Origin of the sequence: Streptococcus sp. FSL R7-0248, assembly GCF_037967965.1 — a bacterium.
In the GTDB taxonomy this organism is placed as follows: domain Bacteria; phylum Bacillota; class Bacilli; order Lactobacillales; family Streptococcaceae; genus Streptococcus.
In genome coordinates this window covers 72,501-533,873 of sequence record NZ_CP150201.1, presented here as the reverse complement: position 1 = coordinate 533,873, position 461,373 = coordinate 72,501, and the positions used below count along the sequence as shown (strand labels likewise).

Annotated in this window: 420 protein-coding genes, 11 tRNA genes, 6 rRNA genes, 1 other RNA gene, 7 pseudogenes, 1 riboswitch and 2 other annotated features (2 of these 448 running past the window's edge); of the genes and pseudogenes, 66 read left to right on the top strand and 379 right to left on the bottom strand. The window is 40.5% G+C overall.

What is annotated here, in order from left to right:
* The 21 genes from mvaD to NYE32_RS02580 form a co-directional block, all read right to left on the bottom strand.
* Positions 1–177, bottom strand: partial view of a diphosphomevalonate decarboxylase gene (gene mvaD / locus NYE32_RS02680; RefSeq protein ID WP_156685459.1) — the beginning only. It extends 768 nt beyond the left edge of the window; the window shows 177 of its 945 coding nt (coding positions 1–177); the start codon lies at positions 175–177; its stop codon lies beyond the left edge, outside the window.
* Positions 159–1,037, bottom strand: coding sequence for a mevalonate kinase (gene mvk, locus NYE32_RS02675; protein ID WP_156685458.1), 879 nt, complete (start codon positions 1,035–1,037; stop codon positions 159–161). The genes mvaD and mvk overlap by 19 nt, the downstream gene beginning before the upstream one ends.
* 242 nt (positions 1,038–1,279) lie before the next feature.
* A complete protein-coding gene (locus NYE32_RS02670) occupies positions 1,280–2,596 on the bottom strand; it encodes an FAD-containing oxidoreductase (RefSeq protein WP_049545943.1) in 1,317 nt (438 codons plus the stop codon).
* A gap of 180 nt (positions 2,597–2,776) precedes the next feature.
* Positions 2,777–4,120, bottom strand: a complete 1,344-nt coding sequence (locus tag NYE32_RS02665; protein WP_002890310.1) for a HAMP domain-containing sensor histidine kinase — start codon at positions 4,118–4,120, stop codon at positions 2,777–2,779.
* The gene (locus tag NYE32_RS02660; RefSeq protein WP_037602124.1) at positions 4,092–4,766 is read right to left on the bottom strand and encodes a response regulator transcription factor; all 675 of its coding nucleotides are present in this window, start codon (positions 4,764–4,766) and stop codon (positions 4,092–4,094) included. Before NYE32_RS02660 ends, NYE32_RS02665 begins: the two co-directional genes overlap by 29 nt.
* Positions 4,767–4,868: 102 nt before the next feature.
* Positions 4,869–5,429, bottom strand: a complete 561-nt coding sequence (locus NYE32_RS02655) for a PepSY domain-containing protein (RefSeq protein WP_070847527.1) — start codon at positions 5,427–5,429, stop codon at positions 4,869–4,871.
* A gap of 170 nt (positions 5,430–5,599) precedes the next feature.
* Positions 5,600–6,400, bottom strand: coding sequence for an alpha/beta hydrolase (locus NYE32_RS02650; protein WP_156685457.1), 801 nt, complete (start codon positions 6,398–6,400; stop codon positions 5,600–5,602).
* Between the two features lie 35 nt (positions 6,401–6,435).
* Entirely contained in the window at positions 6,436–6,798 is a 363-nt protein-coding gene (locus NYE32_RS02645) for a hypothetical protein (RefSeq protein WP_156685456.1), read from the bottom strand.
* A gap of 131 nt (positions 6,799–6,929) precedes the next feature.
* Positions 6,930–8,297: an AAA family ATPase gene (locus tag NYE32_RS02640; protein WP_156685455.1), complete on the bottom strand. Its 1,368-nt coding sequence runs from the start codon at positions 8,295–8,297 to the stop codon at positions 6,930–6,932.
* A gap of 14 nt (positions 8,298–8,311) precedes the next feature.
* On the bottom strand, positions 8,312–9,346 hold the full coding sequence (locus tag NYE32_RS02635; RefSeq protein WP_156685454.1) for a hypothetical protein: 1,035 nt from the start codon (positions 9,344–9,346) through the stop codon (positions 8,312–8,314).
* Between the two features lie 4 nt (positions 9,347–9,350).
* Positions 9,351–9,992, bottom strand: coding sequence for a hypothetical protein (locus tag NYE32_RS02630; RefSeq protein WP_156685453.1), 642 nt, complete (start codon positions 9,990–9,992; stop codon positions 9,351–9,353).
* Between the two features lie 177 nt (positions 9,993–10,169).
* Positions 10,170–11,282: an alanine dehydrogenase gene (gene ald, locus NYE32_RS02625; protein ID WP_156685452.1), complete on the bottom strand. Its 1,113-nt coding sequence runs from the start codon at positions 11,280–11,282 to the stop codon at positions 10,170–10,172.
* A 460-nt stretch (positions 11,283–11,742) separates the two neighbouring features.
* Entirely contained in the window at positions 11,743–12,888 is a 1,146-nt protein-coding gene (locus NYE32_RS02620; RefSeq protein WP_107372715.1) for an amidohydrolase, read from the bottom strand.
* A 248-nt stretch (positions 12,889–13,136) separates the two neighbouring features.
* Positions 13,137–13,856 (bottom strand): pseudouridine synthase, encoded by a 720-nt coding sequence (locus tag NYE32_RS02615; protein WP_107372713.1) that lies wholly within the window; start codon positions 13,854–13,856, stop codon positions 13,137–13,139.
* Positions 13,857–13,935: 79 nt separating this feature from the next.
* Positions 13,936–14,619: a VIT family protein gene (locus NYE32_RS02610; protein WP_107372711.1), complete on the bottom strand. Its 684-nt coding sequence runs from the start codon at positions 14,617–14,619 to the stop codon at positions 13,936–13,938.
* Between the two features lie 91 nt (positions 14,620–14,710).
* Complete coding sequence (locus tag NYE32_RS02605; protein ID WP_107372710.1) at positions 14,711–15,481, bottom strand: nucleoside phosphorylase; 771 nt, start codon at positions 15,479–15,481, stop codon at positions 14,711–14,713.
* 78 nt (positions 15,482–15,559) lie between these two features.
* The gene (locus NYE32_RS02600; RefSeq protein ID WP_107372708.1) at positions 15,560–16,054 is read right to left on the bottom strand and encodes a DUF6773 family protein; all 495 of its coding nucleotides are present in this window, start codon (positions 16,052–16,054) and stop codon (positions 15,560–15,562) included.
* 13 nt (positions 16,055–16,067) lie between these two features.
* Positions 16,068–16,265, bottom strand: a complete 198-nt coding sequence (locus tag NYE32_RS02595; RefSeq protein WP_004182985.1) for a helix-turn-helix transcriptional regulator — start codon at positions 16,263–16,265, stop codon at positions 16,068–16,070.
* Positions 16,266–16,443: 178 nt separating this feature from the next.
* Positions 16,444–17,427 (bottom strand): rhodanese-related sulfurtransferase, encoded by a 984-nt coding sequence (locus NYE32_RS02590; RefSeq protein WP_107372706.1) that lies wholly within the window; start codon positions 17,425–17,427, stop codon positions 16,444–16,446.
* Between the two features lie 169 nt (positions 17,428–17,596).
* On the bottom strand, positions 17,597–17,944 hold the full coding sequence (locus tag NYE32_RS02585) for a DUF2200 domain-containing protein (protein WP_073689830.1): 348 nt from the start codon (positions 17,942–17,944) through the stop codon (positions 17,597–17,599).
* An 8-nt stretch (positions 17,945–17,952) separates the two neighbouring features.
* Entirely contained in the window at positions 17,953–18,654 is a 702-nt protein-coding gene (locus NYE32_RS02580) for a glucosamine-6-phosphate deaminase (RefSeq protein WP_156685451.1), read from the bottom strand.
* A 151-nt stretch (positions 18,655–18,805) separates the two neighbouring features.
* On the opposite strand from NYE32_RS02580, the gene queA reads away from it, so the two are divergent.
* On the top strand, positions 18,806–19,849 hold the full coding sequence (queA, locus tag NYE32_RS02575) for a tRNA preQ1(34) S-adenosylmethionine ribosyltransferase-isomerase QueA (RefSeq protein WP_107372702.1): 1,044 nt from the start codon (positions 18,806–18,808) through the stop codon (positions 19,847–19,849).
* 96 nt (positions 19,850–19,945) lie between these two features.
* Here the strand turns inward: queA and NYE32_RS02570 are convergent, their stop codons facing one another.
* The 7 genes and pseudogenes from NYE32_RS02570 to NYE32_RS02540 form a co-directional block, all read right to left on the bottom strand.
* Positions 19,946–21,733: an ABC transporter ATP-binding protein gene (locus NYE32_RS02570; protein WP_156685450.1), complete on the bottom strand. Its 1,788-nt coding sequence runs from the start codon at positions 21,731–21,733 to the stop codon at positions 19,946–19,948.
* Positions 21,734–21,745: 12 nt separating this feature from the next.
* The gene (locus NYE32_RS02565) at positions 21,746–23,482 is read right to left on the bottom strand and encodes an ABC transporter ATP-binding protein (RefSeq protein WP_110981153.1); all 1,737 of its coding nucleotides are present in this window, start codon (positions 23,480–23,482) and stop codon (positions 21,746–21,748) included.
* A 200-nt stretch (positions 23,483–23,682) separates the two neighbouring features.
* Positions 23,683–23,835: pseudogene (locus tag NYE32_RS02560) on the bottom strand (LysR family transcriptional regulator); the annotation flags it as partial.
* Positions 23,836–23,844: 9 nt separating this feature from the next.
* Positions 23,845–25,398: a BCCT family transporter gene (locus tag NYE32_RS02555; RefSeq protein ID WP_037608729.1), complete on the bottom strand. Its 1,554-nt coding sequence runs from the start codon at positions 25,396–25,398 to the stop codon at positions 23,845–23,847.
* A gap of 227 nt (positions 25,399–25,625) precedes the next feature.
* Positions 25,626–26,219, bottom strand: coding sequence for a type IV toxin-antitoxin system AbiEi family antitoxin domain-containing protein (locus NYE32_RS02550; protein ID WP_008534021.1), 594 nt, complete (start codon positions 26,217–26,219; stop codon positions 25,626–25,628).
* A gap of 57 nt (positions 26,220–26,276) precedes the next feature.
* Positions 26,277–26,486 (bottom strand): annotated as a pseudogene (locus NYE32_RS02545) (CHAP domain-containing protein); the annotation flags it as partial.
* 372 nt (positions 26,487–26,858) lie between these two features.
* Positions 26,859–27,116 (bottom strand): annotated as a pseudogene (locus tag NYE32_RS02540) (type II toxin-antitoxin system Phd/YefM family antitoxin).
* A 946-nt stretch (positions 27,117–28,062) separates the two neighbouring features.
* Between NYE32_RS02540 and NYE32_RS02535 the strand changes: the two are divergent.
* Together NYE32_RS02535 and NYE32_RS02530 are read left to right on the top strand one after the other, a co-directional pair.
* A complete protein-coding gene (locus NYE32_RS02535) occupies positions 28,063–28,806 on the top strand; it encodes a response regulator transcription factor (RefSeq protein ID WP_008534015.1) in 744 nt (247 codons plus the stop codon).
* A 9-nt stretch (positions 28,807–28,815) separates the two neighbouring features.
* The gene (locus NYE32_RS02530; RefSeq protein WP_008534014.1) at positions 28,816–30,123 is read left to right on the top strand and encodes a GHKL domain-containing protein; all 1,308 of its coding nucleotides are present in this window, start codon (positions 28,816–28,818) and stop codon (positions 30,121–30,123) included.
* 239 nt (positions 30,124–30,362) lie between these two features.
* Here NYE32_RS02530 and NYE32_RS02525 read toward each other — a convergent pair whose 3' ends face one another.
* The 19 genes from NYE32_RS02525 to NYE32_RS02435 all read right to left on the bottom strand — a co-directional run bounded on the left by NYE32_RS02525 (position 30,363) and on the right by NYE32_RS02435 (position 51,695).
* On the bottom strand, positions 30,363–30,929 hold the full coding sequence (locus tag NYE32_RS02525; RefSeq protein ID WP_008534013.1) for a hypothetical protein: 567 nt from the start codon (positions 30,927–30,929) through the stop codon (positions 30,363–30,365).
* 798 nt (positions 30,930–31,727) lie between these two features.
* Entirely contained in the window at positions 31,728–32,096 is a 369-nt protein-coding gene (gene rplL, locus NYE32_RS02520) for a 50S ribosomal protein L7/L12 (RefSeq protein ID WP_004183006.1), read from the bottom strand.
* A gap of 74 nt (positions 32,097–32,170) precedes the next feature.
* Complete coding sequence (gene rplJ / locus NYE32_RS02515; RefSeq protein ID WP_003095623.1) at positions 32,171–32,674, bottom strand: 50S ribosomal protein L10; 504 nt, start codon at positions 32,672–32,674, stop codon at positions 32,171–32,173.
* Between the two features lie 31 nt (positions 32,675–32,705).
* Positions 32,706–32,842, bottom strand: a sequence feature (ribosomal protein L10 leader region).
* A 122-nt stretch (positions 32,843–32,964) separates the two neighbouring features.
* Complete coding sequence (locus tag NYE32_RS02510; RefSeq protein WP_156685449.1) at positions 32,965–34,173, bottom strand: ABC transporter permease; 1,209 nt, start codon at positions 34,171–34,173, stop codon at positions 32,965–32,967.
* 9 nt (positions 34,174–34,182) lie between these two features.
* The gene (locus NYE32_RS02505) at positions 34,183–34,869 is read right to left on the bottom strand and encodes an ABC transporter ATP-binding protein (protein WP_207185728.1); all 687 of its coding nucleotides are present in this window, start codon (positions 34,867–34,869) and stop codon (positions 34,183–34,185) included.
* Between the two features lie 10 nt (positions 34,870–34,879).
* Entirely contained in the window at positions 34,880–36,133 is a 1,254-nt protein-coding gene (locus NYE32_RS02500) for an efflux RND transporter periplasmic adaptor subunit (protein ID WP_156685448.1), read from the bottom strand.
* A gap of 63 nt (positions 36,134–36,196) precedes the next feature.
* Positions 36,197–36,952: a class I SAM-dependent methyltransferase gene (locus tag NYE32_RS02495; protein ID WP_155212883.1), complete on the bottom strand. Its 756-nt coding sequence runs from the start codon at positions 36,950–36,952 to the stop codon at positions 36,197–36,199.
* Between the two features lie 367 nt (positions 36,953–37,319).
* A complete protein-coding gene (gene carB, locus NYE32_RS02490) occupies positions 37,320–40,499 on the bottom strand; it encodes a carbamoyl-phosphate synthase large subunit (protein WP_156685447.1) in 3,180 nt (1,059 codons plus the stop codon).
* A gap of 230 nt (positions 40,500–40,729) precedes the next feature.
* Positions 40,730–41,818, bottom strand: a complete 1,089-nt coding sequence (locus tag NYE32_RS02485) for a carbamoyl phosphate synthase small subunit (protein WP_002890257.1) — start codon at positions 41,816–41,818, stop codon at positions 40,730–40,732.
* Between the two features lie 163 nt (positions 41,819–41,981).
* Positions 41,982–42,908, bottom strand: a complete 927-nt coding sequence (locus tag NYE32_RS02480) for an aspartate carbamoyltransferase catalytic subunit (RefSeq protein ID WP_002890256.1) — start codon at positions 42,906–42,908, stop codon at positions 41,982–41,984.
* 24 nt (positions 42,909–42,932) lie between these two features.
* Entirely contained in the window at positions 42,933–44,210 is a 1,278-nt protein-coding gene (locus NYE32_RS02475) for a solute carrier family 23 protein (RefSeq protein ID WP_080611516.1), read from the bottom strand.
* A 175-nt stretch (positions 44,211–44,385) separates the two neighbouring features.
* Positions 44,386–44,907, bottom strand: coding sequence for a bifunctional pyr operon transcriptional regulator/uracil phosphoribosyltransferase PyrR (gene pyrR / locus NYE32_RS02470; protein WP_002886175.1), 522 nt, complete (start codon positions 44,905–44,907; stop codon positions 44,386–44,388).
* A gap of 220 nt (positions 44,908–45,127) precedes the next feature.
* Positions 45,128–46,018 carry an RluA family pseudouridine synthase gene (locus NYE32_RS02465; RefSeq protein WP_002886027.1) on the bottom strand — a complete coding sequence of 297 codons (891 nt, stop codon included), beginning with the start codon at positions 46,016–46,018 and terminating at the stop codon, positions 45,128–45,130.
* Positions 46,002–46,463, bottom strand: a complete 462-nt coding sequence (lspA, locus tag NYE32_RS02460) for a signal peptidase II (protein WP_080611518.1) — start codon at positions 46,461–46,463, stop codon at positions 46,002–46,004. Before lspA ends, NYE32_RS02465 begins: the two co-directional genes overlap by 17 nt.
* An 8-nt stretch (positions 46,464–46,471) precedes the next feature.
* Positions 46,472–47,377: a LysR family transcriptional regulator gene (locus NYE32_RS02455; RefSeq protein WP_002886225.1), complete on the bottom strand. Its 906-nt coding sequence runs from the start codon at positions 47,375–47,377 to the stop codon at positions 46,472–46,474.
* Positions 47,378–47,493: 116 nt separating this feature from the next.
* Complete coding sequence (locus tag NYE32_RS02450) at positions 47,494–48,732, bottom strand: CD20-like domain-containing protein (RefSeq protein ID WP_156685446.1); 1,239 nt, start codon at positions 48,730–48,732, stop codon at positions 47,494–47,496.
* A gap of 217 nt (positions 48,733–48,949) precedes the next feature.
* On the bottom strand, positions 48,950–49,279 hold the full coding sequence (locus NYE32_RS02445) for a hypothetical protein (RefSeq protein ID WP_073687486.1): 330 nt from the start codon (positions 49,277–49,279) through the stop codon (positions 48,950–48,952).
* A gap of 77 nt (positions 49,280–49,356) precedes the next feature.
* Entirely contained in the window at positions 49,357–49,824 is a 468-nt protein-coding gene (locus NYE32_RS02440; RefSeq protein WP_073687485.1) for a helix-turn-helix domain-containing protein, read from the bottom strand.
* 497 nt (positions 49,825–50,321) lie between these two features.
* The gene (locus tag NYE32_RS02435; protein ID WP_156685445.1) at positions 50,322–51,695 is read right to left on the bottom strand and encodes a hypothetical protein; all 1,374 of its coding nucleotides are present in this window, start codon (positions 51,693–51,695) and stop codon (positions 50,322–50,324) included.
* A gap of 288 nt (positions 51,696–51,983) precedes the next feature.
* On the opposite strand from NYE32_RS02435, the gene NYE32_RS02430 reads away from it, so the two are divergent.
* Positions 51,984–52,742: a peptidylprolyl isomerase gene (locus NYE32_RS02430; RefSeq protein ID WP_002886160.1), complete on the top strand. Its 759-nt coding sequence runs from the start codon at positions 51,984–51,986 to the stop codon at positions 52,740–52,742.
* A 35-nt stretch (positions 52,743–52,777) separates the two neighbouring features.
* Here NYE32_RS02430 and NYE32_RS02425 read toward each other — a convergent pair whose 3' ends face one another.
* Positions 52,778–54,679 (bottom strand): beta-glucoside-specific PTS transporter subunit IIABC, encoded by a 1,902-nt coding sequence (locus NYE32_RS02425; RefSeq protein ID WP_156685444.1) that lies wholly within the window; start codon positions 54,677–54,679, stop codon positions 52,778–52,780.
* A 306-nt stretch (positions 54,680–54,985) separates the two neighbouring features.
* Between NYE32_RS02425 and NYE32_RS02420 the strand changes: the two genes are divergently transcribed.
* Complete coding sequence (locus NYE32_RS02420; protein ID WP_013990993.1) at positions 54,986–55,621, top strand: hypothetical protein; 636 nt, start codon at positions 54,986–54,988, stop codon at positions 55,619–55,621.
* 69 nt (positions 55,622–55,690) lie between these two features.
* On the opposite strand, the gene NYE32_RS02415 is transcribed toward NYE32_RS02420, so the two are convergent.
* From NYE32_RS02415 to NYE32_RS02375, 9 genes and pseudogenes are all read right to left on the bottom strand, one after another.
* Positions 55,691–57,082, bottom strand: a complete 1,392-nt coding sequence (locus tag NYE32_RS02415) for an amino acid permease (protein WP_156685443.1) — start codon at positions 57,080–57,082, stop codon at positions 55,691–55,693.
* A 167-nt stretch (positions 57,083–57,249) separates the two neighbouring features.
* Complete coding sequence (locus tag NYE32_RS02410) at positions 57,250–57,507, bottom strand: DUF896 family protein (RefSeq protein WP_002886085.1); 258 nt, start codon at positions 57,505–57,507, stop codon at positions 57,250–57,252.
* Positions 57,508–57,540: 33 nt separating this feature from the next.
* Positions 57,541–59,577, bottom strand: coding sequence for a glycine--tRNA ligase subunit beta (gene glyS, locus NYE32_RS02405; protein WP_156685442.1), 2,037 nt, complete (start codon positions 59,575–59,577; stop codon positions 57,541–57,543).
* Between the two features lie 281 nt (positions 59,578–59,858).
* On the bottom strand, positions 59,859–60,776 hold the full coding sequence (glyQ, locus tag NYE32_RS02400; RefSeq protein ID WP_002886077.1) for a glycine--tRNA ligase subunit alpha: 918 nt from the start codon (positions 60,774–60,776) through the stop codon (positions 59,859–59,861).
* Between the two features lie 35 nt (positions 60,777–60,811).
* Positions 60,812–61,182 (bottom strand): annotated as a pseudogene (locus NYE32_RS02395) (GFA family protein).
* Positions 61,183–61,453: 271 nt separating this feature from the next.
* Complete coding sequence (locus NYE32_RS02390; RefSeq protein ID WP_156685441.1) at positions 61,454–62,698, bottom strand: hypothetical protein; 1,245 nt, start codon at positions 62,696–62,698, stop codon at positions 61,454–61,456.
* Positions 62,699–62,803: 105 nt separating this feature from the next.
* The gene (nagA, locus tag NYE32_RS02385; RefSeq protein WP_156685440.1) at positions 62,804–63,952 is read right to left on the bottom strand and encodes an N-acetylglucosamine-6-phosphate deacetylase; all 1,149 of its coding nucleotides are present in this window, start codon (positions 63,950–63,952) and stop codon (positions 62,804–62,806) included.
* 84 nt (positions 63,953–64,036) lie between these two features.
* Positions 64,037–65,668 carry a Na/Pi cotransporter family protein gene (locus tag NYE32_RS02380; RefSeq protein WP_073687481.1) on the bottom strand — a complete coding sequence of 544 codons (1,632 nt, stop codon included), beginning with the start codon at positions 65,666–65,668 and terminating at the stop codon, positions 64,037–64,039.
* A gap of 136 nt (positions 65,669–65,804) precedes the next feature.
* Entirely contained in the window at positions 65,805–66,881 is a 1,077-nt protein-coding gene (locus tag NYE32_RS02375) for an SH3 domain-containing protein (protein WP_060971869.1), read from the bottom strand.
* A 225-nt stretch (positions 66,882–67,106) separates the two neighbouring features.
* Between NYE32_RS02375 and NYE32_RS02370 the strand changes: the two genes are divergently transcribed.
* A complete protein-coding gene (locus NYE32_RS02370) occupies positions 67,107–67,616 on the top strand; it encodes a YgjV family protein (RefSeq protein ID WP_060971870.1) in 510 nt (169 codons plus the stop codon).
* Positions 67,617–67,633: 17 nt separating this feature from the next.
* Here NYE32_RS02370 and NYE32_RS02365 read toward each other — a convergent pair whose 3' ends face one another.
* The 10 genes and pseudogenes from NYE32_RS02365 to NYE32_RS02320 form a co-directional block, all read right to left on the bottom strand.
* Complete coding sequence (locus NYE32_RS02365) at positions 67,634–68,443, bottom strand: Cof-type HAD-IIB family hydrolase (RefSeq protein WP_155198060.1); 810 nt, start codon at positions 68,441–68,443, stop codon at positions 67,634–67,636.
* 164 nt (positions 68,444–68,607) lie between these two features.
* Complete coding sequence (locus tag NYE32_RS02360) at positions 68,608–69,186, bottom strand: HD domain-containing protein (RefSeq protein WP_156685439.1); 579 nt, start codon at positions 69,184–69,186, stop codon at positions 68,608–68,610.
* Between the two features lie 16 nt (positions 69,187–69,202).
* Positions 69,203–69,859, bottom strand: coding sequence for a glucosaminidase domain-containing protein (locus tag NYE32_RS02355; protein ID WP_107372647.1), 657 nt, complete (start codon positions 69,857–69,859; stop codon positions 69,203–69,205).
* A 129-nt stretch (positions 69,860–69,988) separates the two neighbouring features.
* A pseudogene (locus NYE32_RS02350) lies at positions 69,989–70,186 on the bottom strand (ammonia permease); the annotation flags it as partial.
* Between the two features lie 198 nt (positions 70,187–70,384).
* Entirely contained in the window at positions 70,385–71,251 is an 867-nt protein-coding gene (rsmI, locus tag NYE32_RS02345) for a 16S rRNA (cytidine(1402)-2'-O)-methyltransferase (protein WP_002890224.1), read from the bottom strand.
* Between the two features lie 2 nt (positions 71,252–71,253).
* A complete protein-coding gene (yabA, locus tag NYE32_RS02340; RefSeq protein ID WP_002887582.1) occupies positions 71,254–71,574 on the bottom strand; it encodes a DNA replication initiation control protein YabA in 321 nt (106 codons plus the stop codon).
* Positions 71,561–72,367, bottom strand: a complete 807-nt coding sequence (ricT, locus tag NYE32_RS02335) for a regulatory iron-sulfur-containing complex subunit RicT (protein WP_060971874.1) — start codon at positions 72,365–72,367, stop codon at positions 71,561–71,563. Before ricT ends, yabA begins: the two co-directional genes overlap by 14 nt.
* Positions 72,364–73,239 carry a DNA polymerase III subunit delta' gene (locus NYE32_RS02330; protein ID WP_060971875.1) on the bottom strand — a complete coding sequence of 292 codons (876 nt, stop codon included), beginning with the start codon at positions 73,237–73,239 and terminating at the stop codon, positions 72,364–72,366. Before NYE32_RS02330 ends, ricT begins: the two co-directional genes overlap by 4 nt.
* Before the next feature lie 8 nt (positions 73,240–73,247).
* The gene (gene tmk, locus NYE32_RS02325; protein ID WP_064524810.1) at positions 73,248–73,877 is read right to left on the bottom strand and encodes a dTMP kinase; all 630 of its coding nucleotides are present in this window, start codon (positions 73,875–73,877) and stop codon (positions 73,248–73,250) included.
* A gap of 144 nt (positions 73,878–74,021) precedes the next feature.
* A tRNA-Thr gene (locus tag NYE32_RS02320) sits at positions 74,022–74,094 on the bottom strand.
* A 208-nt stretch (positions 74,095–74,302) separates the two neighbouring features.
* On the opposite strand from NYE32_RS02320, the pseudogene NYE32_RS02315 reads away from it, so the two are divergent.
* Positions 74,303–75,552: pseudogene (locus NYE32_RS02315) on the top strand (ISL3 family transposase).
* A gap of 53 nt (positions 75,553–75,605) precedes the next feature.
* Here the strand turns inward: NYE32_RS02315 and tkt are convergent.
* From tkt to NYE32_RS02205, 22 genes are all read right to left on the bottom strand, one after another.
* Positions 75,606–77,591 carry a transketolase gene (gene tkt, locus NYE32_RS02310; protein ID WP_038675476.1) on the bottom strand — a complete coding sequence of 662 codons (1,986 nt, stop codon included), beginning with the start codon at positions 77,589–77,591 and terminating at the stop codon, positions 75,606–75,608.
* Between the two features lie 256 nt (positions 77,592–77,847).
* Complete coding sequence (gene tpiA, locus NYE32_RS02305; RefSeq protein ID WP_002890214.1) at positions 77,848–78,606, bottom strand: triose-phosphate isomerase; 759 nt, start codon at positions 78,604–78,606, stop codon at positions 77,848–77,850.
* A gap of 253 nt (positions 78,607–78,859) precedes the next feature.
* Positions 78,860–80,056: an elongation factor Tu gene (gene tuf / locus NYE32_RS02300; RefSeq protein WP_002890213.1), complete on the bottom strand. Its 1,197-nt coding sequence runs from the start codon at positions 80,054–80,056 to the stop codon at positions 78,860–78,862.
* Between the two features lie 236 nt (positions 80,057–80,292).
* The gene (locus tag NYE32_RS02295; RefSeq protein WP_037599630.1) at positions 80,293–81,573 is read right to left on the bottom strand and encodes an FtsW/RodA/SpoVE family cell cycle protein; all 1,281 of its coding nucleotides are present in this window, start codon (positions 81,571–81,573) and stop codon (positions 80,293–80,295) included.
* A gap of 259 nt (positions 81,574–81,832) precedes the next feature.
* Positions 81,833–82,249, bottom strand: a complete 417-nt coding sequence (locus tag NYE32_RS02290; RefSeq protein ID WP_002890211.1) for a F0F1 ATP synthase subunit epsilon — start codon at positions 82,247–82,249, stop codon at positions 81,833–81,835.
* A gap of 12 nt (positions 82,250–82,261) precedes the next feature.
* Positions 82,262–83,668, bottom strand: coding sequence for a F0F1 ATP synthase subunit beta (atpD, locus tag NYE32_RS02285; protein ID WP_002890209.1), 1,407 nt, complete (start codon positions 83,666–83,668; stop codon positions 82,262–82,264).
* Positions 83,669–83,744: 76 nt separating this feature from the next.
* Positions 83,745–84,623: a F0F1 ATP synthase subunit gamma gene (locus NYE32_RS02280; RefSeq protein ID WP_002890208.1), complete on the bottom strand. Its 879-nt coding sequence runs from the start codon at positions 84,621–84,623 to the stop codon at positions 83,745–83,747.
* Between the two features lie 18 nt (positions 84,624–84,641).
* Positions 84,642–86,147 carry a F0F1 ATP synthase subunit alpha gene (gene atpA / locus NYE32_RS02275; RefSeq protein ID WP_037601955.1) on the bottom strand — a complete coding sequence of 502 codons (1,506 nt, stop codon included), beginning with the start codon at positions 86,145–86,147 and terminating at the stop codon, positions 84,642–84,644.
* A gap of 15 nt (positions 86,148–86,162) precedes the next feature.
* A complete protein-coding gene (locus tag NYE32_RS02270) occupies positions 86,163–86,699 on the bottom strand; it encodes a F0F1 ATP synthase subunit delta (RefSeq protein ID WP_037601953.1) in 537 nt (178 codons plus the stop codon).
* Positions 86,699–87,196 (bottom strand): F0F1 ATP synthase subunit B, encoded by a 498-nt coding sequence (atpF, locus tag NYE32_RS02265; protein WP_014634008.1) that lies wholly within the window; start codon positions 87,194–87,196, stop codon positions 86,699–86,701. Before atpF ends, NYE32_RS02270 begins: the two co-directional genes overlap by 1 nt.
* A gap of 20 nt (positions 87,197–87,216) precedes the next feature.
* On the bottom strand, positions 87,217–87,924 hold the full coding sequence (gene atpB / locus NYE32_RS02260) for a F0F1 ATP synthase subunit A (protein ID WP_037601951.1): 708 nt from the start codon (positions 87,922–87,924) through the stop codon (positions 87,217–87,219).
* Between the two features lie 32 nt (positions 87,925–87,956).
* Positions 87,957–88,154, bottom strand: a complete 198-nt coding sequence (locus tag NYE32_RS02255; protein ID WP_002890193.1) for a F0F1 ATP synthase subunit C — start codon at positions 88,152–88,154, stop codon at positions 87,957–87,959.
* A gap of 448 nt (positions 88,155–88,602) precedes the next feature.
* Positions 88,603–91,254 carry a valine--tRNA ligase gene (locus tag NYE32_RS02250; protein WP_156685150.1) on the bottom strand — a complete coding sequence of 884 codons (2,652 nt, stop codon included), beginning with the start codon at positions 91,252–91,254 and terminating at the stop codon, positions 88,603–88,605.
* A 13-nt stretch (positions 91,255–91,267) separates the two neighbouring features.
* Positions 91,268–91,447 carry a hypothetical protein gene (locus tag NYE32_RS02245; RefSeq protein ID WP_002885940.1) on the bottom strand — a complete coding sequence of 60 codons (180 nt, stop codon included), beginning with the start codon at positions 91,445–91,447 and terminating at the stop codon, positions 91,268–91,270.
* 1 nt (position 91,448) lies between these two features.
* Complete coding sequence (locus NYE32_RS02240; RefSeq protein WP_002885992.1) at positions 91,449–91,814, bottom strand: hypothetical protein; 366 nt, start codon at positions 91,812–91,814, stop codon at positions 91,449–91,451.
* A 63-nt stretch (positions 91,815–91,877) separates the two neighbouring features.
* Positions 91,878–92,438, bottom strand: a complete 561-nt coding sequence (locus NYE32_RS02235; protein WP_156685151.1) for a GNAT family protein — start codon at positions 92,436–92,438, stop codon at positions 91,878–91,880.
* Positions 92,425–93,003: a flavin reductase family protein gene (locus tag NYE32_RS02230; protein WP_156685152.1), complete on the bottom strand. Its 579-nt coding sequence runs from the start codon at positions 93,001–93,003 to the stop codon at positions 92,425–92,427. Before NYE32_RS02230 ends, NYE32_RS02235 begins: the two co-directional genes overlap by 14 nt.
* Before the next feature lie 408 nt (positions 93,004–93,411).
* Entirely contained in the window at positions 93,412–93,615 is a 204-nt protein-coding gene (locus NYE32_RS02225) for a hypothetical protein (protein ID WP_002886082.1), read from the bottom strand.
* A 135-nt stretch (positions 93,616–93,750) separates the two neighbouring features.
* Positions 93,751–94,368, bottom strand: a complete 618-nt coding sequence (locus NYE32_RS02220; protein ID WP_156685153.1) for a PepSY domain-containing protein — start codon at positions 94,366–94,368, stop codon at positions 93,751–93,753.
* A 112-nt stretch (positions 94,369–94,480) separates the two neighbouring features.
* Positions 94,481–95,365: an EamA family transporter RarD gene (gene rarD, locus NYE32_RS02215; protein WP_156685154.1), complete on the bottom strand. Its 885-nt coding sequence runs from the start codon at positions 95,363–95,365 to the stop codon at positions 94,481–94,483.
* A complete protein-coding gene (gene thrB / locus NYE32_RS02210) occupies positions 95,358–96,218 on the bottom strand; it encodes a homoserine kinase (protein ID WP_156685155.1) in 861 nt (286 codons plus the stop codon). Before thrB ends, rarD begins: the two co-directional genes overlap by 8 nt.
* 83 nt (positions 96,219–96,301) lie before the next feature.
* Positions 96,302–97,588, bottom strand: a complete 1,287-nt coding sequence (locus NYE32_RS02205) for a homoserine dehydrogenase (protein ID WP_156685156.1) — start codon at positions 97,586–97,588, stop codon at positions 96,302–96,304.
* A 174-nt stretch (positions 97,589–97,762) separates the two neighbouring features.
* Between NYE32_RS02205 and NYE32_RS02200 the strand changes: the two genes are divergently transcribed.
* Positions 97,763–98,641 carry a polysaccharide deacetylase family protein gene (locus NYE32_RS02200; RefSeq protein ID WP_059749088.1) on the top strand — a complete coding sequence of 293 codons (879 nt, stop codon included), beginning with the start codon at positions 97,763–97,765 and terminating at the stop codon, positions 98,639–98,641.
* Between the two features lie 40 nt (positions 98,642–98,681).
* On the opposite strand, the gene NYE32_RS02195 is transcribed toward NYE32_RS02200, so the two are convergent.
* The 25 genes and pseudogenes from NYE32_RS02195 to NYE32_RS02075 form a co-directional block, all read right to left on the bottom strand.
* Positions 98,682–99,812 carry an acetylornithine transaminase gene (locus tag NYE32_RS02195; RefSeq protein WP_107372619.1) on the bottom strand — a complete coding sequence of 377 codons (1,131 nt, stop codon included), beginning with the start codon at positions 99,810–99,812 and terminating at the stop codon, positions 98,682–98,684.
* A 3-nt stretch (positions 99,813–99,815) separates the two neighbouring features.
* Positions 99,816–100,553 (bottom strand): acetylglutamate kinase, encoded by a 738-nt coding sequence (gene argB, locus NYE32_RS02190; protein ID WP_156685157.1) that lies wholly within the window; start codon positions 100,551–100,553, stop codon positions 99,816–99,818.
* A gap of 26 nt (positions 100,554–100,579) precedes the next feature.
* A complete protein-coding gene (gene argJ / locus NYE32_RS02185; RefSeq protein WP_155198045.1) occupies positions 100,580–101,773 on the bottom strand; it encodes a bifunctional glutamate N-acetyltransferase/amino-acid acetyltransferase ArgJ in 1,194 nt (397 codons plus the stop codon).
* A 28-nt stretch (positions 101,774–101,801) separates the two neighbouring features.
* Entirely contained in the window at positions 101,802–102,824 is a 1,023-nt protein-coding gene (gene argC / locus NYE32_RS02180; protein ID WP_156685158.1) for an N-acetyl-gamma-glutamyl-phosphate reductase, read from the bottom strand.
* Positions 102,825–102,951: 127 nt separating this feature from the next.
* Positions 102,952–104,132, bottom strand: a pseudogene (locus NYE32_RS02175) (pyridoxal phosphate-dependent aminotransferase).
* 9 nt (positions 104,133–104,141) lie between these two features.
* Positions 104,142–104,924, bottom strand: a complete 783-nt coding sequence (locus NYE32_RS02170; protein ID WP_110981043.1) for a carbon-nitrogen family hydrolase — start codon at positions 104,922–104,924, stop codon at positions 104,142–104,144.
* A 131-nt stretch (positions 104,925–105,055) separates the two neighbouring features.
* The gene (ldcB, locus tag NYE32_RS02165; protein WP_156685159.1) at positions 105,056–109,129 is read right to left on the bottom strand and encodes an LD-carboxypeptidase LdcB/DacB; all 4,074 of its coding nucleotides are present in this window, start codon (positions 109,127–109,129) and stop codon (positions 105,056–105,058) included.
* 274 nt (positions 109,130–109,403) lie between these two features.
* Positions 109,404–110,057, bottom strand: a complete 654-nt coding sequence (locus tag NYE32_RS02160; protein ID WP_037600446.1) for a DUF6287 domain-containing protein — start codon at positions 110,055–110,057, stop codon at positions 109,404–109,406.
* Positions 110,058–110,154: 97 nt separating this feature from the next.
* Positions 110,155–111,474: a GHKL domain-containing protein gene (locus NYE32_RS02155; RefSeq protein WP_156685160.1), complete on the bottom strand. Its 1,320-nt coding sequence runs from the start codon at positions 111,472–111,474 to the stop codon at positions 110,155–110,157.
* Entirely contained in the window at positions 111,471–112,205 is a 735-nt protein-coding gene (locus NYE32_RS02150) for a response regulator transcription factor (protein WP_037600451.1), read from the bottom strand. Before NYE32_RS02150 ends, NYE32_RS02155 begins: the two co-directional genes overlap by 4 nt.
* Before the next feature lie 249 nt (positions 112,206–112,454).
* Positions 112,455–113,120, bottom strand: coding sequence for a DUF6287 domain-containing protein (locus NYE32_RS02145; protein WP_037600454.1), 666 nt, complete (start codon positions 113,118–113,120; stop codon positions 112,455–112,457).
* A gap of 135 nt (positions 113,121–113,255) precedes the next feature.
* The gene (locus tag NYE32_RS02140) at positions 113,256–114,008 is read right to left on the bottom strand and encodes a response regulator transcription factor (protein WP_037600457.1); all 753 of its coding nucleotides are present in this window, start codon (positions 114,006–114,008) and stop codon (positions 113,256–113,258) included.
* Positions 114,009–114,209: 201 nt separating this feature from the next.
* Positions 114,210–116,792, bottom strand: coding sequence for an SH3 domain-containing protein (locus tag NYE32_RS02135; protein ID WP_037600459.1), 2,583 nt, complete (start codon positions 116,790–116,792; stop codon positions 114,210–114,212).
* A gap of 276 nt (positions 116,793–117,068) precedes the next feature.
* Positions 117,069–117,236: a hypothetical protein gene (locus tag NYE32_RS02130; RefSeq protein ID WP_257962522.1), complete on the bottom strand. Its 168-nt coding sequence runs from the start codon at positions 117,234–117,236 to the stop codon at positions 117,069–117,071.
* 196 nt (positions 117,237–117,432) lie between these two features.
* A complete protein-coding gene (locus NYE32_RS02125) occupies positions 117,433–118,125 on the bottom strand; it encodes a DUF6287 domain-containing protein (RefSeq protein ID WP_037600465.1) in 693 nt (230 codons plus the stop codon).
* A gap of 138 nt (positions 118,126–118,263) precedes the next feature.
* Complete coding sequence (locus NYE32_RS02120) at positions 118,264–119,187, bottom strand: XRE family transcriptional regulator (protein WP_037600468.1); 924 nt, start codon at positions 119,185–119,187, stop codon at positions 118,264–118,266.
* Between the two features lie 177 nt (positions 119,188–119,364).
* The gene (gene alaS / locus NYE32_RS02115) at positions 119,365–121,983 is read right to left on the bottom strand and encodes an alanine--tRNA ligase (protein WP_339157063.1); all 2,619 of its coding nucleotides are present in this window, start codon (positions 121,981–121,983) and stop codon (positions 119,365–119,367) included.
* A 24-nt stretch (positions 121,984–122,007) separates the two neighbouring features.
* Positions 122,008–122,493: an LURP-one-related family protein gene (locus tag NYE32_RS02110; RefSeq protein WP_339157062.1), complete on the bottom strand. Its 486-nt coding sequence runs from the start codon at positions 122,491–122,493 to the stop codon at positions 122,008–122,010.
* A 131-nt stretch (positions 122,494–122,624) separates the two neighbouring features.
* Complete coding sequence (locus NYE32_RS02105) at positions 122,625–122,762, bottom strand: hypothetical protein (protein ID WP_339157061.1); 138 nt, start codon at positions 122,760–122,762, stop codon at positions 122,625–122,627.
* Between the two features lie 68 nt (positions 122,763–122,830).
* The gene (locus tag NYE32_RS02100) at positions 122,831–123,973 is read right to left on the bottom strand and encodes a peptidyl-prolyl cis-trans isomerase (RefSeq protein WP_198463436.1); all 1,143 of its coding nucleotides are present in this window, start codon (positions 123,971–123,973) and stop codon (positions 122,831–122,833) included.
* Positions 123,974–124,034: 61 nt separating this feature from the next.
* A complete protein-coding gene (locus NYE32_RS02095) occupies positions 124,035–124,742 on the bottom strand; it encodes an O-methyltransferase (RefSeq protein ID WP_339157060.1) in 708 nt (235 codons plus the stop codon).
* 71 nt (positions 124,743–124,813) lie between these two features.
* Positions 124,814–126,034, bottom strand: a complete 1,221-nt coding sequence (locus NYE32_RS02090) for an OFA family MFS transporter (protein ID WP_156685162.1) — start codon at positions 126,032–126,034, stop codon at positions 124,814–124,816.
* A 211-nt stretch (positions 126,035–126,245) separates the two neighbouring features.
* Complete coding sequence (gene pepF, locus NYE32_RS02085) at positions 126,246–128,051, bottom strand: oligoendopeptidase F (protein WP_156685163.1); 1,806 nt, start codon at positions 128,049–128,051, stop codon at positions 126,246–126,248.
* Between the two features lie 10 nt (positions 128,052–128,061).
* The gene (locus NYE32_RS02080; RefSeq protein ID WP_118188936.1) at positions 128,062–129,021 is read right to left on the bottom strand and encodes a competence protein CoiA family protein; all 960 of its coding nucleotides are present in this window, start codon (positions 129,019–129,021) and stop codon (positions 128,062–128,064) included.
* Positions 129,022–130,322: 1,301 nt separating this feature from the next.
* Positions 130,323–132,260, bottom strand: a complete 1,938-nt coding sequence (locus NYE32_RS02075; RefSeq protein WP_118188937.1) for a GbpC/Spa domain-containing protein — start codon at positions 132,258–132,260, stop codon at positions 130,323–130,325.
* Between the two features lie 411 nt (positions 132,261–132,671).
* Here NYE32_RS02075 and NYE32_RS02070 point away from each other — a divergent pair, with 411 nt between their 5' ends.
* From NYE32_RS02070 to NYE32_RS02060, 3 genes are all read left to right on the top strand, one after another.
* The gene (locus NYE32_RS02070; protein ID WP_037612002.1) at positions 132,672–133,412 is read left to right on the top strand and encodes a CPBP family intramembrane glutamic endopeptidase; all 741 of its coding nucleotides are present in this window, start codon (positions 132,672–132,674) and stop codon (positions 133,410–133,412) included.
* Between the two features lie 238 nt (positions 133,413–133,650).
* Complete coding sequence (locus tag NYE32_RS02065) at positions 133,651–134,547, top strand: LysR family transcriptional regulator (protein ID WP_002885507.1); 897 nt, start codon at positions 133,651–133,653, stop codon at positions 134,545–134,547.
* 10 nt (positions 134,548–134,557) lie between these two features.
* Positions 134,558–135,403 (top strand): aldo/keto reductase, encoded by an 846-nt coding sequence (locus tag NYE32_RS02060; RefSeq protein ID WP_048676306.1) that lies wholly within the window; start codon positions 134,558–134,560, stop codon positions 135,401–135,403.
* A 202-nt stretch (positions 135,404–135,605) separates the two neighbouring features.
* On the opposite strand, the gene metG is transcribed toward NYE32_RS02060, so the two are convergent.
* The 20 genes from metG to gdhA form a co-directional block, all read right to left on the bottom strand.
* Positions 135,606–137,609 carry a methionine--tRNA ligase gene (metG, locus tag NYE32_RS02055; protein WP_048676309.1) on the bottom strand — a complete coding sequence of 668 codons (2,004 nt, stop codon included), beginning with the start codon at positions 137,607–137,609 and terminating at the stop codon, positions 135,606–135,608.
* Between the two features lie 109 nt (positions 137,610–137,718).
* On the bottom strand, positions 137,719–138,597 hold the full coding sequence (locus NYE32_RS02050) for a hypothetical protein (RefSeq protein WP_156685164.1): 879 nt from the start codon (positions 138,595–138,597) through the stop codon (positions 137,719–137,721).
* 130 nt (positions 138,598–138,727) lie between these two features.
* Positions 138,728–139,816, bottom strand: coding sequence for a hypothetical protein (locus NYE32_RS02045; RefSeq protein ID WP_002885565.1), 1,089 nt, complete (start codon positions 139,814–139,816; stop codon positions 138,728–138,730).
* Between the two features lie 152 nt (positions 139,817–139,968).
* The gene (locus NYE32_RS02040; protein ID WP_048790164.1) at positions 139,969–140,667 is read right to left on the bottom strand and encodes a hypothetical protein; all 699 of its coding nucleotides are present in this window, start codon (positions 140,665–140,667) and stop codon (positions 139,969–139,971) included.
* A 126-nt stretch (positions 140,668–140,793) separates the two neighbouring features.
* Positions 140,794–141,858 (bottom strand): PhoH family protein, encoded by a 1,065-nt coding sequence (locus tag NYE32_RS02035; protein ID WP_048676322.1) that lies wholly within the window; start codon positions 141,856–141,858, stop codon positions 140,794–140,796.
* A gap of 79 nt (positions 141,859–141,937) precedes the next feature.
* Positions 141,938–143,215, bottom strand: a complete 1,278-nt coding sequence (locus NYE32_RS02030; RefSeq protein WP_156685165.1) for a LysM domain-containing protein — start codon at positions 143,213–143,215, stop codon at positions 141,938–141,940.
* 239 nt (positions 143,216–143,454) lie between these two features.
* Positions 143,455–143,670, bottom strand: a complete 216-nt coding sequence (locus NYE32_RS02025) for a YozE family protein (protein ID WP_002885591.1) — start codon at positions 143,668–143,670, stop codon at positions 143,455–143,457.
* Between the two features lie 8 nt (positions 143,671–143,678).
* A complete protein-coding gene (gene cvfB, locus NYE32_RS02020; RefSeq protein ID WP_156685166.1) occupies positions 143,679–144,536 on the bottom strand; it encodes an RNA-binding virulence regulatory protein CvfB in 858 nt (285 codons plus the stop codon).
* A 90-nt stretch (positions 144,537–144,626) separates the two neighbouring features.
* The gene (gene frr / locus NYE32_RS02015) at positions 144,627–145,184 is read right to left on the bottom strand and encodes a ribosome recycling factor (protein WP_002885567.1); all 558 of its coding nucleotides are present in this window, start codon (positions 145,182–145,184) and stop codon (positions 144,627–144,629) included.
* 14 nt (positions 145,185–145,198) lie between these two features.
* Positions 145,199–145,936: a UMP kinase gene (gene pyrH / locus NYE32_RS02010; RefSeq protein WP_002885551.1), complete on the bottom strand. Its 738-nt coding sequence runs from the start codon at positions 145,934–145,936 to the stop codon at positions 145,199–145,201.
* A 236-nt stretch (positions 145,937–146,172) separates the two neighbouring features.
* A complete protein-coding gene (locus NYE32_RS02005; RefSeq protein WP_156685167.1) occupies positions 146,173–147,396 on the bottom strand; it encodes a HAMP domain-containing sensor histidine kinase in 1,224 nt (407 codons plus the stop codon).
* A 13-nt stretch (positions 147,397–147,409) separates the two neighbouring features.
* Positions 147,410–148,087, bottom strand: a complete 678-nt coding sequence (locus NYE32_RS02000) for a response regulator transcription factor (RefSeq protein WP_037601879.1) — start codon at positions 148,085–148,087, stop codon at positions 147,410–147,412.
* A 1-nt stretch (position 148,088) separates the two neighbouring features.
* The gene (locus tag NYE32_RS01995) at positions 148,089–148,712 is read right to left on the bottom strand and encodes a GTP pyrophosphokinase family protein (protein ID WP_070438408.1); all 624 of its coding nucleotides are present in this window, start codon (positions 148,710–148,712) and stop codon (positions 148,089–148,091) included.
* 147 nt (positions 148,713–148,859) lie between these two features.
* On the bottom strand, positions 148,860–149,483 hold the full coding sequence (locus tag NYE32_RS01990) for a GNAT family N-acetyltransferase (protein ID WP_048790159.1): 624 nt from the start codon (positions 149,481–149,483) through the stop codon (positions 148,860–148,862).
* Positions 149,484–149,590: 107 nt separating this feature from the next.
* Positions 149,591–151,369: an ABC transporter ATP-binding protein gene (locus tag NYE32_RS01985; protein WP_070438405.1), complete on the bottom strand. Its 1,779-nt coding sequence runs from the start codon at positions 151,367–151,369 to the stop codon at positions 149,591–149,593.
* Complete coding sequence (locus NYE32_RS01980) at positions 151,359–153,173, bottom strand: ABC transporter ATP-binding protein (protein ID WP_151404517.1); 1,815 nt, start codon at positions 153,171–153,173, stop codon at positions 151,359–151,361. The genes NYE32_RS01985 and NYE32_RS01980 overlap by 11 nt, the downstream gene beginning before the upstream one ends.
* Positions 153,174–153,176: 3 nt before the next feature.
* Positions 153,177–153,620: a MarR family transcriptional regulator gene (locus NYE32_RS01975; RefSeq protein WP_002885568.1), complete on the bottom strand. Its 444-nt coding sequence runs from the start codon at positions 153,618–153,620 to the stop codon at positions 153,177–153,179.
* A 185-nt stretch (positions 153,621–153,805) separates the two neighbouring features.
* A complete protein-coding gene (locus NYE32_RS01970; RefSeq protein WP_038675386.1) occupies positions 153,806–154,216 on the bottom strand; it encodes a peptide deformylase in 411 nt (136 codons plus the stop codon).
* Positions 154,217–154,373: 157 nt separating this feature from the next.
* Positions 154,374–156,017, bottom strand: a complete 1,644-nt coding sequence (locus NYE32_RS01965; RefSeq protein WP_038676959.1) for a membrane protein — start codon at positions 156,015–156,017, stop codon at positions 154,374–154,376.
* 178 nt (positions 156,018–156,195) lie between these two features.
* Entirely contained in the window at positions 156,196–157,548 is a 1,353-nt protein-coding gene (gdhA, locus tag NYE32_RS01960) for an NADP-specific glutamate dehydrogenase (RefSeq protein ID WP_156685168.1), read from the bottom strand.
* A 356-nt stretch (positions 157,549–157,904) separates the two neighbouring features.
* Here gdhA and NYE32_RS01955 point away from each other — a divergent pair, with 356 nt between their 5' ends.
* The 3 genes from NYE32_RS01955 to NYE32_RS01945 all read left to right on the top strand — a co-directional run bounded on the left by NYE32_RS01955 (position 157,905) and on the right by NYE32_RS01945 (position 160,401).
* The gene (locus NYE32_RS01955; protein ID WP_022496251.1) at positions 157,905–159,011 is read left to right on the top strand and encodes an AAA family ATPase; all 1,107 of its coding nucleotides are present in this window, start codon (positions 157,905–157,907) and stop codon (positions 159,009–159,011) included.
* A 56-nt stretch (positions 159,012–159,067) separates the two neighbouring features.
* Positions 159,068–159,829: an NUDIX hydrolase gene (locus NYE32_RS01950; protein ID WP_022496252.1), complete on the top strand. Its 762-nt coding sequence runs from the start codon at positions 159,068–159,070 to the stop codon at positions 159,827–159,829.
* Between the two features lie 68 nt (positions 159,830–159,897).
* Positions 159,898–160,401, top strand: coding sequence for a DUF308 domain-containing protein (locus tag NYE32_RS01945; RefSeq protein WP_037612024.1), 504 nt, complete (start codon positions 159,898–159,900; stop codon positions 160,399–160,401).
* Positions 160,402–160,479: 78 nt separating this feature from the next.
* Here the strand turns inward: NYE32_RS01945 and NYE32_RS01940 are convergent, their stop codons facing one another.
* The 13 genes from NYE32_RS01940 to NYE32_RS01880 form a co-directional block, all read right to left on the bottom strand.
* On the bottom strand, positions 160,480–162,360 hold the full coding sequence (locus NYE32_RS01940) for an ABC-F family ATP-binding cassette domain-containing protein (RefSeq protein WP_070850517.1): 1,881 nt from the start codon (positions 162,358–162,360) through the stop codon (positions 160,480–160,482).
* Between the two features lie 83 nt (positions 162,361–162,443).
* Positions 162,444–163,646, bottom strand: coding sequence for a CCA tRNA nucleotidyltransferase (locus NYE32_RS01935; protein WP_156685169.1), 1,203 nt, complete (start codon positions 163,644–163,646; stop codon positions 162,444–162,446).
* Positions 163,643–164,410: a 4-hydroxy-tetrahydrodipicolinate reductase gene (gene dapB / locus NYE32_RS01930; protein WP_037601855.1), complete on the bottom strand. Its 768-nt coding sequence runs from the start codon at positions 164,408–164,410 to the stop codon at positions 163,643–163,645. Before dapB ends, NYE32_RS01935 begins: the two co-directional genes overlap by 4 nt.
* 60 nt (positions 164,411–164,470) lie before the next feature.
* On the bottom strand, positions 164,471–165,313 hold the full coding sequence (locus NYE32_RS01925) for a DegV family protein (RefSeq protein WP_156685170.1): 843 nt from the start codon (positions 165,311–165,313) through the stop codon (positions 164,471–164,473).
* Position 165,314: 1 nt separating this feature from the next.
* Positions 165,315–165,689, bottom strand: a complete 375-nt coding sequence (locus NYE32_RS01920) for a DUF1149 family protein (RefSeq protein ID WP_002885550.1) — start codon at positions 165,687–165,689, stop codon at positions 165,315–165,317.
* Between the two features lie 199 nt (positions 165,690–165,888).
* The gene (locus tag NYE32_RS01915) at positions 165,889–166,584 is read right to left on the bottom strand and encodes a GNAT family protein (protein WP_156685171.1); all 696 of its coding nucleotides are present in this window, start codon (positions 166,582–166,584) and stop codon (positions 165,889–165,891) included.
* 57 nt (positions 166,585–166,641) lie between these two features.
* Entirely contained in the window at positions 166,642–166,932 is a 291-nt protein-coding gene (gene rpmA, locus NYE32_RS01910; protein ID WP_002885483.1) for a 50S ribosomal protein L27, read from the bottom strand.
* Between the two features lie 35 nt (positions 166,933–166,967).
* Complete coding sequence (gene rplU / locus NYE32_RS01905; protein ID WP_002885597.1) at positions 166,968–167,282, bottom strand: 50S ribosomal protein L21; 315 nt, start codon at positions 167,280–167,282, stop codon at positions 166,968–166,970.
* A gap of 40 nt (positions 167,283–167,322) precedes the next feature.
* Positions 167,323–167,397 (bottom strand) — a sequence feature (ribosomal protein L21 leader region).
* Between the two features lie 112 nt (positions 167,398–167,509).
* Entirely contained in the window at positions 167,510–168,046 is a 537-nt protein-coding gene (locus NYE32_RS01900; protein ID WP_110981073.1) for a GNAT family N-acetyltransferase, read from the bottom strand.
* 4 nt (positions 168,047–168,050) lie between these two features.
* On the bottom strand, positions 168,051–169,370 hold the full coding sequence (gene gtfB / locus NYE32_RS01895) for an accessory Sec system glycosylation chaperone GtfB (protein ID WP_156685172.1): 1,320 nt from the start codon (positions 169,368–169,370) through the stop codon (positions 168,051–168,053).
* Positions 169,363–170,874 (bottom strand): accessory Sec system glycosyltransferase GtfA, encoded by a 1,512-nt coding sequence (gene gtfA, locus NYE32_RS01890; protein ID WP_118188954.1) that lies wholly within the window; start codon positions 170,872–170,874, stop codon positions 169,363–169,365. Before gtfA ends, gtfB begins: the two co-directional genes overlap by 8 nt.
* Positions 170,875–170,979: 105 nt before the next feature.
* Positions 170,980–172,203 (bottom strand): tRNA uracil 4-sulfurtransferase ThiI, encoded by a 1,224-nt coding sequence (gene thiI / locus NYE32_RS01885; RefSeq protein WP_155212829.1) that lies wholly within the window; start codon positions 172,201–172,203, stop codon positions 170,980–170,982.
* 54 nt (positions 172,204–172,257) lie between these two features.
* Entirely contained in the window at positions 172,258–173,403 is a 1,146-nt protein-coding gene (locus tag NYE32_RS01880; protein ID WP_037612032.1) for a cysteine desulfurase family protein, read from the bottom strand.
* A gap of 108 nt (positions 173,404–173,511) precedes the next feature.
* Between NYE32_RS01880 and NYE32_RS01875 the strand changes: the two genes are divergently transcribed.
* Both NYE32_RS01875 and NYE32_RS01870 read left to right on the top strand, forming a co-directional pair.
* Entirely contained in the window at positions 173,512–173,973 is a 462-nt protein-coding gene (locus tag NYE32_RS01875) for a DUF6556 family protein (protein WP_022496261.1), read from the top strand.
* A 44-nt stretch (positions 173,974–174,017) separates the two neighbouring features.
* Positions 174,018–175,274: a folylpolyglutamate synthase/dihydrofolate synthase family protein gene (locus tag NYE32_RS01870; RefSeq protein WP_156685173.1), complete on the top strand. Its 1,257-nt coding sequence runs from the start codon at positions 174,018–174,020 to the stop codon at positions 175,272–175,274.
* 212 nt (positions 175,275–175,486) lie between these two features.
* On the opposite strand, the gene gorA is transcribed toward NYE32_RS01870, so the two are convergent.
* The 5 genes from gorA to NYE32_RS01845 form a co-directional block, all read right to left on the bottom strand.
* Positions 175,487–176,839: a glutathione-disulfide reductase gene (gene gorA, locus NYE32_RS01865; protein WP_156685174.1), complete on the bottom strand. Its 1,353-nt coding sequence runs from the start codon at positions 176,837–176,839 to the stop codon at positions 175,487–175,489.
* A gap of 147 nt (positions 176,840–176,986) precedes the next feature.
* Positions 176,987–178,963 carry a fructose-specific PTS transporter subunit EIIC gene (locus tag NYE32_RS01860; RefSeq protein WP_002885474.1) on the bottom strand — a complete coding sequence of 659 codons (1,977 nt, stop codon included), beginning with the start codon at positions 178,961–178,963 and terminating at the stop codon, positions 176,987–176,989.
* Positions 178,960–179,871 carry a 1-phosphofructokinase gene (gene pfkB, locus NYE32_RS01855; RefSeq protein ID WP_002885581.1) on the bottom strand — a complete coding sequence of 304 codons (912 nt, stop codon included), beginning with the start codon at positions 179,869–179,871 and terminating at the stop codon, positions 178,960–178,962. The genes NYE32_RS01860 and pfkB overlap by 4 nt, the downstream gene beginning before the upstream one ends.
* Positions 179,868–180,614, bottom strand: coding sequence for a DeoR/GlpR family DNA-binding transcription regulator (locus NYE32_RS01850; protein WP_021144647.1), 747 nt, complete (start codon positions 180,612–180,614; stop codon positions 179,868–179,870). The genes pfkB and NYE32_RS01850 overlap by 4 nt, the downstream gene beginning before the upstream one ends.
* A gap of 211 nt (positions 180,615–180,825) precedes the next feature.
* Complete coding sequence (locus tag NYE32_RS01845) at positions 180,826–182,433, bottom strand: ribonuclease Y (protein ID WP_002885478.1); 1,608 nt, start codon at positions 182,431–182,433, stop codon at positions 180,826–180,828.
* A gap of 143 nt (positions 182,434–182,576) precedes the next feature.
* Between NYE32_RS01845 and NYE32_RS01840 the strand changes: the two genes are divergently transcribed.
* The gene (locus NYE32_RS01840; protein WP_002885585.1) at positions 182,577–183,059 is read left to right on the top strand and encodes an S-ribosylhomocysteine lyase; all 483 of its coding nucleotides are present in this window, start codon (positions 182,577–182,579) and stop codon (positions 183,057–183,059) included.
* A 28-nt stretch (positions 183,060–183,087) separates the two neighbouring features.
* Here NYE32_RS01840 and NYE32_RS01835 read toward each other — a convergent pair whose 3' ends face one another.
* The 14 genes from NYE32_RS01835 to NYE32_RS01770 all read right to left on the bottom strand — a co-directional run bounded on the left by NYE32_RS01835 (position 183,088) and on the right by NYE32_RS01770 (position 194,626).
* Entirely contained in the window at positions 183,088–183,858 is a 771-nt protein-coding gene (locus NYE32_RS01835; protein ID WP_014633561.1) for an acetyl-CoA carboxylase carboxyl transferase subunit alpha, read from the bottom strand.
* Positions 183,855–184,721, bottom strand: a complete 867-nt coding sequence (gene accD / locus NYE32_RS01830) for an acetyl-CoA carboxylase, carboxyltransferase subunit beta (RefSeq protein ID WP_002886660.1) — start codon at positions 184,719–184,721, stop codon at positions 183,855–183,857. The genes NYE32_RS01835 and accD overlap by 4 nt, the downstream gene beginning before the upstream one ends.
* A gap of 5 nt (positions 184,722–184,726) precedes the next feature.
* Entirely contained in the window at positions 184,727–186,097 is a 1,371-nt protein-coding gene (locus NYE32_RS01825) for an acetyl-CoA carboxylase biotin carboxylase subunit (protein WP_156246377.1), read from the bottom strand.
* A gap of 118 nt (positions 186,098–186,215) precedes the next feature.
* Positions 186,216–186,641, bottom strand: a complete 426-nt coding sequence (gene fabZ / locus NYE32_RS01820) for a 3-hydroxyacyl-ACP dehydratase FabZ (protein ID WP_002885470.1) — start codon at positions 186,639–186,641, stop codon at positions 186,216–186,218.
* Entirely contained in the window at positions 186,638–187,132 is a 495-nt protein-coding gene (gene accB / locus NYE32_RS01815) for an acetyl-CoA carboxylase biotin carboxyl carrier protein (protein WP_002885548.1), read from the bottom strand. The genes fabZ and accB overlap by 4 nt, the downstream gene beginning before the upstream one ends.
* Before the next feature lie 3 nt (positions 187,133–187,135).
* Entirely contained in the window at positions 187,136–188,368 is a 1,233-nt protein-coding gene (fabF, locus tag NYE32_RS01810; RefSeq protein WP_002885574.1) for a beta-ketoacyl-ACP synthase II, read from the bottom strand.
* Between the two features lie 61 nt (positions 188,369–188,429).
* Complete coding sequence (fabG, locus tag NYE32_RS01805; RefSeq protein ID WP_002885572.1) at positions 188,430–189,164, bottom strand: 3-oxoacyl-[acyl-carrier-protein] reductase; 735 nt, start codon at positions 189,162–189,164, stop codon at positions 188,430–188,432.
* Positions 189,165–189,176: 12 nt separating this feature from the next.
* Entirely contained in the window at positions 189,177–190,097 is a 921-nt protein-coding gene (fabD, locus tag NYE32_RS01800; RefSeq protein ID WP_014633940.1) for an ACP S-malonyltransferase, read from the bottom strand.
* A gap of 22 nt (positions 190,098–190,119) precedes the next feature.
* Positions 190,120–191,085 carry an enoyl-[acyl-carrier-protein] reductase FabK gene (gene fabK / locus NYE32_RS01795; RefSeq protein WP_155212824.1) on the bottom strand — a complete coding sequence of 322 codons (966 nt, stop codon included), beginning with the start codon at positions 191,083–191,085 and terminating at the stop codon, positions 190,120–190,122.
* Positions 191,086–191,191: 106 nt separating this feature from the next.
* Positions 191,192–191,416 carry an acyl carrier protein gene (locus tag NYE32_RS01790; RefSeq protein ID WP_002885495.1) on the bottom strand — a complete coding sequence of 75 codons (225 nt, stop codon included), beginning with the start codon at positions 191,414–191,416 and terminating at the stop codon, positions 191,192–191,194.
* 63 nt (positions 191,417–191,479) lie between these two features.
* On the bottom strand, positions 191,480–192,442 hold the full coding sequence (locus NYE32_RS01785; protein ID WP_084915004.1) for a beta-ketoacyl-ACP synthase III: 963 nt from the start codon (positions 192,440–192,442) through the stop codon (positions 191,480–191,482).
* Positions 192,442–192,876 (bottom strand): MarR family transcriptional regulator, encoded by a 435-nt coding sequence (locus NYE32_RS01780; RefSeq protein ID WP_002885562.1) that lies wholly within the window; start codon positions 192,874–192,876, stop codon positions 192,442–192,444. Before NYE32_RS01780 ends, NYE32_RS01785 begins: the two co-directional genes overlap by 1 nt.
* Before the next feature lie 104 nt (positions 192,877–192,980).
* Positions 192,981–193,772, bottom strand: a complete 792-nt coding sequence (locus tag NYE32_RS01775; protein WP_037601410.1) for an enoyl-CoA hydratase — start codon at positions 193,770–193,772, stop codon at positions 192,981–192,983.
* A gap of 215 nt (positions 193,773–193,987) precedes the next feature.
* Entirely contained in the window at positions 193,988–194,626 is a 639-nt protein-coding gene (locus NYE32_RS01770; RefSeq protein ID WP_002886650.1) for an HAD family phosphatase, read from the bottom strand.
* Positions 194,627–194,755: 129 nt separating this feature from the next.
* On the opposite strand from NYE32_RS01770, the gene NYE32_RS01765 reads away from it, so the two are divergent.
* A complete protein-coding gene (locus tag NYE32_RS01765; protein ID WP_107372567.1) occupies positions 194,756–196,114 on the top strand; it encodes an aspartate kinase in 1,359 nt (452 codons plus the stop codon).
* A gap of 149 nt (positions 196,115–196,263) precedes the next feature.
* On the opposite strand, the gene asnA is transcribed toward NYE32_RS01765, so the two are convergent.
* Together asnA and rlmD are read right to left on the bottom strand one after the other, a co-directional pair.
* Positions 196,264–197,256 (bottom strand): aspartate--ammonia ligase, encoded by a 993-nt coding sequence (gene asnA, locus NYE32_RS01760; protein ID WP_014633569.1) that lies wholly within the window; start codon positions 197,254–197,256, stop codon positions 196,264–196,266.
* Between the two features lie 109 nt (positions 197,257–197,365).
* Positions 197,366–198,721: a 23S rRNA (uracil(1939)-C(5))-methyltransferase RlmD gene (rlmD, locus tag NYE32_RS01755; RefSeq protein ID WP_156685176.1), complete on the bottom strand. Its 1,356-nt coding sequence runs from the start codon at positions 198,719–198,721 to the stop codon at positions 197,366–197,368.
* A gap of 34 nt (positions 198,722–198,755) precedes the next feature.
* On the opposite strand from rlmD, the gene recX reads away from it, so the two are divergent.
* A complete protein-coding gene (gene recX, locus NYE32_RS01750) occupies positions 198,756–199,532 on the top strand; it encodes a recombination regulator RecX (protein ID WP_156685177.1) in 777 nt (258 codons plus the stop codon).
* A gap of 70 nt (positions 199,533–199,602) precedes the next feature.
* A complete protein-coding gene (locus tag NYE32_RS01745; protein WP_002886644.1) occupies positions 199,603–200,136 on the top strand; it encodes a DUF402 domain-containing protein in 534 nt (177 codons plus the stop codon).
* A gap of 29 nt (positions 200,137–200,165) precedes the next feature.
* Here NYE32_RS01745 and NYE32_RS01740 read toward each other — a convergent pair whose 3' ends face one another.
* The 15 genes from NYE32_RS01740 to NYE32_RS01670 form a co-directional block, all read right to left on the bottom strand.
* Positions 200,166–200,825, bottom strand: coding sequence for a DUF1803 domain-containing protein (locus tag NYE32_RS01740; protein WP_084915015.1), 660 nt, complete (start codon positions 200,823–200,825; stop codon positions 200,166–200,168).
* 54 nt (positions 200,826–200,879) lie between these two features.
* Entirely contained in the window at positions 200,880–201,812 is a 933-nt protein-coding gene (locus tag NYE32_RS01735) for a manganese-dependent inorganic pyrophosphatase (RefSeq protein ID WP_014633932.1), read from the bottom strand.
* A gap of 88 nt (positions 201,813–201,900) precedes the next feature.
* Positions 201,901–201,972: transfer RNA gene (locus NYE32_RS01730), tRNA-Glu, on the bottom strand.
* 7 nt (positions 201,973–201,979) lie between these two features.
* Positions 201,980–202,052, bottom strand: a tRNA-Thr gene (locus NYE32_RS01725).
* A gap of 12 nt (positions 202,053–202,064) precedes the next feature.
* Positions 202,065–202,146 (bottom strand) — tRNA-Leu (locus tag NYE32_RS01720).
* Positions 202,147–202,151: 5 nt separating this feature from the next.
* A tRNA-Lys gene (locus NYE32_RS01715) sits at positions 202,152–202,224 on the bottom strand.
* A gap of 19 nt (positions 202,225–202,243) precedes the next feature.
* Positions 202,244–202,316: transfer RNA gene (locus tag NYE32_RS01710), tRNA-Asp, on the bottom strand.
* Positions 202,317–202,318: 2 nt separating this feature from the next.
* Positions 202,319–202,391: transfer RNA gene (locus NYE32_RS01705), tRNA-Val, on the bottom strand.
* Positions 202,392–202,396: 5 nt separating this feature from the next.
* Positions 202,397–202,512, bottom strand: a 5S ribosomal RNA gene (rrf, locus tag NYE32_RS01700).
* Between the two features lie 83 nt (positions 202,513–202,595).
* Positions 202,596–205,495 (bottom strand): 23S ribosomal RNA (locus NYE32_RS01695).
* 146 nt (positions 205,496–205,641) lie between these two features.
* Positions 205,642–205,714, bottom strand: a tRNA-Ala gene (locus NYE32_RS01690).
* 54 nt (positions 205,715–205,768) lie between these two features.
* Positions 205,769–207,316, bottom strand: a 16S ribosomal RNA gene (locus NYE32_RS01685).
* Together the 16S, 23S and 5S rRNA genes with 7 tRNA genes alongside form the textbook arrangement of a ribosomal RNA operon.
* A gap of 419 nt (positions 207,317–207,735) precedes the next feature.
* Positions 207,736–208,284, bottom strand: a complete 549-nt coding sequence (gene raiA, locus NYE32_RS01680) for a ribosome-associated translation inhibitor RaiA (protein ID WP_002883786.1) — start codon at positions 208,282–208,284, stop codon at positions 207,736–207,738.
* A gap of 78 nt (positions 208,285–208,362) precedes the next feature.
* Positions 208,363–209,025 carry a ComF family protein gene (locus NYE32_RS01675; protein ID WP_156685196.1) on the bottom strand — a complete coding sequence of 221 codons (663 nt, stop codon included), beginning with the start codon at positions 209,023–209,025 and terminating at the stop codon, positions 208,363–208,365.
* Positions 209,006–210,325: a DEAD/DEAH box helicase gene (locus NYE32_RS01670; protein ID WP_156685195.1), complete on the bottom strand. Its 1,320-nt coding sequence runs from the start codon at positions 210,323–210,325 to the stop codon at positions 209,006–209,008. Before NYE32_RS01670 ends, NYE32_RS01675 begins: the two co-directional genes overlap by 20 nt.
* Positions 210,326–210,379: 54 nt before the next feature.
* Between NYE32_RS01670 and NYE32_RS01665 the strand changes: the two genes are divergently transcribed.
* A complete protein-coding gene (locus tag NYE32_RS01665; RefSeq protein WP_061652496.1) occupies positions 210,380–211,006 on the top strand; it encodes a YigZ family protein in 627 nt (208 codons plus the stop codon).
* A 101-nt stretch (positions 211,007–211,107) separates the two neighbouring features.
* A complete protein-coding gene (cysK, locus tag NYE32_RS01660; protein WP_061652497.1) occupies positions 211,108–212,034 on the top strand; it encodes a cysteine synthase A in 927 nt (308 codons plus the stop codon).
* Positions 212,035–212,182: 148 nt separating this feature from the next.
* Here the strand turns inward: cysK and NYE32_RS01655 are convergent, their stop codons facing one another.
* From NYE32_RS01655 to NYE32_RS01605, 11 genes are all read right to left on the bottom strand, one after another.
* Positions 212,183–212,842: a CBS and ACT domain-containing protein gene (locus NYE32_RS01655; RefSeq protein ID WP_037600377.1), complete on the bottom strand. Its 660-nt coding sequence runs from the start codon at positions 212,840–212,842 to the stop codon at positions 212,183–212,185.
* Positions 212,843–212,976: 134 nt separating this feature from the next.
* Positions 212,977–213,687: an ABC transporter ATP-binding protein gene (locus NYE32_RS01650; protein ID WP_002883761.1), complete on the bottom strand. Its 711-nt coding sequence runs from the start codon at positions 213,685–213,687 to the stop codon at positions 212,977–212,979.
* On the bottom strand, positions 213,687–214,451 hold the full coding sequence (locus NYE32_RS01645; protein WP_021143582.1) for an ABC transporter ATP-binding protein: 765 nt from the start codon (positions 214,449–214,451) through the stop codon (positions 213,687–213,689). Before NYE32_RS01645 ends, NYE32_RS01650 begins: the two co-directional genes overlap by 1 nt.
* Before the next feature lie 2 nt (positions 214,452–214,453).
* Complete coding sequence (locus tag NYE32_RS01640) at positions 214,454–215,404, bottom strand: branched-chain amino acid ABC transporter permease (RefSeq protein ID WP_002883720.1); 951 nt, start codon at positions 215,402–215,404, stop codon at positions 214,454–214,456.
* Between the two features lie 3 nt (positions 215,405–215,407).
* A complete protein-coding gene (locus tag NYE32_RS01635) occupies positions 215,408–216,292 on the bottom strand; it encodes a branched-chain amino acid ABC transporter permease (protein ID WP_002890014.1) in 885 nt (294 codons plus the stop codon).
* Positions 216,293–216,335: 43 nt separating this feature from the next.
* Positions 216,336–217,511 carry an ABC transporter substrate-binding protein gene (locus tag NYE32_RS01630; protein WP_110980894.1) on the bottom strand — a complete coding sequence of 392 codons (1,176 nt, stop codon included), beginning with the start codon at positions 217,509–217,511 and terminating at the stop codon, positions 216,336–216,338.
* 154 nt (positions 217,512–217,665) lie between these two features.
* On the bottom strand, positions 217,666–217,947 hold the full coding sequence (locus NYE32_RS01625) for a DUF2129 domain-containing protein (protein ID WP_110980895.1): 282 nt from the start codon (positions 217,945–217,947) through the stop codon (positions 217,666–217,668).
* A complete protein-coding gene (locus NYE32_RS01620) occupies positions 217,940–218,389 on the bottom strand; it encodes a YlbF family regulator (RefSeq protein WP_110980896.1) in 450 nt (149 codons plus the stop codon). The genes NYE32_RS01625 and NYE32_RS01620 overlap by 8 nt, the downstream gene beginning before the upstream one ends.
* An 85-nt stretch (positions 218,390–218,474) precedes the next feature.
* Positions 218,475–219,065, bottom strand: coding sequence for an ATP-dependent Clp protease proteolytic subunit (locus NYE32_RS01615; RefSeq protein ID WP_002883818.1), 591 nt, complete (start codon positions 219,063–219,065; stop codon positions 218,475–218,477).
* Between the two features lie 173 nt (positions 219,066–219,238).
* Complete coding sequence (gene upp / locus NYE32_RS01610) at positions 219,239–219,868, bottom strand: uracil phosphoribosyltransferase (RefSeq protein ID WP_002883819.1); 630 nt, start codon at positions 219,866–219,868, stop codon at positions 219,239–219,241.
* Between the two features lie 89 nt (positions 219,869–219,957).
* Positions 219,958–222,873, bottom strand: a complete 2,916-nt coding sequence (locus NYE32_RS01605) for a glycoside hydrolase family 68 protein (RefSeq protein WP_037599043.1) — start codon at positions 222,871–222,873, stop codon at positions 219,958–219,960.
* Positions 222,874–223,033: 160 nt separating this feature from the next.
* Between NYE32_RS01605 and NYE32_RS01600 the strand changes: the two genes are divergently transcribed.
* The gene (locus tag NYE32_RS01600; protein WP_037599042.1) at positions 223,034–224,755 is read left to right on the top strand and encodes a glycoside hydrolase family 32 protein; all 1,722 of its coding nucleotides are present in this window, start codon (positions 223,034–223,036) and stop codon (positions 224,753–224,755) included.
* A 35-nt stretch (positions 224,756–224,790) separates the two neighbouring features.
* On the opposite strand, the gene NYE32_RS01595 is transcribed toward NYE32_RS01600, so the two are convergent.
* The 4 genes from NYE32_RS01595 to NYE32_RS01580 all read right to left on the bottom strand — a co-directional run bounded on the left by NYE32_RS01595 (position 224,791) and on the right by NYE32_RS01580 (position 231,881).
* The gene (locus NYE32_RS01595; protein WP_021151464.1) at positions 224,791–225,954 is read right to left on the bottom strand and encodes a MalY/PatB family protein; all 1,164 of its coding nucleotides are present in this window, start codon (positions 225,952–225,954) and stop codon (positions 224,791–224,793) included.
* A gap of 10 nt (positions 225,955–225,964) precedes the next feature.
* Positions 225,965–227,059, bottom strand: a complete 1,095-nt coding sequence (locus tag NYE32_RS01590; RefSeq protein ID WP_037599041.1) for a cystathionine gamma-synthase — start codon at positions 227,057–227,059, stop codon at positions 225,965–225,967.
* 293 nt (positions 227,060–227,352) lie between these two features.
* Positions 227,353–230,133, bottom strand: coding sequence for a cation-transporting P-type ATPase (locus NYE32_RS01585; protein ID WP_037599040.1), 2,781 nt, complete (start codon positions 230,131–230,133; stop codon positions 227,353–227,355).
* Between the two features lie 116 nt (positions 230,134–230,249).
* Positions 230,250–231,881, bottom strand: a complete 1,632-nt coding sequence (locus tag NYE32_RS01580) for a polysaccharide biosynthesis protein (protein WP_014633916.1) — start codon at positions 231,879–231,881, stop codon at positions 230,250–230,252.
* Positions 231,882–231,975: 94 nt separating this feature from the next.
* Here NYE32_RS01580 and NYE32_RS01575 point away from each other — a divergent pair, with 94 nt between their 5' ends.
* Positions 231,976–233,421 carry a UDP-N-acetylmuramoyl-L-alanyl-D-glutamate--L-lysine ligase gene (locus NYE32_RS01575; protein ID WP_021143575.1) on the top strand — a complete coding sequence of 482 codons (1,446 nt, stop codon included), beginning with the start codon at positions 231,976–231,978 and terminating at the stop codon, positions 233,419–233,421.
* Positions 233,422–233,483: 62 nt separating this feature from the next.
* Here the strand turns inward: NYE32_RS01575 and NYE32_RS01570 are convergent, their stop codons facing one another.
* From NYE32_RS01570 to NYE32_RS01515, 12 genes are all read right to left on the bottom strand, one after another.
* Entirely contained in the window at positions 233,484–234,716 is a 1,233-nt protein-coding gene (locus NYE32_RS01570; RefSeq protein ID WP_037599039.1) for a peptidoglycan bridge formation glycyltransferase FemA/FemB family protein, read from the bottom strand.
* A gap of 293 nt (positions 234,717–235,009) precedes the next feature.
* The gene (locus NYE32_RS01565; RefSeq protein ID WP_014633913.1) at positions 235,010–235,573 is read right to left on the bottom strand and encodes a TIGR00730 family Rossman fold protein; all 564 of its coding nucleotides are present in this window, start codon (positions 235,571–235,573) and stop codon (positions 235,010–235,012) included.
* Between the two features lie 64 nt (positions 235,574–235,637).
* Entirely contained in the window at positions 235,638–235,991 is a 354-nt protein-coding gene (gene rbfA, locus NYE32_RS01560) for a 30S ribosome-binding factor RbfA (protein WP_002883798.1), read from the bottom strand.
* Between the two features lie 95 nt (positions 235,992–236,086).
* A complete protein-coding gene (gene infB, locus NYE32_RS01555; protein ID WP_156685193.1) occupies positions 236,087–238,921 on the bottom strand; it encodes a translation initiation factor IF-2 in 2,835 nt (944 codons plus the stop codon).
* Between the two features lie 18 nt (positions 238,922–238,939).
* On the bottom strand, positions 238,940–239,242 hold the full coding sequence (locus NYE32_RS01550; RefSeq protein ID WP_002883776.1) for a YlxQ-related RNA-binding protein: 303 nt from the start codon (positions 239,240–239,242) through the stop codon (positions 238,940–238,942).
* Entirely contained in the window at positions 239,235–239,531 is a 297-nt protein-coding gene (locus NYE32_RS01545) for a YlxR family protein (protein ID WP_156685192.1), read from the bottom strand. Before NYE32_RS01545 ends, NYE32_RS01550 begins: the two co-directional genes overlap by 8 nt.
* A gap of 20 nt (positions 239,532–239,551) precedes the next feature.
* On the bottom strand, positions 239,552–240,751 hold the full coding sequence (gene nusA, locus NYE32_RS01540; protein ID WP_073949276.1) for a transcription termination factor NusA: 1,200 nt from the start codon (positions 240,749–240,751) through the stop codon (positions 239,552–239,554).
* Between the two features lie 65 nt (positions 240,752–240,816).
* The gene (gene rimP / locus NYE32_RS01535; protein WP_002883745.1) at positions 240,817–241,290 is read right to left on the bottom strand and encodes a ribosome maturation factor RimP; all 474 of its coding nucleotides are present in this window, start codon (positions 241,288–241,290) and stop codon (positions 240,817–240,819) included.
* A 152-nt stretch (positions 241,291–241,442) separates the two neighbouring features.
* Positions 241,443–242,696, bottom strand: coding sequence for an LCP family protein (locus NYE32_RS01530; protein WP_073949278.1), 1,254 nt, complete (start codon positions 242,694–242,696; stop codon positions 241,443–241,445).
* 8 nt (positions 242,697–242,704) lie between these two features.
* Entirely contained in the window at positions 242,705–243,226 is a 522-nt protein-coding gene (locus NYE32_RS01525; RefSeq protein ID WP_156685191.1) for a GNAT family N-acetyltransferase, read from the bottom strand.
* Positions 243,219–243,662, bottom strand: coding sequence for a tRNA (adenosine(37)-N6)-threonylcarbamoyltransferase complex ATPase subunit type 1 TsaE (gene tsaE / locus NYE32_RS01520; protein WP_002889989.1), 444 nt, complete (start codon positions 243,660–243,662; stop codon positions 243,219–243,221). The genes NYE32_RS01525 and tsaE overlap by 8 nt, the downstream gene beginning before the upstream one ends.
* A 273-nt stretch (positions 243,663–243,935) precedes the next feature.
* Positions 243,936–245,357 (bottom strand): NCS2 family permease, encoded by a 1,422-nt coding sequence (locus tag NYE32_RS01515; RefSeq protein ID WP_002883789.1) that lies wholly within the window; start codon positions 245,355–245,357, stop codon positions 243,936–243,938.
* A gap of 208 nt (positions 245,358–245,565) precedes the next feature.
* Here NYE32_RS01515 and NYE32_RS01510 point away from each other — a divergent pair, with 208 nt between their 5' ends.
* Positions 245,566–246,378: a Cof-type HAD-IIB family hydrolase gene (locus tag NYE32_RS01510; RefSeq protein ID WP_014633589.1), complete on the top strand. Its 813-nt coding sequence runs from the start codon at positions 245,566–245,568 to the stop codon at positions 246,376–246,378.
* A gap of 44 nt (positions 246,379–246,422) precedes the next feature.
* Here the strand turns inward: NYE32_RS01510 and NYE32_RS01505 are convergent, their stop codons facing one another.
* Complete coding sequence (locus NYE32_RS01505) at positions 246,423–247,154, bottom strand: cyclase family protein (protein WP_156685190.1); 732 nt, start codon at positions 247,152–247,154, stop codon at positions 246,423–246,425.
* Between the two features lie 378 nt (positions 247,155–247,532).
* On the opposite strand from NYE32_RS01505, the gene NYE32_RS01500 reads away from it, so the two are divergent.
* The 9 genes from NYE32_RS01500 (at position 247,533) to serS (ending at position 255,694) form a co-directional block, all read left to right on the top strand.
* Positions 247,533–248,540 (top strand): PTS sugar transporter subunit IIB, encoded by a 1,008-nt coding sequence (locus NYE32_RS01500; RefSeq protein WP_002889985.1) that lies wholly within the window; start codon positions 247,533–247,535, stop codon positions 248,538–248,540.
* Positions 248,541–248,557: 17 nt separating this feature from the next.
* Positions 248,558–249,358 carry a PTS mannose/fructose/sorbose transporter subunit IIC gene (locus NYE32_RS01495; RefSeq protein WP_002886606.1) on the top strand — a complete coding sequence of 267 codons (801 nt, stop codon included), beginning with the start codon at positions 248,558–248,560 and terminating at the stop codon, positions 249,356–249,358.
* Positions 249,359–249,373: 15 nt separating this feature from the next.
* Positions 249,374–250,288: a PTS system mannose/fructose/sorbose family transporter subunit IID gene (locus NYE32_RS01490; RefSeq protein WP_014633903.1), complete on the top strand. Its 915-nt coding sequence runs from the start codon at positions 249,374–249,376 to the stop codon at positions 250,286–250,288.
* Between the two features lie 12 nt (positions 250,289–250,300).
* The gene (locus tag NYE32_RS01485; RefSeq protein ID WP_014633902.1) at positions 250,301–250,687 is read left to right on the top strand and encodes a DUF956 family protein; all 387 of its coding nucleotides are present in this window, start codon (positions 250,301–250,303) and stop codon (positions 250,685–250,687) included.
* A 265-nt stretch (positions 250,688–250,952) separates the two neighbouring features.
* Positions 250,953–251,945, top strand: a complete 993-nt coding sequence (locus NYE32_RS01480; protein WP_002883770.1) for a PTS sugar transporter subunit IIB — start codon at positions 250,953–250,955, stop codon at positions 251,943–251,945.
* Between the two features lie 67 nt (positions 251,946–252,012).
* Entirely contained in the window at positions 252,013–252,828 is an 816-nt protein-coding gene (locus tag NYE32_RS01475) for a PTS mannose/fructose/sorbose transporter subunit IIC (protein ID WP_048790689.1), read from the top strand.
* A 14-nt stretch (positions 252,829–252,842) separates the two neighbouring features.
* Positions 252,843–253,754 (top strand): PTS system mannose/fructose/sorbose family transporter subunit IID, encoded by a 912-nt coding sequence (locus NYE32_RS01470; protein ID WP_002883717.1) that lies wholly within the window; start codon positions 252,843–252,845, stop codon positions 253,752–253,754.
* A gap of 78 nt (positions 253,755–253,832) precedes the next feature.
* Positions 253,833–254,207: a DUF956 family protein gene (locus tag NYE32_RS01465; RefSeq protein ID WP_002883765.1), complete on the top strand. Its 375-nt coding sequence runs from the start codon at positions 253,833–253,835 to the stop codon at positions 254,205–254,207.
* A 209-nt stretch (positions 254,208–254,416) separates the two neighbouring features.
* Positions 254,417–255,694, top strand: coding sequence for a serine--tRNA ligase (serS, locus tag NYE32_RS01460; protein ID WP_037599027.1), 1,278 nt, complete (start codon positions 254,417–254,419; stop codon positions 255,692–255,694).
* A gap of 34 nt (positions 255,695–255,728) precedes the next feature.
* Here serS and NYE32_RS01455 read toward each other — a convergent pair whose 3' ends face one another.
* The 8 genes from NYE32_RS01455 to NYE32_RS01420 form a co-directional block, all read right to left on the bottom strand.
* Positions 255,729–256,358, bottom strand: coding sequence for a hypothetical protein (locus NYE32_RS01455; RefSeq protein WP_037599025.1), 630 nt, complete (start codon positions 256,356–256,358; stop codon positions 255,729–255,731).
* Between the two features lie 63 nt (positions 256,359–256,421).
* A complete protein-coding gene (gene der, locus NYE32_RS01450; protein ID WP_002886596.1) occupies positions 256,422–257,732 on the bottom strand; it encodes a ribosome biogenesis GTPase Der in 1,311 nt (436 codons plus the stop codon).
* Between the two features lie 104 nt (positions 257,733–257,836).
* Positions 257,837–258,739, bottom strand: coding sequence for a primosomal protein DnaI (gene dnaI, locus NYE32_RS01445; RefSeq protein WP_037599023.1), 903 nt, complete (start codon positions 258,737–258,739; stop codon positions 257,837–257,839).
* A gap of 3 nt (positions 258,740–258,742) precedes the next feature.
* The gene (locus NYE32_RS01440; RefSeq protein ID WP_037599021.1) at positions 258,743–259,918 is read right to left on the bottom strand and encodes a DnaD domain protein; all 1,176 of its coding nucleotides are present in this window, start codon (positions 259,916–259,918) and stop codon (positions 258,743–258,745) included.
* Entirely contained in the window at positions 259,915–260,394 is a 480-nt protein-coding gene (gene nrdR, locus NYE32_RS01435; RefSeq protein WP_002883820.1) for a transcriptional regulator NrdR, read from the bottom strand. Before nrdR ends, NYE32_RS01440 begins: the two co-directional genes overlap by 4 nt.
* 121 nt (positions 260,395–260,515) lie before the next feature.
* A complete protein-coding gene (locus NYE32_RS01430) occupies positions 260,516–262,045 on the bottom strand; it encodes a HAMP domain-containing histidine kinase (RefSeq protein ID WP_073949294.1) in 1,530 nt (509 codons plus the stop codon).
* On the bottom strand, positions 262,042–262,731 hold the full coding sequence (locus tag NYE32_RS01425) for a response regulator transcription factor (protein ID WP_002883757.1): 690 nt from the start codon (positions 262,729–262,731) through the stop codon (positions 262,042–262,044). The genes NYE32_RS01430 and NYE32_RS01425 overlap by 4 nt, the downstream gene beginning before the upstream one ends.
* Positions 262,732–262,886: 155 nt before the next feature.
* The gene (locus NYE32_RS01420) at positions 262,887–263,423 is read right to left on the bottom strand and encodes a YceD family protein (protein WP_037599019.1); all 537 of its coding nucleotides are present in this window, start codon (positions 263,421–263,423) and stop codon (positions 262,887–262,889) included.
* A gap of 298 nt (positions 263,424–263,721) precedes the next feature.
* Between NYE32_RS01420 and rsmG the strand changes: the two genes are divergently transcribed.
* From rsmG to NYE32_RS01405, 3 genes are all read left to right on the top strand, one after another.
* Positions 263,722–264,435, top strand: coding sequence for a 16S rRNA (guanine(527)-N(7))-methyltransferase RsmG (rsmG, locus tag NYE32_RS01415; RefSeq protein ID WP_037599017.1), 714 nt, complete (start codon positions 263,722–263,724; stop codon positions 264,433–264,435).
* 68 nt (positions 264,436–264,503) lie between these two features.
* Positions 264,504–265,868: a potassium transporter TrkG gene (locus NYE32_RS01410; protein WP_082160342.1), complete on the top strand. Its 1,365-nt coding sequence runs from the start codon at positions 264,504–264,506 to the stop codon at positions 265,866–265,868.
* 39 nt (positions 265,869–265,907) lie between these two features.
* Complete coding sequence (locus tag NYE32_RS01405; protein WP_002889958.1) at positions 265,908–266,579, top strand: TrkA family potassium uptake protein; 672 nt, start codon at positions 265,908–265,910, stop codon at positions 266,577–266,579.
* A gap of 88 nt (positions 266,580–266,667) precedes the next feature.
* Here NYE32_RS01405 and NYE32_RS01400 read toward each other — a convergent pair whose 3' ends face one another.
* The 21 genes from NYE32_RS01400 to NYE32_RS01300 form a co-directional block, all read right to left on the bottom strand.
* Positions 266,668–267,498 carry an energy-coupling factor transporter transmembrane component T gene (locus NYE32_RS01400; protein WP_037599013.1) on the bottom strand — a complete coding sequence of 277 codons (831 nt, stop codon included), beginning with the start codon at positions 267,496–267,498 and terminating at the stop codon, positions 266,668–266,670.
* Positions 267,491–269,167 carry a DUF3744 domain-containing protein gene (locus NYE32_RS01395; RefSeq protein WP_037599011.1) on the bottom strand — a complete coding sequence of 559 codons (1,677 nt, stop codon included), beginning with the start codon at positions 269,165–269,167 and terminating at the stop codon, positions 267,491–267,493. Before NYE32_RS01395 ends, NYE32_RS01400 begins: the two co-directional genes overlap by 8 nt.
* 65 nt (positions 269,168–269,232) lie before the next feature.
* On the bottom strand, positions 269,233–269,778 hold the full coding sequence (locus NYE32_RS01390; protein ID WP_002889953.1) for an ECF-type riboflavin transporter substrate-binding protein: 546 nt from the start codon (positions 269,776–269,778) through the stop codon (positions 269,233–269,235).
* A 9-nt stretch (positions 269,779–269,787) separates the two neighbouring features.
* Positions 269,788–270,636 (bottom strand): S-adenosyl-l-methionine hydroxide adenosyltransferase family protein, encoded by an 849-nt coding sequence (locus tag NYE32_RS01385; protein ID WP_037599009.1) that lies wholly within the window; start codon positions 270,634–270,636, stop codon positions 269,788–269,790.
* Positions 270,637–270,786: 150 nt separating this feature from the next.
* Positions 270,787–271,995 (bottom strand): serine/threonine transporter SstT, encoded by a 1,209-nt coding sequence (sstT, locus tag NYE32_RS01380; protein WP_156685189.1) that lies wholly within the window; start codon positions 271,993–271,995, stop codon positions 270,787–270,789.
* A 122-nt stretch (positions 271,996–272,117) separates the two neighbouring features.
* Entirely contained in the window at positions 272,118–272,810 is a 693-nt protein-coding gene (locus tag NYE32_RS01375; protein ID WP_002883771.1) for a methionine ABC transporter permease, read from the bottom strand.
* A complete protein-coding gene (locus tag NYE32_RS01370) occupies positions 272,810–273,877 on the bottom strand; it encodes a methionine ABC transporter ATP-binding protein (RefSeq protein WP_156685188.1) in 1,068 nt (355 codons plus the stop codon). The genes NYE32_RS01375 and NYE32_RS01370 overlap by 1 nt, the downstream gene beginning before the upstream one ends.
* Positions 273,870–275,243 (bottom strand): M20/M25/M40 family metallo-hydrolase, encoded by a 1,374-nt coding sequence (locus tag NYE32_RS01365; RefSeq protein WP_156685187.1) that lies wholly within the window; start codon positions 275,241–275,243, stop codon positions 273,870–273,872. The genes NYE32_RS01370 and NYE32_RS01365 overlap by 8 nt, the downstream gene beginning before the upstream one ends.
* A 60-nt stretch (positions 275,244–275,303) precedes the next feature.
* Positions 275,304–276,206, bottom strand: a complete 903-nt coding sequence (locus NYE32_RS01360; protein WP_014633605.1) for a MetQ/NlpA family ABC transporter substrate-binding protein — start codon at positions 276,204–276,206, stop codon at positions 275,304–275,306.
* Positions 276,207–276,366: 160 nt separating this feature from the next.
* Positions 276,367–277,215, bottom strand: a complete 849-nt coding sequence (locus NYE32_RS01355) for an amino acid ABC transporter substrate-binding protein (RefSeq protein WP_014633606.1) — start codon at positions 277,213–277,215, stop codon at positions 276,367–276,369.
* A gap of 164 nt (positions 277,216–277,379) precedes the next feature.
* Positions 277,380–278,096: an ABC transporter ATP-binding protein gene (locus NYE32_RS01350; protein ID WP_014633885.1), complete on the bottom strand. Its 717-nt coding sequence runs from the start codon at positions 278,094–278,096 to the stop codon at positions 277,380–277,382.
* 1 nt (position 278,097) lies between these two features.
* Entirely contained in the window at positions 278,098–278,877 is a 780-nt protein-coding gene (locus tag NYE32_RS01345) for an energy-coupling factor transporter transmembrane component T (RefSeq protein WP_014633608.1), read from the bottom strand.
* On the bottom strand, positions 278,874–279,851 hold the full coding sequence (gene cbiM, locus NYE32_RS01340) for a cobalt transporter CbiM (RefSeq protein ID WP_013990045.1): 978 nt from the start codon (positions 279,849–279,851) through the stop codon (positions 278,874–278,876). The genes NYE32_RS01345 and cbiM overlap by 4 nt, the downstream gene beginning before the upstream one ends.
* 3 nt (positions 279,852–279,854) lie before the next feature.
* Positions 279,855–280,694 (bottom strand): urease accessory protein UreD, encoded by an 840-nt coding sequence (locus NYE32_RS01335; protein WP_037599000.1) that lies wholly within the window; start codon positions 280,692–280,694, stop codon positions 279,855–279,857.
* A 1-nt stretch (position 280,695) separates the two neighbouring features.
* Complete coding sequence (gene ureG, locus NYE32_RS01330) at positions 280,696–281,310, bottom strand: urease accessory protein UreG (RefSeq protein ID WP_002889928.1); 615 nt, start codon at positions 281,308–281,310, stop codon at positions 280,696–280,698.
* A gap of 29 nt (positions 281,311–281,339) precedes the next feature.
* Complete coding sequence (locus NYE32_RS01325; RefSeq protein WP_002886562.1) at positions 281,340–282,053, bottom strand: urease accessory protein UreF; 714 nt, start codon at positions 282,051–282,053, stop codon at positions 281,340–281,342.
* Positions 282,043–282,495, bottom strand: a complete 453-nt coding sequence (gene ureE, locus NYE32_RS01320; RefSeq protein WP_002949549.1) for an urease accessory protein UreE — start codon at positions 282,493–282,495, stop codon at positions 282,043–282,045. The genes NYE32_RS01325 and ureE overlap by 11 nt, the downstream gene beginning before the upstream one ends.
* A gap of 140 nt (positions 282,496–282,635) precedes the next feature.
* Complete coding sequence (gene ureC / locus NYE32_RS01315; RefSeq protein WP_002886560.1) at positions 282,636–284,354, bottom strand: urease subunit alpha; 1,719 nt, start codon at positions 284,352–284,354, stop codon at positions 282,636–282,638.
* 15 nt (positions 284,355–284,369) lie between these two features.
* Complete coding sequence (locus NYE32_RS01310) at positions 284,370–284,681, bottom strand: urease subunit beta (protein ID WP_002886559.1); 312 nt, start codon at positions 284,679–284,681, stop codon at positions 284,370–284,372.
* 11 nt (positions 284,682–284,692) lie between these two features.
* Positions 284,693–284,995, bottom strand: coding sequence for an urease subunit gamma (locus NYE32_RS01305; protein ID WP_002886558.1), 303 nt, complete (start codon positions 284,993–284,995; stop codon positions 284,693–284,695).
* A gap of 24 nt (positions 284,996–285,019) precedes the next feature.
* A complete protein-coding gene (locus tag NYE32_RS01300; protein WP_002886548.1) occupies positions 285,020–285,535 on the bottom strand; it encodes an AmiS/UreI family transporter in 516 nt (171 codons plus the stop codon).
* A gap of 406 nt (positions 285,536–285,941) precedes the next feature.
* On the opposite strand from NYE32_RS01300, the gene NYE32_RS01295 reads away from it, so the two are divergent.
* Positions 285,942–287,333, top strand: a complete 1,392-nt coding sequence (locus NYE32_RS01295; RefSeq protein ID WP_037598995.1) for a DUF4153 domain-containing protein — start codon at positions 285,942–285,944, stop codon at positions 287,331–287,333.
* 50 nt (positions 287,334–287,383) lie between these two features.
* On the opposite strand, the gene NYE32_RS01290 is transcribed toward NYE32_RS01295, so the two are convergent.
* From NYE32_RS01290 to NYE32_RS01265, 6 genes are all read right to left on the bottom strand, one after another.
* Entirely contained in the window at positions 287,384–287,716 is a 333-nt protein-coding gene (locus NYE32_RS01290) for a DUF805 domain-containing protein (RefSeq protein ID WP_002886546.1), read from the bottom strand.
* Between the two features lie 110 nt (positions 287,717–287,826).
* On the bottom strand, positions 287,827–289,923 hold the full coding sequence (locus NYE32_RS01285; RefSeq protein WP_037598988.1) for a peptide cleavage/export ABC transporter: 2,097 nt from the start codon (positions 289,921–289,923) through the stop codon (positions 287,827–287,829).
* Positions 289,924–290,097: 174 nt separating this feature from the next.
* A complete protein-coding gene (locus NYE32_RS01280; RefSeq protein WP_037598985.1) occupies positions 290,098–290,997 on the bottom strand; it encodes a helix-turn-helix transcriptional regulator in 900 nt (299 codons plus the stop codon).
* Positions 290,998–291,175: 178 nt separating this feature from the next.
* Positions 291,176–291,826 (bottom strand): phosphatase PAP2 family protein, encoded by a 651-nt coding sequence (locus tag NYE32_RS01275; RefSeq protein WP_037598982.1) that lies wholly within the window; start codon positions 291,824–291,826, stop codon positions 291,176–291,178.
* Positions 291,827–291,828: 2 nt separating this feature from the next.
* Positions 291,829–292,386, bottom strand: a complete 558-nt coding sequence (locus tag NYE32_RS01270; protein WP_037598980.1) for an ECF transporter S component — start codon at positions 292,384–292,386, stop codon at positions 291,829–291,831.
* An 81-nt stretch (positions 292,387–292,467) separates the two neighbouring features.
* Positions 292,468–292,590, bottom strand: a riboswitch (FMN riboswitch).
* 106 nt (positions 292,591–292,696) lie between these two features.
* A complete protein-coding gene (locus NYE32_RS01265; protein WP_002886541.1) occupies positions 292,697–293,206 on the bottom strand; it encodes a tRNA (cytidine(34)-2'-O)-methyltransferase in 510 nt (169 codons plus the stop codon).
* A 277-nt stretch (positions 293,207–293,483) separates the two neighbouring features.
* Between NYE32_RS01265 and trkA the strand changes: the two genes are divergently transcribed.
* On the top strand, positions 293,484–294,833 hold the full coding sequence (gene trkA, locus NYE32_RS01260) for a Trk system potassium transporter TrkA (protein WP_037598979.1): 1,350 nt from the start codon (positions 293,484–293,486) through the stop codon (positions 294,831–294,833).
* A gap of 6 nt (positions 294,834–294,839) precedes the next feature.
* The gene (locus NYE32_RS01255) at positions 294,840–296,279 is read left to right on the top strand and encodes a TrkH family potassium uptake protein (RefSeq protein WP_037598977.1); all 1,440 of its coding nucleotides are present in this window, start codon (positions 294,840–294,842) and stop codon (positions 296,277–296,279) included.
* Positions 296,280–296,301: 22 nt separating this feature from the next.
* On the opposite strand, the gene yidD is transcribed toward NYE32_RS01255, so the two are convergent.
* The 10 genes from yidD to NYE32_RS01205 all read right to left on the bottom strand — a co-directional run bounded on the left by yidD (position 296,302) and on the right by NYE32_RS01205 (position 302,449).
* On the bottom strand, positions 296,302–296,550 hold the full coding sequence (gene yidD, locus NYE32_RS01250; protein WP_002886534.1) for a membrane protein insertion efficiency factor YidD: 249 nt from the start codon (positions 296,548–296,550) through the stop codon (positions 296,302–296,304).
* Complete coding sequence (locus NYE32_RS01245; RefSeq protein WP_002883686.1) at positions 296,550–297,275, bottom strand: pseudouridine synthase; 726 nt, start codon at positions 297,273–297,275, stop codon at positions 296,550–296,552. Before NYE32_RS01245 ends, yidD begins: the two co-directional genes overlap by 1 nt.
* A gap of 92 nt (positions 297,276–297,367) precedes the next feature.
* Positions 297,368–297,949, bottom strand: a complete 582-nt coding sequence (scpB, locus tag NYE32_RS01240; protein ID WP_037598975.1) for an SMC-Scp complex subunit ScpB — start codon at positions 297,947–297,949, stop codon at positions 297,368–297,370.
* A complete protein-coding gene (locus NYE32_RS01235) occupies positions 297,942–298,655 on the bottom strand; it encodes a segregation/condensation protein A (protein WP_037598974.1) in 714 nt (237 codons plus the stop codon). The genes scpB and NYE32_RS01235 overlap by 8 nt, the downstream gene beginning before the upstream one ends.
* A complete protein-coding gene (xerD, locus tag NYE32_RS01230) occupies positions 298,655–299,416 on the bottom strand; it encodes a site-specific tyrosine recombinase XerD (protein WP_037598973.1) in 762 nt (253 codons plus the stop codon). Before xerD ends, NYE32_RS01235 begins: the two co-directional genes overlap by 1 nt.
* Entirely contained in the window at positions 299,370–299,852 is a 483-nt protein-coding gene (gene cbpB, locus NYE32_RS01225) for a cyclic-di-AMP-binding protein CbpB (protein ID WP_002883680.1), read from the bottom strand. The genes xerD and cbpB overlap by 47 nt, the downstream gene beginning before the upstream one ends.
* Positions 299,849–300,370, bottom strand: coding sequence for a metallophosphoesterase (locus NYE32_RS01220; protein ID WP_037598971.1), 522 nt, complete (start codon positions 300,368–300,370; stop codon positions 299,849–299,851). The genes cbpB and NYE32_RS01220 overlap by 4 nt, the downstream gene beginning before the upstream one ends.
* Positions 300,352–301,326, bottom strand: a complete 975-nt coding sequence (locus NYE32_RS01215; protein ID WP_037598970.1) for a nucleoside-triphosphate diphosphatase — start codon at positions 301,324–301,326, stop codon at positions 300,352–300,354. Before NYE32_RS01215 ends, NYE32_RS01220 begins: the two co-directional genes overlap by 19 nt.
* Positions 301,319–302,134 (bottom strand): glutamate racemase, encoded by an 816-nt coding sequence (gene racE, locus NYE32_RS01210; protein ID WP_037598968.1) that lies wholly within the window; start codon positions 302,132–302,134, stop codon positions 301,319–301,321. The genes NYE32_RS01215 and racE overlap by 8 nt, the downstream gene beginning before the upstream one ends.
* 63 nt (positions 302,135–302,197) lie before the next feature.
* Complete coding sequence (locus NYE32_RS01205) at positions 302,198–302,449, bottom strand: YneF family protein (protein ID WP_002883695.1); 252 nt, start codon at positions 302,447–302,449, stop codon at positions 302,198–302,200.
* Positions 302,450–302,694: 245 nt separating this feature from the next.
* Between NYE32_RS01205 and NYE32_RS01200 the strand changes: the two genes are divergently transcribed.
* Positions 302,695–303,237 (top strand): TetR/AcrR family transcriptional regulator, encoded by a 543-nt coding sequence (locus NYE32_RS01200; protein WP_037598967.1) that lies wholly within the window; start codon positions 302,695–302,697, stop codon positions 303,235–303,237.
* Between the two features lie 32 nt (positions 303,238–303,269).
* On the opposite strand, the gene NYE32_RS01195 is transcribed toward NYE32_RS01200, so the two are convergent.
* Positions 303,270–304,523 (bottom strand): diaminopimelate decarboxylase, encoded by a 1,254-nt coding sequence (locus NYE32_RS01195; RefSeq protein WP_037598966.1) that lies wholly within the window; start codon positions 304,521–304,523, stop codon positions 303,270–303,272.
* A gap of 137 nt (positions 304,524–304,660) precedes the next feature.
* On the opposite strand from NYE32_RS01195, the gene NYE32_RS01190 reads away from it, so the two are divergent.
* Entirely contained in the window at positions 304,661–305,797 is a 1,137-nt protein-coding gene (locus tag NYE32_RS01190; protein WP_051411988.1) for a DUF5105 domain-containing protein, read from the top strand.
* Positions 305,798–305,834: 37 nt separating this feature from the next.
* On the opposite strand, the gene NYE32_RS01185 is transcribed toward NYE32_RS01190, so the two are convergent.
* The 3 genes from NYE32_RS01185 to NYE32_RS01175 all read right to left on the bottom strand — a co-directional run bounded on the left by NYE32_RS01185 (position 305,835) and on the right by NYE32_RS01175 (position 307,890).
* The gene (locus NYE32_RS01185; protein ID WP_037598964.1) at positions 305,835–306,524 is read right to left on the bottom strand and encodes a Bax inhibitor-1/YccA family protein; all 690 of its coding nucleotides are present in this window, start codon (positions 306,522–306,524) and stop codon (positions 305,835–305,837) included.
* 23 nt (positions 306,525–306,547) lie between these two features.
* Positions 306,548–307,051, bottom strand: coding sequence for an HD domain-containing protein (locus tag NYE32_RS01180; protein ID WP_002883682.1), 504 nt, complete (start codon positions 307,049–307,051; stop codon positions 306,548–306,550).
* A gap of 101 nt (positions 307,052–307,152) precedes the next feature.
* On the bottom strand, positions 307,153–307,890 hold the full coding sequence (locus NYE32_RS01175; RefSeq protein ID WP_037598963.1) for an RNA methyltransferase: 738 nt from the start codon (positions 307,888–307,890) through the stop codon (positions 307,153–307,155).
* Positions 307,891–307,992: 102 nt separating this feature from the next.
* Between NYE32_RS01175 and NYE32_RS01170 the strand changes: the two genes are divergently transcribed.
* Positions 307,993–308,271 (top strand): acylphosphatase, encoded by a 279-nt coding sequence (locus NYE32_RS01170; protein ID WP_037597401.1) that lies wholly within the window; start codon positions 307,993–307,995, stop codon positions 308,269–308,271.
* Positions 308,272–308,357: 86 nt separating this feature from the next.
* Positions 308,358–309,275, top strand: coding sequence for a membrane protein insertase YidC (gene yidC, locus NYE32_RS01165; protein WP_037598962.1), 918 nt, complete (start codon positions 308,358–308,360; stop codon positions 309,273–309,275).
* 167 nt (positions 309,276–309,442) lie between these two features.
* Here yidC and greA read toward each other — a convergent pair whose 3' ends face one another.
* From greA to NYE32_RS01110, 11 genes are all read right to left on the bottom strand, one after another.
* On the bottom strand, positions 309,443–309,925 hold the full coding sequence (greA, locus tag NYE32_RS01160) for a transcription elongation factor GreA (protein WP_002883697.1): 483 nt from the start codon (positions 309,923–309,925) through the stop codon (positions 309,443–309,445).
* Positions 309,926–310,009: 84 nt separating this feature from the next.
* Positions 310,010–311,986 carry an endolytic transglycosylase MltG gene (mltG, locus tag NYE32_RS01155; protein WP_037598960.1) on the bottom strand — a complete coding sequence of 659 codons (1,977 nt, stop codon included), beginning with the start codon at positions 311,984–311,986 and terminating at the stop codon, positions 310,010–310,012.
* Between the two features lie 96 nt (positions 311,987–312,082).
* The gene (locus NYE32_RS01150) at positions 312,083–312,577 is read right to left on the bottom strand and encodes a GNAT family N-acetyltransferase (RefSeq protein WP_037598959.1); all 495 of its coding nucleotides are present in this window, start codon (positions 312,575–312,577) and stop codon (positions 312,083–312,085) included.
* Between the two features lie 59 nt (positions 312,578–312,636).
* Positions 312,637–313,965, bottom strand: coding sequence for a UDP-N-acetylmuramate--L-alanine ligase (murC, locus tag NYE32_RS01145; protein ID WP_002889872.1), 1,329 nt, complete (start codon positions 313,963–313,965; stop codon positions 312,637–312,639).
* A gap of 26 nt (positions 313,966–313,991) precedes the next feature.
* Positions 313,992–314,708, bottom strand: coding sequence for a hypothetical protein (locus tag NYE32_RS01140; protein WP_037598958.1), 717 nt, complete (start codon positions 314,706–314,708; stop codon positions 313,992–313,994).
* A 155-nt stretch (positions 314,709–314,863) separates the two neighbouring features.
* On the bottom strand, positions 314,864–317,959 hold the full coding sequence (locus NYE32_RS01135) for a DEAD/DEAH box helicase (RefSeq protein ID WP_037598957.1): 3,096 nt from the start codon (positions 317,957–317,959) through the stop codon (positions 314,864–314,866).
* A gap of 105 nt (positions 317,960–318,064) precedes the next feature.
* Positions 318,065–320,056, bottom strand: a complete 1,992-nt coding sequence (locus NYE32_RS01130; protein WP_339157059.1) for a cell division site-positioning protein MapZ family protein — start codon at positions 320,054–320,056, stop codon at positions 318,065–318,067.
* Between the two features lie 2 nt (positions 320,057–320,058).
* Positions 320,059–321,225, bottom strand: a complete 1,167-nt coding sequence (locus tag NYE32_RS01125) for a class I SAM-dependent RNA methyltransferase (protein WP_107373295.1) — start codon at positions 321,223–321,225, stop codon at positions 320,059–320,061.
* A 142-nt stretch (positions 321,226–321,367) separates the two neighbouring features.
* Positions 321,368–321,735: RNase P RNA component class B (rnpB, locus tag NYE32_RS01120), an RNA gene on the bottom strand.
* 15 nt (positions 321,736–321,750) lie between these two features.
* Positions 321,751–322,083: a cell division regulator GpsB gene (gene gpsB, locus NYE32_RS01115; RefSeq protein ID WP_021143525.1), complete on the bottom strand. Its 333-nt coding sequence runs from the start codon at positions 322,081–322,083 to the stop codon at positions 321,751–321,753.
* A 108-nt stretch (positions 322,084–322,191) separates the two neighbouring features.
* Positions 322,192–322,707: a DUF1273 domain-containing protein gene (locus NYE32_RS01110; protein ID WP_021143524.1), complete on the bottom strand. Its 516-nt coding sequence runs from the start codon at positions 322,705–322,707 to the stop codon at positions 322,192–322,194.
* Between the two features lie 76 nt (positions 322,708–322,783).
* Between NYE32_RS01110 and recU the strand changes: the two genes are divergently transcribed.
* Together recU and pbp1a are read left to right on the top strand one after the other, a co-directional pair.
* The gene (gene recU, locus NYE32_RS01105; RefSeq protein WP_021143523.1) at positions 322,784–323,380 is read left to right on the top strand and encodes a Holliday junction resolvase RecU; all 597 of its coding nucleotides are present in this window, start codon (positions 322,784–322,786) and stop codon (positions 323,378–323,380) included.
* Positions 323,380–325,671, top strand: coding sequence for a penicillin-binding protein PBP1A (gene pbp1a / locus NYE32_RS01100; RefSeq protein WP_339157058.1), 2,292 nt, complete (start codon positions 323,380–323,382; stop codon positions 325,669–325,671). Before recU ends, pbp1a begins: the two co-directional genes overlap by 1 nt.
* Positions 325,672–325,777: 106 nt before the next feature.
* Here the strand turns inward: pbp1a and pepC are convergent, their stop codons facing one another.
* From pepC to leuS, 12 genes are all read right to left on the bottom strand, one after another.
* Positions 325,778–327,115 (bottom strand): aminopeptidase C, encoded by a 1,338-nt coding sequence (gene pepC, locus NYE32_RS01095; RefSeq protein WP_339157057.1) that lies wholly within the window; start codon positions 327,113–327,115, stop codon positions 325,778–325,780.
* Positions 327,116–327,216: 101 nt separating this feature from the next.
* Positions 327,217–327,660, bottom strand: coding sequence for a DUF805 domain-containing protein (locus NYE32_RS01090; protein WP_339157056.1), 444 nt, complete (start codon positions 327,658–327,660; stop codon positions 327,217–327,219).
* 15 nt (positions 327,661–327,675) lie between these two features.
* Complete coding sequence (gene nadE, locus NYE32_RS01085) at positions 327,676–328,497, bottom strand: ammonia-dependent NAD(+) synthetase (RefSeq protein WP_339157055.1); 822 nt, start codon at positions 328,495–328,497, stop codon at positions 327,676–327,678.
* A gap of 11 nt (positions 328,498–328,508) precedes the next feature.
* Entirely contained in the window at positions 328,509–329,963 is a 1,455-nt protein-coding gene (locus NYE32_RS01080; RefSeq protein ID WP_073689388.1) for a nicotinate phosphoribosyltransferase, read from the bottom strand.
* A gap of 183 nt (positions 329,964–330,146) precedes the next feature.
* A complete protein-coding gene (locus NYE32_RS01075) occupies positions 330,147–331,448 on the bottom strand; it encodes an FtsX-like permease family protein (RefSeq protein WP_339157054.1) in 1,302 nt (433 codons plus the stop codon).
* A complete protein-coding gene (locus tag NYE32_RS01070) occupies positions 331,417–332,100 on the bottom strand; it encodes an ABC transporter ATP-binding protein (RefSeq protein ID WP_201709549.1) in 684 nt (227 codons plus the stop codon). The genes NYE32_RS01075 and NYE32_RS01070 overlap by 32 nt, the downstream gene beginning before the upstream one ends.
* A gap of 211 nt (positions 332,101–332,311) precedes the next feature.
* Positions 332,312–333,022, bottom strand: coding sequence for a MerR family transcriptional regulator (locus NYE32_RS01065; RefSeq protein ID WP_195968960.1), 711 nt, complete (start codon positions 333,020–333,022; stop codon positions 332,312–332,314).
* Between the two features lie 81 nt (positions 333,023–333,103).
* The gene (locus tag NYE32_RS01060; RefSeq protein ID WP_037598941.1) at positions 333,104–333,535 is read right to left on the bottom strand and encodes a DUF3021 domain-containing protein; all 432 of its coding nucleotides are present in this window, start codon (positions 333,533–333,535) and stop codon (positions 333,104–333,106) included.
* Between the two features lie 9 nt (positions 333,536–333,544).
* Positions 333,545–334,000: a LytTR family DNA-binding domain-containing protein gene (locus NYE32_RS01055; RefSeq protein WP_002886486.1), complete on the bottom strand. Its 456-nt coding sequence runs from the start codon at positions 333,998–334,000 to the stop codon at positions 333,545–333,547.
* An 18-nt stretch (positions 334,001–334,018) separates the two neighbouring features.
* The gene (locus NYE32_RS01050; RefSeq protein ID WP_037598940.1) at positions 334,019–334,861 is read right to left on the bottom strand and encodes an ABC transporter permease; all 843 of its coding nucleotides are present in this window, start codon (positions 334,859–334,861) and stop codon (positions 334,019–334,021) included.
* On the bottom strand, positions 334,861–335,727 hold the full coding sequence (locus NYE32_RS01045; RefSeq protein WP_037598939.1) for an ABC transporter ATP-binding protein: 867 nt from the start codon (positions 335,725–335,727) through the stop codon (positions 334,861–334,863). Before NYE32_RS01045 ends, NYE32_RS01050 begins: the two co-directional genes overlap by 1 nt.
* A 248-nt stretch (positions 335,728–335,975) precedes the next feature.
* Positions 335,976–338,477, bottom strand: a complete 2,502-nt coding sequence (leuS, locus tag NYE32_RS01040) for a leucine--tRNA ligase (RefSeq protein WP_156685186.1) — start codon at positions 338,475–338,477, stop codon at positions 335,976–335,978.
* Positions 338,478–338,649: 172 nt separating this feature from the next.
* On the opposite strand from leuS, the gene NYE32_RS01035 reads away from it, so the two are divergent.
* Positions 338,650–339,417 carry a DeoR/GlpR family DNA-binding transcription regulator gene (locus NYE32_RS01035; RefSeq protein ID WP_156685185.1) on the top strand — a complete coding sequence of 256 codons (768 nt, stop codon included), beginning with the start codon at positions 338,650–338,652 and terminating at the stop codon, positions 339,415–339,417.
* Positions 339,410–340,219 carry a Cof-type HAD-IIB family hydrolase gene (locus NYE32_RS01030; RefSeq protein ID WP_155213048.1) on the top strand — a complete coding sequence of 270 codons (810 nt, stop codon included), beginning with the start codon at positions 339,410–339,412 and terminating at the stop codon, positions 340,217–340,219. The genes NYE32_RS01035 and NYE32_RS01030 overlap by 8 nt, the downstream gene beginning before the upstream one ends.
* A 131-nt stretch (positions 340,220–340,350) precedes the next feature.
* On the opposite strand, the gene NYE32_RS01025 is transcribed toward NYE32_RS01030, so the two are convergent.
* From NYE32_RS01025 to pbp2a, 5 genes are all read right to left on the bottom strand, one after another.
* Entirely contained in the window at positions 340,351–340,839 is a 489-nt protein-coding gene (locus NYE32_RS01025; protein ID WP_155213049.1) for a phosphatase PAP2 family protein, read from the bottom strand.
* 125 nt (positions 340,840–340,964) lie between these two features.
* The gene (nusG, locus tag NYE32_RS01020; RefSeq protein ID WP_002883644.1) at positions 340,965–341,504 is read right to left on the bottom strand and encodes a transcription termination/antitermination protein NusG; all 540 of its coding nucleotides are present in this window, start codon (positions 341,502–341,504) and stop codon (positions 340,965–340,967) included.
* A 200-nt stretch (positions 341,505–341,704) separates the two neighbouring features.
* The gene (gene secE / locus NYE32_RS01015) at positions 341,705–341,881 is read right to left on the bottom strand and encodes a preprotein translocase subunit SecE (protein WP_002883656.1); all 177 of its coding nucleotides are present in this window, start codon (positions 341,879–341,881) and stop codon (positions 341,705–341,707) included.
* Positions 341,882–341,889: 8 nt separating this feature from the next.
* Positions 341,890–342,042, bottom strand: a complete 153-nt coding sequence (gene rpmG / locus NYE32_RS01010; protein WP_081051369.1) for a 50S ribosomal protein L33 — start codon at positions 342,040–342,042, stop codon at positions 341,890–341,892.
* A 48-nt stretch (positions 342,043–342,090) separates the two neighbouring features.
* On the bottom strand, positions 342,091–344,418 hold the full coding sequence (gene pbp2a / locus NYE32_RS01005; protein WP_156685184.1) for a penicillin-binding protein PBP2A: 2,328 nt from the start codon (positions 344,416–344,418) through the stop codon (positions 342,091–342,093).
* A 65-nt stretch (positions 344,419–344,483) separates the two neighbouring features.
* Between pbp2a and NYE32_RS01000 the strand changes: the two genes are divergently transcribed.
* From NYE32_RS01000 to NYE32_RS00985, 4 genes are all read left to right on the top strand, one after another.
* Entirely contained in the window at positions 344,484–345,353 is an 870-nt protein-coding gene (locus tag NYE32_RS01000) for an RluA family pseudouridine synthase (RefSeq protein WP_156685183.1), read from the top strand.
* A gap of 184 nt (positions 345,354–345,537) precedes the next feature.
* The gene (locus NYE32_RS00995; protein WP_002889819.1) at positions 345,538–345,870 is read left to right on the top strand and encodes a TM2 domain-containing protein; all 333 of its coding nucleotides are present in this window, start codon (positions 345,538–345,540) and stop codon (positions 345,868–345,870) included.
* Complete coding sequence (locus NYE32_RS00990; RefSeq protein WP_003098092.1) at positions 345,870–346,175, top strand: DUF2752 domain-containing protein; 306 nt, start codon at positions 345,870–345,872, stop codon at positions 346,173–346,175. The genes NYE32_RS00995 and NYE32_RS00990 overlap by 1 nt, the downstream gene beginning before the upstream one ends.
* 101 nt (positions 346,176–346,276) lie before the next feature.
* Positions 346,277–346,981: a superinfection immunity protein gene (locus NYE32_RS00985; RefSeq protein ID WP_037598933.1), complete on the top strand. Its 705-nt coding sequence runs from the start codon at positions 346,277–346,279 to the stop codon at positions 346,979–346,981.
* Positions 346,982–347,064: 83 nt separating this feature from the next.
* Here the strand turns inward: NYE32_RS00985 and groL are convergent, their stop codons facing one another.
* From groL to mecA, 29 genes are all read right to left on the bottom strand, one after another.
* The gene (gene groL, locus NYE32_RS00980; protein WP_339157053.1) at positions 347,065–348,684 is read right to left on the bottom strand and encodes a chaperonin GroEL; all 1,620 of its coding nucleotides are present in this window, start codon (positions 348,682–348,684) and stop codon (positions 347,065–347,067) included.
* A gap of 44 nt (positions 348,685–348,728) precedes the next feature.
* Positions 348,729–349,016 (bottom strand): co-chaperone GroES, encoded by a 288-nt coding sequence (groES, locus tag NYE32_RS00975; protein ID WP_002883604.1) that lies wholly within the window; start codon positions 349,014–349,016, stop codon positions 348,729–348,731.
* Positions 349,017–349,181: 165 nt separating this feature from the next.
* Complete coding sequence (locus tag NYE32_RS00970) at positions 349,182–349,985, bottom strand: ATP-binding cassette domain-containing protein (protein ID WP_002889814.1); 804 nt, start codon at positions 349,983–349,985, stop codon at positions 349,182–349,184.
* Positions 349,985–351,925 carry an ABC transporter substrate binding protein gene (locus tag NYE32_RS00965; protein ID WP_084915090.1) on the bottom strand — a complete coding sequence of 647 codons (1,941 nt, stop codon included), beginning with the start codon at positions 351,923–351,925 and terminating at the stop codon, positions 349,985–349,987. The genes NYE32_RS00970 and NYE32_RS00965 overlap by 1 nt, the downstream gene beginning before the upstream one ends.
* A 606-nt stretch (positions 351,926–352,531) precedes the next feature.
* A complete protein-coding gene (locus NYE32_RS00960; RefSeq protein WP_134954484.1) occupies positions 352,532–354,394 on the bottom strand; it encodes a proline--tRNA ligase in 1,863 nt (620 codons plus the stop codon).
* A gap of 70 nt (positions 354,395–354,464) precedes the next feature.
* Positions 354,465–355,727: an RIP metalloprotease RseP gene (gene rseP / locus NYE32_RS00955; RefSeq protein ID WP_037598930.1), complete on the bottom strand. Its 1,263-nt coding sequence runs from the start codon at positions 355,725–355,727 to the stop codon at positions 354,465–354,467.
* Positions 355,728–355,743: 16 nt separating this feature from the next.
* Positions 355,744–356,538: a phosphatidate cytidylyltransferase gene (locus NYE32_RS00950; RefSeq protein WP_037598929.1), complete on the bottom strand. Its 795-nt coding sequence runs from the start codon at positions 356,536–356,538 to the stop codon at positions 355,744–355,746.
* Positions 356,539–356,550: 12 nt separating this feature from the next.
* On the bottom strand, positions 356,551–357,300 hold the full coding sequence (locus tag NYE32_RS00945; protein WP_037598927.1) for an isoprenyl transferase: 750 nt from the start codon (positions 357,298–357,300) through the stop codon (positions 356,551–356,553).
* A gap of 128 nt (positions 357,301–357,428) precedes the next feature.
* The gene (locus NYE32_RS00940; RefSeq protein WP_022496558.1) at positions 357,429–357,767 is read right to left on the bottom strand and encodes a preprotein translocase subunit YajC; all 339 of its coding nucleotides are present in this window, start codon (positions 357,765–357,767) and stop codon (positions 357,429–357,431) included.
* Between the two features lie 125 nt (positions 357,768–357,892).
* On the bottom strand, positions 357,893–358,609 hold the full coding sequence (locus NYE32_RS00935) for a YebC/PmpR family DNA-binding transcriptional regulator (protein ID WP_002883635.1): 717 nt from the start codon (positions 358,607–358,609) through the stop codon (positions 357,893–357,895).
* A 155-nt stretch (positions 358,610–358,764) separates the two neighbouring features.
* Positions 358,765–360,342 (bottom strand): ABC transporter ATP-binding protein, encoded by a 1,578-nt coding sequence (locus NYE32_RS00930; RefSeq protein WP_339157052.1) that lies wholly within the window; start codon positions 360,340–360,342, stop codon positions 358,765–358,767.
* A 152-nt stretch (positions 360,343–360,494) separates the two neighbouring features.
* Positions 360,495–361,367, bottom strand: a complete 873-nt coding sequence (locus NYE32_RS00925; protein ID WP_339157051.1) for a helix-turn-helix domain-containing protein — start codon at positions 361,365–361,367, stop codon at positions 360,495–360,497.
* Positions 361,368–361,558: 191 nt separating this feature from the next.
* Positions 361,559–362,908 carry a glucose-6-phosphate isomerase gene (locus NYE32_RS00920; protein WP_002883580.1) on the bottom strand — a complete coding sequence of 450 codons (1,350 nt, stop codon included), beginning with the start codon at positions 362,906–362,908 and terminating at the stop codon, positions 361,559–361,561.
* A gap of 103 nt (positions 362,909–363,011) precedes the next feature.
* A complete protein-coding gene (locus tag NYE32_RS00915; protein ID WP_201709566.1) occupies positions 363,012–363,827 on the bottom strand; it encodes an endonuclease/exonuclease/phosphatase family protein in 816 nt (271 codons plus the stop codon).
* Between the two features lie 97 nt (positions 363,828–363,924).
* On the bottom strand, positions 363,925–366,111 hold the full coding sequence (locus NYE32_RS00910) for a PTS transporter subunit IIBC (protein ID WP_339157050.1): 2,187 nt from the start codon (positions 366,109–366,111) through the stop codon (positions 363,925–363,927).
* Between the two features lie 153 nt (positions 366,112–366,264).
* On the bottom strand, positions 366,265–367,203 hold the full coding sequence (locus NYE32_RS00905) for an AEC family transporter (protein ID WP_339157049.1): 939 nt from the start codon (positions 367,201–367,203) through the stop codon (positions 366,265–366,267).
* 163 nt (positions 367,204–367,366) lie between these two features.
* Positions 367,367–368,179 carry a metal ABC transporter permease gene (locus NYE32_RS00900; protein WP_037598920.1) on the bottom strand — a complete coding sequence of 271 codons (813 nt, stop codon included), beginning with the start codon at positions 368,177–368,179 and terminating at the stop codon, positions 367,367–367,369.
* A complete protein-coding gene (locus NYE32_RS00895; protein ID WP_014633656.1) occupies positions 368,172–368,879 on the bottom strand; it encodes a metal ABC transporter ATP-binding protein in 708 nt (235 codons plus the stop codon). Before NYE32_RS00895 ends, NYE32_RS00900 begins: the two co-directional genes overlap by 8 nt.
* A 1-nt stretch (position 368,880) precedes the next feature.
* Positions 368,881–369,324 (bottom strand): zinc-dependent MarR family transcriptional regulator, encoded by a 444-nt coding sequence (locus NYE32_RS00890; protein WP_080611595.1) that lies wholly within the window; start codon positions 369,322–369,324, stop codon positions 368,881–368,883.
* A gap of 164 nt (positions 369,325–369,488) precedes the next feature.
* Complete coding sequence (gene dusB, locus NYE32_RS00885) at positions 369,489–370,466, bottom strand: tRNA dihydrouridine synthase DusB (protein ID WP_002883588.1); 978 nt, start codon at positions 370,464–370,466, stop codon at positions 369,489–369,491.
* The gene (hslO, locus tag NYE32_RS00880) at positions 370,459–371,325 is read right to left on the bottom strand and encodes an Hsp33 family molecular chaperone HslO (protein ID WP_037600144.1); all 867 of its coding nucleotides are present in this window, start codon (positions 371,323–371,325) and stop codon (positions 370,459–370,461) included. The genes dusB and hslO overlap by 8 nt, the downstream gene beginning before the upstream one ends.
* 80 nt (positions 371,326–371,405) lie before the next feature.
* Positions 371,406–371,765 (bottom strand): hypothetical protein, encoded by a 360-nt coding sequence (locus NYE32_RS00875; protein ID WP_013989977.1) that lies wholly within the window; start codon positions 371,763–371,765, stop codon positions 371,406–371,408.
* Positions 371,766–371,938: 173 nt separating this feature from the next.
* On the bottom strand, positions 371,939–373,357 hold the full coding sequence (sufB, locus tag NYE32_RS00870) for a Fe-S cluster assembly protein SufB (protein ID WP_002883666.1): 1,419 nt from the start codon (positions 373,355–373,357) through the stop codon (positions 371,939–371,941).
* A gap of 79 nt (positions 373,358–373,436) precedes the next feature.
* The gene (gene sufU / locus NYE32_RS00865; protein WP_070576230.1) at positions 373,437–373,868 is read right to left on the bottom strand and encodes a Fe-S cluster assembly sulfur transfer protein SufU; all 432 of its coding nucleotides are present in this window, start codon (positions 373,866–373,868) and stop codon (positions 373,437–373,439) included.
* Positions 373,855–375,087 (bottom strand): cysteine desulfurase, encoded by a 1,233-nt coding sequence (locus NYE32_RS00860; protein WP_339157048.1) that lies wholly within the window; start codon positions 375,085–375,087, stop codon positions 373,855–373,857. The genes sufU and NYE32_RS00860 overlap by 14 nt, the downstream gene beginning before the upstream one ends.
* Positions 375,088–375,140: 53 nt before the next feature.
* Positions 375,141–376,403, bottom strand: coding sequence for a Fe-S cluster assembly protein SufD (gene sufD, locus NYE32_RS00855; protein WP_013989976.1), 1,263 nt, complete (start codon positions 376,401–376,403; stop codon positions 375,141–375,143).
* A 36-nt stretch (positions 376,404–376,439) separates the two neighbouring features.
* Positions 376,440–377,210 (bottom strand): Fe-S cluster assembly ATPase SufC, encoded by a 771-nt coding sequence (gene sufC / locus NYE32_RS00850; RefSeq protein ID WP_002883600.1) that lies wholly within the window; start codon positions 377,208–377,210, stop codon positions 376,440–376,442.
* 161 nt (positions 377,211–377,371) lie between these two features.
* Positions 377,372–378,529 carry an MraY family glycosyltransferase gene (locus NYE32_RS00845; RefSeq protein WP_037598909.1) on the bottom strand — a complete coding sequence of 386 codons (1,158 nt, stop codon included), beginning with the start codon at positions 378,527–378,529 and terminating at the stop codon, positions 377,372–377,374.
* 3 nt (positions 378,530–378,532) lie between these two features.
* Positions 378,533–379,282, bottom strand: coding sequence for an adaptor protein MecA (gene mecA, locus NYE32_RS00840; RefSeq protein ID WP_070576236.1), 750 nt, complete (start codon positions 379,280–379,282; stop codon positions 378,533–378,535).
* Positions 379,283–379,488: 206 nt separating this feature from the next.
* On the opposite strand from mecA, the gene NYE32_RS00835 reads away from it, so the two are divergent.
* Positions 379,489–379,860 carry a DUF3021 family protein gene (locus NYE32_RS00835; RefSeq protein WP_060973232.1) on the top strand — a complete coding sequence of 124 codons (372 nt, stop codon included), beginning with the start codon at positions 379,489–379,491 and terminating at the stop codon, positions 379,858–379,860.
* A 59-nt stretch (positions 379,861–379,919) separates the two neighbouring features.
* Here the strand turns inward: NYE32_RS00835 and NYE32_RS00830 are convergent, their stop codons facing one another.
* The gene (locus tag NYE32_RS00830) at positions 379,920–380,774 is read right to left on the bottom strand and encodes an undecaprenyl-diphosphate phosphatase (protein ID WP_002883622.1); all 855 of its coding nucleotides are present in this window, start codon (positions 380,772–380,774) and stop codon (positions 379,920–379,922) included.
* A gap of 205 nt (positions 380,775–380,979) precedes the next feature.
* Between NYE32_RS00830 and NYE32_RS00825 the strand changes: the two genes are divergently transcribed.
* Together NYE32_RS00825 and NYE32_RS00820 are read left to right on the top strand one after the other, a co-directional pair.
* A complete protein-coding gene (locus NYE32_RS00825; protein WP_339157047.1) occupies positions 380,980–382,527 on the top strand; it encodes an ABC transporter substrate-binding protein/permease in 1,548 nt (515 codons plus the stop codon).
* Positions 382,527–383,267, top strand: coding sequence for an amino acid ABC transporter ATP-binding protein (locus NYE32_RS00820; RefSeq protein WP_002886432.1), 741 nt, complete (start codon positions 382,527–382,529; stop codon positions 383,265–383,267). The genes NYE32_RS00825 and NYE32_RS00820 overlap by 1 nt, the downstream gene beginning before the upstream one ends.
* 87 nt (positions 383,268–383,354) lie before the next feature.
* Here NYE32_RS00820 and NYE32_RS00815 read toward each other — a convergent pair whose 3' ends face one another.
* Complete coding sequence (locus tag NYE32_RS00815; RefSeq protein ID WP_227071935.1) at positions 383,355–385,922, bottom strand: SEC10/PgrA surface exclusion domain-containing protein; 2,568 nt, start codon at positions 385,920–385,922, stop codon at positions 383,355–383,357.
* A 298-nt stretch (positions 385,923–386,220) separates the two neighbouring features.
* Between NYE32_RS00815 and NYE32_RS00810 the strand changes: the two genes are divergently transcribed.
* Positions 386,221–386,811, top strand: a complete 591-nt coding sequence (locus tag NYE32_RS00810) for a VanZ family protein (RefSeq protein ID WP_002889749.1) — start codon at positions 386,221–386,223, stop codon at positions 386,809–386,811.
* A gap of 217 nt (positions 386,812–387,028) precedes the next feature.
* Here the strand turns inward: NYE32_RS00810 and rpsO are convergent, their stop codons facing one another.
* Both rpsO and NYE32_RS00800 read right to left on the bottom strand, forming a co-directional pair.
* Positions 387,029–387,298, bottom strand: a complete 270-nt coding sequence (gene rpsO, locus NYE32_RS00805; RefSeq protein WP_008535715.1) for a 30S ribosomal protein S15 — start codon at positions 387,296–387,298, stop codon at positions 387,029–387,031.
* Positions 387,299–387,439: 141 nt separating this feature from the next.
* On the bottom strand, positions 387,440–388,603 hold the full coding sequence (locus NYE32_RS00800; RefSeq protein ID WP_048673981.1) for an MFS transporter: 1,164 nt from the start codon (positions 388,601–388,603) through the stop codon (positions 387,440–387,442).
* A gap of 107 nt (positions 388,604–388,710) precedes the next feature.
* Here NYE32_RS00800 and NYE32_RS00795 point away from each other — a divergent pair, with 107 nt between their 5' ends.
* Both NYE32_RS00795 and def read left to right on the top strand, forming a co-directional pair.
* The gene (locus NYE32_RS00795; RefSeq protein ID WP_002889746.1) at positions 388,711–389,349 is read left to right on the top strand and encodes a cyclic nucleotide-binding domain-containing protein; all 639 of its coding nucleotides are present in this window, start codon (positions 388,711–388,713) and stop codon (positions 389,347–389,349) included.
* A 93-nt stretch (positions 389,350–389,442) separates the two neighbouring features.
* Complete coding sequence (gene def / locus NYE32_RS00790) at positions 389,443–390,057, top strand: peptide deformylase (protein ID WP_339157046.1); 615 nt, start codon at positions 389,443–389,445, stop codon at positions 390,055–390,057.
* A gap of 125 nt (positions 390,058–390,182) precedes the next feature.
* Here def and ilvA read toward each other — a convergent pair whose 3' ends face one another.
* From ilvA to NYE32_RS00770, 4 genes are all read right to left on the bottom strand, one after another.
* Positions 390,183–391,433 (bottom strand): threonine ammonia-lyase IlvA, encoded by a 1,251-nt coding sequence (gene ilvA / locus NYE32_RS00785; protein WP_002889741.1) that lies wholly within the window; start codon positions 391,431–391,433, stop codon positions 390,183–390,185.
* Between the two features lie 109 nt (positions 391,434–391,542).
* Positions 391,543–395,088: a glycoside hydrolase family 66 protein gene (locus NYE32_RS00780; RefSeq protein WP_339157045.1), complete on the bottom strand. Its 3,546-nt coding sequence runs from the start codon at positions 395,086–395,088 to the stop codon at positions 391,543–391,545.
* 381 nt (positions 395,089–395,469) lie between these two features.
* Positions 395,470–395,913 carry a D-aminoacyl-tRNA deacylase gene (gene dtd, locus NYE32_RS00775; RefSeq protein ID WP_339157044.1) on the bottom strand — a complete coding sequence of 148 codons (444 nt, stop codon included), beginning with the start codon at positions 395,911–395,913 and terminating at the stop codon, positions 395,470–395,472.
* Between the two features lie 12 nt (positions 395,914–395,925).
* On the bottom strand, positions 395,926–398,145 hold the full coding sequence (locus tag NYE32_RS00770; RefSeq protein WP_145517016.1) for a bifunctional (p)ppGpp synthetase/guanosine-3',5'-bis(diphosphate) 3'-pyrophosphohydrolase: 2,220 nt from the start codon (positions 398,143–398,145) through the stop codon (positions 395,926–395,928).
* Between the two features lie 167 nt (positions 398,146–398,312).
* Between NYE32_RS00770 and nrdI the strand changes: the two genes are divergently transcribed.
* A complete protein-coding gene (nrdI, locus tag NYE32_RS00765; protein WP_073949410.1) occupies positions 398,313–398,771 on the top strand; it encodes a class Ib ribonucleoside-diphosphate reductase assembly flavoprotein NrdI in 459 nt (152 codons plus the stop codon).
* Between the two features lie 41 nt (positions 398,772–398,812).
* On the opposite strand, the gene NYE32_RS00760 is transcribed toward nrdI, so the two are convergent.
* The 8 genes from NYE32_RS00760 to tig all read right to left on the bottom strand — a co-directional run bounded on the left by NYE32_RS00760 (position 398,813) and on the right by tig (position 408,117).
* Complete coding sequence (locus NYE32_RS00760) at positions 398,813–401,353, bottom strand: bifunctional 2',3'-cyclic-nucleotide 2'-phosphodiesterase/3'-nucleotidase (RefSeq protein WP_339157043.1); 2,541 nt, start codon at positions 401,351–401,353, stop codon at positions 398,813–398,815.
* Positions 401,354–401,518: 165 nt separating this feature from the next.
* A complete protein-coding gene (locus NYE32_RS00755; protein WP_060972341.1) occupies positions 401,519–402,262 on the bottom strand; it encodes a 16S rRNA (uracil(1498)-N(3))-methyltransferase in 744 nt (247 codons plus the stop codon).
* On the bottom strand, positions 402,263–403,216 hold the full coding sequence (gene prmA, locus NYE32_RS00750) for a 50S ribosomal protein L11 methyltransferase (RefSeq protein WP_048673993.1): 954 nt from the start codon (positions 403,214–403,216) through the stop codon (positions 402,263–402,265).
* Positions 403,217–403,663: an NUDIX hydrolase gene (locus tag NYE32_RS00745; protein WP_037604207.1), complete on the bottom strand. Its 447-nt coding sequence runs from the start codon at positions 403,661–403,663 to the stop codon at positions 403,217–403,219.
* A 15-nt stretch (positions 403,664–403,678) separates the two neighbouring features.
* Positions 403,679–404,149, bottom strand: coding sequence for a DUF3013 family protein (locus NYE32_RS00740; protein WP_037598883.1), 471 nt, complete (start codon positions 404,147–404,149; stop codon positions 403,679–403,681).
* A 94-nt stretch (positions 404,150–404,243) separates the two neighbouring features.
* The gene (locus NYE32_RS00735) at positions 404,244–405,848 is read right to left on the bottom strand and encodes a CTP synthase (RefSeq protein ID WP_002889723.1); all 1,605 of its coding nucleotides are present in this window, start codon (positions 405,846–405,848) and stop codon (positions 404,244–404,246) included.
* Positions 405,849–406,100: 252 nt separating this feature from the next.
* The gene (gene rpoE, locus NYE32_RS00730) at positions 406,101–406,676 is read right to left on the bottom strand and encodes a DNA-directed RNA polymerase subunit delta (protein WP_002885605.1); all 576 of its coding nucleotides are present in this window, start codon (positions 406,674–406,676) and stop codon (positions 406,101–406,103) included.
* Between the two features lie 157 nt (positions 406,677–406,833).
* Positions 406,834–408,117: a trigger factor gene (gene tig / locus NYE32_RS00725; RefSeq protein ID WP_339157042.1), complete on the bottom strand. Its 1,284-nt coding sequence runs from the start codon at positions 408,115–408,117 to the stop codon at positions 406,834–406,836.
* A gap of 142 nt (positions 408,118–408,259) precedes the next feature.
* Between tig and NYE32_RS00720 the strand changes: the two genes are divergently transcribed.
* Positions 408,260–409,102, top strand: a complete 843-nt coding sequence (locus tag NYE32_RS00720; protein WP_175057371.1) for a mechanosensitive ion channel family protein — start codon at positions 408,260–408,262, stop codon at positions 409,100–409,102.
* A gap of 112 nt (positions 409,103–409,214) precedes the next feature.
* On the opposite strand, the gene NYE32_RS00715 is transcribed toward NYE32_RS00720, so the two are convergent.
* The 37 genes from NYE32_RS00715 to pnp all read right to left on the bottom strand — a co-directional run bounded on the left by NYE32_RS00715 (position 409,215) and on the right by pnp (position 443,759).
* Positions 409,215–409,712 (bottom strand): sigma-70 family RNA polymerase sigma factor, encoded by a 498-nt coding sequence (locus tag NYE32_RS00715; RefSeq protein WP_175057370.1) that lies wholly within the window; start codon positions 409,710–409,712, stop codon positions 409,215–409,217.
* Between the two features lie 532 nt (positions 409,713–410,244).
* Positions 410,245–410,318 (bottom strand) — tRNA-Asn (locus NYE32_RS00710).
* 5 nt (positions 410,319–410,323) lie between these two features.
* Positions 410,324–410,439: ribosomal RNA gene (gene rrf, locus NYE32_RS00705) — 5S ribosomal RNA — on the bottom strand.
* Between the two features lie 83 nt (positions 410,440–410,522).
* A 23S ribosomal RNA gene (locus NYE32_RS00700) occupies positions 410,523–413,422 on the bottom strand.
* Positions 413,423–413,568: 146 nt separating this feature from the next.
* A tRNA-Ala gene (locus NYE32_RS00695) sits at positions 413,569–413,641 on the bottom strand.
* Between the two features lie 54 nt (positions 413,642–413,695).
* A 16S ribosomal RNA gene (locus NYE32_RS00690) occupies positions 413,696–415,243 on the bottom strand.
* Positions 415,244–415,622: 379 nt separating this feature from the next.
* Complete coding sequence (locus tag NYE32_RS00685; RefSeq protein ID WP_339157041.1) at positions 415,623–416,096, bottom strand: ECF transporter S component; 474 nt, start codon at positions 416,094–416,096, stop codon at positions 415,623–415,625.
* The gene (locus NYE32_RS00680; RefSeq protein ID WP_339157040.1) at positions 416,086–416,847 is read right to left on the bottom strand and encodes a bifunctional hydroxymethylpyrimidine kinase/phosphomethylpyrimidine kinase; all 762 of its coding nucleotides are present in this window, start codon (positions 416,845–416,847) and stop codon (positions 416,086–416,088) included. Before NYE32_RS00680 ends, NYE32_RS00685 begins: the two co-directional genes overlap by 11 nt.
* On the bottom strand, positions 416,840–417,586 hold the full coding sequence (gene truA, locus NYE32_RS00675; RefSeq protein WP_339157039.1) for a tRNA pseudouridine(38-40) synthase TruA: 747 nt from the start codon (positions 417,584–417,586) through the stop codon (positions 416,840–416,842). The genes NYE32_RS00680 and truA overlap by 8 nt, the downstream gene beginning before the upstream one ends.
* A 106-nt stretch (positions 417,587–417,692) precedes the next feature.
* Positions 417,693–418,826, bottom strand: a complete 1,134-nt coding sequence (dnaJ, locus tag NYE32_RS00670) for a molecular chaperone DnaJ (protein ID WP_155214101.1) — start codon at positions 418,824–418,826, stop codon at positions 417,693–417,695.
* Between the two features lie 233 nt (positions 418,827–419,059).
* On the bottom strand, positions 419,060–419,278 hold the full coding sequence (locus tag NYE32_RS00665) for a hypothetical protein (protein WP_014633690.1): 219 nt from the start codon (positions 419,276–419,278) through the stop codon (positions 419,060–419,062).
* Positions 419,279–419,421: 143 nt separating this feature from the next.
* Complete coding sequence (gene dnaK / locus NYE32_RS00660; protein WP_002886397.1) at positions 419,422–421,245, bottom strand: molecular chaperone DnaK; 1,824 nt, start codon at positions 421,243–421,245, stop codon at positions 419,422–419,424.
* 84 nt (positions 421,246–421,329) lie between these two features.
* Complete coding sequence (gene grpE, locus NYE32_RS00655) at positions 421,330–421,854, bottom strand: nucleotide exchange factor GrpE (RefSeq protein WP_037598025.1); 525 nt, start codon at positions 421,852–421,854, stop codon at positions 421,330–421,332.
* Positions 421,855–421,892: 38 nt separating this feature from the next.
* Positions 421,893–422,927: a heat-inducible transcriptional repressor HrcA gene (hrcA, locus tag NYE32_RS00650; protein WP_104020589.1), complete on the bottom strand. Its 1,035-nt coding sequence runs from the start codon at positions 422,925–422,927 to the stop codon at positions 421,893–421,895.
* A gap of 190 nt (positions 422,928–423,117) precedes the next feature.
* On the bottom strand, positions 423,118–423,702 hold the full coding sequence (locus NYE32_RS00645; RefSeq protein WP_201710021.1) for a glucosaminidase domain-containing protein: 585 nt from the start codon (positions 423,700–423,702) through the stop codon (positions 423,118–423,120).
* Positions 423,699–424,496 carry a M15 family metallopeptidase gene (locus NYE32_RS00640; protein WP_201710020.1) on the bottom strand — a complete coding sequence of 266 codons (798 nt, stop codon included), beginning with the start codon at positions 424,494–424,496 and terminating at the stop codon, positions 423,699–423,701. The genes NYE32_RS00645 and NYE32_RS00640 overlap by 4 nt, the downstream gene beginning before the upstream one ends.
* Positions 424,483–425,187 carry a histidine phosphatase family protein gene (locus tag NYE32_RS00635; RefSeq protein ID WP_201710019.1) on the bottom strand — a complete coding sequence of 235 codons (705 nt, stop codon included), beginning with the start codon at positions 425,185–425,187 and terminating at the stop codon, positions 424,483–424,485. Before NYE32_RS00635 ends, NYE32_RS00640 begins: the two co-directional genes overlap by 14 nt.
* A 115-nt stretch (positions 425,188–425,302) precedes the next feature.
* Positions 425,303–426,640, bottom strand: coding sequence for a PFL family protein (locus NYE32_RS00630; RefSeq protein ID WP_339157038.1), 1,338 nt, complete (start codon positions 426,638–426,640; stop codon positions 425,303–425,305).
* A 17-nt stretch (positions 426,641–426,657) separates the two neighbouring features.
* The gene (locus NYE32_RS00625) at positions 426,658–426,924 is read right to left on the bottom strand and encodes an ACT domain-containing protein (RefSeq protein ID WP_002889695.1); all 267 of its coding nucleotides are present in this window, start codon (positions 426,922–426,924) and stop codon (positions 426,658–426,660) included.
* A 321-nt stretch (positions 426,925–427,245) separates the two neighbouring features.
* A complete protein-coding gene (locus tag NYE32_RS00620; RefSeq protein ID WP_060973120.1) occupies positions 427,246–428,463 on the bottom strand; it encodes a CapA family protein in 1,218 nt (405 codons plus the stop codon).
* Between the two features lie 165 nt (positions 428,464–428,628).
* The gene (gene srtB / locus NYE32_RS00615; RefSeq protein ID WP_002889691.1) at positions 428,629–429,465 is read right to left on the bottom strand and encodes a class B sortase, LPKTxAVK-specific; all 837 of its coding nucleotides are present in this window, start codon (positions 429,463–429,465) and stop codon (positions 428,629–428,631) included.
* Between the two features lie 86 nt (positions 429,466–429,551).
* On the bottom strand, positions 429,552–429,965 hold the full coding sequence (locus NYE32_RS00610) for an LPKTxAVK-anchored surface protein (protein ID WP_002889684.1): 414 nt from the start codon (positions 429,963–429,965) through the stop codon (positions 429,552–429,554).
* 691 nt (positions 429,966–430,656) lie between these two features.
* Positions 430,657–430,866 carry a helix-turn-helix transcriptional regulator gene (locus NYE32_RS00605; protein ID WP_002886384.1) on the bottom strand — a complete coding sequence of 70 codons (210 nt, stop codon included), beginning with the start codon at positions 430,864–430,866 and terminating at the stop codon, positions 430,657–430,659.
* A gap of 3 nt (positions 430,867–430,869) precedes the next feature.
* Positions 430,870–431,451, bottom strand: coding sequence for a hypothetical protein (locus tag NYE32_RS00600; protein ID WP_195436069.1), 582 nt, complete (start codon positions 431,449–431,451; stop codon positions 430,870–430,872).
* Between the two features lie 391 nt (positions 431,452–431,842).
* Positions 431,843–432,235: a 30S ribosomal protein S9 gene (gene rpsI / locus NYE32_RS00595; protein WP_002888293.1), complete on the bottom strand. Its 393-nt coding sequence runs from the start codon at positions 432,233–432,235 to the stop codon at positions 431,843–431,845.
* Positions 432,236–432,262: 27 nt separating this feature from the next.
* Positions 432,263–432,709, bottom strand: a complete 447-nt coding sequence (rplM, locus tag NYE32_RS00590; RefSeq protein WP_002886374.1) for a 50S ribosomal protein L13 — start codon at positions 432,707–432,709, stop codon at positions 432,263–432,265.
* A 250-nt stretch (positions 432,710–432,959) separates the two neighbouring features.
* On the bottom strand, positions 432,960–433,160 hold the full coding sequence (locus NYE32_RS00585) for a helix-turn-helix transcriptional regulator (RefSeq protein ID WP_002886373.1): 201 nt from the start codon (positions 433,158–433,160) through the stop codon (positions 432,960–432,962).
* A 9-nt stretch (positions 433,161–433,169) separates the two neighbouring features.
* Positions 433,170–433,667: a hypothetical protein gene (locus NYE32_RS00580; protein ID WP_260319155.1), complete on the bottom strand. Its 498-nt coding sequence runs from the start codon at positions 433,665–433,667 to the stop codon at positions 433,170–433,172.
* 124 nt (positions 433,668–433,791) lie between these two features.
* Positions 433,792–434,652, bottom strand: coding sequence for a DegV family protein (locus NYE32_RS00575; RefSeq protein WP_339157037.1), 861 nt, complete (start codon positions 434,650–434,652; stop codon positions 433,792–433,794).
* Positions 434,653–434,660: 8 nt separating this feature from the next.
* Positions 434,661–435,176 (bottom strand): NYN domain-containing protein, encoded by a 516-nt coding sequence (locus NYE32_RS00570; RefSeq protein WP_060973211.1) that lies wholly within the window; start codon positions 435,174–435,176, stop codon positions 434,661–434,663.
* 2 nt (positions 435,177–435,178) lie between these two features.
* Positions 435,179–435,922, bottom strand: coding sequence for a 23S rRNA (guanosine(2251)-2'-O)-methyltransferase RlmB (gene rlmB, locus NYE32_RS00565; protein ID WP_002886369.1), 744 nt, complete (start codon positions 435,920–435,922; stop codon positions 435,179–435,181).
* A 47-nt stretch (positions 435,923–435,969) separates the two neighbouring features.
* Positions 435,970–437,646 carry a hypothetical protein gene (locus tag NYE32_RS00560; RefSeq protein ID WP_195436086.1) on the bottom strand — a complete coding sequence of 559 codons (1,677 nt, stop codon included), beginning with the start codon at positions 437,644–437,646 and terminating at the stop codon, positions 435,970–435,972.
* A gap of 288 nt (positions 437,647–437,934) precedes the next feature.
* Complete coding sequence (locus NYE32_RS00555) at positions 437,935–438,336, bottom strand: Mini-ribonuclease 3 (protein ID WP_002886359.1); 402 nt, start codon at positions 438,334–438,336, stop codon at positions 437,935–437,937.
* Positions 438,329–439,672 (bottom strand): cysteine--tRNA ligase, encoded by a 1,344-nt coding sequence (gene cysS, locus NYE32_RS00550; protein WP_173018066.1) that lies wholly within the window; start codon positions 439,670–439,672, stop codon positions 438,329–438,331. Before cysS ends, NYE32_RS00555 begins: the two co-directional genes overlap by 8 nt.
* A gap of 376 nt (positions 439,673–440,048) precedes the next feature.
* Entirely contained in the window at positions 440,049–440,669 is a 621-nt protein-coding gene (cysE, locus tag NYE32_RS00545; protein WP_014633706.1) for a serine O-acetyltransferase, read from the bottom strand.
* 85 nt (positions 440,670–440,754) lie between these two features.
* Complete coding sequence (locus NYE32_RS00540; RefSeq protein ID WP_037599748.1) at positions 440,755–441,525, bottom strand: SseB family protein; 771 nt, start codon at positions 441,523–441,525, stop codon at positions 440,755–440,757.
* The gene (gene pnp / locus NYE32_RS00535; RefSeq protein ID WP_037599750.1) at positions 441,522–443,759 is read right to left on the bottom strand and encodes a polyribonucleotide nucleotidyltransferase; all 2,238 of its coding nucleotides are present in this window, start codon (positions 443,757–443,759) and stop codon (positions 441,522–441,524) included. Before pnp ends, NYE32_RS00540 begins: the two co-directional genes overlap by 4 nt.
* 209 nt (positions 443,760–443,968) lie before the next feature.
* Here pnp and pbp3 (NYE32_RS00530) point away from each other — a divergent pair, with 209 nt between their 5' ends.
* Both pbp3 (NYE32_RS00530) and pbp3 (NYE32_RS00525) read left to right on the top strand, forming a co-directional pair.
* On the top strand, positions 443,969–445,216 hold the full coding sequence (gene pbp3 / locus NYE32_RS00530) for a D-alanyl-D-alanine carboxypeptidase PBP3 (RefSeq protein WP_037599752.1): 1,248 nt from the start codon (positions 443,969–443,971) through the stop codon (positions 445,214–445,216).
* A 144-nt stretch (positions 445,217–445,360) separates the two neighbouring features.
* Positions 445,361–446,617, top strand: a complete 1,257-nt coding sequence (gene pbp3, locus NYE32_RS00525; protein ID WP_037599754.1) for a D-alanyl-D-alanine carboxypeptidase PBP3 — start codon at positions 445,361–445,363, stop codon at positions 446,615–446,617.
* A 127-nt stretch (positions 446,618–446,744) separates the two neighbouring features.
* Here pbp3 (NYE32_RS00525) and NYE32_RS00520 read toward each other — a convergent pair whose 3' ends face one another.
* The gene (locus NYE32_RS00520; protein ID WP_037599755.1) at positions 446,745–449,195 is read right to left on the bottom strand and encodes an ATP-dependent Clp protease ATP-binding subunit; all 2,451 of its coding nucleotides are present in this window, start codon (positions 449,193–449,195) and stop codon (positions 446,745–446,747) included.
* Positions 449,196–449,651, bottom strand: a complete 456-nt coding sequence (locus tag NYE32_RS00515) for a CtsR family transcriptional regulator (RefSeq protein ID WP_002889615.1) — start codon at positions 449,649–449,651, stop codon at positions 449,196–449,198.
* 301 nt (positions 449,652–449,952) lie between these two features.
* Here NYE32_RS00515 and NYE32_RS00510 point away from each other — a divergent pair, with 301 nt between their 5' ends.
* Positions 449,953–450,423, top strand: coding sequence for a small multi-drug export protein (locus NYE32_RS00510; protein WP_004182164.1), 471 nt, complete (start codon positions 449,953–449,955; stop codon positions 450,421–450,423).
* 108 nt (positions 450,424–450,531) lie between these two features.
* On the opposite strand, the gene tsf is transcribed toward NYE32_RS00510, so the two are convergent.
* Together tsf and rpsB are read right to left on the bottom strand one after the other, a co-directional pair.
* Complete coding sequence (gene tsf / locus NYE32_RS00505; RefSeq protein WP_002886343.1) at positions 450,532–451,572, bottom strand: translation elongation factor Ts; 1,041 nt, start codon at positions 451,570–451,572, stop codon at positions 450,532–450,534.
* 110 nt (positions 451,573–451,682) lie between these two features.
* Positions 451,683–452,450: a 30S ribosomal protein S2 gene (rpsB, locus tag NYE32_RS00500; protein ID WP_002886342.1), complete on the bottom strand. Its 768-nt coding sequence runs from the start codon at positions 452,448–452,450 to the stop codon at positions 451,683–451,685.
* Positions 452,451–452,722: 272 nt separating this feature from the next.
* Between rpsB and ahpC the strand changes: the two genes are divergently transcribed.
* The 3 genes from ahpC (at position 452,723) to NYE32_RS00485 (ending at position 455,078) form a co-directional block, all read left to right on the top strand.
* The gene (gene ahpC, locus NYE32_RS00495; RefSeq protein ID WP_002886340.1) at positions 452,723–453,283 is read left to right on the top strand and encodes an alkyl hydroperoxide reductase subunit C; all 561 of its coding nucleotides are present in this window, start codon (positions 452,723–452,725) and stop codon (positions 453,281–453,283) included.
* A 16-nt stretch (positions 453,284–453,299) separates the two neighbouring features.
* Positions 453,300–454,832, top strand: a complete 1,533-nt coding sequence (gene ahpF / locus NYE32_RS00490) for an alkyl hydroperoxide reductase subunit F (protein ID WP_156685485.1) — start codon at positions 453,300–453,302, stop codon at positions 454,830–454,832.
* A 175-nt stretch (positions 454,833–455,007) separates the two neighbouring features.
* Positions 455,008–455,078 (top strand) — tRNA-Cys (locus NYE32_RS00485).
* 87 nt (positions 455,079–455,165) lie between these two features.
* Here NYE32_RS00485 and NYE32_RS00480 read toward each other — a convergent pair.
* The 5 genes from NYE32_RS00480 to NYE32_RS00460 all read right to left on the bottom strand — a co-directional run.
* Complete coding sequence (locus tag NYE32_RS00480) at positions 455,166–455,711, bottom strand: NADPH-dependent FMN reductase (RefSeq protein ID WP_037599762.1); 546 nt, start codon at positions 455,709–455,711, stop codon at positions 455,166–455,168.
* Positions 455,712–455,798: 87 nt separating this feature from the next.
* The gene (locus tag NYE32_RS00475; RefSeq protein WP_002886332.1) at positions 455,799–456,227 is read right to left on the bottom strand and encodes a MarR family transcriptional regulator; all 429 of its coding nucleotides are present in this window, start codon (positions 456,225–456,227) and stop codon (positions 455,799–455,801) included.
* Positions 456,228–456,359: 132 nt separating this feature from the next.
* Positions 456,360–456,590 carry a GlsB/YeaQ/YmgE family stress response membrane protein gene (locus NYE32_RS00470; RefSeq protein WP_002886331.1) on the bottom strand — a complete coding sequence of 77 codons (231 nt, stop codon included), beginning with the start codon at positions 456,588–456,590 and terminating at the stop codon, positions 456,360–456,362.
* A 19-nt stretch (positions 456,591–456,609) separates the two neighbouring features.
* Entirely contained in the window at positions 456,610–457,851 is a 1,242-nt protein-coding gene (locus NYE32_RS00465) for an aminopeptidase (RefSeq protein ID WP_037599765.1), read from the bottom strand.
* 163 nt (positions 457,852–458,014) lie between these two features.
* Positions 458,015–461,373: the 3' portion of a PolC-type DNA polymerase III gene (locus tag NYE32_RS00460; protein WP_156685484.1), read on the bottom strand. It continues 1,036 nt past the right edge of the window; only the last 3,359 of its 4,395 coding nucleotides appear in the window; its start codon lies off the right edge, out of view; its stop codon occupies positions 458,015–458,017.

The window sequence follows — 461,373 nt, the reverse complement described above, 5'->3', positions numbered from 1 at the left end:
GACATCACCAGTCGCATCCTCAGGCAGAAAAGATAACTTGGTTTCCGTATACATATTTTCCAAAGTCAGTGAGATACTACTGGTTGAAGGAATCATACGCTCCGCATCTGCCTTACCCCAGTATTTGACAATAGCAATATTTGCGTACGATTTGACGCTTACAGGCTTTCTATCCACGTGTTTACGGCTCCTTTTTCTTGAAGTTTTTTAGCAATCGTTCGGGCTTGGTCTTTAGTACTTGTCAGGGCAATAATGCAACCACCCAGTCCTCCGCCTGACATCTTGGCTCCCAGTGCCCCATGCTCCAGAGCAGTTGCTACTAGAAGATCCGACAAATCACAAGACACCCCTAAAGATTTAAGGTGATTATGGGCTTGAGACATGAGCTGACCAAGAAGCTTTTGATCCTTGGCTTTGAGGGCCCGTTCTGCCTTCTGACTTAATTCGCCCAGTTGGTTGAGATCTGACAAGGCATCTAAACCAATGGCCTCAACCTTTTCCACGGCCTCACGGGTATTTCCATAGATACCCGTATCAGCAATGACCAGATAGGCACCTAAATTGACCTCGATTTCCTTGAAACCGATATTACGCGTAAAGCTAATGGCTTTGTCACTCAAGCAGGTCTTTGCATCTAAACCACTAGGTTTACTATGGGCAATGGTCTCCGCCTGATGAACTAGCATTTCCAAGGTCTCCTGGCTAAGCTCCTGATCAAAATAATCAAAGACCGCTCGAATTGCCGCAATGGCTACAGCCGCAGACGACCCCATGCCACGCTTTTCAGGGACACTAGACTTAATAGCATAGCTGATAGGCTGATTCTTGATTTCCAGATAATTAAGCGCTGAAAAAATCGCCGTCGTCAAGGGATCTTGAGCCTTGAGCGTCAAAGGAGTCTCAGCCGCCTGAATCTGACAGACAACCTCAATATCCTTAAGAGGGAGGGCAAGGGCAGGATGACCATAAACGACCGAGTGCTCCCCCATCAAAATAATCTTACTGTGAGCCTTGCCCACTCCTACTTTCTTAGTCATAAATTACACACACTCACAGACGAATTTGCAGGCGAGTGTCTTTCTAGATTTTTCATACAGATTCTAGTGGTGACTCAAGGTCAATCAAGCATTCAAAGGAGACAAAGAGCACCAATCTAAAAAATTTTCTTACAGCACTTCTATCTTATCATCAAAGCGCAAAAAAAGCGACATCTAACCTAGAGTGTCGCTTTGTATTAGAGATATGTTTTCAAAAAAAGAGCCTCTCGGCTCTTTTCATTTTAAATCGCAAACAAATCATTTAGGTTCTCAGCCATAGTTGGGTGAGTAAAGATTTGTTTAGCCAAATCTGTATATGGAATATGATGATTCATCGCTAGGGTAATTAGATTGATAATTTCATGAGATTCTTGACCAAAGAGGGTCACTCCCAAGATTTCCTTAGTTTCAGGATTTACCACAGCTTTAAAGGCACCACGCAAATCGCCATTAACATGACCACGAGGCATACCTGCCACTGGCATTTCTTTAACTGCTACTGGCAAACCTTGTTCCTTGGCTTGATCTTCAGTAAGGCCAACCTGTGCCAAAGGTGGGTTGAGGAACATGGCAGTTGGAACTGCTCCACGTGTTTCAAGGTTATAGCTGCCATCACCAGTTAGGTAATTAAAGACAATACGGAAATCGTCTAGTGAGATATAGGTAAATTGAAGACCACCATTAACATCACCAACTGCAAAGACACCAGGAACACTTGTTTCCAAATGTTTATTGACCTGGATACCACCGCGCTCAGTCAAGGCGATATCAGTATTTTCCAAGTGAAGAGGTTCGATATTAGGCTTGCGTCCTGTCGCATAGAGGAGTGCATCAAAACGGAACTCGCCTTTGTCAGTAACAACGACAACTTCATCACCGTCATTTTTCACTTCGGAAGTTTTAACACCTTGCTCAAAGACAATGCCGTCCTCTTCCATGTATTCCTTGGCCAACTTAGCAATAGATGGCTCCACACGTGGCAAGAAGCTAGTCGCTGCATCCAAGACAGTCACTTGACTTCCCAAACGGTTATAAAGGCCAGCAAATTCAAGACCGATATTACCACCACCTAAGACACCTAAACGTTTTGGTAAGGCTTTAAGGGTTTGAATACCAGTTGAATCGTAAACATGCTTAGTTGTTGTCAAGCCAGGAATAGGCAAGACATTAGACACGGCACCTGTATTGATGACAATAGTCTCAGCTGTTAGCTCTTGGCGGTCATCACCAGCCACTACTTCAATAACCTTATTTGACACAAAATGTGCCTCTGCATCAATGACATCAACGCCATTGTCTGCCAACATTTTATAATTCTTAGCATTAAGACGACCAGTCACTGCACCACGTTCTTTCATGGTATCGTCAAATGACCAGCCCTTCTCAGCCGCAACAATCATAGTCTTAGTTGGGATACAAGCAATATTAATGCAAGTACCACCATACATCGCTTTACTGCGCTCGATGACAGCAACTTTCTTACCAGCTGCATTCATCTTAGCAGCCAGAGTTTTACCGGCTTTACCGAAACCGATAACAATCAAATCATAGTTTAACATTTCTGTATCCTCCTATCTATTGCCATTCTATCATTTAATTTTTCAGACTGCACATATCTGATCCGTAAATCAAAAAGGGGAAGTTTAGTAACCTCCCCCTAGTTCAATATAGAAGCTAAACTGTAAGACTTTAAAATAGTCTAGCTAGAAATAACTACTTTTTAGACTCACCCCATTTTCCTAATCACATAGAGGGAAACGAATCATAAAGCTACTCCCAACATCTTCTTTAGACTGAATATCAAGTTCTGCCCGGTGTAACTCTGCAATATCTTTGACAAAGGATAAACCTAACCCAACACCACTATTGAGCGATTTGTTTCGAGAATCTTCGACCTGATAAAAACGGTCCCAGATTTTATTGAGCTGGTCTTCTGAGATACCAATACCATCATCTGCCACTTTTAAAAGAGCCTGATTGTCCACCCTTTCAAGAGTAATGGAAATACTAGTACGAGTAAATTTCATAGCATTACTCAGCAGATTATCTAGCATTCGGATGACAAGTAACTTCTCACCCTTTATCCATAAATTGGGTTCAATAGCTACTTTAAAATCAATAGCTGATTCTGCCCACTTTCTTTCTTGTGCCTGGCAATATTCTGATATCAGGCTTGACAACGATAATCTTTCTAAATCATTCCAATTAAGCTTCTGAGTTTTAGACAACTCCAAAATTTGCTCCGTCATATTTTTCATTAATTTCGCCTGACGGTTTATGATAGTATGGGATTCTTTGGATTCTTCCAGACTATCAGCATATTTCGAACCAAACTCACTTTCAGACAAGATGACAGAAAGTGGTGTTCTAAGTTCATGAGAAACATTTTGATTAAACCGCTTTTCTTTCTCAAAAGTCGACTGGACCGATGATATCATGTCATTAAAAACTTTGGTCAATCGTGTCGTTTCAACATAAGACAGCTTATAAGAAGAGGAAACACGTTTAGTGTAGTCTCTACTTTCTGTAATCTCTTCCGCCATCTGAGTCACATCTTTAATTGGCACAAATGCACGTTTTAAAATTCGACGTCCTACCCATGCCATACCAAGAATTGAAATGGGAGCAAGAATAGCTATCGAAATTAAAAACAAGGTTAATTCCTTACTCAGTCCAGATGCGGTTCGCACACCACGAATCCACTTTCCTTTCTTGGCATTATAAACATCGTAATAATAATAGTTCATTTGTGAACTGCTATAGGTAGATAATTTACCAGACTTAAAGGAAGCATTCGCATCAAAATCACTTGGGAGTGCCCCTTTTTCAAACTCCTTATTTTGATTGTAGAGTGCAAAATAGATACCATCATCAAAGGATTCAAAATCATCAAGATCCGTAGACAATTCTACCGTTTCTTGTTCCAACTCACTTCGTGATTCATAGTCAGACCAAGTTCCTGATATGATAAAAGAGGCTACAAACATGACAATGAATAGTAAGGAGACAAACACTGTATACCAAAGTGTTACCTTCGAAATTATAGAGGGTTGTTTAGTCTGATTCTTCATTTTTGAAAACATAGCCCATGCCCCTCTTTGTCTGAATAATTGACGGATTCCCCAATTTCTTTCGAATATTCTTGACTAGCACATCAATGATATTCGATTCTCCCACATAATCAAAATCCCAAATATGCTCTCTAATTTGCTCCCGACTTAAAACAATATTCGGGTGTCTAACCAGGCATTCAAGAAGTTCAAATTCCTTAGAGGTTAAGTCAATCAGCTGGCCATTTTGAGTCAACGTTTTTTTCACAAAATCTAGACAATAGTCTCCAAAAACCACACTACTGGTTAGATTTTCCCTATTATCTCTTCGAAGCATGACACGAATTCTAGCTAACAATTCATCGAATTCAAAAGGTTTTACGAGATAGTCATCTGCACCAGCATCCAAACCCGTCACCTTGTCTTCTAGTGTATCTTTTGCCGTTAACAACAAAATCGGTGTCTTAATATGATGATTTCTCAAGTAGGACAATACCCCCAAACCATCTAATTTAGGCATCATAATATCTGAAATAATCACATCATACTGTGAAACTTTGATGTAGTCCAATGCCTCTTGACCATCATACGCCGAATCAACACTGTATTTTTGTGTTTTTAATAATTTCACTATGCTCCGGTTTAAGTCAACTTCATCTTCAATTACTAATATTTTCATAGATATCTACTCTCACTCTCTTATCCCATATTATATCATGTTCGTATGAAAAATCTCGGCTAGTAAAGGACTAGTCGAGATTTAGATTTTTAATAACTAAAATTAATCTTTGTCTGTTTCAATCTCTTCTTCTACAATTTGGCCTGTATTAGCATCAAGTTCAAGATCAATCTCTTTCTTGCCCTCAGTTAGACTAACGTCATAGACAAGTGTATTATTCTCAACATCTAATTGCAATTTTTCAATAGTAGCCTTAGGATATTTAGATTTAACCTGACTTTCAGCACCAGCTAAATCAATCTTATAACTAGCATTAATCAATTGCTTATCATCCTTATCCTTGGTCAAGTCTTTCGTTTTAGACTTCAAGACATCCCCTGTCTGGCCATCAATTTTGTATTCTTTCTCATTTTGACCATCAAGTATTGTAATCTCAAAAACAGTTTTTCTAGACTTATTCTCTTGCTCATAACCAATTACCTGACCACTTTTCGATTCATTGAGGGCTTTTTCTTTGGCCTGTTCCACCGTCAAACTTGATTGGGTAGTTGACCCAGTACTTTTAGTAGCTTTAGTAGTATTAGCAAACACTACTACTGAACTACATGCGAGACCAAGTGATGCAAGTGTAATAACTGTTTTTTGTTTAATTGTTTTTTTCATGATATATTCCAACTTTCTTTTTGATTAACTTATCAAGTTCTTCTTGATGATTTTATTTTAGCTAAGAAAGATGAACCTAAAATGAATAAACAACTTTTTTACTACTTTTCTTGATTTTTCTTTGGAGTGAGTATCTGGTCTAGCTTTATCTATTCCCCTAAGTCCACTACCTAAGCATTCTTCCGCAAAAATTCTAATATCATTTTATTAAATTGCTTACTTTCAATAAAGGCCGCGTGTCCTAGTTTGTCAAATTCGTAATAGGAAGCATTTGGAATGCTATTTGCAAGTTCCCTTGCACCATCCACTCCCAGAACCAAATCTTTTTTAGCTCCCAAGACAAGAGTCGGGCAGGTGATTTTATCAAGGGACTTATGGCAATCAAACTCAAGAATTGACTTGGCTAAACGGACAAATCGTTCTTGTTTTTCAACACTCACAGTCTTCAAGAATAGTTTATTAATCACATATAATTTCTTTAACATGGGAGACGAAAATGTTTTACACATTGAATCCTTATTGAGCTTAGCCATCTCACCATTTTCTGCCATCTCAATCCAGCCTCCGATAGTCTCTCTACTGATATTATTATTTCGAGAGAATGTCAGAGCTAACACCAGACTAGTCACCTTTTGAGGATACTTAATAGCAAACAGCTGAGCAATCATACCACCTTGTGACATGCCTATGATGGAGGCATTAGCAATATGTAATTCTTGCAAAGAATGATAGAGGTCATCAGCCATATTCTCAATTGAAACACCTTCTTCGATATGGTCTTTTCTATCAAAAATATAGACCTTATACTCCTTAGCGTATCGATAAAATAACGAGTAAATGGCAAGGTCAGACATATCACTTAAGCCTTGCAAACTTAATCCCGTAATGATAACGAGAACCTTATCTCCTCGACCAAAAGTGACATAGTCAACGCCCTGGTCTGACAAATGATTTCTGTGAATACTAAACATTATCTAAATTCTTTCATTGCAAAATTTAAGTATTATCATGCGTCCTGGGCATTATTTGATGCCATGATGATAATACTTACCAAGACAACAAAGGTAACTTGCCAAAGAATGAAGGCCATGAAATCCCCACCTTTAAAAATAAGCAGGTCACAAAGTAAAATAGCCAACAGCACAGCATTTTTTCTAAAAAGTTGGTCACAGTTTTTCCAAAAAGTCTCAAAAGAAATATTGGCTCCTATCTTACGAACAAACTTCACATGATAAATAATCTCAACCAGGGATGCCACAGCTACTGTAGTTAGCAGTTCGGTCAAAGAGACATCCATACGAAAACCAAAATAAAGAACGACAAGCTGAGAGAAAACAATTGCTGTGAAAACGCGAATATGGTTGGCCATTGTAAAGCCTCCTTAATACAAAAAAAATTCTGTGTACTCATAAAACTTCTGAATCAAAGAAAGTCATAATGGTATTAATCAGTAATAATCAATTTCAAATGGTGTAAACATTAATATGTATAATTTATTGTTTAACTAATATCAAGATCCGAGGAAACAATTTCTCCTAACTCATCATTGCTAATCGTTTCCAAATCTCCCAATCTATTAGCCTGATTAACAATACTACGTTCAAATAAATTTCTTATCTCTCGAGCATTAGCAAAATTCTCTGTTTTTTCAGAACATATAGTACTTAAAAATACCCCTAAATTTCTTTTCGCATCCTCTGATAACCTTAAGCCATACTTATGACAAAACAAATTGAAGATGTCTAATAATTCTTCTTCAGTATAATCCTCAAATAAAATACTCTTATTAAATCTAGATTTCAGCCCAGGATTGGATAATAAAAATGCCTCCATTTGTTTAGTATAGCCAGCAACAATAACAACAAAATCATCTCTTTTATCTTCCATTGCTTTTAGAAGAGTATCAATAGCTTCCTGACCAAAATCAGATTCACCTTTTGCTAAGGAATAAGCTTCATCAATAAACAGGACCCCACCCATAGCTTCATCGATTTTTTCTTGAGTTTTAATGGCTGTTTGTCCAACATAGCCTGCAACCAGACCAGAACGATCAACCTCAATAAGTTGACCTTTTTCTAACACACCCAATTGTTTATAAATCTTCGCAATCAGTCTGGCTACTGTCGTCTTTCCTGTTCCTGGATTTCCTAAGAAGACCAGATGGTTAGAAGTCTTAGGTGTACTTAACCCTCTTTCTTTTCGAATCTTATTGACTTTCAATAGATTTATCAAAGACGAAATTTCTTTCTTTACACTCATAAGTCCAATTAAAGAGTCGAGTTCTTTTTGAAGATCTTCTAATGATTGCTCTGATTCCATATCCTCAGAAGACACTCTAGTTAAAGAAATATCCGGAGTAATTCCTTCGGTATCCTTTATGTAATTTTGATTTTTCGAGGAATCTAACTTTTCTTGTTTTTTAAGTTTTTTAGCATCTTCTTTATAATCATTTACAATTGCCAAATATTTAAGAAATTTATTCTTATCAATATGATTCCTATCTAAATTGTTTGAAATATAATATTTTCCAATTTCAGCAATGACTGTCACATACAAGGATGACAAGGTAATTCCCTTATTGCTGAATACTTTCATATCAAGTAAAGATAAAATTTTAAAAGATTCCGGTAATTCATTATTACATGCTTTTGGGAGAAGGGGATTGTATTTTGTGTCGAGATACATCAATTTAAAGAATGAAATCCTATCTTTAGATTCATCTTTTGAAATATAATCTATAAACGTTAATATATCCACGATAACCAATTCATCTATAGATTTTATACTGACATCTCCAGAGGAATGTTTCTTGATGCTATTACAGGCTATCAGAAGATTGTTTACCGCATTTTTAATATCAATATTCATAAATAAAATCCTAATTATAATAATTCAATTTGCTTATGTATTTCATTATATACTCTTGACGTCTCCTCGGTTTGCCTATCTTCAAAAGCTTCTTCTAAAGCATTTTCCAGATCCTGTTTTAATTCGTTAATATTAAACTCTCGAAGATTATTTAGAATAGTACTGTCCTTAATTGCCATAATTAACTCTTGGTTGTCTTCAATTTCTTGTTTTTGACAAATAACTTGATTAAATAATTCGTGACAATAAATATCTACACCTAGAGTATAAAAACCTACTTCAAAAAAAGCATAATCCTGAAGCCTCTCTATAAACTCAGGTAACAATAGATTACTATAAATGCCCATCCATTTAGAGTGAGACGAATGCCATGCATCACCTTCGGATAAGATTTCCCTATTATTAAGATAATAAAGTTCATCAAAATACTTAATTGATGTTGTAAACATTGATAAAAGTGAAAAAATTGAAAGTATGGTTTCTTGCTTATCTATAACTATATCTTTTTTAAAACTATCATACAGAAGGTTTAAAACATTATATATATTATCAACCAAAACTCTCATTTTGTCTTCAGAATAAGGTTTTTGTCTTTTTCTACAATCAAGCATATCCGTGTATTCTGAAAGTACCTTACCAAATTCAAAATTTGTATTAACGTTATTACCCTGTTTCATTGTATCTTGGAGTTGATTAAATTGCTTTGTAATATCAACACTTATTCTGTCAAGTTTCTCATACAGAATAGCAAATCCAGCAGCAGTGGTAGCTAGTGTTAAACCATTAAGAATCAAACTAAGATTTTGTAATTTAGCAACACTCTGAATTAATTGTAAGTTATTCTGAAGTACATTATTGTTCTGAGCAACTAAATTGATAATCTTTTCTGCAGTCTTTTTTGCTTCACTCTGTTCAATCCCATTTAATACAACCTTCTGAAATGCCTTGAACTTACTATTTCTGCCACGCATTACAATTTCCATAATATTGTCATTATTTATGAAAGGTTGTAACTGCTCAATCGTTTCTATATTTAAAATATCATCCATAGTACTATTCTCCATCTATATTCCGATTAATAATTTCGAATAAAACTATTATCGCTATGACACGGCTACACATTTCAAATGAAAATTCTTTATTTTGACCGAATAATACATTCTTTTTCTCAAAAATATTTTTAGTGTTTTTAGGGGTCTTAGATTTTTTCATTGACTGAAGAAGTTTACTAGAAGTTAGACTAGAAATAGAATAATCAAAATTAGTGATAGTATCATTTTGATTAATTATCTCAGCATAGAGACAAAACATAATTCGGGAATAATCCCTTAGTCTACTATAATTGATATCATTTTGTTTTTTGAACTCAATTATTTTATTATAATATTTTCTTGCTCTAGGGATATCCTCGGTATCAGTATTCTTTTTCCTAGGACTTTTTTCTATATATTTTGAAACTTTATCATCTAGAAATTGCATATATTTTTGTAGTAGAGTAGGAAAATCCTTGTTGTTTCTTAACTCTACTTTCTCGAAGTAATCATAAAGTTTTTCAGCAAAAATAACCTGAGTAACTTCAGAATCATCAAGAAAATTAAATCCGAAAAATTCTCTAAAGAAATAAGTTTTTAATTCAAAAAAACTATCACTATCAAGAGATAGAATTGTGTTTTTGAGTAATTCTTTTTTATCCATTATATGTCCATTCTTTTCATAAACTTTTCTACAATATGAAAGCCAATTTGATATCATCATTATACCACGAAAGCACTATCATTAATGACAGGAAAAAATTAGCTTTGCTCATTATATACAAAAGAAGTCACACCAACTTATGGTGCGACTCCTCTTTGTTTATGCTAAATAATCTATTTATGCCAATTCATCAATTGATGTATACTCTCTGTCTAAGCCCTTTGCAACCGGTTTGCTAGTAATATGACCTTGGTAGGTTGTAACCCCTTGACGCAGACCTTCGTCGTCGTTAATGGCTTTTCTGAATCCTTTTCCTGCAAGGGCTTCGATATAAGGCAAAGTGACATTGGTAAGGGCAATAGTTGATGTACGTGCTACAGCTCCTGGGATATTGGCAACGGCATAGTGAAGAACACCATGTGTTTCATATACGGGCTCATCGTGAGTGGTCACGCGATCCGCAGTTTCAACAACCCCACCTTGGTCAACGGCAACGTCAACAATAACAGAACCTGGACGCATTTGTTTAACCATATGGTCAGTAACGAGTTTCGGCGCTTTTGCACCTGGGATAAGAACAGCACCGATAACCACGTCAGCATCACGAACACTCGCTTCAATATTGAGCGGATTTGACATAAGTGTTTGAATTTGGCTACCAAAGACTTCCTCAAGGACAGACAAACGTTTGGCACTGATATCAAGAATAGTCACTTGAGCCCCAAGTCCAAGTGCGATACGGGCTGCATGTGTCCCTACGACACCACCACCGATAATAGTCACTTTCCCTTTAGGAACACCAGGTACCCCACCTAGGAGAACACCAGAGCCACCCTCTTGTTTGGTCAAGAAGTGAGCACCGATTTGAACGGCCATACGTCCTGCGACTTCACTCATTGGTACCAAAAGTGGTAGGTGACCTTCTTGGCTACGTACTGTTTCATAGGCCACACCTGTTGTCTTAGCATTGACCATGGCATCTGCCAATTCTGGCGCTGCTGCCATGTGCAAGTAGGTAAAGAGTAAAAGATCCTCACGAAGGAAGCCATATTCTTCAGCAAGTGGCTCCTTAACTTTAACAACAAGTTCTGCTGCCCATGCTTCTGCAGCAGTTGCAACGATTTTAGCACCTTGATTGGCATAATCTGCATCCGCAAAACCAGAGCCAAGGCCTGCATTTGTTTCGATTAACACGACATGTCCCTTAGCCACAAGACTTTGGACACCAGCAGGCGTTAGAGCCACACGGTTCTCGTTATTTTTGATTTCTTTTGGAATACCAATTAACATACGTTTCTCCTTATTCGGAAGTTATAAGGTCAACCATCAAAAAGATGACTTGACCACTCCCTATCTATTTTTGAAATGATAACGCTTTCATTTTATCTAAAAAACTCAAAAATAGCAAGTGAAAAATCTTCCCTCCCTTTCTAAGTCCTGAAATCTTGCTTCTAAAATACGACAAAAGAACCCAACCAATCGGCTGGGTTCTTAAGTGTAAACTAAATGATCAAAAGATTTTTTCTCCTTAAGCACTCCTCCTTTTCAATATCAAAAGTAGTACCAATTTAAAGTCCTTAAGCTTTATTCAAAACTCTTAACAAAATAATCAAAGAGTCCTTGGTCTTTTAAGAGCTTATGTCCCAAGAGAAACTCAGGATGCCACTGAACACCTATAAATGGGGCGTCAGTGAAGCTCTCAACTCCCTAACAAGTTTTTCATTACTGGTAATACCGATTAAGGGAATGGTCATTTGCCTTTCTCCTTAAAATAGTCAAGTAGGAAAAGGGCGTTTTCCACATAGTAATTCACAGCTACTGGCAAGGCCTCATCTTTCACAAGGAAATCATCATGGTGCCAGTCTGGTGCATTTTCTTCACCATTTGAGCCAACAAAGGCAAAGACTCCTGGTATTTCCTTTTGATAGGCCGCAAAGTCTTCGCCCCCTGTTGATGGCAAGGTTTCAATCACTTCAGCAAAGGCCTTAGAATTTTCAAAGATGAGAGGTGTGAGCGTCTGGTCATTGTAGGTCACGTAAGGCGAATTGCCCCAAGTAATGTTAACTTGAGCACCGAACTGGTCTGCTGTCGCCTGAACGACCTTTTCAAAACGAGCAATGACATCTTCACGAACCTTAGGCTCAAAGGTACGAATCGTTCCTTCGAAAAAGCCTGCTGCTGGAAGAACATTCCAAGTATTTCCAACTTCGATATGAGTAACCGACAATACTGCTGATTCAAAGGGCGATACCGTACGAGCCACAATCTGCTGTAAGTTGTTGATGATAGTCGTAGTAACCAAGACCGTATCTACACCCAAATCAGGACGGGCTGCATGGGAAGAAACTCCCTTAACATCAACCCTAAACTGCTCCACACCAGCCATGATAGCCCCCGAACGAAGACCAATCTGACCAGGTTTCAAGTGAGGATTATTGTGATAACCGATGATAGCTGACACACCATCAAGACCGCCCGCTTCAATGACCTGATAGGCCCCTTGGAAATTCTCCTCGGCTGGTTGGAAAATCAATCGAACGGTCCCCTTAAGCTCTGCTTCTCTTTCTTTTAAAAGCTGAGCAGCTCCAAGCAGAGAGGTCTGGTGAAAGTCATGACCACAAGCATGCATAGCCCCATTATCGCTGGCATAAGGAAGTCCTGTCTTTTCCTTAATCGGTAGGGCATCAATATCAGCACGCAAAGCAATAATCGGATGACCTGACCCAATCTCAGCGATGAGTCCCGTCTTCAGGGGATAATTTAAAGGCTCAATACCTAGATTTCTCAAATAGCCTTTCAAAAAGACTGTCGTCTCGTGCTCCTCCTCAGAAACCTCTGGATGTTGGTGAATCTGATGACGTGTCTTTGCTAAATGATTATAAAATGCTTCTGTCATAATGAACCTCCCTCTCTGATTAGACTTGGTCATTGCTCCTGACTTACTTCAGTTCTCAATCGAATTGATACCATCATACCACCAGAAACCAGACTTGAGAAATTAAAAAAACTTATGGAATGCCATAAGTTTCACTTATACCCCTAGAAAAGACCGTCGTTATGGGCCTTACAGTATTAAGGGTCATGATAGAGGGAACCTATCATGAGATTGAAAGTTCCTATCGCACTTTAAGCCACATAGGGCTGCTAGCCAAGATAAGTACGTAAGATTGCTTTTTCCGCTTCCGTTAACGCTCGGTAGGATCCTACTGCTAACCCTTCATCAAGCTTAAACTCTCCAAAAGAAATACGCTTAAGATAGGTCACCTTGACGCCATAAGCCAAAAACATCTTTTTCACTTGATGAAACTTACCTTCTGAAATCGTAATTCTAGCACAGCTCTTGTCACTCGCAGAATTTAGAATTTCTAGCTGAGCTGGTTTACAAACAGTACCATCCTCAAAGACAACACCTGACTCAAAAAATTCAGGTGCATCAGGTCCAAGAACATCATTGACCTCAACATAATAAGTCTTAGCCACATGATAGCGGGGGTGAAGCATGGCAAAGCCCAGAGGCCCATTGTTAGTAATCAGCACCAAACCCTCCGTATCTCTATCCAATCGACCCACAGGATAGAGACCGTCTCTCTTATCTTCAGGCTTTATCAAATCAATGACTGTCTGGTGTTCCTTGTCCTTTCGAGCTGACACTACACCTGCTGGCTTATTCATGAGATAGTAAACTTCTGGCGTATGCTCCAGTTCCTTACCAGAAACCGTGATAGTTTGAAGACTAGCATCCACATTAAGATTATCTCGATCCGCCAAGATACCATCCACATACACCTGACGACTACGAATGAGCTTCTTAACCTGATTGCGGGAACCATAGCCTGCCTGTCCTAATAATTTATCTAAACGCATAACCCTATTGTACCACGGATAAGCTTGGTCTAGCAGACTAAAAAAGCCTACCTAAAAGGTAGACTTATACTACTAACAATTACACATTCACATGGAAGATATGCCCAACCAAGAAGGTCACAAGCATGGTCAAGAGTCCTACTGTCAAATTACGCAACATAGCTTGTTTAATAGGTGCTTTTCCGAGCTTGGCACTAATATAGCCAGTCAAGAGCAAAGTCAGTGCAACCACGACCACTGTTACAGGAATACGGTAAGGCTCTGGGAAAAGCATGATAGCTAGTGCTGGTGGCAAGGAACCAACCGAAAAAGCAAAGAAACTAGATACGGCAGCATGCCATGGATTGGTAATTTCATCCAAGTCCACTCCATATTTTTCCTCAACCAAGACCTTAATAGGATTTTTACTGAAGGCTTGATTGACCTTGACTTCGGCTGCTGTTTCGCAATCCCCCTGACTGAGGAAGGTTCGGTACAAACTCTCTCTAGCTGCTTCAGGTGAGCGATCCAGGAGAGCTTGTTCCTTAGCGATGGCAGCTTCTTCGGTATCTTTTTGCGTTGAGACACTGACATATTCGCCACCTGCCATCGAAAAGGCACCGGCAAAAATGGCTGACAAGGCAGAAATCAAAATAAACCAGATGTTTGATGTCGCACTAGCCACACCGATAACCACTCCCGCAATGGAAATGATTCCATCATTGGCACCTAAAACACCAGCTCTCAAAATATTTAAACGCTCTGCAAAATTCTTATCTTCCAATTTATTCACTCCTTATTTAGAATCATTCTAAAAAATATTATAGCAGTTATTTAGAATAATTACAAATAAGAAGGTTGAAAAGTAGGATTTTTTAAGGTTTACTCCAGTCACACGCAAACTCCAAAGCTAATAAAGCTACCTTGTCCTTTTCATCCAAATCTGCATGATTCATCAAGTTACGGGCATCCCAATTACCTTCAGAAAGGTGGTCTGCAGCATAGAAGAAATGACAGATTTCAACACCTCTAAACTTTGCTAAAGCTGCAACTGCAGAACACTCCATATCCACACAAATGGCTCCTGCTGCCTTTCGAGCTTTGAGTTTACCATTCGTCTCACGGTAAATGCCATCAGTTGTCCAAACTTTGCCTTCCTTATGAGAAATCTGACGTTCATTGAGATAGGAACGAAAACGGTCTAAAACACCCACATTTACCGCAATCTCATCGCTGGCTTCCACATAGTGAAAACTCGTCCCTTCATCTCTAAGGGCATGACTAGGAATAATAATAGAAGTCTCTTTAATATCTTCATCAAGAACACCACAAGTCCCAAAGAGTACAAGTTTATCAGCTCCCAAGGCAAAAATATCCTCTAAAATAGCCACACAGGCAGAGGCGCCTACAGGTGCATTAAAAAGAGCCAACTCCTGCTCAGCAATAACAAGCTTATAAATCGGAATAGCCACATTCGCCATGGACGTCTCATAGATAAGTTCATGGGGAAACATCTCAAGCATTCGTTGAAAGGTCGAACGAGAAAAACAGGACACAGCTATTTTAGGAAACCCCTCAAGAGGCTCATTCAAGTCCTCGGGATTGATAATCGCTTGTCTATTCGCATCAAATTCAGTTAGTAGCATACGTGACCTCCTTAATTTTAGGACCCATTATAACATAAAAAAATCAGACCAAACAGAACAGTCTGATTCTATCACTATTTATTCTTCATTCTCCAAATCGTCCAGCTGTTTTTCGAGACGTCTTCTCTCATATCTTCCCAATGCAACGATAGACCAATTCATAAAGAAAACAACGGGAGCATATATGATATAAGTAATTGGCCAAACCATGAGATATCTAGGATCCAAGGGATTATTATGATAGACATCATGGTTGTACCGATAGTTAGCTGACATTATCATAAGGGTGATAAGCCCAGTCACTAGTAAACAACCTAGGACTGTCATACCAGAACCCCCAAAAGTGTTAACACTAAGTCGTTCAGATCTATAAATAGACCAAATCCATGCTATCAACATTGGAAAGGCCAAGTAATTAGAGGTGATGGCACCCCTATTAAAGAAGGAGCTATAGACCAAGCATACAAGCGTCCCTGCAATCATTATGTAATAACATTCAGCAGCAACCTTATTATTTAGAGCTTTCTCGCGTTCATCTGTAACCTTATTATTAACCAGTTTGAATTTCATCATCTTTACTTCCTTCCTAATTCTCCCAAAACAGTTGATCCAAGGTCCTGTCCAGTGTCTTGCAAATGGCAATGCATAAGGCTAGGCTGGGATTGTACTTTCCAGCTTCAATCAAACCTATGGTTTGTCTTGTTGCACCTACAGCTTCTGCCAAGTCACCCTGGGTCATATCATGCTCTGCTCGAGCTGCTTTTAAACGTAAATTCTTTGCCACATGCCCCCTCCTTTACATCATATCTGATATTATCGTCGAAATTGATTAGGTTCACCAGCTATTTTCATCTTAATTATACACTATATATTTCTAATTGCAATATATATATGTCATTATTTTAGAAATAAATTGCAAAATAAAAAGCCGAGATTGCTCTCAGCTTCTTCTCTATTTAAACTTAGGCTGGTGTTACATCCAAACTCTCACCAATAGCCGCAAGGCGTTCGACAACTTCTTCTTGGCTCAAACCATTTTCAGAGACATAACGGTTTCGTGGGTGAACACGACATTCGTGTGAGCAGCCACGGAGGTATTTGTCTTCATTTTCCTCTGAAGCAAGGATACGACGGTTACAGAATGGGTTACCACAGTTAACATAGCGTTCGCATGGCGTGCCATCGAACCAATCTTTACCGACAACGACAGGGTCTACATGGTTGATATCCACAGCAATACGCTCGTCAAAAACATACATCTTACCATCCCAAAGCTCCCCTTGAACCTCTTGGTCTTTTCCGTAAGTTGCGATACCACCGTGCAATTGACCAACATCTTTGTAGCCTTCACGGACCATCCAACCTGAGAATTTCTCACAGCGGACACCACCAGTACAGTACACAACCACGCGCTTATCCATGAACTCTTCTTTATGGTCGCGGACCCATTGTGGCAATTCACGGAAGTTGCGAATGTCTGGACGAATGGCTCCACGGAAGTGACCAAGGTCATACTCATAGTCGTTACGTGTATCGAGGACAACAGTGTCCTCATCTAAAAGAGCATCTTTAAACTCTTTTGGTGACAAGTAAGCACCTGTAGTTTCAAGTGGATTAATGTCGCTGTCAAAGTTGTCATCCTCTAAACCAAGGTGGACGATTTCCTTCTTGTAACGAACAAACATCTTCTTGAAGGCTTGCTCTTCTTCCTCATCAATCTTGAACCAGAGATCCTCCATCCCTGGAAGGCTGTGAACGTAGTCCATGTATTTTTGAGTGGTTTCATAGTCACCAGAAACCGTTCCATTGATTCCCTCGTCAGCGACCAAGATACGTCCTTTCAAACCGATTGACTTACAGAAAGCCAAGTGATCAGCCGCAAATTGCTCAGCATTTTCGATGGGAAGGTATTTATAATAAAGCAATACTCGAATAGGTTTTGCCATTGTATGTCCTCTTTCTTTATGAAATATCTATATCTGTTGTTTGATAGTCAAAGTCAACTTAACTATTATAGCGCTATCAAAGAGGACTAGGCAATTGATTTGTTTGGAGGAGAATTGTCACAAAAGAAAAAGGCTGAGTACCAGATGCCTCAACCTGAGTTTAAATAACTTAACTTCTTATTACCTTTTCCATAGGTCTCCCCTTAGCCAGCTCATCTACTAGCTTATCCAGATAGCGAATATCTTGCATAAGAGGTTCTTTAATTTCAGTCAACTTAACCCCACAGATGGATCCCGTAATCAGATGACGCTTAGGATTGAGGGCAGGAGCTTGACGAAAGAAATCTCCGTAACTAACTTCAGATGATAGAGCCTCCTCAATAGCCGTTGACGAATAGTCGGTCAACCACGTAGTTACCTGATCCACCTCTGCTCGACTCCTGTCTTTCCGCTCTGCCTTGGCCACTAGCATAGGATAGACCTTTGAAAAGCACATGTCGTAAATTTTGTAACTCATGTTTTCTCCTACAATTTCGCAGCAGCAGCCTCATCTAAGATAAGAGTCACATCTGGATGATGTTGCAAGACACTGGCCGGTACTTCCTCTGTTACTGGACCCTTGACCATCTTGAAAATGGCATCTGCCTTCTTGTCACCATAGGCAAACAAAATAATCTTCTTGGCAGCCATAATGGAAGCAATCCCCATTGAAATAGCCTTTGTAGGAACTTGGTCACGACTGGCAAAGAAACGGCTATTGGCTTCAATGGTGCTGTCCGTCAAGTCGACCACATGAGTTTGACTATCAAAAGGCGTACCTGGCTCATTAAAGCCAATATGTCCATTACTTCCGATTCCTAGGATTTGCAGGTCAATGGCATGTTGTGCCAAGACGTCATCGTAATCCTTGGCCGCCTGTTCTAAATCTTCAGCCATGCCGTCAGGTAAGAAGCTCTCTTTAAATGGCTTAGCATCAAAGAGTTGAGCCTTCATAAAGGCATGGTAGCTCTGCTCATGGTCTGGTGCTAATCCAACGTATTCATCTAAATTGACGCTGTAAAGTTCCGAAAAATCCACGTCACTCTCAACCATCTCTTGGTAAAGGGCGATAGGTGAACTACCTGTCGCCAATCCCAATGTCTGAGCACCCGCTGCAAGGCTCTCTTTAAGAAGATCAAAGGCAACTTGGCCTCCCTCAACTTGATTTTTTACTAAAATCTTTTTCATTCTATTCACCTCGATATTGGTATATACCATTTTTCTTTATTATCTCTTTTTTTAACCTTTTTGTCAAGCGCTTTCACTCAATAAGTTTAATGACGGTCGCCCTATATCGTGCTATAATAAAAAGGCTGAAAATTTTTAAACGAGGAAAGAAATGAATACAAACGATTTTGATTTTGAACTACCAGAGGAACTGATTGCCCAAACCCCATTGGAACAACGTGACGCCTCTAAACTCTTGGTCATTGATCCTGTAACCAAGGAAATGACTGATACCCACTTCGACCACATCATTGACCAGCTTAACCCTGGCGATGCCTTGGTCATGAACAATACGCGCGTGCTTCCTGCCCGCCTCTACGGTGAAAAGCCTGATACCCACGGTCACGTGGAATTTCTCCTTTTGAAAAATACCCAAGGGGATCAATGGGAAGTTTTAGCCAAACCAGCCAAACGCCTTAAGGTAGGTGCTAAGGTCAGTTTTGGTGATGGACGCTTGACTGCCACTGTCACTGAGGAACTAGATCACGGTGGACGAATCGTAGAATTTAACTACGACGGTATCTTCCTTGAGGTTTTGGAAAGCTTGGGTGAGATGCCATTGCCACCTTATATCCATGAAAAATTGGAAGACCGCGACCGTTACCAAACAGTCTATGCCAAGGAAAATGGCTCTGCCGCTGCTCCAACAGCTGGCCTCCATTTCACTCCTGAGTTACTTCAAAAGATTGAAGCTAAAGGCGTAAAATTGGTCTACCTCACCCTTCACGTTGGACTGGGAACCTTCCGACCTGTTTCTGTCGATAATGTCGACGAACATGAGATGCACTCAGAATTTTACACCCTCAACCAAGACGCTGCCGATACACTCAATAGTGTCAAAGCCGCTGGAGGACGCATCATTGCAGTTGGAACAACCTCTATCCGAACACTAGAAACAATCGGAAATAAATACGATGGTCAACTCCAAGCCGACTCAGGCTGGACCAATATCTTTATCAAACCAGGCTACCAATTCACAGTCGTAGATGCCTTTTCAACCAACTTCCACCTTCCAAAATCAACCTTGGTGATGTTGGTTTCAGCCTTTGCTGGCCGTGAATTCGTCCTTGATGCCTATAAACACGCCGTCCAAGAACGCTACCGCTTCTTCAGTTTCGGAGATGCCATGTTCGTCACACGACGTGCTGAGAAATAATATTGATTTTGAGACTTGCCTCTATAGGAGAAGTCTCTTTTATTGATCTCCACATTCAGAAAAAATCCACCAGTTATGAACTGATGGATTTTTTGTTTATTTCTCTGCAAACTGGCTATTATACAAATCGTAATAGAAGCCTTTATCTGCAAGAAGGGATTCATGGTTCCCTTGTTCGAGGATTTCTCCATCTTTAAGGACTAAAATCTTGTCTGCTTCTTGGATAGTTGATAAACGGTGAGCGATGACAAAGCTTGTTCGACCCTGCATGAGAGTCTTCATAGCCTTTTGAATCAAGAGTTCCAGACGAGTATCAACCGACGAGGTTGCCTCGTCCAAAATCAAAATTTTCGGATCAGCCAAAAGCGCACGCGCAATGGTCAAAAGTTGCTTTTGTCCCAGTGAAATGTTACTTGATTCCTGGTTCATTTCCATGTTGTAACCACCAGGCAGCGTACGGATAAAGTGGTCCACATTGGCAGCCTTAGCGGCTTCAACAATTTCTTCATCAGTTGCCTCAAGATTACCAAAGCGAAGATTTTCCTTGATAGTTCCTTCAAAGAGCCAAGCATCCTGAAGCACCATACCAAACTGTTTACGATAATCCTGACGTGATAAGTTACGAATATCATGACCATCAACCGAGATAGAACCAGCCGTCACATCATAGAAACGCATGAGAAGATTGATAATCGTTGATTTTCCGGCACCAGTTGGGCCGACAATAGCGACCATTTCGCCAGGATTGACTTCAAGATTAAAGTCACGAATCAAAGGTTTATCAGCCACATACTGGAAGTCTACATGCTTAAAGCTAACCTGACCGGTCAAATCTCCTTCAAGCACTTCAGTAGCATCATTGGCCTCGTCTGGTTCATCCATCAGTTGGAAAATACGGTCCAAAGAAGACTTAGCACTCTGCAATTGTCCAGCCAACTGAGTCAAGTTCTGAATAGGTTGATTAATCTGCCAAACGTACTGAACAAAGGCCTGCATATTACCAATCGTCAAGCGACCAGCCAAAACTTGCAAACCACCTAGAACAGCGACAATGAGATAGGTCAAGTCAGATAAACCATTAAGTACAGGCATCATGAGGCCTGAAATGAAATTGGCCTTAAAACCTACCTTCTGAAGGTCTTCCGTAATCTCTTTAAAGTCGTCTAAAGATCTATCCTCACGGCCAAAAAGTTTAAGCACATTGAAACCAGTCAGATTTTCCTGAACAAAACCATTAAGAGTACCTAGGGCATCAGCCTGCTGCTTAAAGTAAGGTTGAGACTTACTCATGATAAAACGGGCACCAAAGAAAGTAATGGGAATAGTGATAACAACCACAGCTCCCAATTGAAGATTAAGGTAAAGCACTGTTCCAATAACTAAGACTAGAGTAAAGACGGCATTAACAATCTGCAAGAATGACTGCTGCAAGGCATTAGATACTGTCTCAACATCACTAGTAAAGCGGCCCAAGAGGTCCCCAAACTGGTGCTTATCAAAGTATGACACTGAGATACGATTGATTTTATCGGTCATCTCATTTCGCATATCTTGAACCGTTGCTTGCACAGCATTGGTCATGAAATAGTTGGAATAGTAGGCAGCCAACTCATAAATAAGACCACGCAAGAGATAAACAACCAGAACCAAACCAACATAGGATACATTGATATGGGCGCCTTCTACCCCCTTAATGATATCCAGCGTATTTTTGGTCAGCTCTGTAATAGCTAAACCAATGACTACGGGTTCAATGACACTCATGATGACACTAACAATTTTCAAGAAAATGGCTAGGTAAAGTGGGAAACGATAAGCCTGCAAGTATGACCAAAGACGGCCAAAACTTGAGGAATGATTTGTTTTCTTTTTATTATTCTTCATTTTGACCTCCTTCTAGTCTTCCGTAAGACTCTTTTGATTCAATTGTGAATTAGCAATTTCACGGTAAATGTCATTGCTTTCCATAAGCTCTTCATGACGGCCACGACCAACGATTTCACCTTCATCCAAAACAATGATTTGATCAGCATTCATGATAGTTCCCACACGTTGGGCTACAATCAGGACTGTTGCATCTTGAGTCACTTCTTTTAGACGACGGCGCAAGGTCGCATCAGTCTTGTAGTCCAAGGCAGAGAAGGAATCATCAAAGATATAAAGATCAGGACGTTTAACCACCGCACGTGCAATTGACAAACGCTGCTTCTGTCCACCAGAAAGGTTGCTACCACCCTCAGCCAAGTGAGAATCATAGCGTTCTTCCTTACTTTCGATAAATTCCTTGGCTTGAGCCACATCAGTAGCTTGATTCAATTCTTCATGACTGGCATTTTCCTTACCATAACGGATATTTTCACCGATAGTCCCTGTAAAGAGTAGGGCTTTTTGTGGAATAAAGCCAATCTTACGACGAAGAGCCTTAAGATTGTAGTCACGGACATCTACACCATCAACAAGAATGCGTCCAAGTGTTACATCATAAAAGCGTGGAATTAACTGTACAAGTGATGATTTTCCTGAACCCGTAGACCCAATAAAGGCAATGGTTTCACCAGGTTTTGCCTTGAAAGAAATATTGTGTAAGACAGGACTTTCAGTTTCACCAGGATAGGCAAAGGTCACATTGTCAAATTCCAAATATCCCTTAGTCTCGGTTTCTGTCACGCCATCTTCATTTGGATTGATAGAAATCGGCATGTCCATAATTTCCTGCAGACGTTCACTAGATACCGCTGTACGAGGATACATGGTAAAGAGATTGGCTAGGAAAAGGAAGGACAATAGTGCATGGAAGCTGTACTCAATAAAGGCAACCAAGTCACCGATAGCCAAACTTCCAGAGCCTAATGGCTCAAGGGCAAACCAAACAATTGCCACAATCATGGCTATGATGATTTGCACAAAAAGTGGCTCGGTCAAACCAGTCAATTTGAAAAGCTTGTTTGAATTATCCGCATAGACAGCATTTTCAGAAGCGAACTTCTTCTCTTGAAAATCTTCTCTAGCGAAAGCACGTATGACACGAAGTCCAGTCAGATTTTCACGAGCATACTGGTTAATCTTGTCGAGAGTTGCCTGTTGCTTTTCAGAAAGCGGACGCGTTTTTACCGCCACATACCAGACAACTACGGCTAGGAAAGGTAAGGAGATTGCCACAATCCAAGCCAAAGATGGACTTGTCGTCAAAATCAAAAAGACACTGGAAACCATCATCAAAGGAGTGATAACCCCTAGCTTAAGAACCTGATCCGCAAACTGCATAAGCACAAAAGCATCTGATGTAATACGAGTCACCAAAGAGGATACCCCAATCTGCTCATACTCGTGGTGGGAATACTCCTGAAGCTTAGCATAAATGTCATTACGCATAACTTGCACCATAGTAGTGGTCAACTTACCAACCGCATAGGACAGAAGTATACGACCAACAATCCCAGTCAAAACTACACCAAACATGACCCAAGCATAAGCGTAAAGCTTATCAACATCACCACGGTTTATTCCCTCATCAATCATTCTGGCAAGAACCGTCGGCAAACCCAAGTTAGCAATAACAAATAAAATGGCTGCCGTAAAATTCATTGCTAGCCACTTAGGATAACGTCTGAGATAAGACCAAATATAAGCCATAAATTTCTCCTTTTCTTTTTAGCATTTACCATGCCTTTAAGATTTTTATAGTTATTTACAACCACTAAAGCCGTAAAAGACACAGAAAAAGGGCGTGACAAGCACGCACATCACCTACATTCTAACAAATGAAAATATTAAAAGCAATAGAAAAAACCAGAGCTGATGCCCTGGTTTTCTTTATTAAGCGACTTGATATGTTCACGGATAAAAAGAAGTTCACCAAGTTCCTGCTCCAAATCTTTTAACTGACGACTGAGTGTCGGCTAAGTAATCATCAGCTTCTCAGCTGCCTTGGAGATACTCCCCTCCTCAGCAATAGTAATAAAATAACGAAGCACTCTTAACTCCATGCCATCCTCCTAATTTTCCTCATAAGATTTAAACGGTTGATTCTTCTCAGGATATCGGTCTGGTGTAATGGCGAGTCCCATTTGCTCTTTTTCGTGATATAACTCTTTCATAAGCGACCACATCATCAACACTAGTACTATGGAAAATGGAAAAGCGACAATAATGAGCGTGTTTTGTAAAGCTGTCAATCCACCAGAAAACATGAGTGCAATAGCAATCAAGGCCAGCATGACACCCCAAATCACCTTTTTATGATTACTTGGATTTAGATTGCCATCTTCAGACAACATGGCCAAAACATAGGTGGCAGAATCCGCCGAGGTCACAAAGAAGGTTAAAACTAAAGTAATCGCCAGGACTGAAAGGACACTTCCCAGAGGATATTCATTAAAAGAGGCAAAAAGAATTTCTTCTGTGGCAAAACGTATCAAATCAACCCCCGAATCTTGTAGTGAAGTAGATAAGGTACCAAAAGCAGAAAACCAGATAAAACTAAGGACTGTTGGTGCCAAAAGCACTACTGTCAAAAATTCGCGAATAGTCCGACCTTTTGAGATACGGGCAATAAAGACGCCCACAAAAGGTGACCAGGAAATCCACCATGCCCAGTAAAAAATGGTCCATTGGTTAATCCAAGCCCGCTTGGTCTCATCAAAAGCCGCCGCCCGAAAACTCATACGGAAGAAGTTTTGAAAATAAAGGCCGATAGAGTCTGTCATGGTGTCAAATATCTTAACCGTTGGCCCCAAAACTATGACTCCAGCAAGCAAGACAACAGCTAAAATCAAGTTTGTATTAGATAGGATTTTAACACCCTTTCCTAAACCTGATAAGGCAGAAATAAGAAAAAGAATTGTCGCAATGATGATAATGATGACTTGCACAAGACTATTATTAGGAATACCAAAGACATAGGAGAGACCACCATTGATTTGTGAGGCACCGAAGCCGAGCGTTGTCGCTACCCCAATCACTGTCGCAATAATGGTGATGGTATCGATAATGGTTGCTATTGGTCCGTCCGCATATTTTCCAAAAAGAGGCTTAAAGACGACTGAGAGCTGATATTTCTCCCGTTTACGAAAGCCAAAATAAGCCAAAGACAATCCCACCAGGGCATAGACCGCCCAAGCATGAAATCCCCAGTGAAAAAAAGTAAAACGAAAAGCATCTGCGAGAGCATCCGCACTGCCTATTTCTGCATTGGGCGTCGAGATAGCAAAGTGACTCAAAGGCTCTGCTGCCCCATAAAAGACCAGCCCAATCCCCATTCCAGCAGAAAACATCATGGCAATCCATGACGTCGTCGAATGCTCTGGCCGACTCGTGGGATTACCCAAGCGAATCTGCCCTATCGGACTTACAATTAAAAAGACACAAAAAATTAAAATCCCCGTAACCAATAACAAGTAAAACCAGCCAACACTAGTTGTTAAGAGATTTTTTAAGTAAAAACTAATATTTTGAAACTGCTGGGGAACAAAGAGCCCTAACAAGACTAAAATAAATATGATGACGAGTGAAAGCTGAAAAACTTTTGTTATTTTAGAATACTTCACCATTTTACCTCCTTATGTGTTCTTAGTTATAGAAAGTTTTTGAGAAAACTTAAAATTCTATATGGTTTCATTGTAACACAATTGTTTAATTTATACGTATAACAACCGAATACATCCAACATATTCGCACCGTATTCTTCAAATATTTGACTAATCTTTTGAGAAAGAGATCCCTTTTTCTTTTGCAATATTCTTGATTTTAGCTTTGAAACTATTAGCATTTGAAAATTTCACGACAAGACCTCCACATATGATTGTAGTTTTTCGGTTACTTTAAATAGTTGTGAATAGTGATACAACTTGGCATAATCAACAGCTCCTTTTTTAAAGTAAGCTTGAAAAGCTGGAGCAATAACTTGAATATCGACATGATAAGCTGTTCTCAAACACTCCACTAATGTTCGTTCCATATCATATACTGAGATAAACTGTCCAGCCTGTCGCTCCAGTCTAATAATACCGATTTCATGATACTTTCTAGCGACAATTGACTTGACACCAGCTTCTTTCATTGGCCTCGTATTTGTCCCGAAAGGAAAAGTCATCACAGGCTCAAATGGAATGGTAAGGGACAGACCATGTAACCAAAGTGCTGTTTCTAAGGAATAAATTCCTTTTGGAAAACGGTACTGTAAACTAAAATAGTCATCGATATAGGTATCTGGCAGATGATAGATACCTCTTTCAATTGATTCCACTTTCCCTTTTGAGACTAATTGATTCAGTTGTTGATAAGAAAAGTTAAGCTCTTCCATATCACGAAAAGTTATTACTCCATGATTATTTTTAATATAATTATAAACGGGTTTCTCTAACAAATCCATATCACCACCTCCAAAACAATATGCTAACAAATCAAGTCATTGTTAGCATATCCTTTTTTATTTCGTCGTATACGCAAAACTCAAGTTACTATCCACTCCAGATAATTTACGGAAGGTATAGTTTGGATTGCCATTGTAATTGGTTTCGGAGATAAGGAATGAGCCATTTGGGTAGAGTTTTTCGACGAAAGCCACATGTCCGTATTCTGCTGGTGTGCCATGTCCTCCTCCCGCAAAGGAAATAATAGCTCCTGCTTGTGGACTTGTCGCCAAAATCAAAAAGACACTGGAAACCATCATCAATCATTCTGGCAAGAACCGTCGGCAAACCCAAGTTAGCAATAACAAATAAAATGGCCGCCGTAAAATTCATTGCTAGCCACTTAGGATAACGTCTGAGATAAGACCAAATATAAGCCATAAATTTCTCCTTTTCTTTTTAGCATTTACCATGCCTTTAAGATTTTTATAGTTATTTACAACCACTAAAGCCGTAAAAGACACAGAAAAAGGGCGTGACAAGCACGCACATTACCTACATTCTAACAAATGAAAATATTAAAAGTAATAGAAAAAACCAGAGCTTATGCCCTAGTTTTCTATCTATTTTGCTATCACTAAATTATCTGTTTTATCGCTTCATTTAGCTAATTCCTTGAAGGCATCTAAATGACGAGACAAAACAGAGTTAGCCACATCGTCGACTGTGACCTGCTCTGCAACTTCTGTCTCACCTTATTCATTTTTAATTAAGGTGTCATATTCTACCAATACATACTTGGGCTTATTATTTTTTAGAATCACTGCAGTCCCCTTGCTGTCGACCATACGAGCAACTTTAGAAAAATTTTGGTTAGCTTCAGAAATGGGAACTAAATTTTCAAGATTAATCTGCATCATAATCCCCTCCCTAGATTTATCATAGCATTTTTTAGAGAAAACCAGTAAATAGGATATATTTGTCCTAGAAAGCGATTCTAAGACAATTAAAGTACATCCTTGTTTCAAAAGTTTGCAGATTTGAACTTCGTTTTGTTATAACATACATAAATAAACATTTGTTACGATAAAACATCGAAAAAACTATTTAATAGGTGATAAAAAATAACCTCCAATACATATTACATGTACATGGAGGTTAGTGCACCTTTTCGATATTAAAAAAATAATCTAGATAATCACTGATTTCATTAGAGGTATTCGCTAATGACTTTTTGATATCAATGACACCTAATAGTTCGAGATGTTCATTAAATATTTTGTTATAATCAATATTCGCTGTCAATAAAATAATTTGTGCATAAACGTTACTCCTCCTAATTTTTTTAACTTTTTTCCATAATTACAATTCTTTGTAAATGTGATAAAATAAAGAGTGTTAGTTGCTGTAGTAATCCTTATAGAATTAAAATGATTGTTAACTTTAACTTTTAACTTATATTTTTTAATATACTTTTTAACAGTTATCAACAACCAAAAGTGCCTCACAATATTGAACATACTTCACCTCCAATTCCTATTTTTATTATAGCTTGGTTATACCATTTAATTTGTCATATATCATAAACGGTTCATTTTTTGTCATTTACAGTAAAAGTATACCGATATAATAGTTTCTAGAACTGTTACGATATACCGGTTTTATGACTACTATCATTACTTAAAAGTTTACATACTTATATGTGTACTGCATGTTAGGTAAAATTATCTGTATTTGTAAAGAAACATGGATTTTTATTTAGACGTCCTAAAAAAACAAAACAAATATATTTTCATACTGGAAAAAGACTTCAATGTCTTTTACTACAGTACTAAATTTTTTATCGAATGGAGAGTACACTAATTGTTAAATATTTTTATTTTAGAAGACGAATTTTTACAACAAACACGAATAGAGACCGTTATTAAGGATGTTATTGCAAAAAAATCTCTAAAATGTAAAGGACCTGAGATTTTTGGAAAACCTAGCCAGCTACTTGATGAAATTACCGAAAGAGGTTCTCATCAACTTTTCTTTTTAGATATTGAAATTAAAGGAGAAGAAAAAAAGGGGCTAGACATTGCAAAAGAAATTCGGAAAAAAGACCCTAATGCAACAATTGTTTTTGTAACAACACATTCAGAATTTATGCCAGTCACTTTTAAATATAGAGTTGCTGCACTAGATTTTATTGATAAAGCTTTAGATGATGAAGATTTTTATGAACGTGTTCATTTAGCAATTGAATATACCATGGATAAAATGGGTGCCACTATTGCCCAAGATTCATTTACTTTTGAAACAGCTACGGCCCATGTTCAAGTGCCTTTTAACAATATCTTATTTTTTGAGACATCTCCAACAATACATAAAGTTATTTTGCATACTAAAGAAGAACGCATGGAGTTCTACGCCAGTATTTCAGAAGTTGAACGAGCTGATGACCGCCTATTTCGATGCCATCGTTCATTTATCGTTAATCCTGAAAATATCGTTAGGATCAATAAGGAAGAAAAAATGGTCATGTTTGAAAATAATAATGAATGTCCCATTTCGCGTACGAAATATAAGGGCCTCCTAGAAAAAGTTAAATCTCTGAAAAGCTAAGGTGTTTCTATGGATATAGTTATAAATTTATTGCTGTTCTATTCTAAGATATTAGTAGCATTGTTACTGTTTCAACAGGTTAGTAACCAACCAATCAAACCTTTGTGGTGTATTATTGGTCCATTTTTGTATGTTCTACTCCTCATCATATGTCCTCCTGTTGGGTACTTTGCTTTCTTTTTTATCTTTATTGCTTATAACATATATCAAAATAAGTATGGTAGTAAAACACTTGATATTTTTTATGGCTTGTACCCCGTTATCGTTGAAAGCTTGCTAGGTAGAATGTTAGGATTCTACGTTTTCCCTCTACTAGGAGTCTCAGTCTTCAATGAAATCAAACTAAGTTGGTTTGATATCTTAATTGAATTACTGGTTTTCCCTCTTCATTTACTCATAGTAAAATCTCTTAGGTTAGATTTTAACGAAATAAAAGAAGGTTTCAAGCGTTACTATTTCAGGTATTTATTATTACTGATCAACATCTCTATGTTTGTATATATGCTCTTAGTTTCTATACTTGTTATTTATAGAGACAAATTAGCTGATGCAGATAATTGGAGAGGACATATTAATAACTTTTATATTGTTCTGTTTTTTGTAATGCTACTCTATCTCAATGCAATTTCAAAAGAAAAACTAGAAAAGGAAATAATTGATCAAAAAGATACTCAATTAAATGAACTATCTATTTACAGCCATCATGTTGAATCACTTTATGAGGAAATTAGAAGTTTCCGTCATGACTACATTAATATTTTGACCAGTCTAAAATTAGGAATTGATAATCAAGATATCGAAGCTATTAAAACTGTATACAATGGTGTCCTAAGAGATAGTGGAAACCAATTCTATGATAGTAAGTTTGATATTGCTAAACTTAGTAATATTAAGAATGATGCTATCAAAAGTATTCTTTCCGCTAAATTACTTGAGGCACAAAATAGAGGTATTTCAATTTCTGTTGAGATTGAAGAACCTGTTAGTAATTTTAGGATAGAATTACTAGATTTCATAACTGTTCTTTCTGTCCTTTGTGATAATGCTATCGAAGCTACGATTGAAGCTATAAGTCCAAGAATGACTGTTGCTTTCATGAATAATGATGATTCGTTGGTACTTATCGTTGAAAATAGTATAAAATCAGAAAAAGTGGATGTTAATCATATTTTTGATAGGGGGTACTCTAGTAAAGGGGAAGGAAGAGGTCTTGGGTTACATAATGTAAATAGCATATTGGAAAAATACCCTAAATCTACGATTACCACTCGTAGTGCAAATCATCTCTTTTCTCAAACTATCAGATTTTGTAAGTAATTCTCTACTTTTAACTTTAACCTCTTTAATCGACTTAGGTTTTGTATTTGAATAGTCTGTTTCTAGTATTTTTTGCTACATAGCTTAATAATTTTTGGGACCACTAGCATAGCTAGTGGTTTTCGTAAGACCAAAATAAGACAGTAACTTCAGAATAGTTACTGTCTTTTTTATTTCATGTTTTTCTTAAAGCCTTGATAGACTTGAAAAGTGGTTTATAAAGACTTCTTAATCATTTATCAATGCCCTACATCTGAATATGAAATATAATAACGTTCCCCATCTTTGACAAAACTATACCAGTTTCCATCAGGTAAAATTTCATATTTATCCCAATCAACATCACCTGCAGGCATTTTAGAAACAACCTCACTGTCTTTATCTGGTGCAGCATATACAGGGGTTTCCTCATCAAGTGTCAATGTTCCAGAAGTAGCTGTCCAAGCACCTCGACCACCTTCAACTCCTCCAACTTGAGAAGCTGGTGTTGTTGCTTCAGCCACTTGCCCACCATCTGTGGTACCTGCTTGAGCTTGTTCTTGAGAAGAAGCTTTAGGTACTACTGCTGAAGCCTGGTTGTCATTTTCTTTACTTGAAACTGCTGAAGATGATGATTGAGCTGCTTTCTTATCCTTCTTAACAGCTTTACTTGAGCTTGAAGATGATTTCTTAACCGTCCTGACTGAGCTACTACTTGAGCTAACACGTGCCGACTCATGACTATTAAACTTATTCACTAAAAAGACAGCGAGGATAACTACAATAAGAGCTGATAGGATACCAATGAGTTTAGTTGTTGTTTTCATGATTGACGTTCCTTTTCTTATGATTTACAAGATTAGTATAATATAAAGACAACTAAAGTTTCATTGAAGTCATAAACAGTAGTTTTTTTGTCATAAAAGGACAACATTTTCTATTTTTAGCGTCTGTTTTAAATGATGGTCTTTATAATATTATTCGTCATGATACAGAATTAAATGAAAAACTTGCACAACACGAACGAGATTACTTAGAGGGTGAAAGACGTGATCCACCTCCTACACAACTATTTGGATATGATGCTAAAACTGATAATGAATCAGATTTTCATTGTGAAGAATTGACTATTGAAAATGAAAATTTATAAAAAGGTTAGTTCTCGTATTTTTTTCTACGACTAATATCAAACATAATATATTTAGAAAAATTGAAAATAAGGAGATAATAAATGATGAATCATGTCAATTCCCAAATAAAAAATAGGAGAAGAAATACAGTTATTGCAAGAGGAAAAATCATAAATATAGAACATAATTAGGATTACTCTTACTTAAAATTATTTATTCGAAATAGCGCTGGACTAAGACATACCTACTTAACATTTAGATATGACCCAAAATATTTTATATTAGTAAAAACCAATATGTAATAATTACAGCACATATTAAAAATAAACAAAACCAGTCTAAAATAGAAAAACAAAAAACTGCCAAAGAATTTTTGGCAGGATTTTTGGCAGGAAACCAAATCAATTTATCAGTTTCTAACAATCGCTTATCGTAAAAAAAAACCAGAGCTTATACCCTGGTTTTCTTTATTAAGCGACTTGAGTCGTTACCTTATTATTTAAGAGTAACTGAAGCTCCAGCTTCTTCAAGTTTAGCTTTGATTTCTTCAGCTTCAGCTGCAGCAACACCTTCTTTAATAACTGATGGTGCACCGTCAACGATAGCTTTAGCTTCTTTAAGACCTTCGCCTGTGATTTCACGTACAACTTTGATAACGCCAACTTTCTTGTCGCCTGCAGATGTCAATTCAACGTCGAATGAATCTTTAGCAGCACCAGCGTCAGCAGCACCAGCTGCAGCAGCAGCTACAGGAGCAGCAGCAGTTACGCCAAACTCTTCTTCGATAGCTTTTACAAGGTCGTTCAATTCAAGGATTGAAGCTTCTTTAATTTCAGCAATAATGTTTTCAATGTTCAATGCCATTGTGATTTCCTCCAAATGTGTTTTTTAATATAGTGTTTTAAACGTAGCTTAGGCTACGAGTTGTGAAGATGGGCTTATGCAGCACCGTCTTCTTTGCTTTCTGCAACCGCTTTGACAGCGTATGCAACGTTGCGCACTGGCGCTTGAAGTACAGAAAGGAGCATAGAAAGCATACCTTCTTTGTTTGGAAGTGATGCAAGAGCGTTGATTTCTTCGACTGAAGTGAACGCGCCGTCAACAACACCACCTTTGATTTCAAGAGCTTCTGCGTCTTTAGCAAATTCGCTAATAACTTTTGCTGGTGCGATAACATCTTCGTTTGAGAATGCTACTGCAGATGGACCAACAAAAAGTTCTTTAAGGTCTTCAAGACCTGCTTCTTCAGCTGCACGGCTCAAGATAGAGTTTTTGATAACTTTAAATTCAACGCCTGATTCACGAAGATTACGACGAAGAACTGTATCTTGGTCAACTGTAAGTCCACGAGAGTCAACAACAACGATAGATGCTGCTGCTTTCATTTTCTCAGCGACGATAGCAACCTGTTCAGCTTTCTTAGCAATAATAGCTTCACTCATTAGTAGTTTTACCTCCGTTTTTATTTTTGGGCTAGGCACAAAAAAATCGTACCTAAACCTAGACACGAAAGTACAATACGTTACAAAAAAATAGTTACGTTTTGTGCCTCGGTTGGATGTTTACGAGTCTTGCTCCCCAACTGTCTTAGGTCAGTTTTTTCAAACCTTATTTATAATATCATGACCTAAATCAGACGTCAAGAAAAAAATGCAATTTTTTTATTTTTTTCTCTATCTTTTTTCGAAGACCATAAAACCTCTCAAAATCTAAAGATTTCAAGAGGTTATTTCTAATCATACCTAAGGGCTTCGATAGGATCGAGTTTCGAAGCTTTATTAGCCGGTAGGAGACCAAAGATAATCCCTACAGCTGCTGAGAAGGCTATGCTTCCCATGGCTACACCAAGAGAAACCGTCGCTTTAAGGTCCATGGCATTCCCAATTGGACCAACGACTAGGGCTGCAAAGCCTAGCCCAATCAAACCTCCCAGAATAGTCAGAACCATCGACTCAATCAAAAACTGGGTCAAGATTTTACGACGTGTAGCACCTAAAGCCTTACGAAGACCAATCTCTCGTGTCCGCTCAGTTACCGAAACCAACATGATGTTCATAACACCGATTCCGCCAACTAATAATGAAATCCCAGCAATAGCTCCGACAACGGTGGTAATGGTTCCAAAGATCGTGTTCACCTGATCTAGGGTCGAACTCATATCTGCCGCCTTATATTCTCCATTGTCATCTCGGGCCAACTGGGTCAAGCGTTTAGCAGCATCCTTAGCAACGCTACTACTATTTTTCACATCGGTCACATGGAAAAAAATCTGGCCAATAGCATCAGTGTTATTTTCAGCCGCTAACTGGGTATTGGCCACAAGAGCTGTTCCAATTTCACCATAGGCACCGATTGCTGTGTCTTTATTCTTATAAACACCAATCACACGATAATCATTGTTCCCAATAGTAACCACTTGGTTAAGGGCATCCCCATTCGTCTCAAAGAGTTTTTTAGCCACCATCTGATCAATGACAATAACTCGTGAAAAGTTTTTATAATCATTGTCTTGCAAGGAACGTCCAGTCAACATTTCTAACTTTTTAGCTTTAAAGTAGCCCTGACTGGCACCTGTGATATTAACATTCTTCACGGTCTTTTTTTGGAGGTAGATAGAGGAAGTTAGGCTGTTAGTCACAAAATAACTATCAATACCAGGCGTCTGCTTAGCCACTTGCTCCAACCAAACTTCTTTAACCGGTTTGGTCGGTTGTGACAAGTCCGCATAGGCAGGATCTAGCTCCTCACCCTTGGCTTCATAGTAGACTTGAACAGTATCCTTATCACCTGTCACACTATCAGTAACACTCTGACGCATTCCATTTCCTAGCCCCATGATAAGTACTACCGCAGCAACACCAATAATGATTCCCAACATGGTCAGGAAGGACCTCATCTTGTGTGAACGGATAGAACTAAGAGCAAATTTCCAATTTTCCATTCTTACCTCCTAGTCAATCCGAACGCTATCAGTCGTGTCCTGAGTGATTTCACCATCACGAATGACAATCTTACGTCGGGCATAGTCCGCAATCTCTGGCTCATGAGTAACCATGATGATAGTCTTTCCTTCACGGTTCAGCTGGGTTAAGAACTCCATAATCTGCATCCCTGTCTTGGTATCAAGGGCACCCGTAGGCTCATCCGCCAAAATGATTGCCGGATCGTTAGACAGTGCACGCGCAATAGCAACCCTCTGCTTCTGTCCACCAGACAGCTCCGATGGTAGGTGATGGCTACGGTCTGACAAGCCAACTTTTTCCAAGAATTGTTGTGCCCTTTGCTTACGTTCACGTGGAGATTTCCCTGCATAAATCAAAGGAAGCTCTACGTTCTTTTGGGCGCTTAACTTTGGCAAGAGAAAAAACTGTTGAAAGATAAAGCCAATCTGGTCATTTCTTACCTTGGCCAGGCGATTTTCAGAGAGATCAGCCACATCCTCGCCTTCGAGTTGATAGGAACCTGTAGTCGGTTGATCAAGGAGTCCGATAATATTCATAAGGGTTGATTTCCCTGATCCAGAAGGGCCCATGATTGCCACGAAGTCCCCTTCTTCTACCGATAAGTCAATCCCCTTAAGGACCTGCAAGGACTCTTGACCATTTTTGAAAGACTTGGTGATACTCTTTAAAACCATAAGTGCTGGCTTAGTCACTAGACCTCACCTCTTCTCCACTAGTGTCTTTTGATTGTTTGCTATCAGCATCCGTCACATCTTTTAGGGTTTCGCCATCCTTAAAGGATTTATCTGCCTTGGTGATAACTTTTTGACCTTCTTTAAGTCCTGAAGCAATTTCCTGTTGCTTGGCATCCGCATTGCCAAGTTTGACCTTGACTTGCTTGATTTTCTGAGTTTCATCATCGTAAACCCAGACATAGTTGTCAGAGCCTTTCTTGGTCACAGCAGTTACAGGAACCAACAAGGCATCATCATCTTTGGTCACTTCAAGAGATACATTAAAACCTTGTTTCAGTTTTCCGATAGGACTAGTCAATTGAACCTTGTATTCATACTGAGAACCTGATTGACCTGAGTTGCCAGATGTCCCCGTTGACTGGTTAGCATTTTGCTTAGGATAATTGGAAACATAGCTGACCTTCCCTGTCCAAGTTTGATCAGGGTATACTTTGGAAGTAATCTTGACCTTTTGCCCCACTGAAATATTTGGAATGTCATATTCTGTTAAGGTCCCTTGAATCTCAAATTGGCCTTCACTTGTCACATGAACTAGGGTTTGGCTCTCTTTTGAAGCAGGGTCCACAGAGTCCGCGACTTCTACGACTGTCCCATTAGCATCTGAAACAATGACTGTTTGGTTGAGAACATCTTGTGCCTTTTCTAGCTCTGATGCTGCATTGGCAATGGCATCATTATAATCTTGCAAGGTTTGGTAATTACTTGCCTCGGTTTGCTGACGCTGTTGAGGACTAACGGTAGTTGTCGAATCATCCTCATCCGAATCACTACTTGTTTGTGCTGAAGCCGCAGGAGCCGTCCCATACTGTTGGAAATAATTACGGTCACGAACTGCCTTATTGTAGGCACGACTAGCCGTATCATAAGCCGCTTGGGCTGAGGTGCTGTCGTATTGGACCAGTTGCTGACCGACGCTAACTTCCTCACCCACAGAGACTGTCACAGTGGCATTGCGTCCAATGGTATTGTCAAAATAAACATACTGTTCCGACTGAGCCTTCACCATACCAGTCAGAAGGGTCGACGAGGCCAGCTGCCCCTTAGTTACCTTACTTGCTGTAGGGGACTCAGAAGCCTTATCATTCTTGCCACCACCTGAAAAAAGGTTAAAGCCTAGGACCAAAAGGACAAGGAAGCCAATTCCTCCAATGATCCAAACTCTTTTTTTATTTTTAAATAACTTTGGACTGATTTTCTTTCGCATATGTCTCTCTTTTCTTTTTGTATCACATGGATGAAACAATTGTAATACTTTTAACTTTCAGTGTCAATGGCCTTCGCTTACATCCATGACACCATAATGCAGCTTTTGATTGGGCCGAACCTGGCGTTCAAAACCAAGTTCTTCAAAAACAGTATCTCGAAAATGTGCCTTGATGATAATTTTTTCCCGCGCAACACGTTTAGTTTCTTTTAGCCATTCTTCTGTCAGACGGCTACCATTGGCCAGAGGCTTGATAGCCTCTAGATTTTCCGATTCCTTGATGATCTCTGAAAACATCGGATCGGCATAGATGATATCAAAGGAATTGTCAGCTTGAACCTTCAAAAAAGACAAGCTATCGCTCTTAATAGCTTTAATAGAACGCATGGCCTTTTCAAGCTGCTTATCATCCGTCTGATAAGAGGCAAGACCACGAGAAACCACCTGAAAAATCACATCTTGACTCTCAAGGGCAGTCACCTGATTTCCCGCTGCTGCCATCACTAGGCTATCAGAAGCCAGACCCATAGTCGTGTCAAGAATAGCCTTGGGAGACTTACCTAAAAGACTGACTAAAGCGTCATGGGGAGCCTTAATCCTGAGAGCAGCCGTATCTGGATGGAAGGTCAACTCACTAGCATCCGCATTAACAAAAGACAATCTGTCTTTATATAGGAGATAGAAAGGTCCAAAGCGCTCTAAACATTTTGCCAAGGACAACTTGCGACGAGGCTGATAATCAGCTCCTAACTCGTGAGCTAGTTCTTGGGCACGTGCAATCAAGGTCTCGTTTTCCCGTAAAGATGTCGTAATAATCATGTTTCTAGTATAGCAGAATTTAAGTAGTCTAAACCATGGTCTTAGATTTCATTTTTAACTTTCTAGCTTACATTTGTGTAAGAAAACTCCTCAGCAAGGCTGAGATTCAGAACATAATTAAACTATTTTTAAATATGAAATAGATTTTGCGTACCTAGTCAGCTTAGACCGAGACTTTTGGCAGTGATGAAAACGCCTGAAGCAATTAGTCTCAGGCGTTCGGAAGTTTTGAGACGTTCGGCTCAAAACTTAGTCATGGAACTTCGAAGAAGATCGCTGACGTCCATCATCACTCAAAAAAAGTCTCAAAAGAAAACTGTGTCTTAAATAAAAAAAGTCCCAGCAAGGCTGAGACTCTGTTTTAAAATTAGATAGCTTCTGTTGTAAAGCTACGGCTTTCAAGCACACGCACCATGGCATCTGCTGTATCAAGCGCTGTGAAGAGTGGGATTCCTGCTTCAATAGCAGAGCTACGAATTGCTGCTCCATCTTCGTCATAAGTACGTTTGTTACCAACCGTATTGATAATAGCTTGCGCTTTACCTGTACGAACAAGGGCTGGAATGTCGTTGTCGTCATTTTCACCTAATTTGTTAACAAGCGTTGCGTGAACTCCATGTTCATTCAAGAACTTAGCTGTTCCTTCAGTGGCGTAGATACCGTAACCGATAGCATCGAAACGACGAGCCAAATCAAGGGCTTCTTCTTTCGTATCATCATGAATAGTAAAGATGACATTACCAAAGGTTGGCAAGTGGAGGTAAGAAGCTTCAAAGGCTTTATAGAGGGCTTTTTCAAGAGTCGTATCTGTACCCATAACTTCACCAGTTGATTTCATTTCAGGTCCAAGGAGACTATCTACCTTAGCCAATTTTGTGAATGAGAAGACTGGTGCTTTAACATGGACATGCTTGCTTTCTGGGTAAAGACCATCTTTGTAACCTTGCTCAGCCAATGATTTACCAAGAATCAAGTTTGTAGCAACTTGTGCCATTGGGATATCAGTCACTTTAGACAAGAATGGTACCGTACGGCTGGCACGCGGGTTAACCTCGATAACATAGACAGTTTCGTCCTTAATAACGAACTGAATGTTCATCATACCAATACAGTTAAGACCGATAGCCAAGCGTTTAGTGTAATCAGCAATAGTCTCTTGGATTTTCTTAGAGAGAGTTTGTGGAGGGTAAACTGCCATTGAGTCCCCTGAGTGAACCCCTGCACGTTCGATGTGTTCCATAATACCTGGAATCAAGACATCCTTACCATCAGAGATGGCATCCACTTCACACTCACGTCCAATGATATAGCTATCAACAAGGACTGGGTGGTCTGGACTTGCCTTAACGGCTGTACGCATGTAAGAACGAAGGTCATCTTCATTTTCAACGATTTCCATGGCACGTCCACCCAAAACGTATGATGGACGAACAAGAACTGGGAAGCCAATCTTACGAGCTGCTTCAACCGCTTCTTCTTCATTTGTCGCTGTTTGTCCTGGTGGTTGTGGGATATCGAGGTCTTTAAGGGCTTGTTCAAAAAGGTCACGGTCTTCGGCACGGTCAAGGTCAGCAACCTGTGTTCCCAAGATTTTCACACCAGCTTTAGACAATGGCTCTGCCAAGTTGATGGCTGTTTGACCACCAAACTGAACCACGACACCCTTAGGTTGTTCCAATTCGATAACGTTCATCACGTCTTCGAAGGTCAATGGTTCGAAGTAAAGTTTATCTGAAACTGAGAAGTCTGTTGAAACCGTCTCAGGGTTAGAGTTCATGATGATGGCTTCGTAACCTGCAGCCTGGATAGCTTTCACAGAGTGAACTGTCGCATAGTCGAATTCAACCCCTTGTCCGATACGGATAGGTCCTGAACCAAGAACGATGACAGATTCTTTATCAGATTTGATTGATTCATTTTCCCACTCGTAAGTTGAGTAGAAATACGGTGTTGATGACTCGAACTCAGCCGCACAGGTATCAACCATCTTGTAAACAGGAACAATGTTATTTTCCAAACGTGTCGCACGAACTTGGTCAGCTGTTTGATTCCAAAGATCAGCAATCTTACGATCAGAGAAACCGTTACGTTTAGCTTCTTTCAAAACATCAATATCGCCTACGTGAGTAGCCAATTCTTGTTCCAATTCGAAGATATGGAGCAATTTGTCGAGGAAGAAGATATCAATCTTAGTCAACTCTGACAATTCTTCAATAGTATAACCACGACGGATGGCTTCAGAAAGGTAGAAGAGACGGTCGTCTTGAGCTTTGACAATCTTTTCAACCAAGGCGTCGTCTGTGACGTCCGCAAGCTCAGGCATCTCATTGTGGTAAACACCGATTTCAAGTGAACGGCAGGCTTTAAGAAGTGACTCTTCGATGTTACGACCGATAGCCATAACTTCACCAGTTGCTTTCATTTGAGTACCAAGACGACGTTCCCCGTGTTCAAATTTATCAAATGGGAAACGCGGAATCTTAGCAACCACATAGTCAAGAGCTGGCTCAAACATAGCGTAAGTTGTACCAGTGACTGGGTTAATCATTTCATCAAGTGTCAAACCAACAGCAATCTTGGCTGCCAATTTGGCGATTGGGTAACCAGTTGCTTTTGAGGCAAGGGCTGATGAACGAGACACACGTGGGTTTACTTCGATAACATAGTACTTGAAGCTATTAGGGTCAAGAGCCAACTGTACGTTACAACCACCCTCAATTTTAAGGGCACGAATAATCTTCAAGCTGGCATCACGAAGCATTTGGTTTTCAATATCTGACAAGGTTTGCGTTGGAGCAAATACAATTGAGTCCCCTGTGTGGATACCAACTGGGTCAAAGTTTTCCATGTTACACACCACAAGAGCATTGTCTGCGGCATCACGCATAACTTCGTATTCGATTTCTTTGAAACCAGCGATAGAACGTTCAATCAAACATTGGGTTACTGGTGACAATTTCAATCCATTTTCAGCGATTTCACGAAGTTCTTCTTCGTTGGCACACATACCACCACCAGTACCACCAAGGGTAAAGGCTGGACGAACGATAACTGGGTAGCCAATTTCTGTCGCAAAGGCAACTGCTTCTTCAACCGTATTTACAATCTCTGATTCTGGAATTGGTTGTTCCAAATCTTCCATCAATTGTTTGAAGAGGTCACGGTCTTCAGCTTGGTCAATGGCAGACAATTTTGTTCCCAAAAGCTCTACTCCAAGCTCATCAAGAATGCCAGCTTTTGACAATTCCATTGCCATGTTCAAACCAGTTTGTCCACCAAGTGTTGGCAAGAGGGCATCAGGACGCTCTTTACGAAGAATACGTGTGACAAACTCAAGCGTAATTGGTTCAATGTAAACTTTGTCTGCGATTTCTTTATCAGTCATGATAGTCGCAGGGTTAGAGTTAACAAGAACAACACTGTAGCCTTCTTCTTTCAAGGCCAAGCAGGCTTGCGTACCAGCGTAGTCAAACTCAGCAGCCTGACCAATGATGATAGGACCAGACCCGATAACCATAATTTTTTTAATATCAGAACGTTTAGGCATAATTTATGATACAAAGCCCGTTAAGGACCCAGTGAAAATAGGAAACGTGACGACGACGCCTAAGCGTCTAGTCACCGTTTATCTTTTTCACACAGTCCTTAGGGCGTGTTCACTTCCGTGAACCTGTATCTTCTCCTTTCTATTTGACAACTCTCTGGTTGTCATTAAATAAGGTAGTAGACTGGGGCGAACAAGAGTCACACCCCACTATAGTCACTAGACAGTTGCAATTAACGACGTGCTTTTTCAGCTTGGAAAGCATCAATCAATTCCAAGAACTCATCGAAGAGATAGCTCGCATCGTGTGGACCAGGTGCTGCATCTGGGTGGAATTGCACTGAGAATGCAGGGAAGTCACGGTGACGAACACCTTCAACTGACTTATCGTTAATTTCTTCGTGTGTTACCATGAGGCAATCTGGAAGTGTCTCACGGTCAATGGCATAACCATGGTTTTGGCTGGTGAAATCAACACGACCAGTCGCAATTTCACGAACCGCATGGTTAAATCCACGGTGACCAAACTTCATCTTGTAGGCCTTGGCACCATTCGCCAAACTAAACAACTGGTGACCCATACAAATGCCAAAAATTGGAATTTTGCCTTGAATGCCACGAATCATATCAAGTGCATACGGTACATCTTCAGGGTTACCTGGACCGTTTGACAACATCACACCATCTGGATTAAGATGGAGAATTTCTTCAGCAGTGATATCATGTGGCACAACAGTCACGTTACAGTCACGTTTTGAAAACTCACGCAAGATAGAGTGCTTGAGACCAAAGTCAACCAAAACGATATTTTTACCAACACCTGGTGCTGGGTAGGCTGTCTTAGTTGATACCTGCTCAATATTGTTGGTTGGCAAAACAGTCGCACGCAATTGATCTTGCAAGTGCTCGATACTGTCACCAGGATTAGCCAAAGTCGCTTTCATGGTACCGTGTTGACGGATAATCTTAGTCAAGGCACGTGTATCAATACCAGAGATACCAGGGATGTTTTTTGCTTTCAAAAACTCATCCAAGGTCATTTGGTTACGCCAGTTGCTGGCACGACGGCTAGCCTCTGACACAACAACACCCTTGGTCGTTGGCTTAATTGACTCATAGTCGTCACGGTTAACGCCGTAGTTACCAACAAGTGGATAAGTAAAAGTCAAAATTTGACCATTGTAAGACTGGTCTGTGATAGATTCTTGATAACCTGTCATACCAGTATTAAAGACGATTTCACCCGTCACATCCACATCAGCACCGAAGGCCTGACCTTCAAAAATAGTGCCGTCTTCCAAAATAAGTAAACGTTTTGCCATTATAGTAAATTGTTCCTTTCACTAAGATACAAAGGGCGTTAAACATCTGAATGAAAATCAAATCTAACGAAGAAGCTCTAGCCTCTAGGAAGATTTGTCTCTTTTCAAAGATTTAGCCCATGTTCTTTTTCGTCTGATTCTCTCAGGAATCGGTTAACGTAGTTTACGCTTTGCCATTTAAAATAGCTTCAATAATTGCCATACGGACAAAGACCCCGTTTTGCATCTGAGCAACGATACGAGCCTTAGGCGCCTCAACCAGGCTATCAGCAATCTCCACATCACGATTAACCGGAGCAGGATGCATGATAATCGCCTGATCAGCTAACTTGGCATAACGTTCTTCAGTCAAACCATAGAGAGCATGGTAGTCTTCTTTTGAAAATCCTTTATCGTCACCATGACGTTCGTGCTGAACACGAAGCAACATGAGCACATCCAAGTCCTCAATGACGTCGTCAATAGCTACATGCTGACCATAGACATCGAACTCATTCGAGTACCACTCTGCAGGACCAGCAAAATAAAGCTGAGCACCCAAACGCTTGAGAATCTGCATATTGGACTTAGCGACACGCGAATGCGTAATGTCACCTGCAATACAAATCTTAAGATTTTCAAAGGTTCCGAACTCTTCGTAAATGGTCATCAAGTCAAGCAAACACTGACTTGGGTGTTGCCCTGAACCATCACCACCATTGACAATAGAGGTCTGGATGGTCCTACTATCAATCAACTGCTTGTAGTAATCGACTTCCGAGTGGCGAACCACACAGATGTCTACGCCCAAGGCAGACATGGTCAAAATCGTGTCATAGAGGGTCTCACCCTTATTTACCGAGCTAGTTCCAGCATCGAACTCAATCACATCCAAGCCTAGTTTTTTCTCGGCCACCTCGAAGGACTTGTGTGTTCGTGTTGAATTTTCAAAAAAGAGATTGGCAGCGAAATACTGTCGATCCAGCTGAAAATCAGCTCTGCCATTTTTAAAATCTCCACCTCGACGAATCAGGCCCAAGACCTCTTCATTCGTGAGGGTTTCCATGGTCACCAAATGTTTCAGTGACACTTTTCCATCTGCAATCGCCATAGTTTTTCCTTTTAAATTGATTGACTAATCTTTGCTACCTTTTTTAGGATCTGGCAAAATTTGATAAAGCAAGATACCAAGAATGGTTGAACTTGCCACACCCGTGATTTGAAGACCACCGAGGTCAATCATCAAACCACCGATACCAGATACCAAGATAACACTAGCAATCAAGAGATTCTTTTTATTATCAAAATCAATCTTATGTTCAACTAAAATTTTCAAACCGCTAGCAGCGATAACCCCAAAGAGAGCAATAGATAATCCCCCTAATACAGGAGTTGGAATAGAATGCAAGAGTGCTGATAGCTTACCAATAAAGCTCATCAAGACCGCAATCACTGCTGCGCCCGCAATAACGTAAACTGAGTAGACCTTACTGAGGGCCATAACCCCAATATTTTCACCATAAGAAGTTACCGGAGGAGCTCCAAAGAATCCAGCGATAATCTGTGCCAAACCATCACCAGTAAGGGTACGGTCAAGACCTGGATCTTTAAAGTAATCACGCTCAGTCAAACTGTTTAGAACCATGACGTGACCAAAGTGTTCAGTCATCGTCACAAAGGCAATCGGAGCCATGGTCAAAATCGCACTTGGATAGAGCCTGAAGCTATAATCCACAAATGGAATGTCAAAGTTTGGAACCTGGATCCAATGTGCCGCTGCTACCTCTGAGAAATTGATAAAGCTATGTCCTGTCAGCAAACCAAGAACCGCTGAGAAAATATAGCCCACAATTAAACCAAGTAAAATTGGGATAACACCGATAATCTTCTTGCCATACATGTTAAAGAGGATAACCGCAAAGAGGGTCACCATCGAAATCAAGAGAGCATAGATACTATAGCTTTTATTTAAAGTTGTTGCATCATTGACTGCATTAGCCGCAAGGTTCAAACCAATCACCATGATAATAGGGCCAACCACAATTGGTGGAAGGACCTTATCAATCCAGTCTTTACCCGCATACTTAACAATCAGAGCCACAAGCAAGTAAACCAAACCACCAGCCATGGCACCTTGAGCCACTGCCGCAATGCCATCAGTCTTCATAAGTGTCTGCATAGCCGCAATATAGGCAAAACTAGACCCCATGTAAGCTGGAATTTTGTACTTGGTCACCGTCAAGTGAGCCAAAGTTCCCAAACCAGATGAGAAAAGAGCAATAGCGGGATCAATCCCAACCAAAATCGGCACAAGCACCGTCGCACCAAACATGGCAAACAAGTGCTGGAATGACAAACCAACCAATAAACCAGGTTTTGGCATATCATTCACATCATATTTTACGTTATTCACGATATCAAAGGACTCCTTAAAATAAGATACAAAGCCCGTCTAAAGCCTAAAGCAAAAATAGGAGATATGACGACGGAGCGCCAGCTCCTAAGAATATTTATCTTTTTTGCACAAGGCTTAGGGCGTGTTCAATTAACAAGATACAAAGGGCATATTACCCTATCCGTCAGCCAACTTAGCTTGGATCGATAATGTTGACGCTATCTTTGCCATCAACTTCTGCGACCAAAACTTCGATTTCTTCTGACTCACTAGTTGGGATATTTTTACCGACATAGTCCGCACGGATTGGCAATTCACGGTGACCACGGTCAACCAAAACAGCCAAACCAACACGCGCCGGACGTCCATGGCTAACGATATTATCAATAGCTGCACGAATCGTACGACCTGTGTAGAGCACATCATCCACAAGGATAACATCTGTACCATCAATTTCAATAGGGAAAACAGATGTGTCTTGCTCAGCCTTAACATCATCACGGAAAGCCTTAGTGTCAAGCTCAATCAATGGCACATCAAGGTTTTCCAACTGTTTCAAGCGCTCTTGGATACGCTGTGCAATATAAACACCACGTGTCTTAATACCAGCCAAGACAATCTTGTCGAGATTTTTGTTACGCTCAATAATCTCATAAGTGATACGTGTAATGGCACGTTTCATGGTTACGTCATCGACGATCTCTTTTTTCTTCATAAAAAGAACCTTTCTAAATACAAAAAAATCCCCTCGAAAACAAGGAGATACACAAAAATATGAGTACAGTTCACCCGTACACTTCTCATGGCTCCTTGCCTGCCTCTCTGGACAGTGATTAAAGGACTTATTTAATTAGGTAAATTATAGCAAATTTCAGACTCTTTTACAAGAAAAAAACGGACGCCCCTCCCAAGAAAGACTATCCGTTTAATAACTATTAAGCTTCTCTCAACTTCTCCAAGGTTTCCTTGAAAATAGCAGGTTCTTCCGCTGTAAATTCGACCAATTCTCCAGTCGTAGGATGCGTGAAACCAAGGGTCTTAGCATGTAGAAATTGGCCATGGCCCTTGAGGGTCTTGCGTGGCCCGTAAAGAGGATCTCCCGCCACCGGGTGACCGATATAAGCCATGTGCACACGAATCTGGTGTGTGCGACCTGTTTCCAGCTGCAACTCTACCAAGGTATAGTTACCAAAACGTTCAAGAACGGTAAATCGTGTTACTGCAGGTTTTCCTTTAGCTGTGACTGCCTGCTTCTTGCGGTCCTTGTCTGAACGCCCAATAGGAGCCTCAATCACGCCTCGATCGTTAGGTAGATTGCCATGCACGATAGCCACATACTTACGAAGGGACTTCTTATCCTTAAGTTCAGCCGCCAAAGCATTGTGAGCCTTATCATTCTTAGCAATCATAAGGAGTCCAGACGTATCCTTGTCGATACGGTGGACAATCCCTGGACGAACCACACCATTGATAGACGAGAGGTCCTTGACATGATACATTAGGGCATTGACCAAGGTACCAGACGTATGACCAGCTGATGGATGGACAACCATGCCTTGAGGCTTGTTGACCACTGCCACATCCGCATCTTCGTAGATAATATCCAAAGGAATATCTTCGGCCTTGTATTCCAAGACCTCTTCTTCTGGCAATTCATAGGTGATGACATCACCCTCTTTAACCGCATACTTGGCCTTTGCCGACTTACCATTAACCAAGACCGTTCCAGCCTTAATCGCTTCATTAGCCTGACTACGTGACAATTCTGTCAAATCTGCCAAAGCCTTGTCCAGACGGTTTCCCGCCTCTTTAATGATGACTTCCATTTTCCTCTTTCCATAAGATTAAAATCAAGAGCAGTACGCCCACCGTTAGATAGGAGTCTGCCACGTTAAATATTGCAAAATCAATAAAATCAAGCTGAACCATATCAACCACGTAACCCAAGTGCACACGGTCAATAAAGTTACCAATACCACCTGAGATAATCAAAACCAAAGATAGCACCAACCAAAGACTCTTCTGGTAATTTTTAACCAGATAAACCAGAGCCGCACCAATCACTAGAACCGTCAAAATCACAAAGAAATATTTCTGATCCTGTAAAATCGAAAAGGCAGCACCACGGTTCTGTAGATAAGTCAAGCTGAAAAGTCCAGGGATCGCCTTGATAACTTGGTTAAGGGCAATATTTGCCACAACCCAATGTTTAACCCACTGATCCAAACCAATCAAAGCCAAGATAGTCAAAGGAATCGCAACCTTACGCATAAGTCCTCCTATGGTTTGTAAGTATCAAAGTAGTCAAACATAACATTGACAAACTTGAGAGCACAAGATGATAAGTTAATCCCCTTACGACGAACATAAACCATCTTGTTATCCAAATTATCCTCAAGCGGAATAACCGTAATCCCGTTCACACTTTGTGCATCCAAGAAACCAGATCCCGTCGCATAGGCATCTGTACGCTCCAAGATACCGTTCAAAGTTGCACGGTCTGTCACGTTAAACATCAGAGACGAATCTGACGTATCCACAAAGTTTTCAGAATAGTAAAGATACTCGTCCTTCTCCTGAGTGAAACGCACTGTAGGCAAGGCCGCCAAGTCCTCCATGACAAGACTTTCTTTTTTAGCCAGAGGATGGCCCTTACGGAGATAAATATGCGTTTTAAACGGAATCAAATCAATAGCCTCAAGCCCAAGCTTGTCCATATTTTGATGGATTCCCTTGCTATTTTGACGATTCAAATAGATAATCCCAATCTCACTGTGCCCCTTGGCTACCTCATCCAAAATCTGAATAGTCGTAGACTCAAAGATACGGAAATCCTTATAATCAGGATAGCGCTCTGAAAAAGTCGTAATCAAAGGTGGCAAAAAGTCATAGTGCTGACTAGCAATCGAAAACTGGTTGCCCTTTTCAGAAGCATTGAGATAGCGATTTTCAAAACTATCAAAACTGCGTACCACCTCAAGCGCACGCTCATAAAAGGTCATACCCTGACTGGTCAAGACAGCCCCCGTCGTTGTACGGGTGAAAATTTGGAAATTCAGCTCTTGCTCCAAATCCTTGATAGCCACCGAAAGGCTAGGCTGACTCACAAAGAGCTTGCTGGCTGCCTCACGGAAGGTTCCGCTGTTGGCAATGGCTACGACATAACGTAGTTGTTGTATGTTCATGTGTGACACTTCTTTCTTGAAAAATCAATCAATATCATTATACCAGATTTTATCCTCTTTTTGTTGATACTAAAAAGCCCAGGCACCCCTGAGCTTGAATCGCTAACAAAATAGTCTTATTCGTCTGATTTGTCTGTCAAGAAGTACTCGTTTTCACGTTTGTCATAGTCAAAAGTTAAACGAACAGCATCTACCTTTCCACTTTCTGGATTATAATCACGGTAGCTAAGACTGACTGACTGAGTGAGATCGCCTTGTTCAGTTTGTGTCATTTCATGATAAGTGAAACTAGCCTCTGGGTGTTTTTCAACAACCTCAGAAAGTCGTGTCCCCTTGAGCAAATCAGCTTGTGTACCTACAGACAACTTTTCATAGTCATCTTTTGTCCAGTTGCTATGATAGTCATCGACTTCTTTGACCTTATCATAGTCGAAGGTTGCTGAGGCAGATTTCAAAACATAGACACCGTCTTTTTGCTCGAAAGTCAAACGAACATAGTTGTTTCCATCTGTGTTTTCTTTTCTATAGGTAAGATCTAACAAATCTGGTTTATCTTCCTCGTAAGCATCACTATACTCGGCATCAGTCGCCTTACCGTGAGCATCCAAGACCTCGTCCAATGTCAAAGTACCAACCTTCAACTCCTTAAACTGATCCTCAGTCCAGTCAAACTTATAATTCTCATCGATGTACAGATAAGCTCTATCGTGACCGTCACTTTGGAACTGCTCAGCATGGTTCATGACAAATTTCACTGCTTGATAGCCTGCTCCAGCAAGCGAAGTCATGAAGAAGATGATTGACATGACTAGGGCAATAATAGAAAGTGCCTTGCGTGTCGACTTCAGACTCAAAACCAAAGTCACAATAGCTAGAATGATAAGGAAGAAAGCAAGGAAAGTAAAGACAAAACCGAAAGGAAGCGTCCAAGACAAAATGACGAATAGAATCCCCAAAACTAGGATAATAATCGGCAAAGCAATATTAACAAAAGCATTGTTCTTGGTTACTTTTGCTTTGTAATAAGGGTTTTCCAAAGGTATCTGACTTGCCTTTGGAGTTTCTTTTTCTTGCTCTTTCTCCATATTCAACTCAGGCATTGGCTTAGGAGCTTCCTCCTCTAATGCCACCTGAGCCTCTTCTGGTTGCGTATCTGCTACTGAGTCAGCTGTCACCTCTTCAGTAGCTTCAGAACTATCCACCTGCTTAGCCTCAACCTGCTCAGACACTTGGGCACTTGGTTCCTCCGAAGCAATGACAAAACCCTCTTTCTTAGCTTCCATAAACTCCTCAGGACTTGGTTTACGTCCATTGACGTCCTCAAAGTGACGCACCCATTCTTCTCTAGTTGCCATAGCTGACTCCTTTATCTCTTTTTCTTTATTTTATCATACTTTAATCTCGTCTTATGAAAATAAAATCGGATATAAGAGAGAATTTTTTGAGACTACCTTAGGTGCTTAGGTGACATGATACATTATGAGAATGGATGAAAGAAGAGAAGAAACTGCACCCAAAAGTTAGATTTTCTCTATCACACTTTTTGGGGCAGTTCACATTATGGTTTATTTATTACTCATCAGAAAACATCAATTCATCTATTTTTTCTCTATCTTCAGCAATACCCTTATATGACTCGATTGTATTACTAAGAAATTCCATACTTACCTCGCGATTTCCTTCGTATAAATATATTTGAGCACCTAATGTTTCAAGACTTTCTAGGAGGGTCCTCATTTTTATCAATTCCTCTAAATCTAGATAATTACATTCTAATAAAACTTCTCCCCTTTGAATCTTATTTTTTATCTCACCAATTGGTATACTAATAAAGTTTCTTACCAATTTACAAGCTTCAAAAATATTATTTGACATTTTTACTTTTGAGTAGATTACTGACATAACTTCATCCTTTAGAAATCTTGCACATCTATACACTTTAATATTAGTAAGAATAGTTTTTTTATATTTGTATGTATCTAGTCCTTTTTAATCTCCAAACTAAGCTTATAAAAACTATAAAGGCTATAAGAAATTGCAATAATCCCCAAGAAACCAAAGTATACATTATCCTTTAAACTCTTCATATAAATTCCAATGATTATAAAGAGAAAGGTGTTGATCAAAATGACTAATCTTTTATTTTTTATCTTGCCTATTTTAAGTATCAATAGTCTAATAATAAGTATGGACGGAGAGAATAAAACGGCAATTATTATAAGTAAAATATTTTTTCTGCTAATTAAATTAGCTTTAATGTCTTTTTGAGATTCTTTCTCAATATTCATTTCTTTAAATAATAGATCCAGTGAAACATTATCAGGCTCACTTTTTCCTAATTCCCATTTAGAAATCGTCTGACGAGTAACAAATACTTTATCTGCAAGTTCTTGCTGAGTCATACCTGTTTTAGCTCTATATTCTTTGATCAACGTGGCAATGTCCATTTTAATACCCCTGGCTTATTTTTATTCTTTTATAAAAGGCTCTGCTAACAAAATTGCTATTAATATTATATAGGGAGGATGTTTATAAATAAAATAAATTGTAACATTAAGAACACCTCCTCAGATTTGTTACTTTAAATTTATCAAGCCCCATGACTAAAAGCACGCAACGAATAGTAAAATATGCGCAACGCCCTTAGAAACTAGGATGCAACGCCACAATTCATTACGCAACGAGGAGAATATTACATGTTGAGAGTGCGAAATGGCAGTACATGAGAATCTAAAGACAGTGGTGTGATAATAGAGAAGAAATAAATAACAATTGAAGTGATAAATAAGCCAATAAATCGTTTCCAGCTTCCTTTTTGATTGAGCTTTTCTACGGTCTCCTTAGTGACAAGAGACTGACTTTGCTCAATGTATAATTTAAAAATCTCAATAGTTTTCTCCTTTTATCAAGAAAAAACAGGAAGGTCTCCCCTCCTGTTCCTTAATTAATCCTCGCCATCTGGACCTGATTTATAAGTAAGGTAGAACGTATCTTCACCTTCTTTGGTATCAAATGACAAGTAAACACTCTTGAGTTTACCATCTCCAGCATCATAGTCACTATAAGAAATACTCATTTCTTTTTTGAATTCACCTTGACGAGATGTTGAGATTGTGTATTCTGCACTTGAAGCTTTAGGGTGATCCTTAACGATATCTTCAAGTTTCGTACCATTTGATGGATCAGTGTAATCACCCTTCTTGAGAGCATCAAACTGTTCTTTTGTCCAGTCAGCTTTGTAAGAGCGATCAACTTCTACCTTATCTTGAGGGAATCTACCTGAAGCATATGACAAGATAAATGTACCGTCATATTGTTTCTTAAAGTTTAGGTAAACACTTTCACCATAGTCTTTACCAGAGTAATTCAACTTCATCTCATCGCCAGAGATTTGTGCATCAGAAGCCTTACCATAAGTCTTGATGATAGACTTAACGGTATCCTTACCTGCTTTCAACTTCTTGAACTTAGATTCATTCCAGTCAAATTTAGCATTTTTGTCAATGTAGTCGTTGACATCAGTACTGTCACCTTTTGAGTCAGATTTAGAGTCAGATTTTGAATCGCTGTCATCATCTTTTTTGTCAGAGTCATCATCGTCTTTATCAGCAACTTTTGATGTCTTGCTTGAGCTTGTGTTGTCACTAGCGTTTTGAGAGATTTGGAAAATCAAACCACCAATAGAAACAAAGAGCATGAGACCAGCAACACCTGTTGCGATGATTGAAAGCAATTTCTTGCTTGATTTAAGGCTAAAGACAAGTGAAACAACTGCCACCGCAACTGCGAGGACTGTCAAGATGATGAAGAGCCAAGCAGGACCTACAAACCATGCCAAGACTGCAAAGATTACTGAAAGTGCAATCGCAACGATTGGCAAGATAAGATTGAAAAGAGGTTTATCTGCTGAGCCAGCTGCTGCTGGATTAGGAACTGTTCCAAATCCTTGAGCTGATGAGATAGGTGCCTTTTCAAACATGCTTGAATCAAATTGTGGTGTTGGTTGTTGCACAGGTGCTTCTGAGAAAGCTTCTGCACCAAATGGTGATTCACTGCTTGCTTGTTCTGCGACGGCATCCTCAGCTGTTTCAGCTACATCTGCGATGTCATCTTGTTCTGTGACTTCTTCAGTAGCAACTGGTTCTGGAGCTACTTCTTCAGCGACAGGTTCATTAGCTGGTGCTTCTACAGATGCTGCTTGAGCAGCCAAAGCACTTGTATCAAAGTCAGCTGCTTTAGCATCCAAAAATTCTTGGGGGCTAGGCTTACGCCCGTGTACCGACTCAAAGAGTTCAGCCCATTCTGCTTTAGTTGACATAAAAATCTCCTTTTTTCAAGAAATCCAAACAAGAGGTCCCTTCGACTTGGCGAAGTTTTCTATAGTTAGAATTTAGACACCTGTCTCTGGTAAGAGCAAGTAGCATGCGTCCTTTCAAAAGTCAGACCTTGCTTTTAGCCTGAGGCAACCTTTTTCCTATATCTAGTCCCATTGTTCATTTTCTTGTTGATAATCCCATTCTACCATATTTAAAGACCTCTGTTAACCGTTTCCCAAAAGGTTTTTTTCTGCTACAATAGTAGGTATAATGCACCAAAGGAGTTATATATGAAAAACATTAAAAAGTACATTCCATTAATTATTGTACTTGTTATCGCAGGACTAGGTTTTGCCTTTCGTGAGAACATCGCACGCGCTGTTCGTGGAGATGCTTATGTTGATAATAAGATATTCACTAAACAATTAGAAAAAGCCCAAAAATCTGGAAAAGATGCCTTTCCACAGTTGTCAGACAAGGTTGGTAAGGACGAAGCTGAAGTTATCCTCCACACTTCAAAGGGTGATATCACAGTCAAGCTCTTCCCTACACTTGCTCCTAAGGCTTCTGAAAACTTCTTGAAGCATGCTAAGGACAAATACTATGATGGGCTTACCTTCCACCGTGTCATCAAGGACTTCATGATTCAAAGTGGTGACCCTAAGGGTGACGGTACTGGCGGAGAATCTATCTGGAAGAAAGGTTTCGCTGTTGAGCCTACACCATTCCTCTACAACATCCGTGGCGCACTTGCTATGGCCAATACTGGTGCTAAGAATTCAAACGGCAGCCAATTCTACATTGTTCAAAACAAGGACGATCAAAGCAAGCAACTAGGAAATGCCGGCTATCCAAAACCTATCATTGACGCCTACAAAAAAGGTGGTTACCCAGCTGGTGATACCAAATATACTGTCTTTGGACAAGTCATCAAAGGTATGGATGTCGTTGATACCATCGCTAACCTTGAAGTCGATGACAACAGTAAACCAAAAGAGAATGTAACGGTTAATTCCGTTGAAGTTGTTAAAGACTACAAATTCAAATAAACAAAAATCCGAGAAGTTGATTCTCGGATTTCTTTTTATTTAACAGCAGTGAGGAGATAGTCACCAGTGTTAACACGAGCTTCTTTAGTCGTTAAGACATCATCAAAGTCAGCTGTATTGGTCACAATAACTGGCGTGATAACTGGTAATTTAGCCTCTCGGATAGTTGCTAGGTCAAATTCTATAAGTTTTTGTCCTGCTTCTACAACTTGACCTGCTTCCACATAGGTCTTGAAGCCTTTACCAGCAAGAGAAACAGTATCCATACCAATATGAATGAGAAGCTCTGCACCATTTTCAGTTGTCAAACCAATCGCATGACCAGTAGGGAAGACTAAATTAACAGTTGCCTTAGCTGGTGCGACCACTACCCCATCAGTAGGGTCAATAGCGATACCTTTACCCATAGCTCCTGAGGCAAAGACTTGGTCAGGAACTTGGTCAAGTGGGACAACATTCCCGATAATTGGGCTCGCAATAATTTCTTGTTGAATTTCCTTAGGAGCAGGTACAGCTTCTTCAGCTTTTTCCTCAACCTTAGCTGCTCCACCACCGTATAGATTTGGTACTCGTACAAAGAGTTGGATGAGGAAGGCAAGAACACCACCCACAATGGCAATAATAATGGCAAAGATAACTTTAGAAAGGTTACCGTCTGGCCCAATAAGGCTTGGGAAGACAAAGACACCCAGACCACCTATTGAATACGTCTTAATATCTAGGGCCATCATGACAGCCCCCATAAGTCCTGAAACACCACATGAAATGTAGAATGGCGTTTTCATTGGAAGGGTTACCCCATAGATAGCAGGTTCTGTAACCCCAAAAATAGATGAAATGAAGGCTGGCATTGAGATGGTACGGACTTTTTCTTCTTTCGTTTTAAGCATGATAGCTCCCAACACACCTGTTTGCGTAAAGCATGGAAGGATAGCTGCTGAAAGAATCGTAGAACTTCCGTTTGTTGCCACATCTAGGATAGCAAGGGGAACAAGCGCCCAGTGCATTCCGAACATAACCAAGACTTGCCACGAGATACCGAGTATAAGACCAAAGACAATCGGACTAAAGTTCATGATCACTTGGAAAAGATTTGTCAATCCATCAGAGAAGGTATTAGCAACTGGTCCTACCACCAAGAATGTTAATGGTACCGTAATGAGCAATGTAAAGAAAGGTACTACAAAGACTTTAATGACATCAGGAGTAATCTTGGTAAAGAATTTTTGAATGTAAGAAGCCACCCAGATTGCCAAGATAGAAGGCATTACTGTTGAGAGGTAACCCCCTGCAGGAAGCGCAAATGGAATAACCCCTAAAACATGACCCTGACCAGCTTTCTGAAGAGCAGTCACCATCGTAGCAATATCAGGATAAACAAGTGCCGCTGCAATCGCAATAGCTGTAAACTCATTAACCTTGAAACGACGAGCAGATGTCAAGGCAATCAAGATTGGCAAGAACTGGAAGAAACCATCTCCTGCTGCATTCAAGATGACATACATAGGGCTTGTTGCAGCTGACAGGCCACAGGCTGCCATGACAGCGACTATTCCTTTGATAATCCCGGCTGCAGCCAAAGGCCCAAGGAAAGGTTGGAAAATACTTGAAACCAAAGATACAAAGCGGTCAAAGAGATTCCCTTTAGGCGCATCACCTTCATCAAGATCAAGACTACCACCCGCTGGAAGACCGCCAACCTGGAGGACCTCCGCATAAACATCAGGGACATGGTTACCGATAACCACCTGATATTGACCACCTGCCTTAACAACAGTAACAACACCGTCACGGTTCTTAAGGTAGTCATCATCTGCTTTAGATTCATCTTTTAAATCAAAGCGCAAACGTGTCACACAGTGTTTCAAGCTATTGACATTTTCCTTGCCACCAACGTGTTTGAGAATGTCCTCAGCTAATTCAGTATATTTAGCCATAAGGGCTCCTTTCTTGTCTAGGATTCTAGTTTTCTTTGAGGCTTTTTCAACGAAAAAAACCTAAATAAATACCAAGAACCAATTGGGATAAGCATACACTACTCCCATTAGTTTTTCGTATTTATCTAGGTTTTGCCTGCTGACCAGTAACAATCCTTTTGCTATGGTTCTATCTTATCAGAGTCCAAACATTTTTGCAAACCCTTACATAATTGTTTTTTGTTTTTCGAGGTAAATTCTTGACCAAGAGTATAAGTCATGATAAACTATTGTTAGTTTATAAACTAACAGAAAGAGAGTTACACGATGAAAACAAGAGCAATTATTGAATTTAAAGATACATACGCTAGCATGGAATGCCACAAGCTTGGTTACCAAACCAAGGAAACTGCCTTGGCTATTATTTCCCCTACTGGACATATTCTATCAAGTACACCGCTTTTCAGAAAGGCATATGGTTCGAACACTGCTCACATCGACCAGCTTCCTTTCAATATAGATAATCTCAGTATCACAGCAAAAGGTCTCAGTAAGAAAGCCAAAGCCAACTTGGAAGATTGGATTGCCCATACTATCATTCTTCCAATGGACTATGATAAGTACTTTACTAAGCATCAAGAACTTTTGCACCTCCTAGCAGAATCACCTATCGTTGAGTCTGTCCAAGCCTTGACTTATAAGACAGTTAAAATCCATTTTTCTGAAGCACTCAATGATGAGCATATTCGTCAACTACAAGGGTTTATTCTTGCTCAGGCAGGTATTTATAGCTATATTGGGACATCTACAGTTTCAGACCGAAATGCCTACCAGGCTCTTGAATGGGCTAAACTTGATGTTAATGGTCGTTCACACAACGATCATAAGCCTGCTATTTTTCATCGTAGCAAAGGCCTCTTAGGTGGCTTCTTTCACCACGGAAATCAAGAAAGTATTGCATAACTAATAACTGGGACACCTTGTGTCCTTTTTTGCAACAAAAAACTCACCATAAAGGTGAGCTAGATTGATTTATTTACTATGTTTCCAGTTACTATAGATACTAAATACCACAATCCAGATGGCTGCTCCAATAGCTCCGACAACTGTTGACTTTTGCAAGAAGAGACAAACAAAGACGAAGATGAAGAAAAGGATAGTCAATGGATTAAGAATCTTGTAGGCTGGCATAAGGAATCCATCTGCCATAAACTCTTGAGATTTACGGTACTTGAGATGAGCAAGCATAGTCAAGATATAGATGGCAATGTAGACCCCTGATGATGATGCGGTAATCAAAGCGAAGGCATCAGATACACCAGGCAAAACATTGATGAAGGCTGAAACACATACTACAATGGCTGAAACAATGATGGCACGTGAAGGAATACCATTACGTGACAAAGTATCTAGCTTCAATGCTTTCATGACTTTACTATTTGGTGTTTCCTTAGCAATTTGGAAGAGGTGACGACCTGTTGAGTAAAGTGTTGAATTCAATGATGACGCCGCTGCTGTCAAGACAACAAAGTTAATGAAGGCTGCTGCCCACTTGATACCAGCCATTTGGAAGACCGTTACGAACGGTGATTCATTAACTGGAAGTTTTTGCCATGGGAAGATAGCCATGAGGGCAATGAGGGCACCCACATAGAAGATGACAATACGAATCGGAATCTCCTTGATTGCCTTTGGTAAGACCTTACGTGGATTCGCTGTCTCAGAAGTTGTAATCCCTACAAATTCGATGGCTTGGTAAGCAAAGAAGACCATTTGGAAGGTCATAACAAAGCTTACCCAACCTTTAGGGAACATCTGAAAGCCGTGTGTAATATTGGAAAGGCTAGCATGTCCAGCAGGCGTTTCAAAGTTAGTTGCTACCATGAAGATACCTGTTGCGATAAGAGCAAGAATGGTGATAATCTTGATCATCCCAAACCAAAACTCAACTTCCCCGAAAATCTTAACCGCAATCAGGTTAACCGAGCTCAGGATAATCAAGAAGACAATCTGAATCTGCCAGGCAGGCCAACTTGGAAACCAGAACTGCACATAGTTCGATACAGCCGTAATTTCTGCCATCCCAAGAAATACCAGTGATACCCAGTAAGACCAACCTGAGAAGAATCCCCAACCCTTACCAAGGTATTTGGTAATAAAATTGATAAAGGTGTGTTGGTCAGGATCCATATAGAGCATCTCACCGATCGCTCGCATCATAAGATACATGAAAATACCAGTTAGTATATATACTAAGATGATTGAAGGTCCTGTTAGGGAGAGAGAACGCCCTGCCCCGAGGAAGAGACCTGTACCGATCGTACCAGCGATGGCAATCAGCTGGACGTGACGGTTTTGAAGACCACGCACCATCCCATTCTCAGTCTGGTTGTCGTCGTCTTTATGATGTTGCTTTTGCGACATTTTTTTCACTCCAATTCTATTAAGCAAGACTCATTGAGTCCTGCAATTTTTAACATAACTTATATTGTACCATTTTTGAAATAATTAGTCAATATTATACAGAATATTCAGAATTTTATACTTCAAAACAAGGGCTTGGAAAACTTCCAAACCCTTGTTACTAGTTATTATGATTCAGGATCATCAAGGCTACGACCATGCAAGCCTTTTTCACGTTGGACTTGACGTAGTTTTTCAGGTGTCACATCGTTACCTTCTTCGTCAACCACTTTAATTCCTTCGATGTGGTGACGAACTGAGCGACGATAACCCTCAATGTATTCTTCACGAAGTTTTGCTTGTTCTACCTCTTCTTCTGGTGTCAAGCCTTCTGTTTTTTTCTTTTTGGCAAGCTCATTGATACGAGCAATTTTTTCAGGTGTCATAATAAGACCTACTTTCTACCTGTCAACAGGTACTTATTTTGTATTCAATTGATTAAAGGCTGCAACAGCTTTGGCTTTAGCCACAAGACCCGAAAGAAGGGCCAAACGGTTATTTTTAACAGCCTCATCTTCTGCCATAACCATAGTATTGTCAAAGAAGGCATCGATGACTGGGCTAAGAGCGAAAAGCTGAGCCAATTTGTCACTAGCTGAACCAGTCAATTCAAGCTCTTCAATTGCTTTATAAAGGGCTTTTTCTTGATCATTTTCAAAGAGACTAGCGTCGACTGCTACTGAAGCATCTGCTTTTTCTGCCAAGTTGAAGGCACGTGAGAGTGATTCAACAGCTGCCTTGTAACTATCAGCCTTAGCAGCTTCTGAGAGGGCGTCAGCTGCTTCAAGCATATCCGCAACCACGAAGTTTGAACCAGCAAGAACGGCTTCTTTGATATCTTTTGATGTGCGTCCCATCATCTTGTCCACACGCGCTTTGATGAAGTTGATGACTTCTGCTTGATTGTCATAAGAAAGACTATCAAATGAAAGGGCGTAAAGGCTGTCGATCAACTCATCCATAGGGATGTGCCAACCAAAAGCATCCAAGATACGAACAATCCCTTGCGTTGCACGACGAAGCGCATAAGGGTCATTAGAACCTGATGGAATCAAGCCAACTGAGAAGAAGGAAAGGAGAGTATCCAATTTATCTGCAAGCGCAAGGATGGCACCAACCTTAGTCTCTGGAAGAGCTCCGTCTGCTGAATCAGGAAGGTAGTGCTCACGGATAGCTGTCGCAACCGCAGCATCCTCACCAGCAAGGAGGGCGTATTTTTCACCCATGATTCCTTGCAATTCATCGAACTCTCCGACCATACCAGTCAAGAGGTCAAATTTATAGATTTCAGCTGCACGCGCTACGGCTGCCCTTTCTTCGGCAGTCAAACCAGCTTGCTCAGCCAAGGAAGCGGCAATGACACCAGCACGGGCCATGTGTTCTGAGAGGGAACCGATTTTTTCATGGAAAGTCACGTTAGCCAATTTAGCAACCAGGTCTTCAATCTTGAGTTTTTGGTCTTCACGCCAGAAGAATTCACCATCTTCGAGACGGGCCACCAAGACTTTTTCATTTCCTCGGATAACATTTTCCAAGTGCTCGGCGTTACCGTTACGGACTGAGATGAAGTTTGGTTTCAACTTACCATCAAGGTCACGTACAACAAAGTAACGTTGGTGGGTTTCCATTGAGGTCACCAAGACTTCTTCTGGAACGTCCAAATACTTAGTATCGAAACTTCCCATAAATGCAGTTGGGTATTCGACCAAGTTCAAGACTTCATTCAAAAGTCCTTCTTCGATTTGGACTTGAACACCTTGTTCTGCTTCGATAGCTTTGATTTGCTCACGAATCATGTTTTCACGTTCTTTGCTATCCGCAATCACGTAAACAGTACGAAGGTCTTCCTCATAAGAATCCGCATTGGTAATTTCCACTTCATGTCCAAGGAAACGATGTCCGCGACTCACACGACCTGACTTGATATCCAAGAAATCAAGGTCAAGCGCTTCGTCGCCCAAAAGAACTGTCAAGGTGTGAACTGGGCGAATGTATTCAAATGTGTTGTTAGCCCAGTGCATGCTGACAGGGAAAGTCAATGAAGCAAGCACTTCTGGAACGCCAGCCAAGACTTCTTTGGCAGGTTTTCCAGCTTCATGTTTCGTCACGTAAACGTATTCTTCACCTTTGACTTCACGGAATTCGATATCGTCAACAGTCAAGCCTTTCCCACGGACAAATCCTTGCGCCGCTTTTGAGAAGTTACCTTCTGCATCCAAAGCGATTTTCTTAGAAGGGCCTTTAAAATCTTCGGTCAAATCGGATTGTTGATCAGCCAAACCAATCACACGGACTGCCAAACGGCGTGGTGTTGAGAAGGTTTGAATGCTTTCGTATGAGAGACGGTTGTTATCCAAGAAGGCTGCCATTTTTTCACCGAGTTGTTTTTCACTTGGTGTGACAACGTAGGCTGGCAACTCTTCAAGTCCAAGTTCTACTAATAAGTTTTTTGTCATGTTTTTTCCTTTACAAAATTCTTTTTTCGATAGGCGCCTTAGGTACTGGGGACGTTGCTAACTAACTTTGTGAGGCTGTATAGAAATCTGGTGTCTCCTTGACATAGATTTCCAACAGTCTCATCAAAGTGGATTTAGCTAACTGATTTTTGAACCTAACGTTTCAAAAATTCCCATATACCAGTACAGCGGTGCCTATCCCTTTAGCAAGTCTTCGACTTGCCTCTGGGTAGCCATGTGGGCTCACTAGGTTCGCCCATTTTCCATTCTTGTAACTTTGCTTATTCTTCCTCTTCTGCTAGGAGTTTTGCGCGTGTGGCTTCATCAAGAAGTGGGTAACCAAGTTTCTTACGTTCTGCAACGAAGGTTTTGGCTACGACACGGGCCAAGTTACGGATGCGGGCAATGTAACCGGCACGTTCTGTAACAGAAACAGCGCCACGAGCATCTAGCAAGTTAAAAGTATGTGAACATTTCAAAACGTAGTCATAGGCAGGGTGAACAAGACCCAATTCCAAAGCACGTCCTGCTTCTTTTTCAAATTTTTCGAAGTTTTCAAGAAGCATGTCTTGGTCAGAAACTTCAAAGCTGTATTTTGAGTGTTCGTATTCTGGTTGAAGGAAGATTTCCCCGTATTTAACGCCTGGAGCCCACTCAATATCGTAAACAGAATCTACTTCTTGGATGTAAGAAGCCAAACGTTCCAAACCATAAGTGACCTCAGAAGTTACCGGACCAGTTGCCAATCCACCAACTTGTTGGAAGTAGGTGAACTGAGTGATTTCCATACCGTCAAGCCAAACTTCCCAACCAAGACCAGCTGAACCAGTTGATGGGTTTTCCCAGTTATCTTCAACGAAACGAATATCGTGTTCCAAAGGATTGATGCCCAATTTTTCCAATGACTCAAGGTAGAGCTCTTGGATGTTTGATGGAGAAGGTTTCATAACCACTTGGAATTGGTGGTGTTGGTAAAGGCGGTTTGGGTTTTCCCCGTAACGACCATCTGCTGGACGACGAGATGGCTCTACATAAGCCGCATTCCATGGCTCAGGACCAATGGCACGAAGGAAGGTGTAAGGACTCATAGTTCCCGCACCCTTTTCATTATCATAAGCCTGCATGAGCATACACCCCTGGTCATTCCAGTATTGTTGCAAAGTAAGGATAATTTCCTGGAAGGTTAGTTTTTTAGACATTATTTACTCCTTTAATTTATATTATCTTTTTAGGTTTATTTATCAAGCAACCAAGAAAAAGCTGGATCCTGAAAAATATGACGTTTGGGAATAGTTTGTAAATTCTGATCGCATTCATCTATTGTACCTAATTTCAAAGCACAGACTTCTGGTATATTTTCTTGAATAGTGAAAATTTGACTATGACAGTTCTGGCAGTAATAACGCTGTTTTCCTGGAGAAGAACTATACGTAACAAGCTTTTCTTTTCCATGCAATACTAGATTTTTACTGCTAACTTTAGCATTAACTGTATAGGCAGACGCAGTTGCTTTCCGACAGAATGAACAGTGGAAAAAACTAATTCAGATAATTCCTCATCTAGAGTGTAAGTCACTGCTTTACATAAACAAGATCCTTTAAGCATTGTACTCCTTTCTACCTAGGCATTAGACGAATTCAAAAAGAACCGAATTTCAACACCCAAGCCTTGCGACTAGGGGCGTCAGAAACGCGGTTCCACCCTAATTTATTACTTCATTTTATCTGTTTGTCTTCAGCTATTTGCTGATAGAAAGCGCCACTGCTCATTTTGCTCTACTTGGCTTTCACTATCCCAAGCTCGCTAGAAAAACGCCATAAGCCCTTCTTTCTTGTCAGTATTATAGCAGAAATAGAGAAACTTGTAAAATAAAATTCTAATCATTCTTACTAATCCCCATTTCCTGACGAACATGTGCATGGGAGTCTTCATGGAGAATATCATTATCAAGAATTGAGGCTTCTCGAAGTTGTTCTGCCTCTTTCTTGTCTCGATGGGTCAAGTCTTGATTGGGATCATAAGCTTTCTCAACGATGGACAAGAGATGATTTCGAATTTCCTTTTCCTTACGAATCTTAGCTTTTTTGCGGTAGCTAGCAACAACTAGCACTACCAACATCAGCATTCCCAAATAACCGATAATAGGATACATAACCGCTACCAGTTGACGGAAGCCCATGAAGGAAATAGCAAAGCCAGCAAGGGCAAATGCAGCCACGAAGAACTTGAAACGTTTCTCACTACCTGCTGAAAAGCGTTTACCAAGGGCATAGTAGAGACTAAAGACGGTATTAAAAATCAAACCAAAAATCACCAAGGCGTAAAGTGTCGCAAAGATAGGATTCACTTCCTTAGCAATAGCCAACATAGGAACATCCGAGCTAGCAATTTTATCACTGTTAGCAAAGAGGATCAATGTTGTGACAAAGAAAATCACACCAACCATAAACCCTCCCCAGGCTCCGCTCTTTTCAGCTTCATTGATTTTGAGAATAGAGCCACCCATCACAAAGGCCATGGCTATGGCTGACATGACACAAACGGCGAAATAGTTAACCACAGACAGCCAAATACTCGGAAAAGGAGATTGAATGGTTTGCGACACCTTATCCATCTCAGCAAAATCCCAGTGACGTCCTAAAACATTGGTCACGAATATCATGGCAATCATAACCAAAATCATAGGGGTAAAAACTCCAATAACACCGATGATTTTTTTGAAATCTAGGAAACTCACAAAGATAGTCAGAGCTGTACAAAGGAAAGCACCTACCCAAATCGGAAAGCCGAACTGCTGGTTTAGGTTAGCCCCTGCACCTGCTGTCATCACAAAACCAAACAGGAAACAAGTGATAATCAAAGCGATATCCAAAATACGGTAAATCACAGGATGACTGATTTCTGCCAGGACTACCGAATGGTCATCTGAGCGGTAATAACTTCCCAGAACAATCATGAGTCGCCCAAAGCCAACATGCAAAATTCCTAGAACTATGACACCTATCAGTCCCCAGGCTCCAAAACTAACAAAATACTGTAAGAGGTCCTGTCCTGAAGACACCCCTGCACCAATCATTACACCGACATAGGCCAGGGCAATGCTCCAAATACGTTTTGACATATTACCTCCTGTAAAATAAAAAGTATTTCTATTTTACACTACTCTGACACCTTTGTAAAAATCAATTAAAAACAGCACCTTCATAAGAAAGTGCTACTCATACTCTTATTTTTCCCAACCTTTTCGTCCATCAATATAGGTTGCTTGTAAGTCCAAGGAGTCATCTAAGACGATAAAATCAGCTGGTAGACCTGCTTTTAGGCTTCCGCAAGTATTTTCAAGTCCAACCGATTTAGCTGGAACACTAGTTGCCATTTGTAGAGCTTGAGCAACCGTCACAAGCCCCCAGTCAACCACGTGTTTGACACCGTCTTTAAGTTGTAGGATAGATCCAGCTAGGTTACCACCTTCTTTGAGGCGGGCAGTACCATTTTCGACGATGACAGGAAGTTCACCCAGCATATAGTCGCCATCCGGACGTCCTCCCGCTGACATACAGTCTGTAATAAGGGCAACTCCTCGAGGTGTCTTTTGCTTGATAAGAACCTTACAAGCTGCAGGGACCACATGATGACCATCAGCGATCAACTCACCAATCGTTTCTGGACTATCGAAGGCTGCCCCAACCATACCAGGCTCACGATGTGTAAAACCACGCATTCCGTTGTAGACGTGAACCCAAACGGATGCCCCGGCTTCCACTGCTGCCATGGCTTCTTCATATGTGGCATTGGAATGACCTAGAGCAATAGTTACGCCTTGCTTGGTTGCTTCTTGGATAAATTCAGCCACTCCCTCACGTTCAGGGGCAAGAGCCAATTTAATCAATTTCCCTTGAGCCGCCTCCTGCCATGACTTCAATTGTTCCACACTTGGATTGCCCATGTATTTAGGATTTTGAGCCCCCTTATAGGTCTCAGTGAAATAAGGTCCTTCAAAGAAGAGCCCTTGAATTTTGGCACCAGTTTCCTTACCAACCGTACTAGCTGTTGTTTGGCAAATAACCTTCAACTCTTCAAATGGGGCTGTTAGGGCTGTCGGTAAGAAGGAGGTCACACCTGCTGAAAGCAAGGCTTGACTCATACCTAGAAGACTTTCCTCAGAATTATCCATGACATCATAACCCGCAAATCCATGAATATGAGTGTCTACAAGACCCGGAGCAATCTGATAATTACTGTAATCCAATACCTCTGCACCTTCTGGTATCTTTTCCGACCAGTCGCCGAAACGACCATCTACAACCGCTAGGTAGCCCCCTTCCTTGATTTTATTCTCAAAGTAAAAACGTTTGGCTGAAATATAATAGGTCATAGGACCACCTCTCATCATTTTTCTATATTCTTAATACGCTTTCATTATATCAAAAAAGCCGAGAAATTTTCTCGACTTTCTCTATTAAATCACACCTTCTGTAACCTTTTCAACAAGATTAATCGCATGGTCTGCGATACGTGTGTAATGTGAGAGGTAATCAACATAGTTGATACCTGCTTGCGCAGTACATTCACCATTGTTAAGACGTTTGGTATGTGTTTTACGCAATTGTTTTTCAAGTTTTTCCAATTCTTCATGACGAAGGATAACTTGACCTGCAAGTACCTTGTCATCATCTACAACCACACGAATACTATCAAGGGCGATACGGTGAGTACGGTTGTAAACATCCGCAAGCTCAGCCTTGGCAGTATCAGAGAATTCAATTCCCTTATTATGAATATGTTGTGAAAGGTTTGCACTTGCAACTGCAAGGTCACCAATACGCTCCAAGTCACGAACAGAGTCAAGCACACTTGCCAACACTTCATTTTCAGAAACGCTTAGGGATTCGTTAGAGATGTCAATCAAGTAAGTTGTCAACTCTTCGTCAATACTATTAACTGCTGTTTCATACTTCTCAACCTTATCGAAGTATTTCTCATCTCCCTTAGCAAAGAAAGCATAGGAAGCTTCCAAAGACTGGATGGCGTATGACGCCAAGTGTACCAATTCTTTCTTAGCATTACCAAGGGCAATAGCTGGTGCCTGTGTGATAAGCAAACGGTCCAAGTAGAGTGCTTCGTACTTGTTAATCTCATCTTCACCAGGAATAATCTTAGTTACAAGGTAAGCTAGAACTCCGATGAATGGGAATTGAACGATAGTATTTGCAATGTTAAAAGTACCGTGAGCAAAGGCGATGGTCATCTCAGGTGTCAATCCAAGCACAGATTTAAACCATTGAATCAAGGCTGTGAATGGTACCAAGAGAATCAAACACAAGACCGTCCCAATAACATTGAACAGGACGTGAGCCCCTGCCACACGTTTAGCTGCAATGTTTGAACCAAGAGCAGCTAGAACCGCTGTGATTGTTGTCCCGATATTATCCCCAAAGAGGATTGGAAGGGCACCTTGCAGGTCAAGCAAACCACCTGAGTAGAGACTCTGAAGAATACCGATGGTCGCTGCTGATGACTGAATCAACATAGTCAAACCAGCACCAATGATAACCCCCATGACTGGGCGATCACCCAAGGTTGCCAAGTAGTCCTTAAAGGCTGTAACTGACTTCAAAGGTTCTACCGCATCTCCCATAAGGTTAAGGGCAAAGAAAATCCCCCCAACACCAAACAAGATACGACCTAGGTTATTAAGCTTCTTATTGCTTGTGAAGAAGAGAAGCGCAGCCCCCAGGAAAATCACTGGAAGGGCATAATCTCCTAGCTTGAAACCAATCATGAAGGAAGTTACGGTTGTTCCGATGTTTGCCCCCATGACAATACCAATAGCCTGACGAAGACTCAAAAGCCCTGCCGAAACCAGACCGACGACAATAACAGTAACCCCTGAACTCGACTGAATCAAGGCCGTCATGACAATACCAATCAAAACCCCTAAAAACGGGTTGCTGGTATACTTATCGATGTAAAAACGCAACTTATCTCCGGCTGCTTGTTGAAGACCATCTCCCATGTACTTGATACTAAAGAGGAAAAGCCCCAAACCACCGAGGAAAGAAAACGCAATATCTTGCCAATTTACTGACACATTTTTGTCCTCATTATTTAAAATTTTTCGGTAAAACCGACCTTTCTATTGTATCTATTTATTAAGGAATTAACAAGACCTTTCCCCAAAATAATAGAAAGATCAGAAGAAAATCTGACCTTTCTAGATATCTCAATTAATCCACTTGAACATAACGGCGAACACCACTATAGCTGATGTAAGAAATCCAACTATGACCATCTTGAATAACCTTCATATCAAAGTTAATCTGATCACCTGCTTCTAAGTAAAATTCAACTGGAGCCTTATCACTAGGAGTATTTTTGACAGCCGTACGTTTGGTAAGCTTGTAGCTGCCAGATTCTGCTATGCCACCATCAATTGGAAGTTGATTGTCAGTAACTGTCACGTCTTTAGGTAGCGTCATATTATCTGATTCTTTTAAGTAGACCTTTGTTCCTCCAGTACTGGTTACTTGAATGGTATCTTGTTCGTAGCTTGGACCAGAAATAGCTGCTTTTTTAGAGACAAAGCTAATATCTCCAACGATACCAGAGGTGTCCCCCCTATCTCTTGAGAGGGTAGCATCATACTTACCTGAGCCCTCTTGATAATCATCTTTCGGGTGTACATAATTATGAACTGTCGCTTGGCCTTGTGCAGTTATATCTCCTACTAGGCTAGTGTTGTCAAAGACCAAACGACTGCCATCACTAGACTTCCAAGTTCCGGCAATACTATCAAACTGACCACGCGCTACCGCACTCACATCCATATCTACAGTGGTCACTTGCATATCCGTTTTAGCTTGAGCTTGGCTGCTAGATTGACTACTTGAAGCTTGACTATCACTTGAGCTCTTTGGCGCTTGGGATTGACTGGCTGAAGACTGACTCTCGTTTGAAGATTTAGGAGCCTGTGACTGACTGCTTGAGGGAACTGATGAACTATTTGAAGATGATGACTGAGTCTGACTACTGCTTGAACTTGGTGCAGAAGACTTTTTACTACTTGGTGCACTTGAAGATTCAGTATTTGAACCAGAAGACTCCTTGACTTTAGCACTAGGCTTGCTGGTCTTACCACTATCTTTATTGGATGATTTAACTCTACTTGATGAGGTCACCTGGCTACTCTTAGGCGTCTTATCTGCTGAACTCGATTCCTTATGGCTGGAACAGGCCGTCAGAAAAGCCATTGAGGAAAGGGTAACCATTGAAAGCACGATTGCTTGGGAAAATTTGTTTTTCATAATCATTTCCTCATTTCTAGTCTTTCATAAAAAGTAAAGATAGGGCCTATATTATAAGGAAACATCAGGTTCTCTCTACTTTTAAGGGAAGAATATCTTCTACACTTTTATTATATCATTTTCTAATGTAAACGCTAACATGTTAGCCTTGTAAATCCTAAAATAGAGATGAAAATATCTTGAATCCTTGTGATATAATAGAGACAAAAAATTGAAAGTTATACCATGACATTCTATCTTCTAGCACAAGTATTCTCAGCCATAGGTGCCCTATGTGTCGCCATATCCTCTTTTGCAAAATCAAAAAATAACATGCTCGTCTGGCAAATTACCGACTATATTTTTACTGCTATTGCCAACCTGCTTCTCGGAGGCTATACCGGTGCTTTAACCATTAGTATTTCCATCATACGTAATAGCCTGATGGTCAAAAAGAAGATGACCAAGACTATCTTGACCATCCTCATCATTATTCAAATCATCGTCGGAACCTATCTCAATCAACTTGGGATTATTGGTTATTTACCTATCATCTCTTCAGTTTCCTATAGCCTAGCTATTGCTGCCACACCAAACCTTCAGTGGCTTCGCTGGGTCATTATTGAAAATATGTTACTTTGGCTAATTTACGATTTGACCATTCAGGCTTACCCAGCTGCCATCACTGATGTCACTATCACACTTACTACTCTCATTGCCATTATCAGAAATCGAAAAACCTTTAGCAAACAATAAAGCTAAAGGTCTTTTTCTTATAGAGCCCAAGTACGAATGGCGTGTGCCACACCTGCCTCGTCATTTGTCAAAGTCACATACTTACACAAAGCCTTAATGCCGTCACTCGCATTACCCATGGCAACGCTTTGACCGACGAATTGAAGCATTTCAAGGTCATTGGCAGCATCGCCTAGAGCCATGATTTGATCTGGGTTAATGTCAAGCTTTTCTGCTAAATGTTTAAGCCCGCTAGCCTTTGTTGCCCCTTGTGGCATGATTTCAAAGATATAGTCTTGACTACGAACTGTACTATAGCTCTGACTAAGTCCATCTTGCACGGCATTTTGGAAGGCGTCCAAAGGTTCAGAATCAGCCATATACATGGCTTGGAAAATCACTTGACCTTCCGCAAAGATTTCTTCCAAACTCCTAGCTTTCGCTTCTGTGAAGACAGTGCTAGCATCATAAGCTACTAACTCAGGCACCTCATCGCCCACAACATAGTAAGTCTTTTCTCCAGTCAAGGTTAGAGCCACCTCTGGAAAATCTTCGCAAGCCTGCAAGAGTTCTTCCATTTCAGGGCGAGATAAACTTTCAGATTGAAGCAAGGTCCAATTTTTAGTTTCATAAGTAGAGCAACCATTGTTCATGATAATGTACTCTTCTTCACTCAGTCCTAATTTCTCAAAATGTGGAAGAATGCCTGAACGTGGGCGTCCTGTACAAAGGACAATTTTGATACCTGCCGCAGCCGCTTCTTGAATAGCCTTGATATTCTCTTCAGGAATCTCTTTTTGGCTATTTAAGAGCGTCCCGTCCATATCTATTGCTATCAATTTAATCATACTATCTAACCTTCTCTCTTTCAAGGGAGTGCAAAAATCCATCGAGGTGTGCATCTCAATTCCTAATGTAACTACCTCCATTATAACACATAAAAATCAAAAAAGACGTGCCGAATCGACACATCATGTTGTCTATAAACCATTCCGTAGGGGGCCTATTGATATTACAAATACAAGCCCTTTTCTACACTTTTCTTAACCAACTCTTCCGTCAGCTTCCATAACTCTTCAGACTCACTTTTTATAAATTTTTTCTTTTCTAATACCATGTCTGAACTAATATTATCTGGATTATAATTACATTCTGACACTTCCAAGTGATTTATTAGTGGTACCAATGCGTCAATGACTCTTGCATATCTTGCCTCAGCACTCTGCCCTTTTTCAAATTCTAGCCAAGATTTTTTCATATTCAAATATTTTTCTTCTGGAAGGATGCTCATTGTTTTTTTAATAGATTCTAGCTCTCTATCATGAGAGTGAACCTTTTTTTTATCGTCAAAAACCCAAGTATCTCCAGCATAAATCTCACCTAGATCATGAATCAGTAACATAGAAATGACCTTTTCCATATTCAATTTTTCAGGATAATAATCTTGAAAAACCATCGCAGCTATCGCACCCTGCCAGGAATGCTCAGCGCTATTTTCAAATCTTCCATCAAGGGTTCTATTAAATCTTGTTACGGACTTCAATTTCTCTATTTCTTTAATAAAATCAACTGTTTTATCTAAATCACTCATTGTCGCTCTCACCTTCCTAATAAGTGTCATAAATGGTTAACTGATATTGTTCAATGATGCTGTTCAATTTATCCCCATAGGTTGTATCTGTTGCATAAACCCCTGTTAGGGCAGCCGTTGCATCCTTATAATTCTTAGTCTTGGAACGGTGTACACCTACATAGTAGCTGCCCTCAAGGAAGTCTACGTAGTCCTGTAAAGAATTTTCCACAGAGCCATAAGAACGAAAAGCTGCATCAATATAGTAAGGATTGCCCTTACCATCATCCTCCCAGGTTGGTAGGGTTACACTTTGACCATTGTAGTCCCCCTTAATCCCAAAGAAGTTATAGGATGGCTTCTGACTCAAACTGGATTGTCCAGAGTCAGATTCCAAGATGGCCTGAGCAATCATGACAGATGCATAAAGATCGTTTCTAGCCGCCAAATAGCGGGACGTCTCGCCAATCTCGGCAATAAAAGCAACCGTCGTCTCATCCGTAGATGTCATGTTCTTTTCCATGGTCAACCTTGGAAAATTCAAACTAGCAAGGAGTCCCAATAAGGCAAATAGGCCAATAAAAATCAGACTCCACTTCTGGAAAAATTTAGGAAAGAGCAAGAAAGACTTCTTTTTCTTTTTAGTTTTCTTAGGTCTAGCTTTCGTGTTGCTTTTCTTTTTTCCTTTTGCCAATCGGTCACCCCCTCAATCATACTAACTCCTCTAAGTATATCAAAATTCACTAAAAAAGACCCAAACCAACCGGTTTAAGCCTCCATTATATTAAATGGCGTCTCCACCACGTTCACCAGTACGAATACGGATAGCACTCCAAATTGAAACAAAACCAGCTCCAGGTGTGATTGCAACTAGACCTGCTACCAAACCGGTTGAACCACCAACCAAGGATGGATGTCCTGTGACATGTTTTTCAATTGCCAACCATGAAAACATGGCTGCAGCAGCTGACACATGAGTGGTTATTAGCGCGTGAACCGCCAAACCATTGGCAGCCAAGGCTGGTGTCATCAAACAAACCATGGCAGAACAAATCAATATAAAGGCACTGCTACCTGTATCCATGAAACCACTCCAATGCATAAATTATTTTATGTCAGATAATATAACACAAAATCATGAGACAAACAAGTGTATTTACGGAATTTTTTGATAATTCTTTCTTTTCTAACATCTTGTGTTGCCACAAAAAAGAGCCTCTTAAACCCCATGAAAAAGGTTATAAAGCTCTTGTCTATTCATTTTTCGCTCTTTAGCAACGGTTTTTATAGCCTGATTAGGTTTCATTCCAGAGGCAATTAAAGCTTCTACAGCCTCTACCGGGGTAACATTTGATGTTAGATTTTCTTCCTTATCATTTTCAGAAGCTCCAGCCACAATCAGTAAACATTCACCCTTGAGAGGATTACTAGCAATATAATCTAAAACTTCTGAAATAGATCCTCGTTGGTACTCTTCATAAAGCTTGGTCAATTCTCGAACTAAAGTTACTTGACGGTTCCCATAGACCTCATGCATATTTTCAAGGGTGTCCGCCACACGGTAAGGTGACTCGTAAAAAATCTGTGTCTCAGGATAAGACAGTTTTTCCTTGAAGAAATCAATCTGCTGTCCTTTTTTACGGGGTAGGAAGCCATAAAAAATATGAGGTTGGGGTGCTAAACCACTGGCAATCAAGGCTGTAATACCAGCCGATGCTCCCGGTAAGGCCACCACTGGAATATCCTCAGCAATGGCAGCTTTGACCAAATCATGCCCAGGATCCGAAATAGAAGGCATCCCCGCATCAGAAACCTGAGCCAAAGAAAGACCTGACTTCAAGCGCTCCAGTAAATCTGGAATTTTCTCATAAGCATTGTGCTCATGAAAAGAATACTGCTTGGTTTCAATCTCAAAATGCTTGAGCAAGAGACCCGTATTGCGCGTGTCCTCCGCACAAATAAGATCCACCTCTTTCAGGATTTGCACACTACGAAAAGTCATATCCTGCAAATTCCCAATAGGTGTGGGAACCAGATAGAGGGTACCGTAGCTAGATTGCCCCTTAAAACTCTTTTGAACCTGCATGTTTAGTCTCCGTACAACAATTCTGCACAGAAGCCACAAGCTTCATTATTATCACGACGTTGGCCGTAAAAATCTGGACAAATATGGAATCCATCATCATAAATAGCCTCGAGGTTCACCTTACCATGAGACATTTTAGTCCCTGTCTCCTCTTGAACCACTTGACTCAAGTGCTCACGCAACTTGTCGTTTTCCAACTTGAGGGCCGTATTTTCATCAAGAATCCCTGAGAAGTTCGCCTTAATTGCTTCCACTTCTGCCAACATCGACATCAAATTTTGTGATAATTCCTCGAATTTATCATACAATTCACGCTTTTCCATTTAGCTGAACTTCCTCCACTCCATAAGTTAGGGGCGCACGCCCTTTTTCAAATACAACCTTAATGGTCCCTGCAATTACATCAATGGCAACGACCTGACCTGTGCCATCCTTGGTTTCAATGTCATCACCCAAGTCAGGATAACTAGCCTTGCTATCTCGGTAAAAGTCATCTTCATAACTGAGACAACACATAAGTCGACCACAGACCCCATTCATCTTACCAGAATTCAAAGATAAACTCTGATTTTTAGCCATCTTAATCGATACTGGTGGGAATTCACCCAAAAAACTAGAACAACAAAGTGCTCGGCCACAAGGTCCTAGGCCACCATAAATCTTTGATTCCTCACGACTCGAAATTTGGCGCAACTCAATACGTGTCTTAAAGTAAGAAGCCAAATCTTTGAGCAATTGACGAAAATCTACCCGTTTTTCAGCAACAAAACTGATTAGCACATAAGAGCAGTTTAGCGGAAAGACAATGTCAACCACCTTCATTTCTAGCTGATTTTGAGTAATTAAATCAGCTACTACTCCCATACTCTTTTCAGCCTTCAAAAGATTTTCATCATATCTAGCGAAATCTTTCTCTCCTGCCAATCCTTCAACCCGATTCAAATCCGCAGGCAAACTAACCTCAGGAAAATCTGTGTTTTCCATGACAACCTGGGCTAGGCGTTTATCTTTTTTCTCCAAAACGACTACAAAGTCATCTTTGGCATAATTTTTATCAGGAACAACATATTCTACTGCTCCAGTTTCTTCAAATTTTATTCCAATGACTTCTGTCATGATAATACCATATACTCCATCGCATTTTGAAAGCTGACATTAGCTAGCCACATTTTTCGTGCCTCATAAACTAAGCCTAACCATCGTCTTACTTGTGGATTTTGTATATCCTTCCCCAATTGATAAGTTAAAAAAGCCCAGACCATCTCTTGTTCCGACTTTTCACTACACTGGACAGCCAGTTTTGCAACATCCAAATAAAGCAGGTCCTGATTAGATAGCAGGGACTGTGTGAAACGCTCTACTGTATTAATCAGATCAAGAATCCTATTATCCTTAGCTAAGTCTAAAGCCTGAACATCATCTTTGGCAAAATCCGCCAACACTTTGGCTTGTGTCAACAACAAGCCTTCCTTCTGCAGTAATTCTTCCAGATAAGCCCGATTCTTAGGAAAATAAAAGAGTTGAGCTCGACTTTTAATCGTCGGTAACATACGACTATCATCAGCTGTCAAAAGAAAAATATAAATCTGACTTTGAGGTTCTTCAATAAACTTTAATAGACTATTGGCAGCATTGACATGCATCTTATCTGCATCACGAATGATAAACACCTGAGCCTGCCCCTCAAAACTCGATTGACTAAACTCTCTGGTCAACTGACGAATCGTGTCCGTCTTAATAATCTGTCCTTGTGGCTCTACTAATTTAACATCAGAAAAGTCCCCCTGTGCAATCAAGCGACAGGGACGACAATGACCACAAGGTAGACTATTCTCAGGAGTCACACAAAATCGACTCTGTGCTAGCCAAATAGCCATGTCGAGACTTCCAAAATCACCCGAAAACAAATAAGCATGACTCAAACGATTTTCCCTGATAATTTGTGAAAACTCTTCAAATAGTTTGCTTTGACTTTCAGCTAACTTCATCTTGCTCCTTATAAATAGCCTTTAATTACTTTCCAAGCGTCCTCTACAACATCTTCAAAAGCCTGTGAGGCATCGATTAGCTTGATACGTTCTGGTTCAGCCTGTGCTAAATCTAAATAACCTTGACGTACACGCTGATGCAAGTCAAGCTTCTCTAAATCCAACCGATTGACTTCACGTTCACCGCTGGCTGCAATGCGGGCCAAACCAGTCTCAGAATCCACATCAAACAATAGAGTCACATCAGGTTTATGCCCATCAGTCGCATAGGCATTTAACCAGGCAATCTCATCCTGATTCAAGCCACGACCAGTACCTTGATAAGCAACTGATGAATCAATAAAACGATCCATGATGACCATGTTGCCTTTTTCAAGCTCTGGTAAGACCTTCTCAACCAGATGTTGACGGCGAGCCGCAATATAGAGCAAGAGCTCTGTCTTAGCATCCATAGCCGTATTATCCACATCCAAAATAACCTCTCGGATTTGCTCTGCAATAGCCACTCCGCCTGGTTCACGTGTCGTCACGACTTGATCTGGATAAACCTCTCTTAAACGAGGCAAAAGAGCCTCCAAAACTGTAGTCTTTCCAGCACCGTCTGGCCCTTCAATTGAGATTAATAACCCTTTTGACATGATACTTCCTTCTGATTTTTTTCATCTTCTATTTTATCAAATTTTAGCTTAAAAGCACAATCTCAATTGAAATATAGGTTATCTAAAAGGATAAGAAAAAAGATTCCTAAAAATCTCTTTTTACTATCTTAATACTTCTGACCATGCCGATTGCAGGTTTCGAACCTGTGACCTACGCGTTACGAGTGCGTTGCTCTACCAACTGAGCTAAATCGGCTGACACAGTCATTCTAGCACTATGTCCTAAAAAGTCAAGTTCTGTATGAAATTTAGAAAAAAGAACTTGGACGAACCAAGCTCTTTCGGCTCTATAATTTCTGTAGTGGGTAAAACCACTGTAGAGATTATAGAGCTTTTTGAGTGTACACAAAAAGTCCCATAAGAACTATAATGAAAAGCGACCAAACTATCATTAGGAAGAACTTATGAGACTTATTAAGAATACCACAGAATTAATCGGAATTAAAGACCAAAATATCAAGATTTCACTTGTTTTTGAAACTAACACTCATATCGAGATTCAAGCAAAACTTGATTACCCTGCACCATCATGTCCTCATTGCCATGGAAAGATGATCAAGTACGACTTTCAAAAGCCTTCTAAAATCCCTCTTCTCGAGCAAGCGGGAACTCCAACACTACTACGTCTGAAGAAACGTCGCTTCCAGTGTAAAAATTGTAGGAGAGTCACGGTAGCTAAGACATCAATCGTTGAGAAAAACTGCCAAATCTCCAATCTAGTCCGGCAAAAGGTTGCACAACTTCTAACTGAGAAGGTATCACTAACGGATATTGCCAGAAGACTTCGTGTGTCGACATCCACTGTCTATCGTAAGCTTGACCAGTTTACTTTCAAGGAGCATTATGACAAGCTCCCAGCTGTTATGTCTTGGGATGAGTTTGGGTTCAAGAAAGGTGAACTCGCTTTTGTGGCGCAAAACTATGAGACCAACAAACTCATAACCATTCTTGATAATCGCCGTCAAACCACGATTCGAAACCACTTTTTAAAGTACCCATTGAAAGTTCGACAAAAGGTACAGTTTATTACAATGGATATGTCAGGAGCCTATATCCCACTAGCTCGCAGACTTTTCCCAAACGCCGAAATCATTATTGATCGTTTCCACATCATCCAGCACCTTGGTCGAGCCTTTTTAAAGACAAGGATTGCCATTATGAACCAGTTTGATAAGAAATCACTCCCCTACCGAGCCTTGAAAAATCACTGGCGACTCTTCCAAAAGGACAGCCGTAAGTTATCTTGTAAATCATTTCACTCGAAGACCTTTGGTCAAACCTTAAGTCCACATGAAGTCGTTAGGAAGACACTAGACTTTTCAGAAGAACTCGCTAATTATTATAACCTCTATCAGCTGTTGCTGTTTCACTTTCAAGAGAAGAGGGTAGATGAGTTTTTTGAGCTCATAGAGGAGAATATAAGCAAGGTCAATCATTACTTCAAAACTGTCTTTAGGACCTTCCTTAGACACAAACCATACATCAAAAACGCACTAGAAACACATTACTCAAATGCAAAATTGGAGGGGACCAATAAGCTTATCAAAGACATCAAACGTCTGGGCTTCGGTTTTAGAAACTTTATTAACTTTAGGAAGCGTGTTTTCATCACTCTGAACATACAAAAAGAGAAAACCTATCAGGTTCTCTCTAGATGTTAGCTTTTCGTCACCCACTACAGTTGACAAAGAGCCGCTCTTTCTTTTCTTACAATGATTTGTAAAGTTGACTTGCATTTTCAACAGTGAAACCATATTCTTTAAAGATACGGTCACCAGGTGCTGAGGCACCCCAAGTATCAATAGTAAGTGTCTTACCTGCAAGACCAACGTATTTGCCCCAACCAAAGCTAGTTCCAGCTTCGATAGCCAAACGTTTTGTCACAGCTGCTGGAAGAACTTCTTCTTTATATGCAGCATCTTGTTCATCAAAGAGATTTTGTGATGGCATTGAAACAACACGGACATGCACGCCTTCAGCTTCAAGAGCCGCTTGAGTATCAAGAGCCAATTTCACTTCAGAACCAGTCGCAATGATGATACCGTCAAGATCACCTTTAGCTTCTGAGATGATGTAAGCCCCTTTATTGACACCAGCTTCAGCATTTTCAGCTGTACCGTCAAGGACTGGCAAGTTTTGACGTGTCAAAACTAGCATTGTTGGACGTTCAGTCTCAGCCAAGGCACGTTTCCATGCAGCATTAGTTTCATTACCATCTGCAGGACGGATAACGTTAAGGTTAGGCATTGAACGCACACTTGCCAATTGTTCGATTGGTTCGTGAGTAGGTCCATCTTCACCAACTGCCACTGAGTCGTGTGTCATAACATAAGTTACTGGCAAGTTTTGAAGAGCTGCCATACGTACTGCTGGAAGCAAGTAGTTTGAGAAGACGAAGAAAGTACCACCATAAACACGAGTACCACCATGAAGAGCAATACCATTCATCGCTGCAGCCATAGCAAACTCACGTACACCAAACCAAATATTACGTCCAGCATAGTTGTCTGCTTGGAAATCAGACTCAGCCTTAACCATAGTATTGTTAGAAGCTGAAAGGTCTGCTGAACCTCCCCAGAATGAAGGAACTTGTTCAGAAATCTGTTGGATAGCTTGTTGGCTTGACACACGGCTAGCTACTGCTGAACCCAATTCATGAGCATTCAAGTCAACGTGTACAGTTTCATTTGCAAAAGCAGTCTTGTATTCAGCAGCCAATTCTGGGTAAGCAGCTTCATATTCTGCAAATTTAGTTTGCCAAGCATTTTCAGCAGCTTCACCACGGAATTTAATACCAACTTCAAAACGACGAGCGACTTCGTCTGGTACTGTAAAGGCTGGGGCATCATATCCGTAAACACCTTTAGCACGGTCGATACCCTCTTGACCAATTGGAGCACCGTGGACAGCTGATGTTCCTTGGCCTTCAGCTCCATAACCAATGATTGTCTTAACTTCAATGATAGATGGTTTATCTGTCTCTGCCTTAGCCTCTTCGATAGCCTTAGCAATAGCTTCCAAATCATTACCATCTTTAACAAGGATGTGTTGCCAACCATAAGCTTCAAACTTAGCCTTAACATCCTCAGTGAAAGCCATTGATGTTGGTCCATCAAGTGAGATATCATTTGAATCGTAAAGAAGAACCAACTTACCAAGTTTAAGATGACCAGCAAGACTAGCAGCTTCTTGAGAAACACCTTCCATCAAACAACCATCTCCATGGAGGGCATAAGTATAATGATCAACAATATCAAAACCAGGCTTGTTAAATTTAGCAGCCAAATGTGCTTCAGCCATTGCCATACCTACTGCATTAGCAATTCCTTGACCAAGAGGACCTGATGTTGCTTCAACACCATCAGTATGATTAACTTCAGGGTGACCTGGAGTCTTAGAACCCCATTGACGGAAGTTCTTCAAATCATCCATTGATACATCATAGCCTGAAAGGTGCAAGAGGCTATAAAGCAAAGCAGAACCATGACCTGCAGAAAGAACAAAACGGTCACGGTTTGTCCAGTTACGGCTAGTCTTTGGATTAACATTCATCACATGGTTCCAAAGTACATATGCCATTGGCGCTGCACCCATAGGAAGACCTGGGTGTCCAGAATTCGCGGCTTGAATGGCCTCGATCGAAAGCGAACGAATAGTGCTGACCGCCATTTGGTCAATTGCATCAAAAGTCATGATTTCTAATTCTCCTCTTCTTGGAAAAATGCGGAGCAAACAGACTATCAGTGCCTGCGCTCTAGTTATACTACTCTCATTATAGCATATTATCTGCCTCTTGGGACAATCCAATTCTATTTGTGAGCCCCTAAACCTATAAAATACAGGACCTAAAGCGTTCGTTTTTACAAACCAATAGCATTTGTCTTATCCCAAGCAATTATTAAATCTATTCATCAAAAAAAGCCGAGGGAAACCCCGACTTTATGTAAAATTATTTAACGAAGTCAAGCAATGCCAAGAAGCTTTCAGCTTCAAGTGATGCACCACCTACAAGAGCTCCGTCAACGTCTGGACAAGCCATGTATTCAGCAACGTTTTCAGGTTTAACTGATCCACCGTATTGAACACGTACTTTGTCAGCAACTTCTTGACCAAAGTCAGCAGCTACAACGTCACGAACAACTTTACACATTTTTTGTGCGTCGTCTTGTGAAGCTGATTTACCAGTACCGATAGCCCAGATTGGTTCGTATGCGATTACTGTTGAAGCTACTTGTTCTGCAGTCAATCCAGCAAGAGCAGCTGAAACTTGAGCTCCTACGAATTCTGCTGCTTTACCAGCTTCGTAAGTTTCAAGTGATTCACCACAACAGATGATTGGAAGCATACCGTTAGCAAAGATTGCTTTTGCTTTTTTGTTGATGTCTTCATCAGTTTCGTGGAAGTAGTCACGACGTTCTGAGTGACCGATAACAACGTAGTCAGTACCGATTTCTTTCAAAACTTGTGGGCTAGTTTCACCAGTGAAGGCACCAGCATTTTCAAAGTAAGTGTTTTGTGCAGCAACTTTAAGGTTTGAACCTTTAGCAGCGGCAAGTACAGCTGTCAAGTCAACTGCAGGAGCTGCGATACCAGCTTCAACAAGATCTGATGAAGGAAGTTTTGATGCTACAGCTTCAACGAATGCTTTTGCTTCTTCTGGATTTTTGTTCATTTTCCAGTTACCAGCGATAAATGGTTTACGTGACATTTCACATACCTCTTCTTTTATTTATTTACTCGTTTATTTTATCACAAATCCCTTACTATTACTAGGATTTTAGGAAAATTCCGAAAACTCGACTTGCTTTATGATTTTTTTCACTATCAAAACTTAGCTTAAGCACCTTAAACAGTTTAAAAGTATAGAATCACAAGTATTTTTTAACACCAAAAAGAGCCGAGTAACCTCGACTCTCTCAATTATTGTCTGACGAATAATTGTATTGGGAACTTAATATTAATTAAGCTTCGATTTCAGATACGATACCTGAACCAACAGTACGTCCACCTTCACGGATAGAGAATGTTGTACCTTGTTCAACGGCGATTGGGTGGATCAACTCAACGTCGATAGTCACGTTATCACCAGGCATAACCATTTCAGTACCTGCAGGAAGTTCGATTGAACCTGTTACGTCAGTTGTACGGAAGTAGAACTGTGGACGGTAGTTGTTGAAGAATGGAGTGTGACGTCCACCTTCTTCTTTAGAAAGGATGTAAACTTCACCTTTGAATTTAGTGTGTGGGTTGATTGAACCAGGTGCAGCCAATACTTGACCACGTTCGATTTCATCACGTTGGATACCACGAAGAAGGACACCGACGTTATCTCCGGCAATACCTTCGTCAAGTTGTTTACGGAACATTTCAACACCAGTAACAACTGCTTTTTGGATTTCTTCTTTAAGACCAACGATTTCAACTTCGTCATTGACACGAACAACACCACGGTCGATACGTCCTGAAGCAACAGTACCACGACCAGTAATTGAGAATACGTCTTCGACTGGAAGCAACAATGGTTTGTCAGTGTCACGTTCTGGTTCTGGAATGTATTCGTCAACAGTGTTCATCAAGTCCATGATGATGTCTTCGTATTTAGAATCACCTTCAAGAGCTTTAAGAGCTGAACCTTGGATAACTGGAATGTCATCACCTGGGAAATCGTATTCTGAAAGAAGGTCACGGATTTCCATTTCAACCAATTCAAGCAATTCTTCATCGTCAACCAAGTCAACTTTGTTCATGAAGACGATAAGGTGTTTAACACCAACCTGACGTGAAAGAAGGATGTGCTCACGAGTTTGTGGCATTGGTCCGTCAGTAGATGCTACTACAAGGATCGCACCGTCCATTTGAGCGGCACCAGTGATCATGTTTTTAACGTAGTCCGCGTGTCCTGGCGCGTCGATGTGAGCGTAGTGACGTTTTTCAGTTTCATACTCAACGTGTGCAGTGTTGATTGTGATACCGCGTTCACGTTCTTCTGGAGCAGCGTCGATTGAAGCGTAGTCTTTTGGTGTGTTAACTGCGCTAGGAAGACGACGAGCCAATACAGTTGTGATAGCAGCTGTCAAAGTAGTTTTACCGTGGTCAACGTGTCCGATTGTACCAATGTTAACGTGTGGTTTACTACGATCGTATTTTTCTTTTGCCATTTAGGAAAAGCCTCCAATAAAATATATTTTATAGATAGACAGTAGGCAATACAGTCTAACTTTACTCTACTATTCTATCAAAATGTCATAGAATTGCAAGTATTTTATATAGTTTTCAGTTTTTCTTTAGAGTAATTACAAATATTCCTTTCACTAATTCTATTTCTACTGCTCCTATTAGCTTTCACTATATTCATACTACTGACTAACACCATCTAACGAAAAAAGAAGCCGTATTAACGACTTCTTCTTAAAGGTACGATTTTTTCATCTTGATTTTCCAATTCTTGAGTCTGAGATAACTCATCCTCAATCGCTTGAACAATATTATCACGCTTTTCATTAGCAGCGATGTTCAAGACAAAGGCTATCCCAACTGAAGTCACTAAAAGAGAGTTACCTCCTTGCGAAAGGAAGGGGAAGGTAACCCCTGTTGATGGAATTAGCCCTGAGATTCCTCCGATGTTAACGAAGACCTGCATTAGCATTAAGGCACCTACACCCAATGCCATCATAGAGTTAAAAGGATTTCGTGCCTTTACTCCCACAATCATAATACGAAGAATGAGGAAAAAGAGGAGGGCCAGAATCAAGCCAGCTCCGATAAGACCTAACTCTTCAATTGCAATTGAAAACACAAAGTCTGTTGTAGCTTCTGGGAGATAACCAGTTTTTTCAATCGAATTTCCAAGTCCAAGACCGAACCAGCCCCCATTACTCATAGCATAGTAGGAATGAGATAGCTGGAGACCAGATCCAGTCAAATCCTTGAACGGATTAAAATATGCTGCGAAACGCTTGGCAACATAACCGAAGATAGGTACCTTAGCCATGGTTTGAACCCCAACCAAGGCAATTAAACCAAGGAAGGCTGATGAAATCCCTACAATGCCTGCAAATAAGGCCGTGAACCAACGGTAGCCAACACCAGAAATTGAAAACATAACTACCGTAGTCAATACAATGATAGCCGCATTACCCAAGTCAGGTTGGATAGCAACCAAACCAATCATTACAAGCAAATAAACACGCCAGTCATTAAGTTCCTTACCATTCCTAGGAATCCATCTATTCTTCGTCAAGGCTTGGTAGTCATAACGTTCTATAGCAGACTGTTTTTTTGAAAAAGTGTGTGCCAAAAACCAGACAACAATGATCTTAAGGTACTCCGCTGGTTGGAAAGACAAGGGACCAAGCACAATCCAACCATTGGCACCATTGATTTCCCTGGTGAAAAATTTGGCAATGACCAAAAGTAAAATCTCAAAGGCAATAACAACACCCAAAAGCTTATCTTTCCTGAGAAAGTTCAACTTCAGTCGGTAGATGAAAAAAATAGAGAACAAGGATACCAACCAAAAGGCTCCTTGGTTTATAACAGATGCGAAGGGATTGGCTCCCAAGGCTACTAAACGAGCACTTGTTGTTGAATACACTACTATTAAACCAACTATGGATAAGATTAAATAAGGTATCAAGATGGTGTAATCTAAAAGATGCTTCTTTTCAATTTTCATATCTTTAAAAAACTCATACTTTCTATTACGTTACTATACATTTTCTCTTAAAATATAAAGCTAACAGCTTATATTATAACACTTTGATACCTTAAACTAAAGTAAAAGCTAAATTAACCGTTTTCAGGACTGGAAATCTGATTTTTTATCTTACCTTCAGATAGGTTTTAAAATGAGCTTTCTTTGATAACTTTGCTACTTCTCATGTTTTCTTTTACGACAAATAAAAAACGGGACCAAAGTCTCGTTTTTTGTTGTCTTATTTTGTACCGACACTGATACGATTAAGTGCTCGACGGAGAGCAACCTGAGCACGTTGAACTTCATCAATACGGTCAGATTTAGTTGCTTCTTCCAAGTCACGTTCGGCACGTTGCTTGGCACGTTCGGCACGAGAAACGTCAATGTCGCGTTCACGTTCTGCTGAATCGGCAACGATAGTAATAAAATCATCTTTAACTTCGATGATACCACCGTTTACGGCAATCCAATCGACGTGACTCTCGTCATCCACACGACGAACCTTGAGTTCATCCACTTCAAGTGGCGCAATCAAGTTAATATGGCCTGGCAAGATACCAATTTGACCATCTTTAGTAACCGCGTGGATAAAGCTGGCATGGTGGTCATATTTCAGACCATCCGGAGTTACCACTTGTACGGTCATTTGTGCCATATCTTCACCTCATTAGTAGCCCATAGCTTTAGCTTTAGCTACTACATCCTCAATTGGACCTACGCTACGGAAGGCATCTTCTGGAAGATTATCATATTTACCTTCAAGGATTTCTTTAAAGCTACGAACGGTTTCAGCAACTGGAACATAAGAACCTGGTTGACCTGTAAACTGTTCAGCAACGTTAAAGTTTTGTGACAAGAAGAATTGGATACGACGAGCACGTCCAACCAATGTTTTTTCTTCGTCTGACAATTCATCCATACCAAGGATAGCGATAATATCTTGCAATTCACGGTAACGTTGAAGCACACGTTGAACTTCAGTCGCAACAGCATAGTGTTCTTCACCAACAATTTCAGGTGAAAGGGCACGTGAGCTTGATGCCAATGGGTCAACGGCTGGGTAAATACCCATTTGTGTCAACTTACGTTCAAGGTTGGTTGTAGAATCCAAGTGAGCAAATGCTGTAGCTGGCGCTGGGTCAGTATAGTCATCGGCTGGAACGTAGATGGCTTGGATTGATGTAACAGAACCTTTTTTAGTTGATGTGATACGTTCTTGCAATTGACCCATTTCAGTAGCAAGTGTAGGTTGGTAACCAACGGCTGATGGCATACGACCAAGAAGGGCAGAAACCTCAGAACCTGCTTGAGTGAAACGGAAGATGTTATCGATGAAGAGAAGCACGTCTTGACCTTCGACATCACGGAAGTATTCCGCAATTGTCAAACCAGTAAGAGCAACACGCATACGTGCTCCAGGTGGTTCGTTCATTTGACCGAAGACCATGGCTGTTTTCTCAATAACGCCAGATTCTTTCATTTCCCAGTAAAGGTCATTACCTTCACGTGTACGTTCACCAACACCTGTAAACACGGAAATACCACCGTGCTCTTGGGCAATGTTGTGAATCAACTCTTGAATAAGAACGGTTTTACCAACACCGGCACCACCAAAGAGTCCGACTTTACCACCTTTAAGGTAAGGGGCAAGCAAGTCGATAACTTTAATCCCTGTTTCAAGGATTTCAGTAGATGTTGACAATTCATCGAAAGTTGGTGCTTTTTTGTGAATTGGTTCACGCTCTGCATCTTCTGCAAAAGGTGCTTCCAAGTCAATGGTATCACCAAGGACGTTAAAGACACGTCCAAGGGTATCTTTACCAACAGGAACGCTGATTGGACGACCAGTATCCAGAACTTCTAGTCCACGAGTCAATCCATCAGTAGATTCCATGGCAATGGTACGAACCACACCTTCTCCAAGTTCAAGAGCTACTTCGAGCACGATACGTTTAGACTTTTGTTCATCAGTATAAACGACCAATGCATTGTTAATCTCAGGGAGTTTATCACCAGCTGCAAACGCTACGTCTACAACAGGACCAACAACCTGAGCAATTTTGCCTGAGCTCATTGTTTTCTCCTTATGATAGTTTTTTGGATGACAATCATCCCTTTTTCATGTGTGTCTAATTAAGACAAATCTCTAGCTATTCAAGTGCACTTGCACCACCAACAATTTCAGTAATTTCCTGAGTGATGGCAGCTTGACGCGCACGGTTATATTGGATTGTCAAATCGTTAATCACATTCTTAGCATTATCAGTGGCTGTCTGCATTGCAGTCATACCCGCTGCGTGCTCAGCTGTTTTGGCATCTACGATAGCACCGTAGATAAGACTCTCCGCATATTGTGGTAAGAGTTGATCCAAAATAGTGTCACGATCTGGTTCCAATTCAAACTTGGTCAACACATGACCTTCTGATTCATTGGGATCCAAATCAGCGATAGGAAGCATTTGTTCCACACGAACTTCGCTAGACAAACTGTTAACATGGTGGTTATAGCACACATAGAGTTCATCAAAAAGTTCATTTTGATACATTCCTACAGCTTTAGAAATGATTTTTCCGACTTGATCAAAACTAGGTTGATCTTCAAGGCCACGAAGTTCAAAAGCAACATTCATGTTACGAGCCTTGAAGAAATCTGAACCTGTTCCACCAATAGAAATGATAGCATATTCATCTTCAGAATCATGGTCACGTTTAATCATGTCCAACACAGCTTTAAGAATTGTTGAGTTATAACCTCCAACAAGTCCTTTATCTGAAGTAATGACAATGTAACCTGTCTTACGAACTGGACGTGCATCCAACATTGGATTTGACGAACCATTAATTAATTCTGAATGTAGAAGATCTGTTGTGATCTGTCTAATTTTTGAGGCATAGATTTGGAAATCTTTAGCAGCTTGCTCAGAACGTGTCAATTTTGATGCAGAAACCATTTGCATGGCTCCTGTGATCTGACTCGTTTTCTTTGTTGAAGCAATTTTTGCTTGGATTTCTCTTAGAGAGCCTGCCATATGCTGTCCTCCCTATTTCTATTTGTATTCTGACTGATCTTTGAAAGCTTGGATAGCTTCATTAAGTACAGATTCCTCAGGAATATCCTTAGTTGTACGAATAGTTTCAAAGATATCCTCATGGTGACTATCAAAGTAGTCATAGAGTGCTTCTTCAAAATCCAAGATTTGATCAACCGGAACACTATCCAAGAAACCGTGTGTCAAAGCGTAAAGGATAACAACTTGTTTCTCAACTGGAAGTGGTTTATGAAGCGGTTGTTTCAAAACTTCGATTGTACGACGACCACGGTTCAATTTCGCTTGAGTCGCAGCATCCAAATCTGAACCAAATTGCGTAAAGGCTTCAAGTTCACGATATGAAGCCAAGTCAAGACGAAGTGTACCAGCAACCTTCTTCATCGCTTTAATTTGCGCTGATCCACCTACACGTGATACGGAAGAACCCGCATCAATGGCTGGACGAATACCTGAGTTAAACAAGTTTTCTTGCAAGAAGATTTGTCCATCTGTGATTGAGATAACGTTTGTTGCGATATAAGCTGAGATATCTCCGGCTTGCGTTTGGATGATTGGCAAGGCAGTAATTGAACCACCACCAAGATCATCTGAAACTTTAGCTGAACGTTCCAAAAGACGTGAGTGGAGATAGAAGACATCCCCTGGGTAGGCTTCACGACCTGGTGGACGACGGAGAAGCAATGAAAGTTCACGGTAGGCCACGGCTTGTTTAGACAAATCATCATAAACAATCAAGACGTGTTTTCCGTTATACATGAACTCTTCAGCCATTGCAACACCAGCGTAAGGTGCGATGTAAAGCAATGGTGATGGTTGTGATGCTGAGGCAGTCACAACGATTGTGTAATCAAGAGCACCATGTTTACGGAGAGTTTCTACTTGTGTACGAACTGTTGATTCTTTTTGACCAATAGCCACATAAATACAGATCATATCTTGTCCTTTTTGGTTCAAGATAGCATCAATGGCTACTGAAGTTTTACCAGTTTGGCGGTCTCCGATGACCAACTCACGTTGACCACGTCCAATTGGAACCAAGGCATCAATGGCCTTAAGACCAGTTTGCAATGGCTCAGAAACTGATTTACGTTGCATAACACCTGGAGCAGGTGTTTCAACTGGACGGAAACCTGTTGTTTCGATGTCACCAAGACCATCAACTGGTTGCCCAAGTGGGTTTACTACACGACCAATAAGGGCTTCACCAACTGGAACTTCCATGATTTTTCCAGTACGTTTAACAATATCGCCTTCACGAATTGCTACGAAATCCCCCAAGATAATGATACCGACATCATTAGATTCAAGGTTTTGGGCCATACCATAGGCACCATTTTCAAATTCGAGCAACTCACCACTCATGGCATTATCAAGACCACGAGCACGTGCGATACCGTCACCGATATAGGTAACGACACCAGTTTCAGTGACGTCAAAGTTTGGCTGGAAGTTTTCAATTTGCTTTTTAATTAAAGCGCTAATTTCTTGTGCGTTAATTGCCAAAAGTCACACCACTTTCTATTTCAAATTCGTTTTAAAGGTTTGCAATTGACTGCGAATTGACGTGTCAACAACCTTATTTTTTGCTTTGATGACGAATCCTCCGATGAGGTCCTCATCAATTTTTTCTACTAAACGACGTGTCTTAATCTCAAATTTTTGTGAAACAATCGCCAAAAGTCGGGCTTTTTGTTCCTCAGACAAGGGACTTGCTGATGTCACTGTGACATCGTAACTATTGTCTTCTTGGTCAAAGAGCTCAAGGACCAATTTCAACACATCATAGAGAATGTTGGCACGGTCATTGAGTAAGATTACCTCAAGAAAATTGTTCATATACACTGAACAAGACTCTTGAAACAAGCTCAAACTTTCTTTTTTAGCTTCACTTGTCACATTTTCCTGCGACAAGAAGGTTTTTAGATTTGTTTCAGCAAAAACTGTTAGGATTTGCCTTACTTCTTCTTGGATTGTTGACACGGCGTCTTGTTCAAAAGCGACTTCTACCAGGCTTCTGGCATACTGCTCAACAAGAGCTTGTGTTTTCTTATCCATTAAGCATCTCCTAATTGATCAAGATAGCTATCAATCAAGTCAGATTGCGCTTTAGCATCAAGGTTTTGTTTCATAACTTTTTCCGCCAAGAGGACAGTCAAGTCTGCAACTTCACCTTTAACGCCAGCAAGTGCTTCCACACGGCTTTGGGCAATGTCTTGATTTGCTTTTTCTTTCAAGCGTTTAGCTTCATCATGTGCTTCTGCAATGATTTTTGATTCTTGAGTTTTACCAGTTTCCTTGGCCCCATCAATAATTTGAGCTGCCTCAGTGCGAGCACCTGCCAACTCATCTTGACGTTTTTGTGCCAAGCTTTCTGCTTCTTGACGAGCATTTTCAGCACTATCAATATCTGTGGCAATTTTCTTTTCACGAGCAGCAAAGATTCCTGTAATTTGATCCCATGCGAATTTACGGATGAGGTAATACAAGAGAAAAACTGAGCCGAGTGTGATAATGATATTACCAAGTGTCGTACTATTAATAAGTATTGACATTTCATTTCTCCCTTTCTTAATTATTCTTCGTTGACTTTATCACCAATATAGTTTGAACTTAGGATAATAAAGACATAGGCTTGGATAAAGCCGATAAAGGCTGAAAAGGCAACCCAGACAAGGTTCAAAGCAAAGGATACAGGTGCTGCAAAAGCAGACCAGGTCACCAATTGAAGAATCAAGCCAGTAAGTACCTCACCAGAATAAATGTTACCAAACAAACGCAAGGCCAATGAAGCAGGGTTGGTTAATTGTTCCAAAATGTTCATTGGGAGCATAGCTGGGTATGGTGAAAGGTAGCCCTTTAGATAGCCTTTAAACCCTTTTTTACGGATCCCCTCAATATGACTAATGAGGGTAATAATCAAAGAAAGAGTGATAGTAACACCGAAGTTCGATGTTGGAGAAGTCCAAAAATTGTAATGCTCACTTTTTACAGACACAAGCAAACCTAAGTTGTTTGCTGTAAAAACAAAGGTGAAAATTACAAACAAGAGCAAACTATAATTCTTCGTGAATTTCCCAAGACTTTGAGAAATGGTACTATTCACAAACTCATAGATGAACTCAAGCACATTTTGTTTTCCCTTTGGTTTAATGGTCATCTTACGACTTGACCAAAAAACCACTCCAAAAACGATAATTACTGTCAAGAGAGACATGGCAAGGACAGTCAAGTCAAAATCAATCCCAAATAATGAGACGGTTGGATTACTTGTAGTTTCCACTGCTCATCCCTCCTTCATCTTTTATTTGTCTATTAGACAATGTAGCTAAGGGCAAACAATACGAAGAAGGTACCTTCGATAAAGGCAACACCAGTAAACATCAATGTTTGAAGTTTGCTAAACATCTCAGGTTGGCGAGCTGCAGCTTTAGCGATATTGGCAACGAGGATACCCTCACCAACAGATACACCCATAACGGCCAAACCGAGGGCTAAGATAGTTAGATTCATAGTAGAATTCTCCTTTTAATTTTTTTTACCCTGTTATTTTAGTCCTATTTTCCACGAAAGTCAACGAATTGATGGTTTTTTAGACGTTTTCACTGACTTTGCCTAACGTTTTCACTAATTTTACGTAAGCGTTTACTTTTAATGAAAAACTAGTCTGCTTATTACAAAAAAAACAAGCCTAACTATGGTAGGTTAGACTTGTTTGGGAAATTTATGAAAAAAAGAAAGTTTCACTGTCTGACTCATCGTCAGAGGTGTGAGTTCTACCGAACCATGTTCAGCAATACTTATTAGAATGATTATAGTATAGCTTGGGTTGCTTAAAGAAAGCTGAAGAGGAGCGTTTATTTCTCTTTCTTCCACAATAGATCAATTTGTCTAGCCTCTTCTTTAAAACAACACTAATACAATTCATTAAAAAACACGGCATTCCGCCGTGTTTCTATGTTTATTTCACCAATTTCTTCATTTCTTCAATACGTACGACTGTCGCATCGTATTTAGCTTGGTAATCTTCTTGTTTGTCGCGTTCTTTTTGGACGACTTCTGGTTTGGCATTGGCTACGAAGCGTTCGTTAGAGAGCTTCTTACCGACCATATCCAGTTCTTTTTGCCATTTGGCTAATTCTTTTTCAAGACGAGCCAATTCTTCTTCAACATTAAGAAGGTCAGCAAGTGGCAAGTAGATTTCTGCACCTGTGATGATGCTTGACATAACCAAGTCAGGTACTTCGACATCTGCTGCAATTTCCAAGTGTTCTGGATTTGTGAAGCGTTTGATGTAGTTGACGTTATCATTGAAGAAGGCATCGAGCTTGCTGTCGCTAGTCTTAATCAAGATGGTGATCGGCTTGCTTGGAGCCACATTAACTTCTGCACGTGAGTTACGGACAGAACGAATCACGTCTTTAAGAGCTTCAACGCCAGCTGCCGCTTCTTCATTTTCAAATTCTGGACGAACCACTGGGTATTCAGCCGTCACGATAGTTCCTTCAGAGATTTGGCCGTAGATTTCTTCAGTTACGAATGGCATGATTGGGTGAAGGAGACGCAAGATTTGGTCCAAAGTGTAAAGAAGGACAGAACGAGTGATGACTTTTTCGTCCTCGTTATCGCTGTAAAGCACTTCCTTGGTCAACTCAACGTACCAATCCGCAAACTCATCCCAGATGAAGTTGTAGAGGATGTGTCCAGCCACACCGAATTCAAACTTATCAAAGTTTTCAGTGACTTTGCCGATTGTTTCGTTGAGGTTGTGGAGAATCCAACGGTCTGTGACATTACCTGCTTGACCAGCAGCGACTTTAGCTACATTTTCACGCGCCGCATCCAAGGTCAACCCTTCATTATTCATGAGAATGTAACGAGAGATGTTCCAGATCTTGTTAATGAAGTTCCAAGATGCATCCATTTTCTCGTAAGAGAAGCGCACGTCTTGACCTGGTGCAGAACCGTTTGAAAGGAACCAACGAAGGGCATCAGCACCGTATTTTTCGATAACATCCATTGGGTCAATACCGTTACCGAGGGACTTAGACATCTTGCGTCCTTGCTCGTCACGGATAAGACCGTGGATAAGGACATTCTTAAATGGTTGACGGCCAGTGAATTCCAATGATTGGAAGATCATACGAGACACCCAGAAGAAGATGATGTCATAACCTGTGACCAGTGTTGATGTTGGGAAGTAACGTTTGAAGTCTTCCGAGTCGACATCAGGCCAGCCCATAGTTGAGAATGGCCAGAGGGCAGAACTGAACCAAGTATCCAAGACATCTTCGTCTTGTTTCCAGCCATCACCTTCTGGTGCTTCTTCGCCAACGTACATTTCACCTTCAGCATTGTACCAAGCAGGGATTTGGTGACCCCACCAGAGCTGACGAGAAATTACCCAGTCGTGGACATTTTCCATCCATTGAAGGAAGGTATCGTTGAAACGAGGTGGATAGAAATCAACCTTGTCGTCTGTGTCTTGGTTAGCAATGGCATTTTTCGCCAATTGATCCATCTTAACGAACCATTGTGTCGACAAACGTGGCTCAACAGGCACACCTGTACGCTCTGAGTGACCAACTGAGTGAGTCATTTTCTCAATTTCAACAAGGGCACCGATTTCTTCCAATTTCTTAACAACAGCCTTACGTGCTTCAAAGCGGTCCATACCGTTGAATTCACCAGCCAATTCATTCATGGTACCATCATCGTTCATAACGTTGACTTGTGGCAAGTTATGACGTTGACCAACCAAGAAGTCATTAGGGTCGTGGGCAGGAGTGATTTTAACCACACCAGTACCGAATTCAGGGTCTGCGTGTTCGTCCCCAACGATTGGGATTGGCTTGTTCAAGATTGGCAAGATAACATTTTTACCAATCAAGTCTTTATAACGGTCATCATTTGGGTTAACCGCTACAGCAGTATCCCCAAACATAGTCTCAGGACGAGTTGTTGCTACTTCAAGGGCACGTGAACCATCTTCCAACATGTAGTTCATGTGGTAGAAAGCACCTTCAACATCCTTGTGAATAACCTCGATATCAGAAAGGGCTGTACGAGCTTTTGGATCCCAATTGATGATAAATTCACCACGGTAAATCCAACCTTTTTTGTAAAGCTCTACAAAAACCTTACGAACCGCTTTTGAAAGACCTTCGTCAAGGGTGAAACGCTCACGAGAGTAGTCTACAGAGAGACCCATCTTACCCCATTGTTGCTTGATAGTTGAGGCATACTCGTCTTTCCATTCCCAAACTTTAGTCAAGAAAGATTCACGACCCAGGTCATAACGAGAGATGCCCTCTTCAGCCAAACGCGCTTCAACCTTAGCTTGAGTGGCAATACCTGCGTGGTCCATACCAGGAAGCCAGAGCGTGTCGAAACCTTGCATGCGTTTTTGGCGGATGATAATATCTTGCAAAGTAGTATCCCAAGCGTGACCAAGGTGAAGTTTACCAGTTACGTTTGGTGGTGGAATAACGATTGAATAAGGCTTAGCCTTTTTATCGCCAGAAGGCTTGAAAACATCCTCATCAAGCCATTTTTGGTAACGACCAGCCTCAACCTCGGCTGGATTGTATTTAGGTGAAAGTTCTTTAGACATGTGTTTGTCCTTTCTAGCTATTTCTTTTCTTTTCTTCTATAACTTTATCAACTACCTTAGTGACTAAAGTTTCGACCATGAATTTCATTTGTTTTTTAAATTCTTCACTTTTCAGAAATTCTGTTATCAATTCTAGCATAAATTTAATAACAGCTTTTCCTCCTTTAACAGCTAAATCCCCAACATTTGCCATTTTATACTCCTTTTTTTAGCTCACGAATAATCTTTTTTAAATATTTGTTTTTTGTTGTTTTTTCCAAGAAATCATAAGCACTTTGTTTCAAATCATCTTTTTCAATTTCAGGATTAAGTTCAGCCTCAACTTTTAAAGCATGGTATAATGCTTTCGGTTTCAAATCAATACTTTTTTGAAATTCAACTAATTGTAATTTTACTTCGTTGTCAATTTTTTCCTGTAGTTGGGGTGTTATTAGATCAGCTGGTAATACTTCTTTGTACTTATTTATTCCTTCAGATAAGTTAGATTCAAAACGAACTAACTCTTTTTCCTGTTGATTTTCTACTTCCTTAATAATTAAATCCAAGCTTTCGTTTTCCATTTTGTACCTCAATACTTTATAAGTTATTTAAACTTTACAAATTTTTTTAGTGTCTATACTTAGTTATTTCTCATCCCACTCACTCTTCAGCAAGCCATATATGAAACTGTCACAACGGTTGCCTTGAGCATCTTTGCGATCCCTTATGCGAGCTTCAAGAGTGAAACCGAGTTTTTCAACGACACGTTGACTTTGGACATTGTAGCCAAAACAAGTCAATTCAATCTTGTGAAGCTCCAATTCTTTAAAAGCCAGATTAATCAAGGTACGTGCTGCTTCTGGTACATAACCTCGTCCCCAATAGTCTGGGTGCAAGGTATAGCCAATCTCAAGTACATCATCTTCGTGGCGATGGTTGAAATCAACAGATCCGATAACTTTATCAGTCCCTTTGACCACAATGCCATAGCCTGCTGGGAGATTTTCTTTTTGATTGCGCTCGGGAAGGATATGTTCTAGGTAATAGATTTCATCTTCCAAGGTCTTGACGGGTGGAAAACCAGCTGGGTAGGAGACTTCTGGACGACCGGCAAAGTCAAAGATTGCCTCTGCATCCGCCAATGTACGATTTCGTAAGACCAGACGCTCCGTTTCGATTCGTTCTGGTAATTCAGCTTTTGTCATCCTTCCTCCTCGCTTTCTTGATGAAGCTTCCCATAGGATCAACTCGATCATCTAGATAGCGATAGACACGCTTATGGCCATCACCCATAAAGTAAGTCGGTGCAAAAGAATCATTACGGAAATGTCCCTTGTCATCTAGCAAACCAGGATCAGCAAGGCGGTCTAGGATTTTAGCAAAGATATGACAGATACCATCTTCCTCAATAATTCTGTCGACCTCACAATCCAGAACGACTGGACAGGCATCCAGCATAGGTGCTTGTGTCAGTTTAGAAGGTTGGAAATCTAAGCCGAGTTTAGCAATCTTTTCACGATGACTAATAAAACCAGCCTGCTCCATCTCAAGCATTAAACTCTCATCAGGAATATTCACTGTGAACTTCTGATAATGCTTAATCTGGTCTGCCGCATTTTCCTCACTACCAACCCCGATGACCAGCCAATCTCCTAGACTATAGGAAGAACTACAAGTCGTCACATTATAGCCATGTGTCTGGTCCTGGTAACCCAAGATAAAAATGGGAAAACCATAGTACAATTTACTGGTCTCAAAAGATTGCTTCATGTCACCCTCCTTTTATAGGAACGTAGACCTCGCTTGCGCTCCGTCTGCATCGATATCTCTAAATTCACCTGTGACCTTCGGTCTTAGTTCTTTAAAAGCTATAGAAAATCCCTGCCATAACTATGACAGGGACGAATATATATCCGCGGTACCACCCAATTTTGAGTGGCAACCACTCACAGCTTTCTTGATTCAATTTGACCATCAGCAACCAGCTTTGACATTTGTGCGGATTTCTCAGTACCACCGCTTCCTGTGACAAATGGGCCTCAAAGCACCTCTGAATGGTCTTATTCTATCACATTTTTAATCTCAAGACAAATGAAATTGTGGAGAATACCGACATAGACTTGACACAACTATTCCGCTTCCAAGCGAAAATCCCTGTCTTCTGACAAGGATTCCATTTTATTTTTCTTCCTTAGCTCTTTCTTCTTTTAGCCATTTTTCATAGCTTTCAAGTAGATTGATAGCCATTTGGGTTGCCAAGGCTAGTGAGAAGGCTTCTGTACCTTCGGTTGTTTCATCTTGAACTTCCAATTTACTTTCTTCGTAAATGGCTTTGAGAGCCTTATTGCTAAGCGTGTCTTTAAATGCTTGGAATTCTTTCATGGTCAAAGCCTCCTTGATTCTACGGCAACTTTTAAAGCTACTGTTACCGTTTTCACTTTAAGTTTACACCATTTCAGAGAAATTGCAAGGATTTTCCTCAATGATAAGGAGGAGGACTTTCACTCTATCTGCGACCTACTGAGCAGGAGTGGTAGCTCCTGTGAGGTACTCAGTTGTATAAGCTACGATAGCTCCTGAATCAGCATTTACCGCGTATTTATAACGTAGACCACTAGCCGCATAATCAAAGCTGATATTGTAGACTTTACCGTCTCCTTCAGTCTTCAAGTCTGTTTTCAAGTTTGTCACAGAACCCTCAGCTAGGCCAGCATGGTTAAGAGCTGTCGTTTGTGCAGTTTCTTTGGATACTGCTGTCTCTTCCTTGCTTTCACTAGTTTGAGTCTCGTCTTTAGGTTCTTCACCTTTTTGAGCATCATCTTCATCCTTAGAGGTTGGATGATCACTCTTATGTTTCAAAATAGATCCTGACTGACCGTCAATCGTATACTCAAAATGGTTGTCTGACGTTGTGAAACTAATCTCATAACTTCCGTGAAGCCCAGAACGTGCTTTTGAAACTGTTGATTGAGAGATCTCAGAAGTTTTGACACCTGCATTTTTGTAAGCAATGTCGGCTGCATCTTGTTCTGACAAACGGTAACCTGAACCGTTAAAGATAAACAGACCTGCAGCGATGGCAACTGGGATAGCGAGCAAAAGCAGATAGCTCACTAGCTTTTTCATTTTTCGCATAAAATTCTCCGCTATTTTAATCTAATACTACTATTATATCTTAAAGTTCTAAAATTGTCAGATAAACTTGGCTCATTTTTAGGTCGACATTATAAAAAGTTCCCAATAGCTATCAGGAACTTCTACGAAATGTTACTATTTGGCCAGTTACAAAGACTAGGATGGCTATCCAGATAAAGAGGAAGCCTTTCAATTCTCCAAAGCTGACCGTCTCACCAAAAATGAGAATGGCTACGAGAAGTTGAATCGTAGGATTAAGATACTGGATGAAACCGATTAGGTTAAGTGGTGCCCTTTTGACTGCTTCCGAGAAGCAAAGTAAGGGAACAGCCGTCACTACACCTGAGATGGCTAGGAGAAACATTTCCATGATCGAATAGGAAGAAAATGATTCTGGAGAAAAGAAAATGAGATAGATGACTACAAAAGGGAGTAGCAAACCACTTTCTACTAGCATGGCTACGTCACTGGAGAGCCTAACTCCTTTTTTGATGAGACCGTAGAAACCAAAGCTCAGAGCTAGCCCCAAAGAAACCATGGGAAGTTTTCCTGTATTGACAACAAGAACTAAGACTCCTATAAAAGCTAAGACTACTGCTGCCCACATGGTTCTGCTCAGAGATTCACGAAGAAAAATAAGAGCGAACAAGATAGAAACAATAGGCATAATGTAATAGCCCAGGCTAGCCTGCGTCGCTAGCCCATGACCCACAGCATAGATATAAATCAACCAGTTAGCTGCTATGAGAAAACTAGCAAGTAGCATGCGAAGTAAGACTTTCTTATCCTGCCAAAGTTCGACTAGCTCATCTTTAAAACGGGCATTTTGCTTAGCAACCAGGGCATAAACCAACATAGTCACTACAGTAAAAACAATTCGCCATGAAAAGGTGTTATAAGCCGAAACACCTGATAAAAGCTTCCAAAAAAGGGATAAAAATCCCCATTGAATATAGGTTGCTAAACCAAAGAGTAGCCCTTGATTTTTTCTAGTCAACGACAACACCTGCTTTATCCACAGATAGGATGAAGGTTTCACCATCTAAGCCAAGACCATCTATTGCAGTTTTAAGGGCTTCAGCCTGATTATTTGGCGCCAAGGTCATAACTGTTGGGCCAGCGCCTGAAAGATAGGTCGCATAAGCACCGTATTGACCTGATAATTCCTTAATAGTCGCAAATTCTTTAACCAATTTTTGACGGTAGCGTTCATGGAACATGTCTCCTTGGATAGCACGTCCTGCCTTGACCAAATCACCTGCAAAGAGGGCAGCAATGGCAACGTTGGCAATAGATGATGCAGCTACAGCTTCTTTGTAAGACAAGTCACTTGGAAGCACCCCACGTGAATCAGACGTCTTAAGTTCATAGCTCGGGATGAAGGCTACAAAGGCACACTCTGGAAAATCTGTAACAATGCTATTAACATGTTCGTCCACATAAGAGGCCACAACAAGATTCCCAAAAATAGCTGGAGCAACATTGTCCGGGTGACCTTCAATCTTGGTCGCAATATCAAGTTTATCATCGTCTGAGAGCTTCAAGTCTGCCAATTGATTGGCCAACTCGATTCCTGCAACAATAACAGAGCTTGAAGAACCTAGCCCACGCGCCAAGGGAATATCTGATGCCATCACCAATTTATGGGGCTGCAAATCAGACTTAACTTGCAAGGCAGTTGAAATGAGGAGGTTATTTTCATCTGAAGGAATATCTCCCAATTCATGTTCGATATGCCATGCATCCGCTGGTTCAAGCACCTCGACTGTCAAATATTTAGAAACGGCAACACCCACAGAGTCAAAACCTGGACCAATATTGGCAGATGTTGCTGGAACAGTAATTTTCATAATAATACACCAAAAGGAGGAAAGCCATCAGCGACTTTTCTCCTTGAATACCTTTCTTATACGCACCAGTATGGGCTTATCAATTAGTTAGACAAAACTTTCAATGTGTTGACAACAGTGAAGTCTTCTGCTGCTTCAAGTTTTTCAGTAACAGCTTTGAGTTGTGTCTTAGACATAGCATGTGTAATCACAACGATACGAGCTGTTGTGCCATTTGCTTTTTGTTGCAAGACTTGTTCAAATGAAATATCTTCTGAGTTGAAGATTTCAGATAAGTGAAGGATTTTACCTTTTTCGTCTGGCGTATCAAGGGCAAAGTAGTAGTTGCTCTTAACATCTGCTGGATTAGCCAATGGCAAGTCACGACGGAACTCGTTGAATGGTTTCCCAACATTACCATCTGAAAGACGACGAGCAATACGGATAATATCTGCCAAAACAGATGTTGCTGTTGGTTTTTGACCAGCACCAGGACCGTAGTACATTGATTCGCCAATGCCGATAGATTCAACAAAGACTGCATTCATAACATCGTTGACGCTAGCAAGTGGGTGATTTTTTGGCAAGAATGTTGGTGATACTTCTGCAGAGATACCTGATTCTACTTCACGCACATCACCAACCAATTTGATAACATAACCCAATTCTTGAGCGACAGCTACATCATCAGTAGAGATGTTTGTAATCCCCTTGTGAGTCACATCGTCGAAATCAATTGTGGCACCAAAACCAAATTGGCTAAGGATAACAGCTTTATAAGCAGCATCAATACCTTCAACGTCGTTGGTTGGATCACTTTCAGCATAACCAAGTTCTTGGGCAGTCTTAAGAGCATCCTCATATGACCAACCTTCGTCAACCATCTTAGTCATCATAAAGTTAGATGTTCCGTTGAGCACACCGAGGATACGTGTTACCTTGTCAGATGTCAAAGAATTAGCCAAAGTACGCAAAATTGGAATACCACCAGCAACGGCAGCTTCATAGTAGAAAGCCACACCCTTATCTTGAGCAAGAGAAATCAACTCTTGGCCGTGAGTAGCAATCAAGTCTTTGTTGGCAGAAACAACGTTTTTACCTGCTTCAAGTGCTTTTGTGATAAAGGTACGAGCTGGCTCGATACGACCCATCAATTCAACAACGATTTGAATCTCATCATCGTTAAGGATTTCGTCAACATTTGTGACAAAATTGTAGTCGTTGCCTGCAGCGATAAGACGATTTTTTTCCTCGTCATCTTTAACCAAAACCTTCGCAATTTCGAGTTGGTCACGTGAGGCTGCAAGAACCTTTTCACCATTTTCCTTCAAGAGGAAAGGAATACCGCTAGCTACTGTACCAAAGCCAAGCAATCCAATTTTAATAGACATTTACGATTTCTCCTTAAAAACATACATTTTTTTAATTGTACCACATTTTTATCGGAATTGACAGAATATTGTTGCCATTTAAGAAGAGAAGTATTCTTTTTTTACTGAAAATTCTGTGCATTTTCACCCCATTTTTGTTAGAATAATAGCTAGACCTATTTGAAAGGGGATACAATGACTTCTCAAAAGAAAAAAATAACTCAAGCTAACAGAAAAAAACTGAACCTTCTTCTACTTATCCTAAACCTCGTCCTTCTTGGCTTACTGGCAGTCTTTATGCTTAACCGACCAAATCAGTCGAAAAGCAAGCAACAACAGGCTCAGACCAGTCAGTCTAAGACGACAGCTAAATGGAAAACCTATGACGATCCTGTCCAAATCCCTATCCTCATGTATCATGCGGTACACGTCATGGATCCATCTGAAGCCTCCAACGCCAACCTTATCGTTGACCCAGACCTCTTCGAGGCACAAATCAAGGCTTTGTCAAAGGCAGGATACTACTTCCTAACGCCTGAAGAAGCCTACAAAGCCTTCACTGAAAACGCCCTACCTGCTAAGAAGGTTGTCTGGCTGACCTTTGACGATGGTAACGAAGATTTCTACACCATTGCCTATCCTATTCTCAAAAAATACAAGGCTAAAGCAACCAATAATGTGATCACTGGCTTTGTTAAGAAAGGAAATGCTGGAAATCTTACCGTCAAACAGATGAAAGAAATGATGGCTCACGGTATGAGCTTCCAGTCTCATACGGTTAACCACCCCGATTTGTCAACCACTGATAAGGCGACACAAAAGGTTGAATTAACGGATTCTATTGACTTCCTTGAAAATAAACTCAATACCAAGGTCAATACCATTGCCTACCCATCAGGTCGCTATAATCAAACGACACTTGACCTAGCTAAGAAAACTTACAAGTTAGGACTAACAACCAACGAAGGGCTAGCCAGTGCCAAGGATGGTCTTCTCTCACTTAATCGTGTCCGTATTCTGCCAACAACAACAGCTAAAGGACTTCTCAGCGAGATTGATACTGACAATGAGTAAAAGAAATCACTTGATTCAAGAATCAAGTGATTTTTATGTTCTAGTCAAATATTTCTGATAGGATAGCCACACCCTTTTCAATTTCAGCATCACTTAGGGTGATTGGTGGCAAAAGACGAATCACGCTTGTCCCTGCAGTTAAGACAATTAACCCCTTATCTCGAGCCGACTGGACCAATTCTCCTAAATTGCCAGTAGTCTCAATCCCAATCATATAGCCCAAGCCACGTACAGTGGTAACCGTCTCTTTATCAGATAAAGCTGCCTGCAATTTTGCTTGTAGCTGGTTTCCATTTTCAAGGGCAGTATCTAGAAAACCTGGGACCAACATAACTTCAAGCGTAGCTTTGGCCGCCGCCATAGCCAGTTTATTTCCTCCAAAGGTAGAGCCGTGACTTCCGTAAGAGAAGGCTTCTCCAAGAGATGACTTAGCAAGCATGGCACCAACTGGCACCCCATTTGCCAAACCTTTTGCCAGAGTAAAGATATCTGGTTCAATATCGTAGTGCTCATAAGCATAAAGCTTACCAGTACGACCAAGGCCTGTCTGAACCTCATCTACAATAAGATAAATACCCATCTCCTTACAAAAGTCAGCCAAAGCCTTAACAAAGTCCTTATCAGCAGGTTGAACACCTGATTCCCCTTGAACCAACTCCAACATAATAGCCGCTGTTTCGTCACTAGCTAGGGCCTTGACACTATCTATGTCATTGAAAATAGCATAGCTAAAGTGGGGCACACCTTCACCAAAGCCTTGTTTGATTTTATCCTGACCAGTGGCAGACATGGATCCAAACGTTCGACCATGGAAGGAATTTTGAAAGGTAATGATTTCTTGTTTGCCTGATGCCTTACGAGCGATTTTTATGGCTGCTTCATTGGCCTCTGCACCACTATTACAGAAAAAGGCTAGATAGTCCTTGTCACCAATTAAAAGTCCAGCAACATCTTCTTGCAACTGATTGTGATAAAGATTAGGCTGGTGCAAAATCTTGCCTACCTGATCTGTTAGAGCCTGATTGACAGAGGGATGATAGCCCAGATTGGTTACCCCGATACCTGATGAAAAATCCAAGTAGGTCTTGCCAGTTGTATCTGTCAAATAATTGCCCTGTGCCGAAGCAAAATCAATCGCTGCCCGCTTATAGTTTGAAAATAGTTTTGTCATCTCTTACTCCTTGATTATGGTACCATCTGTCAGGTTATCACCAATAATGACCTGCTCAACACCGGCTTGAACTGTCTGAACAGCGCTTTGAATTTTAGGAATCATGCCCCCAGTTATCACGCATGACTCTATTTTTTTCTGAACGTCCACAAAATTCAGATGCTCCAAAACCTGACCATTTTCTAAAACTCCCTTGACATCTGTCATAAGGATAAGTTTTTTGGCACCTAGACTAATTGCCACAGCTCTAGCAAGGTAATCCGCATTGATATTGAGCAAATCACCCTGCTCACTGTAACCCAAACTAGGAATCAAGGGGATCTTACCTTGAGCAAGGAGTGCTACTAAGGTCTGATTGGCGATGTTTTTGACCTCACCCACAAAGCCATAAGTCTCTTGATCCAAAAAATCAGCATGAACAAGGTCTGGCAATTCATCTACAAGCTGATAGGCTGGCAAACCTGCAGTTGTCAGCTCACCTGCTAAGTTTTTCCCAACTATGTCAACCAAGGCTTCTTTAATCAAGTCCATATCTGACTGACCCGTCACACGAAGACCATTAACCTTATGAATTGGGATGTCATGTTCCTCCATGAGTTGGTTGATAGCAAAACCACCCCCATGGACGATAACAATTTTCTGACCAGCCTGCTGCCATTCTGACAGTTTAGCCAATATCTCGGGAGTTAGCTGCTTACTGGCTACTCCACCAATCTTAATTACAATATATTCAGCAGTCATCAGTTAACTCCTTTTCCTTAGATAGTCTAAGTGTGATAGAGGGCATTAATCTTAACGTAATCGTAAGAAAGATCACACCCCCATGCGGTTCCCTTTTCATGTCCAGCATGAAGATCTACCGTAATGGTCACTTCATCCTCATGCATGATGTCTTTCATTTCCTCATCATCAAAGGTCACAGGACTAGAGGCAAGCATGACTGGCAGACCGCCAAGCATAATATCAACATTGTCCACAGGAACGTCCACACCGGCATAGCCAACAGCAGCTAGAATACGCCCCCAGTTAGGATCTTCACCAAAAATGGCTGTTTTGACCAGGCTTGAACCGACAACAGATTTTGCCATCATACGAGCATCAAGGGCATTAGGGGCATTAACCACATCAACTTGGATGAGCTTATTGGCACCTTCACCGTCCTTGGCAATTTTCTTAGCCAGTTCTTGCATCACGAAATTAAGCATTTTCGAAAATTTTTCGAACTCTGGTGTACCTGGCAGAATCTCTTCATTGAGCGTGCAACCATTTGACATGACAAGAACCATATCATTAGTTGATGTATCCCCATCAACTGTAATCTGATTAAAGGTTTTTTCCACATTTTGACTCAAGGCCAATTGAAGGGTGTCACTAGAAATATTGGCATCACAAGTAATAAACCCAAGCATGGTTGCCATATTCGGGTGAATCATGCCTGAACCCTTAGCGACACCAGCCATAGTGACAACATCACGACCAAAAGTCTCCGTCACAGCAATAGTCTTAGTTGCTGTATCCGTCGTCAAAATCGCCTTGGCAAAATCATCAGCATTCCCATTGACCACCAACTTGGAAAGACCATTTTTCAGTGTATCCATTGGTAGCAACTCACCGATAACCCCTGTAGAAGCCACACCAACCAAATCTGGTTCAACACCTAGCTTTTCAGCGGTCCACTCCTGCATGGTGTAAGCATCCTCCAATCCTTGAGTCCCTGTACAAGAATTGGCTACACCTGAGTTAACAACGATGGCCTTCATTTTCCCAGCCTTTTTAACTGAGGTCTTGGTCACAATCAAAGGAGCTGCGATAACCTTATTAGTCGTGTAAACCCCTGCCACACTGGCTGGTTTTTCAGAGACAATCCAACCAAAATCCATTTTTCTCTTTTTAAATCCTGCATGTAGCCCATCTGCTGAGAATCCCAGCGGACTAGCAATTGTTCCATCTATGACTTTCATATTTTTTCTCCTAACTCTATGCTTACATCTACAAGTATGACGGTGTCAGAAGCAAACCTTCCGTCTCATCCCACCCCTGCATGAGGTTAAGATTTTGAACCGCTTGACCAGCAGCACCCTTAATCAAATTATCAATCACTGAAATAACTGTCAGAACATTGGTTTTCTCATTATAGGCAAAGCCAATATCTGTAAAATTCGATCCAATAACGTTGTGTAGTTCTGGCAAACTGTCTTGCACACGTACAAAGGGTTTATCACTATAAGCCTTTGTGAATGCTGAAGCTACATCAGCTACAGTCACGTCCTTCTTCAACTTACAATAAACCGTAGCCATGATTCCACGATTAACGGGTAAAAGCGACGTTGAAAACTGAATCTCAGGCATTTCCGGATTAAAGAACTGCAAGGTTTGAACAATCTCAGGAATATGCTGATGATGATTGAGTTTATAAGTCACGTAATTATCATGAACATTGACAAAATGACTAGACTCACTCAAAGCCTTACCCGCACCAGTTAAACCAGACTTGGCATCCACAATGACACTATCCGTCTCAATCAGACCAGTAGCAACCAAAGGAAGCAAGGCCAACTCTGTCGCTGTTGCATAGCATCCAGGATTGGCAATAAATTTCTTATCCTTCACATCTGCATATTCTGATAATACATATGTAAATTTATTCAAAACACTCTGCTTAGCAGGTGATTTTTTATACCATTCTTGATAAACATCTGCTGGCAAGCGATGATCGCCAGACAAATCAATAATAGGAAAATCAGCTAGAACAAATTCCTCTGCTAGCGAGCTAGCGACTCCTGAAGGTGTGGCAAAGAAAACCAAATCCGCCTTTTGCATAATCTTTTCCGCATCGTAAGCTTCAATTTCTAAGTCACAAACACCTGTCAGATAGGGATACACATCAGACAATCGTCGGCCCACTTCCTTGGTTGCGTGAATAGAAACAAGTTCCACTTTTTTATGATTATTCAAAATTTTAACTAACTCTAAACCACTATAACCAGTGATACCAACGATTGAAACTTCCATTTATGCACTCCTTTTGAATAAATATGTAACTAGTTTATTGTATTTTTATTCATTTGTCAAGGAAGAATTGAAATTAACATGAAAAAAACAAGCAGTCTTTTCCAACTACTTGTTTCATGATTGTTATCTAGTTATTAAATAATTGCAAGTTGGCAATACGATCGACTGCTTCGACCAGACGTTCTGGCTCTACCAAAAGCCCAATACGAACATAAGCATCTCCTGCAGGACCAAATCCTTTACCTGGTGCCACAGCAACATGGGCCTTCTCAAGCAAAAGATCCGCAAAACTCTCACTAGTGTAACCCTCTGGTATAGGCATCCAAGCATAGAAAGAACCTTTGGATGGAAAGGCCTTCCAGCCAATCTTAGCAGCTGCCTGGACAAAAGCATCTCGACGGCTATCATAAGTCGCATTCAGTTGAGCAACAGCCTCCTCAGATTTAGGATCTAAGAGGGCTGCAATCCCAGCCTCCTGCAAGGCAGGAAAGATTCCCACAAAAAGATGGTCTTGAATCAGATTTAAGGCTTCAATCATCTGGTCATTCCCAGCAGCAAAGGCCAAACGCCAACCAGCCATATTGAAGGTTTTCGAGAAAGTATAGAACTCAATGCCCACATCTTTAGCACCAGGTGTTGATAAGAAGCTAGGATTCTCATAGCCTCGATAGCCCAAAGCTCCGTAAGCTAAATCACTCACCACGCCAACTTCGTAAGTCTTAGCCCAGACAACCAACTTTTCATAAAAGGCCTTAGTCGCCACAGCACCCGTAGGATTATTTGGATAATTGATATAGATAAACTTAGCACGCCGAGCTGTCTCTTCAGGAATGGCATCCAAATCTGGCAAGAAATCATTTTCAGCCGTCAAAGGAAAGGTCTCATAGGCTACACGTCCTAACTCACTCCTGATAAATAATCAGGATATCCTGGGTCAGGTAGGAGCAGGAGGTCACCTGGATTCATCAAAGCTAGGGGTAATTCCACAAGCCCAATTTTAGCACCTCCCATGACACAAATCTCACGCTCCGCATCCAAATCGACCCCATAATGTTTCTTGTAAAAACTAGCAGCAGCTTCTTTAAAAGGACGATTGCCTCGAAACTGTGAATACTTATGGCTAGCAGGATTTTTCGCTGAGGTACAAAGCGCCTCAACAATATGGTCATAGGTTGGTTGGTCTGGATTACCCTGACCAAGATTGATAACATCTGCTCCTTCCGCCACCTTGGCATTAACCTTAGCAACCAAACCTGCAAAAAACTGTTCTGGCAATGCCTTCAATAAGTCAGATTCTTCAAATAACATAAACGCTCCTTAATGATACAAGTCCGTGCGACGATCCTCAAAAACAGGAATCTGACCTCGAACCTTATCTACCTCTTCAAGATTAATATCAGCCGTAAAAATGCCCTCTTCATGCTCCTTGGTTTGTAAGACCACATTTCCAAGTGGATCTATAACCATAGAATGTCCTGAAAAGATATCGTTGGGTCCTGCTCCAACACGATTGACAGCAACTACAAAAGCTTGATTTTCAACCGCACGCGCCTTTAACAAAATCTCCCATTGCTGCACTCGAGGTTCCGGCCACTGCGCTACCACAAAAAGTACCTTTGCCCCTTGTGCCATCTGTGTTCGCACCCATTCAGGAAAACGGATATCATAACAAATGACACTGGCAGCTATCACACCATCAAGCTCAAAAACAGACTCATTCGACCCAGCAGACATGTACTGATCCTCTGCCATAAGGCCAAAGAGATGGACCTTGCTATAGGTATTGATTAAGTCCCCAGACTTATTGTAGACATAGGTCGTGTTGTAAAATTTGCCATCTTTCTCAATAGCAACGGACCCTCCAATAATAGCTACAGCATGTTTCCTAGCAAAATGAGACAAGAGTTCTTGAGAGTCCAATCCATCCTTATCCGCAAGCCCATCAAGTTCATTTAAAGCATAGCCTGTATTCCACATTTCAGGAAGCACAATAACATCATGATTGTCATCAAGCGCCCTCTCCAACATCTCTATGACGTGTTTTTTATTTTCCACAGGCTGCCCGTGAACGACATCCATCTGTACCAACGCAATTTTCATAATAACCTCGATTCTATATTAACCATTATAGCACTCCAAAAGACGTCACAAAAATTGAAAAATTCAATCTCATGATAAAGAAAGGCTATCAAAAAAGGCTGGACATAATGTCCAACCTAATCATTATTACACTAAGCAATATCAACGTAACGACGAGCACCGCTCACTGTCATGTATGAAAGCCATGTGTGACCGTCCGCTGTCAAAACCTTATCGTAGTTAACACTCATGCCCTTGTCATAGTAGGCCAACTCTGGGCTTGAAACCTTAGCTTCTGCCTTGATTGACGCACGACCTGTGAAGGTATAACGACCTGACTCTGGGAGACTTGGTTTATCGGCTGGCTTAGCAACGGGTTTTGTTTCTGGTTTAGCTTCTGCCTTGGCTGCTGCAATATCAACATAACGACGAGCACCACTTACTGTCATGTATGAAAGCCATTGACGACCATCAGCTGTCAAAAACTTGTCGTAGTTAACGCTCATACCCTTATCATAGTAGGCCAACTCTGGGCTTGAAACCTTAGCTTCTGCCTTAATTGACGCACGACCTGTGAAGGTATAAGTGCCTGATTCTGGCAGACTTGGTTTATCCGCTGGTTTAACTTCTGGTTGACTTGCCGGCTTAGACTCTGCCCTGGCTGCTGCAATGTCAACGTAACGACGAGCACCACTTGTTGTCATGTATGAAAGCCATTGACGGCCATCGGCTGTGAGAACCTTATCGTAGTTAACGCTCATACCCTTGTCATAGTAGGCTAATTCTGGGCTTGAAACCTTAGCTTCTGCCTTAATTGACGCACGACCTGTGAAGGTATAAGTGCCTGATTCTGGAAGACTTGGTTGGTCCGCTGGTTTAGCAACCGGTTTAACTTCTGGTTTAGTTTCTGTAGCTTTAACTGTTGCAATATCAACGTAACGACGGGCACCGCTTGCTGTCATGTATGAAAGCCATTGATGACCATCGGCTGTCAAAACTTTGTCATAGTTAACACTCATGCCCTTGTCATAGTAGGCCAACTCTGGGCTTGAAACCTTAGCTTCTGCCTTGATTGACGCACGACCTGTGAAGGTATAAGTTCCTGTCGCTGGAAGGTTGATGGCACCTGTAGTGGCTGGTTTGCTTTCAGCAGGTTTGCTGCTAGTAGCATAATCGCCACCTTCGATACCAAAGTACTCTTCCAAGCTCAATCCTGAATCGTGGATGTCTTTAGCTTCTTTACCCACATAGCGGATATGCCATGCTTCTGGCATGTAGCCGGTTGAAGCTTCTTTACCTGCTTGGAAACGCACGATAAAGCCATAGTTATGTGCATTGTCTTTAAGCCATTGACTAGCTCGTGCATCCTCAAGCAAGTTACCTGATTTATCAGTCAAATCAAAGACCAAACCAGTTTGGTGTTCGCTATATCCAGGACGAGCTGAGTAACGATCTGCAGCTGCCTGACCATCACGGCTAACATAATTGTCGTAAAGAGTCTTTTGATAGTCATAAGAACGGAAACCACTGTATGAACGTCCGACATTCAAACCTTGGTTAATCATATCATCACGAAGGCGAACAAAGGCTGCCTTAGCTGTAGGATTTTCACCTGGATTATAGTCCTTAGAAAGACCATGCTTCTTATTGACAATGATAATATCATCATATTTACCACGAACACTATAGTAAGAACCGTTATTGGTCAATTTCCCTGTCACTTGAGTTTCAGTGATTTGAGGGACTGTAGCTGTAGTTTCTGTGATATAGGTTCTCTTACCATCCAACATATAGTAAAGATGCACAGAATAAGTACCCGCATCACCCTTATGGCTGGCTTTATCTACATGAACCTTATAGCTACCGTCTGATTGTTTGTCGGCATGATACCAAGTGAGGTCATCTTGGCCATTCTTATCTGACCAGATTGGAACACGGACTTCTTTAACTTCTTTGCCACCACCTGAAACATTGGTAACGACAACATCAAAGCCGTTAGACGTTTGGTTGGTAATCGTCAATTTTCCTGTTACTTGAGATTCAGGAACTGTGGCTGTAGTTTCGGTAATATAAGTTCGTTTACCATCCAACATGTAGTAAAGATGCACAGAATAAGTACCCGCATCACCCTTATGGCTAGCTGTGTCTACATGAACCTTGTAGCTACCGTCTGATTGTTTGTCGGCATGATACCAAGTAAGGTCATCTTGACCATTCTTATCTGACCAAATTGGAACACGCACTTCTTTAACTTCTTTGCCACCGCCTGAAACATTAGTTACGACAACATCAAAGCCATTAGACGTTTGGTTGCTGATGGTCAATTTCCCTGTCACTTGAGATTCAGGAACTGTGGCTGTAGTTTCGGTAATATAAGTTCGTTTACCATCTAACATATAGTAAAGATGCACAGAATAGGTACCAGCATCACCCTTATGGCTGGCTTTATCTACATGAACCTTGTAGCTTCCATCTGATTGTTTATCGGCATGATACCAAGTAAGATCATCTTGACCATTCTTATCTGACCAGATTGGAACACGGACTTCGTTAACTTCTTTGCCACCACCTGAAACATTAGTTACGACAACATCAAAGCCATTAGACGTTTGGTTGTCGATAGTCAATTTCCCTGTTACTTGAGATTCAGGGACTGTGGCTTTGGTTTCTGTGATATAGGTTCTCTTACCATTCAACATATAGTAAAGATGCACAGAATAGGTACCAGCATCGCCCTTATGGCTGGCTGTATCTACATGAACCTTGTAGCTACCGTCCGATTGTTTGTCAGCATGATACCAAGTGAGGTCGTCTTGACCATCTTTATTTGACCAAATTGGAACACGAACTTCTTGGACTGCCTTGCCACCACCTGAAACATTGGTAACGACAACATCAAAGCCATTAGAGGTTTGGTTGTTGATGGTAAGGTTACCAGAAACACGGTTTTCTTGTGGTTTAGACTCAGTAGTTTTCAAGGTCGCAATATCCACATAACGACGTGTACCACTGTAGCTAATGTAAGAAATCCATTGGTGGTTATCCGCAGTCAAGACCTTGTCATAGTTCACTTTGTAGCCTTTTTCCAAGGTATAAAGCGTTTCTGCAGAGGCCTTAGGTTCGTTTTTAACATTCAAGCTACGTGTCACATTATAAGTACCACTTGCTGGAAGTTTTTCAGCACCAGTAGTTTCTGGTTTTGCTTGATTAGTCTCTGTTGGTTTAACAGTTGGTGTTTCAGCTTTAGCAGGTGTCAAAGTCGCAATATCGGCATAATAGCGAACATAGTCATACCCAAGGTAAGAAATCCATTGGTGATTATCCGCAGTCAAAACTTTGTCATAGATAACATGGTCACCCTTACTGAAAACAAAAGTAGGTTTGAGGTCTGCTTTTGGTTCTTTCTTAATATCTGTGTCACGTGTAAAGTAGAAAGTTCCTGTCGCTGGGATGTTCAAAGCACCTGTTGTGGCTTGAGTGCCATTAGAAGGCTTACCATCCCCATTACCACTATTACCGTTACCACTACCAGCTGCCACTGGTTTCACTGGCGCATAACGACGCACGCCAGAGTATGATTTGTAGCTAATCCATTGGTAGCCGTCAGCCGTCACGACTTGATCGTAAAGGACGCTGTCTCCTGGATTTACATAAAATTCAGCCTTGGCAGACACCTTGGGTTGATTCTTAATCTCTGTACGTTCCTTGTAGACATGAGTCCCTTGACTTGGAAGGTCGCTGTCTGTAGTTGTAGCTGGTTGGCTCACCAAACTAGTATTGACAGCTGCTCTCGTTAAGGCAGATACCTCAAGGTTAGTGGCTGTTTCAGATGAAGCATTTGTGTTCCTTGTCACTTCTGAGCTGGCAGCTGTTGATTCAGAAATTTTATCAGCTGCTTGTGAGGTACTAGCACTCACTTCACTTCTAGCCTCGCTAGTAGCAGTTTCACTAGCGGTTTGGCTAGTTGTTGAGACTTGGCTAGCTTTCTCGCTTGATGCTACCCCATCGGTCGCTACACCATTGAAAATATCAGCTGCTGTCACAGCATCACTATCTGAGGTAGCACGCAAAGTGGCATCTGAAGGTGTTGAAACTTCATGATGCTCATCAGCCAAAGCTTGACCTGCAAAGACCAAACTTGCTCCTAAAAGGACTGATGCTGCCCCAAATGAATATTTACGAATGGAAAAACGTTGTTGTTCGTGTAAAAATTTTTCTCGTTTCATATCAATTATTCTCTCTATCGAATTGATGTTACTGTTTGATTGTAACACTCGGTGACAAACATTACAAGTATTTTACAGAATATTACTGAATATTTCTCACTTGTCCATTAGTATACCAAATTTATTTGACTTGTTCACACCTAAATCATAAACTGTCCAATTTTTGTCATAATCGAAAGTCGAAGCAAGCCATACTAATTTATTCGTAATTTTGTTAGAAAAAAGTTAAGAGAAATATAAAAGATCACTATTAAAATAGCAATCTTTTTTCATGTTAATTGCGATAAAATGGATAATTTTCTGCATCATCACTTTGACCAATAACAAGATGGTCTGAATCGCCATTACCAGTTCCAGGAATAGCCCAAAAAGCTGCGCTATCAATATCAGAAGCAATTGTTCCTGAAAAATTTCCATTATTTAAATGTCCAGAATAGAGATGATAAGTATAACCACTCCCATTTTGTACTGTGCCATCTGGTGAAATTGTAACAAATTCTCCTCGAGAGTTTGTCCAAGTACCAGCGATTGAACTATAATCACCTGAACTTAGTTGCTTCCCATTAAACGATGATGATGATTGTGTTTCTTCTCCTGTTTTTTCTTTTGTAGGCTCAGAAACTTCTCCTGAAGATAAGACCGTTTCATCAGTGTCTTTAGTTGCAGAATCTTTGGCAACAGAAGACTCACTAACCTCAACTGTTTCATCTTTTGTGTCTTCATTTTTTACATGCGGGTTTGAATTTTTCTTATCGTTCTTAGTAGATTTACTTGAGCTTGAAGATGACTTCTTAACCGTTTTGACTGGACTGCTACTTGTGCTAACACGAGCTGATTCATGGCTGTTAAACTTAGTCACCAGGAAGATGGCAAGAATAACTACGATAAGAGCTGCCACGATACCAATAAGTTTGCTTGTATTTTTCATGAGTGATGTTCCTTTTCTGATAATTTACTAGGTTATTATAATATATAGACAGCTAAATTTTTCATTGAAGTCATAAACGGTGGTTTTTTCGTCATAATCAAACCACATCTTCTATTTTTAGTGTCTGTTTAAAACGATAGTCTTTAGATTGTGTTGACAAAGAACAATTAGGATACTTCCCTAAAATCTCTCGAACAGTGGACAGACCTATACCACGTCCCTCTCCTTTACTTGAGCGACCAAGTTTAAAGATACCGACTGTATTGATAGATTCTGGAGCAATGGTATTTTCCACTATTACTACCTTTGTCTCTCCACTGATAAGAGCAATGTTTACTTCTTTAGTACTGCTATCCAAACTAGCCTCAATAGCATTATCCAAGAAGATGGACAGCACCGTTATGAAATCCAACAATTCCATCCTCGATACTTCAAAGACGTCGCTGACCTCAAGGTGAACGGTAATAGACTGTCCCTGTGCTTCCAAGATTTTACTAGTCAGGACACCTTTAACAGCTTCATCTTTAATATTAATCAAGTTGGCAATTTCGTACTGTTTTCCCTCAATCCGAGTCTTTGTTTTTTCAAGGATATTATCGTAGATATCGGAAATCATAGCTATATCCTTGGAGTCAATGCCATATTTGATACTAGACAAAACATTTAGGTAATCATGCCTGAAGCGACGAATATCCGTATAGAGTTGCTCGATTTGTTGACTATAATGAGCCAAATCACTAATTTGCCTATCTTTTTGGAGTAGGACTTCTTCTTTTAGTCTTTCACTGAAAGTCGCATTAATGTAAACAAGTGTCGCAAGAAAGAGTAAAGCATAGGTCACCACGAGATAAACATGCCAATCTCTTCCTCCAGGGCTCTGTTGCACAAAAAAGGTGATATATTGGAAAAGGGGAGCATAAGATAACATTGATATATCTATAAGCAATAAAAAGTACTTTGAAAATGACTTTCTAAAACCATAGTTCAGTGCTTTGAAATCTACTTTTAAGGTCTTAATGATTAACCAAAACACAGGAAAGACTAGCAACTCAATGACAAGGTTTAAATGAAAATGGTTAAGTACAATCAAATAATGTCGATTGATGACTAAGGCAATCCCATAAATAATAAGATTGTGAACAAGACTCTCTATGACGATTGGAAACAAGCCATAGAAAATATCTAATAACCTATTGCCATAACGATTTCTGTAGAGGGAATAAACAACCAAGAAGGCATGCCCTAAAACATAGGATAGGGCTGGAGAAAGCACAAACAAAAATCGGATAATCAAGGGGATGATGATATACCATCTTAGCTTTATCTTCTCGGAGGTAATGTATTGATAAATGACAATAAAGAGGATAATCTCCGCTAAAAAGTCTAGATTATCCAACAAAAAATTGATTGCTGTCATAGGCTGATTCTCTCAAGCAATTTCTTTAGTTTCAACTTTGAAACATAGCAAACGCCACCATTTTCAAAATAGACTGTCCCCGTACTTTTATCTAATTTGATGACATTTTCTGGGTTGATAAGGAAAGATTTGTGGCATTTAAACAGTCTAGGGTCACTCTTTTCAATTTGTGAGAGACTGCCATAAAACTCAATCTGCTCCTCTTTAGTATAAAGGATAACCTTATGAACGATATCCGAGGTCTCAAAGTACAAGATATCATGAAAGGGAACCTGAATAACGGTCTTAGCATTCTCAATCCGAAAAGCGTCTTCTGGATTCTGACTCTGTATCTTTTTGCAGGTTAATAAGATAATACTTTCCACACGCTTTTGAAAGTCCTCACCCTCCAAAGACTTATCAATAAAGTCTAGAGCTACCAGTTGGTATTGAAAAGTTAAGGGAAGATACTCTGAATGAGTCGTGAAGAAAACAATACTGGCATAGGGATCATTCTTGCGAATCTGCTTAGCCACTTCCAAACCTTTTTTAGTATCGTCTTTAATTTGAATGTCCAAGAAAAAGAGCTGATGAGACCCTCGCTCGGTAATAGACTCTAACAGTTGATTGGGTTTGTCAAAAACCTCAAAGTCCCCCACTTTAATATTATTTTTCTTAAGAATCGTATGAATAACCTCTTCAATACGATTTTGTTGGATAAAATGATCTTCTAAAACATAGATGTTAAGCATGGCATAACTTCCTTTAGCATAATCTTAAGAGAAATTCTAAGTTAGAGCATTTCTTTAATAAATGAACCTCTCTTATTTATTCAAAATGAGATTTATTGTTCTCTTTACTTATTTTACATTTTTATTACAAAAAAAAACAATAGTTTGTAACATTTTTTTGCTCCAATCAACCAAAAAAACACCCCACAAAGTTAGATTTTATCTGTCTAACTTTTGGGGTGCAGTTCATAAATAGCAATCTTTTTCGTACTAGTTACGATAATAAGGGACACCTTCAGCAGTTTGGTCCTGACCAATAACAAGGTAATCAGAGCCGTTACTACCTCCAGAAATCGCTCTCAATGCAGCTGAGCTTGTATCTGAGAAAACTCCTGCATAGAAAATATTATCTGAAACTCTTTGAGGCTTCAATTGAGCAGTATAACCTGTTGAGTTTTTAATAATTGTACCATCAGCATTAATTGTAACTGATTCACCATTCGCATTAGTCCAAGTTCCCACAAGAGAGCTAATATCACCATTGTCAAGGGCACCAAAGTCAAGCGATGATTGACTATTATTTGTGTTCTTCTCAGATTTAGCCTTATCTGTTCCAGCTGCAGATTCAGCCACTTGTCCACCATCTGTAGTGCCTGCTTGAGCTTGTTCTTGAGAGGAAACTTTAGGTGCTACTGCTGAGGCCTGATTGTCATTTTCTTCATTTGTGACTGCTGAAGATGATGATTGAACTGATTTCTTATCCTTCTTAACAGCCTTACTTGAGCTTGAAGATGACTTCTTAACCGTTTTGACTGGACTGCTACTTGTGCTAACACGAGCTGATTCATGGCTGTTAAATTTAGACACCAAAAAGATAGCGAGGATAACTACGATAAGGGCTAATACTAAACCAATAAGTTTACTTGTATTTTTCATGAGTGATGTCCTTTACTGATAATTTACTCGGATATTATAATACAAAAACAGCTAAATTTTTCATTGAAGTCATAAACGGTCGTTTTTTCGTCATAATCAGAAAATAACATTTAAAATAAAAATACTATATATATATCAAACTGCCATGGGTTTTGGAACAAGCATCTTAGCAACAATCTCTTTTTGTTTAGCTTTCGAAACCAAGCATGACTCTCCATTTTCAAAATAAATTACACCTAACTCTTTGTCCAATCTCACAATGTTTTCGGGATTTACAACAAATGATTTATGGCATTTATATAGTCTGCAGTCTTGTTTCACAATTTTTGACAATTGACCATAGAACTCAATCTGCTCTTCCGTTGTATGAAGAATCACCTTATGAACTGTTGGAGATGTTTCAAAATAAAGAATCTTATGAAAAGGAACTTGTATAGTTGCATTCTTTGTATCTACCGTAAAAGCACACTCTATTTGGCTCAAACCATTTTTAGAAAGTACTAATCCAATATCAGAAATAATCCTATCTTCATATTCAATATCAGGCAAATTCTTGTCAATAAAATCAAGTGCAGCTAAGCGATACTGAAAGGTTGAAGGTAGGAGTTCGGGATGTGCTGTGATGAAAACAATACTAGCATAAGGATCTCGCTCACGAATCTGTTGAGCAACCAATACTCCCCCTTCGATATCACTATCAGATCCAATATCTAGAAAAAACAGTAAATGCGAGCCCCTTTCCGTAATACGCTCTAATAATTGATTGGGTTTATCGTATAAATTGACCTTCCCAATTCTTAAAATATATATTTGTTTAGACTTGTGGATGGCATCCTCAAGACGAGCTTGTTGAAAATAATCTTCTTCTAAAACAAAAATATCTAACATGCTCAATACCTCCGTTTTATAACATTTCCTTTCAATAACTTGATGAATTAGCTACTTATAGAACGAATCCTATACTTTCATTTTGATTCTACAACTTTCTCTAATTTACGGCAAATATTTTCAAAACATATTGAACAATATATTTATTCAACTCTTGAAACTAAAAAACACCACCCTCAAAAGAGAGTGATGTTACGAATCTTAAGAAATATCCACATAGCGTCTTGCACCGCTATAGGTTACATAAGACAACCAGGTGTGGCCATCAGCTGTAAGGACCTTGTCATAGCGAACGGACATGCCTTTATCATAGTAGGCTAACTCTGGGCTTGCAACGCTTGGTTGATCCTTGATAGAGCTAGGTTTGGTAAAGGTATAGGTGCCAGTTGCCGCTAGGCTTGGACTTGCTGGTTGAGCAACTGCTGTTGCCTTAGCATCAATAGCAATGTAACGGCGGTTGCCTCCATGGCTAACATAAGAGAGCCAGGTATGACCATCTGCAGTCACCAATCTGTCATAGTTAACGGACATACCAGCATCATAGTAGGCCAACTCTGGACTTGCCACACTTGGTTCTGCTTTAATGCTAGAGCGTTCCTTGAAAGTATAGGTACCAGATGAAGGTGTACTTGGTTGGACTGGTTGTTCTACAGGTTTAGTTACACTTGTTGGTGCGATAGCAACATAGAAACGATGTCCTGAATAGCTGAGATAAGAAAGCCATGTATAGCCATCATTATTGACAACCTTGTCATAGTTGACTGACATACCAGCATCGTAGTAGCTAACATCTGGGTTGGCTACCAAAGGTTGAGTCTTAATGCCAGAACGAGCAGTAAAGGTGTATGAACCTGAAGCTGGAAGGTTGTGGCGGGTTGCATTTTGAACTGGAACAGTTGTGCTAGTGCCTCCGATACCTACCATCTTACCATCTTGGACATAGTAGAGATGGACAATATATTCGCCCGCTTCAGCCTTATGGTCAGTAACATTGATGCGAACCTTGTAGCTACCATCACTTTGTCTGTCAACTTGGTGCCATACAAGATCGTCTTGACCGTTTTGAGCTGTCCATACTGGAACACTTACGCCTTGGATAGCTTTATCACCACCAGAAACATTAGTGATATGAACATCAAAACCAAGGTTAGAGAGATTTTCAATATTGATAGTACCGCTTGGTTTGCTTTCTTGTTGAGCAAGTTTAGACACGGCTACATAACGGCGGTTGCCATTGTAGCTGAGGTAAGAAAGCCATTGGTAACCATCACCACTGACAATCTTATCGTAATTGACTGACATGCCAGCATCGTAGTAGGCCAACTCTGGACTTGCCACACGAGGTTCTGCCTTGATGCTAGAACGTTTTTTGAAGGTGTAAGTTCCTGCATCAGGAAGGCTATAGCTAGTAGTTGTATGCGTTTCTTCAACCTTGGCAGGAACTGTGTAAGTTGTGCCACCCACACCAACTAATTTACCATTAGTTTCAACATAGTAAAGATGAACATTGTAGAGGCCACGTTCATTCTTGTGGTCAGTTAGACTGACGTTAACCTTGTAGTTACCATCGTTAAGACGAGTCGCATTGTACCAGATGATGTCATCTTGTCCATTCTTTTCAGACCAGATTGGAACAGATACCCCAAGGACACCGTTTTGATCTGAAACATTACTGATAACCACACTAAAGTCACCATTATCATGGCTTTCAATAGCAATATCGCCTCTTGGTTTAGCTACAGCCTCTGCTGCAGCACCTAGATCGACGTAACGACGAGTACCATTGTATGACACATAAGAAATCCAACGGTGGTTGTCAGCAAGCAAAGATCTATCGTAGTTGACTGACATACCGGGATCAAAATTGAACTCAGTCTTAGCAGTCAAGCTAGGTTGATTCTTCACATCTGCAGGTTTAGTGAAGTAATAAGTACCACGTTCAGGGATGGTTTCATATCTAGTCGCTTCAGTGTTGCTACTAGTATTTTCGGCCTTCAAAGCTGCGATATCAGCATAGTAGCGTTCATAGTCGTAACCAATGTAAGAAATCCATTGGTGATTGTCTCTCTTCAAGACCTTGTCATAGATAACATGGTCGCCTGCACTAAAGACGAAGGTAGGTTTGATATCCATGATTGGCGCAGTACGAATTTCTGTTGTGCGACGGAAATAATAGGTACCGTTTGATGGGATATCAAGAGAACCATCAGCAGTCACTGGACCATCTACACCTGGCTGACTAGAATTAGTTAAGACAGTACGAAGACTAGTATCGACAGCTTCACGGTCAGTACCTCTAACTTCTGTTACTTCTGAAGTTGCTGAACGGTCAGTTTCACTAGCTACTTCAGAGCTAGCTACTGATGACACTTCAGAACGTGGGCTAGCCACTTCTGATCTAGAAACAGTAGCAACAGCAGATGCAGAATGAGCAACCTCTGCCGGTACTTCCAAAGAAGCAGCCTCGCTAGCCACTACACTATTAGCTTCAGAAGAGGCAACCTCACTGCTAGCAAGCTTAGGTCTTGGCGCTTCAGATCTTGAAGCTGGTTGATTGAGGACATCGGTAACAGCTTCTGAAGTTGCCTGGTCGATTTGAAGTGGTTCAGAATTATTTACAAAAACTTCATAATCCTTGCTGGTACTTGTGCTGTTGGCTTGTTCCTGAGCCAAAGCATGTCCACCAAGCATCAAGCTCGCACCAATCAAGACTGATGCAGCTCCAAAAGAATATTTACGAATTGAGTAACGTTGACGTTCCTTAACAACATATGCCTTTCTCATTTTGATCACTCTCACTTTCTAGGCTGTTTGATAAACATTGGAACCGTTTTCACATTTCTATTATACCCCTTTGAAATATTTTTTACAATTATTTCAATATTATTACTAAACTTTATTTTGTAGAAAATTGATATCTAATTCTTTCAAATAACTATAATTAAGAAAAACCCCAAGAACTACCTGAGGGCTTTTGCTACATCTAATTCCTTGACACATTAAGCAAATCTGAATAGATTAATTAATTCATTCTGAGTTGATTTGACTATAGGTATCAATCTAGTCTAACTCTGATTCATCATAGATGTATTCTTCTAAATGTTCAGTCACTGTAATCTCATCGCAGGAGCTAACATTTTGAAAGTCCTTAATGTAAACAATTTTATACTGATTTGGTAGAAGTACAGGAAAGGCAATTGGCTCACCATTCTTACACACGCGAAACATCTGAAAGCTATCTGTTACGTTACTAATAAAGACAAACGGAAACAAATGAGGACTGGGAGAATTCAAATAGTGATAGATACCCTTTAAGGTACCACTAGTACTTCTCACTTCTCCATGTTCTTTTTGAGACATTTTTAAAGCGTACTCCTTCTACTACTTGTAATTTCCTTTTCTTAAGTACCGAGGGACAATACCATTAATCTAATTTATTGTAAACATGCATTCGACCATATATCGCATCAGAACCGAAACGAATCTGTCCATTACTATCAAAGAAAATTGGGTCACTAGTTGGTCCATCATTATGAGCAAATCCTGCTACATAACCGCCATCTTGAGCAAAACCATTAAAGAGCTGACTACTTGTATCACTATAACCACTTTCAGCACCAACACGGGTTACACTACCGGATGGGGATACTGTAATTGTGTCCCCTAAGTCATTTTGATAGGTACCAGCAACACTAGAGAAATCACCATTAGCCATTGCCGTAGCATCAACCACTGTGGTAGCTGGTGTTTGTTCCGCTGAAGCAGCTGGTTGTTCTGTAGGAGTTCCTTGATTTACTCCAGCTGTTTCTTCACTAGGATTTGTTGGAGCAACTTCTTGTTGAGTAGATCCAGCAACATTTCCGGCTGATGGTTGTGAAGCCGTTTCTCCAGAGGTTGCCTTTGAGACCTCTTCTGAACTAGAAGATTTTGTCTTTTGCTCAGACTTCTTCGTTTTTTCTTTTGAAGATGGTTTTGTCGATTTCACTTTCTGACTAACCTTACTAGAGCTCGATGTTAATGTAGCTTCCTTCTTGTTATTACCACATGCACCAAGTAATAGAACGGAAGTTAAAGCGAGTGCGGTTAAAATTGTGAAACGTTTTGTAGCAGGTTTCATAATAATTCTCCTTATTACTCTATTTTAGACTGTGTCATTTTCAAAAATCTCAATGAAATAAGTTATATTCTTTAATTCTTCTTATGGGTATAATATACTGCATATTAGAAAAAAAGAACAGGACACGTATGTCCTGCTCTATTCTTTCATAGCATCTCTCATTTTCTCTGATATGATGTCAGTTAAAGAGGTGTCTCCTAGCAATCTAGCCAAGATTATCCCTTCTTGATAGGCCTTTTTAGCCTCAAAAATATCATTCTTTACAACATATAGATACTGTCCCTCTAGCATTCTCAAAATTGGTTTTTTCTGATAATCTTGAGTTTCCTCCATAATGTGATGCAGTTGATTGAATGCTACTTCCGATAAATGAAACTTTTTTCGTTCATATTCAACTATTGGAACCATTAATAAGGCATCCCTAAGTAAAAATAGATACTCCGTGGGAATACTATCATAACTATTTATAAGATTCCTACAAATGGTATAAAAGGTCCCTTCACTAAACCCATCTGACCGCATACTATCACCATCTCCTAACGAGATTTGATATAGTTCTATAAGTAGTAGATCATTGATAGTGTATACCCTTTTCTCACATAATGAAGGTAAACTCTTCTCCAATATGCTCATGCCAAATTTTTGGTGTGTCTTTGAAGTATATGAGTAAAGTTTTGACTGTAAGATATCAACGACCCTCTGTTCATCAACTGGCAAATCATCATAATAGATATCAATAATTTTACCCAGCTTTTCGTCTAGTTTCATTAGGTTATTTGGCTTATCTAAACTAGTCGCATGCATCAATTGATATTTGAGATTGAGGTATTCTACCGGCAACTTTGAGCCTATAGCCCTCTCTCCAAGCAATTCCGATAAAGATATATTCAGACGTCTTGCCAAGTGCTCTAAGGTCTCTAATTTAGGTTGAGACTTCCCTGTTTCTATACGTGTCAATTGCCGTACTGATAAAACCTCATCCCCTTCACAAAATTTTTCTTTAGTGAATCCTTGTGCTAATCTCAACTCTCTTAACCGATGACCAAAGTCTTGTCCAAACATCGCTAGCTCCCTTTTACTTGAAACTATTATAATTTTTATGATTTGTAATAGTATACCACCCAGTATTCACTATTTCAATTATGAAACGAAAATAATCATTACTTTCAATACCACTTACAAAGAAAAAAGATAGGATTTTCATCCTACCTTTTCAAGTTACTTTTATTGTATCACATCTTAGAGCTGTTCTGCTACTGCTGAAAGAAGATCTTGGATACCATTGGCATCGCTACCACCGGCCATGGCCATATCTGGTTTACCACCACCACGACCTGATACGATTGGTGCGAGAACCTTGATAACATTACCTGCGTGAACATCTTTAGACTTGCTTGCTACAAGAACATTAACTTTTTCGCCAATGTGAGCTGCAAGGACAAGGACGTCAGAGTAGTCTGCTTGTTTCCATTGGTCCGCGAAGGTACGAAGGGCACCTGCATCAGAAACTTCTACTTGGCTAGCAATGTAACGAACACCGTTAGCTTCTTTAACATCTTTGAAGACGTCACCAGCTGCAGCTGCAGCTGCCTTTTCTTTAAGCGCAGCATTTTCTTTTTGAAGGGCATGCAATTGCTCTTGAAGGCTAGCAACCTTGTTAGGCACTTCTTTCAATTGTGGTGCCTTAAGTGTTGCTGCGATTGCTTTGAGGGCATCTTCTTCTTCACGGTAAGCAAGGTAAGCTTCACGTGATGTCACTGCCAAGATACGACGTGTTCCTGAACCGATACCTTCTTCTTTGACAATCTTGAACATACCGATTTCAGCAGTGTTGGCAACGTGCGTACCACCACAAAGCTCAACAGAGTAATCACCGATTGAAACGACACGAACATTCTTACCATATTTTTCACCAAAGAGGGCCATAGCTCCCATTGATTTAGCAGTGTCAATGTCTGTTTCAATAGTTGTTACTGGAGTAGCTTTCCAGATTTCTTCGTTAACTTGTTCTTCGATAGCACGCAATTCTTCTGGAGTTACAGCCTCAAAGTGAGTGAAGTCGAAACGCAAGAATTCTTGTTCGTTAAGAGAACCGGCTTGAACAGCATGATCACCGACGATGTTATGAAGGGCAGCGTGCAAGAGGTGAGTCGCTGTGTGGTTCTTCATGACACGGTGACGACGTGTGTGGTCAATTTCAAGTTTATAGTTAGCTTCTACAACAAGTTCACCTTCAACTTCAACAGTGTGAAGGGCTTGTCCATTTGGTGCACGTTGAACATCAACCACACGTGCAACGACTGTACCAGCTGCATCTGAGATCGTACCGTGGTCTGCTACTTGTCCACCCATTTCAGCGTAGAATGGTGTTTGTTCAAAGACAAGGAGGGCTTGACCAAAGTTAACACTATCATGACGAGCATCATCAGCAACGATGACGCTCAAACGGCTTTCAGCAGTTTCCGCTTCATACAAGAACTCAGATGGTTCAGTGATGTTAGCGAGGGTTTCATTTTGCATACCCATAGAACCACCTTTGACGACGCTAGCACGCGCACGGTCTTGTTGTTCTTTCATGGCAGCTTTGAAACCTTCATGGTCAATCTTGAAGCCTTCATCTTCAGCCAACTCTTCTGTCAATTCCACTGGGAATCCATAAGTATCGTAAAGTTTAAAGATGTCTTTACCTTCAAGCGTATCTTTACCAGATTTCTTAAGGTTAGCAAGAAGCTCATCAAGCATGCTTGAACCTGCATCAATGGTACGTGCAAAGGTTTCTTCTTCACGTTTAACAATCTTCTCGATAAAGTCTTTCTTCTCAAGAACTTCTGGGTAATAGCTTTCCATGATTTGACCAACAGTTGGGACAAGTTTGTACAAGAAAGCGTCAGAAATGCCGAGACGACGACCATGCATTACGGCACGACGGAGAAGACGACGAAGGACATAACCACGACCTTCATTACCTGGAAGAGCACCATCACCGATGGCAAATGCCAATGAACGAATGTGGTCAGCAATAACCTTGAAGCTCATTGTGTCACCGTCTGGATCGTAAGTTTTACCAGACATTTTTTCGATTTCACGAATGATAGGCATGAAGAGGTCTGTTTCAAAGTTTGTTTTAGCCCCTTGCATTACGGCTACAAGACGTTCAAGACCTGCGCCCGTATCAATGTTTTTATTAGGAAGTTCCTTGTATTCTGAACGTGGAACTGCTGGGTCTGCGTTGAATTGTGACAAAACGATGTTCCAAATTTCAATATAACGATCGTTTTCAATATCTTCTTCAAGCAAACGGATACCAATATTATCAGGGTCAAAGTCTTCGCCACGGTCAAAGAAGATTTCAGTATCTGGTCCTGAAGGTCCAGCACCGATTTCCCAGAAGTTATCTTCAATTGGAATCAAATGACTTGGTTCAACACCGCAGGCAATCCAACGGTTGTATGAATCTTTATCATCTGGATAGTAAGTCATGTAAAGTTTGTCTTTTGGAAAATCAAACCACTCTGGGCTTGTCAAAAGCTCATAACCCCACTCAATAGCTTCATCACGGAAGTAGTCACCAACTGAAAAGTTACCAAGCATTTCAAACATAGTGTGGTGACGAGCTGTCTTACCAACGTTTTCGATATCGTTGGTACGGATAGCTTTTTGTGAGTTGGTAATACGTGGATTTTCAGGAATCACAGAGCCATCAAAGTATTTTTTCAAAGTGGCAACCCCTGAGTTAATCCAAAGAAGGGTTGGATCGTTAACTGGAACCAAGTTAGCTGATGGTTCAACAGCGTGACCTTTTGATTTCCAGAAATCAAGCCACATTTGACGAATTTGTGCTGAAGTAAGTTGTTTCATTGTTTCTCCTTAATCAATTGTTTCTTATTTTGAGCTATTCTCGAGCATTTCCACATAGTCAATAGCGACACATAGGGAAATGGCTAAATCGGCATAAGTATTTTCATAAACGGTAACAGTATAGGTCGATGTTAGATGGAAGAGTTCCTTTTGAATCCTAGCAACTACCTGATCTTGACTATTAAGCAGTTGAAAATCCAGGTCCCAAATATTCCCCTCTATTCGCAAGCCAAGATTATCGACATCATACTTATCACGAAGAAAGGTTAATTTTTTACGAATGTAAAAACTCGAACCATCCTGTAAATTCACCGTAAATTTGGGTAAGAGGCTAATAGGCTCCTTGGTGATATGACTAATCTCACGACCATCCTCGCCAAAAATAGTAAAGGTCTTTGGAATCTTAAAAAAGGATCCTTCTACCTGATAGGCAACTCTACCTTGATCATCCTTGATATCAAAGCGTTCACCACCCAATCGAAACTTCTGTTTGACAAAATAGGTTTTCATAAGCTACCTCCAATAATGTCATACATTCATTCAAAAAATACTAAAAGAATAAAAGACAAGGCCACTAAACGAAGGGCGACGTGAACCGCGGTACCACCTTCATTCAATGAACTTGTCATTCTTATTTGTCTTTAATTGTGAACTTTGAGTAGCAAGTAACCAGATTCATCCATGGCTCGCAGCGACCGCCATTTTTCTGTATCAGAAGCAATGATTACCAATCTCAAAGGGATAGCCAAAAATGTCATGTTGTTAGAACTTTTAGCCACTCTTCATTTTAACGTGTTTTAGGTCTTAGGTCAAGCTGATAATAGCATTATCAACTCTATCTTGTGATTTATTTGCTAGAGCTTGATGATGAACTTGATGAAGCCCCAGAGCCAGTCACATACTGGTCAAGAATTGCACTGAAGGCCTTGTCTACAACTTTAACATTGTATTTCTTAAGGACCTTAGCAATCACTGAGTTAGTGAAGTTAGTATCAGCTTTCTTACCATTGATGATAACCTTAGTCAAATCATCCTTATAGTTTTTCCAATCTGCATTTTTCTCAGATTTTGAAACAGTTTTGACGATATAGTAAGTTGCAGCACCAGTTGAGCTATTTGAAACAGTCACTACGTCAGAAACGGCATTAGCATCTTGTTTGAAGGCTGCTGTCAAAACATCTGCTGGGAAGTCTTGAGAAGCTGAGTTAACTGTCTTAGAAGCCACTTCCAAGCTGTTATCTTTAGCAACTTGTGAGAAGTCTGCTCCTTCTGCCTTAGCTTCAGAGTCTACCTTATCTGCCACTGCTTTATCAGTAGTTGAAACTACTTGTACCTCTGTATTTGGTGTGTAGTTATCATAGGCGGCCTTGTAATTTGCTTCCGTCAAATCTTTTTGTGCGGCTTGGTTAACAGCATACTCAACCAATTTTTGTGTACGGATTTGCGTACGGTATGACTCTTCTGTTTGACCATAGGCTGCAAGTACTTGTGAGAATTGATCTCCGTATTGTTCTGAAGCTTGCTTATAAGCTTTGTCTACGTCTTCTTTGCTGACTTTGCTACCATATTCTTTTTCAAGAGCCTTTTGCAAAGTTGCACTCAAAACACTTTGTTGTGTTTGGCTGCTACCTTTAAGTGAATCAAAGACATCACCGACAGTAACAGTATCACCTTTCATAGATACCAAAGTAGTTTCTTCAGTTGTTTCGTTACCTAGAGAAACATACGTAATACCTGCACCAACGAGAGCTGAAACAGCTACAAGGGCAAGACCTCCGAGGAAGCGGCCACCTGAGCTTGGTTTACCAGCATCACGTGTCTTTTTCGTTTTAGCACGTTTAGCTTTTTCTTTCGCTTTTTCACTAGCGAGGGCGATGCTTTCCTCTTCTTCTTTTTGGCGATCAAGATGCTCTTGTTCTGCGTCTTTGTCTGCTACAACCTCTTCAACAGTTTCTTCTGTCGACTCAAGGTTTTCATTTTCTTTAGCCATTCTATCTACTCCTTAAATTGTCAATATCTTTGTTATTATACCACACTTACTTAAATAATGCTTAATCTGGCAAGATAATATTTTCAGAATTTTTCCGAAGCATAAGAAGTCCGTCACTCATAGGTACCAAACTAGCAGTCAAACCAGGGTTATCTAAGGTCGCATCAAAAAGGCGATGCAAACCACGGTAAATCGTACGTTGACCACGACGAACCTCCATAATGTCTTTAGCAATATCTCCTCCTTGGAAGATATCATCAAAAACAATCACACCGCCAACCTTAAGACGTTTTAGGATTTCAGGCAGAAAGACGATATATTTAGACTTGGCTGAATCCATAAAGACAAAATCATAATCAGTGTCCAAATCTTGCAAGACTTCTGCTGCATCCCCCTCAAGCAAGGTGATTTGTTTGCGACTATCATACTTGGCCAGATTTTCCTTGGCAAAGCCAATCATTTCTTCATTACGATCAACCGTCGTAATCTGAGCATCAGGAGCGTACTCAGCCATAAGGAGGGCTGAAAAACCAATAGCTGTCCCTACCTCTAGGATTTTCTTAGGCTGCAAGGTCTGCAACAAGAACCGGAAGTAGGCAACAACCTCGTGCTGGATAATTGGAATATTTTCTTTACGAGCAAAGGCTTCCAGTTCAGCCAAATGCCCTTTATTTTCTTGAAGATGCGTTCGCATGTAGTCCACGATATCCTTGTTGACTACTGGACGACGCATGTTGTGATTTGCGTTTTTACTATATGATTTAACCATGTGTTTTATTATATAAAAAATCCCTAGCGAGTGCTAGAGATTTTTCTTATCTATAAATCAAATCGTCATCATTAAGCTACTTGACGTAACCCCCTCTTTTTCAAGAGGTAAGCAATGACCAAAGCCACCACGTAAAGAGCGATGAAAACAAGCAAGGTCATCTGGTAAGATTTTGTCAATTCGTAGGTTACGGATAAGAGCATTGGCCCCACTAAGGCCGCCATCGCCCAGGCAGTCAAAATATAACCATGAAGGGTAGCCAACTCCTTTGCCCCAAAGATATCGCTAAGGTATGGAGGAATCAAGGAGAATCCTGCCCCGTAGCAAGTCATCAGAACAGCCATCGCAACCACAAAGACAAGTGGAACTTGCAGGACAATTAGGAGGACGGCCATAACAATATTAACCACAAAGAGGAGGATAAAGGTCTTCGGACGTCCAATATAATCCGACAAGCCTGCCCAGAGAAGGCGACCAAAACCATTAAAGATTCCCATAACACCTACAACAACTGCCGCTGATTCCGCTGACATCCCAACCATATCTTGAGCCATTGGAGAAATAGCAGAGACAAGGGCTAAGCCACATGAAATATTGATAAACAAGATGAGCCATAACCAGTAGAAAGTTGACGATTTCAGGGCCTCATTAGCCGTAGCTCCCTTGCTCAAATCAGCAGCTTGACGGTTTGGACTCTTGTCAGCCAACAGTTGTGCTTCCTCTACACTTGGTCGTTTAATGAATTGTGAGACAAAAAGCATAACAACAAAATAAACGACTCCCAAGATATAAAAGGTCTGCTCAACACCACGTGCCTGAATCAGATATTGAGCAATGGGACTGGTTAACAGCGAGGCAAAGCCAAAGCCCATAATGGCAAGGCCAGTCGCAAGGCCACGCTTATCAGGAAACCACTTAATAATAGTTGAAACAGGTGTAATATAACCCACACCCAGTCCTAGACCACCAAGAATACCATAACCAAGATAAAGCATCCACAGCTCTCCCCGAGCAATGGCAAAACCTGTCAGGATGTTACCACCAGCATAAAGAACAGCCGACATGCTTCCAGTTACTCGAGGGCCAAATTTTTCAACCAGTCGTCCCATGAAGGCCGCAGAAAGACCAAGACAAAAGATAGCTAGTGAGAAGGCAAATGAAACTGAGGACTGATCCCAGCCAGTCTGGGCCATAATAGGATTACGATAGATACTCCAAGCATAGGTAGACCCCAACATGAGATGGAGTAAGACACCACACGTTGCTACAAGATAACGATTGGTTGTTTTCACAAAAACCTACTTTCTATTTCTGAACATTGTTAACTTATAAAATATAAAACGTTAGGTTTTTAGTCTATCATTAATATAAACTAGGGGCTATAAATATGCTCACCAACGTATTTCCATATCAATCAGAGCTTGTATTTTAGTAAATGTTCGTTTTTTAACATAAAAAGAATCATCCTGATTCAGAATGATTCTCTCATATGGTAACTTCTTTTTAAGAAAGGTGAACACCTTTTTCAACCAAGGCTTCCAATTCAACGAGACGGTCTTCAAAGACTTTAAAAGCTGCATCCAAGTAGTCGGTATTGGTCATATCAACACCAGCTTTCTTGATAACTTCCAAAGGATATTCTGAGCTTCCCGCCTTAAGGTAAGTAAGGTAAGCTTCTTTATCCTCCTCAGTACCGTGAACAATTTTTTCAGCCAAGTAGCTTGCTGCTGCAAACCCTGTAGCGTATTGGTAGACATAGTAATTCATGTAGAAATGCGGAATACGTTCCCACTCAAACTGAATTTCGTAGTTATCTTCAGCTTTAAGGTTATAGTATTTCTCATTGAGGTCTGCGTAAAGTTTATTCATGAAGTCGGCTGTCAAGATTTGACCAGATGCATCTGCTTCATGGATAGCATGCTCAAACTCAGCAAATTGGGTTTGACGGAAGACAGTTCCCTTGAAACCATCCAAATAGTGGTTAAGAATAGCAAAACGTGTCTTGTCATCTTTAACTTCTTTAAGAAGTGTTTCTGTCAAGATATTTTCATTAGTTGTAGACGCAATTTCCGCCAAGAAGATTGGGTAATCTCCATAAACATATGGTTGTGTCTGACGTGTGAACGTTGAATGCAAGCTGTGGCCGGTCTCGTGAACCAAGGTAAAGAGATTGTCCAGAGTGTCTTGCCAGTTCAAAAGCATGAAAGCATTTGTATCATAGGCACCACCTGAGTAGGCACCTGAGCGTTTTCCTTTGTTAGGGTGAACGTCAATCCAACGTTCCGTAAAGGCTGCATGAACCCCTTTACTATACTCTTCACCAAAGATTGCCAAGACTTCTTCTGCTTTCTTGAGGGATTCTTCATAAGTAAGAGCAGTTTCAGTCTCAGAAAGTGGTGTGTAGACGTCATACATCTTAAGCTCATCAAGTCCCAAGACCTTCTTACGCAAATCAAGGTAACGGTGCAAAAGTGGCAAATGCTTGTTCACTGATTCCAAGAGTGAGTCATAAACACTCTCTGGAATAAAGTTAGCCGCAAGTGCTGCATGACGTGCCGAATTATAGTGACGAACTTTGGCTTGGTAATTGTGAACCTTAACAACGCCTTGAAGTGTTTGTGCATAGGTATGTTGGAACTGCTCGTAAGTACCGTACATCGCTTCATAAGCACCCTTACGAATGTCACGGTCCTTAGATTCCATGAGGGTGATAAAGTTACCATGTGTCAACTCAACCACATCCCCTTGGCCATCTGATACCCATGGGAAGAGGATATCAGCATTATCCAAGACATTAAAGGTATCCGTTGGACCGTTGAAAATATCACCGGCTGCTGCCAAGAGTTCTTCCGCTTCTTGAGAAAGAACGTGGTCCTTGTTTGCCAAGAGACGTTCGAAATAGTGGTCATAAAGTCCAAGCTCTGGTTCCTCTGCTTTGAAGGCTGTTAACTTTTCAGCATCCAAGGCCATAAATTCAGGCTCAAAGTAAGCAAAGGCTTCACTCAACTGTGAATAAAGGTTTGAGGCCTTTGCTTGGTACTCTTGATACAGACCTACTGTTGTGTCTTGGTCATTTTTCATTGACGCATAGACATAGATTTTCTCCAAGCGACGCATAAGGCTCATATAAAGTTCTGTTGCCCCAAGCAAGTTCTTAGCAGAATCCAAGAGATGACCTACATAAGCACTAGCCTTCTTCAAATCCTGAACAGTGCTTTCATATTCGGTCTCCCAATCTGCATCTGTCGCAAAAATGGTCGTCAAATCCCATGTGTATTTTTCTTCTAAATGAGTACGATTGTCTGACATAATATTCTCCTTAATTGTGTCTATTCTTTTCTATTTTAGCATAAAAGGTGGGAGGGTAGAGAGTTTGTCGATAAGAAAAATGACTTTTTCGATAATATTGCTTAAAAAGCTTTTCAAAACCTTCAAGTGACTGTCCGATTTGGACAAATCCTTGCTTAGATTCGGGAAATCTCACTTGTGGAAAAAAATCCTGATCAGACAAACTCAACAAATTCATTCCCTTAAGATAAGCCTCCTCCTGCCTTCTCATCCACCTTGGATTTTTCCCCATTAATTCTCGTTGAATTACCTGTGAGACCTTCTTTCGCTGAGTTACTTGATAAGTCTCAACCTGCTCTGCTTGATAAGGAAAACGTAAAACTGTCATGAGATTTTCGGTTAACGGCCAAGCCTTAGTTAAATAATAGACTTTCCCAAAAATATCCTCATAGATAAGATACTTAAGTCTAATTTCCTCACGCTTCCAATCAAGCTCCCATAGGTGAAATCCTACCTTAGCTGTAAAATAGAGAAAGTCCCGCTGTAAACCAGTTAAACGCTGACCCAACCAAAGGTCTTCGCCTAAAAGCCAGCGCACCTCGTAACCCGCTTGATGATAAGCATGTGTCCTCTCTCTCAAACGTTGCTGGGATAAACGAGAACACTGGACTTCCAGAGCTAGGGAATCGCCAACAAATAAATCTGCAATTTGCCCCATCTCAGGCAAAACCTTTTCAATCCATACTCTTTCACCATGATTAACCAAGGATTTATATAAAGCTGACTTAAGCGATAGATGTTGGGCAGATTCATTCTCCGAGAAGAACTGACAATCTTGCAAAGACTTATGAGCAAAATGTGGACACATCACCTGACCCTGTCTCAGAAGGACAACTCCTTGGCAGCCCGGACAGCAATAAGAATCCTTACGATTCAAACTAGTTTCTAGAGCTGAAACGAGATTTCCTTTCTGATTTCTTGCAATTAACATAACTCTCTCCTTCGTGCACTCTCTTACTTATTCGTAAAAGAATTCACAAAATAAAAAAACATCTAGATTACTCTAGATGCGTCCCCCATTCAAACTGAAACTTGCTCCCTGCTGTATGGAAACTTAGGTTTATAGGTGTATTGCTTACCTTGGGATACAAGTGCCGCTCAGTCCATTTGATCTCTTTTCAAAAATCTCAATTCTTCAAGGAAAATCCCCCAATTTTCCTAGGAATCAGGATCTTGAAAACAGTTTCTATCCCACATAGCCATTAAAAATAGCTATTGTAGCATAGACAGATGCTCTCACAAACATCTGGTCAAATTCCGTCACTGAAGCATCATCCCAATATGCTTATCACCCTTTTGTTCCGCAATCCCACTAAAAACTTAATCCTTGAGTTGATAATGAGATAAAACAATTTTTAGACTTTTACAAGTTAAAGTCTTTATTTACTAACATTGAACCACCATTTCCCTAGGTGCAGTTCAATACCAACAAACGCAAAACCGTGTTGGTCCAAAATGGTTTCTAGTTAAGAGTATCTTGTGATTGATAGTCAGTCAATCTGAAGAACTTTCCCTCTAGCTTCTTTACGCAGCACGTCATACTGCTTACAAGATACTATTTCCTAGAAGAGTATTGGCTAAAAACGCCACTCTCAAAACATACCACCTATCAGTCATTAGGTTTAGTCCACCTTCTGATAGGTATATTAGCAGTTACTGCTTTATTTTCTTTCCCTCTTCGCTTTTGACGATTAGTCTCTACCAATTCTGCTGTTTTTGAATCTGTCGTTTGCTCTACACGGATTAAAAATACCGCTAGCTCCCGCTACGATGATGCTGATGTTTTAAATCGATTAATCTAATTTTTTGCTGTTTAAATCTTCTCTTTTTTAAATCATCACAATGAAACATTGGAATTTGATAACTTAGAATTCCAGATTCTAAGCTAGTCCTTTTTGACTAGGGAGTCACCCTGCCAAAAAAACAAACTCTTCCTAACACAATCTATTATACTGTATTATAATTTTTTGTCAATTAATTTATTTCATATTTTTTGAAAATAATATTTACACCCTCATTTTACACATAGTTAACTATAGAGAAAAGCTTATAATATAGGCTTTTCTTGCGATTTTGAAAAAATTAGAAAATGTATATCATTTTTTCTTTTTTCAGTCTAAATCAAGTAATTTTAGGAAATGTCAGAAAATTTCATCTTTATTGTTTCTGGTTAACTTGATTTTTCCAAACTAAAAAAACTAGGAAATTTTCCTAGCTTTTTTATGTATTATCTTAGTGTTTACGTTTGTAAGTTGAAATACCGAACAAGGCCAAAGCTGATGTCACCATAGCTGCACCTGCTGCTGCAGAAGCTGCTGTTGATTTTTCACCAGTAGATGGAAGAGCTGGAGCTTCTTCTTTTACAGGTACTGATGTTGGTGTTACAGGTTTACCTGGTGTAGGTTCTGTTGGAGTTGTTGGTACTTGAGGTTTTGGTTTCTCAGTTGTTTCTTCAACAGATACAAAGTTTTTGTGGTAAGTAACTTTTGCTGAAACAGTGTTTGGAAGAACTGGTTTGTTTGGTTCTTCTGGCAATTCAGGAACAACTACTGTTGAGTTAGTTGCGAACCAGTAAGCAGTTGGAACGTTAAGGTTATTTCCGCTTACGATGAAGTCCATTGGTTCACCCTTGAAGATTGTTGCAGCAGCACCATAGTAGGCATTCTTCGTACGAGGTGTTCCGTCTGGGTTAATCGCATCCCAACCTTCATCTGTAACTTCACCAGTTGTTGGATCCACTGTTGGGTCACTGTTAAAGCGTGAACCGTTAGCCACAAATTCGTTATCGTTTGTTGCATAAGCATAACCATCTTCATGCAAAGTGATAGATGAACCAGGAATTTGAACGTATTCATTACCATTCAAACCAACTTTTTCAATGTGGTTTCCAAGTTCAGTGTTCCAGTGGTTAAGTGATGAGATACTCAAAACTGATCCGTTCTTAGACAAATCAAGTGGTGTCACTGATGACTCAGAATCAAAGAAGTTCAAGTTCATCTTAACGTGAAGTTTTTTGTTAGTGTCGTCAGTTTGTGAACCAATGAAAAGTGTCTTAGTTGGATCGTGGTACAACTTAACAATGGCTGAACCATCTGCACTTGGTGTTTCTACCAAAGTGTAAGTTGCAACGATTTTCTTAACTGGAGTACCATTGAATGATGTTCCGTTTAGGTTGTTGTATGTTACAGTCAATGTTTGACCTGTAGCCATCTTCAACCATACATCTTCAGTGTATTCACCGTCAGCATTGATAGTGTACTGTGTACCGTTAGCTGCGCTGAAGTCACTTGGAATGTAACGAGATGTGTTGAATTGTTCAAGGATTTCATCTACTGAGTGACCTGATTGGATTGTTTTATCCAAGTAGTCAACAGAACCTGCTGAGTTTTCAACAGTCATAGTAGCATCAGATTCTGTTTTATAGATCAAGCCAGTAGCATTTTCAGCCAATCCTTTTGTCAAAAGACGAGCAGTTGTTCCACCAGTGTATTCTTTATAAGCTTTTTCCCAAGCAGCATAAGCAAGAACGTCTTGGTAGTATTTATCCAATTGTGTCTTGTAATCTGCAAGTTTTTGTTTATATTCTGAAACCGCAGTTGTCAAAGCTGTTGTTTGAACTTTATTGTCATTGTTAGCAGCTTCAACGCTAGTGTGTTTAACACCTGCTTCTTCTGTAGCTGTGAATCCCCCTGTTGCAACAACATTTGCTTTAGCAGATGTAAGAGCTGCATCAGCTTCTTCACGAGTCAATTTATTTTCAGAAACAACTGTATTTGAAGCTTCTTGAGCATCTTTAGCTGCTTGATTTTGGACAGCTTTAACATCAGCAGAATCTTTTGATGCTGCTGCAGTCGTTGTTGCAGCTTCAACAGCATTATCGAAGTCAGGATTTGAAACTTCAGCAATAGCTTTAGTTGTTGTTTTTACAGTAGTATCTGTTTCAGTAGTAGTTTTTTCTTCTGTTCCAGGTACTGTAGTAACAACTGCTGCATCACCTGTTGTTTTAACAAGGTTAGCACTTGATTCTGCAGCCGTATTTGATACGGTTGCATCAGTATCAGTAGTTGTTGTTACATCTTTAGCTTCATCCGCAGCTGCTACGCTTGTAGCCGCGAGCCCTGCAAGCAATACGCTTGAATACAATGTTGTTTTAAATGGATTGACTTTCATTTACACTTTCTCCTTCTTGGTTAACATTTTATTAACCTATTTTCTTCACCGTTTAATATACTACCGTGATTTTCAAAATTTGGCAATAGTTTTCTGAAAAAAATATTATATATTTGCTACATGTTTTTAAAATTTGACACACTTTTGTTATATTTTAATCATTTCTTTACAATAAAGAGTAATTAGTAAGGATTTTACAGAGTTTTTTACTTAATACTTTCTTATAACTGTTCATTTATTTCTCATAATAAACTGTTTCAACGATAGAATAGGCTTCCTATTAGAAGCAGGTCATCAATAACTGGCCTCTTCATAACTAAAAACACATAAAAAATACCTTCAAGACCTTGACTTTAAGCGTTTTTCGTCGTATGCTTGAAAAAAATGTTAAGAAAGTTGGGGGACTTTTCAATGACAAAAAAAGAAATGAGATTGCTGATCCTTCTTGGGATTAGTATTATTTTAGCGAACCTTGTACTTCGTTTGATTCTTAGGCCTCTGCCTGAGAATATAGCTTATCTCATTAAAACGCTTGGCCTTATGTGTGTGTACTATTTCATCGTACAGAGACGCCTCGGATTAAAGATCAAATCGACAAAAAAGATAAGTTGGTCTGAAACCCTAAGTGTTTGTTGGTTGGTTCTTTTGGCAGATTTTTTCTTTCTTTCTGCGGTTGCTTTGGGTATCAGTAAAGCACCTCACATGATAGGAACTGCCTTGATTATTGCCTTAGGAGCCGGTTTTTTTGAGGAATATTTTTTTCGTGGACTTTTCCTTAAGCTCGCCTTTCAAGATGGTATTAGATCTTCAAAACAGGTTTTAGGAGTCGTTTTCTTGTCTGCCATATTTTTTGGATTGGCCCATCTCGGAAATCTTACTCACCAGCCCTTGAACGCTACCCTGTTCCAAGTTTATTATGCAACAGCTTATGGCATATTCTTTGCTGCTATTTACCTACGTACCGGTAGCCTCTGGTGGACTATTATTCTGCACTTTTTGATTGATTTTGGCAGTGTCCTTATCTCGCAATCAACACAGGCTGCACCAGCTACAAGTATCTGGAATTTCATTTTCTGGCTACCTTTAATTGCCCTAGGACTCTTCCTTATTCGTCCTAAAAAATTGAAAGCCATTAGATATCTTAATGATTAATATTTCAAACTGCATCCCATAAGTTAGATTTTCAGTGTCTAACCTGTGGATGCAGTTTTTCATTTATCAGAACTGCTTTCTTACGACTTATCTCAATTTCCATAATTACTCCTAAAACGATTTAATCATAGAAATTTCATATCAGGTCTTCATCTATTCCTATCAGAATTTTGCTGATTTTAGACTTCTCATTTTGTTATAATATGACCTACAATCATATTTTTCAAAGGGGATGCTTATGAATTTTCAACAATGTCGCTATGTTCAGACTATCGCTGAAACAGGGTCTTTTAGTAAGGCTGCTAAAAAACTCTTTTTGACTCAGCCTAATCTCTCAGCATCCATCCGTGACTTAGAGGAAGAACTTGGTGTCCAACTCTTTGAGCGTTCCAATACAGGAGCTAAACTAACTGATGACGGTCATGATTTTCTCAAATACGCCAAACGTATTCTTGGAGAGTTAGATCTCCTAGAAGGACGTTACCGTAAATCATTCAAGAAATCATTCACTGTTGCCAGTCACCACTACGATTTCTTATCACTTCCCATGGCTCACATTGCCCAACGTTTTCGTAGTGATTATCAAGAATTTCAACTGATTGAAACAACGACTAGGAAGATTCTCAAAAGCGTTGAGAGCTTCGAAAGTGACCTGGGGATTATTTATCTAGATGAAGACAATGACCATATCCTTGAACGCAGTTTCCAACACATGGATCTGACTTTCACACCGCTTGGAGAGTTTGAGACCAAGATTTTCTTAGGTCGCCAACATCCCCTAGCTCACAAAAAATCCCTCAATCTCAAAGATTTAGAGGGATACCCACAGGTCCGCTTTCGTCAAGAAAGCTCTGGTATCCATTTTGACGAAGATCCTCTCGAGGTTCTGCCTGACCAACAAGTAATTTACAGTAATGACCGAGGCAGTGTTATGAATCTGCTCTGTGCCTCAGATAGTTACGCTTCTGGTCTCGGTATTGTTAATAGTTTCATTAAGGACCAAATTGTTTTACTTCCACTGAAGAACAGTCCAAAGCACACCTTGGGTTTTGTGACCAATAATAAACAGAAACAATCCGCAATTATTCAAGCATTTATCGAGGAAATTCAGGATAGCTTACTACCCCACCACTAAGGAGAAGAAAATGGAATTTCAAACACTTAACAATGGCATTAAAATACCCGTGCTTGGTTTTGGCGTCTGGCAAATTTTTGATCAAAAGGAATGTCAAAAAGCCGTTGAAGATGCTCTTTCTGTAGGCTATCGATTAATTGATACTGCTAGCCTTTATCGAAATGAGGAAGCCGTGGGAAGTGCTATTAAGGCATCCGGTATCCCTCGCGAGGATATTTTCCTGACTAGTAAAGCTTGGATTAGCCAGCTTGGCTATGAAGATACCAAATTAGCCCTAAAAGAAACACTTCGCAAACTAGATACTGACTATCTTGATTTATATTTGATTCATCAACCTTTTGGAGACTTACATGGTGCCTGGCGTGCTATGATTGAGCTTAAGCATGAAGAACTTATTAGAGCCATTGGTGTTTCTAACTTCTCAACAGGGCGTTTGGCGGATTTTGCCTTGCAGACACCTGTAATTCCAGCAGTCAATCAAATCGAGTTGCATCCCTATAAACAACACAAACTGATTCAGAAAGCTGATAAGGAATTTGGCACCCTAACGCAAGCCTGGGCTCCTTTCCACAGAGGAGAGGACGGTATTTTTGAGGACCCAACTCTGACTGCTATTGCTGAAAAACATGACAAGACAGTTGCTCAGGTCATCCTAAGATGGCAAACCCAACAAGGCATTTTGACCATTCCTAAAAGTACCCATATCGAACGAATGAAGGAAAACTTTAATAGCTTTGACTTCCACCTAGACCAAGCAGACCTTGACGCTATCAGTAAACTAGACCGATACCCAAATGCTTATGGACCTGATGAAAGTGTGGAACGCATTAAACATTTATTGAAATATAGTGTATAAAAAAACGAGTTCGACTGAACTCGTTTTCTTATACACTAGGTCCTCTTAAGACTTTCCTTAAGAGTAGATCATTCCGATTTTAAGGAAGCAAAACTTTCGAGCACTCAACAAAGATCTGTTTCAAGCGCTTTACTCACAACTGAAGATTAGTAAAAAACAGTTTCCCAATTCAAAAAATTGAAAAACTATTTTTTATGATATTTTACCCAATCACACTTCCGTTTGGAACAGATGGATCTACTGTCAAGACAGTGAGTTTGCCGTCATGTTCTGCGGAAAGGATCATACCTTGGCTGACATATTTCTTCATCATCTTACGTGGTTTGAGATTAGCCACGACTTGAAGTTTCTTGCCGACCAATTCTTGTTCGTTTGGATAGAATTTAGCGATACCTGAGAGGATTTGACGGTCTTCACCGTCACCAGCGTCAAGACGGAAGCGGAGCAATTTGTCTGAACCTTCGACCTTTTCTACCTCTTTAACTTCAGCGACACGGATTTCAACCTTGTCAAAGTCGTCAAATTTGATTTGGTCTTTTTCAGATTTAAGCTCAACCTCTTCTGGGTTCCATTCTTTCTCTTGAGGTTTGCCTGCGTTCATTTGAGATTGGATGTAGGCAATCTCTTCATCCATGTCCAGACGTGGGAAGATTGGAGTTCCTTTTGAAACGACTGTCACATTCTCTGGGAATCCTGAAAGTTCAATATTTTCAAGATCAAATGTTACTGGCAAGCCAAGTTGTTCCATAATAGCATTTGAAGTTGTCATCATGAATGGTTGGATGAGGTGGGCTACGACACGAAGACTAGCTGCCAAGTGTGCCATAACCGACGCCAATTGTTCCTTGTCACCATCTTCTTTGGCAAGTACCCATGGAGCTGTTTCATCAATATACTTATTGGTACGTGAAATGATATTCCAAACGGCGTCCAAGGCACGTGGGAAATCCACAGCATTCATTTGTTTGTGGAATTCTTCGATATTTTCAGCTACAACCTTAGCCAAATCAGCATCAAAGTCTGTAACGTTTTCAACATAGGCAGGTACTTGACCACCGAAATACTTGTTAATCATGGCAACTGTACGGTTGAGGAGGTTACCAAGGTCGTTAGCCAATTCATAGTTGATACGAGCTACATAGTCTTCTGGTGTGAAGGTACCATCTGAACCGACAGGAAGACTACGCATGAGGTAGTAACGGAGTGGATCAAGACCAAAACGTTCTACCAACATTTCTGGATAGATCACGTTTCCTTTAGACTTAGACATCTTACCGTCTTTCATGACGAACCAACCGTGGGCAACAAGACGTGTAGGCAATGGCAAATCAAGAGCCATAAGGATGATTGGCCAGTAGATTGAGTGGAAACGAAGGATATCCTTACCAATCATGTGGATGATTTCGTGGTTTTCATCATTTTGCCAGAACAAATCAAAGTTACCATGCTCATCCTGACCATAACCTAGTGCAGTGATATAGTTGATAAGGGCATCAATCCACACATAAACCACATGTTTTGGATCTGATGGTACTTTTACTCCCCAAGTAAAGGTTGTACGTGACACGGCCAAGTCTTCCAAGCCTGGCTCGATGAAGTTTTTAAGCATTTCATTCATACGACCATCAGGTTGGATAAATTCTGGATGTTCTTTAAAGAAGGCAGTCAAACGGTCTGCGTAGTTGCTGAGTTTAAAGAAATATGATTCTTCAGAAACCAACTCTACTTCATGTCCTGATGGAGCTACCCCACCAATGACATTACCTTGCTCATCACGGTAAACTTCTGCCAACTGACTTTCAGTGAAAAATTCTTCATCAGAAACTGAGTACCAACCTGAGTATTCACCAAGATAGATATCTCCTTGTTCCAAGAGACGCTCAAAAACTTGAGCAACAACTTTTTCATGGTAATCATCAGTCGTACGGATGAATTTATCGTATGAGATATCCAAAAGTTGCCAGAGGTCCTTAACACCAACAGCCATACCGTCCACATACTCTTGTGGTGTGATTCCTGCTTCTTCAGCCTTTTGTTGAATCTTTTGGCCATGTTCATCAAGCCCAGTAAGGTAGAAGACATCATAGTTCATCATACGTTTGTAACGTGCTAAGACGTCACAAGCAATGGTCGTATAGGCAGAACCAATATGTAATTTACCAGATGGGTAATAGATAGGTGTTGTGATGTAGAATGTTTTTGTCATTTTAATTTCCTTTCATGTGTTAACAAATGGGCTAACACTGATGATATAACATCTTATTATAGCACGTTTTGGACACTAAAAAAACCAGCTAAGCTGGTTTTAAACATTACTAGTTTTGGAAGCGCTTTTTATCAACTCTAACATCACGTTCATAGTCATAATCTAATTTCTTCACGTCATCCCCTGATAGGCGTTTGAAACTTCTTTCTTCAATAAGTTTGCCTTTCTTATTATAAGTTGTAACGATCAATCTATCACCCTTAACCTTGTATCGAACGGTTTCTTCAAGAGATTCTTTGTAGGATTTAACGTAAATCTTTTTACTTTCATCGTTATCAGCCTGAGTTCGATATTCACTTATTTTGTATTGATTATCTACTGCCTGGTCAATGACTTTCGAATATTCAGATAGTGACATGTTTGGTTTAAGCGTTCTAGACCAAGCATCTGGACGGTATGCTTCGTCAGTATCATAGTCTGTAAAGTCAACCAGATTGTTCCCGCCAGCTAAGGTATAAAAATAAAATTTAACATTGTTACCTTTGACTTTAACAAAATCATGAGCCTCTAGGCCACTTTCCTTGAAAGATTCCATACCATCAACCATTTTCTTCTTATCTTTATGGTAAAAGCGATAAGTTTCAAGTAGATAGGTTCCTTCAGGTATTTTACCGCTTTGCAGGTGCATAAATGCATAGCCACCAAATGAAAGTGCCACTAGGACAATCGCCCCCACTACAGAAGCAATAATAATTTTAGCTTTCTTAGACAAGCCTGTCTTAGCAGGAGCAACTTGTGAAACGGCTTGTGTCACTTGGTCACTCAACTGAGCTTGCTGTGGATTAACACCCTCGTCCTTAGCCTCTTGAGAAATAAATTCCCCATTAGCTTTTGCTTGTTGGATTTCTTCCTCTGTCGGCTTACGATTATTGATTGTTTCGAAATAATCTAACCACTCTTTTTCGTTCATAAAAGTCCCCTTTTTCATTGATACTTCCATTCTAACAGAAAAAAGACTCCAAGGCTATTTGATTATTTCCATATAAAGAAAAGCGATACCAGAATGGAGTTTTGGCTCTCCTTCTCGTACCACTTTACTCATTTACATCATTGGGTGATTAGATTTTATCACTAGATTTTTTACTACTTTTACTATCGTCAGAGCCTGATTTAGAACCACTACCATAGTCATCGCTATTACCATAGCCATAGTCATTACCATAACCATAGCCATAATTGTAGCCATAACCATAATCATAGTAATCCTTGAAGTCATCATATTGATCACTATAAGTCTTCAAATCTTTCTTATAATCTTTGATGGCATCCTTATAGTCATCCCAGCGCTCCTCAGCGTCTCCCTTACTCATACGTTTATAAGTAATACGTGACTGAAGCTTCCCTTTTTTATCATAAGTAGTCAGAGTGTATTCATCGCCATGCTTGACATAGGTACGTTTTTCCTTCAAGGTATCTTTATATTCTCTTGTTGTTTTTTTAACGACTTTGTCAGCTTCCTCTTTGGTATAAAACGAATAGTCTTTTCTCATCTTTTTCATGAAGTCTTTTGTGACATCTTCGACTTGATCCGCATCTAAAACTTGACTCTCTGTTCTATTCCACGGATCAAATACCTGAGGAACATCTGTCTCATAGTCCATCAAACTAACATATGATTTATTGTCACTCTCTACTAAATTGTAGGTTCTAGATTGATTATTCTTTACAACTACAAAAGACTGCAAGTCCAAACCTTCGTCCTTGTATTCATCTATGCCATCAACCATTTTATCTTTGTCTTCATCATAACGAGAGAAAGAAACTACTTCATAGGTTCCATCTACAATTTTTCCTGACTGATAACGCCATAATGAATAGCCACCAACAGAAAGTAAAATCACTGCCACAGCACCCAAGACTGACGCCAAAATAATCTTAGTTTTCTTAGACATACCTTTTTTAGCAGGTACGACTTGTTGGAAGGTTGCTGTTGTTTGTGCAAACTGAGGCTGCTGTGTCATCGTTATCACAGGTTCAGCTGGCTTAATCGGTCTTTGCTCCGTCGCCTGTCCATTTGAGCCAAAGACGTTAGGGTTAGGTCGTTCAAGGATAAACTCGCCTGCTGCTTGAGCTTGAGCTAACTCTGCGGGAGTTGGTTTGCGACCGTTGACTAATTCAAAGTACTCAATCCACTCTTGCTGGTTCATAATAATCTCCTTTTTTATTGGTCTACCGTTCTATTGTACCAAAATAAATGGTGAAATAGTATTTGACAATTATCATAAAGACTGTAAGGTTTTTTAATAAAACATTAGGCTATGATTCTTGATAGTAAAGAGGCGCTTGCACGATAAGTGGATCAGCGCCAGATGAGATAATCCCCATCATGCCTTGAATAATTATAATACTTCAAGGCATACTCATAATCCCTATCATAACCACTTTTGACCCCTTTGGCTTCCTCTGAGCTCAATCGTTTAAAAGTTCTACGCGACTCAATATGTCCATCATTAGCATAAACAGTCAGAACGAGACCATTAGGGCGCTTTTCATAAGTTCTTTTTTGCTTCAACATTTTTTTATAATCGTCTACACACCTTTGGACAGATACTTCTTTTACTCTTGAATACTCCTCTCCCTTTTTAGAAATCTTATCTATATGAGAAATCACTAGAGCTTCATATTCAGAGACTGTTAGATCCTGTTTCAAAGTCCCTGTACGTGGGTCAAAAGTCTGTGGGAGCTTTTCATCATGCTCAAATGGTGAGACAAAAGGTTCCCCATCCCCCACAAAAACATAATAAAATTGAGATTTCATATTCTCAACAACTATAAAATCCTCATATAAGCTATCATTATTCTCTCCTCGCTCAGTCCAATTTATCAATTCATTGGAATATGCCGATTTAGCCTCGTATTTTAGCATCTGATAAGTGCCGTCTGGAATATAGTTCTGTTGATACTTCCAAAATCTTCCCTCTCCTATGGCTATCAAGACTGTCGCAACAAGTCCAAGCAATACAATGATAGCAATCTTCCATTTTTTTGCTTTAGTCATGGCTCTCCCCTCCATATCAGCCTATTATTCAATACTATTTTACCAGAAATAGGGGAAAAGCTAATGACATGACTGTAAAGGAAAAAGAGGTTGAGAACACATACTCTCAAACCTCTTTTCATCAATTTACTTTTTTACATCCTCAGCACCAATTACTGGGTATTCAGTCAATCCTGATGCTGTTTCTTCTTCAAGCTTGTTTGTTTCCTCTGATTTTTCCTCAAAGTCAACCTTAGGTGCATCTTTTTCATAAGCATTAATGATATCAGCTACAACTGGGTGACGTACGACATCGCTAGCAGAGAAGTGAACAAAATCAATAGCCTTAATTCCCTTCAATTTCTCCATAGCATCGACAAGGCCTGATTTAACACGACGTGGCAAGTCAATCTGACTCATATCCCCATTGACAATCATCTTAGAATTAAAACCAAGACGGGTCAAGAACATCTTCATTTGCATGATGGTTGTATTTTGTGCCTCATCAAGGATAACAAAGGCATCCTCTAGGGTACGACCACGCATATAAGCGAGGGGTGCAATCTCAATAATTTCACGTTCCATGAGGCGGGTCGTTTGCTCCTTACCAAGAATTTGATAAAGGGCATCATAGACAGGGCGAAGGTAAGGATCCACCTTTTCCTTGAGATCACCAGGCAAGAAACCGAGGCTCTCACCCGCCTCAACCGCCGGACGTGTTAGAACAATACGTTTAACTTGACCACGTTTAAGGGCTGTAACTGCAAGGGTAACCGCTAAAAAGGTCTTCCCTGTACCAGCTGGACCAATCCCAAAGACCACATCATGACTTTTGATGCTATCAACATAAACCTTTTGCCCCAAGGTCTTCACTCGAATAGGCTTACCACTGTTGTCCTTGATAATCTCTTCTTCATATAAAGCAACAAACTTGTCAATCGAACCATCTTGAGCCATGGTTAAGGCTGCGACAACATCTGAAGTGTTGACTAGCATTCCACGCTCCACTAAAACAAGGAGGGCTTGAATGGTCAAACGGGCCAATTCAACACTTTCCTCGTCATCTCCAAGTATCTGCACACGCTCTGTTCGAGCATGAATAATAACATTGAGGTTTTCCTCGATAAGTTTTAGATGGCGCTCATTGGTCCCAAAAAGTGACAAGACATCATCTGGGTGATTTAGGGTAATTTCAACAGAATACTCTTGCAAATAGAGTTCCTCTTTCTTTCGTCTTTTTCTCCATTATATCAAAAAAATCACGCCAGGCGTGACTTTTTATTATTCTGACTTATTCATTAAATGACACGTGAACGTGGTCATAGTGGTTTTCAGTAACGCTACCACGGTCTGGCATTTGGTTCCATGTGTTAGCTGGTCCGTAGATGTTGTTTACTGGTGCGTAGAATTGTTGTCTGTAGATAACATATGAGATACCTGCATTTGAGATATTGTCTACAGCATATTGAGCGACTTGATTACCAACTTCTGAACCAACTGGTACCATAACGTCAACGGCAAGTCCTTTACCATGGTCTTGTGGATCACCTTCACGGTAACCACCGATATCAGTAAGACCGAATTGTGCTGCTACATCTTGACGGAAAGCTTCAGCTTGTGGTTGAAGGTGTGGATCCGTTGGAAGTGTATTTGTTGATGCAGGTTGTGCTGCTGGTGCTTCTGAAGCAGCTGGTGCCTCTGAAGCAGCTTCTGATGTTGCTGTTGGTTCTGCAGCTGGCTGTTCTGCTGGCGCTTCTGAAGTCGCTGGTGCTTCTGAAGACGCTTCTGATGTTGCTGCTGGTTCTGCAGCTGGTGCTTCTGCTGGAGCTTCTGAAGTCGCTGGTGCTTCTGAAGACGCTTCTGATGTTGCTGTTGGTTCTGCCGCTGGTGCTTCTTCTTTTACTTCAGGTTGTGCTGGTGTTTCAGCAGCTGGAGTAGTTTCTGCTTCAGGTGTAGCCTCTGCTGACGCAGTGACATGATCAATAGCATCAGCAACTGGTTGTTCAGTTTCTGCGTATACTGGTGCTTCTGATGCTGATGCGATAGCTTCTGTTACTTCTGAAACAGCTTGAGTTGACTCTTCTGTAACAGGTGCTTGAGTAGCTGTTGTGCTTACTGTTTCAACTGGAGCTGTCAAGTCCGCTGCAACTACAGATTGACCATTTACAGTCACTTCGTTAGTTGTCAAATTAGCTTCTGCAACTACAGGTGTAGTTGATGTTTCTGAAGCTGGAGTTTCAACTTTAACAGAGACAGCTTGATTATCAGCATTGTAAGTTGCTGTCAAGACTGTTCCAGGGTAAATCAAATCAATGTTTGTGATTTGATTGATGTTAGCCAAAACGTTCACATCAATACCCATTGCTTCAGCGATACTTCCCAAAGTATCACCGTATTGAACTGTATAAGTTTGTTGGTTATCACTTACAGCGATATCTGCTTTGATTTGATCTACTGAACGTGCTGCCCAGTTTGAAGTTTCATCAGCATGTACGTGACTTGCAGCAAAAAGTGAAAGTGCTGCGGTCGAGTAAAGAAGTGCCTTTGTTGTTTTAGATTTTGATAACATGTATAATTCATTCCTTTTTTAACAAATTTAACATATACAATAATACCACATTTTTTGTCAAAAGAGGGGTGATTTACTGCACTTTAAAGCAATTACTAACTAGTTGTAACAAGCCTAATTTATTGAAAAAAAGCTGAGATATTTGTAAAAAATTGTAACAATTCATACCAATTCAAATGGTAATTACTTTTTAAAGAAAATGCTAAAAGTCATTATGCTTATCGTAGACTTAGTCGCTATTAATGAGCCAGATAATCTTCCCAAATCTGGTCAAACTGCCCCAGATTAAAGGAAAAGCTAGCTTGATCTTCCAAGTAACGACTAACTTCTTCGAAGTCATCAGTATGCTTCGGGAAGGTTGAATCTTCAAAAGCCAAATCAGCCAAGATTGCTACTGGTTCATTGGATTTGGGATTACGCTGGGCCATCAGCCAAGTATAAAAGGATTTTCTCATGCCTTCTCCTAACCGATTAATTCTGTTCCAAACTGATCTTGTTTGATTTTTTTGGCCTTCATCAGACCACCTAAGGCTTTTTTAAATTGACCCTTAGAAATACCGAAGGTTGCCTTGATATCTGCTGGTGATGACTTGTCATTAAGCGTCATAAAGCCACCATTGCTCTCTAAATAGGTCAAAATCATCTGAGCATCATTTTCGAGCATTTCAAAAGAACGTGGTTTAAGAGAAAGATTGAGGGTACGGTCAACTTCTCTGAACCCAATCACACGCGCTTCAAGGACCTGACCTAAACGTGGCTCCGCATAACGTTCTGATGGATGGATGAAACCAAGCATGTTATTCTCTGGCAAATAAACAAAAGTTCCTGACAATTTGAGACGGTAGGCAATAGCTGGCCATTTTTGGTTTTGCATATTATCGTAAGCAGGTCCAGCCATACGTTGAAAGACCTCAGGTTCGGCAGGAAGTCCCCAAATACGGTCTTTTTTGTCAACATCGAGTTTGATGTAGAGTTTATCCCCCTTCTTAGGCCAAAGCTCTTTGAGTTCTGGCAAAACATCGAGAGAGACAACAATCTCCTTATCTGGAATTCCTACGTCTACAAAGACACCTAAATCCTTACGAACTTCAGTGACCTCTCCCCAATCATAAGAATCGCGAGTTGCCTTGATTTCCTTTTGAGTCAGACGTGATTTTTGCTTGCTATCTGTATAGGCAAAGCCTGTCACCATGTCACCAACGGCGTATTTTCCTTCTTCTTTAGACAAGGCAAAAGTCACACCGTCCTTTTGTACAAAGTAAAATTTATCATTTTCATCAGTTACTAGGGCAGTAATGATCGTTCCAAGTAATGTATTCATCTTTTTTCCTCTAAAAAGAGAGTCGGACAAGGAAGCTAACATAGTCCATGCTCTCTTGCTTCTGTCCCACTCTCCTTATTTTTCTATTAATTAAACAGTAAGGAGTTCTTTTTCCTTTTCTGCTGTCATGCTGTCAATCTTCTTAACAGCGTCATCAGTTGCTTTTTGGATATCTTTTTCCAAAGCTTTCAATTGATCTTCTGTGATTTCTTTGTCTTTTTCTTGCTTCTTAGCTTCATCCATAGCATCACGGCGGATATTACGGATAGCGATTTTAGCATTTTCGCCGACTTTTTTCACTTCTTTAGCCAACTCTTTACGTGTTTCTTCTGTAAGTGCTGGGATAACCAAGCGCACAACAGAACCATCATTAGCTGGGTTGATTCCAAGGTCAGACTCATTGATAGCACGTTCGATATCAGCAATTGAACCTTTATCAAATGGTGAAATCAAAAGGACACGTGCTTCAGGAACCGTAATTGAAGCCAATTGGTTAAGTGGTGTTGGAGCACCATAGTATTCTACAGTGATGCGGTCAAGAAGTGAGGCATTGGCACGACCTGCACGGATAGAGCCAAATTCACGGGCCAATGACTCGTGTGAGTGGGCGAAACGTTCTTTTGCTTTTTCAATAATTGCGTTTGTCATAAATTCTCTCTTTCTTACTTGTGTGATTCTGCTTTGTTAGATACAGTTGTCCCAATTTGCTCACCAAAGATAACACGTTTGATGTTTCCTGGTTCGTTCATGTTGAAGACAACAAGGTCAATGTCATTATCCATTGAAAGGGTAGAAGCTGTGGCATCCATAATTTTCAAACCACGTTTGATAACTTCCACGTGTGTCAATTCATCAAATTTGACAGCATCAGCGTTTTTACGAGGGTCGTCATTGTAGACACCATCAACGCCGTTTTTAGCCATAAGAATAGCATCAGCTTCAATTTCAGCTGCACGAAGAGCCGCTGTTGTATCTGTTGAGAAGTACGGTGAACCAATACCTGCTGCAAAGATAACAATACGACCTTTTTCAAGGTGACGAAGGGCACGGCCACGAATGTAAGGCTCTGCCACAGATTTCATATCAATCGCTGTCTGAACACGTGTATCAACACCGAGTTGTTTCAAACTATCTGCCATAACAAGGGCATTCATCGTTGTTCCAAGCATTCCAGTATAGTCCGCTTGAACACGATCCATTCCTGCTTCAGCTGCAGGTTCCCCACGCCAAAGGTTACCACCACCGATAACTAGAGCAATTTGAATACCTGAATCCGCTACCTCAGCAATTTCTTTAGCCATAGCTTGGACAGTTGGAAGATCAATCCCAACACCTCGTTCACCGGCTAGAGCTTCACCTGAAAGCTTAATGAGGACACGTTTGTATTTTGGTTCTGCCATGATTTCTCCCTATTAACTATTTTGTTTTATGATTTAATTCTTAGCTGAGATTCATCTTTCCTAAGTCGTCAATTACCATCCTTTTAAGGTGGTTAAGGGGCTTATTCGAGCAACTCCTTTTTATGATTAGGATAGGAAAATGTTTTCTTTTTTTGCAAAGAAAACACTAAATCTTCATCCTTACTATTTTATCATAAATTAGGGTTTTCACCTAGTCAAATATTTAAAAAATATCCTTACAAGATAACTGTAAAGGTGATGGTGTCATTTTTATAAGAGGCAAAGATACGCCCCTTAAATAATTTGACCATACTTTGAGCCATGGACAGGCCAATGCCAAAACCTTTGTGTTCTCTGTTATTATGGGATTCTTCAATACGATAAAAACGCTCAAAAAACTTGCTATAGTCAACAGCCTTACCTTCTTTATAGGTGTTTGACACTTCTAAACGAGCCCGTTTTCGCGTTCTTCCAATCTGACGAAGTCTTACCGTAACTGTCCCTTCTGGATCACAATACTTGTTAGCATTATCCACAAGGAGGGTTACAAGTTCAAAGAGAGACTTCTCCTCTGCCTTTACATGAATATCCGGTGTGATGTCCATGACAAAAGATTTACCGTCTCGAACGACAGGTCCCTTAAAGTCCTCTGCTGCATCCTCAGTAATATAGGAAAAATCGACATCTTGAAGAACAATATCCGGCTGCTCCTCCAGACGAGATAGGGCTACCAGAGAATTGATTAGAGTGGTCAAACGTGCCACCTGGTCATTCGTTGACTTGGTCCATTCGTTCTCTCCAGTCATGAGTTCCTGTAGCTCCGTATTGGCAGAAATAATGGCCAATGGTGTCTTTAATTCATGACTAGCATTGGTAATAAAACGTCGCTGCTTTTCGTAGTTTCGAATGAAGGGACGAATGACAATTCCTGATAAGGCACTAACAATGACAACAAAAAAGATAAAGCCAAACATTGATAAAAGGATAGAAAGATTTAACAAGGCTTGGGAAGAATTATAATAAGAGGTCGTGTCCAGAAAGACCACAAGGATCTTATTTTTGCTAACTTTACTAACCTGATAACTGAGATTAATATTTTTTTCTCTAATGGTTCCAAGAGTACTCGTCATTCGGCTAGCTGCTCGGGCATAAGTAGCGGCCTCTTCATCATTTATCAAGGAAGTATGACTGGTGTCCTGACTGACCACTTCTTCACCAGACAAGGTCACGCTGAAAAAACGAAAACTATCTGATGGAATTTCACGCCCTTGATTGGTCTCAATTTTTTTCGTTTTTCCGAAACTACCATTATTTTCTGTAAGTGTGTTGAGAACCTTACTAATTTCCTGCTCCGTCTGAAAGGACCTCACAGTATTGATGATTCCCACAGTAGAGACCAAGATAAAGAGGATAGCCAAGGAAGCAATCGTAATAAATTGAAGTCGTAAACGTCTAAACATGAGCTACTCCTCTCTAATTGGCGAGAAGGCAAAAGTCGCCTCCTTTTTCACCAAGAATGCTGATGTCAGCCTGGATGGCTTGCAATTTCTGACGCAGATAGGAAATATAGACCCAGACAATAGACTCGTCCACATCTTCCTCATCCTCCCAGATAGTCTTGAAAAGGTGCTCAGTCGTTAATTTCTTGGCAGGATTGAGCATGAAGTGGGCCAGTAACTTGGTCTCTCTGCTTGAAAGTCGAATGGCGTTCCCAGCTACCAACTCCTGCTCTTCTTGGTCCAAACGAACAGAACCAAGAGTCAAAATTTTGGCAGTGAAGCTCTCACTCACACGACGTTCTAATGAACGCAGACGAGCCAAAAGTTCTTTAAGGGAGATTGGCTTGGTCAAGTAATCGTCTGCCCCAGCATCAAGCCCGGTCACGCGATCATCAATTTCAGCCATAGCTGTCAACATAATGACATGCGTCCTGTCCCCAGAGGAGCGAATCTCTTTTAGGGCCTCAATACCTGTTTTAATGGGCATCATAATATCCATAATCATCACTTGATAGGCATTCTGTGCAGCTAGGTCTACTGCCTCTTGCCCATTGAATGCTTGATCCACCTCATAACCCTGATGCTCTAGGGCTGCCTTGTAAACTCGAGAAAGAGCCTCTTCATCCTCAGCTAGTAGAATCTTCAAAGCCATTCTAGTCCCCTCCTTCTTGAATTAAGTTACGGATGGTCTGCATGGTCAAATCGCATGAAGCTAATTCATCCGCACAGCGCTTAAGCTCACGGGTAATCATTTCTGGATTCTTGATGTCGTGCTTGTACTTCATTTGATGCTCCAAACTGGCCCAGGAATCCTGAGCAATGGTCCGAAGCTGAACCTCAACAAAATAGGTTCCTCTCTCATTTCCTAGCACATCTGGAAACTCGGTTTCTACTTCTAAAATGAGATGGTAAGAACGATAGCCATTGGGCTTAGCATTTAAAATGTAATCTTTCTCGTTATAGATAGAAACGCCAGGGATAGCCTTGATGACATCGATAGTTTTGTAAATATCATCGACAAAGCCACAAACAATTCGAATCCCAATACTGTCACGAATTTCCTTGAGAGCAGATTGGTTGGTTTCAGGTAAATTTTTCCTACGACACTTTTCACGCATAGAATCGCTTTCTTTGATTCGTGAAATAAAATGTTCATAGAGTTTAAAGCCTGTTTCCTTTTTGCTAGTAATATTAGCCGCAATAATCGGGTCTGTTATTTCTTGTAAAATCTTGGGGAGATACTGAGCATATTCCCCATAAATACTTGGAGTTGACATATAAACCTCCTCTAATAGCGTTTCCTAATTATAGCATAGTTAGGCTTAAAAATAAGGAATGAGCCAGACAAGAAGGACTCTAAGGCTAAGAAAAAAATCCAGCCGAAGCCAGATTCATTTTGCTTATCTTAATTAAATAGCACAAGGCTATTCATCAAGCGATTTGACAAAAGGCCAGTTACCTAGTTTGTGTGTTTCATAAGTCAAAGCTTTATAACCACATTGCTTGTAGCCATTTTTCTCATAGAAAGGTACATTGTAATCGCGATTGGTAATCAAACCAAGACTGTGACCTCCTGTACTACGCACAAAAGGTTCAACCCCTTCAAGCAAGAAACGACTCCCTATCCCTTTTCTTTGATAATCTGGAGTCACCGCCAACATCATCAAGTACCAGTCGTATTCTGCAGAATCTTCCAGATGTCTTTCGGACTCTTCAACAAAGTTAAAATACTTGAACAACTTGGTGATACTTATAAAACGGAAAAGCTTGGTCGCTCCGTTCTGAAGATAGTTAAGCATAGAAATCGTCTGATGCTGTAAAATGGCCGCCGCAACAATGCGACCGTCCTTTTCAGCCACCAAACATGAGTCCTGTTTAATCGCCAAACGCACCAATATTTCCTGCAAGGCTAAGACAAATTCCTTATACTGTTCAGGCTTCTTTAAATTACTGGCAATCATTGAAAGATAGGGGTAATCTTCAAAGGCATCTGCACATACTTGTGCAACTTCCTGAACTTCGTCTAGTCTTGCTTTGCGATATTGCATCATAATCTCCTAATCTGTCTGTTTTTTTCAGTATAACACAAAACGTATGACTGACAGTCATACGTTCTATGTTTTTTTGTAAAATCTTATAATTTTATAAGAAAAGTTTAGGCAACTTCTTCTGTAAATTGACTATTATAAAGATCAGCATAGAAACCATCTGCTGCCATGAGCTCATCATGATTGCCCTGTTCAATAATGTTACCATCTTTCATCACAAGGATAAGGTCAGCATTTCGAATGGTTGATAAGCGGTGGGCAATAACAAAGCAAGTACGACCTTCCATAAGCTTGTCCATGGCTTTTTGAATCAATTCTTCTGTTCGAGTGTCGACAGATGATGTCGCCTCATCCAAGATAAGGAGAGGGGCATCCTTAAGAAGCGCACGTGCAATGGTCAAGAGCTGCTTCTGTCCAACTGATAAGGTCACAGAATCATCCAAATAAGTATCATAACCCTTTGGAAGTGTGGTAATGAAGTGGTGAATACCGACGGCCTTGGCTGCAGCAATAACTTGCTCATCAGAAATATTCTCTTGGTTGTAAATCAAATTATCACGAATAGTACCTTCAAAGAGCCAAGTGTCTTGAAGCACCATTGAGAATTGGTCATGAACAGTTTCACGCTTCATGTCATTCGTATCCACACCGTCAATGGTAATACGACCTTGGTCGATGTTATAGAACTTCATAAGCAGGTTAACAATAGTCGTCTTACCAGCACCCGTCGGACCAACGATCGCAATCTTTTGACCTGGCTTAGCAAGAGCCGAAAAGTCATGAATAATAGTCTTTTCAGGAGTATAACCAAAGGAAACATGATCAAAGACAACTTGACCTTTAGTATCTGTCAATTCAGCTGTCTTAGCTGACTCGTCGTCCATATCTTTTTCTTCCAAAAATTCAAAGATACGACCAATGGCTGCAGTGGCTGATTGGAGTTGTGTAATCCCTTGTGCAATTTGAGAAAGAGGTTGTGAGAAGATGCGAACATAGGTCATGAAGGCTACCACATCACCAATAGTCAAGCTACCATCAATAACTTTGATGGCACCCACAAGACAGACCATGACATAACCAAAGTTCCCAATGAAAATCATAAGTGGCATCATAATACCTGAGATAAACTGTGATTGCCACATTGATTTATAGAGTTTATCATTAAGTCCCTTGAAAGCTTGACTACTTTCTTGAGCAGCATTGTAACTCGTTACGACTGCTTGACCCGTGTAGATTTCTTCAATATAACCATTAATATTAGCCAAATTTTCTTGTTGGCGCTTGAAAAGGGGTTGCGAGAAGCCCATGATGAAGGCTACCAGAACAAAACCTATCAAGACAGAACCAATCGCAGTGAAAGCCATAGTGACATTTGAGTAGAACATCATAATAATGGCTGCCACCAAGAGAACACTTGAAGTAATCAAGGTACCTAAGCCTTGGCTAAGCGATTGTCCCAAAAGGTCAACGTCATTGGTCACACGAGAGAGGGTATCCCCTTGAGAGTGACTGTCGAAATAATTAAGAGGGACACTGTTGATTTTCTTTTGGATAGCTGTACGGAAACGTTGTGAAAAGCGTTGTGTAACTGTCGCAACCGTAAAGCTTTGTAGGTAACCCACAATGGCTGAAATGGCATAGAGAACAGCCAAGGTCATAGCAATACTTGCTACCTTGTCCAAATCAATGCCTGGAATCGTTCCCATTTTAGTAGGTGTAATACCTTCAGTTATAGTATTGGTAATTTCTTTAAGCTTATCTGGTCCAATAACTGTAATGACCGCTGAAATAATTGCTCCAAAAATCGCAAGGACAAACGGAATTTGGAAACCTTTAATATAGGGTTTTAAGCGTTTATAGGATGATGTTTTTGGCTTATTTTCCATTTTCTAACTCCTCCTTAGACAATTGTGAATAGGCAATTTCTTGGTAAACCTCATTATTTGCCAAGAGTTCCTTGTGAGTTCCTTGACCAACGACCTTACCTTGATCAAGTACCAAGATTTGGTCTGCATCCATAATAGTAGAGATACGTTGAGCTACAATCAACTTGGTCATATCTTGTGTTTTTTCAGCCAATTCTTGACGTAACTTACGATCGGTCTTATAGTCCAAGGCTGAGAAGGAATCATCGAAAATCAAGATTTCAGGCTTACGTGCCAAGGCACGCGCAATAGCCAAACGTTGTTTCTGTCCACCTGAGAAGTTAGACCCGGCTTGGGCAACTTCTGCTTTAAGTTGACCTTCTTTATTTTCAACAAAGTCTTTTCCTTGAGCCAATTCGAGAGCTTCCCAAATCTTAGCATCATCAAGGGGACTGTTATTGCTCGTTCCCATCGTCATATTTGACGTAATATCACCTGAGAAAAGCACTGCCTTCTGTGGAATATAACCGACTATATTGTGCAAGGTTTCATGGTCATAATGTCGCACATCGACACCGTCAACCTTGATGGTTCCTTGCGTGGCATCATAAAAACGTGGGATAAGGTTGACAAGCGTTGATTTACCAGATCCAGTCGAACCAATAAAGGCCACCGTGTCACCTTTTTTAGCTTTGAAGCTAACATGCTCCAAAACAGGCTCTGAAGTTTCAGAATAACGGAAGGAAACATCATCAAATTCGACAGTACCCACTTCTTTAGGTTTTTCAGAACTATTTTCAGGATAAGAGACTGAAGATTGGGTATCTAGAACTTCATTGATACGACCAGCTGCTACAACTGCACGTGGAAGAAGGAAGAAAACAACAATCATCATCATGAATCCCATCACAACCTGCATGGCATAAGATGAATAAACCACCATGTCTGAGAAGAGATGGACCTTATTTTCCATAGCACCAGCAATCTTAGTTGGATCTGTTGGAATCTTAACATCTTCAATCAAATGTGCACCAATCCAATAAATAGCCAGTGTCAAACCACTTGATACAGCAGTCATCACGGGTGTCAGTAAGGCAAAAGAACGACCGATAAAGAGATTGTTTTGGGTCAAATCAGTATTGGCCTTTTCAAATTTATCCTCTTGATAACTTTCGGCGTTATAGGCACGCACCACACGAATTCCTGTAAGAGATTCACGCGTTACGCTATTCAGTTTATCGGTCAGAGTTTGAATCAAGCGTTGCTTAGGCATAACCATAATCAAGAGGAAAAGCATGAGAATGGCAATCACTGCCACAGCGACAAGCAAGGCAAGGAGCCAATTTCCATTTTTATCGGCAATCTTTGTAATCGCCCAAATGGCCATGATAGGTCCCTGTGTAATAACCTGTAACCCCATGGTAAGTACCATCTGCAATTGGGTAATATCATTTGTCGTACGGGTCAAAAGACTAGGAATTGAGAATTTCTTGATCTCTGCGTCCGAAAAATCTAGAACCTGATGGAAGATATCATCACGAAGGCGGGTGGTAAAACTTGCCGCTGTTCTGGCAGCTAAGAAACCAACAACTACAGAGGCCATAAAGCCTGCAAACGACATTAAAAGCATTCGCATCCCTGGAGCATCTGTATTCCAGGCAAAAATATCCGACGCTTTAGTTCCCTTAGTTGATAAGAGTGTCGTAATATCAGACATATAGTCTGGAATTTTCAAGTTTAGATAGACGTTCAAGCAAACAAAAATCACCGCTAAGACAATCATGATTAACTCTTTTGTCGTCAAACGTTTAAAAATTTTAAACATAAGTTACTCCTTATTTTTTTCTAAATTCATACGAATTTGGTGAAAGACACGAAAGGCTGTTTCAGCATCTTCTTTGGAAATACCTTCTAACAGCTGTTCATGGATGGCCTCTCGAAAATGTTTGACATCTCGAGCTTTCTTTTTACCTAAGTCTGTCAGATGAACATACTTGTAGCGTTTATCCTTGTCCGATGTCACCAACTCAACAAAACCATTTTTTTCCATTCGTTTGACCAAATTACTAGCCACTGATTTAGAAATACATAGTCTTTTTTCAATGTCTTTGATAAAGATTTCTTTATCTTGATTGTCAGACAAATACTTGACAGCAAATCCTTGAGGGCCAGCTAAATGCTCAACCCCATGGACCTTTCCTAACTCTTGCACGCGAGATTCCATAGTATTGATGAATTCTCTGAATTCACTAAAAGTATCTTTTCCATGCATCGCAAGTCCCTCCTTGAATAATTCTCATGGAAACTATTTTAGTTCTTATGAGAACTAATGTCAAGAAAAAAGTTCCTATGAGAACTAAAAAAGAGTGAGAAAAAAATTGCTTTCCGCTCTCACTCCCATAACTATGATTATTAAGGCTTTGAACTCAAAAACCTAGCCCGCTTGGGCTAGGCTATCTAAATAATAATCCCCTCTAAATGATCCAATTCATGTTGAATAATTTGGGCTGGCATACCAGAAAAACTTAACTGTTTAGGCATCCATTGTTCATCTAAATAGGCAACCTCAATCGACTCATAACGTCTGGTCGGACGACTTCCCTCTAAAGACAAGCAAGACTCCTCTGTTTGATAAGGTGAGGACTTGCTGACTAAAACAGGATTAAACATGACCAGATTGACAAAACCGATATTGACGATAATAACACGCTTTTTAACGCCAATCATATTGGCAGCCATACCCACACAGGCTTCCTTATGAAACTCCAGTGTATCACGTAAATCTTTAGCCAAATAGAGGTCTTCTTTAGTCGCTTCTGTCGATTTTTGTCCAAGGAAAAAGACATCCTTTACGATAGTTTTTATCATCTATTTACTCCCTTTTCTTATCTAAACTATGAAATCATATACACTTCTTTTATCGGAAACAAAGGTTTTCAATTTCATATTAATCACCTTGACCTATTATATCAAAAGGGCTACCATCTAGTAAAACAGACAAAAAAAGAAACCCGCAAGCTTCTTTTTAGTCATCTTTCTTCACTCTATACAAATAACCAATAAACGCCAAAAGACTAATAGTTGATACACCCATTGCCAATTTGGCAACTGGGGTATAGCCATAGGTCAAAACGACATCATGCTTACCTGGTGGTAGGACTAGATTAGTTGGATTCTTTTCCTTAGCTAAGTAAGTAGTTACTCGCTTTCCATCAATCCTCGCTTCTTGTCCTTTATAGTAGAAAACTGGTAGCGACAAGACTTTAGCTTCTTTTGACTCGTTATCTACTGTAAGTGCTAGCTCCTTTGGAGAACGGCTGATGGTTGACTTAATTTCCTGATTATCCAAGAAAAGATGTTTGTCAAAGACAAAGCCAAAGGGCACTTCTTTATTGGTGTAATCGCCATTTATATTTTTATAAGTTCCCTTAGCTAGCATTTCTCTCGTGACTTTTGTATTGCTTGGCAATATATTCTTGGCTTTAGTCATCTTATCTTGGACAGTAACAATCTGAAACATATTCAGGCAAAGACCAAACAAGACAAGTATCGTCGTTGCCTTCATAGACATATTTTCCAAGATATTAGACAAGGCTAAGCTGAAGAAAAGCAAGGCAAAACTCCATAATCTCCAAGGAAATTGTAGATTGGACACTGGACTCTCCTGTAATAACTGCCAAGGAAAACTATTCAAAGTTAAAAAAGCCAAAACAAGAGAAATAAAAAGGTAAATTCTAGCCTCCTTATCCTTCACAAAACGCTTAGCAAAGATTAGGCTTAGCACTAGACCCAGGAGATAGAGAAGATTAACTGATGGAGTCCTTAAATCGCTTTTTAGAATAAGCTCCCAGTTGTCTACCAGACTTAAAGCAGTCTTGGATAGGAGTGGTTTAAAAGTCGTTCGTAGGCTTACATACTTAAATTGCTCTATCATAGGAACAAAGAAAGCTAGCGACATACTCAGAGTGACTAAGGTGGCCTTAAGAAATCCCAGGATACGTTCTTTTTTATCACCCCATGTCCAAAAACTAGTTACCACTGCTAAGAAAATCATAAGGGAAGCCAAAAGGACCGATAAAACATGGGAATAGACTAAGCCAAGCATCCCAAGGGTCAAGACCCACCATTTCTTATAATCTCCAAATGTTATCAATCGGACACCAACGAAAACTAGAGGTAGAAAAATCATCGCCAGCGTTTCGCCAACGGCTGCCCTATAATAAGAATTGTGCAAGAAATAACCCGAAAAGAGATAAAAGGTAGCAAATATCATCACCTGTTTATCAGAATATTTCAATAAACGTAATCCGTAAAAACTAAGTAAACAGGTTACAAAGCGAACAAGAAATTGAAAACTCATCCAGGCTACAAAGACTGACTGAGTCAGCTTATAGATTATAAAAATAGGATAATAGGTCAACCAGGGATAAAAGGTATTGATTAACTGTCCAGTCCCTCCGTTAGTTGTAAAATTGATAGGACTCTTCCAGACAGTATCCAAGGATAACAGTCGGTTAATGTGAAAGACAATATCATCACCATAAAGCTTGTCCCTAAAAAAGAACATAGGCAGTATTGACACTATGCTGATCAAGAAACTTATTAGAAGGACTGTCTGATTAGTATACTTCTTTTCTTTTGCCCCACAGGGATCCTTTCCAAGACTCACGATTATTCCTCTCATATTCTAATTCATAAAAATCTACTCTAGAAAAAGATTTCTTACTAGCTCATTATACCAAAAAAGGACAAATCTCCTCTTCCTCCTAAGTCTGTCTAAACAAAAAAAGAAACCCGCAGGCTTCTTTTCTTATTTTATCGAGAGGCTATTGGTAATAGTCTATTAATTAAACGATACCTTGTGCTGACATAGCATCTGCAACTTTAAGGAATCCAGCGATGTTGGCACCCACAACAAGGTTACCTTCATGACCAAATTCTTTAGCAGCTGCTGCAGCATTTTCATAGATACCTTTCATGATATCGTAGAGTTTAGCATCAACTTCTTCGAATGTCCATTGTGTACGTCCGCTGTTTTGTGCCATTTCAAGAGCTGATACAGCAACACCACCGGCGTTAGCAGCTTTGGCAGGACCAAATGATACACCAGCTTTAAGGAAGACATCAATAGCTCCCAAAGTTGAAGGCATGTTAGCACCTTCTGAAACAGCCAATACACCATTTGCTACAAGTGTTTCTGCATCTGTTTCATCCAATTCATTTTGAGTTGCACATGGGAATGCCAAGTCAGCTTTAACTGACCAAACTGTCTTTTCACCACCAGCAGGTGTGAAGGTTGCATTTGGACGAGCTTCTGCATATTTAACGATACGTTCACGTTTAACTTCTTTGATTTCTTTCAACAAGTCAACGTCGATTCCGTCTGGATCATAAACAAAACCAGATGAGTCAGAACATGTTACTGCTTTAGCACCAAGGCTTTGCAATTTTTCAATAGCGTAGATGGCAACGTTACCAGCACCTGAAACAACTGCAGTTTTACCGTTAAAGTTTTCACCACGTGCATTAAGCATTTGTTCTGCAAAGTAAACAGCACCGTAACCAGTTGCTTCTGTACGAGCAAGTGATCCACCCCAGTTCAAACCTTTACCAGTAAGAACACCTGTGTACTCGTTACGAAGACGTTTGTATTGGCCGTAGAGGTAACCAATTTCACGTCCACCAACACCGATATCACCTGCAGGTACGTCTGTATCTGCACCAATGTGTTTGCTCAATTCAGTCATGAAGCTTTGGCAGAAACGCATGATTTCGTTATCTGATTTACCTTTAGGATCGAAGTTTGATCCACCTTTACCACCACCGATTGGTTGACCAGTCAATGAGTTTTTAAAGATTTGTTCGAAACCAAGGAATTTGATGATTGATTGGTTTACTGATGAGTGGAAACGAAGACCACCTTTGTAAGGACCAATAGCTGATGAGAATTGTACACGGAAACCACGGTTTACTTGTACTTGTCCTTTATCGTCAACCCATGGCACACGGAATGAAACGATACGTTCTGGTTCAACCAAACGTTCCAAAAGGTTTTCTTCAATATATTTAGGATATTTATCGAAGACAGGAACAAGTGAATCGAAAACTTCTTCAACTGCTTGAAGGAACTCAGCCTCATGGCCATTTTGAGCTTTCACTTTTTCAAAAACGCTAGCAACGTACTCTTTACCTGTTGTCATATCAATGTTTCCTTTCAAATAATTACCTTAGTAATTTAATTACATGAATAGTATAAATTTTCAGAATCTTCTTGTCAAGTATTTTCTGCTATTTTTTTGATTTTTATGTTAGGTTTTATGACATAGCAAGTGACCTCTCTTTTTTAAGTTAATCCTAAAATGTTATCAATTCAACAATGTAAGCGGATTCCATTTTTCTAGTTTTTCTCCAAAATTTTTTAAACTTTTTTTGAACTTTAAGGCTAAAATGTGTTGAAAATAATTTAGTAAATTTACTATTTTTACATTTACAAAGATTACCAACTATGTTATCATGAATTTAGTAATTTTACTAAATCTCAAAAAGGATCATTTTTATGAAAAGAAAACAATTATCTGGAAAGCGCATCGGCATTGTTTTTGGAACTTTCGCTCCAATGCACGTTGGACACGTTGACCTCATTACCAAGGCAAAACGCGCTAATGACAATGTGCTCGTCATCGTAAGTGGCAGCAACACACAAGAAGATCGTGGGACACGCGCAGGCCTATCACTCAATCGACGTTTCCGTTATGTTCGAGAAGTCTTCTATGATGATGAATTAGTCGTTGTGGATAAACTAGACGAAGCTGGGATGCCAGCCTATCCAGAGGGCTGGGTGCCTTGGGTTAATCGTGTCAAAGAGCTTATCGCTAAGAATACGGATGATCCTGAAAAGATTACCTTCTATGTTGGAGAGCCAGAGTATGTGACTGAGCTCAATCGCTATTACCCTCAAGCTCAGGTAGAACTCATCGAACGGTCTATTATCAATATCTCTGCTACTGAGATTCGAGACAATCCGATGGAAAATTGGCGTTTTATCACCAAGCCTTTCCGTCGCCACTTTACGCGCAAGGTCCTTGTTGTGGGCTCTGCTAGCGGTGGAAAGACTACTCTTGTTAAGGATTTGGCCCGCACTTACAATGCTCCCTGCTCTCTGGAATATGCTAGGGAATATCAAGAAAAGTATAATGTACGAGATGACGAGTTAGATACCAACGACTATATTCACCTCCTAACAGATCAATATGCCCAGACCTCTGATATCATTGACAAAGGGCAACACTCAGGACTTATCTTTGCCGATACCAATTCAACAGTCACTAAGGTCTATATTGACTACTATTTGAAAGAAAATATCTCCCAAGAAGAGTTCGACATGTTGGATCGTCTCTATCAGGTAACTCAGGCCCGTGAAAAGTGGGATTTGATTTTTGTGATTCTGCCAAAATCAAACTATGTAGATGATGGTTTCCGTGACATGACTATGGCCGATAATCAAACACGTGACTGGTTTACCAAGCATCTCTTAAACCTCCTATCACCATTCAAAGATAAAATTGTTATTTTAGGGGAAAATAGTAATAGCGACAGCTTCTTTGCGGACAACTACCACAATGCCAAAAAAGCAATCAAGGAACGTCTACACATCGAGATTTAGAAGACTGGTGTAAAGCACTCATCATTTGCACTTACAATAAATAAAGGAGGAAACCTATGACTAAAACCTTCGAAAACTCTGGTAGTGAAAAGGAATTTTTGGACATCTATAGGCGAGAGGAAGAGGATAAGTACGTTAAGCCCTCAGTGACCGTTGACTCGGTCATCTTCCGCTATTATGAAGGAAGAGTCCAAACCTTACTTATCAAGCGAAAAAACCATCCCTTCATGGGGAAATACGCCCTCAGTGGTGGCTTCGTTCAGGAGCAAGAAGATCTCAATCTAGCTGTCTGTCGCGAAGTACAGGAAGAAACATCCGTTAAACTCAATCCTGACCACATTGAGCAACTCATTACAGTGGGAACACCTTATCGGGATCCTCGAATGTGGACCATTACAGTGGCTTATCTCTGCTTTATGACCTTTAATGACATTCAAGTGGAAAAGGCTGCCGACGATGCAGCATCTACGCATTGGTTAGACATCGCCATGGTAGACGGTCGACTGCAACTTGTTGATGGTGAAAAACAACTATCACATGATGACCTCGCCTTTGACCACTGGGAAATCCTCTTAACAGCTATGAAACGTATCAAGGGACGACTCGAATACTATCCAACTATCCTTTCCATTATGCCCGAGGAAAACACCTTGACTACCTACCGTCAACTTTTTGGTACCTTTAATGAAGACTACCTCAAGATGGATTCCACAAATTTCTTGCGCCGCTTTAAACACCTCTTCCAAAAAACAGGTCGTCAGGTAGCTACGAGAACCAGAAAAGCTGCCACCTACACTTATAACATCAAGCCACTCTAAAGTAGGTCTTTGTTTGACAATTTGATACTTATTTAGTAGTATTAAGAAAAATTAATAAGAGGTAGCCTATGAAAAGTTTTACATTGATTAGTGGCATTCTCATTACACTCTTGGGTGTCTTTTTCTTCGCTAATCCTACAAACCTTCTTGCCATCGTTGGTTGGCTGTTTGCCCTAGTGATGCTGGTATCTGGTGTTTCAAGTCTCATGGTTTATTTTAAACGAGATAACGAAAACCGCTCCTTCTTCCAACTGCTTCAGAGTATCATTTCCATTGTTTTTGGGATTATTTTGCTATCAACATCAGCATGGGTGCTCTCAGGTGTAGCTGTAACCATTATCGCTTGGTGGCTTCTTGTCTCAGCCTTTACACAAGGCTTTCAAGCTCATCGCCAACGTCAATTCGGCTTCTCAGGACAACCCGCCCTGTCAATCGCCTTAATTTGTCTGGTATTTGGGCTCTTGCTCTTTAGTGCTCCGTTTTTCTCAGCCTTTCTTATTGGGCGCTTGGTAGCTTCCTTAATTATCTTTACGGGTGTTTCAGTCCTTTCCTTTTCATTCCGCTTGTGGTAAGAAGAAACCAGACACTACATAAACATAAAAAAGCCTTGCAAATGCAGGGCTTTTGTCATACTTTGATTACTAAAGAGCTTATCCCTCTAGCTCACTCAAATACTCATAGCGTTCATACTTTTCAAGTAGGGTTTCGTTAGCAGCATCCAAATCACGTTGAAGGGTAGCTAACTGTCCATAATCGCTAGCATTTTCAAGCATGGCTGCTTCAATCTCTTCGATTTTGGCTTCAAGGTCAGCAATCTCATCTTCGATGGTCGCCCACTCTTGTTTTTCAAAGTAGCTCATGCGTTTTTTGTCTTCTTTGACTTTCTCAACTTTAACGCTAGCTTGCTCTTTTTCCTTCTCGAGGAGGGCTGATTGCTCTTGTAAGAAGGCTTTTTCATCAAGGTAGTCTGTGTAGTTACCAAAAAACTCTCGAACACCACCCTCTTCAAAGGCTAGAATCTTGTTAGCTACCTTGTCCAAGAAATAGCGGTCGTGACTTACGGTAACGACAGGGCCGCCAAAACCATTAAGGAAGTTTTCCAAAACCGTCAAAGTTGCAATGTCCAAATCATTTGTCGGCTCATCCAAGAGCAGAACGTTAGGCTTTTCAATCAGAATCTTAAGTAGATAAAGACGTTTCTTTTCCCCACCAGAGAGCTTGGCAATCTGTGTCCCATGGGTAGAACGAGGGAAAAGGAATTGCTCCAAGAGCTCTGTGATACTGGTTGTCCCAACCGTTGTCTTAACTTCATCTGCAACTTCTTGCAAGTAGTTAATGACACGCTTGCTCTCATCCATATCTTTAATTTGCTGTGAGAAATAACCAATACGTACCGTCTCACCAATATCTAGGACACCAGCTGTAGGCACAAGGTCACCATTAATCAGATTGAGCAAGGTCGATTTTCCGACACCATTATCCCCAACAATACCGATACGATCACGATTTTGCATGATAAGATTGAAATCACTGAGAATTTGCTTGCCATCTTCATAAGCAAAATCGACATGCTCGAAGTTCACTACCTTCTTACCAATACGGCTGGTCTCAAAGTTAATTTCAAGATCGTCATTATTGACCGTTTGGTGAACCTCACCCTTAAGATCCTTAAAGCGATTGATACGAGCTTGTTGTTTGGTTGCACGTGCCTGTGGTTGCGTTCGCATCCATGCTAACTCCTGCTTATAGAGTTGCTTTTTCTTGTGAAGGGCTGCTGCATCTCGTTCATCTTGTTCGGCCTTTAGACGCACATAGTCTTGATAATTCCCCTGGTATTCAATCAGATTAGCCTGGTCTAACTCAAAGATACGTGTGGCTACATTGTCCAAGAAATAACGGTCGTGGGTAATAAAGAGTACCGTCTTTTTAGAAGACTTAAGAAAATTCGTCAACCAAGCAATAGTATCAATATCCAAATGGTTGGTTGGCTCATCCAAGAGCAGGAGATCTGCATCATTCAAGAGAACCTGAGCCAACTGCACACGACGACGAAGACCGCCTGAGAGATCCCCGACCTTTTGCGAGAGGTCTGACAATCCCAACTTAGACAAGACTGTCTTGACCTCGCTCTCAATGGACCAAGCATCCAGACTATCCATCTCAGCCATAACCTTCTCCAAGCGAGCTTGATTCTCCTCAGAATAATCTGACATAAGGGTTTCGTATTCACGAATCAAAGCCATCTCTCGAAGGTCTGATGACAAGACCGTATCAAGCACTGTCTTGCTATCATCAAATTCTGGTTCCTGAGTCAAATAAGCAATCTTATAGCCATTAGCCTTAGTGAAAGGTGACACATCACCATCAAAACCAATACGCTCAGAGACAACATCTAGCAGGGTTGTCTTACCTGTCCCATTGACACCAATAATCCCAATACGATCCAAATCATGGATAATGAATGAAATCTCTTTAAAAACCGTCTTATCCCCAACGGACTTGGTTAATTTTTCAACAATAAAATCTGACATTTTACTTCCTTTTTACAAATAACACCGCTACGGATCCTACGCATGCTCTGTAGCGGTGTGTCATTTTTATAACGTCCGTAGACTTATTTCATCGCTTGAACAAAGGCCATAATGGCTTCCTTGTCATTAGCTAATTGACCATCAACGATGGCATTTTCAATAGCTTTAAGTACACGTCCAAGGTCCGGACCAGGTTTGAATCCTAGCTCCTTCATCAGCGTGCCACCATTCACAACGATTTCGTGCTTATCATGGATGAGCAACTGACCATCCAAAGCGACAATACGCTCATAATCGACGTCCAAGCCCTGAGCCTGTCTCAAAGTTTCAGCCGCTTCTAAGAGCTCCTTACCATACTGATAAACATCTTGTTTAGTCACGGCTCTCTCCAAACGGAAATTGAAAATCTCAATCAAGGACTGAACTGTCTTTTGGAAATTAACAGACGTCTTCCATTTTTTAAGGAAAGAGCGCGGATTATCATGCTTGAGAGCCAAAAGAGTTGCCGCCCAAGCCTGTTCAGAACTTGTAAATCTAAAATCCTCCACATAGTCTGCCACAAAAGACTGCCATTCTTCAGCAGTTTCTTGAAAATCTGGAAGATACTGATAAGCCTTTGTCGCTAGAAGTGCCTTGATTCCTTTTTTCCAATGTGGGGCCAAAAGCAACTTATCGAACTCGATGAAACTTCGCTCAATCGAAATCTTTTCCAGAAGTGGGGCATGGCTGGTCATAGCCTGAAAAGTTTTTTCTTCGATATCAAAGTCTAAACTCGCGGCAAAACGTAGTCCTCGCATGATACGAAGGGCATCCTCGTTAAAGCGTTCCTCAGCCTTACCAACAGCCCTCAAAACACGGTTGTCCAAATCAGCAAGCCCATCGAACTTGTCAATAATCTCAGCATTTTCATTAAGAGCAAAAGCATTGACTGTAAAATCACGACGCTTGAGGTCTTCTTCCAATGAACGCACAAAGGACACGCTAGACGGACGACGGTAATCTACATAGACGTCCTCTGTTCGGAAGGTCGTCACCTCATACTCACCGCCATTTTCCAAAACCAAAACGGTCCCATGCTCAATACCGATATCCACCGTACGCTCGAAGATCTGCTTGGTCTCCTCAGGATATGAAGATGAAGCAATGTCTACATCATGAATGGGACGGTTAAGAAGGGCATCTCGTACCGAACCACCAACAAAGTAAGCCTCAAAACCCGCAGCCTTAATCTTCTCTAATATTGGTAAAGCCTTCTGAAACTCAGAAGGCAAATAACTTAATCTCATAGTAAATGTTCCAAACCATAAACAAGCTGATCACGTTTAACCACTTCTTTAATACCAAGGTTAACCCCACCCATAAAGGAAATACGGTCATAAGAATCATGACGCAAGGTCAAGCCTTCTCCTTGAGCACCAAAGATAACCTCTTGGTGAGCCACAAGTCCTGGCAAACGCACACTGTGAATACGGAAACCATCAAACTCAGCACCACGTGCTCCAGCAAGTGTTTCCACCTCATCCTCAGCACCTTGACGTTTCGTTTCGCGAACCTCACGAATAAGTTCAGCCGTTTTCACTGCTGTACCTGAAGGCGCATCCTTTTTCTTGTCATGGTGAAGCTCAATGATTTCAAGATCTGGGAAATATTTGCTAGCTTCTGCTGCAAACTTCATAAGAAGGATAGCACCAATAGCAAAGTTAGGGGCAATCAAACCACCAATAGACTTGTCTTTAGAAAGGTCTGTCAATTCCTGAATTTGTGCTTCAGTAAATCCTGTGGTACCCACAACTGGTGCAAAACCATTCTCCAAAGCAAAACGAGTATTTTCATAGGCAACAGCTGGCATAGTGAAATCCACCCAGACATCTGCGTCAAAGCCAACCAAATCCGCTTTATCTGTGAAGACAGGAACACCGTCCACTTCTTTTTCTGTCGCAAATGGGTCAAGCAAGGCAGCCAAAGTCAATTCGTCATCTCCCTTGACCATTTCAACCGCAGTTGAACCCATTCTTCCTTTAAATCCAGCAACAATAACTTTAATAGACATGTCATTTTTCCTCTCTATTGATTTTAATCATAGACAAACCCCATTCCAGATGGATAGTACTTATTTGGTAAATTTAGGTGTTATACCTAGTACTAGTGCTCCTTCACCCAAGTGTGTCGCAATTACAGCACATAAGGATACCACTGTTGAAACGCTAATTCCCTGTGCTTCTAGCTGCTTTTTAAAATCTTCAGCTTTTTCAGGAGCATTGGTGTGAAGGATACTAAGTTCCATTTCACGATTTTCCTCAGCTAGGGCAACCAAACGTTTCACAGCTTTCTTCTCTGTACGCACCTTTTCAAAAACAACGATTTTTCCTTCGTCATTAAAATTCAAAATAGGTTTGATAGACAAAAGATTTCCTAAAATCGCCGAACCATTCGACAAACGGCCACCCTTAACCAGATGATTAAGATCATCCACAAGAATATAAGCCGTCGTTTGGTCAACTTGCTCCTCAAGCTTCTTCAAAATGTTCTCAAAAGACATCCCTTGAGCTGACCAATGCAAAACGTTTCTCACCATGGTTCCCATAGGAGCTGCTGTGATTTTTGTATCAGGAAAAGCAATCTTCAACTTGGCATGGTCCTCAATCAAAAACTGACTATCGGCCCAAAAACCAGAGATTCCTGAAGAAAGGAAAAGCCCAACGACATGGGTATAACCTTTCTCCTCAAACTCCATAAGCAAGTTATCCAAGTCAGCTAGATTAGGTTGCGACGTCTTGAGCAATTCCTCAGAGTTTGCCATTTGCTCATAAAACTGATTGACATCCAAGTTTTTTCCTTCAACAAAAGGCTGCCCCTCAATGATGACCGGAATATCTAAAACATAAACATCAGCATGGCCCTGAATTTCAGCAGGGAGATTAACTGATGAGTCCGTAATAACTGCAAGAGACATCTTAGAACTCCAAATTGATACCTGGACGATCCAAGGCAATTTCAGTTACTTCATAAGTCAAACGTTGAAGCGTATCCAAGAGCGGTGCAGCCAAGGCTTCTGCTTCTTCTTGTGAGAAGTCTTTTGGTTCATTGACGATACGGTTTTGAATGTGGTCCATTTGAGAAACAATCCCTGAGATAACAAACTCATCACGGACAATCATAAATTGCAAAACAGCTACAACAGACGTATTGTTAGCTTCTTCATCTTTATTGTGCAACTGGAAAGTTACTTCAACATTTGTTTTAGGAACACCATTCTCTTTTTCCCACTCATGGTTACGAACATCATAGTGGTAACGGTTAACAAATACTTTTTCGCGAATTAAATCCATTAGTCATATTCTCCTTGATACAATTACTCTTTATTATAGCATAAATATGCTTTATTATGGGAATATTATTGACAGAAAAATGAGTATTTAGACTGATTTTGACAGTAACAATAATCACTAGAAAAGTAGGAGCTTTGATTTAGGACTAGGACTACTAAAATAAGGCTCCTTCATCAGAAGAGAGCCCTTATATTGCCAGCTAACAATCCCTCAAAGAACATTTCTGCTGTCCCTGTTCATCAAAATTCTCAGGAGACAACCAATTCTCAAATCGTTTCTTAAGTACTGGCCACTCACTGTCAATAATCGAGAACCAGTCCGTATCACGGCTACGTCCCTTATAGATAGCATGGTTACGAAAACGCCCCTCATAGGTGAACCCTAAACGCATGGCTGCATTGGCAGAAGGGCGGTTGAGACTATCACATTTCCACTCATAACGACGATAGTTAAGATCTTCAAAGACATATTCCATAAGCAGGTATTGAGCTTCTGTGGCTGCTCGAGTCTTTTGTAAGGCAGGTGCCAAAATCACTCGCCCCATCTCAACACTGCGATTTTTGGGTGTAATAGCCATGAGTGAAAAGGTTCCTAGAACTTTACCTGAAGCCTTATCCCTAATGGCAAAGAAATAAGGATTCTGGGATTGCTCATAATCCTCCAAACACTGACGTACAGCTTCTTCAGATTCAAAAGGGTCCGCATACATATAGGTCCAATCAGAAAGAATCTGATTAGTAAAGTAAAAGTCTAAAATGTCCTCATAATGCTCTGCCACTGTCAAATGTTCAACGCTACAATAACGACCTTCTAATAGAGCAACATCTGGCATTTTACCCGGACTAGCATCTGCTAGACTTGGCCCTACTTCTTGTTGGTAGTGATTTAAAGGCATAGGATTCTCCTTTTTTCATAAAGAAAAGCCTACACAAAAGTGCAGACTTTAGCTTAATTATTTAGCAACTGGGTATACAGATACTTGTTTTTTGTCGCGACCTTTACGTTCGAAACGTACAACACCTTCAACTTTAGCGAAGAGTGTATCATCACCACCACGGCCTACGTTTACACCTGGGTAGATGTGTGTACCGCGTTGACGGTAAAGGATTGATCCACCTGATACAGTTTGTCCATCAGCTGCTTTAGCACCAAGACGTTTAGCTTGTGAATCACGACCATTGGAAGTAGAACCCCCACCTTTTTTGTGGGCGAAAAGTTGCAAGTTTTCAAGAGTTTTCAACATAAGATTGTGTCCTTTCTTAGTGATTAGTCGCTAACTTACGCGTTGATAGCGTTGATAACAACTTTTGTATAAGGTTGACGGTGACCTTGTTTACGGTGGCTACCTTTTTTAGGTTTGTATTTGAAAGTAACAACTTTCTTTTGTTTACCTTGTTTTTCGATAGTTCCGACAACAGTAGCTCCCTCAACAACTGGAGTACCTACTACAGTTTTATCACCACCGACAAGAACAACTTCGTTAAAAGTTACTTCTGATCCAGCTTCAGCGTTGATTTTTTCAACGTAGATCGCTTGACCTACTTCAACTTTAACTTGTTTTCCACCAGTTTTGATGATTGCGTATGTGCTCATGATGCACCTCCTATTAAAATTTTTAATGTGTCTGAGGTTTCCCTCTGTGAAGACTCGCCTAGTACTGCGGGGACGAACCCACTTGCGAACAGTAGTCGTGCGGTTGCACAGGACGTGCATTTAGTCAACGTTACAATTCTATCATTTTTTCCCTCTAATGACAAGAGAAAAAGTTATTTTGATTATTCTTATTCTGCTCATTGAAGTTTAGCCAAGTAATGATTCCCCTAATCAACCCTTATACCATATTTTCCTAAGAAGGTCTTAGCTAGATCCTGCTCCAAATCAGCTAAACAAAGGCTCCTATCCGTTGTCAAAATTTGATAGCGTTCAGTCCCTTCGAAATAGAAGTGATTCAATAACTGATAGCCATTTCGCTCATAAAATGCCAAACGTTTTAAGCGCTGATTACGATTAGAAGCTTCCTTCTCATCCATGGGTTCAATCGTAAGCACACACGGTCGTACCCCTGCTTCTTTCTTAACTTGTGCCAAAATCTGACTGCCATATCCCTGAGATTGTTTACTTTCCTCAACTGCAAGAAAAAGTAGGTAGGCCAGGTTGTCAGTATAAATGGCATAGGTCAAGCCAACGAAGACTTCCTGATCAAAATAGGCCAAGAAAGATTGTCCTCTTTTCAAGCTGTTCCGAGACAATTGCCAGAGTGGGAGACGCTCCTCCACAGGAAAAGCCGCTTCATAAAGCGAAGCGACCTTCTTGAATGTTGGTGTCAGAGGATAAATGTTACGAACCTCTAATGTCATTTTCCTAACCAATAACCTTCTTATAATCTTCTGGTGTTGCTACATGAGCGTGCTCACGTTGGCGATCAAGCAAGTGACTAAGGAAGTCACGGTTGCCCAAGGCTTCTTTAAGCGTTTGCTTAAATTGCCCAGCATTCATTGGTGAGAAGATATTACTTGGCGCGGTATACTCAGGACCATGGCTAGTGTTCGTAAAGGCAAGGATAAGCAAGTTATTTTCAAAGGCAGCACGTGTCGCTGACAAGATTTCATTTTGATGGTTAATATCCAAGTAGAAATCAGCTTCCTTATAAAGGCGCTTAACCTGCTCTGTTGTAATATTAGGGTAAAGGCTAACATTACTATATTTAGCCAAATCCATCAAGCGACTTGACATTTCTGTGATTGCCCCAACATGATAGTGCATGGTAGGCACTTCACTGACAATACTTTCCAAATGTTCAATCTGATCTGAATTGGTCAAGATAAGCGCTTGATTTTGGAAGTTGTTCTGACGGGCAAATGGATACATGAATCCAAGGAAGGCCACGCGAGAACCCTGCTCTGGACTAACCAACTTTAGAAGATTCGTATAAGCTGTGTAATCTTGTACAACAATCTTAGTCTGACGATGGTTGCTCTCAAGAAGCAGACGCATATTCCCAGGAACTGAATCAGTGATTGGCTCTTGCCAGAAGAGAACGTCTTGACCAGAATTTGGAAGATTCATAGTTGTCAAGAAAGGTGTCGCCAGTGAGTTGTATAGAATACGACTCAAATCATAACCAGCTTCTTTAAGATAGAAGACTACAAATTCAGATTTATTTTTGAAAATGTAGACCTTGTCTTTCCAATTCAAGATAACGTCTTTAGTCAAATGGTTGATGACGATAACTTCCTTGTTGTCAGGAGTGAAATAGCTCGTAATGGTCGCTTCTTGCTTAACATTATAGGTTGTTTGTGAGAAACGGTAACCCTTGTTATTGTAGCGATCAGTCACGCGCAAGCGTCCTGACTCATCATACCAGTCCACGGCTTTAACCAGACGTTGGTGAGCAGGATGCGCATAATGAATATGACCACGTTTCTTATCAAAACGGAAGATTTCCGCATTACTATTTGTTCCTATAATTTCCCAGTAGTCAGGCACAGGTACCTGATTAAAGTAAAGTGCAGAACCTTGAACCTTGTCAAAACCAGTGAAATAAAGGTAAGGTGAGGTCACATCACTAGGCAGAAAGCCATCATCTGAAAGACAAACTGTTGTATTCACATAGCCAGCGACAATCAGTGAGTAATGGAGATCCCAACTACCCTGACTATAGTTTTCAAATAAATTAATCATGACTAGTCATCTCCTTTACTAAGTTAAGCCACTTCTGCTCGATTTCCTCTGTCAAAAAGCCTTTGGCAATATCATAAGAAACTTGATGAACATGATCCAAATCTGAGCGATTGAAGAAGGCTACAATTTTCTCTGCCAAGGCAGCCACGATAGCAGGCTCATCATCTTTTTCAAAACGAGGAATGAGGTAGCCATTTTCATTATCCTTGATAAAGGTTTGGTTCCCATAACGAACATCAAAACCAATCATACCGAGACCCGATCCCACGGCTTCTAGAAGTGTCAAGCCAAACCCTTCACTCTTAGAACCTGATAGGTAAAGTTCGTAGTCCTTGTAGACTTCTGTTAAGTCTTGGTGACCCTTGAGGTGGATATAATCCTGAGCTTGATTTTCCTCGATAATGGCCTTAAGTTTAGCTTCTTCAGCACCTGTTCCATAGATATCAAAGTTTACTTGTGGCAGACTTTCTTTAGCCTTAACGACAGCCTTGGACAACCAGTCCACGTGTTTTTCATTGGCCAAACGTGAGGCTGTGATGATTGAGAATGGTTTACGCTCTCCTTCAGGCTTTCTCAGTTTATCCACACTTCCCACAGGGATGGTTACGATATGAGGCGTAAATGGTGTGTATTTATTGAACTGGTCTAGCATAATGCTACGTTGACGTTCTGTCGCTGTGATAAAGAAATCAACCTTATCTGCATTGCTGAATTGGTACTCGTAGAAGTTATTCCATAAAATAGTCTTGTCTGTCACAGCATTTTCACTAAAGTGCTCTGCATGAACCACAACCCCAAGCTTAGCAGGTTTGGTGTTACGGAAAACAGCTTGTCCCGTACCAGTTGCACGGTCCAAGATGACGATATCTTGGTCAGTTAGACCAAGTTGAGACATGAAGTAGGCGATAAATTCATGCTTAGATGACAAAATCTTATCTGGGAAACGGAAGACACTGTCCTTACCATCAACAATTTCATCATAAGCAACACTACCATCCTCATTGAAGAAACGGCGTTGATAGAGGTGAGCCTTATTGTCTACCGGTGTGTAGTACTCCGTGAACATCTTAGTGTAGGAGTAAAAATCTTTACGGATTAAGCAACCACGCGATACTTTTTCCACACGATGAACGATATCTTCACCCTCTTTACGCAAGTAGGCTGCATAGAAGATATCTTCCTTGGCACAAAAAAGCTTAACCACTTTACCATTAATCTCACGACGCGTGATGTCATAAGGAATTTCCTTTTCCAAATCCTTGACAGTATAGGTCGTTGGAGCAATTTTTAGGTCTGTAAAATAGCTGTAGAGCCAGATGATGTCTTCATCCGCAAACCCCATGTTACGGGTCAAATCAGAAAGATTGTCCTGCAAGAACATATCCATAAAGACAAATTTGGCCTTAATACCTGTGTTTTTGAAAATTGTAGAACGATAGGCTTGGGCGTACTCAACACCACTTGATGCCCAACCAATTCCTAAATTGATGTTATAAACAGTCATGTATTTTCCTTTCTGGGTAAAAGTTCAACATCGACATTTCTTTTTCGACATACCTAACCCTAGTAGCAGCTAAGCACTACTATGTTAGTACGATATCCTCCTAGACTAGAGCAAGTCTTCGATAAGTGTATCCACTTCGTCTTGCGTCTCTTCAATAGGTGTGATTTCAGTCACCATGATTCCTGCAACCGCACGTTCAACCAAGGCGTCAACATCCATACGACGTTCATATTGTTCAACGTTTTTGATTTTTGGATTAGTCTTTGGACGGTCAGGTGCAAAGATGGTACAGCAATCCTCAAAAGGTTGAATGGAAATGTCAAAGGTATCAATTTTTTGTGCCAAATCAATGATTTCCAACTTGTCCATAGTGACAACCGGGCGAATCACTGGCGTACATGTAACAGCATTAATCGCCTGCATAGACTCCATGGTCTGACTAGCAACCTGACCAAGACTTTCACCATTGATAATCACAAGGCCTCGGCGTTCTTCACGAATACGGTCAGTAATACGCATCATAAAGCGACGTGTCAAGGTCATCAAATAAGCTTCTGGTGCTTTTTCTTTGATTTCCTCTTGAATTTCAGTAAATGGTACTTCGATGAACTGAATATTACCACCAAATTTAGTCAACTTACGGGTCAAATCTTGAGCCTTTTTAAGAGCTCCAGGACTAGTGTAAGGAGGACTTGCAAAGTGGACAGCTTCAATATCCACACCACGTTTAAGGGCAAGATAACCTGCCACTGGCGAATCAATCCCACCTGAAAGCATGAGCATTCCTTTACCAGCAGTACCTACAGGTAGACCGCCTGCTCCTTTGATTTCCTCGTGAGAAATATAAGCCGCCTCGGCACGAATTTCTACCTTAAGATTGACATCTGGTCCCTTCATCTGAGCCTTAATATCAGGCAATACATCAAAGACTGCATTTCCTAAAGTAAGATTGAGCTCGCGACTGTCGAGAACAAAGTCATGGTCACTACGTTTGGCAGTTACTTTAAAAGTGAGACCATCACGATAGAGTCCAGTCATAATGTCTTGAACAGCTTTTTTCAAAACCTCGACATCTTTTTCAAACTTGTAAACAGGACTAAAGGCTTGAATACCAAAAATTTGCTTCAAAGACTCTGCTACTGGCTCGTAGTCTGTACCATTGAGGTAGATATGTCCACGGTCTCGATCAAAAGTCACTTTAACTTCTGGATAGATGGATAGGACATCTTTAATATTATTTCTAAGTTTATTGATAAAGCGCATACGGTTCTTGCCCTTAGTAGACAATTCACCATAGCGAACCATAATTTCTGAATATGTTAGTGTCATTCCTTTTCCTTTTAAATGTGAATTTAGTTTTATTGTTTAATCGATTAAATCTTGCTATCTCACTTTTTGTGTCTTGGCGTAGACCTGCTTGAAAATCGTGAGGAACTGTTCCACCTGTCCCATATCATTGTCATCATCAAGACTGATACGAACGGCCGTTTGAGCTAACTTAGTCGGTACACCCATAGAAATAAGGGTTCCCGCTGGTTTACCCGCCTTAGATGAACATGCTGATGTCGTTGAAATGTAAATTTGATGCTCTTCAAAAGCATGGACAATAACTTCACCTCGAACACCCTTGATTCCAAAGGTCAAAATATTGGGAGCAAAACCCTCACCCTCACCTGAGAAAATAGAAATGTCCTCGTACTTAGCCAATTCGTCAAAGATAATCTTTTTCATCTTGGCAATTTTAGGAAGAGAAAATTCCTCTTTGTCAGTTACCAAGCGCAAGGCCTTGGCCATACTCGCAATGCCGGCAACATTTTCAGTCGTTGAACGAAAATCTTTTTCTTGGCCACCACCAGTTAAGAGTGGCGTAATCTTTTTCCCTGCCTTTTTGTAGACAAAACCGACACCACGAACAGCATGAAACTTGTGACCAGAAAAAGTCGCAAAATCTACACGGTCAGTTAAATAGGACGATACTGGAATCTTTCCAATAGCCTGGACAGCATCCACATGAAAAGATATGGTAGGCTCATTAACCAAGAGATCTGAGATGGCTTGAATAGGTTGAATTGATCCGATTTCATTATTAACAGCCATAACCGAAACCAAGATTGTGTCAGGGCGTAATAATCCAGCAAGAGCTTCAACATCCACAAACCCTTGCTCATTTACTGGTGCATAAGATACCTCGAAACCATGTTCTGAAAGCCATTTGGCAGATTCTTTTACCGCAGGGTGTTCAATATCAGAAACAATGATGTGATTGCCGTAAGGCTCCTTTTCGAAAGCTACACCTTTGATGACCCAGTTATCACCTTCGGTTCCTCCAGACGTAAAGAAAATCTCATCGGCTGATTTTCCAATGAGTTCCGCAACTTGCTTACGAGAAGCCTCCAAAATACGTGTCGCAGATGTTCCTAATTGGTGTAGGCTGGATGGGTTCCCAAAAATTTTAGTAGCCACTTCTTGATAGGTTCTAAGTGCCTCTGGATAAGGCACCGTCGTGGCCGAATTATCAAAATAAATCATGATTTTTCCTCGATTTTTATTTACTATTTATTATAGCATAATTTTTTTAGCAATTTTTGCGAGAAAATCATATAATAGAGAGTACGAAATATTTTTAAGGAGAGCATCATGTCTGAAAATTACTCACGCCGTAATCATTCATCAAAAGAAGAAAAAAAATCTGCCCCAAAGGTGACTGAACACGTTACAAAAGGCTTCACTGCCTTCCAAAAAGTCCTTACTGCCGTCGGGACAATTTTATCAATCATCGTGGCTTCAATCACTATCATGAATTTCACAGCCTCTAAAAATAAGGACACTTCTGATTCATCAGCCAATCAATCAACTGTAGTCATCAAAGAAGGCAATAATAAGACTCAAGAATCAAGTGCTGCCTCATCTAGTTATGGCAATGCGACTGATTCAGAAACAGAAACAAGTAGCCAAGCAGGAACTAATACCTATTCGTCATCTGCAGATACAACAACGGGTGGCAATACGACTACCTCTTCATCAGCAGCTACTGCAGACACAACATCTGGCAATGCGACTACTGGTGGTGCAACAACTGGTGACGCCGCTTCTAACTAAGACATGTAAAAGGCTAGGAAACCCTGCCTTTTTTCTATAATCCTATGAACTATACAGAAACTCTAAATTTTATCCATTCTTTCAAGGGCAATGGCCGTCGCCCTCAACTCGAACGTATGCGTTGGCTCTTGAAACAAGCTGGAGATCCCCAGTCTCACTATCCAACGGTACATATTGTCGGGACCAACGGTAAGGGGTCAACAACTAGCTACCTACAAAATATCCTAACAAAGTCAGGCTATCAGGTCGGGACTTTCACCTCCCCTTATATTACTCGCTTCAACGAACGTATTAGTATTAACGGCACAGAAATTCCTGATAAGGATTTGATTAGCCTTGTCGCGAAAGCTCAGGTTATTCTCAACGATTTAGAAGAGCACACTAATTTTGGCAGACCAACGGAATTTGAGTTGGTCACCTTACTCATGTTCCTCTACTTCGACCTTAAACAGGTTGATATGGCTATCATTGAAGCTGGAATTGGTGGACGACTTGATTCGACCAATGTTCTTTCGCCAGAGCTTGTCATCTGTACTTCGATTGGCTTTGATCACACTGAAACCTTGGGCAATAGCCTTTTGGACATTGCCAATCATAAGGCAGGCGTCATGCGAGAAAATACACCCATCTTACTTGGTCGGGTCTCTACAGAAGTTGAACATTTCTTCGACCAAAAATCACATGACCTACAAGCTCCTTTAGCCATCATTGATAGGGAAATTCAGCTGCTTCCGAAAGACAATCGAACGATCCAAATTTCTTATGACCATTGGGAAAGTCCAAATCTTAAACTTCCAATGTTAGGGCAGCATCAAGAAAACAATGCTGGGCTAGCTGTCACTGCTGCCCATCTCCTAGCTCAAACATTTTCTAAGATTACCGATAAGAGCATCCAAGAGGGGATTGAAGAGACGCATTGGCCTGGTCGTAGTGAGTGGATAGGAAATAACATTTATCTAGATGGTGCCCATAACCCTCAAGGAATTGCCAGCTTAAAGCAGGTACTAAAAGATAACTTCGCTAATCGTAGGGTACATATCCTCTTTGCAGGACTTAGACGAAAGCCTTTGGCAGACTTACTAGAGGAATTGAAAGATTATGATATAACGGTAACCAGCTTTGACTTTTTTGAGGCACTGCCCTTGGACGACTATCCCAAAGACTTCAAACGTGCAGCCGACTATAGAGACTGGTTAGCACAAGCTGAATCATCAAATTCTGATGACCTATTTGTTGTCACTGGATCTCTTTACTTTATCTCAGAAGTAAGAAACTACTTAATTAACGAAAGAAAGGCCTGAAGGCCTTTTTTTATTTAGACAGTCTATAGTTTTACACAAAGTGTAGGCTGCTATTTGAACACAAAGAAAAGTCTGAAACTCTCGGTTAACAGACTTTACTTTTCTATCTCATCGTTATAAATTCTTCTGAACCCGTTAGAAGGATAGTTTCAATTGAACCCATTCAGACACAAAGAAAAGCCTGAAACTCTCGGTTAACAGACTTCACTTTTCTATCGCATCGTTACAAATTCTTCTGAACCTGTTGGATGAATGGCAACCGTATTATCAAAATCAGCCTTAGTTGCTCCCATCTTAATAGCCACAGAGAAACCTTGAATCATCTCATCAACACCATAGCCAATACCGTGAAGACCAATGATTTTTTCATCCTCACCAAGCGTTACTAATTTCATAGTTGAAGGCTGACGATTCTCTCCAAGGGCCGTATACATTGGAGTGAAACTAGATTTATAAACCGTAATATTCTCCTCACCATATTTGGCGATTGCTTTTTCTTCAGTCAAGCCAACAGAACCAATAACTGGATGGCTAAAGACCACAGTGGCTACATCAGTGTAATCAAGCTTAGCATCAGCTTTATTGTTGAAGAGTCGCTCTGACAATTGACGTCCAGCCTTGACTGCAACTGGTGTCAAATCAAGTTTACCAGTCACATCGCCAAGGGCATAGATTCCAGGAACAGATGTATTTTCAAACTCATCCGAATAGATTGTTCCTTTTTCAGTCAATTTAACACCTGTCTTTTCAAGACCAAAACCAGAGGTGTTGGCTGCGCGTCCAATAGCCCAGATGAGGCAATCAACAGTAATCGTTTCTCCATTATCAAAACTAATGGTCAAGGAATCATCTGTATTCTTCACTACCTCTGTCGCATTAGCATGCGTATGGAGGGTTGGACCAGATTTAGCCATCTCATCAACTAAAACATCAACGATATCCTTGTCGAAGGTACGCAATGGACGATCTTTACGCACAAAGAGGTGTGTATCACTTCCAAGAGCATTGAGAACACCAGCAACCTCAACGGCGATGTAGCCAGCACCAATAACAGCTGTACGTTTTGGCACCTCATCTAGTTCAAAGAAACCATCTGAGGTAATCCCATATTCACTACCTGGGATGTTTGGATAAAGGGCGTGACCACCAGTCGCAATAAGGATATGGGGTGCTGTATAACGCTCACCCGCTACTTCAACCGTATGAGGGTCAACAAATCTTGCATACTCGTATACACGTTCAACGCCATTGCTATCAAAACCACGCTCATAAGAACCATGGATACGATCGATATAAGCCTGACGATTGGCCTTAAGCGTTGCAAAATCAAACTTATTAATTGTCACATCAAAACCATACTCGCCTGCATAACGGTGAAGGGTTTCAGCAACCTGAGCACCATACCACATGACCTTTTTAGGCACACAACCTACATTGACACAGGTACCACCGACCTCTTTTCCTTCAAAGAGAATAACCTTAGCACCATGCATGGCAGCACGATTGGCACTGGCAATACCACCAGAACCACCACCAATGACAATATAATCGTATTCTTTTACCATATTTTACCTCTTATGTTTCTTTATACAGCGTACTGGCTACTAGATAAGCCATTTCTGCCTATACTTTATCATAAAATAGGTACCCTGACAAAAATCTGCTACGACACAAAAAACAACCCCGTCACAACGAGATTGTTTTGTCATATCTTATTTATCAAGTGGTTTGCGAAGGAATCCGAAGAGGATACCTGATACCACAGCACCAATCAAGATGAAGAGAAGGTAGAGAAGGGCATTTGATGTGAGGGCAATTACGAAGATACCTCCGTGTGGTGCCATCAATTTGATTCCTGCCATACCTACAAGAGCACCTGTAAGAGCTGAACCGACGATAAAGCTTGGGATAGCGCGTGCTGGGTCAGCTGCACCAAATGGGATCGCACCTTCAGTGATGAATGAAAGTCCCATAACGATGTTTGTCAAACCAGAGTTGCGTTCTTCTTCAGTGAATTTATCTTTAAACAAGAGTGTTGCTACAAATACTGCCAACGGAGGAACCATACCAGCCGCCATAACTGCTGCCATAACAACTGAACCACCTGAAGTTACTGTTGCTGCGAGAGTACCTGTACCAAAGACATAAGCTGCTTTGTTGACTGGTCCACCCATATCCACTGCCATCATACCACCAACAAGGAGACCAAGTAATACTGCTGAGCTTCCTGACAAGCTTGACAAGAAGTTATTAAGACCAGTATTGATTGCTGCCATTGGGATATTTACTGCCAACATCAAGAAACCAGTAGCAAATACACCTAGAAGTGGCAAGAGCAAGATAGAACGGATTCCTTCAAGGGCACGTGGAATACCTGCCAAGAGTTTACGAAGAACAAGGATAACACCACCTGCAAGGAAACCACCAACAAGAGCTCCAAGGAAACCAGAAGATACGCCAGCAAGGGCAAGGGTTGCTTTACCACCTGAAGCAAATGGAACACCACCAAAGGCTGCACCACTTGAAGCAATAGCACCAGCTACGAAACCTGATACCAAACCTGGTTTTTCAGCGATAGAGTAAGCAATGTAACCTGCAAGTACTGGAAGCATGAAGCCAAAGGCAGCGCCACCAATTGCTTTGAATTGAGCAGCAATTTCATGGTAAGAACCAAGTTGTGACAATTGATCTTTAGGAACACCCATGATTTGGTCAAGCAAGAAGGCAAGCGCAATCATGATACCACCACCGATAACGAATGGAAGCATTTGTGATACCCCACTCATCAAGTGTTTATAGAAGGCACCACCAAGGCTCAATTTCTCACTTGATTCTTGAGCAGCTCCAGCATTTTCAGCGTGGAAGACTTCAGCTTTTCCATCCAAGATGTTTTGGATTAATTCTTGAGGTTGACGAATACCTGCAGCGACTGGTTTAGAAAGCAATTTTTTACCATCAAAACGTGCTGTTTCAACTGCCTTGTCTGCCGCTACGATAACACCTACAGCCTTACTGATTTCTTCAGCAGTCAATGGTGTTCCGACACCTGAAGCACCGTTAGTTTCAACACGAACATTGACTCCCATTTCTTCACCTGTTTTAATCAGTGATTCTTCAGCCATGTAAGTGTGAGCAATACCAGTTGTACAAGCTGTTACAGCTACGATAAGTGGTTTATCGCTTGAAGCTGCTTCTTTAACAGCTTGTGCTTTCTTAGCTTCCTCAGCTTGTGCTTCTTCTTCGCCAGTATTAAAAGCAGCAATCACTTCATCTGGAGAAGTCACCTTACGCAAACGATCTGCAAAACCATCTTGCATAAGGTATTTTGACAACTCAGCAAGGGCTGCCAAGTGAGTGTCATTTGCTCCCTCTGGAGCAGCAATCATAAAGAAGAGGTCTGTAGGTTGACCATCAAGTGATTCGTAATCTACACCTTTATTAGATTTAGCAAAAAGTACTGTTGCTTCTTTTACTGCAGCATTTTTACTGTGTGGCATAGCGATTCCATCACCCAAACCAGTTGATGTTTGTGCTTCACGAGCCATAATACCTGCTTTGAAAACATCAAAGTCAGTCACAACACCGTTGTCAACCAAGCTGTTAATCATTTCATCGATAGCAGCTTCTTTTGTAGTTGCTTGAAGGTCAAGCAACATTACTTTTTTGTTCAGTAAATCCTGAATTTTCATAGTTTTTCTACCTCTACTTTATTGTATGTTTCTTTAATAAATTCAATTGTCGCTAAGTCATCTGAGAAAGCCGTAGATGTTCCACATGCTACTCCCCACTTGAGAGCCTCAATTGGATCACCTGATTTAACAAACTCACCAGTGAAACCAGCAACCATTGAGTCACCCGCACCAACAGAGTTTTTTACTGTTCCCTTGATTGGTTTAGCAAAGTAAGCAGCCTCTGGAGTAACAAGAAGCGCTCCATCACCTGCCATTGAGATGATAACGTTCTGTGCACCCTTAGCAAGGATTTCACGCGCATATTTTTCAACATCAGCCAAACCATTAAGTTTGACATTGAAAATAGCTTCTAACTCATGGTTATTTGGTTTGACCAAGAGTGGTTGGTAAGCCAAGGAATCAAGCAAGGTTTGACCTTCAAAGTCACAGACAACCTGTGCACCAGTTTCACGCACTAGTGGAATCAATTTGTTATAGACCTTGTTTCCAAGATTGCTTGGTGCTGATCCAGCAAAAACAACCACATCATCAGCACTTACACTTGAAAGAACTGCTTCCAATTCAGCCAATTGATACTCATTAATGACAGGTCCTGCACCGTTAATTTCAGTTTCTTGGTCAGCCTTGATTTTAACATTTATACGTGTGTCTTGATCCACAGCTACAAACTTGGTTTTAATACCTTCTGCATCCAAACCATCTGTCACAAAACGTCCTGTAAAACCACCGATGAAGCCCGTTGCAGTATTATCAACACCTAAACGTTGCAAAATACGACTAACATTAATCCCCTTACCGCCAGCGAACTTATCATCACTCTCCATGCGGTTAACTTCACCAATCTCTACTTTGTCGATACGAACAATGAAGTCGATTGATGGATTCAGCGTTACAGTATAAATCATACTTCAATAACCCTCGTTTTCTCTTTTAATTCTTTTAGGAGTTCTTCTTCCGAAGCATTTGTAATTATGGTTACTTTCTCGACCTCGGCTACCTTAGCATAGGTAATCTGACCAAGTTTAGAGGCATCCGCTAGAATATAGGCTTTTTGCGCATTAGCTATAACCGTCCGTTTGATAACTGCCTCTTCCATGTCTGGTGTGGTGAAATAATTAGCATCAACGCCATTAGCACCAATGAAAGCACAATCAAAATTCAGTTGTCTAATTTGCTCTTGAGCAGTACTTCCAATAGACGCATCCGTTGAATGTTTAACCTTTCCTCCAACAATCCTAGTGCTAACACCGAGATCTACCAGCTTAACCGCATGATGGATAGAATTAGTCACAACCGTTACCTGACGATTGGCCAAATGTGGAATCAAAAGTTCATTTGTTGTACTAGCCTCAAGAAAGACGACATCACCTTCCTTAATCAAATCGGCAGCATAACCAGCTAACTGAGCCTTTTCTTGAACGTTTCTAATAGCTTTTTGACTATTGGCAATTTCTTCCTTTAGACCATGAATGCTTTCAGCACCGCCATGAACACGTTTAAGTTGGCCATCTGCCGCTAACTCGTCCAAGTCTCGACGAATCGTCGACTCGGAAGTATCACTTAACAAAACAGTTAGGTTTTCCAAAGTGACAAAACCATCTTGTTTCAACTGAGACAAGATAATCTGCTTACGTTCAGACTTTAGCATAATCTCTCCTTCTGTAATCGTTTACAAAAACTATTATACTAAATTTTTAATAACTGTCAACTAGAAACAGTCAAAAAAAATCAAAATATTTCATTATAAAATACTTATCTACCAAAATGACGCAATTTGATAAGAAAGTTCTTACATTTTCAAAAAGAATACCCCTTTCAGTATGAAGGGCAAAATAAAAAAGCCTTTCGGCTCTCTTATCTTATTTGGCATAGTCAACCGCACGGAATTCACGAATGACTGTAACCTTAATATTTCCTGGGTAATCCAAATTCTTCTCAATTTGTTCACGTACCTTATGAGACAAGATCGTAACTTCATCATCCGAGATTTTGTTTGGATGAACCATAATACGAATTTCACGACCAGCTTGAAGGGCGAAGCTTGTTTGAACACCGTCAAAACTTGATGCAATTTCTTCCAAATCACGAAGGCGTTTGACATAATTCTCAACCGATTCATTACGAGCCCCTGGACGAGCCGAACTCAAAGCATCTGCTGCAGCTACAATAACTGCAATAACGCTCTCAGGTTCTACATCGCCATGGTGGCTGGCAATAGCATTGACCACAACTGGATGTTCTTTGTACTTACGTGCAAACTCTGCACCAATCTCTACGTGGCTACCTTCGACTTCTTTGTCAATGGCTTTCCCCATATCGTGAAGGAATCCAGCACGACGAGCAAGGGCAACATTTTCACCCAATTCACCAGCCATGATACCTGCTAGTTTACCAACTTCAACTGAGTGACGAAGGACGTTTTGACCATACGACGTACGGAACTGCAAGCGTCCCATAATCTTAATCAAATCAGGGTGAAGATTCATAGCACCAATTTCGTAGGCTGCTTCCTCACCATATTCACGGATACGGTTATCCATTTCCTGACGACTCTTCTCAACCAACTCTTCAATACGAGCTGGATGGATGCGTCCATCCTTAATCAAGGCTTCGAGAGTCATACGTGCAATTTCACGACGAACTGGATCAAAACCAGAAAGGACAACCACTTCTGGAGTGTCATCAATAATAACGTCAATACCTGTTAGACTTTCAAGCGTACGGATGTTACGCCCCTCACGTCCAATGATACGACCTTTCATATTGTCATCTGGAAGGTGAACAGTAGTTACTGTTTGTTCAGTAACATAATCTCCAGCCAAGCGTTGCATAGCTTGAGCCAACACGTTTTTGGCTTTCTTATCAACAGTATCTTTAACCTGTGCTTCCGCATCTTTGATACGTGTTGCAATCTCATGAGTCAGATTATTCTCAGTCTCCGTTAAGATTACCTCACGCGCCTCTGCAATGGTCATCTGACCAACACGTTCAAGTTCAGCTTGCTTCTCAGCCTCTAACTGAGTCACATTCTCTTCACGCTCATTAAGATGTTTAGATTTGTCAGCAAGACTCTGCTCTTTCTTCTCGAGGGCAAGTTCTTTACTTGATAGATTTTCATCCTTACGATCAAGGCTGGTTGCACGTTCTGTTAAACGATTTTCCATTTGTTTAAGCTCTTGACGTTCAGATTTGAATTCTTTTTCAATATCTTCTCGATATTTTCTAGCTTCCTCTTTTGCTTCTAACAAGAACTCTTTACGTTGAGCCTTACTTTCGCGTTCAGCAGTCACACGCAGATGATCTGCATCATGTTCCGCCTGACTGCGAAGGTTCACAGCGTCTTGTTCTGCCTTTAGCAAGGTAGTTTCTGCTTGCTCCTTAGCTTTGCTAAGTTTAATAGAAATTGCTAAATATCCAACGACTAAACCAATGAGTGCAAAGACAACTAAAATTATCATGTTTATCATGTCTTTACCTCAACTTTTCTAAGGTTTCCATAAAGAAAACCGTCTTCTAGTGTATCATATTTACAGCGATTCCTCAAATAAATACTAGAACTTTAAACTGATTTTGTGGTATCATAACTCTATTAGAATAGGGAGGTATTACCATGCCAAAAGACGTTACTGTTGAAAGTTTTGAACTTGATCACACTATTGTAAAAGCACCTTATGTCCGTCTTATTTCAGAGGAAGTTGGACCTAAAGGAGATATCATCACAAACTTTGATATCCGTTTGATCCAACCCAATGAAAACAGTATTGATACAGGTGGTCTTCATACTATCGAACACCTACTCGCTAAACTGATCCGTCAACGTATCGATGGCCTTATTGATTGCTCACCATTTGGTTGCCGTACAGGTTTCCATATGATTATGTGGGGTAAACAAGATCCTACAGAAATTGCCAAAGTTATCAAATCTAGTCTTGAAGCTATTGCTAACGAGATTACATGGGAAGATGTTCCAGGGACTACCATTGAATCTTGTGGTAACTACAAGGATCACAGCCTTCATTCAGCTAAGGAATGGGCTAAACTTATCCTTGAACAAGGTATCTCAGACCAAGCCTTCGAACGCCATACCGTATAAAAAACATTGGGGTATATCCCAATGTTTTTTAATATTTTCTAAAACGTTGATAACGCGCTTCAAGTAAGTCTTCTGTTGATAATTGGCTTAATTCTGCCAACTCATCTACAATTGCTGTCTTAATTGCTTCAATAATTTCACTTGTAAAGTAACCACGTTCTGGGATAACCTTATCAACGATTCCCATGTTAAGCAACTCGCCTGATGTAATCTTCATCAACTCTGCCGCCTCTTCTGAACGTGAGCCATCTTTCCAGAGGATAGTTGCAAATCCTTCAGGACTCAAGATAGAATAGATGGTATTTTCAAGCATCCAAACCTTATCGGCTACTGCCAAGGCAAGTGCTCCTCCCGAACCACCTTCACCAATGATAATGGCAATAATTGGCACCTTAAGGTCGCTCATTTCCATAAGGTTACGCGCAATTGCCTCACCTTGTCCACGTTCCTCTGCCCCAACACCAGGATAAGCACCTGCAGTATTGATAAAGGTAACAACTGGACGACCAAACTTTTCAGCCTGTTTCATGAGGCGAAGAGCCTTCCGATAACCCTCTGGATGAGGTTGCCCAAAGTTACGATTGAGATTATCTTGTAGGTTTTTACCTTTTTGGATACCCACTACTGTAACGGCTTGGCCATTTAAGCGACCAATACCACCGATAACGGCACCATCGTCACGGAAATTACGATCGCCATGAAGTTCGATAAAGTCATCGAAGATTCCTTGGGCAAAGTCCAAAGCAGTTAAACGGCCTTGATCACGCGCTTCTTTTAAAATACGTGCTACGTCGCTCATTGAACACCTCCATGGAATGATAAGAGTGTGGCAATGGTATCAGCCAACTCTGTACGTTTAACAATGGCATCAACAAAACCATGTTCTTGAAGGAACTCAGCCTTTTGAAAATCATCTGGCAAAGTTTCGCGAACTGTGTTTTCAATGACACGACGACCTGCAAAACCAATCAAGGTTTGTGGCTCAGCTAAGATGATATCACCTTCCATGGCGAAACTTGCTGTAACCCCACCAGTTGTTGGATCTGTCAATACAGTCAAATACAACAAGCCAGCATTCGAATGACGTTTTACAGCAGCTGAAATCTTAGCCATTTGCATCAAACTCATGATTCCTTCTTGCATACGGGCCCCACCAGATGCTGTAAAAATAACAACTGGAAGTTTTTCCTCAATCGCATGTTCAAAGAGTTTAGTGATTTTCTCACCAACAACAGTTCCCATTGAAGCCATAATAAAGTTAGAATCCATAATGGCCAAGGCTGTTTTTTGCCCCTTGATAGTTGCAACACCAGTCACGACAGCTTCATCAAGACCAGTTTTTTCCTTAGTCGCTGCTAGTTTCTCCATATAACCTGGAAAATTCAATGGATTTTCAGTTTTAATGCCTGTAAACAGTTCTTGGAAAGATCCCTCATCAACTGTTAAATCGAGACGTTCTTTAGCGGAAATACGGAAGGTATAAGAACAATTTGGACAAATTTTAGCTTGTCCCAAGTCCTTTTGATAAATAGCTTGTTTACAACCAGGACATTTTGCAAAAAGTTCATCTGGAACTTCTGGCACTTGGTGATCAATCCCATTACGTACAGAACGGTTAGGATTGATACGGATATACTTTTCTTTTCGATCAAATAATCCCATAAACTCTATTCCTCACGATTCTGATAAGCTGGTAGGAAGGTCTCCATCAAGAAGGAAGTGTCATAATCCCCAGCGATAACGCTACGATCTGAAATCAAATCCAACTGGAAGTCAGCATTAGTCACAACACCATCGATTTCGAGCTCGTAAAGAGCACGTTGCATCTTCATGAGTGCCTCAAATCGATTTTCTCCATGAACAATGATTTTGGCAATCATTGAATCATAGTAAGGTGGAATAGTATAGCCAGGATAGACTGCACTGTCTACACGGAGACCAACACCTCCACTAGGTAGGTAGAGATTGCTAATTTTCCCTGGACTAGGTGCAAAGTTGAACTTAGGATTTTCTGCATTGATACGACACTCAATAGCATGTCCCTTGATTTCAATATCATCTTGGGTCACAGAGAGTTTTTCACCTGCGGCAATACGGATTTGTTCTTTAACAATATCCACACCACTTACAAATTCTGTAACTGGGTGCTCAACTTGAACACGGGTGTTCATTTCCATAAAGTAGAACTGACCTGTTTTCTCATCAAGAAGGAACTCGATAGTACCCGCATTTTCATAATTAACAGCCTTAGCGGCACGAACAGCCGCTGAACCAATTTCGTGACGAAGTGTCTTACCAATAGCAACTGACGGTGATTCTTCCAAAACCTTTTGGTTATTACGTTGAAGAGAGCAATCACGCTCACCTAGGTGAACAATATTACCATAGCTATCTCCCAAAATTTGAACCTCGATATGACGAGCTGGGTAAATAACTTTTTCAATATACATCGCCCCATTACCAAAGGCTGCTTTAGCTTCTTGTGACGCAGATTCGAAGGCAGGAGCTAACTCTTCTTCAGTGTTAACCTTACGAATCCCCTTACCGCCACCACCAGCAGAAGCCTTAAGCATTACTGGGTAACCAAGACGGTTGGCAACCTCTAAAGCCTCCTCAACTGTAAAGACTTCACCATCTGAACCAGGAATTACAGGGACATTAGCCTTAATCATTTCAGCACGGGCATTGATTTTATCACCCATCTTGTCCATGACTTCGCCTGAAGGACCAATAAACTTGATGTTCATTTCTTCACAGAGAGTGGCAAATTTAGAGTTTTCACTCAAGAAACCAAACCCTGGATGAATAGCTTGAGCCTCAGTCACAATAGCAGCTGATAGGACACGATTCATATTCAAATAAGAATCCGTTGATTTTGCAGGCCCGATACAAATAGCTTCATCAGCAAGCATAGTATGGAGAGAATCCTTATCCGCTTCAGAATAAATAGCAACCGTTTGGATACCCAATTCACGCGCTGCACGGATAATACGCACTGCAATTTCACCACGATTGGCAATCAATAATTTTTTAAACATAAAACAAGATAACATCAGACATTTTTTGATAGTCTGTGTTGATTTCCTTTCTATGTGATAGACCAATGTCTAAAGAAAAATCCTTTCCGACTGTCGCCAGAAGGATTTTCACAAAACATTAGCTTCCAATAGCAAAAGTCAAAGTACCTGATGCAGCAAGTTTACCATCGACTTCAGCCTTAGCTTCAACAACAGCAATTGTTCCACGACGTTTAACAAACTTAGCTGTCATAACAAGTTGGTCACCAGGAACCACTTGTTTTTTAAATTTAACCTTATCCATACCTGCGTAAAAGACTAATTTGCCCTTATTTTCAGGTTTAGACAATTCAAGAACACCAGCTGTTTGCGCAAGAGCTTCCATGATAAGAACGCCAGGCATAACTGGGTATTGAGGAAAATGTCCATTAAAGAAAGGTTCATTGATCGTTACATTTTTAATAGCTGTGATTTCGTCTTCTGAAACTTCTAGCACACGGTCAACCAAAAGCATTGGATAACGGTGTGGTAAAGCTTCACGAATAGCGTTAATATCAATTGTCATTTGATGCGTACCAATCCTTTTCCGTAGTCAACAACTTCTTCATTCGCTACCAAGATTTCAGTAATAACACCATCTTTAGGTGCTGGTACCTCATTCATAACCTTCATCGCTTCAACGATAAGAAGAGTTTGACCTTTCTTAACAGTGTCACCAACAGAAACAAAGGCTGGTTTTTCAGGTGATGGAGACAAGTAAGCCACACCGACAAGTGGACTTTCAACCACTTCTCCTTCAGCAGCTTGAGCTGGTGCAGAAGCTTCTTCAACTGGTGTTGCTGGAGTTTCAACAGCAGCAGGTGCTGCTACTGGAGCAACCGGAGCCTGAGGAGCTGGCGCAACTACTTCAACTGTAGGAGCTACTGGGGCAGCTGTTACTGAACTTGTTTGATTTTTGCTCAAGTTCAATTCTTCACCATTGTTTTTATATGAAAATTCACGCAAAGTTGATGCATCAAATTGAGCCAACAAATCTTTGATTTCAGAAATATTCATGAATTAAGCCTCCCAACGTTTAAAGGCAAGAACAGCATTGTGTCCACCAAAACCGAAAGTATTTGAAATTGCGTACTCAATATCAGCTTCTTGACCTTCACCATAAACAACATTAGCTTCGATGTAGTCAGACAATTCTTTTGTACCAGCAGTTTTCGGTACATAGCTATGACGAATAGCTTCGATTGTTGCAATAGCCTCAACCGCACCAGCAGCACCTAGCAAGTGACCTGTAAATGATTTAGTAGATGAAACTGGAACATCTTTACCAAGTACAGAAACAATGGCACCACTTTCACCTTTTTCATTGGCAGGTGTTGATGTCCCGTGAGCATTAACATAATCAACATCTTCAGGTTTGATACCAGCTTCATTGATAGCCAATTTAATTGCTTTAGCAGCACCAGAACCGTCTGGAGTTGGTGTTGTCATGTGGTAGGCATCACAGTTTGATCCGTAACCAACAATCTCAGCCAAGATGTTAGCACCACGTTTTTGAGCATGTTCCAAGCTTTCGATAACGAGAACCCCTGCACCTTCACCCATGACAAAACCATTACGGTCTTTATCAAATGGAATTGATGAACGTTCTGGATCCTCTGTTGTTGAAAGTGCTGTAAGAGCATTGAAACCACCAATACCAATCTTAGTGATTGAAGCTTCAGCACCACCAGCCAAGACAACATCATGCAAACCGAATTTAATTTCACGGAAGGCTTCACCGATTGCATCATTTGCAGAGGCACAAGCAGTCGTCACTGATTTACATACCCCTTGAGCACCAATTTTAAGAGCAATGTTACCAGCACCCATGTTTGAAAGTGCTTTAGGGATAAACATTGGTTTGATACGTTTCATCCCACGTTCGTGCATACGAATGATTTGATCTTCAAGTTCTTGAAGACCACCGATACCAGATGACACGATGACACCAACACGATCACGATCTTCTTCTTCCATGTTAAGTCCTGAATTTTCAAGAGCTTCCATAGCAGCATAAATCGCATAAAGTGAGTAAGTGTCCATACGGTTAGTATCTTTTTTCACAAAGTACTTATCGAACGGGAAATCTTGGATCTCACCAGCGTTAAAGACTGGAATTTCAGAAGCATCGAACTTCGTAATTGGTTTGATACCAATTTTACCGTCATGAAGACTGTTCCAAAATTCTTCTGGTGTATTACCGATTGGTGAGGTTACGCCGTAACCTGTAACAACAACACGATTTGTAGACATATATATTCTCCTTTTGTCGGGTGGATATTCTAGTAAATGACTTTTTGATATTGACATTCAATTATTGCATGGTCATACCACCATCAATAGCGATGGTTTGACCTGTGAGATATTCTTGACTAGCCAAGAATGCTGCAACTTCAGCCACTTCTTCTGCTTGACCAATACGTTTCATTGGCACTTGAGCAATCATAGCATCTTTCATTTTCTCTGGAATAGCGTCAGTCATATCTGATTCAATGAAACCAGGAGCGATAGCATTGACACGGACACCACGGGCCGCAACTTCACGCGCTACTGATTTAGTGAAACCAATCAAACCAGCTTTTGAAGCTGCATAGTTAGCTTGACCAATATTCCCCATAAGACCTACAACAGATGACATATTGATGATGGCACCTTGACGCGCCTTAGACATTGGTTTCAAGACAGCTTGTGTCATATTGAAGGCACCAGTCAAGTTGATTTTCAAGACACGTTCAAAATCTTCTTCAGTCATCTTCAACATCAACTTATCGTTAGTGATACCAGCATTATTAACTAGCACGTCAACACTACCAAGCTTTTCAATAGCTTCCGCAACCATACGTTTAGCATCTTCGCCATTAGAAATATCACCTGAGATACCAACAACAGTTACACCATAATCTGCAAACTGTGCAAGCAAGTCCTCAGAGATCTCAGAACGTCCATTTAGGACAACGTTGGCACCAAGACTAGCAAATTTGTGTGCCACAGCTAATCCAATTCCACGTGTTGAACCTGTTACAAAAACATTTTTATTCTTAAGTTCCATGTTTACCTCGTTTTACGCATTAAGAAGGGCATCAAGACTAGCTTGATCTTCAACATTTTGAGTTGGTAGGGTTTTATCAATTTTCTTCAAGAAACCTGACAAGACTTTTCCTGGACCAATCTCAATCACTTCATCTACACCAAATTCTTGGATAGTGGCAATCGAATCATAAAAACGTACAGGTTCCATCACCTGACGAGCCAAAAGTGCTTTGACGTCTTCTGACTTCATGATTTGAGCCTCAGTATTACCTACTAAAGGAAGCGTAAAGTCATTGAATGACACTTTCTCAAGTTCTGCTGCCAATTTTTGACTAGCTGATTCAAGTAAAGCTGTATGGAACGGTCCTGAAACATTAAGAGGAATCAGACGTTTAGCACCAGCTTCTTTAAGCAATTCCACAGCATAATCAACAGCCTCAACTTCACCACCAATAACAATTTGTGCTGGAGTATTATAGTTAGCAGGCGTTACTACACCCTTTTCAGATGCTTTTTGACAGATTTCTTCAATCAAACTTGGATCTGTATTCATGACTGCAACCATTTTCCCACTTCCAGCAGGAGCCGCTGTTTCCATGAATTCTCCACGTTTAGCAACCAAGGCTACCGCATCCTCAAATGAGAGTGCTCCAGCCGCAACTAGGGCAGAATATTCCCCCAAAGAGAGACCGGCAACAATATCAGGAGTGATACCATTTTCTGCCAAAAGGCGATAAATGGCTACTGACGTTGTCAAAATAGCTGGTTGAGTATAGCGTGTCTGATTAAGTTTTTCTTCGTTAGAATCAATCAATTCACGCAAATCATAACCTAGAATACGACTAGCCGTATCAAATGTCTCTTTGACAACGGGATAAGTCGCATACAAATCGCTCGCCATGCCCAATTTCTGAGCCCCTTGACCAGCAAATAAGAACGCACGTTTTGTCACTATCCTAATCCTTTCGACGTTTTTAGACGTTTACATCTGCCCAACGAGCAGCTTCTTCTTTAATCACCTTGGCAGCGCCTGTGTAAAGGTCTTCCAAGATTTCTGCACATGTTTCTTCTTTACGAACAAGACCTGCAATTTGTCCAGCCATAACTGAACCATATTCCACATCTCCATCAACAACCGCGTTACGAAGGGCACCTGCACCAAGCTCTTCAATTTCCTCTTGAGTCTTCTTACCAGCCAAGAAATCTTTTTCAGCTTGGTTATATTCTGTCGCCAATTTATTCTTAATCGCACGAACAGGGTGTCCAACAACTGAGGCAGAAATAACAGTATCAATATCTTTAGCCTTCAAAATCTTATCTTTGAAGTTTTGGTGTGCATTAGATTCCTTAGCAACAGCGAAACGCGTACCAACCTGAACAGCTTCTGCTCCAAGCATAAGAACAGCAGCCATACCACGTCCATCAGCAACACCACCAGCACCAATAACTGGGATAGATACCGCATCCGCAACCTGGCGAACAAGAGCCATAGTTGTCAATTTACCGATGTGACCACCAGCTTCCATACCTTCTGCGACAACAGCATCCGCTCCAAGTTTTTCCATACGTTTAGCAAGTGCTACCGATGGAATAACTGGGATTACTGTAATGCCAGCTTCGTGGAAACGCTCCATATATTTACCTGGATTTCCGGCACCTGTTGTAACAACCTTAACACCCTCTTCGATAACGAGGTCGACGATGTCATCTGCAAATGGTGACAAAAGCATGATATTAACACCGAATGGTTTGTCAGTGATTTGTTTTACTCTATCAATATTAGCTTTTACCACTTCTTTAGGGGCATTACCACCACCAATAATTCCGAGTCCACCAGCATTTGAAACGGCTCCAGCCAAGTCACCATCACCAACCCAGGCCATACCACCTTGGAAGATCGGATATTTAATTCCTAACAGTTCTGTAATACGAGATTTCATTTTTCACCTTTTTTTCGATTTTCTAATCAAATAAATAGTTTAATAATCAAAGTAATTGTATAAACAAAGGAGAATATCCCAAATAAGAATATTCTCTATGCCCTGCTTATTTAGTTTTTTCTTCTACGTAAGCAACAAGGTCACCAACAGTGTTAAGACCTTCTTCAGTTTCGATTTGGATATCGAATTCATCTTCGATTTCTGAGATAACTTGGAATACATCAAGTGAGTCAGCATCAAGTTCGTCAAAAGTAGTTTCTACTTTTACTTCTTCTGCGTCTTTCCCAAGTTCTTCAACGATGATTTCTTGTACTTTTTCAAATACTGCCATTTTAATTTCTCCTTTAAGATAAATATATTTCTTATAATCTATGCTGGTGCATAATTTATATAACTAGATTTTAACAATAAGACTGCCCCATGTCAAACCCCCACCAAAACCTGATAAAAGAATTGTTTGACCGCTGTCTAATTTTAAGGTCCCATTTGCCACGTTTTCAGAAAGCAAAATTGGGATACTTGCCGCACTGGTATTACCGTAAGACATCATGTTTGCCAAGAATTTATCACGACTGACATCGATTTTCTTAGCCATAATATCCAAAATACGAATGTTAGCTTGATGAAGCAGGAAGTAATCAGGTTCACCTTTTTCTTCAACCAAGGCCTTAATGCTCTTTGAAACTGTCTTAACGGCAAAATCAAAGATCGCTTTCCCATCCATTTGTAAATAAGGATTAGGCTGTTCTATGTCATCAGAATAAGGTGATATTACTGCAGAGGCTCCTGATTCAAGGCCTCCTTTGCTACCATCTGTATTCAAAGATTCACCAAAGAAATGTTCTTCTTCCGATTCCTCCAAAAGGACACCACCTGCACCATCACCAAAGAGAACAGCTGTTGTACGATCTGACCAGTCCAAAGTTTTAGAAAGAACTTCTGCACCAATCACTATACCTTTTTTGTAAACACCTGAACGAATCAATTTTTCTGCAGTTGCTAAAGCAAAGACAAAACCACTACATGCCGCAGTAATGTCAAAAGCAAATGCATTTACAGCTCCAACAGCTCCTTGAACAAGGGCTGCCACTGATGGCATATTGCTATCTGGAGAAATTGTTGCCACTAGGACAAAATCTAGCTCATCAGGAGATACCCCTGACTTCTCTATAAGTTGCTTAGCAACATTGATTGCTAGATCACTCGTATTCTCATTAACTGAAATGCGACGTTCTTGGATCCCTGTACGAGTACGGATCCACTCATCACTAGTATCCATAATTTTAGATAGGTCATCATTGGTCACGACCTGAGCAGGTGCATAATGGGCAACCTGACTGATTTTTGCAAATGCCATTATTTCAACTCCTCAAGAAATGCGTGGAGATTTTCCAATCCCTTGCTCATAACCTTCAATTCCTCGTCGTTAAAGCCTTCTGTAATCCTCATCACCATTGATTTATGAAAACGACGGTGAAGACGATATACCAAACGACCCTTTTTAGAGAGCGAAAGATGGACCACACGACGGTCAACTGATGAACGCGTACGGACAATATAACCTTTCTTTTCAAGTTTATTGAGAGATGTTGTTACAGTACCAAGAGTTAGCATGAGTTCTTTAGCTACTGCACTTGGTGTCGTATCTGGATGTGTACCGATCACATCAATGGTATGCATTTCCTTGAGGGAAACATCGTTAAACTTTGAATTCTTTAAACTTGCTTCTTCGATAATAACTACGTTATTAAAAATATCAACAAGATAGCCATCAATTTTGTCGTAATTCACACCAGACTCCTTTCAATAAAACTTTGACTTTCAAATTATATCAGACTCAAACTAATTTCGCAAGCCCGATTAAAAAACTTTAGTTTTTCTTTTAGAAAATGTGGCTATTTCCCTTGGAATTTAGGTCGACGACGCTCACTATAAGCACGTACCCCTTCTTTGAAGTCTTCTGTGAAAGCAAGAGATTTTTGCAAGTCAAGTTCCAACTTAGCGTAATTTTCCCATCCCGCAAATTCAGATTCCCAAACCATTTCTTTAATGGCTTTAAAGGAATTCACTGAAGAGCGGTTCAATTTTTTAATCAATTGACTCACAGTTTTTTCAAGTTTTTCTGACTCAACAACTTTGTAGGCAATTCCCCAGTCCAAGGCTTTTTCAGCTGATACTGGCTCTCCTGTCATGGTAATTTGAGTCGCACGGTTAATACCGATTGAACGTGTCAAAAGGTAGAGACCTCCAGCGTCAGGTGCCAAACCAACACCTACAAAAGCTTGGATGAATTTAGCTTTATCAGATGCAATCGTAAAGTCTGCTGCAACAGCTAAGTTAGCTGCAGCACCTGCACATGGTCCATCAACTACCATGATGACTGGCTTAGGCAATTTTTTAAGAGCAAAAGAAATTTCATTTACCTGCTCAGCAATACGAACCAAAGACTGTACATCATCTACAGCAACCGCTTTTTGCATTTGATCAAGGTCACCGCCAACAGAAAAGACTTTTCCATTAGCATTGATTACCAAGAATTTTACTGACGCATCTTGTTTAGCTTGCTCAATTGCAGCCATAATCTCATCACAAACTGGAATATTAAATCCATTTTGCACTTCTGGACGATTAAGCGTTAAAGTTGCTACTCCATCTTCAACACTATAAAGAATTGTTTCGTAAGCCATTTTTTGCATTCCTCCGATAACTAGTTCCTATATGAAAACCGTATGTTCTTTATATTTTTATCACAATTTTATTTGATGAATAGATAATTTGATTATCAAATCATTCATCGTTAATTTCTAGTATACCATAGTCCATCTAAAGGTCAACAAAAACTTAGAGTTTTTTAATTTGATACATCAAAACACCGAGTTCTACAACTAACTCGGTGTCTCTTCTATTTTAATAAATCTAAAACATCCATAAGGTTATCCAACAAGCCTTTGGCTGCACCTTGATCCATACCAAAACGATTATCTTTAATGGCCCAAACCTCAACACCTGCAGCGACTCCAGCAGCAATCCCCTTTTCGCTATCTTCGATAATCAGCGCCTGATTTGCTTCCACGTTCAAATGCTGTAATGCTGTCAGATAAATCTCTGGATTGGGTTTACTCTCTTTAAATTCTTCTCCTGAGAGAACCACATCAAAGAAACCGTTCAAATGATTTTCCTCCAAAGCTCTAAGGATATCTGCCTTTACTGAGCTAGAAGCTAAACCTATTTTCAACCCTCGAGAATTCACTTCATTCAAGACCTTGAAAACATCAGGAAAGATTAATTCTTTATAGGGTAAGGGGTTGTCTTGTTTATAGGCATTGTACTCTTCTTGTAAAGTTGGCACATCCCAGTTATCATAGTCATCTCTGAGAATATTTTCCCAAACTTGCTTGGTATTTCCACCTATAAAGAAAGACGGGGGTAAATGGTCTATTGAAATTCCCTTTTGAGCTAAGAAATTTGCACGTCGATCATAATAATATTTTTCAGTGTCAAAAAGGACACCATCCATATCAAAAATAATTGCCTCTACCACGGGATATCCTCCTTTTCTTTCCTTATTGTACCATAATCAGACTAAATCTTACTCGCTTTTAAAAACAATGTGACAAATTGTCAGAATTTTGCTATAATTGTAGAGTAATTTAAAATTTTTGGAGTAACTATGAAAGTCATCAAATTCGGTGGGAGCTCACTTGCTTCAGCCACACAATTAGAAAAAGTCTTAAACATTGTAAAATCTGACCCTGAACGTCGCTTTGTCGTAGTATCAGCCCCTGGTAAACGTAACGATGAAGATACCAAAGTCACAGACGCCTTGATTAAATACTATAAACACTACACAAAAGGTGCTGATGTCAAAGCTGACCAAGAATGGATTATTAACCGCTATCAAGCTATGGTCGATGAGCTAGGCTTCAAATCAACAGAAATGGCGAAGATTGCTAAATCTATCAACGATCTTGCCACTCTTCCTATTGAAGACAATGATTTCCTTTATGATACTTTCCTAGCTGCAGGGGAAGATAATAACGCAAAATTAATCGCAGAATATTTCCGTAATAACGGTATTGAAGCACGTTACGTTCACCCTCGCCAAGCTGGTGTTTTTGTCTCAAGCGAACCTGGAAATGCTCGTATCCTTCCAGGAGCTTATGACAAGTTGGAAGAGCTTCGTGAATCAGATGAGGTTCTTGTAATCCCCGGTTTCTTCGGTGTTACCCCTGATAATCAAATTTGTACTTTCTCACGTGGAGGCTCTGATATCACTGGTTCTATCGTTGCAGCTGGAGTTAAGGCAGATTTATATGAAAACTTCACAGATGTAGATGGTATTTTCGCAGCCCATCCTGGTGTCGTTCATGAACCACATTCAATTCCAGAGTTGACTTACAAGGAAATGCGTGAATTGGCATATGCTGGCTTCTCAGTTCTTCATGACGAAGCCCTTCTCCCTGCCTACCGTGGTAAAATTCCACTCGTTATTAAAAATACAAATAACCCAGACCACCCAGGCACACGCATTATTCTTGAACACAAGGGTGCAACTGTTCCTGTCGTTGGTATCGCAAGTGATGATAAATTCGTCAGCATCAATATGACCAAATACCTCATGAACCGTGAAGTTGGTTTTGGACGTAAGGTCCTCCAAATTTTGGAAGATTTAAACATCCGTTGGGAACATATGCCTTCTGGAATCGATGATCTCTCAATCATTATTCGAGAACGTGAACTTACCCCAATTAAAGAACAAGAAATTCTTTCATACTTGACACGTGAACTCGGTGTTGATGAAGTTGAAATTGAACATGGCCTTTCAATCCTCATGATTGTTGGTGAAAATATGAAAGACCACATCGGTGTTACAGCGACAGCGGCTAAAGCACTCTCTGAAAAACATATTAACCTAGAAATGATTTCTCAAGGTTCTAGTGAGGTTTCTGTTATGTTTGTAATTGAAACTGAGCAAGAAAAAGCAGCTGTCAGAGCTCTTTACGATGCTTTTTTCCGTAGTGGCGATTAATCTAAAAACCTATCTCCTTCAAGGGATAGGTTTTTTCTTTATGAAAAATAAGTCATCTCTCATGATATCTACTCCAATAGCAAATTCATTGATCAATTATACACAGCAATTGCTAACCAAAAAAACACTAACTTTCGTTAGTGCTTTTTTTACAAGATATTTTCGTAACTTTCACGAACGGCATCTGGCCAAACTGAAGTTTGAACCTCACCAATATGTTTCTTACGAAGCAAGAACATAGCCATACGTGACTGACCAATACCTCCACCAATTGTTAGTGGGAAAAGGCCATGTAACAAGGCTTGGTGCCAATCCAATTTCAAACGATCTTGGTCGCCAGTAATTTCAACCTGACGTTTAAGGGCATCTTCATCAACACGAATACCCATTGATGACAATTCAAAGGCATGTCCTAATTGTTCATTCCAAACCAAGATATCCCCATTCAAACCATGGTAACCATTCTCAGACTCAGTTGTCCAGTCATCATAGTCAGGTGCACGACCATCATGTGGTTTTCCATCAGGAAGAACACCACCGATACCAATCAAGAATACAGCACCATATTCCTTGGTAATAGCATCTTCACGCTCTTTGGGTGTCAAATCAGGGTACTTCTCAACAAGTTCTTCTGAATGGATGAAGGTAATTTTCTTAGGTAAAATAGCTTCAATATCGTAACGTGCTTCAACTGCTAGCTCAGTCAAACGAATAACCTTATAAATGGTTTCAACAGTTTCTTTCAAGTAAGCGATATTACGATGTCCGTCAGGAATAACTTTTTCCCAGTCCCATTGGTCAACGTAAACAGAGTGCGTTGCATCCAATGAATCTTCATCTGGACGAAGAGCCTTCATATTAACCACGAGCCCTTCACCTTCATTGAAACCAAAACGAGCCAAAGTATGGCGTTTCCATTTTGCTAATGAGTGAACAACTTCGTATGTTGCGTCAGGAATCTGAAGCACATTAACAGTTACAGGATTTTCAATACCGCTCAAATTATCCTGCATACCATCCCCGACCTTACTCAAAATAGGCCCTTGCACTTCAACGACGTCAAGTTTATCAATCAAATACTGTGTAAAAGTATTCTTCACAAAAGAAATTTCCTCTTGTTGATGAATGAAGCTCTTTTTCATACGCTCCTCCTTTAAAAAATCGATAAGCCTATTATACTCCTATTTTTCAGAAAAATAAAGAAATTTTCCAACAATTTGGAAAATTTCTTGTTTTTTATGTTAGGTTTTATCACATTTTCTTAGTCAGCTTCACAACTGCTTCTGTTCGAGCTGTATGAGGAAACATGTCTACTGACTGAATATAATTAACATCATAAACTTTAGCCAAAGAAACTAGGTCTCTAGCCAAAGTAGATACATTACATGAAACATAAACCATTTTTTCAGGAGTGTAGGCCAGTATCGTTTTAAGTAGCTTATCATCTAAACCAGTTCTAGGTGGATCCACAATAAGAGCATCTGCTCGATAGCCTTCCTTGTACCAACGAGGAATGATATCCTCAGCCTTACCCACCTCATAGTGAGCATTCTCCAACCCAAGTGATTTAGCATTCTTTCTAGCATCCTCAATAGCCTCTGGAATAATATCCATACCTTGAATACTCTTTACCTTATTTGCGAAAGCAAGTCCAATAGTACCAACCCCACAATAAGCATCAATAAGGTGTTCAGACTTACCTACATCCAAAGCTTCAACAGCCTGACCATAGAGTACCTCTGTTTGTTGAGGATTCAACTGGTAAAATGCACGAGGAGAGAGAGCAAAGTTATAGTCCAGTACCTCTTCTTGAATAGTGTCTTGCCCCCAAAGAATTTCCGTCTCTTGACCATAAATCTCGCTAGACTTCGAATAATTATAATTGACAGCAATAGTTACAATTTCTGGAAAACTTTCCGTCAATTCCTTAACCAATTTAGTGAAAGAAACTGATTTAGAGGTTACAAAAATCAACTGGACCTGATTTGAACCCAAAGCACGTCGTATCATAACAGTACGAATTCCAGCAATTTTACGCTCATTATAAATTGGGAACTTGTATTTATCTAACAAATTTGTCACCTTATTCATAATGACTTGAGTTAGCTCATCCTGAACTAGGCAATCATCAATATTAATGAGGCGATGACTCCCTTCCGCAAATAAGCCAGCTTTGACTGAACCACCAAAAGAACGGGTTTGAAATTGTAGTTTAGCTCGGTAATGTTGTGGTTGCTCCATCCCTATTGTTGGACGAATGTCATATGACTCAAAATTAGCCGGTTTAAACTTCTTCAAGGCTTGTCCTAATAAATCAGTTTTAAACTCTAATTGCTTATCATAACGAAGATGCATTAACTGGCAACCGCCACAGTCTTCATAAATACTACATGCAGGTTCGACACGAAACTTAGAAGGTTTATTAATCTTTAATAATTTCGCCTGAACAAAGTTTCTCTTGACAGAAACAACCTGACAGAACACCTCTTCACCCTTCAAAGCCCCTGGCACAAAAACTAGAGTTTTCTTATAAAAACCAATGCCTTCGCCATTGATTCCCATGCGTTTTATCTTAAGCGGGATACGCTGTTTCACTTGTAAATTCATACTACCATTCTAACATTTTGATATAATAATAACTATGAAAATCACAAAAATCGAGAAGAAAAAGAGACTTTATCTCCTTGAGATAGACAAAAAAGAGAGTCTCTACGTTACAGAAGATACCATCGTTAAATACATGTTGACAAAAGAAATGATACTGGACAAAAATCAACTTGAGGATATTAAATCCTTTTCCCAGTTCTCATATGGTAAAAACTTAGCCCTCTATTTTATTTCATTTAAACAACGTACTGAGAAAGAGGTAAAAGATTACCTTTTTAAACATGAAATAAACCCTCATATAATTCCAAAAATTATTGATAATCTAAAAAAAGATCACTGGATTGATGATTACAAACTCCTAGAAAGTCTAGCTCAACAAAATCTGAATTCAGGCGATAAAGGAGCCTATGTGCTGAAGCAAAAATGGCTTCAAAAAGGTTGTAACAAACAGATCATTGACGATGTTTTAAGTCAATTTGATTTCTCAGAAATAGCCATTAGAGTAGCTGCAAAACTGTTACGAAAATATCAGGGAAAACTACCATCTAAAGCCCTAAAAGATAAATTAACTCAAAGCCTTATCAATAAAGGTTTTTCATTTCAAGAAAGTAAACTAGCAATCGATCATCTAGAACTTGAAGCAGATGAAGAAACTGAACAAGCTCTCCTTTATAAAGAAATAGATAAGCAATATCAAAAATTTAGTAAAAAATACGACGGTTATGAACTTAAGCAGCGCTTGACACAATCTTTAGCCAGAAAAGGTTATGACTTTGATGCCATAGCATCCGCTCTAAGAGAATATTTATAGGAATTTCCCCTCTTTTCACAAAATTATGATACAATAGTGGGGATAACCCTTATTGTAGAAAGAGGACGCCATGAAATTACCAAAAGAAGGCGACTTTATCACAATTCAAAGTTATAAGCATGATGGTAGTTTGCACCGTACTTGGCGCGATACTATGGTACTAAAGACAACTGAGAATGCTGTTATTGGCGTTAACGACCACACCCTCGTTACTGAAGCAGACGGAAGACGATGGGTAACACGTGAACCTGCTATTGTTTATTTCCACAAAAAATACTGGTTTAATATTATAGCCATGATTAGGGATAACGGCATTTCCTACTACTGCAATTTAGCTAGTCCATATATTTTGGACCAAGAAGCACTAAAATATATTGACTACGACCTAGATGTCAAAGTCTTCGCTGATGGTGAAAAAAAATTGCTAGATGTAGATGAGTATGAAACACATAAAAAAGAAATGCATTACTCTCCTGATATTGACTATATCTTAAAGGAACATGTTAAAATCTTGGTAGATTGGATTAACAATGGTAAGGGGCCATTTTCACAATCTTATGTTAACATCTGGTACAAACGTTATCTTGAACTAAGGAATCGTTAAAGTTGTCATAAAAAAGACTAGTAATGATACTAGTCTTTTTTTGCACTAAAAACTAATGCTTCGGAGTCTAAATCCATATTCAAAAGATAACGCCCTTCTTCTACTTGAACAAGATACCCTAATAATTCTAAAGCATCAACAAAAATATTCCTCCTTTTTTGAAGTGCATATTCCTTCCTAACGTATTTTAAAAGAAAAGTCGTAACATGTTTCAAAAAATATTCGGGATTAACATCCCCTAATAAGTCATATAATCTATTCTGCTCTTCAGATAATGGTAGATTTTTTCTTAATTTATAAAAATAATTTGAAATCGTAAGATCATCTCTTGTTATACTCGTTTGTTCAACAATAACAACTTCATTAGTAGAATTACTTATCTCAGTAACAAATCTACGGTTTAATAGTTCTAAATAACAAGTAGAATCATCATTAATAAAAAAATGCTGTTCTAAATCAATTTTAGAAGAATCCGACACAAGACTAATTAATAAACGGTAACGTTTCTCGAATCGTTCGATATAGCCTGCTTTTACAAACTCCTCAATTAATTTATCGATATTCTTTTGAAAAGGAAACTGCCTTTTTATTGCTCTCAGGGTCACAGGCTGATTAAGATATAGATAATTCACTATTTTCATAAAAAAAGGTTGCTTACATAGTTTGTTTGGGTTAAATTGTATTATCATAAGAAGTATTATACCATTAATCAGAGCACTAAAAAAAGGCCTTATGGCCTAATTTTAAGCATTAAAGCTTTCAGTCAACTGAGGAACTACCTGTTTCTTACGAGAAACAGCTCCTTCAAGGAAAGCATGATTATTTTCTAAAACAAAATTAAAAGCAGCTTCAACCTTATCAGTATTTGAACCAAGTGCAAGAATTTCTGAATTAGAATTAAGAATATCAGTAATCATTAAGACAAAGTCAGAGTAACCATTGTTTTTAATTGAGTTATTAATAGCTTCTTCAATTTCCGCTTGACGAGAAAGAACATCAGAAATATCAACTGTATTAACTTGTGCAACACGAACTTGATTACCATTCAATTCAAATGTTTTTGCATCAATGTCAATGAGTTCTTCAGCAGATTTTGAAGAAAGATTAGTACCAGCTTTAAGCATAGCAAGACCATATTCTTCTAGATTAACACCAGCAATTTCTGCAAGTTCAGCTGCAACTGCAGGATCTGAAGCATGTGTAGTTGGAGATTTAAGAAGAAGAGTATCTGAAATCAAACCTGACAAAAGCAAACCAGCAACTTCCTTAGGAACTTCAACATTGTTTTCTTTAAACATACGAAAAACAATTGAAGATGCAGATCCAACAGGTTCCAATCGCATCATTAATGGATTAGCAGTTTCAAAGTTAGCCACACGGTGATGGTCGACTACCTCAATAACTTCAACGTCCTTAATATCTGAAATAGATTGTTGAAACTCATTATGGTCTGTAAGAATAACTTGATTAACTCCCTCCGATTGAGCAGACTCAACCACTCGTGGTGCTTCAACACCAAAATAATCAAGAACAAAAGCAGTTTCCTCGTTAGGAGTACCCAAAGCAACAGCTTCAGCATCAACACCAAGTTGACGTTTCAAATAAGCATATCCATAAGAAGACCCGATTGCATCAGAATCAGGGTTTTGATGACCAAAAACAAAAACTTTAGACATAAATTCACCTCAAAATAGTATTATAAGCTATTATAACATATAAAAAAAAGAAACAAAATAAAAAGAGTAACCTAAGTTACTCGAAATATAGTCCGTACGGGATTCGAACCCGTGTTACCGCCGTGAAAAGGCGGTGTCTTAACCCCTTGACCAACGGACCATCTTTATGCCGGCTACATGACTTGAACACGCGACCCTCTGATTACAAATCAGATGCTCTACCAACTGAGCTAAGCCGGCTAACTTTTCTAATGCGGGTGAAGGGACTTGAACCCCCACGCCGTTAAGCGCCAGATCCTAAATCTGGTGCGTCTGCCAATTCCGCCACACCCGCATATATGACCCGTACTGGGCTCGAACCAGTGACCCATTGATTAAAAGTCAATTGCTCTACCAACTGAGCTAACGAGTCTCAAATATTTCTACTTGAACGGTCCCGACGGGAATCGAACCCGCGATCTTCGCCGTGACAGGGCGACGTGATAACCGCTACACCACGGGACCTATGGGAGTTAACGGGATCGAACCGCTGACCCTCTGCTTGTAAGGCAGATGCTCTCCCAGCTGAGCTAAACTCCCTTTGTGCTAAGCGACTACCGTATCTAACAGGGGGCAACCCCCAACTACATCAGGCGTACTAGGGCTTAACTTCTGTGTTCGGCATGGGAACAGGTGTATCTCCTAGGCTATCGTCACTTAACTCTGAGTATTCTCAACTCAAAATTGAATATCTATACTGTATCAAGAAACCAAATCGTTGTCAATATGTCTCAGTTACTTTCTTTGGATAAGTCCTCGAGCTATTAGTATTAGTCCGCTACATGTGTCACCACACTTCCACTTCTAACCTATCAACCTGATCATCTCTCAGGGCTCTTACTGATATAAAATCATGGGAAATCTCATCTTGAGGTGGGCTTCACACTTAGATGCTTTCAGCGTTTATCCCTTCCCTACATAGCTACCCAGCGATGCTCTTGGCAGAACAACTGGTACACCAGCGGTAAGTCCACTCTGGTCCTCTCGTACTAGGAGCAGATCCTCTCAAATTTCCTACGCCCGCGACGGATAGGGACCGAACTGTCTCACGACGTTCTGAACCCAGCTCGCGTGCCGCTTTAATGGGCGAACAGCCCAACCCTTGGGACCGACTACAGCCCCAGGATGCGACGAGCCGACATCGAGGTGCCAAACCTCCCCGTCGATGTGAACTCTTGGGGGAGATAAGCCTGTTATCCCCAGGGTAGCTTTTATCCGTTGAGCGATGGCCCTTCCATGCGGAACCACCGGATCACTAAGCCCGACTTTCGTCCCTGCTCGAGTTGTAGCTCTCGCAGTCAAGCTCCCTTATACCTTTACACTCTGCGAATGATTTCCAACCATTCTGAGGGAACCTTTGGGCGCCTCCGTTACCTTTTAGGAGGCGACCGCCCCAGTCAAACTGCCCGTCAGACACTGTCTCCGATAGGGATAACCTATCTGGGTTAGAGTAGCCATAACACAAGGGTAGTATCCCAACAACGCCTCACTCGAAACTGGCGTCCCGAGGTCATAGGCTCCTACCTATCCTGTACATGTGGTACAGATACTCAATATCAAACTGCAGTAAAGCTCCATGGGGTCTTTCCGTCCTGTCGCGGGTAACCTGCATCTTCACAGGTACTAAAATTTCACCGAGTCTCTCGTTGAGACAGTGCCCAAATCATTACGCCTTTCGTGCGGGTCGGAACTTACCCGACAAGGAATTTCGCTACCTTAGGACCGTTATAGTTACGGCCGCCGTTTACTGGGGCTTCAATTCATACCTTCGCTTACGCTAAGCACTCCTCTTAACCTTCCAGCACCGGGCAGGCGTCACCCCCTATACATCATCTTACGATTTAGCAGAGAGCTGTGTTTTTGATAAACAGTTGCTTGGGCCTATTCACTGCGGCTGACCATAAGTCAGCGCCCCTTCTCCCGAAGTTACGGGGCCATTTTGCCGAGTTCCTTAACGAGAGTTCTCTCGCTCACCTGAGGCTACTCGCCTCGACTACCTGTGTCGGTTTGCGGTACGGGTAGAGTATAATTAACGCTAGAAGCTTTTCTCGGCAGTGTGACATCACTAACTTCGCTACTAAACTTCGCTCCCCATCACAGCTCAATGTTATAGATATAAGCATTTGACTCATATCACACCTCACTGCTTGGCCAGACACTTCCAATCGTCTGGTTTAGTTAGCCTACTGCGTCCCTCCATCACTATATACTCTAGTACAGGAATATCAACCTGTTGTCCATCGGATACACCTTTCGGTCTCTCCTTAGGTCCCGACTAACCCAGGGCGGACGAGCCTTCCCCTGGAAACCTTAGTCTTACGGTGGACAGGATTCTCACCTGTCTTTCGCTACTCATACCGGCATTCTCACTTCTATGCGCTCCAGCACTCCTCACGGTACACCTTCTTCGCACATAGAACGCTCTCCTACCATACCTATAAAGGTATCCACAGCTTCGGTAATATGTTTTAGCCCCGGTACATTTTCGGCGCAGGGTCACTCGACTAGTGAGCTATTACGCACTCTTTGAATGAATAGCTGCTTCTAAGCTAACATCCTAGTTGTCTGTGCAACCCCACATCCTTTTCCACTTAACATATATTTTGGGACCTTAGCTGGTGGTCTGGGCTGTTTCCCTTTCGACTACGGATCTTAGCACTCGCAGTCTGACTGCCGATTATATCTCGTTGGCATTCGGAGTTTATCTGAGATTGGTAATCCGGGATGGACCCCTCACCCAAACAGTGCTCTACCTCCAAGAGACTTAACATCGACGCTAGCCCTAAAGCTATTTCGGAGAGAACCAGCTATCTCCAAGTTCGTTTGGAATTTCTCCGCTACCCACAAGTCATCCAAGCACTTTTCAACGTGCCCTGGTTCGGTCCTCCAGTGAGTTTTACCTCACCTTCAACCTGCTCATGGGTAGGTCACATGGTTTCGGGTCTACGACATGATACTAATGCGCCCTATTAAGACTCGGTTTCCCTACGGCTCCGTCTCTTCAACTTAACCTCGCATCATATCGTAACTCGCCGGTTCATTCTACAAAAGGCACGCTCTCACCCATTAACGGGCTCGAACTTGTTGTAGGCACACGGTTTCAGGTTCTATTTCACTCCCCTCCCGGGGTGCTTTTCACCTTTCCCTCACGGTACTGGTTCACTATCGGTCACTAGAGAGTATTTAGGGTTGGGAGATGGTCCTCCCAGATTCCGACGAGATTTCTCGTGTCTCGCCGTACTCAGGATACTGCTAGGTATAAAGACTATTTCGAATACGAGGCTATTACTCTCTTTGGCCTACCTTCCCAGGTAGTTCTTCTATAATCTTTAAGTCCACGTTGCAGTCCTACAACCCCGAAGAGTAAACTCTTCGGTTTGCCCTCTTGCCGTTTCGCTCGCCGCTACTAAGGCAATCGCTTTTGCTTTCTCTTCCTGCAGCTACTTAGATGTTTCAGTTCACTGCGTCTTCCTCTACATTACCTTAACAGTAATGAGTGACAGGCATTACCTGCCGGGTTCCCCCATTCGGACATCTCTGGATCATTGCTCACTTACAGCTCCCCAAAGCATTTCGTCGTTAGTCACGTCCTTCATCGGCTTCTAGTGCCAAGGCATCCACCGTGCGCCCTTATTAACTTAACCTTATTTTGGTCTTTCGACCTAACTCATTAAATATTCACAGCGTTTCGGTTTATTTTCTTGTTACTATCTATATGTAATTAATTACATATGGAATTTGATATAGATATTCAATTTTCAATGGACAATACTTGAATCTTTCGATTCAATGGAGCCTAGCGGGATCGAACCGCTGACCTCCTGCGTGCAAAGCAGGCGCTCTCCCAGCTGAGCTAAGGCCCCACAAGACCTCTCAAAACTAAATAAGAAACTCAAGTACATTCCGTTTTTCCTTAGAAAGGAGGTGATCCAGCCGCACCTTCCGATACGGCTACCTTGTTACGACTTCACCCCAATCATCTATCCCACCTTAGGCGGCTGGCTCCAAAAGGTTACCTCACCGACTTCGGGTGTTACAAACTCTCGTGGTGTGACGGGCGGTGTGTACAAGGCCCGGGAACGTATTCACCGCGGCGTGCTGATCCGCGATTACTAGCGATTCCGACTTCATGTAGGCGAGTTGCAGCCTACAATCCGAACTGAGATTGGCTTTAAGAGATTAGCTTGCCGTCACCGACTCGCAACTCGTTGTACCAACCATTGTAGCACGTGTGTAGCCCAGGTCATAAGGGGCATGATGATTTGACGTCATCCCCACCTTCCTCCGGTTTATTACCGGCAGTCTCGCTAGAGTGCCCAACTGAATGATGGCAACTAACAATAGGGGTTGCGCTCGTTGCGGGACTTAACCCAACATCTCACGACACGAGCTGACGACAACCATGCACCACCTGTCACCGATGTACCGAAGTAACTTTCTATCTCTAGAAATAGCATCGGGATGTCAAGACCTGGTAAGGTTCTTCGCGTTGCTTCGAATTAAACCACATGCTCCACCGCTTGTGCGGGCCCCCGTCAATTCCTTTGAGTTTCAACCTTGCGGTCGTACTCCCCAGGCGGAGTGCTTAATGCGTTAGCTGCGGCACTGAATCCCGGAAAGGATCCAACACCTAGCACTCATCGTTTACGGCGTGGACTACCAGGGTATCTAATCCTGTTCGCTCCCCACGCTTTCGAGCCTCAGCGTCAGTTACAGACCAGAGAGCCGCTTTCGCCACCGGTGTTCCTCCATATATCTACGCATTTCACCGCTACACATGGAATTCCACTCTCCCCTTCTGCACTCAAGTTTGACAGTTTCCAAAGCGAACTATGGTTGAGCCACAGCCTTTAACTTCAGACTTATCAAACCGCCTGCGCTCGCTTTACGCCCAATAAATCCGGACAACGCTCGGGACCTACGTATTACCGCGGCTGCTGGCACGTAGTTAGCCGTCCCTTTCTGGTAAGCTACCGTCACAGTGTGAACTTTCCACTCTCACACTCGTTCTTGACTTACAACAGAGCTTTACGATCCGAAAACCTTCTTCACTCACGCGGCGTTGCTCGGTCAGGGTTGCCCCCATTGCCGAAGATTCCCTACTGCTGCCTCCCGTAGGAGTCTGGGCCGTGTCTCAGTCCCAGTGTGGCCGATCACCCTCTCAGGTCGGCTATGTATCGTCGCCTAGGTGAGCCGTTACCTCACCTACTAGCTAATACAACGCAGGTCCATCTTGTAGTGGAGCAATTGCCCCTTTCAAATAAATGACATGTGTCATCCATTGTTATGCGGTATTAGCTATCGTTTCCAATAGTTATCCCCCGCTACAAGGCAGGTTACCTACGCGTTACTCACCCGTTCGCAACTCATCCAAGAAGAGCAAGCTCCTCTCTTCAGCGTTCTACTTGCATGTATTAGGCACGCCGCCAGCGTTCGTCCTGAGCCAGGATCAAACTCTCATTAAAAATTTTAATAATTGTTCGAGCGTTAACTCATTACCGTCGTCTGACGATTTATTCTTGTAAATTGACAGGTTATAATTCTTCTATCATAACCCTGCACTTGGTTTCTTATTCAGTTCTCAAAGGTCTTTGTCTCTCTTAAGACAACTTCTATATTCTAGCAAATCTAGAATGCCTTGTCAACACTTTTTTGAAGTTTTTTTACTTCTCGTGTTGGCCATCTCTCGCGAAACAGCTTATTTATAATATCATCTCTGACCTGTCTTGTCAATAACTTTTTTAAAGTTTTGGAACCTTTTCAAGTTTGTGGCAAGTCAGTTAAGACAACTTTTATATCTTATCACCCAAATCAATGCTTGTCAATAGGGTTTTTGAAAAAAATAAAGGAAGCATGTCTCTCAACCTACTTCCCTTCTTTTTATTTATTTAGCTTCAATCAAACCGTAGTTTCCGTCTTCTCGTTTATAGAGAACATTAGTTGTATGATCTTCACTATCTGTATAGATAAAGAAGTCATGCCCCAACAACTCCATTTGAAGGATAGCTTCTTCAACATCCATTGGTTTCAACTCAATGTTTTTAGTTCTTACAACTTCAACAGCTGGTGCTTCTTCAACTTGTTCGTTATTAAAATCAGCTGAGAACACTTCTCCTGTTGGAACTTTTTCACGATGCTTACGTGCAATTTTTGTTTTGTTTTTACGGATTTGTCTTTCAATCTTATCAACCACCAGGTCAATAGAGCCATACATATCTTGCGAAACATCTTCTGCTCTTAGTGTTACAGAACCTGTTGGAATAGTAACCTCTACTTTAGCTGTCTTTTCGCGATAAACCTTAAGATTTACACGTGCATTCAATTCTTGGTCTTCGTTGAAGTATTTTTCAACTTTGCTAAGTTTACTTTCAACATAGTCACGAAGTGCTTCAGTTACTTCAATGTTTTCGCCACGGATACTATATTTAATCATAAAAGACCTCTTTCTCGCTTGTTAGCGTTTTCTTTATCTATATTATATCCTTTTCATGAAAATTTGCAAGGATTTTTATTATCTAGCTAGTGAAAAGGTCAAAACTTCTTTAATACCTATAGCTTCTAATAGTTGAACCATCTGATATAAAGTAGATCCTGTTGTATAGATATCATCCACTATAATAATCTTATCTGGTACATTTATACCTTTCTTGAGACAGAAGGCATTATCTTGATTTAGACGCTCCTCGCGTGTTTTCGATGATTGCTTCTCAATATCTCTTTTCTCAAAGATATCCTGATAGGGAATTCCCTCTATTAATTCCTCAACTTGGTTGAATCCTCTTTCTACCAGGCGTTCTTCTGATAATGGGACTGGCACTATAGTATAACCTTTTTTAAAAAATGGTTTTAAATTATTTTTTATATCTTGTTGAAATATTTTTCTAAGACAATAGTCTCCCATAAATTTATAGCGGCTAAAATAATCTTTCATGTTTTCTTCATAGCGATAAATGGCAAGGTGGCTAGGAATATAACCTTTTTTCATCCAAAATTTACAATCAATACAGGTATCTCTATGTAACTCCTTATTACAATTTTGACACCTTTCTTTTGAAAGTTTTTTAAACTGATTTTTACAAGATACGCAGGAGTACTCTTCTCTTTGGTTAAACGTAATCAGGTCTCTTAATTTTGGCACTGATTCAATCCAGTCATTACATAGTAGACACTTCATTGTTAAATCCTCCTTTTTTATTCATAACTTTTATTTCTTCTCGACAACAAAGCATTGATTTGGATAGTCCTTCATGAAAGAAATAAAGCTTTCCTGTCGGTCTATCTGGAGATCTTCCAACTCGACCTCCTATCTGAATAAGACTCGAACTAGTGTATAAGTGATGATTTGCCATACAAACAAAAACATCTACTTGTGGAAAGGTTACACCACGTTCGAGGATAGTTGTTGTCACTAAGATAGACAGTTCTTTTTTTCGGAACTTCTCTACGATAGTTGAACGCTTCTCGCTTTTTGAGGAAACAAAGGCCATTTTTTCATCTGGAAGATATTTTTGTAGAATACTTGTAAACTTTTCACCTATCGCTATATTTGGAAAGAAGATTAATAGAGGAAATTTTGATTTACGTTGCTTTTTAATCTGATAAAGAAGAGGTCTTGGAAGCTTGCCTCTTGTCAGAGATTTTTGTAATCTGCCCTGCCAGAAGAATTTAGGAAGTACTAAAGGATTTCCATGGAAACGTCTAGCAAGGTGATGCTTTTCTAAAGTCCCAAGTCGAACTTGCTCTTCTAAAGATAATGTTGAAGTCGCTGTTAAGTAAATAAATCGACCGGTTTCGGTCTTCGCCTGTTCTACAGCATGATTTAACATGACATTGCCTACAAAAGGATATGCATCTACTTCATCTACAATAACTAAGTCAAAACTCTGGTAAAACTTTAGTAGTTGATGTGTGGTAGCTATTACAAGCGGACTACCATCATATGGTTCACCCTCAGCATGAAGCAGGGAAATACTACAATTAAAATCCCTCTTCATACGTAGAAATAATTCTCGACAAACATCAACCCTAGGACTTGCGATAGCTACATGACCTTTATTTTCCAGAACATAGGCAACGATGTTATAAATCATTTCTGTCTTACCAGCACCGGTCACAGCATGTACGAGACTATCTTTCTGTTTTTGATAAGTTCTCAAAAGTTTCTCTGAGATCTCAGCTTGATAGGGAGTCAGTTCTCCAAACCACTTCAAAACAGGAAATTCAATTTCTGATGTTTTGGAAGGAAAATAATAAAGTTCTTTTCCTTCTTGGTTTCTACCAAAGACAATACATGCTCTACAATAATACTGACCTCCCGGTAATTGCCAATCTTCCTCTATCCAACTGTAACATCTTTTACATCTAAGTTGTTTATCGACCTTTATCATACTTTCTAATGTTAAAGCCTCTGGGTGATAGTTCACTGGCAACTGCTCTTTCGTAAATAGTCGTCCATAATATTCTTTAGGTACCATATCTTTCTATTCGAAAATATGTTTGAATTCATCTTTTTATGATAAAATTTTTTTATGGATTACAAAACTATTGCCAACGATGGAATCGTTGAAGAAGAAATAAAAAAATCTCGTTTTATTTGTCACTTGAAACGTATCAGCCGTGAGGAAGAAGGAAGAGAATATATCGCTCAGATTAAGAAACAGCATCACAAGGCCAATCATTCTTGCTCTGCAATAATCGTTGGTGATGATGGCCAAATTAAGCGTTCCAGTGATGATGGTGAACCTTCTGGAACAGCTGGGGTTCCTATGCTTACCGTTCTAGAAAAACAAGGTCTTACTAATATCGTAGCAGTTGTGACTCGTTATTTTGGAGGAATCAAGCTTGGGGCAGGTGGTCTTATCCGAGCTTACTCTGGTAGCGTTGCTCATGCTATTGAAGAGATTGGCCGAGTTGAAGTCAAGGAATTAACAGGACTAACCGTAGAGTTAACCTACTCTCAATACCAAGTCTTTTCCAACTTCCTTGAAAAAGAAGGACTCCAAGAATTTGATACAACTTTCTTATCAGATGTTTCTACTACTTTATTTGTCGAAGAGTCTGAGATTGAAAGACTCGGTCAGGAACTAACCGAATTCTATCAAGGGAAAGTTACTTATGAAAAATCTGGAAAGAAAATCGTTGAAATTCCTATCTGATAGTCAAACGTTATCACAGTGATAAAGAAGATGTATTTTACAAGTTGGCCCTACCGTCGTATACTTAGAACCATCAATCAAAGATTAAGAGGATTTTAAATATGACAATTTACAACTCAATTACCGAACTTGTTGGGAAAACACCTGTTATTAAACTTAATTCTATTGTTCCAGAAGGATCAGCAGATGTTTACGTTAAACTCGAAGCATTCAACCCTGGTTCTTCAGTAAAAGACCGTATTGCTCTCCGTATGATTGAAGATGCTGAAAAAGCTGGTACGATTAAATCTGGTGATACCATTGTTGAACCAACTTCAGGTAACACTGGTATCGGTCTCGCTTGGGTTGGTGCTGCTAAAGGCTATAAAGTTGTTATCGTAATGCCTGACACAATGAGTGTTGAGCGTCGTAAAATAATCCAAGCTTATGGAGCTGAACTTGTATTGACTCCTGGTAGCGAAGGAATGAAGGGTGCGATTGCTAAAGCTAAAGAAGTTGCTGCTGAACGCAACGGTTGGGTACCACTTCAATTTGCTAACCCATCAAACCCAGCTGTTCATGCGGCTACAACTGGCCAAGAAATTCTTGAAGATTTTGGTGCAGAAGGTTTGGATGCTTTTGTTGCTGGTATCGGTACTGGTGGTACTATTTCAGGTGTTTCAAAAACCCTTAAGGCTGCCAATCCAAATATCAAGGTTTATGGTATCGAAGCTGACGAATCTGCCGTCTTGAATGGTGATAAACCAGGACCACACAAAATCCAAGGTATCTCAACTGGTTTCATTCCTGACACATTGGATACAAAATCATATGACAGTGTTGTGCGTATTCCCTCTGATGAAGCTATCGCAACATCACGTACATTGGGTAGCCAAGAAGGTTTCCTAGCTGGTATCTCATCAGGTGCTGCTATTGCTGCCGCCCTAAAGGTTGCCGCTGAGCTTGGCGAAGGCAAAAAAGTCTTGACACTCTTGCCTGACAATGGTGAGCGCTACCTCTCTACAACACTTTACGATTTTCAAGACTAATAAAAAAGAAGCTGGAGCATAATGCTCTAGCCTCTTTTTATTGTATAAAGTTAAACCTGTAGTTCATTAATTACTAGAAAAAGTAAGGATTTTAATCTTATTTCCACTGAACTGTTCCTACAAACTTTCTGTTTTTTTATCCTTGTTATTAGTCTAACTCTTTTGCTTCTGTTTCTGCAATTTCAGTAACTGTAAATCCTGCTTCTACAAAAACCTTCTTGAGTTGTTCAATCCCAATCTCTCCTTCAACTTGAAGTTCAACACGAAGCACAGTGTCATTTTTAGGGGCAACAATTGTACGTTCGATGTTGAGATTCTCACTAGCAATAAGGTTCGCAATTTTTTCCAAAACACGTGGAGTATCTGTAACTTCCAACCCAATACGAATTCCAGCTTGACCATAACCAGAAATTTCCAAGAAAGCACGAAAGACATCTTTATCTGTGATAATTCCTGAAATTTGGTCATTGTCCACAACTGGAAGGACTCCAACCTTATTTTGAAGCATGATATAGATTGCATCCTCAAGGCTAGCATATTTGGAAACAGTAAGGACATTCTTAATCATGATATCTCCTACTTTTGTCTTATTAAGGAGATAGTTCATTTCATAAATTGACAAGCTTGTTGCTTTTGATGGTGAGGCCTCCGCCATTGTACCTTCTGTAACAAGCCCAACAAGTTTATCGTGTTCAATTACTGGCAAACGGCGCAAACCTTTCTCACGCATAATATCTGCAGCTGCTGCAACTGTTGTTTCTGGTGAGACATAAACTACACGTTTCGTCATAAAATCTTTTACTGCCATGTTTCATTTTCCTCCGAATGATTTCTTACTTGTATTATACCACACTAAGTGAAACCGATTGCAATATTTTACTGAAAAATTAGTATTTCACAATCAGCATGAGACGATAGAAAAACGCCCTTGGGCGCTTTTTCTTATCCTCCAAGATAGGCTTTACGAACTTCATCTGATGCAAGAAGTTCTTCACCAGTACCTGAAAGAACCACTTTACCTGTTTCAAGAACATAACCACGATCCGCAATTGACAAAGCCTTATTGGCATTTTGTTCAATCAAAAGAACTGTAGTCCCTTGTGCCTTGATATCTTCGATAATATCAAAAATTTCTTGAATAAAGATTGGAGCAAGTCCCATTGAAGGTTCATCCAAAAGCAAAAGTTTTGGACGACTCATAAGGGCACGACCCATTGCAAGCATTTGTTGCTCACCACCAGAAAGTGTCGCTGCATCTTGATTCTTACGTTCTTCTAGACGTGGGAAACGTTGGAAGACTTTTTTCAAGAGAGCTGCGTTCTCTTCTTTATTTGTATGAAGGAAAGCTCCCATTTCAAGATTTTCCATTACGGTTAATCCTGCAAATACATGACGTCCCTCAGGTACTTGAGCCAAACCTTCGGCAACAATCTTACGTGCTGGTGTTTTGTGGATGTCGTTTCCAAGATAAGAAATGGTTCCCTCAGTTGGACGAACAAGACCTGAGATGGTACGAAGAATTGATGTCTTACCTGCACCGTTAGCTCCGATAAGAGTTACGACTTCACCTTCATTAACTTCAAAGCTGACGTTTTTTACAGCTTCGATCGATCCATATTTAATTGAGAGATTTTCAACTTTCAACATTGCCATTATGCTTCACCTCCCAAGTAAGCTTCAATAACGCGTTTGTTATTCTTAATTTCATCAGGTGTTCCTTCGGCAATCAAGCGTCCATATTCCAAAACATAAATACGTTCAGTAACATCCATGACCAAACTCATATCGTGCTCAATCAAGATGATGGTAATTCCGAAGTCTTTTTGAATTTGACGAATATGAGCAGTCAATTCAGCCGTTTCTTGTGGGTTCATACCCGCAGCTGGTTCATCAAGGAAAAGAATTTTTGGTTCTGTTGCAAGTGCACGAACAATTTCCAAATGACGTTGTTGTCCGTAAGCCAAGTTTTTCGCAAGTGTATCTGCCTCACCATCCAAATTGAAGATAGCCAACAGTTTCATAGCTTTTGCTTTTAACTCTTCTTCACTTGAATAGTACTTGGGCAAACGCAAAAGAGATGCAAAGAAATTTGAAGGTTGCTTATTTGATAAACCAACAAGAACGTTTTCAAGTACAGTCATGTCTTTGAAAAGACGGATATTTTGGAAAGTACGTGACAAACCGAGTGAAGCGATTTTATAAGGTGCTTTACCGTTTAGGACTGTACCATCAAGTATAACAGTCCCTTCACTTGGCTCATAGACACCTGTCAAAAGGTTAAACAAGGTTGTTTTACCAGCACCATTTGGTCCGATAAGCCCAACCAACTCACCTTCATTGAGTTCCATTGAAACATCACCAACGGCAGTCAAACCACCGAAGTTTTTAGTCAGATTTTTAACTTCAAGAAGTGCCATTTTTATTTGCCCTCCTTAGATTTATTGAAGAATTTTGAGAGATAGAGTTCTTTTGTTCCGAGAAGTCCACCTGGACGGAAGAGCATTACAAGAATCAAAGCCAAGGCGTAAATAATCATACGAAGGTTTGAAACATTTTGTAGGAACATGTTGATAATACCAAGAACAACAGCGGCAATGATAGTACCTGTGATAGATCCAAGACCACCAAGAACGGCAATGATAAGGTAATCAATTGATTTCATGATAGTGAAGTCTTTTGGCACGACTGTACCGATGTAGCTGACATAAAGTGAGCCAGCAATCGCTGAAATCATGGCACCGATAACAAAGATAAGAACCTTCATTTTTGTGACATTAACACCCATTGACTCAGCAGCAATTTCATCTTCACGAAGAGTGATTGCTTGACGTCCAGTTGCTGAACGTAAGAAATTAAGCACCAAAATTGTAATGATTACCACAAAGAAATAAATTACAGGCCAACTAGTATAAGGAAGGATACCTGTCAAACCAGCGGCACCATTGGTCAATTCACCACCATTAACGATAATGATACGGATGATTTCAGCCATACCAAGAGTTGCAATGGCAAGGTAGTCACCTTTCAAACGAAGGGTAGGTAGACCAAAGATAAGGGCAACAATAGCTGCGATGATGACACCGACAACCATTGAGAGGTAGAAACCGTCATATGTTGGCATCATACCAGTGATGATAGCTGATGAATAGGCACCAATTGCCATGAAACCAGCTTGCCCAAGTGTAAATTGCCCTGAGAAACCAAGAACCAAGTTAGTACCAAGTCCCATAAGGATTGAGATTCCAATCCCCATTAAAATTTGGATATAGTAAAGGTTCATGATGCCTGAAAGTTCAAGACCTTTCAAGATAAGGAAGAGCCCAATGATAAGACCAAACCAAATAAGGTTTACTTTTAGATTTTTCTTCATGTCTTACACCTTCTCTTTCACATTTTTACCGAGGATACCCGCTGGACGAACCAAAAGGATAACAATCAAGACACCATAAACGATGGCATCACGGTAACTTGACAAACCAATTGCAGTTGATAATGTCTCCAAAATACCGATAACAAATCCACCAAGTGCTGCACCAGGGATAATACCGATACCACCAAGAACAGCGGCAACAAAGGCTTTAATACCTGGCGTCATACCCATAAGAGGTTCGATAGAGTTATAGTAAAGACCAATAAGGACACCCGCTGCCCCTGCTAGTGATGATCCAAGAGCAAAAGTGAAGCTAATAGTGTTATTAACATTAATACCCATCAATTCAGCGGCATCACTGTCTACAGATACGGCACGCATAGCTTTACCCATCTTAGTCTTTTTAACAATCAATTGAAGAGCAACCATAAGCACAAGCGCAACTACCAAGATAAGCAATTGCACATTTGTTACAGAGATTGATCCAAGATGATAAGTCTCAATTGCAATCTTTTGAGGGAATGAACGTGTATCTGCCCCTACAAAGAGAACCATGATGTACTCAAGGAAGAATGAGACACCGATAGCTGTAATCAAGGCAGAAATACGTGTCGAATTACGGAGCGGGCGATAAGCCAAGAACTCAATAACAACCCCTAAAATCGCACAGACAAGCATAGCAAAGACAAGGGCAACCCAGAAATTCATTCCAAGGCTATTAATCGCATAGTAACCAACGAAGGCACCCATCATATAGATGTCTCCATGGGCAAAGTTAATCAATTTGATAATCCCATAAACCATGGTATATCCAAGGGCAAGTAGGGCATAGATACTACCCAAGATAATACCATTGACTAGTTGTTGGGGAAGTTGTTCAAAAAACATATATAACCAAACTTTCTAGTTCATTTTCAGTATAGATAACAGATTATTTTTCAATTTCAACGGCTTGCGCTGAAACTTCTTCACCATTATCTCTTTTAACCATAAGAGCTGCTTTAATAGGGTTATGATCCTTATCAATCGTCATTTTACCAGTAACCCCGACAAAGTTTTTCAAATGTGCTAAGTTATCAGCAATATCAACTGATGTTTTCGCATCTTTAGATGCTTCTGCAATCATATAAACTGAATCGTACGCTAGAGCAGCAAACATATTTGGTTCAGTTTTGTAAGCTTTTTTATATGCTTCGATAAATCCTGATGCTTTGTCAGAAAGAGAAACATTTGTTGAATATCCTGATACATAGTAGACGTTTGACGCATTCTTTTTACCTGCAAGCTCAGTGAATTTCGCATCACTGAATCCATCAGGTCCAAGGATTGGTTTATCAATTCCAAGGTCACGTGCTTGTTTAGTGATAATACCAGTCTCAGTATAGTAACCAGGCATTACAATAGCATCATAATCAAGGTCTTTAAATTTAGTCAAAGCTGACTGATAGTCCTTGTCACCTGAAGCAAAGGTAGCTTCAGTAACAATTTTACCTTTATATTCACGCTTGAATTCATCCGCAATCCCCTTAGCATAATCCGAAGCATTATCATAGTAGAGAACTACTTTCTTAGCATTCAAATTATTGTAAGAATAAGCTGCCAAAACTTTACCTTGGTAGCTATCTTTAAAGGTTGTACGGAAAACAAATTTCTTAGCTCCGTTAGCATCTACCGTAAGGTCATCCTGAGTACCAGAAGGTGTCAACAAAGGAACCCCTGTTTTTTGTGATACGAGGCTAGCCGCAGCGACAGCACCTGATGTCGCTGGACCAACGATAGCATTTACATTACTCTGAATAGCCAAGTTCGTTGAAGAGGTTGAAGCTTCAGCGTTTTCAGATTTATTATCTTTTGTGACAAGCTCAAGTTTTTTGCCATCGACGCCACCAGCTTTGTTAATTTCATCAACAGCCAACTTAATACCATTTTGCTCTGCCTTACCATAGGCTGCAACGGCACCTGTCAACTCCATATTAACACCAATTTTGATGGTATCGCCAATCTTAGTACCATTGGCATTAGCAGTCACATCTGGTGACTTGCCACAGGCAACCAAGAAAATGGAAGCAAAAAAGGCTAACACAATAAGTGTGATCTTTTTAGACATAAGATTTCTCCTTAATATTTTCTTAAAAAAGTCCACCTTATAGCTTACAGAATTATCAGACAATTGTCAACTACACACAACTAAGCTTTAGCGGCAGTAATCGTTTCCATTGCTTTAAGAATAACTCTTATTAAAGAAAAAAACTTTTCTCTTATTAAAGAGAAAAGTTCTTAAACGGTTCAGGGACTGAGGTGTCATAACGTTCCAGACTACCTACAAAGTCCATATCAATATCAGAATAGTAAGAAGGCAGAGCTTTTTTCACTGCTTTCATTCCATCTAGCTCTTTCAAAATATCCTCGACCTTGTCCTCATCTACATAAAGGTGCACATAACGCATCTTAAAAGAATGGTAGACAACATCCCCAAACTTGGCAATTTTACGTAAGTCTCTATTGTAGTATAAATAAACAATAATGCCTTGACGCTTAATCATGACTCATCTTCTCCTTTATGTTAGTGTCTCCCTTTTTATGATGTGGTTTATGAGGGGCAAGAGGTAGCCCAGTATCAATAAAAATCTGATTTGAAACAGCTTGGGCAATCTCCTCACCAAGATTGGCTAAAATAGTCTGTAAATCGAACTCTGCCTGACGATAGCCAATAACCACCTCGTTTAAATCAATTTGGCGCTTCATTCGCAAAACCTGACGTTTCAACTCTCTCACATCTGGTCTAAAAGCCTCATACGCCTTAGCAGCATCATAGCTATCTTTTAATTCTTGAAATGCAAAGAGTTGCTCTTGAAGTTCTCTGTCATTTTCGAATTTCTGGCGTTTCAAACGATAATTCTCTACCTCAGGTAGCTTTAGAAAATACGAAACAAGACACTCTATAGCTTGATCAATCGCAAGCAACTCCTCATTGATTATTAACATGCTTTCTATTATAACACAAAAAGCCAGATGAAACGGTCCTTATACAACCGATTTGCATCTGACTTTTATTTAAGACAAGCTCAGTTTATTTTAATTGGTTATTAGCCATGATTTCATCGATGAAACCATATTCAAGCGTTTCTTGAGCACTCATCCAATTGTCACGTTCAGCGTCTACATGAACTTTTTCAATTGGTTGTCCAGAATTATCTGCCAAGATTTGCTCCAAATTATTACGTGTCTTGAGCAAGTGTTCAGCTGCGATAGCCATGTCTGTTTGTTGCGTACCGCCACCAGTACCACCCATTGGTTGGTGAATCATGTACTCTGCATTTGGCAACATGAAACGTTTACCTTTGGTACCGCTTGAAGCGATAATTGTTCCCATAGATGCTGCCATCCCCATAACGATAGTCTGAACATCAGACTTGATGAAGTTCATTGTATCAACAATGGCAAGACCTGCCGAAACGGATCCACCTGGTGTATTAACATAAAGATAGATATCTTTTGTATTGTCTTGAGCATCCAAGAACAAAAGTTGGGCGATAATTGAGTTTGCCATATTATCTTCAACAGGACCTGTTAACATGATGATACGATCCTTGAGCAAACGTGAGTAAATATCATAAGAACGCTCACCGCGTGATGTTTGTTCAATTACTACAGGAATCATATGAATCCTCCTTTTAATATTGTCTTGATGCTATTATATGATTTTAGTCAAATTAGGTCAAATAAAAAACATCATTCTTAGCACTCTTTTCAAAAGAGTGCTAAACTCCCCTAAACCAATCTCACTTAAAACTTATTAATCTAGTAAAAAAAGGGAAATTTTCCCTTTTCAACTTATTTTGTACCAAAGAGACGGTCACCTGCATCTCCAAGACCTGGAACAATATAACCGTTTTCATTAAGTTTCTCATCCAAAGATGCTGTGTAGATATCGATATCTGGGTGAGCATCTTGCAATTTTTTGACACCTTCTGGTGCTGCAACTAAGCAAACAAACTTGATATTAGCTGCACCACGTTTTTTAAGTGAGTCTACTGCCAAGATTGCTGAACCACCAGTCGCAAGCATAGGGTCTACTACAAAAATCTGACGTTGATCAATGTCTTCTGGTAATTTAACCAAGTACTCAACCGGCTCAAGAGTTTCCTCGTCACGATACATACCAATATGACCAACTTTAGCTGCTGGTACAAGGCTAAGGAAACCATCGACCATACCAATACCCGCACGAAGAATTGGAACAATCGCCAATTTCTTACCAGAAAGTTGTTTTTGTACAGTTTTGGTAATTGGTGTTTGAATTTCAACCTCTTCGAGAGGAAGGTCACGAGACACTTCGTAACCCATGAGCATAGCAATTTCATTAACTAGCTCACGGAAGTCCTTAGTAGAAGTATCCTCACGACGGAGGATTGAAAGTTTATGTTGAATCAGTGGATGTGAAATAACTTGAAATTTACCCATAATAGTTTCTTCCTTTGCTTTATATTCACTCCATTATATCAAAAAGGCAAAAAAAACGCTTGCTTTACTGCAAACGTTTTTGAAAAGGATTATTTTTTAGGCAAATGAATCTTTCCTGTGACCAAACCATAGCCAAGAAGAGCTAGACTTGCAATTGCTGCAAAGATAGTCGCCAAGATTGAAAGAATGTTGCTCTTTGAACCTTCTGAATCACTTGGTGTCTTAGGAGTCGTAGCAAGTTTGGCAGCAACTTTAGTATTGTTGTCTTTACTTGACTCATCAGACTTAGTTACTTCATCAGCTTTAGCGACTCCGTGAGACTGAACTTCCTCTTCAGACTTCGCTGGTTTTGGAGCTTCTGTTTCAGTGACAGACTCTTCTTTAACAGGAGTCGTTGAAACAGTTGGTCCAGTTGCTACAATAGCCTCTGGTACTGGTGACGCAATCTCTGTAGCTTGAGCTACTGGACGACGGTCACCCACAGAACCCTCTGTTGAAGGTTTCGCAGGAACCTCTACATGATGATCATCTGATGAATTATTATCATTAGATGGGCGATCTGTGAAATAAGGGAACGGATTACGAACTGGAGAATCTGGATTCGTCGGCGTTGCTGGTTTATCTTCTTTATTAGTTGATGGTTGATTATTGTCTGCTGGTTTAGAAGGTGTATCTGGTTTGTTAGACTTATCATCAACAGAATGATTACCTTCTGTTGGACTTACTGGTGTTTCTGGCTTATCTGCCTTCTTGTCTTTACCATCTTTAACAGTTACAGTCAAGACACCGTGAGCTTCAGAAACGCCTGTTGAACCATCAACTGTAGGATAAGTATGTGGTTTAAGACCATAACCCGATACCGCATAATAATCTACATTAAAGTCCTCGTTTGGCAATTTAGCACTGTTTTGATCGCCTACGTGTACCAAGCTTTCACTAGATTTATCCCAAATCCAGTCACCTTGATTCGTCATCTTAGGAAGAACTTCTGTAGTATCATCTGCATTCATCTTGATAAGGAAGCTTGGAGCCCACGTTGATTTATTCTCAGCACCGGCAATTCCACCACGGTTAGTCATGTAAGAAGTTACCAAAAGAGTATCTGATGAGCCTTCAACAGGAACCGCATAGTAAGAATAGGTAGATGTACGCCAGTCAGCTGGTACAGAGGCTGTCAAAACCACACCTGAGCCATTAAGTGGACGATATTCTCCACGGAGGCTATCTGATACGAATCCGAGCATGACAACGTCATCACCGACAGCTTCACGCGCTGCTACAGTACCTTCAGCATCCGTAGATTTATTGATACGTGAAGCAGTGAAGAGGTAATACTTGTTACCCATCTTAACAACACTTGGACGTTCTACTTCATCAGTAACCAAGTGGCTAGTAACAAGTGGTGTGTAAAGTTCAGCTACAGATGGATTTTTCTCATTGTCGTCAAGTTTCAAGATACCAATAGAACCATTTGCCCATGAAGCAAGGTTATAAAGGTGTTTATTATTGACAATATTGAGGAATGACTTAAGGTTAAAGGCGTCATCTCCTCCATAGTTTGACCAGTTGTAGATTTGTTTTTCGCCTTGGTAGTTTTCGTCACCTGTATTTGATTCGAAAATAAGGTAGCGGCTACCGTTATCTTCAATGATGTGTGGGTCACGAAGACAGTAGTTATCTGTACGGTCTGGATTTCCATCGTGGTTGTGGTCATCGTTGAAAGTACTCATGAATTTTGGATAACTTTGATAATGATAGTTATCCCCACCAAAGAGAATGTGGTCATTTTCAACTGACTTAATAACAACTTCGTCGTTTTCAACAGCTAGGTTAAGTGTAGCACTAGCCAATTGTTGCCAGTTCAATTTACCGCCACTAGTATCATTCTTAGTGTAGTAAAGTTGGATACTACCGTCAGAGTTTACCGTCGCTGAACCTGACCATTGTTGGTCATCTTCAAGGGCATTATAACCAAAGATTGGACCCGCATTTTTCCAATGCGTAAAGTCATTATCTCCGTATTTACTATAGAGCAAGTAAATGTGGTTTGAGTTTTTATTTGGTGCACCGGCCATTGAGATAACCAACTGATAACCGTTCCAGTTGCTTACTACACCTGACTCAGCATCTTGGACTGGCCAAGAATCCCAAACGTCGATTTCTTCTTTTTTCATCGTTTGGGCATCAACAGTGTTGAAAGCAGGCATATTGATGATTGTATCTGCTTTAAAGTAAGGAACTGCCAATTTGCTGTCTTGCTTCAAGAAGCTAGCAACGATATCTTTCAAGTTACGGTAAGTCAAGCTAGTACCTGTACCCTTGATAGCATCATCGCTAAAGTCAACTTTATTAAGTGCTTTAATTTCTTCCTCAGTCAAGGCAACGATTTGATCTGAGGTCATATTATCTTCAACAATAGACTTGATACGACCGTTAAGTTTGCTAAGGTTTGCATTAGCAGCGCTGTTTTCAGTAGGTTTAAGGGCTACTTCAGTATGTGTATCAGCTGTTTCTGAGCTTGCTGTTGAAGTTGGTGCTTCTACTGCAGCCTCTGATGTATGAGCTGGAGCAGAAACCGCAGCAACTGTTGATGAAGGTGTTGTTGCATCTGATGAAGATGTCACTACTGTGCTAGACGCCTTTTCTTCGACTACTGATGGAGTTGTGTTGCTTGGTTGTGTCTCTGTAACTGGTGTAGTTGTAACCTCTGAATGTGCAACTGAAGATTCAACTGCTTCTGAAGTTGCCACACTTGTTGCTGTTTCACTGGCTACCGTTAGAGATGCTGTGCTTGTTTCTGGTGTTGCTGTCGCAGTAGCTACAGCTGGTGCTGTTTCTGTAACTTGATCAGCTTTTACCTGAGTGGCACCTAAAAATGCCAAGGTACCAACAAGTGCTGATGTTGCCCCTACTGCGGCAACCTTACGGATGCTATAACGCATCTTTTTGCACTCTGCTTGCTTTGGTGCTACTGTATTTGACTGTGAATTAACTGTACTATCCATATAAAACTCTCCTTTTAGGTTTTTACATGTTTTATTCTATCATTTTTTAATCTAAATTCCAATCTTTTTTTAATGACAAATTGATATTTTTTGTAAAAAACTATTTTTTTGTTAAAATAATAACTACAAAATAAGTAATTTTATCAGGAAATATCACTATATGGAATCAAAATATTCACCTCTAATTTTAGCTCTCGTTTTTTTAATTTTATTTTTTGTTTTTATAATAAAAAATGAGAACGCTAACAATCCTTCCCAAAAAACAAATAAGGTTTCTGTGAGTCAAACCTTTCATCTAGCATCTCATAAAGGATGGTCTAACGACCTACAGACTATCGTGTGGAATCAAGAAAAAAATTACTATGATATCTATTTTCTACACTCTGTGGATGGGGCTACTGACCCTTTTGGACCCAACGGTCAAGATTGGACACATACAACGACTAAAGATTTTATCACCTATAGTAAACAAGAGACTGCTATACCAGCAAAGGGTGGTGACCCTAAAGAGGGGTGGCATTCTGCTTGGACAGGTAGTGTAGTCACAGATAGTCAGGGGATTTCTGGTATCCAAAACGAAGAACCTGTCGCCTATTTTACTGGACTCATGGATGATGGAAGCCAGGCAATCTATGCTAGTGCATCAAATGACAAGGGAGCTAGCTTTACTAATTCCCTAAAAGATGGTAAACCTTTATTGACAAAGGAACAATCCTATAACGGTAAAGATTTCCGCGATCCTTATGTCTTCCACTTCAAAGACAAATTACTCATGTATGTCGCTGAAGGTAACGCCTTAGGTGTTTATCAATCTCAAGATGGTATCAACTGGACCAAAGCAGATAGCAAGGGAGACTCCAAAATCCTACCTGAAACATTTTTTAAGGGGCGTAACTGGCAGGACAATGCTCCTATCGAGTGTCCCGTTCTCAAAACAATGACAACAACTGACGGTCAGGACAAGCAAGTTCTCTTTTTTGGAGCTAAGGATACAGCTTCAGGCGAAACAACTGGAACCTACTATACTGTAGGGCATTTAGATGGTAACGGCTTATTTATTGCAGATACAGGAACAAAACGCTTAGATCAAGGCTCAGACTATTATGGCGCTAACTTCACTGGAAGCAATCGAATCGAAGAAAGCAATCATAACCTTATCAGTCTTGGCTGGGTTGGTAATTGGAACTACTTCACGTCAGGCATTCACAGTGACCAAGAGGCCAAGAGTGATTTTCTAAAAACTATCGGTTTTTACGCTACACCCAGACAGCTACAACTGGATAAGGACGGTATTATTCAGTCCGCTCCCCTCTATAAAAATGAACAATTAACCCTCAAAAATCAAAACGGCAACATTTCGAGTCAAAGGCCACTCACCAGTGACAATAGAAAACCTTGGATTGATAAAAGTCACAATCAGAATGCTAATGGCCTTCTTGACCTTGCTGAAAAAAATAGTGCGGGGTATTACCAACTGCATTTTTCAAATATTAAGAAAGAAGGAGGCTATATCTACATTGATATCTGGCAAGGCTCTGATTACGTTAAAATCGCCTACCAAATAACAAGTGGTACCTATCAGGTCTCTGCCTATGCTGCTGAACTGAATAACAGCATGGATGGTAGTCAAACTGCCTCTTCTTACTATTACGATGGTCTCTTGGGTAACGGTCAAGGTTATAAAGCTGACAGTCACTATAAGGAAACTGATAATATCACTATAACGCTTATTACAGATAATCGTAGCTTGGAAATTTTCTTCCCCAATGGTCAAACCTACACTCTAGCCAGATTTAATACCTCTGGCAGGCAGGATGTCAAGGTCTTCTCCACTCAGAAAGATCTTCTATTAAACTTGAAAATCTACGATGTACACTCATAACAATAATAAAAGTGATGCTGTTCGCATCACTTTTATTATTTTCCAAAGACAGAAACGAGACGTTTAACTCCTTCTGCAACAACTGTAGTTGGCGTAGCTACGTTAAAGCGGAAATGTTTTTCTCCTTCAGAACCAAAAGTAATACCGTCATTTAGCACTACCTTGGCTTCTTCTTTAAGCAAACGTCCAAGCTCATTATGGTCTTGATCATAGGCTGAAAAATCAAGCCATACTAAGTAAGTTCCCTCAGGTTTCATGACCTTGATATTAGTCTTTTCACTAAGTTCCTTGGTTAAAAGGTCAATATTAGTTTCAAAGACAGTTTTCAATTCCTCTAACCAAGGTTGCCCATAGGTCAGAGCTGCTTGGGTTGTAATCAAACCAATGGTTGGAATTTCATGTTGATTATTTGCCAATTGCTTTTGTTTAAAGGCTTTACGTAAGTCTTCATTTTCAATGATAGTAAAACTGTTTTTGGTACCAGCAATATTAAAGGTTTTAGTAGCCGAACTAAGCACCAAGGTAAAGTCCTTGTAAGCATCTGAAATGGTATTCATAGAGATGTGCTTATTTCCATATAGAGCTAAGTCTTGGTGGATTTCATCAGATACCAAGAGGACACCATGTTTCTGGCACAAATCTGCCACCTTAGTCAATTCTTCTTTAGTCCAGACACGCCCACCCGGGTTATGTGGGCTACAGAAAACATAAAGTTTAACATCATTCTCGACGATATCACGTTCCAATTGTTCAAAATCAATTTCGAAATGGCCATTAACCTTAACAAGACTATTTTCAATCAACCGACGATTATTCAAGCGGACAGAACGAGCAAAAGGTGGATAAACTGGTGTGTTGATGAGAACAGCATCACCTTCTTTGGTAAAGGCTTGAATAGCCGTTGAAATAGCTGGAACAACACCTTCAATGAGAACAATACTCTCTTTATCAACGACGTAACCGTGTTGATTTTTTTCCCAATTAATGATGGACTGATAAAGCTCTTCACTTGGATAAGGATAACCAAAAATATGTGTCTCAGCATAGTTGATAACTGCATCCCTAATCTCAGGAACAGGTAGGAAGTCCATATCAGCAACCCAAAGCTCAAGTAGTTCTGGATTACTTTCGGCTTCGTGCCATTTCATGGTATTTTGATCCAAGCGATTTGGTTGTGTTGTAAAATCATAACGTGTCATAGATAACTCCTTAAAGACTAAGGGCATTTTCCAAGTCAGCAATCAAATCTTGTGCTGCTTCAATACCAATTGAAAGACGAAGCAAGTCGTCTGTCAAACCATAGGAAGCACGCACATCACCTGGAATATCTGCGTGGGTTTGTGTCGTTGGGTAGGTAATCAAGCTTTCGACACCACCTAGACTCTCCGCAAAGGTAAAGACCTTTAGAGAATTGATAATGGTAGGAATCTTGTCTTGATTAGCCACTTTGAAGGAAATCATACCACCCTTGCCTGGATAGAGGACTTCCTTAACAGCTGGTGACTTTTCTAAGAAAGCTACAACTTCTTGAGCATTGGCTGTCGATGCCTCCATTCGAAGTTTTAAGGTTTTAAGACCACGCATGAGCATATAGCTATCAAATGGTGACAAGGTAGGACCAGTAGTATTGAGGTTATAATAAAGTTTATCGTAGAATTCTTGGTTGCTGGTCACAACAACACCAGCCAAAACATCATTATGCCCTGATAGATATTTAGTAGCTGAATGTACAACGATGTCAGCACCTTGAGTAATCGGGGTTTGATAGATTGGGCTATAGAAAGTATTATCAACAATCACCACCGCACCCTTGTCATGAGCAATTTTGGCCACTTTTTCAATATCAAACTCAATCATAAGTGGGTTTGTCGGTGTTTCGATGTAGACAATATCGGTATCTTCTGTAATAGCCGCAATCATCTCGTCTTCTGTATTAGTGTATTCAAAAAAGAAACGCCCTTCTTTTTCCTTGTCATTAAACCAACGGAAAGAACCTCCGTAAAGGTCACGTGCAGCTACAACCTTACTGCCTACTGGGAAAATTTCAAAGGCCAAAACAATGGCGCTCATCCCTGAACTTGTCGCAATAGCATAATCTGCTTTTTCAATAGCTGCAAGTGTTTTTTCCACTGTTGCGCGTGTTGGATTTTTAGTTCGTGTATAGTCAAAACCAGTAGAATGGCCAAATTCTGGATGTTGGTAAGTTGTTGAAAAATGAATTGGTGAAGCCAAGGCTCCTGTTGCTTCATCCGAATTGATTCCTGCGTGTGCCAAAACGGTTTCTAATTGATATTCTTGTGTCATAATGTGCCCTTTCTACATGGTAAAGTGGATATGCTCCATATCTATGACCTCTATTTTATCACTATTTTCTGAAAATAATGGTAAGTTCATCATACGGATTCTTGATAGTTAGTTATAGTTTATTTCTATAACCTAAAAAGACAGATAGATACTGACTCTAATTTAAAATAAGCCCAATTTTTGAGATTTTCGAAAGTAGGTTTTCAAGCATCAAAAAGTGCCTGAAACATTATCGTTTCAGGCGCTAAGAAATGATTTAAAAGTCTTGCTTCAATCTAAGGTATGCCACTGACTTACTTTTTATCAAATAAGCGATATCTAATTTCTTCCAAAGCCATAATAACAAACGGACAAGCAAGTAAATAGAGCCAATCATCAAGTCCAATAGGTGCAGTGTTAAATAACGTGTGGAAGAAAGGCACGTAAGACAGGAGGATAAAGAGGACAATTTCTAAAACAATCCCTAAGCTAATAATACGATTAGCAAATGGATTAACTTGGAATATAGACCCTCTACCTTTACGACTATTCATAGCCATACCAATTTGGGTAAAGATAATAGCACCTAAGGTCATAGTGGTTGCCTCTCGATAAAGAGGACCTGAGCTGGCCAAATGGTTTAAATTACCTTGATTAACCCAATAATTAAGGAAGAAAGCCCCCATAGCTAAGGCTGCTTCAATCAGTCCATACCAGACAAAAGCTTTAATCAATAATTGTCGATTGAGCAAGCGATCTGAAAGACGTCTTGGCGGTCTATCCATAACGCCCTCTTCAGGTGGTTCAACCCCCAATCCCAAAGCAGGTACCATATCTGTCCCCAAGTCAATAGCTAGGATTTGCATAACCGTTAAGGGAAGAGGTATGCGTCCCAAAGAGAACAAGAAGAAAGCAGAGGGTACGGCTTCTGGCGTGTTGGAATTAAAAATATAAGTCAGGAATTTTTGAATATTTCTATAAACTGCACGACCTTCTTCGACAGCATGAACAATAGAAGCAAAATGATCATCTGTTAAGATCATATCTGCAGATTCCTTGGCAACATCAGTTCCTGATACCCCCATAGCTACACCGATATCAGCTTTTTTAAGGGCAGGGGCGTCATTAACACCATCACCAGTAACAGCGACAACTTCACCAAGCTCTTGAAGGGCATTGACCACACGGTATTTTTGTTCAGGAGCCACACGAGCAAAAACGATTTCGCCTTTAAGAGCTTCTTTAAGCTGATTGTCATCCATACCAGCTAGTTCAAGGCCTGAAACAACACGCGCATCGTCTCCTTGTACAATTCCGATTTTCTTAGCAATGCTAAGAGCTGTCAAACCATAATCACCTGTCACCATGATAATACGAATACTAGCTCTATGGCATTTTTCAATGGCTTCACGCACACCCTGACGTGGCGGATCACTCATGGCAACCAAGCCTAGAAAGACCATATTGTCCTCCAAGGTCTGCATGTCCCATTTGTCTTCTCCAATATGCTCACTGTCTAAAGGTCTATAGGCCACAGCTAAAACACGTAAACCGTCTCGGGCAAACTGGTCGTTGGCCGCAAGGATAGCCTGACGCTCAGTAGCTGTCAATGATTTAATCATTCCTTGATTATCATAATAGTCTGAGCAAAGCTCCATCACTTCTTTCGGAGCACCTTTGGTGATAGAAATATGCTGACTGCCATCTAATCCTAACTCAAGCTTATGCACTGTTGTCATCCGTTTACGATCAGAATCAAAGGGGATTTCCTTGAGGCGAGGGGCCCAAGTATGATTGTCATTTAAATTAATTCCTGCTTTTTCGGCGAGAACATTAAGACAAGCCTCAGTTGGATCACCTAAAATTGTAAAATTGGGATTATCAGCACTAGGGGCCACAACTTGAGCATTACTAGCCAAATGAGAGAATCGTACCAAACGATTAAGAAGCTCATTGTCTTCAAGAGAAATAGGTCGTCCTTCCTGCTCAATCTGTCCTTCTGATGCATAACCTAGCCCAGTTACCTCATAACTGTCTGACAAAGTCCACAGATGGTTAACCGTCATGGCATTTTGCGTCAAAGTCCCTGTTTTATCCGAACAAATAACAGAAGTTGCTCCCAACGTCTCAACCGAAGACAGTTTCTTAACCAAAGCATGGTCCTTAGCCATGCGCTGAACGGCCATGGCTAAAGATAGAGTAACTGTGGGAAGAAGTCCTTCAGGAATAAAGGCCACAATCATCCCCAATGCAAAAATAAAGGCTTGAGACAAAGGCTGATGGACAAATAGAGTCGCTGCCACCATAAAGAAGAGACCTACAGACACCGCAATAACTGAAATCTGTTTAGTCAAATGGTCTAATTCTTTCTGAAGGGGACTCTTTTCCTGAGCAAGATTCTGTGTCAAATCCGCAATCTGTCCAAACTCAGTTTTCATCCCGATAGCAGATACTATAAAATGTCCAGAACCAGAAGAGACAGTAGTCCCTGCAAATACCATATTGTCATACTCTAACTCAGTCTTGTCGGGAGTCAAATCTGCTTGATCTGACTTATAAATAGGATTAGACTCACCAGTGAGGGCAGACTGGTTAACCTGCAAATCTGTCACAGCGACCAAGCGTCCATCTGCAGAAATACGGTCTCCTTCTTCAATGAAAACCAAGTCACCTGGCACCAAGTCCTGAGCTAGAATCTTATCCTCCTTACCATCACGAAGAACTCGCGCATAGGATGGAAGAAGCTTATTAAGAGCTGCCGTAGCCTGACTCGCCCTATATTCTTGAATAAAGCTAAAGAGACCATTAATAATGTTGACCAACCAAATTGCAATCCCCAACTCTAAACTATGAGAAAGCATGGCGATAAAGCCACCACCCCACAATAAGAGTGCCATAAGACTAGTAAAATGTCTGAAAAAGGTCAGCCAAATAGGCTCCTTCTTACTTTCCTTCAATTGGTTAGGGCCATACGTCGCCTGCCTCTCCTTAACCTCTTGTGAGCTCAAACCCTGAGGGCTTGTCTGCAAGACTTGGTAAACTTGTTCGGGAGGATAGGTCCCTAATTTTATATGTTCTTGTCTAGAATCAACCATAATCCTTTCCTCGATTCTAAATCATTAAAACGATTTCATTTTTTCACCCCTATTATACTCCTTTTTCAGAAAAGGTTGAAAAGAAAAAAACCAAGCCACATGACTTGGTTTAGATTTTATTTAATATGTAATTTAGCACGCAGACTAGCAGCTCGGGCACCAAGTAGTTGGTCAGCCATACGAGTTACAAGAGCAAGAACGCCGTAGACACCGATTCCAAGGCCTCCTCCAATGACCAAGTAAATCACACTACCCATACGGCTTGTTGGTGACAATACAAACTGGAACAACCAATAGAAGATCGCAACTGGAATAGCCATGAGTACCGTAAGGATACAGATGAGCAAGGCTTTTCTAAACACTGTCTTACGACTAAAGTGCGTAACAGTGTGGAGGTGATTATACATGAGAGCAATTGGAACACCTAAACCGATGGCTGTTGAAATAACCGGGCCAAGGGCTCCTAAGAAAATAATCAATGGCAGCTGTAGAATAGCCTTAACTAAAACCCCAATCGCAAAATAGTTGATAGCTTTGCGGGTTTCAAAGATTGCCTGAAGCATTGGTGCTAAAACGCTATACAAGGCCAAGAAAATAACTTGAATCAGACTGGCTACAAAGAGCAAGTGGGCCTGACTATCTGGCGCACCATAAAAGACTGTATAAAGTGGTTTAGCTAAAATCACTGATCCTACAATGGCAGGAACAATAAAGAGCAAAAGCAACTGTAAGTTATTAATAATCAGTTTAGCTGCTCCCCTAAGATCCTTCTTAACCATATTTTCAGTCAAGAGTGGAATCCCAACCCCAGCAATGGAGATAGCTACAGCAATCAAAATCATAGTAATCTTACTTGGGTTTGAAGACAAGTAAGCATAGAGAACCTGAAGCTGACTGTTGCTATAGCTTGTAAACTTCTCCATAGTACGGATAAAGGTCCATTGGTCAATCAACTGGAAAAGTTGAACTGCTGACCCAGTAATAATGAAAGGAATGGCTTCCTTAAAGGTTTCAATAACAATTGCAGTTGGATTGATATCCGGATGAACAGCCTGCTTGCCAAAAAGACTCTTGAGTTTACCCTCCTTCCAAAGGTAGAAGAAAAGCACCCCATAACTAGCCAACATACCGATAAAAGCGGCAAAAGTCGATTGGACAACTGCTGTCACATAATCGCCTGTCCCAATTTTCATGATGAAGAAGGTCGCCAACAGCATCCAAATAACACGGATAATCTGTTCCGCAATCTGACTCAAGGCATAAGGTTTCATGTTGTTAAAGCCTTGGAAAAAGCCTCGTAAAACAGACATCGATGGGAAAATAACAACTGCCCAAGAAAGACTACGCATGACGCGAACCAGATCCTCGTCTCCCCCAGAAAGGTAAGACATCCACGGCGAAGCAAAGTACATGAAAACGCCAAAGATAAGTCCGAGACCAATCATGTAATACAAGATACGCTTGAGTAAGAAGAAACTCGTCTCCATCTTTCCAAGTGTGTTGTATTTAGACACCTGTTTGGCAATTGCGACTGGAATACCTGCTGTTGAAATCAAGAGGAAAAGAGCATAAATATTATACCCTTGACCAAAAAGGGCATTGGCTTGGTCACCTTGTTTACCCATCCAAGCATACCAAGGAATAATGTAGAGTGCCCCCAATAGACGACTGATAATATTGGATGCTGTCATCCATGCCGTCCCTCTTAGCATCTGCTGCTGCTGTGTATCAGTTTTAGTTTCAGTCATAACTTTCTTTCTAGAGAATAAAATATAATCTAGTTTATTATAAACTTTTGGCTGTGACTTGTAAAACAAGAACATTAAGGCTAAAATAGGAACTATGATTACTATTGAACAAGTTCTAGAGGTTCTTAAAAAGGACCATAATTTTAGAGATATTATCGACCAAGACAACTACTACTATTCATGGACTGGGGTGACTTTTGATCATCTTTCTTATGATAGTCGTGATGTCACACCATCGTCCCTCTTCTTTGCCAAAGGAGCTGCTTTCAAGCCTGAATTTTTAGAGAATGCTGTCAAAGCTGGCTTGAGTTTCTACGTGGCTGAGAAAGATTATCAAGTGGGAATACCTGCCATTATCGTATCAGATATTAAGCAGGCTATGAGCCTCGTTGCTCAGGCCTTCTACCAATACCCTCAAGACAAGCTTAAATTGCTGGCTTTCACTGGGACAAAAGGGAAAACAACAGCAGCCTACTTTGCCTTCAATATTCTCAAGCAAAGTCATAAACCTGCTATGCTTTCAACCATGAACACGACACTAGACGGAAAAAACTTCTTCAAGTCTACCTTAACAACACCTGAGAGTTTGGACCTTTTCCGTATGATGGCTGAAGCTGTTGCTAATGGCATGACCCATCTGATTATGGAAGTCTCAAGTCAAGCCTATCTGACTAAGCGTGTCTATGGACTGACTTTTGATGTAGGTGTCTTTCTTAACATCAGCCCAGACCATATTGGGCCTATTGAACACCCAACCTTTGAAGACTACTTCTACCATAAGCGTCTTCTCTTGGAAAACAGTCGAGTTGTTATTGTTAATAGCGGTATGGATCACTTTGATTTTATCGCTGAGGAAGTTGTGGATAAAGAGCATGACTTCTATGGTAAAAACTCCGACAACGCTGTTAAACATGGCTCTGGTTTTAGCTTTAAGGCAAGTGGGAAATTAGCCGGTGACTATGATATCCAACTTATCGGTGACTTTAACCAGGACAATGCTATGGCTGCTGGTCTGGCCTGCCTACGTCTCGGAGCTAGCCTTCAAGACATCAAGGAAGGAATCGCTCAAACCTCTGTTCCAGGGCGTATGGAGGTTCTAACCCAAACTAATGGGGCTAAGACATTTGTTGACTATGCTCACAATGGAGATAGCCTAGATAAGCTCTTACAAGTCGTAACCAGCCATCAAGATGGTCGTATTAGTCTAATTCTAGGGGCTCCAGGAAATAAGGGTGAAAGCCGTCGTAAAGACTTTGGACATGTCCTCAATACCTACCCTGATGTTGATGTCATCCTAACAGCCGATGATCCTAACAAGGAGGATCCTCTTGCTATCTGTCAGGAAATTGCTAGTCACATCAGTCGCGAGGTTCGTATCATTGTCGATCGAGAGGAAGCAATCAAAACAGCAATGTCTGAGACTACAGACTCTAAAGACGCTGTGGTTATTGCCGGTAAAGGTGCCGATGCCTTCCAGATCGTAAATGGTAAACGCGATAACTATGCTGGCGATATTGAAGTCGCTAAAAAATATTTGTAAACTAAAAAAAGTCAATTGAGGTAATGAATTTAACCTCAATTGACTTTTTTCTATACAAGGAACTAGTCTTTACCTAGTGTTTTCTTAAAAATATCATAGAAAGGATTTAGGGTTTTATCAAAAGAGCCAACAAGAGTCTCTAATTGCCCACCAAACTGACGCTTGAAGTTAAAATTCCCTTTTCCAGCACTTGCCGCTTCAGTTTCGATTGTCCCATAAAAATTAAACCGCTCTTTTCCCTCACACTTAGCATATTGTAGCATTTCCCAATGAAGAAGGACTGCTCCACCAAAATTAAGGTAGGCTTCATCATTCCCACCGTAAAAGCTGACAATTTCTGAACCATAATCCATAAAAAGATAGGCCGAAAGAGGTAATTTGTCACCAGTGACTTGGTAGGTCTTAAATTGCTCTAAACGTTTATAGTAACTTCTAAGCTGATCTTCGGCATCCGCAATCTGACCCTTGGTTCGTTTTTTCTGTGGGCCATCTTTTAAAGCCTGAATCTTAGCTTCAAAAGATTTAATATTCTCATCAAGATAAGCCAAATAAGCTGGACAATCCAAATAAGCCAACATAAACTTTGCAGATTCTCCAAAGTTCCTCTTCAAATCTTGGAAATAGGTCAATGGATGAACTGAAAATCCTTTTCTCTCTGCTGTCCGAACTAGGATGTCATAAAACTGATTGAGATTGTCCTCACGTAGTTCTTCAACTTTGACATGCAAAGCAGTGAATTTTTTTAAATCTCGCTTCAAAGATGGTGAAAAAGCTGCGAGCATCTCATCAGAAGTCGTAAAGGTATCAATTGGTTTTACAAACATCTGATTAACAACTAGAGCCTGTTCTGGATCTAAATACTGCTCAAAACCTAATTTTTCAAATACCTTGGAGACCTCATCAGCCTTTTCTTCTTCAATGATTTCAAGTTCTTCATTCCTAATAAAATCGGTAAGATAGGGATGGATAGAAAGTGATGCAATATTTTTCTTTTTTAAGTAGAGTATCAAGGCCTCTAGAAGGTCTGTCAAATCAGCTATAGAATTGTAATCTAGCAAGGGTCCATGAAACAAGAGAGCTTTTCTAAAGATACGAAAGCTTCTTCTATAGACAACGATGGCTTGACCTATCCGCAGGCCATCCCTTTCAAAAACCAGAGCCTCTACTTCTCCGATATGATTACGGCTTAGCTGAAGCTTAGCCATCTCAGCTGACTGTAAAAAGTTGGCATCTTTATAGTTTGTCTGTGTTTTTTGATAGTCATCAAAACTCACATGTTTAACCATAATAGACATACTTATCATTCCTTCCATTTCATCCTATATCCCACATTCCCCATAAAAATAAATGATTGGCAAAGTTTTCCTAACCAAGTGGGGTACTAAGTATTCATGGATATTACTCACAGATGATGAGGAAAATTTGTTAAATGATTAAATTTACAAACACTATTATATACAAATCCACCATTTTTGTTAAGGTTTTTTTAGTTAATTTTCTGAAATTTAAAAGAAAAAAATAATTACTAACGTCTCTCCATCAAAAAAGCTCTCCTTTTAAACTTAGAGAGCTAACCTATCATATAAAGTTACCGATAACGTCTCAATTGAGGTGGTTCATAAGACTGGACAAAAGCTGCAATTTCTGAAAAATCATCTGTAAAGAGGAATTTTGCTGCTGTTTCAGCCTCCAAAAAATCATGAGCAACCATGGTATCTAACATCGTTTTCATAGCATCATAATAGCCATTGAGATTGAAGAAAACACAGGGTTTGTCCAACTTACCGACTCGAGCAGCTGCAATAGCTTCAGAGATTTCTTCCAGTGTCCCTAAACCTCCTGGAAGGGCGATAAAGAGATCTCCTTGCTCTAGCATGGCAGTCTTTCGTTCTGCCATAGTTTCTACTATGGTCATTGAGGTTAACCCCTCATAAGCTATCTCCCTATCTTTGAGGAATTGTGGCATAATGCCATGAGCCTGTCCACCATTTTCCAAAACCGTATCACCAAGAACTCCCATAAGTCCCATCCTACTGCCACCATAGACTAGGGTATGCCCATTTTTAGCAATCCACTGACCCAAGGCAATTGTTGCTTTCTTAAAGCTAGGATTATCACCCATATTAGCACCCAAATAGACCGTTACTTTCATTGAAGTCCTCCTTTTTATTCTATTATAACGCAAAATTCCTGCCATAACTGACAGGAATTTTTTCTTAGTCTTTACGCTCCAAATTACGAAGCATTTCATCAATTTTATTACCGTATTCGATAGACTCATCTTTAATAAAGGTCAAATCCGGAATCTTATACATAGTCAATTTTTTACCAAGTTCACGCTTGATTGTCCCAGTAGCCTTTTCAAGACCAGTTTGTGCTTTTTGGTTATCTGAGGCCAAGGTTGAATGAATGGTGTAAAAAATCTTAGCAGCTGACAAATCACCAAGCATCTGTACATCTGTGATAGTGACATCTTGCACGCGTGGATCACGAACTTTCTTTTGAAGAATTTCATTGACCTCACGTTTGATTTCCATACCAACACGGTCTACACGAAATGAATTTCCCATAGTCTTATCCTTTCTCTCTTATTATGATGGAACAAAAGCCAGGCCAGATGACCTAGCTTTGTCTCCTAAGTAAGCTTTCTTAAAAGCTAACAAAATTAACGTTTAATTTCTTCCATAATGTAAGCTTCGATAACGTCATCAACTTTAATATCGTTATAGTTTTCAATCATCAAACCACCCTCTTGAGCGTTTCCGACTTCTTTAACGTCATCTTTAAAGTGTTTCAAGCTTGCCAATTTACCATCAAAAATAACGACACCATCACGAATCACACGGGCACTTGAATCACGAGTAATTTTACCACTAGTAACCATGAACCCACCGATTGTTCCGACTTTAGAAACTTTGAAGGTTTCACGGATAATAGCTTCACCAATGACTTTTTCTTCAAATTCAGGATCAAGCATCCCTTTCATGGCATCTTCGATTTCTTCGATAACCTTGTAGATGATGCTGTGAAGACGAATTTCAACTTCATCAGTTTCCGCTTGTTGACGTGCTTGTGGTGTAGGACGAACGTTAAATCCGATAACAACAGCATCTGAAGCTTCCGCAAGAGTAATATCAGATTCGTTGATAGCACCTACTGCTGAGTGAACAACATTAACACGAACACCCTCAACATCAATCTTAAGAAGTGATGCTGCCAAGGCTTCAACAGAACCTTGTACGTCGGCCTTGATGATAACATTAACAGTCTTCAATTCACCAGCTTTAAGGGTATCAAAGAGGTTATCAAGACTAACACGATGTGTTTGTTGACGTTGTTTCATAAGGGCACGTTTGGCACGTTCTTCACCGGCTGCACGAGCTGCTTTTTCATCTTCATAAACGGCAAAATGGTCACCCGCCATAGGCGCTTCGTTCAAACCAGTAATTGAAACTGGTGTTGATGGTGCTGCAGTCTTAATACGACGACCAAGGTCATTGGTCATAGCACGGACACGTCCGAAGGTATTACCAACAACGATTGGGTCTTGAACATGCAAAGTACCTTGTTGAACAAGGAGGGTTGCAACCGCACCTTTACCTTTATCCAAACGCGCTTCAATAACGGTACCGATGGCACGAACTGTTGGGTCAGCTTTAAGTTCTTCCACTTCAGCCACAAGAAGAACTGTTTCAAGCAATTCTTCAATATTTTGACCAAACTTCGCTGAAATTTCAACGAATTCGCTATCGCCACCCCATGCTGTTGAGATAACGCCATGCTCTGCCAATTCACCGATTACACGCTCTGGGTTAGCACCTGGTTTATCAATCTTGTTAATCGCAACAATGATTGGAACACCAGCAGCCTTAGAGTGGTTGATGGCTTCAATAGTTTGTGGCATAACACCGTCATCCGCAGCTACAATCAAGATAGTAATATCTGTAACAGAAGCACCACGGGCACGCATAGATGTAAAGGCCGCGTGTCCTGGAGTATCAAGGAAGGTGATTTTCTTACCACCCTCTTCAATTTGGTAGGCACCAATATGCTGTGTGATACCACCAGCTTCTCCAGTCGCAACACGTGAGTTACGAAGGGTATCAAGAAGGGTTGTTTTACCATGGTCAACGTGTCCCATAATAGTAACAACTGGTGCACGTTCTACCATAGCATCTTTATTGAGGTAGTCTTCGTCAACAAAGAAACGTTCGATATCAGCATTATCGACTTCTTCTTTCTTGGTTGCCTCAATACCATAGTCAACCAGCAACAACTCAATGGTATCCCCGTCAAGAGATTGGTTTTGAGTTGCCATAACACCCATCATGAAGAGTTTCTTAACGATTTCAGCTGGTTCGCGTTTAATACGTTTTGCGATTTCTGCAACCGTCATGCCTTCAGTGTATTCAAATTCTTTTGGTAATTCATGGAATTTACGCTCTGTTACTGGTTTTGGAGCTGAATTACCACGGTTATTTTTACCTTTTTTATTTTTGTTTTTGTTCCAGTTACTATTTCGTTGATTTCTCACTTGGTTTTGATTATTCCACTTATTATTTCTTGTTTGCTTAGGTCCATCTTCATTCTCGCGACGATTATCACGTGATTTATCTGGACGTGCCTTTTTACGACGTGTATCTTGTGTTTGCGCAGCTAGAGCTGGTTGAGCAGCCGGTGCTGGCTTGGGAGCTGGCTTAGCTTCAGCAACTGCTTTTTGAGCAGCGACTTCAGCCTGTTGTTTTTCTTTTCTTGCCTTTTCCTGCTCTTTCGCTCGGCGTTGCTCTGCAGCTTTTTCTTCACGGAAGCGTGTTTCACTTTGACGTGAATACTCTGCATTTTGCTCTGCTTTCAAGGCTGCTGCACGCGCTTTAAAGTCAATACGTGGTCCTGCCTGATTGTTACGGGCAGCATCGTTACGTTTATTGCGACCTTGATCATTGCGCTGTTTACCTTGGAAATTACGATCACGATTACTATTGTTATCGCGGTTTCCATTGTTACGGTTTCCTTGACCATTTCCATTTTGGTTGCGACGATCATTATTCTGACGTTTACCTTGATCGTTTCCTTGTTGTTTTCGGTTACGATTACGGTTGTCACGGCCTCCGCCATTTTGACGACGTTCTGCTTCTGCCTTGGCACGCGCTTCACGTTCTGCCTTAAAGTTACGGCTTTGTGGTTTCTTTGGAGTCGCAGGTGTTTCCTTTGCCTCAGCCTTTGGAGACTCCTTAGCAGGAGTTGGTTTCGAAGCAGGAGCCTCAACAACCTTAGGCGCTACCTTTTCCTCTTTAGGAGCAGGTGCCACTTTGGAAGCTGGCTTACTTTCAGCCTTAACAGCTCCCCCTTTTAAACTTGAAGTGATACGATTAGCATCAGCTTCTTCAACTGATGAGGAGTGGCTCTTCACAGAAAGACCAAGTTCTTGAGCTTTTGCAACAACAACTTTGCTCTCTACACCAACCTCTTTTGCGATTTCATATAATCGTTTCTTTGACACGTGATGTCCTCCTATTCTTTAGTCCATAAGAGTCCTCATTTTCTTTGAAAATCCAGCATCAACTACAGCAACTGTTTTTCTTGGTTTACCAATAGCCATGCTTAATTCCAGTGCGTTAAACACTGTGGAGACTTCTATATTATAGTAGTTACATTTATCAGTCGTCTTTTTAGTCACGTTACTACCAGCATCATTGGCAAGAAAAACTAGTCTCGCCTGCCCTGATTGAACTGCCTTAATGACAAGTTCCTCGCCAGAAATAAGCTTTCCAGCTCTTTGTGCTAGTCCCAACATATTTGACAATTTTTCTGTGTTATTCAAGACCTAACTCTCTTCTTTTGACCTTGTGATCCACATAAGCAACGAGTTCATCATAAAAACTTTCAGGAACATCCATGGAGAAACTATGGTTAAAAGCACGTTTCTTTTTGGCTTGGAGAGCTTCTTCATTATCTAATTTAATGTAAGCACCTCGGCCATTTTTCTTTCCTGTTGGATCAATGAAAATCTCACCATCTTTAGTTTTTACAATGCGGAGCAAATCACGTTTATCAATGATTTCTCCTGAGACAACTGATTTGCGTAAAGGTATTTTTCGTGTTTTAGCCATCAAACACCTCTATGTTCTTCTTATTCTGCTTCTGTTGTTTCAGTTACTTCTTCTGTTGTGACTTCAACAGGTGTAGCTTCTTCTGCAACAATCTCATCTACAACTTCCTCAGTAGCAGCCTCAGCTTTTTCAGCTTCGAGTGCTTCGTATTCAGAAGCTGACTTGATGTCAATACGGTAACCAGTCAAATGAGCTGCCAAACGAACGTTTTGCCCACGACGACCAATTGCAAGAGATAATTTGTTATCTGGCACAACTACTGTTGCACGTTTGCTATCATCTTCGTCGAAGAGAACATAGTCCACTTCAGCCGGTGCAATAGCATTGTAGATGAATTCAGCTGGATCTTCAACCCATTGAATAACATCAATATTTTCCTCAACAGGAACTTCAATTCCTGTCTTAGCATCCAAACGTGTTGGGTGGAAACGGCTGACAACTTTCTTAATATTGCTTCCACCACGACCAACGATAGTACCAATAGCATCAACGTTAGGATTATGACTGCGAACAGCAACCTTAGTACGATCACCTGCTTCACGAGACACGCTCATGATTTCTACAGTTCCATCAAATACTTCTGGAATTTCTTGTTCCATGATACGTTTGATGAATTCTGGATGGCTACGGCTGACAAAGACGTTAACACCTTTAGGGTTGTTTTCAACTTTATAAACATAAACATCAATGACATCATGTGACTTAAAGCTTTCACCAGGAATTTGATCTTGGCGTGACAATTGAGCTTCGAGCGTTCCAAGATTGACATAAATGAAACGTTGGTCGAAGCGTTCAACTGTTCCTTGCATGATTTCACCTTCATGTTGCTTATAGTCATTATAAGTGATTTCACGCATCTGCTTGCGCATTTTTTCCATAATGGTTTGTTTGGCAGATTGCGCTGCAACACGACCAAATTCATCGACTGACTCTTCAAAACGAATCTTGTCACCAAGCTCGTAAGCAGAGCTGATAGCAAGTGCATCTTTCAAGCTAATTTCCAAACGACTATCAAAGACTTCATCTACAACTTCACGAACGGTATAAACTTGAAAATCACCTGTTTTTTCATTGAATTCAACTACAGCTGATTCTGACTGACCATAACGACGCTTGTAGGCTGACTTAAGTGATTCAACCACAGCTTCGATGATGTCTTCCTTGTTAATGTGTTTTTCTTCTTCCAAGACACGGAAGGCTTCTAGCATTTCTTTGCTCATATTCTTTGTTGTTTTAGCCTCTATTGGCCAAAACTGGCATCCTTTCTTTATTTACACTAAGAGTTTTAGAGTTTGACTGCCAAACGAGCTTTAGCAACTGTTTGATAGGGAATCTCAACAGTTTTATGGCGAGTCTTATCAAGGTAATCGATTGTTAGGGTTTCCCCATCAAAGGCCACCAAGTCACCTTGGAAAATCTTGATCTTATCAATAGCCTTGTAAAGACTAACATTGATATACTGACCAACAGCATTTGTCAAAGCTTCTTTGGTTTTTAAGGGACGCTCTAACCCTGGACTAGAAACTTCCAGCATGTATTGATCCGGGAAAGGATCAGGCTGAATAGTATCCAAGAGGGGACTGATAATTTCAGTCAAGTCTGCAGTATCTTCTACAGTAATACCACCTGGCTTATCAATCAAAACTGACAAGACATAGTCACCGCCAAGCTTTTCGTACTCGATATCGACCAGTTCGTATGGCTCAGGAATAGCTGGAGCTACGACTGCCGTCACGAGATCAATAATTTTTTGCGACATTATGACCTCCTTACACACACAAGAGACGAAGTTTCTACTCCGCCTCTCTTTCGTTATTTTCCTATATTATAGCATAGCTCAAAAGCCATTGCAAGGAATAACCATATCTCTGTCATTTCAAAGCAAAAAGGTTGGGAATCACCCAACCTCATTTATTGTGCCGCTGGAACAGTGCTATAGGTAGTCACACCCGATCCATTATTATTGTATGTAGGGGTTGTCGTACCTTGTTCCTGAACATAATTACCTGTGTTTTCACTATAATTATTACTATAGTTAGAACCTCCATTATAGGTACTTACCGATCCACCACCTGCTGCCTCAGATGGCCCAGCCTCATAATTTGAAGATGCTTCACTTGAAGCCGCACTTCCTTTAGAATTAACGAAATCATCTGAACCATAGTTAGAGCTACCAGATCCATAGAGAACCAAACTAGTCTTAAGATTGGATTCAGAGACCTTTTTCTTACCAACTTCCTTCTTAATACGGTTTTGCACCTTAAGAATATCCTCAGTAGAGGCCACTTGATAGCTTCCTCCGTTGATCATGGCATCCGAACCAGCCAATTGGTATGACTTAATATTTTTAAGTGCATCACTGTAGCCCATCAAGCTACGCAGAGTATTGGTATCACCAAGATCAATGCTAGTTTGAACATTTGAACTTACAGCTGACAAGATTTTCTTGTAAGAACCAATCGAGTCCATCTTCAAGAGCTTAGCTACAACTTTTTGAATAACCTCACGTTGACGTTTTTGACGACCATAGTCACCATCAGGGTCATCGTAACGCATACGTGAATACACCAAGGCTTGCTCACCGTTGATTTTATGGGTTCCAGGCTCAACTTTTGCCTGAAATTCTGGTTCATTTTCTGCAATTGAAATAGGGAAATCAAAATGATTCGTTACCTCAATTCCACCAACGGCATCTACCAAATCAATCATACCCTGCATATTAATCAGTGCATAATAGTCAATATCAATATCTAAAACCTTTTGAATAGTTGAAATAGCCAAGTCAGCACCACCCTCAGCATAGGCTGAATTTAGTTTTGCTTCCCCCGACCCCTCAATATCTGTCAAAAGGTCACGTTCCAAACTGGTCATGGTTGTTTTCTTAGTCTTAGGGTTCACTGTTACCAAGATCATAGTATCAGAGTTCCCTTCCCAGGTATCCTTACGTTCTTTGGATCCTGTATCTACCCCCATCAACAGAATAGTTATAGGCTTAGTCTGTTGAATGGCCTTACTATTTCCAGAAGTTGCTTTAGAAGCCCTAAACGTTTTTGACAATTCGCCTGTGGCGTAATTATAAGTTGTCGTTAGGTAAATACCAGCAGCTACTACTGTCGTTGCAAAAATCGCCAACAACATCAATAAAATTTTTCGTCCAAGTTTCATGTTTTTTCCTAATCTATGAGTTTAGCCATAAGGTAAACATCTAGAAATTCTCCATTTTTAGTTCTTGCACCACGTTTCTTAGTGCCTTCAATGTCAAATCCAAATTTTTGATAGAGGTGAACCGCCCGTTTATTACGTGCTTGAACCGTCAACTCTAAGCGGCGGATAATCGGTGTATGATCTGCCCAGTCAATCATTGTTTCCATAAGAAACTGGCCAACACCATTCCCCCAGTAGGGTTTAGAAACCGCAATAAATACGTCGCCAATATGACTGGTCTTAGTATCTTGATCAGAGGTAACATTACAAACACCAATGACCTCATGACCCAATTTCGCCACCAAACAAATCTCATTAAGCCTATGCTGATGACTTTCAATATAAGTGGCTAACTGTTCAGCACTCAGTATAGAACTTCTATCATCTTGTGCTAGAAAATCCGATTCCAAGGCTACAGTCTCTAGTAAACGAGCTAGAGAGGCAGCATCCTCTCTTTGAGCTTCCTCAATGACTAATTCTTGCTCAGCCATTTATCATTTCCTCCTGAATCTCCTTACTTCTAGGTCCGAAAGATTCAAAAAGCAACTGACGTCCATCTCCATGATGAGATATCGAAATTAGGAGATAATCCCCTAACAGACTCTCATCTAGGAGCTCACCCCACTCGATGATTGTCACACCTTCACCATACAGAAAATCATCTAAATCAATAGAATCTGGATCATCACCAATGCGGTAGACATCTAAATGATAGAGTGGCAGTCGCCCCTCATACTCCCTTACAATAGTATACGTTGGACTCTTTATCATCTGTGAAATATCCAAACCTTTGGCAATTCCCTTAGTCAAGGTCGTTTTGCCAGCTCCCAGATCCCCTGAGAGAACAATTATATCTCCAGAATCGAGCAGTCGACCTAGCTTTTGGCCGATACTAATCAATTCTTCTTCATTTTGACTGTAAATCATGTTTTCATTATATCAAAAAATAAAAATATGGACTAGAATCCACTGTAAAAATACAGTAGAAACTTATAAATATTGAATCATTTAAGTAAGAAGTTAAGATATGTATTTTAATCTTCAATTTATTTTAACCACATCAATCACTCATAGATTAGAAATCGTTTTGTAAAACTTACTATAGATTTGAAAGTTAATCAAAAAAACTCTCTCACATTCCCCAGATAAAATCGCAAAAGAAAAAGCCTGACAAATATACAGACTTTTAACTTTCAAGCTTTAGAACACAGCCATACTGATGAAGTTAAGGATAAACAAGATATCCAAAATCCACATAATAAAGTGGACATCCTTAGCTTGACCTTTGACGATTTTGACCAAAGTATAAGTAAGGAAACCAGCTGCGATACCATAGGTAATACTATATGAGAATCCCATGAAAATAGAAGTGAAGAAGGCAGGAATAGCTTCAGACAAATCTTCCCAATCGACACTCTTAAGGTTAGAGAGCATCATAACACCTACAATAATAAGGATAGGCGCTGTGGCAGCATTAGGAACGATTGATACCACTGGACTAAAGAAACTAGAGATGGCAAAGAGTACAGCAACCACAAGAGCTGTCAAACCAGTACGTCCACCAGCACCAATACCTGCTGCAGATTCAACGTAAGTTGTAACATTTGAAGTCCCTGCAATGGCACCAATACTTGTACCAACAAGGTCAGAGTAAAGAGCACGGTCAAGAGCTTTTGATTCGTTGTTATCACCTGTTGAAGCAATGATACCAACCTTCTCACCAGTACCAATCAAGGTACCGATAGTATCGAAGATATCAGTCAATGAAAAGGCAAGAATAGCCATAAAGACACCAGGCAAACGAGAAACGTCTGCAAAGAGTGATCCCAATCCCTTAGATCCAAGCGCTGCACCAAAGACCTGACCAAGATCTTTAATAGATGATGTCAAGCTAGCTGCGTGCCAGTCAATGCTTCCAAGATCAACGACACCAGCAAAAATAGCAATGATAGTCGTTACGAGGATTGAAAGAAGAACACCACCACGAATACCTTTAACAATAAAGAAAATCGCAATCGCAAGACCAATCAAACCTACAATTACAGTTGGATTATTGAAAGCAACCAAACCTGGTGTAGCTGACGATGAAGCTGTAATTGACGCCTTGGCCATGTCAGCACCTTTACCTGCTACAGTGTAGGTATGAGGATTAATTGAGAATTTCAAGAAACCAGCATTTTTAATTCCCACATATGCAAGGAAAACACCGATACCTGCTGAAATCGCAGATTTGAGGGCTGTTGGAATAGACTCAATAATCATCTTACGTACTTTAGTTACTGTGATGATCAATGAAATAACACCACATAGAAAGACCATTGCTAAGGCCTCTTGCCAAGTGTAACCCAAAGAAAAAACCACTGTGTAGGTGAAGAAGGCATTAAGCCCCATACCAGGCGCTTGGGCGTATGGTAGGTTAGCATAAAATGCCATCATCAACGTCCCTGCAACCGCACCAATAATTGTTGCTAAGAAAACACCTTGTGCAGGCATTCCTGTCTGAGCCAACATCGCTGGGTTAACAAAGAGGATGTAAGACATGGCAAAGAAAGTTGTCAATCCGGCAGTCACTTCTGTACGGACGTCAGTACCATGTTCTTTCAATTTGAAAAACTTTTCCATGAAAGTTTAGACTCCTTAATAAAAAATATTGTCAAAATCCGAATAATTTCGGAACATTCTCACGTAGAATGCAACATTACTATTCTACCTGAAATTATTTGACGGTGCAAGGTTTATTTCCTGAGACTTTTCTTATGAAAAACCGAACGTTCTTAGAAAGCTCTTTCTTAATCACCAACAAAGGACAGATTTTTGCTATAATAGGAACATGACAAAAAAATTGATTGCACTAGATCTTGATGGAACGCTCTTGCGCCCAGATGGAACTATTTCAGAATTTACACAAAAAACGATTAAAGACGTACAAAACAAAGGACACCAAGTCGTTATTGCTACAGGTCGTCCTTATCGTATGGCTATTGACCATTACAAAACGCTAGGGTTAGAAACACCACTCATCACTTTTAACGGCTCCTTGACCAATCTTCCAGACCAAGACTGGGCTTATGAGCATTCGGTTAAATTAGATAAGAAATATCTGATTAGCCTCTTACAACGTCATGATGAGTTAGAGATGGATTTTCTGGCTAGTGAATATCGAAAACACTTCTATATCACTATGAATCACCCAGAGCGTATTCAACCACAACTCTTTGGTGTTGATAAAATTATTGAGGCTATGCGTTTAGAACCAACTAAAATCACGCGCAACCCTAACGCTCTCCTTATGCAAACTCGTCATGAGGATAAGTACCAACTTGCCGATGACATCAAGAAGGACTTCAAGGAAGAAATTGAAGTTGATTCTTGGGGTGGCCCGCTTAATATCTTGGAATTTTCGCCTAAAGGCATAAACAAGGCCTACGCCCTAAACTACTTACTTAAGGCCATGCGCAAATCAACGGATGATCTGATTGCTTTTGGAGACGAACACAACGACACAGAGATGTTGGAACTTGCTAAAACTGGTTATGCCATGAAGAATGCTAGCTCTGTTCTTCTCCCCCACGCTAACGAACAAATTGAGTGGACTAATGAAGAGGATGGCGTTGCTCGCAAACTCCAGGAACTCTTCTTATAAATAACAAAAGACACCGAAAATTTCTTCGGTGTTTTTTCTTATGATTAAGGTAAAATAGCCACTGCACGCACTGGGGAGCCTGTCGCCTTGTCCCAGTGAGGAAATGCAATCGAAATCAAAGCACCAACGGCTGGAACTTGATCCAATTGATTCAAAACTTCTACCTGATAAATGTTTTGTTCCAAGAGGTAGTATTCGTTTACCAAGCCATGTTCTGCTGCTGGAATGCCAGCATCTGTATCAAAAGTCTCGTGACCGACAGCCTTAACCTTACGTTCATAAATCAAGAATTCTAGAGCTTCACGGCTCCACCCTGGACTCTGTTGAACCCCATTTTCATCAAGGTTGCGCATAGCATCTTGATCTGGCCAAAGCTTCGACCAATCACTACGAAAAGCGACAAAGGCCCCTTCAGTAATTTGTCCATATTCTGCTTCAAAGTCTAAGATATCTTGTTTGCTCAAAATAAAGTTTGGATTGGCAGCAACTTCTTTAGACTTGTCGATAACATAGAGTGGTAAAAGAAGATCTTTGAGAGCAATCTCATCCAACCAACGACCACCTTCTACAAAGCGAATCGGTGCATCAATATGCGTTCCGTATTGACCAACTACTGTAAATTTTTGAACATGGAAACCATCTTTTAATGTGAAAAGGTCTTCTTGTTTCAAAGCAGGAAGGGCTGGGAAATGTGGACTTTCCGCATTAATTTTGTGGGTCAAGTCAACCCATTTCTTAGATTGCAATTCATTATAAATACTTAGTAAATCTGACATAAGGAGGCCCTCTTTTCTTATAGATTTAACCTTAAATAGTTAATTGAAGAAATTATAGCAGCCAACACCAGCTATTACAAGCTTTTATCTCATTTTTTCTTAATCCTATTCCCCCTAGTTAGATATAGCTTAAAACTATACTTAACACTTATTGTCTGAAAAAAAAGTATATTTGCAATAATTTGATGTTTTTTTCAATTATATGACACTTTTGTTACGAAAACCATTGACAAATTCATGGTAACGTTCTATAATTAGAGTGTTCTAATTTTCGAGGGACTAAAAAAATATTGTTGTCATTTTCATGTCATGAATGCTAATACCAATAATCATTTTTCTATTCCTAAGAAACAATATATAAAAGGAGGAAGAACACTAATGGGTATCGGTATTATTATTGCTAGCCATGGTAAATTCGCTGAAGGTATTCACCAATCAGGTTCTATGATTTTTGGTGAACAAGAGAAAGTTCAAGTGGTTACTTTCATGCCAAATGAAGGTCCTGACGACTTGTACGCTCACTTCAAAGATGCCATTGCTCAATTTGACGCTGACGACGAAATTCTAGTCCTTGCAGACCTTTGGTCTGGATCACCATTTAACCAGGCAAGCCGAATTAAGGAAGAAAATCCTGATCGCAAGATGGTTATCGTGACAGGACTCAACTTACCAATGCTTATCCAAGCATATACGGAACGTATGGTAGCTCCTGATGCTGGGGTTGAAGAGATTGTCGCTAACATTTATAAGGAAACAAAAGAAGGCGTTAAAGTCCTTCCAGAAGGCCTTATTCCTGAAGAAGACACTAAACCAGCAGACGCTAAACCTTCTATTCCTAAGGGTACCATTCCTGAAGGAACAGTACTTGGTGATGGAAAAATCAAATACGTTTTGGCTCGTGTTGACACACGTCTCCTCCACGGTCAGGTTGCGACTGGTTGGACTCACTCAACTCACCCAGACCGTATCATCGTTGTTTCAGACACTGTTTGTCATGATAAACTTCGTACAAACATGATTAAACAAGCCGCTCCATCTGGTGTTCAAGTTCACGTTATCCCAATTAAAAACATGGTTAAAGCAAACAATGACCCACGTTTTGGTGATACACGTGCTATGCTTCTCTTTGAATCTGTTGAAGATGCTCTTGCTGCTGTTAAAGCAGGTGTTGATGTTAAAGAAATCAACCTTGGTTCTTCAGCTTATAAAGAAGGAAAAGTCAATGTTACTAAAGCTCTTTCATTTGACCAAACAGATGTGGATGCTATCAAAGAGTTGCAATCATTGGGTGTCAAATTTGACGTTCGTGGGGTACCAAGTGATAGCCCAGCAAACGTTGATGCCTTGATTAAGTCAGCTGAAACTAAATTAGCAGAGAAGAAATAATTTTGGAGGATGCATAAATGAGTTTAGTACAAATTATTTTAGTCGTAATTGTTGCTTTCATCATCGGTTGTAGCTCAGTTAACGACCAAATCGAAACATACCAACCAGTTGTGGCTTGTTCCCTTATCGGTCTTGTTACTGGTCATCTCGAACTCGGCGTAATGTTGGGTGGTAGCTTACAGTTGATCACTATGGGATGGGCTAACGTTGGTGCTGCCATGGCACCAGATGCCTCACTTGCCGCTGTAGCTTCTACAATCATCCTTATCTTGGGTGGTCAAGGAACTAAAGGGATTGGTCCTGCCATCGCCCTTGCGGTGCCTTTGGCTGTTGCCGGTCTTGCCTTGACAATGGTTGTCCGTACAGCAACTGTCTTCATCGCTCATATTATGGATAGCCGTGCAGAAGCTGCTGATATCGCTGGTGTTGAAAGATGGCACTTTATCGGTATGGCCCTCCAAGGTCTCCGTGTTGCTATCCCTGCCCTCCTCTTGCTCTTGATTCCTGCTCACCTCGTACAATCTGGTCTTGAAGCTATGCCTGAATGGTTAAAATCAGGTATGACAATCGGTGGTGGTATGGTTGTAGCCGTTGGTTATGCCATGGTTATCAACATGATGTCTAGTCGTGAAGTTTGGCCATTCTTCTTCCTTGGTTTTGCTTTGGCTGCCCTCAAAGAGTTGACCTTGATTAGCTTGGGTATCATCGGCCTCTGTCTTGCCGTTATGTACCTTGCGCTTGAAGCTAGTGGTTCAAATGGTTCTTCAAATGATGGAGGATCAGGTGATCCCCTCGGTGAAATTCTGGAAGACTTTTAATTAGGAGGAAAGAAAATGGCTGATTCAAAAATTAAATTAACAAAAGCAGATCGTTTCAAAGCTTTCTTGCGCTCATACTTCCTTTTAGCTTCATTCAACTATGAACGTATGCAAAATGGTGGTGTGGCTTACACCCTTATTCCTGCAATCAAAAAACTTTATCAAACTAAAGAAGACCGTGCTGCTGCGCTTAAGCGTCACTTGGAATTCTTCAATACACAACCTTTCATGGCCAACCCAATCTTTGGGGTTACGCTTGCCTTGGAAGAAGAACGTGCCAACGGTGCTGAGATCGATGATGCGGCTATCTCAGGGGTTAAGGTCGGTATGATGGGACCTCTTGCAGGTGCCGGTGACCCTCTCTTCTGGTTTACCCTTCGTCCAATCTTCCTTTCACTAGGAGCAGGTTTGGCTGTTTCAGGTAACGTCCTAGGCCCAATCGTCTTCTTCGTTCTCTGGAACGTTATGGTTGCCGCTGTTAAATGGTATACTCAAGAATTTGGTTACCGTGCTGGTACTGCGATTACAGACGACTTGTCAGGTAACCTTCTCCAACAAGTAACTCGTGGCGCATCAATGATGGGGATGTTCGTTATCGGTTCTCTTATCCAACGTTGGGTAAGCATTACCTTCACACCAGTTGTCTCTGTTGTTAAACAACAAGAAGGTGCTTATATCGATTGGGATAAACTTCCAAAAGGTATTGCCGGTGTTAAAGCAGCCTTCCTAGAACAAGCTGCTGGTAAATCACTCGAAGCCAACAAGGTAACAACATTGCAAGATAACTTGAACCAATTGATTCCTGGTCTTGCTGCCCTTGGTTTGACTTTCCTCTGTATGTACCTTCTTAAGAGAAAAGTTTCTCCAATCGTTATCATTTTGGGTATCTTTGTTCTAGCTATTGTGCTCCACATTATTGGTGTACTCTAATCGGAGCAAGGTATGGTTAAATCGCTCAATACCGAAATGGCTCACACAACTAAGGGAACTTGGTTTCGTGAAGGGCCTATTTACGGAAATATCATGGTCGGAGATAAGGCTTTCGAATTTTACAATGATACGAAGTTACAAGACTACGTTCAAATTCCTTGGGATGAAATCACTTATGTGATTGCCGATGTCTACTTCGGTGGTAAATTCATCCCACGCTTTGAAATCCGTACTAAGCAAAATGGACGTTTCCGTTTTGCCAGTCGAAAAAGCCGAATAACTTTGAAAGAAATTCAAAAAAGAATTCCTCGAGAAAGTTTAAGAAAAGCACCTAGCTTCATCGTTGTTCTCAAACAAGGCTTTAAGAATCTTTTCCGACTCATTGTCAAGAAGAAATAATCTCCGAATATTATAAAAAGATTGTCCAATCTAATAGTTGGGCAATCTTTTTATAATATTTTGCTCATTTTTGAAAGAAATTGACTTCTTTTGAAATTTTATCTCACTAGCTATTGACATTTACGTGAAAGCGTTTTACAATATAATTGTTCTTGATTTCTTATGTTTAAAAAGATTGAGAGACGCTTTTTTTAGCGTCTTGAAAAAAATCGGAGATAGTCTTTTTAAGCCTAGGAAATAATAATTTATAAGGAGGAGAACACGAATGGGTATCGGTATTATTATTGCCAGCCATGGTAAGTTCGCTGAAGGGATCCACCAATCAGGCTCTATGATTTTTGGAGACCAAGAGAAAGTTCAAGTCGTAACTTTCATGCCAAGTGAAGGTCCTGATGATTTGTACGCTCACTTCAACGACGCCATTGCACAATTCGATGCTGATGATGAAATTCTTGTTTTGGCTGACCTTTGGTCTGGTTCACCATTTAACCAAGCTAGCCGAATTGCTGGAGAAAATCCAGATCGCAAGATTGCTATCATCACAGGACTTAACTTGCCAATGCTAATCCAAGCATACACTGAACGTATGATGGATGCTAACGCTACTGCAGAGCAAGTTGCTGCTAATATCATCAAGGAAGCTAAGGGTGGTATCAAGGCACTTCCAGAGGAGCTTAATCCAGCTGAGGAAACAACAGCAGCTCCTGTAGAAGCTGCTGCACCTCAAGGAGCTATCCCAGAAGGGACAGTTATCGGAGATGGTAAACTCAAGATTAACTTGGCACGTTTGGACACACGTCTCTTGCATGGTCAGGTAGCAACTAACTGGACACCTGCTTCTAAAGCAGACCGTATCATTGTTGCTTCAGATGACGTTGCTAAAGATGAGCTTCGTAAAGAATTGATCAAACAAGCAGCACCAAATGGGGTTAAAGCAAACGTTGTTCCAATTCAAAAATTGATTGATGCTTCTAAGGACCCTCGCTTTGGTAACACACACGCGCTTATCTTGTTCGAAACTGTTCAAGACGCACTTCGTGCTATCGAAGGTGGCGTGCCAATCAAAGAACTTAACGTTGGTTCTATGGCTCACTCAACTGGTAAAACAATGGTTAACAACGTTTTGTCTATGGACAAAGACGATGTTGCTTGCTTCGAAAAATTGCGTGACCTTGGCGTTGAATTCGACGTCCGTAAGGTACCAAATGATTCTAAGAAAGATTTGTTCGACCTTATCAAAAAAGCTAACGTTCAATAACCTTCATTCGGATAAATTAGTTGATAATCTCAGCTAATCACAACTCAATAGAAAAGGAATTATTACCATGTCAGATATGTCAATTATTTCTGCAATTTTGGTCGTAGTTGTTGCCTTCCTTGCTGGTCTTGAAGGTATCCTTGACCAATTCCAATTCCACCAACCACTTGTTGCATGTACCCTCATCGGTGCTGCTACAGGTAACCTCACTGCAGGTATCATGCTTGGTGGTTCTCTTCAAATGATTGCCCTTGCTTGGGCTAATATCGGTGCCGCTGTCGCTCCTGACGCTGCCCTTGCCTCTGTTGCTGCTGCCATTATTTTGGTTAAAGGTGGTAACTTCACAACTGAAGGTATCGGTGTTGCGACTGCAACAGCTATCCCACTTGCGGTTGCCGGTCTCTTCCTAACTATGCTTGTTCGTACAGCATCTGTTGCCCTTGTTCACGCTGCAGATAAAGCAGCAGAAAGCGGAAACATCGCTGGTGTTGAACGTGCACACTACCTCGCCCTCCTTCTTCAAGGTTTGCGTATCGCTGTGCCAGCTGCCCTTCTTCTTGCTATCCCAGCAGAATCTGTTCAACATGCCCTTGGATTGATGCCTGACTGGCTCAACCACGGTATGGTTGTCGGTGGTGGTATGGTCGTAGCCGTTGGTTACGCCATGGTTATCAACATGATGGCAACTCGTGAAGTTTGGCCATTCTTCGCCATCGGTTTTGCTTTTGCTGCTATTAGCCAATTGACACTTATCGCTCTTGGTGCTATCGGTGTCGCTATTGCCTTCATCTACCTCAACCTTTCTAAACAAGGTGGCGGAAATGGTGGCGGAACTTCAACTGGTTCAGGCGACCCAATCGGCGATATCTTGGAAGACTACTAGGAAGGGGTGCTCTCATGGCTGAAAAAATTCAATTATCTCAAGCGGATCGTAAAAAGGTTTGGTGGCGCTCACAATTCTTGCAAGGTTCATGGAACTATGAACGTATGCAAAACTTGGGTTGGGCTTACTCACTCATTCCTGCTATTAAAAAACTCTATACTAACAAAGAAGACCAAGCCGCAGCTCTTAAACGTCACTTGGAATTCTTCAATACCCACCCTTACGTAGCTGCTCCTATCATGGGTGTTACCTTGGCTCTTGAAGAAGAAAAAGCTAACGGTACTGACATCGAAGATGCTGCTATCCAAGGGGTTAAAATCGGTATGATGGGACCTCTTGCCGGTATCGGTGACCCTGTTTTCTGGTTCACAGTTCGTCCTATCCTTGGTGCCCTCGGTGCATCATTGGCACAAGCTGGTAACATCGCTGGTCCACTTATCTTCTTCATCGGTTGGAACCTTATCCGTATGGCCTTCTTGTGGTACACTCAAGAACTTGGTTACAAAGCAGGTTCAGAAATCACTAAAGACATGTCTGGTGGTATCTTGAAAGATATTACTAAAGGGGCATCAATCCTTGGTATGTTCATCTTGGCTGTCCTTGTTGAACGTTGGGTTTCTATCGTCTTCACTGTAAACCTTCCAGGTAAAGTTTTGTCTAAAGGTGCCTATATCGAATGGCCTAAAGGCAATGTTAGCGGTGACCAACTTAAGACTATCCTCGGCCAAGTTAATGACAAACTTAGCTTCGATAAGATTCAAGTGGATACCCTCCAAAAACAATTGGATTCATTGATTCCAGGTTTGATGGGACTTCTCCTTACTTTTGCATGTATGTGGTTGCTTAAGAAGAAAGTTTCACCAATCACAATCATCATCGGACTCTTTGTAGTTGGTATTGTTGCAAGCTTCTTCGGAATCATGTAAAAAGAGTAAGAGTTTAGCAAAGCTGAACTCTTTTCTTATGCTATAATAAAGGTACTACAATCAAAAAGCGAGATAGATATGGCACAATCACTAAACAAAACAGTTGAACTACATACAACAGGCGTTTCCTACATGGCTATCGGGGGGAAAGTCGGTAAATTTCTAATCGGAGATGTGGCTCTTGAATTCTACCCAGATGTCAATGTCGAGCAATACATTCAAATTCCATGGACTAGCATCACTCAAATCGGTGCAAATGTATCAGGAAAGAGAATTAGCCGCCACTTTGAAGTGTTGACAGACAAGAGCAAATTCCTCTTTGCTTCTAAAGATTCTGGGAAGATTCTAAAAATTGCTAGGGAACACCTTGGCAATGAAAAAGTCGTCAAGCTACCAACTCTCATTCAAACTATTGGGGCTCGACTCAAAGGTTTATTTGCCAAAAAATCATAATTTTTGTATAATATAACAGACGGATAAGTACTAGCTAGACCCTTACAGAAAGCCTGCGGTTGCTGCGAGCAGGTAGGGTTGACCTACGAAATTCTACCGTTTCTAATAATTAAAAACATAAACAAGTGCACTCCTGTGAAGTTGGATGGAACCGTGGCCTATGTCACTCCAACACTTTCACTGGAGTGTTTTACTTTTTGGAGGAACTTATGTTAGATGTAAAACGTATTCGTAACGACTTCGATGCCCTTGCCGAAAAATTGGCTACACGTGGTGTCGCTGCTGAAACTTTAAATGAACTTAAAGAGCTTGATGTTAAACGTCGCGAACTTCTTATTAAATCTGAAGAACTCAAAGCTCAACGTAACATTGCTTCAGATGGTATCGCTCAAGCTAAGCGTAACAAAGAAGATGCTTCTGAACAAATCGCAGCAATGCAAAAAGTCTCTGCAGCAATTAAGGAAATTGATGCAGAACTTGCTGCTATCGATGAAAAGCTTAATGCCATCGTTGTGACACTTCCAAACACACCAAATGACTCTGTTCCTGTAGGCGCTGACGAAGATGAAAACGTAGAAGTTCGTCGTTGGGGAACACCTCGTGAATTTGATTTTGAAGTTAAAGCACACTGGGATCTTGGGGAAGACCTTGGTATCCTAGATTGGGAACGTGGTGCTAAAGTCACTGGTTCTCGTTTCCTTTTCTACAAAGGCCTTGGAGCAAAATTAGAACGTGCAATCTACAACTTCATGTTGGATGAGCATGCTAAAGAAGGTTACACTGAGATGATCACACCTTACATGGTTAACCACGACTCAATGTTCGGTACTGGTCAATATCCAAAATTCAAAGAAGATACTTTCGAGCTTGACGGTACTGACTATGTCCTTATCCCAACAGCCGAAGTTCCTTTGACAAACTACTACCGTGGTGAAATCCTTGATGGTAAAGAATTGCCAATCTACTTCACAGCTATGAGCCCTTCATTCCGTTCAGAAGCTGGTTCAGCTGGTCGTGACACACGTGGTTTGATTCGTCTTCACCAATTCCACAAGGTTGAAATGGTCAAATTCTCAAAACCTGAAAACTCTTATGATGAATTGGAAAAAATGGTAGTTAACGCTGAAAACATTCTTCAAAAACTTAACTTGCCATACCGTGTCATCACTTTGTGTACTGGCGATATGGGATTCTCAGCTGCGAAAACTTACGACTTGGAAGTTTGGATTCCAGCACAAAACACTTACCGCGAAATTTCTTCATGTTCAAACACAGAAGATTTCCAAGCCCGTCGTGCACAAATCCGTTACCGTGACGAAGCCGATGGTAAAGTAAAACTTCTTCACACTCTTAACGGTTCAGGACTTGCTGTTGGACGTACAGTAGCCGCTATCCTTGAAAACTACCAAAACGAAGATGGTTCAGTAACTATCCCTGAAGTTCTTCGTCCTTACATGGGTGGTGCTGAAGTGATTTCACCAAAATAACAAGGAAAATCTCCAGAAAGAACCTGGAGATTTTTTAGTTTTGATTAGCTTCCTCGTAGTATGGTTTCAACTTATAGAATCCATCAGTAAGTTCTTCTACCAATTCTTCCATTGTTTCACTAGCAGTCACTGTCACATCATACTTGACCAACACCTTACGAACACGACCATCTCTAACCGCTTCTTTAAGCATCTGGCGATTCTCTTCAGTTCCTTCCACACGATGACTGACACCATCTTCTTGAGCAAAATAGTAAAGTGGAAAAGCAATCGGTAAGTCTAGGACCTTATGTTGCTTAGCTAGAGTAGTATCTGATTTTTTACGTTCGACAAAGCTAACTTCTACTGAAATCCCCCATTTTTCAGGCTGACCATAAAGTCGAGTCGCCATGGCCACATCGTCTAAACTATCCTCAGGGGCCCTGTAATAGCACCAAAAGTGTGGCCGACATATTTGTGCCTGATTGGCCCAATTACTGACACGATCCATCTTAAAGGGTGCCAAACGCTCCTCTAGAAGTTTTGCTAAAGTCTGCATCTCCTTACGAGCTGCTTGACCAAGTGACTTGAGTGATTCCATCTCTTCCTGATGTGGACCGGCTTTTTCAGGTTTGATATACTTAACTCCCTGTTTTGACAAATAAGCTTGAATATTTTCTAACATCATTTTCTCCTTACAATGATAAAAGACCAACCCATAAAGATTTTATTCTGGTTGGTCTCTTTTTTATTTACGTTTACGAGCAATCAAATGGATTGGGGTTCCCTCAAAACCAAAGGCCTGACGAATTTGATTTTCCAAGAAACGCATATATGAGAAGTGCATAAGCTCTTCTTCATTGACAAAGATGACAAATGTTGGTGGTTTAACCGAAACTTGTGTGCCATAGAAAATCTTAAGACGTTTTCCTTTGTCAGTTGGTGTTGGGTTGATGGCAATGGCATCCATGATAACATCATTCAAAACAGCTGATGAAATACGACGATTTTGACTCTCACTGATGCGTTTAATCATCTCTGGCAACTTGTTAAGACGTTGTTTCGTCTCAGCCGATACAAAGATAATTGGTGCATAGCTCAAAAATTGGAACTGATCACGGATATCTGCTTCCCAATTAGCAACGGTATGATTGTCTTTCTTAATCGTATCCCATTTGTTAACTACGATGATAATCCCTTTACCAGCTTCATGGGCAAAACCAGCGATACGCTTGTCATACTCACGGATACCTTCTTCGGCATTGATAACCATAAGGACGATATCAGAACGGTCAATAGCACGCATTGAACGCATGACAGAGTATTTTTCTGTGTTTTCATAAACCTTACCAGATTTACGCATACCAGCGGTGTCAATCATGGTATACTCTTGACCTTCACTGTCCACAAAGTTTGTATCAATGGCATCTCGAGTCGTACCAGCAATCGGGCTAGCAATTACACGGTCCTCACCCAAAATAGCGTTAATCAAGCTTGATTTTCCGACGTTTGGACGTCCAATCAAACTGAAACGGATGATATCTGGATTTTCTTCTTCAACTTCTGTTGGAAGATTTTCAACGATAGCATCGAGAACATCCCCTGTACCGATGCCGTGAACAGATGAAACTGGATAAGGATCACCAAGACCTAGAGAATAAAAATCATAGATATCTGCACGCATCTCAGGGTTATCCACTTTATTTACCGCCAAGATAACTGGCTTGTTGGTCTTATAGAGAATACGAGCAACGTACTCGTCCGCATCTGTCACGCCTTCCTTACCTGAAACGACAAAGACAATAACGTCAGCTTCAGTCATGGCAATGTCAGCTTGGTGCTTAATTTGTTCCATAAATGGTGCATCAACATCATCAATACCACCTGTATCAATTAAGCTAAACTGGCGATTAAGCCATTCAGCAGAGGTATAAATACGGTCACGTGTTACCCCTTCAACGTCTTCGACGATAGAGATACGTTCACCCGCAATTCGGTTAAATAGGGTCGATTTCCCAACGTTTGGGCGACCCACGATAGCAACTGTAGGTAATGTCATATGTTTAAGTCCCTGATTAAATAGGGATTCCTTTCTTCATTTAGCAGTCTCACTTCCACCAAAGGAAGCAAACTCTCTTATTCTTTATCATTATTAGATTCAACTTAGCGGCGATTAACACCCTTCAAGTGAACCTCTTTGGCAAGAAAACGAATACGCTCCATCACACGTTTGGCCTGCCAAGTCTCGTCTCCTTGACGTCCATTGGATAGCTTAGCTTCTAGATCCGAAAAACTATAGTTAGACGTAAAGAAGGTAGGCAACTCCTCAATCATGCGATGCTGGAGGATAACTTGCAAAACATCATCCCTAATCCAAGAAGAGAATTGTTCTGCACCGATATCATCTAGAACTAAAACTTCTGCCTGTTTGACAGCATCAATTTGTTCCTTGACAGAACCATCCTTGATTCCATTTTTAACATCAATAGTAAATGATGGGTAATGAATAATGGTCGTCGCAACCTTCTTGGTTTCGGAAAGTTCATGGGCCATAGCAGCCAACATGAAGGATTTTCCAACCCCCATGTCTCCGTAAATGTAGAGGCCTTTCTGGTCTGGACTAGGGTAATTCGCCACAAAATCCACGAGACTCTCAAAGGTATCTACACGCGCCACATCATCTAGAGCAATGTCCGCAAAGGTAATCTTACGATAAGACTGAGGCAGACTCACCAAGTTAATCCGTTTAGCAATAGCCTGTTGTTCTTGTTGCTCCTTGAGCTGACGCGTCTCCTTATAGGTGACATCAGCGTAACCTTCATTCATGGTCAGAATCGGTTCATACCCTTTGGCAATATACGAGGCATCACCTTCTTTGACCTTACGGCATTCCACTAGGAATTGATTAAACTTAGGAAGACTACGTTTGATTTCATCCTGGCTTAGGCTATGCTCTTGAATAAAGCTGGCCACTCTTGGATCCGCCAAAATTTGCTTCGTTAAATCTGTCGCATTGCCAGACCCATGATGCCCTGTTCGGTTTAGGGTTTGTCCAACTCTTTCCATAGGCTACTCCTTTCCTTTTTCTAGTTTTGCCAAAGCCCGACGTCTAATTTCATCCAACTTGGCCTGATCAGCCTGACTGGTTTGATTATCATAATCTGGATTACTCCAGCTCGGCACATTTGTTTTCTTCTTAGAATCAGCTTTTGCTTGCTGTGATTTCTTATCGTAACCACTACGCAAAGCTAAAAGTCCCTGTTCAGCAGTGACGATATTCTTAAAGGCAAAATCGTTGGCAAGTTTAGAGATATACTCTCGATTCACATTCGTCGAACGTGTCCGTCCCAAACTGTAGGCAACCATGAGGTTAATGACCTCATCCATAAAGCCTCTTTGTGCCAAATCCGTGAGAATCTGCTTCTCAGAATTAGTCACAGTCCCGCTTGGGCCTTTAGCACTTTGCAAGTAATCTATAGGTTTTTCGGACCTAACCGCTTTAAGAATCTTTTTCTCCGTCTCCGTCAAAGCAGAATCACCACCCAATGTTTGAGCTTGAGCCTGCTCTAATTGCACCTGCATACGCTTGACAATAATCTGGTGGTTCACGGCTGTCTTCTTAGCTAAGAGATAGGTGTCATACCAATTCATGCCATGAGTTTCAGACAATTTATAGATTTCTGGCACATCTGTCTTTTCATCTTTGAATACAAGCCCATCAGCCTGCATACGATTCCTGAAACTGCTTAAATCAAATGAATTTTTGGGCTTGATTTCAGACACAGACTTTTGAGCCAAACGCTCATCGGTAAAGACATCCGAAAAACGTTTAGATAAATCTTGCAAGCCTTGTAGACCTGCCGGTTTCAAAGCGTCTACTGCTGGTTCACTAATCTTTTGCTCGAGAAGTGAACTATAAACGGCATGTTTTAGAAACTGCTCAATTGATAAGGGAGACTTAAGCTCTATAACATAAAACCCTTGAGGTGAGTGGTAAAAGGCCAAGAGATCTACTGCTGTCAGAACCGCCAGTGCTTCCTGAAGGGGCTGCATTCCAAAGTTAAGGTGGTTCAGAATAGCTGCAAACTTATGGCGGTGATTACCATTGTCATAAAAAGCCACGAAATACTGGTAGAGAGCATATCCCTCACTCCCAATAATAGGATAATAGCAACGCATCAAACTTGCCTGATCGGGAACGATAACCTGATTGCCAACATAGACAAATTCTTCAATAGGTCTCATTTTTTAGACTCTTTTTTCGCACGTACAGTTTTGGTGATTTCTTGAAGCAACTCTTCAATCTCATCAACATCTTTGAAAGAACGGTAGACACTGGCAAAACGTACATAAGTAATTTCATCAAGGTCAGCGAGTTCTTTCATCACTAAATTCCCAATGACATCACTATCAACCTCTCCATCATGGTTACGGCGAATGTTTTGCTCAATTCGGGTGATGGCATTTTCGATATCCTCACTAGAAACCGGACGCTTCTGAGCACTCATCAAGATACCATTGAAAATCTTATCGCGAGAGAATTGTTCACGAGTGCCGTCTTTTTTGACAACCAAAAGTGGAACTTCTTCCACACGCTCAAAAGTTGTAAAACGAGCATGACAAGAATCACACTCACGACGACGACGAATGGTATTCCCATCCTCTGCCTGACGGCTATCGATAACACTAGATTTATTATGTTGACATTTTGGACAACGCATGCACTTCACCACCAATCTTTGAAATTCGGTACTCTATTTTACCATAAAAACACACAAAAAGCACGCTCTAAACGAGGCGTGCTCACGACCAAGAATCACTCTAAGACTCTTATAAATTGATTTAAAGCTCAAGTTGAGGTATCGTCGTTTCTCCATCCGCAAATGGAATGTAAAGGTCGAAACGTGTTCCAACACCAAGTTCAGAACTAACATCGATACGGCAGCGATAAGCTTCCACAATTTGGTAAAGGATTGACAAACCAATACCAACACCAGATTGTGTTGTCGTACGATTACGTGCCTTATCTGAACGATAGAAGCGTTCAAAGATATGCTCAATATCTTCTTTAGAAATCCCTTCACCATTATCTTGTACTTGTACCAACATTTCATCTTCCAGAGCCTTGATTGTAACCTGGATTTCCTTGTTAACAGGAGAATACTTGACCGCGTTATCAATCAAAATCGTAATCGCCTGTTCAAAGTGTTGGCTGTAAATCTGTGCTGGACGCTCTGAGCTCTCAAAATCATTGAGATAGAATTGGTAATCTTCATGCAAGACACGGAAGTTACCAATAACCGTACGGATTGAAGAATTCAAATCACACGTATCATTTCTATGATTTTCAAATGATCCTTTGACACGGATAGAATCCAACATATCATTAATCATAATCGTCATACGGTTGGCCTCGTGACTTGCAGCCTCAAGACTCTCCTCAAGAATCTCAGGGTCATTTTTACCCCAACGTTGCAAGAGGTCCATATGCCCCTTGATAACCGCAATCGGCGTACGTAATTCATGACTGACGTCACTCAAGAAACGCATCTGCATCTGATTATTTTCTTGGATTTTATCCATCATACGGTTAAAGTTAACCGCCAAATCACCAATTTCATCGTGGCTTTCAATCTTAGAACGAAGTTCCAAATCACTTGGCGAATCGGTGATAACTCCCATCGTTTCGTGCAACTGTCTCATCGGACGAAGAATAGATGTCAAGACAACCACAGTTGCTGCGATAACTAGGACCGTCATCCCCACTTCTAGGAAAATCAATAAGAAAATCAAACGCTCTTTCAGAGCATAGTAGAATTCCAAATCATGGAAAATCTGGGCATAACCAACGATGGTCTTTTTATCCTTACCGTAAATTGGAACTTGCAGTAAGAAACCACGCTTTCCTTTATAGGACACTGACTTCAGTTTGTTTACTTCAGACATGCCTGGAGGAGAGTCTGTGTTTTCCTCAGAAGTAAAGATAAACGTTCCCTTTTTGTCATAAACAAAAACAGATTGGTTAGAAAATAATTTATTAGAAATTGCAACTTGACCATCCAAAGAGTGCTTTTCAGAAAGCACACCATTAATGATTGATGCATAGATATTTTTAGGCGAATAAAGGGCCGCTAAAAGCGGTTCTGGACTCAACTCTTCATCAGAATCCCAGTCCTTTTCGATATAAGTAACAACTTTCGAAATTGTATTATTTACATTTTGACGTTCACGTTGCAAAAGAAGCGTATTGGCCGAGAAAACAACAACTAGAGTGAACATCGACAATACAAGAAAGAAGACCACAGCAGTTGTCATGGTCAACTTTTTTCTAATGGTTACTTTACCAAATAATTTATCTTGTAATTTACTCATTTTTCACGGATAACGTAACCCATTCCTCGCACTGTTTGAATGTATGATTCCTTACCTGGAACATCGATTTTTCCACGCAAGTAACGAATATAGACATCTACAACGTTTGTTTCGATTGCATCATCATATTTCCAAACTTGAAGCAAGAGTTCCTCACGGGTCATCACTTGGTTCATATTGCTCAAAAGTGTGTTCAACAAATCAAACTCACGTTTTGTCAATGGAATTGCTTCATCACCACGAACAACTGTACGGTTTTGAACATCCAATTTCAAATCACGATAAGTTGACGCTTTAGCTGGTGCATTCTTAGCAGCTTCGATATCTTGGCGACGGAAGGTTGCTCGAATACGTGCCAATAGTTCTTCAATCGCAAAAGGTTTTACAATATAGTCATCAGCACCACGGTCCAAACCAGCAACAATGTCCATGATTGAATCGCGGGCTGTCATCATCATAATATAAGTATCTTTTTCTTGTTGGAGACGACGTGTTACTTCAAAACCGTCCATCTCAGGCAACATAAGGTCCAAGAGAATAAGATCGAAATCTTTCTCGAGTGCCATTTCAAGTCCTTCACGTCCGTTGTCTGCTGTCACAACGTCGTATCCTTCGTGTTGAAGTTCAAGAGAGACAAAACGAGCAAGGTTTTTCTCATCTTCAACAATCAAAATGCGTTTGCTCATAATAAGTATTTACCACTTTCTTAAAATTTTTTGACTTCTATTTCCCTTAAAAAGTCTGTAGATTTACCCTATAAATAAATCCGAAAATTAACTTCTAATGATATAATAATACAGATTTTTAAAATTGTCAAACATTTTTAGTTTATTTTTTTGAATTAATTTTCGTCAAATAGACCGTTCAATTGGGCAAAGGGATTACTTGCCTCTTTTTTCTCCTGTTGAAGTGCGGCAAAGTCCTCTTCTGACAAGACTTCCCAGTCATTCCCTGAGAGCGAAATTTTTCCTGATTCTTCCTCAGGTGTTAATACTCTCAAAGGAATATTAAGAAGAATATTATCTAGAATACTCTCATCAAGATTAATGGTATCCCCATCCAAGATAAGAACTAGATTTTCTTCGACTAATTCCTTTTGAAGAGCAGCATCTGCCTCTTGTATAAAGGTTTCTGAAACCGGATAGTTAAAGCTAAGTGTCACAGGTTCAAGTGAACGGCTAGATGGCAAGGTAATATCATAGCTAAGTTGATAGTCCAAAAGGTACAAGCCATTATCATAGGCTACCTGACCACTTGCTTGAATCTTTTCAAGATTTAAAACTTGATCATAGCGTTCTTTAATAGACTCCAACAAAGAAGGTGCTTCGCTAAAGGCGAGCCCCTCTGGAGACTTTCTAACTTCTGAAAGATAAATCATTCTTAATCCTCAAATTAAATTTCCCCATAGGGATCTATTTTCAATCCACAAGACCATAATCCCCTACATTCACGTTTCATTAGAGAGCATGATTATGATTTTAGACTTAATTAGTATTATATCAAATTTTTAAGAAAAAATAACACCTTTAATATTACATATTTCTTAAACTTAGAACTTTTTTCAAAGCTAATGAGAAACTTACTCGGACCCAGTTTTCATCTGTCCTATAGAGTTAGATGAAAGCTCTTAATTATGGTAAAATAAGAGCATTGAAACTAGATAAAAGGAATATATAATGACACCTGAAGATTTTTACAAGGCTTTGAAAGAACTGGGGTTCAATCTCAGCCAAAAACAAAAAGACCAATTCCAACGCTACTTTGAGCTTTTGGTAGAATGGAACGAAAAGATCAACCTTACTGCAATCACAGAAAGAGACGAGGTCTACCTCAAACATTTCTATGATTCTTTGGCTCCTGTTCTTCAAGGGCATATTAAAAATCAAAGTATTCGACTTCTGGATATCGGAGCTGGAGCTGGATTTCCAAGTCTCCCTATGAAAATCCTTTGCCCTGAGCTTGATGTGACTATCATCGACTCTCTTAATAAACGCATCAATTTCCTCAATCTCTTGGCTGATGAACTTGAGCTCAGCGGTGTTCACTTCTATCATGGACGTGCAGAGGATTTTGGACAAGACAAGGCCTTCCGTGCTCAGTTTGATATTGTTACTGCCCGTGCCGTCGCACGCATGCAGGTTCTCTCAGAATTGACTATTCCTTTCTTGAAGGTTGGTGGACAACTTATTGCACTTAAAGCTGCAGCAGCTGATGAAGAGTTAGCCGATGCTAAAAATGCCTTGAACTCGCTTTTTGCCAAGCCTATTCTCAACGAGAACTACAGACTGCCAAATGGGGATGGACGTAATGTCACTATTGTCGATAAGAAAAAAGAAACCCCAAATAAATACCCACGTCGTGCTGGAATTCCTAACAAGAAGCCGCTATAACGTTTATCCAAGGAGGTGTCTTACTCCTTGGATTATTATTTACTCTTATGATAACTCGGAGGTTTTCATTGATCAATCGTCTTTCTGTCACGCAAAAGCTGGTGCTCAGCTTTGTCTTTGTCATTATAGTGGGAAGTATTTTACTTAGCCTTCCCATAAGCCACTATGCTAATAGTCCAGAAACAAGCTACCTAGATCATCTCTTCAATACTGTGTCAATGGTCTGTGTAACTGGACTTTCTGTTGTCCCGGTCAGTAAGGCTTACAATGGTCTCGGTCAAATTTTCTCTATGCTTCTCATGCAGACGGGAGGACTTGGACTAGTCTCTCTTATAGCCTTTAGTACCTATACCCTTAAAAATAAATTAGGACTGAGCGATCAAGATCTCCTTCAATCCGCACTTAGTAGGGATAACCAAAAAGATTTGAAGGCCTATCTTTTTAAGGTCTATAAAATAACTTTTTCTATTGAAGCTTTAGCAGCACTCGTGATTATGACTGACTTCATTCCTCGTTTTGGACTTGGTCATGGCATCTTTAATAGTCTCTTTCTAGCTGTCTCTGCCTTTTGTAATGCTGGATTTGATAACTTAGGTTCTAACAGTTTACAAGATTATGCAACCAATCCAACCATTAACCTTGCTGTAGCTTTTCTCATCATGTCTGGAAGCTTGGGATTTGCAGTTTGGATTGATTTGATTCAACTAATAAGACGTTATATTAAAGATCGTCCAAGGAATTGGAAATTAGCTTGGAGACCTTTCAGTAATCAAAGCCGTCTTGTGCTTATAAGCACAGGTTGTCTCCTATTAGGAGGAACACTACTTGCTTGGTTACTGGAAATGGATAACTCTAAGACAATCGGTACTCTCAATGTCTGGCAACAACTTCTGGTAAGTTTCTTTCAGACTGTAACCATGCGTACCGCTGGCTTTGCAACTATTTCCTATACCAATGCAGATTTCTCCACAAATCTTCTTTTTATGATTCAAATGATTATTGGGGGTGGTCCTGGAGGAACTGCGGGTGGTATCAAGGTGACAACTGCCTCTATCATGTTCCTACTTTTTAAGTCAGAGCTATCTGGTAACTCGAGCGTGGTTTTTCGAAACCGTATTATATCTAACAAAACCATTTTGCAAGCATTCACAGTTATACTCTTTTTCCTAACGATGCTCTTTGTCGGCTATGTTATTTTGCTGGAAACTAATCCTACTCTCTCACCACTAGGCCTACTTTTTGAGAGTGTGTCAGCCATTGCTACAGTTGGTGTTTCAATGGATTTGACCCCTAATCTAAATACCCTAGGACGCCTCGTTATCATGGCTCTGATGTTCATTGGCCGTGTCGGACCTATCACTGTTCTCTTGAGCTTGATGACCAAAAAAGAAAAACATATCTCTTATGCCCCAACTGACATTTCAGTCGGCTAAACTATTTTATTAAATGACAATATTCTGAAAGGATTGTATATGAAAACACAAATTATTGGGGTCCTCGGTCTGGGAATCTTTGGACAAACCATTGCAACCGAACTCTCCTCTTTTGGACAAGACGTTATTGCCTTAGACAATAACTCTACAACAATTGATTCCCTTGCTGATCAGGTGACTAAGGCCGCTGTTGGTGACATTACTGACATTGACTTTCTACGTTCTGCTGGTATTGATACTTGCGATACGGTCATTATTGCAACTGGAGAACACTTAGAATCTTCTGCACTGGCGCTCCTGCAATGTAAAAAACTTGGCATTACAAATATTATTGCTAAAGCTATGAATAACAATTATGAGGAAGTCCTTTACGGAATGGGGGCCAACTGGGTCATCACTCCTGAGCGTAGCACAGCAAAAGAATTGGCTTCAAACATCCTCCGTTATAACATTTCAAATGTTTTTCATTTAGAGGACGACGTGGCTTTAATTGAACTTAAAATTCCAAAGGAATGGGCTGGAAAGTCTTTGCATACATTAAATCTAAGACAAAATTATAACGTCAACGTTATTGGTTTTAGAGATGAGCAAAATGGCAAGTTAAACACTCACTTTGACCCAATTAAGAAACTACCTGACGAAGGAATCATCCTAGTTGTCGCCGACAATCGGACGCTAGAAAAATTTGATTATTTAGGCTATTTGAAATAACAAAAAACGTTCCAATCTCGTTCATCTGGACAAGACGGGAACGTTTTTTTATTATGCTTAATGGCAGATTCTCTCTATGCTAAGAGCATTATCTCCATGGATTATAAAAACGACCATGATTGAAGAAAATTAATCCAATACTAATCCCCAATATAAGGATAGCTGATAGGATGACAAGGTAATCTTGTTTCATCAAAGATTTATGCACATACCATGTACGTTTTTTGTAGCGACCAAATCGTCGTAACTCCATGGCTGTCGATATGGTATCAATTCGTTCGAGAGATGAAAAAATTAGTGGAAGAACAATTTGGAGATTCCCGCGAATGCGTTTGACCAATCCCACCTTTTGCGACAAATCCAAACCACGAGCCTCCTGAGCCTTACGAATCGTAAAGAATTCTTCTTGAACATCTGGAATATAACGCAAGGTTAAACTCACGGAATAGGCAAATTTATAAGGAACCCCAATTTGATTCAGGCTAGCCGCAAACTGACTCGGATGAGTGGTCATAAGAAAAAGAATAGCAAGAGGGACCGTTGAAAAATACTTGAGCAATAGATTTGCAAGGTAAAAAAGCTCCTGACTGGTTAGATAGAAACGCCCCCAGCCTTCAATAATAACTGTCTTAGCCCCGTAAATTTCTTCACCATAACCAGGTGCGAAAAGGTAGACCATAAGTAAATTAAAGAGAGCAATCGATCCAATAATCTTAACAACGAAAGAAATATCTCGCCAACGAATCTTGGCCAAATAAAAGAGATAAATAGAAAGTAAGCCTACTGCTAGAATAAAACGTGGGTCATAGGTTGCCATACAAGCAACTGAAACCAAGATAAAGAAAAGCATCTTACTTGCCCCAGACAAATCATAGAGGAAACCTTGACCTGACTGATAACCAATTAAACGATTAGACATTAGGGCCTCCTTTTTCGATATAATACTGGGTTACTTCTACTGGATCACTTGACAATTTCTGACCCAAAGTATAAAGAGATGTCTGCTTGAGATTAGCCGACTCAAGTAACTCCTTCTGATTAAGAATTGTAACAGGATTGTCGTCTGCAATGATTTTCCCCTCAACCACAACGAGACAACGATCACTATATTCCAACATGAGCTGCATATCATGGGTAATCATCACAATGGTATGGCCTTGCTTCTGAAGACTGTCCAAGAAATTCATGATATCCGTGTAAGTCTTGTAATCTTGACCAGCGGTTGGCTCATCCAAAATAATGATTTCAGGTTTCAAAACCAAGATAGATGCAATGGTCACGCGCTTTTTCTGACCAAAGGAAAGCGCAGAAATAGGCCATTTACGAAAACTATAGAGACCACAAGTCTTCAGGACCTCATGAACACGCTCTTCAACCTCAGTTTCTTCAATCCCTCGCAAGCGTAAACCAAGAGCCACTTCATCAAAAATCATAGTTTGGCTAATCATCTGATTAGGGTTTTGCAAAACAAAGCCTATACGCTCTGAACGCTCGGCGATGCTATCCTGACTGATATCCTGACCCTTGTAAGTTAATTTCCCTTGACTAGGGACAAAACCGCATAGAGCTTTGGCAAGCGTCGACTTTCCAGCTCCATTTTTACCGACAATCGCTAGTCGTTCACCTTTTTTCAAGCTAAAAGACATATCCTCTATAATCGCTGGATTATCCCCATAGGAAACGCTAAGCCCCTCAACCTTCAAAATAGAATCACTTGAACTGTCTCTTTTATCTTTCAAAACTCTATCTGGCAGAACAAGGTCAGATAAGTCTAAAGCATCCAATTGACTAAGATTTTGTGCACTCCTTGTGTCAAATCCCAACTGACGTAAAACCGTCACATATAGAGGTTCGCGAATCCCATTTCCCAGTAAGAGAGTACTTGATAAAAGCTCATCTGGGCTACCGTTAAAGAGGAGGGTGCCATCATTGACCAGTAAAATCCGGTCAACAGGACGATAAAGAACATCTTCTAGACGATGCTCAATAATAATTGTTGTAGCTCCCACCTCTTTGTGGATTTTATCAATGAGGTCAATGGTTTCCTGTCCTGATTTAGGATCTAAATTTGCTAGAGGCTCATCAAATAGAAGAATAGGACTCTCATCAATCAAGACACCAGCCAAACTAACTCGTTGTTTTTGGCCACCTGATAAGTCTTGAGGGCGGTGATTCAAAAGAGAAGTCAAGTCTAGACGTTCAGCCCAGAGAGCTACCTTATCCTTCATCTCACTTTGATTAGCACAATCATTTTCCAAGGCAAAAGCCAAATCCTCGGCTACTGTTAAGCCAATAAACTGACCATCTGGATCCTGCAATACCGTAGATACTAACTGTGACTTATCATAGATAGATTGCTTGAAAATATCCTGACCATCTATCCTTACCTGGCCTTTTGCCTGACCTTTATGAATATTAGGTATGATACCATTGAGACACTGAGCCAGGGTCGACTTTCCGCTACCAGAAGGGCCTAAAATGAGCACTTTCTCGCCTTTGACAATATCAAAGCTGATATCTTTAAGCGTCGCTTCTGCTTGCGCATCATATTGAAATGTAAACTGATTAAAACTAATGTATTTATCCATGTTTCTACTAAAAAAGAGAGGAGGTATCAAAGCAAACTGACAGTCCCACTCTCCTATGATTCATGCTAGTCTTTGGTAAGACTACCAGATTGTGTACGTGAGCCAGCATAGATTGCAAGAAGGAGGGTTCCTCCGATTGCAATTGTAATAAAGTTAGCTACGCCAGCTACAAAACTTTGTGCATAAAGATATGACCAGGCTTGTGCGAATTGGAGTCTATCACCAATAGGGGTAACGATACCATAGGCAATAAGGAGGGCCAATGCTTGTGCTAGGTTAAACCAAATCATACTCATCAAAGAAAACTTGCCAGTTGTCACATCATATTTTTTGTTGAATAGACCAATTACAAGACCTGTAATGGCACTTGCAAACACCCAAGCCCATGAGATATTTCCGTATTGAATACCATCTTTAAGCGCATGCCCAATAAAGCCCATAAAGAAACCTGTAATAGGCCCAAAAATCACTGAGAATAGGGCTTGAACAGCATACTGAAGTTGGATGCTGGTATTCCCAAAAATAGGAATATTAACAAACATACCAATGATAATAAAGAGTGCTGCACCAATACCTGTCGCAACTACTGTACGAATTGAATTATTTTTCATAATCTTACTTTAATCTCCTAAACGTTTGATTTCAATGTGCCAGTTAGACCCCACACCAACATTATAGGCCTTGGCAAAAGACCCCTGGTTTATGGCTAAGCCAACACGATAGAGGGAATTAATATAAATAATTGGCTGACCGATACGAACATCCGCAAAAGATTTCCCATAGGTAACTTGATTTTGGTAGACCAACATATCATTGTTAAAGATGGTCACCTCGAATCGATCACCAAAGTTTGGTTCCAAGGCATAAAAGTCATCACGTGTGATAGAGGTCCAAAGAGAGCCGAAACGGACGTCCAAAATGTCAATTGCACCACGAACCAAATTATCCTCTATGATGGTTTCAACCACTGGAAGCTCTAGAATTTTGTCCACAGGTAACTCAGGACCTACTTCTTCAAAACTGATATGACCAGAAGCTAATTTGGCACCTGTATAGGCATAAACATCACGACCATGGAAGGTATAAGATAGCTCCGTATTACTACGACGATTCTCAACTTCTGAAATTTCACGGACAGCAACGATACCGACATCCTTCTTGATATAAGAAAGTGTTCCGTTATCTGGTGTGACGATATATTGCCCCGTCTTTGTTAAGGCAACCACACTTTTACGTGATGAGCCTACACCCGGATCAACCACCGAAACAAAGGTTGTTCCCTTTGGCCAGTACTCGACAGTCTGAAACAGACGATAGGAAGCTTCAAAAGTGTTGTAGGGAGTAATATCATGTGTAAGGTGATGAACTCCCAAACTTGGTTCTTCTTGAAAAGCCACACCAATCATGGCCGAAACAGCACCGTCAACCAAACCAAAGTCTGATTGAAGCACCAATAAATTATTAGTCATAAATGTCTCACCTTTTCTCTTTGAACGGTTTATTTTACCATATTTTATAGGCTTTTTAAAGATGATAGATTCTTGAGCTAGCTATAGTCTTTGACTATGTTTTCTCCAAAATCAAAAAGCCAGCCAAATAGGCCGACCTTATACAATTATCTATACTTTCTTCCAATGGCTCTTTTCCGCTACTGCTGTAAAAAGCACGTCTGTTGAAGAGTTAAGGGCTGTTTCACAAGAGTCTTGGATGACACCTACGATAAAGCCAACACCAACAACTTGCATGGCCAAATCATTTGAGATACCAAAGAGACTACATGCTACTGGCACTAATAGAAGGGATCCTCCAGCAATACCTGAGGCACCACAGGCAGAAATAGCTGAAACCACACTAAGAATGAGTGCTGTCGCAAAATCGACCTGAATTCCCAAAGTCGTTACTGCAGCAAGAGTTAAGACATTGATTGTCACGGCTGCCCCAGCCATATTAATAGTTGATCCCAAAGGAATAGAAACTGAATAGGTATCAGGATTTAAACCAAGATCTTTACAAAGCTGAAGGTTAACAGGAATATTAGCTGCTGACGAGCGAGTAAAGAAGGCTGTAATCCCAGAGTCTTTCAAACAACGGAAAACCAGTGGGAAAGGATTTTTTCCCATCATCACAAAAGCAATGATAGGATTAACAACCAAGGCAACAAAGGCCATTGTTCCCACTAAAACAAGGATTAGGACACCATAATCCGCCAAAACACCAACACCATTCTCAGAAATAGTATTAAAGACAAGACCAAGGATACCAAATGGTGCCAAGTTAATAATCCAACGAACGATTTGTGAAGTCACTTCTGCCAAGGTATGTAGCAAATCTTTCGTGTGAGTGCTAGCTGTTCGCATGGCGAAACCAAAGACAACCGCCCATACTAAAACACCAATGTAGTTGGCTTGAGCTAAGGCATTGACAGGGTTATCCACCATCTTAAGCAACAAATCTTTAAAGACTTCTCCCACACCTTGAGGTGCCGTCGCTTTAGTCGCTGCCGCTGCTCCCAACTTCAGAGAAATTGGAAAAATATAGTGAGAAATAACAGCCGTCAATGCTGCCGCAAAGGTCCCAAAGAGATAAAGAACAATAACTGTCTTCATGTTGCTTTGTTGCCCTTCTCGCGTTTGAGAAAGGGCATTGGCAACCAAGGCAAAGACCAAGAGTGGAGCAATTGCCTTCAAGCCACCAACAAACATATCCCCTAAGAGACCAATAACCGTAAACTTAGGAACAAGCAAACCAAGTACAGCACCAATTACCACACCAATGGCAATACGCTTGATTAGACTGGTCCTATTCCAAGTTGAAATAAATCGTTTCATTACTCATTAACTCCTTTTTATGGTTAGCTCAACCATAAAGTATTCGATAGCTTCCATACTATGATAAATATCTGAAATCGTCAAGACATGAGAAAAGCCTGTAGCAAACAGGCTCTCAAATCCTATTTATGACTCAATTTACGGGTCAAGAAATCACCCAAGAATTGGATAAGGAAAATCAAAATCAAAATCAAGAAAGTTGCCAAAATGGTAACTGAGGTACTAGAACGGTTATATCCATAGTAGATAGCGATGTAACCAAGACCACCGGCACCGATAGCACCGGCCATGGCAGTTTCACCGACTAGGGAAATCAGAGTTACGGTTGATACACGAACCAACTCAGGTAGACCTTCACCAAGGTAAACCTTAATCGTATCCCAAAGTGTTGCGCCACTAGCTTGTGCTGCTTCAATAACGCCACGGTCAAGATCTGCAAGTACCACCTGTACTTGACGTGCAAAGAATGGGAAAGTCGCAGCTGACAATGGAACCAAGGCTGCTGTCATACCAAGGTTAGTCCCCACGATAAAGTAAGTGAAGCCTTTCAAAATTGCCAAGAGGATGATGAAAGGAATGGCACGGAAGATTGAAGTGATTTTATCCAAGATTTGGAAAACAAATTTATTTTCAATGACTCCACGAGGACCTGTCAATACCAAGAAGAGCCCCATAACAAGACCAAGAAGCCCCCCAATGATGAAGGAAATAACCGTCATATAGAGAGTCGCATAGATGGCGTCTGGCCAAGAGTTAACCCCCTGCATACCAATACGATAAATATCTGGAAAGTTTTGTTGAATCCAATCTGCCATTATTGGGCTCCTTTCTTAAGTACTTGCAAGCTGACACCTGCATTTTCAATCGCTTTTTGAGCAGCAAGAACCTTATCTGCCTCACCATCCAATACAACGACCAATTCACCAACAGGTGTATCACCTAGAATTTCAAGGTTACCGTAAAGGATGTTACTTGAAACTCCGTAATCTTTGAAAATTTCAGTCAAGAGTGGCTCATCTGTTGAAGAACCTGCATATTTAAGTTGAACGAGAAGGGCTGAGCTTGGTAAGTTTTTCACTACGGGTTGTGCATTAATCTTAGCCAAGGCATCTTCAATCCCTGCAGCAGTTTCAATAAATTCTTGTGTCAAATCTTCTTGTGGATTTGAGAAGATATCAAGAACACTGCCCTCTTCCAAAAGTTGACCATTTTGCATAACAGCCACACGGTTACAAATGTCTTTAACAATTTGCATTTCGTGGGTGATCATAACCACTGTCAAACCAAGCTTTTTATTCAAATCCTGCAAAAGTGAAAGGATCTGCTTAGTTGTTTTTGGGTCAAGAGCTGAGGTAGACTCATCTGAAATCAAGATTTCAGGATCATTAGCCAAGGCACGGGCAATCGCTACACGTTGTTTTTGACCACCTGACAACTGTGCAGGATAGTTTTCGGCACGATCAGCCAAATCAACCAATTCCAAAAGACCACGAATTTTTTTGTCTTTCTCTTCATTGCTTAGTTTAGAATGACGAAGAGCAAAAGCTACATTTTCATAAGCCGTCTTTTGAGCCATAAGGTTAAAGTGTTGGAAAATCATCCCAATCGTTTGACGTTTCTGGCGCAATTCTTTTGTCGACAACTGGACCGTACCATCTGCAAAAGTCACATCTTTACCGATAGTGATTTTACCAGCTGTAGGCACTTGTAAAAGATTGATCGCACGCACAAGGGTAGATTTACCAGCCCCTGAATAACCAACAATTCCGTAAATATCACCTTTCTCAATCTGGATAGACACATCCTTAACCGCTTGAATAGTGCGGCGTTTCTGCGTAAAGGTGATATCAATATTTTTCAAATCAATAATGACATTACTCATAACTTGCAATTAACTCCTTAATTAGTTCAATGTGGGTGTAGTAATCTGCTAGACTAACATTTTCATCCCCACCATGGTCACGACTGTTAGCATTCCCTATACCAAAGGCTGCCATAGGAACACCCAAAGCCTGATAAATCATATGCATAGGCCCCGTACCTGCTGCTGTTGGAAGGACCGCGACACCTTCTTCATAAAAGCCTTTTGCTAACTCAATAACATTGACAATAGCTGGATCAGACATATCACTTCGATAACTTTCTTCACCAAGAGTGAAGGTTACCTTGATACGGTCAAATCCTTCTTTTTTGAGGTGAGCCTTAATACACTCCAAAACGTACTCAGGTGTCAAGCCAGGGACCAAACGCATCTCCATCTTAGCTCTGGCTTGAGCTGGTAAGATGGTCTTAACCCCTTGCCCCTGATAACCTGTTGAAATTCCCTCAATAGAAAGAGCAGGCTCAAAATAGTAAGTTTTTAAGAACGCTCGGCGGTCACTTTCTAAAATGGGTAGTTTTAAGCCGTAAATCCTACGAAGACTGTCTGCATTTTCAATGGCATAAGTTTCGATAAGATTCATCTCTCGTTCGTTTGGTTGGACAATCTTTTCATAGATGCCGTTGATAAGGATACGTCCCTGATCATCTCTCATGCTTGAGATAGCATTGAGCAAGTACCATGACGCCGATTCAATCACTGCACCAAATTTAGAGTGGATATCAACATCAGCACTCTCGACAGACAAGTCAAAGGTAATAATCCCCTTGTTGCCACCTGTGATTTCCAATTGACCTTTACTATTTCGGTTTCCTTGTTCCCAAACCAATAGGTCTGCTGGAAGAAGGTCATCTCGGTATTTTTCTAAATATTTTTCAAGGTCTGTTGATGCTGATTCTTCAGCGCCTTCCATCATAAACGTAATATTTACAGGAAGATCACCAACCTCTCGAATATATTTCCGAAGGGCTGTCAGACGAGCTGTAATATGCCCCTTATCATCATCAACACCACGACCATACATGTAGCCCTTACGAACAGTCAGACGGAAAGGTTCATCTGTCCATGGCTGATCATTATCCGCAGGAACCGTATCATAGTGTTGATAGAAAATAATTGTTTTCGCATCTGGATTTGGACTCTTGAATTTCGCCAAGACAAAAGGTGCTGTATAGGTCTCGTCAATTGTCACCTCTGCGCCAACACCAGAGAAAATCTCACCAAGGTAAGCAGCCACATCATAGAGACCAATATTTTGAGCAAAAATAGATTTTTTAGAAATCAAAGTCCGCAGGACTTCAAAATAGTGCTGAGCAATTTCATCGTTACGAAATTTTCGTAACTGCTCTTCTTCACTTGAAAATGCCATCAAATCGTCTCCTTCATACACGACAAAATGGCGTGCTCTCACACGCCCTCTGTCCTTAGCTTATTTCTTTGAATTAGCTTTCAATTGATCTTGTGTTGGGGCACCTTTCCATGCTGGAAGGTCAACCTTGTTAGATGCATCATAGATGATTTGTGCTACTTCATCGTTTTGGTAGGCTTTAATCAAAGTCTTGATAGCATCAGCTTTATTTGATTTTTCCCAATCTTTATTAGCTGCAATGATGTTAACCCAATCTTTCAAATCTTGACTTGGTTCTTCTTGGAAGAGAGTTGTATCATAGTTAACGTTTTGTTGTTGTGCGTATGAGTTATTAACAACCGCTGCATCTACTGATGAGAGAGTTTGGGCAGCTTGTTCAGCTGAGATTTCTTTGATATCCAATTTCTTTGGATTCTCAGAAATGTTCTTGATAGTTGCCAATTCACCATCTTTAACATCCAACTTAATCAAACCAGCTGTTTGAAGAAGTGTCAAAGCACGGCTTTCGTTTGTACCATCGTTAGGTACTGAGATTGTAGCTCCTTCTGGAAGCTCTTTAACATCTTTATACTTAGCTTTTCCGTTTTCAGTACCTGAGAAAAGGTGGATTGGGCTAAGAAGTGTGTCAGCTGCCGCAACAACATCACCTTTATTTTCCTTGTTCCAGTTGTTCAAGAAATAAATGTGTTGGAAAGCATTAACATCGATTTCACCGTTTTTAAGGGCTTCATTTGGTTGGTTGTAGTCTGTGAACTCTTTCAACTCGATAGTAACACCCTTGTCTTTAGCCAATTCTTTAACTTTATCCCACAATGGCTCAGTTGTATCATCCAAAGTCATGATACCAACTGTCAAAGTTTTATCATCTTTAGCCGATTTATTACCACCAGCACCACAAGCAGCCAAAGCTACTGTTGAAGCGACTGCCAATCCCGTAATTCCAAGAATTTTTTTAAGTTTCATAACGAACTCCCTTTAATTGTTTTAAGTGTAAAATTATTATCCCATAGGTTGAGAATTGTAGCAAATTGTTTATAATTGTATATCTCTATAGTTTTTAACTATAACGCGTCCTAGATTTTAATTATATGAAAAAGCTGAGAATCACTCCCAGCCTCCCTTATTATTTTTTACTAGGAACTTTCAAAGCGTCTTTAGTTGGAATATAATCTTTATTTCCAAGGAATTTTTCAGCCAACTTAGCCAAAGTACCATCTTTTTGGAGTTCTTCCAGGCGTTTGTTTACAAATTTTTGAAGATCTTTTTGGTTATCTGCGAACAAGAAGTAGATGTATGGTTGTTGATCAGATTTAAGCTCAATCGTCTTCAAGTTGCTCAATTTATTGTTTTTGATGATTGCATTAACAGTTGGTGCATCAAAAATCTTGAAGTCGTACTTGCCTTCATTCAAACTTGTCAACATTTGTGTAATATTTTCATTTGTGTAGTTAAGTTCAACTGGCTTGTCTGAATGTTTATCATTAAACTCTGTCAATTGAGTAGCTGTCGATGTTCCTTGAACAACCTGCGTTGAGTGTCCAGCAATATCATCATATTTCTTAATATTACTATCTTTTGGAACAGTCAAAACAGCTGGTGTGGTACCAATTGGATATGAGAAGAGGTATTTTTGGTCACGTTCTTCAGAATAAGAGATATTGTTCCCAGCCATTTGGTATTTAGCTGAGTCAAGACCTGTGAAGACTGAAGACCATTCTGTTTTTTGGAATTTCACTTCATATTTGTCAGAGTCCTTGAAGACTGCTTTGGCCACTTCCACATCGTAACCAGTCAACTCACCGTTTTCTTCATATGAGAACGGTGCTGTTGTCCCAACTGTGGCAAAGTTAATTGTTTCTTTAGCACCTGAAGATTTAGAGGCTTCTTTTGATGATTTAGATGAACATGCAGCAAGCAAAGCTACTGAAGCAATGGCTACACCTGTAATTCCAAGAATTTTTTTAAGTTTCATAATATTCTCCTTTGAGATTGATTGTTTTTATTGTAACAGAATTCACTAAGCTTAACTAATACTTAAACATAATCAAGGTGATAAGAAAATACTATCACCTAAAAATATCAATTGTTTGACAAAGAAAAAGTAGAAAACCAATAACGATTTCCTACTTCTCCTTATTAATAATGTGACAAACGCTCAATCACTTGCTGGTTATTGAGCACTTCCTGGGCAGGAAAGAAATCAGCCTTGCCATCTTCAAAAAGAAGAACATCAGCCTTTTCATGATGAAGGTGCTTAAAGTGATGAGCAGACATGATAATAGTTTTCCCAGCTGAATGAAGTTCATGTAGAAGTTCCCTAAAAAATTCTTCATATTCTTTAGAAAGATTATTGAAGGGTTCATCAAGAATATACACATCTGGATTCGTTACCATGATACTGGCAAAGGCCACTTTCTTCTTTTCTCCACCAGACAGTTGATAGGGAACGCGATCCCTTAAATCTTCAATTTTAAGCAGGGACAGTGTGTCTTGGACCCGCTGTGAGACCTCTTCTTCGGTCAGACCTAGCTGACGAGGACCAAAAGCAATCTCATCATAGACAGTACTATTAAATAATTGACTATCCACATCCTGAAAGAGGATTCCGAGGCGGCTATAAAAATCTCGTTTTTGACGTTTGTCCTTCAACCATTCTTTGAGGTCCTTCCCTAAGAAAAGAATACGTCCAGATTCTTCCTGCTTGAAGCCAGTTAATAAACTGATAAGACTTGATTTCCCAGTCCCATTTTCCCCCATCAACATCACATATTGTCCTTGTCTAATCTCCAAATCAAGACCAGTAAAGACCTTTTTTTGTTCATAGGCACAGGCCACTTGATTCAATTGAAACATCTCATCCTCCTAACAGAATCTGTCCTAAAATCACTGCTACTAGACTTATCAAGGCCAGCCAGTCTTTCCATGTGAATGACTGTGATGACTTGACATACTCACCAACAAAGCAACGTGCTTCCATGGCTTGAGTCAGTTCCTCACCATAGCGTATGGCTTTAAGGTATAAAATTCCCCAGATATTACTTCCAATCCGGAAACGATGATTGCCACCAAAACTTCGCGCTTCAATCCCTTTGAGCAAATCCATCAATTGTTTTCCAAAGACATCAATATATTTTATGGTGATATCTAACTGGAGCAGAACAAGATCAGGAAAATGCAATCCTTTTAATGCCGCCAACATCTCACTTATTGTACTCGTTTCTGAATAATAAGCAATGGCTACAGCAATCAAAGGAAGTCTAAAAAGAAAGAGCGATTGACCTCCGCTAAGTAAGAGATGCGGTAGATAAAGAACTAAAGGGAAGATCAACAACACTACAGTTTTTTTCAAAGTTCTTACTAAAACAGAATGCGGTAAAAAAGCCACGCCAGCTCCTAAAAACAAGGCTACAATCCACAAAACTGTGAGATTTCGGCTAATTCCCACTGAAACAAGTAAGAAAAAGAGAAGTAAAACCTTAGCTGTTGGATGAAAAACTGATGCTACTTTTAAAGGATGCGTTTCAAACTTTTGAAGAAGAGCTTCCAGATGGTGACGATTCCGGATAAGAAAGTTATTTCTACCGACTTTAGTGACTACTGGGCGCTCTTCCGACATCCAATCTGGCAGAATCATTTTTCAACCTTTCTACCGAAAATCAAGCGATAGAGGATGAAGAAAATCAAAACAGCAGAGGCAGCGCTCAGGATATAACCCAAAACTTCTGGAATGCCTGCGATACTATAATCTGGGAAGAGGGCATTGAATGAAAAACCATTCAACATTCCTTTTGGCGCTTGGGCTTCCACATGGTAATGAGACAATTTTTCTACCAACTCTTTGACATCCCATTCTGCAAAAGCTGTTCCCGTCGCCAATAAACCAAGTGGCGTTAGGATAATTAAGGCTAGGATAAAGAGCAATAAAGGACGTAGTTTTTTAGTCGTTATTTCCTGAGTATTATCAATATTCAAACGTTCAATGAATTCTTGAACACCGGCTGTGAAAAATCCTTCTACCAAGCCGATAAGCAGGTGAGTCAAGCCCATTACTGGAAGCGTCACTCTCAAAGGGTATGGATTGTAAAGCGGATTACCACTGCTATCTTTAAAGAGAATCGGTTGAATTCCTAGTAAAACCGCAACAGTTAGGGCCGCAACTACAATTCCAATATAACCTCCAAAAAAGCTAGCAATTATCCTGTTCTTCGTCCACTTATTCAAGAGTTTATAAACAGCATAACCCACAAATGGCATGACAACAGCCATACAAAAGGCATTCGCACCAAAGGCCAAAATCCCACCATCACCAAATAGCAAAGCCTGCATAGCTAGAGCCACACTAACTGCTAAACAGGAGGCCCAAGGTCCTAATAATATAGCAATTAGCACTGCCCCAACAGCATGGGCACTCGTTCCACCTGGGGCTGGAAGATTAAACATCATGATAAGGAAGGACAAGGAAGTCCCGATTCCCAACATAGGAATCGTTTTTTTATCAGTGTCAACCTTTACCTTCACTTCCTTGACAGCCTTATACCAAATAGGCAACATAACTGCCCCCATTGCCGCACAAGTCATAGGGCTTAAGTAATTTTCAGGAATATGCATTTTTTATCTCCTCATATCATTTTTTCTCAAATTCAAAGGGGTTAATCCATGTATTTCTTGTCTAAAATAGTCTGCACAAGAATAAATGACGCGACGATTATCCTCAGCAGTTTTTCCTAAGATACGTAACACCAGACCCGGGATATCTAAGGATGAAATAGCAAAATCAGACTCTAAATTCAGATTTTCTAAGTGCTTCTGCAAAGCCTTAACAAAAGCCTCGTCAATATTTGGTGACACCATTACCAAACTATTATAATTACGCCAGCCTTCAAAATAACCAAGTTTAAACATATCTTGTTTCTGAGGCTCTAAGAGGGTCTGATCGCTATAAACAAGCTCATCATCTTGGTAGATTTGTGTCAAATTACGAAAATAATGGTATTGAAACGGCAAATCCTCATGAGACCAACCTGCCGTCACACCATCTGAATAAATCAAGTGGGCAGACTTATCCATATCAATACGACTTGTTTGGAAATAGCGTGATTTTAAATAGGGAATGACTTCATCAGCCATGTACTCCAAATAGCTATTTTCTTCAAGTGTGATGGACGTATTCTGATGTGTCAACTGTCCTTTCTCACACTTGTAAACATAGGTAGGTGTTTGGGTTGTTACCAAGGCATGAGCATCTTTATTAACATCAATGGTCACTTGATACTGCTCACCCTCGACAAATCCCCCACCCATATTAATGAGGAAATAGTAAGGAACACCGTTGGCATCTGAATTATCCGCCGATACTCGAGAGTTGCCTTCTTGGTATTTCTTGTGGGAAATTGTACGACCATTTCGGTTTGAAAATCCAAGATGGACAAAGCCATCGTATGCTTGTGTCATCTTACAAGTCCTCTAGTAGGAAATTCTTACGAATCCATTCTTCCACTTCCTTAACATTGTCATCATTATTCAAATTTGTGAAAATGAAAGAATCTTCGTTACGGAAATGAAGGGTATCTTCACGCATACGGTCTAGGTTGGCTCCAACATAAGGAGCAAGGTCAGTCTTATTGATCAAGAACAAATCACTCTTAATCATCCCTTGACCAGCCTTACGTGGGATTTTTTCACCCTGAGCAACGTCAATAATATAAATGGTGAAATCAACCAAATCAGGACTGAAGGTCGCAGCCAAGTTATCCCCACCACTTTCAAGGAAAATAACATCCAAATCATGGTTAAAGCGCTCTTGAAGAGTTTCAATCGCTTCAAAGTTCATAGAGGCATCTTCACGAATAGCAGTATGAGGACATCCACCAGTTTCTACACCAATGATACGGTCTTCATCTAAGCTTGAATTTTTAGCCAAGAAAAGAGCATCTTCTTTTGTATAGATATCGTTAGTAATAACTGCTAAATTTAAGTCGGACATACGTCGTGTAAGACGCTCAAGCAAAAGGGTTTTACCTGAACCAACAGGTCCACCAACTCCAATAATTACAGTACGTTTTGTCATTGTTTTTTCCTCTCAACCTTGTTGATATTTTAGGACATGAATAGGCGGAATACCTGTGTTTCATGTTTCATCTGAGCTAATTCAAGACCAGGCGTATTGGCCCCAAGGTAGGACGCATCCAGTTCTTGAATTTCTTGTGTCATTTTTTCTAATTGTGAAAAGCTACGTAAAACAATCTCTTGTCCAGCAAACTGTCCAAGTGGAATGGCACGAACAGCATTTTGAACCATCGTCGAAATCACGCTATAGCCATAAAGTGCAATAGCTTCACTACATCCCAAGCCCTTGTTAAACACATAGAGTGCAAAGACAATAGCTGGATTGCCGAAGACCTCACCCTTACGTATTTTGGACTGATAGTCATCCAATACCGGAATAGCATGGAGCCTTTGAATAAGTCGAAGCATTTGTTTAGCAATCATTTTAGTCCCCTGTCTTGTTTCACGCGCTTGCGTCGAAACTGTCAAGACCTTATCATAATGCCAAACCTGCTCTAAGTTGTCTGTAGCCATAGCATCATAAACCAATTTGATTACAAGACCTTCACCATATTTAAACTGACTAGCTAAATAGGCTTCTTGCCACTCCTCGTAACCTTTATCATCTGTTACAGTGTCTTCGCGCAGATAATTTTCCATCCCAAAAGAGTGGTTAAATGATCCAATTGGAAAGGTTGAATCGACAATTTGCACAATTTCAAGATAATCTTGCAAAGACACATTAGCAAAGGGATTAATGTTCATGGGCAGTTAAATTCACATGGCGTAGGGGCTTATCAAGGACCACTTCTTCAATCGTGTAGGCAATCTCTTTTTGAGTCAAGACTTGCTCTACAACTGGATCAACCTCTAAATAAATCTTGGCGTCTTTCACCTCAATCGGTTTATGAGTATTCCCAAGAATGTGAGCTGTGATTCCCATTTCATCCATATCTTTAGGTGAAATGACAATCAAATCCTGTGACTCAACACCAATAGCTAGGACATGGTGATCATCGATAAAAAAGGCAGAGCCATTTTGCAATTTTTGTCCCTTATCAAGACGAATACCAAATTCATTCCCATGATCACTCTTCACACGAATAATTTTTTTGTTAAGGTCATCGCTCGAAAGAATGACTGTTTCAATATGGTATTTGTCCACATCGATATCTTTAACAAGAGCATCTACTTTTGTAAAAATCATACTTTTTCCTTTTCTATTACATTTTAAAAATCTAGCATCAAACTCATATAGCAACTTAATAAAGCACTAAAAACGTTATGGCTATAAAATACAAAAGAGGTTGGAGGAAAAATTCCAGCCTCATTTATATAGCGTCTTCCTTAGAACAAGAAATAACGTTGAGACAATGATGTCGTATGGATTGGTTCACAAGTAACCAACTCATCATCAATAAAGACATCAAAGGTCTGTGGATCGATACGGATTGTTTTTGGAGCGTAGTCATTAAGCTTCATATCACGCTTAGTCAAGTTACGCGTATTCTTAACAGGAAGAACAATCTTATTCAAACCAATTTCTTCTTTGATACCGTGATCATAAGCATATTGAGAAACAAATGTAAGATTTGTTTCATGAACCGCTTGACCGTAAGCACCATATAATTTACGCATGATACGTGGTTGAGGTGTTGGAAGACTTGAACCAGCGTCACCCATAACACCATAAGTTAGCATACCACCCTTAAGCACCAACTTAGGTTTTGCACCAAATTGAGCTGGTTCCCAGATAACCAAATCTGCAAATTTACCAACTTCTACAGAACCGATATAGTCTGCAATACCATTGGTGATGGCAGGGTTAATTGTATATTTAGCCACGTAACGTTTGATACGGTTATTATCGTTAAACTCTGAATCCCCTTCAAGTGGACCACGCTGAGCCTTCATCTTATCAGCCAGTTGCCAACAACGCATGGCCACTTCACCGACACGTCCCATTGCCATGGCATCTGAAGTCATGATACTAAGGGCACCCATATCGTGAAGAACGTCTTCTGCAGCTACAGTTTGTTTACGTACACGTGATTCAGCAAAAGAGACGTCTTCTGGAATTTTTGGATCCAAGTGGTGGCAAACCATAACCATATCTAACAACTCACCAATAGCATTTGTGGTGTATGGGTTGGTTGGGTTAGTTGATGATGGCAAAATATTTTCCTTACCAGCAAAAACCATGATATCTGGAGCATGCCCACCACCAGAACCTTCGGTGTGGAAGGTATGAACAGTACGACCTTGGAAGGATTCCAAAGTATTTTCCATAAATCCACCCTCATTCAAAGAGTCAGTGTGAACCGCAAAGGAAACATCGTATTTATCCGCAACTTTAAGGGAATTATCAATACCTGCGTAAGTCGCACCCCAGTCCTCGTGTGTTTTAATTCCTGCTGCACCGGCCTTAATTTGCTCTTCAACCACTTCAGTCTCAGAACCAACACCTTTGGCAAGGAAACCAAAGTTAGCAGGCATATCATCAACAGCTTGCAACATACGAGTAATATGGAATTTACCTGGTGTACAAGTTGTCGCATTACTTCCATCAGCAGGACCAGTACCACCACCAAAGAGGGTAGTAATCCCGTTATCCAAACCAAATTCAGGAAGGTCGGCAGAAATATAGTGCACGTGAAGGTCAATACCACCAGCAGTCACAATCAAACCTTCAGCAGCAATGGCTTCTGTACTAGCACCCACAACAAAGTCCACATTGTCCATTGTATCTGGGTTACCACCGCGACCGATAGCAACAATCTTACCATCACGAATACCGATATCTGCTTTAATAATACCTGTATAGTCAATGATGGTTGCACCTGTAATAATGGTATCAACAACTGATGGATTGTCACGTGTTTCCGTAGCACTAACACCCATACCATCACGCAAAACTTTACCGCCACCGAACTTAGATTCCTGTCCATAAACAGTAAAGTCTTTTTCAATGGCTGCAAAAAGATTGGTATCTCCAAGACGTACGCTATCACCTACAGTTGGTCCATAGTGTTGAGCATACTCTTCACGATCCATTTTAAAACTCATCGATTTGTCCTCTTTCTAGTCTAAGAAACCATTGACCTTGTTATTGAAACCAAAAATACGACGTTTCCCTCCAAAGTCAATAAGTTGTACTGTTTTCGTTTCACCTGGCTCAAAACGAATGGCTGTACCTGCTGGAATATCTAGACGTTTGCCTCGCGCCTTTTCACGATCAAACTGAAGACCAGCTTCGTTTGCTTCATAAAAATGGTAGTGAGAGCCCACTTGAGCAGCACGGTCACCCACATTTTTCACTTCAAGACTAATGGCTTCGTAACCACCGTTATAATCAATTGGCTCACTCGCCACATGGTATTCACCTGGAATCATTACATTTCTCCTTACTGAATAGGATCATGAACAGTAACCAGTTTTGTACTGTCCGTAAAAGTAGCTTCAACTTGAATCATTGGAATCATTTCCGCAATACCTTCCATAACATCTTCACGTGTTAAAAGATTGCGAGCTTCATCCATCAATTGGGCAACCGTTTTACCTTCTCTTGCACCTTCAAGCACATAGTCTGTAATCAAAGCAACCGCTTCTGGATGATTCAATTTGATTCCTTTATCTTTACGTCGTTGAGCAATCATAGCCGCAAGGCTAATCATCATTTTTTCCTGCTCACGCATTGTCAATTGCATCGTTTTTCCTCCTTAAATCAATGCTTACCACTTGCCCCAAAGCATCAAAAGCCCCGGAATCCAAGCTGTTACAATTCCTTCAAAAATAGCTAGGTAAGGGACAAATTTTCCTAGGTTCTTCTTAAGGTTAATTTCAATAAAGGCAGTTAGCCATAGAATACCCCACAAGAACCAAATAATACCATACCAAGCATTACCACCGTATCCAGATGTTAAGCAAAGAATCCCTGCTGGTAGCGTATTAATTGCCACAAATAAACTAAACCACCCATACAAACGTTGATCAAAATCGAAAATCGTATTGATAGCTGAGTAAAGGTAGGTGAAGGCAAATAAAAGACCTGTGGCGCTACCATAAAACCATTCAGCGCCTTGCCCTGTACAAGCTCCATAAGCAATGACAATAATGTTGAGAATCAAACCCAAACCACCCGTAAAGATATTCATGACAACATTTGATTTATCAGGAATACCCTCTAAACGATGGAGTCCATTACTCATCAAAACCATACCAACATAGAGTAGGATGACACCTAACATAAGAACCTCCTAAGTTTTTTATGTTAATATCATACTACTTTGACAACACATGTCAACGAATTTTCAGAAATTTTGCAACATTTACATATTAGTCAAGCTAACATGTGGTGTCAAAAAATGACATTACATTTGGTAATTCTCAATAGGAGTCCTTTGCTTAATCCCAGATAAATAAACAGTTAATCTATAAAAAGCTTCCTTTAGTATTTGACTGTTTCTGACAATATAGTCCGTACAATCTATCATCCAATGTGAGCATTATATTTTTTTCTCGCCTATTTTTCCAACTCATTCTCCAGACCTAAGTCCATAGACCTATTTTTAGTAATTTTACAGTTGGGTAACAAAGTCAAACGTTTTTTATGATAAAGTCTTTTTTGGACAAAAATCCAAAAGGAGAATTATGATGGAAACAAATAACTACACTACTGATTTACAGCTAGTCTCCCAGGAATATTCCGACGAAAAGACTAGTCTTCAAACCAAAACCAAGAAATTCTTGGAACATTTTTCACCAAAAGACATTTGGAAAATTAAGGGACTGATTGTCGCCTGTCTTGTGTCCTGCTTCCTGTATGTCACTTACTTGACCCATTTTTCCTTTGCCTTTCCAGCAACCCTTGTCTTGATCAGTACGATTGAGCTAGGCTGTCGCCTATTAGGTGGAAAAGCAAAGGGAATGCGACTTGAATCGGGAATATTTATGGTCACTAGTCTCCTCCAAGGCTTGCAAATTAGTCTCTGGGGTCTGCACGACAACTGGGGCAGCGCTCAGATTCTTTGCCTTCATGCAAGTATCCTCCTTTACTTAATGGCACGCACTGGACAAAGTAGTCAAGATCGTTTAGGAATTATGGTTTGGCTAGACCTCATATACACCAGCTGCATCTTCCCGCTAAAATATTTCTTTATCGGAGCCTGGACACTCCTATATAAAACAGCACCTAAACAAGAACTCTCCGAAGAAGAAAAACACGTAATCAAGAACCACAAATGGATGATTCTCATTAGTATCATGATTGCCTTGGTACTAACTGTATTCGCTGCTAGTCAGCTTAGTCAGGTCTTACCTGCTTTCGGACAACTTTGGCGACAGTTCTTCCAGACACTAACTTCTCTACTTGATTTCACCCTCACCTTCAAGGACAACGGATTATTGTTCTCTCGTTTAATAACCAGTATCCCTCTGGCTCTAGGACTTTTTGCTCAACTCGTTGCAACCTATTTGGCAAAAGAAAAGCCACTTAGTCGAAAACGATTTGAAGGCCGTCTTAAAACAACCCGTCAGTTTCCAAAAGTAGCAGCTTATATCGTACTCGGAAGCCTCTGCCTCACTTATGCCCTATTCATATTAACTGCCACTAGTCAAATGGGAGAACTCCTTTCTCTCAACCAAGCCAACATTCCAGCCCATCAAGCCTCACATATTGCTGTTCAGGGCTTCTGGCAATTAGTTCGAGTCTCTACCCTTAACTTGGGAATCCTAGCTGGACTTTACATTTTTTCTAAAGAAAACTTCTTCACCCACAAGGGGCTTCGTTTGTTGAGTACCCTACTCTTTACTTTTGCTAGCCTCTTTGCCCTTATCGCCGGCTGGAAACTCTTTGGCGTTTATATAGCACTCTATGGTGTAACGCCACGTCGCTTACTATCAGGTTGGTTTGTCACAGTACTCTTTATTTGGTGTGTCCTAACACTTATTAGACTTTATAAGCCTATCCAGGCAACCCGTCTCGCTGTATTTTATGCAACTATCAGCTTCACCTTGGTTAGCCTCTTAGGTAGCTTTATTTTATAAGAAAAAAGAGTGGAACTAGATTAACTAGTTTCACCCTTTTTATATTGGAGTTATTTTGAATCTCTTGTAGGAAAGGCATACATCACCCAAAGTACTACTAGTAGTGGTGTCGCTTTTAATACAATCCAAGCAACATTGAAATTGGCATCACGTAGACGACGAATCTGCATAGAAATGGTAGGAAGCGCCGTTGCTGCTATAAATAGAATGAAAGCTGTCAATGTAAAGCCAGCAGCTCTTGTTTCCCCAAGTAAGTCCATCAGTAGGAAAATCAAACTACCGATAATTCCATTAATCAAGACAACCCACCAATAGTCTGATCGTTTTGTACGACCATAAAAATCGAGATAGCCTAACCAAAAATTTTTATATGCCTCTAACATGTTTACACCTCTTAATAGTATGCTACCAGTATACTATATTAATAAGATAGGTGCAAGATGTGAAAATTTAGACTTCTTAAGTTTTCTACTTATATAATAGGAAGATTATTTTAAATAAACTGGAATGGATTGAAATTAGGACTGTCTGACTCAATCTGGCCACTCACCATGGTCACTACACGACTGACATGTTGACGGACACTATTGCGGTGAGCAATAAAAATCATTGTTCGTTTAATCTTAGCAAGATTAGCCATGACCCTGCTTTCAGTATCACTATCGAGACCACTGGTAGCTTCGTCAAAAATCAAGATAGGCTGTTTGGACAAGAGAGCCCTCGCTATAGCCAAGCGTTGTTTTTGACCACCTGATAGACCACCGTCTTCAGATACTTGGGTCTGAAAGCCTAGTGGCATTTTTTGAATATCCTCTAAGATATCAGCTTGTTGGCAAACTTTAAGAAGCTTTTTCTCGTCAACTTCTCCTTCAAATCCTAATAGCAGATTTTCTAAAATGGTTCCCGTAAACACATAGGTCTGCTGAGGAACGTAAGTCACCATTTGACGCAACTCCGCATGGCTAATAGCATCTTTATCTAGGGTTACATGACCACTAGATTTCGTATAATAACCTGACAACATTTTAGCTAAGGTCGTTTTTCCAGATCCACTTTTACCCATGAGGGCGATTTTCTCACCCTTATGAATCGTTAAATCAATCTTACTAAGAGTCTCTTGCTGATAACTAAAACGGTGACTGACTCCTTTAAAAGCAAGTTGTTTAAAAGATAACTCTTTAAGTTTTCCTTTTTCTTCCTTGTCCACAACATAAACTTCTTGAAGACGATTATTGGCGACTTTGGCTTGCTGAATTTTAGATTGGAGATTGATGATATTAATTAAAGGAGTTGTAAAATAATTCAACAACATATTATAGGTAATCAACTGACCTGCAGATAGTTGCCCTTCTATGACCAATTGTGCCCCATAGCAGAGGATAAAGACATTGGAAACTAACTGAACCCCTGTCTTTAGACCATCCTGCGTTAATTGCCACTTGGCCTTAGACAAAGACTTCTTCAAATAGTCATGGAATTTCACCTCAATTTCCCGATAGCGTCTTTCCTCAACCCTCAAGGATTTTAAGGTTTCAATACCTCGCAAATCATCAATAACAGCGGTATTGACCTGACTATTTGCCTCCATCAATTGATAATTTTCCTTTTCAAAAAGCTTATAGAATGCCAGAATGATTAAAACATAAAGAGGAACTACTGTGAGAGTCATCACAAAAAGTGACTGATTTTGTACAATAAGAGCCACAGCTAGAGTCATCACAATGGTCACATCTAGGAAAATCGATAAAATCGTTGAAGCTAGAGCATCGATAATGGTGTTGGCATCTCCAAAACGTGACGTGATTTCACCAGTACGACGTGAACTAAAGAAACTAATAGGTAAGGAAAGGACATGCTTGATATAAGGAAGAATGACAGCAATGGACAGGTAATTACCCAATCGATGTAGAAGATAATCTTTGAAAAAAGTAAAAACTTGTTGAGCAAGATAAGAGATACATAAGCCTAGCGAAATCATGGTCAGAAGATTATAGGCCCCCTGAGGAATCAAGCGGTCGATAATAGCTTGCAAATAATAAGAACCAATAATATTAACAAGGGTCACTAGAAAACTTAATAAGACAATAACCGCAATCAAACCCTTACGACGAAACAAAATTGGTAAAAATGAAAGAAGTCCAGGTACATCTTCTTTGTATTTAGTATAGGCTTCTCCTGGAACAAAAAAGAGAGCAACTCCCGTCCACTCTTTGGCAAATTCCTCTAAGGGCATTTTAATGACCTTCTTGCTAGGATCTGGATCACCAATAACAAGCTGCCCCTTGATTTGACCAAACACCGTATAATAATGTTGCAGCCCACCTTCTTTAACCACATGTACAATAAAAGGATAAGATAGGTTTTCTTGTTTAAATAAGTCTAAATCCGCACGAATAGCCTGAGTTTCAAGACCCAACTGCTTGGCCGCTTCCACCAAACCAAGCGCAGAAGTACCTTCACGAGAAGTCTGAGCCAACTCTCGCAAATAAGCTAAACTATAAGATGAACCATAGTGTTTAAGAATCATGGCCAAGGCAGCGACACCACAATCACGCTGATCAACCTGTGAAATATATGGATATTTTGACATGGTGACTCCTTATTAAAGACAACCTGCAAAATAAGGCAAGATAGTGATAAGTAGTGAGAATAGTGTAAATAATTTTAGTTTTTTCAAAATAAAACTCCTTTTAACTGTTATTTATGTTTCTATAGTAAACATTTAACCATTAAAAAAGTAGTGACATTTATGTCACCACCATTTCTATAAACCATCTGCCGCTTTCCCTGCTCTTATACTTTCTTCTAAAACCGAGTCTTCTAAAACGGAAGCAAACATTATGGCCTTATCGTAATTCTCTGCAGCCTCTTTCTTGTTTCCTTTATGAAGAAGTTCATATTTGGCTTTGAGAACAAAAACACTAGGTTTATAGCTATAGAATTGTGATTTTTCTATAACAGCTAAGGCTTTATCCACAACTGTTAAGAAGTCTGAGAAGGAATTGTGAAAAATCTTCAAAGCAGCGATAGCCATCAAATCATTAAACAAAACAATATTATAGACGTCATCTGTCCAAATTTCCTGATTTAATACTCTCTTTACGATTCTTTCAAAAAGTTTTTTGTCATACTGTTTTCTTCCATAAAGATGGAAGAAATAGTAGTCAATAACTAATAAATCGTTAGTTGAGAATTTCCTCTTCCTTTTGACTTGTTCAAACAAGTCTTCATATATCTCCTCAACTTTAGGACTCTCTTCCCAACTAGTAAAACTCAAAATATTTTCCAAAATATCTAGAGTTAACAATTCTTCTTCTGGGAGAAGTTCAAAGAATTTCTCATAGACCTCCTCAATTAAGGCAAGTTTAGCCTTTATTCTTTCTGGATTTCTATACGTTGGAAACTTAATCAGACGATTCTTCATCTCGTAGTATTCGTCAGGGATAGTAATATTATCATGATCCAATAAATCGGTCATATTTTTTCCTAGACGTTTTGCAATATAAGATAATTTATCCAAAGACGGGAGCGACTCCCCTTTTTCAATGCGAATTAACTGACGAACAGTCAATTCCGCACCATCTAAACATAGCACTTCACGTGACATCTGCTGGCGTTCACGCTCAGTTTTGATTCTTAGTCCAATGCTGTCTTTTATGTTCAAGAGACACTCCTTTATTTCGAAATTTTAAAAACATTATATCATAATTATAATATAATTAATATACAGTTAATGCATTTTTAACAGAACAATAGTCAAAATAAGCTATTTTTATACATTTTATATAGGAAAGACCTTCCTTTGTATCAAAAAAACATGCAGTTCAAAACTACATGTTTTTTTATTTCTGTTTACTTTGGAATCGCCATTCAAAGCGAATACGATCATAAGTTGGATAAATCGCATTAAGCAACCCAAAGGCTAAGGTAAAGCCAGCTAAAACATCTGTTGGATAATGAACACCTACATAAATACGCGAAAGTCCAACAAGGAAAATCAGAAGCCCAGTAATAGCATAAACTACTATTTTAGATTCTTTTTTCTCCAAACGCTGAGCAAGGACAATGGCAATTGCTCCAAGAATCATAAAAGTTCCCAAAGAATGACCACTAGGGAAAGAATAACCACTAGCATGCACTAAATGCGTAATTGATGGACGCTGACGCTGATAAATATACTTCAAACTTACAATCAAGATACTAGCGAGAAGCCCACTAGCTCCCACAAAGATAGCTTCTGATTTATACTGACGTAGATAAAGCCAGATGACTGCTACGATTGCAATAATAGCCTGTACAGGCGTATTCCCAAGCATGGTAATAGTTTTAAAAAAGCGTGTCAATCCTGCTGGTAATCCTCCTCGAACCCAAGTTTGAATGTTGCTATCAAATCCTGTCAAGGCTTCAGGATAGAACTTAACCATATAACCGAGAGCAACAAATAACAATAAGGCAAAAGAAGCATAAGTATAATGTGTGTGTTTGTGTTTCATATTTATAATTTTACTAGAATAGACTTAAGTGGAGCATAAATCAAAGCAAAGGCTAGCGCAAAAATCAAACCTTCAAGTAAATTGAAAGGTACTACCATAGCGAAAAGGTATTTATAGAGACCTATAAATTGCGCAATATCAAAGTTGGCAAATTTAGCATAGAGTGGTACTGCATAAATATAGTTAAGAATAACCATAACAACTGTAAGCAAGACAGTTCCTACAACAGAACCAAGAATATAATTCTTGCTTGTTTGATTTTTCTTCCAAAAATAGCTTAGGCCCCAAACAAAGACGCCTAGAGCAACAAAATTCATAGGAAGTCCAATCATTGATCCTGGTCCACCATTGTTTAGCAAGAGCTTCAACAATGAACGAAGCAAGAGAACACCAATGGCACTCTTAAAATCAAAGATAACCAAGGCAATAAGAACAGGAAGGATTGAAAAATCAACCTTCAAAAAATCTGCTGCTGGAATCAATGGAAATGAAAAATAAAGCAACAAGAATGAAACTGCGGATAAAATGGCAATGTAAGCCAATTTACGTGTGTTTGTCATAAAAAAATTCCTCCAAATTTTAACAATTTGAAAGAAGTTCCCAATGGATTTGCCCATGCCAAAAAAAGCCTACGCAAAAAGACTGGTCTTCTTCCATCCAGACTATACTGTCGGTTGAGGAATCACACCTCATCAGCTTGCGCTCGCGGACTTATCCAAAGAATCACCGCCGGTCGGGAGTTTCACCCTGCCCTGAAGACCTTTTAAGGATAACATAAAAAAACCTTGGTGACAAGGTTTTCAAATTATGGATTTCTAATCTGTTGATAGTCAATGACTATAATTATTCTTTTAAGACAAAATAAAGTATCTATTTTAACTTATCATGCTGATAACGGTGACTCAGCTCTAGCCCCTCAAATTGTTGCTGACGAAGCGCTTCGTAAACAATCATACAAACAGTATTGGACACATTTAGACTACGCACATGTTCATCATTCATCGGAATACGAATAGCTTTTTCAGGATGCTCACGCATAAAATCTTCAGGTAGGCCTGTATCCTCACGACCAAACATAAAATAGTGGTCCTCACCATCGGCATAGGCCTCTTCTGAATAAGTCTTATCCGCAAATTTCGTGACTAAATGCAAACGCCCCTCTCGATTTTTAGACATGAAATCTGCCAAATTGTCATAATAAGTGATGTCAAGCTTATCCCAGTAGTCTAAACCTGCACGTTTCATTTTCTTGTCATCAATTGGAAAGCCCATAGGACGGATGATATGAAGAGGGCTATTAGTCGCTGCACAGGTACGTGCAATATTTCCGGTGTTTTGTGGAATACGAGGTTCAAACAAGACAATATGATTACGTGACATCTCAATTCTCCTAGACATAAAAAATACCATGTCGCCCGGAGTCAAGCTCAGCAGACGACATGGTTGTGGACGTTCATTAGCTTAAATCATGACAGGTTAGATTTAAAATAACGAATCTTTGAATATATTTTAGCACTTCTGGTCTAAAAGTCAAGACAATTTAAAGAAAAATTTCACCTTTATTTACTTAAATAGGAATAGTTGATAAAGCTAGCTGAAAAGGATGATTTTTCCGCTAAAATAGAGTATCATAGTAATGATTATTTGGAGGTAACTCATGCGTATTATTGTCGTAGGTGCCGGTAAAGTCGGTACCGCACTCTGTCGTTCTCTTGTTGAAGAGAAGCACGATGTTATTTTAATTGAAGAAAAGGAAGAGGTCCTCAAACGCCTCAGCAAACGCTATGATGTTATGGGCTTTGCTGGAAATGGAGCTAATTTTAAAATTTTGGAACAAGCCGAAGTTAGCAACTGTGACGTCTTTATCGCGATGACTGATAAAGATGAAGTGAACATGATTTCAGCAGTTCTGGCTAAACAAATGGGTGCCAAAGAAACTGTTGTTCGCGTACGTAACCCAGAATACTCTAATGCTTATTTCAAAGACAAGAACTTTCTTGGATTCTCATTAGTAGTTAACCCTGAACTTTTAACAGCTCGCTATATTGCCAATACAGTTGAATTTCCAAACGCCCTATCAGTTGAAACTTTTGCTAATGGACGCGTTATTCTTATGGCATTTAAAGTTACTGAAAATAGCCAATTATCTGGTATGACAATGGAACAATTCCGTAGGAAATTCGGCAATATTCTAGTTTGTACGATTCACCGTCAGGGTGAACTCATCATTCCAGATGGAAATGCTACCATGCAAATTGGGGATAAGATTTATGTCACTGGTAAACGTGTTGATATGGCACTTTTCCACAGTTACATCAAGCCAAAAAGCATCAAAAAACTTTTGTTGATTGGTGCTGGGCGCATCTCCTACTACTTGCTCAATATCTTGAAAAACAATCGTATTAAGGTCAAATTGATTGAGCAAAAAATGGACCGTGCGCAAACCTTTAGTCAGGTCTTCCCTGAAGTTTCTGTTATCTTAGGTGACGGTACTGCTAAAGACCTTCTTCTCGAGGAAAGTGCAGCCAGTTATGATGCCGTAGCTACCCTAACCGGAGTAGATGAGGAAAATATCATTACCTCTATGTTCCTCGAAAGCCTTGGTATTCACAAGAATATTACTAAGGTTAACCGTACTAGTCTCTTAGAGATTATCGATCCACGTGAGACAACAACAATTGTCACTCCTAAGAGTATCGCTGTTGACACTGTAATGCACTTTGTACGTGGGCGTTTTAATGCCAAAGACTCTAGTCTTGATGCCCTTCACCATGTGGCTAATGGTCGTATCGAAACCTTGCAATTCCAAATTAAGGAAAATAACAAAATCGCCGGAAAGAAACTTTCTGAGCTTGAATTTGCTAACGGTGTCCTTATCGCTGCTATTATCCGCAATGGAAAATCTATTTTCCCAACGGGAGAAGACAGACTCGCTATTGGGGATAAAATCGTGGTCGTTACACTCTTACAAAATGTAACTCACATTTACGACTTGTTGAAGAGGTAAGTTGCCATGAATCGATCTATTGTCCGTTTTCTTATTGCCAAGCTCCTACTGATTGAGGCTGCTCTCTTGGTTGTACCACTTATCGTCGCTCTTATTTATCAAGAAGATGCTAAAGTATTTGCCAGCATCTTGGGTACGATGGGGATTCTCCTCTTTCTCGGGATGCTTGGTACTCTCTTTAAACCAAAGAACTACCATATTTACACCAAAGAAGGAATGCTTATTGTAGCCCTCTGTTGGGTGCTCTGGTCCTTCTTTGGAGGATTGCCCTTCGTCTTTGCTGGTCAGATCCCAAGTGTCATTGATGCCTTTTTCGAGATGAGCTCTGGTTTCACAACCTCGGGGGCTACTATTCTTACAGATACTGGAGTACTTACCCACTCCCTACTTTTCTGGCGAAGCTTCGCCCACTTGATTGGAGGGATGGGGGTATTGGTCTTTGCCCTAGCCATCATGAACAACAGTAAAAATGGTCACCATGAGGTTATGCGTGCAGAGGTGCCTGGTCCAGTATTTGGTAAAGTCGTTGCCAAGCTCAAAAATACAGCTCAGATTCTTTACATCATCTATCTGACTATGTTTGTTATTTTTGCTGTTATTCTCTGGCTTTGCGGTATGCCAATCTTTGATAGTATCATCACTGCTATGGGGGGCGCAGGTACTGGGGGATTTGCTGTCTATAATGACTCTATCGCCCATTACCACAGTGATCTGATTACCTATGTGGTTACTGTTGGTACCCTACTCTTTGGAGTTAACTTCAACCTTTATTTCTATATCCTCCTTCGCAAAATCAAGTTTTTCTTCCAAGATGAAGAACTACGTACCTACTTTGCGATTGTGGCTATTTCAACAGGTTTGATTTTCCTCAATATTTTTGGGATTTACCACAATTTGGCTGACTCTTTCAAATACTCATTTTTCGAAGTGTCAACTATCATCACAACAACCGGTTTTGGTCTAACGGATATTACCAAATGGCCACTCTTTTCTCAGTATATCCTACTCCTCCTGATGTTTATCGGGGGATCAGCAGGTTCTACTGCCGGTGGTTTCAAGGTTATCCGTGCTATGATTATTGCTAAGATTGCACGAAATCAGACTCTGGCTAGCCTCTATCCTAATCGTATCCTGTCACTTCATATTAATGGAAGTGTTCTCGATAAAGAAACCCAGCACAGTGTTCTTAAATATCTAGCTGTATATGTACTCATTATACTAAGTTTAGTCACTGTTTTGTCACTGGATAATCAAGACCTCTTGATTGTGACAAGCGCTGCTGCTTCAACCTTTAACAATATTGGACCTTTACTTGGAACGAGTGATAGCTTTGCTATTTTCAGTCCTTTGTCTAAGCTTATCATGGGATTTGCTATGATTGCAGGACGTTTGGAAATTTATCCTTTACTACTCCTCTTCCTGCCAAAAACTTGGTCAAAAACTTAAGCATAGAAAAACTCCTTTGGATTCATTTATCCAAAGGAGTTTTATTACGTTTTAGACTAAAATAATCTGGCACCGGATCATCGCCAGTCTCTGATAAAGGGTGACATCTTAAGATACGGGCAACTCCCATAAGAACTCCCTTTAAACCGTGCATTTCTATTGCTTGGATCATATAAACCGAACAAGTTGGACGAAAACGACAAGACGGTGGAAATAGGGGAGAAATCCATCTCTGATAAGCCCTGACCAAGGCAATCAGAAATCTTTTCATTATTTGACCTTATTGACAGCAGCGTTATGAAGCTGGCTGATTTCTTTCTTATTTAGACGGCGTGATTCACCTGGACGAAGACCTGTCAAATCAAGGGTCCCAAAACGTGTGCGAGACAACTTATCAACGAGCAAGCCCACTGATTCAAACATTTTCTTAACCTGGTGGTTACGCCCTTCATGAATTGTCAATTCAACAACTGAACGATTCTTTTCATGGTCAACTTTGATAATATTGTAACGTGCTGGCTTGGTTTTCTTGCCATCAATGACTACACCACGAGTCAAAGGACGAAGATTCTCCTTGGTCGCAATACCTTTGACACGCGCCAAATAAACCTTATCAATCTCATTACGTGGGTGAATCATTTTATCGGTAAAGTCACCATCATTAGTCAAAATAAGAAGACCAGTCGTATCCCAGTCAAGACGACCAACAGGATAGATACGTTCCTTAACGTGGGGCATGAGATCAATCACCGTCTTACGATTTTTCTCATCAGATACCGAAGAAATAACTCCTCGTGGTTTATTAAGAAGATAATAGACCTTCTCTTCATTATAAATTGGACTACCATTTACCTCAACAATGTCACCATTTTTGACAATGGTTGCCAATTCCGTAACGGTCTTACCATTTAGGGTCACACGACCTTCTTTAATCAGTTCCTCAGCCTTACGACGGCTGGCCACACCAGCGTGGGCAATATATTTATTAATTCGCATTCTTTTTCTACAGCTTAAGCTGTATCCTTTCTACCTAGCATCTCTGCTATGTTTCTTTATTTTTTAATGATTAGTTTCAACAAGGTTTAGTCTTAATTGTCCAAGTCCTCAAGCTCTTCTGGAGCATCTTCCCTAAAGAGACTTGTTTCCTGCTCTTCAAGTTCTAGTTGGTCAATCGCCACAAGTTCGTCTAAACTGTTAATCCCCATATAGTCTAGGAAATAATCAGTAGTCGCATATAGGTTAGGACGACCGACAGCATCTTTTTTACCAGCTTCTTGAATGAGATCAAAGGCTTGAAGTTTAGCAATAGCACCACTAGAATTAACACCTCTAATGTCATCGACTTCAGCACGTGTAATAGGCTGTTTATAAGCAACTATAGAGAGAACCTCGAGACTCGCTCGGGATAGACTTTGGTTGATTGGCGTTTTAGAATAATCACGAAGGAGACTTGCAAAATCTGGCTTAGTCACCAGCTTATAGGTATTTGACGATTCCAATAAACAAAGAGCTGAATCCTCGTCTGCCTCGTACTTGGCTTGTAATTTCTCCAAGGACTGAGTCAGACCCGTCACTGGCATTTCCAAAAGCTGTGCCATAGCACGTAGACTAAGACCATCTTCACCAGCCACAAAAAGTAAAGCTTCTAATCGTGCTAAGTGACTACTCATTCGTCCATTCCTTTCTTAATGTGATTGTACCAAAAATTGTTTCCTGCTGTACTGATATGCGATGTACCTTAATCAATTCAAGAGTTGCCAAAAAGAGGGTGATTACTTGATTCATATCCTTAGCATCCGTGAAAAGTTCATCCAGATACAGCTCATTTTTTGAGCCAAATGCTTCCTCAATAATCAGCATCATGTCTTCAATTTTATAATCGTCACGCGCAATGGTTGTGTGGTTTCGGCGAATTTCTTCTTGCTTTTCAGCCATGATTTTTGAAAAAGCCAAGAAAATGTCTTGAATGGTCTTATCCTGATTCAACGTTACATCTTCATAAACCAATTCTACTTTTGGTTTTGAAAAATACTGAGCTCGTACCTCATGCTGCTTAGCCAACTCTTGACTAGCTGCTTTGAAGCGTGCATACTCTTCCAACTGACTCAAGAGCTCTAGTTCTGGATCATCTGCTTCAGGCTCAGCTTCCACCACTGTGGGCAGAAGCTTACGACTCTTAATCAGCATGAGCTGACTAGCCATAAGCATATATTCCCCAGCAACTTCAAGCTTCATGGCTTGCAAGGTTGCCAAATAAGCCAAGTATTGCTCGATAACCTCAACAATGGGAACATCGTAAATGTCTACCTCATACTTAGAAACCAGATGGAGCAACAAATCCAGTGGCCCCTCAAAATCTTTTAACTTAATATCCATTAGGTTTTATAGTATTTCTCCAAGGTCACTGGACTTTTTAGTCCCAGTAAACGAGCAAGTTCAAAGGCGCCCGTTCCCTTTTCAATCTGTCTAAGAATAAATTGCTGACGCAAGACTTGAGCGGTTACATTCGATAAGCCACAGTCACTAACATAAGTCTGGATTTGCTTATACAGCCATTGTCGAGTATAGAGCTTACCCAAAAGCAAGCCCTGGCTGTTCGCATCTTTAATGGCCAACAAATACTGCTTCACATCTGCTTCAAGTCTGAGAACACGCTTAGTGCTTCCCTTGGCCACAGTCACAACACCAAAATCCAAGTCAATATCGGCCCAGTCCAACTCCAAAATCTCTGAAGGTAAGAGTCCCAACTCTAGAATCAGCAGACAAGCCAGCTTACCAACCCCTTCACGCCCCTCATAAAGCGATGAAAGATCCAGTGTTCGCAACTTATCCTCCTGAGAAGGTATTGTAACCGTCTCTGATAGTTTGAAAAATTTCTCTAATTCACCCTTTTGATAGAGGTATAGCAAAAATTGATTGACCGCAGAGCGCTTACGCTTTTGTACGGATGGCTTCCATTCCTTCAGTTGGTTTTCATAGAGCTTGAGACTGGTTTGATCAATTTGTCCTGAAATCGACGTTGCAAACTGCTTAAGATCATAAGCATAAGCTTGCTTTGAACTCTCCGAAATGACCTTAGTAGCCAGAAAATCAGTGATCTGAGTTGTCAGTTGTTTTTGGAATGATGATATAGTCATGTGTAAAGTCATGTAAGAGGCTATTAACCGCCTTTAGAATCGATTTTCGTGTGATAATTCCTTTGAAAATACCTTGGCTGTCAACCACAGGAAGGAAAGGATTATTAACTAGCTTATGCATTACCTCATTTAGATTGGCATTATCTTCCACTGTTTCCACAACATCTGATGTCATCGGCCCGATATCACGGTTAACCATCTCCCACTCTTGCAAGTTATGTTCATCTTGATAACGCTTAATATCCGTTAAAGATATGGTCCCAAGATAGTGCTTATCCTTAGTCAAAACGGGAACGCGCGAATAACCATTGCTTGTCAAAAGCAAGACCACATGATCAGCGTTGTGACTATCAATAAAAATAGCAACCTGATCTGATGGAATTAAATAATTATCTAAATGAGCCAACAAAAAATCTTCAAATTCTTTAGCAATCATCGTTCAAATTCCTGTGTAAGTTCTGAATAAAGTTCATGGTCACGTGTGTAATATTCCACACGAATTTTTGCACTGTTTATAATCACCTTAGCATAAAGTTTCTCATGGATAGGCCCACGTGGCTGCGAAACAGAACCTGGGTTGATAAACACTGTCTTACCATTTCGCCAAGCTGCTGCCGCATGCAAGTGTCCATAGAGACAAATATCTGCATCCTCTTGTTGCGCCCAAAGATCTAACTTGTCCCAGGTAAAATTAATGCCATAGAGATGACCATGTGTTTGTGCAATAATCACATCTCCAAGTTTAACGACCAAACGTTCTGGATAACCTGAATCATAATCACAGTTTCCTCGAACTACATAGATACCTTTCCAAACAGGATCACTTGATTCTAACTCCGAATCTCCGTTGTGGAAAATGGCATCCACCTTTCCTTGATAACGATTTTTTATATCTGCTACAATATCACGATCCCCATGGGAGTCGCTCATTACGATTATTGTTTGTTCTGCCATGCTGGGAAGACCTCCATAAGTTTCTTAACAGCTTGTCCACGGTGAGATTGTTCATTTTTCTCTTCTGCAGAAAGCTCTGCTGCTGTTTTACCCGTATTACCAACTAAAAAGAGAGGATCATAACCAAAACCATTGTCACCTTTAGGTTCTCGGCCAATATAACCCTTCCAGTCGGCATCAACAACCAAACTATCACGTCCAGGTGCTGCAACAACTAGGGTTGTATGGAAGTTCGCCGTACGTTTGCTATCATCAAGCACCATAGCGAGCTCGTGCAATAATTTAGCATTATTTTCAGCATCTGTGGCATCAGGGCCTGCAAAGCGCGCAGACCAAACACCTGGTAAGCCTCCAAGAACATCTACCTGCAAACCAGAGTCATCTGAAAGGACCATTTTACCAGTTAATTCAGAAATGGTCTCCGCCTTCAAGCGTGCATTTTCCTCAAAGGTCATACCTGTTTCAGCAACTTCAGGAAGGTCTGGATAATCATTAAGATTCTCTACCTTAATGCCTAGTTTTCCAAATAGTTTACGAAATTCCTTAGTTTTTCCTTCATTGCGTGTCGCAATCAATAGGATATCACCAAAATCTGATTTGTTATCAGAACCAAAGAAATCACTCAAGGTGACACCTTCTCTAGGCACATGAACATAGACAAGCTTATCTCCTTCACTAACTACCAAGGCCCCTTGATGTGGCGTAACAGCTAGGTCTCGACCAGTTTGCTCTTTCAAGCAATCCAAAATAAAGGATACCAAGCGAAGGTCTGAAGAATGTTTAGCAATATGTAACTGGAAACCACTAACAGCCAAAACGTTAGTCAAGGCTTGGAAAAGGTCAACAAATTGTTCATAGGCCTCATCACCACCAAAACAAGTCAAGTGATTGTAGCTTCCAAAACTAGCCAAATACCAGTCTTGTTCGTCTTTATATTCTAAAATTGATTTAGTCATTTTCTAACTCCTTGTCCAAATCGACATGTTGGACAGCAACTTCTTCACCCAGCCATTGTTCTGCGATTTCTTTAAAACCAAGCACACTAGCTGTGGTGTAATATTCTTCCGTCTTGTCTTCGACTTCACGGCTACGATTAATTTCAAAATAATTGAGCAAAACGGAAACATCACGAACTGTTTCAGCTCCGCTATCAATTAGCTTGACACTTGGCCCCATAACATTCTGGATGATAGGACGTAAAAGTGGGTAATGGGTGCAGCCCAAAACCAAGGTATCTACCTTGCCGACTAAAGGTGCCATGCTCTCATAAACAATCTTTTTAGCCACACTTGAGTTAATTTCATTGGATTCAACAATAGGGGCAAAGCGAGGACAAGATAAACTCAAGACATTCATTTGTGGTGCCAGATGCTTAATTTTTTGTTCATAGATGTTAGAGGCAATCGTCATAGGAGTCCCAATGACGCCAATATGACCCGATTGACTAGACTTAATGGCAGCACTAGAACCAGGCAAAACCACACCTAGCACTGGGATATCCAAGGCTCCTTTGATTTCCTCCCAAACTACTGCTGTTGCCGTATTACAAGCAATAACGATCATTTTTACATCTTTGGTCAGAAGAAATTTAACCAACTGCCAGGTATACTCTCTGATTTGTTCTGCTGGTCTAGGACCATACGGCGCCCTAGCAGAGTCACCAATATAAACAATAGACTCGTGAGGCAACTGACGTTTAAGTTCACGTACCACCGTCAGTCCTCCGACACCAGAATCTAAAAATCCTATAGGTCGATTATCCATCTTGCCTCCTTATCCCCTAGGTTACATGTAAAAAGCTGAGATTCACGTCCCAGCTCCCCACCATTATTTTTTCTTTTTCTTGCTATCTGCAAGTGCTTGTTTTTGTTGTTTGATAATTTGGTTATATGTTTGACGCACTTTTGCTTCATTTGGCTTTTGACCCGCAGCCGACATCATGGTACGAACAGCGTCCACATTCAAACGAGGATTTTCAGCCAATTCTTTCTCCATTTGTTTGCGGGCAAAGTATGCGCCTCCATAAAAACCACCCAAAAGGGCTACAAAAACAAGAATAATCCAAAGGACGGTGTTCATAAATTTAATTCTCCTATAACGTTGATTTACCTTATATTATAGCAAAAATGGACCCTACTGACAAATAAGACGTTGGTTCTTAAAAACGTATAGAAAAAAAGTTTTTTCGTTTAAAATATCGATAAAATGAGAGTTTCAGTATTTTTCACTTACAACTGTAAAGGACTTGTAAGATTTCTAGAAAAAAAATAGGTTATTATATAAGTTGTGGAATTATTATTATGTTTATATAAAGGGGTTTATTTATGCTCAAGGAAGCAACTATTTCCGAACGAAAAATTGTCAACGCATTTATTGAACTCTTAGAAGAGAGTTCACTCGAACAAATCAGCATCACAGACATCATCAAGAAGGCAAATCTCAGCAGACCAACTTTCTACTACTACTATTCAAATAAAGAAGATTTGGTTGAAACAACCTTCTCAAAGATTTTAGATAAAGTTTCAAGTATTCTTCAGGAAGACATGACCTACCAAGAGGGTGTTGTTACTGAAATGCTAAGATATCTTAAGGAAAATCAAAAGCTCTGTCTCACCTTAATGACACACATTCCAAACATCAATGAGATGATTCGTGAATTCATTATCGAGACCATCCTTAACTCTGATATCGAAAATGTTACAGAGCTCATGGAACAAAGCTATCATATTCCTGCCAAATATTCATTGGAAATTTATGTTAGCACTATTGTTACCATTTTAACACTCTGGCTCAAAGAAGGCTGTGTCGAATCCCCTGAGGAGTTAGCCGATATCATTCTTGAAGCTGTAATCATTAAAGTAAAATAAGCTAGGGCCTTTAAGGCCTAGCTTATTTTTTGTTAAATGTCAAAATCAAAACCATCAAGAGTAGCAAAGTAATCATTCATCGTCTCTGCACGGCGGATCATACGAGCCGTTCCATCTTCTTGGTAGAGAATTTCTGCAGAACGAAGACGTCCATTATAGTTGTAGCCCATTGAGAAACCATGTGCACCTGTGTCGTGGATAACCAAGGTATCTCCAATACGAGCTTCTGGCAATTCACGGTTCTTAGCAAACTTATCATTATTTTCACAAAGAGAACCTGTCACATCAACTACTTGAGTGTCACCATCTGGATTAGTCATATTCGTGATGTGGTGGTAGGCATCGTACATAGCTGGACGAAGCAAGTTAACCGCAGAAGCATCTACACCAACGTAACGACGATAAGTGTCCTTAATATGAAGAACCTTAGTAACAACAAGGCCATGAGGTGCTGTCATGAAACGTCCAAGTTCAGTGTAAATACTAATGTGTCCAAGATCATTCGGAACAAGGATCTCATCAAATTTAGCATGAACCCCTTCACCGATAACAGCAATGTCATTTTGCTTATTAGCCGGTGTGTAGTCTACCCCAACACCACCTGATAAATTGATAAAGTCAAGACTAACTCCAAGTTCATTCTTGATTTCTACCGCCAATTCAAAGAGTTGAGCAGCCAAGGTTGGGTAATACTCATTCGTTACTGTATTTGACGCTAGGAAAGCATGCAAACCGAATGATTTCACTCCTTTTTCTTTAAGGTAGGCATAACCTTTGAAGAGTTGTTCCTTAGTCATCCCAAATTTTGATTCTTCAGGATGATCCATGATATCAGTACCAAGAGAGAAGACACCTCCTGGGTTAAAGCGCAAAGAAAGGGTTTCAGGAAGCCCTGCAGCCTCTTCCAAGAAAAAGATATCTTCGTAAGCATCAAGGTTAATTGTCGCATTAATATCACGCGCGTAAACAAACTCTTCTGCACGTGTATCATTAGATGTAAAGCTAATCGCGCTACTATCAAAACCAATTTTCTTACTCATGACAAGCTCTGTATCGGTCGCACAATCGACACCACACCCTTCTTCTTTCAAAATTTTGAGGATTGCTGGATTAGGTGTGGCCTTTACAGCAAAGAATTCTTTAAAACCTGGATTCCACGAAAAAGCTGCATTAACTGCACGTGCTGTTTCACGAATCCCTTTTTCATCGTAAAGATGGAAAGGTGTGGGAAATTCTGCAGTGATTTGTTCAAGTTTATCAGCTGTAATAAAAGGTGTTTTTGTCATTTTATTCTCCATTTTTTTACAATAGTAATCCTATTATAGCATAAGAAAAGGCTTGAAACCCAATTTTCTAATAATCTCAAGGCATATTTCATGATACAATAGACCTATAACCTAAATAAAATAACGGGGGATTATTTATGAAAAAATATCTTTACTCTGGGGCTCTTGCTCTAGCAGCCATCTTAACACTCTCAGCATGTGCCAAGCCAAAACTTGATGCCAAGCTTTCTGTTAACGATATTGTCTATATGTCAGGAAGCGACCTCAAGCTCAAGGATGACCAAACCCTAGTCGAAGTCTCATTCAAACTCGAGAATACTTCGGAAGATATGGAAAATGAGCTCAACACATCTGCTAAACAATTCTACCTCAAAGATAAAGATGGTAAAAAAGTCACAGCAAGCAAGATCGACAAAGGTGATCTCCCTACTCTCTTCAACAAAAATAAGAACGTAGAGGATGCTACAGATGACTTTGGAAAGCTTGAAGCTGACGACTACAAAACTGTCTCACTCTTTTTCGAAGTTAACAACGACGAAAGCTATAAACTCTATTTTGAATCAAAGGATGAGAAGACAGAAGGACAAACTGTTTCTACTAACCTAAAAGATTTCGATGGTAAAACAACTACCAATGTTAAAAAGGCTGTTGATGCTTATTTCAACGCAGTTCTTCTAGGTGGCGAAAGCAAAGACTACAGCAAATTTGTTTCTAACGACTTGGACAAAGCTAAGGGCGAACTTAACCAATATTTCTCAGATAGCCTTCAATACAGCTATGATGCAACTGATAACATCAAACCAACCGGTGATGAAGTTCCAAAAGTTTTTGGTTGGGTTCAAACAGCTAACCGTGAACGCGGCAGCTACACTGTTGACAACATTATCGTCGCTAAAGATAAGGCAGAATTCAATGTCAGCATGTCAACTATCAGTATGAAAGCTGCAGACGATGCCTATGGTGCTAATCACCCAAATCTCACAGACGAACTTAAAAACTACCTACAAAGCAATGGTGCTAACGCTGGAAATGTCGACCAACTGACAAGACAATTCTACATGGAAACTTACCTACCGAATTCAATCAAAGAAGTAAGTCCATCAGCACCAAAGACTGAAGGTACAAATATCTTTGATAATTACTCAGTCGAGCTTACTAAAAAAGACGACAAGTGGGCTTTCCCAGATAAAGATAGCTATGTGGGAAAATGGGATTACTATCCACTCTTCTACGCTTACACAGGTCAGCAAGGAACACTCACAAAAAACTATTAGACAGTAAAAAAATCAGCCATCTGGCTGATTTTTTTTACTAATTTCGTCTAGCAAAGAGTCGCAAGATATTCAAGAATAAGTTAATGAAATCCAAGTAAAGACTAAGTGCCATAGAAACTGCCCATCCATCTGTGACCTGACCATTGGTACCATAATAAACCTTCTTAATCATCTGGTTATCGTAGGCAATTAAACCTGAGAAAATAAGAATTGATACAATACTAATCACAAAACTCATCATGCTACTTGCAAAGAAAAAATTAATCAAGCTAGCCACAATAATCCCAATCAAGGCTGCCATAAGGAACTTGGCCATGCCTGATAGATCTCGCTTAATGGTAACTCCGATAAGTGCCATGATAAAGAAAACAATGGCAGTGCTAAGGAAAGCTTGGAAAACAATGGCTTGCGTATATTGTACGATGATAAAGCTAAGTGTAAATCCATTCAGAGCAGAATAAACCAAAAATAAAGGTAGAGCCGCAGGTGTATTCCTTCTTGCAGCACCGCTAGCCAAAAAGACCAAACCAAACTCTAAAAAGAGTGCCGCCATGTAAACCCAAGAATAATTCATGAGAATATTGACAAAAAGATGCGAAAGAGGGAAGAGCATCAGATAAGAGATGACTGCTGAAAGTCCCACTCCCATACCGACAAGACCATAAATCTTTCCGAAAAAGCGGTTCAAACCCGCATCACTAGTTGTATAAATTGCATTTGATTCCATAGTTATCTCCTAAAAATAATGAATTATTGGTGGTGGCTTTGTAGAGTCTTGCGACGGAAAAACTTACGATTTTTGATTCGGTTTCGTAAGGGTGTCGCTGCTTCTTTAACCGCCCAATACTTATCCACCATAGTAACAATATAAGATTCCTTATACTTCGGCGGCGCAATCGTTGCTCCCCACATATGCTTGAGAATAATATCCTCTTCTTTTTTGTTCAGATTAACAAGCTTTCTGGCATTACGAACAGCAATACGTGGATGTACCCAAGCATGACTCTTGTTAAATTTAGTCACTCGCCAATCATAATAGAAAAAGTCATGTAAGAGACCACCTCGAGCTGTACTCTTGGCATCCCAGCCAAATTTTTTAGCAATCTTATAGCTGGTGTAACTAACATTAACCGAGTGTTCTAAACGTGTCGAATGATGGTGCTGTACAATCCCATCCAATTTTTGAAAACGTGGATGAGAAATCAAATGTCCCACAACTTCCATGAATTCTTTATCATCTTCTGGTCGTTTCATAATAATACCTCATTAATGTTTCTAATGCTTCTTCATTATACCACTAGTACTTAAAATTACTTTAAAAGTCAGTTGTTTTCTCCTAAAATCATCCTTGAGACCTAGAGACTAAACATGAGAATTCCTGCTGCAACAGCAACATTCAGACTCTCCGCCTGACCTGGCATGCTAATATGTACGAGTTGATCAGCAGACTCAGCCATTTCCTGACTAATTCCCTGACCCTCATTTCCCATTACTAGGGCAAAATTGCCATCTGTCTTAACTGCTTTATAGTCAACGGAAACATCGGAAAGAGTCGTTGCTAAGACGGGTATACCTTGTTTTCTGCAAGCCTCAACCATGTCAAGAATTGGTCCACGATAGATTGGAAGGTGGAAATGACTTCCCTGCATAGAACGCAAGGTCTTCTGATTATAAATATCAGCTGATTTATCCGACAAAAAGACTCCGTCATAACCTGCGGCATCTGCTGTTCGAATCATTGTTCCTACATTACCAGGGTCCTGAACATCCTCCAAGAGCAGATATTTCCCTGAGAGAGACTTTGGCAAGGCTTGAGATTGTTTAGCAACTTCTACCACAATCCCTTGAGGTGTCTGAGTTTCACAGAGTTCCTTAAGCACCTCTGGACTAACCAACTTGACCTTAGACATATTAGCCACACGATCAGCCATTTCCTCAAGTACGAAAACTTGAAGAATCTCGGCACCGCTTGCCTTTGCTTCCTCAAAAAGATGCCATCCTTCTAAAAGATAGCTAGTTTTACGGTGCTTACGCTGCAATAATTTTCTAGCAGACTTAATGCTAGCATTTTGCTTTGATTGAATGATTTCCATACACTCATTATAGCAGAAATCCCCTGATAAATCTTGGACTTGACCGACTTTATAGCAAGGATTATACTAAAAGAAAGAGCTTTCAAAAGGAGGTCATGGACCATGCAAAAAGTACGATTATTAGTCTCAGGAAGAGTCCAAGGTGTTGGTTTTCGTTATTCAACCTATGCTCTAGCACTAGATATTGGAGATATATGCGGTCGGGTTTGGAATAACGACGACGGTACTGTTGAAATTCTAGCTCAGTCAGATAACCCTTCTAAGTTAGCTAAATTTATTCAAGAAGTTCGAAAGGGACCTTCAAAATGGTCTAAAGTAACCTATGTCGATGTGACCATGGCTAACTTCCCTAATTACAGCGATTTTCGCATGGCTAATTAAGGTTGGAGCTCCGTTTTTAACTTGTTCTCTTCCTTAAAAAAAGGTAAAATAGACAGGTATAACTAAAAAACAAAAGGAATGATATTGTGAATAAAAATCAAAAACGTCTAGCCCTGATGGGGCTTGCTGCCAGCATGCTTCTCTTTCTATCAGGATGTGTGAGCCTTGATAAGTCTGGTAATCCTACTGGTTGGGTTTGGAACCTACTTGGTCGCCCTATGAGCCACGTCATCACCTACTTCGCACATAATTTAAATCTGGGATTTGGTCTTGGCATTATCTTCGTAACCATCATTGTTCGTTTGATTATCTTGCCACTTGGTCTTCACCAATCTCGTAGCGCAGCCTACCAAGCAGCAAAACGTGAATACCTTGCGCCTATCTTAGAACCAATTAACGAACGTTTGCGCAACGCTGAAACTCAAGAAGAAAAAATGGCTGCCCAGTCTGAACTCATGCAAGCTCAGCGTGAAAACGGTCTAAGCTTGATGGGCGGTGTCGGCTGTCTTCCTCTATTGATTCAGTTCCCATTCTTCTCAGCACTCTACTATGCAGCACGTTACACTCCTGGTGTACTCAAGGATAACTTCCTCTGGTTTAACCTTGGTCACCGTGACTTCCCATTGATTATCATCATCGCAGCGCTTTACTACTTCCAATCTTGGTTGTCTATTCAACAAGTTCCTGAAGAACAACGTAAACAAATGGCAGCGACGATGTACAGTATGCCAATCATGATGATCTTCTTTGGTATTAGCTCACCTGCAGCCGTAATCCTCTACTGGTTCGTTGGTGGTATCTTCTCTATTATCCAACAGTTGATTACCAACTACATCATTAAACCTCGCTTGAAAGAAAAAGTTGCTGAAGAGTTCAAAAAGAACCCTCCAAAAGCACCTCGTACAACACCAAGCAAGCGTAAAGATGTGACACCAAAAAATACTCAAGCAATTGCGAGCAAACCAAAGAAAAACCGTAACGCCGGTAAGCAAAATCGTAAATAAGGTACAAAGCACTCTTGGAATTTTCCAAAAGTGCTTTTCTTATAGACTAATTCAGACTAACCTAATTCCTAATAGCGCCAACAACCAAAAAAGGAGTGCGACAGAACGACTGTTTTGTCTCACTCCCACTAGTTTCAAATATTGAACACCTTAATTCCAACAGTCACCTAGGCTGTTTTTTCTACACTAAGGATTTCCACAGAGTAGCTACCTGCTGGTGATTCGATAGCGACTTTGTCGCCAACTTTCTTACCAATCAAGGCTTGAGCAATCGGACTTTCATTTGAAATCTTACCTGAGAAGATGTCAGCACCGGCTGCACCAACAATATGATAAGTATCTTTGTCGTTTGTACCAACTTCTTGAACAACAACAGTTTTACCAATTGCAACTTCGTCATTAGCAACAGCATCACTATCAACGATTTCTGCATAACGAATTTTTGTTTCAAGAATTTGAATTTGTCCTTCAACAAAGGCTTGCTCGTCTTTGGCTGCTTCATACTCAGAGTTTTCTGAAAGGTCACCATAAGAACGTGCAATCTTAATACGTTCTACAACTTCTGGACGACGGACGAGTTTGTACTCCTCCAATTCCGCTTCAAGTTGTTCTTTCTCCGCTTGTGTCATTACATATGTTTTTTCTGCCATTTTTTTCTCTTTCCTATTTTTTGAGCCCTTGGCTTTATTTTCAAAATCACTCTTTGTTTGCTTGATTTTAATGAGCCAATCAGACTATTTATCTTTTAGTTTGCTATTAATGTAAGTTTCAACGTTATGCTGATGCTCTTCATAGCTTTCAGCAAAATAGACATTACCAGTGGTTACATCTGCAACAAAGTACATGTACTTGGTAGATGATGGATTGATAACCGCTTCAATTGCAGACAGACTAGGGCTGTCCACAGGACCTGGCATCAACCCCTTATGAACATAATCATTATAAGGAGAGTCAATGTTTGTGTCAATAGTTGCATCTTCTTTCAAGGTCGTTTCCTGACCAAGTTTTCCAAGAGCATAAAGAACTGCAATATTACTTTGTAGAGCCATATCTGAGTTAAGACGATTATAGAAGACGCTCGCAATATTTTTACGGTCGTCATCTGTAGCTCCTTCTTTTTCCACAAGAGAAGCTAGGGTCAAAATTTCATTAACATTGTGTCCGCTAGATGAAATCGTCACATAGTAAGGTGATAGGTAGGTGTCCATCGTTGACAACATTTCCTCTGCCAAAGATTCCACCGTCGTATCGTCATGAATGTTATAAGTCGCTGGGAACAGATAACCCTCTAGGACATACTTAGCATCCGTAGAATTCGGAAGGTTTGCCAACAAGGTTGGGTACTTCGCTTTCATCTTAGTAATGAAAGCATCATCCTTCATCAGCTTCAAGAAATCTTTTGCCTTAAGTCCAGTTGATGTTTTTTTGCCTTTTTTCGCTGAGGAATTAACTTCAACTGCCTTAGCAATTTGATCAATGGTGTATCCTTCTTTGACCAAGACCGTACCAAGAGATGGCTCCTGAGGTTTATCACTTCCTTTTTTCTGAAGTGCCTCAATAATTTCATCCATGGTCATGCTAGCCTGAAGGTTGTAATAACCACTTTTCAGATTTGAGATATTCTTAAACTTGGTATAGTAATTAAAAACCTTACCAGACTTAATGACACCAGCTGATTCCAATAGTTGACCAATGTAACTGCTACCTGAATTTTCAGGAATTTCAACACTAACAAACTTAGTTGAATTAACATCTTTTGCGCCAACAGCATCACTAACATAACGATAACCAAAGAATGCAGCTACTGACAAGATAAGTAGCAAGAAGATAATAATATTTCTTGCAATTTTACCAGCACGACGGTTATTTTTATTGCGTTTGTGATTTCGGTTAGAACGTGAAATCGGCTCTTCGTCGACAATGTCAGCCTGTTTAACATCTTTTGGCGAAGACTTTTTCTTCTTCACTTTCTTACCTTTCTTTTTCTTAGGTTTTCCAGAGGCTTCTAGAGAAATACTCTCATCATCCTCATTACCATCAGCCACTATCTCTGATTGAACCTTTTCTTGCGACGCTTGGTCACTTGTTGTATGATGTTCCTGCAAGAATGCTTCTTTTTGACGTTCTGAGGTCAATTTGGCCTCCAATTCTTTAGGGTCTGTATAAATAGCTTCGTTAGACTTAGCTTCAATGAGCTCCTTGGCAACATCTGCAGGAATATACTCCTCTTCAGATGCTTCGTTAAGGCTAGTTTCCCAAACTGGACGTTTAAAACGGCGTTTCGACGTTTCAGTCTCCTGAGGAATATTTACCTTTTTCTCCTCCTCAATAGGCTCTTTAGAAATAGACGCTACATTTGAATGAGCATCAGGCACTAAAGACTCAGCTTGAGAAACAGAAAACAAGCCAACACTATCTTGTTGAGAATCTTGAGCCGTCTCAGAAGTCATAGATTTAGCCAAAGCACTGTGAGAAACAGAATGTGAACTAAAATCTTGGTTACTTACTTTATTGGACGCTGATGTACTATGTGTTGTAGCGCTCTCAGCTGACGTTGAACGTGGTGTCTCGGGCATAGTTGCACTTTTATTATGCTCCTCCTCGCGAAGAGAACGGAGCCGTGTTGCTTCTTGTAAATCTCGAAGAATCTGATCTTTAAAGCTTAGGCTATCTTCAGCAGATTCCGAGTGTTCATTAAACTTGTCCGTCAAGGCATACCTCCTCTATAGTAACAAACGCCATTATATCTTAAAAAGTCAGTTAATGCAAATCAATTGGTCCTTTGTCACAGTAACGTAACACTGAATTCAATGGGTTTCTGGATTCTCCCAAACCATATTATACCAAGTGCTACCGCCATGATTTGATTCTGATTCTCCTTCATCAGTGAAGCCATTCATCTCATAATAGGCAATCAGGTAATCATGGCAAGTCAAACTAATACCTTGGCGTTTTTGGGCGATAGCCAGATCCTTAAGCGCTGCAATCAAGGCTGTCCCAATCCCTTGCCCTTTAAAATCTTTGGAGATAGACAAACTAGTAACTGCAATAAAGCCTCCTTGACTAGCATTAGGAACCACCCTATGGAACAAGTCATCTGTAAGATAACGTTCCGCAATCACAGGCCCTTCAATGTAGCCAGCTACAACGCCATCAATTTCAGCAATTAGAAAGGTATCACAAATCGTCTTTAAACGCTCCGCAATAGCCTCTGGAGTTGCAGCCTCTTCAGGTGAAAAATTATCTTGTTCGATACGGGCAACATCAGCCCAATCATCCTCTCGGGCATGTCGAATAAGCATATTAAATTCCTTTCTATTAAGAGAAAGAGCTGAGCGAAATCGCTACAGCCCTTAATATATTACATGTGTGTTTGCAAGCTTGCTAGGAGCTCTTCAAATGAGCGTTCGTAAAGTTGGATGTCCCCAGCTCCCATAAAGACATAAACAGCATTGTCATGGTCAAGGAGAGGTGAGACATTTTCAACTGTAACCACTTTGGCCGGTTTATTGATCTTAGCAGCAAGATCTTCAACCTTAACATCACCATGGTCAACTTCACGCGCTGAACCATAAATTTGCGCCAAATAAACAGCATCTGCTTCGTTCAAAGCTTCAGCAAATTCATCAAGAAGAGCAATAGTACGTGTGAAGGTATGTGGTTGGAAAATAGCAACAATCTCTTTAGATGGGTACTTTTGGCGTGCTGCATCAAGCGTTGCAATAATTTCAGTTGGATGGTGAGCAAAGTCATCGATGACAACAGTACCACTGATAATTTTTTCTGTGAAACGACGTTTAACACCTGAGAAAGTTTTAAGGTGTTCTGCAACCAAATCCATGTCGAAACCAGCTACATAGAGGGTCCCAATAACCGCAGTTGCATTCAAGATATTGTGACGACCATAGGCTGGCACATGGAATTCTCCAAGAATTTGTCCATCGTGTTTTACCTTGAAATTAGACCCTGTCGTTGTACGAACAATATCTGTTGCCATAAAGTCATCATTTTCTTCGAAACCGTAGTAATAGATTGGCGCATTGGCTGTAATCTTACGAAGGTGTGGATCCTCACCGTAAACAAAGAGTCCTTTTTGCACTTGCTTAGCATAATCATCAAAGGCAGAGAACACATCATCGATACTTGTAAAGTAATCAGGATGGTCAAAGTCAATGTTAGTGATGATTGAGTATGCTGGGTGGTATGGCATGAAATGACGTTCATATTCATCAGACTCAAAGACAAAGTATTGTGCATTAGCAGAACCTCGTCCAGTTCCGTCACCGATAAGGTATGACGTGTCTGTGATATTTTTCATAACATGTGACAAGAGACCTGTTGTAGAAGTCTTACCATGTGCACCTGCCACACCAAAGCTAGTGAATTGATCCATGAAGTGACCCAAGAACTCGTGATAACGCTTAAAGCTGTAGCCATTTTTAATCGCATAAGCAACTTCAACGTTGTTGTCTTCACGAAAGGCATTTCCAGCAATCAATTCAACATCTTCTGTGATGTTTTTTTCATCGAAAGGAAGGATAGGAATACCTGCTTGCTCAAGACCACGTTGAGTGAAGTAATATTTTTCCACATCTGAACCTTGAACCTTGTGTCCCATTTGATGGAGCATCAAAGCCAAAGCTGACATACCAGATCCTTTAATTCCAATAAAATGATAAGTTTTTGACATAGTTTCTCCTTACAATCGCACTGCGATTAGTTTGCGTCTTCTAAATGCGTCAAATTTAATTCTTGAGCAACTCGGTGTTCACGGTAAGTTTGACGTTCTGGGTAATTATAAACCTGGCTACGTTTCAAGAAGTCATAGCTATTTTTCTTGACCTTCTTACGAGATGGGTTACTAGGCTGTTGATAGGTTGGAGCCACTTCTGCCAAGATGTAAGAATCCTGTTGCAGACGATTTGCCAAGTGATGGATTTTTGAGTGTTTCCCGTTAGGTGCTAAAGTTCGCTTGATAGCACTTACAGGAGCTCCCAAGATAGATGCTGTCACTGGCCCTTTATCCGTTGTTACAGCAGCTGGCTCAACAGTAGCCTCAAAGCTTGGCTTAGCTTCTACCTTAGGCTTAGCAGTTAGTTGACGGCTATTAGTATGTTTGGTTTGTTGAACTTCTTGGCGGAGGAATTTTTGGCGTTTCTCACGGACATCACGCTTAGCCTTTTCACGGGCTTCCTCTGCATAAGTCATGCCAGCTTCTTGAGTCTCCACTCGTTTTGAAGCCTGCTTACGATTGCTAGGCTTAGCTGACAAGAAATCATAGTTCGGCAACAAATCATTGTAGTCCTTATCTTGGTAAGGGCCACGGATATTTGTGATTAAATCTTCATTTTCATATAGGCGCATAGAGACCGGTTCTTGCAAGCAAGATTCCCCGTCTGGAATCAGCGGAAATTGTCGTCTTTGGCGATGCATAAAAGACTTCCTTTCGTTTTCGAGATGATGCGTATCTTAATATAAACAATCGGGAATGTGAAGATACGTCTTGCAGTATTCTATTATAGCCTAATTCAAAAGATTTGCCTAGTAGCATTTTCACGTATTAGTATTTCAATATCAAATATAACAAATTAAGATATTGCAATACCAAGAATTTCTTTAATGTCCTCAACAGTCATGCTGGCACGGCTTTCATTGCCATCCAAGACGGTTGTTACAAGGTTTTTCTTGCCTTCTTGAAGCTCAAGAATTTTCTCTTCAATAGTTCCTCTTGTAATCAAACGGTAAACTTCGACATTTTGTTCCTGACCTATACGATGCGCACGACTAATAGCCTGCATTTCTACCGCTGGATTCCACCAAAGGTCAATCAGAATAACCGTATCAGCACCAGTTAAATTCAGTCCCACTCCTCCTGCTTTCAGAGAAATCAAAAAGGCATCTCGGCTTCCTTGATTGAAGGCTCTGGTCATCTCTTGACGACTATCAGATGGCGTTGACCCTGTTAGCTTATAAGAGGAAATACCTAATTCTTGTAAGAGCCCCTCTGTAATATCTAACATCCCACGAAATTGTGAAAAGATAAGAACACGGTGGTCTGATTCCTTAATTTGACTAAGCAACTCTCTTAGGCTATCTAATTTTCCGCTATCTCCAGCATAGTCCATAAAAAGAGCTGGGGTATCACAGATTTGTCGTAAGCGGGTAATTCCTGACAAAATTTCCACCTTACGACGGTTGATTTCCTGATCACTTGCAGAAATTAAACCTTGCTGCATCTGTTGCAATTGCGCTAAATAGATAGCTTTTTGAGCATCTGACAATTCACTTTGGTGAGTGATTTCAATCAAATCTGGTAAATCAGGAAGGACCTCTTCTTTCCTACGTCTTAGAATAAAGGGAGAAATATACCTAGCCACTTCCTTTGGTGTTAACTTAAGGAAAGTTTTCTTAGCCGGTAAAAGTCCTGGTAGAATAATTTGGAAAATAGACCAAATCTCCAACAAATGATTTTCAATAGGCGTTCCAGATAGTGCTAAGCAATGTGGAACAGAAAAATCACGTAGATATTGGGCAATCTTTGTCTGTGTATTCTTCATGACCTGAGCCTCATCAAGAATGAGATAGTCATATTTACCAGCCTTATAGGCATCAAAATCCTGACGGAAGGAAGCGTAGCTTGTAATAATAATCTGGTGGTCTTCAGCAATGATGTCATCACGTCTTGGCTTGAGTCCATAAGAAACCGCTACATCTAACTGAGGAGCGAACTTTTTAACCTCATCCTGCCAATTGTAAATCAGGCTTGATGGTGACAAAACCAAGACTCGTTGCTCTTCTTCTAAATGTGCAGAGAGATAGGCAATGGTCTGCAAGGTTTTCCCCAACCCCATATCATCGGCCAAGATACCGCCAAAACCATAGTGATGCAACATAGATAGCCACTGAACACCCTTTTCCTGGTAGGGACGAAGGTCAGCTTCTACCTTATAAGTTGGCAAATCAAAGGTCTCTGGTTTACTCAAATGTTGCGTTAAGAGTTGGAAATCTTTTGAAAAACGAACAGAATCACTTTCTGAAAGAGCATCCATTAATTGATAGGCAGTCAATTGATTTAGTTCTAGGTGACCTTGCCCTGAATATCTAGCTCTTAGAGTTTTGAGACTCTCACTAATACGATGCGTCGCCTCGTCAAAAACAATCAACTGACCACTACGATTGATAAAATAGGGCGAACTTTCCATCAAAGCTGCTAAAGCATGATCCACATCTTCATCGTCAAGACTTGAAAAATCAAAGGAAATATCTAATAAATTCCCCTGACGCTCTACCTGAACCTGTGGACTCTGTTCAACCCGTAAGTCACGCAACTCCTGCCCAATCAGAACCGTCCCTGTATTTTCAAATTCTGCTAGAGTATTCGTAAAGAAATCATAGAGCTCTTGACTGCTATCTAATCGTTTAGATGACTGAAAATCAGGGGTGAATCCATGCTTAGCCATCAAACGGAACACAGCCTGCTCATGACGATAGTTACTCGTAAATCCTAAATGACTCAACTCTTGTCGATTATGGACTAGGAAACCATCAAAATCAAAGGCTAATGTAAGTATAACCTCACTGTCACCTTTCAGGTCAAAGTGAAATCTCGGTGTAAAATCCTTGATATTAAAGGCTTTAGGAGCTTTAACTGGTCCCATAGTCCTAAAATCAAAAAGACTAGCAGCCAAGATAGCTTGTTCATCAAGATTAAAGCTGACATGCTTATTCAAATCGCTTCCGATTGGAAGAGAGCGTAAACCAACCAAAAGTTTTTGTTGTTTTCGATTCAAGCGATAAAAAACACCTTGATAAAAGAGAATACGATTATTAAAAAAGGCCTGACTATTCTTCTCAGCAACAGTCAATTCAATCATCTTAGGCTCGACAGAAATATCAAACGAGAAGAGATGGGCATCAGCAGTCAAATCCTCAACCAAAAGTCGGTGATATTCGGTTCCTTCCCATTCAAACCTAAAGCCATCCAAATCTTGCATCCGTCTCAAACCTTCCTCAAAAAAACCGTAGGGGAGACAAAGATGACGTGCATTATTCGGTAAAATAAAGTCTAAATTAGTCTTGGCTTCATCTGGAATCATCCGTCCTAAGAAGTCTAAAAATGCCTGTGAAGCCTGGTCAAATTGAATAAGCGATAGGGGTTCATAATAGTTCTTACCTATCTGATAATAACCCTCAGCCTCTACAAGCTTGAGAAAGGCAGGAATATCTCGAATAACATAAGAACGTTCATCTGGTAAGCGACGTAAACGTATACTCCACCAAATCTCTGAACCAAAGGTAGATTCCTCTCCCTCTACCATCAAGCTATATCTAACAGTATCATCCTCATTTAGGGAAAGGCCTTCTAAAAATAAACCACCAAAAGAGTGTCCTCGCTCTTGGCCCTGAGAGGACTCTTGTTCCTCTTCCAATTCTGCCAATAGACGCTGGCCTTCTTTATCGTTTTTTAGATAATACTCAATCGCTGCTAAATGGGGACAATAGCCTTTTTGAGCGAAATAATCACAGTCACACGTGATTTCAGAATCATTGAGTGTATAAATTAAATGATGTTGGTCAACTGTTGTATCCAACTGAGTTTCTGAGACCTGATGAATGGTAATGAGATCCTTTTCAAAAAGTTCAATACCCTCATTACGGACTCTACCCGGCATCAATTTTGCCATAGTATTCACCCCTATCTTATCCCTCTATTATAGCACAAAATCCTTATAAACTAGGCCTTCACCAAGATAAAACAAAAAACACTCCCGAAGGAGTGTCGCAGATTATTATTCGTAATCAAGTTTATCTGAGTGACCTGAACCATTACCAACATAGTAACCTGTCTTACAGTTAATACTGAAGAGGTAAGTTCCATCTGGAAGGTACAAGTTGTAGTAACCATTACCATTGATGATGTTGACTGGCTCAAGGATGAAGTTATCTCCTGAGAAGTAACCACGTGAGTGTGATGTTTCGATAATCTTATCAAGAACACCATCAGCCCATGTCCAAGCTGGGTTACTTGTATCTGCTACTACGTTTGCATTATAAGGCACACGTGAGCGATTACGTTGAAGGATTGATGGGTTATAATTTGTGATTCCGCGTGTTACAACTGTTGAAGCTGCAGCTGAGCCACCAGTAGTTCCTCCAGTCGCACCAGTTGAACCTGCTGAGTTAGCTGCTCCATTTTGCGCTCCAGAAGTATTTGATGTGGCCGCACCACCGCCATTAGAAGCTGCTCCAGATGCGTTATCACCTGAAGGTGCAGCAGGACTAGCAGTATTAACACTTTCAGAAGCTGTCGCTGCAGACGTTGCGCTCGCAGCCTTAGCTTTTTCTTCAAGCTGAGTCTTACCACCCTTAATAGCTTCTTGGACAGTGCTGTCGAGACTCGCATTTCCAGTTGTTGTTACACTTTCTGGAAGATTATTAAAGTTAGCATCTGATTTAACAGCAATAGAGGCATTATAGCTACCATCTACAAGAGCATCTGACTCAAACTGACTGTTAATCTTTTGTACAGCTTCAATTTGTTTCTTCAAGTTATCATATTTTTTCTTAGCTGCATCATAATACTTGGTTTTCTCCAATTTCTTGAGCAGCTTTTCCAAATCTGATAACTTACCAAATTGATCATTAGCGAGTTTTGTTTGCTTGTCATCTGTGAAGAAATTATTATACATTTCTTCAAAGGCCTTATTATCAGCAGCTGACGTATCCTTGCTTGATGATGATGTCACTGCTGAAGAAGCTGTGCTTGTTGTTTTCGCCGATTGGCTATGTGTTCCTTTATAAAGAGCATAGCTACCACCGATAATAGCTAAAGCAAGAACTGCTAGAGCACCGATAACAACACCTTTACGACGGTAAACTGGAATGTCACCATCAAAGGCACTCTTATGCGATGGTGAAATAGACTCTGAAGAGATTCTGTCTTCTGCAGATGGGCGATTAACTGCCATAGACACTTTTGGTGTTGTCTTTTCTTCATCAGCTTTTGCTCCAGTTACCCCTGCCACTGTTGATGCAATAGCTGCCAAATCAATAGTGTCTGAAATAGCAGCATCATCCAACAAAGGTTTTGAAGCCTGTGACTCAGTATCGTCAATATTGGCAACAGCAGGATTTTGTGGTTCTGGATCATCAATGTTAGCAATCAAAGGATTGTTATCATCAATATTATCTACCAATGCATCGTTATAGGCTGGCTGATTAGTTGAAGTAGATGAATCAGCGAGTGCATCACCAAGGTCAAATTTTTCTGTTTCTGACGTGATGAAACGATCAGCATTTGTTGACGTAATGATAACTTCAGAACTTTGACTTTCTGGTTCTGCAATAACCTCAGGTTCAACAGGGGCATTTGGCAACTGCTTGTCAATATGAGATTGAGTCTCATCAGCCTTGTTATCTGTAGCACCAAAACCAAATGTGACCGGTGTTACTTCTTCAGTAGCTGTTGTAGAGTTGATTGACTCATTAGCCATTGATTGACCAATCAAACCTGAATCCGCAAACTCCTGACGTTGCTTTTGAATAAAAGCATCCAAAGGTGATGTATCGCCGTCAGCTTCAATTTTCTTTGAAAATTTTTGTGAGGCAACTTCTTCACGGTGTTGCTTGATATACTTATCCAAAATGCTATCTGTTTCTGTTACACCAGCATTAATCTCGGCTTCTTTTCGGACAGCCTCACCGACCGTCATTTCCTTGGCATCTTGGAAATCTAGCTCTTGGCTACCTTCATAGCCATTTTGTGTTTTATCTTCTGACACGTTTAATTTACCTTTCTAGCCTCAGAACGGCGAACACGCTCTCCAAAATATTGATATAAATCAACACGGAGGGTTCCGTTATAAAGCTTACGTTTTTTATCGGCTTTCATACCGTATTTGCTTTCAAATTGTTCATCGCTGGTCAAGATAAACTTGCTCCAAGTTTTAAGTGGCGCAAAAGTTTGACCCATTTCATTATACAAGATATCCACAGCCTTGTCATCCAACAAACGCTCACCATAAGGAGGGTTTGAAATAATGACACCATTGATTTTATCTGTTTTCAGGTCCTGTAAACGCATTTGTTTCAATTTAATAACATCTTCAAGACCTGCCTCACGAGCATTGGCTTTTGCAATTTCAACCATACGGCCATCAATATCACAACCCATAATATCTAATTCAATATCGTAGTTTGCCTTGCTATCTGCCTCATAACGTACCGACTGTACTAAATCCTTATCCACCCAATTCCATGCTTCAAAAGCAAAATCACGATTAAATCCTGGTGCAATGTTCATGCCAATCATTGCAGCCTCAATACAGAAGGTCCCTGAACCACAAGTCGGGTCAATCAATGGTTTATCCGGATACCAATTACTAAGTTCAAGGATAGCAGCCGCCATATTTTCTTTAATCGGTGCTCCACCTTTATCAGTACGGTAGCCACGCTTAAAGAGACTAGCACCTGTGGTATCAATCAAAACCGTAGCCTTATCCTTCAAAATAGAGACTTCAATCTTAAATTCCGCTCCTGTTTCTTGGAGAGGCACTCCTTCTGGACGGTGGAAATACTTCTGCAATTTCTTCACGACAGCTTTTTTTGAAATCGCCTGAACAGATGGCTCATTATGAAGCTTTGATTTAACACATTTAGCCTTAGAAATTGGGAACTTTGCACCTAGCGGAAGATAATTTTCCCAGTCTAAAGCAAAAACTCCCTGAAAGAGTTCCTCAAAGGTACGTGCTGGAAATTCACCCACTACAATCTTGATACGATCTGCTGCCCTCAACCAAAGGTTAGTTTCAGCAATTGCACGAACACCACCTTGGAAACGCACCTTACCATTTTCAACCTGCGTGTCATAACCTAACTCACGCAATTCACGTCCAACCACAGCCTCAAGACCTGCTGCTGCAGTTGCTACTAATGTAAATGTTTCTTTCATTGTTATCCTTTTATCTCATTGTTACGCGTACAAACTTTCTTAACCGATAGCTTATTTCCCACTCTTTTCTTTAAATATAAAAGAGAGAATTCTTGCTAAAAGAAGGCTGAGACATGTGTCCCAGCCTCACCTATATGCAATTTTCTATAAGCCATGTTTTGTTCCAGAAGTGACTAGGTACCACTTCCTTCGATAATCATCTGTCTACTGCTAAGCAGTCAGGATGGTCCGTTCGTTTCCAGCCATCCCATGCCCCTACCAAAGTTTGGGTTGCTAGCTTGAGGGGTTTACCGCGTTCCACTTTCTAGGTTTCCCTAAAAACTCCGTCACTGTGGCACTTTCAGAGCTACTAAAACTTATCCGAAGACTTAGCCAGTTCGCTCGCCGTAACTTGAAAATCAAGTCCCTAGGCTTATTAATTCACCTAGCACAAACACTACTGGCATCACAGCCAGTGCTAGCATGGACTTTCCTCATGGAAGACAAGCAACCATGCGATTATCCAAAAATTGCACTAAATCAGATTTATTCGACGATTTGTTTGCCAAAGACCTCTTTTTCCAAACGACTGATACGTTTTAAAATATCGTAGTTCGAAGCCGAAGCAACATTAGCATTCGCACGTGATGGTTCACTTGTCGCACTCGCATAAGTTGGGCGACTTGTAGGTGCTGATGAAGCCTTAGCCTTCAGTTTTGCATTTTCCTCTTGCAATTCCTTAACCAAAGCAATGTAGACACCGTAATCCTTGATAACGTCATCTAAAAACTCATCAACTTCTTTTTTATCGTATCCACGCATGCTCGTTTTAAATTCTTGTTCGTAGATTTTCTTGGGCGTTAAATTAATCTTAGCCATTATTATTCTCCAATACTTGTCTTTTCTAACTTACTAATACTTTACTGTCTAATGTTTTTATGATACAGAAAAAATGATAAAAATGCAAGTTTAAAATTCAACTAAATCCTATTCTGACATAACCTCATTGAGGTCATCAAAAGTCAAACGTGATACAGGATAATCACTTGCTTCTATCATCATATCGTAAAAATATTTCAGATTTGTTTCATTTTCAGGTTCATAAAATAAATAAGCTTGATCCGTATTATCAATGAGAAACTGATTAAATTGTTTAAACTGAGCTGGAGATTGGTAAGCGGGAAAGCTATACTTGACAAAATCAACCTGCTTAAAAGCTGCTAGTTTCGTTTGATTCGCTTCATTCCAATTCTGACCGTGCGTTTCAAAAGGGAAGAGTGTCGCTAACTTCAAAGGATAGTCTTGCTGAAGTTCTTTGGCCACTTCTAGTGCCCAAAATTCAAAACCGAGGTTGCCGGTAAAAATCATCCAATCCACACCATCATCCAAGAAACGCTTAAAATCACGTTTAATTGCTTTCTTGATAATAGTTACTTTAGGGTCCTTGTCTTTAAAAATACCGAGTTCAAAGCTCTTATAACCAGTTACCAGTAGTGATGTCATTTATTGTTTTCCTCGTTCATTTTATGGTATAATAAAATAGTCTTTATGCATATCTTATAAAGAAGAAGGGAAAGAAATGGTAAACTATCCCCATCAGATATCTCGTAAGATAGCACAGGTACGTCCTAAAAAATCAAATAGAGTTGAATTTGCCAATCGGGGGATGAGCTTTGAATCTGCTATTAACGCGACTAATGATTACTATTTGTCGCGTGGTTTAGCCGTTATTCATAAAAAACCTACTCCTGTTCAAATTGTCAAAGTCGATTATCCCAAACGCTCACGAGCAAAGATTGTAGAAGCTTACTTTAGACAAGCCTCTACTACCGACTACTCTGGTGTTTACAAAGGATACTACATTGATTTTGAAGCCAAAGAGACACGACAAAAGACATCCATGCCTATGAAAAACTTTCATGCGCATCAAATTGAGCACATGTCTCAGGTCATCAGTCAAGATGGGATCTGCTTCGTGCTACTTCACTTCTCGACGCTTAAGGAAACCTACCTTCTGCCTGCCAAAGACTTGATCGCTTTTTATCAAATTGATAAAGGGACGAAATCAATGCCTCTTGATTATATCAAAAAAAGAGGCTATGCAATTGCAGAAGCAGCTTATCCTCAAGTTCCTTATTTAGAAATCATTGAAAAATTATTAGGTGGTAACACATAATGGCTAAATTTAATTTCAGCAACTTTAAAGAATCACTTAACGGTTTGACTAAACGTGCTAAAAACATCAAGGTCAAGCGTTCAGATTCTTCTCGCTATAGCAAAGGAAAACGCTCTGCCGCTTCAGACCAAAGTTTGGGCTGGCGTATTGCAAAATACGGATTTATTGGACTGCTCACTTTCTTTGTAGTCTGTGTCATCGCTGGTGGTAGCCTCTTTGCCTACTATGTTAGCAGTGTTCCTAAACTTACCGAGAACAAACTGCAATCAACAAACTCAAGTAAGATTTACGACGCTAATGGTAGTCTTGTTGCCGACTTGGGAGCTGAGAAACGTGAGAGTGCATCAACAGATGAAATTCCAACAACTCTAGTTAATGCCATCACCTCTATCGAGGATAAACGTTTCTTCACTCACCGTGGGATTGACGTCTACCGTATCATGGGGGCAGCTGTTAACAACCTTCGTCGTAGCAGCACCCAAGGGGGGTCTACACTCGACCAACAGTTGATTAAGTTGGCTTACTTCTCAACTAACACTTCTGACCAAACCCTTAAACGTAAGTCACAAGAAATCTGGTTATCACTCCAAATGGAGCGTCAATTCACTAAACAAGAAATCTTGACCTTCTATATTAATAAGGTTTATATGGGTAATGGTTACTACGGTATGAAGACTGCAGCTAAATCTTACTTTGGTAAGGACTTGAGCGACCTCTCTGTTGCCCAAGCAGCTCTTCTTGCTGGTATTCCACAAGCACCAACACAATATGACCCTTATGCTAATCCAGATGCTGCCAAAGAACGTCGTAACACTGTTCTTGACGAAATGTATGAAGACAAGAATATTTCTAAAGAAGAGTACGAGCAAGCTAAAGCAACTGATGTATCAGATGGCCTTCTTCCACTTACGAAGAAAGCTAGCTATGAGCCATACTTAGATAACTACATCAAACAAGTTATTGAACAGGTATCTACCGATGCCAACGCTGATATTTACTCAGCAGGTCTCGACGTCTACACTAACCTTAATCCAGATATTCAAAAATATATCTGGAACGTCTATAATACTAACGACTACGTATACTATCCAAACGATAGTCTCCAAGTTGCTTCTACTATTATTGATGTTACTAATGGTCGTGTCGTTGCCCAATTGGGTTCACGTCACCAAGACGAAAACATTGCACTTGGTACCAACCAAGCTGTTCAAACAGACCGTGACTGGGGTTCTACAATGAAACCAATCACTGACTATGCTCCTGCTATTGAAAAAGGTGTTTATACAAACACTGGTACGACTGTTTACGATAATCCTTACAATTTCCCAGGTTCTTCAACACCAGTTTACAACTGGGACCGTAAGTATTACGGAAGCATTTCATTGACTTATGCACTTCAACAATCACGTAACGTTACAGCCGTTAAAGCTCTCCAAGCTGCTGGTTTGGAATATGCTCAATCCTTCTTGAAGGATTTGGGTATCGAGTATCCAGAAATGTACTACTCAAATGCCATCTCATCTTCAACATCATCATCAGATTCTAAGTATGGTGCATCAAGTGAGAAAATGGCCGCAGCTTATGCAGCCTTTGCAAATGGTGGTACTTACTATAAACCTTCTTACATTAAATCAATCAAGTTTGAAGATGGTTCAACTAAATCATTTGATTCTAAAGGTGTCGAAGCCATGTCACCACAAACAGCCTACATGATGTCAAGTATGTTGAAACAAGTATTGACAGGTGGTACAGCAACTGAAGCTTATGTTCCTGGTACAATCAATGCTGGTAAGACTGGTACGTCTAACTACGGTGACGATGAGTACTATAAAGTACAAAAAGAAAGTGGTGTCTATGCTGACCTTATGGTTCCGGATGAAACTTTCGTTGGTTACAATACTAAGTATGCAATGGCGATTTGGACAGGTTACAAAAACCGTAAAACACCACTTTATGGTTCAGACCTTGATATCGCTAAACAAATCTACGGTGTAACAAGTAGCTACCTTAACCAGATGTATGGTGCGGGTTCTGAAGATTTCGATATGCCTAGCGGTGTTTATAATAATGGTAGCTATGTCTTCCTTACTGGTTCTTCAACATCAAATGTTTACACAGGATCACTTGGAACATCTAGCTCATCATCAAGTTCGGACTCAAGCCAAAGCAGTGACTCATCAAGTTCACAAGATAGTCAACAGTACGGTCCTGATGCTTCAACAAATCCATCGACATCGGCCTCTAACGGCTCTGAACATTCAAATTCAAACACTGCTACAGCAGAGGAATAAGAAATAAAAAGGGTTATCCGATTGGATAACTCTTTTTTTACTGATAAATTTTAAAGAAACTACGAAAAACCACTGGAATCATTTCCCAGTGGTTTCATTTATTGTCTTATTTTGAAGCAAGGGCTCCCATTGGGTCCCAAGGAGCAAGTACTTGTGGCTCTGCTTCATAGGCTGCTAATTCTTCAGCTGTAAGGAAGTCTTTACGGACAACGATTTGATAAGTATATTCATCCATCCAGGCATCAGAAGCGACAAAGTAACCTTTTTGTCCGACCTTGTCTCCCCAAGAGTTTTCAACCTTCCATTTAACAGGTTTGCCATCAGCATCCAAATCAACCCCAGTCAAAACCATGGCATGAGTCATGAGAGATTCACTGTAATCCAAACGTCCTGCCTTGTCTTGAGTCAAGTTAATATCCATGCTAGCTGTAAAGTCATAAACATTAGTTGCAAGAATACCTTTTTGACGGTCTGAAACTTGACCAACATCTGAACCAAACCAAACAGTTTCTCCAGACTTCATCTGTGCAATAGCAAGCTCTTTGAAACGGTCCATTGGGAGGTTGATATAACGAACACTTGGTGCACCTACAACATTACCTAACATCTCAACAGTATAAGATTTTCCGTAAGGTTTATCAGTTGTTGGAGCGTTGATAACTGACACATAGTCGCTAAGTTTGAGACCCACATATTTTTCAAAGAATGCTTGTGGTGTGATATTTTTCTCAGATTGATAGTTGTCATCCTTATCTCGGTAGGCAAAATCAAACTGACGTGGTGGTAAACCAAGAGTCATGGCAAGATAATTGAAAATTTCTTGAAGAAGTTCTTCCTTCTTGGCCTGAACAGCAGCTTGATCAGCACCTCCAGCAATCAAATCACGCAAGATTTGAGCATCTTGACGAAGAAGCTTATTGAGGTATTGATTAAGCTCACGACTATTGCTTGAAGCTACAGATTCTGGATAAACTGATTTTGGTACAACACCGTATTTTTCAAAAAGTGATACGACCATATCCCATTGTCCACCATCTTGTTGAGGGGTATCCAAAAGGAATTTAACCTTACGACTGCCAATCTCTTGATCTGCTGTAGCAATGATTTGTTCCAAGAACCAGTTTGATTTTTCATACTTGTCCCAGAAGAAAGTGTGAGCTTGAGAAAGTTCGAAACTTTCCAATTTAAAGTCTGAGATTAATTTGTGACGGAAAGTATTTAGTGCCGCAAACATCCAGCAACGTCCTGAAGCTTTCTGGTTAGACACCTCATCTTTAGTCAAATCGATTGAGAAAACATGGTCGTTTTCAACTTCTGATTGACGTGTTTCGATGGATTTGAGCAAGCCATTATGAGTTACAGCATTCTCAATAGCACTGTACTTGGCATTGGCCTCATATTCTGCAAATAGTTTATCTGTGAAATCTGTTGATAGTGAAGTCATAAGATTCCTCCTTTTAAGCCTTATTCCTCTCTATTTTATCACTAATTTCTGAAAATTCAATTTAAAAATAACCCTAGGTTTGACCTAGAGTTGCGACAATCTTATTCAACTTTATCAAACTGCGTTTCAGGTGCTGGTTTCGTTGGTTGACAAGACATGATAAGGAGGACAATGCTTCCAATCAATGAGAAGATAGCCAAGACTGGTACAAGCCCTATATAACTTAGAAGTACCCAAGCCGGATGAAAGCCTGCATCTCTTAAACGACGGATTTGTAGAGACAATTGAGGGATAAGTTCAATTAAGCTAAAAAGTATTAGTGGCCAAGCATAGGTAATAATTATTTTTTGCAGTTCAGTCTGATTATTCAACAGAGCTGGATCACTAAGGTCAACATTACTGAAGAAAGGAATAAGAACACAAAAAACAGTAAGAATAGTAATAATAATGACATTAACCAAGTAAGCCCACCAGTAGTCTGGACGAGTCGAACGTCCGCTAAAGTCAAAGGCATGTTTCCAAAAGTCAATATAAGCTTTAATCATAAATCAATTCTCCTCTTATTTCCAAAAATCGTCAAAAATAGTGATTGGCAAGTGACGTTTATGTTGACCTTTACGCCACCAATTCTCAATAGTTTCCTGGGCTTTGGCTGATACTTCCTTGCCTTCAAGGTAATCATCAATTTCACGGTAGGTCACTCCAAGTGCCACTTCATCAGCGATTCCTGGTTTATCCTCTTCCAAGTCAGCTGTTGGCACTTTTTCATAAAGGGCCTTGTCCGCACCAAGTTCTGCAAGAAGGGCTGCACCTTGACGCTTGTTTAGACGAAAGAGCGGCAAAATATCCGCACCACCATCGCCAAATTTTGTGAAGAAGCCAGTAAGGTTTTCAGCGGCGTGGTCTGTCCCGATAACTGCCCCACTATTTTCACCCGCAACCGCGTATTGGGTAATCATACGTTGACGGGCCTTGATATTCCCCTTGTTAAAGTCAGAAACGGTTACGCCTGCCTTGGCAAGTTCCGCAACCTGACCATCTACAGCTTCTTTGATATTAACCACAAGACTCACATCTGGCTTAATAAAAGCAAGAGCACGTTGGGCATCATCTTCATCTGCTTGGACACCATATGGCAATCGAATGGCGATAAACTGATAGTCTTTTCCTGTCTCTGCACGGAGCTCTTCAACCGCAAGTTGTGCTAGACGGCCAGCCAATGTAGAATCTTGACCTCCTGAGATTCCCAAAACATATGTTTTAAGGAATGGATGTTTGAGCATGTAGGCCTTCAAAAAATCAACGGATTTTCGAATTTCTTCCTTTGGATCAATGCTAGGTTTAACGCCTAGTTGAGCAATAATAGTTTCTTGCAAAGTCATAATGTCTCCTTTTACTCTGGCAAGTTATGGGCTTTCTTTCGTACATTGTCAATAAGGGTCATCTTGTTATCCCATACGTCTTTGGCCAAGTCAACTGGATAATCTTGAGGGTTAAGCACGCGCTTATACTCATTCCAAAGTTCGTCCAATTCCTTAGTCGCATAGGCCTTGATTTCATCAAGACTTGGTAACTCATAGATGAGTTGCCCCTTGTCGTAGATTGGGACCAAGAGTGGCACTGCATCAAAATCACGAACAGTCTTATTAATGTAGGTGTATGTTGGGTGGAACATATTAATTTCTTCTAGAGCGTTAACATCCGTGTCTGCGAAAGTGATATAGTCACCTTCTGATTTGCCCTTAGCACGACTTGTAATACGCCAGACTTGCTTCTTACCTGGTGTCGAAACCTTCTCAGCATTGTTGGACAATTTGATAGTATCATGCATGACTCCTTGATCATCTTCCATTGAGACAATCTTGTAGACAGCACCCAAGGCTGGTTGATCATAGGCAGTGATAAGCTTAGTACCCACTCCCCAGACATCAATTTTGGCCTTTTGCATCTTCAAGTTGAGTATGGTATTTTCATCAAGGTCATTTGAAGCATAAATTTTGGCATCAGGGAAACCGGCAGCATCCAACTGCTTACGGACCTGCTTCGATAGATAAGCCAAGTCACCTGAATCAAGACGAACACCCAAGAAATTGATTTTATCACCTAGCTCTTTAGCTACACGAATAGCATTCGGAACACCAATTTTGAGAGTGTCATAGGTATCTACAAGGAATACACAGTCCTTATGAGTTGATGCATAGGCTTTGAAGGCATCGTAATCATTGCCATATGCCTGAACAAGAGCATGAGCGTGAGTACCAGAAACTGGAATGCCGAAAATCTTACCGGCACGAACATTTGATGTCGCATCCGCACCACCAATCACAGCTGCACGGGTACCCCAGATTGCTGCATCCATCTCTTGTGCACGACGTGTCCCAAACTCCAATAAAGGAGCATCTTCAATGACAGAGCGAATGCGAGCTGCCTTGGTAGCAATAAGAATCTGGTAATTGAGGATATTTAGTAAGGCAGTCTCTACTAACTGACACTGGGCCAAGGGACCTTCCACTTGGAAAATCGGTTCATTAGCAAATACCAAATCACCCTCAAGGGCCGAATTGATAGTCAACTCGAGTTTTAGGTTGGCTAGATAGTCTAGAAAATCCTCAGGATAGCCTAACTCTTTTAGATAAGCAATATCAGTTTCTGAGAAAGTCAGATTTTCAAGATAGTTGACAATACGTTCTAGACCTGCGAATACAGCAAAGCCATTTTTAAACGGAAGTTGACGGAAATAAACTTCGAAAACGGCCTTTTTATTGTGAATACCTTGGTTGAAGTAGACTTGCATCATATTGATTTGATACAAGTCAGTGTGCAAGGTTAAACTGTCATCTTTATACATGGAATTCCTCCAATCGAATAGGTACTTATTTTTTGTTACTAATAGCTTGTATATGTTGACTATTATAGCATTTTTGGGCAATTGTCTCCACTTTTCAGAAAGTTAATTATTGTTTGGATTTTCCGATTATTCTAATGGTTGTTTTGACAAAAAAGAGTAGCCTGGTGAGACTACTCTTCATTTCTATTCATATCTTAGGGACTCGACAGGGTCCATTTTACTTATTTTACGGGCTGGAAGGTAGGCTGATACATAGCCCATCAAGAGCGAGAAGCCAAACATGATGAAAATTGATGTCAGATTTAGATCAAATACCTTGCTGACACTTGGGTAGAGATGTGAAACAATCATGTTGGCCAAGCTTCCAATCCCCTGTGATACAAGGAGGGCAAGAGCCAGTGAGATACCCGTAATCCAGAGCGCCTCATAAACAAAGATAGCTTTCACGTCACGATTAAGGTAACCGACAGCCTTCATGACACCAATCTCTTTTGAGCGTTGCATGATATTAATATAGATGATAATTCCAATCATGACAGCTGAAACTAGGATAGCTTGTGACGAAAGGATAATCAAGAGTGCTTGGATAACACGGATGAATTTAATAATGACATCGAGGATGGCCTGCTGTGAAAGAACCAGGTACTTCTTGTTTTTCTGTAACTTTTTAGTGACTTCCTTAGTCTTGGCTGGATTCTTAAGCTCCAAAAGCATGTAAGAGACTGTTTTAGTGAAGCCATTTTCTTTGAGCAACTCTTCCAATTGTTTGGCTGGCATATAGCTATTGCTCTCTTCAGCATCCTCGCTGTCATCAACAATACGGACAATCTTAGTCTTGATATCCGCTACTTTAGTTCCCTCAGCAGTATTTTCAACAATCTGAGCTGAGATTTCTTTGCCGATAAAGTCTTTAGCCTTGAGCTTCTTCCCTGTTTCTTCATTGTAATGTTTGACAAAACTCATCGGAAGGGTTAAACCCTTTTCATCTACGGATTTAAAAGGCTTCCCGGCTGAAATCTTATCCTTACCATTGCGAGATGTAGATATTTTTGTGTTCTTGTAGAGACTGATAACCTGAGAATAGTTAGGAAGGTCCTTGCTGAAATCCATGGTCTTACCATCAAGGGTAAGACTTGCCATGTTCATTCCAAAGGGGCTCTCCAAATATTTAATGTCATCACTCTTAATCTGACTACGAATAAACTTCTCATCATCTGCATTTAGAACCCCTCTGGCTGCTGATTTAGCACTAAGACTAATCTGAATTTGAGATGGAATGTTACCACCATCGGTACTGTCATTAATCATACCAACGATAGCATTTCCCAAACCAAAGGAAATTAAAACACCGATAAAACCAATGGAAGTTGCCGTCGCAATCAAAAGATTACGCCACTTACGTTCCATAAAGTTACTCAATGACAATTTAAGTTTATTCTTGAGGGTCAATCCCTTATTTTTCGATTGTTTCAACGACTTCACCATCCTTCATTTTAATGACAACATCCGCATAATCCGCCACTTCAGGGTTATGGGTTACGATAATCACAGTTTTACCTGCCTCGGCTAGCTCTTTAAAAATTTCGAGAACATTTTCCTGAGACTGAGAATCAAGAGAACCAGTCGGTTCATCAGCCACAATCATTTCTGGATTATTAACTAGGGCACGGGCAATGGCCACACGTTGTTTTTGCCCACCAGAAAGCTGCTTAACATTTTTCTTGATAAATTCTCCGATTCCAAGACGGCTGAGCTCCTTTTCCGCAATCTCGATCATCTCTTTATCAGTCATATTTTTAACGTAAAGAGGCATCTTCACATTTTCAAGGACTGATTGATGAGGGATAAGATTGAAATTTTGAAAGACAAAGCCAATATGGGCCTTTCTAAAATAGGTCAGGTCACGCTCTGAAAAATCACGTATGTTCTGATTCTTGAAATACAGATTTCCCTGATACTGACTATCCAAGCCGCTAATAATACTGAGCAGACTGGTCTTACCACAGCCAGATGGACCGTAGATAGCAGTGATCTTTGCTGGTGCAATCTCAAGTGTAACATCGTTCAAAGCGCGCTCTTGGTTCGTACCGTCGAGATTATAGTACTTTGAGATGTGGTCGATGGTTAAAATGGACATGATTTCCTCCGTAAATTTGATTTAGATTAGAATTTGATTAACTTTACTCCGCTTATCTGCAAGAAAATTTCAAGCAAAATAGCAGAAACACTTAACCAATCGCCTTCTAAAACGATACATTAATTATAAACATTAAATGATTATAAAAATAGTGACATAAATGTCACTATGGCATGAAAAAAGCCAAAGTCCCTAAGACTTTGGCTTTAGTTTATTGACAATAAATACGAATAGCTTCTGCGAGAAAGGCGGCAGTACCCGATCCTCCGACTTTATCGATAAAACTAGAAAAGCGATTATCTGTTTGATACATCTGACCTAGACCAGCTAATACCGTTTGGTCACATGGATAAAAATGCTGACTAATATAATCTTGTAACGCCTTTACTTGCTCCTGAACACTATCATCACCAGGATTATACTCCTTGAGCTGTCCAAAGGTAGACATGATTGCAGTCATCTCCTTTGTAACTTCAGGGAAGGACTCCTCTTCCTTAGCCGCAAAAGCTTGATAAGCTTCTGTCTGACCCCATCTAGCCTGAGCTTCTTCCTGAAAGGCTTTTACAGCTTTTTGATCAAATGCTTCAAATGACATTTCTTCTTCCTCCATTTGTAAGGCCTTGGCATGAGCTATGACGGCTTCCAACCGGGACTTTTTCAGCTCTAAGAGCTTAATCTGATTCCTAAGCGCTTGAACTTTGTCATAACCTGGTTGACCTACGATTTCCTTAATTTTTTTGAGAGGAAAGTCTAACTCACGGTAAAGCAATATTTCTTGCAAACGGACAACCGCATCGCGATTATAGTAACGGTAACCATTCTCAGCCACAACTGACGGTTTCAGCAAATCAATTTCATCATAATAATGAAGGGTGCGCACACTGACACCTGATAGTTGGCTCACTTCTTTTACAGATTTCATTAGAACTCCTCTCTGATTAAGAGTATAGGCTATGACGTGGCGTGAGGGTCAAGAGGAAAAAGAGTATTTTTTTGAAGTTTACTATAATTTATTACTTTTCTTTTTCTGGCTTCGACGATGCAGTAAAGCTTGATTAATACGCTGTGTTCTCATATGCATTTGCCAAATGAGATAAAGCCAGATAATAATATAAACGGAAATGAAGACAATCCATATGATAGGATTCAGCACAGCATCAATCCAACCCGCTATTAGACAAGTCACTGTAAGTACAATCGCCGTCAACAAGAAATGCAAGACTACTCTTAATCTGTAGGACATACGGTCAAGCTCTTCCAAAATCCACGAGAGCATTCCCATTAAACCACTCATCATAAAGAGGGCTAAAATATTTCCTACACTAACTTTGGGATAGATAAGCTGCGGAAATAATTGACCAAGTAAAAGGAGTGCAAGGTAAAAGAACGATCCCGTTCTCACGCCGGATACAAAATAAGCAATTAAACGTTTCATTGGTTCCTCCTAGACCCCTAAATAATCCATCAAGGATTTGACATATTTTCGGCTGACACTGGACTTCACTCCACCTGTCATTTTAGCCATCATATTGCCAGAAAAACTATCTGATAGGGACTCCAAATGGTCTATATTCATAACAGCATGACGTGATATCTGTAAAAAACTTCGACGATTGATGCGATGCTGAAAGTTTGTCAGTGTCTCTCTCATCGTATAGGTATTGTTTACGGTATAAATCGTTAACACATTCTTATCAATCTCAGCTAGGATAATGTCATCAATTTTTACCATAACCAAATGATCATCCGTTTTAATAGGAATCACCACTTGATTTACAACTGAAAATTGTTCGAGATAATCCATTACCTCTCGTGCTTGATCAGACAATCGCTCTGCTTGGATGACCACACAGGGATCCTTTGCCGAAATATCTGATTTTTCTTCAAAACGAAGTTTCATTCCTATTCCAACTCTCACTTATTTTTTCTGGCTAGTTCTTTTCACTAAAACAATCCAAAGAATACTTGCTAGAAGAATACCTCCTAACACTATAAGGTAAGTATTTTCCTTTGTCAATAAACCTTGCCAATTGAGCTGAACGCCCATTTTTTCTTGAAACTCTTGAAGAAGGTTATCTTGACCTTTGAAGGTCTCACTTAATGTTTCTTTCATGAGGACTTGTCGATAAAGTGCAGCAATATAAGTTGCTGGAGTACATTTCATTAGTAGTTGTGCAAAATCAGGTAGGACACCTAAAGGTACATAAGTTCCTACCAAAAAACCAGAAGCTGTCCCCACTATGGTCGAAAACTTTCCAAGACTGTCTACGGATTGGAAAAAGTAAACAAAAATGGCATTCACTAAGCTAGAAAGCAGGCTACTAAGCATCATAATGAGAAGAAGTTCGGGTAGTATGGATAACTTTGGCACTTCTCTAAAATAGCCACACATCAGCACATACATAAGGACCTGCATGGCAAAAGAGATGATGATTGCGCTCGTTAGATACGAAAATGGTAACCGCCACTTCCCTTGATCCGATAAATAAATATCCTGATCCACTTGATGTTCACGGTCCTTTACCAACTGAGTTAGGGCAGCCAGACTGGTCGTAATCCCTGTCACAGCTAGCGTCCCACTCATCAACCAATTATTTAACAAAGGACCACTATTGGGGAGCTGAGCCCAAGCATCTGTTAGATTTTTTTGAAGAAAAATAATATAGAGAATAAAGGAAATCAAGGCTCCCAACAAGGAGAAGAAAACTCCTGAACGATTCCTGAAGTACAATAAAAAATTTCGCTTTAGTAAGGCTAGCATTAGCGAACCTCCCTTCCTGTAAGTGCAATAAAGGCATCATCCATGGTCCCTGGACGAAACTCAAAATGGGCTATTCTATCTCTAACTTGTGCCAGGTAATCAATGGCTTCCCTTTCACTCTCAGGTTGAAAAACATACTCCAGTTGACTTTGTTGCTCTACTGACATTCCCGAAGTTTTAAGACTTTCTATCTGCTCTATCTCCTTGAAACGAATCTTCAAGATGTTTTTTGCATACTGGCTCTTAATATCTAATGCCGATCCCTGAGCAATCACTTTCCCATGGTCCACAATATAAATCTGATCAGCTTCATCTGCTTCGTCAAGATAATGCGTGGTCAGTACAACGGTCATTCCCTCTTCTCTCTGCAATTGATAGAGCAAATCCCAAATAGACTTCCGAGTTTGGATATCTAAACCTGTCGTTGGCTCATCTAAGAACAGAATATCTGGTTGTGAGAGTAGAGCACGCGCAATGTCAACCCGACGCTTTTGGCCACCTGAAAGCGTCCCGTATTTTTGTTTTTGGAAAGCTGATAGACCTAATCGATCAATGAGATCTGACACACGATTAGGTTTAAGCCCTTTATACTGTTTAGCACGAATAATCAGATTTTCCCTAACCGTCAGCATCTCATCCAGTACACTAGCTTGAAAAACAACTCCGAGTTTTGTATTTGGTGCATATAGAACCTGACCTTGTGTTGGTTCTTTTAGACCTATTAACATGGAAATAGTTGTTGATTTTCCTGCACCATTGGGACCCAAAATAGCATTAAAACTTCCTTTTTCAAACTGTAACTGAATATCGTCAACAGCCGTGTGATTACCGTACCGTTTTATTAAATGTTTAGCTTGTAAAATCATATTTTTCCCTCCTTCTGACACATTTAGCCTAACAAAAAAGCCGTCGGAAAAACGGCTTTTGAGGATAAGTGGTTGAAATGTCAGGTTAAGTGGTGAGATGGTGGGAATAGAATTATATTTTTCGATTTAAAATCCTCCAGAGCTTAGCTCCGAAGGATTCATTTTTATTTCACGACAATATTAACGAGTTTAGTTGGCTCAAACAGTTTGGGGAACTATTTGAGGTTGCGAATGAGCAACTAAATTGGTTATTTCACGACAATATTAACGAGTTTATTAGGTACCGCAATCACTTTCACAATTTCCTTGCCATCAATCTCTGCTTTGACTTTTTCGTCAGCCAGAGAGACTTCTTGCAATTCTTCGCGTGAAAGATCTTTAGCAACCATGAGTTTAGCACGGACTTTACCTTTGATTTGGACAACGATTTCAATTTCATCTTCAATCAATTTGCTTTCGTCCCATGTTGGCCAAGCTACGTAAGAGATTGACTCACCTGTTGCTACGACTGTTTGCCATAGTTCTTCTGCCAAGTGAGGCGCAAATGGGGCAATCAATTGGATAAAGCCTTTGGCGTAATCCACATAGAGTTTATCTTCCTTGTTAGCAGCATTAACAAAGACCATGAGCTGAGCAATGGCTGTGTTGAATTTCATAGACTCGATTTGCTCAGTAACAGATTTAACAGTTTCGTTATAAACCTTGTCAAGAGCGCCATTGTTTTCCTCAACGATTTCTTTACTTGTAATCAAACGGTAAACACGGTCAAGGAATTTACGGCTTCCTTCCAATCCTTCTTCAGACCAAGCGATTGAAGCATCGAGTGGTCCCATGAACATTTCATAGACACGAAGGGTATCAGCACCGTATTGTTCCACCACATCGTCTGGGTTAACCACGTTCTTGAGGGATTTAGACATCTTGGCTGGTGCTTGCTCCAACTCTTCCCCTGTTTCCACATGGAAGAAGGAACCGTCACGTTTTTCAACCTTGTCAGTTGCCACAAGAGCTCCACGGTGATCACGGTAGCTTGTTCCCAAGATCATTCCTTGGTTAAAGAGTTTTTGGAATGGCTCTTTAGTCGGTACAACACCAAGGTCATAGAGGAATTTGTGCCAGAAACGAGCGTAAAGCAAGTGAAGCACGGCGTGTTCTGCACCACCCACATAGATATCTACTGGCAACCATTGTTTGAGGAGATCCTCGTCAGCCAATTTCTCTGTGTTGTGTGGATCGATATAGCGGAGGTAGTACCAGCTTGAACCTGCCCATTGTGGCATAGTATTAGTCTCACGACGACCTTTGACACCATCCTCACGAGTCACTTCAAGCCAGTCTGTCAAGTTAGCCAATGGGCTTTCACCAGTACCTGAAGGGCGAATGTCCTTGGTTACTGGCAAGACAAGTGGGAGTTCACTTTCTGGAACAGCTGTTGAAGTACCATCTTCCCAATGAATAATTGGGATTGGTTCACCCCAGTAACGTTGACGGCTAAAGAGCCAGTCACGAAGGCGGTAAGTGATTTTTTCTTGACCAAAGCCTTTTTCTTCCAACCAAGCCACGATTTTAGCAATCGCTTCTTCTTTGTTGAGACCGTTCAAGAAGTCAGAGTTGACGTGAAGGCCATCTTCTGTGTAAGCAGCCTCTTCAACGTTTCCACCTTCCAAGACTTCTACGATTGGAAGGTCAAACTGTTTAGCAAATTCCCAGTCACGCTCATCGTGGGCAGGTACGGCCATAACAGCACCTGTTCCGTAGCTAGCAAGAACATAGTCCGCAATCCAGATTGGGATTTCTTTCCCATTGACAGGGTTGACGGCATAAGCACCAGTCCAAACCCCTGTTTTTTCCTTGGCAAGATCTGTACGAGCCAAGTCTGATTTAAGGCTGGCTTGATGTTTGTAATCAGCTACAGCCTCAGCTTGTTCAGGTGTTGTGATGGCATCTACCAAGTCATGTTCAGGCGCCAAAACAGTGAAGGTCGCACCAAAAAGAGTATCTGGACGAGTCGTAAAGACGGTGAATTCCCTGTCAGTACCTTTCACTTTGAAGGTGACATTGGCACCTGTTGATTTCCCAATCCAGTTGCGTTGCATGTCCTTGATAGACTCTGGCCAATCCAAGTCATCCAAGTCGTTGAGCAAGCGCTCAGCATAAGCCGTGATTTTAAGCATCCATTGGCGCATTGGTTTGCGGACAACTGGATAACCGCCACGCTCAGATGTTCCATCTGGAAGGACTTCTTCATTGGCGATAGCTGTTCCTAGTTCCTCAACCCAGTTTACTGGTACTTCCGCTTCATAAGCCAAACCTTTTTCGTAAAGCTTGGTGAAAATCCACTGTGTCCACTTGTAGTAATTTGGATCTGTTGTGTTGACTTCACGGTCCCAGTCGTAAGAGAAGCCAAGTGCGTTGATTTGACGTTTGAAGTTGGCAATATTTTCCGCTGTGAAGTCAGCTGGATCATTACCAGTATCCATAGCGTATTGCTCTGCAGGCAAACCAAAAGCATCCCATCCCATTGGGTGAAGGACATTATAGCCTTGGGCACGTTTGTAACGGCTGAGGATATCTGTTGCAGTATAACCTTCTGGGTGTCCTACGTGCAGACCTGCTCCAGATGGGTAAGGGAACATATCAAGCGCATAAAACTTAGGTTTTGAAGCATCTGTTCCTGTCTTAAACGTGTGATGGTCAGCCCAGTATTTTTGCCACTTGGGCTCGATTTCTTTATGATTGTAAAAACTCATGGTCTCTCTCCAATATTCGTAATGCTTCTATTATAGCATTTTTGAGGGATTTTTAAAGATGGTAAGGGAAGTTTAAGAGACGAATTGACCCTGGTTTAGTTTGCGTTTTTTTGCATTTTTGTTTACAAAAAAGCAAAAAGATGCTATACTAGTATCAGAAAGCAGGTGACTCATGTATCAGGAGCAACGATTAGAGAAAATATTAACACTCCTGGAAGAGAGGGGAAACCTATCTGTCAAGGAAATGGTCGATGAATTAGGAGTTTCCAAAGACACTGTCAGAAGAGATTTCGACTGTCTCAGCCAGAGGAATCTGGCTCAGCGTACCCATGGTGGCATTCTTCCAGTAAAAAATACCACTGTTCTTGGCTTCCAAGAACGTCAGAAAGGACTCACTGAAGACAAGAAAAAAATGGCAGACCTAGCGCTTATCTTGGTCAAAGACCAAGCTCTACTCTTCTTCGATGTCTCTACCCTGATGCTTGAAGTTTCACAAAAATTGACTAAGAAGATCACTGTCTACTCCCACTCTTTGGACAACGCCTTGGTCCTAAGTGGTAAAGAAGGCGTTGACTTCCATCTCTTGGGAGGAAGATTTTACAGTAAAAACCGCTTCTACTATTCGCTTCACGAAGCCCAGCTCTTGCAACATCTACAATTTGACTTAGCCTTCTTTGGAGCGGCTAGTCTCAATCAAGGAGTGGTCAGCTATGAGGACGAGGAGGACGTTGCCGTTAAGCAACTAGCCATGCAGTCTGCCCGAACTAAGATTCTTATCGCTGAATCAGACAAGTATGAAAAACATTCCAAATATATCTTGGGTAAGATTGAAGACTTTGACTACTGGATTACAGATAAGAAACCTGATCCTGATTTGGTCGAAGCCCTTAAAGACAAAGTAACAATTTTATATGATGGAAAGGATAGCGATTATGAGTAATATCCGTTTGATTATCAGTGACATTGATGGCACTATTCTCACTAGTAACCACCAGGTGGATGAGCAACTGATTGAGGTAATGCCAGAGCTTGAAAAGGCAAATATTCCCTTTGTTTTAGCCTCTGCCCGTTCGCCACTAGGGATGCAACCAATTGCTCATAAACTGGGACTTCATGACAATCCCATCGCCTGTTACAATGGCGCCTTAGTACTTGAGGGTAATCGTACTATCATCCAACACCCTGTGGATAAAGCTGAGATTCAAGAACTTCTTGGCTACTTATCCACAGACTACCCAAGCGTCTCTGTGAATATCTACTCTGGCAAGGACTGGATTACCAACGAACTAGACAAATGGTCTCAGTTGGAAGGAAGTATCACGGGTGAATCTCCTATCATTAAGGAACTGCAAGACACAGTCTCAGACTCAGAACCACCTATCCACAAGCTATTGTTGATTGATGAGCCTGAAGTTATTCAGGACCTCCATCAAAAACTCCTAAGCATGGATTTTACACAGACAGCATTCTACTTATCCAAAGATAACTATCTTGAAGTCACAGCCAAACATGTTTCTAAAGAACACGCTCTCATCGAGGTTGCCAAATATTACGACCTTCCTCTTGAACAAGTCATGACAATCGGAGATAACTTCAACGACAGTCCTATGCTGGCTCTAGCTGGCCTGGGAATTGCTATGGGCAATGCACCTGAAGGGGTTAAAGAAACTGCAAACTTAGTAACAACTTCAAATGATGAACATGGTGTGGCTCAAGCTATTACAGAACATGTCCTAAACTAAGCCAATATCTAATGGTGGGAACAGCCTTTAATTGCCAACTCGAATTTTAGAACAAAAGGAAAGGTGCCCCAGAGGTACCTTTCTTTTTTCAACGAAAAAAGCCCTCCTCTTTCAAAGAAGGACTAGATTTTCTATAGGTAAAGAAGAAGACCCACAAGGATTCCAATGACGTAGCCTGCCAAAACATCACTAGGATAGTGAACACCACCTAGCACGCGCAAAAGAGCTAGAGCGCCCGCCAGAAAAAGCATAGCCCCACCTAGCCAGGGGTTAAGCGTCAGCGCCAACATAGCAATAACAGTCGCTGAGAAAACATGCCGGCTGGGAAAGGACTTGCCTAAACTGTCCTTCTTAATAAGGGGTTGGATAGCCCAAGTCTGGTATGGACGCGGTCGATTATAGAGACTACGACCAAGAGACAGAAGGAAAAAGCCTCCCCCCATAATAAGCACTGTCGTAGAGAGAATAAACCAGCCGCCCCTTAGCCAAACCCAAATAAGAAATATAGGAAAAAGTAGGTAAAAAATCCTAGTTATAATTTTGTTCAAGCCTTCTAAAACCTTAGCGTAAGAACGCAAAGGAGTGCTAATCCTATCGTAAAATCGTTTATAATTCATCATCCGTTAGAAAAAAGGGAGTGACACAGAACTAAATTTCAAAAATCTAGCTTCTAGTCTCTCCCCTCAAGTTTAATGAGATAGTCTTCCGAGGTTGAAGTCTCTTATCCCAACCTCTTTTATCTATCTTAAAGTTCAGCGATTTGGTAAAGTTCAAGTTCAGCAGCTGTTTCTGAACCAAACATGTTAATCATGATTTTAACCTTGTTGTTTTCAATTTCTACAACACGGCCTTCTTGACCCATAAAGGCACCATCAATGATTTGAACCACATCACCAACCTTGATATTAGTATCAAAGACATCAACAGTTTGACCCATTGAAATCAAGATTTGACGGATTTCTTCTTCCAAAAGTGGTGTTGGTTTAGAACGGTTACCGTGAGAACCAACGAAACCAGTAACGTTCGGAGTATTACGGACAACGAACCATGCTTCGTCTGTCATTACCATCTCAACAAGAACGTAACCAGGGAAGCGGTTTTCCTCCACTTCTTTAACTTTACCGTTTTTCTCAACATTGACAGTTTGAGTTGGGATTTCAACACGCAAGATATTTTCAAGCATGTTATAAGTTTGGGCACGTTGCAAAAGGTTTTCTTTAACTTTGTTTTCGTATCCTGAATACGTTTGAAGGACGAACCAGCCCTTGTCGAATGAATCTAGCATTTTAGGATTCCTTTCTTTTTTCTAAATGACATTTAAACACCTTTGGCTAGCTATCTTCTAGATTCGAGTGTTAAATGTAAATGAATGCCTATGGTTTAATTCAAAGCGTAATAAAAAAGCCTGATGGCCCTTGTTCTCGCTTTTATCTGCATTTATTATAACAAAAAAGAGCAGGCATTCCCACTCTTTTTGTGTTTTCTTTAGAAAAAGTTAATCAGTGCTGACATAGCGCGACTCAACAATTCATCAAACGCATAGATGATGACAGTGAAGAACGCAGTATACTCAAGAACTGAAATAAAATCATGCCAGCGTTGTTTACGGTCTGGCCAAGTCGTGTCTTTCAAGACTTTGAAAATACTTCCAGTTTGTCTCACGGTGTCTCCTATCTTGTTTCCTTATGCAAGGTGTATTTTTTACAATGTTTACAAAATTTGTTAACTTCTAGTCGTGTTGGTTTGGGAGTGTTACTCACATTAATTGAGTAGTTTCGGCTCCCGCATTCAGCACACGCTAGGCTTGCTTTTTTCTGTGCCATAACGCCTCCGTTCTTTTTATCTTACCACTTTTAGGTGCAATTGACAAGCTATCTAAACAGACCTGAGAAGGAGTCTGTAATCTTATCCCATAGGCTACTTGCCTGATCTTTAACGTCATTCACAACATCTGATGCCTTATCTGTCCATGACTTGTTACTACTATTACGTGAGTCATTTGGATCTGCCGTATAGTCTAGGGTTTGACCATCAGCTGCATAGGCATTTTCAACAGTAAACTCAGTACCTGGTGTATTTGGTAAAACATCCGCAGCGATATAGCTGAAGATCGTCGAAGCTGTTCCCGAGCTGGCTCCTGTTAGGTAGTGACTTTCGTCAGTCTTATCAAAACCAATCCAGGTCGTCATGACCACATCAGGAGTATAACCAATCACCCACTGGTCACTAGTCAAATCCTTGTTGAATTCAGCCTGAACAGTACCTGTCTTACCTGCCATTGTGTAACCCGTGTAGTTGGCATTCACAGCGGAACCATTTGAGAAGGTACCAAGCATCATGCTGGTCATCTGGTTAGCTACTGACTGGCTGACAACACGTTTTGACTTCTTACTATGGGTAGCAATAATGTCTCCACTGGCATTTTCAATTTTAGTGATGAAATAAGCTGTATTCATCTCACCACCATTAGCAAAGGTCGCATAAGCCTGAGCCATTTGAAGAGGACTGGCTGTCACACCACCACCAAGTGAAATTCCAAGTTCTTCCGGAACATTGTCAAAGTTAAGACCAAATTTTTGACCGTAACTAATCCCCTTTTGAATACCGATTTGATTAAAGAGGTAAACTGCTGGGATATTGTAGGAGTTGGCCAAAGCTTGATACATGGGCACATCCTCTGTCTCAACACCACCGTAGTTGGTTGGAGTATAGCCGTTATAGTCGATTGGTTTATTAGGAAGGTCCTTATTGATGCTCCATCCTGAAGCCAGAGCTGGGGCATAGACCACTAAAGGTTTGATGGTCGATCCAGGACTACGCTTTCCTTGAGTTGCATAGTTAAAGTTACGGAAGGTTGTATCACTAGTACCACCCACACGACCTACTAGACCACGTACCGCTCCAGTTATTGGATCAAGTGCCACACTAGCTGACTGAGCTGTACTACCGTCACTTTCTGATGTAGGGAAGAGATAGGTATTTTCGTAGGTTTGTTGCATATTAGCTTGTGAGTTGGCATCCATCTCTGTATAGATTTTGTAACCATTTTTTACGATTTCATCCTCACTCAAGCCATAAGTTTTCGTAGCTTCTTCAATAACAGCATCAAAGTAAGACGGATACTTGTAGTCATCGCCAGTCCCTTGATAGGTATCATCCAGGCGACTAGCCATATCAACTCCTGCGGCACTGTCGGCATCGGCCTGACTCAACTTCTTGTCATCAACCATGTTGGCGAGAACGGTGTTTCGACGGTTGGTCGCATTTTGGATATTATCGATTGGGTTGTAAATTTCAGGTCCCTTAAGCATACCAGCGAGGGTCGCTGCTTCATCAACCGTTAGATTGGCAGCACTTGTCCCGAAGTATTTTTGGCTGGCGTCTTCAACACCCCAAACCCCATTTCCGAAGTAGGCATTATTGAGGTACATAGTAAGGATTTCTTGCTTGCTGTATTTCTTGGTTAATTCCAAAGAGAGGAAGAATTCCTTAGCCTTACGAGTAACAGTCTGTTCTTGAGTCAAGAAGGCATTTTTAGCCAACTGTTGGGTAATGGTTGAACCACCACCAAAGCGCCCCATGGACACAATAGCCAGGAGGAATCGCTTGACGTTAACCCCGCTATTTTTATAGAAGGTACGGTCCTCAGTTGCTATGACAGCATTCTCCAAGCTATCACTAATAGCATCCAGCTCCACATAAGTCCCTTTTTGCCCTGACAAAGAACCAGCTTGATTGCCTTCTTTGTCATAGATAACCGTAGTGGCTTTCAAGGCATCTTGAAGGTCTGAAACATTGGTCGTCTTGGCAATATAGAAAAGGTAGGAACCTACTGTCAGAACCAGCACAGCTAGCATGATAAAGAGAATTTTCCCAATATGATAGCGACGCCAGAAACGGCGAATAGGATTTCTTGGCGAAAGCGTAAACTTGCTCAAGAACGCCTGAACCTTACCTAAGGGTTTGGTGGTATCAATAGGTTTCTTTTGCTTAGAACGTTGATAACGTGACGTCTCCTTACTTTCCTGAGACATATCCAAGTCTTCAACGGCTTGTTCAACCTCATCAGGTTTCTTAGCGAACAATCCCTTTATCTTATCTTGTAAATCCTTCGATTTTCCAGCAGGCTGGGATTCCTTACCCTTTCCGCTAGTTTCTTCTTTAAAAAGTTTGTTTTTTAGATTATCAAAAAATGTCATAACCTTATTATACCAAGTTTTTACAGGTTCTGTCCTCTTTTAAACGTTCATGATATAATGAAACCATGACTTTACACGTAGAAATTATCAATCCTTATCCTGCAACGACTGTCAAAGACTTGCTAGAAACTAAGCTCCTCATTCCTCGTAAGATTCGTCATTTCCTACGCACGAAAAAGCACGTCCTTATCAATGGAGAAGCTATTAATTGGCAGAGTCCTGTTGAAAAAGGCGATAAGATTAGCCTGACCTTTGACCGGGAGGACTACCCTGAAAAAATTATCCCTATGGGAAATGCTAATTTGATAGAGCCTCTCTACGAGGATCAACATCTCATCGTGGTCAATAAGCCTGAAGGAATGAAAACGCATGGTAATGAACCCACAGAAATTGCTCTTCTTAACCATGTTTCGGCCTACTGTGGGCAGACCTGTTACGTCGTTCATCGACTAGACATGGAGACTAGTGGAGCTGTGCTCTTCGCTAAAAATCCGTTTATCCTGCCAATTCTCAATCGACTCTTGGAAGATAAGAATATTCAGCGTCAATACTGGGCATTAGCTGAAGGTAAATTCCAAACCAAGGAGACTGTGTACAATGACAAGATTGGACGCGACCGCCATGATCGTAGAAAACGAGTGGTTGATCCTAGAAAAGGGCAGGTTGCCTATACAACCGTCACACGCCTCAAAGCCTTCAAAGGAGCTAGTCTGGTCAATTGCCAACTAAAAACCGGCCGGACCCACCAAATTCGTGTGCATCTGGCCCACCATGGACATGCCATTCTGGGAGACCCTCTTTATAGTCACCGAACCGCATCTCGACTCATGCTCCACGCCCACACTCTTAGTTTCACCCATCCCTTAACACTCGAAAAAATCACTGTTAAGGCGAGTTCAGACAGTTTTGAACAAGGGTTGAGAAATCACAAATAATAGAAGTAGGCTTATTCTCAAGCATAGTGCGAAAGGATTATCCTAATGATCCTCTAGTTATGACACAGTGGAAGCTTGCAAATAAGTTACTTTTATTGACTTCAAAAACCTTGACCGCCTTGAATCTCCCTTTACAATATGTTATCCTTTACATATCATTTAAAATTTGAGGGGTATTTAATTTATGAATCCAGTCGATCAATGGCTAGCAATTAACGCCAAGTATTTCCCAACAGAACAAGTGCAGTACATCCGCCAACGTCTTGAAGCACTTCCTGAACAACAACTTTCAATGCTTTACTCAATCAGCTTCCAAGATCCTACGATGATGCTTGTCATCTCACTTTTTGGTGGTTCTCTTGGAATCGACCGCTTTATTTTGGGACAAGTTGGTCTTGGTGTTGGTAAACTTTTGACATGTGGTGGATGTGGTATCTGGTCAATCGTTGACTGGTTCCTTATCATGGATGCTACTCGCCAATCAAACGCTCAAAAACTCTTTGCAGTTATTGGCTAATGAAAAACTATTTCACACGCTTGTGGGCCTACCACCAGCGTTTTTTTAGATTATATCTCTTAGTTTTAGTGGCAGTTTATGGAGTCTACCTTTTGCATCTGCCAACACCACTCAGTTTAATCCTAAGACCATTTGGACTTAAGGGCTGGAGCGCAGGCCTAACACGCGCTAGTGTTAGGCTCTTACACCTAGATTGGCAAGGGGCCTGGGACTATAATCCACTGATATACCCTCTAGTGGTCTATATCCTAACCTATTTCTTTCTCTTTCCCATCTTTAGTGATAAGAAGATTATTAGGAAATAAAGCAAACACTCTTATTCGATTCCCATTGCCGTCCCCTTACACTATTGCTATAATTGTAATTATCAACATTTTTATAATCAAGTTATCTGGAGGTTATACACATGAAACAACAAGATTGGATTGATTTTTTCCAAGCAGTTAATGGTCGTAATCCAAGTATTCAAGAAATGGCTGAAGCAGCTCAGAAAGGCGAGTTTGTCCGAGAAACTCCCAAACCAACTGTCGAAATAACAAAACCTGTCCCACAAAAAGAGACTGTAGAAACTGCCGAAAATGATGTTGACAATTATGATGTTGCTGAAGAACCACTAGCTGATACCAACTTAGAGGAACTACAGGATTTACCAAATACTAGCCCCGCGTCAAGTCAGACTAATGCTACCTTCCAACATCCAAATCATAACTTTAACGAGACTTGGACGCAACACGAAAGTAAGTCTCAAACAAACCTCATCATGATAGCCATCGCTTCTATCCCAGTTATCCTCTGGGCTCTTGCAATGATACTCTTTGGAATTGCCAGTGATGAGCTTAGTGGCGGCTTGCTCACGGCTTTTCTCTCCATCATCATTTCTTTACCCTTGGTAGTACTTCAAATATTACCAGCTCTTCTAAATAAAACCGATAAAAAATGGCCAATCTTTATCCTATCCTTTCTTCTAGGATGGACATTCATCGGTTGGGTTATCTTTCTTGTTATTTCTATCAATACGAATAAGGAAGCAGAGCGCATTAGACAGCAACAAATGATGATGCAAATGGCAGGTCAACAAGGAAGTTCTGGTACATTTAACCCTTTTCAGTAATTAACAACAAATAATTGAAAAAAAGAAAACCCAGAAAAAGTTTCTCTACTTTTCCTAGGTTTTTTCTTTTGCTTTTTAAACTCTTAGTAACCCATCATTCCTGGATCCATAGCTGGCGCTGCTGGAGCCTCTGGTTCAGGTTTGTTGGCAACAACTGCTTCAGTTGTCAAGATAAGACTTGCTACTGAAGCGGCATTTTGAAGGGCAGAACGCGTTACCTTAACTGGGTCAATGATTCCTGCTTCAACCATATCTACCCATTCACCATTGGCAGCGTTAAATCCTGTACCAACTGGGCTATTCTTCAATTTATCGATGATAACGGAACCTTCATATCCAGCATTATAGGCAATTTGGCGAACTGGCTCTTCCAAAGCACGGAGTACAATATTACGTCCTGTAGCGTCGTCACCTTCAAAATCAAGTTCAGCAACCTTTGCAATGACGTTAACTAGGGCTGTACCACCACCTGCTACGATACCTTCTTCAACAGCCGCACGGGTAGCATTAAGGGCATCTTCGATACGAAGTTTCATTTCTTTAAGAGCTGTTTCAGTGGCTGCACCGACCTTAACAACTGCAACCCCACCAGACAATTTAGCCAAACGCTCTTGAAGTTTTTCACGGTCAAATTCAGATGTTGTTGTTTCCAATTGAGACTTGATGAGGTTTACACGGTTAGCAATCGCTTCTGCGCTTCCTGCACCTTCAACGATAACTGTGCTATCCTTATCCACAGTTACTTTCGAAGCTTGACCAAGTGCTGCCATCGTTGCATCCTTAAGCTCAAGACCAAGATCCTCAGTAATAACAGTTGCTCCAGTCAATACGGCAATGTCTTCTAACATCGCTTTACGGCGGTCACCAAAGCCAGGTGCCTTAACAGCAACAACATTGAAAGTTCCACGAATCTTGTTAAGAACAAGTGTTGGAAGCGCTTCACCATCCACGTCATCAGCAATAATCAAAAGTGGACGACTGGTCTTAAGCACTTCTTCCAAGAGTGGGAGGACATCTTGAATATTTGAAATTTTCTTGTCAGTCACAAGGATAAATGGATTTTCAAGGTCAGCGACCATTTTTTCATTATCAGTAACCATGTACTGAGAAAGATAACCACGGTCAAACTGCATACCTTCAACCACTTCGAGTTCTGTCTCCATACCACGAGACTCTTCAATAGTGATAACACCGTCATTACCCACACGTTCCATAGCTTCTGAAATGTATTCACCAACTTTTTCAGAACGTGATGAAACCGCTGCGACTTGAGCAATGGCTTCCTTATTGGCAACTGGTTGAGCAATAGCTTTAAGCTCTTCCACAGCTGTAGCCACAGCTACTTCAATCCCACGACGGATACCGATTGGATTAGCACCAGCCGTTACATTTTTTAGACCTTCACGGACAATAGCTTGTGTCAAAACAGTGGCTGTAGTTGTTCCGTCACCAGCAATATCGTTAGTTTTTGAAGCCACTTCGCTGACCAGTTTGGCACCCATATTTTCAAAGTGATCTTCGAGTTCGATTTCTTTAGCAATTGTTACACCATCATTAGTGATAAGAGGTGAGCCAAAAGCTTTTTCCAAAACCACGTTACGACCTTTAGGGCCAAGCGTTACCTTAACTGTATCAGCCAAAGTATCAACACCACGAACCATTGCTGCACGTGCATCTGATGAAAATTTAATATCTTTTGCCATAGTTACTCCTTCTTTATCTTAGTTTATATCTGATTAGCATTGACCTAAGCTAGGACCGCTAAAATATCTGCTTCACGGATAATTGAAACGGAATCATCTCCGTCTTTAACATTGACACCTGCACCATTTTCAACAAGGACTTTATCGCCTGCTGCAACACTAGGTGCAATCAATTCACCAGTAAGAGTTCGGATTCCTTCACCTACTGCTAAAACCTCAGCAGTCTTTGTAGCTTCATGACTGGCTCCTGCCAATACAAAGCCACTAGCTGTTTTTTCTTCTGTTTCTTCAAAACGGACAACGATACGATCGCCCAATGGTTTCAATGCCATACCGATTACCTCCAAATGTTATTTGTTATTAGTAACGTGTGAAACGTTATTTTTAGCACTCATTAACCAAGAGTGCTAATCTATATATTTATTTTAGCACTTGGTCAAAAATAGTCAAGAAAAAACTACCCAAAATCTGAACTTTGGATAGTTTCTTTTTGCTTATTAACCGAGTACCAAGGCATCGTCATTGAGGACTTGTCCACTATTTTTGTGGAAGAGATCCATAAGTTCTGCAACAGTGAGATTTTTCTTTTCCTCACCTCGCACATCGACGACAATTTTACCATGATAGAGCATGACCAGACGGTTCCCATATTCGATAGCATGTTCCATATTATGGGTAATCATAAGAGTTGTCAACTCTTGTTCTTCAACAATCTTACGTGTCAAATTCATAACCATATCACTTGTCTTAGGATCTAGCGCAGCTGTATGTTCATCTAAAAGCAAAATCTTTGGACGAACCAAGGTCGCCATAGCAAGTGTCAAGGCCTGACGTTGTCCACCTGACAAGAAATTAGCATCGGTCTTCATACGATTTTCAAGCCCAAGACCAAGATCTATCAAGGCTTCCTTGAAGACTTGACGCTCGCTTTCAGTAATAGACTTTTTAAAGAAGCTACGTTTCTTACCTCGACGATAGGCAATCGCCATATTTTCTTCAATAGAAAGGTTTGTCGCTGTCCCCATTCGAGGATCTTGGAAAACACGGCTAATATCTTTAGAGCGCTCATCTACAGATGCTTTCTTAATAGATTGTCCCTCCAACAAGATATCCCCTTCATCAATGCTAAGAACACCAGCGATTGAATTCATCAAGGTTGATTTACCAGCACCATTTCCTCCAATAACAGAGATAAAGTCTCCCTGCTCAATGTCGAGATCCAAACCACGAAGGACGTGATTTTCATTGACTGTGCCTTTTTCAAAGGTCTTGTGAATCTGTTGTAAACTAAGTAAAGCCATTACTTGTCACCTCCTAAAGTCAAGGATTTGTTAGGTTTGATTTTCAATTTTTGTCGTACTTCTGGCACATATAGGATGACAGCAAGCAAGATGGCTGAAGCCAATTTCAACATTTGAGCATCAACGTTCATGGCAAGGATAATAACCAAGACTAGACGGTAAAGAACAGCTCCTACAACAATTGACCACAGGCGTTTACCAAGTGGTAGATACTTGACGATAACCTCAGCCAAGATAATTGCAGCCAAGCCATTTACGATTGTACCAGTACCCATATTCATATCCGCATAGCCATTGTTTTGAGCTAGGAGGGCACCTGATAGGGCAATCAAACCATTGGAAATCATGTAGCCAAGAATCTTCATACGGTCAACCTTGATACCATTGGCTTCACCCATGGCAAGGTTATCACCTGTCGCACGAAGGGCCAGACCAACCTGCGTATTAAGGAGGACAACCAACATAAGCACTACCAGACTAACAAAAATCAGTCCTAATAGAATCACACCATTCAGCTTAGACAAACCGAGTCCCATCACCATAGTTACTAGCGTATTATGTCCTGATAGAGAGACATTGGCACTTCCAAGAACCAAAAGGTTAACGGAATAGAGCCCCGTTAAGGTAATAATCCCTGTTAAAAGTGCTGGTATCTTCATTTTCGTATGCATAAAGCCAGACACAGCTCCAGCAAGCATACCAGCCACAAAACCACCTAAAGTCGCAAAGATTGGGTTGATTCCACGGATAATCATGATAGTTGTCGTAGCAGCACCAAGTGGGAAAGCCCCTTCAGCTGTCAAATCAGCAAGGTCCAAAATACGGAAGGTAATGAAGACCCCAATAGCCATGATTGCCCAGAGAAGTCCCTGAGAAATGGCTGTTAGCACCACATTTGAAAATCCATTCTTCGATGACTTATTCACCTTGAGCTTAATGACACCCTTATCTTTTTTGGCAATCGGTTTGTCATCTTTCGTTGATACTTTAGATTCCTCATCACTAATGCTAGAAACATCAATGCCAAGTTCTTTAGCCATGTCATGGTTAACCACAACATTTAGTGTTTTAGGATACTCTGCATCGACATCCTTGACCTTCTCACCTCGGAGAACACGGCCTGCCAACTTACCTGTTTGACGACCAAGAGCTTCATAGTTGGTTCCATAAGTGAATAGGACACCTTTTTCTACACTACCAGCGTCACTACCAACAACTGGAACCTTAGTCTCTTTAGAAAGATCTACCAAGGTATTAATAGCACTAACAATAGTATTGTCAGTTGGGATGAAGATGACTTGGGTCTGACTCATCAAGCTCTTGGCTGTATCTTGGATATCGTTGGTTGATGAAATTCCCTTAATAACCGTTTCAATACCAGCTTCCTTGAAGTATTTCTTGGCTTCTTCAACCTGAACTTCTGAGTTACGCTCGCTGGTCGTGTACATAATCCCAACTTTTTTAGTATTTGGAAGGACCTTTTTCAACAACTCAACTTGTTTGTTGATAGGGGACATGTCACTTGTCCCTGTCACATTTCCTCCAACATTGTCCATAGACTTAACCAGTTTAGCTGAGACTGGATCTGTGACAGCTGTAAAGAGAATTGGCTTGTCCTTTGTCAAACTACTCAAAGACTGGGCTGCTGGGGTTGCGATAGCCAACATAAGATCGTTATCTTCAATAAGCGACTGAGAAATCGTCTGCAAGTTAGACTGATCCCCTTGTGCATTCTGATAATCAATTTTGATGTTCTTACCGTCAACATAACCTTCCTCTTTGAGTTCTTCAATGAACCCTTTACGTGTCGCTGACAAGGAAGGATGTTCCACATATTGGAGCACACCGACGTGAACCAAATCTTTATTAGAAGCATTGGAACATGCTACCAAGAGGACAGCTGTGATAACAGCCATCATACTGACCAAGAATTTCTTCATCTTGTATACCTCTATTTTTTATTCTATCTATTTCCAATTTTCTTTTATGCTTTTTCCGAGACGATAGGGTCAAAAGCAAACGAATTAGACCTTACATCGCTTCATCAGATCCTAAAGTCCGTCGTCCAAAGACCATCACCCTTTGACTTTATAAAAAGTTGGCTAGAATTCACCATTTTTAGACATCTAAAGGTCAAAAGAAAACTAAAAATAGACCACGGTATGAAAAAAACCAGTTAGGGCAGGCCCAACTGGTTTTATGCATCTTGACTAGCACAAGCTAGCTTATGTCACCGGTTAGACCTATTCATCTAATCGGCTAATCCATCACAAAATGCTTTAGCTTCATAGATACAAACTGACTGACGCTTGTATCCTGAAACACAAACGTCCTATCTAAAGAAACTAAAGTAATAAAAAGCTTTAAGATTTCCCAAATGGGTCGCTTTATTAAGCATGTGATGCCTCCGTAGTTATGATAGTTTTAAGTTTACACTATTTAGACAATTCTGTCAAATTGGAATTTACTCTCTTTTCTCTCAATTTATCATTATCACTGCAAAAGAAAAACCTCTTCCTGCTCCAGCAAGAAAAGATTTTTTAATCTTAAGCATCTTGGTCTGTTGTTAAGATAGCAAGTGTTTCAATCAAGTTATCGGCATTAACTTCAATAGTATCACCAGTTGCCTTGATTTTAACTTCGACAACACCTTCGCTAGCTTTTTTACCAACTGTAACACGGATTGGAAGTCCAATGAGGTCACTATCAGAGAATTTAGAACCGACACGCTCATTACGATCATCTGTCAAGACATCATAACCTTCAGCCATAAGAGCTGCTTCCAAACGTTCTGTCAAAGCATTGGCTTCTTCATCCTTAGTGTTAACTGTAATCAAGTGAACATCATATGGAGCCAATTCTTTAGGGAAGTTAATTCCCCATGCATAGCGGTATTGACCTTTTGGTGTCTTGTTAACAAAGAGACGTGCATGTTGTTCAATCACAGCTGACAAGATACGGCTAACACCGATACCGTAACATCCCATGATAATTGGAACAGCACGGCCATTTTCATCAAGAACGTTAGCACCCATACTTTCAGAGTAACGTGTCCCAAGTTTAAAGATATGACCAATCTCGATACCACGCGCAAACTGAAGGACACCTTGACCGTCTGGAGAAATTTCACCCTCTTTAACTTCACGAATATCCACGTATTCTGCCTTGAAGTCACGCTCTGGATTAACTCCTGTCAAGTGGTAACCATCTTCGTTAGCTCCAACAACCGCATTAGCCACATCTTGAACCTTACGGTCCGCAACGATGCGAACATTTTCAGGAAGGTTAACTGGACCAAGAGAACCGAAGTTAGCGCCAAAGACTTGACGTGCTTCATCTTCTGTAGCTGGTTCAAGGAAATCAGCAGCAAGGTAGTTTTTCAACTTCACATCGTTAACCTGATCATTACCGACGAGAAGAGCCACTACTGGTTCATCATCAGCGATGAAAAGCAAAGTCTTGATGGTTTGTTCTTCTGGAACATTCAAGAAAGCAGCAACTTCATCAATTGACTTGCAATCTGGTGTTTCAACACGAGCCACTTCTTCTTGAGTCACAACCTTAGTCGCTGGTGTGTAGGCGTTTGTTGCCATCTCAAGGTTAGCTGCATAGCTTGACTCTGTAGAGTAGGCAATTGTATCTTCACCAGATACCAACCATGATGTCAATTCTTTCTTGATTTCTTCCATGACATCTTCTGGAATCTCATCCAATGAAGCAATTGACTTATCAAGAACTACCCAACGGTTGAGATCTGTACGCTCAGGAGTGACCGCCATGAATTCTTGAGAATCCTTACCACCCATGGCACCACCATCACCGATGATTCCCTTAAATTCAAGGCCAGCACGTGTAAAGATAGCCTCGTAAGCTTTACGGTAGTCTTCATAGGTTACATCCAAATCTTCATAGTTTTGGTGGAAACTATAAGCATCCTTCATGATAAATTCACGTGTACGAAGAAGACCGTTACGAGGACGTTTTTCATCACGGTATTTTGATTGGATTTGGTAGAGATTAAGTGGTAATTGTTTGTATGATTTAACTGCATCACGAACCAAGGCTGTAAACGTTTCTTCGTGAGTTGGACCGAGGATAAAGTCAGATTTATCACGGTTTTTCAATTTATAGAGGTCTTCACCGTAAGTTTCATAACGACCTGACTCACGCCACAAATCTGCTGTCAAAAGCGCTGGCGCCAACATTTCAACCGCACCGATTTTTTCAAACTCCTCACGCATGATGGTTTTGAATTTCTCGATAGCACGATTTGCCAATGGCATATAAGCATAAATACCAGCAGAAACCTGACGCACGTAACCCGCACGTACCATAAGGGCATGACTGATAACTTGAGCATCACTTGGCATTTCACGAAGTGTTGGAATCAACATTTTACTTTGTTTCATCATTTACATACTAAGGAGGCTGGCCCTTGGGTCAAGTCCCTTAGACTTCCTTTCGTTTCTTTGTTTCTAATTAAAAGAAAGCGCGCATAATATCATTCCAAGTGACTGCAATCATAAGAACAACCATGATAGCAACACCTGCAAGTGTAATATAGCTTTCAATTTCTTGATTAAGTGGTTTACGACGAATGGCTTCAATAATATTCATAACAATTTTTCCACCGTCAAGGGCTGGAATTGGGATAAGATTGAAAATTCCCAAGTTAATTGATAGCATCCCCATAAGGTTAAGAATGGAAATCAAGCCACTTTCTGAAGCCTGGGCAGACATCTGGAACATGGCAACCGGTCCACCAAGTTTATTCAAACTAAAGTTGGTGATAAGCCCCTTGAGTGCCACGAGAATTTTGAAGGCCCCTTCCCAAGCCATTTGGAAACCACCAAAAATCTTATCTTTTAGACCTGTTTTTAAGGCAGGAGAAACACCCAAAAAGTAGCTACCTTGACTCTCCTTAGGTTTAACAGAGATCGTTTCTTCCTGACCGTTACTTCTCTTAACCGTCACAGAAAGGCTGTCACCTTTGGAGAATTTTTGAGTATTCTCTGTCAATGCTTCCTTCAAGCTGTCCCAATCAGTAACCTTGTCCTTATTGATGGCCTCGATGGCATCACCATTTTTCAAGCCTGCTACCTGAGCAGCACCACCATCAGCCACCTGAATACGGTTGGTTGATGTGTCTTGAACACCACCTTGAACAAAGGCTAAGATAATAAAGACAAGCACCCCAAGAATGAAGTTATTCATAGGACCAGCAAAGTTGGTAATTAAGCGTCCCCAAATGCTAGCATTTTGATATTGGACATCCTTAGGAGCGATACGAAGTTCTGTACCATCCTCCTCAACGATAGTGGCATCATGGTCAACCTCATAGGTCTTGGTCTCATCTAGGACTAGACCTGTAATGGTTAACTTATCCTCCAAATCATAGGCAGTGACGTTCATAGGTAAAGCCGTCTGGTCAACCTGGCGATTCGAAAGGTTGATACGTCTTACCTTACCATCTGATCCAATCGTTAGACTAGCAGGACTACCTGTTTTAATCTCAGTTGTATCTTCACCCCAACCAGCCATACGGACATAACCACCCAAAGGGAGGATACGGATAGTATAAACGGTACCATCCTTACCAGTGTGTGCAAAAATTTTCGGTCCCATACCAATGGCAAATTCACGAACCAAAATTCCTGAACGTTTGGCGAAAAAGAAATGACCAAACTCATGGAAAACGACAATCACACAGAAAATCAGTAAAAAGGTAATAATAGCTTTCATCTAGACACCCCCACTCTTAAAAAAGTCCTAGGAAGTGCATGATTGGGAAAACGAAAATCCAGCTGTCACAACGGTCCAAAATACCACCATGCCCAGGAATGAGATTGCCTGAGTCTTTAACGCCAAAGTGACGTTTAATAGCTGATTCAACCAAATCACCAAATTGACCAAAGATACTAAAGAGAATCGTACAGATAAGCAACCAGAAGAAGTTATGAGGGGCATAAACTCCGTGGTTAATCAAACCAAAGATAAGAGCCACAATGATTGCTGATAAGATACCACCGACACTACCTTCAATAGTCTTATTTGGTGATACTTTTGGCAATAATTTATTCTGACCAAATTGACGACCAAAGAGGTAAGCCCCAATATCCGTTGCCCAAACAATAAAAAGGGCAAAGAGAACCTTTTCCCAACTATCCAAACGTGCTGCAATGAGATTTTGTAAACCAAAACCAACATAAAAGGCAGATGCGATTGGATAAGCTGCATCATCAAAAGAATAGTGGTCGCTATTAAGGACAGTCCCTGCTAGAATCAAAAATGAAATAACAGCGAAACCTGTCACACTAGCATTTGTTGGAAGACTGATAAAATACCGATCAATCGGTACAGCCAAGATAAAGGCTGCCACCATTGATAAAATACCCTCGATAGAGAAAATCTCCAAGTGCTTCATGCGAAGCATCTCAGACACCGCAACCATGGCCATAGCCCCAACTAAAAGTTGGAAAGGAAGACCGCCGATAAAGAGCAATGGGAGGAAAATGGCTGCTGCCACACCCCCACCAATTAAACGTTCTTGCATGAGAGGTCCTTTCTAGACACCACCGAAGCGACGGTGACGTTTATTGTAGTCAGAGATGGCTTGACGTAGCCCCTGCTGGTCAAAGTCTGGCCAGAAAACATCTGTGAAGTAAAACTCACTATAGGCAGATTGCCAAGGCAAGAAATTACTAAGACGAAGCTCGCCACTCGTACGGATAATTAAATCTGGATCACGATAGAGGTAAGGCAATTTATCTGTCATCAAATGCTTAGCAATGAGATTTTCATCAATAGCTTCAGGACTGAGTTTTCCTGCTTCAACCTCTTTAGCAATCGCTTGAACAGCAGACACAATCTCCGCACGACCACCATAGTTCAGTGCAAAATTAAGAACCAAACCGGAATTATGTTTCGTCTGCTCAACTGCCTTTTCAAGAGCATCTAAAGTCTCCTTAGGCAAACGACTGTTATCTCCGATTGTCAAAATACGAACATTGTTTTTGTCTAATTCTGGTACATACTTGTTAAAAAATTCAACTGGCAAATTCATGATGAATTTTACTTCATCTTGTGGGCGTGACCAGTTTTCAGTTGAGAAGGCATAGACTGTCAATACCTTAACTCCAAGTTGTGATGCTTCGATAGTTACCTTTTGCAAGGCGTCCATCCCAGCCTTATGCCCCATCACACGTGGTTGTAGACGCTTTTTAGCCCAACGGCCATTTCCATCCATAATAATACCAATATGGTTGGGAATATTGTCTAGAACCTCTTGATGAGATTTTTTTCTAAATTTAAACATGGAATATCCTCTAAATATAGTTTACCCTTTATTTTACCACATTTTCAGGGGTTCTGAACAGCTTTTAATACCGATAAGATTAGAAAACACAAAAAGACTAGGATTTAACCTAGTCTAATATATACAACTTAGTTTTCATCAGAAGACTCAATTGCTGAATCTTCTTCGATAATTGTCTTTTTAGTTGTTTCTGCTGTCTCTGTAGTTGGTGCTGGCGTAATCACTTTCATGATTGAACGACTCAAATCAAAGGTCAAGAAGACACCTTCTGCATCCAAAACGATACGGTTATTCTCTTTATCAATCTCATCAACAACAGCAATCAAACCACCAATTGTTTCAACTTCAGCACCCTTAGCAAGACCTGCAAAACGATCTTCCTGGGCCTTTGCTTGGCGACGACGGCTGAAAGCCACATAAGCAACAATTGCGACCACATAAATGGCCAAAACTAGCATCATATTCATATTTCGTATTCCTCCAATAATTCACTTGGCTACTACTATATCAGATTAAGTCAGGACAAGCAAGACAAATCCTTAGACAGACCACATAAAAACACTTTCCTTATGACGGAAAGTGCTGAATGAGATTACATATCTGCTACGTTGTGATATACCTTTTGAACATCATCGTCTGCTTCAAGCGCATCAATAAGTCCTTCGAAAACTTCAAGGTCTTCACCTTCAAGAGTAACCTCAGTTTGTGGAATCATTTCAAGTTCAGTCACTTGGAACTCTTCTTGTCCGTTAGCACGGAGAGCTTCCAAAGCTTTGTGAAGATCTGTTGGCTCAGTATAAACAGTGATAGTACCATCTTCTGCTTCTACATCTTCAACTTCTACATCTGCTTCAAGCAATTGTTCAAAGATTGCGTCTGCATCTTCACCTGCAAAAACGATAACACCTTTTTTATCAAACATGTATGAAACAGAACCTGAAGCACCCATGTTACCACCGTTTTTACCAAAGGCAGTACGTACGTTAGCAGCTGTACGGTTAACGTTTGAAGTCAAAGTATCTACGATAATCATAGAACCATTTGGTCCAAAACCTTCATAACGTCCTTCAACGAAAGTTTCATCAGTGTTACCTTTAGCCTTATCAATGGCCTTATCAATAACGTGTTTTGGCACTTGCGCTTGTTTAGCACGCTCCAAAACAAATTTCAAAGCTGAGTTTGATTCTGGATCTGGTTCACCTTGTTTAGCAGCCACATAAATTTCGACACCAAACTTAGCGTAAACCTTAGAGTTTGCACCATCTTTAGCAGTTTTCTTAGCAACGATATTAGCCCATTTACGTCCCATGGGATTCACCTCTTCTAAGAGATTTGTATCTCTGATTTGTTTTTTCTTTTTTGAAAATAGCAAAGCTTGCTAAATTCACAATCCCTTACATTATAGCACTTTGACTGCCGTTAGTAAAATTGAAATAAATCCTAAGCATTTATCATATGAAACATTTACTCAGTCCCCTCTCCCAAACGAATAATCTTATCAAAATATGGTTCATTTCCCTTTATAAGATGGTGGGTAACCGTGATATAAGTGATATTAGGATCACTTAATAAAAGGTGCTCAATACGAGTAGCATTATTATGGTCAAGATTTGCAGTGGCTTCATCAAAAATCACAACAGAACTTCCTTTTAAAAACGCTCTTATCAGGCCTATTCTTTGTTTTTGACCCTCCGAAAAGCTACCGTCGCTTACTTGCTCATCTATACGACTTAAGAAAGATAAAAGATTAACTCTTTCAAGAACTTCCTTGATCTGCGTATCAGTAATAACTTCATTCCAAAGAGTTAGATTGTTCCTCAAGGTATCATTATAGATATGAGTTTGACTCCCAACATAGGCACATTTAGACACGATTGAGTTCTCATCAATCTCTTTTGACTCCAATTTTCCAAACAAGATTGTTCCCTCGTAATCTTTAAGATTGCCTAGGAATATATTAAGCAGGGTTGACTTCCCACTACCTGAGCATCCAGTAATAGCATACTTGCCTCCTTTTTTAAAGGTTTGGGTGAATCCCTCAAAAATAGCCTTCTCTCCAAAATGATAACTTACATTCTCAAAATGAACATCCTGAATTGTCGCTATACAAGTCTTTGGACCCTCTGGAAAATCGTGAAATTTTTTTAAGATAGGATTGACAGACTTAATGGTCACTTGCAGCTGATTAATGGTGGATAGAGAGTTAAAAATATTACCTGATATCTGTCCTACTGAGGTAATGGTTCCAACAGTAATATTTCCAAAAATAATTAACAAACCAGTTAGAAGAAGTATCAACATCTGGGCGATAACTGAAAATAAAGCCATCAGCGTCTCAGTGCTAGTCTTTCTTTTTGTAAAAATAATTTTTTGTACAATATATTTCTCAACAATGGACCTCACTTGTCTAAGAAATATCTGTTTACGACTGGCGTAATAAACATCCGCATATCCATACAACTGATCGCTTATTCCAGAAACAAGCTCCTCATTCGCTTTGGAAAATATCTCCATTGATTTCTGCATTTTATTGGTAAATGGTTTGGGAAGATAAGTCAGACATAAAGTCAAAAAAATGGCTAGAAGAACAATCCTTACATCATAACTTAATAAGGCAATAATTGAAAACAAAGTAGTGAATACTGTTGAACAAAGGGCATAAATACTTGTAAAGCCATTTGATTCAATCAATTGGATATCATTATTTAATACTGAGAGATGCTCTCCAATATCACTCTTTCTGAATTCACTAAAAGAATGGTGAATAATTTTACTAAGATAAGACTGACGAATAGACAAAGTCATTTTCTGAATTAGTTTTGTTTGATTTACAGCAATAATATAATTTAAAACTAAATAAACAACGTAAAGCCCTACCTCTAAAGCTAATAAAGCTAAAAAGGATTGGATTCGCTTCGATACCAGCTGATTAGTCATTAAAGCCAAGGTTACCGAAGCACTCACGAAAATAGCAGCATTCAACGCTAACAGTAAGATATGAACTAAATTTTCATATTTGTATTTAAGAATATAGGTTCTCATAGATTTCCTCACAATCTAAATCACCTTGGTATTTAGTCAGTTGGAAAATTGAAGACATTGGAACTCCATATATCCATTGAAAATTAAAAACCATAGTGATATTGTACTATGGTCTTAGTTTATTCTATTTTTTAACTCACTCTATAAAATTGTCATATAGTGGAATTTAGCAACTCTTGATACTCTGATTCCTTAGTAAGCAATAAATTTTCCGCACCTAAAGTCCTAAGAGTTTCTAAACACCCCTCAATTAGATTTCTTCCTTCAGCAACTTCACCCGACTTTATCAAGTAGAACCCCATTACAAATATCAACTCATGTCTTTCATATAAGAGGACCTCAGGAATTCCAATATCATTGACTAAATCTAAATAGTATTTCGCAGAATCTAATTCATCACGTCGTAAAAATTCATAAGCTGCATTAATAAGGAGACTAAGTCGAATTCTTTGATTTGAGTCGCTCTTTCCAAAAAGGCTAGTTCTATACACGATCTCCTTGGTCAAAACATTAAGTGTCTGGGTGGAAATAAACGACATACTATTTCCTAATATGATTAACTCTCTTTTTCCCCATTGTTCAATGCTAAAAAGATAGTCTGTTAATTCCCTTACCTTATTTTCATCAACTTCTTTATTTGAAACACTTACCAAAAAAGATTCTAGCATAATACTGTTATAGAGAAATGATTTGTCTTGTGTGAGCTCAAATTTATGACGCTCTTCTCCAGCGTACTTCTGTAACAATAAAATATCGTTTTGATAATAAGCCTTACTAGCACTTTCTAATAACTTTTCAGTATGAGTTGGATTATCTTGAGATAAAATACCATAGAACTCTTCAATACTGACATCCAATTTATCTAACAAAAGAAAAAATCTAGATAATGAGATATCAGATTCTCCACGTTCAAATTTTGATAGGAAAGATACTGATAAATAATCACTAGCAAGTTCTTTCAATGTCAAATTCTTTGATAAACGAATTTTTTTCAACAAAGCACCCATTTCCACAGGTCCAATCATGATCCATCCTCCTATGCTTGAACTAATTATAACAACAATTATTTCTAAATTAAAGAGCCACAAAGCCCAACTAGCCAGTCCAAAACGTTTAAAAGAAAAATTCGTAAATTAACCTACAAGAAATAATCAATGGAAAGTTTTAACTACAAATGGATAAAAAAAGACCAGCCAAAGCTGATCTTATCTGAGAATTACAAGCGAGCGTTAAGTTCTGCTCCAAGTTCTTCAAATCCTGGTTTACCAAGAAGGGCGAACATGTTTTTCTTGTATGCTTCTACACCTGGTTGATCGAATGGGTTGATAGCATTCAAGTAACCTGAAAGGGCGATAGCAATTTCAAAGAAGTAGATGATGTAACCCAATGTAAAGGCATCTTGTTCAGGAAGAGTGATGAACATGTTCGGCACATCACCATCTGTGTGTGCAAGAAGAACACCGTCTGTTGCTTTTTTGTTAACAAAGTCAACATCTTTACCTTGGAGGTAACCAAGTCCATCAAGATCTTCTTCCAATTCAGGGATAATCACGTTCTTACGTGGTTTTTCCACACGAACAACTGTCTCAAAGAGGTTACGTGTACCTTCTTGGATAAATTGTCCAAGAGAGTGCAAGTCTGTTGAGAAGTTTGCTGATGTTGGGTAGATACCTCTTTGGTCTTTACCTTCAGATTCACCAGCCAATTGTTTCCACCATTCTGAGAAGTATTGAAGTGATGGTTCGTAGTTTGCCAAGATTTCAGTTGTGTAACCTTTACGGTAAAGGATATTACGAAGTGCAGCGTATTGGTAAGCTTCATTTTCAGAGATTTTAGATGAAGAGTACTCTTTACGTGCAGCGTTAGCACCTTCCATAAGGGCTTTGATATCAGCACCTGAAGCTGCGATTGGCAAGAGACCTACAGCTGTCAATACTGAGAAACGTCCACCGATGTCATCTGGAACAACGAAAGTTTCCCAACCGTTAGCATCTGCTTCAACTTTAACTGCACCTTTTTGGCGGTCAGTTGTTGCGTAGATACGTTTGTTTGCTTCTTCTTGACCGTATTTCTTAACAAGGAGTTCCTTGAAAACACGGAAAGCGATAGCTGGTTCAGTTGTTGTACCTGATTTAGAGATAACGTTAACTGAGAAGTCTTTATCTTCAACATACTCAAGCAAGTCTGCAAGATATGTTGATGAAATTGAGTTACCAGCGTAAACGATTTGTGGTGCTTTGCGTTCTTCTTTTGTTTGAAGGTTAGCAAAGTGATGGTTCAAGAAGTCAATGGCTGCTTTGGCACCAAGGTAAGAACCACCGATACCGATAACAACCAAAACATCGCTTTCTTCTTTGATTTTTTCAGCAGCCTTCAAAATACGATCAAATTCTTCACGATCGTAGTTTTCTGGAAGGTCACGCCATCCAAGGAAGTCTGCCCCTGGGCCAGTTCCTTTGCGAATCATTTCGTCTGCTACTGTTACTTGTGCTTGAAGGTTGTCCACTTCGTGTGGTGCTACAAATTTATCCAAAACTTTTGAATAATCAAATGTAATATGAGCCATTAGTCTCTCCTTATAAAAATTCAATTATAGCTTCTAGTTTACTCTTTTATTTGTCTTTTGACAATGTTTTTTACCCTTATTAGGTCATAATAGGATACAGTTTCTACTTAAATGTTAATTCTGCTTCAAGACCGTAGTGGTCACTTACCAAAGGTTGGTTATTGCCATCAAAAATCACACTAAGGCGCTCTACTGTCCAATCTTGGCTAGCAAAAACATAATCGATACGTAAAGGCTCTTCATTGCCCTTCCAGCCATCGATACCTGGTCCAACTGTATAGCTACCGGTTGTTTCTTTAGCTACTTCAAAACTATCTTGAAGATTGAGCGAGCTAACCAAAATGGCTTTATGCCCTTCGCGACCTGCTGGGTTGTTAAAGTCACCTGCTAGGATGAGCGGTTTCCCAATAGCTTTGAAACGTTCCTCAATACGTGCCCACTCTTCTTGGAAACCTTTGTCCCACCATGAAAGGTGAACACTAGCAACAGCAACTTCTCGGCCATCTACAGTAGTTTCAGCAACTGCTACACGGCGTGTATGGTAGTCAGTTGGATCATCAACATCTGAAACCAAGATTTCACTCGCTGTCAATGGTTGACGTGACAAGACGGCAACCCCCTCATTAAGGTGATCATAACCAATGTGATTATAGGCCCAAGTCCAATGGTATTGAAGCCCTTCTTCAGCTAACTTTTCCACAAGAAGACGGACAAAGTGATCTTGGTGGATTGGTGTTGCTGATGGAAGTGCATGATAGTAAGCATCCGTTTCCACAACAGAAGTTTCTATTTCTTGGTTAACTTCCTGGAAGCAAATAATATCATACTGAGCCTTTAGGATCTGTTCCTTTAAGGTTTGGAACTTCCCTTCTGCATCTTCTTCCATCCAACTGTGCGTATTTAAAGTTAGAAATTTCATAAGTTTATCCCTCTTCTGACTTGCATCTAGAAATGACATAGGGTCATTTACAAACAAAACAGCCCAAGGGCTGTCTGCTTGTTTATCGTTTAGCAAATTAAAGTTCTACTTTTGCAACTGGAGCGTTAGCAGCCAATTTACCTGTATGTTCTACTTTAACTGATTTGATTGCATCTGCATTTGTAAAGACAACAACTGTAGATGTTGCACGACCTGCTTCACGGATAGCATCAAGGTTTGCTTCAACCAAGAGGTCACCTGCAGCAACTGTTTGACCTTCAGTAACTTTAACGTCGAATGGTTTACCTTCAAGACTGACAGTGTCAAGTCCGATGTGAACCAAAACTTCAAGACCATTGTCAGTTACCAAACCAAGAGCGTGTTTAGTTGGGAAGATACTTGTCACTTTACCAGCTACTGGTGAAACGATTTTACCGTTTTCTGGTTCTACAGCGAAACCGTCACCCATCATTTTTTGTGAGAATACTGGGTCTTTAACATCTTCAATGTTGATAACTTGACCATCAGCGACTGAATGCACTTCATCAGTAACACCTTTGAATTTAGCTTCTGCTTTTTGAACAGCAGTCATTTGACTTGGAAGTGTTTCAGGGATAACTTCACCTGAATCAAGTACATCTTGGATATCAGATTTCAATACGTCAGCTTTAGGACCGTAGATAGCTTGGACACCTTGACCTTTCATAACAAGACCCATAGCGCCTTCAGCTTTCCATTGAGCTTCAGTTCCGACTTTTTCAGCGTCTTTAACAGTAACACGGAGACGAGTCATACATGCGTCAACATCGACGATGTTAGCACGTCCACCAAGAAGGTTGATGATGTTGATAACTTGTGAACTTGCTGAGCTTGTTCCAGCACCTGCTGATCCAGCAGATTCTGCAGGAGCATCATCGTTTTGTTCATAGTTACCGTTACGTCCTGGTGTAGCGTAATCAAATTTCTTAATCATGAAGTTTGCGATGAAGAACATGATAACACCAAAGAGTACAGTTACCCAAATGAAGTTAACGATATCCATCGCCAAACCAGCGTTAATAGCGAGTGGTGTACGTGTCAAGAATTCGATAGAACCGAATGAGTGAACACGAAGGTTAACGATATCAGCCATTGCAAAGGCAGCACCTTGTACAAATGCGTAAATAATGTAAAGTGGAGTAGCTACGAACATGAACATATACTCGATAGGCTCTGTTACCCCTGTCAAGAATGTTGCAAGCGCAGTTGCAGTCAACATACCTTTGTACTGATGTTTCTTATCATCATCAACGTTACGGTAGATAGCTACCACCACACCCATCAAGATACCAAATGAACCAATCATTTGACCAACTTTAAAGCGGGCTGGTGTAATGGATTCAAGAAGGTGTTTATATTGTTCTGGATGTGCACCTTTAAGGTTTGCAAGGTCAGTAACCCATGCGAGCCAGAGTGGGTCTTGACCCAATACCTTAGTACCTTTTGCAGCACCAGTCAAGACTTCATAAGTACCACCCAATTGAGTGTAGTTAATTGGGATAGTCAACATGTGGTGAAGACCAAATGGCAAGAGAAGACGTTCCAATGTACCGAACAAGAACGGTGCCAAGATTGGAGCAGTTTCTTTTGAGCTGGCAATCCACATACCAAAACCATTGATTCCTGATTGAATAACTGGCCATACGATAGCAAGAACGATAGCTGCAATAGCTGAACGAAGAATAACTACGAATGGTACGAAACGTTTACCATTGAAGAATGACAAAGCTTCTGGCAATTTACGGAAGTTATAGTATTTATTGAAGGCAGTAGCTCCGATGAAACCAGAGATGATACCTACGAACACACCCATGTTAAGGGCTGGAGCTTCCAAAACACTGATGAAGTAGTCAGACACCTTGATTGATTGACCAAAAATGGTGTGGACTGTAGCAGCCTTATCAGCAAGAATATCTGAAGTAACACCATAGATTGAACCAGTCAAACGGTTAATCAAGATAAAGGCAAGACCTGCCGCAAAGGCACCGCCTGCACGTTCCTTAGCCCAGCTACCACCAATGGCAAGGGCGAACAAGATGTGAAGGTTACCAATAACCCCCCAACCAATCTGCTCAATAAATCCACCTGTAATAACGAGTGGTGCCATGTTTGGATTAATCATGGCAATCGTTTTACCGATAGAAATCATGAGACCTGCTGCTGGCATAACCGCGATAACAACCATGAGGGCTTTACCGAATTTTTGCCAGAACTCAAAGCCAAATTTTTCTTTTAGCTTATTCATTTCATTTCCTCCTACGTTTGATGCAAACGTTTGCATAACTTATGTAATTATTATAGCATCTTTTTAGAATTTGTAAAGCGTTTTCGTAAACTTTTTTTGAATTTTTTTACAAATTTAAAAAAACTCAGAAAAACCGGGGTTACTTGATTTTTTTTAAGCCATAAGAACCATCAAAATTGGAATAACAATCATGGTAGCAAGGGTAGTCTCAGTAACCATGACAGCAGCGTAATCACTATCAGCCCCATATAGTTTAGCAACGACTGGAGCATTGGTCATGACAGGCATAGCCGACTGGATGATAAAAACTTGCTTCATCAAAGGTGGGAGGGGTGCCCAATATACGATGGTAGCCATCAAGAGAGGAGCAACCACAAAGCGTCCCAGCAAAATCAGTAACTGGTCCTTTTTAAGAACCAACTGCTTGACACCTGCATTGGATACTGACAAACCGATGAAAATCATAGATAGAGGAGTCGTCAAACTACCTAAATACTGCAAGTCACTGGCTAAAAAGCTTGGTAATTTAATATGGAGGATAACAATAATAAGGCCTAACATGAAGCCCATTAGAGGGGGGGAAAAGATTTTTTTCAGACTTGTTCTTAAATCAAATTCAGCGTCTCCTTCCCCATCACGTTGGATGAGGTAGGTCCCCAAGGTCCAGAAAAAGGTCGTATTGCACATATAATAGATAAGAACATAGGGGATACTAGCGTCGCCAAAGAGGGCTTGATTGATAGGGAGCCCCACAAAAATGGTATTCGAATTAAAAAACATGGAAATAAAGAGACCACGACGCTCCTTTTTCACTGCAAAAATTCTAGCCACCGCTGTCGCAATCCCGAGTAAAATCACCATAGAAAGTGTAGGAAAACGCAATTCCGGCAACATTTTAAGTAGGTCTGCCGCTGTGAAACGCTGTGTAATCGTATAGAGCATATAACAAGGAAGGGCAATTTGAGTGACTAGCTTAGCTATAAGACCACGTGACTTGTCGTCAAACCAGCCTTTTTCACCCATTACGAATCCCACTAAAATCATACCCAAAATGACTAGGATTCCCGATATACTCGTTAGAAAGATTTCCATGTTTTCTCCTTTTTTGTTACTATTACAAATGATAGTGGATACCAGAGAGATATAATCATCATTTCTGCCTAGAAGGCTACCATTCTTATTTTAACTTCTCTCAAAAACCACTTTAGTATATCACAAAAAGAGCTTGATTTCTCAAGCCCTTTTCTTCTATTATCTATTCTGCTTTTAAGAGAGGTTCAAAGATTGATACCAGACCAAAGAAGGCGATAAAAATAAGGGTAATAGTGGCACTAGCTGGTGTTTCCCAATAATAGGAAATAAAAATACCAGAGAGCATGCCAACCAAACCAATACCAATAGCCCAGAAAATGACAGATTTAAAGGTTTGACCTATTTTCATACCAATAGCTGCTGGAAGAATCATGATGGTGGAAACCAAAAGTGACCCTGCTGCTGGAATCATCAGGGCAATCGCTATCCCTGTCACAATATTGAAGAGGAGAGACATGAGACGAACTGGCAAGCCATCCACATGAGCGGTGTCCTCGTCAAAGGTTAAAAGATACATAGGACGAATAAAGAGTAAGGTCAAGACCAGTACAATAGCCGCAATAACAAAGAGGGCATAGACCTGTTCAGAGCTAATGGTGATGATAGAACCAAAAAGATAGCTATCCAGACTCATGCTACTGCTACCCGCCTTGTTACTAAGAATAAGAGCCACTGCCAATCCCATTGACATGAGGATAGCCGTTGAAATCTCCATATAATGCTTGTAACTGACCCTGAGATATTCCAAAACCAAAGCGGCAATAACCACAACCACAAGAGTCATCCAAGTGGTTGATTGTCCCAAGAAAATCCCAACAGCCACCCCAGCTAGGGACACGTGACTCAAGGTATCGCTCATCAGACTCTGACGACGAAGAATTAAGAAGAGCCCCAAAATCGGAGAAAATATACTGATAGCAATCACGGCGAGAATAGCACGTTGCATAAAATCATAGGCTAATAATTCACTAATCATGTCTGTGCTCCTCTCCATCCTTTTCATGAACATTGAAACAACGCCAAGGCAATTTCTGATTACGAACCAGATGAATATTACGGTCTGTGTACTCTTTGACTTCCTCTGGGTCGTGGGTAATCATCAAGACCGACTTGCCATGCTTGTGAGCCGAGTGGTGCATGAGTTCATAGAAAGTATTAGCTGTCCCTGCATCCATACCCGTCGTTGGCTCATCCAAGACAAAAATATCTGGATCTGAGGCAAAAATACGAGCAATAACAGCACGTTGCTTCTGGCCACCTGAGAGACGCCCAATTTGCTTGTGACGATTTTCCCACATACCTACAGACTCAAGGGCACGTTGAACGTGTTCCAAGTCGTGCTTCGTCAAACGACGAAACCACCCCTTACGAGGATAACGGCCAGACTTCACAAACTCGTAGACCGTGCTCGGAAAACCTGCATTAAAGCTGGCAATTTGCTGGGGAAGATAGGCCATACGAAGCTTTTTACCATCTTTATTGGTTTCAGAGATGGTTACAGTTCCCTTCTTAGGCTTGAGAATTCCGAGGGTAGCCTTGATAAGCGTTGACTTGGCCGCTCCATTTTCCCCAGTCAGGGTTACAAACTCCCCAGAATCCAAATGATAGTGAATATTGTCCAGAACGGGCTCCGCATCATACTGGAAGCTCAGTCCTTCAACTGTAATATAGCGCATCTTATTCCTCGATTTTTTCTGCTAATGTTGTCAAGAAACGTCCAATAACCTGACGCTCTTGATTATCAAACTGATCCAATACAGACCGATAAACCCCCAAGGTCTCTTGGTGGTGTTCCTCATGCTCCTGAGCAATGGGGTGAGCCTCTTGTGTCAAGACAAAGTAGGTCACGCGCCCATCATCCTTGTCTTTCTTAGCCTCCAACATACCCTCTTTGACCAAGGTTTTAACAGCCTTGGTAACAGCAGCCTGACTGACATTTAAGGTCTTTGCCAACTCCGAATTGGTCTTGCGACCCTCAGCCAAAAGCATGAGAATATGTTCCTGAGTATTAGTCAATTTGACTTGACTACGGCACTGACCAATAAGGAGCTCATGCTGATTTTCAGACTTGAGCACGATTTGATTAATCAATTGATTGACTTGTTCTTCTAGTTCTAGCATTGCTTTCTCCATTTACTTAACCAGTTAATTATATCGAAAACACTGAGATTTTGCAAGGGAGGACAAAGAAAAAGATTGGTGATGGGCTATCATCACTATCAAGGAAGAATAAAGGTAAAATAAAAACCTAACCAAGCTGGTTAAGTTTTCATCATATTATAGATTTATCGCAAAGTTGCAAATATTTCTTCGACCTGAGCAACAGACTCGGCACGTGAGACTTCGCCACGAACCTTAGCTGCTCCTGCTGTTCCACGAAGATAGTGTGGTGCCAGACCACGGAATTCACGAACAGCAATCTTTTCACCTTTAAGGTCCACCAAACGTTTGAGGTGGTCTTCAGCGATGTCCAGCTTCTTATCAAATGGAAGCTCTGGCAATTCCTCTCCCGTTTCGAAGAAGTGATTGATTTGCGTGAAGATGTATGGGTTGTTCATAGCTGCACGCCCCACCATAACCGCATCTACACCAAGTTCTTCAATCATGAGTTTAGCGTCTTGAACGCTACGAACATCACCATTTCCGATAAATGGAATCTTAGTAATAGCTTTAGCAACACGAGCCAGCGTCTCATGGTCACAGTGACCAGTATACATTTGTTCACGGGTACGACCGTGCATAGCAAGAGCAGAAACACCTGCAGACTCAGCTGCAAGAGCGTTTTCCACAGCCAAATCACTGTCTGACCAACCCGTACGCATCTTAACAGTCAAAGGAATATCAAGTACTGACGTTACTTCCTTGACAATGTGGTAAATCTTATCTGGATCCTTGAGCCACTTGGCACCAGCTTCATTTTTGACTACCTTATTGACCGGACAACCCATGTTGATATCAACGATATCAGCCTTCGTATTGGTCTGGATAAAGTCGGCTGCTCGCTTCAAGCCTTCAGCATCACCACCGAAAAGCTGGATAGACATTGGATGTTCATTCTCATCGATGTGAAGCATGTGAAGAGTTTTCTCATTATTGTAGAGGAGACCTTTTTCAGAAATCATCTCCATCACCACAAGACCAGCACCAAACTCTTTTGCAATGGTACGAAAGGCAGAGTTGGTCACGCCTGCCATAGGAGCTAGGACTGTTCGGTGAGGGATCTCTACATTTCCAATCATGAAGGACGAATTAAGTTTAGTCATTGATGAGTTCCTCCAAGTCAGCTTCTGAAAATTCATACTTGTTTTGGCAGAATTGGCAGATGATTTCAGCACCGTGATCTTCATCTTTAATAGCTTGAAGTTCATCCTTACCAAGCGTCAAGAGGGCATTTTCAAAGCGTTCACGTGAGCAATCACAGTCAAAACTCAGCTCCTCTTCAGACAAACGTTTGAAAGGCTCATCCCCATAAATAGCATTCAAGAGAGCTTCGATATGGTCATCAGACTCCAAAAGCGTTGAAATGGCTGGCATCTCTTGGATGCGTTTTTCGTAACGAGCGACTTCTTCCTCGCTAGCCCCTGGCAAGACCTGAAGCATGAAACCACCAGCAACCTTAACCTTATCCTCTTCGTCAAGAAGTACATTAAGACCAACAGCAGATGGTGTTTGCTCAGATTCTGTCAAATAGTAGGCAAAGTCTTCACCGATTTCACCAGAAATAAGTGGTGTTGATGACGTGTAAGGATTACCAGTTCCATAATCGATGATTGAGACAAACTGCCCTTGACCCATGAAAGGACCCACCAAAACTTCACCAGTCGCTGTTTTCTTGATGTCCACACCTGGATTTTGGATGTAGCCCTTAACATGTCCTTTGGTATCAGCTACAGAGATGATATGACCAAAAGAGCTGTTTCCGATAACCTTAACTGTAATTTTGCTTTCACCCTTTTGGTTAGCAGCCAAGATTTGATTGGCAATAAGAGTACGCCCCAAAGCAACTGTTGATGATGATAATGTATTGTGTTTTTCTTGTGCGGTTCTAACTGTTTCAGTGCTATCAAGAACATAAGCACGGAAAGAACCTGATTCTGAAATTGTTTTAATTAATTTATCCATAGTGTCTCTATTATAACACAAAAAAGAGGGTGGAAAAGTCGTAAACGCTTGGCGTTTCCTCTCCCACTCTCTCTAGCAAATTACCATGAAAACTCGGACAGTTTAGCTTTCCAGTCCATTATTTGGCGATTATCAAGCTGATGTTTTTCTTTTATTAATGGCGGCAAATTCTCCAAATACTCAATATAGATGCTGACAAGGAGATTATAGTCATTAGTCGTCAAACGTTTGAGTTGACTATGAATGAAGGCTGTCGCCTGATCATACTTTTCGTGAATTAACAAATCATCAATGTAGTCATTTCCATCAACAGTGTGCCCTTGCTCATCTTCCACCTGACCTAAATCAATATCCAGAGTCTCAAATTTAAAAGCCTTGCTGACGACATTAGCTGTCCCTCGAATCTGATTGAGTAGCCAGTCACTGTTATATACTCCCATATTAGTCACCTCCATTACTTGCTGTTCAAATCTATTATATCTTTTTAAATATCAGTTGTAAACGCTTTCCAAACATTGCAATTGCGCTTCACTAACATTAAGCTAGAGCTCATTTCCTCATTTTTCAACCAAAACAAAAAGGACCATCCGGTCCCTTTAGATTATCAGAGTTCTTACCCAACTGATCCTTCCATTTCATAACTAATTAAGCGGTTAAGTTCAACAGCATATTCCATTGGAAGTTCTTTGGTAAATGGTTCCACAAATCCCATGACAATCATTTCAGTTGCTTCTTGTTCTGAAAGTCCGCGGCTCATGAGGTAGTAGAGCTGTTCTTCAGAAATCTTAGAAACTTTAGCTTCATGTTCAAGCGCAACTTGTGAATTGTGGATTTCGTTGAATGGGATAGTGTCTGATTTAGACAAGTCATCCATCAAGATGGTATCACATTCGATGTGAGATACCGATTTCTTAGAATCCTTGTTGAAGGTTACTTGTCCACGATAGTCAACCTTACCACCATTACGAGCGATTGATTTAGAAACAATAGATGATGATGTATGCGGTGCATTGTGAATCATCTTAGCCCCTGTATCTTGGTGTTGACCAGCATTGGCAAAGGCAATTGAAAGCATAGTACCACGTGCACCTTCGCCATCAAGGTAAACAGAAGGGTACTTCATGGTTACTTCAGCACCCAGGTTACCATCAATCCACTCAACAGTTGCGTTTTTCTTAGCCGTAGCACGTTTAGTTACCAAGTTGTAGACGCTATCTGACCAGTTTTGGATAGTTGAGTAGCGCATGTAGGCACCATCAAGTGCAAAGATTTCAACGATAGCCGCATGAAGGCTGGCAGTTGTGTAAGTTGGCGCTGTACATCCTTCAACATAGTGAACGCTGGCACCTTCATCAACGATGATAAGAGTACGTTCAAACTGAGCAGTTGCTTCGTTATTGATACGGAAGTAGGTTTGAAGCGGAATATCCACCTTAACGCCTTTAGGTACATAGATAAAGGTACCACCTGACCAGAAGGCTGAGTTAAGGGCTGCAAATTTATTATCTGTTGGCGGAACCAGTTTTGAGAAGTACTTCTTGAAGAGTTCTGGATGCTCTTTAAGAGCTGAATCCGTATCTGTAAAGATAATCCCCAACTTGTCGTACTCTTCTTTCATATTGTGGTAAACCACTTCTGATTCATACTGAGCTGAGGCTCCAGCAAGATAAGCACGCTCTGCTTCTGGGATACCAATACGTTCAAAAGTTTCCTTAATTTTCTCAGGAACATCTTCCCAGTCACGAGCAGGTTTGTCTGATGCCTTTTGGAAATAAGTCAGGTCATCAAAGTTAATACCAGAAAGGTCTGGTCCCCACTCTTGCATGGCCATTTTGTTAAAGGTTTCCAATGATTTCAAGCGGAATTCAAGCATCCACTCAGGCTCCCCTTTTTCAGCAGACATGGCACGGACCACGTCTTCACTGATCCCTTTTCCTGTTGAAAAGACTGGCGTCACATCATCATGGAAACCGTATTTATATTCCCCAAGATCAATGGGTTTTGGTTCTACTTTTTCATTTGTTTCAGTCATAGTATTTTCCTTTATTAAAGGTTTGATTATTTTTCTTTATTTAAGACTTGAGCAAGGAGGATAATTGCTCCATTGCTTCCTAGAGCTCACTTCTCTCTATAGCCTTTTTAAGGGCATTCCAAGAGAGTGTTGCACATTTGATACGTTGTGGAAATTTAGAAACCCCCGCCAAGAGCTTAGCCTCACCTAGCTTATCTTCATCTTCATGATTTCCTTGAATCATAAGAGAGAAAATCTCCGCTAGTTCCAAAGCCTCTGCCTTAGTTTTACCAATAACCGCATCCGTCATCATACTTGATGACGCTGTAGAAATGGTACAACCATCTCCAGCAAAGGCAATGTCTTCAATCACGTCACCATCAAATTTTACTGACAGATTGATAACATCTCCACAAGTCGGATTATTCAGTTGAAGTTGCTCCACATCAGGTAGAACACCATGATGGTGAGGGCTCTTAGAGTGATCGGCCACAACAGCCATATATAAACTATCTAGTCTAGAGAGTGCCATTGAAAAACTCCTTCGTCGCAAGAATTGCCTCTACAAGCTTGTCACAATCCTCTTTAGTATTGTAAATATAGAAGCTTGCTCGGGCAGCTGATGAGATACCTATATGATTGATTAAAGGCTGAGCACAGTGGTGACCTGCACGCACTGCTACTCCTTCATAGTCAAGGGCAGTCGCCACATCATGAGGATGAAGCCCATCAATGTTAAAGGCAATAACACCTGCGTGCTGGCTAGGATTATCTGGACCGTAGACTGTCAATCCCTCAATCTCATGAAGTTTAGGCAAAACATAGTCTACTAACTCCTGCTCGTAAGCATGAACATTTTCCATACCTAAAGCAGAGAGGTAGTCCACAGCAGCACCAAGAGCAATAGCCCCCGCAATGTTAGGTGTACCAGCCTCAAATTTCCAGGGCAATTCCTTCCAAGTGGCTTCTTGTTCATAAACAAAATCAATCATCTCACCACCGAATTCAATAGGATTCATCTGGTTAAGAATCTCTTCCTTGCCATAAAGAACCCCAATCCCTGTTGGACCTAACATCTTATGGCAAGAAAGGGTGAAGAAATCACAATCCAAATCCTGAACATCAATGGCCATGTGAGGCGCCGATTGGGCACCATCCACCACCATATAGGCACCAACTTGGTGGGCAAGCTTGGCAATTTCTTTGACAGGATTGATGCAGCCTAAAACGTTAGAGACCTGAGCTAGACTGACAAATTTTGTCTTTTCAGTAATCTTGTTGGCCAAATCTTCCATATCCAATTGGCCATCTTTCAAGTAGGCGTAAACAAGTTTAGCCCCTGTCTTCTTACAAGCTTCCTGCCAAGGAATGATATTCGAGTGGTGTTCCATAATTGAAATAACCACCTCATCTCCTGGCTCAAGAACCTGCTCTGCAAAACGACCAACCCAGTTAAGACCAGTTGTCGTTCCACGTGTAAAGAGGACCTCTTTGGTTGATTCAGCATTGATAAACTTACGAAGCTTTTCACGACTAGCTTCGTAAGCAGCTGTTGCACGCTCAGCCAAAGTGTGCACACCACGGTGAACATTGGCATTATCCTCATGATAGTAGGCCATGAGAGTGTCCAAAACTACTTGAGGCTTCTGAGTCGTTGCTGCATTATCCAAGTATACCAAAGGTTCATCATTAACTACCTGATCTAAAATGGCAAAATCTTGTCGAATCTTATAGGCATCTAAAGCTGACATCTTATCTCCCTATCTAGATATATCATAGGTTAGACTATCTGCGTCGATAGTTCCTAACGTTTGTTTAGTTTTGTATCAGTTACAGAAATCATTTCATCGCGCACTTCTTTAACTGGGATTTCAGTAATAACTGCTCCTAAGAAACCGCGAATAACCAAACGTTCTGCAGTGTCTTGATCAAGTCCACGACTCATAAGGTAATACATATCCTCTGGATCTACCTGACCGATTGAAGCAGCATGTCCTGCTGTAACTTCGTTTTCGTCAATCAAGAGGATTGGGTTGGCGTCTGAACGTGCCTTGTCAGAAAGCATAAGCACACGGCTTTCTTGTTGTGCATCAGCACCCTTAGCACCTTTGACAATGTGACCAATACCATTGAAAGTCAAAGTACCACGTTCCAAAATAACACCATGTTGTAGGATATGTCCCACAGAGTTGTTACCATAGTTCGTCACACGAGTATCAATCCCTTGAACCTGACGACCTGATGAAAGACCAATAACTTTAAGGTTGGCATGACTTCCATTGCCAATCAAGTCACTATCAAAGTCAGCAATAACATTGCCCTCGTTCATGATCCCGAGAGCCCAGTCAATGCTGGCATCACGACCGATACGACCTCGACGACTAATATAAGTTGTGACGTTTTCACCCAAACGGTCAATAGCCGCAAACTTGACTTGTGCACCGTCTTGAGCAATGACTTCAACTGAAATATTGGCACTAGCTTTTTCAGTCGCTTCACCTAGCGTTTCAAAGCGCTCAAGGTAAGTCAATTTACTGTTTTTACCAGCCACGATCAAAACGTGTTTGTTAAATGGAACATTTGAAGTTCCATCTTGGTAAAAATAGCTTTCAACTGGCAAGTCAACTTCAACATTATCTGGTACATAAAGGACTGCTGCACTATTGAAATAGGCATAGTTATAAGCTGCCAATTTGTCCTCGTCATAGGCTACAGCCTTACCAAAGAAGGCTTCAACGACTTCTGGGATTTCCTCAAGAGCAGTCGTAAGGTCTGTGAAGACCACACCTTGACTAATCAAGTCAGCTGGCAATTGTTCAAGTACAGTATTTGTTCCTACTTGGACCAATTTAGGGTTGTTTCCAAGCGCTGTAAAATCAGGCACATTTGCTGATGGTTCATTTTCAGTAATCGTTCCATCACCGAGATTCCAACGGTGGAATTTAACACGCTCAATTTTTGGAAGAGCCAAACTTTCAATCTTATCAAAGGCTGCTTGACGAAGGTCTTGCAACCAAAGTGGCTCTGCCTTTGCTTGTGAAAAAGCGATAATAGATTCTTTTGACATAGGTTACTCCTTTTCTAGTTATTTCGAGTAACAGACTTACGCTTCTTCGTGGTACTCGTAACCGAGCTCTTCAGCGATTTTCGCATAACCTTCTTGCTCAAGACGAGCAGCCAATTCAGGACCGCCTGAAAGAACCACTTTACCTTCCATCATTACATGTACGACATCTGGAGTGATGTAGTTCAAGAGACGTTGGTAGTGAGTGATAATCATAGCACCGAAGCCTTCGCCACGCATAGCGTTAACCCCTTTTGAAACCACTTTAAGGGCATCGATATCAAGACCTGAGTCAATCTCATCGAGAAGAGCAAACTTAGGTTCCAACATAAGCAATTGAAGAATTTCGTTACGTTTTTTCTCACCACCTGAGAAACCTTCATTAAGGTAACGCTCAGCCATTTCTTCACGCATACCAAGCAATTCCATCTTTTCATCCAATTTAGTGATGAAATCAAGAACAGAAATCTTTTCGTCATCTTCTTTACCAGCGTTCATAGCCGCACGGATGAACTCAGCGTTTGTGATCCCTGGGATTTCAGCTGGATATTGCATAGCAAGGAAAAGACCTAGGCGTGCACGTTCGTCAACTTCCAAGTCAAGGATGCTTTCACCATCAAAAAGGATGTCCCCTTCTGTGATTTCATAGTTTGGGTTACCCATGATAGCAGCTGAGAGGGTAGATTTACCAGTTCCGTTAGGACCCATGATAGCAGCAATCTCACCAGTTTTAAGAGTCAAATTAAGACCCTTCAAGATTTCTTTATCTTCAACAGAAACATGAAGATTTTTGATTTCAAGTACAGACATTGTATACTCCTTTTTCATATATACAGCGAGCACTTGCTCGCTAATTTGCATTATTTTTTTGAAAATAGTCTTGCTATTTTCTGGAAAATAAAAAGAGAACTTCCATTTTCCTTAATTAGAATCATTATAACAAAAAAGCCATAACTTGGCTTTTCAAATGTTTAATTTTTTCGCCCTTGCTTCCATTTTAACAGGGTTGCTTGGCGATAATCACTATTTCCGATAAATTTCAGGAGGTTGAAGAGAGGTGTTCGACCAACGCCCCAAATCTCAAGGCCTTCAATCAGAATTTCCATTCCCAGAAGTAAACTCAAGAGCAAGAGAATACCACCAAGACGGCTAGAAACATTTAACAAGAGGGCAATCAATGAAAAGAGGATAGCGATGGCATAGACCACTAGAACCGCTCCACGATGAGTAAAGCCCATAGCTAGGAGACGATGATGCAAATGCATCTTGTCAGCTTCCATAGCTGGGCGCCCTGACAACTTACGGCGGACAATAGCCACCACTGTGTCAACAATAGGCACTCCAAGGATAATAACAGGTGACAAAATAGCCACCGCTGTCGCATTTTTCAACCCTTGCAATGACAAGACACCAATCATAAAGCCAATAAAGAGCGCCCCTGTATCACCTAGATAGATAATCGCTGGATGATAATTGTAAGGGAAAAATCCCACAATGGCAGCCACCAAGACAAAGATAGTCATGGTCAAGAAAATATCAGTGTCATAGAGGAAGAAATAAGAAATCACCCCCATAGTCATAAGGGAAATGATAGAAACTCCTCCAACTAAGCCATCCAAACCATCAATCAGATTAATGGCATTGGTGATGGCCGCAATCCATAACACCGTTAAAATCAAGGTCAAGACCGGCCCAAAATGAATCATGGGACCACCAAATGGAATCTTAAAGCTATCAAATCGGAAGTCTGTAAAAGCCCAAACGATGACAGCTCCAATGACAATACCAAGCATCTTAGGTAGAGGCTTTAATTCCAAGATATCATCAATGAAGCCAGTCAGAGCTACGACAGATCCTCCTACAACAACCGGCAAGATGTACCTGATGTAGGAAACATGCCAGATATCCTTATGAATAATCATAGGCATAAAGACCAAGGTCGCTAGTACAAAGGCCAACAAAATAGCTAGACCACCAGCACTAGGCATTGGCTTTTTATTGATACGTCTTGCATTGGGATTGTCAACAGCTCCGACACGTAAGGCCAAAGAGCGTACCAAAGGAGTCGCCACAATGGCAATCAAAAAGGTCCCAATCAAAACGAATATATAGTTAATGGTCCAAGGCATGTCTTAGCTCCATTTCGTTGCTTGTAGTACCGGTAAGGCGTCCTCTTCCATCAAAATTGTTGCATGCTCTTGTAGGTAGGCACGTGTTCGGTCTGCCACATTCGCATATTCAAGAAAACGCGCATACATATTGTTCGCGTAATAATCAGGCTCATCAGCCAAGTAAAGAAGGATTGTCATATAGTAGACATTCCCAAGTTTATAAAGCTCAGAACCTTCAACAGGTACATTCTTCAAGCCTTGTGTAAAGGTCACTACTTGATCAAAGTCAGAGAAAGCCAAGACATAGTGGGTATAGTCTTCACGAATATTTTCTTCAGCCACTTCCTTGGTAGGCTCTGTCATAGCCTTATCAACTTCTTCCAAGGTCTTCTCAAGTTCTTCGAGCTTATGGTGTGCTTCGATATCCCCCTTGTCCATAAAGTTACCTTCAAGAGCCTTGAGGAACTCTTCTGGAGAAAGCCCTGAGTAGTCGTCCATATCTGACAAATCGTTGAAATCAAGGTCTTCCTTAAGATCTGATTTAGTCACAAAGACATCCACACGGTCCTTGCGTGGCGTGACACGGAAGCTCAGCATCCCGCTATTTTTAAAGTTATCAGGCAAGTCCAACTCATCCATGACAGTGTAGAAAAATTCCTCTGTTTTTTCCTGGGGAATCAAGAAATCTTTCAATTCCATACCATGTTCTTCAAGATCTTCCATGGTAATCATGATTTTTAGAGTTGTCTCGCTTATTTGTTTCATTTCCATATGTAAAAAACCTCGCACGAGTAGTTATTTCATTATACTAGAAAAGCCAAGAGATAGCAATTTCTGAGCAAGTTTGCGTCTTATTTAGGATAGGATTTCTAAAAACTTCTCAATGCTAACAAAACCTTGTATTTCCCCATTAATACCTGTCATCTCCCCCAGAAAGTTGTATAATAAAAGTGAACCTATACGTGGAGGTGATGACCATGACTGCCTACAAAAAAGGGTGGCTACGAGCTAGCATTGCTGGGGGAATAACGAGTTTATTGACGCTCCTTCTCTACTTGTCGGGGCAACCTCATCAAGTAAACAAATCTACCTTTCTTACGGGGCTAATTGTCGCCATCCTACTAGCAAGTGCTCCCATTTACGACGATAACCGTTTATCGCTCAAACAGCAATCACTGCTCCACTTCTCTATCATGTGTGTTACCATCCTTCCAATCCTCTGTTTGTCCGGATGGTATCCCTTGCATAATGTCGTGGACTTCTTGAAAATCCTAGCTAGCTTCTTAACTTGTGGACTAGTCCTATGGTTGCTGGCTTATCTCATCTTTGGAAAACTTATCCACAAATGATTTCAAAACCAGATAAAAAGGACTCCAATTGAAGTCCTTTTCAGTTTACTTAAAAGTAATTATCCAAAAATAAGTTTAACAGCTCCATAGAGAAGCACAATAATACCAAGCACGATACGGTATTTTCCGAAAACTGTAAAATCATGTTTCTTAATGTAATTCATCAAGAAGCGAATCACGAACAAGCTGACAACAAAGGCTGTCACACTAGCTACCAAGAGAATAGCTACTTGTCCACCTGTCAAAGTATTTCCGTCAATGAAGTACTTAACTGCCTTAAGGCCACTGTAACCAAACATGGTTGGAATACCAAGGAAGAAAGTGAAGTCAGCAGCTACGCTACGACTAGTACCAACGATGATACCCCCAAGAATAGTAGCACCTGAACGGCTTGTCCCTGGAATGATACTCAAGACTTGGAAAAGACCAATATAGAAAGCTGTCTTGTAAGACATACGTGCCAAATCCGTTACCTTAGGCTCTACACGTCGATTGCGGTCCTCAATCCAAATAAAGGCAATCCCGTAGACCACCAACATGATAGCTACTACAAAGAAATTACTGAGATGAGCCTCCATCCAGTCATCTAAAAGAAGCCCAAAGAAGGCTGAAGGAATACAGGCAATGACCACTTTAAGCCAAAGTTGCCAAGTCAACTGCACTTCACGTGCTGTCTTACCAGGTTGGAAGGGATTCAAGCGTTTAAAGTAGATGACCATAACCGCAAGAATAGCACCAAGTTGGATTACGATATTAAACATATCAATGAAATCTTTACTCTGTCTCAAATTCAAGAATTCATTAACCAAAATCAAGTGACCTGTAGATGAAATAGGTAGCCACTCTGTGATTCCTTCGACAATCCCAAGAAAGACTGCTTTTAGTAATTCAATAATAAATTGTGCCGTTTGCATAATTATCTCCGTTTTAAAATGCTAGCCTCATCACACCAAAAATGATTAAGGCTCCAAATCGTCCTTCCCATTATATCAAATTACAACTTGTATTTGAAGACAATCTTGATATAGAGATTGTTTTTCTAATCCCAGCTTATTGTCATTAGTCCTAATTTCCTGTAAAATAGTAAGGTATGACATTTTTATAGGAGACATTGTTTCAATGAAAAAAATTATTGTAGCCTGCTTTGCAGCGCTCCTCCTCGTTTTTGGTGGGGTATCAAGCGCTCAAGCAGACGAGTATCTCCGTGTCGGTATGGAGGCTGCCTATGCACCTTTCAACTGGACACAGGACGATGACTCAAACGGAGCCGTTCCAATCGAAGGTACTAAACAGTATGCCAACGGTTATGACGTGCAAATCGCTAAAAAAATTGCTCAAGCCCAAGGTAAGAAACCCTTAGTGGTCAAAACAGCTTGGACAGGTTTGATTCCTGCCCTCACTTCTGGCAAGATCGATATGATTATCGCAGGTATGAGTCCAACAGCTGAACGTCGTCAAGAAATTGACTTTTCAGATAGCTACTACCGAAGCGAACCTGTTATGGTTGTTAGCTCTGATGGTGATTATGCTAACGCTAAGAGTCTCAAAGACTTCAAGGATGCTAAAATCACAGCTCAACAAGGGGTTTATCTCTATAATTTGATTGACCAAATCCCAGACGTCAGCAAACAAACAGCTATGGGAGACTTCGGTGCTATGCGCCAAGCCCTTGCATCTGGTATCATCGATGGTTATGTTTCAGAGCGTCCTGAAGCCAAAACTGCCGAAGAAGCTAGCTCAAAATATAAGATGATTACGCTTAAAGATGGTGGTTTCCAGGTTTCAGACGATGACGTGTCCTTGGCCGTCGGTCTTCGTAAAGGAGACAGCCAGCAAATGGAACAAGTCAATAAGGTCCTTGCTGGAATCAGCCTAGAGGAACGTGTCAAACTGATGGATCACATCATTGACATCCAACCTGCAGATAAGACTGATGATGCTAAAAAAGGAAACTTCTTTAGTCAGATGAGCGCTATCATCGCTAAGAACTGGCCACAATTCTTACGTGGTACAGGAATTACCCTTCTTATCTCAATTATTGGTACAGTTGTGGGTACTTTCATCGGTCTTATGATTGGTGTTTACCGCACAGCTCCTAAAGCTGCTAATAAATTTGTAGCCTTGCTCCAAAAACTCTTCGGTTGGGTTCTTAATGTCTATATCGAAGTTTTCCGTGGTACGCCAATGATTGTACAATCTATGGTTATCTACTACGGTACTGCCCAGGCCTTTGGTATCAACATTGACCGTACCCTAGCAGCTGTCTTCATCGTTTCTATCAACACCGGAGCCTACATGAGTGAAATCGTTCGTGGTGGTATCTTCGCTGTAGATAAAGGACAATTTGAAGCTGCAACTGCTCTTGGATTTACCCATGGTCAAACCATGCGTAAGATTGTTCTTCCACAGGTTATCCGTAACATCTTGCCAGCTACTGGTAATGAGTTCGTTATCAATATCAAGGATACCTCTGTTTTGAACGTTATCTCTGTTGTGGAACTTTACTTCGCAGGTAACACTGTTGCAAGCCAAACTTATCAATACTTCCAAACATTCTTTGTTATCGCAGCAATCTACTTTGTCCTCACCTTCACAGTGACACGCATCTTGCGTTATGTAGAACGCCGTTTGGATCAAGATACTTACACACAAGGAGGGGTTCACTAATGACTGAGACGATTTTAGAAATTAAAAACCTCAAAAAATCATACGGAAAAAATGAAGTCCTCAAAGATATCTCCCTCAGCGTCAAAAAGGGTGAGGTTATCTCAATTATTGGTTCTTCAGGTTCAGGGAAATCAACCTTCCTTCGCTCTATTAACCTACTCGAGTCACCTTCAGGTGGTGAAATCCTCTATCATGGAGACAATGTCCTTGAAAAAGGTTACGACCTCACTACCTATCGTGAAAGACTCGGTATGGTTTTCCAATCTTTCAACCTCTTTGAAAACCTTAATGTTTTGGAAAATGCTATCGTAGCTCAAACAACCGTTCTCAAACGTGACCGTAAAGAAGCTGAGAGTATCGCCAAAGCTAACTTGGAGAAAGTTGGTATGGGGGAACAATACTGGAAAGCTAAACCAAAACAACTCTCAGGGGGACAAAAACAACGTGTAGCCATTGCCCGTGCCCTCTCTGTTGATCCAGAAGCCATCCTCTTTGACGAGCCAACTTCAGCCCTTGACCCAGAAATGGTAGGGGAAGTACTCAAGACTATGCAGGAGCTATCTGAAACTGGTTTGACCATGATTATCGTTACCCATGAAATGGAGTTCGCACGTGACGTTTCAGACCGTGTCATCTTCATGGATAAAGGGGTAATCGCTGAACAAGGTAGCCCAGAACAAATCTTTGAAAATCCTAAAGAAGAACGTACCAAGGAATTCCTCAAACGTTTCTTGGGTTAAAAACGAAAAAGTTAAGGTTTCGACCTTAACTTTTTTTAGATTCTCAAATATATAAAAAAACGGCAGTTGCCGTTTTTTTGTCTATGATTAGTTACGACGTGTACGTCTGTCAACAAAACCAAGGAAGGCCAATAGTGTCATAAAGAGACCTACAAGGCTGAATCCTACTGCAGTTGACTCACCTGTTTCTGGCAAGCTGTCTGCTTCTTGTACAGGAGCTTGTTTCTCAGCTTTTGTTTGACCATAATTTACAGGAACTTGAGCTACAGTTTGAGCTGCTTGTTCTTGTGTTGTGAAAGCAATAACTTTACCATCTACATCGTAAACAGGTACTGGTGTAAGACCTTTAGAGATGATGTTAGCATACTCTTTAGCCAATTGTGTTTGAAGCTCTTTGTCTGCCTTAGCTTTCATGTAGTTATCGAAGGCTGTTTGAACAGTTGTGTATTCGCTCGTTAATTTATCACGTTTAGCAGACAATTCAACAAGTTTCGCACGTTCAGTTGAAAGAGCCGCTTTCGCCGCAGTAAATTTAGCAAAGGCTGTTGCACGTTCTGCTTTAGCCTTAGCTAGGTTAGCTGAAGCATTTGTAAGAGCTGCTACACGGTTCTTAGCAGAAGCCAAAGCTTGGTTAGCTTGAGTCAATGCTACTTGTTTCTTAGCAGTATCTTGCTTAGCAGCGTTGTAAGCATTTGTCAAACGTTGCAAGGTCGCAGAACTTGTCGCAAGTTTATCTTTAGCTGTTTGAAGCTCTGCTTGTTTTTCATCAAGAGTTGCTTGAGCTTTGCTAAGGGCTGCTGCTTTTTCTTGTGCATTAGCATTAAGATTTTCAACTGCAGCATTAGCTTTTTCCAATTCTGATTTAGCAGTTGCAAGGGCTGCTTGTTTTTCAGAAAGGTTATTCTGAGCAGCTGCCAACTTGCTTGCAGTCGCTTTAAGAGCTGCAAGTTCTGATTGAGTATTCTTAAGTTTAAGAGTTGCTGACTCAGAAGCAGATTTCTTGCTAGCCAAATCACTTTGAGCTTGATCGTTAGCTTGTTTAGCAGCTTCATAAGCGGCTTTTGCAGCTGCTAGGTTTGCATTTGGAGATGGTTGAGATGAGTTACCTACATATGGGTTAGCAATCTTAGTTGTGTCAAAGCTACTATCAGAAGCGATAGAATTTTTATTGACATTGTTTACATGAACGTTAAAGGCACCGGCAACAACACTGATGTCTGTACCAATGTAGGCCTCACCACCATCTGCTGTAAGTCCAGAAATAGAACGAGCATGGTTCCACTCTTTACCATTAAACATGAAGTCAAGCATAGCTTCGTAGACATATTTCTTAATGTCGTTAAGTGTAAATGGTCCTGTCAACCCTTGCCATGTATTAAGGTTTTCACCAATACTTACACTATTAAATGACTTACCAGCACGGTCAAGGGCCGCACTATCATGTCGTTTATGGGTAATAGCTTCCCAACCCCAGTTATCTGCTACATAACCATCTGAAACACGATCAGCTGCAAGAACACTACCTTTTGAAACAGATGTTTGAGTTGTACCAAAGGCTGTACGAATTTGGTTAATCAAACTTGAAGCATACAATGACAAATCTGTAATTTGAGCTTCACTAAGATTATTCAAATCACTAATTTTAACATTTTTATCTGCTTCATTGTCTTGATAACTATTGTTACCACGATCACGTTTATTGACGTTCTTCAAGACTTGTTCAGCTTGAGCTATTTCTGCTGCTGTCGCTGTTTTAGACTCATGAATCTTAAGGGCATTAACATACTCTTGTGATACTGAGAATTTTTGACGAACATTAGCTGTTGAAGTTGTTGAAGATTCTGCTTTTTTCTTAGCTGCTTCAGCGGCTGCAAGAGCAGCTGCCTTTTCATTAGCTACTGTTTGAGCAGTCTCATAGGCTGCTTTAGCTTGGTTTGCTGCATTTTGGTCTACAGTCAATTGACCTTCTTTAGCTGAAATAGCAGTAGCTTTTTCTTTATCAGCTGCCTGAGCGGCTGCCAATTCTTCTTGAGCTTTTTTCTCAGCTACTGTTGCAGCGTCAAAAACTGATTGTGCTTTAGCTTGGTTAGAAGCTGCCTCAGAAGCGCTAGAACCATTAAGAGCTGCTTTAGCAGCATCTACTGATTTTTGAGCATTAGCAACTTCACTAGCTTTAGCATTGACATTAGCTTGATCTGTATTAACGACAGATTGCTGTTTGTCTGCTGCATCTTTGGCAGTTTTTTCTGCTGATTGAGCTGTTTCGACTGCTGACTTAGCTTCCTTAGCCGCATTTTCTGCAGTAGTTACTTGACCTTGAGCGGCAGCAATAGTTTCTGGGCTTGCTTCATCGGCTGCTGTTTGTGCCTTTTGCAAGTTAGCATCTGCTGTCGCTAGATTTGCTTGAGCCTGGTTGGCAACTGCTTCATGATTAGCAACTACTGACTCTTGTTGCGATACTGCTTGATTTGCAGCGCTGGCTTGTTCTCTAGCCGCTTCAACTTGGGCTTGAGTTGGGACAGCTTGTGTAGCTGTCGATGATACTGATGCTGTTGTTGAGGCTTGATCGTTTGTCGTTACCTCATCAGCTTTAGCAACTGTAGCAGAAACTGCAAGTGCTGCAATTCCAGCTGTCGCCAAAACCTTTTTATTCATAAGACGAACTCCTTTTTATGTTAAAAATTCACTACTATATAATAACATTTTAATAATCCTGAAACAAGATGCTGACTCCTAATTTTTAAAATTTAATTATTTTATAAGCTTTCATAGCCTGTTTACAAAAACCATTAAATTGTTAGTCAAAAGTAGAGTTGCTGTTTCAAAGTCCTTTTTTAGTCTTTGATTCTGCCTTATCCTTCCATTCTATCAAAACTTCGTTACAGTTTCTTAACTTTCTTTAAACGTTTTTTTGATATAATGTGTACTCATCATATGCAAATGGAGGAGCAAAGTGGCAAAAACATTAAAAACATTGAGTAACATCTTACTAGGAAGCCTATCACTGTGCTTGTCTTATTGGTTTTATAGGGGCCATCTCGAACAGTACGTTCATTACATCGCCCATTATGGCTCCTACTTCCAAGTCTTACTCAACCTAGTCATCATAGTCCTGCTTAGTTACTTTGTCTATGCTTTTTTGAAACTCCTTCTTACTAGACAGCTGAAAAAACAGACACTGCTCCTACTCTACTTCATTTACTTTCTTGCTCTCTTCTACCTACTTTTCTTGAAAAACATTGGTACCCAAGGTCTCTCACTTAATCCCCTTTCCTTCGCTCGGGAATTATACTGGGGGAGCCACTTCGTTCCCATCATGAACCTATTAATGTTCATTCCTCTGGGACTCCTCTTTTCTTCACGATTGAGTAATCTCCTACTTTGTCTCCTGACCCTTTTCACCGTCGAATCCATTCAGTACTTTGGACATTTGGGAGTCTTTGATTTAGGAGATATCGCCTTAAATATGCTAGGTATCCTTGTCGGAACTGCTATCCATCAACTCCCTCAATTTCAAACAGTTATCAAAAAGATTTTAAGATAGAGAAGCCTTCAGAATTAAATCTGGAGGTCTTTTACTGGCTCTATAGATCAATCATCATAAGAAATTTTAGATGAATACCGCAAAACTGCCCTCTGAATCTAGAGAGCTGTTTTGAACTCGGGCTAAAATCCTAGTGAAAAAGAAAAACTGCCCCATTATAGAGCAGTTCCATTTTCGTGTATTCAATTGAACAAGGCCTAAGCACTTGTATCTTGAATTAACGACGAAGTCCAAGTGAGCTGATCAACTCACGGTAGCGGTTAACATCTGTGCGACGAAGGTACGCCAACAAGTTACGACGGTGACCGATTTTTTTCATCAAACCACGGTAAGTAGCGTGGTCTTTTTTGTGTTGTTTAATGTGGTCGTTAAGGTGGTTGATTTCCCAAGTAAGGACAGCAACTTGAACCTCTACTGAACCAGTGTCACCTTCGTGACGTGCATATTGAGCAATGATTTCATTTTTTTTCTCTTTTGAGATTGCCATGTTTTTTCTCCTTTTTTTGCTCCATCCGAGTCTTAGGATTGGCTCTCCTAAAACCAAGAAAGAGTTGGTTTGTCTTTACGACCTCTCTATTTTAGCTCATCTACTAATCTTTGTCAATCACAAGATTCACTGTTTAGATTTCTACATCTTAGACTTTTTTGTCATTCTTGATTTCATCAAAAAACCAAGGAAAAGTAGGAAACTTACTATAGCATAGGCTAGGAAAATCCAACTAAAACTTGGAGATACAAGTGCCAATAATTTCAAAACATAAGGAGAGAGGGCAGACCCTAGGTTACACCCCAAGAGGACATAGGCTGTCGCTTTGTTCAACAGATTTCTAGCAATACGCTCAGAAAGTTGGTTAAAGATAATTGTCAAAACAGTACTATAGAAGAAACCAACACCAACTGAGGATAAAATCAAAATCGGTAAGTTACTAGCCACTGACATCCCAAAGAGACAAACCGCCAATAAAAACATCACTATATGCAAAAGATGATTCTTAAAATATCCTATAAGAGAAGCGAAACTTAGTCCAGCTACAATTCCAATTCCCTGCTCTAAACTAAGTACTAAAGCTGATTGCCCACTCGCAATGGTCTTACCAGCAACCTGAAATAGAGGCACGCGCAAACTAATCGAAGAATTAATACAGATGACAAATCCTGCTAAAAGGGCCATGCCAAGGATCATACTAAGGTCTTTTTTGTTTAGACCTTGTTTACTTTTTGTAATCTGCTTCCTCTCCACCTGATCCATCGTTGGCACAAAAAGGAGGTACATGGTCAGAATCACAAAACCAAGACCATAAATAAGAAAGGCAAAGGTCCAATGGATTTTCAATAGTTGACCAACCAAAAGAGAACACGAAGCTCCACCAATCAACTCCATGGAGCCACGAATACCTAACATCTGAACCCGTTCTTTACCTTGAAAACGTTGACTGATGATGGCAATCGCCTTAGCATTGATAAGGCCGATCCCCATCCCAAAAGCAATACGTGACAGTAAGACAAGAGGATAGGCTTGTACAAAAAAAGGAAAAATCCCAGCACTACTAAGTAAAAGCAATCCAGTCACAATTAGCTGTCTATCACTTAGCCATTTGTCAATAAATGAATTAAGTAAGAGCATCGCTACTACGGAAAATGAAGGGACAGATACTAAAAGCTCCACTTGCGCGGCAGAAAAGGTTGGGCTATAGTAGTCCAACATAGGTGGTAGCGCTGTTGAAATCGAAAAGGCCGAAATCAAGAGCAAGGATAGCCCAAGTAGGCTCATTTTTTCTAAAATTCGTGTCATAATATAGGGATTAGAACATCCTTTCCTTACTTGTCTGATAGTTATTTTTTCATTATAATCTAAGGAGACTTTAAAAAATAGGACCTAGGTCCTAAAAAAGGAGATGTATGCGTAATCATGACATAAGACCTCAACTTGATCAGGTCTTTCCACCCCCCTACCTCGACCAATTACAGAAAGTCACCTTTCAAAAGAATGATTATATTTGTACCCAAGGAAAAGCTATCACAGAGCTAACCTACATTTTGTCAGGAAAGGTAAAAATTGTGCGTTCTCTCTTCAATGGTAAAGAACATATCCTAGAAATGCTTAACCAACCACAAATATTTGGAGATGTAGAACTCATGACCAATCAACCAGCAGGGTCATCAGTCATTGCTTTAGAAGAGGTTCAAGCAGTTCAGCTCCCTTTAAATAATAAAGAAGAGCTCCTCAAAGATCCCGTTTTTCTCTATCAAATTGGGCATAACCTAGCCATGGCACTGCATAAACAGGGTATTACTGCCTCAACAAATGCAAGCTACTCTGTCAAAGAGCGTCTGGCTACTCATATGTTGAGTATTGAGGAAGAAGGTGTTTTTCAACTATCACCATCTATCCTAGCTGCCAGTTTTGGGACTAGCTATCGCCATGTGCAACGAGTCATCAAACAATTTATCGATCAAGGAATTATTGAAAAAGAAGCTTTTAAGACCTATCGTATTTTACAACGACAAACCTTGGAAAAACTGGCTTTTATCGATTAGAAAAAGCTTCACTTTAACCCTTGATGGTTTAATTTTCAACCCTTTTGTGCTATAGTTATAAACAAGTAAATCAAAGAAAATAGAGGTAAACAAATGGACGCTCAAACCAAAATTATCCGCGCCAGCCATATGATTGATATGAATGATATCATTCGCGAAGGAAACCCAACCTTGCGTGCTGTCGCTGAAGATGTAACCTTCCCACTATCAGACGAAGACATTATCCTAGGTGAAAAAATGATGCAGTTTCTTCGTAATTCACAAGATCCTGTTATTGCTGAAAAAATGGGGCTTCGTGGGGGAGTCGGTCTTGCAGCCCCACAATTGGATATTTCAAAACGCATTATCGCGGTTCTCGTTCCAAACCCTGAAGACGCTGAAGGTAATCCACCAAAAGAAGCCTATAGCCTTCAAGAAATCATGTACAACCCTAAAGTAGTTGCCCATTCTGTTCAGGATGCTGCTTTGGGTGATGGAGAAGGATGCCTCTCAGTCGACCGCGACGTTCCTGGTTATGTGGTTCGTCATGCTCGAGTAACTATTGAGTACTACAACAAAGAGGGCGAAAAGCAACGTGTTAAGCTCCGTGGGTACAACTCAATTGTTGTTCAACATGAAATCGACCATACTAACGGTATCATGTTCTACGACCGCATCAATAAAGACAATCCATTCGCCATTAAAGATGGACTCTTGATTATCGAATAAAGAAAGCCTCAGTATTGCTACTGAGGTTTTAAGTTGAAGATAAGGCCTTAGTGCCTCCGTATAGCTGAGTTAAAGTAGAAAAGAACCGACTTTGTCAGTTCTTTTTTCATTATGTAAACCTGTCCTCAGACAAGCATATTGTAAAGTGTTTCGTTACCGTGAAGGTTGATATAACTTGGGTCAAAGGCTGAAAGACGCTCGAGAAGTCCATCATAATCGTCCTTATCACTAAGAGCGATACCAATGAGAACTGGACCTTTTCCTTTATTAGCACGTTTGATGTACTCAAAACGAGTGATATCATCATTTGGTCCCAAGATATCATTTACAAATTCACGAAGGGCACCAGGACGTTGTGGGAAGTTAACCACAAAGTAATGCTTGATGCCATCGTAGATAAGCGCACGTTCTTCCATCTCTGGCATACGGTTGATATCATTGTTACCACCTGAAATGATGCAGACGATGGTTTTTCCTTTAATCTCATCTTTAATCACTTCCAAAGCTGCTACTGATGCTGCACCTGCGGGTTCTGCAATGGTACCAACCTTAGAGTACATATCAATTAGGGTTTCTGAAATCAAGCCTTCATCAACTCCCAAGAGACGGTCAACATATTTACGTGCAACTTCATAGGTCTTGACACCTACCTTTTGAACAGCAATCCCATCCGCAAACTTATCAATTTCTTCGAGTTTTATAGGATAACCACGGTCAAAGGCAGCACGCATACTACGAGCACCACTAGCCTCAACACCAATAACTTCCATAGATGGTGCCACATCCTTGATATAAGTAGCCACACCAGAGATAAGGCCTCCACCACCTACTGGAACCAAGATACTATCGAAGGAAACACCCTCCTCTTGAGCCTGCTCATAAATTTCATAAGCAACTGTTCCTTGACCCGCTTGGACATTATAATCGTCGAATGGATCAATGAAAGTCATGCCTTCAGACTTGGTATATTCCTGTGCTGCTTGAGCAGAAGCATCAAAGGTATCTCCCACCAATTTGATTGTTACAAACTTGCCACCAAAGAAACGGACCTGACCAATTTTTTGGAGAGGCGTTGTTACTGGCATAAAGATGGTTGCCGGAATCCTCATCTCGTTACAAGTGTAAGCAACCCCTTGAGCATGGTTGCCGGCTGATGCACAAACCACACCACGCGCCTTATCCTCGTCACTCAATTGATGAATAGCATAGTAGGCTCCTCGCAATTTGAAAGAGCGTACCTTTTGCATATTTTCTTTTTTAATATAAATGGTCGCCCCGTATTTTTCAGATAAGTAGCGATCAAAATCTAGTGGTGTGCGTTCCACCACGTTTTTTAAGACTTCATTAGCCTTTACGATATCATTTGCAGTAATCATTGGCTCTCCTTTGACACAATATTCAAACTATTTCTATTGTATCACAATTTTCAGAAAAATAGCAGCCAGTATAAAGAAAACTCCTTGTTTACACAAAGAGTTCTACTTATTATTTATCAACTTTTTTCGACATCAAGAAGTTACGAAGAGCTGCAAGGGTTGCCGCACCTGCAAGGACAATAGCTGTAAGGATAGCTACAGCATGTTCTCCCCACTTGTGAGATTTTGCTGTTTTAGCAATTGTAGCCTTAAGATCTTCAGTTGTCCCTTTTTCACCTGCTTGCGTCGTTGTCTTACTTGCAAGGTTAAGATCTTGACTACCACTGTAAGTGTTATCTGACGAAGCTGTATTGACAAGGTCTTGACGGCTACTGCGAGTATAGCTAACATTTGTTGTAATGCTATCAATCATCTCAACAATATTTCTGATTGTAGTTGCATCGTACAAGCCACCCTCAGTATCTTTCAAGATTGATACTGCTAATTTTTCAATAGAAGCTTCTGAAGAAGTTGCTACCATAGAGTAAGATTCTGAGCTTGCTGTTTCTGAATATCTTGCATAATTGCTAAAGAGTGACGCTGCTTCTGTAATCGTTTCAGAAGTACCTGGTAAGTTTTCTGAGACGCGAGGAGCTGCAGAGAGTCTATTCCAACTATTGATGTTTTCTGATAGTCCATCAAGGATGACTTCCTCAGACGTGCTCACTGTTTCTGAAATTGCCGAAGTCACTTCTGAAGTGCTCACTTGACTTTCTGATTCTGTCAATGAAACAGCTGGTTCTTTAACTACTTCTGATTCTAAAACGACTGTGCTGATTGAATTCTCTGATTCAGATGCTGAAGTCTCTGAAGTTGATGCTTCTGAGCTAATTTCAGTTTCTGAGACCTTCGATGACACTGTTGTGCTTTCTGATACTTCTGATGAGGCTGTTGAGTCAGCTGTGCTTGTGGCCTTTGAAGCTGGTGTAGTGATTGAATCTGACGCTACTGCACCTTGATCCGTATTAGATACTGAGTTGTCATCTTTCTTATCATGTGCGGTCTCTGATACAGCTATTGCCACTGGAACAGCTGCTGAGTTTACTAACTCGTCAACTGTTGGTGCTGGTTTAGTTATTTCATCTAGTTTAGGAGCTTCAACAGATGGTTTCGTATCAGTTGGAGCCTCTGAACCTTTGTTTACTGTTGTATTTTCGGATTTAGCTGTTTCTGAGCTTACTTCAGATGTTACGGTATTGTCTGCTTTCTTACCAGCTTGGTTAGTAACTGGTTTCAAGATAACTGGTTCTACCGGTGTTTCTGTTGTGTCTTCCTTGATATAGAGCATGTTCCAAAGCGTTAGTTTAGGAACTGAAATGACAAGTACTGGTTGACCATTTTCATCTGTTTCAAGGCTTGCTTGTGCCTTCTTCATGCTTGAAGTTGCCCAATCATCTGGTGACGTCACATAGACTTGATCAGCAATTTTAGCTGCTTCTTGGGCTGTTTTACCTGCTAGACTAAGACGAACTGTGAGATTTTCTTGAGCGTCCGGTGTTTTATTATCCGCATAACCCTCTTCATTATGCCAGCCCGCATTGATGCCCATCATGTTAATCATTTGAACAGTTGAGAAACCTTTTCCTGATTTAGCAAATGTCCAAACTTGATCTCCTGTCACACCTAGAGCATCCTTAGAAAGGATTTCACCAGCAGCATTCATGGTAGATACAACCTGAGTGCTGTTAGTCACACCCTCACCACGGAGAAGATTTTCATAAGCAGTGATAAACTGTTGGTAATTGTAAAGCTTACGAATAGTGTTCTTAGCCACACTGAGGTATTGAGTTGGGTAATAAGCACTTTGAAGGACGTTTAGGGCTGCATTAGCATTGGCAAGGGCTGCAATGGACATGTGATAGCCACCGGCTGCAGCTACTGTCGCATCTACGAGAAGAGTCGCGTCAGCTTGCAATGGCTTACCTGCAAGAGCATCTTTACCAGCACCGTTAGTTGCTTTTCCGCCAGGAACAGTATAATCAATACCTGGTTCTTCCATGTAGGCACCAACGATAAGTGATTTACCAGTTTTATTGCGCACCATATCGATACGTGCTTTCAAATCACCATAGGCAACCTGCATACGTCCTGGAATAACTGAACCACCGTTTGTCCAGAGCTCATTATAAACAACATCTTGACGTGCCTTGGCTAATTTATCATCATTACCACCATTGACCTCATTGATTGTGATGTAGTACTTTTCACCAATGAGGTCTTTCATAGCATTAATAAATGACGCATATGAATCAGACATCATGTGTGAGTCAGCCTCGTCTGAGCTGTTACGGTGCTTATAATCAGTCACACGGTTGTCACCAATTGTATCACCTTGCCAACCATCGAAGCCCATACGATCCATAGCTGATTTCATGACACCCGCAATGTATTTTTGCCAATCTGGATTAGCCGGATTATAGTAAACTTGAGTTGGGTTATCACCGATAGTGTAAGTCATCGGCTCACCCTTCTTACCAAAGCTATCGTAGAAGTTATAAGCCAAAGCAGCAAGTGGAAGGGCTGGATTCTTTGGATTTGAATCTGCTGAAATCATGTTATAAAGCATGGCAACAGCACCTGACTTATGAACTTGGTCAACCAATTCTTTAACAGCCTTAGTGTCAACCTGAGTATGACTCCAGGTATTCCATTTCTGAATAAAGCTATCAACACCCTCTGGGAAAGGATCTGTAGCTTCACTATAAGCATCATAGAAGAAATATGAGTTGATATTCATAGACTTCATGAGCTCAAGCTCTTTACGGTAGGCTTCAAGATTTTTAACAAGAATACTGTTTTGATCCGTTGGCGAACCTGCTACGATACCGTAACGTGGGAAAACTGTCCAATCATCTTCAACAGACAAGCCAGCACGCTTGCTTGAAAAAGTACTACCTGATTTATCGTTGACACTGATTGTCACCAAGTAACCTGTATTGTTTGTCAACCACTCTGACGCTACTGTCAAGTTTGAAACCTTAGCTGAGGTTCCTGCCACTAGCGTAAGGTCAACGTTATCTTGACCGATGATTTCTGAAGCATATTGAAGTGTCAAGTTGACAGTCATCGTCTTAGTTTCTGCTGTTGGATTAGACACAACAACAGAATAGTTAATATCACCATCTGTCTTGCTATAAGCAGCTTTTGTTGTTTCTGGATCTGTCAAGTAAGCATCACCATTTAAGTTTTGCTCTATCACTTCTGTAACTGGTGTCACTTGAGCAGTTGAATAGCGTCCTACTTCAGTAGCATTATCAGATGATGATGTGATGGTTTCCACAGCAGCTGACTCAGGAGCTAGTGCTTCACTGGCTACAAGCATTTCTGAGCTAGCACTCTCTGCTGGCACAGCTTGTGAAAAGATTGTAGAAGCTGTTGCTGTTGTTGCAGTATCTGTCGCAACAGCGGTAGATGATGGACCTACTTCTGTTGTCGCAACTGGAGCAACTGCCTCCGTTGGTACCACCACCAAGTTATCTGCTTCAGTTGTAATGACTGGTTTTGTTGCTTCTGAACTGACCATGCTATCTGCCTTGGTGACCTGATTCATCCCTAGGACACCGCCGGCTACAAACAAACCTGATAATAATTTAGTTGACGCTACTTTCTTTGACATCTCTCTATCCCTCTAAAAAAGTTTAAATCACCTCGGCGTTTCAAATTATCACTATTTGTATTTGCATGCTGTAAACTCGAGTTATTTTTTAGTTTCATAAAAATCGCTTGGTGTTTCTTATGAAACTAATGTTAACTTAATCTTTTTTGTAAGACAAGGGAATTTCCGGCAATCCTCGTAAACGGTAATTTTTTCATCATGAATGGTCAGATTTTTTCAGAAATTTGAGAAAAATATTTTCTAATTTCATTAAATATTCACTTGGTTAAGCCTACTTAAAATAACAAAAATAAATCCCAAATAATGAAAATCGATCACCTAAATTGCCCATACGATGAGAGTAAAAAAACCACCTCTCACACAAGGCGAGAAATGGTTTGTTTATCGATTTTTAGTATCTAAAATAATGGTCACAGGGCCGTCATTAACCAGACTAACCTGCATATCTGCACCAAAGCGTCCTCTTTCTACAGGAACATGTGTTGACAAGGATTGATTGAAATCGTCATAGAGCTGGCTAGCCATGTCAGGCTTTGCAGCACCTGTAAATGCTGGTCGATTCCCTTTTTTCGTATCTGCAAAAAGCGTAAACTGAGAAATCGACAAAATCTGGCCATCAATATCCTTAACAGAAAGATTCATCTTACCATCTTCATCTGAAAAAATACGCATATTGACAATCTTACGAACTGCATACTCTAGGTCCTCTTTGGTATCCTCTGGACCAACTCCGACCAAGAGTAAGAGCCCCTGTTTAATAGCACCAACCGTAGAATCCTCAATAACCACAGAGGCACTTTGCACGCGCTGAATCACAATCTTCATCGCAATAACTCCTTAACCATTTGTACGTTTAACACTGTAAACATCAGGGATAATTTTAATCTTATCCACCAGACCAGTCAATTCAATAAGGTTTGCAATTTCAAAGCTAACGTGAATATTGGCAAACTTCATGTCCTTAGTCGGTTGCGCATTGACCGTAGCGATGCTCTTGGTCGTATTTGACAAGATTTGAAGAACATCATTCAACAGACCAGAACGGTTAAGGCCATAGATGTCAATCTCAGCCAAATAAGATTTATTAGCATTACGTTCATCCCACTCCACTTCGATTAAACGTTGCTCATAACCTTCTTGACTCTTGATATTATTACAATCTGAACGGTGAATAGCAATTCCACGGCCCTTGGTGATGTAACCTTCAATCTCATCTCCAGGTACTGGGTTACAGCACTTAGCGATACGCATGAGGAGACCAGAGGCACCTTGAATGATGACACCATTTTCACTCTTAACCTTAAGAACTTCTTTCTTCTCAGTCTTAACTTCGCCACCGTTCATTAGCTCTTCAGCTTCAGCTTTTGCCTTAGCACGCTCTTCCTCACGGCGTTCTTTTTCTGTCAGACGATTGAAAACAGCAGCAGCACTAATTTCGCCAAAGCCAACAGCGGCATAGAGAGCTTCTTCACTACGCACACTCATACGAGGGAGAATTTCCTCAATATGTTTCTTGTCTAGGTACTTATTGGCAATATAGCCATGCTCTTGGAAGTAGGCAATCAAAAGCTCACGACCTTTGGTGATAGAAGCTTCCTTGTCCTGATTCTTAAAGAATTGTCGAATTTTATTTCTGGCCTTAGTTGTCTTGACCATCTTAATCCAGTCACGACTAGGACCAAAAGAATTGGCATTAGTGACAATCTCAACCACATCACCTGTCTTAAGTTTGGCAGTCAAGGGAACCATACGGCCATTAACCTTAGCACCTGTAGCCTTCTCTCCAACTTGGGTATGGATAGCATAGGCAAAGTCAATAGGTCCTGAATCTTTAGGTAATTCCTGAACAGCACCATTTGGCGTAAAAACATAAATACGCTCTGAGAAGATATCCTCTTTAACAGAGTCTACAAATCCCATAGCATCACCATTTGAGGCATCTTGAAGTTCAACAAGATCTTTAATCCAGTTCATTCCCAAAGCGGACTCTTTTGAATCTACCTTGCCCTTGATCCCTTTCTTGTAAGCCCAGTGAGCTGCAACCCCGTATTCGGCAACTTGGTGCATTTCCTTGGTACGGATTTGGATTTCAATAGGTCCTTTTGGTCCATAAACCGTTGTATGGATAGACTGGTAACCATTGGATTTAGGATTGGCAATATAGTCTTTGAAACGGCCAGGCATCGGACGCCAGAGCTCATGAATATATCCCAACATGGCATAAACATCACTGTGCGTCTCCATGACACAACGGATGGCAATCAAATCATAAATTTGATCGAAGCGCTTTTTCTTGTCGCGCATCTTACGATAAATAGAGTAGATATGCTTTGGACGACCATAAACATCACCAACAAGTCCTTGTTCAGCTGTGTAGGTCTTAATTTTATCGACAATCTCGTCCACAAGTGCCTCACGCTCACGACGTTTTTCCTTCATCATGTGAGAAATCTTGTAGAATTCCACCTCATTAAGGTAACGGAAGGACATATCTTCCAATTCCCATTTGATACGACTGATACCCAGACGGTGAGCCAAAGGAGCATAGATTTCCATGGTTTCACGAGAAATGCGCTCTTGCTTATCCTTACGAAGATGCTTTAGGGTACGCATATTGTGTAAACGGTCGGCCAATTTAACCAAGATGACACGGATATCCTTAGACATGGCCATAAGCATCTTACGGTGGTTTTCAGCCAACTGCTCCTCGTGGGACTTGTACTCAACCTTACCAAGCTTAGTAACACCGTCTACGATATTTCGTACATCCGTACCAAAATCCGTTTCCAAATCATCGAGCGTTTTTTCGGTGTCTTCAACGACATCGTGTAAGAAACCACAGGCTACTGTCACTGCATCAAGATGAAGGTCTGCCAGGATACCTGCCACTTGAATAGGGTGAATAATATAAGGTTCTCCTGACTGACGAGATTGCCCACTATGAGCATCTGTCGCATAATGCCAGGCTTTTTCAACTAATTTCAAATCATCTGCTGACATGTAGGCCGAGCAAATGTCTAAAATTTCTTCTCCTGTTACATTTTTATCTTTAGCCATGATTTCTTCCTTCGCTTCTTTTAATAACCTTTATTTTATCACTTTTACAAGTAAAGAAAAAGAGCTAGTTAGGCAATTATTAACTGCAAGGAGCCAACTTGAAAAGCACAACATCTTGTGTTAGAATGATTGAGCAAACACAAGATATAGATAGAAAGAGGACGCTTATGTCTCAACTTACCCTCGTTTATATTAGTCTAAGTGGCAATACCCAAAGCTTTGTCAAACGTATGTCTGACTACCTATCCCTCAACCACGGGATTGAATGTCGCCAAATCAATATTAAAGAGCTTAATCATGAAACCTTCCAAGTAGATGAACCCTTTGTCGCACTCTTGCCAACCTACCTTGAAGGTGGAAATGGCGTGGACAATGGAGATGTCGAAATCCTAACCAATCCACTGGGTGACTTTATCGCAGCCCATGATAACCACAAACGTTGCTTTGGTATCATCGGTTCTGGTAACCGTAACTTCAATAACCAGTACTGCCTAACTGCCAAACAGTACAGTCAACGTTTTGGCTTCCCAATGTTGGGAGACTTTGAGCTTCGTGGCACACAGTCTGATATCGAACGTCTGGCACCTATTATTCTAGAAGCACAAAAGAACTTTAACCAACTCTAAAACTACAGCAAAAAAGCCCTAATAGGGGCTTTTTCCTTTGCTTAATTTTTTTCGTGTTTTTTGATTCCAAAGAATCCAGCCAAGGTCATAAGAACCATACCAGCTAAAATTGCTGACATAGATTCGTCTGAACCAGTGTTTGGCAAGGTCTTAACTGAACTTGAACCTTGAGCTTCTTGTTCTTGAGCTTGAGGTAAGATAACGACTTGAGCGTTTGACAATTGGATAGCTGAAGCAGATTTAGCCATGCTAGCAACTGCAGTAGCATTTGGTTTCACATGCTTAGTTTGGTCTGCCATCTCAACACCTTTTGGTGACTTCTCCGATTCTTTCTTAGTCGTATCCTCAACTTGATTTGCCTTTTCCTTAACAACCAAGCGGTACTCTGCAAATCCTGCTTGTGTTGATGGTCCTACATAACTAATGGCATCCTGACCAGCAAGGTGGGCACGTGCATTGTCAGATGAGGCAAAACGGATATCTGCATTCGTAATATTAGGAACGAAACTCCAATTTCCATCAGCAGTTGGGTTAATCGTTTTCTCACTAACGATATAATCAATGATTGCCTGACGATTCTCAAGATTGAGGAGACGTTTTTCTGCAGCATCCTTAACACCAGGGAAGTTACCAGTCGCACGATAGTTGTTAGTCATGACAAGGAAAGTCTGATTCAAATCAATGGGTTTACCTTGATAAGTCAAGTCACGAACACGACTAGCATCTGGGTTAACCAACTTACCTTCACGATCGTATTTGTTAGGTTGTGTCAAATCAAACTTATAAGTCAACCCATCAATCACATCGTAATTGTATGAGCGATAGCTACTATTAATGAGTTGTTGTGGCTCTTTGCTATTAGGATCAATTTGATTGAACTGTCCTGCAGACATTTCCAACCATTCTTTTATTTGTGCACCAGTCACCTTGAGTAGGGCAGTAACATTGTCGTAGAGGTAGAGGTCCGCGACATTCTTAATGGCTAATGGTCCTGCTGGAATATCGGTATAGTAGGTCGCATCCCCACGAGTCCCCGCCTTGAAAGGTGCTGCAGCTGAGAGGAGTGGAAGATTCGCATCTGCTGTTCCAGCTACTTGTTTTTTAGCATACCATAGTTGTGCATTATTAACGATTTGAATAGATGGATCGTCCTGAACCTGAGCAAAGTAGCTAGTGATTGGTGCAGTAGTCTCACCAACTTCCTTACGAACATAGTTGATTGTTCCATTATGGTCATGAGCAGCCATATTAATTAAATCCTTGTCCGCAACATCTGACTTAGTATCAATCTTTTCAAGCTTGGCCTTACTGTTAACAACTTTCCATTTACCATCCGTGTAAGTCAATTTGACATCCATGATGCCTAGATGATCTCCGAATTTACCAGCCATAACCACAGGTTTCCCATTGATGAGACCATTGACATCATCTACACCAGGGTATTTCGCATAAAAACTTGTACCATCCCCATTTGGGAAATCCGCATGAGAATGCCCTGTCGCAACAGCATCAACACCTTCGATACCAGCAATTTGGTAACCTTCATTTTCCTCATTCTTAGTGTATTCATTGTCACCAATACCAGAGTGAGCAGCAACAAGGATAAAGTCAGCTCCTGCAGCCTTCATCTTAGGAACGATAGCCTTAACAGCCTCCATTGGATCGTCAACAGTTACCTTACCTTCAAGATTGGCCTTATCCCAAACCAAAATCTGTGTTGGAAGGACACCTGTAATACCGATTTTTAGCGTTACCTGTTTGCCATCTGTATCAGTAAAGGTCTTGTTAACAATCTTATAAGGGTTGTAATAGTAGTCACCTGTCTGAGCATTACGCACATTGGCATTGATAATGTTAATCTTAGCAGCCTTAACCATACGATCCAAAAATTCTAGACCATAGTTAAACTCGTGGTTTCCAAGTGTTTCGGCATCGTAGCCCAGCATCTCAAAGGCTTTGTACATAGGGTGAGTCTCACCTTGGGCAACAGGGTCAATCAAAGCCTTATAAGTCCCAAAAGGAGTTCCCTGAATCGTATCCCCACTGTCCACTAAGACCGTATTGGGATTAGTTTCACGGGCTTTTTTGATAAGGACAGCAGTTTTAGACAAACCAACTGTTTGAGACGGCTTATCTTGATAATAATCATAGTTAACCAAGTTGGTATGAAGGTCTGTTGTTGACAAAATCTGCATATCAACGGTCTGCCCCTCATGAGCAGGCTCTGTAACAGTTTCAGCCTGTACTGGCACCGCTGGTGTCACCTGATTGGCATTCGTCAAAACAGCACTGGCTTCTTGACTTGATTGGGCCGTCGAGGTATTAGCTGATGACTCTGCAGATGCATTTGTCGCTACTGTTGTTGATGTAGGAGATACAGTCTCTGTTCCTCCTTGAACAGCTGTTCCCGCAGTTCCTTGTACTGATACGGTAGCAGCTCCACTATCTGTCACAGTTTCTGTAGAAGTAGTTGGTACTGGTGCCGTTGCCTCATCAGCTTGACCTAGGACTTGTGGCACAGTCAAAAGAGCAAAAAGGCCCAAAACCACGGCAGATTGAGTCACATAACGATTCGTTTTCATTAAAAATCTTCCCCTTTTATAAAGATAGTACAATTATATTAAATCTAAATAAGATTATCAACTTTTTTAGAAATGCTCGATTTGTCATACAAAACTAATGGCACGATGCAATCTTAGCTTAAAAGTGTCAAATACAAAAAAAGTTGGAACAAGGCCAACTTTCTCTTACTTATTCAATTCCAAGGCATAACTGACACTACTCAAAGCGTAGAGAGGAGCGGTTTCCGTCCGCATAATGCGCGGTCCAAGGCCAATTTTAACGCCACCAGCTTCTTCAAATGCATCAATCTCAGACGGAGAAATACCACCTTCTGGTCCAAAGATAAAGAGAATTTTCTGACCATTCTCTACCTGAGCCAACTCACGAGCTAGAGTAGCCAACTCACCTGCTTTGGCTGTTTCCTCATAGGCGATAAAAATCTTATCAAAATTATCTAATTCTGATAGAAATTCCCCTTTTTTCTCGAACAATCTGACTTCTGGCACACGATTACGCTTGGATTGTTCTGCAGCTCCTAGAGCAATTTTGGCAAGCTTATCTTCCTTCTTGGCTAGCTTCTTACCATCCCACTTAACCACAGACCAGTCGGCAGGGAAGGCCCAAATAGCCTGAGCTCCAAGCTCTGTTGCCTTTTGTGTCACCAACTCCAGTTTATCTCCCTTGGGAAAACCTGAGGCAATGGTTACAGATACAGGCATCTCGACATTATCAGTTAAATCTTCAATCACTTCAAAGACGTGATTCTCACGGTCAGTCACACGCGCAAGACGCTTGATACCATCTTCAAAAACCAAGACAACCTGATCATCCTCTGTTAAACGCATAACGTTAAACATATGCTTCACAGTATCCTTGTCTTTGATAATTACTGGATTTTCAACCTGCCCCTTTATAAAATACTGTTGCATTTAGCCTCCAATCACACCTGAAATATCATCTGTCTTCTTGAAGACACAGGCATTCCACTCTCCCTGAACCATGTGAGTTTCTAGGAAGAAACCAGCTTTCTCAGCCGATTCACGCACCATATCCCATTTTTCAGAGATAATCCCTGACATAATCAAATAACCTTCATCCTTAACCAAACGGTCGGCATCTTCTGTCAGGTGGATGAGAATATCCGCCAGAATATTAGCCACGATAACATCAGCTTCTTGCGTCACGCCCTTCAAAAGATCTCCCGCAGCAACATGAATATTTTCCATACCAGGATTCATATCAATGTTTTCCTGTGCCACTCGAACCGCTACATCGTCAAGGTCATAAGCGTAGATTTCCTTGGCACCAAGCAGAGAGCTAGCAATCGAGAGGACTCCTGAACCAGTCCCCACATCAATCACCGTCTCACCACCACGAAGCACCTGCTCCAAGGCAAAGAGGCTCATCTTAGTTGTTGGATGTGTTCCTGTCCCAAAGGCCATACCAGGATCCAACTTAATGACCTTTTCCCCCTCTGATGCCTCATAATCCGTCCATGACGGTACGATAGTCAGGTCATGGGTAATGCGAGCTGGTTCATAGTATTTTTTCCAATTCTCAGCCCAATCTTCTTCAACCAATTCTTGAGTAGCTAAGTGAATATCTCCAGTTTCAAGACCAAAATCTGTCAACTCAGCCAAACGCTCATTGACCTGCTTAGTAATGGCCTCGATATCTGCTGACTCTGGATAATAAGCCGTAATTTTAACCGTTTCAACCTGCTCAACCTCAGGATAAAGTTCCCCAAAACGGTCCGCATTTTCCAAATAATCTGCACTATCATCAATAGCCACACCCTGGCTCCCAGACTCAATTAAAATATTAGAAGCCGCTTCTTCGACCTCACGATTAACTTCAATCGTTAATTCTTGCCATTTGTCCATTTATTTCTCTGTTTCCTTTCCTACTAAATAGTCTTTAAAGCGTTCCTGCAACTGGGCAATGACACCTTCTGCTTTTATAAAATCCTCTACAGGCATTAGTTTAAATTCCTGTCCCTCGTCACCAAAACGAATCTCACGATACTGCTCTTGGCTAATTTGGCCAACCACAAAGACAGCTGACCTATCTTTATCCAACATACTAGGATAGATTTTCGACCAAATAATCGATTCCTCTTTCAAAGTCAAGCCCAGCTCCTCCCAGACCTCACGTTGAAGACATTCAAGAGGCGTTTCTTGACCTTCTCTTCCACCACCTGGCAACTCCCATGTATTTGGCCAAGGAATATCTGGTTTATTATCTCTGAGAATGACCAAAATACTTTGCTCTACGAGTAAGGCAGCCTTAACACCTGTAAAATCGAACTGATCTTTTAAATAAGCATCCATCCCTTTTCGCTCCCTTTAATACCTTGGATAAGCAAAAAATTCCTTCTCTTCAAGTTGAGCTTTCCCTTTTTCGAAAGCTTCTTTGTCCCAAACCAAACCGAATTCCTCAGGTCCATCATCAGATAGAAAATCCATCAAGTCACTCAATCCTTCTGTTGCCACCTCATTCAAGGTCTCCGCAAAATAGGACAAAAACTCACGAGATAGACCTTTCTTAGGTTCATATGGAATTGTCACTAGGTAGTCCTCTTCATCAAAACGTGATTTTGCTGGATTGTAAAAGAGCACGTAATCCTCAAAAATGACATCTTCATCAGACACTTCACCCTTATCATCAATAGTCTCGACATTGCTACTGTTTTGCGCTTCCAGGATAAACGTTACTTCCACAGCATGATTCTTTTTATCCCAGTCCATAGCAAAATCATAGTCCAAGTGCTTATCCAGTTCTTCTTCTAATACTGACAAAAAGCCAAATTTAGCCATTTGTTTTCCTCGTTCTTTCTTATTATTCCCTTTATTTTAGCATAAAAGGAACTAATAAAAAACAGAGTAGGCTATCCCACTCTGTCTTAGATAATTATTTAGCATTTTCAACTGCTGCTGTCACAAAGGCACTGTAAAGTTCTTCCGCATGGTTTGGACGGCTATGATATTCTGGGTGGTATTGCGCTGCCACAAAGAATTTCTTGTCTGGGAGTTCTACAACTTCCATCAAACGATTATCTGGTGACACACCTGAGAATACAAAGCCCTCAGCCTCAAACTGTTCACGGAACTTAGTATTAAATTCATAACGGTGACGGTGACGACGTTGAACAACTTCTTGGTTGCCATAAGCTGCAGCTGCCTTAGAACCTGGTTTCAACTTACATGGGTAAAGACCAAGACGAAGAGTACCACCCATGTCTTCAATGTCAATTTGATCACGCATAATATCGATAATTGGATATTTTGTGTTTGGATCAAGCTCAGCTGAATTAGCGCCATCCAAGTGAAGAATGTGGCGAGCAAACTCAATACATGTCAATTGCATACCGAGACAGACACCCAACATTGGCACATCATTCTCACGTGCATAACGAATAGCTTGAATCTTACCTTCAGTACCACGTTGACCGAAACCACCAGGAACAATAATACCATCAGCATCAGCCAAACGAGAAGCAACATTTTCAGCAGTCAAATCATTAGCATTGACCCAGTCAATATCAATGGCAGTATCATTTGCCAAACCTGAGTGTTTAAGTGCCTCAACTACTGACAAGTAAGCATCGTGAAGCTCCACATACTTACCAACAAGAGCAATTTTAGTTGTTTTCTTAAGGTTAAGCACCTTATCAACCATAGCAGACCACTCTGTCATATCTGCAGCTGGAGCATCCAGTTTCAAATGATCACAAACGATTTGATCCATACCTTGAGCCTGCATATTAAGTGGCACTTGATAGATATGTTCCACGTCGAGTGATTCGATAACAGCCTCAGGTGCAACATCACAGAACTGAGCTAATTTATTCTTGATTCCTTGACCAGCAGGTTGTTCTGTACGAATAACCAACATATTTGGTTGGATACCCAAACCACGCAATTCCTTAACAGAGTGTTGCGTTGGCTTTGTCTTCATTTCACCAGCAGCCTTCAAATAAGGAAGAAGCGTTGTGTGGATATACATAACGTTGTCAGAGCCCACATCAGCCTTCATTTGACGAAGAGCTTCAAGGAATGGAAGACTTTCAATATCACCAACCGTACCACCAACTTCAGTGATAATGACATCTGAATCAGTTGTTGTCGCTGCGCGCTTAATCTTGTCTTTCAAAGCATCTGTGATATGCGGAATCACCTGAACAGTCGCACCAAGATACTCTCCTTTACGTTCCTTACGCAAAACTTCGCTATAAATCTTACCAGTAGTCACGTTAGAGTATTTATTAAGATTGATATCAATAAAACGTTCGTAGTGACCAAGGTCAAGGTCAGTTTCAGTACCATCATCAGTGACATAAACTTCACCGTGTTGGTAAGGACTCATTGTTCCTGGGTCAATATTGATGTAAGGATCAAATTTTTGAATCGTAACCTTAAGACCACGGTTCTTAAGCAAACGCCCAAGACTTGCAGCTACAATCCCTTTACCAATTGAAGATACCACACCACCAGTGACGAAAATATATTTTGTCATGTTAACTCCTTATAATATAATTCAAAACAACTACAGATAGCAGATTGGTTACCCACTCAGATAATCACGATAGCCCTTTCCTAGTACCTGATGGGAGCAGTACAAAGTACCTCACCTTAGACAAGTCCAGTAAATGACTAAAAACAAAAATGACCCCCAAGAGTTTTACTCTGGGAGCCTTAATCATGACCTCTTCAAAAGAGGTGCCCGATAAATAGTCTAAACTATCCAAGACCATTTGTCAATGAAAACTTAGTCGTTTGACTCGTCCTCATAGTCATCGTCATCATCTTCTTCTGACAACTCAACATCATCCAAATCATCATCTGGAATAATTTCATTCAACTCAGAGTCATAAGATTCCACTTCGGCTTTCTCATCATCTTCGCTATCGTCGTCATATTCAAGACTATCAGAATCAGGTGTAAAGTTCTCGTCTTCTGGATCATCGTCATTATAATCGATGGCATCTTCATCACCATCCATGAAGGCATTAACTTTCTTGTTCTTACGTTTTGGTGCATTTTCATCAGTATCTTCCAATGTGATGACCTCTTCATCGATTTCATCAATTGCATACCATGAACGCAAGCCCCATTTGTTATCACCTAGTGGAATGAAACTTCCATCCGTATTCAAATCTGAATAAAAGAATGGCAAAGCATTGCGGATATCAGCATCCGATTTTTCTAAGTAATTTTGAATTTCATTGACCAAATCATTGAAATACATTTCATTATCACGACCACGTGTTTCTAAGATAGCACGGGCCACTTCAATCATTGATAATTCACTTTTTTCTTGTCCAGCAAATACGTCTAGTTCCAAAGTGGTTCTCCTTCATTCTTACTCAAGCTAGTTTCTATCAGAAATAGCTCAGCAATCAATTTTTCGCTACCTTTTATTTTACGCTAAAAAGAGTCAATAGTCAAAGCATTTATAGAAGAAAAAATCAAGTCTCAATAGAAACTTGATTTTAGTCATATTATTTAACTTTTGCTGTGCTTGTGATAACTTCAACAGCTTTCTTCATAGTGATATCGTGTTTAAGCATTTCAGATGAAAGAAGTGCAGAAACTTGTGATACTTCCATGTTGTACTCAGCTGCAAGATCATTGATTTCTTTTTGGATTTCTTCTTCTGTAGCGTCGAATCCTTCAGCAGCAGCAACAGCTTCGATAACAAGGTTAGTTTTCACACGTTTGTCAGCGTCAGCTTCATATTGTTTGTGAAGATCTTCTTGAGTTGTACCAGTGATTTGGAAGTACATTTCAGGAGAGATACCTTGACGTTGCATGTTACCCATGAATTCGTTCATAGCACGGTGAACTTCGTCTTCAACCATTTCTGCTGGCAATTCAACGATTTCAGCGTTTTCAACAGCCAAATCAAGTGCAGCACCTTCAACAGCGTCATCAAATGCGATTTCTTTAGCTGCTTCAAGTTCTTTACGGTATTTAGCTTTCAACTCGTCAAGAGTTTCAACTTCATCGTCAAGATCTTTAGCCAACTCATCATCAAGAGCTGGAACTTCTTTAGCTTTAACTTCGTTAACTTTAGTAACAAATACAGCAGCTTTACCTGCAAGGTCAGCAGCTTGATAGTCTTCTGGGAAAGTTACTTTAACTTCTACTTCATCACCAGCTTTTGCTCCAACCAATTGGTCTTCGAAACCTGGGATAAATTGACCTGAACCAAGTTCAAGAGAGTGGTTTTCACCTTTACCACCATCAAATTCAACACCGTCTACTGAACCAACAAAGTCGATAACAACAGTGTCGCCATTTTCAGCTGCACCTTCTTTAACAACCAATTCAGCCAAGTTTTTGCGTTCGTTTTCAAGCTTAGCATCAACTTCTTCATCAGTAACTTCTTTAGAAGCATCAACTGAAACTTCAAGATCTTTATATGCACCAAGTTTTACTTCAGGTTTTGTAACAACTTCTGCAGTAAGTGTCCAATCTTGACCTTTTTCAATTGATTTTACATCAATTTTTGGTTGTGCAACAACATCAAGACCAAGTTCAGCAATCGCTGCTTCATAAGCTGCTGGAAGAATTGCATTCAAAGCATCGTCGTAAAGAGCTTCTTCACCAAATTTTTGGTTAAATACGGCACGAGGCATGTGTCCTTTACGGAAGCCTGGAGCGTTCAAATTCTTTTTAACCTTGTTAAATGCTTGATCCAAAGCTGGTTGAATTTTATCTTGACCGATAGTGAATGTCACCACACCACGGTTAGTGGCTGTGTTTTCAAATGATACAGACATGTAGTCATTCTCCTTAAAATTTTTTATAGATACAGTTTAGTTTACCATATTTCAAAGCCTTTTAAAAGTTTTTTTATCCAATTTAATCACAAGAAAATCGTTAGAAACTGCTACTTTATCAAAATTTTGATAAACTAGAGCTATGAATATTTTACAAAGATACATCCAACAATTTAATTTTGAAGAGACCCTAATGGTACTCATTACGAAAGGGATTAAACTCCTTATTCTCCTCATCATCTTTCTTCTTAGTAAGAAGATTATCAACTTCCTTTTTAAACATACAGTGGGACGCTCTCTAGCTTGGACAATTCAAACACCTGCTCGACAAAAAACCATTGAACGATTACTACACAATTGCATGAACTACGTGCTATACTTCTTCCTTATTTACTGTCTTCTTAGTATCCTTGGGGTCCCAGTATCTAGCCTCCTTGCTGGGGCAGGACTTGCTGGAGTTGCTCTTGGTCTAGGAGCTCAGGGCTTCCTATCTGATGTCGTTAATGGTTTTTTCATATTGTTAGAAAACCAATTTGAAGTCGGTGACGCAGTTGAAGTAGGAGCCGTTACAGGCCTTGTTTCAACCGTAGGTATTCGAACTACTCAAATTCGAGGATTTGATGGAACCCTCCATTTTATACCTAACAGAAATATCACAATTGTATCCAACAAATCTCGAGGGGACATGAGAGCTCAAATTGATATCCCAGTCTATCCGTCAACCGATATCAATAAAGTGACAAGCATCATACAAGAAGTAAATCGAGAAAACATTGAAAACTATCCTCAAATCTGTGGAGCTCCAAATATCATTGGATTAAGCACAACTCCTTCTGGACAACTAGTATTTCGTATTGATATTTTTACGAAAAATGGACAACAAACTCATATCTATGCTGATTTCTTAAAACTTTACCAAGAAGCTCTAATCAAAGAAAACATTGAACTTCCAAGATTCATTGGAAACCCAATAGCAGTAAAATAAATTCTTTACACTACATTAAAAACACTTCAAAAGATAGATAATAGAAATCTACTTTCGAAGTGTTTTTTATGACTTTTACTCAATAATACTAGACTAGAATCTATATTCAAAATTAATCTTCTTCATTATAAGGATCAAAATCTACCATCCAAAATTTTAACTCCCTGATCATCTTTTTTCGACCTCTAAAACATTCTCCAGCTAGCAGACGGTCTAACTTAGTAGCATCTTCCGAAGACAACTGATTACGGAAAGCATTAAGCTGCTCATCATAAACAAGCCTATCTACCGCATCTAACTCTTTATTCGGAAGACAAAAAGCAATATCTGAAATTTCGATATAACATTGTCTATTAGCTTGTCGTTTTACAGACTCCTGTCTTCTAACCTCATCATTCAACCTATTCCTAAACTTAGTTTTGAAATAACGTCGAAGCTTATCATCATCAGACGCTAACTCAGGAAACTTTTTTAAAAGCTGATAAAGTGTCATCATTGCTTCCTGCTCCATATCAGCTTGGTCCCAAAGTTGGATGAAATATTGTCTACTAGCCTTAAGTACAATCGGCCTTACAACTTCATATGCATGAACAAAAACTTCTTGTTCCATTAAACCTCCTATAAATAGATAAAATATTTGTAATTAAAATAATTACGAAATCTATTATAAGAGATACATAAGAAATAAAATAGAGACATATATGTCACTATAAAAATGATAGGCTCTATAATTTCTGAAGTGGGTAAAACCACTGTAGAGATTATAGAGCTTTTTGAGTATACACAAAAATTCCCATAAGAACTATAATGAAAAGTGACCAAACCATCATTAGAGCTTATAAGATTTATTAAGAATACCACAGAATTAATCGGAAATAGAGAGTAAAATATTAAGGTTTCACTTGTTTTTGAAACTGTCACTCATATCCAAATTTAAACAAAACTAGATTACCCTATATCACTATATCCTCTCTAGATATTAGCTTTTCGTCACTCACTACAGTTGATAAACAGATCAGTCAAAACCACCCGTGAGAACGGGTGGCTTGCTCTTCGGCTAAAAGCTTTTCGAAACCACTAGTACAGCTAGTGGTTTTCGTAAAATAAAAAAGCTAGACCTAGGTCTAGCAATGAGAATTATACTCCGCCAGTAGGACTCGAACCTACGACATCATGATTAACAGTCATGCGCTACTACCAACTGAGCTATGGCGGATAAACGCTAAGCGACTACCGTATCTAACAGGGGGCAACCCCCAACTACATCAGGCGTACTAGGGCTTAACTTCTGTGTTCGGCATGGGAACAGGTGTATCTCCTAGGCTATCGTCACTTAACTCTGAGTATTCTCAACTCAAAATTGAATATCTATACTGTATCAAGAAACCAAATCGTTGTCAATATGTCTCAGTTACTTTCTTTGGATAAGTCCTCGAGCTATTAGTATTAGTCCGCTACATGTGTCACCACACTTCCACTTCTAACCTATCAACCTGATCATCTCTCAGGGCTCTTACTGATATAAAATCATGGGAAATCTCATCTTGAGGTGGGCTTCACACTTAGATGCTTTCAGCGTTTATCCCTTCCCTACATAGCTACCCAGCGATGCTCTTGGCAGAACAACTGGTACACCAGCGGTAAGTCCACTCTGGTCCTCTCGTACTAGGAGCAGATCCTCTCAAATTTCCTACGCCCGCGACGGATAGGGACCGAACTGTCTCACGACGTTCTGAACCCAGCTCGCGTGCCGCTTTAATGGGCGAACAGCCCAACCCTTGGGACCGACTACAGCCCCAGGATGCGACGAGCCGACATCGAGGTGCCAAACCTCCCCGTCGATGTGAACTCTTGGGGGAGATAAGCCTGTTATCCCCAGGGTAGCTTTTATCCGTTGAGCGATGGCCCTTCCATGCGGAACCACCGGATCACTAAGCCCGACTTTCGTCCCTGCTCGAGTTGTAGCTCTCGCAGTCAAGCTCCCTTATACCTTTACACTCTGCGAATGATTTCCAACCATTCTGAGGGAACCTTTGGGCGCCTCCGTTACCTTTTAGGAGGCGACCGCCCCAGTCAAACTGCCCGTCAGACACTGTCTCCGATAGGGATAACCTATCTGGGTTAGAGTAGCCATAACACAAGGGTAGTATCCCAACAACGCCTCACTCGAAACTGGCGTCCCGAGGTCATAGGCTCCTACCTATCCTGTACATGTGGTACAGATACTCAATATCAAACTGCAGTAAAGCTCCATGGGGTCTTTCCGTCCTGTCGCGGGTAACCTGCATCTTCACAGGTACTAAAATTTCACCGAGTCTCTCGTTGAGACAGTGCCCAAATCATTACGCCTTTCGTGCGGGTCGGAACTTACCCGACAAGGAATTTCGCTACCTTAGGACCGTTATAGTTACGGCCGCCGTTTACTGGGGCTTCAATTCATACCTTCGCTATTGCTAAGCACTCCTCTTAACCTTCCAGCACCGGGCAGGCGTCACCCCCTATACATCATCTTACGATTTAGCAGAGAGCTGTGTTTTTGATAAACAGTTGCTTGGGCCTATTCACTGCGGCTGACCATAAGTCAGCGCCCCTTCTCCCGAAGTTACGGGGCCATTTTGCCGAGTTCCTTAACGAGAGTTCTCTCGCTCACCTGAGGCTACTCGCCTCGACTACCTGTGTCGGTTTGCGGTACGGGTAGAGTATAATTAACGCTAGAAGCTTTTCTCGGCAGTGTGACATCACTAACTTCGCTACTAAACTTCGCTCCCCATCACAGCTCAATGTTATAGATATAAGCATTTGACTCATATCACACCTCACTGCTTGGCCAGACACTTCCAATCGTCTGGTTTAGTTAGCCTACTGCGTCCCTCCATCACTATATACTCTAGTACAGGAATATCAACCTGTTGTCCATCGGATACACCTTTCGGTCTCTCCTTAGGTCCCGACTAACCCAGGGCGGACGAGCCTTCCCCTGGAAACCTTAGTCTTACGGTGGACAGGATTCTCACCTGTCTTTCGCTACTCATACCGGCATTCTCACTTCTATGCGCTCCAGCACTCCTCACGGTACACCTTCTTCGCACATAGAACGCTCTCCTACCATACCTATAAAGGTATCCACAGCTTCGGTAATATGTTTTAGCCCCGGTACATTTTCGGCGCAGGGTCACTCGACTAGTGAGCTATTACGCACTCTTTGAATGAATAGCTGCTTCTAAGCTAACATCCTAGTTGTCTGTGCAACCCCACATCCTTTTCCACTTAACATATATTTTGGGACCTTAGCTGGTGGTCTGGGCTGTTTCCCTTTCGACTACGGATCTTAGCACTCGCAGTCTGACTGCCGATTATATCTCGTTGGCATTCGGAGTTTATCTGAGATTGGTAATCCGGGATGGACCCCTCACCCAAACAGTGCTCTACCTCCAAGAGACTTAACATCGACGCTAGCCCTAAAGCTATTTCGGAGAGAACCAGCTATCTCCAAGTTCGTTTGGAATTTCTCCGCTACCCACAAGTCATCCAAGCACTTTTCAACGTGCCCTGGTTCGGTCCTCCAGTGAGTTTTACCTCACCTTCAACCTGCTCATGGGTAGGTCACATGGTTTCGGGTCTACGACATGATACTAATGCGCCCTATTAAGACTCGGTTTCCCTACGGCTCCGTCTCTTCAACTTAACCTCGCATCATATCGTAACTCGCCGGTTCATTCTACAAAAGGCACGCTCTCACCCATTAACGGGCTCGAACTTGTTGTAGGCACACGGTTTCAGGTTCTATTTCACTCCCCTCCCGGGGTGCTTTTCACCTTTCCCTCACGGTACTGGTTCACTATCGGTCACTAGAGAGTATTTAGGGTTGGGAGATGGTCCTCCCAGATTCCGACGAGATTTCTCGTGTCTCGCCGTACTCAGGATACTGCTAGGTATAAAGACTATTTCGAATACGAGGCTATTACTCTCTTTGGCCTACCTTCCCAGGTAGTTCTTCTATAATCTTTAAGTCCACGTTGCAGTCCTACAACCCCGAAGAGTAAACTCTTCGGTTTGCCCTCTTGCCGTTTCGCTCGCCGCTACTAAGGCAATCGCTTTTGCTTTCTCTTCCTGCAGCTACTTAGATGTTTCAGTTCACTGCGTCTTCCTCTACATTACCTTAACAGTAATGAGTGACAGGCATTACCTGCCGGGTTCCCCCATTCGGACATCTCTGGATCATTGCTCACTTACAGCTCCCCAAAGCATTTCGTCGTTAGTCACGTCCTTCATCGGCTTCTAGTGCCAAGGCATCCACCGTGCGCCCTTATTAACTTAACCTTATTTTGGTCTTTCGACCTAACTCATTAAATATTCACAGCGTTTCGGTTTATTTTCTTGTTACTATCTATATGTAATTAATTACATATGGAATTTGATATAGATATTCAATTTTCAATGGACAATACTTGAATCTTTCGATTCAATGGAGCCTAGCGGGATCGAACCGCTGACCTCCTGCGTGCAAAGCAGGCGCTCTCCCAGCTGAGCTAAGGCCCCACAAGACCTCTCAAAACTAAATAAGAAACTCAAGTACATTCCGTTTTTCCTTAGAAAGGAGGTGATCCAGCCGCACCTTCCGATACGGCTACCTTGTTACGACTTCACCCCAATCATCTATCCCACCTTAGGCGGCTGGCTCCAAAAGGTTACCTCACCGACTTCGGGTGTTACAAACTCTCGTGGTGTGACGGGCGGTGTGTACAAGGCCCGGGAACGTATTCACCGCGGCGTGCTGATCCGCGATTACTAGCGATTCCGACTTCATGTAGGCGAGTTGCAGCCTACAATCCGAACTGAGATTGGCTTTAAGAGATTAGCTTGCCGTCACCGACTCGCAACTCGTTGTACCAACCATTGTAGCACGTGTGTAGCCCAGGTCATAAGGGGCATGATGATTTGACGTCATCCCCACCTTCCTCCGGTTTATTACCGGCAGTCTCGCTAGAGTGCCCAACTGAATGATGGCAACTAACAATAGGGGTTGCGCTCGTTGCGGGACTTAACCCAACATCTCACGACACGAGCTGACGACAACCATGCACCACCTGTCACCGATGTACCGAAGTAACTTTCTATCTCTAGAAATAGCATCGGGATGTCAAGACCTGGTAAGGTTCTTCGCGTTGCTTCGAATTAAACCACATGCTCCACCGCTTGTGCGGGCCCCCGTCAATTCCTTTGAGTTTCAACCTTGCGGTCGTACTCCCCAGGCGGAGTGCTTAATGCGTTAGCTGCGGCACTGAATCCCGGAAAGGATCCAACACCTAGCACTCATCGTTTACGGCGTGGACTACCAGGGTATCTAATCCTGTTCGCTCCCCACGCTTTCGAGCCTCAGCGTCAGTTACAGACCAGAGAGCCGCTTTCGCCACCGGTGTTCCTCCATATATCTACGCATTTCACCGCTACACATGGAATTCCACTCTCCCCTTCTGCACTCAAGTTTGACAGTTTCCAAAGCGAACTATGGTTGAGCCACAGCCTTTAACTTCAGACTTATCAAACCGCCTGCGCTCGCTTTACGCCCAATAAATCCGGACAACGCTCGGGACCTACGTATTACCGCGGCTGCTGGCACGTAGTTAGCCGTCCCTTTCTGGTAAGCTACCGTCACAGTGTGAACTTTCCACTCTCACACTCGTTCTTGACTTACAACAGAGCTTTACGATCCGAAAACCTTCTTCACTCACGCGGCGTTGCTCGGTCAGGGTTGCCCCCATTGCCGAAGATTCCCTACTGCTGCCTCCCGTAGGAGTCTGGGCCGTGTCTCAGTCCCAGTGTGGCCGATCACCCTCTCAGGTCGGCTATGTATCGTCGCCTAGGTGAGCCGTTACCTCACCTACTAGCTAATACAACGCAGGTCCATCTTGTAGTGGAGCAATTGCCCCTTTCAAATAAATGACATGTGTCATCCATTGTTATGCGGTATTAGCTATCGTTTCCAATAGTTATCCCCCGCTACAAGGCAGGTTACCTACGCGTTACTCACCCGTTCGCAACTCATCCAAGAAGAGCAAGCTCCTCTCTTCAGCGTTCTACTTGCATGTATTAGGCACGCCGCCAGCGTTCGTCCTGAGCCAGGATCAAACTCTCATTAAAAATTTAATAATTGTTCGAGCGTTAACTCATTACCGTCATCTGACGATTTATTCTTGTAAATTGACAGGTTATAATTTCTTCTATCATAACCCTGCACTTGGTTTCTTATTCAGTTCTCAAAGGTCTTTGTCTCTCTTAAGACAACTCCTATATTCTAGCAAATCTAGAATAACTTGTCAACACTTTTTTGAAGTTTTTTTACTTCTCGTGTTCGCCGCCTCTTCCGAAACAGCTTATTTATAATATCATCTCTGACTTGTCTTGTCAACAACTTTTTTAAAAGTTTTGGAACCTTTTCAAGTTTGTGGCAAGTCTGTTAAGACAACTTTTATATCTTAACACCCAATTTAGTTATTGTCAATAGGGTTTAGTAATGTTATTAACCTTTTTTGGACTGAACTTTTTTGAATCCTTGATACAATACCCATCCAACAACTACGCCAAGAGCATTCTGGCAGAAATTAGGAATCACTTCTGCGATTGAAGCTCCTGTTCCATACATAAATACTGAAGCAAGTGCATAGCCACCCACCATCACAACTGCTGCAATCAGAAGGCCTAGGATACGATAGTTCCCTTTAAAGCCAGCAAAATAACCTTGTGCACCATGTATTAACAAACTGATAAACATCCATTGCGGAGCAGATGATAGCAAATCTATCAGAAAAGCAGACAATCCGCCCACAACTGCCCCTTCTTTCTTCCCAAGATAAAAGGCTGTGAAGTAGATTCCTGCATCTACCAAAGTTAAAAGTCCTGTTGGAGTCGGAATTTTAGCTACGAATCCAAAGGTCACTGATAAAGCCGTTAAGATAGCTAATAATGTTAGCTCTTTTGTTTTCTTATTTTGCATATTGAACTACTCCAAATTCATTTGATTGTTTAATTGATTCATAAACAAAGGCTTTAGCATTTGCTACAGCTTCCGTTTCTGAACATCCTTTAACTAATTCACTAGCTATACTTGAAGCAAATGTACATCCTGCACCGGTATTATTTTTGTCTAGCACAGCTTCTTCAAACAATTTGTAGTCTGTTCCATCATAAAAGACATCTATCGCTTTAGTACTATCCAAGCGGTTTCCACCCTTAACAACGACAGTCTTAGCTCCTAATTCATTGAGATAGCTAGCCGCATACTTCATGTCATCAAGAGTCTTGACCTTTCTATCTATAAGCAGTTCGACTTCAGGTAAGTTCGGAGTGATAACCGTGATATAAGGGAAAAATTTAACCAATTCATCACGTAGTTGAGAAACTTCAACGTCATGAGTCTCCTTACATACTAAAACGGGATCCAAGACAATTGGAATATCAGAATGATTTTTAACAAAATCCAACGTTAATTCTGCGATTTCAACGTTAGGCAACAAACCAATTTTAATTGCTGAGAAGGGGACATCTTTTAGTGAATCAAGTTGTTGTTTAAAAACATTAGTATCAACCGGAATGACCTCAAAACCATTCTCAGTCATAGCTGTTAGACAGGTAAGAGCCACAAATCCATGCTGTTTATTTGTGGTAAATGTCGCTAAATCTGCATGAAGTCCGCCACCACTAAAAATATCATTCCCTGAAATCGCTAAAATCAATTCATTACTCATATCGTATCTCCTTTAAATACAAACCATTACCAGCTGCCGTTGGTCCTGCAAGATTACGGTCACGACTTTCTAACACTGTCTTAACTTGCGAAACAGGCATGCGACCATTGCCAATCTTCAACAAGGTGCCAACCATATTTCTAACTTGCTTATAGAGAAAACCATTACCAGAAAAAGTAAAGATATAAAATCCAGTTTTCTCATCGATAGATACACTAGCCTGTGTAATTGTACGTTCTTTATTTTCTACAGAAGTTCCTGAAGCTGTGAAGCCTGTAAAATCATGTGTACCGACCAAATCCTTAGCAGCCTCCTGCATATGTGCTAAACTTAGAGGGTAGGGATAGTGGGTCGCATAATTACGCATCATGGGGTTCTTAGGTCGCCCTGCATCTACTAGGAACTCATAAGTTTTACTGTGTTTGTTGTATCGCGCATGGAATTCCTCCGATACAAGTTCGATACTAACAACATCAATATCATCTGGACATTGCGTATCTAAACCGAAACGCAACTTCTCTAGATTTCGCTCTTGGGGCAAATCAAAGTGAATAACTTGTCCATAGGCATGAACACCTGCATCTGTCCGACCCGCCCCATGAACGGTGACAGGTGTACCGCTATTTAACCGTAAGAGAGTCTTTTCAAGCTCTTCTTGAATAGAACGTGCATTTGGTTGTCTTTGAAAACCTGAGAAAAGTGTACCATCATAGGAAATTGTCGCTTTGTATCTAACCATAGAATTATCATATCAGATTTTTTCAAGGATAAAAAGTAGGTCGATCACCAACTGACCCCATACAGGTTTTTGTCATAAAGAAAAAGACGCATTAAGCGTCCTTCCTTTATAAATCTTCTAAAGCATCCTTTACCTTATTGAAGAAACCTTTTTTCTGTGGTGCGATTTTTTCATCACCACTTGCTTTGGCAAATGCAAGGAGAGCTTCTTTTTGAGCATCATTTAGCTTCGTAGGAGTTACAATCTTAACTGTAACGTGTTGATCTCCTTGTGAACCTCCACGAAGACGTGGAGCACCCTTTCCTTTTAGACGGAAAGTTTTGCCTGTTTGAGTTCCTGCTGGGATGGTCATCTCAACATTTCCGTGAACCGTTGGTACTTCGACAGTGTCACCAAGGGCTGCTTGGACAAAGGAAATATTAAGTGTATAGTAAATTGTTGATCCATCACGCGTAAATTTATCGCTTGGATTAACATTGATGATTACAAAGAGGTCTCCATAAGGACCACCATTGAAACCAGCTTCACCTTGACCAGCAAGACGGATTTGTTGACCTGTTTCAACACCTGCTGGAATCTTGACAGATACTTTGTGGCTTTGTTTTTCATGTCCTGTTCCATGACAAGTTTGACATGGCTCTTTAATTTCTTGACCTGTTCCATGACAAATATCACAGGTTACTTGACGACGCATCATACCAAGTGGTGTTTGCGTATCAACATTGATAACCCCTTGACCATGACAGCGACCACAAGTTACAGGGCTTGTTCCAGGTTTTGCACCAGATCCTGAACATGTCTTACATGTCGCTTCACGATTATAGTGCACTTCTTTTTCGGCACCAAAAATCGCCTCTTCGAAGCTTAGGTTGACACGGTACTGAAGATCATCACCTTGACGTGGAGCATTAGGGTTACGAGTAGCACTACCACCAAAGAAGCTAGAGAAGATATCCTCAAAACCTCCAAAGCCTGCACCACCATCGAAGCCTCCAAAGCCTCCTTGACCACCAAAACCATTCGCACCATCTGGTCCGTATTGGTCATAGGCTGCACGTTTTTGGTCGTCACTTAAAGTTTCGTAGGCCTCTTGGACCTCTTTATATTTTTCTTCCGCACCTGGTTCTTTATTAATGTCTGGGTGGTATTTTTTAGACATCTTACGATAGGCACGTTTAATTTCATCTTGAGAGGCATCCTTAGATACCCCAAGACGATCGTAATATTCGGTATTGTTCATACAAGATACTAAGAGCGAACAGAAAGCGACTGAAATTTAGGAAACCGACAAGAAATCATGATTTCTTAGGAGGTTTGTCTAATTTCCTAGCTTTCCACTCGTGTTCAATTTCTCGAACACTCTTTGTTCCTTTCTATTTTATATTTGTTACGATACGAAGTAAAACTATATCTTATATTCACTTCACTTATTTTAGCGAAAAACAGAGGCTGGTTTGCAACCTCTGCTATTACTTATAGGTAGTTTCTCAACCATTCAGGCATCGCCTCATCATCAATATCCCAAGAATCAACCACATGTTCGTCTTCTTCCCATGTGTTTTCATGTCCATCAAAAAATTTATGGCGAGAACATTTGTATTTAACTACCGTTTCATTCTCTAAGCGATATTCATTCCAGTAGTAGCTCTTACCGTGGCCTTTCCACTCATTAGTTGTATAAATCGTAGTCATAAAATCAATCCTCAAAACATCTCAATTATTTATTTCTAATAAGTCTCTTCTCTACAGGTGTTGGTAACATCTATAGGAATCTTGAACTTATCTAATGAATCGATAGCATTAAATATATTAATATCGTGGCCTATCACATTCTCTTATTTTTCAGTAAACTCTCCGTCTACGACATCGTCGCCTGAGTTATCTGCTGTTTGTGCACCTTCTGCTCCTGCTTGAGCTTGTTGTGCTGCTGCAGCTTGTTCGTAAAGTTTAACTGCAAGAGCTTGAGCTTTTTCGTTAAGAGCTTCCAATTTAGCCTTCATGTCATCAAGATTGCCTGATTCTTGAGCTTTCTTAAGGTCATCAAGGGCTGATTGAGCAGCATCACGTTCTGTGTCGAAGCCTTTACCTTCTGTTTCTTTGATTGTCTTTTCAGTTGCAAAGATAGCTTGGTCAACTTCGTTACGAAGATCTACTTCTTCTTTACGTTTTGCATCTGCTTCAGCATTTGCTTCAGCATCTTTCATCATCTTTTCAATTTCTTCGTCTGTCAAACCAGAGTTAGATTGGATGACAATTGTTTGTTCTTTTTGAGTTCCAAGATCTTTAGCTTTAACAGATACGATACCGTTCTTATCAATATCGAAAGTAACTTCGATTTGTGGGATACCACGAGGTGCAGCTGGGATATCAGTCAATTGGAAACGTCCAAGAGTCTTGTTATCTGCTGCCATTGGGCGTTCCCCTTGAAGAACGTGGATATCAACGGCTGGTTGGTTGTCTGCTGCAGTTGAGAAGACTTGTGACTTAGATGTTGGAATTGTAGTGTTGCGGTCGATGAGTTTTGTGAACACTCCACCCATTGTTTCGATACCAAGTGACAATGGAGTTACATCAAGAAGGACAACGTCTTTGACATCACCAGTAATAACACCACCTTGGATAGCAGCACCCATAGCAACTACTTCATCAGGGTTAACTGATTTATTTGGTTCTTTACCAGTTTCAGCTTTAACAGCTTCTACAACGGCAGGAATACGAGTTGAACCACCGACAAGGATGACTTCGTCAATATCTGACAAGCTCAAACCTGCATCTGAAAGGGCTTGACGAACTGGAGTTTTCGTACGTTCTACAAGATCACGAGTCAAATCATCGAATTTCGCACGAGTCAATGTCATTTCCAAGTGAAGAGGTCCAGCCTCACCAGCAGTGATGAATGGCAAGCTGATTTGTGTTGATGTGACACCAGAAAGGTCTTTCTTAGCTTTTTCAGCTGCGTCTTTCAAACGTTGAAGAGCCATCTTGTCTGTTGACAAGTCGATACCATTTTCTTTCTTGAATTCTTCAACCATGTGGTCGATGATTTTTTGGTCAAAGTCATCACCACCGAGTTTGTTATCCCCTGCAGTTGCCAATACATCAAAGACACCATCACCAAGTTCAAGGATAGATACGTCGAATGTACCACCACCAAGGTCGAATACCAAGATTTTTTCTTCTTTATCAGTCTTATCCAAACCATAAGCAAGGGCTGCTGCTGTTGGTTCGTTGACGATACGTTCTACTTCAAGACCAGCAATTTTACCAGCGTCTTTAGTTGCTTGACGTTGAGCATCGTTGAAGTAAGCAGGAACTGTAATAACAGCTTTGGTTACTTTTTCACCAAGGTAATCTTCAGCATAACCTTTCAAGTATTGAAGAATCATTGCTGAAATTTCTTGTGGTGTGTATTCTTTACCGTTTGCAGAAACTTTTTCAGAAGTACCCATCTTAGATTTGATAGAGATGATTGTATCTGGGTTTGTTACTGCTTGACGTTTTGCAGCGTCACCAACGATGATTTCACCATTTTTGAATGACACAACAGATGGAGTTGTGCGGTTACCTTCTGGGTTTGCGATAATTTTTGATTCAGTTCCTTCAAGAACTGCTACTGCTGAGTTTGTTGTACCTAAGTCAATACCAATGATTTTAGACATATGTTTTTCCCCTTTTTACTTAATTTCTATTTTGCTTTTTTATCTTTCATTCATAGTTTTCTGTCATTTCGGACAAGTTTTCAATTAATTATATACAACTACCATAGCTGGGCGTAAGACGCGTTCGTGGAGTTTATACCCTTTTTGGAAAACTTGTGCAATCGTATCTGCTGGATGTTCATCATCTGCAGGCATTGTTTGAATAGCCATGTGGAAGTTATGATCGAAATCACCATCTGCTGGAATTTCTTCAATCCCTTCCTCTTTAAGAGCATGCACTAAACTTTCTTGCACCATTTCCAAACCTTTTTTGACATCATCAGTCAAGCCCTCAACGGCAAGAGCACGTTCAAGGTTATCAAGTGATGGCAAAATTGCTTTTGCCAAATCTTGGCTACGATACTTTTGTAATTGTTGACGTTCTTCATTAGAACGGCGCTGAATGTTTTGCATTTCTGCATGAGCACGAAGGTATTTGTTTTCAAATTCTTCGGCACGCGCTTGGGCTTCTTCAAGTTCAGAAGGTTCGCTTACTTCCTCTACAACTTCTTCAGTTGTCTCAGTAGCTTCCTCTTCTTTCACTTCTTCTTTTTTAATATCTTCAGTCAAGGCATACACCTCTTTCTATACTTTTTAAATGTTATATCTTAGCTAACTTCATAATGGTTACTATTGAGGTAACGGTAATAATCCGTCAACTTCATAACCAAAACTCTACTAATAACATTGACCAAACTAACCATGCGACGATAATCCATTTCAACTGGGCCAATCACATGCATGAGCGCCATCCCACGATAAGGAATCAGGAATTTATGACTCATAACTGTGACATTTTCAAGCGCTTCTTCAGTTGATTCTGCAACCGAAATCTTGGTCACTTCATCATCGGAGATAGCTGATCGAAGCTCAAGTGCCACATGTTGTGGATTGTCCAAAAATTGATAGGTTTTTAAGTCGGCATAAGTCAGTGATGCAACCTTACCTTCGATGAAAATCAATTCCTTAAAAAGTTGTGAAAAGATATAATCAAACAAATCTAGAACATTATCTGTTATCTTGAAATACTTTTGCACAATCTGAGGAATCTCAGTTCTCAATCGGTAATGGATATCTAAGACAGTGTTTCCCAAAAAACGTTCTTGAACAAGCTTATGAAGAATTTCCAAATCACTAGACAAGAAATTTTTTGGAATAGCAAACTGAACTGTCACAGGCTTAGATTCATCTAGAGTAAGAACCGCTAAAGCGTCGTGATTGGATAGATGAACAATATCAAATCCAGTCAGACGTTGTCGTGTCGGTTCCACATCTTGAATCACTGCTGTGCATCCTGTCATTTCTGCCAGCAGCTTTGCCGCTGCATCCAAGATATCTTCAAGTTTGAAAGCTTCAAAGTCGAAAGCTTTAACCACTTGATAAACATCTTGTTCATCAATCGCATCAAGATTTAAAGAATTAGCGACGAAATACTGGAAACCTGCTCGGCTTGGCATACGCCCACTAGAAGTATGAGCTTTTTCAAGATAGCCCATCTTTTCTAGCTTGGCCATGTCATTACGAATGGTCGCTGAACTCGAATCAATTGATTCTTGTAATGCTTTAGAACCAACCGGTTCATGTGTACGAGTGAACATCTCAACTATCAAATTCAAAATAGTGTTTTGCCTTTGCGTAATCACGATGTCACCTCATTTCTATTTGTTAGCACTCTAATACATCGACTGCTAACTTATGATTCTATTATACACCTAAACTTGAACATGTCAACCCAAAAAACCAAAAAAATTAGCACTCTTTTTGAGAGAGTGCTAAAAATACATCTCAAGAACTAGAGAAGCAAAAAAAGAGCACCTCCGAGGTACTCTAATCTTATCGATCATATTTTGACAAATGATCGGTCTCAATAATAGATATGAGGTGTTTGGCGTAACCTGGATCACTGCTAAAACCCGCAGCTTGTAGTTTTTCTGCCGCAACTTTATAACTAGTCGTTCCCGCCACCTCTTTATAGGTCGACTCGCCCCACGTTCCTTGGCGAAGTTCTTCTAAATAAGTCATCATAGAACTTGACCAATCCTTAAAAACTGCAAAATCCACCTTTTGGTATTGCCATTTACCTTTACTGTAGATACTATCCTTTAAACGAATACGTTCTTGACCTGGCTGAGCAGGGAGACTGTAAATGTTATGATATTTAACAGATAAAAGACTGCTACCATAATTCGACTCATATGCAGCTTGACTAAGGAGAATAGACGCAGGTACACCATAGTTTTTAGACATCTTTTGAGCTGTTGGAGCTAAGGTCTCAATAAACTCTTGCTGCGTGTAAGCAACCTTTACCGAACGAGCATTATCATCTGTAGAGGCATGAAGAATCAAAGGTAAGACAATACCTAAAGCGAAAACAGCAACTAAGGTTATGAAGGCTTTTAGTTTAAAACGTCGTCTCACTTAGTTTTCTCCTTTAATAATGCCAAATATTCCTCCAAAGTAAGATTATGTTCAGTCATATACTCTGCTGACTCTTTACCAACATAGCGGAAATGCCAATCCTCGTAGCCTACACCTGTTGACGATGTTTTACCATCTGGAAAACGAAGAACAAAGCCATATTTCGGCGCTAACTCTTTAACTTTAGCTACTGTATCTGGATCTGCTTCATTTAAGCTATCTACAGTACTCATATCAATCGCAAGACCCGTCTGGTGTTCACTCGCTCCTGGTGGTTGTGAATAGGTTTGAACCTTTTTCTCCGCCTGAGACTCCGTCAAACTTGGGTCAGCAGCCATTTCCTGCTGAACATAACTGTTATAAAGTTCTGTCTGATAAGCAACACTACGATAACCTGATATCAAGTGGTAACTTGGATCAATTTCTTGAGCAGCCGCTAAAAACTCCTTAACATTCTTAGCAATTCTTGCATCTACAGAAACACCATCGACATCAGCAATCTCAGGATTAAGTTCTTTAGACTTATTATCTCGATTTACCAAAAGCAATTCCCAGTCTTTAGGCGATACATCAGGTAGTCCCTTTGTATCCTTGCTTCGAGTCGCATCGGTAGCTTGCTTACTACTTTTTATTACCGACGATCCATTGGTTTGTTGAACCGTACGACTGACACCAAATACAGAATAAAGTCCTGCTGCAACTAAAAGGACTGCAATCAAGACACTACTGATAATCAAAAACCAGTTGGTTTGCTTTTTCGCCTGACGGCGACTTGGATAGTTATTTTTTACCATTTTCTTTTTCTATTATCTCTCGCCCAACCTGACGATAAGTCATATCGCCAAGTGCTTCTAATGTAAATTTACCATTTTCATAAGCAACAACAGTAACCGAACCGTTGTCCAATGAAGGATGCTCGACAGAAGGATCAATTAACCAAGCAAAGGTTGCAATGGTCATACCGTGACTAACAACGATAGCATTACCACCACCAGACCTCTCAAGATCCTCAGCAATAGCTGTAAACCCTTCTAAAATACGTTTTCTGAGCACTTCCCAAGACTCTGCCCAACCAGCCGTATCCACATCAAGGATACCTTGTGCAAGTTCAGGATAAGTTACCTCATGTAACTCCTTACCTTGAAAAGCATCTGTTCTCGGTAGCACACCGTAGAAAAGTTCACCATCATAGCCACCATCTAAACTACCAAAACACCACTCACGAATACGTTTGTCACGTTTATAGGGAATAGTTTCTAAACCCGTCTCACGCAAAATGATATCCATAGTTTGAATCGTTCGACCTGAATCACTAGAATATGCAGCTTTAAAAGGAATACCTGCTGCTTTCAGACCTACCCCTAATTCACGAATACCTTCTTCACCGAATGGGGTCAATGGGCTATCAGACCAACCTTGTGCACGACCAATGGTGTTAAACATGGTTTTGCCGTGTCTTGCAATATACAACTTAACCTTACTCATAGTGCCCCTTCTTTCCGTCATTTTTGAATTCATTATAGCACAAATCCCCTCGACTATCTAGCCAGCGAGACCATCAGAAAATGCCTTACCAATTGGCAAAGCATTTATCATCCGTTTAGTTTTTAAAGCTGTGAACAGGAGCTGGGATTTGACCACCACGCGCAATAAAGTCAGCCGATGAAGCTTTGTTTACCTTCATTACCGGTGCATACCCAAGAAGACCTCCAAGTTCCAGCATGTCACCTTCCTTACCATAAGGAATAATACGAACAGCTGTTGTTTTCTGGTTAATAACACCGATAGCCGCTTCATCAGCAATCATGGCCGCGATTGTGGTATCTGGCGTATCAGCAGGAATAGCAATCATGTCTAGACCAACAGAACAGATGGCTGTCATAGCTTCCAATTTTTCAAGGTTGATATGACCAGATTTAACAGCCGCAATCATCCCCTCATCTTCAGAAACTGGAATAAAGGCACCTGACAAACCACCAACTTGATTACATGCCATGATACCACCTTTTTTAACTTGGTCATTAAGAAGGGCTAGAGCTGCAGTAGTACCATGTGTACCAACAACTTCAAGACCCATAGCTTCAAGGACACGGGCTACTGAATCACCAACTGCTGGTGTTGGCGCAAGAGACAAATCTACAATACCGAACTCGACACCAAGGCGTTCGCTGGCCATTTGACCAACCAACTGACCAACACGTGTGATTTTGAAGGCGGTCTTCTTAACTGTTTCAGCTAGAACATCGAAACTTTCGCCTGGAACTTTCTCAACTGCACGTTGCACAACACCAGGACCTGAAACCCCAACATTGATTACAACATCAGCCTCACCAACACCGTGGAAAGCACCTGCCATAAAGGGATTATCTTCAACCGCATTGGCAAAGACAACCAATTTACCTGGACCCATTGGATCTGCCTGAGAAGCCTCTTTGATGATATGTCCCATGTCACGTACTGCTGTCATGTTAATACCGGTCTTTGTTGAACCAATGTTGACAGACGAACAGACAAAATCAGTCTCAGCAAGCGCACGTGGAATAGAATTGATAAGAATCTCATCACCTTTTTGGTAACCCTTTTGAACGAGCGCAGAGAAACCACCAATAAAGTTAACGCCGATTTTCTTAGCTGCTCGGTCAAGCGCCTTCGCAAAAGGTACATAGTCTGTAGCATCTGTTGCCGCACCGATGATTGAAATCGGAGTAACAGATACACGTTTATTAACAATCGGAATACCAAGTTCAGCCGCAATCTCGTCGCCAACAGTTACCAAATCCTTAGCCTTAGATACAATCTTGTTATATACTTTTTCCGCTGCCTTATCGATATCTGAATCGATACAGTCTAGGAGTGAGATTCCCATGGTAATGGTACGAACATCAAAATTCTGTTCCTCAATCATGGCAATGGTTTCTGTGACCTGTTTAATATCCATTTTAAGCTACTCCTATCTTACAAGTTGTGCATCGCATCAAAAATCGCTGAACTTTGGATGTTGATTTTAACGTTCAATGACTCACCAAAGGCTTCCAATTCAGCACGTAGGTGTGTAAAATCTTGTTTGCCTTCCGATGATACAACCGCCATCATGGTAAAGAATTCATCAAGGACTGTTTGAGAAATATCATCAATATTCAAACCAAGTTCTGCCACCTTAGTCGCAACACCCGCAACAATACCTGCTTTGTCCTTACCTACAACTGTAATAATTGCTTTCATGAGAAGCCTCCATCATTTTATTTTGTATAATTTTAGCATATTTTGATTAAAAATGCTATTTTTTATGAAAATTGCCTCTTTTTTCTTGAAAAAGACGAATATTTCAGCAACATTTAATCATTATCGTTTATGAAAACATCCTCTCTTTGACCTAACTACTTGTGGATAAACTTGTTCACAACCTAAATAATTTCCTTCTTTTAAAACCTTGAAAAATCAATATTCAACACAGTTAACAGACTTATCCACACCTGTGGATAAGTCTGTGGGTAACTTGTCGATAAACAAAAAATACCGCCAAATTTAGGCGATATCTTAGCTTTATTTCCATTTTAAATTAACATGGGCATTCATTTCTTTATAGGCAGTATCGATACGTTCTTTGGTCTCTTCATCTAGTTTATTTCTATATTTACCACCTTTAATGAAATCCTCTAAAATATAAGTTTGGTAAGTATACAAAGGATACCCCTCTGGCGAAGTTGTTCCTTTAGGCGTACGGTTAACCCAAGTCGGATGTGCTTGAGCCGTCTTAATCGTGGTTTGACCATTCTTTTTCTCAAGGGTCACATCCATTAAGACACCTCTCTCTGTCCACTCTGCACTATCCACACCATCCATAGTCTCTATGCGCTGGTTAGAGATAAAATTCCCCATTGAGTAAATAATAAGTTTTTGCTGCCCATCCTTTTTAACCACCTCTGAAGGCTCAACCACATGAGGATGACCTCCAAAGATAATATCGGCACCCCAATCAATCATCTTATGATAGAGTTTAACCTGTTCATCTGTCGGTTCCAAACGATACTCAACACCCATCTGAGGCATAATAACCGTGATATCTGCTTCTTTTTCCGCACGCTGAATCTCAGCTTTCATACGTTTTTCATCCAAATTCGATAAGTGGTCTGCAACCTCTTTATCCGTCAAGTTCGACTCTAGGCCATTGTAACCATAAGCATAGGAAAGTATTGCAACCTTGATACCATTAACATTCTTGATGAGGAGTGGCGCCTTGTCACGAACTGGCTTTTCATAAACACCAACAGGATCAATTCCTACTTTTTTAAAAGCATCAGCTGTTGTAAAAGCTCCCTCTAAACCAGAATCCAAGATATGATTATGAGCCAAATCCATAACATCATAGCCAGCATCCTTAATAGCTGCGGTCACTGATTGAGGAGCATTAAACAGAGGATAGCCTGACAAAGGATAGTCAGGATTGATAGTTCCCTCAAAATCACCCAAAACCAAATCAGCCTGCTTTAACCACGGCTTCACATAAGTAAAATTCTCCGTGAAATCATAGCTACCATCTGCCTGCAGGGCACTCATATAGAGACCGTCATGATAGAGCAAGTCCCCATTAGCCATGATACGTGCTGTCTGTACCTGGTTCGAGGCATTCTTTTGCTGTTCGTTCTTACTATGAACAATTAAAATCTCAAGAAAAAGCAAACCTAAGACAAGAGCAATTAACCCCATCAAAATCTTATTAGTCATCGCATTGTCACGCTTTTTAGCCTGGCTCTGTTTCATAATACTCTCCTTTTTCATACTTCTAGTGTACCAAAAAAACTTATCCATTGATGATAAAAAAGATTAATAAACGGTTACATCTCAATTCCACGACGATTGAAAAGATCAGTTTTCTTAGACAAGATAAAAACTCTACTTCATACTGAAGTAGAGTTCTGTTAATAATTAGCGTGTTGGTGTGTATTCCAAATCTTTACCATGTTTAGCTACAAAATCAGACATTTCAGAGTCTGGAATTTGACGTAAGTAGAGATTGGCACGAATCGTTTCATCTTCCTCACGACAAGTAGAAAGAACGAGGTATTTATCTGAAGCACTAACCTTCAAATCCTTGTTTTTAACACTTGCTTGATCATAGATAATATCCAACTGTTGTTTAAAGTCTTTATCGCTTTCAAATGATGTACGATAGAAAGCTGTGTCTTCAGGCACAATTACCATAGCAAGCGCTTCATAATAGTACTTACGTTGAGGCGTCTCAATAACAACATATTTGTGTTTATCAAAGAACGACTGATCACTATAGTAGTTAACATCGTTGAACATACGACTATCAGCAACCTTACTGCCTCGAGCATGGCCGAAGAGCCAAGTCAAACGATCACTGAAATCTTTCTTATTGTCTGTATCCATGAAGACAGTTCCCAAATATGGAACGTTTCCTCCATCGAATGTTTTATCTAAATAGGTTGAATTGTCCGTTGTTTGAACAACCGGCTCATCCAATTTAGTCCCTGGTGCATAGACATAAGCGATAGTATCAGGGTTTGTTGCCTCAAGACCATCAAATTTATTTTTGAGGTAGGCTTTCTCCTCATCTGAAACTTTATAAGTGTTTGCTTTTTTAGTCGTTAAAACACTCTTAACACCATTAGAGGATGATGCTGTTGGAGACATAAACTGGAAGCCAAGGAAAATTGCCAAAGCAGCAATTACTACGGCAGAAATCCCAGCAATCAGTTTATTGCGAGATCCATTAGATTTACGATTGTGATTACTCATGAAATGTCAAATCCTTTTCTTTATCCATAGAAAAATATCACCGAAGCTTAAGCTCCAGTGATATTCTTTTTAGCAATAACAGTTAATTATTTAACAGCTGCTGTGTTTGGAAGAGCTTTAGCTTCAGCTTTAGCTGCTGGAGCTTTCTTTTCTGCAGCTTTAACAGCTTTAGCTTCTTCTTTAGCATCTTTGTTAGCGTTAGCTTTATCAGTAACTACAAATTCATCTTTGATGATGTTTCCGTTAGCATCACGTTTTGGTTCGATGTGTTCACCAGCATCTTCAAATTTTTGTTTAGTTGAATCTGCGTCAACGTTGTTAAGACCATCTTTAGCAGCTTGAGTAAGACCACCTTCGTTGTTTGTGAAGAAGTCACCACCAGTTGCTTCAGTTTTGTTATCAAGGTTTCCAGTGTGAACGTTACCGTCGTTAGCGAAAACTGCTGCTGATGAAGCGAATACTGCAAGAACTGCAGCTGATGTAAGCAATACTTTTTTCATAATTGTTTCTCCTCTAATGGATTATTATATATTTAGTATCAGGACCTCCCTGACATCTATAGATTATAACACTATCTAGAGATATGTCAACAATTTTTAAAAACTTTTTTAAATTTTTAATATATCCTACAATTCCTACAAACAAAGGGTTTTTGAAGTCTGTTACCAAACAGTAATAATTAATCATTTTTAATTTTAATGTTATTTTAGGTAATTTATTATGTCCTCTGCTAAGTTTAAATACAAATTTAAATCATATATAAAAGCATAATTTGTAAAATATACATTCATTATTATGTGAAGTTTTTTGGCCAAAAATCAAGAGATATTTAATAGATGTATAAAACCCTTTACTGATAATATGTTTGAAGTATATAACAATATCATCTTTCAAATGAATGTACTCATTCACTCTGAGCGCTTTTGTATGATAACTACATAATATGCAGGGCCTAAAAACCGAATATATTAGAGAAACATTAGCATTTTTAAAAACATTTCTGCCTAAAAAGTTCTATTATTGGGTTAAAATGCTTGAAAAATAAACTATTATCTTATTTTTAAAAGCGTTTCAACTAAGGTGAAGTCAAGAAAATTCCTTTGAAAACACTCCCTCTTACCAAGACCTCTTCTCAGAATAACAAGTCTCCAAAAAACTAATACACAAATCAATTGGATTGTTTTACTTCTCTTATTTCAGACGAAATAGTTCTTCCACTTGTTTATTAAAGACCTGTGCTATTTTTAAAGCCATTTCCAACGAAGGGTTGTAGCGGTTATTTTCTAAGTGAACAATCGTTTCTCTCCGTATTCCTACTTGATCTGCTAAATCTTGTTGAGTCATACCATAAGCTTCCCTTACTTCTTTCAAGTTAGTCTTTATTTTACTTTCTTTCGCCATATTTCATCCCCTTTTTTCAATGATAAAGTAAGTAATGGCAAATAATAAGAGTAAAAAAGCCACCAAAATATAAAGAAATCCAGCATTCAAAACGAAAACTTTACAGACGGCTATCAAGGTTGCAATTCCCAATAATATAAAGATTGCTATTATAAACAAAATGGAAGAGGACTTTTCAATATTTCTATAAAATCGTTCATCAGGTTCTTCATTAATTCTCTTGAATAAGAAGTAAAACATTAATAACAATTGAACACTTAATCCAATTCCTAACATTATATTCTTAATCAAAGAACCAGGAGTTAGAAGCCAAACTCCAATTGTATAGATCGATGACGAGAGAAGTACAAGCACTGTATATAATTTTGCAGTAATCCCAAACATATTTTTCTCTTTCTTTTGATAGGTTGATTTTGAGAGGACCGATTGCATCGTACAAGCCAAATACGTAGGAAGCCAAGACATCGTCATAATAGCACCTTTTGCTAGAATCGGTAGGTGATTCCCCAGCAATAAAACTAAACATACGACAATAAGCACGCTAGCGATATAAAGGATTATCTTTAAGTTCTTCGACATTTTCATTTTCGTCACCTTCTTTCATCATGTTATAAATACATCACACCTTATCTGTTATAAATATATCACATTGTTGTCAGAATTTCAAGATGAAGACAAAACTCTAGTAAGATTTTGAACAATTTTTCAGAAATCTATACAAAAAAGCACCCATAGGGCAAACCTGTGAGTACGTTGAAACGTTGATATAATCGTATTGATTAACGTTTTGAGTGCAGTGGTTGCCATCCAATCAAATGTCGCTTCGCTTATTTTCTTGGGGCAACTATGCATAGCATATCTCTATGCGACTAAAGTCGCTAGAACTATCCTAATTGCGCACCGCCAATTCTCATACAAAAAAACACCTTGCAAGTTGCAAAGTGTTTTCGTTTGGACTCTGCTGTCCAGTAACGAATTAACGTTTTGAGAACTGGCTAGCTTTACGAGCTTTCTTAAGACCTGGTTTCTTACGTTCAACCATACGTGCATCACGAGTAAGAAGTCCAGCGCGTTTCAATGAATCGCGGAAGTCTGGATCTACTTGAAGAAGTGCACGAGCGATACCGTGACGGATCGCACCTGATTGACCAGCGTATCCACCACCTACAACGTTAACGTGTACGTCGTATGAACCTTCAGTTGAAGTAACTGCGAAAGGTTGGTTGATAACGAGACGAAGGTCTGCGTGTGGGATGTATTCTTCTACATCTTTTTTGTTAACTGTGATTTTACCAGTACCTGGAACCAAACGTACGCGTGCAACGGCGTTTTTACGGCGTCCTGTACCTGCATATTGTGCTTGTGCCATTATATTAGTGCTCCTTTCCTCTTAGAATTAGATAAGTCCTGAGATATCAAGTACTTCTGGTTGTTGTGCAGCGTGAGTGTGCTCACCGCCAACGAAGACTTTCAATTTCATACCTTGTGCGCGTCCAAGAGTGTTGTGTGGAAGCATACCTTTAACTGATTTTTCAATCAAACGAACAGCATTTTTAGAACGAAGTTCACCTGCTGAGATTTGTTTCAATCCACCTGGGTACATTGAGTGAGTGTAGTAGATCTTATCAGTTGCTTTTTTACCAGTCAATTTAACTTTTTCAGCATTGATAACGATTACGAAGTCACCTGTATCAGTGTGTGGTGTGAAAGTTGGTTTGTTTTTTCCGCGAAGTACGCTAGCAACTACTGCAGAAAGACGTCCAAGTGGCACATCAGTTGCGTCAACGACATACCATTTACGTTCAACTTGGCCTGGTTTAGCCATAAATGTTGTTTTGTTCATGATTTCTCCTATATATAGTTCGATTTTTGTTTACGAGTGATGGGTGTTCCTTCCCATCGAAAAGTATTTGGAAGGTTCCGGGGCCTTTCAAATGGGGTAAACAATACCGTTTAACATAATATCAAAAAAACACGTCCAAGGCAAGTCATTTGGAGGTGTTTTTCTTTTATTTTTTGTATTTTTTTAGTCTCTAATTTTATAAGGTGTAAGACTAGAAATCATACCTAATTAACCTCTAAGGGGGTACAAATTAATCCTCAGATTCCCAAAAAAGCTGGTCTAAAGTTTTGTCCAGAGTTTTGCAGATAGCAATACACAGATTTATAGTCGGGTTGTAGTCTCCCTTTTCAATAGCTGAGATAGTCTGACGAGAGACTCCTATAGCATCTGCCAACCCCTGTTGAGTGAGATCCTTTGCTACACGCGCTGACTTCATTTTTAAATTTTTCATTTAAAAAACCTACTCTTCGTCTTCCTGTTCTTCCAGACGGTTCTTCTTGATTCTTTTAATAATAACCCAGCAGTCACAAATAAGGGTCAAACCCAATGTCAAAAATGCTACACTACTCATAAGATTCTTCCCTATCTTAAACGACTGAAATAGACTTAAGAGGCCCATTAGCAATATAAAAATTCCCAAAAAACACATTACCCAGGAAATTATAAGCATCTTCTTCTCAAGTTTTTTGTCTAGCAACCATGGATGCCCATTACGTGATACGCTGTGAACTAATACTAGGCACATAGAACCAAAGAAAGTGATGATTAATAGTGACTGCACTAATTCGACGGAGTGTGTCTTACTAGCAACCATAATCGTTACAAACATACCAAGCATGGCTATCCAATAACCTCTAGCAGAAGATTCTCCGCTGATCAACTGAGCACGTTCATCCATCGTGCTAGCTACTTTTTTCTTTGACTTCTTCATTTTGTTTCCTCCATTTTCTAGATTCATTATAGCATTATTTTACGTTATGTCAAATATATCATTCATTTTGTATAGATTATCTTTTTATATTCTATTAATCTATCATTTCAGAAAACAAAAAATCAGATAGGAAATCCTATCTGACACTTTTCTATCTAGCTTCTTTACCAATCGTGAAGACGGCCAAGGTATCTGGTCCGACGTGGGTAGAGATGACTGGCCCAAGTGGCATAATGAGAACTTGCTCAATGCCGTCAACTGCTAACAAGTCCTGTTTTAGATTCTCCGCAGCTTCAATATCATTGGCATAAGCGACAATTGCTGTGCTATGTCCAATATCCTGAGTAGCTTGTAGGACCATTTCTTTAATAGCTTTTTTACGTCCACGAATCTTGGCCAGAGGAACCAACTTGCCTGAAGCATCTAACCAAAGGAGAGGTTTGATATTAATCAAACTACCAATAATGGCTGAGCTCTTAGAAAGGCGACCCCCACGCATCAAATGGTAGAGATCATCAACTAAGAAATAAGTCCGTAAACGTGGCAGAATGTCCTCAATCATAGCTTTCGTTTCAGATAAGCCCTTACCTTGGTCACGAGCTTCTGCCGCCAAGATAGAGAGATAACCTTCCCCACCTGCTGCCGCTAGAGTATCTACAATCTCAATGACAGCTTCTGGGTATTCATCCAAAATCATGTCACGCGCCATAACAGCACTTTGATAAGTACCTGAAAGCACTGATGAGAAGGCAATATAGAGAAGAGCATCACCATTTTTAGCATGACGACGAAAAACCTCTTCAAATTGACCAACATTCACCTGGCTTGTGGTGGGCTGACTGCCTTCTTGCATACGTTCTAAGAGACGGTCACTCGTTAAACGGTTAGGACCAACGGTCTCATAGGCAATATCATCAAGCGTGATGGTCAAACCAACGAGCTCTACCTTATTCTCCTGAGCCCATTTTTCATCTAGATCTGCTGTGGAATCTGTCAAAATGTTAAATGTCATATGTCCCTCTATTCTATTTCATTTAAAAGGTCCTGTAATTTCCCTAATTGTGCATCGTCCCATGGACGTAGTTTTGGTGTCTTTAAGTCAATATGTGCCGACATCTTGTCTAAGTCAGACTTAACAGTATTGACACGCTCTTGCAACTCACGCGCCGAAACACGCAAAGCTCCTTGTGAAAAGATAGCCCACTGTTCATTTAAGTCACTAGTTGCTACTTCAACTAAATTTTGAACAGTATTCATCTCAGCCGCTGCGCGCTCAATATAGCTATCTGCTGTCTCATCTTCCTCAGTAAAAATAACACTGATACGATACTGATCATAACGCTGACGACTTCCTGGAACAAACTGGGCATCAAACACACAGATAATATCAATATGTTCAAAGTTAGCATAATGATTGAGCTTACGAAGCAATGTTTCACGAGCTTCATCAAGCTGATTGGTCTTAAAGAGTTGACGGGTTTCTTGCCAAAAGGCAATCATATTATAACCATCAACTAGAAGTATTCTTTTTTTCATAGTTACAATCGGTTTCGATAAACTTCATACATGAGAACTGCTGCTGCCACACTGGCATTAAGGCTCTGCACATGACCACTCATGGGTATAGTAATCATCTCATCCACTTGTTTCTTGATGTTAGCAGAGATTCCCTTACCTTCATTACCAATGATAAGGGCAACCTTTCCAGCTGTATTCCATTTATGAGATGGGGTCCCATCCATATCCGTTCCAAACACCCAGAAGCCTGCTTCTTTAAGCTTATCAAGAGTTTGGCTAAGATTAGTCACTCGGGCAATGGGAATATGCTCCACGGCCCCTGTTGATGTCTTGGCAACGACAGGTGTTACCCCCACAGCACGATGCTTAGGAATAATAACTCCTGTCACCTGAGTAGCATCAGCTGTACGTAGGATAGAACCAAAGTTATGAGGGTCGTTAAGTCCATCTAAAATGAGGACTAAAGGATTCTCCTCTTGTTCAGCCTTATCCATAATAACTGAGAGCTCAGAATAAGCGAACTCTGACACACGAAGAACAAAACCTTGATGCACAGCCCCACCTGTCATATCAGACAAGGTTTTCTTAGGTGTCCAAGAGATGGAAACCTTCTTTTCAGCTGCCAAGGCCTTAATGGCATCAACATTTTTACCTCGAAGATCATCTTGAATATAGAGTTTATTACCAGTATTTGCTTCTAGACTCTCTGTTACGGCGTGCACACCATAAACAATGTCTAGACTTGATTCTTTAGTTGTTTTCATAAGCTAATTCTATCATAAAAAAAGCCCTCTTACGAGGGCAAAGCATGTTAAATAAATGTAATTGCTGCTAGGTAAAGCACTAGAAGAACAAGAACAACAGTTGCAGCAGCCAAAGCTTGCTTACCAATTGTATCTGGATCTGAGATTGATTCTGCAATCTTTCTCGCAGCTTGAGTAATGGTTTTACCTGCCGCTTGGAAGATATCAATTGAACCTGTGCTTGTTGAACTATTTCCAGAAATCGCTGAAGACCAACCACTCAAAACCTCAGCAATTTGTTCTGCCAATTGCTGTGTTAGCGCTCTAGTTGTCTCAGCCAACTCATTAACAGCCGTAGCTTGTATATGATTGGCGGTTTCAGTGTAGTTATTTGCACTGGTATTATAAGTAACCGGTACAGTCGTTGTTGTCGTTGTTGATGAATACTGATTCCTACGGTAACTATCAGGTGTCACCGGACGCTCGCCTTCATTGAATACGCTAAAAGTCTGTGTCAGGTAATGAATATTGTTATTCGTATCAATCAACTCAAAGGTCATTTTATGAATACCAGTCGTTTGCTCTGCCAAATGGTAGGCACTCAAACCAGCATTGACCTCATCCAAAGTTCCTTCAACAAAGTAACTATGATGAATTTGTTTACCATCAAGGACTAGATTAAGCCCCTTAATCTTTTTACCTTCCATCTTGTTAACATCAAAGTTGACGTTAAAGATTTCACCACGTGCTAAATAAAGAATGTCTGTATTCCCTGTGACAGCAGGTTGATCTTCAAGAAGCGCTCCAGTACTGTCTCGTTTTGGAACAACGGTGTATACTTCAGACGTGATTGGAGTTGCTAAGATTTCTGAGATGAGTCCATCCGTAAAGGTTACCTCTGACGAATAGGTCAAACTCTCACTTTGCAACATAGAAACCACTTCAGAAGTTTCAAAGACCTCAGAAGTTGATGATGAATCTTTCCAGCCAATCGTGAGGACAGTTAAGCTATCTTCTGAATTATTATTTAACTGACTCGTTTCTGGAGCCGTAGATGCAAGAGAACTTGCAGTACTTGCAGACTCAGAAGCGACTTCAGAAGTTGCAATAGCTTGGCTAGTATGAGTTGCACTTACAGATGTCTTATGAGAATCCAATGAAGAATACTCTGATTTTTCAATAACTGCATGTGTATTTCCAGCAAGTTCGGATGTATATAGTGTGCTTTCACTCTTATACATTGAAGTTACAGCTTGAGACTCTGCAGTCGCTGTAGCCTCACGAGACTTATCATAAGTAAGCACAATATTTGGTTTAGCTTGTTCAGAATCAGATGTTGGATTTGCATCTCCTCGTTCAGATGTCGCTACTGATCGATCCTCACCAAAAGCTTGGGCACGAGCCTCTTCTGAATGAGATGAAGTCGTAGAAACGCTAGTCTCCACGATATCAACTTGAGAATGTACCTCAAGAAGCCCCTCATCTGTCTCACTTGAAGAGACAACCATCAGTGACGTTGAGGTCACTACTGAACTTACTTGACTCGCTGGCTCTGCCTTAGCTCCTACTGAAGAAAAATCAGCCTGAGGAGCAACTGGAGCCGGTGCCTCACTATTAACATAATCTATTTTAGCTTCATCAGGTTTTACCTGAACCTCATCTGCTTTACCTGTTTGAAGCGTAAAGCTAGATAAAATCAAAGCAGCAAAAGTTGTATAGAAAACTTTTTTCTTAGCTATTTCCATTCACCTCCTCATTTTTTATGGTCTCATTTACTAATATTATAGACTTTTTTTTTACTTTCTGTCAAATTAGTTTTATTAAAAAACGCTATAATATCAGGTTTTTACACGTGTCAGACATCTCTTGGCTTTCTCATTTTTAAGGTACTAAATATTAGTTTCATCTTATTTTTTATTGTCAAATCGCTGAATTACTTTGATTCTCAAATAATCTAAATTTTGAAGCTTCAACTAATTGTCACAATTTTTATAGCCTTTAAATAACAAAAAATCCTGCTCTCGGCAGAATTTTTAGATTTCTTTTTCAACTTCGTCAATACACCAAGCAATTAGTTCCTCTAAGCGAGCAATATCCTCGGTCATATGAAGATAGCCCATGACTGCTTCGAAGCCTGTTGACATTTTGTAGGTAATGACATCTGTATTTTTAGCCTTGGTATGGCTATTCGCATTACGACCTCGTTTATAGATATCTAGCTCTTTTTCAGTCAAAAGCTCTTGCTCTAGCATTTTTTCAATGAGACTAGCTTGCGCCTTTGCCGACACATAGCGTGTAGCTAGACGGTGCAATTGATTTGGCTTGGTCTGACCTTGAAAAATCAGGTGACGGCGAATGTACAAGGAATAAACAGCATCTCCCTCAAAAGCGAGAGCAATACCATTAATAAGGTTGACATCAAGGTGTTTAGTCACGTGTCCACCTCACACCATCCTTGGTATCAAGAAGTTTGATACCTTGAGCAGCTAACTCATCGCGAATGCGGTCTGCTGTCGCAAAGTCTTTGTTGGCCCGCGCTGCTTGACGCTCTTCAATGAGTTTTTCGATATCTTCATCAAGAACTTCTTCTTCGAAAACAATACCGAAGACTTGGAGCATTTTTTCAAAAGCATCCTTAACGGTTTGGTCATAATTGCCTGAATTAATCCATTTGGCCATGTCAAACAGAACAGTCACACCATTCGCTGTATTAAAGTCATCATCCATAGCTTCTTGGAAGGCTTCAAGATAAGTTTGCAACTCATCTTGATTCACCTGATCTGTCAAGGGAAGACTGTGGGTGTTTTTCAAATACTTAAGATTGACTTCAGCATCATGAATAGCTTTTTCAGTAAAGTTAATTGGCTTACGGTACTGTTGTGTTGCTAGGAAGAAGCGAAGCACTTGACCATCGACTGTCTTAAGCATATCATGAACCGTTACAAAGTTACCTAAGGATTTTGACATTTTCTCATTGTCCACATTGACAAAACCGTTGTGCATCCAGTAGTTGGCGAAGGTCTTGCCAGTTTTGGCTTCTGATTGAGCAATTTCATTGGTATGGTGTGGAAACTCAAGGTCTGCCCCTCCACCATGGATGTCGATGGTATCTCCAAGGATTTCAGTCGCCATAACTGAACATTCGATGTGCCAACCAGGACGACCAGGTCCCCACGGGCTGTCCCAAGAAACTTCTCCCTCTTTGGCAGCTTTCCAAAGGGCAAAATCCAGAGGATTCTCCTTACGTTCTGTTTCAGCATCCGTACGTCCGCTTGCACCAATTTCAAGATCTTCCAAAGTCTTGTTAGCTAATTTAGCATAGTTGTTTGACTTAGCTACTCGGAAGTAAACATCACCTTCAGAGACATAGGCAAAACCTTTGTCAACCAAGGTTGACACAAATGCAATGATTTCATCCATGTAGTTAATAACACGAGGATTTTGTGTCGCTGGTTTAATGCCAAGCTGTGCAGTATCTTCCATAAAAGCCGCGATAAACTTGTCCGACAATTCTTTAGTTGAAATGCCAGCTTCATTGGCTGCCTTGATAATCTTATCATCTACATCCGTAAAGTTAGAAATATAGTTGACTGTGTAGCCACAATACTCAAAATAACGACGAATAGTATCAAAAGCTACTGCTGAACGGGCATTTCCGATATGAATATAATTGTAAACTGTTGGTCCGCAGACATACATATTGACAACATTTTCTGTCAAAGGTACAAAATCACGGAGCGAACGCGTCATCGTATCATAAATTTTAATCACTAGAGATTCCTTTCAATTAACTGGAAACTATTTTTTATCCTTGATATGGTTTAGGTATAAACACAAGAGTATCACAAGAATGATAATCCATATAGCCGCAACTAGCTGACCTTGAGCCAAGAGAGACATAGCTGAAAGGAAACTCCCAACTATATAGAAAACCAAAAAAGGATTGTTTTTGAATAAATTTTTCATAACTCAAGTATTACTTGTGACGTTGCTTAAAAACAAGACCAGCCCATAAAAGAGCAATGCAAAACCACAAGGCTGCCATGCTATAGTCTGCTCTATGTAAAGCAATGTAAACAAGGGCAAGAGGGCCCACGACCGTCAATCGAGTCACCTTTGAACTAAAGAGTTTCATCGTTTCCTTTCCTTATAGCCGTGATGAGTGGAAGCTAGCTGCTTTTAGAAGGTCTTCTAGCTTTTCGCTATAGTATTCACGTCCTTCTTCAATATCGTGGATAACTTCTTCGTCCTTTTGACCATGAACACGCACAACCTTAGCAGGAACACCAACGACTGTAACATCTTCTGGGACATCCGCAACAACCACAGCTGCCGCACCGACCTTAGAATTCTTTCCAATCTCAATAGGGCCTATGACCTGAGCATGGGCTGAAACCAAGGCACCCTCACGAACGGTTGGGTGACGTTTTCCGACATCTTTACCAGTACCACCTAAAGTGACACCGTGGTAAAGCATAGCACCCTTCTCCACAACAGCTGTCTCACCAATGACAAGGCCTGAGCCATGGTCAATGAAAACACCTTCAGCAATCTGAGCCCCTGGGTGAATCTCGATTTGAGTCCAGAAGCGCCAAAACTGACTATGCATACGCGCTAAGAGTCGACAATGGTGGCGCCAGAGAAAATGTGAGATACGATGAGCAGCCAAGGCTTTTAATCCAGGGTAGGTTAAAAGAACCTCCAGACTCGTCCGAGCTGCTGGGTCATTTTTCTTTACTATATCAATACTTTCTTTCCACCAACCCATTTAGGTCACTCCTTACATCATTATTGCTATTATTGTTTGTTGTGGCCCTACTATTCTTTAAAGTGAAGAGCTGTGAACACTAGGTCTACTCGCTATCCCCTTCAAAATAAGACCAGTCGACTAACTCAGGCTGCTCATCAAACGGATTGATGACAATACCTTGAACCTTATCCAACTCATTTTCACCTGTTGAAGGCTGGTAAATTTCTGACAGTGGCCATTGTAAAATCGTCCCTTTAGCCTTACGGAAAGGTAGGCCAAAAGTTTCGTTACCGTACCATTTTGCAAAGCTCGTTAAGTTCGTAAACACAGGCACATAACTCTGTCCCTCTGCATTCGACATGGTCGCAAAGAGACGGTCATCCTGACCATCTTCCTCGCGTTTGTGAATGAAGGCTGGGACAAGATAAATCTTATCTTCAGGATCCGCCTTTTGATTTTCCTCACCCAAAAGGTTATTGAGCGTCTGAGTGAAATAGTTGATAAACTGGATAAGTTCACTGCTTGCAAACAGAGTGGTATTTGAGAAATCACCATCCTCTTTTAAATTGAAAGCAATACCAAAAAGCTCTGCCTGAACCAGTTGTGTTAGGATATCTAAGCTTGAACGTTCTATCCAAGTCTGTTCTCGAGCACTCTCTTGAGTAGCTTTGAAAGATTGTAAGTCCTGTTCACTAGTGAAGACAGGAACAACCTTCTTGCCTTCCACTTCAACTGCGTAGAGGTCTTGGGCAGCCAAGACGGGAGTACGTTGTAAGTGATTATCCAAAGCCAAATTGGTCAAAAAGTGGTCTGGTTCCTTTAAAAATTCTTTTAGAGTTTCATCAAAAGCTTGCAATTCTTGATTTTCTGTCATTCTTCTATCTGTTCTTTCGTTTCTGATTTATCAGGATTTTTCGGTACTTCACCATTTTCATTATGGTGGCGTGGTTTGTGATGAGAACGACGGCGGTGACGATGCTCTCCTTTATTTTCCACGTCCTCAATCTTTTCAGGCTTAGGGAGCAAGGTCTTGATTGAGGCATCGATACGTCCTTTTTCATCGATCTTGATAATTTTAACAGTTACCATATCCCCAACCTTAACCACATCTTCGACACGCTCAGTGCGTTCCCAAGCTAGTTCTGAGATGTGGACAAGAGCATCTGTCTTATTAAAGAGGTGAACAAAGGCACCGAACTTTTCAATACGCACAACTGGTACAGTGTAAACCTCTCCAACCTTAGCTTCACGTACAAGATCGGAGATGATAGCTTTAGCACGGTTAATGGCATCCTGATCACTAGAGAAAATCTGAACAAGACCTTCTTCATCGATATCGATAGTGACACCAGTCTCAGCGATAATCTTGTCAATCGTTTCGCCACCTTTACCGATGACAACCTTAATCTTGTCAACAGGAATCTGAATACTGTCAATCTTAGGCGCTGTTGGTGCCAATTCTGGACGTGGCTCAGCGATTGCTGACTCAATAACGTCAAGAATCTCAAAACGAGCTACCTTGGCTTGAGCCAAAGCCTCTTCGAGAATGGCAGGTGTAATGCCTGAAATCTTAATATCCATCTGAAGAGCTGTAATTCCTTGACGTGTACCAGCTACTTTAAAGTCCATATCTCCAAAATGGTCTTCTAAACCTTGAATATCAGTCAGGACAGTGTAGTTAGTACCATCTGAGATAAGCCCCATGGCTATCCCTGCAACAGGCGCCTTAATCGGTACACCACCAGCCATAAGAGCCAAGGTTCCTGCACAAATAGAGGCTTGTGAGGAAGAACCATTTGACTCCAAGACTTCTGCTACCAAACGGATAGCATAAGGGAACTCTTCAACACTTGGAAGAACCTGAGCAAGGGCACGTTCACCTAAGGCTCCGTGACCTATTTCACGTCGTCCTGGTGCACCATAACGCCCTGTCTCACCCACTGAATACTGAGGGAAATTATAGTGGTGAAGGAAACGTTTCTTATACTCTGGATCCAAACCATCAACAAGTTGTGTATCACTCATAGGTGCCAAAGTCAAAACTGACAAGGCTTGAGTTTGACCACGTGTAAAGAGACCTGAACCATGAACCTTAGGAAGAAAGTCAATCTCTGCGTCCAAAGGACGGATTTCATCCACACGACGGCCATCTGGACGAACCTTGTCTTCTGTAATCAAACGGCGCACTTCAGCATGTTCCATCTGCTCAAGGATTTCTGCTACATCACGCAGAATAGTTTCCTTATCTTCATCTTCTGCAAAGCGTTCTTGATAAGAGGCGAGGACCTCTTCTTTTACAGCCTGGGTTGCTGCTTCACGCGCCAGTTTTTCTTCCACCTGAACAGCCTTAGCTAATTGATCATAATAAGCTGTTTCGATTTCGACTTTTAAATCAGCATCAACTTGTAGAAGTTCAACCTCAGCCTTTTCCTTACCAACAGCTGCAACGATATAATTTTGGAAATCAACCAACTCTTGAATAGCCTCATGTCCCTTCAAGAGTGCTTGCAACATAATATCCTCAGACAATTCCTGAGCACCTGACTCTACCATATTGATAGCTTCCTTGGTACCTGCCACTGTCAAATCTAAAAGTGAAACTTCCTTATCCGCTGCACTTGGGTTGATGATGAAATCTTCTGCAGCATAGGCCACTTGAACCCCAGCAATTGGACCATTGAAAGGAATATCAGAGATAGAAAGGGCTAAAGAACTCCCAAACATAGCCGCCATCGGAGCACTAGCATTCTCATCATAAGAGAGGACCGTGTTAATGACCTGAACTTCGTTACGAAAGCCCTCCGCAAACATAGGACGAATAGGACGATCAATGAGGCGAGCAGTCAAAGTGGCATCTGTTGAAGGGCGACCCTCACGCTTGTTAAAGCCCCCCGGGAACTTGCCAGCTGCATACATTTTTTCCTCGTAATTAACCTGTAAAGGAAAGAAATCTGCCGTTGCCATCTTTTTAGACATAACAGCTGTTGATAATACAGTTGTATCTCCATAACGCACGACGACAGCACCATTAGCCTGCTTGGCTACCTGCCCAACTTCAACGACAAGCGGGCGTCCTGCAAAGGTCATCTCAAAAGTTTGTTTAGCCATGTTTGATCCCTCTTTTTATCCATGACCGGCCCTTACAAAAACGAACCGGTCAACTTTATGTCATTCATTTGATATAACTTTCATTTTACCATAATATAGTCAAAAATGGCAGAGCTCCAGCATAAGTTAGCACCCAAGTCTCCCTTTCTCTCAGATATTTAAGTCGTTTTGTGATATAATAAACACTTATGAGAGACAAAGGAATGACTATGAAAAAATTACAACACATCATTATGATTGCCTTAATCTTACTAGGCCTAGCAACACCTGCTCTAGCACAAGAACAGACAGATAACTTCAATGTTTCCGCTAAACATGCGATTGCTATCGAAGCAACTACAGGGAAAGTCCTCTATGAAAAGGACGCCACTACTCCTGATGGTGTGGCTTCAATGACTAAAATCCTAACAGCCTACATGGTCTATAAAGCAGTTGACCAAGGAAAAATTACCTGGGACACTGAAGTAGATATTTCAGACTATCCTTTCAACTTAACCGTTGATTCAGAAGTTTCAAATGTCCCACTAGATTCCCGAAAATACACTGTTAAACAGCTCCTAGATGCCACCCTCATTTCTAGCGCTAACAGTGCTGCTATTGCTCTAGCTGAAAAAATCTCAGGATCAGAGAGTGCATTTGTTGACACTATGACAGCCCAACTTAAAGAGTGGGGCATTACAGATGCTAAATTATTTAACGCTTCTGGCCTAAACAATAAATACCTTGGGGATAACCGCTATCCTGGCTCAAAACCAGATGACGAGAATACAATGAGCGCCCTAGATGTTGCAATTATTGCGGACCACCTCATCAAAGACTATCCTCAGGTACTTGAAATCACCAAGCAAACCGAAACTGACTTCGAAGGTGACAACAAATTAACGACGCACAACTACATGTTGGAGGGGCAAGACAACTACCGTGAAGGCGTTGATGGACTCAAGACGGGAACAACCGAACTTGCAGGGGCATCCTTTGTAGCCCACTCCAATGAAAATGGCATGAGTTTGATTACAGTTGTTATGAATGCGGACAATGGCGGAGAGGATGAAGCTGCTCGATTCACAGCCACAAATGAGTTGCTAGATTATGTGACTCAAAACTGGGAAATCAAAACCCTCAACACCAAAGGACAAATCGTCAAGAAAAATGATATTAAGGTAGCCGATGGAGACCGTCAAACCATCTCTGCTAAGCTCGAGTCAGACCTTACAGTCATTCAAAAAATAAACAGCAAAAATGATGCTGTTAAAATCAAAGCAAAAACCATAACAGCACCTATCAAAAAAGGTGATACTATTGGAACAGCAACCTTTGATGATAAGAATCTCGTAGGAACAGGTTACATCTCTGATCCGCCTCAAATTTCGGTAACAGCCAACCAATCTATCAAGAAAAGTTTCTTCTTAAAAGTTTGGTGGAACCATATCGTTAATTTCTTTACAGGAAATAAGTAAACACAAAACTACCTTTTAGATATCCAAAGGTAGTTTTATCTTGCCTTCAAAATTAGTCCTGTTAGTAAACGCCCCTTCTCTACACCTTATGTTCCTCTCAAAATGTGGTATAATAAATATTCAAAACACATGAAGGAACAAACCATGAAAAAACTGATTACGCTTATGATGACCTTCTTACTCTGTCTGGGAAGCGTAGCCCCTGCTTTTGCAGCAGATAAGAAAAAAGGATATGATGCCGCAGCCAAACATGCCATCGCTGTCGAAGCTAATACTGGCAAAATTTTATACGAAAAAGATGCAACCACCTCTACGGGGATTGGCTCTATTACCAAGCTTCTAACAGCCTATATGGTTTATAAAGCGGTAGACCAGGGAGACCTCAAATGGAACAGCAAAGTTGACATTTCTGACTACCCATTTGAACTAACTGTCAGTGCCGGAGTATCTAATATTCCACTAGACGCCCGCAAATACACTGTCAAACAACTTCTTGACGCAACTCTTATTTCCAGTGCCAACAGTGCATCTATTGCTCTAGCCGAGGAAATCGGAGGAACCGAAAGTAAGTTTGTCGACATGATGAAAGCCCAACTTAAAGATTGGGGTATCACTGATGCCAAGATTGTCAATGCCTCTGGTCTCAATAATTCTTACTTAGGTGACAATATCTATCCAGGCTCTAAATCAGACGAAGAAAATACCATGAGTGCTAAAGATGTTGCTATCATTGCACAACACGTGGTGAAAGAATATCCTGAAATTCTCGACATCACTAAAAAAACTGAAGCTGATTTTGATGGTGTCAACAAACTTAAAACCTTCAACTATATGCTTAAGGGACAACCTAGTTACCGTAAAGGGGTGGATGGCCTAAAAACGGGAACCACTGATTTAGCCGGTGCTTCCTTCGTGGCCCACTCAAATGAAAGTGGCATGAGCATTATCACAGTCATTATGAATGCTGATAATACCGATACTGATGACTACGCCCGTTTCACTGCAACAAATGACCTACTTAACTACGTTGTCTATCATTGGGAAAGCAAGACCATTGCCAAAAAAGGACAAGCCATCGGTAAAAGTCAAGCCCATGTTATTGATGGTAAATCTAAGCAAGTCACTGCTGTTGCTAAGTCTGACTTTAATATCATCCAAAAAATAGATGCTAACAATAGTAAACATATTAAAGTCACTACCAATCAAGTTCAAGCCCCTGTCAGCTCAAGTGACAAGGTTGGAACGGCTACCTTTGAAGATAAGTCACTTGTAGGAGAAGGTTACTTACCTGACCAAGGTATGCCTAGCATAGAACTGGTTGCTGGTAAAGAAGTTAAGAAAAGCTTCTTCCTCAAGGTCTGGTGGAATCACTTTGTCAACTTTGTCAACGAAAAACTCTAATCATTACAGTCGAGCTTTGCTCGGCTTTTTCTTTTACCCCAACTTTACAGAAAGATTGACTCTATCTTGACTCCTATTGACACAAAAAAGACAAACTACACCTGTAATCTGTCTTTTTGTTTGATTTTTACACTACTGTAAAGGTTAATTTATCTTTCGAGCAGCCGATCTTAAGGGTTTGTCCACTAACCACTTGGCCACCTAGTAAGAGCTCAGATAACTTGTCCTCCACTTGAGTTTGAATCGTACGACGTAATGGACGAGCACCCATCTCAACATCATAGCCATCTTTAGCTAAATGCTTAAGGGCAGCTGGTTGGAATTTCAAGTCAATCCCTTTTTCAGCCAAAGCTGATACCAACGGTTTCACCATAATCTTGACAATCTCACGAAGTTGCTCTTCCTCTAGACTATGGAAAACAACCTTCTCATCAATACGGTTGATAAACTCTGGGCGGTAGGCCTTCTTAAGTTCTTCCATGATACGTGACTGCATAGCTTGGTGATTATGAGAAATGTCTTGGACTCCAAAACCAACGGTCTTATCATCACGAAGAGCAGTCGCTCCCAAGTTCGAAGTCATAATGATAATGGTATTTGAGAAGTCAACTTTACGACCTCGACTATCCGTCAAGACACCGTCATCCAAAACCTGTAAGAGAATATTGAAAATATCTGGGTGAGCCTTTTCCACCTCGTCAAAGAGAAGAACTGAGTAAGGCTTATTACGAACTTTTTCTGTTAACTCACCGCCCTCATCATAGCCAACATAACCTGGAGGAGCACCGTTAAGTCGGCTAGCCGCAAATTTTTCCATGTATTCTGACATGTCAAAGCGAAGCAAAGCTGACTCATCATCAAAGAGAACTTCCGCCAATGCCTTGGCCAATTCTGTCTTACCAACACCAGTAGGCCCAAGGAACATGAAGGAACCGATCGGACGTTTTCCAGTACGAATACCTGACTGGTTACGACGAATAGCACGACTAATCGCTGAAACTGCTTCGTCTTGACCAATAACACGTTTGTGAAGCTCTGCTTCCAGATTCAAATAACGCTTGCTATCTGCCTGAGTCATCTTCTCAACAGGGATACCTGATAGACGACTAAGGGTTTGCATAATCTGATCCGCATCTACCAAGGCAGGTTTTGGTAATTTTGCTTTTTGGCTAGCCTTATATTGTTTAACAGCAGACTTCATATCACCAGATAGAAGCGCTTCATCCAAGGGCGTTATCTCACGTTTGGCTTCTTTTTTAATACGACCTTGAACAGTTGCACTCGCTTCATCTAAAAGGTCAATGGCAGAGTCAGGTAAGTTTTTACTCGTCAAATAACGATGCGCCGCCTTGACCGCTGTCTCAACCGCTTCATCAGTAATCGTTACACGATGATAGTCTTCATAAGACGAACGTAGGCCTTTTAGAATATCAATCGCCTCAGCTACACTTGGCTCCTCAATTGTAATCTTAGCAAAACGACGAGAAAGAGCTGCATCTTTTTCAATATGCTTCTGGTACTCAGCTTGAGTTGTTGCTCCAACCATATGAAGAGTTCCACGTGCTAGAGCAGGTTTCAAAATATTTGCCGCATCTAAGGTACTATCAATACCTGAACCAGAACCAATAATCGTATGCAATTCGTCAATAAAGAGAATGATTTTTCCATCAGCTTCAATCTCATCAATGATTTGATTCATACGCTCTTCGAAATCGCCACGGAAACGTGTTCCTGCAACCACACTCATCATATCAAGCTCTAAGATACGCATATCAGCCAACTCAAAAGGTACTTCGCCTGAAGCAATACGCTGTGCCAAGCCAAGCGCAAGTGCCGTCTTACCAACACCTGCTTCACCTACAAGAACTGGGTTATTCTTCGTTTTACGACTCAAAACCTGAATCATGCGTGAAATCTCTTTCTCACGTCCAATAACAGGATCAAGAGCACCTGACTCGGCCACTGCCGTTAAGTCCTTGGTATAATCTGCCAACTCCCCAGTAGAAGATTGAGGAGGCTGCATCATATTAGCAAAATTTCCTGATGTCTTTGATTTTTTAGGCTTACGAAGGTCATGAATGGCCTTCAAATCTTGCTTACTAAGACCTGCATAACGCTCCAAAGAACGTCGTAAATCGATAATGCGAGGCTTATCGCTGTCATCCTTATATTGAAAACCAGCAACTTCAAGGAGACGACAAACCATCAAATCTTTATGAAGGAGAAAGGCCATCAATACATGTTCAGACCCTACCTCTACAGCACCAGTCACACCAGCAATTCCCTCTGCCTCTTGCAACATAGCCTCTAAAGCATGTGACTGTGCACGTAAATCGATAATATCTGATTCAGACAAGTCTTTTGGACTTTTCTCCATCGCTAGTACAGCGGCTGTCTCAATCTCTTCCGCACGAATACGGTCCTCAAAATCAGTAAATGTTAGGTAGGCTACAGATCCTGGAACCTCAACCATAGCCAGAAGCACATGCCAAGTCTCCAGAAAAGGACTTCCAAAACGCTCTGCCTCAAGCTGCGCACGATGGAAAATGGCCTGCATTTTTCTTGAATATGTCGTCATCTAATTTCCTTTTCTATCCAATCTAAGTAATAGCGAGCGTAGAATACGCGAACGAATAGCAGCCGCATCTGCGCCTAAAATATCATCACTAGCAGTTGCTAAAATCAAATTTCCTTCACGTTCTGTGATGATTTTTTCATCAAAAAGCAACTGGATCAAGTCTGTAAATACCTGCTCGCTGAGCTGATCCGCTAAGTTCTGAAGCAAATCATTAATCATGTGGTGCTTATCAGAGAATCTGACTTTGACGATACGAATATAACCGCCACCTCCACGCTTACTCTCAACAATATAACCACGACTTTCTGTAAAGCGGGTCTTAATAACATAATTAATCTGACTCGGTACAACTTGAAAAGTATCTGCTAAGTTCGAGCGTTGAATCTCAGCAATTCCAGACTGGCCCAGCAATTCTTTAATATATTCTTCTATACTATCTGATGTATTTCTTGCCATCTTAATTCCTCCAGTCTAATTTGACTATAACTGACTATTATTATACCAAAAATGTCAGCACATGGGAAACTATACCTTCAAAAAGCTTTTTAAAGTTGTCATTAGAGACCATATAAGATACAATAAATAAGACTAAAATATTAGGTAACTTAAGGTGTTTGATTCAAATTTTCTATCCACTTTAACAGGCTGAGACCCACCTAATCCAATAAGTACTTTTTAGCACTTTCGCAGTAGTATTAGTCTTATCACTCTTGATAAAGTTCATATCTCTTATTTATTTCCCTATGAAAGGTTACTCATGAAATACATCATTGCACTCTTAATCTCTATGATTCCTTTAGTTGAGCTCCGTGGAGCCGTTCCTGTTGCTATCGCCTCAGGTATCCCTTGGTGGCAAGCCCTAATTCTTTGTGTCATTGGGAACATGATTCCAGTTCCAATTATCTTCTTCTTCGCCCGCCGTGTCCTCGAATGGGGGGCAGATAAACCTCTAATTGGTGGCTTCTTTACCTGGTGTCTTAAAAAAGGTCACAGTGGTGGCCAAAAACTTGAAAAAGCTGCTGGAGATAAGGGTGTCTTCTGGGCCCTTCTACTTTTTGTGGGAATTCCGCTTCCAGGAACAGGAGCTTGGACTGGTACCCTAGCAGCATCTATCCTAGATTGGGACTTTAAACGCAGTGTTATTGCTGTTATGCTTGGGGTTATCCTTGCAGGTATCATCATGGGAACACTCTCTCTTCTACTTGGTGTAAATACCTTCGCTCATTAATTACTTTTTTCAACGTCTGGGGCATGCTCAGACGTTTTTTTAATAGCAACAAAAAAGAAGTTACGATTCATTCACGTAACTTCTTTTCTTTTTATCTAGCAACTAGAATTAGTTGTTAAGAGCTGCTGCCATTGTAGCTGCAACTTCTGATTCAAAGTCGTTAGATGCTTTTTCGATACCTTCACCAACTTCAAAGCGAACGAATTCTACTACTGAAGCATTTACTGATTCAAGGTAAGCTTCAACTGTTTTGCTGTCGTCCATGATGTAAACTTGAGCAAGAAGTGTGTATGCTTGGTCAACTTTAGTGTTGTCAAGCAAGAAGCGGTCCATTTTACCTGGGATAATTTTATCCCAGATTTTTTCTGGTTTACCTTCAGCAGCCAACTCAGCTTTGATATCTTCTTCAGCTTGAGCAAGAACAGCATCAGTCAATTGAGCTTTAGAACCATATTTAAGGTGTGGAAGAGCTGGTTTGTTAACCATAGCACGGCTTTCGTTATCTTGATCGATAGCGTGGTTAAGTTGTGCCAATTCATCTTTGACAAATTGTTCGTCCAATTCAGTGTATGAAAGAACAGTTGGTTTCATCGCTGCGATGTGCATTGAGATTTGTTTTGCAAGAGCGTCATCTCCACCTTCGATAACTGAAACAACACCGATACGTCCACCGTTGTGTTGGTAAGCTCCGAAGTGTTGTGCATCAGTTTTCTCAACAACTGCAAAACGACGGAATGAAATCTTTTCACCGATAGTAGCTGTAGCAGTTACGTATGCAGCTTCAAGAGTTTCACCTGAAGGCATAGTCAATGCAAGTGCTTCTTCGTTGTTAGCTGGTTTACCTTCAGCAATTACTTTAGCTGTTTCGTTTACCAACTCAACGAATTGAGCGTTCTTCGCAACGAAGTCAGTTTCAGCATTAACTTCAACAACTGCTGCAACGTTACCGTTAACGTAAACACCAGTCAAACCTTCAGCTGCAACACGGTCAGCTTTCTTAGCTGCTTTAGCCATACCTTTTTCGCGAAGCAATTCAATCGCTTTTTCGATATCACCTTCAACTTCAACCAATGCTTTTTTAGCGTCCATGACACCAGCACCAGATTTTTCACGCAATTCTTTAACAAGTTTAGCTGTAATTTCTGCCATTTTGTTTTTCTCCAAATTTATTTTATCAAACTAAGGGGCAGGGCTGAGCCCCGCCCCTTAGGTGTTTGTCGTATCTTTAGTGGGCATCGAGCCCAAACCAATCTTAAAGATTAGTTGTTGTCACCTTCGACAACTTCAACGATTTCTTCGATTGAATCAGCTGCAGCTGCTTCTTGGAAATCTGCAGAAGCATCTTCACCTTGGTTACCTTCGATGATAGCATCAGCCATTTTTGAAGTGATCAATTTAACGGCACGGATAGCGTCATCGTTAGCTGGGATGATTACATCGATCTCATCTGGATCAGCGTTTGTATCAACCATCGCTACAACTGGGATACCAAGTTTTTTAGCTTCTTTAACAGCGATTTGTTCTTTGTGTGGGTCAACGATGTAGATTACATCTGGAATGCGAGGCATATCTTCGATACCACCCAAGAATTTTTCAAGACGTGCACGTTGTTTGTTAAGAAGTGCAACTTCTTTCTTAGGAAGAACTTCGAAAGTTCCATCAGCTTCCATTTGTTTGATTTCTTTCAAACGAGCGATACGTTTTTGGATAGTATCCCAGTTTGTAAGAGTACCACCCAACCAACGGTGGTTGATGTAGTATTGACCAGCACGAGTTGCTTCTTCAGCTACTGCTTCAGCTGCTTGTTTTTTAGTACCAACGAACAAGATTACTGCATCGTTAGCTGCTGCTTCACGAACGAATTCGTAAGCTGTATCAGCCATTTTTACAGTTTGTTGCAAGTCGATAACGTGGATTCCGTTACGTTCTGTGAAGATGTACTTAGCCATCTTAGGATTCCAGCGACGAGTTTGGTGACCGAAGTGAACACCAGCCTCAAGAAGTTGTTTCATTGAAATTACTGCCATGAGTATTTCTCCTTAAAAATTGTTTTTTCCTCTTCTAAGCTTTAGACTTGCAGTCCCACCCTGCGGCAACAAGACCACAATCGGCTTAGAATGAGTATTTGTCACTTTACGCAACTATAGTAGTTTATCAAAAAAAGTGACATTTGACAAGCTCTAAAATCAGGCTAACCATTAGAAAAAAATTACCCGCATTAAAATTGCAATCGTTTTCTTTGAGGTTGATAAGTATTTTGTTTATAATTAGGCTATCAAAAATAGAGGAGGACATTATTTTGTCATTAGTCGGAAAAGAAATTATTGAATTTTCAGCACAAGCTTATCACAACGGGGAATTCATTACTGTTACAGATGAAGATGTTAAGGGAAAATGGGCTGTTTTCTGCTTCTACCCTGCAGATTTTTCATTTGTCTGCCCAACTGAACTCGGTGACCTTCAAGAACAATATGAAGCTCTTAAATCTCTTGGTGTAGAGGTTTACTCTGTCTCTACTGATACTCACTTTGTTCACAAAGCTTGGCATGATGACTCAGATGTTGTTGGAACTATTACTTATCCTATGATTGGAGATCCTTCACACCACATCTCACAAGGCTTTGATGTTCTTGGGGAAGATGGTCTCGCACAACGTGGTACATTCATCATTGATCCAGATGGCGTTATCCAAATGATGGAAATTAACGCTGATGGTATTGGACGTGATGCAAGCACTCTTATTGATAAAGTCCGTGCTGCTCAATATATTCGCCAACATCCAGGTGAAGTTTGTCCGGCCAAATGGAAAGAAGGAGCTGAAACACTTACTCCTAGCTTAGATCTTGTAGGTAAAATTTAACAACCAGGGGGTATCCATGGTCTTAGATAAAGAAATCAAGACGCAATTAGCACAATATTTAAATTTACTAGAATCTGATATTGTATTACAAACAGACTTAGGGGATGATGATAATTCTCGAAAAGTGAAGGAATTTCTGGACGAGATTGCCGCTATGTCTGACCGCATTAGTCTTGAATCAACACATTTAAAACGTCAACCTAGTTTTGGTATTGCACAAAAAGGGCAAAAAAGTCGTATTATTTTCTCAGGCTTACCAATGGGCCACGAATTCACGTCTTTCATTTTAGCTCTCTTGCAAGTTTCTGGTCGTCCACCTAAAGTTGATGAGGATACTATCGAACGTATCAAGAAGATTGATAAACCCATCGACTTAGAGACTTATGTTTCATTAACTTGTCACAATTGTCCAGACGTTGTGCAAGCCTTTAATATAATGGCTGTTTTGAACCCAAATATCACTCACACCATGATTGAAGGTGGTATGTATCAGGATGAGGTCAAAGCCAAAGGTATCATGTCTGTTCCTACGGTTTACAAAGACCAAGAAGAATTTACATCTGGTCGTGCAACCATTGAACAGCTTGTAGAAAAATTGGACGGCCCACTTGATGCTGATGCTTTCGCTGATAAAGGTGTCTATGATGTTTTGGTTATTGGTGGTGGTCCTGCTGGAAACAGTGCGGCCATCTATGCTGCCCGTAAAGGTTTAAAAACAGGTCTTTTAGCAGAAACCTTTGGTGGACAAGTTATCGAGACAGTCGGCATTGAGAACATGATTGGTACGCTATATACAGAAGGTCCTAAGTTAATGGCCCAAGTTGAAGAGCATACGAAATCTTATGATGTTGATATCATCAAAAGTCAATTAGCTACTGGCATCGAAAAGAAAGAACTTATTGAAGTGACACTGGCTAACGGTGCCGTTTTAAAATCCAAAACTGCTATCCTAGCTCTCGGAGCCAAATGGCGTAATATCAACGTTCCTGGCGAGGAAGAATTCCGCAATAAAGGGGTTACTTACTGCCCACACTGTGATGGTCCTCTATTTGAAGGAAAGAATGTTGCAGTTATCGGTGGTGGTAACTCAGGTTTGGAAGCGGCTTTAGATTTAGCAGGCATTACTAAACATGTTACAGTCTTAGAGTTCTTACCAGAATTAAAGGCAGATGAAGTCTTACAAGAACGAGCTGCTAAAACTGATAATCTAACTATTCTTAAGAACGTTGCAACCAAAGAAATTCTTGGTCAAGATTATGTAACTGGTTTGAATTACGTTGAGCGTGATACAAACGAAGAAAAACATCTTGATCTTGAAGGTGTCTTTGTTCAAATTGGTCTTGTACCAAGTACTGCTTGGCTCAAAGATAGTGGCATCGAACTCAATGAGCGCCAAGAAATTATCGTTGATAAATTTGGATCAACAAATATCCCTGGTATTTTTGCTGCAGGTGACTGTACAGATAGCGCCTACAAGCAAATTATTATCTCCATGGGGTCTGGTGCTACGGCTGCTATTGGAGCCTTTGATTACTTGATTAGACAATAATCAACACTTACGTGTTAGTAATCTATCTACAACAGTTATAATTAATATAAAGAGGTTGAATGTCTTTCAACCTCTTTATGTTTCTTGTAAATAGGCAGTTTGAACAATCAACCAATCAATTTGATGAAAGAGACTTGACGAATCTTTTTTTTTTCGATAGAATGGTATCTGTTATGGCGGTATAGCCAAGTGGTAAGGCACGGCTCTGCAAAAGCTTGATCGTCGGTTCAAATCCGTCTACCGCCTTCATAATACGAAGACACCTTAGGGTGTCTTTTTTCATTATTTCATATAAAAATACCCGAAGCTAGAAACCTCGGGTATTCATTATTCTTATTTAATCGCTTCAATCAAAGCTTCCGCTTGATTCTGAAGGCTTTCAAGAACTTCTTCAGTTGCTAGGAATTTCCCATCCGCCCAGGCTGTATCATTTACACGTGTCGCTGTAAAGTCGCCAACCACTTGGGTACGGATAAATGGTAACAAGTCTTTGTAGACATCAAAAAGTTGATTGTGGCCACCATTAGCAACTGATGATACGGTTACAATCTTATCTTGAAGAGCTGATGGCCCTGAAGGATCTGATAGGTCAAGGGCACGGCTCAACCAGTCAAGCAAATTTTTCACTGGTCCAGGAATTGAGAAATTATAAACCGGAGAGAAAATCCAAATTGCGTCTGCTGCCAAGACCTGTTCTCGAACTTCTGCCAAAACTGGAAGAACTGGACTTTCTAAATCCTGATTAAAAACAGGTACTTGACTATAGTCAAGATAAGAAACATTAGCTTTACCAGCTAGCATTTTCTCAGCTTCTTCTGCTAATTGGTGGTTAAATGATCCCTTGCGAAGAGATCCAACGATAAATAGAATGTTTTTCATGATACGTTTCCTTTGTATTTCTAATAATTAATATTTACTACTACATAGTAATATATATAATTCCATTAGAAATATAAAGAAATATGCTCAGACATTCTTAAATTTTTTCAGGAGCTCTACCAACTGTGCCTGCTCTTCAGGTGTCAGAACGGAAAAAGTCTCCTCAATAGCTCGCTGATGTGGCGGGATTGCTGCTTGAATAATACGACGGCCCTCATCCGTCAAATCAACCTCGAAAGCACGCTTATCTGTTTGGCAGGCTTCTCGCGTCAACCAACCTTTTTTCTCCATATTTTTAATGACAACAGTCATATTCCCGGAGGTGGCAAGCATGCGGTCAATTAATTCGCCAATTTTCATACGTCCTTTAGCATTAAGCACGTCCATGACTCCAAATTGAGTTGGTGTCAAATTAAATTCTTTAAAAGTCTCAGAAACCTTGGCATCGATGGTACGAAAAGCCTTACGCATAACTACCATACTTTTTACAGCCATGTTTTTATCTAAGTCACTCATTTCTAGTCCTTTCCAAATAGATGCTGTTTTTATTACTCTACCACAGTTTTTCTAAAAGTGGTATATGAAAATGAAAAAATAAGAAAAAAGAGTCCTTAGATATCTAACCAATACCTCAGAACTCTTTCATTTCTAACTATTACGATTCCAAAAAAGGGCTAATAAGATAACAGCACCTAGTACTGAAGGAACGATAGCAGTATCTGCTAGCATCGGTCCCCAATTTCCAAAAAGAAGCTGACCAACAAAAGCACCTAGCCATCCAACAAAGGTCTTACCAATACAGCCCATATGTTCACCCCTATTTGATATAGCAGAGGCAATAAGGCCAATTAGAAAACCAACTATCATACTTCCAATCATGATAAATTCTCCATCATACTTAGATTACCCAATCCCCATTTCGGAAGATCGGTACACGACTACCATCTTGGCGGATACCATCAATATCCATTTGATTTGAACCAATCATAAAGTCTACGTGTACATCAGAACGATTAAGACCAGCTTCCTTAAGCTCCTCTTCTGTCATGTCTGCCCCTCCCTCAACACTGGTAGCATAGGCTGCTCCAATAGCTAGGTGGTTGGATGCATTCTCATCAAAAAGAGTGTTAAAGAAAGTGATGCCTGACTGTGAAATCGGACTTGGATCTGGAACCAAAGCACATTCACCTAGAGCACGCGCTCCATTATTGTTGAAGACGAGATTCTTCATCACCTCATCGCCCTGGTCCGCTGTGATATCTACAATTTCACCGTCTTTGAAGGTTACCTTGATTCCCTCAATAATATTGCCATTGTAACTTAGAGGCTTTGTACTTGAGACATAGCCATCTGCACGACGAAAATCTGGTGCCGTAAAGACTTCTTCTGTTGGCATATTAGGAAGGAAGCCTTCACCTTGCGCATTGATAGCACCTGCAGACTCCCAAACGTGATTTTTAGGCAATCCTAGAGTCAAATCTGTTCCAGGTGCTTGGTAATGCAAGGCTGAGAATTGTGCCTCATTGAGTAGGCGTGCTTTAGCATCCAAACGTTCAGCATGTTCCTTCCAAGCACGTACAGGATCCTCTTCATAAACACGACAGGTCTTGAAAATTTGGTCCCAAAGTAAATCTACAGCTTCCTCATCACTCGAAGCATCGGGAAAGACCTTCTTAGCCCATTCCTTACCAGCTGCAGCAGCTACAGTCCAACTAACCTTATTAGACTGAGTTGCCACCTGCATAGGTTTAAAGGCCACTCCAGTAGCTTTAGCATGGGCAGATAAACGTTCAGGAGCTACACCATTAAGGGCACCTGGATCTGATGAACGAACACCTAAGCGACTTGCCTTTTTGGCCAACAAATATTCCATCTCAGCTTTTTTATAGGCAGGAACCTCTTCGATGCGGTTCATATCAGCATGCAAGAAGCGCTCGCGATTAATAATATCATCTGACCATTGAACGATTACCTCAGCTGCTCCTAAAGCATAGGCTTCTTTTACTAAGAGGTGAGCTAGCTCTGCTTGTTCTACACCAATGCTCAAGGCCACTGTGTGACCAGGTTGCACATTAATCCCATTAGCAACCAGTAATTTAGCATATTTCTCAAGATTTTCTTTAAAATTTGGTAAAACCATGATTAACTCCTTGAAACTATAATTTTCTATCAGTATACCATAAGACGAAGAAAAAGGTTTCTTCTCAGCTTTGGCTTTTTAGCATCACATGCAGACCCCTAAACAAAAAGAGAACGGAGACTGACTCCATTCTCTCAAAGTTGATGACGATTCTCTTTAGCTATTAAAAGAAATCATCAAAAAGACTTAATTGATTATCTTCTGGCATATTTCCTAGGATTCCCATTTCATCCAATTTTTCAACCAAGGTTGATGATAGACCTCCTCGTTTACGCAATTCTGTTTTGGAAAGGAACTCACCTTCTTCACGCGCAGCAACCACTTGCTTAGCAACGTTCTCACCCAAACCTTCAAGTGCAATAAACGGTGGAATCAAGGTATCTCCTTCAATCAGGAATTCAGTTGCCTGACTCTTATAAAGATCTAACTGGCCAAAGGTAAAGCCACGTTCTAACATTTCATTAACAATCTCAAGCGTCGTAAATAAGTCATTTTCAACATTAGTCGCTTCATTTCGTTGGCGCTTCTCCTTAATATCTTCCATTCGAGCTTTAACAGCATCAAGACCCGCAGACATCGTTTTAAGCTCGAATGCTTTAGCTCGAATTGAAAAGTAGGCACAATAGTAATAAATAGGATGGTGCACTTTGAAATAAGCTACACGCAGGGCCATCATAACGTAGGCTGCCGCATGGGCTTTAGGGAACATGTATTTGATTTTACCACAAGATTCAATATACCAGTCTGGAACATTATTTTCACGCATGGCTTGAATATAGCCATTTCGCTCTTCTTCAGAAATTTTCAACCACATTCCCTTACGCACACGTTCCATAATGGTGAAGGCCATCTTAGGATCTAATCCCGCATGCATTAGGTATACCATGATATCGTCACGACAACCGATAACAGTTTTCAGAGTGGCAATACCTTCCTTGATCAAATCTTGTGCATTACCCAACCAAACGTCTGTACCATGAGACAAACCAGATAACTGTAAGAGTTCCGCAAAGGTCGTCGGATGCGTCTCGTCGACCATACCACGAACAAAGTTAGTCCCAAACTCAGGGATTCCTAACATTCCCGTTGGTGTCCCAATCTGTTCAGGTGTAACCCCCAAAATTTCAGTCCCTGAAAAAAGTTTCATCACATCTGGATCATCTGCTCGAATATCTTTGGGATCAATTCCCGATAAATCCTGCAACTTACGAATCATAGTCGGATCATCATGTCCCAGAATATCAAGCTTCAATACGTTCTCATCGATATCGTGGAAATTAAAGTGAGTCGTCTGCCAGGCAGCCGTTACATCATCAGCCGGATATTGAACAGGTGTGAAATCATAGACATCCATATAATTTGGAATAACAACGATACCACCCGGGTGCTGACCTGTGTTTCGCTTAACCCCAGCGGCACCCATGGCCAGACGATCGACCTCGGCATCACGGTAAAACTTATTGTAGTCACGTTCGTAACCTTTGACAAAACCATAAGCCGTCCGATCTGCAACAGTACCTACTGTTCCAGCACGAAAAGCATATTGCTCTCCAAAAATATCACGAACATCCAAGTGGGCTGATGGTTGATCATCACCGGAAAAGTTCAAATCGATATCCGGAACCTTATCCCCATCAAAACCTAGGAAAGTCTCGAAAGGAATATCCTGACCATCTTTTTTATACTCTGTTCCACATTCTGAACACTCCTTATCAGGCAAATCGAAGCCAGATCCATAAGAACCATCTGTAATGAACTCTGAGTGTTGACATTTAGGACATAAATAGTGTGGCGGCATCGGATTAACCTCAGTAATTCCAATCATCGTCGCAACAAAACTAGAACCGACAGATCCACGCGAACCAACTAGGTACCCACGTTCATTTGAACGGTTAACCAGCATCTGCGAAGCCAGGTAAATTACGGCAAAACCATTACCAAGAATTGAGGACAACTCTTTCTCAATTCGCAAATCAATAATATCAGGCAAAGGATTACCATAGAGCTCAAACGCTCTAGCATATGTCATCTCTGCAACCTGTTCTTCCGCACGATCAATGAAAGGTGTGTACAAGTCTTTTTTGACAACCTCGACCTCTTCAATTTGGTCTGCCATAGCCTGCGTATTAGTTACAACAATTTCATAGGCTAAGTCTTTTCCCAAAAAGGCAAAGTCATCTAGCATCTCATTCGTTGTTCTAAAATGCGCTTCAGGTAAAGGAGCAGGTTTCGCATTTTCTCCCTTACCGATTGGCCTATTAATCATTGCTCCTTGTCCCAAAGCACGAACAATGATTTCACGATAAATCGCATCCTCAGGATTGATATAATGTACATTTCCTGTAGCAAGCACAGGCTTGTCCAGACGACTAGCGACTTCAATCAAATCTCGAATCAGTTGTTCTATAGCCACCTCATCCTTAATTAAGTCCTTCGCAATCAATGGTGCATAAATCGCTGGTGGCATAACTTCAATAAAGTCATAATATTTAGCAACTTCAACTGCCTTGTCAATACCATGAGACAGAAGCGTATCAAAAACCTCACCATCAGCACAAGCAGAACCTACAATGATTCCCTCACGATACTCATCTAAGACCGTACGAGGAATACGTGCTACCCCCTCAAAGTATGAGACATTTGATAAACTTACCAACTTAAAGATATTCTTCAAGCCAGTTTGATTCTGAACATACAGCGTCGCATGTTTAACACGAGACTTTTTATACGAATCTTCAGAAACCAAATCCGTGTTCAACTGTTCCAAATTAGTCAAACCGTGCTTATCAAACACATCTTTTATGAAGATAAACAACAAACGGCCCGTTGCTTCCGCATCATAATTGGCCATGTGGTGGTGATCCAAAGCCACACCAAACCGCTTCGTCAAAGGACCCAAACCATGACGCTTATACTCAGGATAAAGATTTCGTGCAAATTCTAAAGTATCAATAACTGGTTGTGAAATTGTTGGTAACTGATGTCTTTCATAATTGGCATTCATAAACCCAACGTCAAAGGTCGCATTATGGGCTACTAGCACAGTTCCTTGACAGAATTCTTGAAACTCCTGTAAAACTTGGACTAAAGGTTTAGCACCTTTTACATGATTATCAGTAATACCTGTCAACTCAGTAGTAAAAGCAGAAAGAGGATGCCCAGGGTCTATAAATTCATCAAATTGCTCAATAATATTACCTTTATGCATTTTTGATGCCGCAATCTGAATCAAATCATTATGAACAGCAGACAAGCCCGTTGTCTCAACGTCAAATACAACATAAGTAGCTTCTTTTAATTCCAAATTCTGGGAATTATAAACAATAGGAACTTTATCCTCAACAAGATTGGCTTCAAGACCAAAAATAGCTTTAATACCAGCTTTCTTAGCCCTATGGTAGCCATGAGGAAAACTCTGAACATTAGCGTGATCAGTTATAGCAACAGCTGGATGCCCCCAAGAAGCAGCAGTATCAATAAGCTCTTCCACAGTTGGCATGGCATCCATAGTCGACATGTTAG

Bases quoted from the DNA above. Each gene is read 5' to 3' on its own strand.
- mvk (WP_156685458.1), bottom strand. From the start codon at position 1,037: ATGACTAAGAAAGTAGGAGTGGGCAAGGCTCACAGTAAGATTATTTTG.
- NYE32_RS02670 (WP_049545943.1), bottom strand. From the start codon at position 2,596: ATGTTAAACTATGATTTGATTGTTATCGGTTTCGGTAAAGCCGGTAAA.
- NYE32_RS02665 (WP_002890310.1), bottom strand. From the start codon at position 4,120: ATGTTTTCAAAAATGAAGAATCAGACTAAACAACCCTCTATAATTTCG.
- NYE32_RS02660 (WP_037602124.1), bottom strand. From the start codon at position 4,766: ATGAAAATATTAGTAATTGAAGATGAAGTTGACTTAAACCGGAGCATA.
- NYE32_RS02655 (WP_070847527.1), bottom strand. From the start codon at position 5,429: ATGAAAAAAACAATTAAACAAAAAACAGTTATTACACTTGCATCACTT.
- NYE32_RS02650 (WP_156685457.1), bottom strand. From the start codon at position 6,400: ATGTTTAGTATTCACAGAAATCATTTGTCAGACCAGGGCGTTGACTAT.
- NYE32_RS02645 (WP_156685456.1), bottom strand. From the start codon at position 6,798: ATGGCCAACCATATTCGCGTTTTCACAGCAATTGTTTTCTCTCAGCTT.
- NYE32_RS02640 (WP_156685455.1), bottom strand. From the start codon at position 8,297: ATGAATATTGATATTAAAAATGCGGTAAACAATCTTCTGATAGCCTGT.
- NYE32_RS02635 (WP_156685454.1), bottom strand. From the start codon at position 9,346: ATGGATGATATTTTAAATATAGAAACGATTGAGCAGTTACAACCTTTC.
- NYE32_RS02630 (WP_156685453.1), bottom strand. From the start codon at position 9,992: ATGGATAAAAAAGAATTACTCAAAAACACAATTCTATCTCTTGATAGT.
- ald (WP_156685452.1), bottom strand. From the start codon at position 11,282: ATGTTAATTGGTATTCCAAAAGAAATCAAAAATAACGAGAACCGTGTG.
- NYE32_RS02620 (WP_107372715.1), bottom strand. From the start codon at position 12,888: ATGACAGAAGCATTTTATAATCATTTAGCAAAGACACGTCATCAGATT.
- NYE32_RS02615 (WP_107372713.1), bottom strand. From the start codon at position 13,856: ATGCGTTTAGATAAATTATTAGGACAGGCAGGCTATGGTTCCCGCAAT.
- NYE32_RS02605 (WP_107372710.1), bottom strand. From the start codon at position 15,481: ATGCTACTAACTGAATTTGATGCGAATAGACAAGCGATTATCAATCCC.
- NYE32_RS02600 (WP_107372708.1), bottom strand. From the start codon at position 16,054: ATGATGAAATTCAAACTGGTTAATAATAAGGTTACAGATGAACGCGAG.
- NYE32_RS02590 (WP_107372706.1), bottom strand. From the start codon at position 17,427: ATGGCAAAACCTATTCGAGTATTGCTTTATTATAAATACCTTCCCATC.
- NYE32_RS02585 (WP_073689830.1), bottom strand. From the start codon at position 17,944: ATGAGTTACAAAATTTACGACATGTGCTTTTCAAAGGTCTATCCTATG.
- NYE32_RS02580 (WP_156685451.1), bottom strand. From the start codon at position 18,654: ATGAAAAAGATTTTAGTAAAAAATCAAGTTGAGGGAGGCCAAGTTGCC.
- queA (WP_107372702.1), top strand. From the start codon at position 18,806: ATGAATACAAACGATTTTGATTTTGAACTACCAGAGGAACTGATTGCC.
- NYE32_RS02570 (WP_156685450.1), bottom strand. From the start codon at position 21,733: ATGAAGAATAATAAAAAGAAAACAAATCATTCCTCAAGTTTTGGCCGT.
- NYE32_RS02565 (WP_110981153.1), bottom strand. From the start codon at position 23,482: ATGGCTTATATTTGGTCTTATCTCAGACGTTATCCTAAGTGGCTAGCA.
- NYE32_RS02555 (WP_037608729.1), bottom strand. From the start codon at position 25,398: ATGGTGAAGTATTCTAAAATAACAAAAGTTTTTCAGCTTTCACTCGTC.
- NYE32_RS02550 (WP_008534021.1), bottom strand. From the start codon at position 26,219: ATGGATTTGTTAGAGAAACCCGTTTATAATTATATTAAAAATAATCAT.
- NYE32_RS02530 (WP_008534014.1), top strand. From the start codon at position 28,816: ATGGATATAGTTATAAATTTATTGCTGTTCTATTCTAAGATATTAGTA.
- NYE32_RS02525 (WP_008534013.1), bottom strand. From the start codon at position 30,929: ATGAAAACAACAACTAAACTCATTGGTATCCTATCAGCTCTTATTGTA.
- rplL (WP_004183006.1), bottom strand. From the start codon at position 32,096: ATGGCATTGAACATTGAAAACATTATTGCTGAAATTAAAGAAGCTTCA.
- rplJ (WP_003095623.1), bottom strand. From the start codon at position 32,674: ATGAGTGAAGCTATTATTGCTAAGAAAGCTGAACAGGTTGCTATCGTC.
- NYE32_RS02510 (WP_156685449.1), bottom strand. From the start codon at position 34,173: ATGGAAAATTGGAAATTTGCTCTTAGTTCTATCCGTTCACACAAGATG.
- NYE32_RS02505 (WP_207185728.1), bottom strand. From the start codon at position 34,869: ATGGTTTTAAAGAGTATCACCAAGTCTTTCAAAAATGGTCAAGAGTCC.
- NYE32_RS02500 (WP_156685448.1), bottom strand. From the start codon at position 36,133: ATGCGAAAGAAAATCAGTCCAAAGTTATTTAAAAATAAAAAAAGAGTT.
- NYE32_RS02495 (WP_155212883.1), bottom strand. From the start codon at position 36,952: ATGATTATTACGACATCTTTACGGGAAAACGAGACCTTGATTGCACGT.
- carB (WP_156685447.1), bottom strand. From the start codon at position 40,499: ATGCCTAAACGTTCTGATATTAAAAAAATTATGGTTATCGGGTCTGGT.
- NYE32_RS02485 (WP_002890257.1), bottom strand. From the start codon at position 41,818: ATGGCAAAACGTTTACTTATTTTGGAAGACGGCACTATTTTTGAAGGT.
- NYE32_RS02480 (WP_002890256.1), bottom strand. From the start codon at position 42,908: ATGGCGATTGCAGATGGAAAAGTGTCACTGAAACATTTGGTGACCATG.
- pyrR (WP_002886175.1), bottom strand. From the start codon at position 44,907: ATGAAGAAAAAAGAGATCGTCGATGACGTAACCATGAAACGTGCCATT.
- NYE32_RS02465 (WP_002886027.1), bottom strand. From the start codon at position 46,018: ATGGAAGTCATCATTAAAGAGGCGGGAAACCGTCTGGACAAGGCTTTG.
- lspA (WP_080611518.1), bottom strand. From the start codon at position 46,463: ATGCGTAAGGTTGCGATTCCTTTGACTATCTTGGCTTTGATTGGTTTG.
- NYE32_RS02455 (WP_002886225.1), bottom strand. From the start codon at position 47,377: ATGAACATACAACAACTACGTTATGTCGTAGCCATTGCCAACAGCGGA.
- NYE32_RS02450 (WP_156685446.1), bottom strand. From the start codon at position 48,732: ATGGCAACTAGAGAAGAATGGGTGCGTCACTTTGAGGACGTCAATGGA.
- NYE32_RS02445 (WP_073687486.1), bottom strand. From the start codon at position 49,279: ATGTCAGTAATCTACTCAAAAGTAAAAATGTCAAATAATATTTTTGAA.
- NYE32_RS02440 (WP_073687485.1), bottom strand. From the start codon at position 49,824: ATGGACATTGCCACGTTGATCAAAGAATATAGAGCTAAAACAGGTATG.
- NYE32_RS02435 (WP_156685445.1), bottom strand. From the start codon at position 51,695: ATGTCAACTAAAGCAGAATGGGCTGAACTCTTTGAGTCGGTACACGGG.
- NYE32_RS02430 (WP_002886160.1), top strand. From the start codon at position 51,984: ATGAAAAACATTAAAAAGTACATTCCATTAATTATTGTACTTGTTATC.
- NYE32_RS02425 (WP_156685444.1), bottom strand. From the start codon at position 54,679: ATGGCTAAATATACTGAATTAGCTGAGGACATTCTCAAACACGTTGGT.
- NYE32_RS02420 (WP_013990993.1), top strand. From the start codon at position 54,986: ATGAAAACAAGAGCAATTATTGAATTTAAAGATACATACGCTAGCATG.
- NYE32_RS02415 (WP_156685443.1), bottom strand. From the start codon at position 57,082: ATGTCGCAAAAGCAACATCATAAAGACGACGACAACCAGACTGAGAAT.
- NYE32_RS02410 (WP_002886085.1), bottom strand. From the start codon at position 57,507: ATGACACCTGAAAAAATTGCTCGTATCAATGAGCTTGCCAAAAAGAAA.
- glyS (WP_156685442.1), bottom strand. From the start codon at position 59,577: ATGACAAAAAACTTATTAGTAGAACTTGGACTTGAAGAGTTGCCAGCC.
- glyQ (WP_002886077.1), bottom strand. From the start codon at position 60,776: ATGTCTAAAAAACTAACCTTCCAGGAAATTATCCTTACTTTGCAACAA.
- NYE32_RS02390 (WP_156685441.1), bottom strand. From the start codon at position 62,698: ATGTCAAAACGTATTTGGAGCATTGCCCTGGCCTATGTCGGTGTAATG.
- nagA (WP_156685440.1), bottom strand. From the start codon at position 63,952: ATGACCTATTATATTTCAGCCAAACGTTTTTACTTTGAGAATAAAATC.
- NYE32_RS02375 (WP_060971869.1), bottom strand. From the start codon at position 66,881: ATGAAAAACAAATTTTCCCAAGCAATCGTGCTTTCAATGGTTACCCTT.
- NYE32_RS02370 (WP_060971870.1), top strand. From the start codon at position 67,107: ATGACATTCTATCTTCTAGCACAAGTATTCTCAGCCATAGGTGCCCTA.
- NYE32_RS02365 (WP_155198060.1), bottom strand. From the start codon at position 68,443: ATGATTAAATTGATAGCAATAGATATGGACGGGACGCTCTTAAATAGC.
- NYE32_RS02360 (WP_156685439.1), bottom strand. From the start codon at position 69,186: ATGAGTGATTTAGATAAAACAGTTGATTTTATTAAAGAAATAGAGAAA.
- rsmI (WP_002890224.1), bottom strand. From the start codon at position 71,251: ATGCAGGTTCAAAAGAGTTTTAAGGGGCAATCTAGCTACGGTACCCTC.
- yabA (WP_002887582.1), bottom strand. From the start codon at position 71,574: ATGGAAAAGCGTGAATTGTATGATAAATTCGAGGAATTATCACAAAAT.
- ricT (WP_060971874.1), bottom strand. From the start codon at position 72,367: ATGACAGAAGTCATTGGAATAAAATTTGAAGAAACTGGAGCAGTAGAA.
- NYE32_RS02330 (WP_060971875.1), bottom strand. From the start codon at position 73,239: ATGAAGTTAGCTGAAAGTCAAAGCAAACTATTTGAAGAGTTTTCACAA.
- tmk (WP_064524810.1), bottom strand. From the start codon at position 73,877: ATGTCAAAAGGGTTATTAATCTCAATTGAAGGGCCAGACGGTGCTGGA.
- tkt (WP_038675476.1), bottom strand. From the start codon at position 77,591: ATGACTTTTGATGCAATTGACCAAATGGCGGTCAGCACTATTCGTTCG.
- tpiA (WP_002890214.1), bottom strand. From the start codon at position 78,606: ATGTCACGTAAACCATTTATCGCTGGTAACTGGAAAATGAACAAAAAT.
- tuf (WP_002890213.1), bottom strand. From the start codon at position 80,056: ATGGCAAAAGAAAAATACGATCGTAGTAAACCACACGTTAACATTGGT.
- NYE32_RS02295 (WP_037599630.1), bottom strand. From the start codon at position 81,573: ATGAAAATTGAAAAGAAGCATCTTTTAGATTACACCATCTTGATACCT.
- NYE32_RS02290 (WP_002890211.1), bottom strand. From the start codon at position 82,249: ATGGCACAAATGACCGTACAAGTGGTAACTCCGGATGGTCTGAAATAT.
- atpD (WP_002890209.1), bottom strand. From the start codon at position 83,668: ATGAGCTCAGGCAAAATTGCTCAGGTTGTTGGTCCTGTTGTAGACGTA.
- NYE32_RS02280 (WP_002890208.1), bottom strand. From the start codon at position 84,623: ATGGCAGGCTCTCTAAGAGAAATCCAAGCAAAAATTGCTTCAACAAAG.
- NYE32_RS02270 (WP_037601953.1), bottom strand. From the start codon at position 86,699: ATGGATAAGAAAACACAAGCTCTTGTTGAGCAGTATGCCAGAAGCCTG.
- atpF (WP_014634008.1), bottom strand. From the start codon at position 87,196: ATGTCAATACTTATTAATAGTACGACACTTGGTAATATCATTATCACA.
- NYE32_RS02255 (WP_002890193.1), bottom strand. From the start codon at position 88,154: ATGAATCTAACTATCTTAGCCCTCGGTTTGGCCGTTATGGGTGTATCT.
- NYE32_RS02250 (WP_156685150.1), bottom strand. From the start codon at position 91,254: ATGTCTAAAGAACTTTCACCTAAATACAATCCAGCCGAGGTTGAGGCT.
- NYE32_RS02245 (WP_002885940.1), bottom strand. From the start codon at position 91,447: ATGGCAAATGTTGGGGATTTAGCTGTTAAAGGAGGAAAAGCTGTTATT.
- NYE32_RS02240 (WP_002885992.1), bottom strand. From the start codon at position 91,814: ATGGAAAACGAAAGCTTGGATTTAATTATTAAGGAAGTAGAAAATCAA.
- NYE32_RS02235 (WP_156685151.1), bottom strand. From the start codon at position 92,438: ATGACAAAAGCTGAATTACCAGAACGAATCGAAACGGAGCGTCTGGTC.
- NYE32_RS02230 (WP_156685152.1), bottom strand. From the start codon at position 93,003: ATGAAGCAATCTTTTGAGACCAGTAAATTGTACTATGGTTTTCCCATT.
- NYE32_RS02225 (WP_002886082.1), bottom strand. From the start codon at position 93,615: ATGAAAGAATTCCAAGCATTTAAAGACACGCTTAGCAATAAGGCTCTC.
- NYE32_RS02220 (WP_156685153.1), bottom strand. From the start codon at position 94,368: ATGCGAAAAATGAAAAAGCTAGTGAGCTATCTGCTTTTGCTCGCTATC.
- thrB (WP_156685155.1), bottom strand. From the start codon at position 96,218: ATGAAAATTACTGTTCCAGCAACATCTGCCAATATTGGTCCAGGTTTT.
- NYE32_RS02205 (WP_156685156.1), bottom strand. From the start codon at position 97,588: ATGTCTATTAAAATTGGATTGCTTGGCTTTGGTACAGTAGCTAGCGGT.
- NYE32_RS02200 (WP_059749088.1), top strand. From the start codon at position 97,763: ATGACTTCTCAAAAGAAAAAAATAACTCAAGCTAACAGAAAAAAACTG.
- NYE32_RS02195 (WP_107372619.1), bottom strand. From the start codon at position 99,812: ATGACAAAACTATTTTCAAACTATAAGCGGGCAGCGATTGATTTTGCT.
- argB (WP_156685157.1), bottom strand. From the start codon at position 100,553: ATGACTGCTGAATATATTGTAATTAAGATTGGTGGAGTAGCCAGTAAG.
- argJ (WP_155198045.1), bottom strand. From the start codon at position 101,773: ATGAAAGTCATAGATGGAACAATTGCTAGTCCGCTGGGATTCTCAGCA.
- argC (WP_156685158.1), bottom strand. From the start codon at position 102,824: ATGGAAGTTTCAATCGTTGGTATCACTGGTTATAGTGGTTTAGAGTTA.
- NYE32_RS02170 (WP_110981043.1), bottom strand. From the start codon at position 104,924: ATGAAAATTGCGTTGGTACAGATGGATGTCGTTCACGGGCAGCCTGTG.
- ldcB (WP_156685159.1), bottom strand. From the start codon at position 109,129: ATGAAACGAGAAAAATTTTTACACGAACAACAACGTTTTTCCATTCGT.
- NYE32_RS02160 (WP_037600446.1), bottom strand. From the start codon at position 110,057: ATGAAAAATACAAGCAAACTTATTGGTATCGTGGCAGCTCTTATCGTA.
- NYE32_RS02155 (WP_156685160.1), bottom strand. From the start codon at position 111,474: ATGACAGCAATCAATTTTTTGTTGGATAATCTAGACTTTTTAGCGGAG.
- NYE32_RS02150 (WP_037600451.1), bottom strand. From the start codon at position 112,205: ATGCTTAACATCTATGTTTTAGAAGATCATTTTATCCAACAAAATCGT.
- NYE32_RS02145 (WP_037600454.1), bottom strand. From the start codon at position 113,120: ATGAAAAATACAAGTAAACTTATTGGTTTAGTATTAGCCCTTATCGTA.
- NYE32_RS02140 (WP_037600457.1), bottom strand. From the start codon at position 114,008: ATGTTAGATATTTTTGTTTTAGAAGAAGATTATTTTCAACAAGCTCGT.
- NYE32_RS02135 (WP_037600459.1), bottom strand. From the start codon at position 116,792: ATGAGAAAGGCATATGTTGTTAAGGAACGTCAACGTTACTCAATTCGT.
- NYE32_RS02130 (WP_257962522.1), bottom strand. From the start codon at position 117,236: ATGTTTCGCGTGTGTAAGAATGGTGAGCCAATTGCCTTTCCTGTACTT.
- NYE32_RS02125 (WP_037600465.1), bottom strand. From the start codon at position 118,125: ATGAAACCTGCTACAAAACGTTTCACAATTTTAACCGCACTCGCTTTA.
- NYE32_RS02120 (WP_037600468.1), bottom strand. From the start codon at position 119,187: ATGTTTGGACAAGACTTTGGTCATCGGTTAAGAGAGTTGAGATTAGCA.
- alaS (WP_339157063.1), bottom strand. From the start codon at position 121,983: ATGAAACAACTTACTTCAGCACAAATTCGTCAAATGTGGCTTGATTTC.
- NYE32_RS02110 (WP_339157062.1), bottom strand. From the start codon at position 122,493: ATGAAAACCTATTTTGTCAAACAGAAGTTTCGATTGGGTGGTGAACGC.
- NYE32_RS02100 (WP_198463436.1), bottom strand. From the start codon at position 123,973: ATGGCTAAAGAAAATGAAAACCTTGAGTCGACAGAAGAAACTGTTGAA.
- NYE32_RS02095 (WP_339157060.1), bottom strand. From the start codon at position 124,742: ATGGTTAAATCATATAGTAAAAACGCAAATCACAACATGCGTCGTCCA.
- pepF (WP_156685163.1), bottom strand. From the start codon at position 128,051: ATGTCAGACAATCGTACTCATTTAGAAGAAAAATACACATGGGATTTG.
- NYE32_RS02080 (WP_118188936.1), bottom strand. From the start codon at position 129,021: ATGTTAATTGCAAGAAATCAGAAAGGAAATCTCGTTTCAGCTCTAGAA.
- NYE32_RS02075 (WP_118188937.1), bottom strand. From the start codon at position 132,260: ATGAAAGTCAATCCATTTAAAACAACATTGTATTCAAGCGTATTGCTT.
- NYE32_RS02070 (WP_037612002.1), top strand. From the start codon at position 132,672: ATGACAAAAAAAGAAATGAGATTGCTGATCCTTCTTGGGATTAGTATT.
- NYE32_RS02065 (WP_002885507.1), top strand. From the start codon at position 133,651: ATGAATTTTCAACAATGTCGCTATGTTCAGACTATCGCTGAAACAGGG.
- NYE32_RS02060 (WP_048676306.1), top strand. From the start codon at position 134,558: ATGGAATTTCAAACACTTAACAATGGCATTAAAATACCCGTGCTTGGT.
- metG (WP_048676309.1), bottom strand. From the start codon at position 137,609: ATGACAAAAACATTCTACATCACAACACCTATCTATTACCCATCTGGT.
- NYE32_RS02050 (WP_156685164.1), bottom strand. From the start codon at position 138,597: ATGAAAAAGGGGACTTTTATGAACGAAAAAGAGTGGTTAGATTATTTC.
- NYE32_RS02045 (WP_002885565.1), bottom strand. From the start codon at position 139,816: ATGAACCAGCAAGAGTGGATTGAGTACTTTGAATTAGTCAACGGTCGC.
- NYE32_RS02040 (WP_048790164.1), bottom strand. From the start codon at position 140,667: ATGACTAAAGCAAAAAAATGGAAGATTGCTATCATTGTATTGCTTGGA.
- NYE32_RS02030 (WP_156685165.1), bottom strand. From the start codon at position 143,215: ATGTTATCAAAATCTAAAACAACAAAGGCACTTCTTTACTCGACCGCA.
- NYE32_RS02025 (WP_002885591.1), bottom strand. From the start codon at position 143,670: ATGAGAAAATCCTTTTATACTTGGCTGATGGCCCAGCGTAATCCCAAA.
- cvfB (WP_156685166.1), bottom strand. From the start codon at position 144,536: ATGAATACATTACTTGGAACGATCATTACTGCCCTAGTAACTGATGAA.
- frr (WP_002885567.1), bottom strand. From the start codon at position 145,184: ATGACAAACGCAATTATTGAAAAAGCAAAAGAACGTTTCGCCCACTCA.
- pyrH (WP_002885551.1), bottom strand. From the start codon at position 145,936: ATGGCAGAACCAAAATACAAACGTGTCCTCATTAAGCTTTCAGGTGAA.
- NYE32_RS02005 (WP_156685167.1), bottom strand. From the start codon at position 147,396: ATGTTTAGACGTTTACGACTTCAATTTATTACGATTGCTTCCTTGGCT.
- NYE32_RS02000 (WP_037601879.1), bottom strand. From the start codon at position 148,087: ATGGCTTTGAAGATTCTACTAGCTGAGGATGAAGAGGCTCTTTCTCGA.
- NYE32_RS01995 (WP_070438408.1), bottom strand. From the start codon at position 148,712: ATGTCAACTCCAAGTATTTATGGGGAATATGCTCAGTATCTCCCCAAG.
- NYE32_RS01990 (WP_048790159.1), bottom strand. From the start codon at position 149,483: ATGCAATATCGCAAAGCAAGACTAGACGAAGTTCAGGAAGTTGCACAA.
- NYE32_RS01985 (WP_070438405.1), bottom strand. From the start codon at position 151,369: ATGGAAAATAAGCCAAAAACATCATCCTATAAACGCTTAAAACCCTAT.
- NYE32_RS01980 (WP_151404517.1), bottom strand. From the start codon at position 153,173: ATGTTTAAAATTTTTAAACGTTTGACGACAAAAGAGTTAATCATGATT.
- NYE32_RS01975 (WP_002885568.1), bottom strand. From the start codon at position 153,620: ATGCATGGAAAAGATACTTTTAGTGAATTCAGAGAATTCATCAATACT.
- NYE32_RS01970 (WP_038675386.1), bottom strand. From the start codon at position 154,216: ATGATAAAAACTATCGTAAAGGATGTCTTTTTCCTTGGACAAAAATCG.
- gdhA (WP_156685168.1), bottom strand. From the start codon at position 157,548: ATGACAACAGGTAAAGAGTACGTTGCTAGCGTTTTTGAAAAAGTGAAA.
- NYE32_RS01955 (WP_022496251.1), top strand. From the start codon at position 157,905: ATGAAAAGAAAACAATTATCTGGAAAGCGCATCGGCATTGTTTTTGGA.
- NYE32_RS01950 (WP_022496252.1), top strand. From the start codon at position 159,068: ATGACTAAAACCTTCGAAAACTCTGGTAGTGAAAAGGAATTTTTGGAC.
- NYE32_RS01945 (WP_037612024.1), top strand. From the start codon at position 159,898: ATGAAAAGTTTTACATTGATTAGTGGCATTCTCATTACACTCTTGGGT.
- NYE32_RS01940 (WP_070850517.1), bottom strand. From the start codon at position 162,360: ATGTCAGATTTTATTGTTGAAAAATTAACCAAGTCCGTTGGGGATAAG.
- NYE32_RS01935 (WP_156685169.1), bottom strand. From the start codon at position 163,646: ATGAGATTAAGTTATTTGCCTTCTGAGTTTCAGAAGGCTTTACCAATA.
- dapB (WP_037601855.1), bottom strand. From the start codon at position 164,410: ATGTCTATTAAAGTTATTGTTGCTGGATTTAAAGGAAGAATGGGTTCA.
- NYE32_RS01925 (WP_156685170.1), bottom strand. From the start codon at position 165,313: ATGTCTCTTGCAGTTATTACGGACTCATCAGTTAATCTCCCTGCTGAA.
- NYE32_RS01920 (WP_002885550.1), bottom strand. From the start codon at position 165,689: ATGGATTTAATTCGCGAAAAAGTATTTGTTAACCGTTACCACTATGAT.
- NYE32_RS01915 (WP_156685171.1), bottom strand. From the start codon at position 166,584: ATGCCTTTAAATCACTACCAACAAGAAGTAGGGCCAAGTCTAGCAGAT.
- rpmA (WP_002885483.1), bottom strand. From the start codon at position 166,932: ATGTTGAAAACTCTTGAAAACTTGCAACTTTTCGCCCACAAAAAAGGT.
- rplU (WP_002885597.1), bottom strand. From the start codon at position 167,282: ATGAGCACATACGCAATCATCAAAACTGGTGGAAAACAAGTTAAAGTT.
- NYE32_RS01900 (WP_110981073.1), bottom strand. From the start codon at position 168,046: ATGACATTAGAGGTTCGTAACATTTATCCTCTGACACCAACATTCAAG.
- gtfB (WP_156685172.1), bottom strand. From the start codon at position 169,370: ATGATTAATTTATTTGAAAACTATAGTCAGGGTAGTTGGGATCTCCAT.
- gtfA (WP_118188954.1), bottom strand. From the start codon at position 170,874: ATGACTGTTTATAACATCAATTTAGGAATTGGTTGGGCATCAAGTGGT.
- thiI (WP_155212829.1), bottom strand. From the start codon at position 172,203: ATGACACTAACATATTCAGAAATTATGGTTCGCTATGGTGAATTGTCT.
- NYE32_RS01880 (WP_037612032.1), bottom strand. From the start codon at position 173,403: ATGATTTATTTTGATAATTCGGCCACGACGGTGCCTTATCCAGAGGCA.
- NYE32_RS01875 (WP_022496261.1), top strand. From the start codon at position 173,512: ATGTCTGAAAATTACTCACGCCGTAATCATTCATCAAAAGAAGAAAAA.
- NYE32_RS01870 (WP_156685173.1), top strand. From the start codon at position 174,018: ATGAACTATACAGAAACTCTAAATTTTATCCATTCTTTCAAGGGCAAT.
- gorA (WP_156685174.1), bottom strand. From the start codon at position 176,839: ATGGTAAAAGAATACGATTATATTGTCATTGGTGGTGGTTCTGGTGGT.
- NYE32_RS01860 (WP_002885474.1), bottom strand. From the start codon at position 178,963: ATGAAAATTCAGGATTTACTGAACAAAAAAGTAATGTTGCTTGACCTT.
- pfkB (WP_002885581.1), bottom strand. From the start codon at position 179,871: ATGATTTATACTGTAACGCTGAATCCATCAATCGACTTCATTGTTCGT.
- NYE32_RS01850 (WP_021144647.1), bottom strand. From the start codon at position 180,614: ATGCTAAAGTCTGAACGTAAGCAGATTATCTTGTCTCAGTTGAAACAA.
- NYE32_RS01845 (WP_002885478.1), bottom strand. From the start codon at position 182,433: ATGATAAACATGATAATTTTAGTTGTCTTTGCACTCATTGGTTTAGTC.
- NYE32_RS01840 (WP_002885585.1), top strand. From the start codon at position 182,577: ATGCCAAAAGACGTTACTGTTGAAAGTTTTGAACTTGATCACACTATT.
- NYE32_RS01835 (WP_014633561.1), bottom strand. From the start codon at position 183,858: ATGAGCGACGTAGCACGTATTTTAAAAGAAGCGCGTGATCAAGGCCGT.
- accD (WP_002886660.1), bottom strand. From the start codon at position 184,721: ATGGGATTATTTGATCGAAAAGAAAAGTATATCCGTATCAATCCTAAC.
- NYE32_RS01825 (WP_156246377.1), bottom strand. From the start codon at position 186,097: ATGTTTAAAAAATTATTGATTGCCAATCGTGGTGAAATTGCAGTGCGT.
- fabZ (WP_002885470.1), bottom strand. From the start codon at position 186,641: ATGACAATTGATATTAACGCTATTCGTGAAGCTTTACCACACCGTTAT.
- accB (WP_002885548.1), bottom strand. From the start codon at position 187,132: ATGAATATTTCTGAAATCAAAGATTTGTTGGCTCAATTTGATGCATCA.
- fabF (WP_002885574.1), bottom strand. From the start codon at position 188,368: ATGTCTACAAATCGTGTTGTTGTTACAGGTTACGGCGTAACCTCACCA.
- fabG (WP_002885572.1), bottom strand. From the start codon at position 189,164: ATGGAACTTAAGAATAAAAATGTTTTTGTAACAGGTTCAACACGTGGA.
- fabK (WP_155212824.1), bottom strand. From the start codon at position 191,085: ATGAAATCTCGTATTACAGAACTGTTAGGAATTAAATATCCGATCTTC.
- NYE32_RS01790 (WP_002885495.1), bottom strand. From the start codon at position 191,416: ATGGCAGTATTTGAAAAAGTACAAGAAATCATCGTTGAAGAACTTGGG.
- NYE32_RS01785 (WP_084915004.1), bottom strand. From the start codon at position 192,442: ATGGCATTTGCAAAAATCAGTCAGGTTGCCCATTATGCACCTGCTCAG.
- NYE32_RS01775 (WP_037601410.1), bottom strand. From the start codon at position 193,772: ATGGCTTACGAAACAATTCTTTATAGTGTTGAAGATGGAGTAGCAACT.
- NYE32_RS01765 (WP_107372567.1), top strand. From the start codon at position 194,756: ATGAAAGTCATCAAATTCGGTGGGAGCTCACTTGCTTCAGCCACACAA.
- asnA (WP_014633569.1), bottom strand. From the start codon at position 197,256: ATGAAAAAGAGCTTCATTCATCAACAAGAGGAAATTTCTTTTGTGAAG.
- rlmD (WP_156685176.1), bottom strand. From the start codon at position 198,721: ATGAATTTACAAGTGAAACAGCGTATCCCGCTTAAGATAAAACGCATG.
- recX (WP_156685177.1), top strand. From the start codon at position 198,756: ATGAAAATCACAAAAATCGAGAAGAAAAAGAGACTTTATCTCCTTGAG.
- NYE32_RS01745 (WP_002886644.1), top strand. From the start codon at position 199,603: ATGAAATTACCAAAAGAAGGCGACTTTATCACAATTCAAAGTTATAAG.
- NYE32_RS01740 (WP_084915015.1), bottom strand. From the start codon at position 200,825: ATGATAATACAATTTAACCCAAACAAACTATGTAAGCAACCTTTTTTT.
- NYE32_RS01735 (WP_014633932.1), bottom strand. From the start codon at position 201,812: ATGTCTAAAGTTTTTGTTTTTGGTCATCAAAACCCTGATTCTGATGCA.
- raiA (WP_002883786.1), bottom strand. From the start codon at position 208,284: ATGATTAAATATAGTATCCGTGGCGAAAACATTGAAGTAACTGAAGCA.
- NYE32_RS01675 (WP_156685196.1), bottom strand. From the start codon at position 209,025: ATGAAGTGTCTACTATGTAATGACTGGATTGAATCAGTGCCAAAATTA.
- NYE32_RS01670 (WP_156685195.1), bottom strand. From the start codon at position 210,325: ATGGTACCTAAAGAATATTATGGACGACTATTTACGAAAGAGCAGTTG.
- NYE32_RS01665 (WP_061652496.1), top strand. From the start codon at position 210,380: ATGGATTACAAAACTATTGCCAACGATGGAATCGTTGAAGAAGAAATA.
- cysK (WP_061652497.1), top strand. From the start codon at position 211,108: ATGACAATTTACAACTCAATTACCGAACTTGTTGGGAAAACACCTGTT.
- NYE32_RS01655 (WP_037600377.1), bottom strand. From the start codon at position 212,842: ATGGCAGTAAAAGATTTTATGACGAAACGTGTAGTTTATGTCTCACCA.
- NYE32_RS01650 (WP_002883761.1), bottom strand. From the start codon at position 213,687: ATGGCAATGTTGAAAGTTGAAAATCTCTCAATTAAATATGGATCGATC.
- NYE32_RS01645 (WP_021143582.1), bottom strand. From the start codon at position 214,451: ATGGCACTTCTTGAAGTTAAAAATCTGACTAAAAACTTCGGTGGTTTG.
- NYE32_RS01640 (WP_002883720.1), bottom strand. From the start codon at position 215,404: ATGAAGAAAAATCTAAAAGTAAACCTTATTTGGTTTGGTCTTATCATT.
- NYE32_RS01635 (WP_002890014.1), bottom strand. From the start codon at position 216,292: ATGTTTTTTGAACAACTTCCCCAACAACTAGTCAATGGTATTATCTTG.
- NYE32_RS01630 (WP_110980894.1), bottom strand. From the start codon at position 217,511: ATGTCTAAAAAGATCACACTTATTGTGTTAGCCTTTTTTGCTTCCATT.
- NYE32_RS01625 (WP_110980895.1), bottom strand. From the start codon at position 217,947: ATGATTAAGCGTCAAGGCATTATTGTTTATTTATACTACAATAGAGAC.
- NYE32_RS01620 (WP_110980896.1), bottom strand. From the start codon at position 218,389: ATGTTAATAATCAATGAGGAGTTGCTTGCGATTGATCAAGCTATAGAG.
- NYE32_RS01615 (WP_002883818.1), bottom strand. From the start codon at position 219,065: ATGATTCCTGTAGTAATTGAACAAACATCACGCGGTGAGCGTTCTTAT.
- upp (WP_002883819.1), bottom strand. From the start codon at position 219,868: ATGGGTAAATTTCAAGTTATTTCACATCCACTGATTCAACATAAACTT.
- NYE32_RS01605 (WP_037599043.1), bottom strand. From the start codon at position 222,873: ATGGATAGTACAGTTAATTCACAGTCAAATACAGTAGCACCAAAGCAA.
- NYE32_RS01600 (WP_037599042.1), top strand. From the start codon at position 223,034: ATGGAATCAAAATATTCACCTCTAATTTTAGCTCTCGTTTTTTTAATT.
- NYE32_RS01595 (WP_021151464.1), bottom strand. From the start codon at position 225,954: ATGACACGTTATGATTTTACAACACAACCAAATCGCTTGGATCAAAAT.
- NYE32_RS01590 (WP_037599041.1), bottom strand. From the start codon at position 227,059: ATGACACAAGAATATCAATTAGAAACCGTTTTGGCACACGCAGGAATC.
- NYE32_RS01585 (WP_037599040.1), bottom strand. From the start codon at position 230,133: ATGGTTGATTCTAGACAAGAACATATAAAATTAGGGACCTATCCTCCC.
- NYE32_RS01580 (WP_014633916.1), bottom strand. From the start codon at position 231,881: ATGACTGAAACTAAAACTGATACACAGCAGCAGCAGATGCTAAGAGGG.
- NYE32_RS01575 (WP_021143575.1), top strand. From the start codon at position 231,976: ATGATTACTATTGAACAAGTTCTAGAGGTTCTTAAAAAGGACCATAAT.
- NYE32_RS01570 (WP_037599039.1), bottom strand. From the start codon at position 234,716: ATGTCTATTATGGTTAAACATGTGAGTTTTGATGACTATCAAAAAACA.
- NYE32_RS01565 (WP_014633913.1), bottom strand. From the start codon at position 235,573: ATGAAAGTAACGGTCTATTTGGGTGCTAATATGGGTGATAATCCTAGC.
- rbfA (WP_002883798.1), bottom strand. From the start codon at position 235,991: ATGGGAAATTCATTTCGTGTAGACCGTGTTGGTATGGAAATCAAACGT.
- NYE32_RS01545 (WP_156685192.1), bottom strand. From the start codon at position 239,531: ATGGCTAAAACACGAAAAATACCTTTACGCAAATCAGTTGTCTCAGGA.
- nusA (WP_073949276.1), bottom strand. From the start codon at position 240,751: ATGAGCAAAGAAATGCTAGAAGCCTTCCGTGTCTTGGAAGAAGAAAAA.
- rimP (WP_002883745.1), bottom strand. From the start codon at position 241,290: ATGTCGCAAAAAATTATTGATCTCGTGACGGCAGTCGTAGCTCCAGCT.
- NYE32_RS01530 (WP_073949278.1), bottom strand. From the start codon at position 242,696: ATGAAACTTGGACGAAAAATTTTATTGATGTTGTTGGCGATTTTTGCA.
- NYE32_RS01525 (WP_156685191.1), bottom strand. From the start codon at position 243,226: ATGGCTGAGCAAGAATTAGTCATTGAGGAAGCTCAAAGAGAGGATGCT.
- tsaE (WP_002889989.1), bottom strand. From the start codon at position 243,662: ATGATTTACAGTCAAAATGAAGAAGAATTGATTAGTATCGGCCAAAAG.
- NYE32_RS01515 (WP_002883789.1), bottom strand. From the start codon at position 245,357: ATGGAAAAGTTTTTCAAATTGAAAGAACATGGTACTGACGTCCGTACA.
- NYE32_RS01510 (WP_014633589.1), top strand. From the start codon at position 245,566: ATGACAAAAAAATTGATTGCACTAGATCTTGATGGAACGCTCTTGCGC.
- NYE32_RS01505 (WP_156685190.1), bottom strand. From the start codon at position 247,154: ATGTCAGATTTACTAAGTATTTATAATGAATTGCAATCTAAGAAATGG.
- NYE32_RS01500 (WP_002889985.1), top strand. From the start codon at position 247,533: ATGGGTATCGGTATTATTATTGCTAGCCATGGTAAATTCGCTGAAGGT.
- NYE32_RS01495 (WP_002886606.1), top strand. From the start codon at position 248,558: ATGAGTTTAGTACAAATTATTTTAGTCGTAATTGTTGCTTTCATCATC.
- NYE32_RS01490 (WP_014633903.1), top strand. From the start codon at position 249,374: ATGGCTGATTCAAAAATTAAATTAACAAAAGCAGATCGTTTCAAAGCT.
- NYE32_RS01485 (WP_014633902.1), top strand. From the start codon at position 250,301: ATGGTTAAATCGCTCAATACCGAAATGGCTCACACAACTAAGGGAACT.
- NYE32_RS01480 (WP_002883770.1), top strand. From the start codon at position 250,953: ATGGGTATCGGTATTATTATTGCCAGCCATGGTAAGTTCGCTGAAGGG.
- NYE32_RS01475 (WP_048790689.1), top strand. From the start codon at position 252,013: ATGTCAGATATGTCAATTATTTCTGCAATTTTGGTCGTAGTTGTTGCC.
- NYE32_RS01470 (WP_002883717.1), top strand. From the start codon at position 252,843: ATGGCTGAAAAAATTCAATTATCTCAAGCGGATCGTAAAAAGGTTTGG.
- NYE32_RS01465 (WP_002883765.1), top strand. From the start codon at position 253,833: ATGGCACAATCACTAAACAAAACAGTTGAACTACATACAACAGGCGTT.
- serS (WP_037599027.1), top strand. From the start codon at position 254,417: ATGTTAGATGTAAAACGTATTCGTAACGACTTCGATGCCCTTGCCGAA.
- NYE32_RS01455 (WP_037599025.1), bottom strand. From the start codon at position 256,358: ATGTTAGAAAATATTCAAGCTTATTTGTCAAAACAGGGAGTTAAGTAT.
- der (WP_002886596.1), bottom strand. From the start codon at position 257,732: ATGACATTACCTACAGTTGCTATCGTGGGTCGCCCAAACGTTGGGAAA.
- dnaI (WP_037599023.1), bottom strand. From the start codon at position 258,739: ATGGAAAGAGTTGGACAAACCCTAAACCGAACAGGGCATCATGGGTCT.
- NYE32_RS01440 (WP_037599021.1), bottom strand. From the start codon at position 259,918: ATGAGACCTATTGAAGAATTTGTCTATGTTGGCAATCAGGTTATCGTT.
- nrdR (WP_002883820.1), bottom strand. From the start codon at position 260,394: ATGCGTTGTCCAAAATGTCAACATAATAAATCTAGTGTTATCGATAGC.
- NYE32_RS01430 (WP_073949294.1), bottom strand. From the start codon at position 262,045: ATGAGTAAATTACAAGATAAATTATTTGGTAAAGTAACCATTAGAAAA.
- NYE32_RS01425 (WP_002883757.1), bottom strand. From the start codon at position 262,731: ATGAGCAAACGCATTTTGATTGTTGAAGATGAGAAAAACCTTGCTCGT.
- NYE32_RS01420 (WP_037599019.1), bottom strand. From the start codon at position 263,423: ATGATTTATCTTTCAGAAGTTAGAAAGTCTCCAGAGGGGCTCGCCTTT.
- rsmG (WP_037599017.1), top strand. From the start codon at position 263,722: ATGACACCTGAAGATTTTTACAAGGCTTTGAAAGAACTGGGGTTCAAT.
- NYE32_RS01405 (WP_002889958.1), top strand. From the start codon at position 265,908: ATGAAAACACAAATTATTGGGGTCCTCGGTCTGGGAATCTTTGGACAA.
- NYE32_RS01400 (WP_037599013.1), bottom strand. From the start codon at position 267,498: ATGTCTAATCGTTTAATTGGTTATCAGTCAGGTCAAGGTTTCCTCTAT.
- NYE32_RS01395 (WP_037599011.1), bottom strand. From the start codon at position 269,167: ATGGATAAATACATTAGTTTTAATCAGTTTACATTTCAATATGATGCG.
- NYE32_RS01390 (WP_002889953.1), bottom strand. From the start codon at position 269,778: ATGAAAAATAATTCAATTCGTACAGTAGTTGCGACAGGTATTGGTGCA.
- NYE32_RS01385 (WP_037599009.1), bottom strand. From the start codon at position 270,636: ATGACTAATAATTTATTGGTGCTTCAATCAGACTTTGGTTTGGTTGAC.
- sstT (WP_156685189.1), bottom strand. From the start codon at position 271,995: ATGAAACGATTTATTTCAACTTGGAATAGGACCAGTCTAATCAAGCGT.
- NYE32_RS01375 (WP_002883771.1), bottom strand. From the start codon at position 272,810: ATGGCAGATTGGATTCAACAAAACTTTCCAGATATTTATCGTATTGGT.
- NYE32_RS01370 (WP_156685188.1), bottom strand. From the start codon at position 273,877: ATGAGTAATGTCATTATTGATTTGAAAAATATTGATATCACCTTTACG.
- NYE32_RS01365 (WP_156685187.1), bottom strand. From the start codon at position 275,243: ATGGCATTTTCAAGTGAAGAAGAGCAGTTACGAAAATTTCGTAACGAT.
- NYE32_RS01360 (WP_014633605.1), bottom strand. From the start codon at position 276,206: ATGAAACTTAAAAAAATTCTTGGAATTACGGGATTGGCAGTCGCTTCA.
- NYE32_RS01355 (WP_014633606.1), bottom strand. From the start codon at position 277,215: ATGAAACTTAAAAAAATTCTTGGAATTACAGGTGTAGCCATTGCTTCA.
- NYE32_RS01350 (WP_014633885.1), bottom strand. From the start codon at position 278,096: ATGTTTCAATTGAATCAAGTGGCCTGTGCCTATGAACAAAAAAAGGTC.
- NYE32_RS01345 (WP_014633608.1), bottom strand. From the start codon at position 278,877: ATGATTCTGCCAGATTGGATGTCGGAAGAGCGCCCAGTAGTCACTAAA.
- cbiM (WP_013990045.1), bottom strand. From the start codon at position 279,851: ATGCATATTCCTGAAAATTACTTAAGCCCTATGACTTGTGCGGCAATG.
- NYE32_RS01335 (WP_037599000.1), bottom strand. From the start codon at position 280,694: ATGACACAAGCATACGATGGCTTTGTCCATCTTGGATTTTCAAACCGA.
- ureG (WP_002889928.1), bottom strand. From the start codon at position 281,310: ATGACAAAACGTACTGTAATTATTGGAGTTGGTGGACCTGTTGGTTCA.
- NYE32_RS01325 (WP_002886562.1), bottom strand. From the start codon at position 282,053: ATGAACATTAATCCCTTTGCTAATGTGTCTTTGCAAGATTATCTTGAA.
- ureE (WP_002949549.1), bottom strand. From the start codon at position 282,495: ATGATTTTTACAAAAGTAGATGCTCTTGTTAAAGATATCGATGTGGAC.
- ureC (WP_002886560.1), bottom strand. From the start codon at position 284,354: ATGAGTTTTAAAATGGATCGTGAAGAGTATGCTCAACACTATGGACCA.
- NYE32_RS01310 (WP_002886559.1), bottom strand. From the start codon at position 284,681: ATGATTCCAGGTGAATACCATGTGGCGAGTGAGCCAATTGATTATAAC.
- NYE32_RS01305 (WP_002886558.1), bottom strand. From the start codon at position 284,995: ATGCAATTGACAATGCGTGAGCAGGAAAAAATGATGATTAGCCTTGCG.
- NYE32_RS01300 (WP_002886548.1), bottom strand. From the start codon at position 285,535: ATGTTAGGTGTCATCCTACTCTATGTTGGTATGGTTTTGATGAGTAAT.
- NYE32_RS01295 (WP_037598995.1), top strand. From the start codon at position 285,942: ATGGAAACAAATAACTACACTACTGATTTACAGCTAGTCTCCCAGGAA.
- NYE32_RS01290 (WP_002886546.1), bottom strand. From the start codon at position 287,716: ATGTTAGAGGCATATAAAAATTTTTGGTTAGGCTATCTCGATTTTTAT.
- NYE32_RS01285 (WP_037598988.1), bottom strand. From the start codon at position 289,923: ATGTCAAAATATCCATATATTTCACAGGTTGATCAGCGTGATTGTGGT.
- NYE32_RS01275 (WP_037598982.1), bottom strand. From the start codon at position 291,826: ATGAAACACAAACACACACATTATACTTATGCTTCTTTTGCCTTATTG.
- NYE32_RS01270 (WP_037598980.1), bottom strand. From the start codon at position 292,386: ATGACAAACACACGTAAATTGGCTTACATTGCCATTTTATCCGCAGTT.
- NYE32_RS01265 (WP_002886541.1), bottom strand. From the start codon at position 293,206: ATGTCACGTAATCATATTGTCTTGTTTGAACCTCGTATTCCACAAAAC.
- trkA (WP_037598979.1), top strand. From the start codon at position 293,484: ATGCGTATTATTGTCGTAGGTGCCGGTAAAGTCGGTACCGCACTCTGT.
- NYE32_RS01255 (WP_037598977.1), top strand. From the start codon at position 294,840: ATGAATCGATCTATTGTCCGTTTTCTTATTGCCAAGCTCCTACTGATT.
- yidD (WP_002886534.1), bottom strand. From the start codon at position 296,550: ATGAAAAGATTTCTGATTGCCTTGGTCAGGGCTTATCAGAGATGGATT.
- NYE32_RS01245 (WP_002883686.1), bottom strand. From the start codon at position 297,275: ATGCGAATTAATAAATATATTGCCCACGCTGGTGTGGCCAGCCGTCGT.
- scpB (WP_037598975.1), bottom strand. From the start codon at position 297,949: ATGAGTAGTCACTTAGCACGATTAGAAGCTTTACTTTTTGTGGCTGGT.
- NYE32_RS01235 (WP_037598974.1), bottom strand. From the start codon at position 298,655: ATGGATATTAAGTTAAAAGATTTTGAGGGGCCACTGGATTTGTTGCTC.
- xerD (WP_037598973.1), bottom strand. From the start codon at position 299,416: ATGACTATATCATCATTCCAAAAACAACTGACAACTCAGATCACTGAT.
- cbpB (WP_002883680.1), bottom strand. From the start codon at position 299,852: ATGATTGCTAAAGAATTTGAAGATTTTTTGTTGGCTCATTTAGATAAT.
- NYE32_RS01220 (WP_037598971.1), bottom strand. From the start codon at position 300,370: ATGGCAGAACAAACAATAATCGTAATGAGCGACTCCCATGGGGATCGT.
- NYE32_RS01215 (WP_037598970.1), bottom strand. From the start codon at position 301,326: ATGACTAAATCAATTTTAGAATATAAAGACGAACAAGACTGGTATTTG.
- racE (WP_037598968.1), bottom strand. From the start codon at position 302,134: ATGGATAATCGACCTATAGGATTTTTAGATTCTGGTGTCGGAGGACTG.
- NYE32_RS01205 (WP_002883695.1), bottom strand. From the start codon at position 302,449: ATGAACACCGTCCTTTGGATTATTCTTGTTTTTGTAGCCCTTTTGGGT.
- NYE32_RS01200 (WP_037598967.1), top strand. From the start codon at position 302,695: ATGCTCAAGGAAGCAACTATTTCCGAACGAAAAATTGTCAACGCATTT.
- NYE32_RS01195 (WP_037598966.1), bottom strand. From the start codon at position 304,523: ATGACAAAAACACCTTTTATTACAGCTGATAAACTTGAACAAATCACT.
- NYE32_RS01190 (WP_051411988.1), top strand. From the start codon at position 304,661: ATGAAAAAATATCTTTACTCTGGGGCTCTTGCTCTAGCAGCCATCTTA.
- NYE32_RS01185 (WP_037598964.1), bottom strand. From the start codon at position 306,524: ATGGAATCAAATGCAATTTATACAACTAGTGATGCGGGTTTGAACCGC.
- NYE32_RS01180 (WP_002883682.1), bottom strand. From the start codon at position 307,051: ATGAAACGACCAGAAGATGATAAAGAATTCATGGAAGTTGTGGGACAT.
- NYE32_RS01175 (WP_037598963.1), bottom strand. From the start codon at position 307,890: ATGGAAATCATTCAATCAAAGCAAAATGCTAGCATTAAGTCTGCTAGA.
- NYE32_RS01170 (WP_037597401.1), top strand. From the start codon at position 307,993: ATGCAAAAAGTACGATTATTAGTCTCAGGAAGAGTCCAAGGTGTTGGT.
- greA (WP_002883697.1), bottom strand. From the start codon at position 309,925: ATGGCAGAAAAAACATATGTAATGACACAAGCGGAGAAAGAACAACTT.
- NYE32_RS01150 (WP_037598959.1), bottom strand. From the start codon at position 312,577: ATGCTTATTCGACATGCCCGAGAGGATGATTGGGCTGATGTTGCCCGT.
- murC (WP_002889872.1), bottom strand. From the start codon at position 313,965: ATGTCAAAAACTTATCATTTTATTGGAATTAAAGGATCTGGTATGTCA.
- NYE32_RS01140 (WP_037598958.1), bottom strand. From the start codon at position 314,708: ATGCATCGCCAAAGACGACAATTTCCGCTGATTCCAGACGGGGAATCT.
- NYE32_RS01135 (WP_037598957.1), bottom strand. From the start codon at position 317,959: ATGGCAAAATTGATGCCGGGTAGAGTCCGTAATGAGGGTATTGAACTT.
- NYE32_RS01125 (WP_107373295.1), bottom strand. From the start codon at position 321,225: ATGAAAGAAACATTTACATTAGTAGCAACTGCAGCAGCAGGTCTTGAG.
- gpsB (WP_021143525.1), bottom strand. From the start codon at position 322,083: ATGGCTAAGATTAATTTAACGCCCAAGAAAATCTACGAACAAGAATTT.
- NYE32_RS01110 (WP_021143524.1), bottom strand. From the start codon at position 322,707: ATGACATCACTACTGGTAACTGGTTATAAGAGCTTTGAACTCGGTATT.
- recU (WP_021143523.1), top strand. From the start codon at position 322,784: ATGGTAAACTATCCCCATCAGATATCTCGTAAGATAGCACAGGTACGT.
- pbp1a (WP_339157058.1), top strand. From the start codon at position 323,380: ATGGCTAAATTTAATTTCAGCAACTTTAAAGAATCACTTAACGGTTTG.
- pepC (WP_339157057.1), bottom strand. From the start codon at position 327,115: ATGACTTCACTATCAACAGATTTCACAGATAAACTATTTGCAGAATAT.
- NYE32_RS01090 (WP_339157056.1), bottom strand. From the start codon at position 327,660: ATGATTAAAGCTTATATTGACTTTTGGAAACATGCCTTTGACTTTAGC.
- nadE (WP_339157055.1), bottom strand. From the start codon at position 328,497: ATGACTTTGCAAGAAACTATTATTGCTCAACTAGGCGTTAAACCTAGC.
- NYE32_RS01080 (WP_073689388.1), bottom strand. From the start codon at position 329,963: ATGTATAAAGATGACAGTTTAACCTTGCACACTGACTTGTATCAAATC.
- NYE32_RS01075 (WP_339157054.1), bottom strand. From the start codon at position 331,448: ATGGTGAAGTCGTTGAAACAATCGAAAAATAAGGGATTGACCCTCAAG.
- NYE32_RS01070 (WP_201709549.1), bottom strand. From the start codon at position 332,100: ATGTCCATTTTAACCATCGACCACATCTCAAAGTACTATAATCTCGAC.
- NYE32_RS01065 (WP_195968960.1), bottom strand. From the start codon at position 333,022: ATGAAATCTGTAAAAGAAGTGAGCCAACTATCAGGTGTCAGTGTGCGC.
- NYE32_RS01060 (WP_037598941.1), bottom strand. From the start codon at position 333,535: ATGAAACGTTTAATTGCTTATTTTGTATCCGGCGTGAGAACGGGATCG.
- NYE32_RS01055 (WP_002886486.1), bottom strand. From the start codon at position 334,000: ATGAAACTTCGTTTTGAAGAAAAATCAGATATTTCGGCAAAGGATCCC.
- NYE32_RS01050 (WP_037598940.1), bottom strand. From the start codon at position 334,861: ATGCTAGCCTTACTAAAGCGAAATTTTTTATTGTACTTCAGGAATCGT.
- NYE32_RS01045 (WP_037598939.1), bottom strand. From the start codon at position 335,727: ATGATTTTACAAGCTAAACATTTAATAAAACGGTACGGTAATCACACG.
- leuS (WP_156685186.1), bottom strand. From the start codon at position 338,477: ATGAGTTTTTACAATCATAAAGAAATCGAGCCCAAGTGGCAAAAATAC.
- NYE32_RS01035 (WP_156685185.1), top strand. From the start codon at position 338,650: ATGTATCAGGAGCAACGATTAGAGAAAATATTAACACTCCTGGAAGAG.
- NYE32_RS01030 (WP_155213048.1), top strand. From the start codon at position 339,410: ATGAGTAATATCCGTTTGATTATCAGTGACATTGATGGCACTATTCTC.
- NYE32_RS01025 (WP_155213049.1), bottom strand. From the start codon at position 340,839: ATGATGAATTATAAACGATTTTACGATAGGATTAGCACTCCTTTGCGT.
- nusG (WP_002883644.1), bottom strand. From the start codon at position 341,504: ATGCTAGATTCATTCGACAAGGGCTGGTTCGTCCTTCAAACGTATTCA.
- rpmG (WP_081051369.1), bottom strand. From the start codon at position 342,042: ATGGCACAGAAAAAAGCAAGCCTAGCGTGTGCTGAATGCGGGAGCCGA.
- pbp2a (WP_156685184.1), bottom strand. From the start codon at position 344,418: ATGACATTTTTTGATAATCTAAAAAACAAACTTTTTAAAGAAGAAACT.
- NYE32_RS01000 (WP_156685183.1), top strand. From the start codon at position 344,484: ATGACTTTACACGTAGAAATTATCAATCCTTATCCTGCAACGACTGTC.
- NYE32_RS00995 (WP_002889819.1), top strand. From the start codon at position 345,538: ATGAATCCAGTCGATCAATGGCTAGCAATTAACGCCAAGTATTTCCCA.
- NYE32_RS00990 (WP_003098092.1), top strand. From the start codon at position 345,870: ATGAAAAACTATTTCACACGCTTGTGGGCCTACCACCAGCGTTTTTTT.
- NYE32_RS00985 (WP_037598933.1), top strand. From the start codon at position 346,277: ATGAAACAACAAGATTGGATTGATTTTTTCCAAGCAGTTAATGGTCGT.
- groL (WP_339157053.1), bottom strand. From the start codon at position 348,684: ATGGCAAAAGATATTAAATTTTCATCAGATGCACGTGCAGCAATGGTT.
- groES (WP_002883604.1), bottom strand. From the start codon at position 349,016: ATGGCATTGAAACCATTGGGCGATCGTATCGTTGTCCGTTTTGAAGAA.
- NYE32_RS00970 (WP_002889814.1), bottom strand. From the start codon at position 349,985: ATGGCTTTACTTAGTTTACAACAGATTCACAAGACCTTTGAAAAAGGC.
- NYE32_RS00965 (WP_084915090.1), bottom strand. From the start codon at position 351,925: ATGAAGAAATTCTTGGTCAGTATGATGGCTGTTATCACAGCTGTCCTC.
- NYE32_RS00960 (WP_134954484.1), bottom strand. From the start codon at position 354,394: ATGAAACAAAGTAAAATGTTGATTCCAACACTTCGTGAAATGCCAAGT.
- rseP (WP_037598930.1), bottom strand. From the start codon at position 355,727: ATGAAAGCTATTATTACCTTTTTACTGATTTTCTGTGTGATTGTCGTT.
- NYE32_RS00950 (WP_037598929.1), bottom strand. From the start codon at position 356,538: ATGCAAGAACGTTTAATTGGTGGGGGTGTGGCAGCAGCCATTTTCCTC.
- NYE32_RS00945 (WP_037598927.1), bottom strand. From the start codon at position 357,300: ATGTTTAAATTTAGAAAAAAATCTCATCAAGAGGTTCTAGACAATATT.
- NYE32_RS00940 (WP_022496558.1), bottom strand. From the start codon at position 357,767: ATGAATATGATGCTAGTTTTGGCCATTTATGTGGTCGCAATTGTTGCT.
- NYE32_RS00935 (WP_002883635.1), bottom strand. From the start codon at position 358,609: ATGGGACGTAAATGGGCTAATATCGTTGCTAAGAAAACTGCTAAAGAT.
- NYE32_RS00930 (WP_339157052.1), bottom strand. From the start codon at position 360,342: ATGAGAACCTATATTCTTAAATACAAATATGAAAATTTAGTTCATATC.
- NYE32_RS00925 (WP_339157051.1), bottom strand. From the start codon at position 361,367: ATGATTGGACCTGTGGAAATGGGTGCTTTGTTGAAAAAAATTCGTTTA.
- NYE32_RS00920 (WP_002883580.1), bottom strand. From the start codon at position 362,908: ATGGCTCATATTACATTTGATTATTCAAAAGTTTTGGATAAATTTGTA.
- NYE32_RS00915 (WP_201709566.1), bottom strand. From the start codon at position 363,827: ATGAAATTTCTAACTTTAAATACGCACAGTTGGATGGAAGAAGATGCA.
- NYE32_RS00910 (WP_339157050.1), bottom strand. From the start codon at position 366,111: ATGAATAAGCTAAAAGAAAAATTTGGCTTTGAGTTCTGGCAAAAATTC.
- NYE32_RS00905 (WP_339157049.1), bottom strand. From the start codon at position 367,203: ATGGAAATCTTTCTAACGAGTATATCGGGAATCCTAGTCATTTTGGGT.
- NYE32_RS00900 (WP_037598920.1), bottom strand. From the start codon at position 368,179: ATGATTAGTGAATTATTAGCCTATGATTTTATGCAACGTGCTATTCTC.
- NYE32_RS00895 (WP_014633656.1), bottom strand. From the start codon at position 368,879: ATGCGCTATATTACAGTTGAAGGACTGAGCTTCCAGTATGATGCGGAG.
- NYE32_RS00890 (WP_080611595.1), bottom strand. From the start codon at position 369,324: ATGCTAGAACTAGAAGAACAAGTCAATCAATTGATTAATCAAATCGTG.
- dusB (WP_002883588.1), bottom strand. From the start codon at position 370,466: ATGACTAAACTTAATTCGTCCTTCATGATTGGAAATGTAGAGATCCCT.
- hslO (WP_037600144.1), bottom strand. From the start codon at position 371,325: ATGGATAAATTAATTAAAACAATTTCAGAATCAGGTTCTTTCCGTGCT.
- NYE32_RS00875 (WP_013989977.1), bottom strand. From the start codon at position 371,765: ATGGGAGTATATAACAGTGACTGGCTACTCAATCAGATTCGAGGGACA.
- sufB (WP_002883666.1), bottom strand. From the start codon at position 373,357: ATGACTGAAACAAATGAAAAAGTAGAACCAAAACCCATTGATCTTGGG.
- sufU (WP_070576230.1), bottom strand. From the start codon at position 373,868: ATGGCACTCTCTAGACTAGATAGTTTATATATGGCTGTTGTGGCCGAT.
- NYE32_RS00860 (WP_339157048.1), bottom strand. From the start codon at position 375,087: ATGTCAGCTTTAGATGCCTATAAGATTCGACAAGATTTTGCCATTTTA.
- sufD (WP_013989976.1), bottom strand. From the start codon at position 376,403: ATGTCAAAAGAATCTATTATCGCTTTTTCACAAGCAAAGGCAGAGCCA.
- sufC (WP_002883600.1), bottom strand. From the start codon at position 377,210: ATGTCTGTACTTGAAATCAAAAATCTTCATGTTTCTGTTGAAGATAAA.
- NYE32_RS00845 (WP_037598909.1), bottom strand. From the start codon at position 378,529: ATGCCTTGGACCATTAACTATATATTCGTTTTGATTGGGACCTTTTTG.
- mecA (WP_070576236.1), bottom strand. From the start codon at position 379,282: ATGGAAATGAAACAAATAAGCGAGACAACTCTAAAAATCATGATTACC.
- NYE32_RS00835 (WP_060973232.1), top strand. From the start codon at position 379,489: ATGACTGCCTACAAAAAAGGGTGGCTACGAGCTAGCATTGCTGGGGGA.
- NYE32_RS00830 (WP_002883622.1), bottom strand. From the start codon at position 380,774: ATGCAAACGGCACAATTTATTATTGAATTACTAAAAGCAGTCTTTCTT.
- NYE32_RS00825 (WP_339157047.1), top strand. From the start codon at position 380,980: ATGAAAAAAATTATTGTAGCCTGCTTTGCAGCGCTCCTCCTCGTTTTT.
- NYE32_RS00820 (WP_002886432.1), top strand. From the start codon at position 382,527: ATGACTGAGACGATTTTAGAAATTAAAAACCTCAAAAAATCATACGGA.
- NYE32_RS00815 (WP_227071935.1), bottom strand. From the start codon at position 385,922: ATGAATAAAAAGGTTTTGGCGACAGCTGGAATTGCAGCACTTGCAGTT.
- rpsO (WP_008535715.1), bottom strand. From the start codon at position 387,298: ATGGCAATCTCAAAAGAGAAAAAAAATGAAATCATTGCTCAATATGCA.
- NYE32_RS00800 (WP_048673981.1), bottom strand. From the start codon at position 388,603: ATGACACGAATTTTAGAAAAAATGAGCCTACTTGGGCTATCCTTGCTC.
- NYE32_RS00795 (WP_002889746.1), top strand. From the start codon at position 388,711: ATGCGTAATCATGACATAAGACCTCAACTTGATCAGGTCTTTCCACCC.
- def (WP_339157046.1), top strand. From the start codon at position 389,443: ATGGACGCTCAAACCAAAATTATCCGCGCCAGCCATATGATTGATATG.
- ilvA (WP_002889741.1), bottom strand. From the start codon at position 391,433: ATGATTACTGCAAATGATATCGTAAAGGCTAATGAAGTCTTAAAAAAC.
- NYE32_RS00780 (WP_339157045.1), bottom strand. From the start codon at position 395,088: ATGTCAAAGAAAGTAGCGTCAACTAAATTATTATCAGGTTTGTTTGTA.
- dtd (WP_339157044.1), bottom strand. From the start codon at position 395,913: ATGAAGATTGTGATTCAGCGCGTGCAAAGTGCCTCTGTGGTTATTGAG.
- NYE32_RS00770 (WP_145517016.1), bottom strand. From the start codon at position 398,145: ATGGCTAAAGATAAAAATGTAACAGGAGAAGAAATTTTAGACATTTGC.
- nrdI (WP_073949410.1), top strand. From the start codon at position 398,313: ATGTCTCAACTTACCCTCGTTTATATTAGTCTAAGTGGCAATACCCAA.
- NYE32_RS00760 (WP_339157043.1), bottom strand. From the start codon at position 401,353: ATGAAAACGAATCGTTATGTGACTCAATCTGCCGTGGTTTTGGGCCTT.
- NYE32_RS00755 (WP_060972341.1), bottom strand. From the start codon at position 402,262: ATGCAACAGTATTTTATAAAGGGGCAGGTTGAAAATCCAGTAATTATC.
- prmA (WP_048673993.1), bottom strand. From the start codon at position 403,216: ATGGACAAATGGCAAGAATTAACGATTGAAGTTAATCGTGAGGTCGAA.
- NYE32_RS00745 (WP_037604207.1), bottom strand. From the start codon at position 403,663: ATGGATGCTTATTTAAAAGATCAGTTCGATTTTACAGGTGTTAAGGCT.
- NYE32_RS00740 (WP_037598883.1), bottom strand. From the start codon at position 404,149: ATGGCTAAATTTGGCTTTTTGTCAGTATTAGAAGAAGAACTGGATAAG.
- NYE32_RS00735 (WP_002889723.1), bottom strand. From the start codon at position 405,848: ATGACAAAATATATTTTCGTCACTGGTGGTGTGGTATCTTCAATTGGT.
- tig (WP_339157042.1), bottom strand. From the start codon at position 408,117: ATGTCTGTATCATTTGAAAACACAGCCACTAACCGTGGTGTGGTGACA.
- NYE32_RS00720 (WP_175057371.1), top strand. From the start codon at position 408,260: ATGAATATTTTACAAAGATACATCCAACAATTTAATTTTGAAGAGACC.
- NYE32_RS00715 (WP_175057370.1), bottom strand. From the start codon at position 409,712: ATGGAACAAGAAGTTTTTGTTCATGCATATGAAGTTGTAAGGCCGATT.
- NYE32_RS00685 (WP_339157041.1), bottom strand. From the start codon at position 416,096: ATGCAAAATAAGAAAACAAAAGAGCTAACATTATTAGCTATCTTAACG.
- NYE32_RS00680 (WP_339157040.1), bottom strand. From the start codon at position 416,847: ATGAGTAATGAATTGATTTTAGCGATTTCAGGGAATGATATTTTTAGT.
- truA (WP_339157039.1), bottom strand. From the start codon at position 417,586: ATGGTTAGATACAAAGCGACAATTTCCTATGATGGTACACTTTTCTCA.
- dnaJ (WP_155214101.1), bottom strand. From the start codon at position 418,826: ATGAACAATACCGAATATTACGATCGTCTTGGGGTATCTAAGGATGCC.
- NYE32_RS00665 (WP_014633690.1), bottom strand. From the start codon at position 419,278: ATGACTACGATTTATACAACTAATGAGTGGAAAGGCCACGGTAAGAGC.
- dnaK (WP_002886397.1), bottom strand. From the start codon at position 421,245: ATGTCTAAAATCATTGGTATTGACTTAGGTACAACAAACTCAGCAGTA.
- NYE32_RS00640 (WP_201710020.1), bottom strand. From the start codon at position 424,496: ATGGTAAAAAATAACTATCCAAGTCGCCGTCAGGCGAAAAAGCAAACC.
- NYE32_RS00635 (WP_201710019.1), bottom strand. From the start codon at position 425,187: ATGAGTAAGGTTAAGTTGTATATTGCAAGACACGGCAAAACCATGTTT.
- NYE32_RS00630 (WP_339157038.1), bottom strand. From the start codon at position 426,640: ATGGATATTAAACAGGTCACAGAAACCATTGCCATGATTGAGGAACAG.
- NYE32_RS00625 (WP_002889695.1), bottom strand. From the start codon at position 426,924: ATGAAAGCAATTATTACAGTTGTAGGTAAGGACAAAGCAGGTATTGTT.
- NYE32_RS00620 (WP_060973120.1), bottom strand. From the start codon at position 428,463: ATGAAACAGAGCCAGGCTAAAAAGCGTGACAATGCGATGACTAATAAG.
- srtB (WP_002889691.1), bottom strand. From the start codon at position 429,465: ATGAGTAATCACAATCGTAAATCTAATGGATCTCGCAATAAACTGATT.
- NYE32_RS00610 (WP_002889684.1), bottom strand. From the start codon at position 429,965: ATGAAAAAAGTATTGCTTACATCAGCTGCAGTTCTTGCAGTATTCGCT.
- NYE32_RS00605 (WP_002886384.1), bottom strand. From the start codon at position 430,866: ATGGCGAAAGAAAGTAAAATAAAGACTAACTTGAAAGAAGTAAGGGAA.
- NYE32_RS00600 (WP_195436069.1), bottom strand. From the start codon at position 431,451: ATGAAAATGTCGAAGAACTTAAAGATAATCCTTTATATCGCTAGCGTG.
- rpsI (WP_002888293.1), bottom strand. From the start codon at position 432,235: ATGGCACAAGCACAATATGCAGGTACAGGACGCCGTAAAAACGCCGTT.
- rplM (WP_002886374.1), bottom strand. From the start codon at position 432,709: ATGAACAAAACAACATTTATGGCTAAACCAGGCCAAGTTGAACGTAAA.
- NYE32_RS00585 (WP_002886373.1), bottom strand. From the start codon at position 433,160: ATGAAAAATTTAAAAATGAAGTCAGCGCGTGTAGCAAAGGATCTCACT.
- NYE32_RS00580 (WP_260319155.1), bottom strand. From the start codon at position 433,667: ATGAATCTAGAAAATGGAGGAAACAAAATGAAGAAGTCAAAGAAAAAA.
- NYE32_RS00575 (WP_339157037.1), bottom strand. From the start codon at position 434,652: ATGACATTTAACATTTTGACAGATTCCACAGCAGATCTAGATGAAAAA.
- NYE32_RS00570 (WP_060973211.1), bottom strand. From the start codon at position 435,176: ATGAAAAAAAGAATACTTCTAGTTGATGGTTATAATATGATTGCCTTT.
- rlmB (WP_002886369.1), bottom strand. From the start codon at position 435,922: ATGAAAACAACTAAAGAATCAAGTCTAGACATTGTTTATGGTGTGCAC.
- NYE32_RS00560 (WP_195436086.1), bottom strand. From the start codon at position 437,646: ATGGAAATAGCTAAGAAAAAAGTTTTCTATACAACTTTTGCTGCTTTG.
- cysE (WP_014633706.1), bottom strand. From the start codon at position 440,669: ATGGGTTGGTGGAAAGAAAGTATTGATATAGTAAAGAAAAATGACCCA.
- NYE32_RS00540 (WP_037599748.1), bottom strand. From the start codon at position 441,525: ATGACAGAAAATCAAGAATTGCAAGCTTTTGATGAAACTCTAAAAGAA.
- pnp (WP_037599750.1), bottom strand. From the start codon at position 443,759: ATGGCTAAACAAACTTTTGAGATGACCTTTGCAGGACGCCCGCTTGTC.
- pbp3 (WP_037599752.1), top strand. From the start codon at position 443,969: ATGAAAAAATTACAACACATCATTATGATTGCCTTAATCTTACTAGGC.
- pbp3 (WP_037599754.1), top strand. From the start codon at position 445,361: ATGAAAAAACTGATTACGCTTATGATGACCTTCTTACTCTGTCTGGGA.
- NYE32_RS00520 (WP_037599755.1), bottom strand. From the start codon at position 449,195: ATGACGACATATTCAAGAAAAATGCAGGCCATTTTCCATCGTGCGCAG.
- NYE32_RS00515 (WP_002889615.1), bottom strand. From the start codon at position 449,651: ATGGCAAGAAATACATCAGATAGTATAGAAGAATATATTAAAGAATTG.
- NYE32_RS00510 (WP_004182164.1), top strand. From the start codon at position 449,953: ATGAAATACATCATTGCACTCTTAATCTCTATGATTCCTTTAGTTGAG.
- tsf (WP_002886343.1), bottom strand. From the start codon at position 451,572: ATGGCAGAAATTACAGCTAAACTTGTTAAAGAATTGCGTGAAAAATCT.
- rpsB (WP_002886342.1), bottom strand. From the start codon at position 452,450: ATGGCAGTAATTTCAATGAAACAACTTCTTGAGGCTGGTGTTCACTTC.
- ahpF (WP_156685485.1), top strand. From the start codon at position 453,300: ATGGTCTTAGATAAAGAAATCAAGACGCAATTAGCACAATATTTAAAT.
- NYE32_RS00480 (WP_037599762.1), bottom strand. From the start codon at position 455,711: ATGAAAAACATTCTATTTATCGTTGGATCTCTTCGCAAGGGATCATTT.
- NYE32_RS00475 (WP_002886332.1), bottom strand. From the start codon at position 456,227: ATGAGTGACTTAGATAAAAACATGGCTGTAAAAAGTATGGTAGTTATG.
- NYE32_RS00470 (WP_002886331.1), bottom strand. From the start codon at position 456,590: ATGATTGGAAGTATGATAGTTGGTTTTCTAATTGGCCTTATTGCCTCT.
- NYE32_RS00465 (WP_037599765.1), bottom strand. From the start codon at position 457,851: ATGGTTTTACCAAATTTTAAAGAAAATCTTGAGAAATATGCTAAATTA.